Source organism: Alcaligenes sp. GW821-FHT11D07, from assembly GCF_058808495.1.
On sequence record NZ_JBXART010000002.1, the window covers coordinates 115,344 to 573,125 of the forward strand.

The window sequence follows — 457,782 nt, forward strand, 5'->3', positions numbered from 1 at the left end:
GAATATCTGCCTTCACCAGACTGCGCAGGAATTTGATGGGTGGGGGCTCGGTACCGCTGCGCACATTGGACAGTTCGGAGATGTCGTTGCCGGCACAGAAATGCTCGCCCGCACCGGTCAGAATCAGTGAACGATATTGTTGATTCTGATCGGCCTGGTCAATGATGTCGGCCAGCTCTTCGTACATGGGGCCGGTCAGCGCATTGCGGCGTTCCGGGCGATCCAGCGTGATTTCCAGCCAATGGCCGGCATCGTGAGTACGTATCATGGCGTGCTCCTGTTTCAGGCGAATGGCGAGGCCAGCAAGGCCGCTTTGGCTTCCTGGTATTCGCGCTGCATGCGAGCCACGATGTCGGCGGTCGGTTCGATGGAATCAATGCCGCCAATCCCTTGACCAGCGCCCCAGATATCACGCCAGGCCTTGCTCATGCCCGAGCCAAAGGCGGTGTCGGCCGCCTTTTCGGCATCCAGCTTGTCCGGGTCCAGTCCGGCGGCGCGGATACTGTCTTTCAGGTAGTTGCCGGGGATGCCGGTAAACAGCGGGGTGTAGACGATATCGGCGGCACGGCCTTTGACAATCATGTTCTTGTAATCGTCCGAAGCATTGGCTTCGGTGCTGGCGATAAAGCGGGTGCCGATGTAGGCCATATCGGCGCCCATAGCCTGAGCAGCCAGAACGTCGCGGCCACTGGTCATGGCACCGGACAAGGCAATCGGACCGTCAAAAATGCGGCGAATTTCGTTCACCAGCACAAAGGGGCTCAACGTGCCCGCGTGGCCACCGGCACCAGCGGCCACCACGATCAGGCCATCCACACCAGCTTCCAGCGCTTTTTCAGCGTGGCGCAAGGTGGTGACGTCGTGAAATACCTTGCCGCCCCAGGCGTGCACATGCGGCACGATGTCCTGCGGAGCGCGCAGGCTGGTGATGACCAGCGGAACCTTGTGGTCGGCGCAGACCGTCAAATCCTGCTCCAGCCTGTCATTGGACTGGTGGATGATGTGGTTGATGGCGTAGGGGGCGATGCGGCGCTCGGGGTGGCGTTCGCGTAATTCGGCCAGAGTGCTATCGATCTCGTCCAGCCAGTCCTTGAGCTTTTCCTGAGGACGGGCATTCAGGGCGGGAACTGAACCGATGATGCCGCTGGCGCATTGTGCGATCACCAGGGCCGGGTTCGAGACGATGAACATGGGAGCTGCCATCACAGGCAGAGTCATAGATTGGTAAAGCTGCTGCGTTAATGCCGAGGGCATAAGGTCGGTCTCCTGTTATGGAATGATTTGCCCCGCCTCTTGAAGGGGTGGGGTCCTGCAAGGAAGATCTGCCGCTGATAATCTATCGTGACTTATTCTAGGATGGATTATCGTAGCCCGGCTTGTTGCGGCGCACAAATTTCCTCCGGCCCGAAAATGACCATTGTTTGAGCACTTTTTTCTGTCCGTAGACCGGACTAAGCGGCAATAGTGCACAATGAACCACTTGAAGGATTTTTGTCTGCTATGACCACGACTGAACGAAAATCGCCTTTGGCGGGATTGCGTGTTCTGGACTTGACGCGCGTACTGGCCGGGCCTTGGTGTACCCAAAATCTGGCGGATCTGGGGGCGGAAGTCATCAAGGTAGAGCGTCCGGGAGCAGGGGATGACACCCGAGGCTGGGGGCCTCCGTATTTGCAGGATGGTCACAGAGCGGACACGGAAGATGCGGCCTATTTTGGGGCGGCCAATCGCAATAAAGAGTCCATCATCCTGGATATTGGCACTGCACAAGGTGCTGAACTGGTGCGCAAGCTGGTTTCTCGCTGCGACATTCTGGTGGAAAACTTCAAAGTCGGTGGCCTGAAAAAGTACGGGCTGGACTATGAAAGCCTGCACGCCATCAACCCGGCCCTGATTTATTGTTCGATTACCGGCTTTGGCCAGACAGGTCCCTATGCGAGTCGTCCTGGCTATGATTTCATGATCCAGGGCCTGGGCGGTTTGATGTCCCTGACCGGTGAACCCGGCGGCGAGCCCCAGAAAGCAGGAGTGGCCGTTGCCGATGTCATGACGGGCATGTACGCCACCGTTGCTGTCCTGGCAGCTGTGGTCGAGCGCTATCGCAGCGGTTTGGGCCAGCATCTGGATATTGCCTTGCTGGATTGCCAAGTGGCCATGATGGCCAATCAGAATATGAATTACTTGTGCACCGGGCAGGCGCCACAGCGCCCCGGTAATGCACACCAGAATCTGGTGCCCTATCAGGTCTTTGCGGCCAGTGACGGGCATTTGATTGTGGCGGTAGGCAATGATGCCCAGTTTCGTGCTTTTGTTCGGGAGCTGGGCCATCCTGAATGGGCGGATGATCCTCGTTTTGCGCGCAATGCCGGGCGTGTCACGCACAGAGATGTGCTGGTGCCCTTATTGGCCGAGTGCATGCTAAGCCGCACACGCGATGGCTGGCTGCAGGCCTTGGAAGCCGCGGGCATTCCGGCCGGCCCTATCAATACGATGGAACAGGTTTATCAGGACCCGCAGGTGGTGGCGCGTGGTTTGCGTCTGGACTTGCCAACCGGGAAAGGCGGTACGGTGCCGTCGGTGGCCAGTCCGCTGCGTTTGTCCGCGACGCCGGTGCGCTACCGTAATGCGCCGCCGCGGCTGGGCGAGGATACCCGTGAGGTCCTGGCGCGTGTGTTGGAGCTTTCGTCCCATGAGGTCGATGCTTTGCTATCCAGCACTCACGAGCAGGCTTAATTTTTATTGCTTTTCGATCAGGTTGTGAATCATGAAACAGATACAAACCATCGCTATTGTTGGCGCCGGTGCCATGGGACGGGGCATTGCCCAGATTGCTGCCCAGGCTGGCAAGCAGGTCTTGCTGTATGACCTGAATGCGGATTCAGTTAAAGCGGCTTTGGCCGATGTGCACTCGGTCTGGAGCCGTCTGCAAGAGAAAGGTCGCATGACGGCTGAGCAGGTCGAGTCGGCCAAGGCGTGCCTGCAAACAGCCAGCGACTTGCAGGCCTTGGCGGCGGCGGATCTGGTGGTGGAAGCCATCGTGGAACGCCTGGACGTCAAGCAAGGCTTGCTGCAGCAGCTGGAAGAGATTGTGTCGGCCGATTGCGTGCTGGCTTCCAACACTTCTTCGCTGTCGATTACCGCCATTGCCCAGGCTTGCCGCCATCCCGAACGTGTTGCGGGTTATCACTTCTTTAACCCCGTTGCCCTGATGAAAGTGGTCGAGGTGATCGACGGTCTGCGTACAGCGCCGGAAGTGGGTGATGCCTTGATGCAGGTGTCGCGCGAGATGGGCCATACGCCGGTACGTGCCAAGGACATGCCAGGTTTTATCGTGAACCACGCGGGTCGTGGCATGAACATTGAAGGACTGAAAATTGCCCAGGAATGCGTGGCGCCTTTTTATCAGATCGATGCCATCATGCGCGAGCAGGCGGGTTTCCGCATGGGTCCGTTTGAGCTGCTGGATCTGACCGCGCTGGACGTGTCGCATCCGGTGATGGAATCCATCTACCGTCAGTTCTATGACGAGCCGCGTTTCCGTCCCTCTCCCATTACGGCAGTGCGTCATGCGGGCAAGCTGTTTGGTCGCAAGAATGGCGAAGGCTTCTATAAGTATGTAGAGGGTAAAAAGCAGCTTCCACAAGAACCTGCCGTGCCTGCTGTCGCTTCCTTTGCCCCTGTGTGGGTCTCCCCCTACCACAAGCAAGGTCAGGCGCGCGCCAAGCAGTTGCTGTCAGAGCTGGGCATGACTGTAGTAGAAGGCGATCAGCCCCCAGCAGATGCCTTGATCCTGTTGACGCCCTACGGCGAAGATGTGGCTACCCTGGTGTCCCTGCATGGTCTGGACCCGGCTCGTACCCTTGCGCTGGATACCTTGTTTGGCCTGGAGCAAGGCCGCCGCCGCGTCTTGATGTGCTCGGCAGCTACCACTCCAGAATGGCGTGACCAAGCCTGGGCCATGTTGGCCAGCGACGGTACGGCAGTCAGTGTGATTGAAGACTCGGCTGGTTTTGTTGCACAACGTCTGGTGGCAACCATTGTGAACATCGCCAGCGATATTGCCCAACAGCAGATTGCCACGCCGTCGGACATTGATGCTGCCGTGCGTCTGGGTCTGGGTTACCCGCACAATGGCCCGCTGTCCATGGGTGACGCGGTGGGTGCCCGTGACTTGCTGGATGTACTGAATACCTTGCAAGCTGTGACGGGTGACATGCGCTACCGCGCCAGCCCTTGGTTGCAGCGTCGCGTCCAGTTGGGCATGTCCCTGACGGCGCTGGCACAGTGCAAGGCGCAGTAAGAGGTAAGTAAGCCGCTAGCCTGGAGGCAGGTTTCTACCTGCCCGGAAGGCCTTAGCAGGCCGGATAGTCCACCGTCACAGGACTAAAGCCTGAATTCGGAATTACACCGAATTCGGGCTTTTTTATGGGCGCCTGGTTTGTGGCTGTGGTCACCATACGCTTATGGTCGAGGAACGACAGCCAACAAAAAGCCCGATGATGATTCATCGGGCTTTTGTGTGTTCCGTTCAGAGGCGCTGTTTAAAGACAGAGCTTCTGAGTGGCTGCCATCTTACTTGGCCGAGTTAACCATGTGCTGAACAGCGGCACGGATCTCGTCGTCAGAGGCTTGCGAGCCGCCACGGGGAGGCATGGCACCTACACCGTGAATGGCTTTTTGAACCATAGTGTCCATACCGGATTCGATATAAGGCTTCCAGGCTGCTTGATCGCCAAACTTGGGCGCACCAGCGATACCGGCAGCGTGACAGGCAAAGCAAACGGTGTCGTACAGCTTGATACCGGCTGGGTCAACTTTGGAGTCGTCAGCAGCGGCTGTTTCAGTGGCTTTAGGAGCGTCAGCAGCAGGGGCTGCATCGGCAGGCTTGGCGTCCTGGGCAGCGTCCGCTTCTGGCTTGGCTGCATCCGCATCTTCGCCTTCTGGAGCAGGAGCTTCAGGTTCTTTGAAATCAGCGCCAGCAGCGTTAGCCATGTAAGCAACGGCACGAGCCACTTCGATATCGTCCAGCGATGGGTTACCACCCTTGGCAGGCATGGCACGGATACCGTGAATGGCGTTCTTGACCAGTTCGTCCTGGCCCAGTTTGAGCAAATCGCCCCAGGCGTCTTTGTCGCCAAACTTAGGCGCACCGGCCACACCGGCGCCGTGACAGGCGGTACAGGTGGTTTCGTAAACTTGTTGCCCCGTCTTCAGCTCTTTGACGGCATTGGCGTCAACCAGTTTGAAACCGGCAACAGGCTGAATGCGTGCTGCAATGGCTTCGGGCGAAAGGGCGGCAGAGCCAGCACCTGCACCCATGGTGGACGTAACCAGGCTGACCAGCATGACAATAATCGCGATGGGCACCAAGAAAGCCAGAGCCACGGTCACGAGCAATTGTTTAGGGGTTTTTATCATGGCTTTGTGACCCTCGTTGTGTTCTTCGGGTTTGTGTTCCGTGTTGCTCATTATCGGATCCTGCGAGTTCGTACAAGAAATGACGGGAGGGCCTTAAAGGCCACCAATAAAGGCTTGCGCCTACCAGTTGGGGTGCGCAAGGACGTGTCTACCTAGCCACCGACCAAGATCGCGCAACCATGGATTATAGCGGAGTGTATCGCTCTTGTATCTGACTCTTGATTCAGGTCTCATGCAATTGCCAGATAGTTGCTGAAAAAAAGTCCAAACTCACGCTACAATAGCCAGCTTGGCGTCCGTAGTTCAATGGATAGAATTAGGGTTTCCGAAGCCCTCGATACAGGTTCGATTCCTGTCGGACGCGCCAGAATTGTTCAGTTTTACGGCTCTTTAAGGGCTTTTTGCAAGACCAGGGCTGATTTTTTTCATGAAGCCCCGCAGCGATCAAGCAGCCAGATGGCTGCTTTTTTTGTGCCTGTCGTTTGTGGCGCAGTCCGGTTTTCAAGTTTATGCGGGAAGTCGGCTAATTATTGATCTCGATCATTTGGCCTAGGACGAAATGGGCTTTGTAAGACGATCTTGATGCCTGTTTGTGCGAAACAACAAACGCAACCGGGGGCATCGTGCCCCCGGTTGCGTTTTCCTGTGGTGCTTTCTTTTTTAGATTGCTTCAGCGCAGATCACATAGTCATGGCCATGACGCAGCCCGCCTAGAGACTGGTTCAAGGCCAGGGCTTGCTGACGCAAGGCTTGAACATGCTCGGATAAGGCCATGGCCAGATTGCGATCTTTCAGACGACGCAAGCGTCCATCACACATATCCAGCTGGCCGTGGATAAAACCATCGCCATAGCGAATGGCAAAGCGCTGCGCATCCACGCAACGGTAGCCAGCTTGCCGCAGATGACGCAAAACCCAGTCCATCGGGTACTCGCGATACGGGCGTTCACCAGCCAGCAAGAGGCAGGCATCCCGCAAGCGGCCTATCTCCACAATCAGCTTGCCCGCCGGGTCCGTGCTGCTATAGGGCACGTAAGGCTCCAAACCAATGATGTAGAGACGCTGGCCGGTTAGCGGGCGCAGCCGGCCAAACAGCAGATCCTGGGTGTAGGGCGCAAAGCCATCGATGGCGCCCAGCAGGTAGTCCGCCAGAACCGTATCAAAGCGTTCCTCTTGCAAGAACTCCGGATCGCTCCAGTTGCCCACCAGCAATTGGTCCTGGTTACGCTTTTGTTCCCCAAGTTCGCGGGTGACTTGCTCGGCCATGCCGGGGGAGGCCGTAATGGCCGTCCACCGTTCAGTGTTCAGCGTCAGCAGCCAGCGCAGTGAACCTTTGCCGGTGCCAGCATCCAGAAAGCTGCCCCAGGGGCGGTCGCCCTGCATGTCAGCAACGATCTGGTAAAGACGACTACCTGTGTGTATTGCGGTTTTGCTCAAAATTCCACCTGTATTCCAGCCAGGATGTTGCGTCCCATAAGAGGTGCTTGGCGGGCGATGAAGGAGGTGTGCCTATATGCCAGCTTGTTCAGCAAGTTATTGCCTCTCAGGTACAGGGTGTAGGTGTTCTGGTCCATGCGCAGGCGATAGCTCAACCCCATGCTCAACATGCCGTAGGAGGGCGAACGCTCTTCTTTGTCAGCGAGGCGGTCTTGGGCAAAGGAGTGGGTGTAGCCGACGAAGCCGGACCAGTTTTGCCAGTTCAGATCAGTACGGATTCCCAGGCGAGCCGCCGGCATACGTGGCAGGTTGCGGCCTGGATCTCGCAGTTTACCGCGCACCAGATCACCGTAGAGGCTGACTGAAGCCCAGGAGCTAAGCGGGTAGGAAGCCTCGGCTTCCACCCCCCAGAATTGGGCCTTGTCCTGACTGTATTGAATCAGCTGAAAGTCTTCGTGCCGGTCCAGCGTGCGGCCGTAAATATAGCCGGAGCTGCGGGTATAGAAGGTGCGCAGGTCAAAGCGCAAGTCGCCCAGATGTTTTTGCAGGCCCAGGTCTACGCTGTGACTGGTTTCCTTGTCCAGATTCGGGTCGCCACGCTCATAGCTCAGGGTGGCAAAGTGCACGCCCTTGGCGAATAATTCCTGAGCTGTAGGCAGGCGCTGCGAACGCGATACAGACAGGCTGGCGGCATATTCCGGGGCAAAGTCCCAGACCGTGCCCAACGATAGGGAAGTGGCTGTGCCGGTTTTACGTTCCAGGGTTTGGGAGTCCGGGGTGACGGTCTGCCATTCCTGGCGCGCGCCCATTTCCAGGCGCCATTCGTCCCAGTTCACGCTTTCCAGCAGGAATAGACCTTGGCTGCGTGTACGGGTAGGGGGAATGAAGTTCTCAACACCGTCGCGGGAGGCGAAGTCGGACTGGCTGGTTTGCAGGCCAATTACTCCTTCAAACGGTCCCCAGGGATTATGTTCCAGCTCCAGGCGGGTGTCATAGCCTCGGTTGGTGAAGCGCGTGCCATCTATATCACCGTCTTTTTCTACGTGTTGGTAGTTGGTGGCACCTGCACGCAGGCGGGCACGTTTAAAGCCAGGCAAAGGGTCGCGTAATTCACCTCTCAGGTCGAAGCGTTGGGTGCGCAAGTGGGCGGTAGCCGAATGCTCATGGCCGTGATCGTGTTCGTGGCTGTGGGAATGCCCGTGGTCATGGCCGTGATCGTGACCATGGCCGCCGCAGTGCAGGGTGGCGCCATGCGGGTGGCAGTCCTCGTATTCATGGCTGTGGCCGGGCAGGCCGTAGTTGTCTTCGCGATAGGAGTAGGCTGCGCCGATGTAGCCACGATCACCGATAAAGGACAAACCCACGCTGCCCGTGTCGCTGCTGGAGTTGGAGTCTTTGACGCGTGTGTCGGTCCAGTTGGGAACTCGGTAGTCGCGGCTGCGTTGTGAGGCCCCTTCCACATGCAAGGCCATATTGCCTTCGCCCGCTGTCATTTCCACAGCGCCGATCTTGCCGCGATCCGCCGTCGAGCCTTGGGCGCGAACGGTCCCTTCAAAGCCTTTTTCGGGGATGGCCGTGGGGATTTTTCGATCCAGCACGTTGACGACACCGCCAATTGCGCCACCGCCATAGAGCAAAGCGGAAGGACCGCGCAGCACTTCAATGCGGTCGGCCTGCCAGGTGTCCACCGTGATGGTGTGATCGGGGGAGATAGCCGAGGCATCCATTACCTCCGCCCCATCGCTGAGCACTTTGACGCGGGGAGCCGTCTGGCCGCGAATCACGGGGCGGCTGGCCCCGCTGCCAAAACTGTCTGCATGTATGCCGACTTCACCGTCCAGCAATTCTCCCAAGGTGCCTGTGCGTCGCAGGTCTAGTTTGGGGCCTTGCAAGACGGTGCTTGCCGTTGCCAGTTCCGTCTGGCGTAAGGCCAGGGGGCTGGCGGAAATTCGGATAGGGGCCAACTGAGGCACGGTTTCATCAACTTCATTTGCATGGGCGGAGGCACAAAGCAGCAAGGCCAGAGCCAGGGGCAGGGGGCGTGGTTTGAAATACATCTCATCTTCCGGTGTGTTAATTTTTGAGATGTTATAACATAACAATATTGGATTGAAATAATTAAAAAGTCATTTCAACCCGTGGGGATTTCACTTGAACTCGCTTGTTGCTGAAGCGCCGCCCGGCCGATGTAGGGCAGGGAAAGACAAGCATTGTGAGTGCGACCTTTGGCTTGTCCCAATATGAGATATTCTGTTGCATATGCTTGCGTCGTCACTGGAGCCATCTCCGCGCCTTTGCGAGCTGTTCACTTCTGACCATGCTGAATCTGGAGCCTGATGCAGTATGCCTCCGGATGGAAAATCAGAACTTGAAGCGATATCCAATTGACCTGGAAATACAGACCGGCGAATCAAAGCAAGGGGCGCTTTCCAGCGATCTTCAACCGTTAAGGAGTATTGGGATGAGTAAAAGATTCAGCCGTCGCCAGTTATTGGGCCTTGTAGGGGCTATCGGGGTGAGCGCAAGCATGTGGTCCGGCATTGGATATGCGCAGACGGGCAGCGTCACGGCGATTGATATTTTGCTGGAACCGGATGCCGTCATGCTGGAAAAAGCGCAGGCAACCAATGCCTGTTTGCGCCACATTTACCCCGCTGGCTTTGCGCTTGATGAGTCGCATCGTGCGCATATCACGGTCATTCAGCGCTTTGTGCGCACGGACGATCTGGACAAGGTGTATGCAGCGGCCAATCAGGTATTGGCTCAGTCCAATGTGAAAGACATCAAGATCGAGGCGCTTAAATACTTTTATATGCCTACGGGTGATACAGGTTTGTCAGGGATTGTGGCCAAGCCCACGCCGGAGCTGATCAAGCTGCAAGCGGAACTGCTGAATGCGGTGGCTCCTTTTACGGTCAAGACAGGGGACTCCAGCGCATTTGTCACCACACCTGAGGATCCGGTGATCGATCCCGTCCTGATCAACTACGTGTCCACCTTTGAAGTGAACTCGTCTGGCGATAAATACACCCCGCACGTGACCACGGGTGTCGCGCTAAAGGCAGACCTGGATGCAATGTTGGCTGAGCCTTTCCAGACGTTTTCCTTTTCTCCTGCTGGCGCAGCGGTTTATCAGCTGGGTCAGTTTGGAACAGCCTCCAAAAAGCTGAAGCAGCTGAGTGTGGGCAAGTAAAGGCTGTTTGATAAGCGGGTGTCAGGTTTAGATTGCCCTGTCTTAGCCATTTAAACGTGATACCTTGCGGGCTTGGGGGGCAGTGTGTAGCGGACCTTGGGCCCGCGCCTGAAAGGCTGACTTGATCATTTCGTCAGCCGCAGAGTTTTCGTAAAGTCCACACCAAAAACAGGGCCATTTCTGGAATAGACGCCTGAAAACAGACTCCCTGCCAGCGTGTTTAGGAGTAAAAATTCGGGATGCTTTTTGATCTTCCCGATTTCGATACGCTCTATTCCGCTTTGTTGGCCCGTGATGAGCGTTACGACGGCCAAGCCTTCGTGTGTGTTTCCTCGACGGGCGTCTTTTGTCGTCTGACCTGTCCTGCCCGCAAACCCAAGCCTGAGCATTGCACGTTTCACGCCACCATTGGTCAGTGCGTGGAGGCCGGGTTTCGGCCGTGCAAACGATGCCATCCACTTCAGGCCGCAGCGCTGGACGATCCACGGATTCCCGCTTTGTTGCGGGAGCTGGATGCCAGACCCGGCCTGCGTTGGTCGGAGGAGCTTTTGCAACGGATGGGGTATGACTTGTCGACGGTACGTCGCAGTTTCAAGCGTCATTTTGGTATGACGTTTTTGGAGATGGCCAGACAACGTCGTCTGCGTGACGGGTTCAATACGCTGGCGACCGGTGGCAATGTCATCACGGCCCAGCACCAGGCCAGTTTTGAATCCGCCAGCGCTTTTCGCAGCGCCTTCGCCCGCCTGCTGGGTTGTGCGCCAGCGGCACTGGATGCCGATGGTTTGCTGCGCGCCACCTGGATACCCACTCCCTTGGGTGACATGATTGCTGTCAGCAGCCGCACGCACCTGCATTTGCTGGAGTTTGTGGACCGCAAAGGCTTGCCGGGTGAGCTGAAGCGCTTACAGGCGTCGATCAAGGTGGGAATCGGGATTGGTGTAATGCCGCCCTCAGAGCAAGCAGCTCGTGAGCTTGAAGATTACTTTGCCACCCGTTCAGATCGTTTTGAGACGCCTTTGGCGATGACGGGGGGCAGTGACTTTACCCAAGAGGTCTGGCGCATCTTGCGAGAAATCCCGGCAGGCGAGACGCGCAGCTACTCCGATATTGCGCGCCAGATGGGACGGCCAACGGCTGTTCGCGCGGTAGCGCGGGCTAATGGTGCCAACCAGATTGCCCTGATGATTCCCTGCCACCGCGTGATCGGGGCTGATGGCTCTTTAACAGGCTACGGCGGCGGCCTGTGGCGCAAACAGCGTTTGATCGAAATTGAGCGGGACTTAAAGCAGAACAAGCATAGGGACAGCGCCAGCTAAAGAAGGCAGGACAGAGCCTTCATAAAAAAGCCGCCCCAAAGGGCGGCTCGTCTTACTTGGGGCTTTAGCTGTTCTGAACCTCTGGCGGGATCAGATTGCGCTCGTAGCGTTGCACGTAATCCTCAAAGGATTCCTCGTCCTGAGCTTCGATATTGATTTGTGCTTGCAGGGAATCCTTGGCCTGCTGTTCGAACGCGGCTTGTTTGTCCGCTGGCAGTGCTTGGGCCAGCAGGGCATCACGGTGTTCACGGCTGCGTTGCAACGCATAGTCGTGAAAGCTCTGCCCGGTTTCTTGAAGGCGCTTTAGCACTTGAGCCGACGGTGTTTCTTCTGGATTGTCCAGCTTGCGCATTTGCGTCTGCACGGCTTGGGTGTGCGCTTGGGTGTCCAAAGCTTGATCCAGCATTTGTGCGTAAGGCAGCAAGGATTCCATGATCTCGCGCCCCCAGTCTTGCAGGCTGACGCTTTGCTTTTGCTGATTGGTCAGCATCAGGCCAGGGCGGCGGCCTTCGCGCACCACGGTGGCAAAGTTGTTCTTGCTGTCCTGGCAGTAGCCGCCATCCGGGAAGAAGGGGCTGTCCTGAACGGTACAGAACAACAAGAAGGTATCCAGGAAGCGGCAGGACTGTTCAGAAATGCCAGTAGGCGATTCTGGGTCTATATCCAGGCAGCGCACTTCGATGTACTCCACGCCGCGTTGGGCCAGAGCCGTGGCCGGGCGCTCGCTACGTTGGGTAGTGCGCTTGGGGCGAATGCTGGAGTAATACTCGTTTTCGATTTGCAGGATATGCGTGTTCAGTTGAATCCACTCGCCATCGCGGTGCGTACCCAGCTTTTCGTAATCCGGCCAAGGCGTGACGGCAGCGTGATACATGCGCAGCACGAAGGTATCCAGATCGTTGTAGCAAAGCTGAAGTTCGGCTTGGGCTTCTTTGTTGTGATAGCCCAGATCGCTCATGCGCAAACTGGTGGCCCAGGGCATGGTCAGCGTGTCTTCATCCACCTTGTCCAGACTATTGCTGCGACCTTGCAGGAAGTTTGCGTCCAGCACGGGCGAGGCACCGAACAAGTACATCAGCAGCCAGGAGTAGCGCGTGAAGTTGCGGATCAGGGCTAGATAGCCGTTGGAGCGCTGGTCTTGCAGATTGTCACCACAGACGTTCAGCAAAGGCCAGATGCCATCAGGCAGGGAAAAGTTGTAGTGCACCCCGGCAATACACTGCATGGGTTTGCCATAGCGCTCGGCCAGACCACGGCGGTACACGTGCTTGAGCATGCCGGTATTGGATGTGCCGTACCAGGCGATCTCAATGTCTTTTTCAGCTGGCAACAAGGCGGGCATGGACTGGTTCCAGATAATTTCCTGGTCCAGCTTGCCGGCGACAAAGGTGTGGATGTCGCTGAGCTCTTGCAGCAAACCCTCGATACGGTCGTGCGGGGCGGTGATCAGCTCCAGCAGGGCTTCGGCGTAGTCGGTGGTGATATGTTCGTTGGTCAGAGCCGAACCAATCGCCTGGGGGTGGGGGGTACGTGCCAATTGGCCCAGCGCATCAACGCGCAGTCCTTCTTTTTCGATGCCACGCAAGATTCCCTTCAAAATATCGGGGTTCTGCTGCAGGGCAAGGCGACGTTCGTGGCTGGTGTTCATGGTGGTGTTTCCCACTTTTGAAATCGGGTGCAAGATACGGGACTGTTCAATGGGCTTAGGCCCGTCTATAAATAGTAGTCCGACCAGACTTGCTTTGTTAAGTTGCGCCAAATGGCGTGTCGGGCAGGGCGAGTATAAGGCGGCTGTTCAGTCAGTCCACGAAAAGCATGAAACGGGATATGGGATTAGCACCATGATAATCAGGCGCGTAGCAGCGGTACTGGCGGCTTTCTTGACTTTGGCGGCCTGCAGTCCGGAGTTTAACTGGCGCAAGGTTCAGCTTGAACAAACCGGGCTGTCAGCCATGCTGCCTAGCAAGCCAACAACCAGCCACAGGCTGTTGGATTTTGAGCAATACAAGCTGGATTTCTACCTGACCACCGCCACTGCAGGCGGACAAAGCTACACGGTAGGCCATGTGATCTTGCCCGAGCAACTGCAAAAGGACGAGGCTGCCCGCCAACGCTTGTACGAGGCGCTGCACGAATCCTTGCGCCAGAAATTCATACCGGACGGCCAGGTAAGCGAGCACAGTGACGTGCAACTGCCCGAGCCCGGTCAGATCTTTTTCATGACACGTGATGTGGGTGGAGTGGCGTTGCGCCTGGAGGGCATGATCCGTATTGAGCCGGGCTGGCTGGTGCAGGGCTTTGTTATGACGGATTCCGGGAAGGCCCCCGACGCTGCTCAGGCAAAGATTTTCTTTGACGGCCTAGCTCACTAGCCGGGTCGCCACTGATCAGGCGCTGCTGCAAGGCCAGGGTGATGGCGGCCTGACGGCTATAGACGCCAAGCTTGGCGTAGGCGTTCTGGAAGTGGAAGTTGATCGTGCGTTCAGTAATGCCCAGGATGATGCTGATTTCCCAGCTGGTCTTGCCGTGGGCAGCCCAGTTCAGGCAGGACTGCTCACGTGAAGTTAGGTGCGTCACGGTAAAGACATTCCTCATGCATTCGTGGTAGACATCGCGCCAATGTACCCAAATTTAGCTTAGCTGGCAGACAGATGTAGATGAAAATAATGATGTAAATCAAAGCATTGTATTTTTTATGACGTTACCTTGGCGCTGAGTTCTGAATCGATGCAGGCTGGTCGATTTGGACGCCGCGCCGCAGCGATGCTAGAATTTTGTCTTATACGTTTTGCGCCGATTTGCCTGATCCGCTTGCGGGCGCTCCATAAATCCAGCTAAAGAGGTCCTGATGGCCACTGATTCCGTCCCTAACGCCGACGCTGGCGTCCTTAGCCCATCCTGCGGTCTGATCCCCGAAGGTTCCGTGGGCCCTGTCCAAGCCGAACTTATCGCCTTTGATGAACCCCTGCATCTGCGCAGTGGGCAAATCCTGCCCAGCTATGAGCTGGCTGTCGAAACATACGGCACCTTGAATAATGAACGCAGCAACGCGGTATTGGTGTGCCATGCGCTCAATGCCTCGCATCACGTTGCTGGTTATTACGACGACGATCCCAAAAGCATAGGCTGGTGGGACAATATGGTCGGCCCTGGCAAAGCGGTAGATACCGATCGCTTCTTTGTCATTGGCGTAAACAATATTGGCTCTTGTTTTGGCTCGACCGGCCCGTCCAGCATCAATCCGGATACCGGCAAGCCTTGGGGCTCGGCCTTTCCGGTACTGACGGTAGAAGACTGGGTCCGTGCTCAGGCTCGTCTGGCCGATTACTTTGGCATACGTAAATTTGCCGCTGTCATGGGCGGTTCACTGGGTGGCATGCAGGCCTTGAGCTGGGCAATCAGTTGCCCGGAGCGGGTTGAAAACTGTGTCGTCATTGCCAGTACGCCTCGCCTGTCTGCACAAAATATTGCCTTTAACGAAGTAGCTCGTAGCGCCATCTTGTCCGACCCGCAGTTTCACGGTGGTAATTACTACGAGCACGGTGTGGTGCCCAAGGCGGGTCTGGGGGTGGCGCGCATGGTCGGCCACATTACCTATTTGTCCGATACCGTCATGGCTGAAAAGTTTGGCCGTAATCAGCGGGAACCGGCACAAGGCGGCGAATACCACTACAACTACGGGGTGGAGTTCGAGGTGGAGTCCTACCTGCGTTATCAGGGCGAGAAGTTCTCGCGCTACTTTGACGCCAATACCTACCTGATTATTACGCGTGCTCTGGATTACTTTGATCCCTCGCGTCAGTTCCAGGGGGATCTGGTCAAGGCATTTGAAAAAGTGGTGGCCAAGTTCTTGCTGGTGTCCTTTAGTACGGATTGGCGCTTTTCGCCGGAGCGCTCGCGCGAAATCGTGCAGGCCCTGCTGCGCAATCAGCGTCAGGTCACCTACGCGGAAATTGATGCGCCCCATGGGCATGATGCCTTCTTGCTGGAAGACCAGCGTTACCACGCCGTTGTGCAGGGCTACTATGACCAGATCGCCGCCAAGTTGGGGCTGCCCGCACGGACGCGCACTACAGGGGTGTTGGCAGAATGACTACGCCACAGATACAAGTGGATCCCGCCATGCTAAGACCGGACTTGTTGCGCATTGCGCAGTGGATCGAGCCTGGTTCGCGTGTGCTGGACCTGGGCTGTAATGACGGCACCTTGCTGGCCCACTTGCGCGATACGCGTCAGGTGGTGGGCACGGGTGTGGAATTGAATGACCAATGTGTCATTGCCTCGGTGCGCCGTGGCGTCAATGTCATTCAGCAAGACTTGGAAAAAGGGCTGGCGCTGTTTAGCGATCAGCAGTTCGAAACGGTGGTGCTGTCCAAGACCTTGCAGTCCATGCACCACACCGAACACATCCTTCGCGAGATGGCGCGGGTGGCGCGGTATGGTATCGTCTCGTTTCCTAACTTCGGTTATTGGCCACATGGCTGGAGCATTTTGCGCGGACGCATGCCGGTCACCGGCGAGATGCCTTACCAGTGGTACAACACGCCCAACATCCATTTGTGCACCATGAAAGACTTCCAGGATCTGGCCCAATCTGTGGGTCTACGCATCCTTGAACGGGCTGCATTCAATGGCAGCAACACCGTGCGCTTTTTGCCGGGCTGGCGTAGTACCTTGGCCATGTACCGTTTTGAATCTCCCCATTCTCCTGCCTCTAAACGCTAAGGCCTGACGTGTCACGTGTCTATACCAGTCCCCGAGTCTTGCCTTTGCTGATTCTGGGGTTTGCCAGTGGTCTGCCCCTGGCCCTGGTGTCAGGCACTTTGCAGGCCTGGGCAACCGTTGAAAATGTATCGCTGACCGAGATCGGGTTTTTAACCCTGGTCGGCTCGGCCTATACGCTCAAGTTTCTCTGGGCTCCGCTGATTGATCGCTATGCGCCTCCTTTCATGGGGCGTCGGCGCGGCTGGATCTTGGTCACTCAATTAATGTTGGCGGCCTCGATTGCCGCAATGGGCTTTTTCTCGCCCGGCGTCAATCTGACAGCATTGGCTTTGTTGGCAGTCTGGGTGGCATTTCTGTCCGCTACGCAGGACATTGCCTTTGATGCCTATTGCACAGACGTGCTGCAGGCTCAGGAACGCGCAGCGGGGGCGGCGGTCAAGGTCATGGGCTACCGCCTGGCCATGATCGTGTCCGGAGGCCTGGCGCTGATCCTGGCGGATCGATGGCTGGGCTGGTCCAACACCTACTTCCTGATGGGCTTTTTCATGGCTCTGTGCGCTCTGGTGACCCTGGTGTCTCCAGATCCCCAGGAACAAAGCCGTCCACCGCGCAGTTTGTCTGAAGCAGTGGTCGCCCCCTTGGCGGACTTTTTCTCGCGCCCTGGTGCCTGGAGTGTGCTGGCCCTGATTGTGCTGTACAAGCTAGGGGATGCATTTGCCGGAGCCTTGTCCACTACGTTTCTGATTCGGGCAGCGGGTTTTTCCCTGTCTGAAGTGGGCACAATCAATAAGGTCTTTGGTCTGGCAGCCACTGTCGTCGGGGCCTTGATGGGTGGCGCAATTATGGCTCGCCTGGGGTTGTACCGGGCCCTGATGATTTTTGGGATTTTGCAGGCGGTCTCCAACCTGGGTTATTGGCTGATTGCCATCGAAACAGCCCCGTCCATGTGGTTGATGGGCTTTGTAGTCGGCTTGGAAAACTTATGTGGTGGCCTGGGTACGGCGGCGTTCGTCGCCTTGCTGATGGCTTTGTGCAACCGGACCTATTCGGCGACTCAGTTTGCCTTGTTGTCGGCCTTGTCGGCAGTAGGACGCACCTACTTGGCCGGGCCTTTGACCCCCGTACTGGTGGAGTCCCTGGGTTGGCCGGGATTCTTTATCTGTACGGTTTTTATTGCCGTGCCTGGTTTGCTGATGCTGCGCTGTTACCGAGGCCTTATTCAACAGCTTGATGCGTAAGAAATATCATGCTTTTACTGACTCTCTATATTATTGCCATCACCGCAGAGGCCATGACAGCCGCTTTGGCAGCGGGCCGTCGCGACATGGACTGGGTGGGGGTGTGCACCATTGCCTGTGTGACCGCTTTGGGCGGTGGCTCCGTGCGGGACGTGCTATTGGGGCATTACCCGCTGACCTGGGTCCAGCATCCTGAGTACCTGTGGATTACCGCTGGTGCTGCAATTTTGACGGCCCTGATCGCACCTATCATGCGGCGCTTGCACAGCTTGTTTCTGTTGCTGGATGCGATGGGGCTGGTGGTGTTTACCGTCATTGGCTGTCAGATTGCTCTGGAAATGGATCTGCCCATTACGGTGGTGCTGCTAAGCGGCATGATCACAGGTTGCGCAGGCGGTGTGCTGCGCGACATCCTGTGTAATGACATCCCCCTGCTGCTGCGCAAGGAGATGTATGCCAGTGTGTCCATGCTGACCGGCGCCCTGTACTTGGGAGCCCAGCATCTGGATTGGCACCCTTATCTGACCTTGGTCGGCCCTATGGTGATTGGCCTAAGTTTCCGTATGCTGGCCCTGCACCGCAATTGGCAGATGCCACGCTTCGTCTATCGCGACGAGTGGCGCTAGAGCCAGCCTGACTGCTGCGCTTCAGGCTACTCCCAGCCAGCGCAGCACAATAGGGACAAAAGGCACCAGCACAGCCGTCATAATGCCATTCAGGCTCAAGCCAATGGCCGAGAATGCGCCAATCGTTTCATGAACTTGCAAAGCGCGTGCCGTGCCAATGGCATGGGCTGTCACGCCCACCGCAAAGCCTCGTGCCTCGGGGCGATCAATACGCAGCAGATTCAATAAAGGCCGCGCCATGATGGTGCCAGCAATACCGGTAATAGCCACGGCTACGGCGGCCAGCGAAGGCTGTCCGTTAAATTGCTCGGCCAAAGCCATGGCGATGGGCATGGTGGCGGACCGCGGAGCGATGGACATGATGGTTTCAAACGAACCACCCAGAGCCCAGGCAATCAATACGGTGCTGAAAATAGCTGTGACCGAGCCGACCAATAGGGCAATGGTCAGCGGCTTCCAGATCTTGCGCAGTTGTCGCAGTTGGTTGTAGAGCGGAATGGCCAGGGCCACTGTGGCCGGACCAATCAGAAAGTGAATGAATTTTGCGCCCTCAAAATAGACGGGGTAAGGCGTGCGAGTCAGCAAAAGCGTGCCCACAATCACAATGACCGACACCAGAATGGGCAGTAAAAATGGGCTGCTGCCGGATTTGCGATAGAGCCAGACTGAGCCTGCATACACGGAGCAGGTCAAGGTTAGCCACAGCAGCGGAGAGCTGGACAGAAAAACCCAGATTTGAAAAAGACCGTCTTTCATTATTTTTCTTCCTGGCGGTTTTTAAGCAGACGATTGAGCACCAGACCGGTTACCGCCATGGTGATGACCGTGCCCCCCAGGGTAGCGATCAAAAAGGGCTGCCATTCATCGGCCACGCGATCAAAATACAACATCACGCCGGTGACGGCGGGAATAAACAGCAGCATCAGGTTCTGCAACATGACGCTGGCCGTGCTTTCCAAAGGCGCCGGTACGCCGCCGCGCAAGAACAAAGCAACAGCCAATAGCAACATGCCAGCCAAGGGGCCTGGAAGCGGCAGAGACAGTGTCTGCACCAGTATTTCGCCCAGCAACTGGAAGGCGAACAGGGCGGTAATCGCGTAGATCATGTGATTTTCCGTAAAGGCACGAAAACGCCAGGCAGCAAGCCTGGCGCAGGGTGTAAGGTCGTTCGATGGGTGCTAGTTTGCCATACAAGACAGCCTGTCTGTTAGCGGGCTGCTTATAACGGTTTACCTATAGTCAGTGTTGGGAGTCAGGGTTTGGCGGGACTGGTTTTGTGACCCATCCATGCCTGAAACTCGATTTCTACATCCACACCACCCGCCAATTTAGCTTGCACCAAAGAGCGCGCTGGGAAGTTGCTGCCCAGACGGTCCTTATAGGCTTTGTTGAATTGCTCGTACAGCGTCAAGTCAGACAGATACACGGTGGCTTTGACAACGTGACTGAAGTCCGCGCCTGCCAAAGACAGGGTCTCTTCGATTCGATCCAGGGTGGCATTGGTTTGATCTTCAATGCTGCCACGCACCACTTCCCCTTTTTCGTTCAGCGGGATTTGTCCGGAGAGAAACAGGAAGTCCCCGGCCTGAACGGCGCGGGAAAAGGGCATGTTGGAATCGCCCAGATAGCGTTTGATCGCAGTAGCTTCTGTGGTCTTGGCTGTGTCCGCAGCGTAACTGCTACCCAGACCTAAACCAAATAGAGAACAAGCCAGCAAAGCGGGACGGGCCGAAGCAAAAAAACGCATCAAGAACCTCCTTTATATCGAGCAAGGAAAATTCAGTGTGCCATAGCCAAGGCCTGGCAGCGTTAATTAATGTGACGGCCCGTCGGTGTCAGGACCGCTTAGGCGCGATCGCCCAACCAGGCTTGCACTTCGATTTCTACATCAACGCTCTTGGCCAGTTTGGCTTCCACCAAAGAACGGGTGGGCAAGGTGTCGCCAAAACGCTCGGCGTAGACCTTGTTGAAGTCAGCAAACAAAGCCATATCAGACAACCAGACAGTGGCTTTGACAACATCAGCCAGGGTGGCGTCAGCCAGGGCCAGGCCTTCGATCAGGCGATCAAACACGGCGTGGGTCTGGTCCTGGATAGAGCCACGCACCACTTCGCCTTGTGCGTCGTAAGGGATCTGGCCCGACAGGAACAGAAAGCCGCCAGCGACGGTTGCGCGGGAAAAAGGCAGTGGCAGTGGGCTGGCAATACGGCGGATACCGGACATGAAGTACTCCTGAAAGGAATGGTGGAAAATTCGGACTAGGCAGCATGCGCGTTTACTCGCGTCTCTTGCCTACAATAAGGCGTCACTATACAACTTCAACGAGGAGCGAGACGACGTGAACAAGGAAATTTTGCAACGCCTGGATCAACTAAGCCAGGCCGCGCTGGCCAGTGGCGACTTGTTGCCCGTGCAAGCCCAGCAAGAGCTGATGCAAGATCAAGGACTGCCCTTTTCTGTGCGCTGGGTATCCACCTTGGCTGCGAAAGATGCGGCCAGCGTCTCCATCCCCGGTGGCCCGCGTGATCCAAATTTCAATCCCTTCCTGCCGCCTGCTCCCGCTTTAACAGTAGAGGACGCCAGCGACACCCACAATATTGTGCTTAACAAGTTTGCCGTCTGTGATTTGCATCTGGTGCTGGCCGACAAGGTCTTTAGCGAGCAACTGAGCCCTTTGCGTGACATTGATTTTCGTATCTTGGCGGATTTCCTGGCTGAACAAGGGGGGCTGGGCTTTTATAACGGCGGCGGGCCGGCCGGTGCCAGTCAGCGTCACAAGCACACTCAATGGATACCAGCAGCCGAAGGCAATGGCTCCTTGGCTCTATATCTGGACAAGTTACCCGCCCAGGCAGCCGTGGGGACTGCCCATCGTCACCCAGATCTGGCTTTCAAGCACTGTTTTGTGCGCTTATTGGATACTCAGGACGCGGCTGCTTTGAGCGATAGCTTGTTGCAGGCGTACCGCCTGGCCTGCTCGGAGCTGGGTCTGGTTCCTGGCCCTGACGCTTTGCTGCCTGCCCATAATATGTTGGCGGGGCAGGGCTGGTTGCTGGTGGTGCCACGCAGCGTGGAACTGGTGGAGGGCATATCGGTCAATGCGCTGTCGTATGCGGCATGCATCTATGTACGTACGCCTGAGCAGATCGAGCGGGTGCGTCAAATTGGGCCTTTAGGCGTTTTAGCTAAAGCAGCCTATGCGAACGCGCAATACTCCTGAACCCTGTAAGCAGGCTTCAAAATTAGGAACCCCGCTATGGCGGGGTTTTTATTTGTGCCTATCCGTATCGTTTGGAATCTCTATTTAATCTCTGGAAACAAAAAACAAATATTAGTTTTTAATGCAGTATTGGTTTCACTTCTTTGCTGTTTAATAAGCCATTATTGAGTTTGAAAAGAAAATAACTGAAACAATGTAACTTTTTTTGTGGAAATAGAAAGAAATAAGGTGTTTTTAAAAAACACATCATTAATGTATAAGCCTTCTTAATTATTAGAATTGTCTTCAGCTTGGAACAACACAACATTGTCTGTCTCCATGGGTGGATTGCTTATGCATGCTTCTTCAGACGCTCATATTTTGGTTATTGCTCCGGAGCCGGCCGGGGTGGCGGATTTATTGCTGGTATTACGTACTAGTTTTGCCCGCATTAGTTTCGCGCTGGATGCGCAGCAGGGTCTGGCGCGCTGCCAATCATTGCAGCCTGACTTTGTCTTGAGTGAATATCATCTGCCTCGTTTGCGTGGTGACACTTTTATGCGCATGCTGCGGGCCAATCCCCAAACCGCCTCTATTCCTGTCGTGTTTTTATCAGCCGTATTGTGTGCTGACAGCCAGTTAATGGCGTTGCGCAGCGGGGCCCGTGACTTCATCGCTTATCAGACCAATGTGCAGTTGGTACTAGAGAGGATTCGTCTGCATTTGGGTTTGCGGGAGGTCCCGCCAGACAGAGCCGAGCTAGTGCAAGATCGGATGCTGGAAGCCTGCGAAGCCCCCTGTGTGCGTCATCACCTGGTGGGGGCCGTGCAACAACACGTGCGGGATAATTTGTCGGCTTATTTAACGGCCGAGAGTCTGGCTGAGCTGTTTGGCACGACGGGCCGACGTTTGAATGAGCTGTTCAAGGCGGCTTGCGGTTTGACTGTGCATGATTACGTGCGCTCCAGTCGCATGAGCTATGCCATGCAGTTGCTTCGGCAGACGGATATGGCGGTAACCAATGTGGCCGAGGAGTCCGGTTATGTGAATCCAGCTAACTTTGCCACGGCCTTTCGGCAGTACAGCGGCTTGTCGCCGTCCGTCTACCGGCAACGCAACAGTACTAATATTTAAAACATAATTGAAATAGTAAATTTATTAAAAATGTTGTTTTGCAGTAATTCAAACGGCTTCTGTAGAAATTCAAAAGTAATTATTAAAAAATGGTAAGAAAATAAAACTATCCGAATAGGGGTGAAGGTTCGGTAAGGCTTTCCTGAACAACACATTCAAATTATCGCCAAGACGGGGCGAGGGGATTTGTTGCGCCTGAAAACTCTGTTACGTCAGCACGACGCAGAGGGTGAGCAGGAAGGCACACATGACTAATTTCCTTTGTAAGCGAAGAGATCATGAACAGAATCTATAAATCGGTTTGGAATGAACAGACTGCCACCTTTGTCGCTGTCGCTGAAAACACCAAGGCGCGCGGCAAGCGTTGCAGTGGGGGAACGAGCGGCACGCGGGCCTTCCTGAGCTGGGTTCAGGGCCTGCGCTTGCGTTCTGTGGCAATGGCCTTGCTATCAGCAGGGGTTTTGACACAACCCGCCATGGCACAGATCACCGATGGCTGGGAGCTGACCGTTGACGGCGCAAGCCCTTTTCATGTGATTCCTGGCGGTGCTTTTTCACTGAGTTCGGGCAGCAATATGGTGCTGACACAAACAGGTAGCGATGTGTCGTTCGCGCTGAGCCCTGATCTGAACGTGGACTCCGTAACGGCAACAGGTGCTATTAAGGGCGCGACGGGCGAGTTCACCGGTCAGGTATCGGCGGGTAGCGTCTCGGCCGGAACGGGTACCTTTACCGGGGCTGTGCAAGCGCAAAGCGTGGCTGTTACGGCGGGTTTGACGGCGAATGCGGCTACGGTCACCGGTACTGTCACCGCGGGTGGCGTCACTACGGGAACGTTGACCGCCACCGGCAATAGCAGCCTGCGGGCCGTTAATGTAAACAACAACAAAATTTCCGGCTTGGCGGACGCTACGGTTAGCGCTGCCAGCACTGAAGCGGTGTCCGGCAAGGTCTTGTATGGAGCCCTGAATTCGGGCAGCGGGATGAAGTACTTCCACACTAGCTCTACCAAGGCAGATTCCGTTGCCAGCGGTGCCGATGCCGTCGCTATCGGCCCGCAAGCCGCAGCAGCCGGTGAAGCAGCCTTGGCTGCCGGTTTGTTGGCCCAGGCCGCAGGCAAAGAGGCCGTATCGCTGGGTGCCCGTGCAGGTACTGGTAATACGGTTGCCAACGGCGTGATGATTGGCAGTGATGCCGGGGCTCAGAGCAAAGGCAGTGATTTGATTGCCGTGGGCAACAAGGCTGGCCAGCGCCTGGAAGGCAAGAATAATGTGGCCATTGGCAATGCGGCTGGCAATCTGGTCGATCCTTTGGAAGTGGACAATACCCTTGCCATTGGCAATGAGGCACAGGCCAAGGCCACAGGGGCAATTGCGCTGGGCAATAGTGCTGACGTGGGCTTGCTGGCGACGAATGCGATTGCAATGGGGAATAACTCGACAGTCGCTCAGGATGCGGCGGGCGCCACTGCCGTAGGGTCCGGTACCGTCGTCTGGGGTGCGGCTGGAACAGCTATTGGAACTGGCGCGCGCAGTTCAAACACAGGCTCCACGGCAATTGGTAATCAGGCGGAGGCTTCTGGCAGCTCTGCTTTTGCAGGAGGCAGTGGCTCTAAAGCTTTTGGCAGCAATTCGGTGGCGGTAGGTTCAGGTGCCATGAGCAATACCACCTCCGGTGTGTCTATCGGTGAAGGTGCGGGCTCCAATGCCGGAACGCCCGTCATTGGCAACCGCTTCGGCCAAGTGGCTGTTGGCGGCCTTTCCGGGCAGGGTGTGTATGGCGGCTATAACGTAGCCCTGGGCTACAAGTCTGGCAGCGATATTACCGGTGACGATACCGTGTCGATCGGACGTGAAGCAGGTAACAAACTCACGGGTGATCGCACCGTCAGCATTGGTTATGGCGCGAATAATTTGCCGGGAGAGACAGGCTCCGGTACTCCCGTGGCCCCACCCGTTAACGCTGCGCATGCCGTTGCGATCGGTGATCGGTCCCGCTCCGGGGCAGATGGTGCCATCGCTTTAGGTTCTATGGCGACAGTGGTTGATTACGATATTGGCGGCATTGCGATTGGTAATCAGGCGCTGGTTTATGCCGGCACTTCGACCAATGTGGCCGCTGGCGGTATTGCCTTGGGGGATCAGTCCCACGTTACGCACGCCAATAGCGTGGCGATTGGCGCTAACTCTCGCTCGGCAGAGACCGTTGGGGCGGGCTATGGAGCCCCTTCCGGGGCGCTGTTGCCTTCGTCTAGTGTGTCCATCGGCACGGCAGGTGGTGAACGTCGTTTGAGCAATCTGGCCGCAGGTCGCTTGGACACGGATGCCGTGAACGTAAGCCAGCTCAAGTTGCTTCACGGGGATCTGACGTCCATTGTGGGCGGCAACCTGAATTGGGATAGCAACGGGCAGATGACAGGCCCGACGTTCATTATCAAAGACGAAAATGGTGCCGATCATAGCTATACCTCCATCGGCTCAGCCTTTGAGGCCATGCGCACAGGGGTAGCAGGAACGATTGCCGGACTATCGGCAGTGACGTATTCCAACCCGGACCGCACTTTGATTGATCTGGACAGTACCACCGGAGCACCGGTACGGATCTCCAATCTTGCTGCTGGCATTGCTGCAGGTGACGCCGTCAATAAAGGCCAGCTCGAGCAGCTGGAAACAACGCTGATTGCGAATCGACAGCGTTATGTCAGCGTTAATTCGTCCAATAACCCCAATGAGAACAACAACGGGGCAACGGGGGCCGACGCAATTGCGATTGGTGCGGTGGCTCGTGGCTCGGGCGTTGGCTCTACGGCCATTGGTTTGAACTCCTCGGCCGGTGGGCTGACGCAGGCGAATCTGACGACCGCTATCGGTTCTCATACAGAGGCCTCGGGCCTGGGCGCTACCGCGGTGGGAACCTCGGCTACGGCAGCTTCGGAAAGCTCGGTTGCAGTCGGTCAGCAGTCACGCGTGGCAGACACTGCCAATTACTCCGTGGCCATTGGCTATAAATCGGAGGTGATGGGGGACGCGCTGGCCCATACCAGAGGGGCGGTTGCGATTGGTGAACAAGCCCGTGTGACGCAGGAAGGGGGGATTGCCTTTGGTCGCAATGCCTACGATCAAGCGGTGGACGGGGTGGCGATTGGGACTAATTCCCGCGTAGATCGCGGGGCCTCCAGCAGTATGGCCATGGGCAGTGGCTCGTCGGCTTCGGGCGTTCAGTCCGTCGCATTGGGCTATCAGGCTTCGGTGGCTGGCAGCAACTCACTGGCCTTGGGGCAGGGCAGCAAGACCCGCGCCAGCAATGCAGTAGGTGTGGGTTCAGCGGTTGAAGCGGATGGTTTCCGTTCTGTTGCCTTGGGTGACAGAGCCAAGGCGGGCTGGATCGAGGAAAAACAAGGCCCGAATGGCTTGATTGAATACATCATGCATGGCGAAGGTGCGATGGGGGTAGGTGCGGGCTCCAATGCCAGTGAGGACGGCGGTCTGGCATTAGGCTTTAAGGCAGTTTCTGAAGGGGTGGATGCCTCGGCAGTGGGCACCAATGCCCAAGCCTTGGCAACGGCGTCTCAGGCATGGGGTAAAGATGCCCGAGCGTCTGCCGCGCAATCCATGGCATTGGGTCAGGGTGCGATAGCCAATTCAACGGCCGTCAAAGGTTTGGCCTTGGGAGCAGGTGCCACAGTGTCGGCCAATGGGGCGGTGGCGCTGGGCGCCGGTTCCAGCACGAATGCGGCCTACACCAGCTCCACGGCTCTATACACCAAAGTCGTGAATCAGGAAGCGACACAAGGGGTGGTCTCTGTGGGTAGTAGTTCGGAAAAACGCCGGATTACCAACGTGGCGGGGGGACAGGATGCGAACGATGCCGTCAACGTGGCTCAACTGGTCAAGCTGGATGAAAATCTGACGGCCTTGGGTACGAACTACACGGGCAATAACTTCAGTAGCGGTAATGCCCCGGGCACAACGATTCACAAAAATCTGGGTGAAAGTCTGCAAATACTGGGCGGGGCGACAACGGCCGGAACGTATAGCGGTGCCAATGTGCGCACCCAGGTTCTAAACGGTCAACTGCAGCTTCAAATAGCCGACACACCGTTCTTCAAGGGTGCCGATATGGGCGGCCAGAAGATTACCAATCTGGGCAAAGGCACAGTGGGAACGGATGCGGTCAATCTTAGCCAGTTGACCGACGCCGAAGGAAGCCTGACCACCAAGGGCATGGGCTTTGCGGGGCAAACCGGAACCGCGCTGCATCGTGACCTGGGTCAGACCCTGACGGTTAAAGGCAGCAATGCCAATTTGGCGACCTCCACCGTCGGTGCCGATACGCTGCAAATTGCCTTGAGTGACGATCTGGTGCTCGATAGTGTCACCACGGGCGATACCAAGATGAGCACAGCGGGCGTGACCGTCAAAGGTGCTACCGGCCAGCCGGATGTGGTGCTGGGTAATACGGGCCTGACTGTTGGCCAAGTCAACGTCAGCAGTGCAGGTTTCAAGGCCTTTAATGTGGTGATCAATGACCAAGGCATTAATGCCGGCAGCCAGAAAATCACGAATGTGGCGAAGGGCACGGCAGCAACGGATGCGGTCAATGTCAGTCAGTTGACCGACGCCGAAGGGGGCCTGACCACCAAAGGCATGGGCTTTGCGGGGCAAACCGGAACCGCGCTGCATCGTGACCTGGGTCAGACACTGACTGTTAAAGGTAGCAACACCAACCTGGCGACCTCCACCGTCGGTACGGATACGCTGCAAATTGCCTTGAGTGACGATCTGGTGCTCGATAGTGTCACCACGGGTGATACCAAAATGAGCACAGCGGGCGTGACCGTCAAAGGCGCTACCGGTCAGCCGGATGTGGTGCTGGGTAATACTGGGCTGACTGTTGGCCAAGTCAACGTCAGCAGTGCAGGTTTCAAGGCCTTTAATGTGGTGATCAACGACCAGGGCATTAATGCTGGAAGTCAGAAAATCACCAATGTGGCGGCCGGTGTTCTGGACACGGACGCGGTCAATGTCAGCCAGCTTGAAGGTCGTGAGACGGGTCTGACGGCTAAGGGTATGAACTTTGCCGGTAGCACAGGCACTGCTGTGCATCGTGATCTGGGCGAAACCCTCAAGATTGTGGGCAGCAACACCAATCTGGCGACCTCCACCGTGGGTGCTGATACGCTGCAAATTGCCTTGAGTGACGATCTGGTGCTCGATAGTGTCACCACCGGCGATACCAAGATGAGTACAGCAGGCGTGACTGTCAAAGGTGCTACCGGCCAGCCGGATGTGGTATTGGGTAATACGGGCCTGACCATCGGCCAAGTCAATGTCAGCAGTGCGGGTTTCAAGGCCTTTAATGTGGTGATCAATGACCAAGGCATTAATGCCGGTAGCCAGAAAATCACCAATGTAGCGGCCGGTGTTCTGGGCACGGACGCGGTCAATGTCAGCCAGCTTGAAGATCGTGATACTGGCCTGACAGGCAAGGGCATGAACTTTGCCGGTAGCACAGGAACTGCCGTGCATCGTGATCTGGGCGAAACCCTCAAGATTGTGGGCAGCAATAGCAATCTGACTACTTCTGGTGATGGTACGGACACCTTGAGCATCGCCTTGAGTGATGATCTGGAGCTGAGCAGTGTGACGGTTAAAGGTACGGCTGGTGCGCCCGATGTGATCATGAACAATACTGGCTTTGCGATTGGCAGCAATATTGCCTTGAGCAATGCCGGGCTGCGTGCCGGAACTGTCATTGTGTCTGCCGCGGACAATGACATTACAGGCTTGAGCAACCGTACCTTGACGGGGGCCAACTTTGGCAAGAGCGGCCGTGCAGCGACCGAGGAGCAGTTAAACCTGGTGCGCGGGGAAACTCAGGAACTGGCCGACCGCGCGGTGAAGTATGACCAGAACCCGGATCAGTCCGTGAACTACGGCCAGGTCACCATGGCGGGCACCGAATCAACTGACGGTGGCCGTACAGGTGGCACAGGAATTACCAATGTGGCTCGTGGTGATATCTCGGCCAATAGCACCGATGCGGTCAATGGCAGCCAGATTCACGATATGGGCGAAAGCGTTGCCAGTGGGATGGGCGGCGGTTCCAAGTTCGTGGATGGCAAGTTGGTGACGGAGTTGACGGTAGGCGACAAGACCTACAACAACGTCAACGATGCCTTGGGTGGCTTGAATACCGACATCGAAAATGTGACGGAGCTGGCTAATTCAGGCTGGAATATTCAGACCAACGGCGACACGGCATCCAAGGTGGGGCCTAAGGACACCGTGCAGTTCTCGAATGGAGACAACATCGAGATCTCGCGCTCGGGTCTGGATGTGAAAGTGGCTTTGGCTCAAGACATCAAGGTCAATAGCGTGGTGGCCAAGTCCGTCACAACCAACGAGGTGCAGATTGTTGGTGGACCGACGATTAACCAAGGCGGCATTGATATGCATGACAAAACCATCAGCAACGTGGCTGATGGCCAAGCACCGCAAGATGCCGTCAACGTACGTCAGTTAAGCCAGGCAACCAGCAATATCACCAACCAGTTCAACAATCTGGATCGCCGTATCAACAAGGTGGAAAACCGGGCTAACGCGGGTGTGGCAGCAGCCATGGCCACGGCTGGTTTGCCGCAGGCTTATGTCCCTGGCAAGAGCATGTTTGCAGTCGCCGGAGGCGCTTGGAATGGTGAAAGCGGTTATGCGATGGGCTTGTCTACGGTCACGGATAGCGGCAGCTGGGTCCTGAAGGGCACGGTAGCCGGTTCATCCCGTGGTGATTACGGTGGCTCGGTGGGCGTGGGCTATCAGTGGTAAGTCAGTAAGAGGGTAGGGTCGCGTGCGCTTGCACGTGGCCCTTTTTTGCTGGGCCAGTCCCGGCTTCGCAGTTCGGGGTTCTGCTGGATGGCAAGAGCCCGCGCGGAGAGCGAACGATGGTTAAAAAACCCAATGAAACGATGAGAGCGGCGCTGGTCTCGACGCTGGGCGTGCTGGCGTTTTTGCTGACTGCTTGCCAGACCACCGGGGCTGGCACATCAGCGCAAGCAAGTCCCGCGGACTTGAGTCCACCCGCTCTGGCCAGTAATTATGAGCGTGAGGGAGAGGATGGGACACGCAGCTTTTTAGCCTCTCAAACCCCGCGATCGGTGCAGGCTCCCCAAGTGGATTTTTATGTGGGCATGCCGCAGCCGGCAGCGGGCTTGATACAGGTGGATGGGCCGCAGGGACCCTTGTGGCTGTATCCCCAAGTGATCGTTCAGCGTAACGATTTAATGCGGGTGGCTACCTTGCGGACCGAGCAGGGGCGGCATCTTGTGCGGTTTCAATTAAATCCTTTGGGTGCACGTAAGTTGGCAGAAGTCAGCTCTGGTAATGTGGGGGCATTGCTGGTTCTCGTCATGGAGGATCGGGTGACGCAGCTTGCCCGAATTGATGCGCCCTTGATGCAGGGAATGATTTATCTGTCCGTGCCCGATGACGCTGCCGCGCAGCGCCTGTTGAGGCAGGTTCAAGGTTAAGAACAATATAAAGTGCCTTACAGGGCCAGCAAGGATAAGGGATATGACGGTTGAACAGATTTTTCTGTTGTATGACGACCAGGCCAGTTTGCGCCAGATCGCGGTGGAATCTGAACAATGGGGAGTGCGGGTAGAGCTAGTTGAAACAATGGAAAAGTGCCTGGCTCAGGCACATGCGTCTGGCGGCGAACAGGTCTTTGCCTTGCCCTGTCTGGCAGACAATGTGTTCTTGCATATCAATCGCTTGCGCATGGACTTCCCGGCCGCCGGTCTCATTATCGTGCGACATGACAAAATGGCGGGCCTGGAGCGTGGCCATTTTTTGTTGGCGGGTGCCGATGCTTGCTTTGATCAGGAAGCCCTGCCTGTGGAAGTGGTGGCCTGCGTGCAGGCGTTGCGCCGCCGCGCTTATGCACTGCGCCAGAGTCTGCGCGGCCCAGGTGCGGGGCTTAGCAGAGCCGCTGTGGCTGACCACAAACCCGACCCGGAGCCCGAGTTCCTGCTGTGGGACTTAACCGAAAACGGCTGGACTCTGCTTACCCCCAAGGGGCATACGGTCATGCTGACCCGTGGCGAGCGTCGTATCGTGCAAGTATTGTTTGCGGTCAGCCCGCAGACGGTAGAGCGCGAACGTCTATTTCCCCTGGATGAAGGCCGCGAGGCGACTGCCCGTTCCGTGGACGTTTTGATCAGTCGTTTGAAGCGTAAATTGAGCTCCATGGGAGAGGAGCTGCCCATCCGTTCGGTGCGTGGCGAAGGCTACGCCTTTGTGGGCAAAGTACCCTTGGCATGCCAGGAGCTGACACGCGTCAGTTTAAGTAATGACGAGGTCTACGAGTGATTTGAGACGGCGCGAAATGCCCTTTCTCGATGCTGAAACAGCATGATATAGACCCTTAAATTTTAAATATGTATAATTGGTGTCTCTGGTTATTTGAACCAGCTCTTCGAACAGGCCGTCGTGCCGCGACAAAATCGCGGTAAAAACGCCGGTCAGTTCTTCAACAGGTTGTTGCACAACAACCCGGCTTTATAGTCCGAAACACCTTGCCCGACCCCTTGGGTCGCGGAACAACCAGCCGACTGTCTCCACGACATCGGCCTGCAACAGAGCGGCTTGCCTCTGGCCATGTTTTATTTGCTGTAAGGCCCGCAGACTCGCCGTAATGTAAGGCACTTTGCGCTGTGTCTTGCTCTTTTCCCGCTTTGGCGTTTGCACAAGGCGGGGGCGTTCGTGCGCGCGTTCGGTTTAGGTGCTTGGGCTCTGATGGGATCGGTGCCGCCCAGCGCGTTAATGCGAAATTGGCACGCATGCGAGTGATGGCTGTTTTGCAAACAGTCATTGCGCAGAAGAGAAAGGGAAAGACATGCAAGAAGCGGAGTTTTTTACGCTTTCAACCACAACGGCCATATTGTTGTTGGTGGGCTTTTATGGCGCGACATTTCTGATGTCGCTCATGATTGGCCAAAAGAAGGAAAACGTGGACGGATACATGGTATCCAACAGTGCGGTGGGGTTTGGCCTGTCAGCGGCCAGCATGATTGCCACGTGGGTATGGGCGGCATCGTTTTACGCCAGCGCGACCTCAGGCTTTAAATACGGCCTGTCCGGCCCCCTGCATTACGGTTTATGGGGCGCCTTGATGATTTTGTTCATCTACCCCTTTGGACGGCGTTTTAGAAAGTTGGCGCCGCAAGCGCATACGCTGGCTGAAATATTGCACGCCCGGCACGGTTCATCCAGCCAGATGATTATGGCGGTTTCAAACGTGGTCGGCAGTGGCATCAGCCTGATGGTTAACTTTACTGCCGCCGGTGCCCTGGTCTCTATTCTGAGCCCGCTCTCTTTCATCCAGGGTGTGCTGATTGCCGGTTTCGGGGTCTTGTCCTACACCTTGTGGTCTGGTTTTCGCGCCTCGGTGATGACGGATTTTGCCCAGCTGGTTGCCATGATCTTGTCGGCCGTGGTCATTATTCCGCTGATCTTCTTTAACGCCGGTGGCCCCGAAATGGTGCAAGCCAACTGGTGGCGACTGGATGCCGAGCAAGCCAACTTTTATTCGACCAAAGCCATTTTGGAGCAAGGTGCGCCGTACTTCGTGGCGGTGCTGGCCTATGCCATTGGTAACCAGACGATTGCCCAGCGCTTGTTTGCCGTGCGGGAAGATCTGATCAAACCGACCTTTCTGACCGCGACGATCGGCTATGGTGCAGTGGTGATTGGCTTGGGTATGTTGGGCCTGCTGGCTCTGTTCACGGGCCTGGAGCCGGTGGATGGGAACATGAATAACATCATCCCGCAGATGGCCTCCACTTACCTGCCTCCTTTTGGCATCGCCTTGTTTTTCATCCTGGTAGTGGGCTCCTTGTCCTCGACGGCCGACTCCGATCTGGCCGCACTATCGGCCATCATGATGACAGACATCTATGCCAAGAACATTGCCCGTGGTCGTCCTAAGCCCGCTCGTATGTTGTGGTGGGGTCGTATCACGATGGTCGTTGCCACGATGGTGGGCGTCATCTTTGCCAGTCTGCGTCTGGATATTTTGGTGATGCTGGTCTTTGTCGGTGCGCTGTGGGGGGCGATTGTATTCCCGGTCATCGTCAGTTTTTACTGGGATCGCGTCACCAACAAAGCCTTTAGCTGGTCGGTCCTGAGCGCTGTCGTGCTCTTTACCATCGTGCGTTTTGAACTGATCCCTATCGAGGGGGCGGTTGCAGTGTTCTTTGAAATTACCGCTGCCATCGGTGGTGGTGTGGTGGCTGGTTTGATGGCCTTCGCATTTTTCCGCAGCAAGATTGCGATTGCCGTTGGGGTGATTGCCACGGCGATCATGTTGCCCAACTTCATCGGTTTCTTGCGTGACTACCTGGTCTTGGCCGGTTCATTGACGGCTTACGGCGTTAGTGCCGTGGTGTGCGTGGCCGTCAGTATGCGCAGCCAGGAACGCTTTGACTTTTCCGTATTGGCCGAACGTGTTCAGTCTTTCCACTATGACGACACGCCTGAGCCAGGCAAGAAAAAGCGTGAACAGCCGGGCGAAGCTGCCTCGGCCCGTGCTTGATTGGACGGTAAAAAAACCTAAAGGAGAATCCTATGCTTATGACGATTTACTTTCTGGTGTGGCCTGTTCTGTCAGCCATCATTCTGGTCTTGCTCGTTGCCAACTTGGTGCGTGACTGGCGCAATGCCCGTAAGACCGGCGCATCCATGATTTAAAAAAACAGTCCCGTCTTGAATCAAGGCGGGACTTTGTTTTTTTCAGGCCAGGATACGTTGGCCGGCATGGATTAAAAGCCGCAGCGAGAATGCCAGCAGCAGTACGCCGGTGACACGCTCAAACCAGGAGCCCATGCGCACAAAGCGTTCGCGAACATGGCCATTGGTAAAGATCAGGCTGACCACAATGAACCAGCCCGCATTGATCAGGCACATCCAGATGCCATAGAGCATTTGGGTGCTCAGCGGCGTGCTTGAACTGACTACAGTGGTAAAGACGGCCAGAAAAAATAAGGTCGCTTTGGGATTGGTGGCATTGGTCATAAATCCCAGCGCCAGCGACTGCCGGATACTGGCCGAGGCAGACTTGCCATTATTGGCGTCGGCCACGTTTACATCCATTGGCGCGCCAGCCTGACGCAAAAAACCATAGCCTATATAGAGCAGGTAAGCGCCGCCCAGTACTTCGGCAACACTCATCAGCCACGGAGTGGAGTGCAACAAAGCCCCCACGCCCATCAAGGTATAGATCACATGAACGGAAATCCCGGCGCCTATGCCAATGGCGGTGGCGATACCGGCCTGGCGGCCCATCCGCACGCTTTGGCGGATGGTGACAGCAAAATCAGGTCCGGGAGCAATAACGGCCAAAAAATGAATCAAAGCCAGGGTCAGAAATTCTGGCCAATACGTTTGCAACACATTAACTCCAAAAGGTCAGCGGCATGGCCGGGCCGCGGTATCCCACAAAACAAGATAAGCTCAATCGCAAATCGCCTTTTCCGGGCGTGACCGCGTGCATCTTGCGGGAATTGAAAATAATCAGATCGCCAGGACCTGGGCGAATTTGTACTTCAGGTGAACCCAGCAGATCAGGATGGATGCCGTAGCTCTCGCCTCGCATCTCATCAAATTCCTGGGGGTTCAATTCGGTTTGCCAGATTTGCAGTTCACCTCCTTGCTCGGGCATTTTCAAATAAACATTGGCGGCTAACTGACCTTGCAGGCTGATGGCCTGATAATTGCCGGGCGCATCTTTAGCCAAAATGTCGTGGTGCGCCAAAAAGTGGACATCGGGCTGTACCACTCGCGATAAGCCCACATACATTTTCTTGCCGTACAGCGTTTCCAGCGTGGCGCCCGCCGGCCAGACTTCGTCCAGCGTGCAGCGCAGCACATCAATCGGGGACAAATAGGGCGCGCAGCGGCGACGCAGCTCGTCAATATTGTCAAAGACCCCTTCAAAGTAGGAGGCCATGCGTTCAGGCTGGTTTTCTGCCTCGTAAAAAGCCATGCCGATACGGCCAATGCTGGGGGCATTCACGTAGCGGTCAAAGCCTTTATCAATGATTTGTTGCCCCAGCTTTTGTGAGGTAGGCGCATCAATGAACTGGGATAATCGGATGGCAAGGAGTTCACCATTGAGCAGGGACTGCATGTGCTCAGTCCTTAATCGTTCTGTTTCTAAATACATGTCTCACTTCCCTTAGGGAGTTTTAAAAGAATTGTTTTGCTTTCCCTGTAATAACTAGAAATAATAAATAAGCTTAATTTTTATTATTCATTAATCCAGCATTTCATAATGAACGCTCAATTCATCTTTCTTGTGTTTTATACGAATTATTTTGAGCCCATTTAATTCAGCTGTATTTTCAACATGGGTGCCGCCACAAGGATATTGGCCCAGAGCACCGATAGCGACCAGGCGCTTGTCCTCCTGAAAACTGATGTCAATGGGCTGCGCCAGCCGGATCTGTTCTTCGCAGCGCTCGGACAGATCACCCAGAAAAGGCGGCAGGGCATTCTTAGGATTTCGGAACATCACGCGCGATTCGCCGTGCCAATGGTGGGCCTTGATGGCTTGCCAGCCAGTGCGTTCAATCAAATGACCGATCAAGTGGCCTGCGGTATGCAGACGGGCATGTTGCAGGCGATGAGCCCGGTCTATCTGCAGCTGAACAGGGCCTAGCGGCAGACGCACATGCAGGTAGTGCAGCACATGGCCGTCACGGTTCTGGGCAACGTGCAGGACCTCGTGGCCATTCAGTGTGCCTTTGTCGCAAGGCTGACCACCGCCTTGGGGATGAAATAAGGTTTTATCCAGCCTGACAGCATAGCGTTCATTTTCCGAGTGATAACACTCCAGGATTTCCGCTATGCAGGTAAGGCTATTGCTAGTCAAATATAATTTATCTTGCATTTTATTACCTGTAGGTTGGTTTTCAAGCATTGTAGGCATAGTAGCGAGTCCTGATAATTGCAATTCAATGAAATAATTTATTCCCTATGAGCACAAGTAATCTCACTTCCCTGATGAGCGATATGGTGGTGTTTGTCAAAGTGGTCGAGGCCGGCAGCTTCTCGGAGGCCTCTCGCCAGCTTGGCTATACGCCCTCGGCGGTTAGCCGTGCCATTGCACGCCTGGAGAAAGGATTGGGGACGCGCGTGCTGCAACGCACGACTCGTAAATTGCGGCTAAGCGATAGTGGCCAGGCCATTTATGAACATGCCCGGGATATGCTGTCCTGTGCCCAGGCAGCCATGGAAATTTCGGACCAATTCCAGACCGAGCCGGAAGGGCAAATCCGCTTGAGTGTGCCCAAGGCCGTGGGACATTTTTTGATTCATCCCCATATGCCGGACTTTCTGGCCGCTCACCCCAAGGTGAATGTCCTGATGAATCTGGATGATCGCTATGCGGACTTGATTGATGACCAGCTGGATCTAGCGATCCGTATTACGGATCAGCCGCCACCGGGGCTGATGGGCCGCCATCTGACTGATATTCGCCATGGCTTGTATGCCAGCCCGGCATATCTGGCTGAGCACAATATGCCCAGCCATCCGCAGCAGCTGCGTGAACATAGCTGTATCTATTTAGGGGAAGCGCCCAGCGATTCGCGCTGGCGCTTCAATAAAGGCGGGCGAGTCTTGAATGTATCGGTTAGCGGGCGTTACGCCGCCAACCATACGGGGGTGCGCCTGGATGCGGTAGAGCGCGGCTTGGGCATAGGCAGCTTGCCTTGCTTTGTTGCCAAGGAACCGGAGCAGGAAGGCCGGATTGTGCGTGTGCTGGGGGACTGGGAGTTTCGCACGCAATATTGCGGAGCTTTGTGGGCTCTGTATCCGCCTACCCGCCATCTGCCTCCCAAATTACGCTTGTTTGTGGAGTTTCTGGCGGGGCGTTTGTCCAGCGGCAAGCCCGAGGCCCCCGGTGGCAGTGCCTTAGCGGGAGTCGTCTGAGTGAATCTGCAGGGCTTCCAGAAAGCGTGACACCATATTGTAGGTAGCAATGGTGGCGGTCAGCTCCACCGTCAGGCGTTCATCAAAATGTTGGCGTACTGTCTGGAAAATGGCCGGTTCTACCTGAACCTCAAGCGTCATCGCATCGGTGTATGCCAGCACGGCGCACTGAATTGGACTGAATTGATCCGATTCTCGCCAATGGGGCAAGGCATCCAGCTGTGCTTGGCTCATCCCCTCGACAAGAGCAATGGGCGCGTGCTGATCCGCTTCGTAAGGGGCGCGATTCAGCAGCGCTACACGCATGATGACCAATTCTCGCAGATCACCCGGCAAGCTGCTCTTGTGTCGTATGCCGGTTAAATGATTCAGCCAGCCTTGGGCGACAGGAGGGCTGTGCAGCAGCATTTGGTACAGGTGCAGTACGCTGCCGCGTTCAGCAACAATTTGTTCAACCAGCGGGGTGGCTTCAGGGGCACTCAGATCAGCATAAGGCAGGCGGGCCATCGTTTTCCTTTAAAAATGTCTGTGCTTTTGGCGGTTTTGGACGCGAGGCATCGTGTTTCGGACAGCTAGGCTGACAGCCGCAGGCCCGGCTTGGTTTAACGAGGCAGGATTTCGTCCAGCGTGTGAGTCAGCCGCAGCACAATTTCGTGAATGTCGGCTTCTGTGCAGATGAAAGGGGGGGCCAACAAAATATGGTCCCCCTGAACACCGTCAATAGTGCCACCCATGGGGTAGAGCATCAGCCCCTGGGCAAAGGCTGCTTGTTTGATTTTGACGTGAGTTTTTAAGGCTGGGTCCAAGGGCTGTTTGCTGAGCTTGTCCTGAACCAACTCGATGCCGACGAATAAGCCTCTGCCGCGTATATCACCCACATTGGGGTGGCTATCCAGGGCTTCATGTAGTTCCCGGCGCAGTTGCTCACCACGCTGGCGAACATTGTCCAGCAGCTTGTCCTGCTCAATAGTCTGTTGCACGGCCAAGGCTCCCGCGCAGGCTGTAGCGTGCCCCATATAGGTATGGCCATGCTGGAAAAAGCCTGAGCCCTTGAGGATGGCCTGATAAATGCGGTCGCTGGCCAGCATGGCACCAATGGGCTGATAGCCTGCGCCCAGACCCTTGGCGATTGCCATGATGTCCGGCACCACGCCGTCTTCTTCGCACGCAAACAGATACCCGGTCCGTCCCATGCCGGACATGACCTCGTCCAGGATCAGCAGGACACCGTGCTTGTCGCAAATCTGGCGGATTTTTTTCCAGTAGTTGCCTACCGGAGCCAGTGCGCCTGCAGTGGCTCCCACCACGGTTTCACCCACAAAGGCGGCCACGTTTTGTGGCCCCAGGCTTTGAATGGTGTCATCCAGTTCTTGTGCCAGGCGGTCTGCGTATTGCTCGGCGCTTTCATCGCTGCCTTGGTCACGGTAGGGATAGCAAGGCGACACATGCTGCGCTGGTGCCAGCAAAGGTAGAAAAGGTTTACGGCGCCATTCATTGCCGCCTATCGCCAGCGCGCCCAAGGTGTTGCCGTGATAGCTCTGGCGGCGTGCAATAAAAATATGCCGCTCCGGCTGGCCGGTTTCTACAAAGTATTGCCGTGCCAGTTTCAAGCTGGCTTCCACGGCTTCAGAGCCGCCGGACAGAAAGTAGACATGATCCAGATCGCCCGGCGAGCGGCTGCTGAGAAAGTCCGCTAGATCTTCTGCCGCCTGACTACTGAAAAAAGAAGTATGAGCGTAGGCGATGTGGTCCAGCTGCTGCTTGATTGCGGCAATCACGGCTGGATGGCTGTGTCCCAGGCAGGACACAGCTGCACCGCCACTGGCATCTATATAGGATTTGCCATTGCTGTCCACAATGTGGATGCCGTCGCCTTTGACTGCGTAGGGCAGGGCTTGTTTTGGGTTGCGATGAAAAACATGGGTCATGGCGCAGGTCCGTAAATAGTGCTGCAGCGTTTTCAACGTATGTTGAATATATGATAATACTTTCAACAAATAAATCATATTGTGGCGGATTTGTCGGGTGGACAAAGAGTGCCTTGTTGCGCCTTTGCCGCGTTTTCGCCCGATATATACTTGGTATCCCTTTTCTTAGCGTGTCTGCACATGAACTCCTTGAGCTCCCTGACTCAGCGCATCCAGGCGGCGTTTGCCACCATGTCGCCCCAGTTTCAGCAAAGCGCACGCTATGTGCTGGATCATGCTGATCAGGTGCCTTTGATGTCCATGCGCCAATTGGCGGCTCAAGCACAGGTGCAACCCGCGACCTTGCTGCGCTTTGCGCAATCTTTGGGCTATGAGGGCTGGGCGGGATTCAAAGCGGTGTTTACCCAGGCTTTGCATGGTCAGGGCGCCCGGCGCTATGCCGATCAGGCCCGGGAGGTAGTGCGAAATCGGGGTAAGGAAGACCGGCTTGAGCAGGCCATATCAGCGCAAATGGACAATCTGGCGCTGCTGCGTAGTGTGAATGAAGAGTGCCTGCCGCATGCGGTAGAGCTGTTGAGCAAGGCCAAGCGGGTGTTTGTTGCCGGATTCCGAGCCTCGTTCGCCCCTGCTTTTTCTTTCCATTATCAATACCGCCTGTTTCGCCCTTCCATTTCCTTGCTGCGCGGGGATGCCGGCACGTTAGACATGGATTTACGCGCCCTGCAAAAAGGCGACGTGCTGGTTTTGTTCGGTTTTGCCCCCTATTCCCAGGAGGCGGTACTGGCCCACCGCGCTGCCCGGCAGGCTGATGCACAAATTCTGGCGATATGCGACAGCTTGCTTGCCCCTATTGCGCAGCAGGCGGATGCCACATTATTGTTTGGAACCGACATACCGTCTTTCTTTCCTTCTCTGGTTGCGGCTCAAGCGCTGGTGGAGGTCTTGCTGGAACAGGTTCTGGCCAAGGCGGGACGTCGTGCTGTAAGCGGTATTGAGTTGCTTGAAAATCAATTGCACCAATCTGGTGCCTACTGGAAATAGACGCGATGGCTAAGTTGTCCTATCTGGAGTTGACTGGTGGTCCCAAAGAAATTGGCCATTCTTTGGGACGTTTCGGAGCATCTGCTGCGCATGCCTACTTGCTGAGTTCTGCAGCATGGCAAGGCGTTATGCAATCAAAAGGGTCGGCTGTTGCCAGCCAATTGGCGCAGCATACCGAGCGTTATTTCCCCCGAATATGGACCGAGCTCCAGGGCCTGGCATTAGGCCTGGAGCTCCCCTTTGAAGACGTGTTTTTGTGGAACTGCCGTGGCGACCTGTGGGCAATGGCCCCTGATGGCTGCACAACGGTGCAGATGCCCGCTCAGGGCGAGCCCCGGCTCGTACATAACGAAGACGGCGACCCCGGTTTGGCCGGTCACTGTGGTGTGGCGAAATTCATTCCAGACAGCGGCATGGCTTTTGTCTCTTTTCTGTATCCCGCTTCCTTGCCGGGGCACAGTTTTGCGGTGACGCAGGCCGGCATGGCCATGACCGTCAATAATGTACGTGCCCGCCATGTGGCCCCCGGCGTGCCGCGTATGGTGCTGACCCGGGCTATGTTGGACCAGCCCGATCTGGATCATGCCGTGGCCGTGTTGCAGGACCACCCACGTTCCGGGGCGTTCCATTTAAGCTTGGCCCAGCGTGGCGACCCGCGTTTGCTGAGCGTGGAGTTCAGTGCTGAAGCCGTATCGGTGCAGACAATCGAGCAAAACAGCTTGCATGCCAACCACGCAGTGCATGAAGCCATGCAAGGCTTTGAGCAGCGTATTACCCGCTCGTCAGAGTTACGCCAGGAGCGGGGCGATACCTTGCTGGAGGAAGCTGGGACTGCACTGGACCCGCTAAAAGTGCTGGCCGACCAGCACCATGCGCAGTTTCCGATCTGGCGCTGTGCCCCGGATGACAGCGACGCGGAAAACACCTTGGCGACTGTGGATGTTCAGGTGGGGAGCCAGTCCTTGAAATGGCAGGTGTACGAGGCACCGGGCGGCAAACCAGCGCTGAAATTTGCGGATATTACCCGCATAGATCTAGTCTGAACGTAAACAAGGCCCTGCAATTGCAGGGCCTTGTCGTCAAGCTTGTGCGCCTGGCTCAGGAAGACCCGCTTCAGGCTGGGTCTTGCTGTTCGCGCTTGGGTTGCCACAGCACATCAGATTGGCCTGCATGACGGTTCAGAGTACGCGCCAATACAAATAACAAATCAGACAGTCGGTTCAGGTACAGACGCGGGCCTTCCTGCGGTAAAGACGCAGGCGGTACAGCAACCACACTGCGTTCGGCCCGGCGTGCCACACAGCGCAGCACATGCGCTTGCGCAGCGGCAGGACTGCCGCCTGGCAAGATGAATTCTTTGAGTATGCCCAAAGGCTCGTTGTACTGCTTAATAGCCTTGTCCAGACGCTCTACGTGGCTGCTGGCAATGACTTGATGGCCAGGAATACAGAGCTCTGCACCCATATCGAACAGATCGTGCTGAATATCGCATAACAAGGCGTCCAGGTCGGCGGGGATAGCCATGCTGCGCAACACGCCAATATGGCTGTTGAGCTCGTCCACATCGCCCAGTGCATGGATCAGGGGAGCCGTTTTGGGCAGGCGGCTGCCGTCTCCCAGACCGGTGGTGCCGTCGTCACCCGTGCGGGTGCTGATAATGGAAAGTCGTGTGGACATAGTGGCCTTATTACGCAGCAGGGCTGGGGGTGCCTTCAGCCAGATTACGCAACGCATCGCCGGTTAGCCGCACGACACGCCAGTCTTCCAGCACCTGGGCTCCTTGGTGTTTGTAAAAGTCGATGGCGTTCTGGTTCCAGTCCAGCACCACCCATTCCAGGCGGCCGCAGTTCTGGGACACCGCCAACTGTGCCAGATGGCGTAGTGCAGCAGCGCCTAAACCATACTTGCGGTGGGCAGGGTCTATATACAAGTCTTCCAGATAGATGCCGCGGCGATCCAGAAAGCTGGAGTAGTTGTAAAACCACATAATGTAAGAAATTACGTTCTCAGGCTGACCTTCTGGCGTGATGACCAGGCAGTAAGCGCTGGGCTGGTCCGAGAAGAAGCTGTTGCGCAGCGATTCAGCCGTCGCCTTGAAAATATGCTCCAGTTGCTCGAAGGCGGCCATATCGCGCATCAGGCCCAATACGGCCGGAATGTCAGTGGGGGTGGCTGGACGCAGCACATACCCTTTAATAAATTCGCTCATGCTTTTGCAAAGATTTAGCGTTATGCTTGTTCGGAAACAGACGTACTAAACGTCAGAAAGTAGGCATTATGAGCTAATAATCTGGCTCTGCCCAATTTGCAGGAGTTAATGATGGCATGGACAAAACAAGGCGGCGCATTGCTGCTGGGGACTTTGGGCGTGGTAGCCGGCTCGGCGTATGTCGTGGTCGCTCAGGCTCAAGAGGCCAGCGCCTCGGGTGAAGTACGCAGGCTGGATGCCGAGGCAGGCAAAGTCACCATCAAGCATGGTGAGATCAGCGATCTGCAACTGCCCGCCATGACACTGGTGTACAAAATTGATCCGGCCTTGCTGGCTAATATCAAAGCAGGCGACAAGGTGAAATTCACTGCTAAACGTGATGGCGGCGACTACGTGGTCATCAAGATCAGCAAGTAAGCCCTGTCAGGTACAGGATAAAAAAAGGGGCAGAGAAATCTGCCCCTTTTTCTTGTTCGCCTAAGGCGGAATTACAGCACGTAGCGTGCCAGATCCTGGCTGGCTGCGGTTTCCTGCAGCTGCTTGTTCACGTAGTCCGCATCGATGACGACGCTTTGCTCACCGTGGCTGCCAGCGCTGTAGGACAAGTCCTCCAGCAACTTTTCCATCACGGTGTACAAGCGACGAGCACCAATGTTTTCAGTGCGCTCGTTGACCTCGAAGGCCAGCTCAGCCAGACGCTGGATACCATCAGGACGGAAGTCCAGTTGTACCTCTTCGGTATTCAACAAAGCAGCGTATTGCTTGGTCAAGGAGGCGTCCGTGGCCGACAGAATCTGTACAAAATCCTGAGCGCTCAGCGATTCCAGTTCCACACGGATAGGGAAACGGCCTTGCAGTTCGGGAATCAGATCCGACGGGCGGGACAGATGAAACGCGCCAGAAGCAATAAACAGAATGTGGTCCGTGCGCACAACACCGTATTTGGTTGTGACGCTGGTTCCTTCCACTAAAGGCAGGAGGTCGCGCTGTACGCCTTGACGGGAGACATCACCACCGCTGCCTTGGCTTTCGCCACGCGCTGTAATCTTGTCGATCTCGTCCAGAAAGACAATACCGTTCTGTTCAGCATTGGCGACCGCAGCAGTACGCAGATCATCTTCGTTCACACGGCGGGCCGCTTCTTCTTCGGTCAATTGCTTGAAGGCTTCTTTGACCGTCAGCTTGCGAGCCTTGGTTTTTTCCTGGCCCAGGCCAGAGAACATGCCGCGCAATTGCTCGGTCATCTCTTCCATGCCGGGAGGGGCCATGATTTCCATGCGAGGCATGGCTTGTGTCATCTCGATTTCGATCTCGGAATCGTCCAGCTTGCCTTCGCGCAGGCGCTTGCGGAAAACCTGGCGAGCAGAGTTGTCTTCGCGCTGGGGTTGACCGTGAGCATCACGCGAGGGCGGCACCAGCACATCCAGGATGCGGTCTTCAGCGGCTTCCTCGGCCTGGGTGCGCACACGGCGCATTTCGATTTCGCGAGTTTGCTTGACCGAAATATCCACCAGATCGCGGATGATGGTTTCTACGTCGCGGCCCACATAGCCCACTTCGGTGAACTTGGTGGCTTCAACTTTGATGAAAGGCGCATTGGCCAGCTTGGCCAGACGACGGGCGATTTCGGTTTTACCGACGCCGGTGGGTCCAATCATCAAAATGTTTTTGGGGACGATCTCGCTGCGCAGGGGCTCGGCAACCTGCTGGCGGCGCCAGCGATTGCGCAGGGCCACGGCCACAGAGCGCTTGGCCTTGCCCTGGCCAACGATATGCTTGTCCAGTTCGGAGACAATTTCTCCGGGAGTCATATTAGGTGTAGACATGGTGGGGTATCCGGCGGTCAGAGTGTTTCGACGATATGGTTCTGGTTGGTGTAGATACACAGGTCGCCTGCAATCTCCAACGATTTCTTGACGATGTCGGCCGGAGCCATATCGGTGTTTTTCAGCAAGGCCATGGCGGCAGACTGGGCATAGGAGCCGCCCGAGCCGATGGCGGCCAGGCCATGCTCGGGCTCGAGCACGTCGCCGTTACCGGTCAGCACCAGCGTGTGTTCTTTGTCCGCCACCAGCAGCATGGCTTCCAGACGGCGCAGGACACGGTCAGTGCGCCAGTCGCGCGTTAGTTCGACCGCAGCGCGCAGCAGGTTGCCCTGATACTTTTCCAGCTTGGCCTCAAAGCGCTCTTGCAAAGTGAATGCGTCAGCAGTCGCACCGGCAAAACCGGCCAGGATACTGTCGTTGTAAAGACGGCGAATTTTACGAGCCGTACCTTTGATGACAACATTGCCCAGGGTTACCTGACCATCGCCGCCAATGGCGACCTGATCTCCGCGGCGTACACAGACAATAGTAGTGGCGTGAAATTGTTCCATGATTTCCTTCCGTTAAGGTTCTCATCTGGGGGCCGGGCAGGAAATTTCAAGCGATATGGCATGCAAAGTTTTTGTTTCCGCTTGTACCTTGTTTGAAAACCGCGCTTTGCAAATGGGAACCAGAGCAGAGAGCTGAAAAGCAAAAAGCCCGCCAGAATGATCAGGCGGGCTTTTTTTAGAATGTTAAGCAGTGCTGCTTATCAATCTCCAAACATCTTCTGGCGTTTCTCGCGGCGTTCCTGCGCTTCCAGCGACAGGTTGGCCGTAGGACGAGCCAGCAGACGGGGCAGGCCGATAGGCTCGCCTGTTTCCTCACACCAGCCGTATTCGCCTGAGTCAATCAGGGCGATGGACTGCTGCACTTTCTTGAGCAGCTTGCGTTCGCGGTCGCGTGTACGCAGCTCCAGAGCGTGTTCCTCTTCGATCGTGGCACGGTCAGCCGGGTCAGGAACGAACTGGGTTTCACGCAGGTTTTCTGTCGTGGCACCGGCGTTAGCCAGAATTTCTTGTTCTAGCTGGCGCAAGCGGTGCTTGAAGAACTCCAGCTGGGCGGCGTTCATATAGTCTGACTCAGGCATCGCCAAAAGCTCCTGCTCGGTCAGCAGGGTTGTAGTACTGTCATGTGACTTAGTTGCCATGATGCTTACCTCTTGTTGACGTCTGGGAGCCTGTAACTGTTGTCACGCGCAATCGCTCCGCATTTACTGAATAATTATTAATTCAAACCAGGCAATTCTCCAGGCCCTGGGTGAAAATATCTTGTGGCAATTTGCGGCCAATAAAGACCAGCTTGGTGCCTTTTTTATCTTTGGCCAGCCAGGCATTGCCAGGCTCGGCGCTCATCATCATGTGTACGCCCTGGAAAAGCATACGGCGATTGATGCCCTTCAGATACAGAATGCCTTTATAGCGCATCAGATCTGGTCCAAACACTTGGACAATCCCCGATAGGAAATCTTCCAGACGTTCGGGATCAAACGGACGATCCGAACGGAACACAAAGGCCCCGATTTCGTCACTGTGGGCGGCATGTTCGTGATGGTGGTGGTGGCCGCAGTCAGAACCGCAGTTGCCATCTTCGCCATCATGTGCATGATCGTGGTGGTGATCATGTTCATCGGCAGCATCGGGATGCTGCTCTGCCAGAAACTGGGGATCAATGTCCAGGATGGAGGTCAGGTTAAAACCACTGACTTCCAGCAAGTCCTTGATGTTGGTGTCACCAAAGTGGACTGGCGTGATCGTTGCTCGCGGGTTAATGCGGATCAAACGAGAGCGCAGGGCTTCGTAGTCCACGTCATTGACCAGATCTTTCTTGGAGATCAGCAAGCGGTCAGCAAAGCCAACCTGTTTTTGTGCTTCTTCTTGATTGTCCAGCGTGGCCATGCCGTGTTTGGCATCCACAACGGTGATGACCGCATCCAGCCGATAGTAGTCGGCAATATCATCGTCCATGAAAAAGGTCTGGCAGACCGGGCCGGGGTTAGCCATGCCGGTGGTCTCGATGATGACGCGTTCAAACTTCAGTTCACCGGCCTGGCGGCGAACACGCAAATCATTCAGGGTGCGCATCAGGTCGCCACGCACGGTGCAGCACACGCAGCCGTTGCTCAGCTCAACGATTTCTTCCTCGGAGTCTTGCACCAACAATTCGTTGTCGATGCCCTCGGGTCCGAACTCGTTTTCGATGACGGCAATGCGCCGACCATGATATTCGGTCAGGATGCGCTTGAGCAGCGTGGTCTTGCCAGCGCCCAAAAATCCAGTCAATACCGTGACTGGAACCATGTTTTTCAGATCTGATGCCGCGTTCATAACATGCCTCGCAGGGGCGGGAGAAAAAGCACAAGGCACGGCGAAACCGCGTCTTCCTGCACTTATCCACTCCGCTCGAAAACAACGTGCGATTACATCACAGCCTTGCCTGTTGGGCAAACGGTGATCTGTAAAAATTCACAGAGGTTTGCCAATAGATCGGGGAATATATACCGATTGGCGGCAAAATGCCACGTTTTAGGGGGCAGATAAGGGTTTTCGCTCGTTTTTAGCGGCAACGCAACGCTGGCACAGGCCGCGCAATTCGGTTTCATGTCCAGACAGCGCAAAACCGGCGTCGCGCACGCAGTCTGCCAGCTTTTTGCTCAGGGCAGGCGCACATAGCTCCACGACCGTGCCGCACTGGGTGCAGACAATCAATAAGTCGTGAGGGTGGCCACCGGCGTCCACACAGGCCGTCCACGCGTTGACGGCATCCAGGCGGTGGATCAGACCTTCTTCGGTCAGAAAGTCCAGGGCGCGGTAGACGGTAGGAGGCTTGGCGCCGGGCTGAAATTCGCGAACCAGATCCAGCAGTTCGTAGGCGCGCAAACTGCGCTGGGCCTGAATCAGGATTTCCAGCACCTGACGGCGAATGGAGGTCAGCCGTTTGCCGCGTTCCAGACAAAGCTGTTCGGCGGTAGCGAGCTGATCTTCAATGGCGGTGGGCGTAAGAATATGTACAGGCATGGCGCTTGATGGTGTGTTTGTTATGTTATAACATCTTTGGAAAAATTAAATTCCCAACCAATCCGCATTATCCCTGTTTCATGTCCTGTTCTCAATTTTCCTCGACTTCCCGCAGTCCAGCGCCGCGCCGCTCGCTCTTGCTGGCTTCGGCCGCGCAGCGCGTGGTGGGAGCCTTGTGCGTGTCTGCCGTCCTGTGGCTGATGACCGCCTGGGCCATGGGAGTCTTGTAAGCGCATGACTGTAAATCAGACTTTGATTGAACTGGATCATGTCTCCTTGGGCTGGAAAGACAAGATTGCCTTGCGGGACATCAGCGGCTGTTTTAACCGTGCTTCGCTGACAGCGATTGTCGGGCCGAACGGTGCGGGCAAATCCACCTTGCTTAAAGGGCTGACCGGGCAAATCAATCCCTTGAAGGGCCGGATTGTGGTGGATAAAGGCTTTCTGGATCAACTGGCCTTGCTGCCGCAAATGGGAGATCTGGATAAAAGCTTTCCAGTGACCGTGCACGACCTTGTTGCCATGGGTGCCTGGAAGCGCGTGGGCGCCTGGGGCGGCTTTCCTAAAGCAGAACACGAGCGTATTGGTCACGCTTTGGAGCAAGTGGGCTTGGCTGATTTCGCCCGGCGTTCGATCGGCACCTTGTCGGGCGGGCAATTACAGCGCGCTTTATTTGCTCGCATGATTATGCAAGACGCTCAGATTCTCTTGCTGGACGAGCCCTTTGCGGCGGTTGATCGGGCGACCTCGGAAGAATTGATGAACCTGATTCTGAGCTGGCATCAGCAAGGCCGGACCGTGATGGCCGTATTGCATGATCTGGATATGGTGCGCAGTTGCTTTCCACAAACGGTGCTGCTGGCCGGGCAAGTGGTGGGGTGGGGAGAAACCTCGACGGTGCTGACCCCGGAGAATTTGCATCTGGCTCGCCATTTGTGTGCAGGGGACTATCTATGATGGCGCTGATCGATGTGCTCTTAGGTCCCTTTATTGAATTCGGTTTCATGAAACGGGCCTTGGCAGGCTCCTTTGCCTTGGCTGCTGCGGCAGGGCCATTGGGCGTTTTTCTGGTGCTGCGCCGCATGAGCCTGATGGGCGATGCGATGGCGCATGCCATCTTGCCCGGTGTGGCGGTTGGCTTTTTGACGGCAGGCTTGTCCTTGAGTGCCATGGCACTGGGCGGCATGATTACAGGCTTAGTCGTGGCTTTGCTGGCGGGGCTGGTTGCCCGCCTGACGCCTCAAAGAGAAGACGCCAGCTTTGCAGCGTTCTATCTGGTGTCTTTGGGCCTGGGTGTGCTGCTGGTTTCGCTGCGCGGCTCCAATATGGACCTGATCCACGTGCTGTTTGGCACTGTCTTGGGTCTGGATGATGCTTCTTTATTGTTGGTCACCAGCAGCAGCACGGTCACGCTGATTATTCTGGCCTTGGTGTTTCGGCCTTTGGTGCTCGAATGCATGGACCCCATCTTTCTGCGTACCCAAGGTGGGCGCGGCTCCGTGGTTCACATGCTGTTCTTGTTCATGCTGGTCATCACGCTGGTTGCTGGCTTTCAGGTGCTGGGCACCTTGATGGTGGTGGGGATCATGATGCTGCCGGCTGCCTCGGCCCGTTTCTGGGTTTACTCCGTAGGACGGCAAATGTTGGTGGCGGCTGTGCTGGGCATGGTCAGTGCGTATTTGGGTCTGCTGTTCTCGTATTACTACAACGTGCCTGCTTCGCCGGCGATTATCTTGGCCGCGGGTGCTTTCTATTTTCTTTCTGTCACCTTTGGCCCCCAAGGCGGTTTGCTGCGTGCTTTTTCTCAATGGCGTGCACGGCGTCGGCGTATGGCCTCTCTCTTGGAGCACGATTGATGAAAATGCGAGATATTCCAACAGGCCGCTTGGTACTGGCTTTGGGACTGCTGGCGGCAAGCCTGTCCGTCCAGGCCGAGCCCTTGCGAGTGGTCAGCAGCTTTTCAATCCTGAACGATATGGTCAAGGAGATAGGCGGCGACAAGGTCATGGCCAGCACCATCGTGCCCGTCAATGGTGATGCACACTCCTTTGAGCCCCGGCCTAGCGATGCGAAAACCTTGGCCAACGCTCAGCTATTGGTGATTAACGGGCTGCAATTTGAAACCTGGCTGCCGCGTTTGCAGCAAGCAGCAGGCTATACGGGCCCGCAGGTAGTGGCAACGGACGGCATTACTCCGCTGGCGTTTGAAGGCGGGCAGGGTGCCCATGCCGACCATGCGGACGATAAAGATCACGACCATGAGCATTCTCATGACCATGAACAAACCCATGATCATCAGCATGCCCATGCCTCGCAGGAAGGACCTGCTCAGGGTGCTCACGCGCACAGTCATGAACATGGCAGCCAGGACCCCCATGCCTGGCAGAGCCTGGGACTGGCCCAAATCTATGTTCGCAATATCAGCAAGGGACTGGAGCAGGCTGACCCGGCCAATGCCGAGTATTACCAAGGACGCGCCAAGGATTATGCGCAGCGTCTGCAAGAGCTGGATGACTCCATCAAAACGCGTTTGCAGGCTGTGCCGGTGGAAAACCGCAAGGTGATTACCTCGCACGATGCCTTTTCCTATATGGGCAAGGCTTACGACATTCGCTTCATTCCTCTGGTGGGTGTTTCCAGTCAGGCTGAGCCATCCGCACGCGATATTGCCCAGATCATTCAACAGGCACGCAGCGAAAAGATTAAGGCTATTTTTGTAGAGAATACGGTCAGCGCCAAATTAGTGGAACAGGTTGCGCGAGAGACGGGTGCCAAGGTGGGCGGCACTTTGTATTCTGATGCCTTGGGTGCGGCCGGTTCAGGGGTGGATACCTATTTAGGGATGATGCGATCTAATACGGATCAGCTGATTCACGCCCTGCAGCCCTGATTTATTCATCCGGCTTGTCACTGGCATTGTGCTTGCGCTGCGCTCTAGGATGGGCCTGATCGTAAGCCTGGGCCAGATGCTGGAAATCCAGACGGGTATAGATTTGAGTCGTGGAAATATTGGTATGACCCAGTAGTTCTTGCACGGCTCGTAAATCCTGTGCTGATTGCAGCAAGTGACTGGCAAAACTGTGACGCAAGCTGTGTGGATGAACATGCACAGGCAGGCCACTGGCTTGCGCATAATTGCTTAATTCTTGCTGGACAACACGCGGATGAATACGCGCGCCACGAGCACCCAGAAACAGCGCAGCATTCGAGTCTGCTGTGGGTGCTAAGGGCGCCAGCTGGCTTCGTTTTTCCAGCCATTGTTGCAGTGCCTGCAAGGCTTTCTCGCCAATAGGCAGACGGCGTGTCTTGCCGCCTTTACCGCTGACCACCAGTTCCTTATCGTCCAGCAGCAGCCAGCTTTTGGACTGATAATGCGAGTCCTGGCGATAGTACGTATCCAGGCTGACCAGTTCAGACAAGCGCAAACCACTGGAATAGAACAGTTCAAACATAGCCTGATTACGCCAACTAACTGGATCGTCCTGCAAGGGGACGCTGGGCCGGTCCAACAATTGTTGAGTCTGATCCACCGACAAGGCTTTGGGTAGCGGGCGGCCGATTTTAGGCGCACGCAGGCTAGCCGCAGGGTTCAGGGGCCAGCCCTGTTCTTTCGTTCGCCATTGATAGTAGCCACGCCAGGCGGCCAGAATACGGGCCAAGCTGCGCGGAGCCATACCTTGAGCGTGCAAACTGGCTGCGGCTTGTCGCAGCTGAGTTTGGTTCAAGGTGTCGGGGTCTGTGTCAGGGTATTGAGCCAGCAAGTGGCGTAAATCCCGTTGGTAGGCACTTAGCGTGTGTTCGGAATAACGCTTTTCGTGAGCCAGTTGATGCAGCCAGCTTTGCATGGCCTGGCCAAGGGCCGGGGCTGGCTGCTCGGGGGATGAGGTCGCTTGACGGGAGCGGTCTTGCGTAGTCAGGCCGGACATTCTTGGGTGATCGTGCTGGGCTTGTGCAAACGCTGCAAGGCCGCGCTGCACAGCTCCCCAATGCCTTCCAGAAAATCTGTACCCATATCGGCTGTAAAGCGCGTAGCCTCGGGTGAGCCCAGAACCAGCAGGCCAAACAAGGCATTGGTTTCGGGGGACTTCAAAGGCACGATAGCCACCGATAGCGCTTCCCCTTGCAGATCAGCCAGGAAGTCTTGTTCGCGGCGGGTGCCGCAGTAGGGATTGATCAATGTGTACGCCCAACTGACCAGCGCATCGTCTGCGAGCACTTCGTCCGGATTCCAGCACTGCAACTTGACGACGGGCATTTCAAAAATGCGTTCCAGGCTTCTGCAGATCAGTTCTGGCAAGGCGGCAGGGTCCGACTCAGCCAGCATCTGGCAGTTCCATTGATGCAATTGGCGGGAAATTTTTTCATTGCCGCGTGCGTTGGCAACCAGTGTGGCCAGTTGGCGTTCTGTTTTCTTGCCGCGTTCACGAAGCAGCATGATCTGGCGCTCGCCCAAAGAAATGGCTCGGCTTTGGTGAGGGTGGGGCACCATCAGTTTGGCAAAAACGTCGGCGTGGGCGTCGAAGAAATCAGGGTTGGCTTTCAAAAACTGGGCCACTTCCACGGCGCTAAGGCTGTTGGGGGTATCCATGTCTAGAAGGTTTCCTTTCTGGCTAAGGACGCACACAGCGCGTCTATATCGACTTGTCCGGTAAAGACAGTTTGGGCGGGGCCGCTCATCGCGAGTGCGTGTCCATCCCATTCAATGCGCAGACTGCCTCCACGAGTATCTACGACAACCGGGCTTTGGAGCAATCCCCGGCGTATGCCTGCTACCACAGCGGCGCAAGCGCCAGTACCGCAAGCCAGGGTTTCGCCAGCGCCGCGTTCATACACGCGCAGTTTGATGTGGTGTGCATCCACCACCTGCATAAATCCAGCATTCACCTTGTGCGCAAAACGGGGGTGCGACTCGATGAAAGGGCCCACGGTGGAAACCGGGGCCTGCTGGACGTCCTCCACCACTTGCACCGCATGCGGGTTGGAGATAGACACCAGCGACAAAGCGACTGGCTGGCTTAGCTCGGGCACGGGGAGCAGCCACAGCGTGTCGTCCCCCTGGCTTTGCTGTGACAGTCCGCTGCTGTCAAAGCCGACGTCAGCCGGGGCAAAGCGCGTGCTGCCCATCATCACTTCGACACCGCGTTCAGGATCATCATTCAGAGTAATGATGCCCGTGCGTATCTGGGCATGCAGGGGGTTGGCTGAAGATAGGCCTTGTTCATGCACGAAGCGCACAAAGCAGCGTGCACCGTTGCCGCAATGCTCTACTTCCCCGCCATCCGAATTGAAGATTCGATACCGGAAATCCGCCCCTGCGACGGTAGCCGTCTCAACCAGAAGAATCTGGTCGGCGCCAATGCCAAAGTTGCGGTCAGCCAGGGCGCGTGCCCGTTCTGGCGTCATTTCTATGGACTGTGTCACACCATCCAGCATGACAAAGTCATTGCCTGCTCCGTGCATTTTGCTGAAATGCCAAAGCGAGGAAGCGGGCTGGGGGGCGGTGGAGCTGTGCATGCTTGGGCCTAGTAGATGCTGGCTTGACCTTCGGGCCGGGTTTTGAAGCGTCGATGTACCCAATAATACTGCGGCGGGTCCTCGCGCACATATTTTTCAATCAGGGCATTCATGCGCTCGGTGGCCGCTTCCAGCGAATCCTCGCCGGGGAAGTCAGGCATGGGTTCCAGCACCTGGATATGGTAGTGGCCAGTCTGCGCATCCAATCGGGAAATAACCGGGATGACCAAGGCGTCTTGATTGCGGGCGATCTGGGCGGTGGACAGCAAGGTGGCGGCCGGGACATTGAAAAATGGGACAAAGGCCGAGCCCTTGCGGCCAAAGTCCATGTCCGGCAAATAGTAAATAGGCTGGCCTTTTTGCAGTGCGCGCATCAAGCCACGAATGCCGTCTTTGCGGGAAATCAGCGGCACAGATGAAAAGCGGCTGCGGCCCTCATACATTAGACGATCCACATGTGGGTCGCGTTGAGGGGTGTAGAAAGCAACCAGCGGGGAAATCGACATGGATAAACGCGTACCGGCTGCATCCATGCCTAGAAAGTGAGGCACGAGCAGCATGACTTTCCGTCCTTGTTCCAGAGCCTGGGTGATGTGTTCTTCGCCCGTCAGATGCAAGGTATTCAGGATGGTGCTGGGTAGGCCAAACCAAAGCAGACCCCGGTCCAGATAGGATTGGGCCAGCAGGCGGAAATGCTGCTTCTCCCATTCGCGCCGTGTGCTTTCAGGGGTGTCGGGAAAGCACAGGTCCAGATTGGTGCGCACAATGTGGCGACGGCGGGACGCCAGTCTATGCACCAAGCCGCCCAATACCGCGCCCCAGCGCTGGCGTGTGCGTACCGACACGCGCCCAAAGTAGGAGAAAACGGATTTGAGCAGCGGGTAGGAGTTAAAGCTCATGGTGTGGTGTCGCTTGGCAAAGGAGGTGCATCATGCGGAATCTTGTAGCGGTTATAGGCCCACAGATACTGGGTGGGAAAGCGCCGAATCAAGATTTCCATGGATGCATTAAGCAGGGTGGCCAGCTCCGTGGGATCTTCGGGCAAAGGCTCAGGCAGACGGAAGGTGTGAATGTGAAAACCACGGCCTTTGGGCAGGCGCTCGGTTGCCGTCACGATGATAGGCACATTGGACTGGCGGGCCAGTTTTCCAGCCAGCGTCATGGTCAGGGCAGGACGGTCAAAGAAGGGGGCCCACACACCATCGCCGCCGCTGGGGACCTGATCGGGCAACATGCCCACCGATTCGCCTCTGCGAAAAGCACGGACAAATTCGCGCACCCCTTGGATATTGGCTGGTACGGCATGCACTGCGGGTAATTCGCGCGCTACTACCATCAAGGACTCTAAAAACGCTTGGCGAGGGGGGCGGAACATGACGGTGAGCGGACCGAAACCCGAGTAATAACGGGCGATCATTTCAAAACAGCCCAGGTGCGGGGTCATGTACAGCACACCACGCCCTTCGGCATGGGTCGCTTCTATCAAGGCCAGATCGTCGATGGTGCAACGGGCCAGGCAGGCCTCGGGGTACAGCCAGACGCGCGGGGTTTCCATAATCATGGCCCCGGCTTCTCCGGCTGCTTGTCGGAAGAATGCGGGGGAGTCGTAACCTGCCTGACGACAGTGGTTTTGCAAACGGCGACGATAGCGACCTGGAAAGGCATAGACCAATCGGCCTATGGTTCTACCCAGCCCATGCAGGACCGGTAAAGGCAGGCGAGCCATCAGACGCAAGAGAGCCACTAGCATGAGCCAGAGAATCCTTTAATGTGAAGTTTTGCTGAAATAATTACGTATTTTCGCTTAAAATGGATTGTATCGCTGAGTTAAACGACAACTTGCGGAGCGATCGGGCAGCAAGCTGCCCAACATAAACCGCTAAAGCGTCGCGCCCCGTCTATCGTATCCACATCGCTGGCTTCGAGGTGCAACGCAGTTTGTTCAACCTCGTGCTGATTTTCAGCCCTTACCCAAGGAAGCTACGCTGTGGTAAACAACGACTTTCTCTTTACGTCCGAATCCGTCTCTGAGGGTCATCCTGACAAGGTTGCCGATCAGATTTCTGACGCTATTTTGGACGCTATCTTCGAGCAAGATCCTCAGGCGCGTGTTGCCGCCGAGACCTTGTGCAATACCGGTTTGGTTGTGCTGGCCGGTGAAATCACCACACATGCCAACGTGGACTATATCCAGGTGGCTCGTGACACCATCAAGCGCATTGGCTATGACAATGGCGACTATGGTATCGATTACAAGTCCTGCGCCGTTTTGGTGGCCTACGACAAACAGTCTCCCGATATCGCCCAAGGCGTGGATCGCAGCCCTGAAGAGCTGCTGAACCAAGGCGCTGGCGACCAGGGTTTGATGTTTGGTTATGCCTGCGACGAAACCCCTGATCTGATGCCTGCTCCGATTTGGTATGCCCACCGTCTGGTGCAGCGCCAAAGCGAACTGCGCAAAGATGGCCGCTTGGCCTGGTTGCGCCCTGACGCCAAATCCCAGGTGACCTTCCGCTACGTGGATGGTCGTCCTACCGAAGTAGATACCGTGGTGCTGTCCACGCAGCACGCTCCTGAAATGTCCCAGAAGGACATTCACGAAGCGGTGATCGAACACATCATCCGTCCATGCTTCCCTTCGGAACTGCTGACAGAAAAAACCCGCTTCCTGGTGAATCCCACCGGCAAGTTCGTGATTGGTGGTCCTCAAGGCGATTGCGGCCTGACCGGTCGCAAGATCATCGTGGATACCTACGGTGGTGCATGCCCCCACGGCGGCGGTGCCTTCTCGGGTAAAGATCCCTCCAAGGTGGACCGCTCTGCTGCTTACGCAGCGCGCTACGTGGCCAAGAATATTGTGGCCGCTGGCTTGGCGCGTCAGTGTCAGGTGCAGTTGAGCTACGCCATCGGTGTGGCTGAACCCATCAACATCACGATTTACACCGAAGGTACGGGCGTCATTTCGGATACCGAAATCGCCAAGCTGGTGCGCCAACATTTCGATCTGCGCCCACGCGGCATTATCGACATGCTGGATCTGCAGCGCCCCATCTACACCAAGACGGCAGCTTACGGCCACTTCGGTCGCAGCGAACCTGAGTTCAGCTGGGAAGCCACCGACAAAGCCCAGACGTTGCGTCAAGCCATCTAAGCTTCTGGTCTTTACGGCTGCTGCGCCGCTTTCGGGTGGTGCAGCAGCGGCGATTGATGGCGTTTGTGGGGTCTTGGAAACAGGGCGGCCCACATCGCTGGGGTCGGCAGATAGCTGCCTGCCCATGATGCGAAATTATGATTTTTACCTAGGTGATCGTCTTCCCAAGACAATCCAAACGGGTACAATCACTGACATTGAATTGCCACCCTCGAGGGGCGTTGCGACAAGACACTGTTCTTGCCAGGCTCGAGAAGTGGATAGGTGGTTTCCACCTTGGAGAACGACGCTCACCACGACCTGCATAGCGGGCTGCTGGTGAGTGACATGGCTCTCCGTGCAGTCCGCGTGCCGTATAACGGAGCCCGACTGTGACTTTTACCGATTACAAAATTGCCGATATTTCCTTGGCTGAATGGGGCCGCCGCGAGCTGACCATTGCCGAGACTGAAATGCCTGGCCTGATGGCCACCCGCGAAGAATTTGCCGCCTCCCAGCCTTTGAAGGGCGCGCGTATCGCCGGCAGTCTGCACATGACGATTCAAACCGGGGTTCTGATTGAAACCCTGACGGCCCTGGGCGCTGAAGTGCGCTGGGCATCGTGCAATATCTTCTCCACTCAAGACCACGCTGCTGCGGCGATTGCTGCATCCGGTGTGCCCGTGTTTGCCGTCAAGGGCGAAACACTGGAAGAGTACTGGAAGTATGCCCACGACATTTTCGATTGGCCCGGTGAGCAGGCCAATATGATTCTGGACGACGGTGGCGACGCAACTTTGCTGCTGCACCTGGGTGCCCGCGCTGAAAAAGACCTGTCCGTTCTGGACAAACCCGGCAGCGAAGAAGAGCGCGTAATGTACGCCTCTATCCGTGCCCGTCTGCAAGATGACAAGACCTGGTACTCCACCCGTCTGGCCCAGATCAAGGGCGTGACTGAAGAGACCACCACTGGCGTGCACCGTCTGTACCAGATGGCCAAGAAAGGCGAACTGGCCTTCCCCGCTATCAACGTGAACGACTCGGTAACCAAGTCCAAGTTCGACAACTTGTATGGCTGCCGCGAGTCCCTGGTCGATGGCATCAAGCGCGCAACCGACGTCATGGTGGCGGGCAAGATTGCCGTGGTCTGCGGTTTCGGTGACGTGGGTAAAGGTTGTGCTCAAGCTCTGGCGGCTTTGCGCGCCCAAGTTTGGGTGACTGAAATCGATCCGATTTGCGCCTTGCAAGCATCGATGGAAGGCTACCGTGTTGTGACCATGGAAGAAGCGGCCGACAAGGCGGACATCTTCGTGACTGCCACCGGTAACTACCATGTGATCAATCGCTCGCACATGGAAAAGATGAAAGATCAGGCCATCGTGTGCAACATCGGTCACTTCGACAATGAAATTGACGTGGCCTCTGTTGAAGACCTGGAGTGGGAAGAGATCAAACCTCAGGTTGATCACATCATTTTCCCCGATGGCAAGCGCATCATCCTCTTGGCTCAGGGCCGTCTGGTGAACCTGGGCTGCGCTACAGGTCACCCATCGTTTGTGATGTCGGCCTCGTTCACAAACCAAACCATCGCACAAATTGAACTGTTCACTCGTGGTGAGAACTACGAAACGGGTAAAGTATATGTACTGCCCAAGCACCTGGACGAAAAAGTGGCACGTTTGCACCTGAAGAAATTGGGTGTGAATTTGTCTACCTTGTCTCAGGCGCAGGCGGATTACATTAACGTACCTGTGCAAGGGCCGTTCAAGGCTGAGCACTACCGCTACTAAACCGCACCGGCGTCTTCGGACGCCTATTCTTGGAGCCCTATCATGACTTTGATACTTGTCTGGATCCTGAATGCTGTCGCTTTGTTGGTTGTCGCCTATATCTTGCCCGGTATTTCCGTGGCTTCATTTGGCTCGGCGCTGATTGCTGCGCTAGTACTGGGTTTGCTCAATACCTTGGTCAAGCCCTTGCTGGTGATACTGACTTTGCCGATCACCATTGTGACTTTGGGTTTGTTCCTGCTGGTGCTCAATGCCCTGGTGTTCTGGCTTGCGGGCTCCATCCTTAAGGGCTTCCAGGTCAATGGCTTTTGGTGGGCCGTGATTGGTGCTCTTGTTTACAGCTTGGTCTCCGGGCTGCTGTCGAGCCTGTTAATGAAATGAGCACAACACAAACCTTGAGCCTGGAGTTTTTCCCGCCGCGAGATATCGCGGCGCAGGAAAAACTGGTGCGAACTGCCAAGTCCCTGATGGGTCTGAATCCCGCCTATGTCAGCATGACATTTGGGGCGGGTGGCTCCACCCGTGCTGGCACGGTCGATGCGGTCGCGCTGTTGCAAAAGTTGGGTTTTGATGTGGCACCGCACTTGTCGTGCATTGGTACCGCACCGGCTCAGCTTGGCGAGATGCTCGATAACTACCGTGACCAGGGCATTCGACGTATTGTTGCCCTGCGCGGTGACCTGCCCTCGGGTATGGGGGGCGATGCGGGTGAATTGCGTTACGCCAGCGATCTGGTGGCTTTTATTCGCCAGAACTATGGGGAACACTTTCACATCGAAGTTGCCGCCTATCCCGAAATGCATCCCCAGGCCACCGGCTTTGGGGACGACCTGGGTCACTTTGTGAACAAGGTCAATGCGGGTGCGCACGGTGCGATCACTCAGTACTTCTTTAACCCGGACTCCTACTTCAGCTTTGTTGAACGGGCCCAGGCTCAAGGGGTCACGATCCCGATCACACCGGGCATCATGCCCATTACCAACTCGTCCCAGTTGCTGCGTTTTTCGACCATGTGCGGTGCAGAAGTGCCGCGCTGGATTCGCTTGCGTCTGGCCGACTTTGGGGATGATCGCGCATCGATTCGTGCTTTCGGTATCGATGTGGTGGCACGTCTGTGCCAGGACCTGCTCGATGGCGGTGCACCGGGTATTCACATGTACACCCTGAACGGTGCCGAAGCGAGCATGGCTATCTTGCCAAATCTGACTTGGCGCTAAACGCTGGCAGTGCTCAATAAAAAACCCGCCTGAAGTATTAGGCGGGTTTTTTTATGGTGGCATTCGGTGGCTGTGGCGGTGTGCTTACAGCTCCGGTGCTGGTACAGCCCAACCTTTATCAGTCAGGATGCTATCCAGGCGTTGGTCGTGCGCGGCGGGCTGGTAGGATTGGCCCGACAGATCGCCCACGGCCCATGCAATACCGATGCTGGTAAAGGCGTGCTGCTGTTCTTTAAGCGCCGCCAGGGTACGGTCGTAATAGCCCTTGCCATAGCCCAAACGATCCCCTTGGCGGGTGTAGCCCAGGGTAGGAACCAACACAATGTCCGGTTGCATCTTCTTGGTGGAGCTCGGGATTTCGATCCCGTAACGTCCCTTCTCCATTTCGGTGTCGGGCGTCCATTCCACAAAGCTCAATGGGCTGTCTGCCTCCGTAACGACGGGCAGACAGACGTTCAAGCCTTCCTCTTCGACCCATTGCACCAATAATGGGCGCAGATCCGGTTCTTCGGCCATGGGCCAAAAAGCGGCAATGGTGCTTGGTTCGGCGCGGCCTTGCTCACGCAGGCGGCTGCGGTTAGTGGCCAGCCACGTGAACAGACGGCCCCGGATCAGCAAAGCGCCCCGGTTGGTGTCGATGGAGGGCTGCCCGGCTCGCAGGTCTTTTAGTCGCGTGCGCAGCGTGGCTGCGTTATGCTCTACGTTCTGAATCATGGGTGATTTTCTAAAGGCCGTCACTATGGGTATCAATCAGCTAAAGTACCAGAAAACACCAGCTTGGGGCGTGACGCGCGGGCTCCCTCGTCCTTCCTTGGGCGCCTTGATGGTGTTTGTGCTGGGTTTGGTCGGCTGTGCAGGTGCACAATCGCCGCAAGCACAGACTCGCAGCTCTGACTCCGCCCCTACTAAACAGGCAGTGTTATCGCAGCCTGCTAAAGAAGCGGCACGTCGTTGGGATCGCGTCCCTCCTGTCCCCCCCGTTGCCCGCCAAGCCCTGATTGATGCTCGCGATGCCATGCAAGCCAAGCGTTGGAGCGCTCTGGATGCTTTGGCCCCCGTGGCGGCGGATGATCCTGTGCTGGGCTCATACGCGCAGTACTGGCGCTTGCGTCGTATCTTGCAAGACGCCACCACGCCCGTGCCCGATGAGCAAGTGCGCTTGTTCCTGGCTACCAATCAAGATGAATATCTGGAAAACCGCCTGAAGTCCGACTGGATTGTGGCGGCTGCCCGTACTGGTAACTATGGTCTGGTCCGTGAGCTGGCCCCGGTGCATGCACCCACTTCCGCTGTGAAGTGTGCGGTGGCGTCGGCCCAGAACGTGGCCGGACAAGCTGTGGATGTGCCGGATCTGCTGGCTTCTTTTGCGCCTAGCCAAGCCTGCTGGTCGGCATTGGATCAGTTGTATGCCCGTAAATTGGTCAGCAAACATCAGGTTCGTGACTTGATGCGTGATGCGCTGGAAAACAACCGTACTGCTCAGGCTCGCCGCCTGGCCGCGATTATTTTCACAGCACCGCAGATGAAGGATTACACCGCCCTGATGGCCACCCCGCAAAAGTGGCTGGACAGGAACGTGAACAATAGCGCGGTCAACTCGGATCTGGTGGCTCTGGCCCTATCGCGTTTGGGACGCGGCCAGCGTGACACTGCGGCGGCCTATATCGATCGCACCTGGGCAGGAAAAATTCCTCAGGAAAGCCTGAATTGGGTGTGGGGCCAGTTTGGTCTGGTCAGTGCGCTGCGGGTAGAGGACGATGCGGCCAAGTGGTATCGCCGTTCCGGGCATACCGCCATGACGGACTACAACAATGCCTGGCAGGTTCGCGCCGAATTGCGTCAAGCCAATATTGACTGGAAACAGGTCGCAGCCGCCATCGACAAGATGAACGATGCGCAAAAAGCCGAGCCGGTTTGGGTGTACTGGTCAGGACGCGCACAAGAGGCGTTGGGTCATAAAGATCAGGCTCGTGCCAAGTTTCAATCGATTGTGGGCGACCTGAATTTCTATGGCCAGCTGGCGATGGAAGAATTGGGCATGACGCCCTCCTTGCCGCCCCAGCCGCAACCCTTGACACCGTTGGATATGCAGGATGCGCGCACCAATGCGGGTTTGCTGCGTGCGGTCGAGTTGTTCAAGCTGGGTTGGCGTCCGGAGGCGGTGCCCGAGTGGAACTTTGCGCTGCGTGGCATGAACGACAGGCAACTGCGTGCCGCAGCCGAGTTCGCCCGCGAACAGCATATTTACGACCGGGTGGTGAATACCTCCTTGTTGACCAAGAACGAGATCGACTTCAGCCAGCGCTTTATCGCGCCGTTTGAAGGCCGTGTGACCGAGCAGGCTAAGTCCATCAACCTGGACCCCGCTTGGGTTTATGGTTTGATTCGTCAGGAATCGCGTTTTATTACTGACGCTCGTTCGGGTGTAGGGGCGTCGGGTTTGATGCAGTTAATGCCTGCCACTGCCAAGTGGGTTGCCAAGAAGATCGACATGCACGACTTCTCGCCCGCTCGTGTCAACGAGTTCGAGGTCAATACCGTCCTGGGCACCAACTACCTGAATATGGTCCTGGGTCAGTTAGGTGGTTCGCAGGTCTTGGCTTCTGCTGGCTATAACGCCGGTCCTGGCCGTCCGATTCAGTGGCGTTCGCGTTTGAACGGCGCGGTGGAAGGGGCTATTTTTGCAGAGACCATTCCTTTCACGGAAACGCGTTTGTACGTGAAGAACGTGCTCTCCAATGCGACCTACTACTCCATGATGTTCACGGGACAGCCGCAGTCCTTGAAGGGCCGCTTGGGTACGATCGCACCTAGTGGTGCTTCTTCTACGAATCTGCCTTGATGAGCCAGTCCATGCTTGATGCGCGCCAGCAAGCAGCCTTGGCGGCCCTGATGGGGCCGCCAGATCCTGTGCTGGAAGGTTTGCAAGTCTATGTCGTAGGCGGTGCCGTGCGCGATGCTTTGCTGGGCTTGCCAGCAGGCGATAAGGACTGGGTCGTGGTAGGGGCCAAGCCCGAAGATTTAGCTGCTCGTGGCTTTGTTCCAGTGGGCGGTGACTTTCCGGTTTTTCTGAATCCCCGCAGTAAAGAAGAGTTCGCACTGGCTCGCACAGAGCGTAAATCCGGGCGTGGCTATAAAGGCTTTACCTTTTATACGGGTACGGATGTCAGCCTGGCTGATGACTTACGCCGCCGTGATCTGACCATCAACGCGATGGCGGTGGACTCAGCCGGAAACTTGCACGACCCCTTGAATGGCTTTGCTGATTTACAGGCCCGTCAGTTCCGTCATGTGGGGTCGGCATTTAGCGAAGACCCGGTGCGTTTGCTGCGCTTGGCCCGCTTTGCCGCCCGCTTTACAGAATTCAAGGTTGCAGAAGATACCTGGACGTTGGCGCGGGAGTTAGTCGAACAAGGTGAAGTTGACGAGCTGGTTGCCGAGCGTGTTTACCTGGAAGTGGCCAAGGGTCTGGCAGCGGCCCAACCTGCACGCATGTTTGAAGTTCTGCGGGAAGTGGGTGCGCTGGAACGCGTCATGCCAGGCTTGAACTACAGCGATGAGCTTGGAGAGCAGGTTCAGCAGGCCAAGACCAAGGGTTTGGAGATGGCTAGCTGTTTTGCCGTGCTCTGCCATCGTTCGCAAGACCCGGCCAAAGTGGCCGAGCAATTGCGTGCCCCCTCGGAATGGCGCGACCAAGCCCGTCTGCTGCCAGTTTTGCTGGATAGTCCCGTTCTTGTGCAACCACGTTCTAATCTGGATCAAACTTTGACGGTGATGGAACAGCTGGATGCATTACGCAAACCGGATCGTTTTCACCAGTTGCTAAGCGCAGCTGCGTGTTTACAAGCGGTTCCGGTGCAGGATTGGGAGTTTTTGCGCAAGACCATGGCGGCGGTGGATGCTGGTGCTGTAGCGGCGCAATTCAAAAGCGAACCCGCCAAAATTCGGACAGAGGTTCGTGCTGCGCGATTGAAAGCTTTGGAGCAGGCTGCGTAGTGCAGCTGCATTCACCTTTCAGCTTGAAAAAATAAGCGGCTAGCAAGCCGCTTATTTTTTCGCTTCATGCTGTGGCTGGTCGCATTCCAGGCTTGAAGTGAGTGCCTAAGCCTGGAGCAAACCGGCTTACAAACGCTCGCGACGGTCGCCGTTCATCGTGCCCAACAGGGGCGCAGGAATATCGCGACCAATGATCAGTACCTTGAACAGTTCGCCCATCTCGGCTTCGGACAAGAGTTTGTTGGCGGCGGTCATGGTCTGTGCCCATGCTTGCTGCACGGCAGGAGCCGGATCTTCCGGGGGCGAGGCCAGGAAGTTGGTAACCCCACAGTTCATCAGAAAGCGTGCTTGGCTGGTGTAGCCCAGCACGTCCAACCCGGCTTCCAGGGCGGCGTCAGCCATAGCAGTGAAGTCTACGTGCGCTGTAATGTCCTGCAGGCCCGCCAGAACCAGCGGCTCTGCGTGTGCAAAGTGACGGAAGTGGCACATCAAGGTGCCTTTGTCACGTTGCGGGTGGTAGTACTCGCGTTGCGGAAAGCCGTAGTCGATCAGAATGGCCGCCCCCTGTTTTAGCCAAGTACCCATGCTGCGCACCCAGGCTTCAGCTTGCAGATTAATTTCGGACAGGTAAAAAGGCTGGGGCTCTACGCGCTCGGCCACTAAAGCAGCCAGATGTTCGGGCGCCGGGCGGGTGGCCAGATAGAAGGGGGCTGGCAGACCTTGCGCTGTGCTGTCGTCTGCGGGGATTACGCCCACTTCCAGCACCTTGCCTTCTACATCGAAAGTAAACAGGCTGGCGGGCATGGCATCCAACACCTCGTTGGCAATGATGCAGCCCTTAAACACAGCGGGTGTGCTGTCCAACCATTCGATCTGAGCTTGCAAAGGTGCCAGACGTTCTTGCTGGCGTGCGCGCAGATCGGGGGATACCTCCAGAATCGCGTATTTGGGCTCTACGCCTTGTTTGCGTAGCTCGGTAATCAGTGCCTCGGCCAGGGCACCACTGCCGGCACCAAACTCCAGAATCGACAGGGATTGGCTGCCTTCCAGCACTTCCATCACCTGACGGCTCAAGGTCTGTGCGAACAGAGGCGAAAGCTCTGGCGCGGTGGTGAAGTCACCCGTGGGCTGGTTGCTGCCAAACTTGGTGCTGCCGCCGGTGTAATAGCCCAGATGCGGCGCATAAAGTGCGTGGTGCATCCACTGATCAAACGCCAGGAAACCACCTTCATCAGCGATCCGGTCCAGCAAATAGCTATTGACCTGAGCGACGTGTTTTTTCAGTTCCTCTGACAGGGGGGGCAGGCCGTGCGGCAAGGAGGGGGCGGACAATACGTTCATGGCGTCAGTTGGGCTTGTCGTTAGAGGTCTCGGAAGAAGCCTGCGCGGCACGCTGGCTAGCGGCTTTTTTGGCTTCAGTCACTTGGTGCAGGGTGCGAATCATGCCCACCAGCATCCCGACCAGGATGGCAGTGACAGCAGCCAGAATGAAATTGCCGTAGATCACCCACAAAGGCAGGCACAGAACGGCCATGAGCAAGATGGGTTTTTGCAGCAAGACTTTCATACACCCTCGGGAAATAGCGTGGAACCGGGGCTAATTGTAGCCCAGGCCAGCGGGCCACTTGAGCTTGGCCGCCGCTGCGTTACCATGAGCGTTTTGTCTGCTTAGCAAGAGGGGTAAGGATGAACGACAGGGGACAGGCCAGCGCCTGGTTACAGGCATGGGCCCACTTGATTCCCAATCCAGGAACGGTTCTGGATGTGGCCTGTGGTCGAGGACGCAATGCCCGCTGGTTGGCAGAGCGCGGCAATACCGTGATTGGTGTGGATAGAGACCCGGAAGCGGTCGCTGCCAGTGCGTCTTACGGTGAAATTATCCAGGCCGATATCGAGACCGGCCCTTGGCCTTTTGCTGGACGCAAGTTCAATGCCTTGGTGGTGACCAAGTATTTGTGGCGTCCTTTGATGCCGACTTTGCTGGAAAGCCTGGAGCCGGGCGGGGTGCTGATTTATGAAACCTTTGGGGTGGGCAACGAACAGTACAACACGCCGCGCAATCCAGACTTTCTGCTGCAGCCCGGTGAATTGCTGCGCTGGTGTGCAGAGCTGGATATCGTCGCATATGAGCATGGTTTCCGGGCAGATCCGGACCATATTGTTCAGCGCATTGTGGCCGTGCGTCCGCGTGATGGGGGCTCGTTCAGCGACTACCGTCTGAATCCGTCGGATGGTGGCGGTAGTATTTGTGAATAAGCCTGCTTAGCTTGAACTCGGGCCGGGCTTGAATCCCCGGCTCGGGCAGCTTTGCCGATGTGTTTTCTTGTCTGCAGACTGTCGTCGTGGCGAAGATTTAAAACAGATAAGTGCGTGCCAGCATGGACAGAGCAACCACCGCCGTCAAAATACTGAAGCCTTGTTGCAGACGTAGCGAGGGGATGTGGGGTGCAAGTTGTCGGCCTATCACCATGCCTCCCATTGCGGCGGCTACAAATACCCAGCCGCTAAGGGGAATGACGGCACCATGCGCCAAGCTCATGGCAGATGCGCTCAGTGAAATCAGAGCAATCAGCATTAAGGACGTGGCCACAATACTGTGCATGGACAAGTCACTGAATCGCTTTAAGGCGGGCACAATCAGAAATCCACCGCCTACGCCCAACATGCCTGAAAACAAACCTGCCACCGCACCGATAGCGGCCAGCGTGACGGTGCCAAGCGGCGTCCATCGCAGTCGGCCTGTTTCAGGATTCAGGCAACAGGGAGTATGAGCAGGCGGAGTGATTGAGGGGCGACGCAACATTTTGCTGGCAATCCACAGCATGATGAGCACAAACAAGGTGACCAGCACTTTTTCTGGCAAAGCATGGCTGATGCGCACGCCGACTGAGGTCACCAGGGCTCCTGTCACGGCCATGAACATGGCCGCGCGGTAACGCACAATGTGTTTGTACAAACCGTCCAGAGCGCCAAGCAAGGCCGCCGCACCAACCGCTAGCAAGGCAACCGGCGTGGCCGCTGTCATGCTATAGCCCAAGCCTAGAACCAGAGCAGGCACGGCCAGAATGCCGCCGCCAGCACCTGTCAGCCCTAATGACAGGCCAGTCAACATACCCAGAAAGATTGCGAGCGTCATAAGCCGGAAGATGGCGTGACCCGGTTTGGGATCACGCCGTTTTCAGAAAATGCAGTAAGGGCTTATTGTACGCTCTTAACTGCTTTTGGAAATTAGCTTATTCATAATGGTTATTAATGGGCTAATTTCCATACTCCATACGTAGGTCTTAGCCTGAGTTGCGCAGACCTGCGGCAATCCCGTTGATCGTCAGGTGAATCACGTGCTGTTTGTTGACGCCGCTGCGCGTGGGCTTGTTGGCTTTTTCACCTTGGCGACGATGACGGCGCAGCAATTCAACCTGCAAGTGATTCAGCGGGTCGATGTAGGCAAAGCGCTCCGTCAGTGCGTCTTGTAGCGCTTGATCGTGAGCCAGCAATTCGTGGCCGGTGATTTCACGGAACAGGCGGTGTGTCAGCTCAAACTCCTCGCGAATTTGCGTGAAGATGGTGTCGCGCAATTGCTCGTCCTGTACCAGGCTGGCGTATTTCAGGCCGATATCCAGGTCGGTTTTCGCCAATACCTGCTCCATATTGGAGAGCAGCGTGCGAAAGAACGCCCAATCGCGTGCCATTGTTTGTAGCTGAGCCAAGCGCTTGGCCCGGTTCAGGCCATCTTTGGGCAGCCCGGATTCCAGATAGCGATTTAACGCGGTACCCATGCCGTACCAGCCCGGAATGGGCAGGCGACACTGCGCCCAGGAGAAGCTCCAGGGAATAGCGCGCAGGTCTTCAATGCTTTGTGTGGCTTTGCGCGAGGAAGGGCGCGAGCCGATGTTCAGCCCCGCAATTTCCTTGATCGGGGTGGACTGGAAGAAGTACTGATCAAAGTTGGGTGTCCCGTAAACCAACTGGCGATAGCTTTGGTGCGCTTGCTCGGACATCCAGGCCATGGCATCACCGTAAGCGGCCAAGTGCTCGTCGTCGTTAGACGAACCTTTGCGGGCGCCCAGACTGGCTTCCAGCGTGGCCGCGACGAACAGCTCCAGGTGCCAGCGACCGACATCCGCGTCTTTGTAGCGACCTTGAATCATTTCGCCTTGTTCGGTCAGGCGGATCTGGCCGTTCACCGTACCTAGTGGCTGCGCCAGAATGGCGTCAAAGCTGGAACCACCGCCTCGGCCTACCGAACCGCCACGGCCGTGGAACAGGCGCAGGCGTACCTTGCGGCGGGAAAAGACTTGTGCAAATTCACGTTCGGCGCGGTACAGCGTCCAGTTGGACGTCAGGTAGCCACCGTCTTTATTGCTGTCCGAATAACCCAGCATGACTTCTTGCACGCTGTCTTGAGCATGGCGTACACGTTGGCGGATTTCGGGCATGTCCAGCCATTCCTGCATGATCTGCGGGCCACGTTCCAAGTCAGGGATGGTCTCAAACAGGGGCACCACCATCAGGCCTTGATGCTCGGGCTCGTTGGAGTTGGGCACAATCAGGCCGGTTTCTTGTTGCAGCACCAGCACTTCCAGCAAGTCGCTCAAGGTCTCGGTGTGCGACACAATGGTTTGTTCCAATGCGCGTGGCCCAAAGCGGCGACGGCATTCGGCCGCTTTGCGCAGAATGGATAGCTCTTTTTCCGTTTCTTCCGAATAGCGATACCACGGGGAGACCAGGGGGCGGTGGTGGCGCAGTTCCGAGCGCAGCAAGGTGATGCGGTCTTCCTCGGACAACTGACGGTAACTGACCGGTTCGTCCTGGTATTGTGTGCCGGCTACGCGAAATAGCTCGTCCAGTACGCGCTCGTGAACGTCCGAACTTTGACGCAAATCCAGCGTTGCCAGATGAAAACCAAAGACTTCCACGGCCTGGATCAGCTCGTTCAAGCGCAGGCCAGCGATGGCACCGCCTTTATTTTCCGCCAAAGAGTCAGCAATGATTTGCAGCTCGGCTTTGAATTCCTGCGGGTTGGCATAGGGCGTGGCGGCATAGGTCGGGCGGTCAGCCAGATCGCGACCCAGCAAGGTTTGAGCCGTGGCCGCCATGCGCGCATACAGATGGATAAAGCTGCGTCGATACGGCTCATCCACACGGTGGGGGGATGGGTCCTGGCTGCTGGCCGATAGGGCGGCCAAGTCTTTGCTGACGCGGTTCAGGGCGTCTGACACCGAAATTTCCGTACCCAGCAGGCGGATTTGTTCCAGATAGTGCTGCAGGGCGCGAGTCGACTGGCGCAGTACGGCTTGTTCAACCGTTTCAGGGCCCACATTGGGGTTGCCGTCGCGGTCGCCCCCAATCCAGCTGCCCATGCGCAAAAATGCAGGCAAAGAGCGGGTTTTTTGATCGAGCAGGCTTTTTTTGCCCGGCTCCAGCAAGCGATCCAGATCGTGGTAAAGCTGGGGGATCGTCGGCAAAAAGGTGGAGCCGTAATAGGCCAGCGCGTTGTCGATTTCGTCCATGACGGTCAGCTTGTGATCACGCAGCATGCGGGTCTGCCACAGCAGCGATACCAGACCTGTCAGTTTTTCCTGAGTGCGGGCCGATTGCGTGGCACTTGCTTTGTGGTCCAAACCGTTCAGCTCATCGGCAATGGCCATATGCACGGCCAGCGTACTTTGGCGCTGCACTTCGGTGGGGTGCGCCGTTAGAACAGGCATCACACAGGCTTCTTGCAGATAACGGCGAATTTTCTTGGCGCTGAGGCCCTGATCCATCAAGGTCTGGATGGCATGTTGCAAGCTGCCCAGCAATTGCTCGGGGTCTTGCTCCATGCGACGGCGGTTTTGATCCCGGTCTTCGGCAATATTGGACAGGTGCAGAAAGTAAGCAAAGGCACGGGCCACGGAACGGGCCTGCGCGTCGTTCAGCTTGGGAATATCTTTTTCCAGAATCCGTGCTTGCTGCGGATCGTGTTCACGTCTGAAACTGACAGCGGCCCGGCGCAGGGCTTCAATCAGCGTGAAGGTCGCCTTTCCTTCGCTATCGCGGATCACTTCTCCCAGGGTTTTACCCAGAAAGCGGATGTCCTGTCTGAGCAGGTTGGAAAGGTCAGGCACGGCCTGCGGCATAATATATCTCCTGTTAAATGAGGGGTTTTGCTGCATAGGATTCTGGGTGCCAGATCGGTAGCCGCCCAACTGTATGACGACTGCCCGACCATGAAGCGCACAAAGCGCCTTGGGACGATTATGATAGGTATCTTTACATAATTTCCTGTTCAGAGAGTAGTCATGCCCCAATATCGCTCCCGTACCTCGACCCACGGTCGTAATATGGCCGGCGCGCGTGCCCTGTGGCGCGCCACCGGTATGAAAGACGAGGATTTCTCCAAACCGATCATTGCGGTGGTGAACTCCTTTACGCAATTCGTACCCGGTCACGTACACCTGAAAGACATGGGCCAGTTGGTTGCCCGTCAAATTGAAGCGGTCGGAGGCGTGGCGAAAGAGTTCAATACCATTGCCGTGGACGACGGCATTGCGATGGGCCACGGCGGTATGCTGTATTCCCTGCCTTCGCGTGAACTGATCGCGGACTCGGTGGAATACATGGTCAACGCACACTGTGCCGATGCCATGGTGTGTATCTCCAACTGCGACAAAATCACCCCCGGCATGTTGATGGCGGCGATGCGTCTGAACATTCCTGTTGTTTTTGTGTCGGGCGGACCGATGGAAGCTGGCAAGGTTTACTCGCCAGACGGCAAGACCGTGCTGCACAAGCTGGATCTGGTCGATGCCATGATTCAAGCGGCTGACCCTAACGTCACCGATGAGCAGGCCGAAGCCGTTGAGCGCAGCGCTTGCCCCACCTGTGGTTCCTGTTCAGGCATGTTTACCGCCAACTCCATGAACTGTTTGGCAGAGGCGCTGGGCTTGGCCTTGCCGGGTAACGGCACCATCGTGGCCACCCACGCTCGTCGCCAAGGTTTGTTCGAGCGCGCTGGTAGTCTGATCGTGGACCTGGCCAAGCGTTACTACGAGCAGGACGACGAATCTGTCCTGCCACGCAACATCGCGACCTTCCAAGCCTTTGAAAATGCCATGACCCTGGATGTGGCCATGGGCGGTTCCACCAATACCGTGCTGCACTTGTTGGCAGCGGCTCAAGAAGCCGGTGTGGAATTTACGATGGCCGATATCGACAAGATCTCGCGCCGCGTTCCTTGCCTGTGCAAAGTCGCTCCTGCAACGCCCGAATACCACATGGAAGACGTGCACCGTGCCGGTGGCATCATGGCCATTCTGGCCGAGTTGGGCCGTGCGGACCTGCTGAACCTGGATGTGGGCAACGTACACAGCGGCACTTTGCGTGAAGCCATCAAGCGCTGGGACATCAAGGGCGATAACGTCAAAGCCATTAGCGACTTTTACCGCGCAGCCCCCGGTGGTATTCCAACGCAAGTGGCGTTCAGCCAGGATCGTTACTATCAGGACCTGGATTCGGACCGTGTTGCTGGTTGCATCCGCGACAAGGCTAACGCTTACTCGCAAGATGGCGGCCTGGCCGTTTTGTACGGCAACCTGGCGATTAACGGTTGTATCGTTAAAACCGCTGGCGTGGATGACAGCATCCTGACCTTTACCGGCACCGCCCGCGTGTACGAAAGCCAGGATGATTCGGTTACCGCCATTCTGGACGGCGTGGTCAAAGAAGGCGATGTGGTCATCATTCGCTACGAAGGCCCCAAGGGTGGTCCAGGCATGCAGGAAATGCTGTACCCCACCTCCTACCTGAAATCCATGGGCCTGGGCAAAAGCTCCGCCTTGTTCACCGATGGTCGCTTCTCCGGTGGTTCGTCCGGTCTGGTGATCGGTCACGCTTCGCCTGAAGCGGCAGAGGGCGGCAACATCGCCTTGGTGCAAGATGGCGACACCATTGAAATCGACATTCCTAACCGTCGCATTCACTTGGCGATCAGCGATGAAGAGCTGGCCGCCCGCCGCGCCGAGATGGAATCGCGTGGTGCCAAGGCCTGGAAGCCTGTGAACCGTGATCGCGTTGTATCGCAAGCACTGAAAGCCTACGCCGCCTTGGCGACATCGGCTGACCGTGGTGCGGTGCGTGATGTGTCGCAACTGGATCGCTAAGCACTAGTTCTGTTTGTGAAAACCCCGCCTGCCAAAAGCAGGTGGGGTTTTTTTATGGGCCGAATAAACATACCGGGTAAATACGAATATTCCGGTGCCATCGTCCTGATAGAATCCATTTCATGCAAAACGGGATCCCATTTTGCTAATTTGGTTTTTAAGGAGGATGTGATGAGTGAAATAGACCCAATTACCCTGGCTCCAATTCTGAATCCGGGTGGCATAGGAGGCCCATTGACCGCCGCTCACCAGGAAATGGTCGTTAAACATCGAGACGATCTGGAGTGGGACAAGCTGCGCTACGAAGGGCAGTCCACCAAGATGATGTTTCACCCCACCCAGGAAGACCCGACTATTCCTAATGCCGGCGTGGTGAAGTACGAAAAAGGGTCGGGCCACCCTTTGCACAGCCATTACTTTGCCCAGATCTGGTACATCCTGGCGGGCAAGTTCGAGATTAATGGCGTGGTCTATGGTGAAGGCACCATGGTGTTTCACGCCGACCCACATTACGAACATGCACTGACAACTTTGGAAGATGGCGAGATTTTGTACGTGCAGTACATGGGGCCTACCACTCGTCAGCCCGCGATTTATGAAGGCCGCTTCAACATGAAAACCCGCCGTTCCCTAGAGGAAGAGTCCAGAGCGGTGTAAGCGGTCTGGCTAGATTGGCGAGTCACAGGAAAGCTGCTCATGTCTGCGGGTATGGGCAGCATCAACAAGCAAAAAAAACCAATCAGGCTTGGTTTGAAAAATTAATAAAACTGAACAGAAATTCAATACCACAGGATGCAGGGGGACAAACATGAAACGAATGACACGACTGGGTATCGCTGTTTTGGCGATGCTGGGCGCACTGAGCGCATGTGGAAAAGGTGGTTCGGGCGACACGACACACAATGAAAGCAAAGGCCCGCGTACCTTGCAACTTGCCCATGTCTCGGTCGAGCAGGGCGAAGATATGTACCACTATCTGGCTACGAACTTTGCCAAGCGGGTGGAAGAGCAAACCAAGGGTGGGATCAAGATTCAGGTGCTGGGGGCTGCCCAGCTTGGCGGTGAACGCGATGTGGCCGAAGGCATGCAGCTGGGCACGGTGGACATGAGCTTGCTGGCCAGTTTCACCCTGGGCTCCTTCGAGAAAAAAGCGATGGTGTTTGACCTGCCTTATCTTTTCAAAGATTACCAAACCGCCTTTAAAACTCTGGACTCCAGTTTCACGGATCCGATCGAGGCGGACCTGGAAAAATCAGGCTTGAAGATTCTGGGTTGGGGGCACGGCGGCTTTCGCAATTTGTATAACTCTAAACACGCTATACGCAGCTTATCGGACCTGAGCGGCATGAAAGTGCGTACGCCAGAAAGCCCCATTTATGTAGATACCTGGCAGGCGTTGGGCGTCAATGTCACCCCTATGGCGTACCCGGAGTTATTCACCGGCTTGCAACAAAAGACGATTGATGGCGCAGAGAATCCAACGGCGCTTTTTTATACCAGTCGCTTTTATGAAGCGGCACCCTACCTGTCCCGAACAGAGCATGTCTACAACGCAATGCCCCTTGTGATTTCTGGTCGGGTCTGGGACACCTTGTCCACCGATGAACAAACAATCTTCCAGCAGGCTGCTACCGAAGCGGTGCAGGAGCAGCGCCAGTTCCTGCTTCAAAATGAAGCGCAGGTTGAGAAAAAACTGCGGGATGCGGGAGTGTCTATCAATACTGATGTGGATAGAGCGCAGTTTCGTAAAGCCGTTGCCCCTATCTATGAAAAATATAAGGTGGTGATTGATCCCGAGCTGGTTACTCGTGCGATGGCACTTTCTCAATAATTCTGGGCGGAGATCCATCATGAAACACTCTTTGCTCGACTGGGCCGATAGAGTCAGTACCCGCCTGGATACCTTATGCAGAACCTTGGGGGCGGTGTTTTTAGGGCTGATTGTGCTGGCCGCTTCGGCGCAGGTGGCTGGGCGCTATTTTTTCGGTTACTCCCCGCCGTGGATCGAGGAAATCACGCGGCATAGCTTTATCTGGATGGTGATGCTGGGCACGGCTGTGCTGGTTAAAAGCAATGGTCATGCGGTGATTGATTTGCTGGTAATGCGTTTAAAGGGCAAAGCCCGTCGCATTCACAATGGCATGGTGCAAATCGCCATCTTTACATGTGCGATCGTCCTGCTGGTGCAGGGTTTGCAGTTGATAGCTATTGTCTACCAGCAGCTTAGCCCTGCTTTGCGTATCTCCATGGCATACGTTTATGCGGCTTTGCCGGTGGGTGGTGCCATCATTGCTGTGCAATGTGTGAATGCCTTGTTGGACGGGTATCGGAATCAGACCCGCCCAGCGTTGGAGGGTGTGTAAATGCAAGACGCGCTCTTACTTTTTAGCCTGATGTTCACGTTGTTTATCGCGGGCATCCCCATTGCTTTTGCCTTGTTGTTGTGTAGTGCGCTGTTCTTGCTGCTTACCGGTATGCGGCCACTGATTGTGGTGCCGCAGCGCGTGATGGCGGGGCTGGATTCTTTTCCCTTGCTGGCGATACCGCTGTTTATCCTGATGGGAAACTTGATGGAGAAAGCGGGCCTGTCCAGGCGTCTAATTGATCTGATCGACATGTTGGTTGGGCGCGTTCAAGGTGCCCTGGGTTATGTAACGGTGATTGCCTGCGCCATGTTTGGTGCTTTGACCGGTTCGGCGCCCGCTACCGTGGCAGCGATTGGTGCCATCATGATGCCCGCAATGATCGCACAGAGATATCCGGCATCCCTTGCCACAGGGATTACGGCTTCCTCTGGCGCTTTGGGCAATATCATTCCACCCAGCATTGCCTTGATTCTGTATGGGGCAACTGTCAATGTTTCTATTCCCAAACTGTTTGTGGCCAATATCTTGCCCGGCTTGTTGATGGCAATGGCTTTCATGCTGACGCATATGCTGTTGACCAGAAAGTTGAAGGTGCCTAAAGCACCAGCGCGTTCCTATACCTCGCAAGAGATGGTGATGGTGGCGTTCAAGGCGATCCCGTCCTTATTAATGCCTGTGGTGATTTTGGGCGGGATTTATGGCGGCGTATTTACGCCAACCGAGGCGGCCGCCGTGGGTGTGGTGTTCAGTTTGGTGCTGGGGGTGTGCTATCGGCAATTCACTGTTGGTTCCCTGTGGCAGGTCATGAAAAGCTCGGTTGATACCGCCTCTATGGTGGGGATTATCCTGGGCGCAGCCGGTATTTTTGGCTGGATTCTGGCCTCGGCACGGGTTCCTATGTTGATGGTTACTGAGCTGACGCCGTTGCTCGATACGCAGTTTCTTTATCTGGCTTTGCTGGTGGTGTTTTTGCTGCTGGTCGGCTGCGTCATGGATGCGGCAGCCAGCATCGTTATCCTGGCGCCAATTCTGGTCCCTATCGGGATTGCATTGGGTGTGGACCCTATCCATTTGGGCGTAGTGTTTTGCGTCAATTTGGTGGTGGGTTTCTTTACGCCACCCTTTGGTTTGAATCTGTTCACAACGGTCTCTGTGTCTGGTCAGCCATACGCGGTGGTGGTGCGTGGTGTCATGCCTTTTGTTATCGCGGCCATCGTCGTCTTGTTCATCTTGGCGTATGTGCCTGATATTTCTTTGGTGCTGGTTCGCTTGATGGAGGCCTCGTCATGATGGCTAAGGATCACACTCTTGAAGCGATGGACAGAGGAAAAAGTCCGGTTGATATGACGTGCCCAAGCCCCTTGGATTTGATTTATGCCAGCACCCAGGAGCTGCATAGTCTGTACCAAAGCAAGCTTGTCTCCCCGGTAGATGTGGCGCGGGCGACGCTGGACGCCATTGATCGCTGGAACCCCCTTGTAAATGCCTACTGCTATTTGGATCGCTCCCTGACCTTGCAACAAGCAGCTCAGTCCGAAGCGCGCTGGATGGCGGGAGCATCGCTAGGGCCTTTGGATGGTATTACTTATGGTGTCAAAGATTTGCTCCTGGTGCGTGGCCTGCCTACTGGCTATGGCTCCAGTGCTGCGCGTGTAGCGCAAGCGGCTCAAGACGATGCACCGGCAGTTGCTCGCATGCGAGAGGCCGGAGCAGTCCTGATGGGCAAGACCACGACTTCGGAGTTTGGCTGGAAGGGAACAGCGGATAGCCCTTTAACGGGCGTGACGCGCAACATCTGGGATTTCAGCTTGACCAGTGGTGGCAGCAGCGGTGGCGCGGCCACGGCGCTGGCTGCGGGGATGGGGACGCTGCAAATTGGCACCGATGGCGGGGGATCCACACGGATTCCTGCCAGCTTCTGTGGGGTTACTGGCATGAAAGCCAGCTTTGGGGGCGTGCCTGCTTGGCCTGCTGGACCCATGCTGACTTTATCTAATGTGGGGCCCATGGCCAGAAACGTTGCGGATTTAAAAAGTTTGCTGAGTGTGATGATGCAGCCCGACCCGCGTGATTGGAACTCGGTCCCGCTGCCGCGCCATGTACGCGCACCTGTGAAGAGTCTGCAAGGGCTGCGTATTGGTTTACATCTGGATGACCGTTGTAGCCCCTGTGTGAGGGCCGTCATCATGGCAGCAGTAGAAAAGCTGCAAGGGCAGGGGGCGCATATTGTCCCTGCCGAACTACCTCTAGCCGATGCCAAAGAGCTGATCTGTGCGCATTGGGAAGCAGGCACGGCTTGGTTGGTAAAACAAGTGCCTGCGCAGCAGCGCTGCCTGGTGGACGAAGGCTTGCGTCGGGTTGCCAGCCGGGGAGAACAGAACAGCTTGCCAGATTATTACCAAGCCTTGATCGGCAGACAAAAGTTGGGGGAGGCCATGCTCAGGCACTTTGCCCAGTTTGATCTGGTTCTGACGCCCACTGTCCCGATATTGCCTTTTGAGGCGGGTCTGGACGCTCCGGGGGATGCCGCGTCACAAAACTGGCTGGATTGGAATCCCTATACCTATCCATTCAACTTGACGCGCCAGCCAGCCATTTCCCTGCCCGCCGGAATCAGTGCCTCTGGCTTGCCAGTGGGTGTGCAACTGGTCGCTGGACTGTACGAGGATGAGTGGTTGGTGGGCGTGGCCCAATTAGTGGAGGATTGTTTGCAGGTACGCAGGCCACAGTTTTAACAATCGAGTCATTTGTCTGGTGATGGCGAATGATTTTGTTTGGGCGGTGCCACCTCTCCTTGCGGGTGGCACCGTTTTTTATTAACGATCTGGCAGCCAGTCCAATACAAGGTTCATGGTCTGGGCAACGTGCACTGTCATCGCTTCGCGGGCCGCTGTGCCATTGCGGTCCGCCAACGCAGAGATAATCGCCTCATGCTCCAGAATGTTTTCTTCCATTAAGCGCGGCGGCATTTTCGAAGCAAAGCTCAAGGCGCTCGATACGCTATCGTTTTGCAGTTCCTGGATTAACTCATGTAAGCGCTCGTTGTGGCTGGTCACGGTAATCAAGTCATGGAAAGAGCGATTGTGCTGCAACCATTCTGATCCCTCTTCACTGCGTACGCGCGATCGCAAGGTGCGGGCATAGTCAGACTGATGCTGCATCAGGATTTCAAGGTCTGTATCTTTAATCCAGTCCACGGCTAATTGTGCCGCCAAGCCCTCTAGCTCCGCCCGAATCTGAAAAGCTTCCCGGATGGACTTGGCTGAAGGGATAGCAACAATTGTGCGTCCGGTCTTGGTTAGTGAAGTCACACGACGAGCCTCTAAAAAGCGCAAGGCTTCTCGAACAGGGGTGCGGCTGGTTTGAAACTCCTCCGCCAGTTCGTACTGACTCAAAGAGTCGCCGGGTCGGTAATGACCGGACTGGATACGTCTAAGGATTTCGTCTGCGATTTCGGTTGAGGATCTCATGGGATACGTCTGGTTAGCTTGCGGCCAGCAGGAGTTGTAGTTATGCGCTATTTCATACAGAGAGCCTGAAGGCCTGGGCTGGTTTGCTGGTGCCCGAGTTGTAGCTAAGGGGCTTGTCTCAGTAAGGGAAATTTGTTTTTCTTAACTGAAGATTATATACAGAATCCAGTTTTAATAAATAAGGATCCCATATCGCACAGCTGCTGCAGTCCTTTACAATCGAACTATTGTTCACTTTGTGTAGAGAGCCTGCGCCATGACTGATGATCAACGCGCTTTGCAAGCCAGTATCCGTGCAGAACTGGGCATCACGGATCACTTTGATGTTCAAGCAGAAATCGATCGCCGTGTCCGCTTTCTTAGTGACTACCTGCTGCGCACTGGCTGCCGTAGTTTGGTGCTGGGCATCAGTGGCGGGGTGGACTCTTTGGCGGCGGGTTGCCTGTCGCAGCGGGCGGTAGAGCAGGCTCGCCAGCAAGGCCATCAAGCCCAGTTCATTGCCGTGCGTTTGCCCTACGGCGAGCAAGCTGACGAAAAGGATGCGCAAAGCGGCCTGACGGTCATTCAGCCGGATCAAACCTTAGTAGTTAACGTCAAGCCAGCGTCCGATGCCATGCTGGAGCAGTTGTTGGCGTCTGGTTTGCAGTTCCGCGATGCCGCTCAGCAGGATTTCTTGATGGGCAATATCAAGGCCCGCCAGCGCATGATCGCGCAATACGCCATCGCGGGTGCTAACGGTGGCCTGGTGGTGGGTACGGACCACGCAGCAGAGGCCTTAATGGGTTTTTTCACCAAGTTTGGTGACGGTGCTGCTGACATCACCCCTTTGGCTGGTCTGAATAAGCGCCGTGTGCGTGCTTTGGCCAGCGCGATGGGCGGGTCTCACGAGCTGGTCTTTAAAGTCCCTACCGCTGATCTGGAGAGCCTGAGCCCCTTGAAGCCGGATGAAGATGCCTTTGGTGTCAGCTATGAGCAGATCGATGATTTTCTGGAAGGCAAAGAAGTGGCAGAGGAAGCGCTGCTCATTATCCTGAAGACTCATGGCACGTCTGCGCATAAACGCGCTTTGCCGGTGGCGCCTTGAACGCTTGGTTTTTATCTCCTCAGACCAACGGGCTAAAGGCCCATATCATCAGTATCTAGATGATTGCCAAGGCAAGCTGATAAGTATTTAAGCTGGACGACGCCCTTATTTTGTAGCACACCCCAAACGCCTGACTGTTCCTCGGCGTTCAATGTGTAGCTCCAAAATAAGGGCGTATTTTTTTGCTCTGGGGAAAAGAATTTGTAGATGGATGGCGGGGAGTTTGACTTACAAAACTGGAACATCAGCATTGGTATGCGTGTAAGAGTGCTTGCCGTTTAAGCAGTTGCCTAATAGCAGGAGTAGACTTGGCAAATCGAAGCACGATGCACAGTCGTTTTCAGGTGGCCCTGTTGTATCCCTTTGGTTCAGCTCAGGCAAACCACAAGGGATTGCAAACACTGTCATGCCTAGGCTTGAAGTTGTTCTGAGTGTGGTGACTGCTTTAGAGCTTTTTCCCATATCAAACGGTAGTATCAGCTTGTTGTAAGAAACGGGTATTCCTCGGGCTGTGATCATGCTATCGTCAAAAAACTTTCGGGCACCGACCCATGCCCAGACCAATAGACACGAGGGTCTCCACCGTTTATGCAACCTGTCTTACCCGCATTCTTAATCGCTCGCTGGCTGCTGCTGCTTTTGCTGGCCGCGGGCGTCTATTTCCTGAAGGGATTTCTAGTCCCTGTCTTGGCTGCGTTGATCATCGGCTTGGCCAGCTGGCCCTTATATAAACGACTGGTTGTACGCTGCAACGGCCGCAACGCATTGGCGGCGACGTTAGCATTGCTGGCCGTGATCCTCGTCCTGGTTGTGCCCCTGTCCTTGGCCTTGTCCTTTGCAATCCAAGAAGCCAGCAGTTTCATTACTTGGGCCCTGGCGGCGAACCGATACGGCACACCTACTCCCGAATGGATTAAAGCCATGCCCCTGATGGGCGAGCGCCTGACGGAGTATTGGCAGCTGTATCTGGGAGAGCCACACGCCTTGGGTGAGCTGGTGGAGATGGTTAGCGGTCAGCATCTGGGCAATATTTACCGCATGGTCTTGTCCGCAACTGGCAACGTCTTTCATCTGTTGCTGACGGTGCTGTTCATGCTGATCACTTTGTTCTTCATCTTTAAAGATGGGGACAGATTGCTGGCCCAGCTGGATATTGTTGGCGAGCGTATCTTGCCCACCCGCTGGCAGCGCTTTTCCCGCGTTGTGCCTGCAACGGTTAACTCCACCGTGACCGGCATGGGCCTGATCGCATTGGGCGAGGGCGTGGTTCTAGGTATCGCCTATTGGATTGCCGGTGTCCCATCGCCAGTGCTGTTGGGGGTGATTACCGGCTTCATGGCCTTGATCCCCGGCGGCGCACCGCTGTCATTCACCTTGGTCTCTCTATACCTGGTCGGTTCGGGTCATCTTGTCGCTGGTGTAAGCCTATTCCTGTGGGGTGCGATTGAGCTGTTCATCGTTGATAAAACACTCAGGCCTCGCCTGGTAGGCGGCCCGGTGAAACTGCCATTCCTACCAACCTTCTTTGGTCTGGTTGGCGGTGTGCAGACCATGGGTATCGTGGGCCTGTTCATCGGCCCGGTGCTGATGGCATTGCTGGTAGCGATCTGGCGAGAATGGATTCGCAATGGACAGGTAGCCGCAGTTGAGCATTCAGAGTAGGGCGCTTATCTGGCTGGATGCCTATCCCGCCAGCTTTGATCTTGTTTATCGGCTTAACCAGCTGTGACAAAGCGGGTAGAAAACACAGGTTTGATAGGGCTTAGAGGCCTTTTTTTAGAGTGCGGGAGCAAAAACATAAAATTTTTACTCCCGCACTTGCCAAAACCACCCAGAATCTGCGTATAATAACTTTCTTTCCTTCCAAGCCTGGATTCCCAGGTTGCCATACCTAGCCCGGGTGGTGAAATTGGTAGACGCAGGGGACTCAAAATCCCCCGCCGCAAGGCGTGCCGGTTCGATTCCGGCCCCGGGCACCACTAAAAAATCCCTAGTGTTCACAAGCACTTAGCGCGATTCAAGTCATAGCCCCAGCACGGCACTCTCCCAAAAAGCTGTTTATCTATAGTTTCAGTACGCTTGCTGCGTTCTGAGGTTTTTCTATTGCCTTAGATAAATTACTGCTGCGTACGCCATTCCCCTCAAAACATGTGAAGAGCTCTTCTCAGCAATCGACCTATTGCTCAGGGCTTATAGACACACTTTTCCTGGTGGTCCCCTCCTTGGCATGGGTACGAGGTTCTTCAGTTCGCTTACTGCCAAGGTACTGGCAGTGACCACTGATCACGTGATTGCTACCATGCTTGAAATCTTTATCGTGACGGGCGTGAAGCTCTTTTTGTTACAGAGGGCATATGAGGCCGGAGCTGCCTTGGCTGGTGGCATCTTGTCGGCAGATATCACTTTGCGAGATGTTGCCCAGGCTGCTGCGTTGCCCGTGACTCTTGGGCTAAACAGGCAAAGTACAAGACGAGACCTGCAAAGTGTGCAAATGGTCACGGCTGGTCGTTTGAGCCATCTTGCAGCGGGGAACTCGATGCTCAATCCCGCCTATCGTCAGCACGTTATGGAAAGGCTACAGAAAATCCAGTGGGGCCGCCAAGGTGGCACTGCGGGCAAAGGAGATTGGCGATGTTTACGATCAATGAGCACCACGCCCTGCTGCGTCTAATGCGGGTGTCGATGGGAGGCGTTCCCGATAGCAAATCCATCGCTCACTGGCTACAGCAATGGGATCGCATGAATGATCCAGCATCCTTAACTGCGTTGCAGGCTGATCTTGTCTTTAGCCGCGCTAGAGACGTTGAGGAAATAACGCTGGCTGCAAATCGCACTGGAGCCAAACCCTCTACCCTCGGTCGCCGTGAATACGAAAACTTCATGGAGATCATTGCCCGCTCCTACCCGTTACCGAGCCAGGAGCATGAACGCTAAGAGGGTTTGAGTCTTGTAGTGTCTAGAGCAACCCCCTTCGGGTTGCATCCCGCGTCCGATCTTGCCGGACAGGCTGCTGGGGCAGGTTCAGCGGCTTTGCCTTGCTCCTGCCCCTTGCCAATAGGCTGTAAGGCATCCATGTGCATCAAGGGTGAAGGCTACGCCCAACATCCTCGCCCGGTCGCCCAGGTGGGTGCTGCGGCTTCCGGTGTTGCCCTTGACACCCATAGGCGCCAATCACGGTTGGAGACCTCTTGACTTGTCGGATTGGGATTCCTTGGTCATGACCAAGGAATTCAAGGTTGAGTGGGTTAGTTCGGGATGCTTAGTAGTCTGTGAGCAATCAGATAAGGTGCATTACATCAACAGAAAAAACCTTGACCATGACCAAGAAACGGATGGGGGTAAGGACTATTGCAGGATAGGCTAACCGCCGGTGAATTGTCATACACGCAGTGTAGACACAGGCAAAACCCTCTTGGTAGGTGTTGATATGAATTCTGAGAAGACTAGTTCGATTTTGAGCGTCAGGCTACGGCCAGAGGTACGAGCTCAATGGGATGAGTATTGTTTGCGTATAGGAAAAGCACCAAGCACAGCCATTAAAAAAGCTATAGAAAAGCAACTTGATGGATTACAGGTCAGCAGACCCAGGACGATTTTTAAGCTAGTGGAGGAGGTTCAACACAACTCAAAAAAACGGTTTGAAATTATGCTGACGGACTCTGAAAGAGATGCTCTAGCAACTAGAGCCAGTGAGGAAAACTGCTCTGTGCGGCAGTTTGTGATCGATGCGCTACGAGCCGCTCTTAAGCATGAGCCACAGCTTTCAATGCAAGAGATTGAAATCTTGGGAGAGTCTAACTTTCAGCTCTTGGCGGTAGGGCGAAATTTAAACCAAATTGCCCCGCGTTTGAATGAAGGAAAATACGAACCTGTATTGTTGAACGTATTGAAGAGCTTAGGGAAATTATCGACGCACACGTCCAAAAATCAAGTGACAGCATTAGGGCAAATATTGAGAGGTGGAATTTTGGATGAGCGGATTTTGACTGCCCGCTTGTAATGGATATAGTTACTAATCAGCACCTAATAAGAACACAAGAATCCGAAGAATTAATTTTCATCCTGATTCCTACAAAAGGAGTAAATCCAAGACTTGTTAGCAATTAACGAGTGTATATTCCGTCGATTACTTATTAGAATAATCGTTGAGGTGAATTTACATAAGGTTGTAAGGAGAAAATAAGAGTGATTGGGAGATTTACTGGGGAATCTGGAAAACGACTGCGTATTGACGCGTTCACAGGCCAAAAGCTGGTCGGCGGCGACAAGGCTTTGGCTGTGGAATTGGCAGACATGGCTGAACTGATTTCGGTTAAGAGTGGAGACGCCATAATCCAGCAAAACGATATCGATAACGACTTGTATTTCATAATTGCCGGGGCGTTCGACATTGTCGTCAATGCTACACGGATCCGCCGGCGATTCTCCGGTGATTCGGTTGGGGAGATGTCAGCTGTAGAGCCGGTCCAGAAACGATCTGCGACGGTTATCGCGGCTGAGGATTCTCTTATCGCAAAAATCACAGAGCAGCAACTGAGTGAGCTTGGCAGCCGGTACCCGGACATTTGGCGCCGGATGGCAAAAGAACTCTCTCAACGCTTGAGCGAACGTAATCAGTTCATAAGTGCGAAGCGTGAAAAAATTCGGGTTTTCGTAATTTCTAGTGCTGAAGCGCTTGGAGTCGCACATCTGCTCCAATCAATGTTCGCACATGATAAGTTCCTGACAGTGCCGTGGAACCAGGGGGTGTTCAAAGTTGCAAACTATACGCTTGATGATATTGAGTATGAGTTGGATCAGTGCGATTTTGCGGTGGCGATCGCGCATGGCGACGATGTTACCAATTCCCGTGGCAATGAATGGCCCGCCCCGCGCGATAACGTAGTCTTCGAGCTTGGCCTATTTATGGGACGTCTTGGCCGCAAACGTGCGATCTTAATGGAGCCGCGCGGTGAGGGCGTCAAGCTTCCGAGCGACATGGCTGGCGTGACGACGATCCCCTATGTGTTCGACGAGTATACCGATACAGAGGCGAAGTTTGGTCCGGCGGCGGTGGCGCTCCGGAAGCACATCATGAGCCTTGGGACGATCTCCTAACAAGCCCGAAAATCGATCCTTAACCCGAAGGTGGCCTGTGTAGTATCTGACTTCGGCTGAGTAATCACAAGGGAGTGCTAATGGCTTTGGCTGATGATTTAAAGAAATGGGTTGATGAAACTTTCGCTGGTGAATGGGAAGTTCAAGAGACTGCTGGTGTCCCTAATCCCGAGGGCTTGCGCCTCAACTCCAACCATGCGAAAGACCTTAAGGCCGCAACGGTTCTTTACGCAGACTTGGATGGGTCTACCGATATGGTGAACACCAAGAAATGGCAATTCAGCGCGCAGATCTACAAGACCTTCTTAAAGTGTGCGTCTGACATCATCAAGAACGAAGGGGGTGTCATTACTGCTTATGACGGAGACCGAGTGATGGCAGTCTTTACTGGGAGTCTGAAGAGTACGTCCGCAGCTCGGTGCGCCCTAAAAATTAACGCCGCCGTCCTAGATGTCATCCAGCCAGCCATTGCGAAAAGATGGAAAACGGATTTTGTCTTGAGGCATGTCGTTGGCATTGATACAAGTCAACTGAGAGCTGCGCGAATCGGTGTGCGTGGAGATAATGACCTCGTTTGGATCGGGCGAGCTGCGAACTACGCCGCCAAGCTCACAAGTCTCCCCGGCAAGCCAACTCGCATCACTGCCGACGTCTACAACATGTTGGCTGACGAATTAAAGTACTCAAATGGAGTGAATATGTGGACTCAAGAGTATTGGGAGAACATGGGAATCTTTACATATACGTCAACGTGGAAATGGGCCGTGTAGCATTTCTAGCAGGGTATCGTTCTAGCTCTCGCCGTCTGGATAGTTTAGTACTTCTGTTCTCAGGAGATGGGTTCCAGGCTCATCAATTATGTCTGTTGCCCTCCATTGTACAAGTGGCTATCTACCTATCCCAAAGACCTATTTTCTTTGGTAATCGCTCGTCGCTAAGCTGCCGTTTGTCAGTCTGGGAACGCCCCTTCCGTACCGCGATTGCCGCCGTTCCAGGCTGCATCGCTTGAATTATCGGCTAGCATATAAACCTGTGGATTGCAGCTCTTGGATAACCATTTCCTATCTGTTGCTGCCGTTCGCGTAAGATGCCCTCGCTTGTCACAGTTGTCTGCAGCCCAACTTTTTTATGCGTCGATCAAGCTCATATACAGTGTTGGTCAATACGTTTCCAGGCTCCTCATCTGGCGCATAGGTAAGTGGCGTGTATCCGATGGGCGTTAGCCCCTTAAAGTCCGATGGCATTTTCAGATCGGGACCACCATTCGGAACGAGCAAGAAGGTGCGGCCTCGCTTGAGACGGGACATGAAGAACCCTAGTTCAAATAGCACATTGTCACGCGGTGCGGCGGACTTCTTGTCTCTCGAATAAACGATGTCGTCCGGGTGTGCAATTGCAACCCCGAAGTCAGCCATATCGACCTGTTGTTCAAGAACTTCTATCGGGTATGCTCCGGGCGGAAAAATATCGTCGTCAGACCAGAGGGTGGAGTCTGCATCAGAGTATCTCAAGCCGTATCGGATAGCCTGCGCGACTTCGAGGCTTTCCTTTGAGCTGATAAAGAACACCCGTGGTCGCGTGTTTGGTGGTCTGATTAGGCTGTTTCGCTGTGCTAAGCGATTTGAAAGCTCGCGTGCAATTAGTAGATAAACCTTTGGTTGAGACTTAGCAATTTCGTCCAGCGTCTGGGGGGAAACCTTCAACGCGATGGTTTGTTTAGTTGCTGTGACCGTAGCAGTACGTGTCACGAGCGGGTTTACGGCAGAAATCTCGCCAACAGTCTGCCCCTTTTCGCGTGGATAAAGCAGCATGCCTTTCACAGACAGCATGACTGTACCCAGAAGCAGGAAGTACATATCCCGGTCTGCTTCCCCTTCTTTGATGAGAACTGTTCCTTGAGGAAAGCTCACTACTTCGCCTGCTGATGCGAATGCTTTGGCAACCTCTTGATCACCGCGAATGATTGTTTGATTTAATAAAGTCTCGGTAAGCAACCCGTGATCTTTAAATCTTTCTAGCACTTCCATATTTTTCTCTTATTGCTTGTTTTAGAAAAAAACAATCGATAACCCTTCTTCGTTAATACCATCAACGTCCTTACTTCTCAAAGTGCAGCGGACCGGTATCTGGCCAGGTCGAAAAGCATGTGTTGAGCCTCGGAGTTTTCCTTGTGAATCAAGTTTGACCACCAAGAGGGCCAAGAAGGTTGAAGCCTGGTCTATATCCTCGACCAGTTGCTGCATCTGGCTGAAATCTTCCGAACTTGGCGTTGCTGGATACAAGGGGTGCGAATGCCATTCGCCCAAGTAGTTAAACTGCTCAGGGCGATTTCCCATGCGCTCATGAAAACGCCGGATGAACTTAACATGCTGGATAGGATCCCGATCAAAATGACTCGCAGTACCATCGCGTTGAACTGACAAATCGAGAACGAGAAATCTCCCATCAGCCACCTGCTCAGCAGCGAGTACGCCGCCAATTTCATTCGGGCCTGCTGCTTCTAATTCCCTACGGAGCTTTCGGATACAGTGGCTGTTGAGTACTATTTCGATCACGGCTGTGCCTTAGCCCCGGATGAGTAGCCGTTTGAATCAGGGCATGGGTCATCCACGATGGATGCATCGGCCACGCCGATGGGACGCGTGTCAAAAGGCTGATCGAAGATCCACTCTTTACGCAGACCAATCGCATAAGCTGAGTGGGGGTACTCGCTGTCTTGTCCACTGCGCAGCAGGTCAGCTGCAAAGTGCGTGAGGTGCGCGGAGATTACCGAGACATCTGCGTCGTCGGCAATCAACGGCGGCTGATCATCTGGCCCGGCGGCGTAGTCAATACCTGCTGAAGGTGGCGGTTCAGGATGCTCTGGGCTGTTGAGCCAAGAATAGATACTATCTCGTACAAGGTTAGGCGCTGCTTCAATCCCTGGTCGGCTTCTGGCGATGTAGCCTCCAAACCCTCCACCGAATACACGACCCCAGACCATTGGTATGAGTTTGTCTTCAGACACTGATGCAGCATAGATGAACCCTTGTCCGCTGCCCGTGGTTTCGACAATCAGATCACACGTTTGCAATTGAGCAAGGCAACGCATTAGGGTATCCACAGATGTCTGACCACCAAAGTGATTTATCCACTTGTCAACAGCCACGCAGCTGTTGATTCGTTGGAGGAGGTCAATCAGTCCATCGACCTTATGAGCGCCAACCCCTTGCCAGTCGAGTTCATTGCGGACCAGATTTCCTACGTGCAGGATATCGGAATCGACGAGGAAAAATTTTTCAACGCCCATTCTTGCCAAGGACGTTGCGACTTTGCTTCCCATCGAGCCGCAGCCGAGGATGGCTACCCTCATTTCTTTGAGTACTTCGTTTTGCGCAGGGGTGCGTTGTTGCTGATCCATATGGATACTTGTGACGTTAAAAACACGGTTATCTAGACTGAGAAACAGAGCAATGACTCTATTACCTATCAACCCGACAATGAGGCTTGGAACGTGGAATGGGATAGATGAGAACGCTGCCCAACGCTCAGCACAAGACATCTCCTGGGCTGTTAATGCTATATGCCTCTGGTCGCCCTCCGTAATGGCTGCAATCCGACCGCCTTCTCGTTGAGTGTCACCGATAGTTGATGGGATAGATTGGTCTACCCACGATTCGTGTTGCGCTGAGCCTGCAATGCCGGTAGCGATGAAGATGCACGTGTCGCCAACAAAATTCGTCTTTACGTCCAATATGGAAGGCGTAGTTACTCTACTTTTGACCGTGCTGATCAGCTCATCGCTCAGTACAAGTCGTGTATTACTCCAGCTAAGTGCTTGACCGTAGGTGAAGCGATGCTCAGACGGGACCACTCCCATTTGGCCGGAGGCGTCGTCCGCGGCTCCTTCTGTATCCAATAAATGCCGCGCGCTTCTAAGGATATCTGCACCGTCATATGCCTTGCGCCAAGTATCGGCGCGCAACTGTAAGCAAAGTTCCCCATTGCCCCATTGATGAGTCGACCAGCGTTGTCCCGCCTGTCGTGGGACTAGGCGCGGTGGCGCGCCTGGATAGATGAAGGGATACTCCAGTCGCGCTTGCCGCAGTTGACCGCCTCCAGTGAAATCAACGTCGACGTGAGCGGACTGTGCTGCGGCATTGAGAGTCCAGTCAGCTCTCGCCACCCAACCTTCATCTACCAGTGCAGCAAGAGCTCTCTGTTCATGTGCTAAGCGCCGTGGGCGCAACTCAAACCATGCCATTAGGAAAAGCCTGCAAGGGTCCTAGACGGCTCGGCTGTGGCCTTGAAAGAGAATCCTGCGGCTGCAGCTGTCGCTGGTTTTAGGAGAGAGCTTGAGTTAGTTGACCCTTTGCTCTCCTCCTTGGGCTCTAAAGCCTCGATAGCTGCAGCGTAATCGAAGTTGGAGCGTCGTCGGTCGGTCTCAAATAGATCCCGAAATGCCTGGGGGGCGTGGGTATACAGCCCCGGTCCAATAGCCGTTTGGCGGCCATTGCAACGCTTTTGTTCTGTTTCAGAGTCAAGCACTGACCGACTGATGCAGCATCGAATCATTTCAGACTTAACCCCTAGCCGGGTCACAGCAATGAATGCGTGCTCCAAGCCGATTGCCAAGCCCAAGCTTCCAACATCAATACCTTCGGTTTTCAGCTCATTCAGAGCGACGGCAAAGCTGCTGCGCATTGCCGCCGCGCACAGCATTGCGTTTTTTGCCGTCTCTGCATTATCAGTTGTTGCTGAGGTACCTTCGACTAAGATGCCATGAATACAGTCACCAATAAATCGGATTTTCTTGCCTGCAAAATCCTCATAAAGCACAGCATCGAGCTCGCTACGCAGCACGTGGAGTGTCTTGATGGCATCGATCGCCTCATCGTCATCATTAATCCGCTCTTCCACATATTTGGTGAAGTTATCGATGTCGGCATAAATGGAAGTCGCCTCCTGTCGACGAGAGTTCTTCGGTGTCAACACTTCTAGGTCAAGGTCGCTATATGGAGGTGTGTGCCGTGTGAATTCGAACTTCCCGATTGGGTTGTCTTGCAGGTCCTTTTCCCAATCCTTAACGACTCTATCCACAGTTATGCTGAGGTCGGCCTCCTCTTGTGATTTCGTGATTTGCTTCTCAGTGAGAGCGGTCGTGTAATCGTTGATCGCCTTATCCCACCCTGCTGCAGCACGAGCGGCATTGGTAATAAAGATGCCCTCAACATTTAAGTCGTAACTAGCCCGTTTTGCAGCTTGGTTTGCTGGATTACCTAAAAACAGAGGTTCACGGCCGCGCCGGCGGCCGTTGTTAACTGCGAGGGCCTTTCCCGTGTCGATTCCTATCCGGGTTTTAGCAGCCGGAAGTGGGTCATCCTCGTTCTCGCCAATCCGGGAGAGGGCATCCCTAATGAGCTGGGCAGTTGCAACCGCTTTATGCACGCGCGCAGCCTCATCATTGTATGGCTTGGCAAATACAGCGTGTAGTCGCTGGTTATGGAAGTCAACCTGAATGGCTTCAACGCTCTGCAGAATGTTTCTGACCGCTCGGTAATGGTTATTGAGAAATCGAAGGGCACGCTTATGTGAGCGCTCGCCATCGACCACAGTGGTTTCCAGCAGCTCTTTGATGTTACTGATGTCGACATAAAGGTGTACGCCATCAACCCGATAAGCAACGTTTGTTCCAAGACTGCTCAAGTCGGTGTCGCGCACGTAGTTCTTGATCGTTACGTTGTTGACTTCCGCCAAGCGTGTGGCGATCCGCAATTTCGCGTTGTCCTCTTTCCAAGTTCGCTTTGGCATACACCCCTCTCATTAGCACTTTCGAGTAAATAATATAAAGCACTATATATAGTGCTTTTTTAAAAGTCAATACACTATATGTGGTGTTTTTTGAGGGGTGTAAGAAGATGGGAATATCTATTGTTTTGATGGAGCCCTGCTCATTAGGCTCTTTCGATTTCTCGCTCATGGTCTATGCTTTAGCAGAGATTGGATCAACCGATCGACAACTTCCGAGACAGTAGGCATGATGACCTCTTGACAAACCTCAATAGGTGAGTATGGGTACAGGGCAACCTTGGAGGAGTGTTCATTTGGACCTATGTAAGCCTGCTGTCAGGAAAAGTGCTGCTCAACGGCTTGTGACGGTCGAAAGAAATAATTTGTGAATATTAAAATAAGCCCAAAACTCTTAGTTACCTCCTACGCTACTATTTTTGGCTTGTCTGTTGATGTGGTTAATGAGTTCCTGGACACTAATTTCGCCTTCAATATATTTCGCGGCTTCTGTTAATGTCTCCTTAGGAACAATTAAGCCCTCCAACTCTACCGACGCCTGAGCAGCATCAGAAGCAGCCTGTCGTTCAGTTTTGTTCATATCTATCACCCTCATTGAAGAAGCCACGTACTCAAAGCTCACAGACCAGAAAAGATCAGCGCGACCACGAATAGAGAAATGCAGTACACCCCAACCCTGACCAAGAATATTCCTACATGGGTGCTGCCATGCGTGCAAACAAATATGCAGCGATCTAAAAACTACGTCTTTCTCCCTGGCTTGGTCGGACATGAAGCAGCTGGGTAGATTTAGCAAACCATCCCTTGATTTCGGTACAGTATCGGTACAGTGAGTAGCTTTCACTAAATTGCGCTAAGTTGACTAACCCACTGATTCTTAAGTTATTTATGGTGTTATTATATCAACTTAAGGTGAGTGGTTTTACCTCACAAAGCAGTGTTTCTTCGCGACTCAAAATCCCCCGCCGCAAGGCGTGCCGGTTCGATTCCGGCCCCGGGCACCACTCAAAAATCCGTAGTGTTCACGCGCACTTAGCGTGATTCAAGTAATAGCCCCAGCACGGGCACTCTCCCAAAAAACTTTTTATCTATAGTTGCAGTACGCTGATTGCGTTCTGAGTTTTTTCTGTTGCCTTAGATAAGTTGCTGCTGTGTGAGACATTTCCCTCGACGCATGTGAAGAATTTTTCGTAGCAATCGACCTATTGCTCGGGGCTAAAGACACGCCATTCTTGGTGGTCGCGATCCTGTGTTCCGGCAGTTAGGTTTAGTGGGGCTTGCTGCGGCCATGCTGGATACCGATCCCTTTTTCATCGCAATGTTTATGGCTCCGGTGACGGCCAAGTGGTTCGAGAGCTGGGTTGGGCAGGTGATGCCCCCCATCATGTAGTTAGTCTAAGTGACGACTACCTTGGCCTTTGCAGCACTTCCCCTCGTTCAAGGCATCACTTTATCGGGTTTCTCTCAGCGCCATGACCCGGCTACCGGGCAGTTGTGTGACGATTATTTGTACTCTGTGAATGTCGATCGTTCCCAATGGTCTGAGCTCAATTTCGAGGCTCTAGAGATGATTGACGTGGTGGAGGCGCTTGCTCAGTTTGACCTTCGGCGCAACATGAGCAAGACAGGTGTATTTAAGGCGATTGAACCCTTTTGATCGTGGCTTGCTGCACGTGTATGCCACAGTGGATCAGAGGAGCATTACAAACTTTCCCACCACCCGATAGCGATGGGTGTTATCGGCATCCAGCTCGATTACTTCATAGCTTGGGTTGGTAGAGCGGGGCTTCAAGAAAATCCGTTTATGTTCCCAGCCATCCTGGGTATGGGTTTTGGTGCTTTCATATTCTTTGACGGTGAATCTTGTCCCTTCTTCGCCATCTTGGGGAGCCAAGCATTCCACTAGAACGATCTTGCCGTTCCGGCTCCCCCCCGTGTCTTGGCGGAACAGGCAGGTGGAGCCATTCGGGATGATCTTGTTCATGGACTCACCCACAACCCTGCAGGCAAACATACCTTTTTTAGGTTCTACATTCTCTGGCACGCCAACCCATTGTTTCTGTTCTATGTACTGCTGTTCGCTGAAGTTGCCGGCGGCGGCTTGCAGATCATACAGAGGAACGGCATTCACCCATGGCACTAGCTTTGGTGCTGGTGGCTGTTCTTGGGGCTGGGTGGGAAGGTAGCTGGGAATATGCTGCCTCAGGTACTCGCGCAGCGCAGGGTCGCAGGCATACACGTAGGTGCCTTTGATTCCCCGAAGCATGATGGTTTTGTAGATATTGAGGATGTATTGCTTCAGTTCGCTCGCAGTTTTTCTGGAGTGTTTGCCGTTGCGGTCCAGATAGTTTTTCTCGTCGATGACGATTTCGTTGGTGGCGCTGTCGTAGCTGATCTCTTTCCCGAAGATAACGCCGGTGTAATTCAGGTCGTAGCCCTGGGTTGTGTGAATGCAGCCGACCTCATTTTCTGCGCCAGCTGTGTTAATCCAGTCTGTATTGGTTCGATTCCAGCGCAGTTTTACAGTGTCTATTTCAATGTCGTGAAGGTTGGGGTCTTTCTTGGAGTCCCAAGGCCAGGCGTAGCCTGCTACCAGTCGAGCCAAGCCATACTGATGGTTCTTTTGCTCAATTTTCTCGACTAAATCAGCCGCATTATCAAAGAACAAAAACTCATACTTTCCAGCCTTGAGCTGCTCCTTGTCTGAGAGCCTGATATGAAGAAGTCGGTCAATGAAATCAACGTAGTCCTGGCCTGCCTGAACGCGGTATTGAGAGGTCAATGTCATGACCTTCGCATGTTCTGATTGCTTTATCTTTTGGAAATCCGCTGCATTCGCATCCGATGGTTTGATCGATTGATTAGGGTCGTAGAAGAAAACCGCTTTTTTTGCTTTTTGCGTCACCCAGTTCACTTCGCTGCAGGTGTGTTTGTCCAAATTCAATTTGGCGCATGCATCGTCGAAATGTTTAAAGTAAGAGCCAAGGTTTACCCGTTGGCGTAGTCGGTGTGACTCATCGACCAGGACGATATCGTAGTCCTGCTGAGCCAGTCTTGATGGGTTGATCACCATATCGGGATGCAGGCCCGCCACGTTCTTAAAAGCGCGTTTCAACGTGGCTCGAAATGAGGCCATTGGAACGACTAGTGCCATGCGGGGTTCGGGGTAACGCCGTTTGAACTGCGTCAGAAGGGTACGAAGCTTGCTTTCTTCTTCCGAGAATTCCTGCAAATTCAGCTCTGCTTCGTCGGTGTGGATCAATTTGAACAGGAAAATTGCCAAAACGGACTTTCCGGTTCCTGCACCACCTTGCACAAGCAAGTGGCGCAAGTTGTCATCTAACAGAGCGCGCATGATTTCAATCAGGCTCTGGCGTTGGTCGAATGACAAGGCTTTGTAAGGGGAGTATTTGAAAACATCCGAGTTATCAATCGACTCTAGCGAGTGCTTGGCGATCCCCTGGCCACGTAGCTTGTCCCAGACCTCCCGGAAAATTTGGCTGTAGACTTCGTCTTTTTGATAGTAGTTGTGATCGGTCAGGCCAAGATTTCCGTTGAGCAGTTCGAAGCATCCATCAGCAGCCATGTACTTGATCAGAGTGGACTCGATATCAAGCGTGGCGGATTTGTTGAAATGAGAACTGCTGATCAAATGAGCGGTGTTGAGCAGTTTTTTATGCTCGTGCAGCAGGTGAGTGTTCAGGCGGTTCAGCGCACTGGTCGTTTCTCCGACATAGGCGCGGCGCTTGGCTTCGTTGCTCAGAATGTAGACCAAGGGCCAGTTCCCAGCGGCATAAGCATTGGATCTTATTTCCGCCAAGGCAATGTTTGAGAACAAGTATTGGTTTACTTCTACAAGATGTGGCTGACTCATGGCTCTGGATTAATGGTCTCTATTTTTATTAGTAGGTTTTGCTCAGTTTCTGTCCGTTTGACATGGCCTGTAAATCATAGCCTATTGGCCTGAGCAGGTTTTGAGACCTTTTTGGTTTAAGTCGAGCTGGCCAGCGTTGTTACAGGGCCAGACTGTTCTGTCGGCGCTGACGCGTGTCTTTGTCTGCTTGAAATAGAAATGCCCCAAGAAGAGGCATTTTTTTGGACTAAGCATGCGTAGTTAGTCAACTTGCATGGCGCTTGGGCAGACCACTCTTTGACGCGGATGGCTGATTGCCGATTAGGGGCAATTTTTTCCATTTCAAGCAGGGAGGTCGCCACACTTATGCAGGCGGGTTCCCTCTGAAGTGTCGACCTTGTTTTCTAATCAACCGACTCAAGTCGGCTTAGCCAGATACCCCCTCATCCCCAAAAGCCGCGCAGGTTGTTTGGACGTCAAGTCTGACAACTTGTCATATATATCGATAAGTGGCGTTCCCTTGCTTAACTCCATTTCATACAAGGCAACTTTCTCCGCCTGGTATTTTTCATCCGCCATCATGAAATACGCTGTGCTTTCTTCCGTGACTGGTTCACGGGTGTTTGAGTAATATATCGGCCCACCTTTTAGCCAGTCGGTGATGTCTACCAGGACTTCGTGAAGAGCTTGTCTTTTAGGCCCGCCTTCATAGACTATATCTTTCAGAAAAGCGCCAAATTCTTTTTCGTCCATTTTGCTGACGGTATCCCGCATTGCAAAGCTGCCGTGCTTAAGTTCGGTGACTTGCGTTTGCTGCTGAGCTGCTGGCGAGATCGCCACTTGGGTTGCTGCTGTTGCAAGCACGGCTTGGAAACTGGGGGGAGCAGTGTTGAGGCTTGCCTGCTGCGGTTTTATGTTTGTGTCAGCTAGAGCAAACTTGGGTGTTGATGAGTTGATCAGCATGAGTCGTGTCCAGGTGTGAGGTCACAGATAGTCTGCGGAGCGCTGGGGAGATCAGGGGGAGGTGTAGTACACGGTCACTGTTGTGGGTACATAGACCGGCGGGCGTCCGCCACCCCAGCTTTTGAGATCAAAAATGACGTAGAAAGGTTTGCTGGCATCAAGATCGTTAAAGGCTCGGGTAGTTGCATCTTTGCTAAAAAAACTGACGCAGTTTGTAGGGCCGTTCCAGCATAGTTTGTTGTCAGCCAAGATGGTGTTGACCTGTGTGCCTGACATCCCAACTTCAACACGGCTAATTCGAGCACCGGGAGGGACGTTGTGGCCGAACCTGCTCGGGTCGTAGATTTCTTGATAGGTGCTGAGCCTGCTCAGCTGGAATGTTTGTGTGCCCATCCAGTGTGAGCTGGCGTGTGCTGGGGTGATGAAGAGCAGGCTTTGTATCAACATAAAGATCAATGATGCGATAGAGAGCTTTTTTTTCACCTTGTTTCCTTGCTTTTTTAAAAATTGATTATTAGTCTAGTGTTTTTTGAAAAGGGTAAAGGCAAGGGTTAAGCTGGAAAACTGCGTCAGTTCTTATGTGGTGGTGGTTTTTTATTTGTATTTTTATTGAGAATTAATGTATTTGTTTTTATTTAATAATATGAATTTAGGTGCTTAATTATTTTTTATCTTTTTGGTTTGTTTTTTTATGGTTTTATAATCCGTGTGTTTTTAACTGTATTTTTCTGTCAGTTTAATGTTGGGTTTTGATGTAAAAGGTAGTAATAAGGTTTTTTTCAGTTGGTCGGAGTTCATAAGATAATTAATAAATAATTAAGCTGCTTTATTGGCTACGCCCGAAAAGCTGGATCGTTCTACATGCTTTAAGTTACGGACATAGCCGATCAATTAAGCCCCGCCTCAATCCCAAGCCGGCGCCAAGCCTTCTGGGTCAACCAGCCGCTCCCCTCGATTCAGTTCAGCGATCCTTCCCAAATCCTCCGCATCTAGTTTCAGCTCTCCAGCCTTCAGATTGCTTTCCAGATTCGCTCGTTTGGTCGACGACGGGATCACCGCAAAGCCTTGATGAATTGCCCAAGCCAGGGCCACCTGTGCCGAAGTCGCGCCATGTTTAGCTGCGATTTCTTGCAGCACAGGATCTTGCACCGCTTTGCCATAAGCCAGCGTCATGTAGGACGTCAGATGCACTCCCTTCTCACGCGCAAAGGCAGCCAGTTTGCTGTTTTGCAGGTAGGGGCTGATCTCTACCTGGTTGGTAGCGATGTTTTCTGCGCCGACGGCCGTAATGGCTTCTTCCAGCAGGGCGATGTTGAAGTTGGATACGCCGATCTGGCGGGTCAGGCCTTGTTCGCGCGCTTCCAGCAATGCTTGCAGGGATTCTTTCAAGGGCACAGCGCCCTCTGGCGAGGGCCAGTGGATCAAGGTCAGGTCCACGTAGTCGGTGCGTAGTTTTTTCAAGCTGGCTTTCAGGCTGGGGATGAGTTGGTCGCCCGCTAAATTGTCGATCCAGATTTTGGTGGTGATGAACAGTTGGTCGCGGGGGATGCCGGACTCAGCGATGGCTTGGCCGACTTCGGCCTCGTTCTCGTAGATTTGAGCGGTATCGATGGCGCGGTAGCCGACTTCTAAGGCGGTGCGTACCGAGTCAATAGCGGCCTGGCCGTTAAGGCGAAAGGTGCCGACGCCAATTGTAGGGATAGTCATAGTGATAATTCCATTTCAGTAAATTAACTTGGGCGGCTGGTATGCCTGCCGATGAATAATCAGAAAAAATAGGTTGGTGCTGGTGCTGGTGCTGGTGCTGGTGCTGGTGCTGTTGTTGGTGTTGGTGTCGTTGCAGATGCAGATTGGAGTATCGCTATAAAGATTGGAAAACCCGCAACCCGCAACCTGCAACCCACAACCAGCATCTGCTCCTTAGCAAACCGCCAACGATGCAGCGTTGATATCAGCTTTTACTTTCCTGTCACGCTGATCCAGCTTTCCAGCCCATACCGTCAGCCCCAATGCCACCATCACAATCAGCGCACCGATCCAGGCAGTGTGAATCAGGCCTACGTGGGCAACGATTAGACCACCACCCCAAGCACCAATCGCAATGCCGATATTGAACGCGGCAATGTTCATTCCGGACGCCACATCCACAGCCTCTGGTGCGAAGCGTTGGGCTTGGTTGACCACATAGATCTGCAATCCAGGTACGTTCCCAAAGGCTACGGCACCCCAGGCCAGGACGGTTGCCAGCATCAGCCAGCGGTTACCTGCGGTGAAGGTCAAGACCAGTAAGACGATAGCTAGCAGCAGGAAGATTACCTTCAAGGCCGGGATGGGGCCGTGTCGATCGGCCAGCTTGCCACCCCACAGGTTGCCGATGGCTACCGACACGCCGTAAGCCAGCATGACGCCTCCCACTGCGTGGGTGGAAAAGCCTGTGATCTGCTCCAGCATGGGAGCCAAAAAGGTGAAGGCGGTAAATGACCCGCCATAACCCACGGCAGTGATGGCGTAGACCAGCAGCAGTCGTGGCTGGCCAAAGATACTAAGCTGCTGGCGCAAAGTGGCCGGCTTGCTACGCGCAACATTCTTGGGCAGGAAGGCCAGACTGCCCAGAAAAGCGATCACGCCCAGCATGGAGACGGCAAAGAAGGTAGTTCGCCAGCCAAACTGCTGGCCAATGAAGGTGCCCAGCGGCACGCCTGTCACCAAGGCAACGGTTAGACCCGTGAACATGATGGCGATGGCACTGGCGGCTTTTTCTTTGGGGACCAGGCTGGCAGCGATGGTAGAACCAATCGAAAAGAAGACGCCATGCGCCAGGCCGGTCAGGATACGGGCAACGATCAAGGATTCGTAGCCGGGTGCTTGCCAGGCAATCAGGTTGCCGACGGTGAATAAAGCCATCAGGCCCAGCATCAAGGCCTTGCGGGGGATTTTGCCAGTCAGGGCGGTTAGGACTGGGGCTCCAATAGCGACACCCAAGGCGTAAAGGCTGACTAGCAGCCCTGCGGAGGGCAGGCTGACGGCCAAATCATCAGCAACGGTAGGAAGCAGGCCAACGATCACGAACTCGGTCGTTCCGATGGCGTAGGCGCCGATGGTCAGCGCCAAAAGAGCAATAGGCATGGTGTTTGCATCCTTGCGTGGAGCATTGAAAGAATGCCATTGTGTGCTTGATGATTTATTCAAAAAAGTCCATATTGACCAAAATATATTTGATTTAAAGTCAATAATGAAAACAACTCTGGATGAAATGCAGGCTCTGATTGCCGTGGTGGATACGGGGGCTCTTTCGCGTGCGGCCGAGCATTTGGGGCTGACGGTGTCAGCGGTTAGCCGAACCTTAAACAGGCTGGAAGAGAAGCTGAACACGACACTGCTGCAGCGCACGACGCGGCGTCTGGATTTGACAGAGGAGGGCGCGGCCTTCCTGGAGAAAGCCAGGGCCATTGTTGCCAGTGTGCAGGAGGCGGAGGAGGACCTTGCCATTCGCCGGGAGCAGCCAGCAGGACGCTTACGGGTGGACGCTGCATCCCCTTTTATTTTGCATTGTGTGGTCCCCTTGGTTGCCGGGTACAGAGAGCGCTACCCCCAGGTGAATTTGGAATTGACCAGCAACGAAGGGTGGATTGATCTGCTGGAACAACGCACGGATGTGGCGATACGTATTGGTCGGCTCAAAGATTCCACCTTGCATGCCCGGCCCATTGGGAACTGTCGTTTGCGTGTGTTGGTGTCGCCGGCGTATTTGGAAAAGCACGGTCATCCGCGTGACATTGCCGATCTGGATAATCATGTGCTGCTGGGGTTCACACAGCCTGTTTCTCTGAATGAATGGCCCTTACCGGCCCCTGATGGCATGCCCTTGCATATCAAGCCCACTATCGCGGCATCCAGCGGGGAAACCTTGCGGCAGCTGGCGCTGGATGGCGTGGGGATTGTGAGCTTGTCGGACTTCATGACGCATAAAGATCGTGATCAGGGGCGTTTGGTCGAGTTATTCCCCAAACGCAGCTTGCAAGTGCGTCAGCCCATCAATGCGGTGTACTACCGCAACACTGCCTTGTCGGCGCGGATTTCTACCTTTGTGGATTATTTGCGAGAGTGCTGGGATTCCGGTGCAGGTGCTTGTAGTCTTGTGGATTCCAAGCACAAGCTAAAGCCCTGATACTGGAAGTGGGGCTGCTAGGCCAGGGCTTCGCGGGGCAGATAAGCGTCACATCACAATAAGCAATGACAGCCCTATCAGGTGGCAAGGGGCGCAGTATGCGGGGGGAGACAAGACAACAATGAATAAGCTAACTGAAGCGGGGCAGACACAGGCGGCGGCCAAGCCCGGCACTGCTATCGAAGTCTTTTGGGCTTTTCTCAAGCTGGGCCTGACATCCTTTGGTGGTCCTATCGCGCATCTGGCTTATTTTCGTGCAGAGTTTGTTGAACGCCGCCGTTGGTTGGATGATCGCAGCTACTCTGATCTGGTGGCCTTATGTCAGTTCCTGCCGGGGCCAGCCAGCAGTCAGGTCGGTATGGCGCTGGGTTTGGGGCGTGCGGGCTGGATGGGTTTATTGGCCGCCTGGACGGGTTTTACGCTGCCTTCGGCCATCGCCCTGATTCTGTTTGCCTTAGGGGTCGCGGGCCATCAGGGCCTGGCTGAATCTCCTTGGCTACATGGGCTAAAAATGGTGGCGGTCGCCATTGTTGCGCAGGCCGTGTTGGGGATGGCACGCTCTTTATGCCCGGACAGGCCTCGGGCTGCTTTGGCAATTCTCGCGGCGCTGTTAAGTCTGGCTCTGCCCTCAGCCTTCGGGCAGGTACTTGCCCTTGCAGTGACAGGTTTGCTGGCGTGGTGGAGGCTGAATGTGGAGCAGACAGGCACGGCTCAAGCACATTCTTATCCCGTGTCGCGCAAGGTGGGCATGGTGGCCTTGTTGATCTTTACGGCCTTGTTGATTGCCTTACCCTTGTGGGCGGCGGCAACGGGTTCATCCACGATTCAGTTAGTGGAAGGTGTATATCGCTCGGGTGCTTTGGTGTTCGGTGGTGGGCATGTGGTGCTGCCCTTGTTGCAGGCCTCGGTGGTGCCTACCGGGGTGCTTAGCAATGCGGACTTGATGGTGGGGTATGGGGCCGCTCAGGCAGTGCCGGGCCCGCTGTTTACCTTTGCTGCCTATATCGGTGCCATGGCTCAGGGGCCGTTGCAGGGCTGGGTGGGCGGCTTGGTGTTCCTGTCTGTGATTTTTCTACCGGCATTTTTGATTCTGATTGGCGTGCTGCCTTTCTGGGAAGGGCTGCGCCATCGGGCAGGCGTTCGGACGGCCATGGCGGGCGTGAACGCTGGAGTTGTTGGAATTCTGGGGGCGGCGCTGTATGACCCGGTGTGGACCAGCGCGATTCACAGTCGGGCGGATTTTGGCTTGGCCTTACTGTTGTTTGGCCTGCTGACGGTGGGGCGGGTGCCACCGGCTTTGGTGGTCTTGTTAGCGGCGATGGGGGCCTGGGTGTTAGCGGGCTAAGGTGTGCCAAAGGCCAAAGTGGGTGTGCATACCTGCAAGCAATACACCCCGCTTTGGCCCTGGCACGAAAAAGCATTGCTAGGTGGTTTTATCCTGCGCAGCATTGTGTTCTGACCATCCGCCCCCCAGCGCTTTGTACAGATCAATCAAATTAGCCAGACGCGCCAGACGTGTTCTGACCAGCGTTTGCTGGCTGGCGTACAAGCTGCGGTGGGCGTCCAGCACGCTTAGGTAGTCGTCCATTCCCTCTTGAAAGCGTTGTTCGGCCAAGGTTTGAGCTTCATTGCTGGCGATGACGGCCAGTTGCTCGGACTGGATCTGCCTATCAAGCAGGTCTTTGCTGGCCAAGCCATCGGCCACTTCTCGAAATGCCACTTGAATCGCCTTTTCATACTGGGCGATTTCGATGCGTTTGCGCACCTGCGCTACATCCAGGTTGGCAAGCAGCGCACCGCCCCTGAATATCGGCAAAGTAATGCTGGGCAGGAAACTCCAGGCTCGGGTGCCGGAATCAAACAAGCCTTCCAGTGATGTACTGGCGGTGCCGATGGAGCCGGTCAAGCTGATGGTGGGCAAAAAGGCTGCCCTTGCGGCACCGATGTTGGCGTTGGCACCGCGCAGGGTTTGCTCTGCCGCCCGAACGTCAGGACGGCGCACCAACAGCTCAGAGGGCAGACCGCTGGGCAGGTCAGCAATAACGATCTTGTCCGGCAGCGTATCGGCTTTGTCCAATTGACTGGATAGGTCTGCTGTTAAGGGCTGCCCTAACAGCAGCACCAAGGCGTTGCGGTCCAGAGCGGCCTGTCGGCTGTACGCGGCGTAGCTGGACTCGGCCTGGCGCAGGGCGACTTCTGCCCGGCGCAGATCCAGCTGAGTGGCATGCCCCAGCTCTTTTAACTGGCGACTTAAATCATAAGAACGCTGTTGGGTGGCCAAGGTGTCGCTGCTCAGGCGCAGCAATTCCTGGTCAGCACGCAGCGTCAGGTAGGCATTGGCCAGCTCGGCAATCAGGCTCATCTGTGCAGCAACGCGGTTCTCATCCAGAGCCAGATAGTTGGCCAGCGCCTGCTCGTTCAGATTGCGGATTCGCCCCCACAGATCCAGTTCCCAAGAGGTGCTCATCCCTCCTACGTCATAGCGGCGGTTCACTTGGCTGATGCCGCTAGGGCTGAGTTCAGCGGGCAGACGTTCGGACGCCCCGCTGCCCGTGGCACTTAGCTCGGGCAGGATTTGGGCGCGCTGGATTCGGTACAGCGCCTGTGCCGCCTCCACATTTAAGGCGGCTGTGCGAAAGTCTCGATTGTTCTCCAGCGAGATCTCGATCAACTGATGCAGAAGCGGGTCGGCAAAAAAGTGGCGCCAACCTATGTCCGCAGCGGCTGTTTGCGTAGCATCGGCCGTTTCTGTTGCGTCTGAACTGGTCGGGTACGCGGTATCAATCGGTGCCTGTGGGCGTTCGTATTTTGGGGCCAGGGAGCAGCCCGCCAGCACCAGTGCCAAAGCCAGCGGGGAGAGCAATCGGGCAGTGCGCCCGTAGCTAGAGGTATTTTTCATGATCATTCCTGCCATCAAACGGGCTGCTTATCGGCTGTGTTGCGTGCCTGGCGGTTCTGCCTGCGCAGCGCCAGTTTGCGCACCACCACGTAGAACACCGGCGTTAACAACAGACCAAACAGGGTGACTCCCAACATGCCGGAAAATACCGCCACCCCCATGGCATGACGCATTTCAGCGCCGGCACCACTGGCTAACAGCAGCGGGATTACACCGGCGATAAAGGCCAAGGAGGTCATCAAGATCGGGCGCAAACGCAGTCGGGCCGCTTCCAGCACCGCGCTTAGCGGGTCCGCCCCGGCGTCTTCTTGCGTGCGGGCAAACTCCACAATCAGAATGGCGTTTTTAGCCGCTAGTCCGACCAAGACCACAAAGCCGATCTGCGTGAAGATGTTGTTATCCCCACCCGACAGCCAGACCCCGCCAATCGCCGAGAGCAAGGCCAAAGGAGCGATCAGCAAGACGGCGAAGGGCAGCGACCAACTGTTGTACTGCGCCGCCAGGATCAGGAAGGCCAGCAGCACCGCCAAGGGGAAGATATACAGCGCGGAATTGCCGGCCTGCTTCTCTTGATAAACCAGGTCTGTCCACTCGTAGACCATGCCTTCGGGCAAGGTTTCCTGAAGGATCTTTTCAATGGCATCGGTAGCTTGCCCAGATGAATAGCCTGGGGCTGGGCCACCGCTGATGTCTGCGGAGGGGAAACCGTTGTAGCGGATCACCCGGTCTGGGCCAGAGCCTTCAGTCAGGGTGACAAAGGCATTCAAGGGAATCATGTCGCCTTTGGCGCTGCGCACTTTCAATAGGCCAATGTCTTCGGCCTGTGCACGAAACGGGGCGTCAGCCTGCGCCATGACCCGGTAAGTACGCCCGAAACGGTTGAAGTCGTTAACGTACAGCGAGCCCAGATTGATTTGCAGGGTCTCAAAAACATCCGTTAAAGACACGCCCAGGGTTTTGGCTTTAACCCGGTCGATCTCCACTTCCAGCTGCGGCGCGTTGGTCTGGAAACTGGCCAGCATATTGGCGAGCTCCGGCGCTTGCATGGCTTTTGCCAGAACCTGCCCCTGCGCTTGGACCAGGGCTTCTAAACCCAAACCATCACGGTCTTCAATCTGCAGCTTGAAGCCACCCATGGCACCCAGGCCGGGAACAGGGGGCGGTGGGAAAATGCCCAGGAAACCGTCTGGAATCTGGCTGAACTTGCCCATCAATTTCCCGGCGATGGCATTGGCCGATAGTGATGGGTCCTGCCGTTCGGAAAAGGGTTTGAGCATGGCAAACATCAGGGCGGAATTGGGCACATTGACCGGTCCGTTGAAGGACAGGCCAGGGAAGGCCACCACGCTTTCCACGCCCGGTTCTGCCAGGGCAACCTTCGACATTTCTTTGACGGTAGCTTCCGTCCTATCCAGCGACGCGCCACTTGGTAATTGCGCAATGCCCACCAGAAAGTATTTGTCCTGAGCGGGGACAAAGCCATTGGGGACCTGATGAAAGCCCAGCCAGGTCAGGCCCACAAAGCCCACGTACAGCATCAGCACAATGGCGCTGCCCCGTACGGCACGGCGCACCGTACCCACGTAGGAGTGAGCAGCCCGGTCAAAGAAGCGGTTAAAGAGTCGGAAGAATCCGCCAAACAGCATATCGATCAGGCGGCTTAGCCAATCACGTTGGCTCTTGTCGCCATGGGGTTTAAGCAAGATGGCGGCCAAAGCTGGCGACAAAGTCAGCGAGTTGATGGCGGACAGAATGGTGGAAATCACAATCGTCAGGGCGAACTGGCGGTAGAACTCGCCTTGCAGCCCGGACAGAAAAGCCGAAGGGATAAAGACCGCTGCCAGTACGGAGGTAATGGCGATAATCGGCCCGGTTACCTCATCCATGGCCTTGAACGCGGCCTGTTTGGGGGATTCGCCCAGCGCCATATGCCGCTCTACGTTTTCCACCACCACAATGGCGTCATCGACCACGATACCGATGGATAAGACCAGCCCGAACAAGGACAGTGTGTTCAGGGAAAAGCCGAAAAAATGCATCAAAGCAAAGGTGCCGACCAAGGATACCGGCACAGCAACCAGCGGAATGATGGATGCGCGCCAGGTTTGCAAAAACAGCACAACAACCAGCACCACCAACAAGACAGCTTCCAGAAGGGTGATCGCCACAGACTGCAGGGAGGCACGCACGAATACCGTTGGATCGTAGGCGATGCGGTATTCAATGTCCTGCGGGAAGCCACCTTGCAGCTCTTGCATCTTGGCCCGTACCGCATTGGAGACATCAATGGCGTTGGCGCCCGGGCTTTGGATAATCTGCAAAGCGGGGGCGGACTCACCATTTAACAGACTGCGCAGGGTGTAGCTATCCGCGCCTAAAGACACGCGGGCCACATCACGCAGCCGGGTTACCTGGCCGTCCTGACCGGTCTTGACCACAATCTCGCCAAACTGCTCTTCACTAGACAGGCGACCCAACGTGTTCACCGTTACCTGAAAGGCCGAGTCGGCATTGGGTTGCTGGCCGACGGAACCGGCGGCCACCTGGACGTTCTGCTCGCGCAAGGCGGCCACGATATCGCTGGCCGTCAGCCCACGTGCAGCCACGCTGGAGGGGTCCAGCCAGATACGCATAGAGTATTCACCTGCTCCCCAAACCAGCACGTCGCCCACTCCGGGCAAGCGGGCCAGTTCATCGCGTACTTGCCGGATGGCGAAGTTGGACAGATACAAGGGGTCGTAGCGCTTTTCTGGGGAGACCAGATGCACCACCATCAGCACATCCGGTGACGTTTTTTGCGTCACCACACCAATGCGCTGCACCTCTTCAGGCAGGCGCGGCAAGGCGCGGGACACACGGTTCTGCACCTGAATCTGCGCCATATCGGCGTCCGTCCCTTGCTTGAAGGCAATGGTCAGAACCATCTGGCCGTCCGTGGCCATTTGGGAGTTCATGTACAGCATGTTTTCCACGCCGTTGATCGCTTGCTCCAGAGGCGTTGCCACCGTGTCGGCAATGACCTCGGGGTTAGCACCGGGATACTTGGCCGTTACTTGAACGGTAGGTGGGGTGACGGCGGGGTACTCGCTTAGCGGCAGTTGCCAAAAGGCCATGGCCCCAGCTATCAGCATCAGCAAAGACAGGACGATGGCAAAGATAGGCCGCGCGATGAAGAAGTGTGGGAACTTCATGGCTGGGACTCCGCAGGGCTGGAGGCGGAGTTAGCCGCATCCGGGCCAGATTGCATGGGAACCAGTTGAGGGGTGATGCTCATGCCTGGGCGTACCAACCCTTTGATGACGATCTTTTCACCGGCTTGCAGGCCAGCTTCAATGACACGCAGTCCATCCACGATGGGGCCAGGCTGGACTACGCGGTATTGAGCCTGATTGTTCTGATCCACAACCAGCACATAGCGCTTGCCTTGATCGGTGCCTACAGCTTGGTCATCAATCAGAATGGCGGCCTGCTCAGCCCCTGTTGCCAGCCTGATGCGGGCAAACAGGCCCGGAGCCAGCATGTCATCGGGATTGGGAACCACCGCACGAGCGCGTATGGTGCCGGTGCTGCGATCAATCTGGTTGCCCACAAAGTCCAGCTTGCCTTGATACGGAAAGCCTTTGTCGCTTGTCAGGCCAATGCTGACGGGCAGAGCCGTGGTTTTATCGCCGGAACCTGGACGGGACTGACGTATGGCGTTCAGGTAAGTGGCTTCGTCTATGTCAAAGTACACATGAACCGGGTCAGTGGAGACGATGGTGGTCAGCAAGCTGGCCTGATCGGTGGACCCTCCGTTGACCAGATTGCCTTCCGTCACCAGCACCCGGTCCACACGGCCCGCAATGGGCGAGCGAATATGGGTATAGGACATGTCCAGTTGAGCGGCAGCGACGGAGGCCTTGGCTACTTGCACTTGTGCTTGCTGCGCATTGCGTGCGGCCAGTGCATCGTCGTAGTTTTTACGTGACACCGCGCCGGTTTCCACCAGCTTCTGGGAACGGTCCAGGTCGCTTTGCGCCTGTTTGGCCAAGGCTTCGGCCTGACGCAGTTGCGCCGTGGCGGTGTCCAGCGCTACCTGGAAGGGGCGTGGGTCTATATGGAATAACGGCTCCCCTTTACGCACCAGACTACCTTCAGGCACGCTGACCGCTTCCACCGCTCCGCTGACGCGCGAGCGTAGTTCTACCGACTTGGGAGCCGCCAGAAAACCCGTGAAGTCCGTGGACGGCTGGATCCTTTTTTGCAGGACCTGAGCAACCGGTACCTGTGGCGCCATAGGCGCGCTGGTGGCTTCTTGTGGCGGTTCTGACGCCTTGTCTTTATGATCGGAACCATCGCGGGCTGCGTAGGCGGCCCCGACTGCGGCAATGGCGCCTGCCGCTAAAGCAAATTTGAATGTTCGACGCATGGCTGTGCCCCTATTTCGCAGCAGGGCTTCGGCCCTTCCGAAGCGTCTGTGCAGAGTTGAGTGGCAAGCTTGGGCCTTACAACGATTGGAAGGTCAAGGTGTTGTTAATACACGCTTTTCAAGGTGTTGACTTTCCAATCGTTGGAACCCTTAGCTTGGGCACACGGCCTTGAGTAGCAAGGCGGATTGTGTCGATCAACAGCAAATTTGTGTGGAGTCACCATGCCAAATAAAACGATGAGACAGCCAGACCCGTATTGGACGAAAACAAGCGGGTCCAAGGTCATGCAGGGCCCATGGGCCTATACGTGAAGGGGGCAGTAATGAGCAGCAAAACTATTCTTATCCGCCAGACCGGACAGCAGATTGCCGTAGAGGATGGGCAAAACATCTTGCAGGCCGCCCTGCAAAGCGGGCTGGCTTATCCGCATGGCTGCCGTCTGGGCCGCTGTGGTGGCTGTAAAACCCGGCTGGTTGATGGACAAGTGCAGACCCTGGAATATTCCCCCTTTGCCTTGACCGAAGCCCAAAAGGAGCGCGGGCTGATCCTGGCCTGTAGAGCCATACCCCTGAGCGATGTCACGGTGGACTGGATTGGCACGGACGATGCCCGGGGGCTGGCGCCTTCGCGCAGCGTGACAGGGACAGTAACCCAGCTTCAGGACCTGACGCATGATGTGCGCCTGGTTCGCATCCGCCCGGAGCAGAACTCTCCCCTGATGTTCTTTGCCGGTCAGTATGCTGATATCAAATTTGGACAAGCACCGGTACGCAGTTATTCCATGGCCAACCGGCCCGGCTCCCCGGAGCTGGAGTTCCATATACGTCGCGTCCCGCAAGGCGTGACCTCTGCGTATGTGCACAGCGTGCTCAAAGTAGGCGAGACAGTCAGCCTGGACGTGCCACGCGGCTCTTCTTACCTGCGCGAGGGGCATGGCGGACCCATACTCTGTATTGCCGGAGGGACGGGTCTGGCCCCTATTAAGTCAATTGTTGAAACAGCGCTGGCCTGTGGCATGAGCCAAGCCATCCATGTGTATTTTGGTGTGCGCGAACTACAGGATTTATATGCTGTTGATGACTTCCGGGCGCTGGAGCGCCAATACCCCAATCTGGCTTTTACTCCTGTCATCTCCGGCATACCGGCCACTCACTGCCGCCGCGGGCTGGTCACCGATGTCGTTGGCAACGATCAGCCTGATTTAACGGGCTGGAAGGTCTATGTGGCGGGCTCCCCCGCAATGGTGGACGCCACGATGGGCATGGTGCTCAAACGCGGCCTGAAAGTGCAGGATCTGCACGTGGATGTATTTTTTACGCCATAGTCCCGACCAGGTGGGAGCCTGTGGTGCAGATAGGTGCTTGACCTTCCTGTAGGGTGAATCTTCACACTGTGTGATGTCAGTGCTGGCAAAAGGGGCCTGAGCAGGCAAAAAAGACTGATGGGGCTTTGGACAATGCCTGCTGCCTTTTGCTAGCACCGACACCTGACTTTCGATATGTTTCATTGAGCAAGGGGAGCAAAATGAATATCGGTGAAGCCTCCAAGGCATCCAACGTGTCGGCCAAGATGATCCGCTACTACGAGCAGATTGGCCTTATTCCGGAGACCGAGCGTACCGCCTCGGGTTACCGAACTTATAGTGTGAAAGATGTGGATCGCTTGCGTTTCGTGCGGCGGGCCCGTGATCTTGGCTTTTCAATGCTTGCTATTGGCGACTTGCTAAGCCTGTGGCATGACCAGGCGCGTCAGAGCGCCGATGTGAAGCGGGTAGCTCAACAGCATCTGGCTGAACTGAACAGCCGCATTCAAAACATGCAGCAAATGGCCAAGGCGCTGGACGCCTCGATCGGCGGCTGTGCCGGGGATGAGCAACCGAATTGCTCAATTTTAAGCACTTTGGCGCAGTTCGAAGATCGTGAAACAGAGGCCGAATTGCGCACTGGAGCGGTCTTGCGCCGTCCTGTTCGCTCGTCGGAGCGCAAGGGGCGCCATTGATTGTTTATCTGCGAGTAAATGCGCTTGTCTTGGTTTTGAAGAGCAGGGGTAAGCGCCTTTTTATGTGATTGGGAACAAGCGCTGCAGCGCTGGCACGGGTGTGAATGACACTCGTGCCTTTCTACGTGGCGGCGGCAGGTTTGGACCGCCTGCCTTTGGCCCGCAGGGGCAGTGGGCGTCCAAGCGGCTGGCGGTCAGGAGCAGTTAGGCATCACACACCGTTATTGGGAGTCGTGGTGGCAATGCGCCAGCCTTTGGCAGTTTGACGCTGGCTCAGAAAGTGGGCGTAGCGGCCTTGGCTTTCGCGCAGTTCTCCGGGTGGGCCTTGTTCAATGATCTGGCCGTTTTCCAGAACCACAATGTGGTCAGCCATGGCCACAGTAGAGAGTTGGTGGGCAATCACAATCAGAGTCCGTTTGCCACGCAGGCGAGCCAGGGCCTGAGCAATGGCGGCCTGGTTTTCCGCATCCAGGGCGGCAGTGGCCTCGTCCACCAACAAAATGGGGGCGTTTTTGATCAAGGCGCGGGCAATGGCGATGCGCTGGCGTTCACCCCCGGACAGGCGGGCCCCACCTTCGCCTACGGTTGTATTGAGTCCGTCGGGCAGGCGGGCAATGATTTCACTGACCCCCGCTTGTTCCACCGCGGCCATCAGTTCGGCATCGCTGGCATGGGCCTTGCCAATACGAATGTTCTCGGCAATGCTGCCTGCGAACAAGTAATCGTCCTGGAAAATCTGGCTGATCTGGCTGGCCAACTGCGTGCTGCCGATCTGGCGTACATCGACTCCGCCTATGGCCACACTGCCTTGGCTGACATCGAAAAAGCGGGCAATCAGGTGGGCCAATGTGGTCTTTCCTGAGCCAGATTCGCCTATCAAGGCGACCATGCTGCCGGCGGGAATGTCTAAGGTGATGCCCTTCAGTACCTCGGGTTTGTCCGCGTCATAACGGAAATGCACATTGTTCAGGGAAAGAGAGCCGTCGCGTGGGGTTTGAGGCTGGTCGGGTTCGGCTAAAGGCTGGACGGCAAAGAGTTCTTTGATGGCATCGAGCTGACCCCGTGCACCGCGCAGCACTTCTCCATAGCTGGCCACTTCCAGCAGGGAATCGATATAGCGTGCGGCCAGCAACAAGGAGACGATGATGGCAATGATTTCTGCGCTGTTCATGCCGGTGCTCATCTGGGTATTCAGCCAAAGGGTGGCTGCGATCAGCAAGGCTGCAAAGGCTGCCTGGACTGCCCAGGCATTCAGGACGGCAGAGGCGGTGGATTGCCAGATCAGTTTTTTGCCAGCCTGGTGCTGGCGTTCAATCGCCTCTTCCAGCAAGCGTGTACCGCCGCCTTCACCATTGAAGGCGCGCAATACGGACTGGGCTTGGGCGAACTCCACCACACGCTGGCTGGCGTGGGCGAAGTGTTCTTGAAAAGCATCGTCAGCTTTACGGCCTAGATGGGCAGTCAGGGCCAGGACGCCGGCCAGCAAGGGCAGCACAATCAGGGCGATCAGTCCCAGCGGCCAATGCAGTGCGAACAGCGCAATAACCAGAACCAGAGGTGTCACCATGCCAGCGATCAGCGGCGTGAACACGTGGGCGGGTAACTGGGCAACAGACATCATGCCCTGGGTGACGATATGCCCCAGTCGGGCCGTGTTCTGAGCAGAGAACCAGCCCACAGGTAATTGGGCAATGTGTTCGCCAACACGGTGACGGCCGCCTTGCAAAATAGCAGCGCCAACGCGGACACCGGCCTGCTCAACATGGCGGCGCCACAGCCAGCAAATGGCAACGCCCAGAACAAGCAGGGCCAGCCAGCTGGCCGCCTGTTTGGGATTGCCATTGAGCAAGTGGGTCAAGACGGGCACCAGGGTGGTGATGGTCAAGCCGCACAGCAGTCCGTACAGAGTCGCCATCCACACATAGCGGCGGAAAATGCTTGCTTCCTTGCCCAGCAACTGGATCAGGGTCTTTAGCATGATGTGTCCTTGCTGGGTTTGGTGTCCTCGTAGCCACCCAGTGCCCAGAGTCGTGCATAGCGGGCTTGTTTGGCCAGCAGGCTGGCGTGATTGCCTTGTTCCACAATGCAGCCGTCTTCCAGCACCAGAATGTGATCCGCGTGCATGATGGTGTCCAGTCGGTGAGCAATCACCAGCAAGGTGCGGCCTTGGGCAAAGCGAGACAGCGCATCCTGAATGGCTACTTCGTTGCTGGCATCGGCGGCGGCGGTGGCTTCATCCAGCACCAGAATGGGTGGGTCCAACAAGACGGCGCGTGCAATGCTGACGCGCTGGCGCTCGCCACCGGATAGCTGGGCGTCTTCACCGACTACTGAGTCGTAGCCGCGTGGCAGGCTCAAAATGCGATCGTGGATATTGGCCGCTTTTGCAGCGTCCTCAATCTCTTGCTGGCTGGCAGAGGGGCGGCCCAACGCAATGTTCTCGCGCACACTGGCATTGATCAGCCGCACCTCTTGCAGAACAAAGCCAATGCGGCGATACAGTTCGGTGGATTCAATCTGGCGCAGGTCCGCGCCGCCCAGGGTGATTCGGCCTTCACTGGGGTCAAAAAAGCGCAGCAAGAGGCGTGCAATCGTGGATTTTCCTGATCCGGAGGAACCCACAATCGCGGTGACTGTGCCCGGTTCCAGTGTGAAGTTCAGGTTTTTTAAGGCTTGATGGCCTTCAGCGTAGGCGTAGCTGACGTTTTCAATACGCACTTGCTGATTAGTCGGTATCTGCTGTTCATTAGCCTGTAAAGGCTCCAGTACCGGGGTTTTCAGTAGCGCCTGGACGCGTTGTGCCGCGCCTGTAGCTCCGCCAAGATCGTGCAGCAAGGTGTGCAGCAGTAGCAGGGGAGCGCATATGCCGGGGGCGACCAGGGCAAAGGGCAGAATATCGACGGGGCTCATCCAATTCAGGTGGCTGAACAGAGCGCCAAAGATCAACACGATGCCCAGTACGGTGACAGGGGCAATCATGGCGTGTGCATGTGCCATGCGGGAGACCAGGGGGCGGGCAAAATTCAGAAACGCATCCGCAAAGCCATCAACCGCTTTGCTGTAGCCGCCGTGGGCTTGGCCGTTGGAGCCAAAGGCTTTGACGACGGGAATGCCGCTGACAAACTCCACCGTGGCACTATTTAAGCGGCCCAGCTTTTCCACAAAGCCCTGCATATTGGCCTTGCTCGATTGCATGGCATGGCGCAGAAACAGGAAAAAGCCGGGGAAGGGCAGCAGTGCCACAATCGCCATGCGCCAGTCCATTACAAACAGGTACAGGACGGAGATCACAATAGCGCCCAGCGCACGGCCAACCGAGGTATAGAAGTGGGCCGTCAGGCTGTGCAAGGTGGCGATGTCATCCTGCATGGCTTGTTTGACCTCGCCCGAGGCCTGGCTGGTAAACCAGCCCAAGGGGACGTTGGCCAGTCTTTGGGCGGCGCTCAAACGCAAACCACGAGTCAGGCGATTGTCGGCCAGGTGGGATACCAGCTCCCCGATCGAGATCAGGGCCAGCCCGGCAAACATGCTGACAACGCTGAACAAGACGGCCCAGCCTATTTCACCTTGTACCTCTCCGGCTAGAGAGCCATTGACGGACGTGCCGCCTAATGCCAGTTGCGCAATGTAGGCGATGCCCGCTAGAGGCACCAGGGTGAGCATGGAGCCCAGGGCAGCCAGGGTGGCAGCAATAATCAAGCGCGTGCGTATCGAGCTCAGTATCTGGCTGATGGGGCCAGGTTCCTTGCGCACGTCAGTAGTGGTTTCACGAGAGGTCATGAGTGGTAAATACCCAGAAATTCAAAGAGAAAGGCATGATTTCTGCAGGGTGTGGACGCGTATCTGGGGGGGGGTGAAAAGTGCGATTCGGCCCCTTTATGGCTATCCAAAAGCCGTAGAAACTGGCTTCTTAATATACGGTATTGAGAATCATTATCGATAATGTAATCGAAATATTGAATTAGTGGATCCTATTAAACTAAATAGATTTGGCACTGGAATACTTCTGTCGCTTAGGTGTCACACAGCCTGAAAGCAGGCTGAAACGGGCGGGGAAGAGTGGGGCTGAGTGGCTTAAAGCCTGGGGAACAGCCACAGGAAAGCGCTGCCTTGGCTGGGTACAAGCGCAGTTGCGGTGATCAAGCGTAGGGGATCAGGTGCAGGGCAATTGATTGCAGCCCTTCCGTCTTTGGGCGGGCAGAAACGCTGGGGCCAGTTCGTGCTGGCAGTTTTTCTTGTATCAGCGTGATGCGCTGCCAGGCATCATAAGGGATGGCCGGCAGCGTGTGGTGTGGTCAGAACAAGGCTGTTTGGTTTAGTGGTCGCAGCCGCAAGCGTGCCACCATTTTTTACGTGAAGTGTGGCCTATGCCGGGATTGAACGTGTTGGTGGGGTCCAGCTCGCGGTAAAAACCGGCTAGCGCGGGCTTGGCGATGTAGAGATGACCCACATTATGCTCGGCCGGGTATTCCGCTTGGCGGGCGTCCAGCAGCTTCCACATGCGATGCTCCATATCCAGGGGAACAACGCCTTTTTTGACGATGTAGTCCTGATGAAAGACGTGGCAAAAGAAGTGGCCGTAATACAGCTTGTGGACAATGTCTTTTTCCATATCGGCGGGTAATTGTTCCACCCACTCTTTATCGTTGCGGCGCAGTGCAATATCCAGGGCAACAATATCTTCCACGCTGTCGGGGTGGGACTCGCGGTAACGAATCGCAGCGCCCGCAATGGCAAAACGGTGCAGAAATGCTTTGCGTCCTTCTTCGGCATCGCACTCAAAGTACGCACCCTGCTTGCTGTCACCAAACTGCTGGCTTAAATAGTCGCGGGTGATTTGGGCGGTATCGTTCGAGACACGCAGTAGAAGGTGATGCTCAAAACGGTCACGCCATTCCCGCATCCGTTTTGGCAGATGGCTGGGCAGGCGGTTCATAACGCTTTGGATCACGCGGTCAGTGACCCCGCGCCAGCCCAAACGTTCGAAAAAACCATCTACACGGCTTTTCATGGCAAAAGCGGCAGGGACTTTGGCCGTACCAAAACGGTCAATCAGCAAGAAGGTATCTTTGCCGTATTGCTCACCAATATCGTAGGCCGTGCGATGAATGTATTCACCGGCAATGGGTAGGCTGGGCAGTGCAGTCAGCAGGTGGCGACGCACGGCAGTCAGCTCATCCGGGTCGTTGGTGCCGATGTAAAAGACCGTGCTGGCCTCTTTGGGGAAGGTGTCCAGACGCACGGCGAAGATGCATAGTTTGCCCGCGGAACCGGAGGCCTCATACAGGCGGGACGGGTCAGCGTTGTAGCGAGCAGGCGTTTGCGCATCCACATCCCGAATATCTTGGGCGTAACGCGGGTCGCTGGCCTTGCGTGCAGGGTCGTTGATGATGTCGGCGGGGCTGTATTTGCCCTGCTCAAGACGGGTCAGAATTTCTTCCGGCGTGTCACCCAAGGCGATGCCCAGGTGATTGATCAAATGCAGCGATCCATCGTCATACACCTGCGCGTACAGCGTCAATTCTGTATAAGCGGGGCCACGGCGTACCAGAGCACCGCCCGAGTTATTGCACACACCACCCAGCACGGAGGCCCCAATGCAGGAAGACCCAATGACCGAGTGCGGTTCGCGCTGCAAGGGCGCCAGAGTTTGTTCCAGGCGATCCAGAGTGGCACCGGGCAGGCAGACAACTTGCTCACCTTCATTGATGACTTGAATACCTTGCAGGCGCATGGTGTTCATCAGGACGATATCGCGGTCGTAGTCGTCGCCATCAGGGGTGGAGCCCCCGGTTAAACCGGTATTGGCCGCCTGCATGATAACGATGCAATCTGCAGCAACCACGGCTTGCAAGATACGCCATTGTTCCAGCAAGGAGCCCGGCCGCACCACTGCCAGCACTTTGCCCTCGCCAGTGCGGTGGCCTTTGCGGTAGGGGCGCGTGCTGCGGTCGTCCGTTAGAACATGGGGCTTGCCCACAATAGAGCGCAACTGCTGCAACAAGTCCGCAGGGTGGGTGGAAACTGACATGATCAGGACTCCTGTACAAGCAGGTCAGAGGTGATCTGGGAAATGCTGCTGACACTGGTCAGCGTCATGGCGACGCGGATTTCTTTTTCAATCAGCGTCAGCAAGTGATCTACACCGGACTGGCCTGCGGCAGCCAGTGCATAAATATAGGCGCGTCCCAACATGGCGGCATCAGCGCCCAACGCAATCATGCGCACGACATCCAGGCCGCTACGAATTCCCGAATCCGCCAAAATCTTGATCTGGCCTTTGACGGCGTCCGCAATGGCGGGCAAAGCGCGGGCCGATGACAAGACGCCATCCAGTTGGCGACCGCCGTGGTTGGAGACGATGATGCCGTCGGCTCCAAAGCGCACGGCATCGCGCGCGTCGTCCGGGTCCAGAATTCCTTTGATCAGCATCGGGCCTTTCCAGAATTCGCGTATCCACTCCAGGTCTTTCCAGGAGATTGAAGGGTCAAAGTTGGCGCCCAAATAGCCCATATAGTCTTCCAGGCCCGTTGGCTTACCCAAGTAACGCGAGATATTGCCCAGATCATGGGGACGACCCAGCAGGCCCACATCCCAGGCCCAGCGCGGGTGCGTGATGGCTTGTGCATAGCGGCGCAGGGCAGCGTTCGGGCCGCTCATGCCGGAATGAGCATCGCGGTAGCGTGCACCAGGGACGGGCATGTCAACCGTAAAGACCAGTGCGCTACAGCCTGCGGCCTGAGCGCGTTCCAAGGCATTGCGCATGAAGCCACGGTCTTTCAACACGTAGAGCTGGAACCACATGGGGCGGCCAAGACGCGGGGCAACTTCTTCGATCGGGCAGACCGATACGCTGGACATGGTGAAGGGAATACCGTGTGCGTCGGCTGCGCGGGCCGCTTGCACTTCACCACGACGGGCGTACATGCCTGTCAGCCCCACAGGGGATAGCGCGACGGGAATGGAGAGCTTTTCACCAAACAGATCAATACTGGTGTCCAGCTGGCTCATATCCTTGAGCACGCGCTGGCGCAGAGCGACGTTGGCCAGGTCATCCACATTGCGGCGCAGGGTGTGCTCGGCATAGGCACCGCCGTCGATGTAGTGGAACAGGAAAGGCGGCAGTCGTTTTTCAGCAGCGCGCCGGTAGTCGGTCGAGGAGGAAATAATCATGGCTGGGCAGATTCAGGGAAGGCGGGAGGAGGCGATTGCAAACGCGCAGAGCGTTCACGACGAGCAAGATCTTCGTCCGCCTGAATGAGGGTATTGCGTACGTATCCCAGGTGTTCGTTCACCACGCTACGGGCACGAGCTGGATCACCATCAATAATGGCTTTGACCAGGTCTTCATGTTGCGCGGTCAGCTGGGTCAGCGTTTCCGGCGAATCGTGCACAAACATGATGATGTCCCGGTTCTGCGTGACGCTGCTGAGCACCAGATCAAACAGTCCGCGCATGACCTGGACCAAAACCAGGTTGTGCGAGGCCTCGGCAATAGCCAGGTGGAACTGGGCATCTGCACGGGCAGATTGTTCGGTGTCACCACTTTGCTGGTGACGAATCATTTGCTCAAAGCACTGCAGGATCTTGCTTTTATCGTCGGGGGAGGCCCGCAGGGCAGCGTGCCAGGTCGTACTGCTCTCTAAGGCAATGCGCGCTTCCAGTACGTCGTAACGGTACTGGGGGTCGGACAGCATCAAGGCGGCCAGTGGATCAACAGAACGCTGGGTCCACTGAGGCGTCTGGGAGGTCAGGTACGTACCTGAGCCGACCTGGCTGCGCAAAATGCCCTGGCTGGTCAGTTGCTGAATTGCTTCGCGTAGTGAAGCGCGGGACACATTCAATTGAGCGGCCAGCGCTCGTTCAGCGGGCAGACGCTGCCCCGGCTGAAAGTCGCTGGATTGAATGAGCGCCAGCAATTGTTGGGCAACATGATCAGAGAGGCGCATAGTGTTCGGCAATACTGAAAAGATAAATCTGCAAGGCGCGAGTCTACGCGCCTTGCAGATGAAGGAAGGGATGGGCTGCTAGGGAATCATCCAAGGTAGCACATAGGCTTGCAGGGTGGTTAGCACGCCGATCATAGCAGCGAAGATCAGGCTGTGTTTGACCGTAAAGCGGAACAGATCGGACTCTTTGCCCGCCAGGCCCACTGCGGCGCAGGCAATGGCAATGGACTGCGGCGAGATCATCTTGCCAGTCACGCCACCGGTTGTATTGGCGGCCACCATCAAGACTTCAGGCAGGCCCAGTTGCTGTGCGGTAGTGGCTTGTAAAGCGCCAAACAGGGCATTGGCCGACGTGTCGGAACCGGTCAGAAATACCCCAATCCAGCCCAGGAATGGCGAGAAGAAGGTGAAGGCTTTGCCCGTGTGGGCCAAGGCCAGTGCAAGGGTGGCCGACAGACCGGAGTAGTTGGCGATAAAGGCAAAGGCCAGCACCATACCGATCGAATAGATAGGGACAGCCAGTTCCTTGAAGGTTTCGCCCAAGGTTTCGATCGCTTTGGCCGGTTTCATGCGCAAATAGAAGATCGTGATCAAGGCGGCAATCAGAATGGCGGTGCCAGTGGCAGAGAGCCAGTTAAAGGAGTACACCGCGCCGTAAGGCGTAGCGGCAGACACCACAGGCGGGGCTTTTTCCACCAGGTTATGCAGGAAAGGAACCGGAATGTTGAGAATGGTCGAGGCCAGGGGGCCGTCGGAGGCAAACAGCGCTTTGAAGGGCTGAATACTCCAGACCGTCACCATGACTGTCAGGATGATGAAGGGCGACCAGGCTTTCACAATACTGCCTGTGGTCAGGACAGCAGGAGCCTTCTCGATAGCATTGTTCTGGGCAGGAGCCGCGTCTTCGGTGTCAAAGCGAAAGATGCTCTTGGGCTGCCAGACTTTCAGGAACAAGGTCAGCGCCACCAGGGAAACCAGGGCGGAGGTGATGTCCGGCAACTCAGGGCCAATGTAGTTGGCGGTCAGGAACTGAACCAGGGCAAATGAGCCACCACCCACCACCACGGCAGGCCAGGTTTCTTTAATACCGCGCCAGCCGTCCATGATGGCCATCAGCCAGAACAGCACAATAATCGTCATGAAAGGCAGTTGGCGACCGGCCATCTGGCCAATCACAAAGGGGTCAATACCCGACACTTGCCCGGCAACAATGATTGGAATGCCCATGGCACCAAAGGCAACCGGGGCGGTATTGGCGATCAGGCACAGACCGGCAGCGTACAAGGGGCGAAAGCCCAAACCTGCCAACAGGGCGGCTGTGATGGCGACCGGTGCGCCAAAGCCAGCAGCGCCTTCCAGGAATGCACCAAAGCAGAAACCAACCAGAATCAGCTGAAGGCGCTGGTCAGGCGTCACTGACAGGATGGAGGCTCGAATGATATCGAACTGGCCAGTCTTGACCGACACCTTGTACAGAAAGACCGCCGCAACAATGATCCAGGCGATGGGCCACAGACCATAGAAAAAGCCGTAGACCACCGAAGCCAACGCCGTAGAGACCGGCATGCGATAAAAAATCAGGGCGACACCAAGTGCCAGCAGCACGGTAATCGTGCCTGCCATATAGCCCTTCATGCGCAACTTGGTCAGAGCCAGGAAAAAAAAGATGATGGGTATGAGGGCAATCAGAGCCGACAGCCAGATATTGCCGGTGGGATCGTATTGCTGCAGCCACGCTTGTTGCATGTTGTTCTATCTCCGCAGGAGCAAAGGAGTGACGCTTGCTGGGTAAGCAAAGCTTAAGATCGTCAAATTGGTCTGACCAATTGGGGATGGCATAAAGAATAGAACGCATTGTATCCACTGGCTAATTCTGTTGAATCCCGGTATTTACCCTAGTCATTAGGGATTTAACTGTTTTCTATTCTTTTAATTGGTCTGACCACTTTTGTTTGTTTTTATAAAAACCTGAGCCTTCAACGCGCGTTTGTTCGGTCGGTCCGGCCGGCTAAACCCTGCGCTAAAGCGGTCCACAGCAAGTTTTAATAAGGCGGCTTGAGTTACTCTGATGATCGTTTTGCGTGCTGCTTGCTTGGCCTGTAAAGCGTGAAGAATGTCTTGTTGAAAATGATATTGAGAAGCATTATCGTTGATGTAAACTAGACTCCTGATTAGTGGAGTCTCTTAAATTAAATAAGAACAAGCGGCCGGCACGGGTGTGCCGCTGCTGTCAAAAGGGTCAGAGTAGATATGCAAACCCCTCAGGCGTCCGCGCCACGCGGACGTCCTCCCACCATCACCCGGGCACGGATTGCGGACGTTGGCATGCAGATTGGCTTGCCCAACATTACGTTCGTGGGTGTGGCTGGCGCCTTGGGTGTCAGCCAGATGGCGCTGTACAAGCATGTAGGCAATCTGGAGGGCCTCAAACAACTGGTGGCTGAAGAAATTTTCAGCCGCTGGCAAGTGCCTCGGGCAACAAACCCGGTTCAAGGCAGCCTGAAGGACTATCTACTGCTTTTTAGTGCCGCCACGCAGGCGTTTGTCAAAGCCAACCCAGGAATTACGCCCTACGTAATTCGCAGGCTGGTGGCCACGCCCGCCATGCTGGACAAGATTCGGGAGCATCAAGAGCACATTGCGCAGGCCTATGGCGTGTCCTTTGAGCGCTCGCGCTACTTGATGGCAACCGTGGCGTTTCACTGTCTGGCGGTTGCCGACACGGTATATGCCGTGGCAGGTCGTGAGCCGCGCCTGGCCGTGGAACGTGTGGTGGAGGAGCTTGAGATGGAACAGATATTGCAGTCAGGTATGACTGCTCTCATTCAAGGAGCCTTATCAATGAACGAACAAGACATTTCTTCAAACCTGTCCACCCGCTTTCTGGATATTTCTGCATTGCCCATCGCGCGCCTGCACGAATTTCCCCTGACGCTGGAATTAGCCACGCAATGGCTGGACGATATGCAAACCCTGATCGAGGCGGAAAAAGAATTTGTGCTGGTCTATGAAAGCCTGCCAGATCCTTCTACCCCCGGTGATCCGGAAGGGCGCAAGAAAGCGGTGCTGTGGTTGAAAGCGCACCGTGAAGGCTTTGGCCGCTATTGCCGGGGCATTGTGATGATGTGCGAAGACCCGGCTCAGTTGGCCAGCATGCAGGAGATGGTTGGACCGCTGGAAAAGGTCTACCGCGTCCCCGGCGGCGTTGCGTCCAACGCGGACGAGCTGCGCGCCTTCATTCAGAAATGGGTGACCACACCGTAAAAACTGCTGTTGTAGAAGTTCAGTCCGGCAGCTCTTGACGCTGGGCTCGCCAAACCGCTGCCTGTCCTGCGTGACAGCCGGCGGTTTTTTTGTAGTGTTCAGGTGGGTGTTATGGCCGGGTCGGGGCAGCTGTGGGGCTATACGTGTTTTCCCGTGTGGCAGTGATCCGCTCTTGGCAGGACAATGAGCGACATTGTTATAACAATGAATGTTGATCACAGGAGCCTACACGTGAAAGATCCCCATTGCCATTCCAGCAGCATCCTGGTTGAACGCCCCGCACAAGCGGCCTTCGAGATCATGTCCGATGGCATCCAGCAAGGCCAATGGGCCTGGGGAAGCGCGAACCGTAGTGAAGTTGAGCCGGGCTTATTCAAAGGGGTTTCTGTATTCAGTGGACAGGAAACCTATGTGCGCTTGAACGTGGACACGGCCCGTTTACAGGTGGATTACGACGTGGGCACCAGCAAGGACACCATGCAGTTTCGCAATATGTCGCGTGTCATTCCGGGCGATGTACTCCAGCTGGGGGCAGACAAGTGCGTGGTTACCTTACTCACCTGGCGATTAGCCTCGCAAAGTGATGCGGCCTGGGAGCAGATTTCTTGTGTCCATGAGGCCGAGATGTTTCTCATCAAAGGCTTGTTGGAACGACAATAAAAGGATTGCTCACTGGCGGGGAAAGCCGACTCAATAAACTGCTAAACACGGAATATAGGGCAAGCCAGCAGCACAGTACACATCATCAATAGCGAGATTGCAGCGTGAATAAAAAGCCGCTATACGAACAGCTTGCCGATAAATTGACCCGCTACATTCAGGACGGTCGCCTGCAGCCGGGCGACCGTTTGCCTACTGAAGCTGAACTAGGGGAAATGTTTGGCGTCAGCCGCATTACGGTGCGCCAGGGACTGGCCATTTTGACGCGCAATGGCCTGATCGAGCGTTTTCCCAGCCGGGGCTCTTTTGTACTGGAGCGCAAGAGCACGGGCTCGTGGGAGTTGGGTTCAATTAATGATCTGGTGCAACTGGGCAAGGACACCAGCACCAAGATTGCCAGTTGGGAACTGGTGCAGCCACCCGCCGACATCGCCGAGTTCTTTGCATCTGCGGAGCCGGTCTACAAGCTGCAAGCCGTGCGCTATAAGTCTGCCGTTCCCCTGTATTTTGCGGAGAACTATTTGTTGCGCTCAATCGGGGAGCGTATTCAGGCCCAGGATTTGGAAACGCGCACCATGGTGGAGATGCTGACCACGGTGCTGGGGGTGCCTATCCAGCACGCTCACGAAGAGATCAGCATGGCTAACGCCACGGCCGAGATGGCCAAGCAACTGTGGATTAAAGAAAACCAGGCGGTGATTGTGCAGCGTATCGACTTGTTCGACACCGATGGCAAGCCGGTTCAAAGTGGCAGGGGTTGGTGGCGCAGCGAGCATTTCAAGCGGCGCTTCACACTGAACTACGTGTAGCTGTGACTCCCAGCAAAGGTGCAGGTTTTGTAGGTTACGGGGAGAGCCGAAGTTTTAAACGGTATTTTTTTACCTTGTTTACGACTGCCATCTCTCCTGAGCTTGTCTCGGTTTCTACCAGCGTTTCGTGCACAGTTCAGTAAATTGCTGCATTTCATCCTTGTCTGCAGTTTTTATGATTTCTTCTAGAGCACGGTACGACTCGTTGAACTCGTCCTCTGTCGTGTGGCCAATTTTAGGTGCTATGTCTTTGGCCTCAGCCAGTGCCAAAGTGGCTTTTTTCTTGTTTTCATCGCCACCAATCTTGTTGAGCAGTGCAGCGCAAAACTGAGAGTCGTTGTACTCCTGGTTGAGTCGCTCCATTTCGGCTTGCGAGTCCTTGGCCTGTACCGGCGCTGCAGCTATTACCAGGCTGGCCATGAGTGTAAATGCCGAGATTGAGAGGGTGTTCATTGCTAGTTCCTTTCTTGGAAGGTGGGGGAATTATTTTTTCGGACATTGTGTCGCGCTATAGCTCAACTTGAATTGGCGCGGGCCCACAAAGCCCTCTGGAAAGGGGATGGTGGTCAGCGACACATCGACGAAGCATTGGCCCGCGTGGATTCTGTACAGGTCTGTGCTGACGTACTCAACGCGCTCAATGAGCTGCCAATAGGGGAAAGCCTTGTCCAGATCCAGGTTTTCGATCACAGCCTTGAATTCGACTTTTCTTTGGCCGTCCCCTCGTAAGGCGGCGTGAGAAGAAAAAAATGGCAACGCCAGCAAGAGAAAACAGACAATATTTTTTTTCATGAACTCTTCCATCCTCGGCGACAACAGTTATGGGTACGCTGCTCACAGCAGTCAGAATTTTGAGGGGGGAGGGGGGCGCATGGAATCACTGAAAACCGTGATTTTTCATACAAACGCGGTTTTTGTGGGTTGCCTATGAGTAATCCCGGTTCTTCATCGCTGGCGATGACGTTTTGAGACTGATCGGTGGATAGGGCCGGATCGATAGACGTTCTTTGGGGGCAGGCGAGTAGATCCCCGTTTCCGGTGATTGTCGGTGGGATGCTCTACTCATAGAATGAGCAATTTACAGGGCTAAGCGCAATGGTTAAGGACTTCTGTGCAACGGGTGCGGGCCCCGGACCTGATGCCATTTTGATCGTTGAAGACGACGAGCTGATGCAAGCTCGGTTAGTACGTATTCTGAAGGGAATGGACTTGCCTACGCAGGCGGTAAGCATTGCCGGCTCTTTAGCGCAAGCCCGTGAATTCATCAAAACCGGCTCGTTTTCCTTGGTTCTAGTGGATATCGGTTTGCCTGATGGCAGCGGGATTGAGCTGATTGCCGAATTACGTGCCAAAGGAATCGATGTACCGCTTGTTGTCCTGTCGGCCTGGAGCAAGCCCGATCTGATTGTTGAGGCCGTACGTGCAGGCGCAACGGGATACTTGCTCAAAGAGCGTGAGGATATAGAGCTGTCTTTATCGATCAGTATTGTGTTTCGTGGGGGCTCGCCAATAGATCCATTTGTCGCTCAGTACATCATGGAAGAGTTGGCTGGACGTTTTCCGCGTCCGTCACAGGCACCTTCGGTGATGCTCAGTCCGCGAGAGACCGAGGTACTGGGCCTGATTGCAAACGGGCTGTCCAATCAGGCTATTGCCGATCAACTGTATATATCGCGCAATACCGTGGAGTGCCATATAAAAAGCATCTATCGCAAGCTGGAGGTTCCATCCCGTACCAATGCGATAAATAAGGCGCGCAAGCACGGATTGATTTGAGGAAAAAGTGCCCCTAGCATTATTGATTTTGGGGTTAATCTACTTCCCCGTTTATCTTGCTTAGCCAAGCCGAAATTAATAAAAACGATAAAGCATGCTTTGGAAAATAGTGTCATGTGTGGTGCTGTTGACCCTGTCGCTTTTTGCACGACAGGTAATGGCCTTGGAGCAGACGGACTGCGGCGAGCCACCTATTTCTGTGCAAGCTTCGCGCACGGGTTCAAGCTTGATAGAAGTGCAAGATCCAGACCTGGCTTGGACGGAGGTACAGCTTCCTGACCATTGGACCACTCGCTGGCCTGGCTATAACGGTAGTGTCTGGTATCGAATCCAGTGGCACAGTGATTGCCCGTCGGAGTATTGGGCGCGTGCGCCTTTGGCCTTGGCGATCGACTCGATCAATATGGCAGGGCGCGTCTTTGTGAATGGTGATCTGCTGTGGCAGGACACGAATCTGTTTGAGCCTTACTCTCGCAGCTGGAATATGCCGCGTTTGTGGACCTTGCCGGGAGCCGCGATCAAGCAGGGGGCCAACGTTATTTTGGTCGAGGTGCGCGGGGTCGCCATGACAATGCCCGGTTTGGGAAAGGTGCATTTGGGTGATCCGCAGGTATTGCTCGAACATCAGCGCCGACTGAGTTGGGATTACCGAGGGATGTTCACGGTGAACATCATGGGTGCGCTGTCGATTGCCTTTCTATTTCTGGGGATGTGGCTTTTCTATCGCAAGAGCACCCTGTATATCTGGTTTGTGCTGCTGAATCTGTTTTGGGTGGCGTTCTTGTATAACGTCATAGCAGTGGAGGCTTGGCCGTTTTCCTCAACGGTGGCCGTTCAGCGGGCAAATGCCATTGCTTTCATGTCGTTCTGCCTGTGCTTTACGAATTTCATCTTTCAGTTGGCGCGTCGGCCGCTGTCACGCAAGATGGCAACCGCATTGACTGCATTCACAGCCATTATGTCTGTGGTGATTGCACTGTCTTCGGATCAGAATTTGGGCCTGGCCTTGAAAATTGGTATTCGAGGACATCTGCTGATATTTGCCATTACGTGCATGGCACTGGCCTTGATAGCCTGGCGCAGTAAAAAAGCGGAAGACTGCTTGTACGGCAGTGTCGGTATTGTCTATGTCGGGATCGCGTTCCATGACTGGCGAATTTTTTACTTTCAGCTAGAGACAGCCCCCTTAACCCCTTACGCCAATCTGCTCACGATGACGGGTATTTCTATCATCATGGGCTTGCGAATCGCGCACTCTATGCGGCGAATTGAGCAATTTAATGAGGAACTGCGGGTAACCGTACAGACGGCTTGCGAACAGTTAGAGCAATCGCTGCACAAAAAGCATGAGCTGGCCCTGACCACGACTAAGCTGCAAGAACGTGTTGAGCTGATCCAGGATATTCATGACGGGTTTGGCAGTGCTTTGGTCAGGGCGATTGCTCAGGCCGAATCCACAACAGAAAGCCACCATCAGAACAGTCGACATATCTCTACCTTGAAGTCGTTGCGTGATGATCTGCGCCTGGTCATTGATAGTGGTCGCAGTTTTGTCCAGAGCCCGCCGCAGTCTCCACAAGCGTGGATGGCACCGACGCGCTATCAATTTTCATCCTTGTTCGACAATATCGGCATGAAAAGCCAGTGGCATCTGCCCTCTGCGTGGCCTAGCTCGCCCTGCGCCATGACGTGTTTGACGATGACGCGCTTTTTGGAGGAGGCGCTGTCAAATGTACTCAAGCATAGTCAGGCCAGGGAAGTGAACGTCAGCATGGCGTATCCCGTCCCAGAGCGCATCGTGTTGGAGGTGTGTGATGACGGGCTAGGGTTTGATGTGGATGCCGCGCGCAACGCTGCAACCGGAGTAGGCCTGGAGTCCATGCGCGCCCGAATGGAGAAGCTGGGCGGGAGCGTTGAGATTCACTCCAGTGGTGGCTGCACCTTGGTCAGGGGAGTCCTGCCTGCACACGCGGAGCACGAGGGCAGGCAAGCGGATCAATCGTCGCCTAAGTGAGTCGCGGGAAGACCACGACGCAAACAAATTATCTGTTCACGCGAATCAGCGCCCCATCACGATTTTCGATATTGGTCAGTTCGATTGCGGCTTCCCGCTCTGAGCCGTTGCGAGTCAAACACACGGCCCGGATTCTGACAGACTCCGAATTCCACGAGATTCTTCGATTGCTGCAGCTTTTTTGGTAAGAGGTTTGTGCGCCTGCCTGGCTTTGTATCCGCCCATCGTTATTGACCAGGCCTCGCAGGGGCAGCGTTGTAGGGTTGTACTGACCATTGTGCCGTTGGCATTCCGCCGAAATCCAGGCCTCGCTGTCATTGGAGTGCAGCTTGATATTGCGACATGAGTTCTGGAATGAGGAACTGGCGGCAGAGGCAGACACTGACACCGCAGTCAACAATACCGCTGCCAATGGCACCGCCACTGTTTTTGTGAGTTTTTTCACAAGCTATCCCTATAAAGTTGATGACGATGACCAGTGCGTCATGGTGTGACTGGTCATATGGGATCAATTTTCGGGGATGGGGCAGGCAGCGGGAATCACTGATAACTGGTATTTGCAGCCGACCTTGCTTACAAGGTCTTACTGGATTCCGCGCTGCAGCTTTTTACCTTGAGTGCATCGTAGTCAGACGGGCAAACGCCGTCCCTTGGCCTTGATGCTGGACAGCACAATCTGCGAATGAATCTTGGTGACGCCACGTAAGGTATTGAGCTTGTGGACCACGAAATTGGAAAAGGTCTCGAAGTTGCGCGTGCGTATGTGCAGCAGGTAGTTCGCTTGCCCAGTGACGATATAGGCGTGCAGGACCTCGTCCATGGTGGCCAGTGCCTTGCTCAGGTACTGATGTTCGGTCTCGTTGAGCTGCGCGATATTCACTTCTACAAAAGCTTCAATCGCAAAGCCCAGTTTGCCAGCGCTCAGGTTGGCGCTGTAGTTTTCGATCAGGCCTTCCTGCTCCAGAATTTTGACCCGCCGGTGGCAGGAGGAGGGGGATAAGGCCACCAGGTCAGCCAGTTCCTGGTTGCTGAGCCTGCCGTTGTCCTGCAAAAGGCGCAGGATTTTCAGGTCTGTCTCGTCTAGTCTCATATTTTAGAATTATCTACGAAAAGGGTTTCAGAAACCGAATTTCCTTCCAAATTTAATCATAATATTCATCGCTTTGGAATAACTCGCCAATGGCTCGATGCTAGACTAAATGTCGTTAAAAGCAGAATCGAGGAGCATGAATATGATTACTTTGCAGCAATGCGAGCAGTGGGATCAGGCCGATGAGCTGGCTGCCTTCAAAGCCAAGTTCGACCTGCCCCCCAATACGATTTATCTGGATGGCAATTCCCTGGGTGCCATGCCACGCCATGCAATGGAGCGTGCCCAGGAAGTGATTTCTCAGGAATGGCGTACAGACCTGATCAATAGCTGGAACAAAGCAGGCTGGTGGACCTTGCCCGTGCGTCTGGGCGACCAGATGTCCCCACTGCTTGGCGCCGGTCAAGGCGAAACCATTGTCAGCGACAGCACCTCGGTCAATCTGTTCAAAGTGCTGGCCGCCGCCGTGAATCTGCAAAAAGAACGCCACCCGGAAAAGAAAGTGATTCTGGCCGAGCGTGATTCCTTCCCCACGGATCTGTACATCATTGAAGGGTTTAACGCCTTCTTTGGCAAAGACTATAGGTTGGAGTTGATTGATGACCCGGCTGATTTGCAAACAGCAGTCAATCAGGACACGGCGGTCGTGGTCTTATCGCACGTCAATTACCGTACAGGTTACTTGCACGATATGCAGGCTACCAACCGTCTGGTGCATGAGCACGGCGGTTTGTTGATCTGGGATTTGTGCCACTCTGTGGGCGCCTTGCCGATCGAATTGAAAGACAGCGATGCAGACTTTGCTATCGGTTGTACCTACAAATATTTGAATGCTGGCCCCGGTGCACCCGCCTTGCTGTGGGTGAACCCTAAGCTGATGGATCAGATCAGCCAGCCTTTGTCCGGCTGGTGGGGGCATAAGCATCCCTTTGCCATGAGCCCCTCTTACGAAGCGGCCAACGGTATTGAACGCTTCTTGTGTGGCACACAGCCTATTGTGTCCTTGAGTCTGGTGGCTTGCGGCGTGGACGTGTTCTTGCAAACAGATCTGCAGGCTGTGCGTCGTAAATCTCTGGCTTTGACGGATTTGTTCATCGCTCTGGTGGAACAAGAGTGTGCGGAATTTGGTCTGCGCCTGGTGACGCCACGCGATCACCACTTCCGTGGCAGCCATGTCAGCTTTGCTCATGAGCAAGGTTATGCGGTAGTTCAAGCCTTGATTGCTCGTGGGGTGATTGGGGATTACCGCGAGCCTGAGGTGATGCGCTTTGGTGTCACGCCTTTGTATCTGTCTTTTGTGGATATCTGGCAGGCCGTGCAACACATTAAAGCGGTGCTGAATGATAAGGAATGGGATAAGCCTGCTTACAAAACACGCTCCAAAGTGACCTGATCACAGCGACATAAAAAATAAGCATTAGGAGGAGACATGAGCCGATTTGAGCAAATTCAATCGCGCGAAGCCGGGCTGCATAAAAAGCTGAGCGCCCGCCAGATGAGCATGATTGCTATTGGGGGGGCCATAGGTACCGGCTTGTTCCTGGGCAGCAAATTTGCCATTGGTTTTGCGGGTCCCGGCGTGGTGCTGAGCTACGTGATTGGCGGCTTCATCGCCCTGGTGCTGATGGGTTGCCTGGCCGAGATGACGGTGGAACATCCCACATCGGGCTCCTTTGGGGCCTATGCGGAGTTCTACATTCACCCCTTGGCCGGTTTCCTGGTGCGATACAGCTATTGGGCCTGCATTGTGCTGGCGGTAGGCACGGAGGTGACGGCGGTCGCGGACTATATGAAGTTCTGGTTCCCGGACGTGTCGCCCTGGATATGGATTGCGTTTTTCTCTGCGGTACTGGTGGCGGTGAATGCGTACAGCGTCAAGGCCTTCGGTTCGGTGGAGTATTGGTTTGCCTTGATCAAAGTGTTCGCCATCATTGCCTTTATAGTGTTGGCGGTGGGTATTTTGACGGGCTATTACAAGCCGGCTCAGGTGCAGGAAAACCTCTTTGGCCAAGGCGGATTTTTGCCGAATGGCTGGTATGGGGTGTGGGTGGGCGTGATCATTTCCATCTTCAGTTACCTGAGTATCGAGATGATCGCCGTGGCAGCAGGGGAAGCGGAAGATCCGGAACGAGCGGTGCGTCAGGCTTTTAAAGCCACGATCTGGCGCTTGATCATTTTCTATCTGCTGTCTTTGTCCCTGATTGTGATGCTGGTGCCTTGGCAAGTGCTGGTGGCTGACGGCACGACCAGCCCCTTTATCACTGTGATGCAGACGGTAGGTATCCCCTACGCTGACAGTATCTTGAACTTCATTGTGATCATTGCGGCCTTGTCGGCTATGAACAGCATGCTCTATATCTCCACACGCATGATGTTCAGCCTGTCTCGAGCGGGTGATGCACCGGCGGCTTTGGGCAAAGTGGCTAAAAACGGCGTGCCTTTGAATGCGCTGGCTTTATCGGCCAGTGGCGTAGCCGTGGCAGCGGTGGTCTATGCCTTCAACCCGGAAACGGCCTTTCCGGTCATGATTGCCTTGTCCATGTTTGGGGCGCTGTTTACCTGGGGCATGATCTTCCTGACGCATTTGTTTTTCCGTCGTCGGGTGGCTCAGGACGGCGTGCAACTGCGTTTTCGTATGCCTGCTTACCCCATCGGAACCTTGTTGGGGCTGATTGGTATTGTGGCGATTTTGGTGACCACTTGGTTCATTAATATCTTTCACTACACCTTGTTGTTCGGCGTGCCGTTCCTGTTGACGCTGGTTTTGATCTACGTGTTGCGTGCTCGTCGCGCCAAAGCCTAGCCAGTTCACTAAACGCCTTAGCGTTTAACCAGCCCCCGCCTGTGCGGGGGCTTTTTTGTGGTCGGTCGCCTAAGTACTGTGCTGGACCAATAACTATGGGCCTCTCAAGGTGTGTTTGATTTTGATCAGCGCAACAGGCGAAAGATGGCCTGAATGTGTACAGTGCCGTACAAAATAATTCAATTTGAGACTAATATGTCTCATTTGAGCTTTTCTAAATAAAAATAAACGGGGCACGATCAGATACTTAAACGGCCGCTAGGGAATTTGAGTGTCTGTGCTTTTTTTCATGAATATTCAATCTTGCTACATACTTGGACAAGGGCTTGAGTCCTTATGGAGGCCTTATGGTTCGGCACATCGAACAGCACTCTGTCTCTAGCAAAGGCTTGCTGGGGCCTGGTGCGGATGAGGCATTTGGCTCCTTGGCGTCTCCGGAGATTCGACGCCGTGTCTTGTTGGCGCACTGGGTGGCCCGCAGCCGGGACAGAACCCAGCAGTACCTGGGTTTTCCTATCGGGCGCATGATGCTGCAACGCTGGATGCACAGCAAAGCAGGCAGTCGTCGCATTGAAGCCTTTGGCCTGCCGCGCCACATTGTTCACGAGACACTGGGCCGCAAGGCGCTGACCTTGCAGGTCGACCCGCGTGCCCTGATCCGGATGGCCATTCACGCGCCCCGCACCGCAGAAAAGCGCCCCTCTTCATTGGCCTTTATCTGGGAGGGTTCCTGGGATTTGCGACGTGAGGACTTGCGTGTTGGCACCCGCTATAGCTTGATCAGCGATCTGGATGAAAACCGCTATCAGCTGGAGCAGACGGCGCGTTTTAAAAAGCTGATGAAACGCATTGAGCAAGGGCGGCCCTGGGAGTCCTATCAGCAAGGGGTGTTTCTGGACACGCCGGAGAAAATCATCGAGTACCTGCGTATCTACTTGGGTTTTCTGGATGATATGGAACAGCACGGCTTTGATCCGGCCCGTGGCAAGGACGCGCTGGGCGTAGTGATTTCGCGTGAAGGGCGGATCTTGAAAATCAATCGTGGCCTGCATCGTTTGGCGATGGCGCAGCGCCTGGGTTTGCCCAGCGTACCGGTGGAGGTGCGCCATGTGCATCGGGGTTGGTGGGAGCAGGTTACACAGGGCAGCACGGGAGAAAGAGCCTTGCATAAAATGCAGCTGGCTCTGGCTAAATGCCGTCCTGAAACGGAGCCCGGCCCCTTGGATGAAGATCCGGACACGCAACTGAGTGACAGCTTCTGGCCCGCTGCGCGCTAGGGCCCCGCCTTGTCGGGGCTCCCCGCATAATGTTTATGAGGGAGCCGACATGTGGGGAAAGATATAAAAAAGCTACACTAGCCGCTGCTTGAAGGACCAGTAATCAAAGTAGGGGAAAGAGCTATGACAGCAAGCAAGCCTCGACTACGCGAGGAGTTGCTTTTACGTCTGGTCAATGCCTTATCGGATCAGCCACGGGCGACGATGGGGCAGTTGGCGTCACAGGTGGGCCTGAGCCGGGCCACCTTGTGCCGTTACTTTGCCTCGCGCGAGGCCATGATGTTGGAGATTTTCCAGGAAGGCGTCACGTGTGCCGAACTGGCTATCGAACGGGCGCGTTTGCAAGACGGCCCTGCCGAGCAAGCCATCATGCGCTTGATCCAGGAGCTCTTGCCGATTGTGGAGCACTATGTCTACGTCGAGCGTCAGATTCAGCTTGAAGACTTCTCCAATCCCCGTACTGAAGCCGTGCGCCTGAGTTTGATTGACCAGTTTCAGCAATGGCAGGAAAGTGGCGAACTGCGCCTGGATCTGTCGGCCATGTGGCTGTGCGAATCCCTGTTTACTTTGCTGAACAAGGCGGCAACGTCCATACGAATAGGCCGTCTGGCCCGCCACGATGCACCGCGCAATGTGTTTGCCGTGCTCTGGGGTGGGATTGCTCATCCCTGAAAGCAGTGCTTGTGTGCAGGCGCGGTAGCGGATTACGCTGTTCGCTGGTGCAGCGCACACATACGGAGGCATTGGCATGAAACAGACAATCGCAGCGTTTTCTTTGGGCTTGTCCTTATTGGCGGGAACCACGGGCGCACAGGCCGCCCTGGCAGTGGGAAGCCCCGCGCCGGACTTTACGGTGCAAGCTGCTCTGGCCGGTGAAACCTTTAAGTTTTCTTTGTATGAAGCCCTGAAAAACGGGCCCGTGGTGCTGTACTTTTACCCTGCTGCATTTACCCAGGGCTGCACGGTTGAAGCCCATACCTTTGCCGAAGCCGTGGATGAGTACAGCGTATTTGGGGCCACGGTAATTGGCCTGTCCTCCGACACTATCGATGTCCTGAAAGACTTTTCCACCGGACCTTGCGGCAGCAAATTTGCTGTTGGGGCGGATACTGGCAGTCAGGTGATCAAGTCCTATGACGCCGGGCTGGGTGCGCATACAGAACGTGCCTCGCGCATTTCTTATGTGATCTCCCCCGAGCGCAAAATCATTTATGAATACACGGCGATGGAGCCGGATGAACACGTCAGCAATACCTTGGGCGCGGTGCGTGACTGGGCGGCGCAGCAGGGCAGCAAGTAGGCACCTGCTGCGGATAGTCTGACCTCAATCCACCCGTATTGAAGGCCGTACCGCCGAAGCAATGGCATCGGACAGCCACAACAGGCTGGCACGTCCCCACCCGTGCAATTGAGCCTGGTGAAGGCGGTACAGCATTACATGGCTGAGTTGTGCAAAGCGCCCACGAATAAACAGATTGCTGAACAAGCCGTGTCGCCCCAAAGTGCCAAAGGCGTTATAGCCGCTTAAGGACACCAGCGCGCCCAGGTCACGTAGTTCAAAGTCAGGGATCTCTACTTGCTTGTCCAGCCAGGCCGGAAAATGCCGTGTCAGGTGCAGGGCTTGCTGCCGTGCCACTTGTGCGCTTGGCGGCAATGGGCGCTCGGCCCCCTTTGGGGTGTAGCTGGAGCAGTCTCCCAAGGCAAAAACCCGCTTGTCAGTTTTTGATTGCAGGCGTGCGTTCACCGTGATTTGTCCCACGGGCGTCAGCTCAAAACCGTCGAGTGCAGCCACCGCTTCCGGTGCTCGGACGCCTGCCGCCCACACCCGTAAATTGGCATTCAAGCGGCTGCCGTCGCGCAGTTGAAACCCGGTCTCGTCCGCTCCCATGACGCGAACCCCGGTACGGATCTCTATGCCCAGTGCTTTCAGTTGTTGAGCGGCGGCGGCAGAAACCTGCTCTGGAAAGGCGGCCAGAATGCGGGGACTGCTTTCAATCAGGCTCAGACGCAGGCGGGGGCGCAGATCCCCGGCGCCATAGTTGGAGGCAATATCAAGCAACTGGCTGATTTCTGCGGCTAATTCAACCCCGGTAGCACCGCCTCCCACAATGCTGATGCTGAGCGCTTGCCCCAGCTCTGCCGTGCGCAGTAACTCTGCGTAGAGGCGTTCATTAAAGGCTTCGGCCTGGTTCAGGTCATCAATGAAGTGACAATGCTCAGCGATGCCGGGCGTGCCAAAGTCATTCGCTTTGCTGCCACAGGTCAGAAAGAGATAGTCATAGCTTAAGCGGCGTTCCGCCAGAATTTGTTCGCCGTCAGGGGACTTGATGGCTTCCACTGTCAGCTCCTGCCTTTCCCTATCCAGAGACTTCATGGCGCCGGGCAGAAAACGGAATCCGCAGCGGCTGGCTTGGGCCGCAAACGGGATTTTCTGTTGATGAGCATTCGCAGTACCGGCGGCAAACGTGTGCAGCATGGGCTTCCAGACGTGCGCACCTTGCTTGTCCAGCAGGGTGACTTCAGCCTTGCCGCTTTTACCTAGACGCTGACCAAATTGAGTCGCCAGTGTCAGTCCGGCGATACCGCCGCCTACGATCAAAATTCGCTGTTTTTGTGTCATTGCTTCCAGCCTTGTATTCAATAAATGGCAGTTGATTGCCGGGTTGCCGCGTTTTAGCCAGGGGGCTTAGGAAATGGGCAGGGCCGACTGCCCGGCAGCAATTTCCAATACGCCGTTGATCACAAATTGCACGGCCATGCAGATCATCAAGAACCCCATGATTCGAGACAGCGCTTCAATACCTTGAAGCCCCACAATGGCGACGATCTTTTGCGCAGAACGCAAACAGATCCAGAACAGCAGGCTAAGCAGCAGGAACACCAGAACCGGGGTTGTGGTTAGCACCCACGGTGCGTAGGTGGCTTTCATTTGAGGGGAGACGGAGGCTGCTGCACTGACGATCATGGCGATGGTGCCGGGGCCAGCGGTGCCGGGCAGGGCAAGGGGAACAAAAGCGATGTTGATGGGTTTGCGCCGGGCTAGGTCTTCGGACACGGCTTCGGCCTCGACCATCTCATCCATGGCGGAGGTAGGGAAAAGCATGCTAAAGCCGATGACCAGCACAATCAGCCCGCCCGCAATCCGCATACCCGGAATGGATATGCCAAAGGTTTCCATAATCCAGGCCCCGGCATAAAAAGTGACCGCCATGATGCAAAACACATAGAGGGTGGCTTGCTTGATTTGTTTTTGCCGCTCTTGATACGGCAGTTTGCCGCCCAGAGAAAGCAAGAGCGCCATGGACGTTAGCGGGTTGGCCATGGGCAGCAGCAAAGCCACCCCCAGTCCGACTGCCTGTATCAGTTGGAGAAAGTCGTGTCCCATCTATGTTTTTTCCTTGTCTAACCAGCGAAGCCTTGCCAGCCTTTGATCTGTGTTTTTCTGGAATCGGGAGCTTGTACTGGGTTGGCACTTCATCTTGCGGTGGTATTGGTCTGCGGGATGCTGATCACAGGGTTTTGAACGCCTTGTACTGCCCGGCTTTTAGTCTGGTTTGAGCGTTTGGCTCGGGATGGAGATATGTTTTTAAAAATACGACCAATTAGTCGTATTGTGCATGATAAAACCAAATGGTCGCTTCGTAAATGAAGATGCGAAATTTTTACAAGAAGAGCGGTGGGGAAGTAGGGGCTGGGCCGCTAGATGGTAGCGGCGTGATCCAAGGAACGGCATTCACGCGCCTTTTTAAAGGGGCAGGATGCGTCGTATTGGTGGGTAAGGACGCTGGGCAGATGAGAAGTTGTCTGCCCAGCGCATTCAGGCTCATATCAAAGCGGGCTAGCCGTTATTTTTGCAGGCGTTTGAGCATATACGGCACGCTCAGGAACAGGATGGCCGCAATATAAAAACCGACGGCAATCGGGCTTTCCAGCAAGACCAGGAAGTTACCTTGACCCGCGGCCAGTGCGGTACGAAGCTGGTTTTCTGTTAGCGGCACTAGAATCAAGCCGATCAGCAAAGGGGCAATGGGAAAACCATAGACCCGCATGACGTAGCTGACCACCCCCAGACCCGCCATCATGGCCAGTTCAAAGGTAGAGCCGGATACCCCCCAAATGCCAATCATGGCAAAGACCAGAATTCCGGCATACAACTGGGGTTTGGGTATGTACAGCAAACGCACCCACAGGCCCACCAAAGGTAGGTTCAACACCAGCAGCATGGTATTGCCCACATACAGCGAGGCAATCAGCCCCCAGACCAACTCTGGATTGCTGGTGAACAAAAAGGGCCCCGGCTGCAGGCCATAGTTTTGAAAGGCGACTAGCAAAATGGCCGCAGTGGCAGATGTTGGTAAACCCAGCGTCAGCAAGGGCACCAAAATACCTGCGGCAGCAGCGTTATTGGCCGCTTCAGGCCCGGCCACCCCCTCGATAGCTCCGTGTCCAAACTCTTCCTTGTTTTTGGACAGGTTCTTTTCCAGTGAGTAGGACAGCATGGTGGGCAGTTCCGAGCCCCCACCGGGGATAGCCCCCATGGGAAAACCGATAATAGTCCCGCGTAGCCAAGGTTTCCAGGAACGAGCCCATTCGTTTTTGGTCATGAAGGCTTTGCCGCGAATGGGGATGATTTCCTCGTTGTTATGCCGGAAGCGGCTGGCTACGTACAGAATTTCTCCAATCGCGAACACGGACACCAGCACGACTGTCAGTTCTACGCCATCCAGCAGGTCTGGCAGGCCAAACGTCATGCGGGCCTGGCCCGTCATGGCATCAATCCCTATGACCCCCAGGGCCAGCCCCAGGAACAAAGAGATAAAGCCGCGCACGCGGGAGGCTCCCATCACCACTGCAACAGAGGTGAACGCCATGATGGTCAGGGCGAAGTAATCGGCTGGCGTGAAAATAAAGGCGAGCTCAGCCACTAAAGGCGCAGCAAAGGTCAGGGCCAGCGTGGCAATGGTGCCAGCAATAAAGGAACCAATGGCAGCGGTTGCCAAGGCAGCCGCCCCCCGCCCACGGCGAGCCATTTTATTGCCTTCCAATGCCGTCATCATGGAGCCGGCCTCGCCGGGCGTGTTGATCAAAATGGCGGTAGTGGAGCCGCCATACATGGCTCCGTAAAGCACCCCTGCAAACATGATGAAGGCTGACACCGGCCCTACAGAAACGGTCACTGGCAGCAGCAAGGCGATGGTCAGGGCCGGGCCAATACCGGGCAGGATGCCGATGGCGGTACCCAGTACAGAGCCAATCAGCGCCCACATCAGATTCATGGGTTGCAGGGCCACTTCAAAACCGTGCAAGAGCAAAGACAGGGTATCCATTACAGCCCCGCAACAGGAAGAAAGCCGCCCAACTGCAAGCCCAGACGGCCAAACAGGAACCAGCAGGCGCTGCCCAGCAGCAGCCCCCAGAGCAGATCAAGCAGCATCCGGCGCGAGCCCAGGGCACGGGCCACCAGCATGAAGCACACTGAGGCTGTGATGGGCAGCCCCACAGTTTCCATCATCAGGCTGGGCAAAACAGCGGCCAGCAGGACGGTTAGAAAAGGCCCTTTGTCCATGCCAGGGTCCTGGGCCCGTTCTTCCTGTTCAAAGGCGGTGCCACGGTGTATTTGCAGCAGGAGCACAATGCCCAGAAGCACCAGCCCGGCTCCCACCAAGGCTACAAACAGACCGGGGCCAATGGCCGCGTATTGGGCGCTTAGCGTGAGGGACGTAGAAGCGTAAAGGCAGATGGCACCGGCCAGGATGACCGCCAGCCCCAGCCACCAGGGTTGGCGTGAAGTCGCACTCATGTGGGTTCTCCGGTCAGGCTTACTGGGTCAGACCGGCGTCGTGCAAGATGGTCGTGGTGCGTTCGGTTTCCGCTTTGATGAAGTCCCCGAATTCGTCACCCGCCAGAAAGTAGGGCTCCCAACCCAGGCGTTCTTGAGTGGCTTTCCACTGCGGGGCCTGGCTCAGCTGGGTAAAGCGATCAATCCACAGCTTGTAGTTTTCTTCAGGCATATCGATGGAGCCCAAAATGCCGCGCCAGTTGGCAATTTCCACGTCATAGCCTGCTTCCTTGAACGTGGGAACTTGCTCCAGCCCCTTCATGCGTTTGTCCGAGGACACGGCCAGAATGCGGATGCGCCCGCTGTCGGCAAATTGCTGAAATTCAGACGCGCCAGAAATACCGGCCTTCAAGGTGCCATTGACGATGCCCGTGACGGTATCCGCCCCGCCTGCTTGCGGGATGTAGTTCAAGGTTTTTACCGGGATTTGGCCTTGCTGGGCCAGTAAGGCCAGCGCAATGTGATCTGTGCCACCGGCCGATCCGCCGCCTACCGGCATCGCTCCGGGGGTGGTTTTCAGCGCTTGAACAAAGTCGTCCAGGGTTTTATAGGGGGAGTCCGCCTTGACGGCCAGAACTACATATTCTGCGGTCAAGCGTGCCACCGGCCGGAACTTGCTCAAATCAATGGGGGACTTGTTCATGACGATCGAGCCCACCGTGATCGCACCAAAGACGGCCAGTGCATCGGCCTTCCCTTTTTGAGAACGCTGGAAGTCGGCCAAGCCAATGGTGCCACCGGCACCGCCTTTATTGCTGAAGCTGACGGTTCCCGTATAGATCCCTGCCTCTTTCATGGCCTGCATGGATTGGCGGCCGGTGGAGTCCCAGCCGCCACCGGGGTTGGCGGGCAGCATCATGCTGACTTGGGCTTGGGCGGCAACCGCGCCACCGATCAGGGCAGCGGCCAGCAAGGGACGCAGAAAACGATGGATTTTCATCTGATGTCTCCGAAAAGGATATGCACTTGGGCATTTGATTTTTTTAGTTCTTCGTCGTCGATATTACCCCAAGGGGTTGGCTTTTACGCTTTGGGGCCTTGTGCTTGAAAGAATGGGCAGCCAAGACGCTTTCTGCCGCACTCTGGCAGGCGAGGAAAGTGGAAACCTGGAAATTGTGTGCGTGAATGTTCATATGAACATTTAAGCGTCATAAAACTTTCATTTGAGCGTCACCGAGCCGTAACGTCGCGTTCCTACACTGCCAGGTATTCAAACGAAACCTATACGCCGTGTTATGAACCTATCCGTCAGGCAAAGCATTATTGTGGATTTGCTGGCCGCCCAAGGGGTGGTGTCCGTGGATGGTCTGGCCTCGCATTTCGGGGTGACGCCGCAGACCATACGCCGTGACCTGAATCATTTGTACGAGGCTGATCTAGTGCGCCGTCGCCATGGTGGTGCCGAGCTGAATGTGGTCGAACGCAATATCCCCTTCCAGACACGCCGCATTACCCATTTGCAGGCCAAAGCCCGGATCGGGCGCGCAGTAGCCAAGTTGATTCCCCCCGGCGCCAGTGTGCTGCTGGGCTTTGGAACCACGCCTGAACAGGTGGCACTGGCTTTGGCGGACCACCGCGATTTAACCGTGGTTACCAACAACATCAGCGCGGCGCTGGCCCTGTCTCACAATATGAGCCATCGCGTGGTCCTGACGGGGGGCGAACTGCGCCAGCCTAATCCTGAAATTCTCGGCCCCGGTGCGGAACGCCTGTTCAACAGTTTCAAAGCTGACTTCGGGGTGTCCGGGGTAGGGGGCTTTGATTCGGACGGTGCCTTGCTGGACTTTGACATGGCCGAGTCCGATTGCCACAAAGCCTTGCGGGGCAATTGCCGCTTGCGGATTTTGGTGCTGGATCACACCAAGTTTGGGCGACGCGCTCCGGTGCGTAGTGGCTCTCTGGACGATGTAGATATTCTGGTCACCGATCAGGCTATCCCCGAGCCTTATCGTGAGCAAATCCCGGATCGTATTCAGCTTGTGATTGCGGACGAGGTGCAGTCGTGAGTCGTGCTGCCATCGAACTGCAGGGCATTGGTAAATCCTGGGGTGAACAAGCCGTTCTCAAGCACATAGACCTGTCTATTCAGGAAGGGCAATTCACTGCTTTATTGGGGCCATCGGGCTGTGGAAAATCGACCTTGCTGCGCATTATTGCGGGACTGGAAACCCCTAATCAGGGCCGCTTGCTGATCAATGGACAGGACGCCACGTATCTGGAGCCCGCCAAGCGTGGCTTGAGCATGGTGTTTCAGTCCTACGCCTTGTTCCCGCATTTAAATGTGGCCGACAACATCTTGTTTGGCCTGCAAGTGCGCCGAGCTAATCGCCAGCAGCAAAAAGAGCGTCTGCGCGAAGCCTTGGCCCTGACCAATCTGGAAGGACTGGAGGAGCGCAAACCCGGCCAGCTGTCCGGTGGGCAGCGCCAGCGAGTGGCTCTGGCACGCAGCATTGTGTCCGGTCACCGCATCTGTTTAATGGATGAGCCGCTATCCAATCTGGACGCCAAATTGCGGCATACCGTGCGCCACGAAATCCGTGCTTTGCAACAGCGTCTGGGCTTGACGGTGGTGTATGTCACCCACGATCAGACCGAAGCAATGGGCATGGCCGACCACGTGGTGCTGCTCAACGCCGGAGATATTGAACAGCAAGGTAGCGCCCAGGATTTATACGGCCAGCCCAATAGCGTTTTTACTGCCGGCTTTATTGGCAGCCCACCCATGATGATGATTCACAGCGACCACATCCCCCTTGATCTGTGGCCCTCGCGCCGTCAGTACGACCAGCCGCATCGCGTACTGGTGGGTGTGCGCCCCGAAAACCTGGTTTTAAGTGAGCCGGGCGAGCAGCAGGTGTTGGCCACCGTGGTGCATCAAGAATTTCAAGGGGCAGATGCCTATGTGTATGTGCAATTGGATGACGGCCATACCTTGATTGTGCGCGCACCGCACAGTCGCAGCGTCGAGGCGGGCGCTCGTTGCGGCTTGAGTTGGGACCCCGTTCACGCCTTTTACTTTAACCAGGACAGTGGGGCCCGTTTGTGGACCCCGTCCGCTGCTGCGGCTGCTTCACCCGCCGTTTCTCCTGCTGTTCTCTCTTAACGTATTGCGAGTCTACCCATGTTCAAAAAATGTTTGCTTGCCACCTCTAGTGCTTTGTTGATGGGCCTGGGCACCAACGTGCACAGTGCGGTGGAATTGACTATGTACTACCCCATTGCGGTAGGTGGCCCTTTGACCGATGTGGTCGATGGAATGATCAAGGATTACCAGGCCCAGAATCCCGACGTCACAGTTAAAGCCGTGTATTCCGGCAACTACGATGAAACCCGTGTGCGCGCCTTATCGGCCTTGCGTGCAGGTGAGTCGGTACAACTGTCTGTCTTGGGTGCATTGGATACCCATGATTTGGTAGAGCAAGGGCTGGTCGAAGCCTTTAGTGATGTGGCTCAGGATGCACCCAGCCAGGATTGGCTGAAAAGTTTTTATCCGGCCTTGATGGCCAATGGCACCCTGGAAGGCAAGGTGTGGGGCATTCCGTTTCAGCGCTCTACCATCGTCATGTTCTACAACAAGGACTTGTTCCGCGAGGCCGGCCTGAACCCAGATCAGCCCCCCAAAAGTTGGGGCGAGCTGGTAGAGACGGCCAAGAAGCTGACAACAGAGCAGCGTCATGGCCTGATGATCCCGTCTACCGGCTACCCCTATTGGATGTTCCAGGCTTTGGCTTTGCAAAATGGCCGTCAGCTGATGAACGAAGAGGGCACCCAGGTTTACTTCAACGACCCCAAGTCGGTAGAGGCTTTGCAGTTCTTCCATGACTTGGCCTACAAGCACAAAGTCAGCCCCACGGGCACCATTGAGTGGGGCACGCTGCGTCAGGCCTTTGTGCAAGGCAAGACAGCCATGATGTGGCACACCACGGGCAACCTGACGGCTGTTAAAAACGAAGCCAAGTTCGACTTTGGCGTCGCCATGCTACCTGCCAAGGAAAAAGCGGCATCGCCAACAGGCGGCGGCAACTTCTATCTGTTCAAAGGGGCAAACGAGGAGCAGAAAAAAGCGGCTCTGGACTTTGTACGCTGGATGACCGCGCCTGAGCGTGCGGCTGCTTGGTCGATGGCCACCGGCTATGTAGGCGTCAGCCCCGCAGCGTATGAAACCCCGGCCTTGACCGAGTACGCCAAGTCTTTCCCGCAGGCCTTGGTGGCACGCGATCAACTGGCTGTGGCATCGCCCGAGTTTGCTACTTACGAAACTGCTCGTGTCCGTGAGCTGCTGTCTAACGCCGTACAAGCAGTACTGACCAATGCCAAGACGCCCAAGGCCGCCTTGGACGACGCTCAGGCAGCCGCAGACCGCCTGCTGCGCCCCTTCAACTAAGCAGGTGTAGTGATGGCTGAACCATTGCGTGTGCTGCGTAAAGAATGGGTGTTTGCCTACCTCTTGTTGACGCCGCTGTTTGTGTTGCTAAGCGTGTTTGCCTTTATCCCGGCGTTGCACACGTTCTGGTCCAGCCTCTTAAGTAAAGGCACGGCGCGCCGTCCGGCCCAGTTTGTGGGTTTGGATAACTACGATGCCATGCTGGCTGACCCGACCTTCTGGCTGGTCCTGAAAAACAATCTTTGGTATGCGGCCATCGTGATTCCGGTGTCGATGGCGTTGGCCTTGCTGATGGCGCTGTGGGCCAACCGGGCCATGAGCATGCGGGCCTGGGTGCGTTGCGCTTACTTCACCCCCACCATGCTGCCCATGATTGCAGCGGCCAATCTGTGGCTGTTCTTCTATACGCCAGACTTGGGTTTGCTGGATCAGATTGCCAAATTGTTTGGGGCGGGCGCGACCAACTGGCTGGGTCAGCCACAAACTGCGCTGGGTGCGGTCATAGTGGTGACGATCTGGAAGGAAGCCGGTTTTTTCATGATTTTTTATCTGGCGGCCCTGCAAACCATTCCGCCCGAATTGCGGGATGCCGCCCGTCTGGAAGGGGCCAGCCGCTGGCAGTATGGCCGCCGTGTGCTCTTGCCCTTGCTGGCACCGACCACCTTATTCATTCTGATCAACGCGCTGATCAACTCGGTCAAGCTGGTGGACCACCTGTTCATCTTGACCAAAGGCGGCCCCAATAATGCGTCCAAGCTGATGCTGTACTGGATCTGGGAAACTGCCTTTGCCTATATGGACACGCCCAGCGCCGCTGTGCTGACGGTGGTGCTCTTACTGGGTCTGGGAGCCGTGGCTATCTTTCAATTCCGCTACGCTGAACGACGCGTGCACTACCAGTGATGAACATGGATACCGTTTTGACTGCACCGCAACGCACTTTGCGTTTGCCATCTCTGGATACGCTAGGGGCGCATGCCTTGGCCTTGTTGTGGATTGCGCCTTTGCTCTACGCCTGCTGGGCGGCGTTTCGTGACCCGTCCGCTGCCTTGAGCTTCGATTGGAGCGCAGGGTGGACTTTGGATAACTTTGCCGCTGCCTGGGACCGTGCGCCCTGGCTGCGCTACATCTTCAATACCACCGTGTTGGTGCTGACCATTTTGGTCGGGCAGTTTGTACTGTGTACCCTGGCCGCCTATGCCTTTGCCCGCTTTCGCTTTTTTGGTAGCCAGTTCTTGTTCATGCTGCTGCTTTTGCAGCTGTTCATCCTGCCCGAAGTGCTAATTGTGGAGAACTACCGCATGGTGGCCCTGTTGGGCTGGACGGATACCGTCTGGGGTATGGGTGTGCCGTATATGGCCAGTGCGTTCGGGGTGTTCTTGCTGCGTCAGGCTTTCAAACAAGTTCCCAGGGAGCTGGAAGATGCGGCCCGCCTGGAAGGCTGTAGCCGCCTGGGGGTGTTGTGGCGGGTGTATGTGCCTTTGGTCAAGCCGGTGTACCTGGCCTATGCCCTGGTGTCCGTGTCCACGCACTGGAACAATTTTTTGTGGCCTTTGGTGATCAGCAGTTCGGACCATACCCGGCCTTTAACGGTGGGTTTATCCCTGTTTGGCGCGCCTGAAAGTGGTGTCAGTATCTCCCTGATCAGTGCCGCCACATTAATGACTATCTTGCCGCTTTTGCTGGGCTTTCTGCTGTTCCAAAAGCAGTTCATGCAGGCCTTTTTACGCGCTGGCATTCGTTAAGGAATTCTGATGAAAATCATCCAGTTTTCGGATTTGCACATTACCCCGCCTGATGGCCTCTTGTTTGGCTCTGATCCCCTGGAGCGTTTGCGCAGTTGTGTGCAGCACGTAAATCGCCATCATGCTGATGCAGACTTATGTGTGCTGACGGGGGATCTGACCCATGCTGGCCATCCCCGTGCCTATGAGCGCTTGCGTGAAGGTTTGCAGGATTTGATTCCGCCTGTGCGTCTGATGATGGGCAACCACGATAGTCGCAGCGCTTTTCACAGCGTGTTCCCGCAGGCTCAGACCGATGTGCCGGGCTTTGTGCAGCATGCAGAAACGATGGGGGATTGGCGTCTGATTTATCTGGACACGCTGGAAGACGGCTACACCAACGGCTATTTGTGTACCCGGCGTCTGGCGTGGTTGCAGCAGGAACTGGAGGCGCATCAGGGGCCGGTGATGCTGTTTTCGCACCATCCTTTGCCAGCCTTGCAGTATCCGTCCATGGACTGGTTGCGCTTGAGTAATGCGCCGGACTTATTACCCATGCTGAAGGCGCATCCTGCCCCCATTCATTTGTTCTCCGGACATGTGCACCGATGTGCCAGTGGCGTTTGGAACGGTCTGCACTTTGTGACGGTGAACGGGACCAACCATCAGCACGAGCTGGATCTGGAACGGGAGGGGGCGGCAACGTCTACTTTTGAGCCCGCCAGTTATGCGGTGATCTTGCCCAATGCAGACGGCCTGACCGTGCACTTCCAGCCCTTTGCTTACGAAGAGCTGCGCTTTCCGTACACCGGCGATTTAAGTGCCTTGAAGTGCATTTAATATCTGTCGGGAACTAACAGCGCAGTCGCGCTGAGTACGGCCCCGGATTCCTGGATGGAGTCCAGAGAGGGGCCGTTTTTGTTGAGTAACCCTGTGCTGCTTAGAAGGAGTAACGCAGGTTCAGCATGGCATTACGTGGTGCGCCGTAATAGCCGGTGTAGAAGGTCTGGTCCAGTGCGCTCAGGTACTTGCGGTTGAACAGATTGTTGACGTTCAGGGTTGCGGTCAATTGCTTGCTGAAATCGTAGCGGCCCATCAGATTGACCACGGCGTAGCTGCTTTGTTCTCCTGTGACGGTCTTGCCCAAATCCCAAGGTGTTGCGGTGAAGTGGGTTTGGCTTTGCCAGTTCACGCCGCCCCCTACAGTTAAGCGATTCCAGCTGCCGGGCAGGCGGTACGTGGTCCACAGCTTGGCCATATGACGGGGCGACAGGGTTTTGATGCGCTCGCCTTGAGCATCTTTGGTCTGGCTGTAGGTGTAGCTAAAAGCCATGTTCCAACCGTCCAGCAATTCACCGGTCACCTCCACATCCAGCCCTTGTGTCTTGGCCCCTTTGACGGCGGTATAGGCGGCTTCACGCTGGGTGCCCGGCACGATAAAGCCTGAGTCAGCCTCGGCCAGATTGTCCTGACGAATCTGATACAGGGCGATGCTGCTGTTCAGACGGCCGTCCAGCATTTCGCTTTTCAGGCCGATCTCATAGTTATTGCCTTTGCGCGGGTCCAGGAAGTTGCCACTGCGGTCGCGGTAGCTTTGTGGCTTGAAGATGCTGGTGTAGCTGGCGTAGACCGAATGTTCTTCGTTCAAGTCATAGACAATGCCCGCGTAGGGAGTGAAAACATTGTCTTCATTCATGGTTTTGAGGCTGTTGTTGCGAGCCAGCGCGGGGTCTGGATACTGCTGAGACAAGCTGTAGCGATAGTTGCTGATGCGGCTACCCAGAATCACGGCCAGATTGTCCGTGGGTTTTAAGCGCAGCGCCGTGTATCCACCGTATTGCTTGACCGACAGGTCGTAATCAAACAGTTTTTCGCCAGAGATATTCGGGCGGGCGGGGTTGTTATCCCACTCGAACATATTGTGCACGGCGGTGCCTTCAATACCGGCATAGCGCATAGGCTCGTGGAAGTTGTCGTACTTGGATGAGTTAAAACCCACTACTAATTCGTGCTCGCGCCCGAAAAGTTGGAAGGGGCCCTTCACATTGACATCAAAACTGGTTTGACGCTGCTTGGCGCTGGACACGCCGCCATACAGTTTCACCCCTTTGCCGGTGACGGGATCTGGGTAGCCCCAGGAAGCATCAGCCCGTTGGCCACTGCGGCGGCCTTCCATGTGGTTCAGGGACAGCGCCAAAGCCCAGTCGCTGGGCAACTGCTGGTCCAGCTTTAGGAAGCTATTGCTCACTTCCATTGTGTTGGTGCTCCAGCGCGCGCCGGGACTGGTGTGGACGTCATAGTCAATTTGCTCGCCGGTGTTGTAGAACAGGGGCAAGCCCGAGCCGGTGGAGCCGCGTGGATTGTTCTTTTGATAATCCATGCCCAGGGTCACCAAGGTGGTGTCGGTGATATCTGCTTCCAGCACGCCATAGACAATGTCTTTTTTGGTCTTGAAGTAGTCCATATAGCTATTGCCTTCCTGGTGCGCGCCCACCAGACGGCCACGCAGGCGGCCGCTGTCAAGCAAAGGCCCGCCCAGGTCTACCTGCGCGCGCATTTGATCCCAGGAGCCGTAGCTGACTTCGGCATGGCCCTGAAAGTCCGCTGTCGGGCGCTTGCGCACCATATTGACGACGCCGGATGGGTCTCCCGCCCCCGTCAATAAGCCGGGCGCACCGCGCAGCACTTCGACGCGATCATAAATTGCCATGTCGGCCAGGCCTTGGGGAATATTCTGGCTGACGATATCGGACAGCGTGGACAGGCCATCGAGCTGGTAGTTGTCGATTGCGTAGCCGCGCGAATTAATGGAGTAGCGGTCACTGCCTATGTGTTGAATCGAAATACCGGGGGCCTGTTGCAACACACTGCCGATGCTGTCCAGCGACTGGTCTTCAATGCGCTGGCGTGTCATCACACTGACGGTCTGCGGGGTTTCGCGCAGCGTCATGTTCAGCTTGGTGGCGGTGGTGGTGGCCCCATGGCTGGCATAGGTCTGGCTGCCTTCGGTCACTGGCAGGCGGCGGCCCACCACTCGTACCGGGGCCAGCATGGTGGCGTCCGCATTGGGGCGCGACAGGGTGATGGTGTTGTTCTCGCGGCGGTACTCCAGGCCCGAGCCTTGCAGCAGAGTGCGCAGTGCGTCCTCGGGCAGCATGCGGCCTTGAATCGGAGTGGTGCTCAGGCCTTGAACCAGCGACGGCGAGAAGAACACCTGCAACTGAGTTTGCTCAGCCAATTTCAACAGAGCTTCGGATAAAGCCTGGGCAGGAATATGAATAGGGACAGGATTGTCCAGGGCCAAGGCGGGGGCGCTGGTAGCGGCCATCATCACAGCAAGCAGGACAGGGCGCAGGCGGGGCAGGAAAGCAGTTCGATTCACGATGGTCAGGATAGGTGTCGGACACAGAGGCGTCCGGATTCAGACATGTCCCGTCAAGCCGGGCTTGAGGAACGCTGAATGTAAATACGAGTCAGTCTTACTAAACCCCTCAGACCCGACCGGTTTATTTGAAACTAATTGTAATTAAGGGGCGCTGGAGAGCAGCACACCGCCATCTTCCTGGGCCTGGGCGCGTAGCGGCAGGATTTGCTGCAGGGCATGCAGGATGGCTTTTTGATCGTCCAGCAAGAAGGAGGCGGTGACACGCTGCCTTCCGATGGAAGGCTGAGCTATTCGGATGGGATGTTCACGGTAGCGGTTGATCTCCGCCACGACGCCAGCCAAAGGCATATCGCGCACGATCAAGCGCCCTTGTCGCCAGGCGGTTGCCGCCGCAACATCTACTTCCGTTTGTATGTTCAGGCCCTGTGCCGGGGAGCTGGTCGCGCCAGAACCTGCAGGCAGATAGCGCGTCTGACGGTTCCACCAGGGGCCGCTGGATATTTCCACGTTGCCGCTTTCAACCAGTACAGAAACCTGATCTGCATCGCGGCGCACGGTAAAACTGGTTCCAGTTACACGAATCTGTGTTCCTGCGGCTCTGACGGTAAAAGGGCGTTGCGGGTCGGAAGCGACTGCGAACATGATTTCGCCCTGGTGCAGATCCAGATGGCGGCTTTTTTCATAAAAGCGCAGGTCTGCTCGGGTGTTGGTATTCAGTTCCAGACTGGAGCCATCTGGCAAGGGTATCCAGCGGCGTTCACCCACACGGGTTTGCAGGGAACTGGCATACACCGCTGTGGGGCTGAGCAGCAAGCTGGCCAAGCCTGCCGAACCGGCCACGGCCACCAGGGCACCGGTATTGCGAATGAGTTTACGGCGGCGCAAGTCAGGCCGAACCGGCACAGTGCTGCCATACAGCGAGGCCACCAAATCCTTGTCCAGCGTGCTGGCCAAGGAACTGAGCTGCTCGACCGCCATGAATTCACGCTCGTTTTCCGGGTCTTCCTGTAACCAGTCATCCAGGGCTGCGTGGTCTGCCGGGGTGAATCGCCCCGAGTGCAAGCGGGCCGACCATTGGGCCGCTGCCTCGGCCGGGGAGGTCGCGTCACTAGGATAAAAAGAGGATTCAGAACTCATCGCGCAAACGCTCGCGGACAAACTGGTTGGCCAGCGCAATATAGCGCTCCACGCTGGCGACAGACAGGTTTAGATGACGGGCAATCTCGGCCTGGGTCCAGCCTTCAATGCGGTTCAGGACGAACGCTCGTCGGTGATTCAAAGGCAATTCTTCCAGGGCCGCCACCAGCGCCTGGCGCAACTGGGCCGCACTGGCATGGGCGTCGGCCCCATCGCTTAGCGGGTGGGCATCTTCGTGCAGCTCGTCCCAGGCCAGATGCTGGAAGCGGGTGTTGCGACGCCACAGATCAATCGCCCGATGGCGTGCCGAACGATACAGGAAATTGCGTGCGTGGGTGGGCGTCAGTGTCTTCTGGTCTTTTTGCAGCAGGGCTTCAACGGCATCATGTGCCACGTCCTCCGCGTCCGCACGGCTGCCAAAGCGGCGCAGGCAGGACTGCATGAACTCGCCGTAATAGGCCAGCCAGCTTTTGCGAGAGAGGTCCGAGTCGGACATGAGGCGATCAAGAAAGGATGAGCAGAAGCGAATTATTGCAAATAGTTCTCATTAACTCAATGGTGGTGAGCGTCAGCTTTGGGGCCGGGTGAGGTTGTCCTGCAACGCCCAGCCCCGTGCCTGCTACTGAAACCGCGCCCTACCGGGTGAAAAGTCTTGTTGTTTCATGCAAGGTCGTTATACTTGCGAACTATCAGGGGGAGTAGCTTACTTTCCGGAGCATCGTCATCACGGCAATGTGTGTTTTTCACATCTTCCCGGTGCCCGGGCAACCTTAGGGTTGCAAGCGAGACCTTGCCATTAATGGGCAAGGTGTATCCTCTAAAAACGATATGGCCTGCGTCCTTAATGGATCAGGCCATTTTTGTTGGTGCACTGCAAGTCAGATTGCTGTTGTACAGTCAGACAAGATGGTCGTCAGGTTTCAATTTCAACAATATGAAAAGGCGGTCTTACACATGATTGAGTTTTTGCAGACAATGAGTTGGGCGGCAGTATTTCAGATCATCCTGATCGATATATTGCTGGGGGGCGATAACGCGGTGGTGATTGCACTGGCGTGTCGTAACTTGCCTGCACAACAGCGTATTAAAGGTATTTTGTGGGGTACGGCCGGTGCCATTGGCCTGCGCGTCGTACTGATTGCATTCGCGTTGACCTTGCTGGCCGTGCCGTACCTGAAAGTGGTTGGTGCCCTGTTGCTGGTCTGGATCGGCGTCAAGCTGCTGATCCCCGAAGATGAAGGTCACGGAAATGTCGAAGGCAGCGCCACCTTGTGGAAAGCGGTCAAGACCATCATCATCGCTGACTTTGTGATGAGCCTGGATAACGTGATCGCCATTGCCGGTGCTGCTCAGACGGCAGATCCGGATCACCAGATCGGTCTGGTGGTGTTTGGTCTGATTGTCAGCGTGCCTATCATCATCTGGGGCAGCACACTGGTCCTGAAGCTGATCGACCGTTTCCCGTTCGTCGTAACACTGGGCGCAGCTTTGTTGGGCTGGATTGCCGGCGGCATGATCGTGACGGATGTGAAATTCATCGAGTACTTCGGTGAAGCCTCCACCAGCACCAAGCTGATCGCTGAAGTTGTGGGCGCCTTGTTGATTGTGGGTCTGGGTCATGGCATTGCTGCAGCCAAGCGCAAGAAAGCTGCCTAAGCCTGAAATTGAAACAGCAGGTGTAGAACCGCGCCGGGGGCTTCGCTTCCGGCATGGTTCTGGGTTAAGCTCGAACGATTTTCTAAAAAAAGGAGTACACCATGGCACAAGCCTCCGCACGCCACATTCTGGTCAGCACCGAAGAGAAAGCGAATGAATTGAAATCCGCTATCGAAGGTGGTTCTGACTTCGCTCAGGTGGCTAAGGAAAATTCCAGCTGCCCATCGGCCCGCATGGGCGGCGAGCTGGGAACCTTTGGTCGTGGCCAAATGGTGCCCGAGTTCGATCAGGTTGTGTTCAGCGCCCCCGTTGGCGTTGTACAAGGCCCCGTCAAGACTCAGTTCGGCTACCACCTGGTAGAAGTGACTGCACGTCAGGACTGATACGATCAGGCCAATAAAAAACCCGCTTCGGCGGGTTTTTTATTGGGTGGCTGGTTTTGTCCCTGCATGGGGTATGCGTGTGTGTTTTATGGTTTTACCGTGTTGTGGGGCGCTTAGATATCGCCCCTTGCCCTCAACGCGGATTCAGCATCAGGTAAAACGCAGTGTTAGCGCGGGAACGTAGCTGAACAAGGCCAGAATGATCAGCGCAGCCAGGTAAAACGGTGCCAGTTCACGTACCACTTTAAGCACCGGCACGTTGGCAATCGTGCTGGAGATGAAAAGCGTGGTGCCCGCTGGTGGAGTATATAAACCAATGCTCAGGTTCAAGACCATCATGATGCCCAACTGCAAAGGGTCCAGGCCAATTTCCATGGCCAAAGGCACAAAGATAGGGCTAAGCAGCAAAATGGCAGCAGGCAAGTCGATGAACATTCCCACCACCAACATAATTACGTTGAGCAGCAGAATAATGAGCAAGGGGTTTTGCAGCGTTTCCAAGGCCCAAGCAGTGAATAGCTGGGGAATCTGTGCATACGTGACCAACCAGGCAACAGCTGCCGATCCCATGATGACCAGCATGACAATGCCGGTCGAAACACCTGCTGAGAGTGTCGCCTGAACAATTTTGCTCATGTTCAGGTCCCGATAAACCACCGTCCCCATGAATAGGGAGTACAGGGTTGCCAGCACGGAGACTTCGGTGGGAGTAGCAATGCCGAAACGCAGTAGTACCAAAATAAGTATGGGTAGCGCCAAGGCTGGCAGTGCTTTCCACAGCAAAGGCCAGAATCGTTGCCAATCAAAAGCAGTGCGCTGATAAGGAAAGTTGCGCAGGCGTGCGGAAATGTTGCACACCATAATAAAGGCCACTGTGATCAGCAGGCCCGGCAAGACACCTGCCAGAAATAGCTCACCAATGGACACCCCAGACACCAGTGAATACAGAATCATGGGTATGGAGGGTGGGATCAGCACGGCAATCATGGATGTGGCGGCATTATTGGCGGCGACAAACGCGGCAGGATAGCCTTCGCGTTTTTGCCAAGGGATTAATACCGAGCCCATAGCGGTTGCATCAGCCACCGCGGAGCCAGCTACTCCCCCAACCGTTGCTGAACCCAACACCGTTACGGAGGCCAAGCCACCCCGATAGCGTTGTACTAAAAGCGTGGCAAATTCGATCAGGTAGCGCCCTAGTTCCCCGCTCATCATAAGGCTGCCCGCCAGAATGAAGAAAGGCAAAGCCAGCATAGGAAATGACTGCGTGGGGGCAAACATCTGCTGGGCAATCAGGTTCAAGGGCAAAAAGTCGCTGGAGCTAACGGCGGCTCCGGATGCAATGACCAGGACGTGCCCGACAGGCACTGACAAAATCAGCAGAGCAAAAAATGTAATGATCATGACCGCAATCATGTCAGTACTCCTTATTCGGGGTTGGCAGGCCGGCCTCGCCCTGGAGGACGATTCGTACGCCGATCAGCAAACTGCAAATAGCGGTTCCCAAGGCGGCGAATGCCAGCGCGGCATACGCCCAGCTCAAGGGCAGATCAAGCAGTGGGCTGCGTTCAAAGGCCACAATTTCCATCATGTCCACGATGACGTCGAACAGCACTAGATACGCGACCACAATGAGCGCGTTGACACTTAAGGCCAGAGCGCAGCGGGCACGGTGGCCCAGGTACTGGCTCAGGATATCAATGGCAATGTGGGCCCCTTGCTGGGCTGCCATGACGATTCCGGCAGCGATCATCCAGGGAAAGAGATAGGACGGCATCTCGGACACCCATCCCAGACCGCCGCCTTGCAACAGATAACGCAGCACGACATTCAGGCTCAATCCGACCAGCAGGACCAGCATCGTGACGAGCAGCAAGACTGAACACACACGGTAGATCTGACGGTCCAGCCAGTGTGTTGCCGCAAGCAGGCGCGGTGCGCGCGCAGTGGGTAAGGTCATGGCATTCCTTTGGTCACATCGCGGCACTTATTGCGCCGCTTGGTCCATCAATTGCGCGACGAGATCACCGAATGGTTTTTTCTTCCATTGTTCGGCAATTGCGCTGGTCGCTTGTTGGAAGGCAGGGCGGTCAACCTCGTTGATTTTCACGCCGGGAAAATCCTGCAGCGTTTGCGCCAGCTTTTCGTTGGTGTCATGCATCAATTGATGTTGCATCAGGCCTGCTTCAACGGCTGCTTCACGGATGGCCGTCAACTCAGGTTGCCCTACCTTGCCTTGTGCCATACGGGCCATCAGGAATGGATTACTCTGCCAGACATGGCCGGTCAGGCTGATGAAGGCGTTCACTTCATACAGCTTGGAGCTGGCGATGTTGGCCAGCGGGTTCTCTTGGCCGTCCACAACGCCTTGCTGCAAGGCCAGATACAGTTCACCGAAGGCGATTTGCTCAGGGCTGGCGTTCAGAGCTCGGAACACATCCATCAGCATGGCATCGGCTGGGACTCGTATTTTCATACCGGCCAGATCGGGCGGGGTCAGGATAGGGCGTTTGCTATTGGTGACATGACGCACGCCGTTGTCCCACCAGTCCAGCGCGACCAAGCCCCGTTTTTGAAGGCGTTCTGCCAGTTCATTGCCGATGGGACCTTTGAGTATGGCCAACGCGTGCGCCGGGTCGCGAAATAGAAACGGCAGGCCCAGTGCATTTAATTCGGGAGCGACGGCTGCCGTGGCGCCTTGGCTGTTAATGCTGAAGTCCAGCACGCCTGTGCGCAAGCTCGTGAGCATGGCGGCATCACTACCCAATTGTTCGGCCCCGGCGATGTTGATGCGCACCGCACCTTGGGTTTTTTCCAAGACTAGGGCGGCAAAGCGTTCGGCTGCAAGTGCACGTGGGTTGCCAGGTACTGCGCCATGTCCCAGGGTTAACGTCGTGGCGGCATGGGCGCGCCGCAAGAAAGCAGGGAAGGCGGGCGCGATAGCAACTACGCTGGCGCCAGCCAGAAAGGTTCTGCGAGTCATCGTCATGTTTGTCTCCTAGATAGAATCAGGAATGGTCTTGGCGCCATTCTTCTTGTTCAGCGCGGCCACAAGGGTGGCCGACTGAGGCTAGAGCCAGCTGCGAACAGACTGGCAGATTGAGCTTGTTGAAATTCCGTACCGATCATGCAGGGTTGGCAAGGCACCTGCATCCAAAAAGGCATCCGGCAAGGCAATATGACGGAAGCCCGCTGGAGTGACGCCTGCCATTAACAAAGTGTGGGCTACGGCCTCACCCAGACCGCCAATGCTTGAGTGGTTTTCAGCAACCACGACCAGACGTGGACGGCGCTGGACCTGAGCAAGAATAGTGTCGCTATCAAGTGGCTTGATGGTCGGAGAGTGTAGTACAGCGGCACTGATACCTTGTTCGCGCAAGATTTTGGCAGCGTCCAGTGCGCGCATGGTCATCAGTCCGCTGCTGATGAACAGCACATCATCACCGTCGCACAAAAGCTTGGCGCGGCCCATCTCGAACTGGTAGTCGTACTCGTCCAGCACCAGAGGCACTTTGCCTCGTAGTAAGCGCATATACACTGGGCCAGGATGATTAGCCATGGCTGCCACGGCCTGGCGTGTATCCAGAGCATCGCAGGGATCAAGAATCGTCAGGCCAGGCACTCCTCGGAAGATGGCGATATCCTCTGTGGCTTGATGGCTGGGGCCGTAGCCCGTGGTCAGTCCGGGCAAGGCGCAAGCGATCTTCACATTAAGATTTTCTTCCGCAATGACTTGGTGAATGAAGTCATAGGCGCGGCGTGAAGCAAAGACCGCGTAAGTGGTCACAAATGGCGTAAAGCCTTCTTTAGCCATTCCCCCAGCGGCGCCCATCAGAAGTTGTTCGGCCATGCCCATCTGGAAAAAACGCTCGGGATGTGCTTGCGCGAAAATGTGCAGGTCCGTGTATTTAGCCAGGTCAGCGCTCATGCCAACAATATCGGGACGCTGGTTTGCCAGCTCTGCCAATGCGTGGCCGAAGGGAGCCGTTTCGGTGCGCTGATTGTCATCGGCAATCGAGGCAATCATGGCGGAGGTTTTCAGGCGAGGGGCAGTGGAGGTGTTATTCATGGGGATACTCCCGGCTTGTTGGCGTCCAATATATCGAGCGCTTGCTGCCATTCATCAGCATCAACGCGGATGAAGTGGTTCTTTTCGCGTTGCTCAAGAAAAGGCACGCCACATCCCATCCGGGTATCGAACAGGATCACGCGTGGCTTGGGGGTGGCTACCTGGCGAGCCGTATCGAAGGCCTGTCGTACCGCAGCAATGTCATTGCCATCGGCTCGCTGTACGTGCCAACCAAAAGCAGCCCATTTGTCGGCCAGCGGTTCAAAGCCCAATACCTTGCCGGAGGGGCCGTCCGCTTGCTGCTGATTGATGTCGACCAGACAAATAAGGTGCTCAAGGCCATGATGGGCGGCAGACATGGCGGCCTCCCAGGTCGAGCCTTCATCCAGCTCGCCATCCGACATGGAGTTGTACACAAAGGCGGGGTTGTTCTTTTGGCGTAGCGCTAGTGCCATGCCCACAGCGATAGGTAGCCCTTGGCCTAGTGAGCCTCCGGACATTTCCATCCCCGGGGTATAGGTCGCCATTCCAGACATGGGCAGACGGCTGTCGTCGCTGCCGTAGGTCTCCAGCTCTTGTTCCGGGATCACACCTGCCTCAATCAGGGCGGCATACAGGGCAATCGCATAGTGACCGTGCGACAACAAGAAACGATCTCGTCCTTCCCATTTAGGGTCGTCCGCTTTGTAGTTCATGGCGTGGCGGTAGGCCACAGCCAGGATGTCGGCCATGCCCAGGGCCTGGCCGATGTAGCCCTGGCCTTGCACTTCGCCCATGCGTAAGGCCAGACGGCGAATGCGCCAGGCAGCTTCTTGCAGCGGCAGCAATGTTGAGCAAGTTGCAGTGGTGGTAAGACTCATGGAAATTGACTCCTGATGACGGCCTTAGCCATGAATGAGCATGCCGCCATTGACATCGATAACGGCGCCGGTGATATAGGCAGACAGGTCAGAGGCTAAAAACAGATAGGCGTTGGCCACATCACCCGCAGCGCCTAGTCGACCCAGCGGGATTCCCTTGAGGATGTCCTGGCGCATGGCATCGGTCAGTTTGTCGCCGGTAATGTCGGTTTCGATTAAACCTGGTGTGACACAGTTCACACGGATGCCATCGGGGCCGAATTCTCGAGCCATGGCTTTGGCCAGACCCAGAACCCCTGCCTTGGCGGCGGAATAATGGGGACCGCCAAAGATGCCACCGCCGCGCTGCGCGGATACGGAGGACATGCAGGCGATGGAGCCGCTACCTTGGGAGCGCATCGTGGGCAGGCAGGCTTGGCTCAAGTAGAGTACGCCGCGCAAATTGACGTCCAGAATGCGATCCCAGCTTTCCGGGTCGATATCCAGTGTGCGTACGGGCTGCGTGATCCCTGCATTGTTGATCAGAACGTCAATACGACCATAGTGCTCAACAATCTGTTTAGCCGCGAGCTGACACTGTTCACGGTCTGTCACATCACAAACCAAAGCCAGATGTGAACCGGCAGGCAGACTGGCGATAGCAGTCTGCGCAGCCTCCAGGTTCAGATCCAGGATCGCAACTTTGGCGCCTTGTTCGGCAAAACGACGGGCAGTTGCCAGACCAATACCTCGCAGGCCAGCAGCGCCAGAGATGACGGCGACTTTATCTTTCAACAACATGATGCCTTCTCCTTAATGGATATCTTGTTATTGATGAATCGTATCAACAGCGAAAAGGCCAAACAAACGGTAAGATTGCATGTATTGATGAATTGGAGTCACTAATATGCTCAGAAACATTCCGATCGCGATGATGCGGACTTTTGAGGCAGCGGCTCGTACTGGTTCGTTTCGGGCAGCTGCCGATGAGCTGTTTCTGTCCCCCAGTGCCGTCAGCCATGCAATCCGACGCTTGGAGGATCATCTGGGTACGTCCTTGTTCAAACGCAGTACCCGTACCATCGTGCTGACTCCCGCCGGGGAGACGCTATACAGTCACGTCGGGCGTGCGTTTGATGAGCTGCGCCAAGGTATTGATCTGGTCTCCAGTGATCGGCCCGCCGTGCTGCGCATGCACTCTGCTCCCAGTTTTGCCGCGCAATGGCTGCTGCCACGTCTGCGCCGTTTTCTGGAAACGCATCCGCAGATCGACTTGCGTCTGGCTGCCAATACGGAATATGCGCGGTTTGAGTACAACGAGTTTGATCTTGACGTGGTGTACGGCAAGCCACGTTCGGAGGGGCAGTTGGTAGTTCCATTGGCAGAGGAGCTGTTGACGCCGCTGTGTTCTAAAGAAATGGCGGCGCAAATACGGACAGTTGAGGATTTATACCGGGTGCCATTGATCCAGAGCGATGTGAAACAGATTCGTTGGCCGGCCTGGTTTGAACATCATGGAATGCCCTCACCGCCTTTGAAAGGTGCTCGCTTTGATCGTAGCTTTTTGGCGATAGCCGCTGCTGCAGATGGCTTGGGTGTCGCCTTGGAATCAACCTTGCTGGCCGAGCGTGAGCTGGCCCGGGGCGATTTAGTTCGCCCTTTGGCTGGCATTGAGCAAGAAATGTATTACACGGGCCATTATTTGACCTATTCCCATGCAACGCGCCGCTTGCAAGCTATTGGCGAGTTTCGGGAATGGATGATGGCAGAATTGGGAATGCCGGGTTCGTCCTCTGCAGCACCGACGTAAGTAAAGAGTAATGTAGCCAGTCAATGCATGTCTCACGGCAGGACATGTATAAAAATCTGGACTTTTTCCCGTAAGCTGCGCAGTATGCCAGCCATACTGGCTCTTGGTTCTGTCCTTGTGTTGTTCGCTTACTCCGAGCGAGCCAGCCCATTCTTATAAAGAAATCCCCATGAAACGCACCGATATGGAAAAGCTCAGCGCGGTCAAACTGCTGAGCGATATGAAAAAAGCCAGCCCACCTCAGCGCTTTGCCGGTGACTCTGCCGTTGCAGACCGACGCGAACAACGCCGTCTGGATCAAGCGGCCGGTCTGGTGTCCTTTCCCGTCAAACTGACCCAGCCTGTTATTGATGCCGTACGTGCTCGTGCTGCTGAGCAAGGTGTGTCCACCAATGAAGTCATTGACCGCCTGCTGGCCCAAGCGCTGGACCTGTAATTCATGCAGATCTGGGTAGATGCCGATGCTTGTCCGGTAGTCATCAAAGAAATCCTGTATCGCGCTGCGCAGCGCTGGAGCCGGCATGTGACCTTGGTGGCGAACCAGATGCTGCGTACTCCGCCGTCCCCTTGGCTACGGGCCGTGCAAGTGCCCCGAGGCTTCGATGTGGCGGATGACTACATCGTCCAGCATGCCAATGAAGGCGATTTGATCATTACCGGTGACATCCCTTTGGCGGCACAGGTGCTGGAGCGCAAGACTCTAGTTCTGACGCCCAGGGGCGAGCGCCTGGATGCCAACAGTATTGGCGAGCGTCTGGCCATGCGAGACATGATGGAAGAGCTACGCAGCACTGGTGTAGACATAGGCGGACCCGCCCCTTTTAGTCAGGCTGATCGTCGCGCGTTTGCCAATGCGCTGGATCGCCTGATGGCCAGCCTGACTAGCACGGAGCGGTAGTTCCAGCGGGCTTGCCATCTGCCCGTTCTTTGTGTGAGTCTGTCGCTGGATCAAAATTTTTTAAGTGAAGTGTGATGACAGACTCAAACGCCAAACGTCCCTTGATGAATCTGACGGGTTTGAACGAGGCCGTAGCTCAGTTCGCTCGCGAGCGCGATTGGGAGCAATTTCATAGCCCCAAGAACTTGGCCATGGCGCTGACCAATGAAGTGGGCGAGCTGATCGAGATCTTTCAGTGGCTGACAGAAGACCAATCCCGCCAGGCTGGCAATGACCCTAAAACCGCTGAAGCGGTGCGCGATGAGCTGGCTGATGTGCAGATCTATCTGAGCCGCCTTGCTTATGTTTTGGGTGTAGATATGAATGAGGCCGTCACCAACAAAATTGCCAAGAACGCGCAGAAATACCCCGCTGACAAGGTGCGGGGCACGAACAAGAAATATACGGAGTTATAAGGCTGCTTAGTTAGAGCGGCTGCCTACAGCTCCCCCAACATTTCTTCTACAAACCGCTCCATCCGCGCATGTCGTTCGTGTGCGATTTTTTGTCCGGTTTCGGTTTGGAAACCTTCGGCCAGTTTGAATAACTTGGCTGGAAAGTGGTCCAGTGCGTAGCGTTTGTCATCCAGGGGGCGGTTTTCTGCTTTGGGGTCTTGCGCGTCGTACAGGCTGGAGCCCATGCGTCCTGCTGTGTAGAAGCAGCGGGCGACTCCTAAGGCCCCGATCGCATCCAGTCGGTCTGCATCTTGCAAAATACGCGCTTCCAGGCTGACGGGCGGGATATTGGCTGAAAAGCTATGGCTTCGTACGGCCTGGCCTACTGCTTCACAGTCTTGTTCTGACCAGCCCATTTCACGGAGCAGGTGTTGCGCTTGTTCGGCTGCCAAGGTCGATGCACGAGAGCGCAGCGGAGAGTTTTTTTCTACTGCGACGCAATCATGCAGCACAGTGGATGCCAACAAAATTCGCAGGTCACCGCCTTCCTGAGCCTGGATGGTACAGACGTTTTTCCAGACACGGATCAGGTGAGATTGATCGTGCGAGCCGTCGTTATGGCTGGTGCTGCTATGGGGCAGGAGCTGTTGAGCAAGTTCATCAAAGGGATGGAAAGGGCTGGGCATAGTGGTCGTTGGCTGGAGGGTGGGAGCAACAGCATAACGCGAAGCCGCAGGGCCTTGGCAAGGTCGGAAAAAAGGGCTGCATGAAGCAGCCCCTTTCTGGAACGAAATCCGGCGGGTCTAAAAATCGCTCAAACCCAAATCACCGACCGCATTGGCCCAGTAATTCAGCTCCTGATCCACATAAGCGGTGAATTCGGCGGGACTATTGGTGACTAGTGTGGCTCCGTTGCTCTCCCAGGAGGTCTGGATCTTCTCGGTTGCCAGAGCCTTGTGGATAGCTTGTGCCACCTCTTGCACCGTGGCATCCGGCACATCACCTTGCATGAAAATTCCGTACCAGGTCTGGGCGCTTATTTCATCCAGGCCCAGCTCTTTCAAGGTAGGAACATCAGGCAGAGCTGCGGCACGTTCCGGGCTGGTGACGGCCAGGGCACGCAAGCGGCCATTGCGTATCTGTGCCACGGCGGATGGCATGGTCTCGAACATAAAGTCCACTTGATCGCCACTGATCAGCGCCATGACGGCCGGGCCACTGCCTTTGTAGTGCACGGCAGTCATGGTGGTGCCAGACACTTTTTCCAGCTTGCCCGCCATCAGATGCAGCATGGTGGCCACGCCGCTGGTGCCGTAGTTCACCCCATGTCCTTTTTTGGCCGCCTCCAGTAAATCCTGGACGCTGTGATAGGGAGACTTGGCATTGACCACCAGCACATTGGGCATGGCAGCAATCAGGGTGACGGGCTTTAAGTCAGTGCGGGTGTTGTAGGGAAAGTTCTTCAACACAGCAGGCGCAATCATGTGGTGAACGGCGCCAAACAGCAGCTGATTGTCGTTGGGGCTGGAGTTGGCAACCATGCTGGCACCCAGCACACCACCGACTCCTCCCTTGTTTTCTACCACAACGATTTGACCAATTTCATTGCCTAGGGCTTCGGCCAGAGGGCGGGCCAGGGTGTCGCCCGAGCCGCCGGCAGCGGATGGGACGATCAGCCGCACGGGACGCTCGGCCCAGGCGGGCGGGGCGGCCCAACTGGTGGGCAGGGCAGCAAAAGTAAAACTGAGGGCAAGTACAACACGGGACCAGGGTTTCATGTTTTTTTACCTCCTCGGTAGTCGTCGGTTCAGCCTTTGCCGGAGCCCAAGCTGCCGGGATTGCTGCGCAGCTTGTCGATTTGATCCTGGCGGGGCGTCAGGCCCAGGCCAGGGGCGTCGGGCATGCGCAGCCAGCCTTGTTCGGGCTGAGGCAGGCCGGTGTAGATCTCGGCCATCATGGCGCTGGCGGCCAAGTGCCATTCCACATCACCGCCGTTCAACAAACCGCAGTGCAGGTGACCGTTGTGGGAAGGGAAAGCACCGCCATTGGCGACCGAAGCATTAAAGCTTTCTGCCAGGGCAAAGATCTTGCGCGATTGAGTAAAGCCACCGGAGATCAGCACGTTGGGCTGCAGAATATCGACGGCCTGCTGCATGAGCAGGTCACGGAAACGGTAGGACTGGCCTTCGTTTTGACCGGCAGCAATGGTGATGCCTGTACTTTGGCGCAGTTCGCGCAAGCGGCCGGTGTCGTTCTGGGTGATAGGTTCTTCAAAAAAACCGACATCCAGATCGCGGGCATGGCGGGCGATCGTTTTGGCATGCATGTAGTCCAGACTGCAATTGCCATCGATGTACAAAGGAATGTCAGCCGGGATAGCCTCACGCACCAGACTCATGCGGCGCATGTCCTGGCGAATCAGTTCTGCCAAGGGACGGGGTTCGTCACGGCGTTGCAGGCCATGATGGCCAACCACCATTTTCAGGCCCTTGAAGCCTTGGTCTACGCAGTCCAGCGCAACCTTGACGAGTTCTTCCTCGTTTAAAAACGCAAAGCCGAAGGTGGCGTAAGCCGGGACTTTTTCACGGGCGCCACCCAGCAGTTTCCAGACCGGCAGGCCCAATGCTTTGCCTTTGATGTCCCACAACGCGATGTCCAGCGCCGAGATGGCGTGCATGGCGTAGCCGGTTTGACCGCGAGGGCACACATTCCAGTACATGCGATCCCACAGGCGCTCTGTGTTCAAAGGGTCCTGGCCGATCAGGTCGCTGGCCAGAATGTCATTGATAGTGCTGGCAACCGGGTGTTCTTCGGTAATGGCGCTCAGGCCATAGCCGGTGATGCCTTCGTCCGTCTCAATTTCTACATGACAGATGGCCAGATTGCTGGGCTTTTTGATACCGGCGCTGTCGAACGCAAAAGGCACGTTCAAGGGGATTGCGCGTACTGCCGTGATCTTCATTTCTTCAGTCTCCTCACACTTTTTTTGATGCGTATGCATGTAATTGTTTTAGGTTTATAGCGTTTTGTGTCAAGACTGATCAATGGTGTAAACCCTTGATTTAATTGATATATAAACGCTTTATCTGATATATCAAAGCTGGGTTTTTAGCAGTCGGGATGCTTGTTCTTTTCCGGGTGAACCGATTTCAAAACAGGGTGGCAACAGCGTTTATGGGGACTTTTAAAAAGGCGTTGGGGAATAGAAAAAGCCCTGGCAAGCAGAGCTTGGCAGGGCCAGATAAAAGCTGAGAAATGCAAGAGTGCGCGGTGCTATTTTCCGCGTAAATTTTGCATCTGTCGGCGGTCCCGTTTGGTCGGGCGACCCGCATCAAAATCCAATGCGGGCTCGGGAGCTAAACGGCGTTGCTCGGCCGCCTGTGCGCGGCGCGTGCTACTTTCTTCCGTCTCCTGATACAACTGACGGGCGACAGGTGCGGGGCCGCGTACACCGCTCAGGGCTTGTACTTGCACCTCCATAGGCGGGGTCTCTTTGCGCAGCGTAATCAGATCACCGATACAGACTTCACGGGCAGGCTTGGCTGTTTGCTGATTCAGCAAAACACGCCCTTTGGTGATTTCTTCGGAGGCCAGGCTACGCGTCTTGTAAAAGCGCGCCGCCCATAGCCATTTATCGAGTCGTAATTTGTCCATACGCTATTGTAAATCCACACCGGGTTTAGGGCACAGGAGCGGCTTAATGCAGTTCTACCGCCGTGGCTTGCACGGCCTGGGCTCGGGGCAAGCGCAGGCGAAGCAACAGGATCAGACTGAGTACCGTCAGCAAGCCCGCCCAGAACATCACCCGGTGAAAACCGTCTGCCCATGCCTGTTGTACCGCCTCCATCCAAAAGAAGGGGTCTGCAGACGCTGGCAAGTTGACGTGGCCAGAGGTGATGATGTGATGGGCCTGTTCCACATCAGGGCGGGCGGGGCTCAGACGGCTGGCCAGGGAGGAGACCGCTCCCTGGCTCATCAAGGAAGCCAACAGGGCCACGCCGAGCGTCATGCCGGTCTGCCGAAGGGCATTGGTGGTGGCCGAAGCCATGCCAGAGCGTTCGCGTGGCACCAGGCCCATGACTAGCGTGTTGCACCCCGGTACCGCTAAGCCCATGCCCACGCCCAGTAACACCAGCGACGAGCCAGCCAACCAGTAGGAGGAGCCCGGTTGTAGCAGCAATAGCAACCAGGAACCCGCCGTCATGAAGATAAAGCCTGCTGCTAATACCCACTTCAAGCCAATCCGCTGACTGATTGCGCCAAAACGTGAGGCTATCAAGGCCATGCCGATAAATTGCGGAGCCAGCCCCCAGCCGGTTTGAGTCGCAGTCCAACCCAGTGCCTTCTGAAAGAACAAAGACAGGAAGAACACATTGCTATAAACCGCAAAGCCCAGCACAAAAGAGGCGATGCTCACCACATTGAAGCGGTAGTCCCTAAACAGGCTCAAGGGTAAAAGTGGGCGAGCGACACGGGTTTGAGCATAAATAAAGGCCAGGAAGCTGACTGCGGCCAAGGTCAAGGCGCGGAGGGTGGCGGCCGTGTGCCAGCCCTGTTCTCCGGCGCAGATCAAGCCGTAGGTCAGCGCACCAAGCCAGATGATGCTCAGCAATTGGCCAATAGGGTCAAAGGCCGCATGTTCTGGGTGGGCGGATTCATCAATGCCCCATAGGCCCAGGCCCAAGGTCAGCAAGCCCAAAGGCAGATTCAAGCTGAAAATAGAGGGCCAGTCGGCCAGGTCCACCAGCACACCGCCCAAAATTGGACCGAGCACCAGGGCCAGCGCGCTAAAGGAGGACCAGCCACCAATTACCCGGGCGCGTTCAGCAGGATTGGGGAAGGCGTGAGTCAGAATCGACAGGGCGCCGGGGATTAGTAGGGCTCCAGCGATCCCTTGAACGACGCGGCCCCAGAGCAAGGCAGGTAGCGTGGTGGCCAGCGCGCACATCATCGACCCAACCGTAAAGGCCAGCACCCCGAGCAACCAGCTTTTCTTGCGGCCATACCGGTCGCCCAGCAAACCGGCTGACAGCATGAAAGCGGATAAGCACAGGGCATAGGCATCCACGATCCACTGCAATCCGGCCATATCGGTTTGCAGTGCTTGCTGCATGCGGGGCAGGGCTAGATTCACAATGCTGATGTCCAGGCTGACCATGAAGGTCCCCAGGTACGTGGCAATGGTCAGAGCCAGTCGACGAGTCATGATATTTACTAAATAAGAACTATTATCACGACTATAAAATATTGACTGACTGTCAGTCAATGGAAAATAAATAGGCTGGCTAAAATAATGCAGTGATACTTGCTGGCTCTGCCCAGCGGGTACTAATCCTTACTTTGAAGACCATGACAGTCGCCAAAACACCTCGTACCCAACCCTCTGAAGTTCGCCGTCGTGATTTGCTGGAGGCGGCGGCTGCCTTGTTTTTGCAGCAGGGTTTTGACGCGACGCCGGTAGACGATATTGTGGCGCGGGCAGGGATGTCCAAAGGCTTGTTCTATCACTACTTCAGTTCCAAGCAGGAACTGCTGGCAGCATTACGCGAACAATTCATCCAGCAATTTCATGACCGGGTGCAAACGGCGCTGGAGCGGGCTCCCCAGGATGATTGGGCCGAGCGTCTGGCCTGTTGGACGCGTGCGTCGGTACAGGCGTATCGGGACACCCTGGATATGCATGATTTGGTGTTTTCGGACCATATACGCAGTAACTACCAGGGCGAACGAAATACGGTAGTGGAACCCCTGCTGCTGATTTTGAATGGGGGCCAGAAAGCGGGTGCGTGGTCTGTTGATGATGTGGAACTGGCTGCCTGGGTAATCTATCAAGGCATGCACGGCGCGGTCGACAATATGGGTCTGGAAAGCGCCCAGCAGTGGGATGCAATGGAAAAAAATATGGTGAAGATGTTTGTTTCCATGCTGGGCGTGACGCCGTCCCGCCCAGCGTAATACGCCTTTTTTTAACGAAACTGAAAGTGTTCGTTGTGAAAGGTCCAGGAGTCCGCTGGCAAGGTCTGTTTTAGTTCTCGTTGCAACTGCTTGCCCATGGCTGCGGGACCGCAGAACCAGATATGCAAGGGCTGGTCTGCCTGAAAGTACTGCAGCGCCTCTCTGGGGGACCATCGACGACCGTCTGCGTAGATATCCAGATTCACGTCCGGGTGTTGCTCGGCCGCTTTGCGCAGAGCGTTTGCGAGTGGGTCATTGCCGTACTGACACGCATATTGCAGGTAGGCATGGGGAGCGTGACCGTCCTCGTGATCCTGGCTTAACCAGGATAAAAATGGTGTTGCGCCCACCCCGGCACCAACCCAGACGTGAACCCCCCCGTCATCTTTATTGGGCTGGAGGAATTGGCCATACGGGCCGTCCAGCTCAATCGCTTGTCCTGCATTCAGCCGTTCTGGCAAGCTGCGCGTCCAATCCCCCAATTGCTTGATGTGAAAACGCACGATGCGATTGTCCTGATCGGCATCCGAGAGCGTGAAGGGGTGGGATTCGTACTCGCCTTGCAAACGTAAAAAGGCGAATTGACCGGGCTGATGCCCAGGCCAGGAGGTATCCATGCGGCATTGCACTTTCAAGACGTCTCCCTGCTCCGTACAGGAGATCACCGTACCCGAGTGTGGGAAGTCCGGGTGCAGGTTGCGCCACAGCTGAATCAGGGCTGCAACGGTTCCGATCACCATACTGATGGCCAACAGCCAGCCACCAATGCCATACCAATACGCAGGGGGTGTCAGGACGACGGCATGAAAGATCAGAATCAGATAGGCAATAGGCATCAAGCGATGCAGGCTGTACCAATGTTTATAAGACACGGTACGGCGTGCCAGTGTGATGATCAGCACCACGATCAGCGCGTAAAACGTCCATTCGCCCAATGTTTTGGCATAGGGTTTGAGCAGGCTGATCCATTCAGGAACGGGGTCTTTGACCAGTTTGCCGTTGGTGCCGATAGCTGCCGAGATCACGGATTTGGATTGTTTGCTAAGCCAGTGAGCCAGGCTTAACAAAATGGCGAAGATGCCCAGCCATTTGTGCAGCTTGTAGGCCTTGTCCATACCGCCTAGCCAGGGTTCCAGGCGACGTGGGCGCAGGGCTAATACCATGATGGCCGTCATAAAGCCCAAGGCCAAAATACCAGTTAGCAGCATGCCTTCTTGGCGGATTACCCACAGATCATCTCCGGGTGGAGAAGGGGACAACCAGAAGGCTTCAACAGCCCAGATCAGAAAAAAGGAAGCAAGCAGCAGTAAGAGCGGGCGGCGCATGGACTTATCCGGTTAATGAGATAGCCGGGCGCTGCACGCGTTTTGCAAAAGACAAGACCGACGCAGCGCACCGGAGACATCTAGTGATGTTAGTACGCTGCCTATGGGTCTTTAGGGTAGGACAACAGAGAGCTTTGAGAAAACTCAAAGCATCCCTAAATTGTTGTTATTTAAAGTATTTGTTAATGATTCTGGTTGCTGTTTACCGCAGCGATCTGTGCTCAGGTTTGCTGTTCAGGGACTAAAAGGGAGGCCAGATCCAGCAAGGCATCATCCTGATGCGGTAGACCGATCAGTTGCAGACCCAGCGGCAGGGGCGTGTTTTGCTCCGGGGCAGGCAGGCTCAAGGTAGGCCATCCCAGCAAGGACCAGGGGCGGTTCAAGATAGAAGAGCCCGTACTGTCCAAACCGTAAGGCGCAGGGCCTGGAGCAGCAGGTGTCAGCAAGGCATCGAAATGGCCATAGCGATCCTGCCATTCCTGCTGTAGCTGGCGGCGGCGTGCTTGCCAGGCGTGGTAGTCCGCTGCGGGCAGATCCAGGCCACGCTGAATCGCTTGTACCGTCACGGGACGCAGTGCATCCGGGCTGGCTTGCCAGACGGGCAATAGGCTGCGCGCCATTTCATAGCCCATGATCTGACCTTGCAGGATCAGCAGCTCTTTAAGTTGGGGATCGGCAGGCAAACGCTCTACCTGAGCCCCTTGTTTTTCCAGATGCAGACAGCCTTGGTCCAAAGCGGCCAGTGCTGCGGGCGTAATGGGGCCCAGGTCTTTGCCATCCAGGACGCCAATGCGTGGAGCAATCGGTGTACTGGCTTCGGGCAAGCCTTGCAGCACACTGGCAACTTGGCGCAGCACGCTCAGTTCCCGGCTGAAGTAGCCGATGGTGTCCAGGCTGTCGCATAACAAGAAAAGCCCGCTGCGATGTACTGCAGCAAAACTGGGTTTGAAACCCAGAACGCCGGTGAACGCAGCGGGGCGCATCATGGAGCCCCCAGTTTGGGTCCCCAATGCAAAATCAACCATGCCTGCAGCCACGGCAGCAGCCGAACCACTGGAAGAACCCCCTGGCGTATGCTCCAGATTCAGGGGGTTGCGGGTCGGGCCTGGCGCTGCATAGGCAAACTCGGCAGTCACTGTTTTACCCACGGCAATGGCACCGGCCCGGCGTAGCAAGGCTACACAGGCGGCATCGCGCTCCGCAGGCAGCGCATTGGGAAAATGCGCGCCGTAGCGGGTGGGCATGCCTTGAACATCCAGCACATCTTTCACGCCAAAGGTCAGGCCCGACAGGGGGCCTTCGGGATGGGTGCTAAGACAGGTAGTGGGATCAGCCAACCAGGACCAGGCCTGGATGGACTGGTCCTGCAAAGCGAGAGGGGAAGCGTGTGCAGTCATAAGGTCCAGCAAGAAACTATTGAATCGAAATGTTCTGTGCTTTGATCAGGGCTGTCCAGCGCAGGGTTTCTTCTTTCACAAAGGCGCTGAATTCCTCAGGAGTGCCACCGACTACTTCCGCACCTTGCGATTCCACAATTTTGCGGTATTCCGGGTCTTTCAGTGCATCGTTAACGGCTGTGTTCAGTTTTTCCAGAACCTCAGCAGGCAAGCCAGCCGGAGCGATCACGCCAAACCAGTTCGATGCCACCAGATCCACACCTTGTTCTTTGAAGGTAGGGGTATCAGGCATAGCTTTTAGACGCTCTTCAGAGGTCACGCCCAGAACGCGCAAACGAGGGTTGTCGATCTGCATGTGCGGCAAGAACAGACTGGCCAGTTCCAGGTAGAACGAGATATTTCCGGCTAACAGATCGTTCGATGCTGGAGCACCACCACGGTAAGGAACGTGCACGGCGTCAAAACCGGACGTGGCCTTGAACTGCTCGGTCAGCAAGTGCGATGCACCGCCTGCACCGGTGGAGGCATAATCCAGTTTTTGGGGATTCTTTTGGCCGTCGGTAATCAGATCAGCCAGGGACTTGTAGGCAGAGTTGCTGTTGACACCCAGGGCCATGGCACCGCGTTCGATCAGGGCGATGGGCTGCAAGTCCTGCTCGGGATCAAAAGGCAGGTTGCTGCCGTACAGCGCCTTGTTCACCGACATGGGGCCAAAGTTGCCCAAGCCAATGGTGTAGCCATTGGGTTTAGCGCGGGCAATCATGCTGGTGCCGATATTGCCGCTGGCACCGGGTTTGTTTTCCACCACAATTGTCACGCCCAGACTCTCGCTCATTTTCTGAGCCAGCATGCGTGAACGGGTGTCAGAGCTGCCACCGGCAGCGTAAGGCACCACAAAAGTGATGGCTTGCGAAGGATAGGCTGCGTCGGCCATGGCCGAACCGGAGCCCAACAACGTCAGAGCCAGCAAGCCGCTCAACAAAGGGGCGCGATGTTTGAATACCGTCATGTTCATCTCCTGCGGTGGGCCAGCCTTTGCAGTGACGTGCAGATGGCCCTGTTATTTGATAAGTGTCAGGACGGATAGTAGATACGGCTTATTATGTTGTCTAATATTAAAAATAACTGTTATTAATTTGTTTTTGCACTTAATTGGTGGCTCTATGTTGGACTCTAAGTTAAGCGATATGTTTTTGATTCTGGCGGAAGAATTGCACTTTGGTCGGGCTGCCCAGCGTCTTTTCATGACCCAGCCACCCCTGAGCCAAGCCATACGTAGATTGGAAGAACAGGTGGGCGCCACCTTGTTTATTCGCACTACGCGCACCGTGCAATTGACGGCGGCGGGGGCGGAGTTGCAACGGCGTTTGCGCTTGATTGGCACGGAGCTGGAGCAGACAGTGCAAGCGGTACAGCAAGTGCATCGGGGGGAGACGGGCATGTTGCGCATTGCCCTGACCCCCAGCAGTGCCTATGCCGGAGTGTCCAAGCACTTGTATCGCTTTCGCCAGGATTTTCCGCAAGTGGATATGCAGGTCTACGAAATGAACTCCAGCGATATGCCTGCCGCCTTGTATGAACGGCGGGTGGATGTAGCCTTGATCCGGCCTTCCTTTGCCGTACCGGATCTGAATCCGCAGGTAGTGGAATCCGAGCCCATGATGTTTGTGCTCAGGCGTGACGATCCGCGAGCTCAAGAACATAGTCAGGGGCTGACGCTATTTCAGGCTTTTTCTTACGAAATGGTGGCCTATTCACGCCAGCAGTCGCGCTACTTTCACCTGCTTCAACAGCGGCTATTGCAGCGTTCGGGTTGCTTGCCGCGCTTTGTGCAAGAAAGCATGGTGCCCACCATTCTGATTATGGTTGAAGCGGGTATTGCTCCTGCCATCGTTCCCGCCTCGCTGGCACGCTTGCGTACGGATACCTTGGTGTATCTGCCCTTGCTGGATGCGGACGATATTGCAGCCGAGCTGATGAGTGCCCATGTCTCTGACAACACTAACCCGGCTCTAGTGAACTTTTTGGATGTGCTGGAGCAAGATCGCTCACTGTGACTGGCGCGCCGCCAACCATTCCCGCATGGATTGGCCGGTGCGTTGTCGAAACAAGCGCGACAGGGCCGATGGATTCGCATAGCCCAGATCCAGTGCAATGCGCTTGGCGGACTGACCTTGAGACAGTCTTTGACAGGCTAGAGACAGACGCCATTGAGCCAGATAGTCTGCGGGCGTATCGCCCACCCAGTGCTTGAATTGGACGGCGAACGCGCTGCGCGATAATTTCGCCTCTTGGGCCAAGGATTGCACCGTCCAGTCCCGGCCTGGATCTGCCTGAATGGCCAGCAAGGCACGAGCAACCGGCGGGTGCGATAAACCTCGAAACAAGCCCACAGGGATATCGCAGCGGTCAGGATGATCAAACAGCCAGCGCAATAACTGCAACAGCACAATCTCGAACAGGCGGTCTGCCAGCAAGCGGTGGCCGCAACGGACCGATTCCGTTTCTGCAAACAGCAAACCCAGGGCCTGCTCCAAACCTGCTGCTTCGTCCAGCGGCACCACAATCAGATCTGGCAAGGAGCGAGCCAAGGGATGATGTTCACCGCCATCAAAGTCCAGCGTGGCGCAGGTGAAGTCTGAGCCTTCATTGGGCAGATCGTAAAAAGCGTGTTCCAGTGGCCGGGGATAAAACAGCAGGCTGGGACGATCAATCGTCATGACCTCAGGCACGGGATCGCGCGGATCATGGCGCACGCTTAATTGCCCATTGCGCAGAATATGCAGAAATGCGCGTCCTGGCTGGGCGGCGAATCGGGTCACGCCGCATAAAGAGCCGTTGTAAAACAAATGGGCTCGGACCCGGAATTGCTCCAGCAAAAGCGAAAGGCGGTCTAGGTTCATCTCAATACCCTATCTGGATGAAAAGGTAAGTTGTCGGGACTAATCTTATCCAACAATCCTGTTATTGGCGAGACACTATCCCTGTTCGCTTCTTTTCGGCCACAACGGCCTACCTCAACAGGAGATCTCCATGTCCCGTCTTACTTTGCCTGAAGTTGCCCAAGCTCCCGCCGCCAGCCAGCCTGCTTTGCAAGAAATTCAGAAAGCATTTGGTGGTAGCGTGCCGGCCATGTTCCGCATGGTGTCCAATTCGCCCGCGGCCTTGCGCAGCATGTGGGGTTCCTTCGGCGCCTTTGCCGGTGGTCAGCTGGGTGCCAAGCTGGTTGAACAACTGGCCATCGCGATTGCGGATCGGAACCGTTGCGAATACTGCCTGGCGGCTCACAATGTATTGGGTGCCAATGCGGGCCTTAGCCCTGAAACTCTGGCCCAGGCCCAACGTGGTCAGTCCGATGATCCTCGCACGGCCGCTGCGTTGAAATTTGTGCTCAAGCTGGTGGATGAGCGCGGACAAGTGTCTGCCGCTGATGTTCAAGCCGTGCGCGATGCAGGCTTTTCGGAAGGTGAAGTGGTTGAGCTGGTTGCCGTGACTTCGTTGAACCTGTTCACCAACTACATCAATAATGCGCTGGACGTGCCGGTCGATTTCAAGGTCGTTGAACTGACCGCCTAAGTCTCTGATGTGATGACCCGCTTGCACTGAGCCAGCGGGTTTTTTTATGCCTGTTCGAGCTGTGATGCTAGCGTGCCGACAGGGGGCCGTGATTGAGCGCAGTCAAAGGCTGGTTCACATCAAAAAACCGCGAATCGATCTGGCTGATGCCAAAGCCATTGAGCCGCTTGCTGTGCTTGTCCAGATAGGCCTGTGCGCTGCTTAAGTCCTTAAACAAATAGACGCCGCCAGCGCGGGACTGCTCTTGATTTTCCGTCCAGATTTTCCAGATTAAGCCGGGCTCCTGGGAGATGGATTGCGCCAGCTCCTGCATGGCGGCGCTCATGTCTGCGCCCCAGGGGCCGGAGTAAGGAAAGTCAACATACAGCAGGGTCGTCATGGCAGGCTCCATATCAAAATACGTGTCGAGCATCATACCTTGATGTACTAAGCATCCAGAACTGTCTCTTATTTGTCATGGGACGTTCAAAGCGCCGCCGTTGGCTGGCTTAGGCCCCCAAGGCGGCGTATAGTTTTTCTTTTGCTATTTGCTGGTGGAAGCCTTCATGTCTTGGACCGCTTTGTTGTTGGTTGTATGCGCTGCGTTCATTCATGCGGGTTGGAACTTGCTCTCCAAACGTGCGGCAATGGCTGGGGCGCACTTTGTGTTCGCCTACTCCTTTTTCGCCATTCTGTTCTATTTTCCCATCATGCTGTGGGTGGTCTTCACACAGGGCAATATGCCCTGGACGACGGAGACCATCACCTGTTTGCTGCTCAGCTCCCTGTTGCACATGGGCTATAGCCTGAGCCTGCAAAAAGGCTACCAAGTGGCTGACCTGTCGGTGGTGTATCCGATTGCGCGCGGCACCGGTCCCATGCTCTCGTCCATTGGCGCTTTCATCTTGCTGGGGGAGCCGGTACGGCCGTTGGGCGTGCTGGGTATCTTGCTGGTGGTGATGGGGATTTTGCTGATCGCAACCCAAGGTAATCTGCGCCGTTTTTTCAGCCCTGCTGCACTGGTGGGGGTGCGTTGGGGCATGCAGACGGGGATTTTGATCGCAGCCTATACCGTCGTGGATGCTTACGGCGTCAAAGTGCTATTGATATCGCCTTTCTTGCTGGACTGGTTCAGCAATGTGTTGCGTCTGGGCATGTTGTCGCCCTTCATTGCCCGACGTGGCCGGCAAGGCTTTGTGAAGCTCAAACCCTACTGGAAGCTGGCCGCTGCAGTGGGTTTTCTGTCGCCCATGTCCTACATTCTGGTCTTGCAGGCGCTCAGCATGGGCGCTCCCTTGTCCATGGTGGCCCCGGCGCGTGAAATGTCCATGATGGCCGGTACGGTGCTGGGCATGATTGTGCTGCGCGAGAAAGCCAATGTCTGGAGCCTGCTGGGTTGTGCCGTCATGATTGCGGGGGTTATTGCCCTGACTTCTGGCCCGCTTGTCTGACCGCTCTCTTGAAATATAGCGGGCCGTCCCTATCTGTCTGCAATAGGGCGCGTTCAAGCGCGCAGCAATCAACCCACTTTTTGCTTTTTCACCATGAGCCAGACTGATACTGCGAATACGTCCGAAACCCTGGGTTTCCAGGCTGAAGTCAAACAATTACTGCATTTGATGATTCACTCCTTGTATAGCAACAAGGAGATTTTCCTGCGTGAGCTGGTTTCCAACGCATCGGATGCCTGCGACAAACTGCGTTTCGAGGCCATCGACAATCCAGCCCTGCTGGAAGGCGATCCGGAAATGCGCATCCGCGTGGAATTTGATAAAGAGCAGCGCACCATCACCTTGTCCGACAACGGTATTGGTATGTCTCGTGATGAGGCCATTTCCAACCTGGGCACGATTGCCCGCTCGGGCACCAAAGAGTTTTTCTCCCAGCTGACGGGCGACAAGCAAAAAGACACCCAACTGATTGGTCAGTTTGGCGTGGGCTTTTATTCCTCCTTTATCGTGGCCGACAAAGTATCGGTGCTGACTCGCCGTGCTGGTCAGGATCACGAGGCGGTATTGTGGGAATCGACCGGCGAAGGCGAGTTCTCCATTTCCGCTGCTGAAAAAGCCGAGCGTGGTACGACTATCACCTTGCATCTGCGTGAAGGCGAGGACGATTTCCTGGACGGCTGGCGCTTGCGCAATGTGCTGCGTCGCTACTCGGATCACATCTCTTTGCCCGTGCAAATGCGCAAAGAAGAGTGGGACGAAGAAAAGCAGCAGCAAGTTATTCAGGACGAATGGGAAAGCATTAACCAGGCTAGTGCCTTGTGGACACGCTCCAAGTCGGAGATCACCGACGAGCAGTACCAGGAGTTCTACAAGCACATTGCTCACGACTACGAGAACCCGCTGACCTGGACGCATAACCGGGTAGAAGGCCGTAGCGAATACACCCAGCTGCTGTTTGTACCCAAGCAAGCTCCTTTTGACCTGTGGGACCGCGATGCCCGTCGTGGCGTAAAGCTGTATGTGAAGCGCGTGTTCATCATGGACGACGCCGAGCAACTGTTGCCTGCTTACCTGCGCTTTGTGCGCGGCGTGATTGATTCCGCCGACCTGCCGTTGAACGTGTCGCGTGAAATCCTGCAAGAAAGCCGCGATGTACGTGCTATCCGCGAGGGCAGCGCCAAGCGCATTCTGTCTTTGCTGGAAGATCTGGCCGAGAATCAGCCCGAGCAGTACGCCGAATTCTGGAACCAGTTTGGTCAGGTTCTGAAAGAGGGCACCGGCGAAGACATGGGTAATCAGGCACGTATCGCTGCTTTGCTGCGCTTTGCGTCCACTCATCAGGAAGGCTCGGCTCAAGTCGTGTCCCTGAACGATTACATCGGCCGCATGAAGGAAGGTCAGGACAAGATTTATTACGTCACTGCCGATACCTTTGCTGCTGCCTCCAACAGCCCGCATCTGGAAGTGTTCCGCAAGAAAGGCATCGAAGTTCTGCTGTTGTCTGATCGCGTGGACGAGTGGATGCTTTCCTACCTGCGTGAGTTTGAAGGCAAGCAACTGGTTTCCGTGGCCAAAGGTGGCCTGGATCTGGATGCGCTGGCTGATGAGGAAGAAAAAAAGCATCAGGCCGAAGTGGCAGAAACCTTCAAGCCCTTGGTCGAGCGTTTGCAGACCACATTGGGCGACAAGGTGAAAGAAGTGCGCATTACCGCCCGTCTGGTCGATTCCCCCGCTTGCGTGGTGGTGGATGCCAACGAACTGAGCCCGCACTTGCTGCGTATGTTGCAAGCTGCTGGTCAAGAAGCTCCGGAGGTCAAACCGATTCTGGAAATCAATCCGGAGCACGCTTTGATCGCCAAGGTTCAAGCCGCTGATGACGAGGCTTTTGGCGAGTGGGCACAGTTGCTGCTGGAGCAGGCCATGTTGGCTGAAGGCGCTGCCTTGCAAGACCCCGCCAGCTTTGTGAAGCGGGTTAACCGACTGCTGTTGAATTTGCAATGATGTTTTGGCCGACCTAGGTCGGCCCTATCGCAGTTGATCAAGCCCCGCTGCCTGGATATCAGGCAGTGGGGCTTTTTCATGTCCTGAGCATTGGTGCAGGGTAGAGGCGGTTAGAAGCGTACAGGCGAGTCAGTGATTCGTTGCCTTATTGTTGAATCGAAAACGAGAATTGTTTTTGTTTTGGTTTGTATTGCGATGTATCAATACAACACTTTTTGGTAAAAAAGACCTTAATTTTTCCTGAATTCAGGAAAACGTCATCTTTAGCTTTTGGGTCTTAATAAGAATGATTAACATTAGCGACTCCAAGATCCAACATTCGCTGAAGGCATAAATTTCTTTCATCACCCGGCTAACGGCGTGTAAGGGGGAGGTATTGCCCTTTAAAAAGCGATATCACCCCTTATCGGAGTTGAAGATGTCCTTCTATTCTGCACAGCCGCCTCGTCGGTTTGTTGAGACGGTTTTGTCTGCCGCGCTTTTTGCTGCCCTGTCCAGTCCTGTTATTGCTCAAACCGCCGATCCAGGTGTGACAGAGCTGCAGTCGATCAAGGTCCAAGGTGCGGCCGATGCGAATGGCATTGATGGTTTTCAGGCCCATAAAGCGCAATCGGTGAAGTTTTCCGAGAGCCTGCTCAATACGCCGCGCTCTATCACCGTGATTCCGGAAGAAGTGATCCGGGACCGTGGCGCCACTTCCTTGCAAGATGTGTTGCGCACCACGCCCGGCATCACTCTGGGTTCGGGCGAGGGTGGCACTCCAATGGGTGACCGTCCCTTCATCCGTGGTTACGAAGCCAGTACTGATATTTTTATCGACGGCGTGCGTGATTACTCCCGTGGCTCGCACGAGACCTTCAACCTGGAGTCGGTTGAAGTCTTGAAAGGCCCCAGCTCGGCGTACACAGGCCGTGGTGGTACTGGCGGTAGTCTGAACCTGGTGACCAAGTCCCCCAAGCTGAAAGACTTTTTCCAGGTGGAAGCCGGCTACGGCACCTCGGACCAGTATCGTCTGACGGCGGACGGCAACTATGCCTTCTCGGACACTGGCGCCATTCGTCTGAACCTGATGCGCATGGGTGGTGAAGTAGCAGGCCGTGACGGCGTGAAGATTGATCGCTGGGGCATTGCTCCTTCCATCGCCTTTGGCCTGGGCACGCCAACGCGTGTGACGCTGTCTTACTCGCGTCTTGAAAACAAGGACATGCCGGATCTGGGCTTCCCGTTCAAGAACGCAGCCAATCCTGATCGTGTGACTCCTTTGGAAGCCGACCGCGACACCTTCTACGGTCGTCGCAATGTGGATTTCCGCAAGTACATTGCTGATACGGCCTCGGCCAGTGTCGAGCACGATCTGAATGATCGTTTCACGGTGCGTAACGTCACCCGTTACAGCAAGACCCTGAACCACTACCTGATGACGCGTCCGTCCTTTGATAACTGCGTCGCAGGTGCGGGTGGCGCTTGCGCGACGGAAGGCGCTGGCTTGCAGTTCCGCCGCGATGACCGTACGAACTATCGTGTTGCAGAGTCGCTGCTGAACCAGACAGATGTTTACGGCAGCTTCAATACGGGCTCGCTCAAGCACGACATCGTTGCGGGTGTGGAGATCAGCAAGGAGGAAATCCACAATAAGGATATGTCTGGCGGGCCGGGCCAGGAGACCGATTCTTTCTACAATCCTAATCCTAATCGCCAGTACAACTATGCGTTGACCTATGGTCCGAAAACCAAGACCGGGGATATCAAGACACGCTCGGCTTATGTCTTTGACACGATTACGCTGAACGATCAGTGGATGGTGAATGGTGGCTTGCGTTTTGATCGCTTTGAAGCGGACAACACCAAGGAGTCTCGCAAAGACGATATGTGGAACTACCAGTTGGGTGTGGTTTACAAGCCAGCACGCAATGGGTCTATTTACCTGAGTTATGGTACTTCGTCTAATCCGAGTGGTGAAAATCTGGGGCAGGCTGGCGGTGCTGACGGCCCTGCAGGTGGTGCCACACTTCATGACATAAAACCGGAGCGTAGCTATAGCTGGGAGCTGGGTACGAAGTGGGATGTGTTTGATGAAAAACTGTCGCTAACTGCTGCCGTTTTCCAGACAGATAAGAAGGACGCACGTGCTCATGATGTTACGGGCGATGTGACTCTTGCTGGTAGTAATCGTGTTCGTGGCTTAGAGCTGGGAGCTGCTGGCGCCATTACACCTAAATGGAATGTCTGGGCCGGCTATACCTACCTAGATCCAAAAGTCGTAAGTTATCAGGTAAAACAGCGCAATGGTTCGGTAACGGTTTACGACGGCAACCAGATGAAGTTCATCTCCAAGCAGAGCTTCAATATCTGGACAACCTACAAAATCATGCCCGAGCTGACGCTTGGCGCGGGTGCCACTTTTGTGGGCAAGCGCTTTGTGGATGACGCCAATGAATTGAAACTGCCTTCTTACTGGCGTTACGATGCGATGGCACGTTACGACCTGAACAAGAACGTGTCCTTCCAGTTCAACGTCAATAACATCAGCAATGTGCGCATGTATGATGCTTCCCACGTCGGTATTTTTGCCAACGTAGGCCCAGGCCGCTCTTATATGTTCAATGCCTCTTACCGTTTCGAGTAAGTTGCGCCGTGTAGAGTAAAGTCAGATGGGCCGCCTTGCGGGGCGGCCTGTCTGTTTCTTGCTTTGCCCTTTATTCCTTTTGTTTTGGCAGGTGCCCATGCTGATTACTATCCCTGACGTTCTGAATGCGGAACAGTTGCGAGACTGTCGCCAGGCCCTGGAGCAGGCGCAGTGGGAGGACGGGCGCACAACAGCCGGTTATCTGGCCCAGCACAGCAAGCGGAATCTGCAATTGCCTCTGGATGCTGCCGTGTCTCGCCAGATGGGCGAGTTTCTGATGCACGTACTGGGTCAGCACAGTGGCTTTATTGCCGCTGCCTTGCCCCTGCGCATGCTGCCGCCACGCTTTAATCGTTACGAGGGCGGTGGGGAGTACGGCAACCATATCGATAACGCGATTTTTACTGTTCCCGGCACGGCCCAGCGGCTGCGTACCGATGTTTCCACAACCCTGTTTTTCAGTGATCCCGACGAATATGACGGTGGAGAGCTGATCATCGAGGATGTGTACGGTACTCAGTCCATCAAGCTGCCCGCAGGGCATATGGTGGTGTATCCCGGTACCAGCTTGCATCGTGTACAGCCAGTGACCAAAGGGACGCGTTATGCGTCCTTCTTCTGGACGCAAAGCATGGTGCGTCACGCGCATCAACGCAAATTGCTGTGGGAGCTGGATCAGAGCATTCAGCAACTGGCCAAGCAGAATGCGGATGCCCAGGAACTGTCACGCCTGACGGGGATTTATCATAATTTGCTGCGTGAATGGAGCGATGTCTGATCGCCTGGAGCTTGATTGACCATGTCCCAAGAACGACTGCACCCACTCAGTAACATCCCGGCCCAGATTGCCTGTCTGAGAGATTACGAACCCTATGCCCGTCAGCGTATGCGTGCGCAGGACTGGGCTTACTTCAGTGCAGGGGCGGCGGATGAGTTGACCTTGCAAGACAACCTGGCCAGCTTCGGGCGCTGGGGCTTATGGCCTGCTGCTTTAAGCAAGTTTGATCAGCCCTCAACCCGCTTGACGCTGCAAGGGCAGTCCATGGATTACCCGATTCTTCTGGCACCCGTGGCGTATCAGCGCTTGGCTCACCCTGAAGGTGAATTGGCCAGTGTGCTGGGTGCAGGTGCGATGGGGGCGACTAGTGTAATCAGCATGCAGGCTAGTCATTCCTTTGAAGAGATTGCGGCACAGGCGCACGCCCCTTTGTGGGCGCAGTGGTATTGGCAAACGGATCGCGCATTTACGCTGGATTTGCTCGGGCGGCTTGAAGCGGCGGGTTATGCCGCGCTGATGCTGACAGTGGATGCTGCGGTGAATGGTGTGCGTAATCAGGAGCAGCGTGCGGGCTTTGCCTTGCCTGATGGTGTGGACGCCGTGAATCTGCGGGGTGCTCCCAGGCAGCAGGCGGTTTTAGGTGCAGCAGGTACCAGCCCTTTATTTGGCAGTGGTTTGTTAAATACGGCGCCGACCTGGGATGATCTGGCCTGGTTGGTGCAGAACAGTCCTTTGCCCGTTTGGGTGAAGGGAGTCATGCGGCCCCATGATGCTCAGCAAGCCCTGGATATGGGAGTTGCCGGGATTGTTGTGTCCAATCATGGGGGGCGAACTTTGGATGGTGCGCCCGCTTCTGTGGACGTATTGGCACAGGTTTGTCAGGTCGTGCAGGGCAGGGTGCCGGTCTTGATGGATGGTGGTATTCGACGCGGAACAGATGTGCTCAAGGCATTGGCGCTTGGTGCAACCGCTGTAATGATTGGCCGTCCCTATATATACGGTCTAGCTGCTGCAGGAGCGGCCGGTGTGGCGCATGTTCTGCATATTTTGCGGGCAGAACTGGAAGTGGCGATGGCTCTGACGGGTTGCAATACCTTGGCCGATATTGGCCCTGAGCTGCTTTATCAGCCCTGATCTGGCGCTGCTTGTGGCTTGGGTTCCAGCTCTTGCTCCGGCAAGGTCTCTTTGGGCCAGCCATGCTCCCGTTTCACCCGTTCCCAATCAAAGAACGGCCCCGGATCTGTCTTGCGTCCAGGGGCGATATGTTCGTGACCACGTACGGCGCGCAGATCGTGGCGCATGCGCAGCGCACGGCTTAGACGGGACAGCTCCCGATATTGCGCCTCGGTGAAGGGCTCAAAATCGCTGCCTTCCATCTCAATACCGATTGAAAAGTCATTGCAGCGCTCGCGATCTTCAAAGCGAGAGACTCCCGCGTGCCAGGCACGGCGTGTCGTTGGTACAAACTGGATGATGTGACCGGTGCGCTGGATCAGAAAATGAGCAGACACCTTCAGGTCGCGAATATTCTCGAACCAGGGGTGGGCGCTGATATCCAGCTTGTTCTGGAAGAAATCCCGAATATAAGGTCCGCCAAACTCTTGTGGCGGCAGGCTGATATTGTGCAGCACCAGCAAGCTAGGCTGTTCGCCTTCCGGGCGTTCATCCTGGTTCGGTGACAGGGCCCGCAGGACATTGGCATGGGGTTTAAGCCAGCCCTGGCGGTCCAGGTCATAGGCGTGGTGCATGCGAGCCATCTGATCAGCTGCGCGGGCCGCGCTTGGCGTGTTCCAGGCTGCACCAGGTGTGATGATTGCTCATCAAGGCTTCAGAACGTGGCAAATAAATACCGCAATGCGCGCAACGAACCATTTCCTCTGTACCGCCTTGCTTGCGCGGTGGGCGCATGGTGGGGTTGGGAGGGTTGCGCTTGCGGGCCTTGTTTTGCGACACGATGCGGATAACGATCATGGCCACCAAAATGGCGACAACCCAAAATAGGACTTTACCCAATTTTCCCTCGTTGCAAGATGACGTCTAGTACAAAATGGCTGCCGGTATAGGCCAGGAGCAGGAAGGCAAAGCCAGCCAAGGTCCAGCGCAAGGCAACACGCCCACGCCAACCGTACTGTTTTCGCCCCCATAATAAGCCACCAAATGTAACCCAGGATAGCAAGGTAAAGACAGTTTTGTGGTCGGCGGGTAAAAGTTTTCCGTCTATCGCCATCGATACCGCGGCACCACTCAGGATTGTCAGGGTCAGGATCACAAAAGAGACGCGAATCAAACGGAACAGCAATTCTTCCTGCACCAGCAGGGGTGGCAGGGTATCCAATACACGGCTCAGTAGCCCGCGCTGCTCTTGATGCAGAATGGGGCGGTGCAACTGGCGATCCAAAGCGGTCATCAAAATGGCATGCAGGGCCGCCACGGTGCTCAGTCCATAGGCGACCAGCGCAATCAGCAAATGGATGCGCAGCCATTCATTGCCCACATGATTCACGATATGGCCTTCAGGGAAGGCCATTGCCAGCAGGCTGACGATTGTGGCTGCAGGCAGTAGAATGAGCAGCAGGCTGTCCAGACGCAGATATAAGCTTTGGAACCAGAACACGACCATGCCCAGCCAGATTGCCGCCGACAGGGCCAAAGCCCAGCTCAGATGCAGTCCCTGTGGAAGCACAATGGTCAGCAGCAGGCCTGCCCCGTGCACAATGATGGCGCAAAGCAAGGCCACCCGGCTGGGGGCGTTCAGTACGGTTCGGGTGCTGCCGCGAGTCAAAGGACGCCAAAGCGAGATCGACAGCACGATGTACGCCAGTGCGGCGAGCAAGTGAAATACAATACTTGCAGACATAAGTCCCGGATTTCCTGAAAAACGGTACGGGGCGTACCTCAAGTGGCCATTTTATTCTTATTCGTAGACCACACGATAACCTAGTTTAAGCGAACCCAGTCCTATGTTTGAAAATCTGACCCAGCGTATGTCGCGTGTGGTGAAAACCATGCGCGGGCAAGCTCGTCTGACCGAATCCAATACTCAGGATATGTTGAGGGAAGTGCGTCTGGCTCTGCTTGAGGCGGACGTGGCGTTGCCTGTTGTGCGCGATTTCGTGGCACGGGTCAAAGAAAATGCCCTGGGCGTGGAGGTTGCCGACAGCCTGAACCCAGGACAGGCGCTGGTAGGTGTCGTCCACCGCGAACTGACCAACTTGATGGGCGCCGACCTGGGCGAGAACGCCAGTGAACTGTCTTTGGCTGCCCAGCCGCCTGCCGTCATTCTGATGGCCGGTCTGCAAGGGGCGGGTAAAACGACAACCACCGGTAAGCTGGCCAAATGGCTGAGCGAAGGTGGGCACGTTCAGCATGGCCGTAAAACGGGCAAGAAAAAAGTGCTGGTGGTCAGTGCTGACGTTTACCGTCCTGCGGCTATCGAGCAGTTGAAGACGGTGGCCTCTCAGGTAGGCGTGGATTTCTTGCCGTCGGACCCCAGCCAAAAACCCGAAGATATCGCTCGCAATGCCCTGGACCACGCCAAGCGTCATCACTTTGATGTGCTGATTGTCGACACGGCCGGTCGCCTGGGTATTGATGAAGCCATGATGCGCGAAATTCGCGCCTTGTACGATCTGCTCAACCCGATCGAAACTCTGTTTGTGGTTGACGCCATGCAGGGTCAGGACGCGGTGAACGTGGCCAAGGCCTTTGCGGATGCTTTGCCGCTGACTGGTGTGGTGCTGACCAAGCTGGACGGTGATGCCCGTGGTGGTGCCGCCTTGTCCGTGCGTCACGTTACCGGCAAGCCGCTGAAGTTTGTGGGTATGTCGGAAAAGTTGGATGGCCTGGAGCCTTTCCACCCCGAGCGTATGGCTCAGCGCGTGCTCGGCATGGGCGATATCGTGTCCCTGGTGGAACAGGCTCAGCGCAATATCGACATTTCCGAAGCGCAAAAAATCACCGACAAGATCAAGTCCGGTGACAAGTTCGACTTGAACGACTTCCGCGACCAGCTGCAGCAAGTCAAGAAGCTGGGCGATATGGGTTCCTTGCTGGAAAAACTGCCTGCTCAGTTCTCGCAAGCCGCATCGCAGCTACAAGGCGGTCAAGCGGAACAGCAATTGCGTCGTACAGAAGGGATCTTGAACTCCATGACCCCAACCGAGCGCTCCAAGCCAGAACTGCTCAAGGCTTCGCGCAAGCGCCGCATTGCAGCTGGTTCGGGCGTGTCTGTGCAGGAAGTTAACCGCTTGCTGAATCAGTTCGAGCAGATGCAAGGCATGATGAAGCAGATGAAAAAAGGCGGCATGGCCAAAATGATGCGCGGCCTGGGCGGTATGGGTGCCCTCAAAGGCTTGGCCGGTAAAGGCTTTAAAGGCTTTCGCTAAGCGTTCGCCAAACACTGCCGGAATAGCTTGAGCTGTTCCGCGCAGCTTTACCCAAGAAGAAAAGCCCGCTTGATGCGGGCTTTTTTTTGTCCTGAGCGGTGTTTTTTACAACGCAGGAATACGCAGTACCTGACCGGGGTAAATCTTGTCAGGGTGGCTGAGCATAGGTTTGTTGGCTTCAAAAATAACGGTGTATTTTGCGCCGTTTGCTTTGCCGTAATTGGTTTCGGCAATTTTCCACAAGGTATCGCCTTTCTGTACGGTGTACATGGTGGCTTCGGGGGCAGGCTGCGCAACGCTCAGTTGGTTATCTACTTGAGAGACGCCCAATGTGTTGCCCAGGGCCAGCACAATCTTTTCGGCTTGTTCAGTGGATGCTGCCTGGCCGCTAACTGTGACTTTATCGCCATCAACGCTCAGGTTCAGACCTTCGGCAGAAAGTTGGTGTTTGGCCAATTCTTTCTGAAGTTCGTCTGCTGTGGCTGCTTTGGCCTCGTTGGCACCAAAGAGTTTTTCGCCGACATCTTTAAGGAAACTGAATACTCCCATCGCTTTGCTCCTGAAGTTAGGGGTCTGTGGCTACTTGCCTGATAGCAGGCAAGCAAGGCCCATTATGACCTCATTTCTAGCCGCAAGACCGTAGCGGAATGTCAGCAATTGTGCATTTTAAAAGGCCAGTATCAACCGCCCCCGACTGCAACCACAATTTCCAGGGTATCGCCTTCCTTGATGGGCGTGCTGGCGTGCTGGCTTTTGGGCACAATGTCGCCATTAAGCTCTACGGCAATACGTTTGTTTTCGTAGCCCAGCTCAATAATCAGCGAGCCAACAGTATCAGTGTTTGCCAGAGTCTTGCTCTGGCCGTTCAGGGTAATGTTCATAATTGTCTCTGGATATGGTCCGGGCAGAGCCGGACGAGTGATTCAGATGGCAAATTTCTGGGTGGCGTTCAAGAGCTGGGCCAAAATGCCGGGCTCGTCGTAGGCGTGACCCGCATCCGCAACCATGTGAAATTCCGCTTGTGGCCATGCGCGGTGCAATTGCCAGGCGGTATGCGCAGGGGTGCACACATCATAGCGTCCCTGCACAATGACGCCTTTAATGCCATGCAGACGGTGGGCGTTTTTAAGTAGTTGATCCGGCTCCAAGAAACCTTTGTTCATGAAGTAATGGTTTTCAATGCGCGCAAAGGCTAAAGCCGCTCTATCACTGGATTTGGCATTCAGGTGACTGTCGCTGGGCAAGAGCGTGATGGTATTGCTTTCCCATTGCGACCACGAATGGGCAGCTCGTAGCTGCACAGCAGGATCATCGCCCGTCAGACGCCGGTGATAGGCACCGATAAGGTCGTGACGTTCGTCTTCGGGGATCGGGGCCACATAGTTTTCCCAGATATCGGGGAACAGGCGCGAGGCTCCTTCCTGGTAGAACCAGTGCAGCTCTTCAGGGCGGGCCATGAAGATACCGCGCACAATCAATTCGCTGACGTGCTCTGGATGAGTCTGGGCATAAGCCAGCGCCAGAGTTGAGCCCCAGGAACCACCAAAAACCAGCATTTTGTCGGCCTTGAGCTTTTCCTTGCGTAGCCGCTCCATGTCCCCAAGCAAATGCCAGGTGGTGTTGTTCTCCAGGCTGGCATGGGGGTAAGAACGCCCGCAACCGCGTTGATCGAACAGCAGCACATTGTATTTTTGCGGGTCGAATAGGCGGCGGTGGTCGGTAGAACATCCTGATCCCGGCCCACCATGCAAGAAGATGGCTGGCTTGCCTTCCGGGTTGCCACAGCATTCCCAGTAGATATGGTGCCCATCATCGGTGTGCAACGTGCCTTGGGCATAAGGCTCTATAGGCGGGAACAGGGTAGCGCTCATTGTTCTTTCTTGGGCCAGTTCAGTTCAGGGGTAGGAGTGTCGTTGCGGGTGAAGATCAGATCCCAGACGCCATGGCCCAGACGCAAGCCGCGGTTTTCGAATTTGGTCAGTGGGCGGAAATCAGGACGCGGAGCGTAGCCTTCGTGTGTGTTGCTAAGCATAGGTTCGGCAGACAGCACTTCCAGCATTTGCTCGGCATAGTTTTCCCAGTCAGTTGCACAGTGAATATAGCCACCGGGTTTAAGGCGGCTGGTCAGCAACTGAATAAAGGGCGATTGCACCAGGCGACGCTTGTGATGGCGCTTCTTTGGCCAAGGATCGGGGAAGTAGATATGAATACCCGCCAGCGAGCCGGGGGCGATCATGTCACGCACCACTTCGACAGCATCGTGCTGGATGATGCGGATATTGCTGATCTGGTTGTCGTCGATACGCTTGAGCAAGGCGCCCACACCCGCGTTAAAGACTTCTACACCCAGGAAATTGTCGTCTGGTCGGGCTTGGGCGATCTTCTGAGTGGTTTCACCCATGCCGAAGCCGATTTCCAGAATCAGCGGGTTGGTGTTGCCAAAAACCGTTTCTGGTTTCAAAAGGCCGTCGCGGTACGTAATCGACCACATAGGCAACAGGCGCGCCAGGGCTTGTTCCTGGCTGGGCGTGATGTGCGCGCGCCGATGAACAAAGCTACGGATATGGGTCTCGCCGGAATTGCTGTTCGCGACATTGGGCGACAACAGGGATTGTTTTTCGTTGCTGGAGGTCATGGTTGGGGCGCGGGCATCAGAAATGGCTCGCGTATCAGCTAAAAGCGGGAAAACTCTATTGTAGTGAGTCTTGCCGCTGAATTCATGTAGTGGCTTGCGAAAAAGATGGCAGTGGTATGACGCACGAACAGGAGATCGCGCTATAATTTTCGCTTCCCCATTCGCGGGACCGTCTGCTTTTGACGCAGACCTCTCCATCAGGGCGGGTGTAGTTTAATGGTAAAACTGATGCTTCCCAAGCATCCGTCGTGGGTTCGATTCCCATCACCCGCTCCACCCAGTTTTTCAAAATCATTAGTTCTCTGGCCGTCGCCTGGCCTGCCTTCATCCGTCGCTATTTCCCTTGCTTGGCTATTGCTGGCGGGCTTCTTGTTTGCTGGCCGGCTCTAACTTGAAGCTACTGGAACTGTTCTTACCGCTTAGGCGCTGTGTGCTTCACAGCCGAGAATGCAACCGTGCATGGATAGATAAAAGCCTCAGGGTGGATTTTTTTCAACATAAAATTATTCATATATGAGCTTTTATTTAATTTAGTGGTTCATATATGGTCTTTTAATCGCCTGGTATTTGATGGTGTTGTATGATCAAATATAAGTTCTTAACGATCTAGATGAGTCATATTTGATGGTTTAATTCCGTTATGGCACCTGTAAAACAAACCACTTCTCGGACCGCCGTTTCTCGTCCTGTAGACCGTGCCTTGCAAGGTCTTGGACGGGACATTTCAATTGCGCGTCGTATGCGTCGCCTAAGTCAGGAAGAGTTGGCAGAGCGCATTGGTACTTCACTAAGTACGGTCCGACGTATGGAGGCGGGTTACGCAGGTACGGCCTTGCATACTTTTCTGAGTGCTTTACACGTGCTGGGTCGACTTAGTGATGTCACTAAGATAATGGCGATGGAACATGACGAGCTAGGTATGGATTTGCTGCGTGAGCAATTGCCGCAGCGAGTCAGGGGCTCCCGCCCGTCTAAAGCACGGAATACCGCTCAGGCCCCTGATCCAGAGCGTTCCGCTCCTGTTGATCCGGATAAATTGGAGGGGTTTTAATGCCTGGTAAATCCTCCAAACGCCAAGATCTTGAAGTGCATCTGGGAGCGAACGGACGCTTGGTAGGGCGTTTGCATTTAGGTAGCGGCAGACGCAGCGCATTCAGCTATAGCCAGGATTGGTTGCAGGACCCTGGTTTTTTCGCACTTTCTCCGGATCTGCAGCCAGTTTTGGGTATCCAATACCCTCAACAGGTGTTTTTCCTGGCATTGGAAGATACAGCCCCTGATTCTTGGGGCGAACGGGTGATTCGGCGAGCCCATGCCAAACAACGCCAGGAAGACCGTGAACTGCCGCCCTTGGAACCCGTGGATTTTTTAATGTGGGTTGACGATGAGGCGCGTATGGGGGCCTTGCGTCTTTTTGACCCTCAAACAAAAACGTATTTGCGTTCGGGAGAAACACAGAGACACGTGCCTCCTTTAGTGGAACTGGACAGGGTGCTACGTGCTGCGCATGCCTTGGAGGCGGGCACAGAAAGTGCGCAGGATTTGCATTATCTGCTCGGCCAAGGCACGTCCTTGGGTGGTGCCCGTCCCAAGTCAACAGTGCGTGACACGGATGGCCGCTTGGCTTTGGGCAAGTTTCCTAGTCAGGCAGATCAACGTGATGTGATTCGTGGGGAGGTGTTGGCCATGCATCTCGCCGAAAAAGCCGGTATTAATGTAGCGGCCACCCGAATTGAACTGATTAATGGAACCGCTGTGGCCATTATTCGACGCTTTGATCGCAATGACGAAGCTAACCGTATTCCGTATGTATCCGCGGCAACCATGTTGCAGTCCGATGGCCGCGACGCCACGCATGCGTATACCGAACTGGTTGATGTGCTGCTACAGAGCGGAGCCAAACCTATCGCGGATATTCAGCAGTTATGGCGCAGGTTGGTCTTTAATTTTTTAATCTGCAATACGGATGATCATTTGCGCAATACAGGTTTTTTATATGACGCGCGTGCTCGTGGGTGGCGGCTGGCTCCGGCGTTTGATTTGAATCCTATGCCGGGTGATCGTCGTGAGAGTAAAACGTGGTTGACTGAAGATTCGGGCCCTATCGATAGCCGGGCCATCTTGATGGCAGGAGCATCTTATTTCAGATTGGATGCAACAGAGGCCGAAGCAATTTGGGCAGAGGTCGCCTTGGCAGTCAGTAGTTGGCGCAGCGTGGCGAAAGGGCTGGGTATGCGTAGCACGGATTTGGTGGATTTTGAGTCTGCATTTTCTTAAGGTCTACATCTTGCTGTGTGTATCAGTGATTGTTTACTCTCAGCGCGAGACATCAGGGTCGCACAGGTGCTCAAACGGTAGGCCTCAGTCCATTTCGATGGCACTATAACGACCATGCAAGAAGATCTTTTTGGCGATGCCCTTCCTGCTCCGACTGCTCCAGCATCGGGAAAGGCCGCTTCATCCACTCGACGAAAAATCACTAAGGTAAGCCTGGTTCCATCCGCTCTGGACTGGAGCGATCTGGCTGCTCAACTCCCGGAAAACCTACGCTTTGGTGTGTCTACCTGGTCCTATCCCGGCTGGGAGGGCTTGGTTTGGGACGGTGAGTACGATCCCAGCGTCTTGTCCAAGCATGGGCTGGAGGCCTATCACCAGCATCCGCTGATGCGCACGGTGTGTGTAGACCGTACCTTCTGGCGCCCTTTGACGGTGACGCAATATTGCGCCTATGCGGCGCAGGTGGATGCGGATTTCCGTTTTGTCGTGAAATGCCCTTCCATGATTACCGATGCTCAGGTTCGGGATGAGGAGGGCAAGGCGCGTAAGTCGAATCCGGATTTTCTGGATGAGCGTCTGACTGTAGAGCAGTTTGTGCAGCCGGCGGTAGAGCGCTTGGGGGAGAAGCTGGGCGTTCTGGTTTTCCAGCTGAGCCCGATCTCGTGGGGATGGATGAATCGCCCCGCAGAGCTGTTTGAAAAATTGGGGCTAATGCTGGCTGCTGCTCGCCAGGCCTTGCCAGAGAGTTCCTCCGTGGTGCTTGCCGTGGAGGTTCGGGACCCAGAACTATTAACGCAGTCCTTGGTAGATACGCTCAAGGCACACGGTGCGACGTTCTGTTTGGGATTGCATGGCAAGATGCCGCCTATCGAAGAGCAACTGCCTGTGTTGAGAGCGTTGTGGCCGGGTCCGCTGGTTTGTCGCTGGAACCTGAACCGGGAGTTTGGCGCATACGGCTATGCGGATGCCCAAAAAAAACATACGCCGTTTGATGCGATTCTCAGCGAGGACGTGCATACGCGTACCGTATTGGCCCGCACAATACGAGGCATCACAGGTGCTGGCCAAGACGCCTACGTGACGATCAGCAATGATGCCGAAGGCTGCGCGCCTTTATCGATTCAAAAGCTGGCTCAGGCTATTGTGGCGACGGAAAAATAGCCTGCATCGCATCCGGTTTTTTCGGCTACTCAAAAGACAGCCCGAAGCCCCTTGCTTGTGAGTCGCAGGGTCGGCACCAAGGGAGGCTTGCTAGTGCTCCTTGGCCACGTCGTGACTTAAGGGGTAATAGCGGGGGCGGTTGGGCTGACTTGCCAGAACAGGCTAGCCAACCCAATGAAAAATAGTGCCTTATGCCGCTGCGGGGCGGGTCTTGTTGATCAGCTCATCCGTTGTCATGACGTGGGCAGTGGATACGGCCAGCACGCCCAGCGTCACGCGGTGCACTTCTTGCGCTGGTATGGCCCCAAAGCCCGCATCCGGGTAGTCGTAGGTCCCTGTGGCATCGGAGATAAAGGCCACCCGGTAGCCATGAAACATGGCGTCGCGTGCCGTCGCATGGCAGCAGTTTTCTGTGGTGACGCCAGCGATCACGACAGTCTCGATTTTCCTGGTGCGCAGGATGATATCCAGATCGGTGCCAAAAAAGGCGCTATAGCGGTGTTTCTTGACCACGATTTCGTCGCCTTGCGGAGCCACGTCGGGGTAGATGTCGGCCCCTGGGGTGTCATCCACCAGTCCAACCTGATCTTGAATAGGCGGGTAAATCTCCCCAAACAGGCCCATGTCGCAGCGACTGCGGCGGTGCACGTGCGCGGTGAAGATGACTTGCATGCCTGTTTGACGAGCGTGAGCCATCAGCTTTTGCAGTCTAGGCATCAGCTCCATCCCCATTGGAGTCTCCATCGGGGCACCGGGAGCAATGAAGTCGTTTTGCATATCGATCACGATGACAGCAGTGCTGGCAGGGTTGACCTGATCAATCTGGATAGCCATATCATTTTCCTTTGGTTTGCTTAAATATCGGGCGGCTGTGTATTTGGTATTGCCTTGGCCCGGTCTCATAGACACATCCAGAGTAGGACAGGGAGCGATAAACTGCTTTGCCTTGCATGCCAATAAAGCTTCTTCACTTGGCTGACAGTGCCATTTGTCGATGGCAGCGCAACTTGCGCCGGTGGTCTGGCGTCAGATGGCAAGCGCTAAGCGCGAAGGTCTTCCTACAATCCAAGCAAGCGGGGCAAGCAGGACGAATTGCCCAGAGCGGACAGGCTATAGAGTTAAACCGGGCCTGTTCTACGCCTTACAGCGCGTTTGTTGATGTCAGCAGCGCGCCAGCTTGATTGCAACTAGGGGAAGAGCACATGAAAATTAGTCGACGTTCCTTATTACTAGCCGGACCGGGCCTGATTGCCAGTATGGCGATGGCCCGCTCTGTCTTTGCTCAACAAGGAGCTTTGCAGGACTTGGGGCCAGGCTCTGAAGATCTGGCCTTGGCGATTGATGCCTATATCTTTGCTTATCCATTGGTGACGATGGAAATGACTCGCCGCATCATCACCAATGTGGCAGAGGTAAGCGGTGTGCGCGGCCCTATGGGGCATATCATCAAGGCACGCAGTTATCCCGATGCCTCGTTTCGCGATGTGACTGCACCTAATGCTGACACGCTCTACACCAACGCGTTCTTTGATGTCGGTAATGAGCCTTGGGTATTGAGTATTCCCGATATGCAGGACCGTTACGCTTTGATGCCCATGCTCGATGGCTGGACGACGGTGTTTCAGGTTCCCGGCAAACGCACCACCGGGACGAAAGCGCAAACCTACGCTATTACGGGTCCGGGCTGGAAGGGAACCTTGCCGGAAGGCGTGACGGAGTACAAATCTTCAACCAGTCTTGTCTGGCTGCTTGGCCGCATCTATTGCACAGGCACTCCAGAGGACTACGCAGCGGTTCATAAGTTGCAGGACCAGTTCCAACTGGTTCCCCTAAGTGCCTATGGCAAGCCGTACACGCCGCCTGCGGGTAAGGTTGATCCATCGTTGGATATGGTGACCGCCGTGCGCGATCAGGTTCACAATATGGACGCCGTTTCGTATTTCACGCTGTTTTGTGAATTGATGAAGCGTAACCCGCCCACTATTGCGGATACGGCTCATGTAGCCAAGTTTGAGCGCCTTGGTATTGTGCCGGGTAAAGACTTTGAACCTGGCAAGCTCAAAGCAGATTTTGCTGGTCGCACCCCCAAGCTTGCTGTTGAGAAAATCATGCAGCATTACGGAGCGCTGACGCTGAAAAACGGCTGGTCATTTACGACCGATACCGGGATTTACGGCACGGACTACTTGATGCGGGCGTTCATTACCGCGATCGGCTTGGGCGCTAATCGTCCCCAGGACGCCATTTATCCGATCTCCAAAGGTGATGCGGATGGTCAGCCCTTCTCAGGCGCTAACAAGTACGTCCTGCGTTTCCCGAAAGGGCAGTTGCCGCCGGTAGACGGGTTTTGGTCGTTGACGATGTATGACGCAGACTACTTCTTTGTGGATAATCCGCTGAACCGTTACTCGATCAGCCCACGCCAAAATCTGCAGGTCAATCCGGACGGATCGACTGATCTTTACATCCAGAACGAGTCACCGGGCAAGGACAAGGAATCCAATTGGTTGCCCGCTCCTTCCAAGGACTTTATCTTGATGTTTAGAACCTACTGGCCGCGCCAGTCCGACCCAACAATCCTTAACGGCACTTGGGCAATTCCGGCCGTTCAGAAAGTCACTTAAGACTTTTTTCCAACACGCCGCCTCGTCCTGCAGGAAATATTGTTTCTGCAGGATGCGGCGGCGTAGTTTATTTAGACGCTGGGTTGAACGGTTCACAAGGTCAAAAAGGGCGGGGCTTGTCGGCATCATAGGGTAGGACGTAAGCTGCCAGAATAATGATTCATTCATCGGTGTAGCAAACACCGGCCATGGAGGTTGAACCTATGACAGCGATCATAGCGGTCAAGCCCGGAGACAGCTTTGAACACTGGCACGACGTTACTTGTCGGCAGTTTTCTCATACCGAGTGCAGCCCTATTGCTCAGCGCAATTTTCAGGCGCGGGTCACGATTAAATCCTTGGGAGGATTGGCGCTAAGTCGTATCTGGTCCTCCACCCAGCAGGGCGAGGCTATTCGCGTCAGCCGGCGTTCCGCCGATATTCGCAAGGATCAGCGAGACTGCTTCATGCTGTGGCTGATGTTGGATGGAAGCACGCAGCTTTATCAAGATGGACGCCATGTCCGCCTGGCCCGAGGGGATCTGGTGTTGCAAGACCAGTCGCGTCCTTTTGATTTGGAATTTGGGCCGCTGTCGCATGCGCTCATGCTGGCCATTCCACGCCCTTTGTTGCTGACGCGTTTGACCGCAGTAGACCGCATGGCGGCCCGCCGGATTGATGCGCAGTCCAGTATGGGGCCGCTGGCCGGTGCACTGATACAAGAAGTGTTCAGCATGGAGCAAAGCCGGGATGACAGGCTGGAAAAGCGTTTGAGCACATCGGTGCTGGATCTCCTGTCCACGGTGTTCGATTCCGAGCTTGCCTTGCCTTCTTTAGCGATGCGTCGCGAACAACGCTTGGAAGAAATCAAAGCCTATATGCTGGCCCATTTGCAAAACTGTGAGCTGGATGTAGAAACGCTTGCTCAGGCCGCTTCTATGTCGCTTCGCAGCCTATATCGTTTGTTTGCGCGTGAAGCGATAACGCCCATGCAGTGGTTATGGGAGCAGCGTTTGATAGCCAGTTATCGGCTCCTGGATGAGGGGAGTGGGGGGCGGGTGACAGATGTTGCTCTGGCCTGCGGTTTTAAGGATGTCTCCCATTTCAGCCGGGTGTTCAGGTCCCGCTTTGGTGTATCGGCCTCATCCTTAGGGAAACGTTGAGCGGCACACCTGTAAAGGCGTGCCCACTATCACTTTGGTTTTGTACAGAAACGGGGGCTTTCAGCCCGCTTTACCCCCTTAGGTGCGGCGGGCTGATGGACGCTTAGAACTGATAGCGCAAGGACGCCATGACGTTTCGAGGAGCTCCCCAGAAAACGGTGTTGTAGTTACCTATGCCCGCGTAGTAGTGCTTGTCGAACAGGTTATTGATATTGACTGACAAGCGCGTGGCTTTGTTGACATCGTAGGCACCGCTCAAGCCCACAACGGCATAGGGCTTGCGCTCGAAACGGCGAGTCTGGCCATCAACCAGCTGCGTGAAGTAGCTGCCGCTTTGCCACTGGATATTGCCGCCTACGGTCAGACGCTGACCGGCCACAGGCAGGCGGTAGTAAGTTGCCAGCTTGAATAAATGTTCCGGTTGCCGGGAGCTGGCTCGTACACCGTCTGCATCGCGGGAGCGGGCGTAGGTATAGCCTGCGTGCAGTTGCCAGTCAGGCAAAATCTCCCCGGATACTTCCAGTTCCAGACCTCGGGTTTTGACACCCGGCACGGCAATATAGGCCACTCCGCCCATGGGCGTTTGCGGATTCAAGGGGTCGGGCTCGGCCACATTGTCTTGCTTGATTTGGAACAGAGCCACGCTGGCATTGAGCTTGCCGTCCAGGTACTCGCCCTTCAAGCCAATTTCCATGCTTTTGCCCGTCAAGGGCTCAAGTTGCTCGCCGTTTGCCTTGAAGTTATAGGCCTGCGGTTTGAACACGTCGGTGTAGCTGGCGTAAGCAGTGTGAGAGTCGTCCAGATCTACGCTCAGACCCAGATAGGGAATGATTTTTCCGCTGACCTGGGTCTCGTGTCGCTGCAGCGTGTTCAAGGCATTCAGGCTTTCCAGTGACCAGTCGTAGCGCACTTGGCGAGCGCCCAGAATCAGATTTACGCGCTCATGGGGTTTAAGCACAGCAGCTCCGTACACCATGTGCTGCTTCACATTAACGTCATGTTGCAACCACCATTCGTATTCAGTGGGTTCAGTGGCGTTGTTGTTCCATTGGAAAATGTCTGGCACCGTCATGTCGGTATCCCCATCCCAACGGCGAGATAGCGCGTGCGTCTTGGCGTAGTTGGCCCCTACGACTAGCTCATGCTCCCGACCCAGCAAATTGAAGGGGCCGCTTGCGTGCAAGTCCAGCGTTTTTTCCTTAGAGTCGCTGTCAAAGCGCGAGGCCCCACCTGGGTAAAAGCCATGACTGATTTCATGGGTCTGCGCGTTGACGAAATCGGCAGAAATACCGGACATGACTTGACGCGTGCGGTAGTCACGCTGGGAAGCAGCCAGCTTGAGCGTCCAGCCGGAGTCAAACCGGTGATTCAAGTCGGCAAAGACGCGCTGGGTGTCTTGGTTGCGCCAGGCCCAGCGGTCGGCTGGATTGACGTGGCGATCGATGGAGAATGGGCGGCCATCGCTGTAAAAAGCGGGCAAGTGTTCGTTGGTGGTGGCGTCGTTACGGTTGCGTTGATAATCCAATCCTAATGCCACCGTGGTGCGCTCGCCTATGTCTGCTTCCAGAATCCCGTAAAAGATATTCTGTTGGCCCTTGGCATAGTCCATGAAGCTACGGTTGTTTTGAGTCGCACCGACCACTCGGCCACGTAGTGTGCCTTCCGCAGACAGGGGACCGGACAGGTCTAGCTCGGTCGTGTAGGTGTCCCAACTGCCAGCCCCGATTTGGGCATGGCCCTGGAATTGAGCGGTCGGACGTTTTCGTACCATATTGATCACGCCGGAAGGATAACCTGCGCCATTGACCAGACCGGTTGCCCCTTTCAGGATTTCGATGCGGTCGTAGATGGCCGAGTTACTAATGCTGTAGTTGTCGCGCACCGCGCCGCCGTCTGAAGAAAGGCTAGGCAGGCCGTCAAACTGGAAGTTCTCCAGATTGAAGCCGCGCGAATAAAAGCTGAAGGACTCGGAGTTATCCCGGTTCACGATTACGCCCGGCGTTTGCTGCAGCGCGTCCGAGATGTTCTGAATGCCTTGATCGTCCATCTGTTGACGGGTAATCACGCTGACTGACTGGGGCGTCTCGCGCAGGCTCAGGTTCAGGCGGGTGGCACTGGTGCTGTGTGTTGCCGTGTAAGAGCCGGTGTTTTCCGTGCTTAGCGTGTCTCGGCTGGCTTGCACGGTGATGGGGGCCAACTGGGTGCTGTCGCTGCTCAGTGCCTTGCTTAAGGTGTAGCGATTTCCCTTGCGCGTGTACTCAATCCCGGTGCCTGCCAGCAGCTGTCGCAGGGCTGCTTCTACTGAGTCTGCCTGCTGTATGGCGGGTGCTTGCAAACCTTGCACGATGTCGGGATCAAAATATAGTTGCACGCGAGCTTGTTGACCCAAGGAAAGCAAAGCCTGCGACAAGTTTTGGGCCGGCAAGGTAATGGTGCTGGGGGTTGTGCTTTGTGCTGCAGCGTAAAAGGGCAGAGTGCTCAGCGACAGAGTCAGGGCCGTGGCATGCACAAAAGAGCGGCCCAGGCGAAGACGCCGTACGGGCAGTGGAATGGAAGGCAAAGAGGTCATGTTGGAAAGCAAGCGATAGGGGAATGTCGAGTCATGGATCAAAGCCTGGCCAGGCGGTTCTGCTGTGAGACGCATGGGCAGCTCAAAACCCGTAATGCCGCTTGAAAAATATTTCGTGCCCAAGGGGTAGGGAAGGGGCTAACTGGCCGGATACAGGCAGATCAGAAACAGGACTTATCGTGCGTGCAGTTGGACTTGCCCCGATGGCTGAATATCGACACGCAAAGGTAAAAGCTCAGGCAGGGCTTGAAGCATGTCGGCGCTTTCGCGCAGTTCAAACACGGCGGCGATACGACGGGGAGCCAGGCTGGCATCCATGATGCGGATGGCTTGCTCGGCAGGGCGATACCGGTTGAGCTCTTTAACTACCTCTTGCAACGGTGTATTGCTGAAAACTAGCTGGCCGGTATGCCAGGCGGTCGTGGTCTGGGCTACCACCGGCTCGATCAGGGAGCGGTTATTGTCTGCTTCCAGGCTGACTTTTTGATTCGGTTTCAAGGAGATGCGGTTGGGTGACCACCAGCGTCCACTGCTGACTTGAACCTGCCCCTCTTGCACGACGACACTTAAGGCTTGCGGATCACGGCGCACATTGAAAACTGTTCCTGTGACCAGAATATCGGCCAGTCCGCCTATGACCTGAAAGGGCCGTTCGGCGTGCTTGCGTACATCAAACAGTGCTTCACCTTGGTGCAAGGTAATTTCACGGCGATCCGCATAGTAGGCTACGTCCACCAGTGTGTCCGTGTTCAGGTGAATGATGGACTCATCGGGCAGAACAATGCGCTGCTGTTGGCCGCGTGCGCTGTGGTATTGAGCTGTGAATTCGGCCGTAGGCAGCCATGCTGCCCGTAGACCGGGAAGGGCGATAAAGGCTGCGCCTGCTGCCAAGGCGGGGGCGCCAAGGACCAGGCTGGTACGAAGCCAGCGACGGCGAGCGGGCTGGCTGGGGGCCTGATCCAAAATTGCTTGCCAGTGCTCATCGGGTATGGCTTGAGTTGCCTGCCAGGTCAGCAGCAATTGCTGGTAATACGTTTCGTTGTCCGGGGAGGACTGCCGCCAGCGGCTCAGCTCCTGGCACTCCTCCTCGCTCAAGCTGGCTGCCTGCTCGCGCACCAGCCATAAGCTCAGCTCATCAGGATTCAAGGGAAGGGGAAGCGGCGTGCTGCTTGTCATGGGAAAGAAGGCGTGCGGATTCACTTGGGCTGCTGGAATTGGCCCAGGCGTTTATGCAGGTGATCCAGAGTGCGAGCCATATGCTTTTCGACCATGCTTTGGGACAGATTCATTTTGCGGGCGATCTCGGGCAGAGTGTATCCCTCCAGCCGGTGCCAGGCAAAGACTTGCTGGCTTTTCACAGGCAGTTCGGCAAGGGCCTTTTGCAAGGCGTGACGCAGTTGGGTGGCGCGCAGTTCTTGCTCGTGGGAGTGATCCAGAGGGTGGTCTTCATCGCTCAAATCTTGCCAGGCCGTATGCACCTGGCGATGGGCACGGCGGCTCAAACTGACCAGGCCATTGTGGATGCTGCGGTGAAGAAATGCGCGGGGATTGACGATAGCGTCGGAGCCTTGCTCCAGCATATTGGCGATGGCATCGTGTGTGGCATCTTCTGCATCCTGCCGATTGCCGTAGCGCCGAGTCCAGGTCGAAATCAGTTCGGTGTAGTGTGCGAGCCAGCTGTTTCGCAGGGGAGGCCGATCAGACATGGATGATTTATAAATGAGAATCGTTATTATATGGGTTTCATTTTATAAGATGTTTACCCCCTCTTGTCCATGCTTTCCTGCCTGAACCGGCTGATACAGCCTCTTGGACAGAGCGGTTTGAGGGATTCTGACCACATTTTCTGCGCTGAAAATCAGGCATGTTGAACTCCAGCTTTCAGAGTGAAGCAAGGCCGGGGCTGCTCTCTAAAAAAGCATATTTCTGTTGCGGATGCCTTGAAGCAGGGGTGTTCAGGATTGTGGGCCTCTTCCTGTTTTTCTGAATAGATGCCATCAGTTGATTATTTTTTGTAAAGTTAACCTGACTTATTGACAGGTCTCCGTGACTTATTTAAAGTCAGGTTTACTTTACATTTCGGTGCTCCATTATGTTTGTTAAACACAGTGCCTCTTCTGCTGGTCGACGCTATCTGGTGCTCACCTTGCTCTTCATGGGGATCTATATCCTGATCAATCTGTTGACCATTCTGGGCTTGTTCGACAGCCTGCTTGGGCAAGCCACAGGTTGGTTGATTGCTATCGCCGTGGCCTTGCCGGTTGCCGGGCAAATGTGGGCCACCCTAGGTTTGATGGCGCAGAGCGATGAGTTTGTGCGGGTGATTGTGGCCAAGTGCTTTGTCTTGGCTGCCGGCACCACCTTGACGCTGTGGACGGCCTGGGGATTTGGCGAAACCTACGCTGCTGCGCCTCATATTCCTGCGTGGCTGATCTATCCCTTCTTTTGGGCCGTGTTTGCCATGGTCTCCCCCTTTGTCCGGACTAGCGATTAAATGAAAAATCGATTGCGAGTATTACGGGCCGAGGCAAACTGGACGCAGGCTGATCTGGCAGAGCGCTTGGGGGTATCCCGGCAAGCCGTCAATGCCTTGGAAACTGGCAAGCATGCCCCCTCCCTGGACTTGGCATTCCGGATCAGTACCTTGTTCAAGCAAACCGTGGAAGAGATATTCGAGAACCCGTATCAGGCGGATGCTGGCTGATTCAGAGCCTTGGCGATGTGGGGTTTTTTCCTTGTCAGCCGCGAACAGCCATCCACGATTTTTTGCAGGTAGAAAGGCAAGCAAGTGGCCAGCGTCTGGCTTGTGGCGAGTATGATGATTGACGCTTTTTGGAGCTGGCTCTGAGCGGCATATTGATAAGGTGAACGGGGATTGGAATGGAATTAAGAAAAATACGCGCTGCCGATTGGGACTGGATACAGCAGTGGTTTCTGGATGAGGATCTGAATCGGGAATTGGGCCCTTTGGATCAAGAATGGCTGGATCATGTTTTAAGCGCTGCTGACAGCATACAGCTGGTGGCTGAGCAGGATAAACGGCCTGTGGCTTTGATTGGCTGCGTTTGGGGAGATGGTGGGGATCTGCCCCATGCTATTACTGACATTGCGGTAGACCCGGCCTTGCGTGGAACAGGGCAGGCCAAAGCAATTGTGCAGGCGGTATTGGCTTGGCCGGGGCACCCACCGGCTCGAAGGTGGGTGGCTTTTGTATTCCCCGAAAACACACGCGCTTGCCACTTTTTTGAGAGCCTAGGCTGGGAGCATGTGGCCTTAGTAGATCAGATGAATGAGTACGAATTCAAGCTACCCACGGGCTTGTAGATCCAGGCTTATGGATGATCCAGCAAGCTGTCTTTGAAAGACACAAAAAAAGGCCGGTATTGCACCGGCCTTTTTTTATGAATTGCCTATCAGGGGTAGAACAGCAAGAGTCCAAACACCACAAAAATCATCAGGTGCATATAGCCTTGAATGGGTGAAGTTCGCTTGCCGCTAAAGCTCATGATGCTAACGATCAGGGTGATCAGGAACAGCGCAATTTCAGTATTGCTGATGCCCATGATGACCTGCTTGCCGGTGACCAAACCAATCATCAGCACCACCGGCACCGTCAGGCCCACGGTGGAGACAAATGCCCCCAGACACAGGTTGATAGCCCGTTGCATTTCATTGTTCATGGCCGCTTTGATAGCGGTAATGGACTCAGGCGTGAAGACGATAATGGCGATCAGCACACCGCCCACTGCCACTGGAGCCCCCGAGGCCGCAATCCCGTAGTCAGTCACAATGGCCAGGTCGTGGGCCAGCAAGACAATGGGCAGGATCAAGGCCACCAACACGCAGCTGCGAATCACCATGGCGCGGATGGCTTGGGCGTCATGCACTTTGGGGCTGGGCTCGTTCTCTACAGGGCCAGATGCTGCTTGTGTGGGCTGCATATAGTCCTGACGGTGGCTGCCCATTTGCAGGTATAGAAAGATGCCGTACAGCAGGCCGGTCAGAATGGAGATGCCAATGGCCTGGGTTGTGGAGAACTCTCCGGCACCGCTGGTGAAGTTTGGCAAAATTAAACCTACCCCGGTCAAGAGCACGATCATAGACAGGTAAGTATTCGTGCCTTGGCGGTTGAACTCCTGGTCGCCATTGCGCGCCGCTCCGGCAATCAGACACAGCCCGGTGATCAAGTTCAGGATGATCATCATCACCGCATAGATCGAGTCCCGTCCAATGGTGGGGAAGTCGCCCGGCCCCAAGAGCACGGAGGCAATCAGGATGACTTCGATCAAGACAATGGACAGGGTCAGAATCAAAGTGCCGTAAGGCTCGCCCAGTTGGTGTGCTAAATGGTCAGCCTCGCGTACTACCCCAAATGAGGCTGCCAGAATCGTCACAAATAACAGTACAAAGACCAGAGCGGCGGTTGTGCCGTTCAGGGTGCCCCCCAGCCATTGCCCGCCGAACACCATGAACAGCACAACAATGGACCAGGAACCCAGCAATCGCAGCCAGGTGACGGGAGGAATAAGGTTTTTAAGTCCTGCGTGTTCCATGATTCTTATTTCCTGAGAGCAAGGGCAAAGAAAGGCAAACGAGCAAGTTTGTCGTGCGCTAAGAAAAAGGTAGATGGGCAAGCCCGTGTGGATATTAGGACACGTAGGAGTGTGGCAGGGTAGGCCATGATGATGCTCCGCCTGGAGGTAGGGCCGTCCCTGAACTGAAAGGACAGATCCAGGCCGTCCTGGATCTGTTTTGAATTGAACTATTCACGTGCTGACGATTTTATCACCTTGGCCTTGAGCGGCAAGTCCGGCTGGTTTGAAATCCTTGAAAGTGTGGTGTTCCGCATCCTTGGGAGGGCTTGGTATGGATTTCTTTATGTTTTTTTTCCGAATTAAGGCGGGCACCAGCCTGCGGCAAAAAGGGGTGGTCCAGACGGGCGCAGACAGGGCGTGCTTTCTGTATAGGGTCTATTTTTTTCCATGGCCTGCCTAAATTTCCCGGGTGCTATCCCGGAATAGGTTTTAAAAGCAGTAGAAAAATTAGCGGGGCTTGAAAAACCTAAATCCGTGGCGATGACATCAATTTTTAAGGCCGTGGTGCGAAGCAAATACTCCGCCCTATACATGCGTTGCAGCCGGATATAACTGCTGACGCTCAATCCAAAATTGCGTTGAAAGATATTCATGATTTTGCGGCGCGAGATCTTGAACATATCGCACAGTTCTTTCTGGCTGGGCGGGGTTCCCAGATTAGCGTCAATTGTTTTTTGAATAGCATGGATCAGCATGCTGGTTTCGGCGGTTCTGTTTAGCCGCTGGTTGGGTGCCTTGCCGGGAGCTGGGGCAGGCACGCCCAGCTTGGGAAAGCGCAGCGGAACGTTGATGCGTTCTTTAACCTCGTCGACCGCGTAAGGGTTGCCGATATAGTCCACCGCTCCGGCTTTTAAAAAGCTTACGCATTCGTCGCTGCTGCCATCCATGCGCGAATCCAGAATGATGATGGGGATATGCGCTGTAGCTTTCAGTCCTTGCAGCATGTGGGTCAAGGACAAGGCGTCAATTCCCGCCAATTGCTTGTCCATCAGGACAAGTTCCGGCAGCGTCAGCTGAGCCTTGGTATATCCTTGCACGCCATCGGCGGCGACAGAAACTCGAAATGCACCAGCAAGCAGGGATTGAAGAAGTTGTTCGTGCTGTCGAGTGTTATTGGAGATCAGCAGAATCCTGATTTTTTGATCTGGCTGATACTTTATAGTGGCGTAGTTGTTCAATATAAAGCCCCGCGCCCTTCTTCCGATGAAGATGGCTACCTTTACTGGCATTGCGCAAGTAGCCAATTTCTTCAGAATACAGACTCAATGAATAGATAAAATCTATCGATATGATTCGTACGGCAGACATAACATTCTGTATCAATGGAAAAAGTAAATTTTCAAAATTGCTCATTGCATTTCATTTTCGGCAGGCGCTATGCGCAAAGCCTAAAACCCAGGCCTTAAGCGGGACCTAAAAGCCCATCTTTAGGAATGCTACGCTGGCGTATGAGTGAATTTTCCTGATAGGAAAAGGCGTATTTTTACGGCTTTTACCCCTGAAAAAAGGGGTAAGTCCGGGCCTGGCCAGCAGTGGTTTAGCCGTATTGAGTGTGCACCTATCAGGGCCAATTCTGCGCAGATTGGCCGCCCTGTTTCGTGACGATTTATCAACTCAGGGGCCAGGGCGAGCAGCAAAGGATTTGTTGGGGGCTTTTTTGTTGGGTTTTGACCATGCCTTTAGCTGTAAATGAAACCATTGTTATGGGATTTATGACGGTTTCATGAGCAAGCTTTGCAATTATTTCTAGGTCTGTATCTAGCTGGTGTTTGAAATTGATCAGATCGCAAAAAGACAAAGGCGAGACAAGGTTGATAGTCCTTGTCCCGCCTTTGTCTTGGATACAGCGTGTTCGCTGTTGTGTAGCCGGGCTTAGATCGTTTCAGTATGCAAAGCGATGGCGTCGTTCAGCATCTCCAAACGGTCCTGGCCCCAAAACAGCTCCCCTTGATATACATAAGAGGGCGAGCCAAACACGCCAACGGCAATCGCCTCCTTAGTATTTTCCTGGTATTGCCTGCTCGCCTTGCTGGCCTGTTGGAACCAGTAGTCCGCATCCAGCTTGTGCGCCTGCAAAATCTGCGCCAGTTGGGCGGGGTCAGAAATATCCTGTTCCTCGCACCACTGCGCGCGCAGGATGGCTTTATACAGCTCCAGCACCGGCAATCCGGCTTGATCGACCGCCATCACAAGAGTAGATGCCAAGGTGGCGTCGGGGCACATGAAGCGGGGCGTTGGGTTGACATGTATATCCAGCTTCTTGCACCAGCGTTGCAACTCGGCAATACGATAGGCCTGACGTTCGGGGGAACGCTGGCCCAGCAAGATACCGCCTGTCCGGGCATAGACTTCAGGCAGGTCCACCGGTTTGTAATGAATCTGCAGCCCGTGCTTTTGGGCAATGTCTTCCAGACGATCCGCACCCAGGTAGGCCCAGTCGGAGTTCATCCAAAAGTAGTAATGGATACCGGGGGCATTCATGTGCGCACCTTTTTCCGGGTGGCCAGGCTGGGTAGGGAAAAATGCGTGGGCCCATGCATGAACCAAGTGCTGGCAAAAGCAATCAGGCCCAGCGCGCTGAGATACCACACGATGTAGTGGGGCTGGCCATCGCCATAGGCCAGCAAGGAAGTGGCGACCAGGGGCGCCAGTCCACCGCCAATGGCCCCGGATACCTGCACGGCAATCGAGATCCCGCTATAGCGAACTTCAGGCGGAAACTGGGTGGAGAACAGACCACCTTGAGGCCCATACAAAGCGGCATACACCAGACCAATCGCAATCACCAAAGCCAGAGTAATAGTTTTGCTGTCCAGGCTCCCCAACATGGAAAAGAAGGTGGATGAAAAGGCCAGCATTAGCACGGTGCCTGCCATGAACACCCATTTGAAGCCTATCTTGTCGCCCAAAACGCCGAATAAGGGCATGGTGAACAAGGCCGCAAATGCGCCCCACACGGTAGCGTCCAGCATCACGCTGCGCTCTACGCCCAAAGTAGTGGTGGAGTAGGCCAGGGCAAAAGTCACGACGGTGTAGAACCAGGTCACTTCGGCCAAGCGGCCTCCTACTACCAGCAGCACTTCACGGGGATAGTGGCGCAAGACTTCCAAAGCGGGAATGGCGACTTGCTTGCCCTTTTTGCTCATCTGTTCAAAGTCCGGGGATTCGGCCACTTTGGCGCGTATCCACCAGCCCACCAGCAGCAAGGCGACGCTGGCCAGAAAGGGCAGACGCCAGCCCCAGGACAACATGTCCTCTTCCGGCAGGGCGGCAACCGCTCCCATAGCAAGCGAAGACAGAATCAGGCCCGGCGCGACGCCTGTTTGCGGCAGGCTACCAAAGAAGCCTTTTTTACCCTCCGGAGCGTGTTCAACCGCCATCAGGACGGCACCGCCCCATTCACCTCCCACCGCAATGCCTTGAAGAAAACGCATCAAGACCAGCAATACAGCGGCCCAATAGCCAATGCTGTCGTAAGAGGGGATCAGACCAATCAAGATGGTGGGAATACCCATCAAAAATAGCGTGATCAACAGCATGGATTTTCGGCCTAGCTTGTCACCGAAGTGGCCAAAAATAAAGCCGCCCAAGGGGCGGGCGAAAAAACCAACGGAATAGGTGGCAAAGGCCGCCAGTGTGCCCGTAATCGGGTCAAAGGCGGGGAAGAATATTTTGTTGAAAATCAGTGCGGCAGCTGTGCCGTACAGAAAAAAATCATACCACTCGATAGTGGTTCCCATCATGCTGGCCAAGCCAGCCGTAACGTACTGGCGCGACGAGCGCGCCTGTCCGGTGCTAGGCATCGTCATAGCGACCTCCTGGTCTAACGGTGTTTGAGTGCGGGCGTCAGCGTGTCTTGCTTAAAGGCGCAATGCCTTGTGTCTGACGGGACCAGTAGTCAAAGGTGGCGTTAACGATAGAGGGCTTGAGCAGGTAGTCGTGCGCCTCGGCGGCCAAGACGTCATCGACGGGGGTAAGCGGGCCAAAAGCGGCTTGGGCGCGCACTTGCAGGCGAGCGGCTCGTTCCAGATAAACCGACAAGTAGGTGGCTTCCTGGCAGGTTTTTCCTGCGGTCAGGTAGCCGTGGTGAGCCAGAATAATGGCGCGTTTGTCCCCCAGCGCTTTGGAAATGATGACGCCTTCCTGATCGGCAATGGGTACTCCGGGCCATTCACCCAGGAAGGCACAGTCGTTGTGCAAGGGGGTCATGTCCATTTGCGAGATCACCAGAGGCTGTCTGGCGGTAGCCAGCACGGTGGCCCAGGGTGAATGCGTGTGGATGATGGAGTGCACATCCGGGCGAGCCTCATAGACCCATAAATGAAAGCGGGTGGCTGGGTTGGCCATGCCTTCACCGCTCAGGGTGTTGAGGTCGCGGTCGACTTCGATGAAGTCGTCGGGGGTGGCCTCGTCAAAGCCAAGGCCAAAGCGTAGCGTCCAGTAAGCGTCGGGGCGTTCGGAACGGACACTGATCTGCCCGGCCAGCCCTGCTTCTTGTTCGGTCATGGCCAGGATGCGACAGGCAAAGGCCATGGTTTCTCGGGTGTCGCGCTGAACTTGCTGTAGATGAGTGGCCATCTCTTTGGTGGCGCGTTCATCGAAATAGGATTTGTCTCTGAGTAGGGTATCCATGCGATTTGTCTCCTTTAGCATGCTTCGTCGATCCGTATGCCGACGATGCCACCATTGTCTTGATTTAGATCAAGAGGAGCTATGATCGCTGGCTCATAGCTCCTATTCCATTTGTGGCGGGCGGTATCAGGCGGTCGAGCCCGGAGTGCAGCCGGGCTGGGAGACAGTCAGGGGGGGCAGAGCTCAGGCTTGGCGCCAGCGAGAGCGCTCACGGCGGCGCGAACGAGACCAAGGATGTTGCACCTTATGCGGCTGGGGCCGGGGATCGGGTGGAATACGTCCATCTGTATTTTCCACGGGATTGGAGTCCGGTTTGGTCGATTCCAGAAAGACATCAATGGAACAAGCGCAATCGAGGTACATGGACAATCCTTTGTCAGCGTAAAGAAAGGGGAGGTGGCTGGAGTCCGTTGCCCGAGCCAGTCTGGGCCGGTGTGCCTCCCGGAAAAAATGCGTCGTAGCTGTCTTGCAGTGCGTGCAAGATCAGTTCGGGATAGTTTTTTTCTTGAGTGCTTACTTTGGCCTGTAGCTGGGCCAGATGGTCGTTATCCTGCTGCCCATCCCAGTATTTTTGATAGTGGCCTTGCTGGGCGCCGCGCAGTTGGCGCAGACGGTTCAAGGCGTTTTTGCCTGCATAGGAGTGGTAGAGAGTCTCTAGCGTCAATCCGCACAGACTGGCAAGATGGGCAAAGCTGGCAAAATCAAATTGGCGGCTTTGCAGAACACGCAAGGTAAAGGCTTCCAGCGCGGTCATGATGGCGGCAGATTCGCTGACAGCGGCGGGGGCATGCTGTAATTGCTCTAGTGCGGCGGCGGCTTCCCGTTGCTGGCGCGGATTGGCAGTGCGCAGCAGATCGCACAAACCGAAATGCAGAATGTCGATTAATTCCAGCTGCAATTGCGGCACTTGGCGCTTGTTTTGCTGCCACCATTTCCAATCCAGGTAGTTAGCCAGTTCGGCGCACTCCACCCAGATGGCCCGGTAATAGTCCTGCTTGGCGGCGTGCCAGTTCGGGTCAATCAAGTGATTCAGCTCGGTCTGCAAAGCCAGCATCTGTTCCAGGCGGTGGGCTCCGTGGCCCGTCGAGTCCGGACCTTGCTGCCCCAGGTGTCGCTTTTGGCGACCTTGCTCATCAAAATTCTCGGGAGCCAGCCAAGCTTGGAGACGGGCTTTGCATTCAGGCCATTCCTGATCGGTGATGGAGAACCAGGCGGTATCGCGCGATCGCCCTTTGTAGATGACGGCTTGGCGAAAAATGCCTTCGTAGCGAAAGCCCAGGCGACGCGCTGCTGATTGCGATGCCGCGTTGTTGGTATCGCACTTCCATTCATAGCGCCGGTACCCCAGCCCATCAATGGCGTAGGCCATGAGCAGGTAATGCGCCTCGGTGGCCATGCGGGTTTGCTTTAAGGAAGGGGACCAGGCCACGAATCCCACTTCGATCGTGCCGTTCTGTGGATCAATACGCATCAGGGACAGTGTGCCCAGAGCCCGGCCCGTGGCTTGTTCCACCACAGCGTAGTGCACCGCGTTGCTGGCTTGGCTGATATGTTGCAGATGCTGGTCGAATTGTGCCCGCTTGCTGAACGGCCCTACTGATAAATAGGTCCAGTCACGACCGTCGCTGGCACTGCTGTAAGCCTCATAGAGGCTGTCGCCGTGCTGCTGCGGGGCTACGGCTTCCAGGCGGCAGTACTTGCCGTGCAGGACGCAGCGTGCAGGCTGAGGGCGAGCTTGCCAATGAGGTATGGCAGGGCCAATAGGCTGGAGGTATTCGTTCAACTGAACCATGAAATATCTGCAAAAGAGAAGGCTCCAGCGCGGCCACGCGGTGGCATTTCTGGAGGCGGTGAAAAGGATGGTTGGGGCTTGGCAGGAAGAAAGTGCTGTAGGCCACTAATTGATTCTATTGATCAAGTGGCCGGTTGCAGCAATCCGCTTTAGGTATGCTTTCCAGACCGCATTTGCTTATGCGCTTTGAAACGGGTTAGGGAAGGGCTTGATGGACTGGTGCTCTAGGCTTGAATGCCAGCGAAAGCAGCACAGTGGGGGGAGTGGTCTGTTTGATTTCGGCTCTATGGATGAGCCTGCGGCAGACCGAAGTGGCAGGTATAAAAAAAGCCGAACTACCATCAGGCAGATCGGCTTTTCAGCAGGCGGTAAGTGCAGGCTTACAGCTTGGCCAGGTTCAGGCGCAGAACGCTGTCTTTGGCACCTTTCAGGTAATGCGGGCTTTTATCGCCGTGCGGAACCTTGATGGTGATGAAAGCGGTTTGGCCGTCAGCGCTCAGTGTGATGCTGTTAGGATGCACCGGCGCGCTCAGACGGTGTTTCACCGCCATGGTTTCGGCATCCAGAATGGTGACCGAACCGGTACCGGCTGGAGTATCACGATCTACCCCACGGTTGGTAGCGATCAGTTCTTTACGAGCTTCGTTGTAGACCACATCCAGCAAGCCCAGACCGATGTCAGCTGTTTTCTCGACTTTGCCCGAGGTGGTGTCAAAGACGTAGATCTTGCCGGTGTTGGCATCCGCGCCAAACAGTTTTTTGCCGTCAGCGCTCAGAGCCACGTTCACAAAGAAGTGACGCGAATCTTCACGCTTGTCGCTCAGGGCGTCGCCCGTGGTAAAGCGCTGTTCGATGGCGCCGGTAGCTGGATTGATTACGGCAATCTCATCTTTACCGCCGTGACCCACAAACAGACGCTTGGTGTTGGCGTCGTAAGCTGCGCCCGCAGGCCACAGGCCTACGTTGTCGATATTGTGCAGAATGCGGCCATCAGCACCGTCCACAATCCAGACGCGACCACCTTGGGAAGGGTTGGTCACGAAGATGCGGTTGTCCTGCTCATCAATCACGACTTTGCGGGTGTGTTCCCAGCCGTCCTTGCCTTCTTTGGCACCCAGCTGAATCAGTTGCTTGACGGTGCCGTTCAGGCTGTTGATGGCCAGCAGGGAGCCATCCAGGGTGTTACCCACATACAGCGTGTGTGTTTTCTGGTTCAGGCCCAGTGCAAAAGCACGGCGGGGCAGTTGGATCAGCTGCGATTCACGCAGAGTGTCCTGATCCAGAACGTGCAAAAAACCAGCAGAACGGTCTTCAAACAAAGGAGTAGCGGCAACGAACAGTTGCTTGCTGTCTTTAGCAGCCAGAATTTCGTAGGCGCCATCCAGTGTGTCCTGGCGGAATGTAATCTGGTTCTGAGGAGCTGTTGCGCTATAGGCCGGATTTTGACCCGCTTGCTGCGATTGCGGCGCAGTCTGGCAAGCGCTGAGCAGCAAAGCGCCCATCACGGAAGCGACAATCATTTTTAAAGAGGCAGGGCGGGACGCAATCATGTATTTCCTTTGAGATTGAGCACGAAACAATAAATGAGAATCGTTACTATAACTGCTCTGTTTTATAAACTTTTCTGCCGCGTCTGTCTATGTAAAAAGCAAAAACCCCGCTTTAGGGCAGGGTTTTGAATTCACCTTTTTCAGGCTTTGCTGGGGCCTTGTCCAAAGCGTTCTTGCCAGGCTTGGTAGACTGCGCGCTTTTCTGGCAGCGGCATATGCTCCATCTTCACCCCTTGGTGGCCAAAGTCCTGCTGCATCTGTTGGTAGAAGGCCTGTGTAGACCACCCAAAGGGGCCACCTTCTGCATCATCAGCACAATAGACCACGCGATCTACTCCGGCAGCAATCATGGCAGCCATGCACATGGGGCACGGAATGCCGCTGGCATACATGGTGGTGCCAGGATGGCTGCTGCTTTGCTCGGTCTGGCTGGCAGTGCGCAGGGCCTGGATTTCTGCATGGGCGGTGGGGTCATGCGCAATGTAGGTCTCATTGACGCCTTCAGCCAGCACTTGGCCATCACGGACTAACACCGCGCCAAATGGCTGGCCGCCACGGGCGACGTTTTCTTCTGCAATCTGGATGGAGCGCAGCAGATAGTGTTTATCGTTCATGTTTTTCTCCTTGAGAGATCAAAGGTTTGTATGAGCCCTGCATGTTCAGGGTTTGCTGGCGGTGGCCAGCGGTCATTCGTACGGGTCACCTGCAAAGCAAAACAGCCGCTGACGGGCAGCGGCTGTTTTGTTTCAGGCCATTTTAGCGAGTGCCGCCAATGGTCAGGTTGGCATGACGGTTAACATCTTTGTACAGCAAGTAGCGGAAACGGCTTGGGCCACCTGCGTAGCAAGCTTGCGGGCAGAAGGCGCGCAGCCACATGAAGTCACCGGCTTCCACTTCAACCCAGTCCTGGTTCAAACGGTAAACCGCTTTGCCTTCCAGAACGTACAGGCCGTGTTCCATCACGTGCGTTTCTGCAAATGGGATCACGCCACCGGGTTCAAAGTTCACGATGTTCACGTGCATGTCGTGACGCAAGTCGGACATGTCGGTGAAACGGGTGGTGCTCCAACGGCCTTCGGTATCAGGCATGACGCCCGGCTTGACGTCTTTTTCGTTGGTGACAAAGGCTTCAGGTGCTTCCAGGCCTTCAACACGCTGGTAGCGCTTGCGGATCCAGTGGAAATTGGCCAGTTCGCCCGTGCGGTTGTGCAAGGTCCAGTTGGTGGAAGGAGGAATAAAGGCATAGCCGCCTTCTTCCATCACGTGTTTGGTGCCTTCCAGAACCAGCTCCAGCTGGCCCTTGACGACAAAAATCACGCCTTCGGCTTCGGGGTCGGACTCAGGGTTGTTGCTGCCGCCCTGAGGACCCACTTCCATAATGTATTGGGAGAAAGTCTCGGCAAAGCCGGACAAAGGACGTGCCAATACCCATAGACGGGTATTGTCCCAACCGGGCAGGAAGCTGGTCACGATGTCTTGCAGCACGCCTTTAGGCAGTACGGCATAGGCTTCGGTGAACATGGCGCGGTCCGTCAGCAGTTGAGTCTGCGGGGGATGGCCACCGGGAGGTGCGTAGTAATTGACTTTGGACATTTAGATTCCCAATGAAATTCAGTAAGGAAAACCTGTCGTGCGGCACGGCGTGCCCCCGGCATCTGGGCCAAAGCACAGGCGGGGCGTCGTTTCAATGCGCGGGACCAATACACCTTAACGAGTGCTGGTGATATTTACAAATTAAATGTATAAATCATTAGTATTTGTTTTTTGAATAGTTTGCTGAAGTGGCTCTGCAGGCTAGCGACAGCGCCTGTGCTTGCACCATTCCGTGGCGCTTGGGAAGTCAGTCTGGCGGCTATCGGCGCTTTGTTTTTAGGCTGCAGCTTATAAGGGGTTTGCAAATATGGACCATCAACTCTCGACCAGCCCCAGCTTGCATCGGCCTTTGTACGATCTGGACTTGTTGCTGGCTTTATTGACGGTAGTGGATTGCGGCAGTTTCACGGCGGCGGCAACGCGTTTGCATTCCACTCAATCTACGATCAGCCAAAAAGTACGCCGACTGGAAGAATTGGCGGGACTGCGTTTGCTGGACAGAGCTAGCCGCGGTGTCACTACGACCGAGGCTGGACAGACCCTGTTAGGCTACGCCCGGCAGATGCTGGCCTTGAACCACCAATTGTCGGAGGCTTTGTCAGGCTCGCTGGTGACAATATCGGTGCGGCTGGGTGTGCCCGAGGACTTTACCAATGGCCAGACCATGCGCGCCTTGGCTGGCTTTAACCGCCGTTTTCCGCAAGTACGGCTGGAAGTCAGTAGTGGTTTGAGCAGTGATCTGCTGGCGGCGTACGATCAGGGGGAGCTGGATCTGGTGCTGGTCAAACAGCGTCATAACGCCCGCGAAGCCGTGGCGTGCTTGCCAGAACAAACGGCCTGGGTGGACAGTGCCACTGATCCGGTCTTTCATCTGGACCCTATCCCCTTAGTGACTTTTCCGCGCCGTGGTGTGTATCGGGAAGAAATCATCAGCGCAGTGGAATCGCTGGGGCGTCGCTGGCGTATCAGTTTCACCAGTTCCAGTTTGAGCGGTATTCAAGGTGCAGTTGCCGACGGAATGGGCATCAGTCTGCTGCCGCGTCGCGCCGTTCGGGATGACCATGTGGTGCTGGGGCAAGCACAGGGCCTGCCCCGTATCGACGCCTTTGAACTTGCCGTATTGTACCGGCCTCATGCCAATGAGATGGTGACGGCGCTATCCCGTGTACTGGTCGATATGTTGGCCCCTGAAAGCCACCGTCAGGGGTGAGGGGCTAACTGCTGGCACCTTTGGGTGTGACGGGATCAAAGTGGGTCATGACATCCAGGACAGGTTCTTGGGCCATGACGCGATCCCGGGCCAGCACGGCAATGGCGTGGCCTTCTTTGATGCTGAGGGCCTCGTCCATTTCCAGGTCTACCTCTACCCAAATCATGTCGCCCAGTTTGCGTGTGCGTAGCTGATGTATGCCTTCCACGCCGGGCGTGTCGCGCAATAACGTAGCAATGCGCTCTTCCGTTTCCTGATCGACGGCCCGGTCTGTCAGATCATGAAAAGCGCCGATGGAAAACTTCCAGCCCATGCGGAAAATCATGAGGCCCACAATGCTGGCGGCCAGAGGATCGCCCAAAGGCAAACCTGCCAAGTTGGCCATGACCCCGACACTGACGACCAGCGACGATGCCGCATCCGAGCGGGCATGCCAGGCATTGGCGACCAACATGGTGGAGCGTAACCGCTTGGCGACGCGAAGCATGTAGCGGAACAAAAGCTCTTTACTACAGAGCGCCACGAACGCAATGCCCAGGGCGATGGGATGCACGGCTTCGATGCTGCTGGGGTCTCGGAGCGAGCTGACCGCATTCCACAACATGCCTATGCCTACCGCCAGCAAAATCCCGCCTATTGCCAGGGTGGCGGCGGTCTCGTAGCGCAAATGCCCATAGGGGTGATCGGCGTCGGGCGCGCGACGGCTGTGGCGGTTGGCAAACAAGACCACAAAGTCCGATAGCAGGTCCGATAGTGAGTGAATGGCATCGGCAATCAGGGCCTGCGAATGGGCAAATATCCCCACCGCAATCTGAAGCAGGCTCAAACCAATATTGACGATGACACTGACCCAAGTAGAGCGCCGGGCACCTACGTGCCGATCCAATTCAGAGGGGGTGAGCTTTTCCATGTCAAAAGTCCTTGCGTTGGTGGCAGCAGACTGTGCATCAATACAGCAGATTCAAGATAAAGAGTGTATCGGCTTTCCCGCTGAGCAGGGCGTTGTGTGGAGGTTTCGATCCGGCCTACACAGGATTCTTTGGTATATAGATACAAAAAAGCCCCGCAGTTACTGCGGGGCTTTCGATGCGATCAGGAATACATCTTAATTGATACGCATGCCAGGCTGTGCGCCGGGGAAGGGCTCCAGAATGTAGATACCTTGGTCCACTGCGTCATCGGCATGGCTGGCTGCCAGGACCATGCCTTCAGAGACACCGAAACGCATTTTGCGAGGGGCCAGGTTAGCCACCAGCACAGTCAGTTTGCCAACCAGATCATCTGGCTGGTAAGCCGATTTAATGCCGGAAAACACTTGGCGCAAGCGGCCTTCGCCTGCATCCAGGCTCAGACGCAAGAGCTTGTCCGAACCTTCAACCTCTTCGCAGCTCACGATCTTGGCAATGCGCAGATCAACTTTGATGAAGTCCTTGATGTCGATGGTGTCGGCAATGGCTTCACCACCGGGCAACACGACAGGAGCGGGCGGGGGAGTTAGCAGCTCGTCTACTTGGGCACTGTCCACACGCTGCATCAGATGCTTGAAGGGGGCAATGCTTGTTGGCAGAACCGCCACATCATCCCAAACAAAGCTGCGATCCAGGCCAAACAGTTCACGAGCAACGCGGTCGGTCAGTACAGGCAAGATGGCGGTCAGCATGACCGACAAGCCCTTGAAGCCAGCCAGGGTGCGCGAGCAAATGTCTTGCAGTGCATCTTTCTGGGCTTGTTCAGCCGTAGCAATGCCTTTGGCCATTACCCAGGGTTGGGCCGTGTCAAAAGCCTGGTTGATGATGTCAGCCTGAGCCATGATCTGGCGCACGGCACGGCCGTACTCGCGGTTTTCCAGATCAGCACGGACTTTCTCAGCCACGTCTTTCAACTGGTTTTGCATCTCGGTGGTGTCGCCCTGGAACGCGAGCTTGCCGTCAAAATGCTTGCTGATGAAATTGGCTGCGCGGCTGGCGATATTGACGTACTTGCCGATCAGATCGCTGTTGACGCGGGCAATGAAGTCATCAGGATTGAAATCCATGTCTTCAACGTGCGAGTTGAGCTTGGCGGCCATGTAGTAGCGCATCCACTCTGCATCCATGCCCAGTTCCAGGTAGCGCAGGGGAGAAATACCCGTGCCACGGCTCTTGGACATTTTTTCGCCGCTCATGGTGATGAAGCCATGCACGTTCAGGGAGTCAGGCACTTTGCGGCCGGAGAATTTCAGCATGGCAGGCCAGAACAGGGCGTGAAAGTACACGATGTCCTTGCCGATGAAGTGAACTTGCTCGGTGTCGCCGGCTGGGTCCAGCAGCGCATCAAAATCCAGGCCCACTTTGGCGCAGTAGGATTTCAGGGAAGCCAGGTAGCCCACTGGTGCATCCAGCCATACATAGAAGTATTTGCCGGGAGCGTCGGGAATCGGGATGCCGTAGTAAGGCTCGTCGCGGGAAATGTCCCAGTCGTTCAAGGACGCTTCGGCGCCATCGCCCGTACCCAGCCATTCGCGGGTCTTGCCCAGCACTTCCGATTGCAGACGTGGTTTGCCCAAGGCATTTTTGCCCGTGGTCCATTCTTGCAGGAAGGCAACGCAACGTGGGTCCGATAGACGGAAGAAAAAGTGTTCCGAGCTTTTCAGTACGGGACGCGCATTAGTCAGCGTCGAGTAGGGCTCGATCAGTTCAGTGGGGGCATAGACAGCGCTACAGACTTCGCAGCTGTCGCCGTACTGGTCTTTGGCATGACACTTGGGGCACTCACCCTTGATATAACGATCGGGCAGGAACATGCCTTTGACCGGATCGTAAAACTGCTCGATGGTGCGGGTGTCGATAAAGCCCGCCGTTTTCAAGGTGCGGTAGATATCTTGCGCCAAGGCCACGTTATCGGGCGAGTCTGTGCGGTGCCAGTGGTCAAACTTGACGTTAAAGCCATTCAGGTACGTCGGGCGCTCGGCCGCAATCTTGTCTACCAGCTGAGCGGGCGTGATGCCTGCGCTTTCAGCCTTGAGCATGATGGGGGCACCGTGGGCGTCATCCGCGCACACAAAATGAACAGTATGTCCCGACATTCGCATGGACCGAACCCAGATGTCGGCCTGGATATATTCCATGATGTGGCCGATGTGAAACGAGCCGTTGGCGTACGGCAGGGCGGTCGTAACAAATATCGTTCGTGACATGTCTTAACAAAATAAAAAAAGAAAGGGAACCAGGATTCTACGGTCTATTACTAACTTGCGCTGTGCAAGGCCGTTGAATGTCCACGGACAAGATGCTTATTGGCCAATCCCGGATATTACAAATGCATACACCCTGAGTCTGGGCAGACTCAGGGTGTCAGGTCTTGACCAAATCAGCGACCCGCCAGCCAAATCATTTGGCTGGCAGATGTAAATAGGTCAGGGGATCTCGCGCATTTCTATGTCGGTAACATCGCGCGAACGCGGTGTATTGGACTGTTTGCTGACGTCGGCTGGGCGGCGGCGCTGGTCCCAATAGGCTTTAACGCCAAAAGGACGGCCACTGATACGCGCCACAATGTATAAAATGCCGATCGCAATAGCGGTAGAAACCATGAAGATAAACGCCATGATTGCACCGAAAATTGTCAGCAAGACAAAGAGGGCTGTGCGGATAATCTGGTTAAATGTGTTCATAGGGTTAGTATGACATCATAAGTGTAAAAAAATTCCTCTTGAACCGCTATTTTTCTGGTTTAAAGGTATGGTGATGTTTCTTTATATCAAGGTTTTGTATAAATGACAGTGAGTTCCGAGCGCGTGTTGCAAGCCCTGGCAGGTGTGACCGATCCCAACACGTTAAAGAAGTTATCGGTCGATGCCGGTCGATGCGAACTGAGCATTGACCAGAGCCAGGTTGAGCTGACTTTGCATCTGCCCTACACGGCTTATGACATTCAGGGACAACTGCGCGAGCGCATTGAGCAGGCCTTGGCCAGTGTGGGTGCCACACTGGCTAAATTGCATTTGAATCCTCGCATTGGCGTGCACGCCGTGCAGGAAGGTTTGCGGCCCATGCCAAATATTCGCAATATTATTGCGGTGTCCTCGGGCAAGGGCGGTGTGGGTAAAAGTACCACTTCGGTGAACCTGGCCTTGGCCCTGCACATGCAAGGCGCGCGCGTGGGTTTGCTGGATGCGGATATTTACGGTCCTAGCGTGCCGACCATGTTGGGTCTGAACGAGCGTCCTCGCAGTGCGGACGGCAAAATGATGGAGCCTCTGATCGGTCACGGTCTGCAAGCGAACTCCATCGGTTTTCTCTTAGAGGAAAACGCGCCGGCCATCTGGCGTGGCCCCATGGCCACCCAAGCCTTGACACAGCTGCTTACACAAACGCGCTGGGATGATCTGGATTACCTGATTATCGACATGCCTCCCGGCACCGGCGATATCGCCTTGACGCTGTCGCAGAAAGTGCCATTGACCGGGGCGGTTATTGTGACCACGCCTCAAGATCTGGCCTTGATTGATGCCAAGCGTGGCTTGAGCATGTTCCAGAAGGTCAACGTGCCTGTCTTGGGTATTGTCGAAAACATGTCGGTTCACATCTGCTCGAACTGTGGTCACGCTGACCCGGTTTTCGGTCAGCATGGCGGGCGCGACATGGCCAGCGAGTTCAATGTGCCTTGGTTGGGTGCTTTGCCCCTGGCCATGAGCATCCGGGCGCAAACCGACTCTGGTACGCCTACTGTGATCGCCAGTGCTGACAGTCCTGAAGCCCGTCTGTACCACGAGATTGCCGCCCGCGTGTCGGCTAATCTGTCTCAGTTCCCTCCCGATACATCGGGGCAACGTCCCAAGGTTGTTCCTCGTCCTCTTTGAGTACGTATGCGCAAATCCGGCTTTTGCCTGTTGTTCTCGATGGTCCTGAGCCCTGTTGCTTGGGCGCAGTCATCCGTCCCTGAGGTCATTATTGACCCAGGCGGTGTGCCGCCCCAAGCACTAAAGGAAATCCAGCGCGCGGTCAGTGCGATCACGCGTCTGGCTGAAGATCAGGACCTGGGCGAGGTCACGCGGCTGCGCCGCCGGGCCCACGATGCCACCGTTTCAGCCTTGCAGACGCAGGGCTATTTTGATTCGGTGGTCACGCTGGAGGTCGGTGAAGATTCCGATGGTGAGTACTGGGACATCATTATTCGTCCCGGCGAAATCACGCGTGTGCGCAACATTGATTTGGATTTCAAAGGCAAGATTCAGGAGCCGGAATACAAGGTTCGCCTGGAGGGCATCAAGACCGCTTTCCCTCTGAAAAAAGAAGATCCTTTTCTGAATTCGGTGTGGTCTAACGCCAAAGCAGATTTGCTGGAAAGCGTCCAACGGCAGGATTTCTATTACGCGCGCTATGAAGATACGCGGGCTACGGTGCTGGCTGATGAAAGCGTGGCTGATCTGTCCCTGAAGGTAGATAGCGGGCCGCGGGTTCGCATGGGCCCCTTGGAAACAACCGGTTTGAAGCGCGTGCCGCAGTCTTTGATTGACCGCTATGTGCGCTACACCCCTGGCGATCCCTACGATCAGGACAAGCTGGACGAATGGCAGCAGTCATTGGCGTCCACCACCTTTTTCCGGGGTGCGTTTGTGACGCTGGACCAGGATGTCGACAAAAAGAAGGAGCTCCCCGACGGCGATGTTGAATTGCCAGTTCGTGTGCGGGTGACTGAAGCACCTTCCCGGCAGTTCACAGGCTCCTTGGGGGTAGATAGCGATCACGGTCTGCGCGTTGAAGCGCTGTACCGGAAAAATATTGTGTTTGGTTTGCCCATCTGGACCGAGGCGGGTATCGGGGTGGATAAAAAACGCCAGCGAGCGTTTTATGACTTTCACTTGCCGCCTACGCTGAACGGTTACAAGAACAGTTTTGGGCTTTTGTACGATCGCTCTGATATTGAAGGCCTGGATACTGAGCGCGCCGCCGTGGGCTGGAAGTTGCGTCAGGAACGCAAAGCTGCTGGTAGCAGCCGGGTGGAGTACGAAACCGAATGGGGCTTGCTGGGCGCGTGGGACAAGACCCAGATTGCTGGTTTGCCCACTCGAGAAACGCCGTCCGCCATTGCGACCTGGCAATGGTTGCGCCGTGACGTTGATAAAAAATATGACCCACGCGAAGGCAATCTGATTGATTTTGGCGTGGGTGCCGGTATCACCGTGGATAAAGGCGAAACCTTTTACCGCAGCAACTTGCGTTTGCAACAGTGGTGGCCCGTTGGCGACCGGGATGTCTTGTCCCTGCGTGGTGAAATCGGTAAGGTTTGGCGTATGACGGACCGCACGCCGCCAGACTTTGGCTATCGTACCGGGGGCGCGCGCAGTGTGCGCGGCTACAAGTATCAAAGCATTGGTTTGCGGGCGAATGATGCAGTGGTGGGTGCACCCGCCATGGCAGTTGCCAGTGTGGAATACACCCACTTTTTTACCAGCATGTACGGGATGCGTGCCTTCGTGGATGTGGGTGATGCGGCATCCAGCTTCGGAGATATGGATCTGGCGTGGGGTTACGGTCTGGGCGCAGTTGTGCGCACACCGGCCGGGCCCTTCAATCTTGATCTGGCGTACGGTCAGCGAGACAAGCGGGTACGTCTGAGCTTTTCTTTGGGAATCGCATTTTAATGGCTTGGATTCGGCGCTGGTTCCGATATTTCGCCTTGTGGGGTATCCCTTTTGTGGTGATCGCCCTGCTGCTTGTTTGCGGCTTTGTGTATTGGGTGCTGGCCAGTCAGGCGGGCACGCGTTGGGCTTTGCGCACTGCCTTGCCTTATGTTCAGGGCAGTGCGCAAGGCGTACGCGGCACGGTGTGGGACGGCCTGAGTATCGATCATCTGGTCTTGTCCCTGCCGGACACCCATCTGGATATTGAGCGTCTGCGTTTGCAGGCGAACTGGAAGGAGCTGTGGGAGCGTCGCCTACATGTAGTCGAGCTAAGCGCCCATAAGGTGGATGTGGCTTTGACGTCCTCGGACAAGCCCAAGTCCGAAGAGCCCTTCAAAATGCCCGATCTACCCGTCAGTATTGCCGTGGATAAACTGGCCCTGGGCCAGTTCCTGCTCAGCCAGGACGGGACGCCCTTGCCATTGGCCATTGCCGACTTGTCTTCGGCTCTTTCCTTGGGCTCGGAAGGCGCACAGCTGCGTTTGTACGATTTGATGCTGGCTAATGAATCAATTCGTGCCAGCTTTCAGGGGGATGTTGAACTGGCCAGCCTGGATGCTCCCTATCCAGCACGGGCGGACATTCAGATCATTGCGCGTGGTTTGACTGCTGATTCCCCTGTCTGCGCCAAACAGTATTTGCCCGCCTATGCGGAGCAAACAAAGACAGCCAATCAAAAAGAAGAGGCAGCCCCGGCGGCAACCAGTAAAGCGGCTGCCGCTTTGAAGGCCGAGAAAGCCAAAGCGGCCTCCAGCCCAGTTGTTGCACCCGCTGTCGAACCTATAGACGCGCAGAGCGCGGCAGGGCTGGCCGTCACGGATTCTGAGCCAGTAAACGGCAGTGCCGACTCCGAGCGTATTCAAGAGCCTGTCCCTGTTCCCGAACCAGAGCCCTTGCCTGACTGCGTGATCAACGCGCAAGTTTCTTTGAAAGGCTCGTTGGAGGAAGCTACCGTCTTGCTGACGGGGCATGGGCAAGGTTATAGCCTGGACGCCAGCGCAGAGCTGAGCCCTCTGGCCAGCGTACCTGTGCGTCAGGCCAAGCTGGCCGTGCTATTGCCGGACGAGTCCGCGGTCAATGCAGACTTTGCTTGGGATGCGCAGCAAGAAGGTGCACAGGTTCGAGATCATTTCAAAGGCCAGTTCAGCAGTGACAAGCTGGACCTGCATGCTTTGTTGGGCGATATCTTGCCCGATGCCCTGATTAACAGCCAAGGCCAGTTTGATGTCGTACTGGCCGATAAAGAACAGATTCTTTCTGCAGATGTGGATGTGCAGTTGCTGCAAGGCAGCCGCTGGAATAAGCAAGCGGCTATTGGGCAGATCAAGGCTAAAGCCAGTGCACCGCCGCAGCCTGGACAGCCAAACTGGTGGCATCTGCTTGAAATTTCGGACGTGCTGACCGATGTAAAAATAGGAGAAAACCAGGTTCTCTTGAAGGGCGACTTTGGGATGAGCGGTACAGCGGCCTTGGATTTGCAGGTCAAGATGCCTAAATCCGAACAGCTTTGGCCGGGTCTGGAGCTGGGTAAAGCCTCCGCTCAAGGCCAACTGCGGGGCGATGTAGCCCGCCATACCTTGCAGCTTAAAGCGCAGTACGACTTGGGTGGCAAAGAGCGTGAGCAGCTAGGGCAAGGGATGGCCCAGGCCGATCTGGCCCTGGAGGGCGGCTGGCACTTTGCTGAGCAAGGCAAGGCTGCTTATTGGGATGGCAAGGTGAGCCGTTTGACGGCAGATCACGCAGGGCTGGCCGTGCGCTTGCAGTCCGCCATGCCACTACGCTTTACCGATGCCTTGCGTGCGCCTGAGCCCGCCTCTGATGATCAAAGTGGCAAGGTAGAAGGCAAGGATGTGGCTCAGGTGGCAGGAAGTAATGCTGCTGACCCGAACAAGCCCGCTCAAGAAAAACCCGTTGAAGAGGTCACAGCGCGCAGCGCTGATGCCAGTGTCGAGCGAAGCGAGCCAGCCAAAGCCGAGTCGGGCAATGCGCAGGTGGCTCAAGTCGCGCAGACTAAGCGGCAGGCTGAGCCATCCGTAACTGATAAATCAGATGCATCGTCCGCTAAGGTAGGCGCCGCCGCAGCTGATAAAGCCAAGCCTAGTAAAACGGAAGCAGGCAAAGCAGAGGCCAGCGCGGATGACGCAAAATCGTCCAAGGCTGCGCCAGCGCCTTTGGCTCCTTGGTCGGTCCGAGTGGGTGCGGCTACCTTGAGTACCACGGTAGATGGGCAGCCCTGGATCAATTTGCGTCATCAAGAGTCGAGCTATCAGCCTGATCAATGGACCAGCCGTGGCGAGTTGCTGGATCTGGTCTTGTCCGAACCCCGTATTACACGCTTGCTGCGTAAGGTAGGCGTGCAGGAAAGCGCCGAGAAAGCCAAGGGGGGCGGGGTCAAGATGGCCAAAAGCAAGAAAACCCAGCCGCCCGAAATTGATATCAAAGCCCGTTGGGATTTGAAGTTCAACGGAGCTTTGTCCGGACAGGTGCGAGTAGATCGGGTGGCAGGGGATGTGCAGGTTTTTGCTGAACCTCCCATGTCCTTGGGACTGGAGGACTTGAGCCTTGTCATTAATGCCAAACCTGTCTCGGCCACCAGCAGCCGGCTGGATGCTCAGCTGGAGCTGCGCACCAAAGAAATGGGCTATGTGACCGCCAAGGCACAAACGCCAATCCATGGCCTGGCTCTGAACGAGAACGATCCCAAGTCCGTCAGCATTAAAGCCAATATCGATGACCTGGGTTGGACACGCCTGTTCTTGGGCGATGCGATGGAGCTGGGTGGCCGCCTGAATGCGGATGTGGATATTAATGTAGGAGCGAAATGGGCCTGGACCAGCCGCGGTACGGTTAGCGGGCGTGAATTGCGCTTTACCCGCCTGGATGATGGTATCCGCTTGATTGATGGCCAGTTGGATGCCCGTTTTGATGGTGATATTTTCCGTCTGGAGTCCTTGACCTTCCCGGCTCGCCCTCGTGTCGAACCGCAGGAGTGGCGTACAGCGACCTGGCTGAAAGAAAGCCCTGATGCCAAGGACGGCAAGCTGACGGTTTCCGGGCAGTGGAATCTGAGCACCCAGCAAGGGGCTTTTGGTGTCGATATTTTCCGCTTCCCCATTCTGCAGCGCTCTGATCGCTACGCCATGATGTCGGGCAATATTGCGTTGGATATGGATTTGCCCCGCATTGCGATCACCGGCAAGGTGGAGGCCGATGCGGGCTGGTTCAACCTGGATATGCTGGGTGGCATTCCTACTGTTGATGGCGATGTGGTGATCATACGGGCAGGGGATGAGCCAGCCTCCGAGGCCTCGCAGGCCGCCACTGATATGAGCATGGACATCGACGTAGACTTGGGTCCGCGCTTTTATCTGACCGGTTACGGTGTGAACTCCGGTCTGGTGGGCAGTCTGCGAGTCTCCATGCACGATGGCAAGCTGACCGGCATCGGTGCCTTGCGTACTCGCGGTGGGCGCATCGAGCTGTATGGTCAGAAGCTGTTGCTCAAGCGCGGTACGGTGACTTTCCAGGGCGATATCACCTCGCCTATTCTGGACATCGAAGCCTTGCGTACCGACCAGGCTGTGCAAGCAGGTGTTAAGGTGGCTGGTACCGCACGCAAACCCCGGATCGATCTGGTGTCCTATCCTGAAGTCAGTGAAGTTGAAAAACTGTCCTGGCTCTTGCTGGGTCACGGACCGGATGACTCCGGCGGCGATATGGCCCTGCTGCTCAGTGTGGGTACCTCCTTCCTGGGCGATGGCGAGCCGTTCTACCGCAAGTTTGGTATTGATGAAGTGGCCATGCGCTCGGGTGATCTGGGCAGTGCCGGTAGTATTTTGCCGGTAGAAAGTGTGGTCAAATCCCTGAACAGCGGCACCAGCAACGAAGAGCGCAAGTTCATTGCCATCACCAAGGCTTTGACAGCGGATATTTCGGTCAGCCTGGAGCAGGCAATGGCCGATACCGGCACCGTGGGCCGAGCCAGTTATCGTCTGGCACGTGGTCTGACTGCCGAGCTGAGCGCCGGGACTGTCAATGGCCTGGCCCTGATTTACCGCTGGTTCTCTCCGGAGTAAGACAGCGCAGTTTGACGCAAAGCAGGCTGTTTTGTGGCGCAAATGACATATTTGCGCCGCAATTAGCTTGTGTGTGTATCTAAACGATAAAATAACCGGTTACTGATTTAAGGCGGCTAATTTCTTATGAGTATCAAAAGCGACCGTTGGATTCGGCGGGTTGCTGCCCAAGGCATGATCGAGCCCTTCGAGCCAGGCCAAGTGCGCAACGAGAATGGGCAGCGTATTGTCAGCTATGGCACCAGCAGCTATGGCTACGATGTGCGTTGTGCCAATGAATTCAAGATCTTCACCAATATCAATTCGACCATTGTGGACCCCAAGGCCTTCGATGAAAAATCCTTTGTGGATTTTGTCGGTGATGTTTGCATTATTCCGCCCAATTCTTTTGCGCTGGCCCGCACGGTTGAGTACTTCCGTATTCCCCGCAGTGTGCTGACCATGTGCCTTGGAAAAAGCACCTATGCCCGTTGCGGAATTATCGTGAACGTGACGCCGCTGGAGCCGGAATGGGAAGGCCATGTCACGCTGGAATTTTCCAATACCACCCCGCTGCCAGCCAAGATTTACGCCGGTGAAGGGTGCGCGCAAATGCTTTTCTTTGAAAGCGACGAAGTGTGCGAAGTGTCCTACCGCGATCGCGGTGGCAAATATCAAGGTCAGTTGGGCGTAACCCTGCCCCGTACCTAGGAGTTCTGGATGAAGTTTCGTTTTCCTATCGTCATCATCGACGAAGACTACCGTTCCGAAAATACGTCGGGCCTGGGCATTCGAGCCTTGGCCTCGGCGATAGAGGCCGAAGGCGTAGAGGTTCTCGGGGTCACCAGCTATGGTGACCTTAGTTCTTTTGCGCAACAGCAAAGCCGCGCGAGCGCCTTCATTTTGTCGATTGATGATGAGGAATTCGATGTGGATTCCCCGGAGGATGTCGCCAATGCGATCAAAAACCTGCGCTCCTTTATTGGCGAGCTGCGGTTTCGCAACGAAGACATCCCCATTTATTTGTATGGCGAGACGCGCACCTCGCAGCATATCCCCAACGATATCCTGCGCGAGCTGCATGGCTTTATTCATATGTTCGAGGACACGCCCGAGTTCGTGGCGCGTCACATCATCCGTGAAGCGCGCTCCTACCTGGAGGGCCTGGCTCCGCCGTTTTTCCGCGAGCTGGTCAAATACGCGTCCGATGGCTCCTACTCCTGGCATTGCCCCGGTCACTCCGGTGGCGTTGCCTTTCTGAAAAGCCCGGTTGGCCAGATGTTTCACCAGTTTTTTGGTGAAAACATGCTGCGCGCCGACGTGTGTAATGCCGTCGATGAACTGGGCCAGTTGCTGGACCATACCGGCCCGGTGGCAGAGGCCGAGCGCAATGCAGCCCGCATTTTCCATGCGGATCACTGCTTTTTCGTGACCAACGGTACTTCTACTTCCAACAAGATCGTCTGGCATGCGAACGTGGCCAATAACGACGTTGTGGTGGTTGACCGTAACTGCCATAAGTCGATTTTGCACGCCATCACCATGACGGGTGCCATTCCGGTGTTTTTGCGTCCTACCCGCAACCATCTGGGCATTATTGGCCCCATCCCGCAAGATGAGTTCTTGCCGGAAAATATTGCGCGCAAGATCGAGGCCAACCCCTTTGCCAGCAAGGCCAAGAACAAGAAGCCCCGCATTCTGACGCTGACGCAAAGCACTTACGATGGCGTGATCTACAACGTGGAGATGATCAAGGAGACCCTGGACTCCAAGATCCCAACCCTGCACTTTGACGAGGCCTGGCTGCCTCATGCGGCGTTCCACGATTTCTATCACGACATGCATGCCATTGGTGCGGACCGTCCGCGCACCAAAGACACCATGATCTACGCCACGCATTCGACTCACAAAATGCTGGCCGGTTTGTCGCAAGCTTCCCAGATTACGGTGCAGGATGCGGAAAACCGTCCGCTGGACCGCAACGTCTTTAACGAAGCCTATCTGATGCACACCAGTACCAGCCCGCAGTACGCCATTATTGCGTCCTGTGACGTGGCTGCGGCCATGATGGAGCCGCCCGGTGGCACTGCATTGGTCGAGGAAAGCATTCGCGAGGCCATGGACTTTCGTCGTGCCATGCGCAAAGTCTCGCATGAGTATGGCGAGAGCGATTGGTGGTTCAAAGTTTGGGGACCCGATAAGCTGCCAGAAGAAGGCATTGGCGAACGTGACGACTGGATCTTGCGCTCCGATGCGGAGTGGCATGGTTTTGGCAAGCTGTCGACTAACTTCAATATGCTGGACCCGGTCAAAGCCACGGTGGTTACCCCCGGTCTGGATATCTCTGGCACCTTTGCCGAACAAGGTATTCCGGCGGCTCTCGTATCCAAGTACTTGGCCGAGCATGGCGTGGTGGTGGAGAAGACCGGTCTGTACTCCTTCTTCATCCTGTTCACTATCGGGATTACCAAGGGACGCTGGAACACCTTGCTGACTGCCTTGCAGCAGTTCAAGGATGATTACGATCGCAACCAACCTATGTGGCGCATCTTGCCGGATTTCTGCAAGATACAGCCGACCTACGAGCGCATGGGTTTGCGTGATCTGTGTCAGCAGATTCACCAGGCTTATCGCAAGTATGACTTGGCTCGCCTGACCACCGAGGTCTACCTGAGCGACATGATTCCCGCCCTCAAGCCCTCGGACGCCTATGCCAAGATGGCGCACGGCGATATCGAACGTGTGGGCATTGATGAACTGGAAGGCCGCGTTACGGGTGTGCTGTTGACGCCTTACCCACCTGGTATTCCGCTATTGATTCCTGGCGAGCGTTTCAACGCCCGTATTGTGGAATACCTGCAATTCGCGCGTGAATTCAATGCCCGTTTCCCTGGCTTTGAAACGTATGTGCATGGTCTGGCCCAGGATATTGGCCCTGATGGTCTGCCGCGCTACTACGTAGATTGCGTACTTGAATCTGAGACAAACGAGTAAATTCGCGTGACCCCTTTTTTTGATGTTGCCGTTATCGGCGCAGGCGCAGCCGGTATGATGGCTGCCAGTATCGCAGGCCAACGTGGCCTGCGAGTGGTACTGATTGATCACGCTGAAAAGCTGGGCGAGAAAATCCGTATTTCAGGTGGAGGGCGTTGCAACTTCACCAATACCGGCACTTCGCCCGAAAATTTTCTATCCAAAAACCCGCATTTCTGCCGCTCGGCCTTGGCGGCCTATACGCCGCAGGATTTCTTGCAGCTGGTGCGCGAATACCGCATTGGCTTTCATGAAAAGCACAAAGGCCAGTTGTTCTGTGATGACTCCAGTGAGTCCATCATCCAGATGCTGCGACAGGAGTGTCTGAAAGGGCAGGTCTCCTGGCGCATGCCTTGCTCCGTGCAGTCCATTGGCCGCACGGATTCCGGCTTTGTCTTGCATACCAGCCATGGGGAACTGAATGCCTTGCAAGTGGTGATTGCCACTGGCGGCATGGCCATTCCCCAGCTGGGGGCTACGGATTATGGTTTGCGTGTTGCGCGCCATTTTGGTTTAAAAGTGGTGGAGCCGCATCCGGCGCTGGTGCCTTTGACCTTTGATGGCCGCGATTGGCGTCCGTTTTCCGCCTTAAGTGGCATGGCCCTGGAAGTAGAAGTCAGTGCAGGGCAGGGCAAGCAAGCTCAGGCCTTTTTGGAAGACTTGCTGTTTACGCACCGAGGCTTGTCGGGGCCGGGTATTTTGCAGATTTCCAGCTACTGGCAATCGGGCGAAAGCATTTCCATTGATCTGGCTCCCGGTCAGGATATTGCCCAGCAGTTGCTGGACTTGAAGGCAGGTAGCCGTCAGCAGTTGGTAACGGTACTGTCAACCTTGTGGCCACGTCGTCTGGTGGAGCAGTGGCTGGATACCTCGGAGCTTTTGCCCAAGGGCGTGGGCCAGCAACGCTTGGCCGATCTGCCTGACCGTGTGTTGCGATCAGTGGGGCAAGTCATCAATGCCTGGCAGTTAAAGCCTAGCGGTACAGCAGGTTATAAAAAGGCGGAAGTGATGAGCGGTGGCGTGGATACACGCGAGCTGAATCAAAAGAGCATGGAAGCACGTAAAGTACCTGGTCTGTTCTTTATTGGCGAAGCGGTGGATGTCACAGGCTGGTTGGGAGGGTATAACTTCCAATGGGCTTGGGCGTCGGCAGCAGCGTGTGCACGCGCGTTAAAGACACAGGCGGAGCAGGGCTAAGTATGCGAACAGAAATGGCACCGGGCGCTACCCGCCGCTGTTTCTGACATCATCGAGATTGTTGACTGGTCAGTCAGGGAGGCGATATGCAGCTACCAGAAGATAGAAAGTACGTAGTAAGCCACGAGTGGGCCAAAGACGAAGACGGTGTGGTGCTGGTTGGTATTACCGACTTTGCGCAGGATCAGCTAGGCGATTTAGTGTTTGTGGGTGATTTCACCCCCGGCACGCGTTTGGCGGCCGGTGAGACTGCGGGTGTGGTGGAGTCGGTGAAAGCCGCTTCTGACATTTACGCGCCTGTGGCAGGTGAACTGGTGGAATTTAACCAGGCTTTGTCTGATGCTCCGCATCTGATCAATGAGTCGCCGTTTGAAACCTGGATTTTCAAGCTCAAGGCCGACAATCCTTCGGACTTGCAAGGTCTGCTGGATGGCCCGGCGTATGCCGCGGTGGCCGAGTAAGCCTGGGTTGAGTTGATGGCACGAGGTTTTAATTGTGCCGTCATCACCTGGACTGCGTCCGATTTGATGCTCTAACTGTCCCTCCTTTTCAGGGGCAGAGATCAGCCACCTAGCTTCGGGCGGCTCGCAGGAATAAAAAAAGCCTGAGTCCATTGTTTTGGACTCAGGCTTTTTCTTTGGCCTTGCTCTCTTGCTGGGGGCGGGTCGCTTGGCGCGCCACCCTTTTTCATCGGAGCACAAAGCGCTGTGCGGGGGGCATTTCCCTAGTGCTGCACTGCCGTAGCAGCTACCTGTCAGGCCGGTAGACGACGATAAGTGACGTAGTCGTAGCTAAAGCCGTTTTCTTCCGGCTGGGGCAAACGCTCCACTTCTTGCCATTCACCCGTCGCTAATTCAGGAAAGAAGGTGTCGCCCTCTACATCTGCCTTTATCTCTGTGGCAATCAGCTCCTGAGCTACTGGTAGTGCCAGACGAAATAGCTGCTCACCACCAATCACGCAGGCGGTTTCAAAGCCAGGGCATGCTGCCAGGGCATCGTTCAGATTGCTAAATACCTGTGCGCCTTCAGCTTGGTAATCAGCATTACGGCTAATGACCAGATTTGGGCGGCCGGGTAAAGGACGGCCCAGGGACTCCCAGGTTTTACGGCCCATGATGATGGGCAAGCCCATAGTTACGCGCTTGAAGTGCTGCAGGTCGGAGGGCAGGCGCCAGGGCAAGTCGTTATCTTTGCCTATGCAGCGGTTGGCTGCGTAGGCCACGACCAGACGAATGAAGGGAGTAGAACTCATACGGCTACAGGCGCTTTGATATGGGGGTGAGGATCGTAGTCTGTGATTTCGAAGTCTTCATATTCGTAATCAAAGAGGCTGGCGGGTTTGCGCTTGATCGTCAGCTTGGGGTAGGGACGGGGCTCGCGCGACAGCTGTAGTTCAGCTTGCTCGAAGTGGTTGGAGTACAGGTGGCAGTCGCCGCCAGTCCAGATGAAGTCGCCCACTTCCAGGTCACATTGCTGGGCCACCATGTGGGTCAGCAAAGCGTAGCTGGCAATGTTGAAAGGCACGCCCAGGAAGATATCCGCACTGCGTTGATAAAGCTGGCAGGACAGCTTGCCATCGGCCACATAAAACTGGAACAGAGCGTGGCAGGGCGGCAGAGCCATTTGGCTGACATCGGCTACGTTCCAGGCCGACACAATCAGGCGGCGCGAATCAGGGTTCTTGCGAATCTGCTCGATCAATTGGCTGATCTGGTCGATATGACGGCCATCGGGAGTGGGCCAGGAGCGCCATTGCACGCCATAGACCGGCCCCAAATTGCCGTTTTCGTCCGCCCACTCATCCCAAATAGACACACCGCGCTCTTGCAGCCAGCGCACATTGGATTCACCGCGTAAAAACCACAGCAGCTCAATAAAAATGCTGCGGGTATGCAGTTTTTTGGTGGTGATCAGCGGAAAGCCCTGCGACAGATCGAAGCGCATTTGGTGGCCAAATACCGAATGGGTGCCGGTACCGGTGCGATCCCCTTTTGGGGTGCCTTGGGTGTAGACCAGGCGCAGCAGGTCTTCGTAGGGATATAAAGACATAGTGTTCTCAGGCTTGCTGAATATCGACGGAATAAGTGATCTCGGCAGTTTTGCCCAGCATGGCGGAGGCGGAGCAGTACTTGTCGTGCGACAGTTGTACGGCGCGCTCTACTGCTGCCTGGGGCAAGTCTTTGCCGGTCACGACAAAAGTGAAGTGAATTTTAGTGAAGACTTTGGGGTCAGTATCGGCACGCTCGGCCGTCAGTTTGACTTGGCAGCCCGTAATGGCGTGGCGACCACGTTTCAGAATCAGCACCACATCATATGCAGCGCAGCCACCCGCGCCGGTCAGCAGCATTTCCATCGGGCGCGGAGCCAGATTATTGCCACCGCCTTCAGGAGCTCCGTCCATTGCCGTCACATGACCACTGCCTGTGCGGGCGATGAACAGCATTCCGTCTTGGCCGCCCCAGTCGATTGTGCATTCCATAGAAGTTCCTTTGTTTGCAGTGCGAGCGATGACTCGTCAGTAGATTGATAGCGGTGATTGTACTTTTTGATGAGGGCTGTGTCGCTTCTTCTGTCTGGCGGCTGGGCAGTGCTTAATTCCGCCTTATTTCCATTGGGAAGCTTGAGACTGCGCAGTCTTATACGAAATTGCATATAGGCAAATCGGAGCAGAACCGTGCTCTTTGTAAGATTTAGACTGGTTTTGTTAATTGTCCTAGGATAAACTCCAGCTCGGTACACGGCATTTTGAAACAGATATGTCACAGGGGTTTACCCTCGCCTATAATGTCTGTCGCCCGTATACCAAAAAATGTCGTGCTCGTATTTGTCTTGCCTCAATAAACCTTGCTTTGAATGGGGGCTTTATTAAGGCGTCACAGACGGGTGTTTTAACATGACGGCTCTCGCGACCTAGGCAGTCGCAGATTTTTTGCGTCCATGCTCTTTCGATCTGCGACGCGTCAAGTGCCGCCGAGCTGCTTGGCAGCTTCACATTAACCAGGCCTGGATCATTGTGAATACCGTTTCAATACTGCTACTAGCTTTCATATTGTCCGTTACAGGACTCTTTGTTTTCATCTGGTCGTTACGTCGTAACTTCTTTGACCACAGCCCCGCTGCTTCGCGCGAGATTTTCTCCAAAGGCGAAATCGGGCAAGTAGATGACCCCTCCGCTACCCCTGAACAACGTCAGGCTCTGCAACAAGAAATGGGCCATAAAGCCATTTCTGCAGAAGACCGCAAGGCGCTGAGTATGGAATTGGCCGAACGCGTGGAAGCCGACCGCTCCTCCGCTAAGGTCACGTTCATTTTGCTGGCCTGTGCGGTCTTGTGGTTGATTTTCGCATCGACTGCAGGTCTGATCAGCTCGATCAAGCTGCACGATCCCGAATTCTTGACGCAACACGCCTGGATGACTTTTGGTCGCATGCGTACGCTGCACCTGAATGGTGTGGCTTATGGCTGGGCTCCGATGGCCGCTTTCGGCGTTGCCATGTGGATGCTGCCTCGTTTGCTCAAGACTCCTTTGATCGGTGCGCGTTATGCCATCGCCGGTGGGATCTTGTGGAATATTGGTCTGGCTATCGGTCTGACATGTATCGCGATGGGTATCACCGACGGTATGGAATGGCTGGAAATGCCTTGGCAGGTTGATATCCTGATGGTTATTGGTGGAGCTTTGGCTGCCTTGCCATTGGTCTTTACTTTGCAGAACCGTCGTGTTCACCACCTGTATGTGTCGGTGTGGTACATGGGCGCAGCGCTGTTCTGGTTCCCCATCCTGTTCCTGGTCGGCAACCTGCCTGCCGTACACGTGGGTGTTGAACAAGCAACCATGAACTGGTGGTTTGGTCACAACGTGCTGGGTCTGTTCTACACCCCTATGGCTCTGGCCTCGGTGTACTACTTCCTGCCCAAGATCATTGGTCAGCCCATCAGCTCCTACAACCTGTCTCTGGTGGGTTTCTGGGGTCTGGCATTTTTCTACGGTCAGGTCGGTGGTCACCACCTGGTCGGCGGTCCGGTACCGCAGTGGATGGTTACCCTGTCTATCGTGCAAAGCATGATGATGATCATCCCTGTGCTGGCTTTCTCGATTAACCAGCACTACACCATGAAGGGTCACTTCCGTACCCTGATTCACTCGCCCACCCTGCGCTTTATCGTGCTGGGCGGCATGATGTATACCGTCAGCTCCATTCAAGGTTCTTTTGAAGCGCTGCGCAGCATCAACACAATTACCCACTTCACGCACTTCACGGTTGCCCACGCCCACATCGGCTTGTACGGCTTCTTTACTATCGTGATGTTCGGGGCCATCTACTACGTGATGCCACGCGTCATGTCCTGGGAATGGCCTTACCCCAAACTGATCTCCCTGCACTTCTGGCTGGTTGTGATTGGTTTCTCCATCTACGCCATTGGTCTGAGCATTGGCGGCTGGCTGCAAGGTCTGGCCATGCTGGATCCCGCTAAAACCTTCATGGAATCGGTGTTTGTCACGATGCCGTACCTGAAGTCGCGCTCTATCGGTGGTGGTTTGATGACTCTGGGTCACCTTGTGTTTGCCTTCCACTTTGTGGCAATGGCTTTGCGCTATGGCAGCCGTCGTATTGGTCCAGCCCTGTTTCACCAGCGCTCGGCAACTCGCAATGTAGTGGAGGCATGATTTAGTCATGGAAAGCGAATACAAACTATTGGGCGGCGCCATGGTGACGCTGGCCCTGGCCACATCGGCTCTGGTCGTTGTCCCTTACCTGCAAGTTAAAAAGGTGGAGCCCTCTCCAGGGCTCAAGCCTTACACCGAGGTAGAACTACGCGGCCGTCAGGAATACATTGATATGGGCTGTGTGTACTGTCACTCGCAGCAGCCGCGTAGCCAGAATCAGGCTCCTGACTTCCAGCGTGGCTGGGGTCGTGCGTCGGTCGCAGGCGACTACTTCTACGACACACCACACTTGCTCGGCACGATGCGTACAGGTCCTGACTTGCTCAATATTGGTGCTCGTCAGCCTAGCGTGGACTGGCATCTGGGTCACTTGTATCAGCCTCGTGCTTACACCCCTGGCAGCAATATGCCTTCTTACCCCTTCATGTTCGAGCTCAAGGACAAGGCAGAGGAAGGCGATAAGGTTGTGAACCTGCCGGGCGCTTTTGCTCCGGAAGGCAAGGTGGTTGTGGCCAAGCAAGAGGCCCTGGACCTGGTTCAATACCTGTTGGCTCTGGATCGTACGTATCCCGTATCGCCAGCCAGCGTTATCAAATAAACAGGCATTGCTGAGCTAGCGCGCCCCGCAAGGCGGGGCGCCTCGGAGAATTAGAATGAGCGACAATCGTAAATATGAAGCACAGCAGCGTGAGTATTCCGATCCGGAAGAAAATGCGGCACCGATTCCTTGGGTGGTCCTGCTGATCATTGCAGGTCTGTTCCTGTGGGGTATCTACTATATTTTCAGCAGTGACCTGAGCCATGACGCAACCGTGGGCGACAACCGTATCGTTGCCGACTTCGAATTGCCAGAAGGCGCAGTGGATGGACATCAGCTGTTTGTGGCCCAGTGTGCCGCCTGTCACCAGGCAACAGGTGCGGGTGTGGCCGGCGTGTTCCCTCCATTGGTGGGTTCCGAGTGGGTGCTGCGCAAACCTGAAGTATTGGTCCAGATCATGCTGCACGGTATTACCGGCGAGATCACGGTCAAGGGTAATAAGTACAATGGTGCGATGCCGGAATTCCGCGAGAAGTTCAACGACGAGGAAATGACGGCTGTTGTGAACTACCTGCGTACTGAATTGGGTGGCAATAGCGCCGATCCTGTGGACGTGGCCTTTGTTAAAGCCGAACGTGAAAAAACAGCTGATAAAACTGATCATTGGAATGGGGATGCCGAGCTGGCTCCCATGGAAGAGTAGGACTGAAATGATGGGCCAGCGATGAGAATCTTCTTAAGTATCCTCCTGGTTCTTGCCCTTGGCGTAGGGGGCCTGGCTCATCTGACACAAGGGTTCACCGCCCTGACTGCCGAGACAGCCCGTCGCAATGATGTGGCTGCCTCTCCACGCTTGATATCAGATGTAGAAGTGCTGCTCCCTGCGGGGGGCAGTGCCCAGCTTAGCTCCTTGCTGCAAAATGATGGTCGCATCACCATCGTCAATTTCATCTATACCCGCTGCGTCACGCTGTGTCTGGCGATGGGTTCTGAGTATCAGCAATTGCAGCAAGCAATTGTGGACGAAGGCTTGCAGGACCGTGTGCGCCTGTTGAGCATCAGCTTTGATCCCACGGACTCGCCCGATCATTTGCGGCGCTATAGCAAGACCATGAAAGCCAATCCGGATGTCTGGCAGTTCGTCACCATGATGCCTGGCGAGCAGCGCCAGCGTGTGCTGGATGATTTTGGCATTGTGGTCATTCCTGCTCCTTTTGATGAGTACGAACATAACGCTGCTTACCACGTTGTCAGCGCCGAGCCGCGTCTTGGTCGCATCGTGGATTATGGCGAGCCTATGCTGGCCCTGGCGTACGCCAAGCGTGCTATCGAAGATCTTGAGAAGGGGGGAAGCTGATGTCGTTAAAGCGTGTTGTGGAATCCCCTCGGGTACGTCCTTATCTGGGGAGCGTGCTGGCCTTGCTGGCGGCGGTGATGTTTGCTTCTGCTGCATTTTGGGACCGCCCTTTGACCGCTTCCATGAGTCTGCACATGCTGGTGCATATTCCTTTGTTGGTGCTGTCGGGTATGACCTTGCAACTGGCTTTGCGTTATCAAGGGGTAGGGCGCTCTGCCGCCATGCAGGCCTTGCTGCGCCCTTATTACGCTCTGAACGAATACGGTTTGCCTGGCCTGATCTTGGTCAGCTTTGCCGCTGCTTACTGGATGGTGCCCAAGGCACTGGATGATGTCTTGACCTCGCCCACCATGGCCACCGCCAAATATGTGGGTCTGGTCTTGATGGGCATGCTGTTCATGGAGTCCTGGCGACGTGCCCACTTGGTGTTTCGTCTGTTCTTCTTCGGTAATTTCAGTTGGATGATGGCTATTGTTGGCCTGCTGTATCAGGACAATCCGGTTCGCCTCTGTAATTTCTATCTACAGTCCGACCAAGAGATTGCCGGTTTGGGCCTGGTCATCATGGCTTGCGTTCTGCCACTGTTCTGGCTCTTGTCCGAGAGCAAGGCAGTGATGGCCTTTTTACGGCAATAATAGTCATCCATTTTGCTTTGCAGGTGCCCTCATGAACCCTAGCATTTCCGATCGTGATACTCGACTGTATCGCCGCAATAGTTTTTTCGATCAGCTCCTGAGCGAGACCAACCGCGCTCTGGAAGTATTGGGACGTTCGGCCCGCGCTTCACGCCCTTATCCTGCGGGTAAGGAAGTGTCTGAGATCACCGCCGAAGAAGCTCGTCATGCCGCTGGTTTGATGCGCGTAAATCATGTGGGCGAGATTTGTGCCCAAGCCCTGTACCGTAGTCAGGCCATGCTGTGCAAAGATCCTCAGGCAACGGAAGTCTTGCTGCAAGCTGCGCAGGAAGAAGTGGACCACCTGGCTTGGTGCGATGATCGCTTGCGTGAACTGGACAGCCGTCCCAGCGTATTCAACCCCTTGTGGTATGCCGGCTCATTTGCCTTGGGGCTGCTAGCCAGCCGGGCAGGGGTGCCCTACAACCTGGGCTTTATGGCCGAGACCGAGCGTCAAGTTGAAGAGCATCTGGAAAGCCATCTGGAGTCCTTGCCTGTTAATGACCATCGTTCGCGCCGCATCGTAGAGAAAATGCGCGATGACGAGATTGAGCATCGCCGCACTGCAGAAAACCACGGTGCTGTGGGCTTGCCTCCGCCGGTGAAGTCTTTGATGCGCATGATGTCCAAGGTTATGACGACTACGGCGTATCGCTTGTAATTGTTCTGTTTTGCCGTAGAAGCCGCAAAATTGCTGGCGACTCGGGTAGGGCAGTAATAGAAAGGGTGTCAGTTTTAAAGGCTGTCACCCTTTTTCTACGTCTGCGATTTGGGTGTTGTTGGCGCTGATGCTGTCGGTTGGTCTTGTCTTGGCTATCTATAGCCTATTTGTACTGAGCCAGAACTCGCGCTAACTTTCTTCGCAGACTGTAGTGTCCAGGGGCGATTATCAAGATAATTTGGCAGCTTAGGGATAACGACTAGATACCTGGAGTAGTATTTGCGCTAGGAAATTGATGCTTTAATGCGACAAGAATAGGGACTAAGGGTTTTCCACGGTATTTATCTTGCATTGCACCATTTTTATGGGTAGACTTTAGTTATTGGATGTTGAAAAGAAAGCAGGAAAACAAGCGTAATAACCCTAGCTTTCTGGCTCGATATTTTATCTAGTAGCCCGACTTGCCACGATTGTCTCCTCCACCCTCCTCCTTTGGTGGATTTGCCCGAGATCTCTAGATCTCGGGTTTTTTTTTGCGCGTTCGAAATACGCGGCTGGCATCTCCCTTGTTGCTGCCGGAACGCGAACTGCCGTCGCGCCTGTCCTCCTGTTGTTTCAGTGCGGGGTATGGCTCAACAGGTTGACGCACCGCTTTTGCCTGGATTTCCTATAAAAAAACCTTGCCCATCGTGATAGATGGACAAGGTTTTTTAATCGCTGAAGCGGATCAGGCTTATTTCTGTGGAACGGTGGCCACGTGCAGCAGGTTGGTGCGGCCGCTGGTCCCGAAAGGCACTCCAGCAATCATGACAATGGTGTCGCCGGGTTTGGCGAAGTCATGTTGTGCAGCCATATCGGTAGCGTGGTCAATCATTTCACCCAAATCACTGACGTCTTCACATGGCACAGCGTGCACACCCCAGGCCAAGGTCAGACGGCGTGCGGTTTCCAGACGTGGGGTCAGGGCCAGGATAGGGGCGATAGGGCGCTCGCGGCTGGCGCGCAAGGCGCTAAAGCCGGTTGTGGTGTAGGCCACATTGGTCGCCGGTTCCAGAATGCTGGCCACGCGACGCAAGGCGCAGCAAATTGCGTCAGCAGTGCTGGCTTCGGCGGTGCTGTGGTTGGCTTCCAAAATGGTGCGCCAGCTAGGATCGTTTTCGATTTCCTTGATGATGCTGTCCATAATGGCCACTGCTTCCAGCGGGAACTGGCCCGAGGCCGATTCGGCCGACAGCATAACCGCATCTGCACCTGAGTAAATCGCCGTGGCGACGTCAGAGGCTTCGGCGCGGGTAGGAACAGGCGAGCTGATCATGGATTCGAGCATCTGCGTAGCAACCACGACCGGGCGGCCTGCCGCACGGGCAGTACGCACAATCTGGCGTTGCAAGACGGGAACACGCTGGGGTGGCACTTCCACGCCCAGATCTCCGCGTGCAACCATCACGCCGTCACACAGCTGGACGATTTCTTCCAGGTGTTCCAGAGCTTGTGGCTTTTCCAGCTTGGCCATGATCCAGGCCTTGTCGCCAATCAGTTCGCGGGCTTCAAGAATGTCGTTGGGGCGCTGCACAAAAGACAGGGCAACCCAATCCACACCCAGTTCCAGGCCGAACTTCAGGTCCACCAGATCTTTTTCTGTCAGAGGCGAGATGGGCAGCACCACGCCAGGCACGTTCACGCCTTTGCGATCCGAGAGAGGGCCACCGACCATGACGGTGGTTTCTGCAAAATCAGGGCCGAAGCTGTCCACCCGCAGGCGCAGCTTGCCGTCGTCCAAAAGCAGGTCCGTGCCGTTTTCCAGCGCGGCAAAAATCTCGGGGTGGGGCAAGTAAGCGCGCGTGCTGTCGCCGTCTTTAGCCTCCAGGTCCAGACGGAACTTTTGGCCGGTTTCCAGGTTCACGCGGCCATCTTTCATTTTGCCCACGCGCAGCTTGGGGCCTTGCAAGTCCATCAGAATACCGATGCTGCGGCCGGTTTCTTTTTCAATCTGACGAATGGTGTGATAGCGCGCGGCATGATCTTCATGTGTGCCGTGGCTGAAGTTCAGGCGGAACACATCTGCTCCGGCCTCGAACAGTTCACGGATGCGTTCTGGCGTGGAGCTGGCAGGGCCCAGCGTCGCCAAAATGCGGGAATGACGTTGTCGTTTCATGTGTTGATATCCTTTGGGGATAGAGAGCTCACAGAGCAGCGATGCCGGCGCGAGCGATCTGGGCATCTTCAGATGCCTTCACGCCGGATACGCCTACTGCACCGATGACCTGACCATCGATCACGATGGGCTCGCCGCCTTCCAGTGGAGTGATGGGCATGGACAGAGCGGCAAAGCGGCCATTGTTGACCATGTCCTCAAACACCTTGCTGGCTTTGCCACCGCTCAGCACGCAGGTGCGGGCTTTTTCGGGGGCAACGGTGGCGCTCATCGGAGGCGCACCGTCCATGCGTTGCATCCACAAAGCGTGGCCACCTGCGTCGCAGATGGCAATGGTGACTGCCCAGTTGTTCTTGACAGCCTCTTGCTCTGCAGCAGCGGCGATTTGTTTGGCGTCGGTCAGGGTCAGTGCTTTAGTGTCTCTCATGTCCATTCCTTTAAGAAAAGCGTTATTCGCTAGAGGGTAAAATCAGAATTGCACGGAAATCGTTGACGTTGGTCAGGGTCGGGCCCGTAACCAGGGAATCGTCCAGGGCTTCAAAAAAGCCATGACCATCATTATTGTCCAGACTGTCGCGTGGGCGTATACCTTGTTGCCAAGCTCGATCCAAGGTATCGGGTCCGCAGAACGCTCCGGCGATTTCTTCTTGACCGTCTACACCGTCGGTATCGCCGGCCAGCCCATAGATATTAGCGGCGCCATTTAAGGCGACTGCCGTGGATAAAAGAAACTCTACGTTGCGCCCGCCACGGCCCTGGCCGCGCAAAGTCACGGTCGTTTCACCGCCAGACAAGAGCACGCAAGGAGCTTGGGCGGGTTGGCCGTGCTGGGACACGCTCAGGGCGATGCCCGCCATGACCTTACCCACATCGCGAGCCTCGCCCTCGATGCTGTCGCCCAAGAGTACAGGCTGTACGCCCCGAGCTTGGGCAACGCGCGCCGCAGCTTGCAAAGCCAGTTGGGGTGTGGCGACCAGGTGAGTCGTGACGTGGGCCAGACGCGGATCGTCGGGTTTGATGGTTTCGCCCTTGCCGCTTTCCAGCAGGGCGCGGGCGCCTGCTGGAATGTCGATGCCGTAGCGGGCGATGATCTCCAGTGCTTGCTCGCAGGTGGTGGGATCAGGGACGGTTGGGCCAGAAGCGATATCCATGGGATTGTCGCCGGGCACATCAGAAATCAGCAGGTTCAGAACGCGAGCCGGAGCGCAGGCAGCGGCCAGACGGCCACCCTTGATGGCGGACAAGTGACGGCGAACGGTGTTCATCTCGCCAATCGAAGCGCCGGATTTCAACAAAGCCTTGTTGATAGCTTGCTTGTCAGCCAGGGTGACGCCTTCGCCTGCCAGTGGCAGCAGGGAAGAGCCGCCACCGGAAATCAGGCAGATCACCAGATCATCTTCGTTCAGATCGCTGACTGTGCGCAAAATCTCCTTGGCTGCATCTTCGCCCGCCTGATCAGGCACGGGGTGAGCAGCTTCAAGAATCTTGATGTGGTCGCAGGGGACGCTATACCCGTAACGGGTGACGACAACGCCGCTGATGGGGCCTTTGTCCCAGTGGCGCTCCAGAGCCTGGGCCATCGCCGCCGATGCCTTGCCTGCACCGATCACAATGGTGCGCCCTTTTGGGGCCTCGGGCAGATAGGGCGGAATGCAATGTTCAGGCTGAGCCGCGTTGACGGCAGCTTGGAACATTTTGCTGAGTAAGTCTTGTGGCTCGATCTTCATGGGTCAATCCTAATGCAGGGCGATGGCAGCGCGGGTCATCGTCCCTGCGCATATGGATGCGGCTGCGAATGGGCAGAGCATCTTTGGACACGAACAGGATACGTGCAATTGCTGGGGCAGGGCCAGCGCGCAGCGCTAAAAGTACCCCAACGCCACCGTTTTTGCTTGCTGCCCCCGGAGGGGCAACGGGATAGCTGTGGGCGGCCCGGCGGTAAAAAAGCGGGCCGCCGCCCGCTTGCTGGATGTTTCGGCGGTGCTGGCTTGAGAGATGGCACTAACCAGTCCGCGCGAAATCATCCTTGAGCCGATCCTATTGACCGATCTCGTAGTTGGCCATGATCTCCAGCGCGCGAACCATTGCCGAGTGATCCTGCCCTGCGCCACCGTGAGCTGCGCAAGTATTGAACAGTTCCTGTGCAGTAGCCGTGTTGGGCAGAGCCACGCCCAGTTGACGTGCTGTGGTCAGCGCCAGGTTCAAGTCTTTCTGGTGCAGTTCGATACGGAAGCCAGGATCAAAAGTGCGTTTGACCATGCGCTCGCCGTGTACTTCCAGAATGCGCGAGTTGGCAAAACCGCCCATCAGCGCTTCACGAACCTTGCCAGCATCAGCGCCTGCCTTGGAGGCCAGCAACAGGGCCTCGCCCACGGCTTCAATGGTCAGTGCCACGATGATCTGGTTGGCCACTTTGGTGATTTGGCCGTCACCGTAACCACCCACCAGCGTGATGTTCTTGCCCATCAGTTCGAACAAAGGTTTGACCTTGTCGAAGGCGTCTTGCTTGCCACCCACCATGATGGTGAGGGAGCCCGCTTTGGCACCAACTTCGCCGCCCGAAACTGGAGCGTCCAGGTATTCGCCGCCCAGCTTGACGATGCGCTCGGCAAAGTCTTTGGTGGCAACGGGAGAGATGGAGCTCATGTCGATAACGATCTTGCCAGCGCTCAGGCCAGCAGCAACGCCGTTTTCACCAAACAGAGCGTCTTCCACGTGAGGGGTATCAGGCACCATCGTGATGATGATGTCCGCCTGGCGGGTGACTTCAGCGCCGTTTTCGCAAACGGTGGCACCCGCTTCTTTTACGCTTTTGGGAAAGTCGCCACGGGTGTAGGCAAACAGCTCATGACCACCCTTGATCAGGTTGACGGCCATAGGCGCGCCCATGATGCCCAAACCAATAAAACCGATTTTAGCCATTGTGTAATCTCCTAATAATTATGTGCAGAGTGCCTGGCAATTAAGCCGTCACTTCCGTCAGTTCGCTCATCCAGCCCAGGCCGTCCTTGGTGATGCCAGCGGGCTTGTACTCGCCGCCAATCCAGCCTTGGTAACCCAGGCTGTCGATGTACTTGAACAGCCACGCGTAATTGATCTCGCCGGTGCCTGGCTCGTTGCGGCCGGGGTTATCGGCGATCTGGATGTGTGCAATCTTGTCCAGGTGCTTTTTCATCGTGTTCGCCAGTTCACCTTCCATGCGCTGTGCGTGGTAGACGTCGTACTGAATGAACAGATTGTCCGAACCCACGTCCTGCAGCAAAGCAGCTGCCTGCTCGGTGCGGTTCAGGTAAAAGCCGGGAATGTCGAATGTGTTGATAGGTTCGACCAGCAGGCGCAAGCCCGCTTCTTTGAGCTTGGCGGCGGCAAACTGCAGATTGCTGACAAAGGTCTTGTGAGCCAGCTCGCGGTCTGCGCCTTCGGCCAGCTTGCCAGCCAGGCAGTTCACTTGCTTGCAGCCCAGGGCGGTGGCGTATTCGATGGCACGGCCTACGCCGTCCTGGAATTCGCCAACACGCTCGGGCAGGATTGCAATGCCGCGCTCGCCGCCGTCCCAGTCGCCCGCAGGCAGGTTGTGCAACACTTGGGTCAAACCGTGTTGTTGCAGTTTGTCAGCCAGCTGCTGTTTGTCGTAGGCATAGGGGAACAGGTACTCCACTCCCTTGAAGCCGGCTTCGGCCGCTGCCTGGAAGCGATCCAGGAAGTCGTGCTCGTTAAACAGCATGGTCAGGTTGGCGGCAAATTTTGGCATAGTGCTACTCCGTTTTTTAAATCAGCAATCAGTCCATCAGCGAGATGGCGGTGGGGGCGTCAATACCCGCTTCGGCCAGGGACTCGAATTCCGTCACATTGTGCAGTTCGGTACCCATGGCGATATTGGTGACGCGCTCCAGGATCAGTTCAATGACCACCGGCACGCTGTGCTCTTTCATCCAGGCGCGAGCCTGTTCAATGGCGGGCTGGATGTCTTCGGGCTTGTGTACGCGGATGGCCTTGCAACCCAGACCCTCGACCACGGTGACGTGATCCACACCGTAACCTTCGGTCTCGGGGGCGTTGATGTTGTCAAAAGCCAGCTGTACACAATAGTCCATCTCAAAGCCGCGTTGTGCCTGACGGATCAGACCCAAGTAGGCGTTGTTGACCAGAATGTGCAGGTACGGCAGCTTGAATTGGGCGCCCACAGCCAGCTCTTCAATCATGAACTGGAAGTCGTAGTCGCCGGAAATAGCCACCACTTCGCGCTCGCGGTCAGCGGCGACCACACCCAAAGCTGCAGGAATAGTCCAGCCCAATGGGCCTGCCTGGCCGCAGTTAATCCAGTGGCGTGGCTTGTACACGTGCAGGAACTGAGCAGCGGCAATCTGCGACAGACCAATGGTGCTGACGTAGGTGGTCGAAGGACCAAAGGCGCGGTTCATTTCTTCGTAAACGCGCTGAGGCTTCAAAGGCACGTTGTCAAAGCTGGTCTTGCGCTGCAAGGTGGCTTTGCGCTTTTGGCAATCGGCAACCCAGGCAGCGCGGTCGCGCAGCTTGCCAGCCGTTTTGTATTCTTTGGCCACTTCAATGAACAGCTTCAGTGCAGCGCCAGCGTCCGAGGCAATGCCCAGATCGGGACCAAACACGCGGCCGATCTGTGTGGGTTCGATATCCACGTGCACGAATTTGCGGCCTTCGGTGTACACGTCCACGGAACCGGTGTGGCGGTTGGCCCAGCGGTTGCCGATACCGAATACAAAGTCCGATGCCAGCAGGGTCTGGTTGCCGTAGCGGTGCGAGGTTTGCAGGCCGACCATACCGGCCATCAGCGGGTGATCGTCAGCTACCGTGCCCCAGCCCATCAGGGTGGGAACCACAGGTACGTTCACCAGTTCAGCAAATTCTTGCAGCAAGTCCGAAGCGTTGGCGTTGATGACGCCACCACCCGATACGATCAGCGGGCGCTCGGAAGCGTTCAGCAGTTCGATGGCTTTTTCAGCTTGGGCACGAGTAGCGGCCGGCTTGTAGGCTTCCAGGGGCGAGTAGGTGTCCAGATCAAATTCGATTTCCGCCAACTGCACGTCGATAGGCATATCGATCAGCACAGGGCCAGGACGACCGGAGCGCATGATGTGGAACGCTTGCTGGAACACGCGTGGGATCAGGTCGGGTTCACGTACTGTTACGGCCCACTTGGTCACCGGCTTGGCAATGGATTCAATATCCACAGCCTGGAAGTCTTCTTTGTACAGGCGCGAGCGGGGTGCTTGGCCGGTAATGCACAAGATTGGGATCGAGTCAGCCGATGCGGAGTACAGACCAGTAATCATGTCTGTGCCGGCGGGGCCCGACGTGCCGATACACACGCCAATATTGCCGGGGTTGGCTCGGGTAAAACCTTCGGCCATGTGGGAAGCGCCTTCCACGTGGCGGGCGAGAATGTGATCAAAGCCACCTTCTTTACGCATAGCGGAGTAGAAGGGGTTGATGGCGGCGCCGGGCACGCCAAATACGGTGCTCACGCCTTCTTTACGTAAAATTGCGGCGGCGGCGTCCACTGCTCTCATTCGAGCCATTGATATCTCCTAGATCATCGTTTGACGAAATTCACACCTCGATAATAAGGAGTGATGGACCGGCCTAGAAATGGTGGTACGATTGTTTCTATCGATACTTGGAGTATTGAATGAGCCGTTATACCGAAATTAGAAGTTTTGCGCTGGTCGCTGAAAAAGGCAGTTTTGCTGCGGCGTCTGTCGTTGAAGGAGTGACCCCGGTGGTCATGGGCCGCCGCCTGGATGCGCTGGAGCAGCGCCTGGGGGTGCGTTTGATGCACCGCTCAACTCGCGGGCTGACTTTGACCGATTTGGGCGAGCAGTTTCTGGAGCAGTGCAAACAAATTCTGAAGGACTTCGAGGAAGCCGAGGCCAGTATCAGTGCGCAGCGCAAAGTGGTGCGCGGGCACTTGGTGGTATCGGCTCCGGCCGCTTTTGGGCGCCGCCATGTGGCACCTCATGCGCTTGCTTTCAAAAAGCGTTATCCCGAATTGAAGCTGTCCTTTAACTTCACGGACAGCGTGGTCGATCTGGTGCGTGAAGGCTATGACATGGCCTTGCGCATTGGCGAGGTGACCGACCCTAACTACGTGGCCGTGCGCTTATACCCGAACCGTCGGGTAGTTTGTGGAACGCCCGAGTATTTTGAACGTCATGGTGTCCCGCGCGTTCCCGAAGATCTGTCGCGCCACAATTGTCTGGCCTTCAATTTGCAAGGCGGGCAGCAGCGCGGCTGGACCTTCTTGCGGGATGGTCGACCATTGGCAGTGCGGGTGGACGGGGATCTGGACTGTAATGACGGCGAGCTGCTCTTTAACTGGGTCAAGCAAGGCTGGGGGATAGGCTGGCGCTCAACATGGGAGATTCAACCTGAGCTTAAGCGTGGCGAATTGGTGACCGTGCTGAACGAGTTCGAGATTCCCAGCTATGACATTCAGGCCGTGTATCAGCAACAGCGTTATCTACCCGCCAAGGTTAGGCGTTTCATTGATTATCTGCGCGCCATCTACAACACGCCGGGTTACTGGGATGGCGAGGTGCAGTTCTAACGTGAGCGTTTCCATTGACAGACCGTGAAAGAAAAAACCGCTTTAAGAAGCGGTTTTTTCTTGGTTGCGGCAGAGGCTTAGAAGTGCCATTCCAGCTGGACGGTCGGAGCGCTGGTCTTGATGCCAGGCTTCAGACGGCCATCCGCCATGTAGCGGTTGCCGAACTTGTTGTACCAGTACTCGTAACCGATACCCACCCATAGGGTGTTCTTCTTGTCGAAGGCCACTTTACCTACGTCCGCCATCAAAGAAGTACGGACCAGGACTTCAGACTTGGTGCTGATGCCAGCGTAGTCATCCCCCTTGGGGCCTGCGTAGTTGGCAAAGCCCTGGAACTTCAAAGGAACGGAGCCTACATCGAAGGGCAGGTTCCAGTTCAGGCTGGCCAGAAACTGCGTGTGAAAGGAGCTGCGACTGTCCGGGCAGGCCGGGGCGCCCAGGCCGCAATGGTTCCATTCTTTACCTACCATCAGGCTCAAATCTACAAAGCCGCGGGGTACGTCAAATTTGAAGGTCGGGCCCAATACCAGCAAGCGTTTGCGCGGTGCGAAAGCCGTGTTTTTGGTATTCAGGTCAAAGCCGGCGGTAACGGCCACATCTTTGACGGGGCCAAAGCTCATGTCTTTGTCAAACACCTTGCTCATGGACAATTGGTGGCGGTAAGTCGCGTAGAACTCGGTAGCGCCATTGCTGCCGTTGCCGCTGGAGGGGTCGTAGCGGTCAGACTGCAAAATGTCCAGGTTAAAGAAGTTCTGGCCCAGGCTGTAGCCGTTGACGTGCGTCAGGCTCAGGATGTGCTTTTGGATGGTCCGATCATTCATGGGCTCGGTGTATTGCGTGCTGAAGCGGTAGCCCAGGAAGGTGTCGCTCCAGTCTGCAGCCACTGCAGGGGTACTCAGAAGCGGGGCAGCCAAAAGGGCGCACGCCCAACGTGCAGGGTGTAGGTGTTTCATGGTGTCTCCTCTTTATTTGAGCAAAAACAGGTCCCTGGGATCTGTTGTCCCTTGTGGCCTGCTGCTTTGGTTTTCTTTGAGTGGGTGCTACTGACCTTGCTTAGATTAATTATGGACAGTCGATACTTTTTTGTAGGTACTGCTGAAATTTGAATCGCCGCCCTTTTTTAGGGGGCGGCGGTTCAAAACGGGGTGAGACTTAGCCGTTTTGTGAGGCCAATTGATTGTTCTCTTCGCTGGCCACTTGGGCAGCAGCTTGTTTGCGGGCCTGGGCTGCGGAGGACTCTACGGTGTGGCCCTGGTCAGCATATTTTTCAATGCCGTTGAAGAACAGGTTCAGCACGATGGCAGAGACAGCAGCCAGCAAGATTCCGCTATGCAGCAAGGGAGCCAGAGCGGGAGGCATTTTGTCCAGCAGGTGCTCAGCAACCAGGGGGATCATGCCAAAGCCCAGGCTGATGGCCACGATGTAGGGGTTGTAGGGGTTACGGTTCAGATTGGCAGACATCAGGATCTTGATGCCAGTAGCGCCCACCATGCCAAACATCACAATGCCGGCACCGCCCAATACATAGTTAGGGATGGAGGCTACGACGAAAGCCATTTTGGGGAACAGGCCCAGCATGATCAGAAAGGCGCCGCCCATTACACATACCCAGCGGCTACGCACGCCGGTCACGCTCACCAGACCCACGTTTTGCGAGAAAGAGCTGTGGGGGAACGTGTTCATGATGCCGCCCACCAAGGTACCCAGACCGTCGGTACGCAGACCGCGGACCAGATCTTCACGGCTGGTGGGGCGACCGCAGATGGAACCCAGGGCCAGGAACATGCCCAGCGATTCCACCATGATCACCACCATAATCAGGGACAGAACGGCAGCCGCACCCAACAAGGCCCAGCTAAATGTAGGGACACCAAAGTGGAAAGGCGTGACGATGGCAAACCAGCTGGTTTGATCCAGGCCTTCAAAACTGATGCGGCCCATGGCCAAAGAGACGAAAAAGCCAACCAGCAAACCAATCAGGACGGCGACGTTAGCCAGAAAGCCGCGGGCAAATTTGGTGATCAACAGAATGACGGTCAGAACCATCAAGGCAATCGCCAGGTTCTCCAGTGAGCCGTAATCCGGGTTGGGGATGGACATGCCTGTTGTGGGGTCGGTAATAGTGGGAGCGCCGCCACCAATCCAGTTCAAGCCCACGCGCATCAAGGTGACACCAATGACGGTAATAATGATGCCGGTCACGACCGGTGGAAACAGGCCCATCAGGCGGCTGAAAACCGGGGCAATAACAATACTGAAGATACCGGCCAGAATCGTGGCACCGAAAATGCCGGGCAAGCCTAGTTGCGGGTCTAGGCCGATGGCGACCATAGGGCTTACCGCTGCAAAGGATACGCCCATCATCACAGGCAGTTTGATACCGAAGATGCCAGCGCCACGCGCTTGGATAATGGTGATCAGGCCACAGCACAGCAGGTCAGCGTTAATCAGGAATGCAATCTGTTCTTTGGTCAGGCCCAGGGCCTCGCCAATGATCAGGGGGACAGCAACTGCACCCGCGTACATCACCATGACGTGTTGCAAACCAAGGGTTGCCAGGCGCCCTGTAGGTAGGCGTTCGTCTACACCGTCACAATCAGTTGGTGCGGACACTTCTGGGTTGGCGGACATCAAGGTCTCCTTAGTAATACGTTATGCGCAGCCGATGCCTGGGCCGCGTAAGCATAAAGTTATCGGATGGGCTGTATCACTGGAAGGCAGTACGACTTGATAAGTAGAATACGCAAAAGCTTATGGCAGGCTGCTCCCGAGTAGGGGAGATGGATATAAGCCCGGTAGACAGGGGCTACGTTCAAGCGGGCCTTTAGCAGATTCCAGCTTTTTTCATGGGTTTTTGCCTGCTAGGGGTATTGCCCACCTAGTCCATCCTAAAAAACTATGTTACTGACTTTCAGAGCCCTGTCTGATACAGGGTTTGAGTGTGATTTAAATAACTGATAAATATAAAAAAAGCGGCCTGATGGCCGCTTTTTTTTAGGGATGTTTTTACTTGTCGGACCACAGGACACCGGCTGTTGCCCAGTTCTCGCGCTTGACGTCAGTAAAAACGATATCCACGGCATCGGGTGTACAGCCAAGCACGCGACAGGCTTCCTTGGTCAGGGCCTGAGCAAGTTCGCGCTTGATTTCCACGGGACGGCCGTCGAATAGTTGTACGTTGATAGAAGGCATAAAAGCTCCGTAGGGAAAAGAAGGGTTAGCGGCAGAAGTCCGGCTCGCTCTGGTAGAGCTTGCGTAGCAAGGCTGGCCATTCTAACAAGCCTTCAGGCTCGTCCCCGGGCAAAAGCTGACGATGGGTCAAATCCAGTACCTCAGGGGGAGGCAGGTGCAATTGCTTGCTGGCCGCCATGGCAGAGAGCTGAATGCGGCAGGCTCGCTCCAGCGCATCCATCAAGACATAGGCTTCCGCCACCGTGCGCCCGCAAGTCAGTGCGCCATGATTGCGCAAAAGCATTGCCGGGTAGGAACCTAATTGCTTGAGCAGGGCTTCTTGCTCCTGTGCCGGAAAGGCCAGGCCGGCATAGTCGTGATAGCCAATGTCTTGCCAGAAACGCATGGCGTGCTGCGACAAGGGCAGCAGCCCACAACTCAGTGCCGAGACAGCAATGGAGGCGTCGGTATGTAAGTGAATGACACAGTGGGCGTCTTCACGGGCGCGGTGTACGGCCCCATGGATGGCAAAACCACTGGGGTTGGCGCGGCGGCCTGTGCCATCTACAACCTGTCCCTGGGTATCGATCAACAGCAGATTGGACGCGCAGATTTCATCAAAGCGCAGGCCAAAGGGATTGATCAGGAAAATATCGTCGTGGTCGGGCAGGCGCAGGGAGATATGGGTATAAATAATATCGTCCCAGCCTTGCCGGGCCGCCAGCCGGTAGGCAGCGGCCAGATTGACTCGGGCGCGCCATTGTTCGGGGTCTATATTCGCCGGACGGTGGGCGTAGATTGCAGCAATGTCCGGCGAGATGGGACAGGACTGGCTCACGCTGGGGTGGTTTCCAGTTCAGCGATGATCGCTTTCTCTTCCAGCTGAATCACGTCGCAGTTGTCGCCAGGGCCTTTGCGGTCGATAACGATGAAGTCAGCCACTTGGTTCAAGGCCATCAAGGGATGGTGCCAGACGCCGGTAGCATAGTTCACGCCTTGGTCGCCGCGAGCCAGGAACAAGCGCAGTTCAGACGCTTTGGGGGCGGGGCCAGCGGGGGCAACAATCACCAGGTAAGGTTGGCCGGACTGGGGAATGAAGGCTTGGCTACCCTTTGGGTGACGTTCCATCATTTCAACTGTGAAGGGCAGGCTACGGGGCAGACCGCGGAAGATGGACACAATGGCCTGGCCGTCTGGACCGGGATCAATCTTGGCCAAGTCGTGGTAGCGCTCGGTATTACCTTCGTTGATGGTGAAGTGCTGAACCGTGTCGGAAGCTTCGATCACATCCCCGTAAGGTGTGAAGGCTTCGGCAGTCAGGGTTTCCAGCTTCAATGTGATAGTCATGGCAGGTCCTTGTCAGGCAGACCGGCGTGGGGCTGGAAAGTGCCGCAGCACGCTAGGTCAGAGTTAACAATGGGGCAGCGCGTCATAAGTTTGCGCCAGGCTGCCCGGCGTAGGGTGGATCACCACGGTGGCCCACCCCGCATCCATCATTAGGCGAGCAGAGCGTCCAGGCGGAAACGGGCAATTTTGCCGATTTCGTTCAGGCAGGTCTGAAATTCCGTCTCGGCACTATTATTGAGGCGAGCTTCAACGGTGTCCATGATCTGGTAACGGCTCAAGCCTTTGACGGCAATAACGAAAGGAAAACCGAAGCGCTCGCGGTACTGGGCATTCAGACCACGCAGGCGGGCCAGCTCTTCAGCCGAGCACTGATCCAGGCCCGCGCCGCGCTGTTCGCCCGTCGATGCCGAGGTCAGCGTGCCTTGTTCTGCTTCCTTGCCAGCCAGCTCCGGGTGAGCACAGATCAGATTCTTTTGTTCTTCATGTGACGCGTCACGTACCACTTGCACCATGCAGGCGTGCAGTTGGTCCACGCTTTCAAACGGACGTTGCTCCCAGCTGCGCTCGGGCACCCAAGGGGAGTGTTCAAAAATACCTTCTAGCTTATCCACGAATTGGCTCTGGTCCAGGCTGGAGAGTTCGGTCAGAGCCTGGGTGGTGGTAAGGGTTTGAGTAGTCATGTGTAGTCCGATTATCTAAGCGTAAGTAAGCGAGCCGAATTGGCTTCAGGCGGGTGCCTCAGGGCCGTTTTTCATGGGTAGTGAGGGGGCGCTTATAGGGACTGTTTGATTTATTCAAACCCTTATAAGCTGCCGCCTGTGGGCTATGATTTTCTTATATGGGACCAGTTTAAGTTTTCTGTTTATAAATAAAATAGAATTAGGCGTATAAATGATATATGCCATCTCATATTGTGCATGTATGTCATTATCATGCTGGAAAAAAGCGTAAGAAGGAGAGAATAAGATGGCCGCCCGACGTGGGGATAACCCGCTTGATACCTATCTTCTGAGGGTATTTTGCTTACTCGTTACCGAGCGCAGTGTCTCGCGTACCGCGTTCAAAATGAACCAGTCGCAGCCTGCCATCAGTGCGGCCTTACGACGTTTGCGTGACATTATTGGCGATCCTTTGCTGGTTCGGGAGAAAGGGGGCATGGTGCCCACCGAACGCGCCATTGGTCTGTTGGCACATGCCAAAGGGGCCCTGGCAGAGATCGACTGCATGGTCAATGCACCGGATAGTTTTGACCCCCAGGTCAGCCGTAGCGAATTTCATATCGGTGCGCCGGACTATCTGGCGCCTGTTTTTATTGGCGGGGTGGTCGAGCGCATGCGCCGTGAGGCGCCCGGTGCGCGCTTGAGTCTGCATTCTCTGGACGCCAGTTTTGATTTCGAACGCTCGTTGGCGGAAGGGGATCTGGACATGGTGATCGGCAACTGGCCCGAACCGCCAGATCGCATGCACCTGTCCGTGCTGCTGGAAGACCAGATTGTTTGTTTGGTGGCAGCGACACATCCTCTGGCCCGCAAGGGGCTGACAATGGACGATTACTTGCGGGCGCGTCATGTGGTGCCCATGCCGTATTCGATCAATCAGCGCGGGGTGATTGACACGACATTGTCCGCCTTGCGCATTCAGCGCGATGAGAGCGTCGCCGTGCAGTCGTTTTCCGCAGCACCGTATTTGCTACAGAATACAGACCTAATTTTTACAACCTCGCGTCATTTCGCCGAGTTTTACTGCCGTTTATTGCCACTGGCTATATTGGAAGCGCCGCTGGAGTTTCCACCCATGCGTTTTTATCAGCTGTGGCATGAACGTAATCGGCATTCGCCCAGTCATCGCTGGCTGCGGCGACTTCTGACCGAGTGCGGCAATCAGTTGGCTTCCACCGAACCGTTGCCGCAGCCCGATTCCTGAGCCTGAATCCCGCAAAATACTTGCTTTCAGGCTCGCGCTCGGGCAAATTAGCGAGCTACTCCTGCCTACATGAAGGCAAGGCTGGACTTGACTAAAATTGTTGCACTTAATGCGACTAGTCACGGACACAAGCCCGAAGGCAGGTTGATAATGATGTAGTTCCTAACCTTGCAGGGTGTTTCGCGGTGTCTTTACCTCAGATGGGGGAATCCTTTACCTGGCTGTATATCTGTGTCGTGGCTTTTATGGTCGGCGGGCTCATTGTGGCTTCCGAACGCTGGCATGGCCGTTTGACCGGGGATAGCGATCTTAGTAAACCTCAGGCGTCTCATTCCCGCCCCACGCCCCGTGTCGGTGGCCTGGCGGTAGTGGCAGGTAGCCTGGCCGGTTTGCTGGTGCTGGGCCCCAGCAATATGACCTTGACTTGGCTGTGGCCCGTTTTGTTTCTGGCCGCTATGCCGGTGTTTGTGGCAGGTCTGGTGGAGGACATCACCAAGGACGTAGGTTCACTCAAGCGCTTGCTGGCCGCATTCCTGTCGGCCGCCATTGCCTGGTGGCTGCTGGGCGGCGTCTCTCGCGTTGGCGTCGGCTGGGCAGATTGGATTTTGGGTTTCTGGCCGATTTCCCTGCTCTTTACCATGATTGCCGTTGGCGGCTGTACCCATGCGCTCAATATTATTGATGGCATGAATGGCCTGGCAGGCATGATTGCCACCTTGATGTCCTTGTCTCTGGCTCTGGTGGCCTGGCAAGTGCAAGACGTACCCATTTTCCTGATTGCTGCCTCGCTGGCCTCGGCCACCCTGGGTTTTCTGGTCTGGAACTTTCCGTTTGGCCGGGTCTTTCTGGGGGATGGCGGGGCCTATTTTCTAGGTTTCATGCTGGCTGAGCTGGCTGTGACATTGGTAGTGCGCAACCCCAGTGTGTCGCCTTTTTACGCTCTGGCCGTGCTGTTTTACCCTGTCTTCGAGACCATGTTTTCGATCTGGCGCCGGCGCTTCAAGCGCGGGGTGCCAGTGGATCAACCCGACGCGCTGCACCTGCATCAGCTGGTGTTCCGTCGACTGGTCCGCTCTACGTTCAGCCGTGACAGCGCCGGCTCTTTACCGGCCTTTTGCAATGCCATGACCTCGCCCTATCTATGGGTCCTGGCCTTGATCGGTTTGGTTCCCGCCACCATCTGGTGGGACAATACCTGGGCTTTGTGTGCCAGCATGCTGGCCTTCTCACTGGTTTATATCTGGCTCTATTCCCGTCTGGTGTCGTGGCGTCGCCCCTCCTGGCTGCTGCTGCCCTCGGTACGGCGACGAGTCGATCGGGACTGATAGTGTGTCCGGCGTTCAAGATTATTCCTTGCGCATAGCGCTAACTGGAGAATGAAGTTGCTACTTGAGAATGTGAAACTGGCCGTAGTCGGCTTGGGATATGTCGGTTTGCCTTTGGCAGTCGAATTTGGCAAAAAGCGTTCCGTAATCGGTTTTGACATTAATCCGCGTCGTATCGCCGAGCTCAAGGAAGGGGTGGATCGCACCCTGGAAGTCGAGGACGACGAGCTCGCCGCTGCAAGCGGTTTGAGCTACTCCTGCGAAGCGGATGAGCTGGCCCAGGCCAACGTGTTCATCGTGACCGTGCCCACGCCGATTGATCAATTCAAACAGCCTGACCTGACCCCGCTGGTGCGCGCGTCCGAGACTATCGGCAAAGTGCTCAAGCGCGGCGATATCGTCATTTACGAATCCACGGTCTACCCTGGTGCCACCGAAGAAGTGTGTGTACCCGTGCTGGAGCAGGTGTCTGGCCTGCGTTTTAACGAAGACTTCTACGCCGGTTACAGCCCTGAGCGCATTAATCCAGGCGACAAGGAACACCGTGTCTCCACCATCAAGAAAGTAACTTCGGGTTCGACACCGGAGATTGCTGAGCTGGTGGATGCGCTGTACCGCGAAATCATTGTGGTCGGCACCTTTAAAGCCAGCTCGATTCGTGTAGCTGAAGCCGCCAAGGTGATCGAGAACACCCAGCGTGATGTGAACATCGCGCTGATCAACGAATTGGCCCTGATTTTCAACCGCTTGGGTATCGATACCCTGGACGTGCTGGAAGCGGCGGGTACCAAATGGAACTTCCTGCCTTTCCGTCCCGGTCTGGTGGGCGGCCACTGCATTGGCGTGGACCCCTATTACCTGACCCACAAGGCGCAAGCCATTGGCTATCACCCAGAAATCATTCTGGCCGGCCGTCGCCTGAATGACTCCATGGGCGGTTATGTGGCTTCCCAACTGGTTAAAGCCATGACCAAGCGTCGTATTCAGGTGCAAGGTGCGCGTGTTTTGCTCTTGGGTCTGGCCTTCAAAGAAAACTGCCCGGATCTGCGCAACACCCGCATCGTGGATATCGTGCATGAACTCAAACAGTACGATGTGCACGTGGACGTTTACGATCCTTGGGTTGACCCCAAAGAAGCGGAGCACGAGTACGGCATTACGCCCGTCGAAACCCCCAAAGCGGGCGAGTACGATGGCGTGATTGTGGCCGTGGCCCACAAACAGTTCAAAGAACTGGGCGTGGAAGGCGTGCGCCAGTGGGGCAAGCCTGAGCATGTGCTTTACGACTTGAAGTACGTGTTTGATCGCGAACAGTCCGACTTGCGCCTTTAATTTTGGAAAGCATCATGAGCTCTGCATTTGAACAGGCGAGCCAGCAACTGCGCAGCCAGCCCAAGACGTGGCTGGTTAGCGGTTGTGCCGGCTTTATTGGATCCAATCTGCTGGAGGCCTTGCTCAAGCTGGACCAACAGGTAGTGGGTCTGGATAACTTTGCCACTGGCCACCAATACAATCTGGACGAGGTCCGCGACCAGGTCGGTGCCGAGCGCTGGGCAAATTTCCGCTTCATCGAAGGCGATATTCGCAATCTGGAAACCTGTCGCGACGCTGTTAAAGGCGTGGACTATGTGTTGCATCAGGCTGCGCTGGGCTCAGTGCCCCGCTCTCTGAATGACCCGCTGACTTCCAACGAAGTGAACGTCAACGGTGCGCTCAATATGATGGTTGCAGCGCGTGATGAACAGGTTAAAGCCTTTGTTTACGCCGCTTCCAGCTCCACGTATGGTGACCACCCAGGTTTGCCCAAAGTGGAAGATACGATTGGCCGTCCGCTGTCGCCGTACGCTGTGACTAAATTCGTCAATGAGCTCTACGCCGATGTCTTTGCGCGTGCGTACAGCTTTTCCAGTGTGGGCCTGCGTTACTTCAACGTGTTTGGCAAACGTCAGGACCCTAATGGCGCCTACGCCGCTGTGATCCCCAAATGGGTATCGGCCATGATCCAGAACCAGGATGTACAAATCAATGGTGATGGTCAGACCAGCCGCGATTTCTGCTTTATTGAGAACGTTATCCAGATGAATATTCTGGCCGCCGTTCAGCAAAAGCCTGGCGTGGCCGAAGTCTATAACGTAGCGGTGAATGCCCGTACCAGCTTGAATGAGCTGTTCGAGCATTTGAAGCAGACCTTGAGCAGCAATGGTGTGAATTACACCAAGCAACCCATTTATGCGGATTTCCGCGCCGGTGATGTGCTGCATTCGCAAGCCGATATTTCCAAGGCACGCACGCAGCTGGGCTACGAGCCGACTCACACGATCTTGCAGGGCTTGAACACTGCCATGCCCTGGTATGTGGCGTTCCTGAGTTGATTTGGGCCGGCCTGAAAGCACGCCTGTCTAGTCTGCACGACGACCACCGTCGCATCGCCCTGGGGGCGATGCGGGTGGCGTTTTTTCTATTGCTGGGCAAAGCAGCGGGCGCTTTCAAAGAAATGGCCGTGGCGTACCGCTACGGTGTCAGTGATGTAGTCGATGCCTATCAGTTCACGATGGTCATGGCCAATTGGCTGCCTGTCACTATCGTGGGTTCCATGTCTGTGGTGCTGATTCCGGTTCTGGTGCGTCTGCACCGGCTGGAGCCAGCGGCGCGCAGCCGCTTTCTGGGTGAACTGAAAGCCTGGTGTATTGTGCTGGGCTGTGTGCTGGGCGTACTGATCTGGATCAGTTGGCCTTGGGTGCTGCAGTGGACCGGGCAGGGCCTGAGCCCCGCTGTTCGTGAAATGAGTCAGGAGCTGCTGTTCGCCTTTGCGCCTGCTGCTGTTCTGACTCTGATGATTGGTTTGAGTGCCGCCCGTTTGCGAGCGCATGAACGCCACATCAATACTTTGCTGGAAAGTGTCCCGGCCTTTGTCATTCTGATTTGGGTGTTGGCCGCGGGCAGCAATGCCGGTATTGGCCCCCTGTTATGGGGCACCTTGCTGGGCATGACGATTCAAGCCGTCTGGCTGATGGTGCTGGCGTCAAAGGCCGACCAAATCTGGGCTCGTCCCACTGTCAGCCTGCGAGCCGAGCAATGGCCTGATTTGCTCAAGGCCGCCACCATCATGCTGGTCGGACAAGTGGCCATGAGCTTTGTGGGGCCGATTGACCAATACACTGCTGCCAATCTGGGAGCGAATGCGAACTCGACCCTGGGCTATGCCACCCGTTTGCTGGCTTTGGTGCTGGGCGTGGGTGCAGCGTCGGTAGGTCGGGCTGCTTTGCCGGTGCTGGCCGATATCCAGAGCCGTGGCGACAATGCGCGTGCCCGTTCCATGGCCTTGAAGTGGTCGGTGATGATGGTGCTGGCTGGCGCTGCTGCGGCTGCGCTGGGTGTTGTGCTGGCCCCCTGGGGGGTCGCCCTCTTGTTTGAGCGTGGAGCCTTTACCGCTCAAGACACGGCTACCGTCGCGCAGGTTTTCAGTTGGGGCCTGGTTCAGCTGCCATTTTATTTTGGGGTGTTGATTCTGGTGCAGTTGCTGGCCAGTCAGAACCGCTACAAGTCCATGGCGATTATTGCCGTGATCAACTTTTTGGTGAAAGCAGCGCTTAATCCCGTGCTGGCCGCGCGCATGGGGCCGTCGGGCATCATGTTGGCAACCAGCCTGATGTATGCCGCTTCTTTCACTTGTTATTTCATCTTGGCCTTAAAGCCAGCCAGTGCGGTAGCGCCTGGTTCGCAGGAATAGGAAAACGTGCACAGTCATTCAGCAGTTCGCCCTCATATCATGTTGCTTATCCACTCTTTGGGTGGGGGCGGGGCAGAACGTGTCGCAGTCGATTTAAGCGCAGCCTGGGTGGCACGCGGCTATCGAGTGTCTCTGGTGACTCAGGCAGGTCGTGATAAAGATGCGTATACCGTTGCCGAAGGTGTGGAGCGCCACGTCCTGAATACGGCCGGCAGCAGCCGCGGGCGTCTGGATGCTTTATGGAAAAACTGGCGTCGTGTCAGCCGCCTGCGCTCTTTGCTGCGCCGGGCCAAACCAGATGTGGTGCTGGGCATGATGACAACTTCGTCCGTGCTGGCCATTTCGGCAGCCAAGGGCTTGCCGTGTAAAGTGATCGCCACTGAACATACGCATCCGCCGTCTCAGTCTTTGTCGCCTTTCTGGCAAAAGGCCCGCCTGCGCAGCTATCCCAAGGCCCATTCGGTTATTGCCTTGACCGCGGGTACGGCTGATTGGCTGCGTGAACACGTGCCAGGCAGCCATGTTCAAGTCATTCCCAATGCCGTACGCTGGCCTATGGATAGTGCCGAGCCCTTTGTGTCGGTGCCCGAGCAGGCGGCAGGGCGCAAACGCCTGCTGGCAGTGGGGCGCTTGCACCCGGTTAAAGGGTTCGACACGCTGATTGAATCTTTTGCCATGCTGTCCAACTATTTCCCGGACTGGGATCTGGTTATTTTGGGCGAGGGCGATCAGCGCGTACCCCTTGAAGCACGGATTGAGGAACTGGGATTGCAGGACCGCGTCCAATTGCCTGGCCGAGTCGGCAATATGGCGGACTGGTACGAACAATCCGATTTGTATGTGCTCAGCTCCCGTATGGAGGGGCTGTCCAATAGCTTGCTTGAGGCAATGGCCAGTGGTTTGACCGCTGTGGCATTTGATTGCGATACCGGCCCGCGCGAGATTATTCGCGCCAATATTGACGGCGTGCTGGTGCGTCCGATTGAGGATGTGGAAGCCTTGGCAGCCCATTTGTCAGACCTGATGTCCAATCAGGACAAGCGCCAACGCTTGGCGCGACGCGCAACGGATGTGCGCGACCGCTTCTCCTCGGCCCGGGTTCTGGCGCTGTGGCAGCAAGTGTTGGAACAGTGTCTGCGTCGGCCTTAAAATGGCGTTTTGCCTAATTGCCCCGGTCGATGAGCCCACGGAGGCCCAGTGAATATTCTGTTTTTTGTCAGCTCCCTGAACGCAGGCGGCGCCGAACGCGTCGCCTCCACCCTGGCAAATGCCTGGGGTTTGCGGGGAGATCAGGTCACCTTGGTGCCCACTTATAGTGGGGGTGGCAGTGCGTTTTACCCGATCGACTCCAAGGTAGAGTTGGTGTGGCTGGCCCATCGCATGCGCGGCAGCTACTTACCCAAGCCCTTGGCCAAGTTGCGGGCCATGCGCAAGCTGGTGCGCGAAAAACAACCTGATGTCATCGTGTCTTTTTTGACGAATGTGAATATCAACGTATTGCTGGGATTGGGCGGCATGGGCGTGCCCATTGTGGTGGGTGAACGTACCAACCCCGCTTTCAGCAGCAGTGCGGGCAAACTTTTACAAAACCTGCGCCGCCGCTTGTATCCCAAGGCGCAGGTGGTGACGGTACAGACGCGTGCCAGCGTGGCCGCCTTTCAGGCAATGGTACCGGGTATGAAGCAGGTCATGGTGGTGCCAAACCCCTTGCCTCAAGCCTTGGATGCCGTACAGCGAGAAGTGCGTGTGGAAGAAAACCGCCATTGCACCTTGATGGCAATGGGACGGTTAGTCCCGTCCAAGCGCTTTGATGTCTTGATTCGCGTGTTTGCCAGTCTGGCCGCCGAACATCCCGAGTGGACGTTGAAAATTTGGGGTGATGGTCCGCAGCGTGCCCAATTGGTGCAGCAGATTGCCATGTCCGGTGCCGCCGATCGAATCGAGCTGGCAGGCAAGACGGCCCAGCCTTGGCAGGAGATGGCACGGTCTCACGCTTTTGTGATGACGTCGGAGGTGGAAGGTTTTCCCAATGTCTTGCTAGAAGCAATGGCCATGGGTTTGCCCGCCGTGACAGTGGATTGTCCTAGTGGCCCGCGTGAAATCAGTTCGGATGGAAAAGATGCTTTACTGGTGCCGGTTGGTGATGAAGGTGCGCTGACCGCTGCGCTGGCCGAACTGATGGGTGACGGCGTTTTTCGAGGCGTATTAGGACGCCGAGCCGCAGCGGCTGTACGTCAACGTTATGAACTAGAGCAGGTTTTGCTTAATTGGGATCAGGTCTTTCAGGCCGCCCGTAGTAGTACAGCAGAGGGAGCCAAAGCATGAGCGCATCGCAGCCAGAGCCTTTGAATCAAGCGGCAAACGCCGTGGACGGCAAGCCGGAAAAAACCACTACACCTTTGCGAGTCGTGCATATTATTGCGGGTCTGGGGCAGGGTGGTGCGGAAACGGTGCTGTTCCGTTTGGCCACAGCGCCAGGCCAGGAGACTGAGCACATCGTGATTTCCCTGGGTGGAGAGGATGTGTTCGGCCCCCAATTGCGCGCTGCAGGCATTCCTTTGTATTGCTTGCAGATGCAGTCCCCTTTGGGTTTCCTCAAGGGGCTGGGTTCTTTGACACGGGTGCTGCGCGAGGTACAGCCTGATGTGGTGCAAACCTGGATGTACCACTCTGATCTGATCGGTGGTGCTGCTGCGCGCTTAGTTGGAATTCCCGCTGTCTCCTGGGGCATCCGTAACTCCGGTGCGAATCTGTATCAGGGCAGTCCCAAGGCTCGGATGGTAGCTTGGATGTGTGCCCGCCTGTCGCGCTTTATCCCTAAGCTGATTGTGTCTTGCGCAGAAAATGCAGCCCGTCGTCATAAGCAGTGGGGCTACCGTGCCGACATCATGAAAGTGATTCCCAACGGCTACGATTTAAGCCGCTGGCACCCCGATCAGCAAGCTCGCGAAGAAGTACGCCAAGAGCTGGGCTTGTCGCTGGAGACTCCTGTTATTGGTAGTGTGGCCCGCTGGAATCCTTTGAAAGACCACCCGAACTTGCTGGCCGCCTTGGCCCGCAGCTTGCATCGTCATCCTGATCTGCGTTGTCTGTTGATTGGTGACGGAATGGACAGCAGCAATGAAACCCTGATGCGCTTGCTGGATCAGCACCAATTGCGCGAGAGCGTGATCTTGATGGGACGGCGCAGCGACGTGCCCCGCCTGATGAACGCCTTGGATGTACATGTGCTGTCCAGTTCGGCAGAGGGCTTCCCTAACGTGGTGTGTGAGGCAATGGCGGCCGGGGTGTCCAATGTGGTCACTGATGTGGGTGACGCGGCCTTGATTGTCGGTAATGAGGGCTGGATCGTCCCGCCCAGCAATGCTGAAGCGCTGGCTGGTGCGATCACCAGCGCGGTCGATGAGCTGGGTGCGCCTTCCTGGCAGGCTCGCCATGAACATGCCCGCGAGCGTGTTGCCCGCCTGTTTTCTTTGGAAGGCATGGTCAAGAACTACACGCAGGCTTGGAAAACCTTGGTGGCGCAGTATCCGCCAAAACGCAAACGTAGCCGGCAAGCGCTGACGGTGCTCACTGACGAGTCCGGCAGCAAAACCAAAATGCTGATGTTTGTGGTCAATAATCCCGCTTTTTTCCTGTCTCACCGCTTGCCCCTGGCTTTAGCTGCCCAGCGTGATGGTTACGATGTGCATGTGGCCACGATGGATGGCCCGGCAGTTGCCGAGATCGAACGTAATGGCTTGCAGCACCATGCTTTGCCCATGACTCGCAGTGGCACCAATCCCTTGCAGGAGTTGCGCACCATCTGGGCATTGTGGCGTTTGTTTCGCCGTGAGCGCCCCGAGCTGGTTCATGCCGTGACCATCAAGCCGGTGCTGTACGGTGGCATTGCCGCTCGTCTAGCCGGGGTACCGGGCTTTCTGGCTGCGGTATCTGGTTTGGGCTATGTCTTTACTCAGCGTGATAAGTCTGTAGACCCGGTGCGCTGGACTGCCTTGCTGCTCTATAAACTGGCTTTGGGTCATCCCAATAGCCGGGTGATTTTTCAAAATACGAATGATCGCGATGTCTTGCTGGAAGATCGCGTCGTCAAGCGCGAGCAGTGCGTCATGATTCGCGGCTCCGGTGTTGATTTGAACCAATTCCAAGCCTTGCCTGAACCAGAGGGCCCACCCGTGGCCTTGATGGTGTCGCGTTTATTGGTGGACAAGGGCGTGCGCGAGTTTGTGGAAGCGGCACGGATCAGCGCCGCTCAGGGCAGCCCGGTGAAATGGGTGCTGGCGGGTAGCCCGGACCCTGGTAATCCGGCCAGCATTAGCGATCAGGAATGGCAGAACTGGCAAAAGCAGGGAGTGGTGGAGTGCTTGGGCGAGCGTAGTGATATTGCCAATTTATATACGCAGTCCCATATCGCGGTCTTGCCGTCCTACCGCGAAGGTTTGCCTAAATCATTGGTGGAAGCGGCGGCTTGTGGACGCGCTGTTGTCACGACTGATGTGCCTGGTTGCCGTGATGCGATTGAACCGGGCGTCACCGGCCTGCTGGTCCCCGTGCGTAATGCACAGGCTCTGGCCAAGGCGGTGATGGAGCTGGGTGAAGACGCTGTTCGACGTCAAACCATGGGTTCTGAAGGCCGCCGTCTAGCCGAAGAAGCCTTTGATATTGGCCGCATTAGTGAAGCGCATCTGGATCTGTACCAGTATCTGAGTCAATAAATTGACTAGCTGCTTGTTTTGCTAGCTATCAATAAAAAAGGGCACGGATTTCAATCCGTGCCCTTTTTTGTTTGCTTAGGCTTAGAACGGTAATTCAGCGTCGGGTTTTAGAGCCAGCAAGGCAGCACGGAATTCGCCCTGAATGCGATCCAACGCTTCTTGAGACTGGGCTTCAAAGCGCAGCACAATTACCGGCGTGGTGTTGGAAGCACGGGCCAGGCCAAAGCCGTCCGGATATTCGGCACGCACGCCATCAATAGTGTTCAGGCTGTCGGCGCTGGGGAAACGACCTTCTTGTTGCAGGCGGGCGATCAAGGTGTGGGGTTCACCTTCAGCCAAGGGCAGCTTGAGCTCCGGCGTGGACAAGTCTTGCGGCAAGGCCTCCAGCTGGGCGGTGGGGTCATCGCCACGCGACAGAATCGCCAGCAGACGGGCACCGGTGTACAAGCCATCATCAAAACCGTACCAAGCTTCTTTGAAGAACACGTGGCCGCTCATCTCGCCAGCCAGCGGGGCACCTGTTTCAGCCAGCTTGGCCTTGATCAGCGAGTGTCCGGTCTGCCACATCAAGGGCTGACCACCCGCCTTGGCAATTTCCAGTGCTACGTGGCGGCTGCACTTCACGTCAAAAATAATGGTGGAACCGGGCTTTCGCTGCAAAATATCGCGTGCGTACAAAATCAGTTGGCGGTCTGGCCAGATGATTTGACCGGAGCGGGTCACCACACCCAGACGGTCAGCATCGCCGTCAAAGGCCAAACCCACTTCGCAGTCGGTGCTTTGAACATGGGCGATCAGGTCTTGCAGGTTGTGCGGTTCGGCTGGATCGGGATGGTGGTTGGGGAAATTGCCATCAACGTCTTCAAACAGCATGTCCACTTCGCAGCCCAAAGCCTTGAACAGGCGAGCTGCCACCACACCACCTACGCCATTGCCGCAATCCAGGGCAATTTTCATGGGGCGTGACAGCTTCACACGCTCGGCAATGGTGCTGACGTATTGGTCCAGAATATCAATTTTTCGGCCTGTACCGGGCTGATCCACAGCTTCCAAACCATTCAAGATGCGCTGCTTTAAGGCCTGGATATCGCTGCCGTGCAGGGTTTTGCCGGCCATCATCATCTTGAAGCCGTTGTAGTTGGGCGGGTTGTGGCTGCCTGTAATGGCGACGCCCGAACCTGTTTCCAGCACATTGGCGGCAAAGTAAACGACGGGGGTGGGCACCATGCCCAGATCAACGGTATTGACACCGCCCGCCTGAATGCCTTTCTGTAAGGCCTGGGACAGGCCAGGGCTACTGTGTCGGCCATCGTAGCCAACCACCAGCGTTTGCACCTCTTGTTCGCGAGCACTGGCCGCCAGGGCCAGGCCTAGCTGGTACGCAAAATCAGGATTTAATTGTTCAGGAACGGTGCCGCGAATATCGTAGGCTTTGAAAACAGCGTCCGGTAGGGCATAAATAGGGGCCACAGCAAGTCCTAAGGCAGTTAAACAAAGAAACCAGTTTAGCTCGAATGTGGCCGGCTTTCGTGAGTTACCATTGAGCAGGTTTATTAGCTTTCGCGCGACAGCAAAAGCGCCTGATTGTTTTTATTGAGTGGCTTGGGTCATGACTTTTCTGAATGAACTTGAACAGCGTATTGGTCAGCAACATGTGCTGACAGGGCAATCCATGCAGCAGTACCTGGAGGATTGGCGTGGACGCTATACCGGTACGGCTCTGGCGGTTGCGCGGCCAGCGACCACGGAAGAGGTGGCCCAGGTGGTGCGTTTGTGTGCAGAGCACCGGGTGCCTATCGTCCCGCAAGGTGGCAATACCGGTCTGTGCGGTGGCGCAACCCCGGATAACAGTGCAACAGCACTGGTGCTGTCGTTGGAGCGCTTGAACAAGATCCGCAGCGTCGATATCGATAACGACACTATGGTGGTGGAGGCGGGCTGCATTTTGCAAAATGTGCAGCAGGCTGCGCGTGATCATCAGCGCCTGTTTCCCTTGAGCCTGGCGGCAGAGGGCAGTTGCACGATTGGCGGCAACCTGGCCACCAATGCGGGCGGCACGCAGGTTCTGCGTTATGGCAATGCTCGTGATCTGACTTTAGGCCTGGAAGTGGTAACGGCCCAAGGCGAAATCATGCATGGTTTGCTGGGTCTGCGTAAGGACAATACGGGCTACGACCTGCGTAATCTGTTTATTGGCAGCGAAGGCACTTTAGGCATCATCACCGCCGCGACCATCAAGTTGTACCCTCAGCCGGTGGCAGCTTGCACCGCCTTGCTGGCCTTGAATACGATTGAAGATGCCGTACAAGTGTTGGCCTTGTCCCGTCAGGGCTTGGCAGCGTCCTTGACCGGCTTTGAACTGATTGCGGGCAACTGCCTGCAAGCGGTGCTGCATTGCTACCCCGATCAGCGTATGCCTTTCCAGGGTCCTGCTGAAAAGGCTCCTTGGTACGCCTTGCTGGAGCTGTCGGATAGCGAAAGCTTGGAACATGCCCGTGAGCGCTTTGAAACGGTGATTGGGCAGGCGCTGGAACAAGATCTGGTGCAGGACGCCGTGATTGCCGAGACCATCGCACAAAGCAAAGCACTCTGGCATTTGCGTGAGAGCATTCCGCTGGCCGAAAAAGCCTATGGCAAAAGCATCAAGCATGACGTGTCCCTGCCTGTGTCGGTGATGTCGCAATTCGTGCATGAAACTGACCAGGCTTTGCAGGAAGCCTTCCCAGGCTTGGAGAACGTGACCTTTGGACACTTGGGCGATGGCAATCTGCACTACAACGTGGCACGTGGTACGGCCTTTACGGAAGATGAGCTGTTAAAGCATCAGGACGAGATCTACGCATTGGTACATGACAGCGTGCATCGTTTCCATGGTTCTATCAGTGCCGAGCACGGCGTTGGGCAGCTCAAGCGCCAGCTTTTGCCACGCTATAAAGATCCCGTTTCCTTGAGTTTGATGAAGCAAATCAAGCTTGCGCTGGACCCCTTGGGGATCATGAACCCCGGTAAGGTTTTGCCTGATTAATAGAAGTTATTTGGTATTTAGATGTTCTTTCGCCCCTATATCGTTGCCAGTGCCGTTTTTTTTATTGTTTTGGGAATAGCAGCGTCCTTGACGCTGGGCTCAGCGACGGACATGTCGCTGAGCGCCTATTTTTATGACCCCCAAGCGCAGGACTTCCCTTGGCGCCTACAGCCTTTTGTCGATCTGTTCGGGCGCAGGCTGGTGTGGTTTGTCCCTTTTGGTGGTGCGTTGGTCTGGGCGATCGTGGCCTGGCGGCAGCCCAAAGGGTCACGCCATCAATTGGCTTGGGCGGGGGCGGCGGTGTATATGGGCAGCGGGCCTTTGCTGGTCGGGGTGCTTAAGCATTTAACTGCGATGCCCCGGCCCTTTAATTTAATGAGCTTTGGTGGCGTGGAATCCATGCCCACTTACTTTTGGGCCAACTCCTGGGCTGAAGCTGGCAATGCTTTGCCTAGCGCTCATGCGGCATCGGGTTTTGTGTTGCTGTCGCTGTTTTTTGTGGGCGTCTTTATCAGTTGCCGCAAATTGGCAGCATGGGGTTTTGTACTGGGCATTAGCGCTGGTTTGCTGTTTGGGTTTTTGCGCATCATGCAGGGCTATCATTTCTTAAGCCAGGTATTGGCCTCAGGAGCGGTATTAGGCTTGTATGGTTGCGTATTGTTTTATGCGCTGTGGACTTGGGCCAGGCATAAGCAATTGCCCTGATAAGCGGCTTGCCTTTGTCCGTAGGGACTTGATGAAATAGAAACACCCCAAAGTCGGAGTACAACTCCAGATTTTGGGGTGTTTCGTTTTCAGATCCTTTCGGGTCTGTGTCCCGTCTGATTTAGAGCACGGCAGGCAATACGCGGCCAGCACATTCACCAAAGGACAGGGTTGGGTAGCCTTCCTGGCGGCACTGCGCTTTCAGAATGATTTCGTCCTGATCTTCCAGAAATTTGCGCTGTTCACCCCAAGGCAGGTCAATGGGGTTTTTGCCGCCCTGGTTCATCTCCAGCAGCGAGCCTTCCTGGCCTTTAGCTGGACCGGACAAGGTGCCGGTACCCAACAAATCGCCCGTTTGCAGATTGCAGCCGTTGACGCTGTGGTGGGCCACCAGTTGGGCCACGGTCCAGTAGGCTTCTTTGAAGTTGCTGCGCGAGAGCAGGGCAGGGTCTTTCTGTTGTTGACGGGATTGCTCGGTGCTCAAGTACACCTCCAGTTCCACGTCCAGCACGCCGCTGTCCTGATTGGCTTGATCCTGTAGATAAGGCAGGGGCTGAGGATCAGACTCGGGACGGCTGAATGGACGACGGAACGGGGCCAAGGCTTCCAGTGTCACCACCCAGGGCGAAATTGTGGAAGCAAAGTTCTTGGCCAAAAAGGGGCCCAAGGGCTGATATTCCCAAGCTTGCAGATCGCGTGCAGACCAGTCATTGAAAATGCACAGACCAAATACGTGCTCATTGGCTTGACCGATAGGAATGCGGCGACCGGCCTGGTTGCCTGTGCCAATCAGAATGCCCATCTCCAATTCAAAGTCCAGGCGTTCGCAGGGGCCAAAATTGGGCTCTTCCTGACCTTCCGGCGGGCGAGTCTGCCCTACGGGGCGGGGAAACTGCTGCCCGGATACGCCAATGCTGGATGCACGGCCGTGGTAGCCAATCGGCACCCATTTGTAGTTGGGCAGCAGGGGGGCGTCCGGACGGAATTGTTTGCCGATGGCGGTGGCGTGGTGCACGGAAATGTAGAAGTCCGTGTAGTCGCCAATCTGCGCAGGCAAGGCGTATTCCAGCTGGCTACGTTCAATCAGCATGGGACGCAGGCGCGACTCGGCAGAAGAGCCTTGGCGCAAATCCTGCGACAACGCAGCGCGTAGCGCACTCCAGTATTCCTGACCTAAAGCCATCAAGGGGTTTAGCGCCGGTTTGACGCAGGTAGCCAGGGCTTCAGCCGCTTTCCCGCTCCAGGGCGTATCGCAGGCCAATAGGCCCAGGTCCAGCGCATAGGGGCCAATGGCCACCATGACACGAAAGTCTTCCTGACTGTCACGGCGACGGGCCACGGCAAAGGGCAGGTTCTGGATGGGAAAGCCGTTATCGGCTTCATTGGCGCCGGGCACCCAGCTTTGCAGCTGAGGGTCGTGAGTGTCATTCAGATAGGTGCGGGTCATGCCTTTTGTTCCGTAGAGAAGTGTTTTTCCAGTCCGTCCCAGACGGCATCGTAGTTGGCCTGCAGGCTGCCGCTTTGCAAGGCTTGAGGCGAAGGGCGTATGACTTTGCGGGTCTCGAACATAAAGGCCATCGTACCGCGCAGGTAGTCCGCCTTGCTCAGATCCGCGCTGCTGGCCTTGTCAAAGGTGCTGGCATCGGGGCCGTGCGGGCTCATGCAATTGTGCAGGCTGGAGCCGCCCGGTGCAAAGCCGTCTGCTTTGGCATCGTACACGCCCTGAATCAGGCCCATGAATTCGCTGGCGAAGTTGCGGTGGAACCAGGGGGGACGGAAGGTGTTTTCCATGGCCAGCACCCGAGGTGGGAAGATGGCGAAGTCCAGATTGGCTGTGCCGGGCGTATCCGACGGAGAGGTCAGTACGCTGAAAATGCAGGGATCAGGGTGATCGTAGCTGATGGAGCCGATCACATTGAAGTCGCGCAAATCGTATTTATAGGGGGCGTGGGTGCCATGCCAGGCCACCACATCCAAGGGCGAGTGTGTCAGCTGTGCTACCCAGAAGCCCCCCGTGAATTTGGTGACCAGTTCATGAGGCTCATTAATATCCTCGTACCAGGCCACCGGCGTTTTGAAGTCGCGGGCGTTAGCCAAACCGTTGGAGCCGATCGGGCCCAGTTCCGGCAAACGAAGCGGCGCACCGAAGTTCTCCAGCAAATAGCCGCGAGAGGTGTCATCCAGTAGTTCCACTTTGAAGCGCACGCCGCGTGGCATGACGGCGATCTCGCAAGGCTCGATTTCCATCACGCCCAGTTCGCTGACCAGGCGCAGACGGCCTTGTTCAGGAACGAACATCATTTCGGCATCCGCGTTGTAGAACACGCGCCGTCCCATGGATTGGTTGATGGCGTACAGATGGATGGCGATGCCTGTTTGCGAGTCGCTGCTGCCGTTACCCGCCCAGGTATGAACACCCGCCAAAAAGTCCGTGGGGGCGCTGGGCAGACTCAGCGGACTCCAGCGCAAACGGTTAGGGTTGGTCGGACCTTGGCCAAAGTCCTCGTTCCAATGAGGTGCACCCGTAAATGCCTCGAAAGCGCCTTGTTTGGCGCTGGGGCGAATGCGGTACAGCCAGGAGCGGCGGTTGTCGGCCCGGGGCGCGGTAAAGGCCGTGCCGGACAATTGCTCGGCATACAAGCCATACGGGCACTTTTGCGGCGAATTGCGTCCAATGGGCAGCGCACCGGGCAGGGCCTCGGTGGCAAAAGCGTTACCAAAACCAATCTGATAATTCAAAGAGCTCATTGTGGGTCTCCAATTTCAGGCAGCCTGCTCCAGGCAGGTCTGGCGGGCGGCATCCAAGGCTTGCTTGATCACGTCCAGCGAGCCGACATGATTGCACAGCAAGAGCACCAAAGCCGCATTCATTGCATGGCTTTGGGCGGTACTCAAGCCTTGGTGGGCATCGATCAGCATTTCATAAAAGTCATCGGCCCGTTCCAGGGGAACATCTGTATTCAGTGTAGACATGAAGCATTCTCCAGGAAATGGCCACAGGCTTTCTGTAAGGCGGTTTGGACAGCTTTCCCATCCAACTGACGCCAACGGGCGCACAAATGATGGTCGGGGCGAATCAGGTAGCACGTGCCGGGCTGTGCGTCGTAGCGTTGGCGAAGCAGGTCCTGGCTATCGATGACACCGCCTTGAGCTTGTTCAGGCTGGGTGCCGGCAGGCCAGACGCGTACTCGTATCAAAGATCCTTGAGCAAGCAGTTCTTCTACCGCGTCCAGATTACGGGCTTGGCCTTCGCCAAACTCCAGCAGCGTAAAAGCATTGCCCAACTGAGCCAGCCACCAGCTCTCCTGGCCGTTTTGTTCGACAGGGGCGTCCGGCACGCACGCACCCAGTGGAGTCGCCCGTGCTGCAAACTCCTGCTCATCGGCTGTGTTCAGCGGGCTGTCGGGATAGGCGCTAGGCAAAGACAGACGCCCGCTATTGACCAGCACACGGGCGAACGCATGGCGGCGCGCCAGAATCAAGGCAGCATCCCGGAACAGGCGGCTGACCTCGCTTTTCGGTGTAATGAAATCGGTGGAACGGCTGGAGTGGCGAATGTTCTCGTCCGCAGCCAGCTCGCGCTCATGGCTATAGCTGTCCAGCAGGCTATCGGGAGCCTGTGATTTCAACACCAGATTCAGCTTCCAAGCCAAATTGTCGGCATCTTGAATGCCGCTGTTGGCACCGCGTGCGCCAAAGGGCGAAACTCGATGGGCCGAATCGCCAGCAAACAGAATGCGGCCATGACGGAAGCGTTCCATGCGTTCGCAGGCGAAGGTGTAAATACTGACCCACTCCAGTTCAAAGGGGGCGTCGGCCCCTAATAAGGCACGTATGCGTGGCAGGACGTTTTCTGGCTTTACGGCTTCAACCGGATCGGCATCCCAGCCTAGCTGGAAGTCGATGCGCCAGACGTTGTCTGGCTGACTGTGCAGCAGCACGGACTGATTCGGGTGGAAGGGCGGGTCAAACCAGAACCAGCGCTCTGCCGGGAAATCGGCCTGCATGCGCACGTCTGCAATCAGGAAACGGTCTTTGAATACGCGGCCACTGCTGTTTTCACCCAAGGCGCGGCGGATGGCCGAGCGCGAACCGTCGCAGGCCAGCAGCCATTCAGCGTCCAGCGTGTAGTTGCCATGCTGGGTGTGTACTTCCAGATGTACGCCATCGGGCTTGTTGTCGACGTGATGGACTTTATGGCCGGAGCGCAGCTCAATCAAGGGCTGTGCGCACACCGCTTCGTACAGATAGCCCTCGCAGTAATACTGCTGCAAGTTAATAAAGGCAGGGCGCTGGTGGCCTTCTTCGGGCCGCAGGTTAAAGCTCCAGACTTCCTGGTTGCGGAAAAATACCTTGCCCACGTTCCAGGACACGCCTTTTTCCATCATGCGTGAACCCACGCCCAATCGGTCCCAGATATCCAGGGTTCGCTTGGCAAAGCAGATGGCCCGTGATCCTTTGGACAGACTGGTGTCATCGTCCAGAATCACGACCCGTTGGCCTTTGGCCGCCAGGTCCAGGGCCAAAGTCAGCCCGACCGGGCCAGCACCCACCACCACAAGGGGGTGGCGAGCGTGGCTGGCCGGTGCAGGTGCTTGCGTCAGCTCCAGGGTCTGGTAATCAATGTCTCCCATTTTTTCTCTCCCTGGTCGTGCGTCTTACTGGCCTTCGAGTTGCTTCCACATTTCCAGATCGCGCTCGGCGGTCCAGATGCGTGGGTCTTCGTAGCCGTTCACTTCGTCGTAGGCACGGGATACGTCAAAAGGCATGCAGTGATCAAAGATGACCCAATCTGCGTAGCGGGGTTTCATGAATTCATACGTTTCGCGGTAAATGGTCTTCAGGTCTTTACCGGCCACAGCGCCTTGCTGCACGCTAGAGTACAGATCTGTCAGGAAGGCACGGGTTCCCGCCAACGCCTGGCTGACTTCGGTGGCATTTTTCAGTGCGGGGCCGCGGCCAGGCACCATTTGTTCGGCTTTGAATTCGCCCAGACGATCCAGTGTGCGGGGCCATTCGCGAAAGTAGCAGTCACCGGCGTAAGGGGTGGATTGGTATTCAACCAAGTCACCCGCGAACAGGATTTTTTGCTTGGGCAGCCAGGCAATGGTGTCACCTTTGGTGTGGCCACGACCCACTTGCATCAAATGCACTTCCAGATTGCCCAGGTCAACCGTCATGTGACCTTCAAAGGTCATGGTGGGCCAGGTCAAGCCTGGCGGAATGGATTCCACGTTGCGGAACAGGCGCGGAAAGCGGCCAATTTCGCTGGCTTTGTCTTGCTCGCCGCGTTCAACGATCAGGTCGTAAGTGTCGCGGCTGGCCAGGATTTCCTGAGCGTCATAGGCCGCTGCGCCCAGCACGCGCACGGCGTGGTAGTGGGACAGCAAGATGTATTTGATGGGCTTGTCGCTGACTTCGCGAATGCGACGAATGACGTCTTCTGCCATCACAGGGGTGGCCTGGGTGTCGATCACCATAATGGCTTCGTCACCAATGATGATGCCCGTGTTTGGATCACCTTCAGCTGTGTAGGCGTAGGCGTTATCGGACAGTTTTTCAAAGGAAACGACTTTGTCTTCCAGGTCGTTGTGCGAGGCGAAGGTTTTGCTCATGAAAATGACTCCACAATGGATAGGGATGGCGTCAGATTAGTTTATGGCGAATTGATTAGATATAGGTGAATACCTGAATAGGGCAGGCAGGATCAGAACACGCAGGCGAGCACCTGCCTGCCAGGACTGGCATCAGGTGCTATAGAGAAAGGGGGAGGGGATTAGCGGCGCTGGCAGCGCGAGCAGTAATAGGTAGCGCGCTGGCCTTGGACTATCCGTTTGATAGGCTGTTGGCAGCGTGGGCAGGGTTTACCGAGCCGTTCATAAACATTGGCGTGAATATCAAAATACGCGCCTGGCTCGCCACTGGCATTCACGTAATCGCGCAGGGTGCTGCCACCGGAGTCCAGGGCGGCTTGCAGGGTACTCAAGATCGCTGCGTGCAGTTTTTCACTACGGTGCAAAGAGAGCTCGCCAGCAGGTAATTCGGGATGAATGCCGGCCAGGAACAAGGATTCCGAGGCGTAGATATTGCCTACGCCCACCACAATCTTGCCACTGAGCAAAGCCTGTTTGATGGCCAGCCGCCGTCCCTGTAAATGCCGGTGCAGATATTCCGGCGTAAATAAAGGGTCAAAAGGTTCTATGCCTAAAGTACGGAGCAGGAGGTGGTTTTCCAGCGGCCCGTCCCTATGGGCGTGCCATAATATCGCACCGAAACGTCGTGGGTCGTGCAGCAGGAAGCGGGCCTGGTCAAACAGCCATTCCGCATGATCGTGTTTACGGCGTTCTTCATCCAGGGCCACACGACGCAAAGAACCAGACATGCCCAAGTGGATGATCTGCACGCCTTGTTCAAAATGCAACAACAAGTATTTACCGCGACGCGTGCAGTTTTGAACGGCTTGCCCTTCGATCCATTCGGGCAGCAAGGCTGGCACAGGCCAGCGCAGGCGTGGTTCGTGGACCAGGAATTGCCGGACAATTTTTCCCTGGATAACCGTCGCAATTCCGCGACGAGTTGTTTCAACTTCTGGCAGTTCAGGCATGGGGGGGTGATACCATCAACAAATCTGATTCCTTTATTGTGCCATCGGGCGTTTTATCGCGCGTATCAGGGCACGGGTTTTTCTGGATGAATGCTCTGACCTTAGCACTAAAGCTGGGCCTGATGTCGTTGCTTGCAGCGGTTTCGGTGCAAGCACAACCCTCACTTCCCATACTGAAGGCGGAGCCGCCTGCTGACACAATACGTCTGCGCAGCGGGCAATTGCCCTTGGTTGGCCTGACCCCGGATATTCTTTATCGCATCCTGGTGGCGGAAGTGGCCGCCTCGCGTGGCGAGTTCGATATTGCCAGCCAGACTTTTCTGGCTTTGGCGCGCGATACCAGCGATCCGCGTCTGGCTCAAAACGCTTTCCACTATGCCATGGCGGATCGCGATTTAGCCCGCGCCCTGCGTGCAGCTAAAGAGTGGGCCTTGCTGGCTCCGAACGATCCCGAAGCCAAAGCCACCGCCCTGGCACTGGAAGCCTCCAGCGGTCAGACCGAAGGCTTGGCTGATGCCTTGTGGCTGCGTATCTCTCGTGCCCAGGATAAAGAACAAGCTGTTGTGCAGGCCATGAGCATGGTCAGCAAAATGGTGGACCGTCGCCTGGCACTGGAAGTATTGGACAAGGCCTTGCAGCAACCCGTGCGCTCCTTGCCTATTGCTCGTCTGGCCTTGGCAGATACGGCCTGGAGTGCGGGCGACATGGCCCGTGCGGACCGCGAGGCTCGTGAGGCCCTGAAGCTGGACCCTCATTCTGAAGCTGCGGCGCAGCGTGTGCTGGAATACGGTATCAAGATTGATCCTTCCGCTGCCCTGCAAAGTGCGCGGGTTTTTGTGCGTGCCAATCCAGATAGTCGCAAGCTTCAACTTTTGTTGGCTAACCGCTTGGTAGAGCGCCAGCAGTTTGATGAGGCTCAGGCAATTGTCACCGCCTTGCAGCGCGCTAACCCCGAAGACTTCGATCTGCTCTATACCCAGGCCGAAATTCATATCCGCGCCCGGGAGTTCGAGCAGGCCCGCCAATTGCTGGAGCAATACATTGCCGTGCAGCAGCAGCGCCGCCAATCTTTGAACGATGCCGTCAATACGGCTCTGGCCAGCATTTCTGAAGCGCGCCTTTCTTTAGTACAGATTGCCGAAGCACAGGGCAATATGAACGAGGCCATTCGTCAGCTGGATCTGATTGAAGAGCCCGCCCTGCGCTTTCAGGCGCAAATTCATAAAGCGGTTTTGCAGGCCCGCCAAGGTAATTTGCCGCAGGCGCGCCGCACACTAGAAAACTCCCGCCCACGTGATATGAGTGAGCAGGTGGTGGTGGCGTTGACCTATTCCTCCATCTACCAGGACAGTGGCCGCACCGATCAGGCGCTGGAGGCATTGGAACGTGCTGACCGCGAGTTGCCTGATAGCGCCGAGATCAAATACAACCTGGCCATGTTGTACGAGCAGCGCGCCAAGCACGAGCAGTTTGAAACCTTGATGCGCCGTGTGATTGAGCTGCGTCCTGACCATGCTAATGCCTATAACGCTTTGGGCTATACCTACGCTGATCAGAACCGCCGCATGGACGAGGCGCAGGATTTGCTGGAACGCGCCATGGAGCTGGAGCCTGACAATCCTTATATTCTGGATAGTGTGGGTTGGTACCTGTTCCGTATTGGTGACTTGCAAGCGGCCTTGGAGTATTTGCAGCGTTCTTACGAGCGTTTGCCCGAAGCCGATGTGGCCGCTCACTTGGGTGAAGTCCTTTGGGTAAAAGGCCGTCGCGATGATGCTTTACTGGTATTTCGCGCAGGCTTGAGCAAAGACGCAGAGAATCGCACCTTGAATGAAACCATCAAGCGTCTGGGAGTGCCGCTGCCATGAGTAGCTTGAGACAGCGTATTGGATTCCGAGTCGGGGCTTTGGCCTTGATCGCCTTGCTCAGTGCTTGCGCGACTCCCCCCAAACCGGAGCAGGGGGGGTTAAGCGAAGCCGGCAAGGCAGATTCCACGTTGACGCGTTCAGGCCGCTTTGCCTTGAGCGTCACGCATTCCAGTTCGAAAGTGGAAGCGGTACAGGGTGGTTTCTCCTGGAAAGATGATGGCCGTAACCTGATGCTGGATTTGAGCAATCCCTTGGGCAATACCTTGGCGCGAGTCTGGGTCTTGCCAGGGCAGGCTGTCCTGGAACGCACTGATGGCAGCCAGGAAGTCGCTTCGAATCCCGATGCCCTGGTTGAGCAAGTATTAGGTAGTCCGGTTCCCGTTGCTGGTTTGCGCGATTGGTTGCATGGCCGGACCGGGGGCTCGGATGTTCAGAAGCAGCGTCTGGATGAGCAGCAACATTTGAGCAGCTTTGAGCAGGCTGGCTGGCGTGTCACGCTGTCGCGTTATGACGAGCAAGGGCCGCGTCTATTGCAACTGAACCGTCACGAGTCCAGCCGCTCTATTAGTGTGCGTCTGGTTGTGGATCAGTAAAGTTTGAGCAGGTTGGTGTAATGGCGCTCTACGATGTCCCGGCTCCGGCCAAGATCAATCTGTTTTTGCACGTTACGGGCCGCCGCGAGGATGGCTACCATTTCCTGCAAACTGCATTTCGTTTTGTTGATCTGAACGATTACCTGAGCTTTGTGCCACGTAGCGACGGACAAATCCGTCGTGTACACAGCACCTTAAGCGATGTGGAGCCTGAGCAAGACTTGGTAATTAAAGCGGCTCGCGCATTGCAGCAGGCAACAGGCTCGCGCCGAGGCGTGGATATCTCCTGTATCAAGCACATTCCGTCGGGTGCGGGCATGGGGGGCGGCTCCAGTGATGCTGCCACCACCTTGATTGCCCTGAACCGCCTTTGGGATTTAGGTTTGAGCCGCCAGACTTTGATGGATATTGCTTTGCCCTTGGGCGCCGATGTGCCGGTTTTTGTGTTCGGGCAGGCCGCTTTTGCCGAAGGAGTGGGTGAGCAGCTTCAAGCCATAGCGATGCCGCCACGGGACTACATCATTATTCGCCCCCCGCAATTCATCTCCACCGGGAAAATATTTACGTCTGAATGCTTGACACGAGACGAGAAACCCATCAAAATAACGTTCTTTACTGATTGGCAAGAAAAATTCTGGCAAGCCAAGGACAGCAATCCTTATTTTGGCAGAAACAATCTGGAGTCAGTAGCGTTCAAACTTTATCCTGATTTAAATATTTTGAAACAGGGTTTGCAAAGTTTAAAATTGAATGCTAGAATGACGGGCTCAGGTTCTTGTTTGTTTGTTGAGTGCAGAAACAAACAAAGTGCCATAAACGGTCAGCTTGAAATTGATCGAAATAGCAGTAAAATAGATTTTTCTGGTAGCGCAGAATCAAATGGTGGTAAATTGCTGGTCGAACAAACTTGGGTTTGTTCTGGATTGCAAGATCATCCACTACGCTACTGGATCAAGTAAGTTTTTGGGGAATCGCCAAGCTGGTTAAGGCACTGGATTTTGATTCCAGCATGCGAAGGTTCGAATCCTTCTTCCCCAGCCACCTTTCAGGCCTAGCCTGCGATAATGTAAAGCTGTTGAGTCGTTTCCTTGTAGGGGGTTCGATCAACAGCTTTGCTTTTCCTGCATCAAAAATCTATCTCCCATCATGGCACAAGACCGATTCATGATCTTCACCGGCACGGCTAATCCTCGCCTTGCTGTCGATGTCGTCAACCACCTTGATATGTCGCTGGGGAAAATGACGGTGGGTCGCTTCTCTGACGGGGAAGCCATGGTCGAAATTAACGAAAACGTCCGCGGTCGCGATGTTTTTGTTCTCCAGCCCACCTGCGCTCCCACCAACGACAATCTGATGGAAATCATGGTGATGGTTGATGCCTTGCGCCGCGCTTCGGCCGGCCGCATCACTGCTGCCATTCCATACTTTGGCTATGCCCGCCAGGATCGACGCCCCCGTTCGGCGCGTGTGTCTATCTCTGCCAAGGTCGTGGCCAATATGTTGCAAGTGGTCGGTGTTGATCGCGTCATGATGATGGATCTGCACGCAGACCAAATCCAGGGTTTCTTCGATATCCCTGTCGATAATATCTACGCTTCCCCCATTTTGCTGGGCGATATCTGGCGCTGTAACTACCAGGACATGGTCGTGGTCTCGCCTGACATCGGCGGTGTGGTGCGCGCACGTGCACTGGCCAAGCAACTGGAAGTGGATCTGGCCATTATCGACAAGCGCCGCCCCCGCGCCAACGTCTCTGAAGTCATGAACATCATTGGTGACGTCAATGGACGCACCTGCATCTTGATGGATGACATGGTGGATACGGCCGGTACGCTGTGCAAAGCGGCCGAAGCCTTGAAAGAACGTGGTGCCAAGGCGGTTTACGCCTACTGTACTCACCCTGTTCTGTCGGGTGAAGCCATCGAACGTATTACGCATTCCCAATTGAACGAGCTGGTTGTGACGGACACGATTCCTTTGTCCGCCAAGGCACGTGAATGCAGCAAGATTCGCCAACTGTCCTGTGCGGCATTGTTGGGCGAGACCATCTTGCGTATTTCCAATGCCGAATCGGTCAGCTCCCTGTTCAGCGATTAAGTTTCTTTAGCGTGCGCTGGTCGCGGCGCACGTCAACTAGGTAGTTCACTACCGCTTTCGCAGTGGTCGCAAGACCCTGCAATATGGAGTTCCCATGAAATTCACCGCTACGTCGCGTGATGTACAAGGTACGAGTGCGAGCCGCCGCCTGCGTCACGCTGGCCAAGTTCCTGCTATTGTTTACGGTGGCGAAGAACAGCCCGTCGTGATCTCTCTGGATCACAACGAGACCTACCACAACCTGCGCAAAGAAGCCTTCCACGCTTCCATCCTGACGATGGAACTGGACGGTAAAGCTGAAAAAGTGCTGTTGCGCTCGGTTCAGTGGCACCCGTACAAGCAGCAAGTTCTGCACGTTGATTTCCAGCGCGTTCTGGCTTCCCAGGCTATCACCACCAAAGTTCCTTTGAACTTTGAAAACGGTGATGTGTCGCCTGCTGTGAAACTGAGCAGCCAGGTTATCAGCCACATCTTGACCGATCTGGAAATCACTTGCTTGCCAGGCAACCTGCCAGCATCCATCACTGTGGATCTGGGCGGTATGACTGCCAACGCTAACCTGCACCTGGAAAGCATCAAGCTGCCACTGGGCGTTACTTACGCTGGCAACGATACCAACCCTCTGCTGGCTGCTGCTTTGCCAGTTGGCGGTGGTGCAGCTGCTTCGGAAGAAACAGAAGAAAGCGCCGAGTAATCAAGATTGTCGGCTGGCTTTGGCCAGCTGCTAGCTTGGCGAATCAACCCCTGTCAGCGTATGCTGGCGGGGGTTTGTTATTTGTGCCTACGCCTTTGCCTGCGTAGCAGCTTTCTGCGAAAACATTCATGTCTGAGCCTATACGTTTGATTGTTGGTCTGGGTAATCCGGGCCCTGAGTATGAAACCACTCGCCACAATGCTGGCTTTTGGTTGGCCGATCAGTTGGCCGATGATTTGCATGCCAGCTTTAACCTGGAGAAAGCATTTTTTTCCTGGGTGGCCAAGGCACGCTTTGAAGGCGAGAACGTCATCATCGCCAAGCCGATTACCTTCATGAATAAATCCGGGCAGGCGGCTGGCGCCTTGATGCGCTTTTACAAACTCAAGCCCGAACAGGTTCTGGTCTTGCATGACGAGCTGGATTTGTTGCCGGGGCAGGTCAAGATGAAAAAAGGGGGTGGGCACGCTGGGCATAACGGCCTGCGCGACATCCAGTCCGCTTTTGGTACGCCTGATTTCTGGCGCTTGCGCCTGGGGATCGGACACCCCCGCAGCTTGGGGCTGACCCAGCAGGTCGTCAACTTTGTCCTGCATACCCCTCGTAATGAAGAGCTACGCGACATTGAGGACGGTATGAACCGTTGTCGCGTCATGATGCCCGCCTTGCTGCGTGGTGACTTCGAGCAGGCTACCCGCCAGCTCTACGCACCGCAGAAGGCGTAAGGCATGAAGCCAGGGCTAGGCGGCCAACTACGCTTTCGGGACGAACTTAAAGACTTCTTCCATTTCCTGCGTAACCCTCGCAGCGCCCGGCGTTTGCCTGGCAGACCGCTAGGAGACGGCTGGTATCTGGATTGGTTCGCTCCTCTGCCGTGGAAGCGATTGCTGCAATGGGCCTTGGTGCTCTGGCTGATTAACGCTTTGGTGCTGGGGCCTATCGCGGTGTCAGTTGCGGGTGCGGGTGGTGCTCAACACCGCTTGGACCCCACGCGTATCCCTTGGGTACAGGCCATCATCTGGGCGCCCATTGTTGAAGAATTGGTTTTTCGTTTTGTACTGCGACGCCCCTCGCAATGGCTGACTGTAGTTCCCTTGTCAGTATTTTGCATGTTCCAGGGACCTGGCTGGGCCATACAAGCCTTATTGGTTCTATGTTTGGCCGTATGGATCAGCCGCTATACCGGCATGCCGCGCACCGCTTTACCAGCAGGTAGCAGCGTGTGGCGTCGCTTGCTGGCTACCCTTCAAGGGCGTGCCTGGCGCTTTGGGTCCATGCGACGTTATTGGCGTTGCTTTCCCTGGGTGTTTTACGGAGCCACGCTGGCTTTTGGTGCACTGCATTTGTATAACTTCCAGCTCAATAGCATGAGCTGGTATTTGCTGCCCATGCTGGTGCTGCCTCAGTGCATGACGGGTCTGGTCCTGGCCTGGCTGCGTGTCCGTCGCGGCATTGGGGCATCCATCGTGCTGCACGCCATCTTCAATGGTGGGCCCGTCTTGCTCATTATGGGTTTGCTCAAGCTCATGGGCGGTATGCCCGACTAAAGCACACCCGTTTTTCAGTGCGCTATCCTGTGTCCCCGGTACGACTGTTCGGGGCTGCCCACAGCTCTGTAGCCCCAAGGGCGCTACAATAGCGCATCATTTTATAACTCTTTGATTTTCAGGATACTCATGGCACTGCAATGCGGCATCGTTGGCTTGCCCAACGTTGGTAAATCCACTCTGTTCAACGCTCTGACCAAAGCCGGCATTGCGGCTGAAAACTACCCCTTCTGCACCATCGAACCTAACGTCGGTGTGGTTGAAGTTCCTGATCAGCGTTTGCAAGATCTGGCCCAGATCGTGAACCCGGAGCGCGTTCTGCCTGCCGTGGTGGAATTTGTGGACATCGCCGGTCTGGTAGCAGGTGCCTCCAAGGGCGAAGGCCTGGGTAACCAGTTCCTGGCCAACATCCGTGAAACCGATGCCACCGTGCACGTGGTGCGCTGCTTTGCTGACGACAACGTGATTCACGTGGCCGGTAAGGTTGACCCCTTGGCCGACATTGAAATCATCAACACCGAGCTGGCTCTGGCTGACTTGGGTATCGTGGAAAAAGCGGTACACCGCAACCAGAAGCTGGCCCGCTCCGGCGACAAAGACGCGACCAAACTGGTGGCCTTGCTGGAGCGTATTGAGACAGCCTTGGGCCAAGGCAAGTCTGTGCGTTCGCTGAAACTGGACGAAGACGAACTGTTGCAGATCAAGTCCTACGGGTTCATCACGGCCAAGCCCACTATGTATGTGGCTAACGTGAAAGAAGACGGTTTCACCAACAACCCGCATCTGGAAGCTGTGCAGAACTACGCGGCTGCCGATGGCGCTCCTGTGGTGGCTGTATGTGCCGCCGTGGAGGCAGAAATTGCTGAACTGGACGATGCCGACAAGATCGAGTTCCTGTCTGATCTGGGCATGGAAGAGCCCGGTCTGAATCGCGTCATCCGTGCTGCCTACAGCTTGCTGGGCCTGCAGACTTACTTCACCGCTGGTGTGAAAGAAGTTCGCGCCTGGACCATCCGCGTGGGCGACACCGCCCCTCAAGCCGCTGGCGTGATCCACACCGACTTTGAGCGCGGCTTCATCCGTGCCCAAACCATCGCGTTTGACGACTTCGTAGCCTGCAAGGGCGAGCAAGGCGCCAAGGAAGCCGGCAAGATGCGCGCGGAAGGCAAGGAATATGTAGTGAAAGATGGCGACGTGTTGAACTTCTTGTTTAACGTCTAAGTTTCTAGCTATGGCAGGACAAGTGGCAGGTTTCTGGAGATAGAAACCTGCCATTTTTCTGCCACTATGCATCACGTTGGGTGCTGTATACCCAAATCAAATCTGTGATGAGAGCTTCCAATAGTTCTAGGTTCGGGCCTTAAGTCCGCCGATAATGGATTCCTGAACGAGCTTTCTGTACCTCACCACTGAGCCAACCGTGTTTGTATTTTGCTTCCCTAAAAAAGATTGCTGCCATAGCAATACGGATTAGAACTTCGCATAAAAAAATCGGCTGAGCCCATCTCGCGTCTGAGAGCAATGGTGGAGAAAACACTCCGGTGCGCCCCTACTTTCGCTTCAACGCCTTTTTTTAAAAGCATTGATTTGATGCCAGATACAGACAATCACAGCGAACAGACTCAAGCTATTTTGGCTCTTGCGCCAGCCATTTTGGGATCGAACTTATTGGCCGTATATCTGCACGGCTCGGCAGTAGCCGGTGGGCTTCAGCCACAAAGCGATCTGGATTTTCTGGCGGTGGTCGATGCACCAATGACAGATGCACAGCGGCAGGATTTGATTGCGGCTTTGCTGCCGGTTTCTGCTCCTCATCCTGCCGTGCCTGGCGGTGCGCGTTGTATTGAGCTGGTGGTATGGCGTCTGTCGGATCTTCAAGGCGATGCGTACCCTGCGAGGGTGGAATTCATTTACGGGGAATGGCTGCGCGACGCCTTTACTGCTGGGGATTTGTCCGAGGCAGGCTCGGACCCCGAGTACACCTTGCTTCTGGCACAGGCCCGTCAGCAGGCCCATTTGTTGTGGGGGCAGGATGTGTGGGCATCGGTCCCAGCTACTTCCATAGAGCATATCCGACAAGCGATGCGGGATGGCTTGGTGCCTTTGCTGGGCGGATTGCAAGGGGATGAGCGCAATGTCCTGCTGACGCTTGCGCGGATGTGGCGTACTGCGGTGAAAGGCGATTTCGTGAGCAAGGAGCAAGCTGCGGATTGGGCGATTCCTCAGCTATCGCCTGTACAGGCGGATACCTTGGACTATGCTCGTCGAGCCTACCTGGGAGAGCTTACCGATACGTGGACGGAGCGCTCCGAGCAAGTGGAGCAGTTGGCTCAAGGCTTGCTGGGTCGCATCAGACAAGCCTTGTAAGTGGTGGTTTTAGTCTTGCTGCCCAGCGCCTTACCTACTTACCAAGGGCTCAATGTCCAACCCCCATTTTTATAGTCCAGCCTTTCTGTTAGTCCCAGATTGTTCATAAAAGCATCGTCATGCGACACCACCATCAGTGCGCCTTGGTAGCTGCTGAGCATCGTTTCCAAGGCTAAGGTGGAGGGCAAGTCCAGATGGTTACTGGATTCGTCCAGCAGCAATAGCTGTGGTGGCGGGTCCGCGTACAGGACGCAAGCTAGGGCGGCCTTCAAGCGCTCGCCACCACTTAATGCGCCGCTAGGGCCGGTGACTTTCTGGGCATCAAGGCCCAGCTGGGCCAAACGCATGCGCAGATCGGCCTCGCTGCTTTTACGGTTGAGCTCTTGTATCTGCTCCAGCACCGTTTTCTTGGGGTCCAAGTCCGCCAAACCCTGATCCAGATAGACGTTGTGCGCCACTACTTTGCGGCTGCCAGCCACAGGCTCGACTTGTTCCGCGATGAGCTTGAGAAGCGTGGATTTACCGCAGCCGTTCGGACCTATCACGCCCACCCGTTGCTGGCCGCTTAAAAGCAGATTGATGGGGGTTTGGCTGTTTGTGATGAAAGGTAGCACCACGTCGTTCAACTCTACGACACGTTGCCGTGTCAGAGGCATCAAGGGAAGGGCGTGTAGATTGATGGCCAAGTCTTTATCAATTTGCTCGGCGGCTTCCTGGACTCGCTGTGCAAGCTGTTTTTGTGCCGTGGCATGCTGCTGCCGCAACTTGCCCGTAGTGGCTTCACTGCGGCCTTTTTGCCTGTCCAGCAAGATCTTGGCTTGATTGGCTTGCTTGCCGTGTTGATTGCCCCGCGCCTGCCGGCGTTCTTGTCGCTGACGTTGTTCCTGCATGGCACTTTCTGCGCGCTGTCGCTCCAGCTTGTGGTGGTCCAGTTGATCGATCGCGTTTTGTTGTCCCAGCGCTTTTTGCTGGGCATAGTGGCTGTAATTGCCCCCGTAGCTGCGCAGCCCCAGGGTGGATAGCTCAACAATCCGCTCCATGGTGTCCAGCAGTTGCCGGTCATGACTGACCACCAGCAAACCATAAGGCCAGCTCCGTAGCTGTTCGATCAAGGCAAGGCGGTTGTCACGGTCCAGATGATTGCTGGGTTCGTCCAGGATGAGAAAGTCAGCCTGGTATAGCAGCGCATTAATCAGGGACACCCGCATGACCTGGCCACCGCTGAGTGTGTCGGCGGGTGTCTCGGCGTCCAGATGTCCCAGGCCGTTGCGCTCCAGCGCCTCTTGCAATTGTTGCCGAATATCCCAGCGGTCTTCGATCAGGTTGAAGTCTTCCACGGCACTGCTGCCGGCTTCGATACGGCTGAGAGCATCCAAACTTGGGCCTACCCCCGCCAGATCGGCCACGCGTAAGCCAATGACAGAGGCCACTTGCTGCGCCAGATAATGCACTTTGCCTGAACGCAGGCAGCGCCCGCTGCTGGGCTGAATTTGCCCGGCAAGGATTTGCGCCAGAATGGTTTTGCCCACGCCATTACGCCCGACCAGGCCCGTACGCCGCGAGTCGAATGTTTCGTTCAGTTGGGAAAACAGAGTCTTGCCCTGGGGCAAGGTATAGGACACGCCTTCCAGAGTCAGATAAGGATTCGTCATAGATGATCCGATTAATGCCAAGAACTCCCCTGCGTAGTGGGGGCGGGTGGAGACTGGCCGTCAAAGAGACGGCGGCATTAATGGCGCATGGGACGAATACCTCTCGGGAAATGAATCGAAGCAATACTATAAAAGTATTTCGCCTGTCAGGTAAAGAGGGCCCTGGCGGATCGTGCCGCGTTAGCCAGGAAAGTGTTATTTCCCGACGCTGGGTGCCGGACTGTAAATGCAGTTTATTTCTGGCCTCTTATTCAATACAGTGGAGTCATTCGCTTCCCGCCTGGGTTTTGTGTCATACCGCGCAACCAGGCCCTTTCTACCGGGGGGAGCCCACACCATCTTGAAGGAATGTAATGGATACGTTCAATCTACCCACCCGTTCGATTGTGTATGTGCAGGATGTGTATTGTGGTTGGTGCTGGGGCTTTGCAAGCCGTATCGTTGAATTTGAGGCCGCCAACAAGCACCGAGTGCCTTTCACGGCTGTGTCAGGAGGGCTATTCGTGGGTGAGCGGGCGGCTCCCATGTCCCAACACCCGTATATCCCGGAGGCCAATAAGCGCATTGCTCAAATGACAGGAGCAACTTTTGGCCAACCGTATCAAGCCCTGTTTGAAGACGGTACGGCGGTGATGGATTCGCTTGATGCTGCTATCGCTGTCGCTGTCTTGCGCGACCAAGACCCGACTCGTGCCATTCACTGGGTACACGAGTTGCAAAAGGCGTTTTATCTGAATGGTCGTAGCCTGTCTGATCAGAAAACCTGCCTGGACATTGCGGCTGCTAATGGATTGGAGATTGAGGCGGCGCGGCGGGATCTGACAGACGGGTCTGGCAAGCAGCAAGCCCTGGCGGACTTTGCTCTGGCTCGCGCCTTGGGGGTGCAGTCCTATCCAACTTTATTGTTTGTAGATGGCAAAAATGTAACGCCACTGCCAGCGGTAGGATCTTCTCTGGATAGTTTGAATCAGGCCCTGGACGCCATGCTGAGATAATCTGACGTTTCGGGCACGACCCTATTTATTCTGCGGCATCCGCGCCCAGCACGGATGCCGCAATTGCTTTGAATCAGCCAGTGCTTAGAAGCGATAAGCCGTATTCAGGTACAGGGCAGTCTGAGCACTGGTGGCCTTGCTCACTTGCGTGCTGATACCGGCTCCCAGTGACCATTTGCTGCTCAGCTGGCCCACGGCACCCAGTTCAAGCAGGCCGGTGTCACGCACCCGTTCCTGGCCTGTGGGCAGGTAAAAGTGGCGATTGTTGTAGACGCCATCTTGCAGATGGGCTCCCAGTTGTTCAGCAGGCTTCTTGAACTCGTGCAGCCACTCAGCAGAAGCATAGACGGACCACTGACTACTGACGGCCACATTGATCTGGTAGCCCAGGCTGCTTTGAACAGAGGTCTGATCCTGGGCATCGAAACCCATGGAGGTGGACTGACCCTGACCATCTTCAGACAAGGCTTTGATCTTGGACTTTTGCATGCTCAGGCTCAAGAGCGGACCGTGTGTGACGGCGCCGCTTTGCCAGTCGTAGCCCGTGGCAATCTTGCCGCCAAACTGATGACCGCCTGCTTTTGCCTGATGCTCGCGCGTAGCCGAACCTAGACGCAGATGGCGGCGGGTCTTGTTATCCAAGTCGGTGTAGAAAAGCTGTGTGTTGAGCCACAGATTGTCTGCCTGCCAGCGTCCGTACAGGCCGGCTGACTGACGTTTCTGGGTATATGTGCCGTCTTCTTCTGTGTCTCCATCCAGATTCTCGTAGGACAGATAGGCACCCACCGTCCATGCGTCCAAGCGCTGATCCAGACCCAGCTTCCAAGAGCCCTGTGTCCCATCCAGGCTGGCATTTTTACTGCTGCTATTACCATTGACGGCCTCCCCCTGAGCCCAGACAGACAGGCCCTGCTCTTGTGAAGCGCTGACCGTTTGCAAGCGGCGGTCAATATGCTGCATTTGCATCTGCCCGGCGGTATTGGCGGCAGAAGCCAGCATGGCCACCTGGCTGGGAGCGCTCACTACAGCGTAGGCATAATCCGCAATAACACCATGACCGCCGGAAGTGGGGTGTACGCCGTCGGCGAACATATGGCTTTGGTCTGCACCGGGGGCAACCAGATCCGCTGGCGTACACAGGCGAGAAGACATACCGCCGCAAGCGGGCGTATTGACGTTGTTAAACCCGTAGGCTTGTGGGTCGGCGGCCACTTCATGCAAGAGCGCCGAGACATTCAAGGGAATGATGTTGGCGGAATTGCTATTTAGCTGTTGAGTGAAGGCCTGGTTGTAGCTGTCACTGAGCAAGGTAGCCAGTCCGGCGCTGATGGGCGAACCCGAGAATTCTGGGGTCATGCCCAGGTCTGGGATGTTGGGGACCAGAATGTAGCGTGCACCCGCTTGCGACAGGCTGCTGATCAGCGCTGATTGATTGCCTACGGACTCTGCCACGATTTGGGACATGTTGAACGGGTCCTGCACGGCAGCAAACAGATCATTCGCGCCTCCCCATACGGTGTATAGCGCTTGTCCGTCCAAGCGTCCGTTATGAGCGGCCAGCAACTGGGCTGTTTGATTCGTCATGGCAGGAAGAACGGGGTTGCTAGGGCTAACCGGACTAGAGGGGTCAAGCCGCTCATCAACCGCCACACGCGCACCACCTACTGCGTAGTTACTACCACCCTGATTGCTGGGGGCGGCATCCGTGCCCAGCTTTTGGGCCAGTAGCTGAGACCAGACCTGACCTGGGTTGGTGGTGAAGCGCGAGCCGAACTGACCGCTGTCGCTCAGGCTATCGCCAATGAAGTAGGTATTGGAAAAAGCCTGGGCCTGTGTCCCGGCATGCAGGGCCATTAAGGCCAGGGCAAGACAAGTTTTTTTCATGGGGCAGCCATTAAATAGAAAGTCTCCGAGTGACAGGTTCTGAGAAGCCCTGTGCTCTTTGTATCGTGGCGTTCTGCGTGGAAGCGTCGCTCGGATCAAGTAGGGATAAAAGAAGGGTGAAATCGCTCCCTATCATAGAGAGGGGGCGTTTATTCTGGCTGGGGGAGAATCAACGCTGTAGCTGCAGGCTGCCGAATGCAGACAGGTTGGGCTTACGGCAATAAAAAACGCCATGCAAGAGCATGGCGTTTTTTATTGTGGGGATTTTCTGTGGTTTAACAGCGAACCAGAGGCGCCACACACACATTGGGGTTCTCGGCCAAGGGGATGAACTTCATGGAGCCACCGTCATAGGCGTCGATCGTGCCCGACTCAATGTCGTAAACCCAACCGTGCAAGGTCAAGCGGCCTTCGGACATGGCCAGACGCACGGAAGGGTGGGTCTGGATATTGGCCAGCTGGGCCACGACGTTCTCGCGCACCATGGAGGAGATGCGCTCTTGCTCGTTGGCGTGGGTACGTGACTCATTGACCAGACGGGCCGAGTCCGCGTAGCGCAGCCAGTGGTCCACCGCCGGCATGTGATCCAGGCACTGACAGGTGGCAATGGCCGTCATGGCACCACAGTCAGAGTGACCACAAATCACGATATCGGATACGCGCAGGGCGGAGACTGCGTATTCCACCGAGGCCGTTACACCACCAGGTTCAGGGCCGTAGGAGGGAACGATATTACCCGCGTTGCGAATGACGAACAGATCGCCTGGTTCGCGCTGTGTAACCAGCTCGGGGACCAAACGGCTATCGGAGCAAGAAATAAATAAAGCGCGGGGGTTTTGATGGGTGGCCAGATTTTTAAACAGCTTGGCGCGCTTGGGATAGGCTTCCCGTTGGAACTTCAGAAAACCGTCGATAATGTCTTTCATCCTTGTCCTCGTTATTCGGCTTAGGCTGAAGATTACCGCGTCAAGGTCATAAGGTAAAATACCGATTTCTGATGCTTTCAATTGGGTTTACTTATACAAAGGCCCCTTATGCTTTTGCGCCATCTTAATTATTTTCTGGCAGTTGCTCAGTATCAAAGCTTTACCCGCGCTGCGCGCGCCTTGCATGTGTCGCAGCCCGCTCTGTCACAACAGGTGCGCCAGTTAGAAGAACACTTAGGGGCCCAATTGTTTGATCGCACCGGGCGTCTGGTGCGCCTGACCGATGCCGGTGAAGTCTATGTGCGCTATGCGCGTCAGGCTTTGCAGGATCTGGAGGAAGGGCGACGTGCGCTGCATGATGTCAGCGACTTGAGCCGGGGCTCTTTGCGGGTAGCGGTTGCGCCTACCTTTACCTCGTATTTGATTGGCCCTTTGGTGGAGGCCTTCCACCGCCGTTATCCCAATGTGCGTCTGGTCTTGCAAGAGATGTTGCAAGAGCGTGTTGAAACCCAATTGGTTGAGGACGAATTGGATATCGGCATTGCGTTCGAGAAACCAACATCGGCCGCCGTGGAGTTCCAGCCTTTATTGGTAGAGACGCTGGCTTTGGTCTTGAGTCGTACCCATACTCTGGCCGAGCGTCGCAGCATTGATAGGGAAGCGTTGATGCGCGAATCCCTGGTCTTGTTGACTCCTGAGTTTGCGACTCGTGGGCAGATCGAGCGCCACTGCCGTCAGCATGATCTGGATTTGAATGTGCTGATGGAATCCAATTCGCTCAATGCCGTGATCGAAGTGGTGCGGCGTACCGGATTGGCCACCTTATTACCGGCCGCTATTGCGAATAATAGCGAGTATCTGGTGGCCGTCAGCCTGGACCCGGCCCCGCCTCAGCGGCGGGCCATTCTTATGCAGCGCAAGGGGGCGTATCAGTCTGCGGCGATGCGCGCTTTTATCGAGCTGGCCCTGAAATACGGCGCAGCATCGACGTTTTAATTCAGGTGTCTGGCAGAGCGAGGCCCGCGCTCTGCTTCAGGCCCCTTACAGCGTCACTACGACACTTTGTTCCAGAGGACGCAACTCGCTTTCCACAGCGGTTTTGCCGTCGTTCAGATGGGCAACCAGATCTACCGTGGTAGAAATACGCGTCAACATCAAACAGGCAACTTCGCCACCCGCCACACGGCTGCTATGCCAGCAGCCAGGGCGCATGCAGACCCCTTGGCCTTGCGGAATCACAAAGGCTTTCAGGGTGCTCAGGTCTGGGCCACCCTCTGGCTTGCTATCGGCAACAATGTGAATGACTTCGCCTGTCAGCGGGATCAGTGCCTGTTGTGTCAGCAGGTGGTTTTCCAGGGCCGTGATATTGGGGTCCTGAATCCGGTAATTCACCCACAGCACTTCAGTTTGGCCATTTGGGCCTGTGTCAAAAGTGTGTTCGTGCCAGAAGTCAGTGGCCGCATTGCTGAAAGCGGCGCTGGCCGGGGCGGTGTCCAGACCTTTGCCCAGCATCCAGCCATAGGGAGCAAAGGCGTCAGGGCTAAGGGCTTGGGGGGTCAGCGTGATAGGGGCGTTCATGATCAATAACAAAAGAAATTCGTAACGGCAGCATCTTAGCAAGAATGTCGGCAGCCGCCTGGAACTGTCCTAGATCAATAAGCTTGGGATTTGTCCGGGTTTTGCGGAACTAAGTCTGTGATCCCCTGTCTTGAAGGAGGCTCGGCTTTACTTAGCGAGCTAATTCAAGCCGCCTGTTCGTTGGGCGGCTTCGCTCTATCTGCTTTCTTGAAGAGGGGTTGCCGTGCTCCAAGCTGTTTCGCTGACCTGTAGACGGGGACAGCGCCGTGTGTTTTCTGATCTGAGCCTAAGGCTGGAGGCAGGCCAATGCTGTTTGGTCAGCGGCCCCAATGGCAGCGGTAAAACCAGCTTGTTGCGCATCCTGGCCAATATCGCCCAAGCGGATGCCGGTCAGTTGATCTGGCGTGATCGCGTGGTGCAGCGTAATGACAGCGAATATCGGCAGCAGCTTGTGTATGGCGGGCATGCGCCTGGTTTGAATGGCAGCCTGTCGGTTCAGGAGAACCTGGATAGCCTGCTTTTGCAGGATCGCGTGTCTTTGGAACCCGAGGCCTGTGATCAGGCTTTGTTGGCAGGTGGTTTGCTGGCATACCGCCGTGTCCCCGTGCGGCAGTTGTCCGCCGGGCAACGTCGACGGGTTTTTTTGGTGCGGCTGTCCTTGAGCAAGCGTCCCTTGTGGATTCTGGACGAGCAACTGACGGCTTTGGATAGTGCAGGCCAGAAGTTTCTAGGCGACTTGATTTCGCAGCATCTGCAAAACGCGGGGGCCGTCATTCTTACCAGTCACCAGACCCTGCCCTGGGCCCTGAACGTGCAGCAACTGGATCTGGGGGCGGCATGCTAAGCCTGTTGTTGGCCTTGATGAAGCGCGAGTGGCGGCTGGCAATGCGCCGCCCTGGCGATGTGCTCATTCCCCTGGTTTTCTTCCTGGTGGTGTGCAGCTTGTTTCCCTTGGGCGTGGGGGCTGATGCCGCTCTGCTGTCCAAAATGGCACCGGGTGTGCTGTGGGTTTCGGCGCTCTTGGCCACCTTGCTTTCGCTGAGCCGCTTATTTGAGCAAGACGAGCAAGATGGCGCGTTGGAGCAAGTCCTGTTTTCTCATTTGCCCCTGAGCCTTTGGGTCTTGGGCAAGGTGTTGGCCCATACTTTTCTGACAGGTGTGCCCTTGTTGTTGCTGGCTCCCATTTTGGGCCTGCAATTTAGCTTGCCCACGGCCAGTCTGGGCGTGTTGATGTTGTCGCTGGCCCTTGGCTTGCCCGTGCTGACCTTGTTAGGGGCTATTGGTGCTGCGTTGGTATTGGGTTTGCGTTCGGCCGGGGTATTACTGGCTTTGTTGATTTTGCCCTTTTACGTTCCCGTGCTGGTTTTTGGGGCGGGGGCGGTGCAGGCGGTTCAGGCCGGTCTGGGTGCGCAGGCGCATCTGTCCGTTTTGGCTGCTTTTTTACTGTTGGCTTTGTTCTTTGCGCCGCTGGCAACTGCTGCGGCGCTGCGCCTTGCTCTTGAGTAAATTTCATGAACTTTTTGTATCGCTACGCCGCTCCTCAAAACTTCTATGTCCTGGCCGGACGCATTGTGCCTTGGGCTGCCATCCTGGCCTTTCTACTGTTTCTGGTCGGCGCCTACGTTGGGTTTTTTCTAGCCCCCACGGATGCTCAGCAGGGCGAGGGCTATCGCATCATTTTTCTGCACGTTCCAGTCTCCTGGATGTCCATGCTGATCTATCTGGCCATGGGTTTCTGGTCCTTGCTCTGTCTGGTGTTTAACAGCCGCACTGCCGCCATGATGGCCGCTGCCCTGGCACCGACCGGCGCCATTTGCACAGTTTTGTCGCTCGTTACAGGTGCCTTGTGGGGCAAGCCCATGTGGGGGGCCTGGTGGGTGTGGGACGCCCGGCTGACTTCCGAATTGTTGCTGCTGTTTTTGTATATGGGCTTTATGGGTTTGCGCGGCGCAATTGATGATCCACGCCGCGCTGATAAAGCCGCTTCCATTCTGGCCTTGGTCGGGGTGGTGAATGTGCCGGTGATTTATTTCTCGGTGCAGTGGTGGAACACCTTGCACCAGGGGGCCTCGGTATCGCTGACCAGCTCGCCGTCCATGGCTACGGTCATGCTGACGGGCATGTTGCTGATGAGTCTGGCCATGTGGTGCTACAGCATTGCCATCGCACTGTACCGGGTACGCAATTTGATTCTTGAACGCGAGGCGCATACCGCCTGGGTTCGCAACTTGACGGAGGGCTGATGATGCATTGGTCGAGTGTGGGCGACTTTTTCGCCATGGGCGGTTACGCCGTATATGTGTGGGGCTCGGTTCTGGCCTGTACCGTGTTGATGCTGGGCGAAGTGCTCAGCGTCCGGGCAGGCCGTGCACGTGCCTGGCAACGGGTACGCGATGAGCGTGCCTTGGGGGATAGCCGTCATGACTAAGCGACAGAATCGCCTGGTGCTGATCCTGGGAGCCTTGATCGTGCTGGGTGCTGCTACGGCCCTGATTCTGAATGCCTTTCAAAGCAGTCTGGTGTTCTTTTTCACTCCTACCGAAGTCAGCGAAGGTAAGAGCCCGGAAAACCGGACGTTTCGGGTGGGTGGCATTGTGCAAATGGAAAGCATCCGCCGGGGTGGCAATCAAGGTATGGCCGTGAACTTTGTGATTACCGATGGCGCGGCTCTGGTGCCCGTAAGCTATACCGGCATCTTGCCCGACCTGTTCCAGGAAGGTAAAGGCGTTGTGGCTCAAGGCCGTCTGAATGAACAGGGCCATTTTGTGGCAGAAGAAGTGCTGGCTAAACACGACGAGAACTACATGCCACCCGAGGCCATGCACGCCATGGAACAAGCCGAGCGTGCCAAACAAGGAGCTCAGCCATGATTCCGGAACTTGGGCATTTTGCTCTGATCCTGACCTTTGTGCTGGCGCTGGCCCAAGGTGTGGTGTCTTTGTATGGCGCCTGGCGCGGAAATTTGGCCTGGATGGCATTTGCCCGTCCAGCCGCGCGCTGGCAGTTTGGTCTGGTAGCGTTCAGCTTGCTGTGTTTGGCCTGGTCTTTCGTCAGCTTTGATTTTTCGGTGGCTTACGTTGCTCAGAACTCAAGCACCAAGCTGCCTTTGTTCTATCGCATTGCTGCAGTCTGGGGCGGGCATGAAGGCTCGCTCTTGTTGTGGATGTTCATGCAAACGGGTTGGGCTTTTGCCGTCAGCGTGTATTCGCGCTCTTTGCCTGAAGCCATGCTGGCTCGGGTGCTGGGTGTGCTGGGCTTGATTACGGCAGGCTTTTTGCTGTTTGTATTGATCAGCTCCAACCCTTTTGAGCGCATGTTCCCGGTTCCGGCTGAAGGTCTGGATCTGAACACGCTGTTGCAAGACATTGGCCTGATTGTTCACCCGCCGCTGCTGTACATGGGTTACGTGGGCTTTTCCGTGGCTTTTGCCTTTGCGATTGCCGCCTTGCTGGCAGGCCGTCTGGATGCCAGCTGGGCGCGCTGGTCGCGTCCTTGGACAACCTCCGCCTGGTTGTTCCTGACGCTGGGCATTGCCGTGGGCAGCTGGTGGGCCTATTACGAATTGGGCTGGGGGGGCTGGTGGTTCTGGGACCCGGTAGAGAACTCCTCCTTCGTGCCCTGGTTGGCAGGAACCGCTTTGATTCACTCGCTGGCTGTCACTGAAAAACGAGGCAGTTTCAAAAACTGGACGGTCTTGCTGGCAATCAGCACCTTCTCCCTGTCCATCTTGGGTGCTTTCCTGGTGCGTTCGGGTGTGCTGACATCGGTACACGCTTTTGCTACCGACCCCGCCCGTGGCGTGTTCATCCTGGCCTTGTTTGCCGTGATTGTAGGCAGCTCCCTGATTCTGTTTGCCTGGCGTGCGCCTCGTGTGGGGGCGGGTGGTCAGTTTGCGGTGGTGTCGCGTGAATCCCTGCTGCTGGTAAACAACGTCTTGCTGGTAGTGGTGACAGGTACGGTCTTGTTGGGCACCTTATATCCCTTGATTATGGATGCCTTGGGCTTGGGCAAAATTTCGGTGGGGCCTCCGTACTTCAACAAGGTCTTTGTGCCTTTGATGATTCCGGCCTTGGTGCTGATTGTGTTTGGCGTCATGGCGAACTGGAAGCGGGCCAGCTTCATGGATATGCTGCGTCAGCTGTCTTTGGTCATTGTGTTCAGCGTCGTGCTGGGCGCGGCCATTCCGCTGTTCTACGGTCATTGGCAGGGCACAGCTGCTTTGGGCGCGGGTTTGGCGGTGTGGATCGTCTTAGGCAGCTTGTTTGATGTGGTCAAGCGTGTGCGTGCCACCCGTTCCGGCGTGTTCTCGCAGCCACGTAGTTGGCTGGGGCAGCATCTGGCGCATATGGGGGTGGCCGTGTTTGTCTTGGGGGTGACCATGGTCAGCCATTACGAGACAGAAACGGATGTTTTGCTGCAACCGGGGCAAACCGCTCAGGTGGGCGCTTATGACGCTCGCTTCCAAGGGGTTCGCATTGTGCCCGGCCCGAACTATTCGGCGGAACGCGGCACGGTGGAGCTGTTGCAGGACGGCAAAGTTGTCGCCACCTTGCATCCGGAAAAACGCACCTATCTGTCCTCGGCCTTGCCCATGACAGAGTCGGCAATCAATGCCAACGGTCTGCGCCATATTTATGTAGCACTGGGCGACAACTTTGAGCAGGGCGGCTGGAGCGTACGTTTGTACTACAAGCCCTTGGTGGACTTCATCTGGCTGGGTTGTTTGTTGATGGCTTTTGGCGGTGGTCTGGCAATCAGCGACCGACGCTATCGCGCTAAACAAACTCGCAGCGCTGCGCAGAGCAAACCCATCAATAAGCAGGTGCAGGCATGAACCGTTTTATCGTCCCCCTGATCGGCTTTGTGCTCTTGCTGGTCTTTTTGGGAATAGGCCTGACCTTGCGGCCTAGCGAGGTGCCATCGCCTTTGGTGGACAAACCGGCGCCTTCCTTTAGCCTGCCTCAACTGCACAATCCGGAGGCCAGTTTTTCGGGTGAGCAAATGAAAGGCCGTGTGTGGCTGCTGAATGTGTGGGCGTCCTGGTGCTATCCGTGTTTGACGGAGCATCCTTTCATCAAGGAATTGTCCACCCAGCACAAGGTGCCGGTTGTAGGTTTGAACTACAAGGATGTGCCTGAAGAAAGCCGCGAGTGGTTGCTGCGCAATGGCAATTCTTACGAAGTGTCGGTGATGGACAGAGATGGCCGTGTGGGTATCGATTTTGGTGTCTACGGCGTGCCGGAAACCTTTGTGATCGACAAGCAGGGCATTGTGCGTTTCAAGCATATTGGCCCTGTGTCGCGCGAATCGATGGAGGAAACCTTGTTGCCTTTAATTCGTCGTTTGGAGCAGCAGCCATGATGATGCGTCAATGGATGGCGGCACTGGCAGCCAGCTTGTGGCTGTTTGTGCCCTCTGCTCATGCCCAGGCGGCCGCGCCGCAGGGTGCTCAGGAATCCGTCATGCTGGAGATTGCTGCCGAGCTGCGTTGCCTGGTCTGCCAGAACGAATCAATTGCAGCCTCTCGTGCGGAGCTGGCTGTGGATTTGCGTCAGCAGATCATGGAGCAGTTGGGGCAGGGGCGCAGCCCGGATCAAATTCGTGGCTATATGGTGGACCGCTATGGCGACTTCATTTTGTATCGCCCGCCGTTCAAGTCCAGCACTTTCTTCCTGTGGCTTGGGCCTGCCTTTTTGCTGCTGGCAGGCTTTCTGGTTTATGCCTTTACCTTGCGTCGTCGCCGCCGTGCCGGTGATGACACGGCCCTGACCGAGCAACAACGCCGTCAAGCCGATGCCCTGTTGCAGGGATCTTCTCGGGATGAACAATCGTGACTATTGTTTTTTATGTTTTGGCCGCCGTCCTGGTGCTGGCCTGTGCGGGTTTTCTGATGCTCAGCGTCAAGCGCAAACCGGCCATGCAGCGTGTGGTGGAACACAAGCAGGCCAATCTGGCCATTTTGCGAGAACAGCTCAAGGAAATTGAACGGGACAAGCAGGCTGGTGTGCTGTCAGAGCAGGATTTTGAGCAGGCCCAGATGGATTTGCGCCAGCGTGTGCTGGAGGAAAATGAGGGCCTGAAAACCGAGCCAGCCATGCAAAATGGTGCCCCCAAGCTTGCCTGGACCTTGATGCTCAGCATTCCGGTCGCTGCTGTCGCTTTGTACTTTTATCTGGGTAATCCGCTCATGCTGGACCCGGCTGCGGTACAGCAGCAGGCCAATGCGCAACCGGTGGATATTGAGGCCATGGTGGCTCGCCTGGAGCAACGTCTGAAAGAGAATCCGGATGATCCTGGCGCCTGGTTGATGATGGCGCGTTCGCACCGTTATTACGGCCGTCACAAGGAAGCGGCAGAGGCCTATGCCAAGGCTATGCCGGTCGTGGACGGTGATCCGACAGCGCTGTCTGAATACGCGGAGTCCATGCTCTTGGCAGGGATGGATACGCTGGACGGTTTGCCGGGCCGTTTGGTCAAACGCTCGCTGGATTTGTACCCGGAAGAGCCATTGGGCCTGATGTTGGCCGGTGCCGCTGCCTTGCATAAGGAAAATTACCCTGCTGCGATCGACTATTGGGAGCGTTTGCTGGCGCAGTTCCCGGCAGACTCTGAAACAGCCAAGGTTGTGACTCAAGGCTTGCAACTGGCGCGCGAACGCATGCGTCTGCCAGCCGCGGCTGCTCCTTCCCCAGCTCCAGCGGCCCCTTGATATGGAAATGGTGTCTTTGGATTTGGGCTTGATCGCCCTGATAACTGCATTTTTAGCGGGGATGGCGTCGTTTCTGTCCCCTTGCGTCTTGCCGCTGGTGCCCGGCTATTTGTCCTATTTAGCCGGGGACGGGCAGGCCTATAAAGAGGTCAAACGCAGTCAGTTATTAGGACGCAGTGTTTGCTTTGTCGCGGGCTTTTCGCTGGTGTTTATTGCTCTGGGGGCCAGTCTGTCCTATCTGGGGCAGATGCTGATGGCGTATCGCTATGAGCTCAATATTGCGGCCGGGGTGATGGTGGCGCTGGCAGGGTTCAGTGTTATGGGTTTGCTGCGCATGCCCATGAGCCTGCAGCGCTATTACCGTTTCGAGTCAGGCAAGGCGGCTGGGCCAGGCGGGGCAACCGTGATGGGTTTGGCGTTCGGTTTTGGGTGGACGCCGTGCATCGGCCCCATTCTGGCCGGGATTCTCATGATGGGGGCCAGTACCGCCAGTGCGGGCAAGGCGAGCATTTTGCTGTCTGTCTATGCTCTGGGCTTGGGCGTACCGTTCATGCTCGCTGCCTGCTTTTTGACCCCGTTCCTGCAACGCATGACGCAAATTCGCAAAATTGGCCGTTATGTACGTTGGGGTGCCGGTCTGGTACTGATTCTGATGGGCTGGGCCATGGCAACGGGCGAACTGGCGCGCTTTGCCATCTGGGTGCTAAAAACCTTCCCGGTTCTGGGCCAGTTGGGTTAAGTCCGAAAATCTACGCAGCAATAAAAAAGGCCGGTATTAACCGGCCTTTTTTGTCACTGTATGGCTGGCACCTTGACGGTGCGTGGCATTTACAGTGCGCTGGGGGTGTAACCCGCTTCTTCGATGACTTTCAGGGCTTGTGCACCATCCAGACCTTCAACAGTAACCTGGTGCTTATCCAGGTCAGTGCTGACGGTAGCTTGAGGGGCGACGGCCTGAATGGCCTCGGTGATGCTGCGTACGCAATGACCGCAGGTCATGTCTGGAACGGAGAAGGTGGACATAGCTGACTCCTGTTGATGAAAACGATGGAGTCAGCTTAAGCCTTCCCACGGGGGCAAGGTCAAGCGCTGTTTATTTAGAACAGCGCAGGCCCCATCAACCGCAGCTGATCAAGCTCGGGGTCTCCCAACCACTGAATCTGGCTGCTGGCCGTGCCCTTGTCGGACGCCTTGTTTTCTATGAAGGCACCGTAGCTCATTGTCTGCTTTTGCGTATCCAGCAAGACGACATAGCTTGCGCTGGTGCAGTCATGAGGTTTGCAGCCCTGGAACAGTTGGTAGTCGCGGCCATCCAGCGACACCGTTTGGGCGGGCGAGGCAGTACCGAATTCTTTGACCCAGGCGGCACGTTTGGAGACGTCTTGCATCAGGCTTTGATATTGCTGATTCACTTGCTTGTTAGACGCTGCCAGATCGGCCAGATAAACGGATTCCGATGACTGTGCGCTGCTCAAAACCGGAACGAGCAGGGCGCTACATGCTACTAGGCGGCACAGAGAGTGGGAGATACGCATGGGAGCTCCAAAAATGAGGCGAATATTCAGTGTAGCAGCGCCCCAGCCGGCCCCAAGTAACAAAATCAAGGAAAACGTGCATAAACGGCTATCTCTACAGTCGTTATAGTGCTTAACCGTCTCTGGGATTGGCAGGCAAGCCCATTTTTCTGCTGAATTAACAGGGCGTTTACGAGGTGTAGGTAAAAACCACAGCTTGCCAGCAAAATTGTTTCATAACTAAACTATTTATAAATGAATGGTTGGCATAGTTGAATTTGTAGCTCGATCTGCTGTGCATCTTAAATAAAGACAGCCTATAAGCGCGGTGGCGCAAGGAGATAACATGAAACGTATTGCATTGACCGTAGCGTTAGCTGCGGCTTTTGGTGGCTCTGTAGCCCATGCCGATACCATCAAGGTCGGTATGGCAATGGACACGTCTGGCCCTTTTGCCGCCGTCGGTGGTGAAGTTCGGGATGGCTTTAATCTGGCCATCAAACAACTGGACGGCAAGCTGGGTGGTTTCCCGGCCGAGTTCATTCAGCAAGATATGGCGGGTAACCCCGACCAGGCCCGCCAATTGGTCAATCGCTTCGTGCAGCGCGAGAAGATCGACTTTTTTACCGGCCCAGTCGGTTCTAACGTCGCCCTGGCAGTGGCACCCGCCCTGTTCTCGGCCAAAGTGCCTTACCTGACCAGCAATCCAGGTCCCAGCCAGTTGGCCGGTGCCGGTTGTAATCCCTACTTCTTTGGCGTGTCCTACCAGAACGACGCCTTTGACGAAGCCGCCGGTAAAGTGGCTGCGGATCGCAACTACGAAAAAATGTTCATCATTGCTCCTGACTATCCAGCGGGCAAAGATCACCTGACCGGCTTTAAGCGCGGTTACGGCAAACCCGTGGGCGATGAGCTCTACACCAAGCTGGGCCAGATCGATTACTCGGCTGAATTGGCTCAGATCCGTGCTGCCAAGCCCCAGGCTGTGTTTTTCTTCTTGCCCGGCGCCATGGGCATCAACTTCATCAAACAGTTCGTGGCTGCTGGCCTGAACAAAGATGTGGTTTTGCTGGGCCCTGCGTTCTCCGGTGACGAGGACATCATCCCTGCGGTGGGCGAGCCTATCCTGGGTATGTTGAACACCGCGCAGTGGTCGCCTGACCTGGATGTTCCTGCCAACAAAACCTTTGTTGACGCATTCCGTAAAGCCTACGACGGCCGTTACCCCTCGGTCTACGCCGCTCAGGCTTATGACGTCATCCTGGCGATTGATGCTGCCGTCAAACAGGTAGACGGCAAGGTATCGGACCGTGAAGCCGTCTTGGCGGCCTTGAAAGCAGCGGACTACAACTCGGTGCGCGGCTCTTTCACCTATGGCAATAACAACTTCCCCATCCAGGCTTACTACCTGCGTGAGGTGGTCAAGGATCAGGACGGTCGTCTTGTAAACCGTATGGTTAGCAAAGTGTTTGACTCCTACCAGGACGTCTACGCGAAAGAGTGCAAACTTAAATAAGATTCACAGGTGGTAAAAGCATGTCGCTCATTCTGATTAGCGAGCAATTGCTGAATGGTTTGCAATTTGGTTTGATGTTGTTCCTGATTGCCGCAGGCCTGACTTTGGTCTTCGGCATCATGGACATTATGAACCTGGCCCACGGCTCCCTCTATATGGCGGGAGCCTATGTGGCCGCGGAAACCATGCAGCGCACAGGGTCTTTTACCGCCGCCATTGTGGTGGCGGTAGTCGTAACAGCTCTGGTCGGTATTGCCCTGGAAATTCTCATATTGCGCAAGCTGGTCACCCGTGATCACTTGGCGCAGGTCTTGGGAACGTATGCCGTTATTTTGATCGCCAACGATGCGGTCAAAATGATTTGGGGTCCAACCCCCGTCATGTTGAACATGCCTGCCTTGCTGGCCGGTCCTGTTGAACTTCTACCCGATTTTCTCTATCCAGCCTTCCGTCTGATGATTATCGCGGTCGGTCTGGTGGTGGCTTTGGCCCTGTATGCCTTCGTGACTAAAACACGTGCGGGTGTGCTGGTACGGGCGGGCGCCTCCAACCGTCAAATGGCCACCCTTATGGGTGTCCGTGTGCCTATTCTGTTCCTGGGTGTGTTCACCCTGGGTGCAGCCTTGGCAGCGCTGGCCGGTGCCTTGCTGGGTCCTATTACCGCCGTGCAAATCGGTATGGGCGAGGACATCCTGATCCTGGTGCTGGTCTGCATTGTGATCGGTGGTATTGGCTCAATTCGTGGTGCTTTTGTTGGTGCCTTGCTGGTGGGTATGGTCGATACCGCTGGCCGTGCATTCCTGCCCATGTTGCTGCGCAATGTCTTCCCGGCTGATGTGGCCTCCAGCGTCGGTCCTACGATTGCGGCCATTTCCATCTATGTCCTGATGGCTGTTGTTCTTGTTTTCCGTCCTTCGGGCTTGTTCCCGGCGCGAGGTTAATGTATGTCTACTTCGCGTATTTTATCTGCCCTGGCGCTGCTGGCTTTGCTGGCCTTCCCGCTGATTGCGCCTATGTACGGGCTTGAGTTTTATGTCTCGTTTGTACGCCGCATCTTTATCTACGCCCTGGCTGCCAGTGCCTTGAATCTGGTGTTGGGCTACGGCGGGATGGTGGCCTTGGGCCATGCTGCGTTTTTTGGGGCAGGTGCCTACACGGTGGGCATTCTGGCAACCGAAGGCGTACAAAGTGCCTTGATCTCCTGGCCTGCCGCCATGTTGATCTCTGGCTTGCTGGCCTTTCTGACCGGCGCCGTGTCGCTGCGTACCCGTGGTGTGTACTTCATCATGATTACGCTGGCCTTTGCCCAGATGATCTTTTACCTGTTCATCTCCTTGCGCCAGTACGGTGGTGAGGACGGTCTGAACATGTACAGCCCATCGACTTTGCCTGGTATTGATCTGGGTAATGACCTGAGCTTTTACTACCTGGTTCTGGCCATTTTGGTGGCAGTGCTGTTCTTGTTCCAGCGTCTGGCCAATGCCCGATTTGGGCAGGCCTTGATGGGCACGCGTGAAAACGAAAGCCGCATGACGACCTTGGGTTACCCCGTCTACCGCATTCGTTTGACGGCTTACTCCCTGAGTGGTGCGGTGATGGGGCTGGCCGGTGCCTTGCTGGCTAACCATAATCTGTTTGTCTCGCCCAGCCTGATGAACTGGACCCAGTCGGCCGACCTGATCATTATGGTTTTGGTGGGTGGTATTGGTTTGCTGTATGGCGGTGCTCTGGGTGCCTTTGTCATGTTGGTGTTGGAAGAGATCCTGCGCAACTGGACGGAATACTGGCATATGCCTTTGGGTATTTTGTTGCTGCTGGTGGTGTTTTTTGCACCCAAGGGGCTGGCTGGACTGGTACGTATCCGTTCGGCCGCTGACCCAGCTACTGTCGCCAAGGAGCAGGCATGACGAACACGATGGCAGCCGCCTCCAAGGCGGGCAGCGGCAGTGCCGCTTTGCAAGCACGCGGTCTGATGAAGCGCTTTGGTGCTTTGCAGGCCACCAACGATGTTTCCCTGGATCTGGTACCCGGTGAAATTCATGGTTTGATTGGTCCCAACGGGGCTGGCAAGTCCACTTTGATCCATTTGTTGTCGGGTACTTTGACGCCGGATGCGGGCCAGCTTTTGCTCAGTGGGCGCGATGTGACGGCTCTGTCCGGTCACCAGCGCGTGGCCGCGGGTCTGGCGCGCTCTTTTCAGATCACCAATATCTTCAAGAACTACACGGTGTTGGACAATCTGGTGCTGGCTTTGCAAGCCTGCAGCGGCAGTAGTTTCCGCTTCTGGCGAGCTCGTCAGGCAGAGAAAGAGCTGTACGAGCAGGCTCGTGAATTGGCTGCTGAATGTGCGATTGATCCTTCGCTCTTGCATACCCAGGCAGGCGTGTTGCCGCATGGTGAGCAGCGCAAAGTGGAATTCGCCTTGGCACTGGCCAGCCGTCCGCAGGTATTGCTGCTGGACGAGCCTATGGCAGGCATGGGCCCGGATGAAACCCTGCGCCTGACCGAGCTGATCGAAACCATGCGTGGCAAGGCCACCATGTTGCTGGTCGAGCACGATATGGAAGCGGTTTTCCGTCTGGCAGACCGGATTTCTGTGCTGGTGGCAGGTCACATCATCGCCACGGGTACTGCAGCAGAAATTCGCGACAATGAGGCCGTGCGTCAAGCCTATCTGGGTGATGATGACACGCCGGCTCCTACCAAGGCAGACAGCCATGCTTGAAACGACTCAATTACAAAGTGGCTATGGCGCCAGCCAGGTGCTGTTCGGGGTGGACTTGTCCATTCGTAGCGGTCAGGTGGTAACCGTGCTGGGCCGCAATGGCATGGGCAAGACGACCTTGCTGAAGACCATTCTGGGTCAGTTGCCCGTGCGCGGCGGGGATGTGAAGTTTGATGGACAGTCTATTGCGGGCTGGAATTCAGATCGCATCGCCCGTGCAGGGATCGCCATTGTGCCTGAAGGGCGTCAATGTTTTCCCAACCTGACGGTAGCGGAGCACTTGACGGCTTTTGCGTGCAAGCGCAATCCCAAAGCCAACAAGACCTGGACGCCAGAGCGTGTCTATGACTTTTTCCCGCGCTTGCGTGAACGCGCGTCCAATATGGGCAACCAGCTTTCGGGCGGTGAACAGCAGATGCTGGCCATTGGCCGGGCCTTGGTTACCAATCCCAAGCTGCTGATTCTGGATGAAGCGTCCGAGGGGCTGGCACCCAAGGTGCGTGAAGAGATCTGGAATTGTCTGGCCGTGCTGCGCGAAGAAGGGCAGACCATCTTGCTGATCGACAAATATGTGGAGCGTCTGATGGCTTTGTCTGACCACCACATTATTCTGGAGCGTGGCAAATTGGTCTGGCAGGGTAATTCGGAGGCTTTAGGTGCCGACCGCACATTGTGGACACGTTATTTGGGCGTGTAGAAAACACATTTTGCAATAATCCTGACATGCCGCCAGTCCTCGGACCGGCGGCATTTTTTATGCCTTTCGTCAAGGTGGAAGGCAGGATTGTTGCGGGGTAGTCGCACTTATCAATGAAAGTTCCCGAAAGAAATAATAAAGATTATTTCCTTGCGATGTATCAATGTGTAATGAAATAGCATTCCTTACGATGTCCATAAGGCCAGAAGGGTTATGGGTCCTACCCGGGCCCCACTGGCAGGAAGCTCTGTCATCCCATAAGGAAGTTGTTATGAAATTACGCCTGTTCACCCTCTCTGCTCTGGCTGCCGGTTTACTGGCCGGTGCAGTGGCCCATGCCCAAAGCAATGAGCCTGTACAGCCTATCCCCGCCGCTGTTATTACTGACCCCGCTCGTGTGGAATTGGGTAAAAAACTGTGGTTTGAGCCTCGGCTGTCGCGTTCTGGCTTTATCTCCTGTAACTCCTGTCACAACCTGAGCATGGGCGGCACGGACAATATCCGTACCTCCATCGGTGACCGCTGGCAGGAAGGCCCGATCAACTCGCCGACCGTGCTGAACTCCAGCCTGAACATGGCCCAGTTCTGGGATGGCCGTGCCAATGACTTGAAAGAGCAGGCCGGTGGCCCGATTGCCAACCCCAAAGAAATGGCCTTCACGCACGAATTGGCGATGGAGTTCCTGAGCTCCATTCCCGAGTACAAGGCTGAATTCAAGCAAGTCTTTGGCAAGGCAGACTTCGGTATTGACGAAGTCACCACTGCAATTGCTGCGTTTGAAGAAACCTTGGTCACCCCTGACTCGCGCTTTGACCTGTGGTTGAAGGGCGATAAGAAAGCCATTACCGATCAGGAACTGGCCGGCTACCAGCTGTTTAAAGGAAGTGGTTGTGTTGCTTGTCACAACGGTCCCAACCTGGGCGGTACGTCCTTCCAGAAAATGGGTCTGATCGAGCCCTACCAAACGCTGAACCCAGCCGAAGGCCGTGCAGCGGTCACAGGTAAAGATGCTGACCGTTTCAACTTCAAGGTACCTACCTTGCGTAACGTTGAGCTGACCTACCCATACTTCCACGATGGCGCGGTCAATACCTTGACCGAAGCAGTCGATACAATGGGACGTTTGCAGCTGGGTCGCAGTTTCTCTGCAGAAGAGAATGCCCAAATCGTTGCGTTCCTGAAAACGCTGACTGGCAAGCAGCCTGAAATCGTTTTGCCAATCCTGCCACCTTCGCGTGACAACACGCCCCGTCCGGTGCCATTTGGCTCCTGATAGGGACTGTTAAGGCAGCCTGGGCGTGGGATTAGCCAGGCTGTTGTAGGGCAACCCAGGTTCTGGATATTATTTTCTGGGCCTGGGTTTTTGTATTCGGCTTTGGATTCATCGCCTTAAGTCTGATTGCCAGATTTGAATCCCCTGCTGCTATTGTTGATGCTCGATCAGGCGAGCTAAAAAAATAGTACCATTTAGATACTATTTAAATGACTGGAACCATCATGAGTCGCATTGTCCTGTTTGAGAACATTCATCCTAGCGCCCGTGAAGTTTTTGAGGCTGCTGGTTTGACCGATATTCAGACCTACAAGGGAGCCTTGTCGGGTCAGGAACTCCTGGATGCTGTTAAAGGCGCCGAGATTGTCGGGATTCGCTCCCGCACCCAATTTGACAGTCGCGTGCTCGAGCATGCTGACGCGCTCAAAGTCCTTGGGTGTTTTTGCATTGGTACCAACCAGGTCGATCTGGATCAAGCCCAGAACCATGGGGTACCTGTCTTTAATGCGCCGTTCTCCAATACCCGCTCTGTAGCCGAGCTAGTGCTGGGCGAAGCCATTTTGTTGCTGCGTCGTATCCCCGAGAAAAACCTGCGGGTTCACCAGGGTTTCTGGGACAAGAGTGCCGATGGTGCTTTCGAGATCCGTGGCAAAACCTTGGGTGTGATTGGTTACGGCAATATCGGTTCTCAGGTGGGTACCTTGGCCGAGGCCTTGGGCATGCGCGTTCTCTACCATGATGTGGAATCCAAACTGCCCCTGAGCAATGCACGTGTTTACGGCAGCTTAAAGCAGATGCTGGCTGAATCTGATGTGGTGACTTTGCACGTGCCCGGCGGGCAGGGCACTCATAACATCATGAACGCCGACACGATTGCGGCCATGAAGCCCGGTTCTATTTTGATCAATGCTTCGCGCGGTACCGTTGTGGATATCGAAGCCTTGCATCAGGCCTTGGTCAGTGGCCATTTGGCGGGCGCCGCGCTGGACGTGTTCCCAACGGAACCGAAAAGCGTGGACGAGCCTTTGAAGAGCCCCTTGATCGGGATGCCTAATGTGATTCTGACTCCGCACATTGGCGGCAGCACACAGGAATCGCAGGAAAACATTGGTCGTGAAGTGGCTGAGAAGCTGGTCAGCTTCTTGCGTAGTGGTGCAACCAAGGGTTCGGTGAACTTCCCTGAAGTGTCCTACTACGACATTCACGGTGCTGTTCGCTTGTTGCATGTACATCGCAACGTGCCCGGTGCAATGGGCAGCCTGAATAATATTTTGGCTGAGCATGGCCTTAACATCACTCGTCAGCAGCTACAGACACAAGGTGAACTAGGTTATGCCATGACAGATCTGGATCGTATTCCCGGTCAGGATTTGCTGGATGCGGTGCGAGCCCACCCAGGTACGGTGCGCAGTGATTTGATTCTGCCTGCGTAACGACTAGATCAGATCGTAAACAAACAGCCCCGGATTCAGCAGAATCCGGGGCTGTTTGCATCAGTCCTATTGCATCAGTCTGCGTGCATGGCCCGTGTTGGCCAAGCAATGGTCTGCTCGGGGCTGCTGCCGGGAACAATGATGTCCCGTAAGGTGTAGCCATCCAGGTAGGCCAGAAACTGAGCCAAGGCCTGTTTAAGAATACCGCTCAGATTGCACCGGCCGCTCAAAATACATTGGGTACCGCTGCCCAGGCATTCCACCACGGCCAGATCATTTTCGGTATAGCGGACCAGTTCGCCCAGATTGATATCTTCAGGGGAACGCGCCAGTCGCATGCCGCCATTTTTCCCCCGCTGAGTCTGAATCCAGCCGCCTTTGGCCAGCAGGTGGGTAACTTTCATCAGGTGGGCTTGGGATATCTGGTGGTACTGAGCAATTTCTGCGATGGTACAGAGCCTGTCTTCGTTCTGGCCCAGATACATTAATTGGCGTAGAGCGTAATCAGTAAGGTTGGTCAGGCGCATGATCAGGGTAATTGCAGTTCGCGGGCCACTTGGGTGGGGTTGTGCTGGAACTGATAACCGAACCAGAAACTGCGCGCGATACGCTGAGCGTATTCCAGCGCCAATTCGGCCATAGCTTGGTTTTCGCGTTCCTGACAGGTCTCTTTGAACAGGCGCAGCCATTGTTCAAAGTGGCTGGCTTGAATATGGCTCAGCGACAAATGCTTGGCCATGGGATTGCCATTGAAACCGTCTGTCTTGAGCAGCAGGGACGACCAGAATTCTTCCATGACTCCCAGATGGGTGTCCCAATCTTTGATGCGCTCGGAGAAAATCGGGCCAAGGACCTCATCCATGCGGATGCGATCGTAAAAGTCCCAAACCAGATCATGGATTTCCTGGCGGGTACATAAAGTGTTGAGAGCCATAATATTTTGAATTTAAAGATATATATTTTATCTATCTTATTGGCCCGGCTCCCCGGGGTCAAGCAGCAAAGAATTCGCGCAGCAAACCGCGGTTTTTAAGGTCTGATTTCACGCGGATTCAACGCCTGCCTCCCTACACTGAGCCCAGGTTTCAGAGTATAGATGTGGCGTTTCGGCATTTTTCTGAGCTTAATGGCTTGCTTAGGCCGGCCGGAACCTGAAATGCGTTGGGTAGGAAAGGATAGTTATCAGGGAAGGTAAATTGCACTGGGCGGTCTGGCGGGATACGATTACTTTTTGTTGGCTGGACCTTGGTTTTGTTACAGCATGGTGCTCGAGAAAGAATGATTGAAAAAAGACAGGCCCAGACGCTTTCTTGCGTTATTCCCGGCTTGAATGAAGCCGAAAACCTACCCGCTTTAATGCCGGTGTTGGTGGCCAAGTTGCGCGAGCTGGTTCAGGATTTTGAAATCATTTTCGTTGATGATGGCAGCACGGACGCAACGCCTTTGGTCGTTGAGCAACTGCGTCAAACCTATCCACAACTGGTGTACCTGCAGTTGTCGCGCAACTTTGGTAAAGAAGCGGCGCTGACAGCGGGGCTGGAGGCCAGTCGCGGGCAGGTGGTCGTGTGCATGGATGCCGATTTGCAGCATCCTCCCGCCTTGATCGAAGCCATGCTGGAGCGTTGGTCCACCGGATTGGAGATGGTCTATGCCGTGCGGGAAACCCGTGACGACGAGACCTGGATGAAGCGGGCTGGTACCAGCTTGTTTTACAAGCTGATGCGCACCTCCAATGGTTTGCGCGTACCACGCGATGCGGGTGATTTTCGCCTGATGGACCGCTGTGTGGTGGATGCTTTGCTGGCATTGCCCGAACGCAGCCGCTTCATGAAAGGGCTGTTTGCCTGGGTAGGTTTCCCGTCCGAGCCCATTTACTATTCGCCTGCCGAGCGCTTGTATGGCGTCAGCCGTTTCAAGCCCGCCAAGTTGTTGCGCTTTGCCGTGGATGGTTTGACTGCCTTCACGACTTGGCCGCTGCGCCTGCTCAGTTTGGCCGGTGCTGTCTTGGCCATGCTGTCTTTCGGCTATGGTTTGTTCATTATCTTCAAGCACTTGCTCTACGGCGATGCGGTCCGTGGCTGGGCCTCCTTGATTACCGTGGTGCTGTTTTTTGCGGGGGTGAACATGCTGTCCTTGGGCGTGGTGGGGGAATATGTCGCCAGCATCTTTGCCGAGGTCAAGAACCGGCCCCTGTATCTGGTGCATCGTCGCCGGGGGCAGGGTCTGGCTCAAAGCCAAGAGCATGCTCAGGCGATTGAACAAAACCCTGTCCAGGACCAGGATCAACGCTGATTTCAGGGCCTAGCCGCGGTCAGCCTATCGCAACACTGCATAGCTGCCCGCAACGGTACTTGAACGCCACATCGATATTCTGAATCGTTTTTGCCAGTCACCTTGGTGGCTGCCTACCTCTTTGGGTTTGGCTTGGAACGATGAGTATCGACAATTCTTATTCTGCTGCGGGTGCGACGCTGCCGCTTGGGCAATCGCGTAGTGCCGCCTATTGGCTGCGGCGAGCAGTGCAGCGCTTGGGCACGCTATCGAGTGTGTCGGTGGGTTTGCTGTCACTGCTGTGGTTTGCAGTGACCCTGGGGGCCTACCCCTTGCTGATCCCGGATGAGGGGCGCTACGTGGGTGTGGCGCTGTCTATGCTGGAGTCGGGTGACTATCTGGTCCCGCGTCTGGACGGCTTGCCGTTTTTTCATAAACCGCCTTTGCATTATTGGCTCACTGCCTTGAGCCTGAAAGTCGTGGGTGTGAATTTTGTGGGCGCCCGTCTGGTTCCTGCTGTGATGGCGGCGTTGTTAGTTGCTGCCATGCATGTTTTTTTACGAGCCCACGCCAGCAAGTCCCATGCAGGCTGGACAACAATCATTCTGCTCAGTAGCCCCTTGTTGTTCGGTGCATCTCATTACGCCAATCTGGACATGACGGTCGCCGCCTTGATCACTTGCTGTGTTTTGTCAGGTGGTCATGCTGCTTTGCAGATGGAGCAGGGCCGGCCGTATCGTCTGGCCTTGATGAGTCTGTACGCCACGGCTGGCTTGGCCTTTTTGGCAAAAGGCCTGATCGGGATTTTGATTCCCGGCGCAATTTTACTTTTCTGGCTGCTAGCCCGCCGGCAGTTCAGGACCTTGCTGCGCCTGTTTTCGCTAACTGGCCTGGGTGTACTGGCTCTGGTGACAATTCCCTGGATGTGGGCCATGCAGGAGCGCTATCCAGGCTTTTTTGATTACTACATCGTCTATCAGCACTTCCAGCGCTTTCTGGAAACAGGCTTCAATAATCCCCAGCCCTTCTGGTTTTATTTTGCCCTGATGCCGGCGGCCAGCTTAACCTGGGCTCCTTTCCTGTTCTCGCGCCATCGTGGCGTGCTCAAGGCTCAGGACGGCTTGGGTTCTGTGCGGGGTTTGATGCTGTCGGCTTTGTTGACTGTGCTGCTGTTCTTCTCGATTCCTGCCTCCAAACTGGTGGGCTATATCTTGCCAGCGATGGGCCCTTGGGCATTTTTCCTGGCGGATGCGGTCATTGCCCAACGCGTGCGCGACGGGGCAGCCAAGGTTGATCGTCGGGCGGTCTGGAGTCTGGCCCTGGGAGGCTTGCTATGTCTGGCAGCCGTCGTGACGATGGTCTTGCGTCCTCAGGTAAATAGTCGCGAATTGGGCCGTGTTTTGGCTGCGGAATATCAGCCGGGTGATCAGGTGGTTTTTCTGAATACCTACCGCTACGACTTGGGATTTTACGTACCGGATCTGAAAACCGTCAGTGTGGTGGGCCGTTGGGATGATCCCGAGATTATGCGCACGGACAGTTGGCGCAAGGAGTTGCTGGAGGCAGCCCGGTTTGAGCCTCAGCGCGGCCAACAGACTTTGATCGATAGGGCCACGCTGCGTAAGCAGTTATGCCAAGACAGGCAAACGGTGTTCTGGTTGATTGGTACGCCTGATGCGGTGCGCCAGAGCGTGGCTTTGAATCATGCCCAACGCCTGTACGAAGACCACCGTATCGCTTTGTGGCACTTTGGTCAGGACGAGCACGCCATTATGTGCGGCGAAACGCCCAAAGGCGTCCCGCCAAAAACGTCAGCACTGCCAGAGCAATAAGAATCATGCCCAGCAAGATGTCATAACGCAGGCCACTGTATTTGAGCAGCAGGGCATAGCTGGCTTCGTTGATGGCAAAGCCAGCGGCCGACACCAGGAAAAAACGCCCCAGGGCGGGACCCAGCTTGGCCTCTTGCTGGCGAAACGTCAGCCAGTAGTGCCCGCTGAAGGACACGATAAAGGCGATCAGCCAGCCAAATAGATTCGCCAGCAAAGCAGGCAGCTCCAGCGTGCGCACGACTGCGATTACAATCCCCCAGTGCGTGAGGGCGGCCAGTGTGCCAACCAGAATGAACAGAATGATTTGACGAGACATAGCGTAAGCGGAGCGAGCAGTGGCCAAGGACAGGCAGATCAGTATATGCGCGGATGATTTTGGCATGGCCCCTGATGTGGATGAGGCAGTGCTGAAATTGGCCCAGGCCCGACGCCTGACAGGAACATCCTGTTTGGTGGATGGGGACAGCTTTGTGCACAATGCGCCAGCACTGCGCCAGAGCACGCTGCAAAAAGGTTTGCACCTGAATTTTACCGAGTTTGCCTCGCAAGCGGGCGCGTATGCGATGCCGCTCAAACAGGTGATTGTGCGCAGCTTGCTACACCGGCTGGATGCGAACAAGGTCAAAGCGAGCGTGGCGCGTCAGCTGGACCGGTTTGAGGAGGTCATGGGGCAGGGGCCGGACTATATAGACGGACACCAGCACGTGCATCAACTACCCATGATCCGTGATGCCCTGCTAGCCGAGATGGAGCGTCGCTACGCTGCGGCCATGCCCTGGCTGCGCTATACCGGCGCTCAACGGCTGGCATCCGGCTTTGCCTTCAAGGACAGATTCAAGGCGCAGGTAATTGCTGCTTTAGGTTCCAAGGAGTTGCTGCGTCAGGCCAGAGCCAAGGGCGTTACCTTGAATACCGGTTTTACCGGTGTGTATGACTTTCAAGGGGGCAAGGAGCGCTACAGCGCCCTGGTGCAGGCCTGGTTGGCAGTTATGCAGCATGGTGACAGCATGATGTGCCATCCGTCGCTGGCGACCGTGCAGGACGATCCCGTTGGGGCCCAGCGTTTGGCCGAGTACGAGGTTTTAGCTAGCGATGAGATGCAGCAATGGCTGGATCGCTACAGTTTGCGTATTGCCTGATGCGGTGTTCAGCTTGGGTCTGAGGGTGGGCTCTGATTGCCTTCACCCAAGGCTCGCTGCATGAGTACCACGTCAATCCATTGTTGGAATTTATAACCCGCTGCGGGCAAGGTGCCGACATGGGCAAAACCCAGGGAACGGTGCAGCGCAATTGAGCCGCGGCTGTCTTGACCGGCAATCACGGCAATCATTTGCCGCCAGGGGCCTTTTTCACACTCGATCAGCAGTTGTTCCAGCAAGACCTTGCCTAAGCCTTTCCCCGTCTGTCCTTGGGCCAGATATATGGAGTCCTCCAGGGTGTAGCGATAAGAGGGGCGGGGGCGGTAGATACCGGCATAGGCGTAGCCCACGATGTGCTCACCCAGTTGAGCGACCAGCCAGGGCAGGTTTTGCTCCTGGTTTTTGCTAAAGCGCGAGCGCATTTCCTGCTCATCGGGCGGGATTTGCTCAAAAGTCGCTGTGCTGTGCAGCACATGGTAGGCATAGATGCTTTGGACGGCAGCCATATCGTCCAAAGTGGCCCGGCGAACCAGCAAGGCACTAGCGTGACTGCCTTGTGGCAAGGCCGACGAGAAAGGGGCTTGCGTACTATCGGGGGGGAACATACTATTTTTCCTTTGAACTAATTCAGTGTATTCCGATTTCAGGAGTTTTTTATGTCCTTTCCCCATCAGTTTTTGACCGAGCAATTGGCCGTGGCGCCTCAGTTATCGGGAGAGGACATGCAAGCCGTGGCCGACGCCGGTTTCAAAAGTGTCATTATCAACCGGCCCGATATGGAAGGCGGCCCGGCGCAACCCTTGTCGGCCGATGTCATGAAGGCTGCCCAAGCCGCTGGCCTGCAAGTGGAGTATCAGCCAGTTGTGGGTAGCGCGATTACTTCTGACGATGTGGCCCGTTTTGGCCAGTTGCTCGAAGCCTTGCCCGGCCCGACATTGGCCTATTGCCGCACGGGTACCCGCTGCGCTGTATTGTTCCGTGCATTGAACGAATCCTGACCTGGCTCAAATGCAGGTCTGTTATTGGCTTGTCCTGCGCCTGGGTGCAGCGGTAAGCTATCTGTCTCCATTCAAAGGGGTTATGCCATGTTCAAGAAAATTCTGATTCCAACTGACGGTTCCGAGCTGTCCTCCCAAGCTGCCAACAAAGGCGTGACGTTTGCCCGCCAGATTGGTGCCGAGGTTCTGGCTTTGCACGTGACGCAGCCATTTGCGGCGACAGTTGGCTTTGACGGTATGGCTGCTGCCTATGCCATCACCGACGAGGACTACGACAAAACCGCCAAGGAACAATCGCAGAAATATCTGCAACAGATTCTGGATCGTGCCGAGACCGCAGGCGTCAAGGCAACCGGCAAGTCCGTGTCGAACTTCAATGTGGCCGACGGTGTGGTTCAGGTGGCTGAGCAAGAAGGCTGCGATCTGATCTTTATCGGCAGTCACGGTCGCAGTGGCCTGTCCCGCCTATTGCTGGGCAGCGTGACCATTAAGGTGCTGAATATGGCCAAAAACACCGTGCTGGTGTACCGCGTCAAAGAAAGCGATTAATCGCGCTTCAGCCCAAAGAAAAAACCCGCCTAGGCGGGTTTTTTTGTGTCCAGCGGCGGGTCTTGAGCAGGGCTTGTTGGGCTTGCCCTTGTTAAGGCCTTGGCCGGACAGCTGGGGCCATCTGCTACAGGCACTAAAAACTTAGTTGCTGCGCGGCTCCAACTGCTGTTTATGCGTGACGACAGCTTGCAGCACAATGGGCAAGAGCTCGCCATCCGCGCTTTTACCGCTAGGGTTTTCTTGCACAAAATCCAGCAAGGAGCGGCGCATGCGCGGGTCCCAGAATTTCTGGATATGTTCAGCAATCTCGCGCAGACCTTGTTCCCGGTTGCTCAAGATTTCAAAGAACTGACCAATCTGGTTGGCCATAGGAATCAAAGGGACAATGTTCATGGTGATGTGGCCGAGGTGGACTCGGCAGAATTCAGGTAGTGGGGATGGCTGTACAGCGTGAAGCTGCGGTCACGGGCAAAGGCGGCCAGCATGACTCCCAGTTCATCGGCAATCTGCACCGCATAGGCAGTAGGGGCCGAGACCGCCACCACGAAGTTGATGCCCATTGCTGCCGCTTTCTGGACCATCTCAAAGCTGGCACGGCTGGAGATCAGCACCATGCCAGAACGTGGATCAATATCGTGACGCAGCATGTGACCCAGCAACTTGTCCAAGGCGTTGTGCCGGCCTACGTCCTCGCGCACGGCCAGGATGTCGCCTTGCAAATTGCACCAGGCAGCTGCATGGGTTGCGCCCGTCAGGCGGTGCAAAGGTTGGCTGGAACGCAGGGCGTCCAGCGCCTTGAAAATCGCGGGGGCGCTGGGGCTGTGCTCGGGGGCATCCAGGCGGGGTAGCTGTCGACGTACCTCGTCCAGACTTTCCAGACCGCACAGGCCACAGCCAGTGCGTCCCGCCAATTGGCGGCGACGCGCCTTGAGCTGATGCTGACAAGCGCTGGCAATCTCAATTTGCAGCAGACTGCCACGCTCGTCTTCCAGCACATCCACGCCTCGTATGTCTGCGGCTGTGCGGATAATGCCCTCAGTCATGGAAAATCCGTAGGCCAGATCTTCCAGGTCACTGGGGCTGCACAGCAAGGCACTATGGCTGATGCCGTTAAATTCCAGGGCGACGGCCTGCTCGCGCGCCAGCGCATCCTGATCCTCTTGGGGCAGGGTGTCAGCTTGTTCAGCTGGGGTACGCGCCTGCCGCCACACTGTGGCGGGGGCGCTGGCATCACGAAAATCAGCCTGGCTCACGCGGCAAACTCCTTAGGGCCTGTTGGGACGCATCATACTTTCGCGACGGCCTCGGCAGGCTCATGCTGGTGGGCGTGGTCCGTATGCTCCAGGTCTTCGGCGGGTACGGTTTCGCCCTGCAAGAGACGCTGCTGGATATCGTGGAAACGGTTCCAGCGATTTTGCCAGGCCGAATCGGACGTTACACGCTGAATCTGCACGGCAGTCACCTTGTACTCGGGACAGTTGGTTGCCCAGTCCGAGTTGTTGGTGGTGACCACGTTGGCACCTGATTCGGGAAAGTGGAAAGTAGTATAGACCACCCCTGGTTGCACCCGTTCGGTCACCGTCGCGCGCAAGGCGGTTTCACCGGCCCTGCTCTTGACCGAGACTTTGTCGCCACTGCGAATGCCACGATCTTCTGCGTCCACCGGGTGAATTTCCAGCAAGTCCTCGGCATGCCAGGCAACGTTGTCAGTGCGTCGCGTTTGCGCACCCACGTTGTACTGGGACAGGATGCGGCCGGTAGTCAGCAGCAAGGGGAACTTGCGGCTGCTGCGTTCTTCGGTGGGCACGTATTGGGTCAGCATGAAGCGGCCCTTGCCACGCACGAATTCATCGATGTGCATGGTGGGGGTGCCTTCCGGGGCTTGCTCGTTGCAAGGCCATTGCACGCTGCCACCCAACTCTTGAATGCGCTCGTAAGACACGCCGGTAAAGGTGGGAGTCAGGCTGGCGATCTCGTCCATGATCTGGCTGGGATGCTCGTAGCTCATGGGGTAACCCAAGGCACGGGCCAATGCGCAGGTGACTTCCCAGTCTGCCATGCCCGCTTTGGGCTCCATCACTTTGCGGACGCGCGAAATACGGCGCTCGGCGTTGGTGAAGGTGCCGTCTTTTTCCAGGAAGGACGAACCGGGCAGGAATACGTGGGCGTATTTGGCCGTTTCGTTCAGGAACAGATCCTGCACCACCACACACTCCATCGCTGCCAAGGCAGCGGCTACGTGCTGCGTGTTCGGGTCGGATTGGACAATGTCCTCGCCCTGGCAATACAGGCCCTTGAAGCTACCGCTCAAGGCGGCGTCAAACATATTGGGGATGCGCAGACCAGGCTCGGACTGCAGGGGCACGCCCCAGGCTTGTTCAAACTGCTCGCGCACTTTCTGGTCGGAAACGTGGCGGTAGCCGGGGAACTCGTGCGGGAAGGAGCCCATATCGCAGGAGCCTTGCACGTTGTTCTGGCCACGCAGCGGGTTCACACCGACGCCTTCGCGGCCCACGTTGCCGGTGGCCATGGCCAGGTTGGCAATGGCCATCACGGTGGTGGAGCCCTGGCTGTGCTCGGTAACGCCCAGACCGTAGTAAATGGAACCGTTGCCGCCTGTGGCGTACAAGCGGGCTGCACCACGGATATCGTCAGCAGAAACACCGCAGATCTCGGCCATGACTTCCGGCGAGTTCTGAGGCTGGCTGACAAAGCTGCGCCATTCTTCAAAGGCAGCGGTGTCGCAACGCTCGGCCACGTAGGTTTCGTTCACCAGATTTTCAGTGACGATGACGTGGGCCATGGCAGTCAGCATGGCGGTGTTGGTGCCGGGGCGCAGGGGCAGGTGGTAGTCGGCCTGGATATGTGGCGAGCTGACCAGTTCAGTCTGGCGCGGATCGATCACGATCAGGCGCGCACCCTGGCGCAGACGGCGCTTCAGGCGCGAGGCAAACACGGGGTGAGCCGCGCTGGGGTTTGCGCCCATCACGATCACCACATCGGTGTGCATCACCGAGTCAAAGGTTTGCGTACCGGCAGACTCACCCAGAGTCATCTTCAGGCCGTAGCCCGTTGGGGAGTGGCAAACGCGAGCGCAGGTGTCGACGTTATTGGTTCCAAAAGCGGCACGAACCAGCTTTTGCACCAGATAAGTTTCTTCGTTGGTACAGCGCGAGGAGGTGATACCGCCTACTGCGTCACGACCATGTTGATCCTGAATGCGGTGAAATTCAGAAGCCGCGTAGTTAATGGCCTCGTCCCACGACACTTCCTGCCAAGGGTCCGTGATGCTCTTGCGGATCATGGGGTTCAGGATACGATCCTGATGTGTAGCGTAGCCCCAGGCAAAACGACCCTTCACGCAGGCGTGACCGCGGTTGGCCTTACCGTCTTTCCAGGGCGTCATGCGAATGACTTTGTCGCCCTTCATTTCGGCCTTGAAACCACAACCGACGCCGCAGTAGGCACAAGTGGTGATGACGGCGTGTTCAGGCTGGCCCAGATCAATGACAGATTTTTCCATCAAGGACGATGTGGGGCAGGCTTGTACGCAAGCGCCACAGGAGACACAGTCACTGCCCAGAAAATCATCGTTTTGGCCGGCAGTAACGCGCGATTCAAAACCGCGTTTGTCGATGGTCAGTGCAAAAGTGCCTTGTACTTCTTCACAAGCGCGCACGCAGCGGTTACAGACAATGCACTTGCTGGAATCGTAGGCGAAGTAGGGGTTGGAATTGTCGGTGGTGTCATCCAGGTGGTTAGCACCATCAAAACCATAACGCACGCTGCGCAGGCCCACGACGCCTGCCATGTCTTGCAGCTCGCAATTGCCGTTGGCAGGACAGGTCAGGCAGTCCAGCGGGTGATCGGAGATATACAGCTCCATCACGTTGCGGCGCAGCTTGTGCAAGGTTTCGTTTTCAGTCTGGACGACCATGCCTTCTTCCACCAGCGTGGTGCAAGAGGCGGGGTGGCCGCGACGGCCTTCAATGTCCACCAGACACAGTCGGCAGGAGCCAAAGGCTTCCAAAGAATCAGTCGCGCACAGTTTGGGAATATTGATGCCGGCCAGGGCAGCGGCGTGCATCACGGAGGTGCCCACAGGCACTTCCAGCAACTTGCCATCAATGGTCAGGTTGACCATCTCGGTTTGCAAAGAGGCCGGGGTACCCAGGTCGCGTTCGCGTACGGCGATAGTTTCGTTCATAGTGATCTCCGTCTTAGACCTTGGCCAGGTCCTGCTCGGTTTGCGGGGCCAGTCCAAAATCCTGGGGGAAGTGTTCCAGCGCGGACAGGACGGGATAGGGGGTCATGCCGCCCAGGGCACACAAAGACCCGGAGAACATGGTGTCGCACAAATCACGCAGCAGTTCGACATGGTTGTCCATATCTTCGCGGCGGCGGATTTTTTGAATAGTCTCTACGCCTCGGGTGGAGCCGATACGGCAGGGCGTGCATTTGCCACAGGATTCGATGGCACAGAATTCCATCGCGTACTGGGCCATGTGTGCCATATCCACAGTGTCATCAAAAGCCACCAGACCACCGTGACCGACCATGGCGTTGATCTTCATATAGGCTTCGTAGTCCAGGGGCACGTCCCACTGATGCTCGGGCAGATAGGCACCTAAAGGGCCACCGACTTGAACCGCACGCAAGGGGCGACCGCTGGCACTGCCACCGGCGTAGTCGTACAGCAATTCGCGCAAGGTGACGCCAAACGCTTTTTCCACCAGGCCACCGTTCTTCAGGTTGCCCGTCAGTTGGAACGCCAGCGTGCCACGCGAGCGGCCCATACCGTAGTTTTGGTAGTAGGCGCCGCCCTTGGCCAAAATAACAGGCACAGAGGCCAGGGATACTACGTTATTGATGACGGTAGGCTGACCAAACAAGCCTTTGATGGCGGGCAGGGGTGGCTTCACACGCACCATGCCGCGCTTGCCTTCCAGGCTATCGAGCAGAGCCGTTTCTTCGCCACAAATATAGGCACCGGCGGCTTTGCGCACTTCTAGATCAAATTCGTAGTTGCTGCCCTGAATGTTTTTGCCCAGCCAGCCTGCAGCACGAGCCGCCACAATGGCTTCGTTCAGTGCTTGCACCGCCAGCGGGTATTCGGAGCGCACGTAGATGTAGCCGTACGTGGCGCCCACGGCCAAACCGGCAATCGTCATGCCTTCAATCAGGCACAGTGGATCGCCTTCCATCAGCATGCGGTCAGAGAAGGTGCCCGAGTCGCCTTCGTCAGCATTACAGACAATGTATTTCTGTGCCGCCGGTGTATTCAGTACCGTGTTCCACTTGATGCCGGTAGGGAAGGCCGCACCACCACGACCACGCAGGCCGGAGTCGGTAACTTCTTTCACAATGGCAGCCGGCTCCATGGCCAGTGCACGGCTCAAGCCCTCAAAGCCACCACAGGACTGGTAATCGGCAACATTGATCGGATCAATAATGCCCACGCGGGCAAAGGTCAGGCGTTCCTGGTTTTTCAGGTAAGGAATGGCCTCGGTTAAACCGTGGCTCAACGCGTGGTTTGCGCCTTGCAGAAAACCGGCGTCAAACAGGCTGGGGAGATCCTCGGTCTGAACAGGGCCGTAAGCCACTCGGCCTTCGGCAGTCTCCACTTCGACCATCGGTTCCAGCCACAACAAGCCACGCGAGCCATTACGCACAATCTGCACAGCCTGACCGCGCTCCTGGGCCATGGCGGCCAGTTTTTCGGCGACCTGATTCGCACCCATCGCAATGGCAGCGGTGTCACGCGGAACATAAACCGTAATGGTGCTCATGACTGGGCCTCCTGGCTGTTGAGCAGGGCGTCCAGCTTTTCGGGGGTGACGCGTGCGTGGGGAACGCCGTCAAGCATGACAGCGGGGGATTGGGCACAGAGCCCCAGACAGTAAACGGGTTCCAGTGTGAACTGGCCATCGGCACTGTTTTCGTGAAAATCGCAGTTCAGGCGGCGACGAGCATGAGCGGTCAGCTCCAGCCCGCCCCGCGCCTGACAGGCTTCGGCCCGACAGATTTCCAGGGTATGCGTCGCGTGGGGCTGAGTGCGAAAGTGAGCGTAGAACGAGATCACGCCATGAATTTCTGCACGGGACAGGGCCAACTGTTCAGCCAGCACCGGCACCACGGACTCGGGAATACAGGCTAGTTGGTCCTGGATCGTGTGCAAAATAGGCAACAGGTTGCCTTTTTGGCCGGCGTGCTGCTGCACGGCCTGCAAGGCGACCTCTTCAGGAGTCAGACCACAGGGGGCCAACTGCTGGGCATGAGGGGATGTTTGCATGTCCTGTGTGCGCAGTGCCCGAATCGGGTGCCCGCGCCTCCATGTTTTATTATGCACAGCTGTGCATATTATTTGAGTGTGTTTTCTCCCGTAATCTAACCACTTAAGTCCATAACTTCAATAAGCAATATTTCGCATATATAATGTTTGGTACATGCAGTGCAAAACATAAATACGAAAACACACCGGTCTAAAAAACATGACCAAACAGAAATTCAAAGCTCGCCTGCGCTCTGAGTGGATTCTGGAAAATGCTGACGGCGCAGAACTTCCCATGAGGGATGTGCTGCGTCTGTTGGGTGCCATTGAGCGCTTGGGGCACCTGGCAGGAGCCAGCAAGGAATGCCAGTTTTCTTACAGACACGCCTGGGGCTTATTACGTAACGCTGAAAAACAGTTTGATGCGGCTTTGCTGGAAACGTCGCGGCGCAAAGGCACCAAGCTCACCGAGTTCGCCCAACGTTTGTTGTGGGCCAACCGGCGCCTGGACGCCCGCTTGACGCCCACGCTTGAGAGCATGGCGTCCGAACTGGAAGAAGAATTGGGCCGTTGGTATGCCCAGCCCTTGGATCGCCTGCGTTTTCAGGCCAGCCATGGCTTTGCCATTGAAGGCTTGATGCGTTTTGCCAACGAAAACAGTGGTTTGCCGCTGGAGCTGCGCTATCGCACCGCGATAGAGGCCCTGGCCTCACTGGAACGGGGTGACTGCGATCTGGCCGGTTTTCAGGTGCCGGTGGGCGAGTTTGAAGTGGCAGCTCTGCGCCGTTACGGACAGTGGCTGTCGCCAACACGGCATCGCCTGATTTTCCTGTCCACACGCAGAACGGGCTTGTTTGTAGAAAAGGGCAATCCCAAGAACATTACCGGCATGTCGGACTTATTGCGGCCGGATGTGCGCTTTGTGAATCGCCAGATGGGATCGAGCACCCGTTTTCTGGCCACCTTGCTGCTGGGGCAGTTAGGGGTAAACACGAATGCGGTACTGGGCTTTGAAACAACAGAATTGACGCATATGGCAGTGGCAGCTCACGTAGCCAGTGGCATGGCCGATACCGGCCTGGGTGTAGAAACGGCAGCTAGCCGCTGCGGGCTGGAGTTCATCCCCCTGGCACAGGAGCGTTATTTCATTGCTGTTGAGCAGGAGCTGTTGGATAAGGCTCCTATGCAGCAACTGATGAACGTGATTGGTGGTTCCGCGTATAGTCAATTCATGCAAGATCTGGTGGGTTACGACCCGCAAGGTCTTGGCCAGATCATGACGCTGGAGCAGGCATTTGGCCACGCAGCCGATCTGCTTTGGCGCTAGTACTTAAGCTTTACGAAAACACACACACCATGAGATGGGGACAACCCCGTCCTTGAAAAAAAGAGAACACCATGAGCGATGATCATGGGCCAAAGCCGGAACCCCGCGTCCTAAACGCAGTTTCAGCCAGGCCGCACCAAGAAGGTGCTCCCCCAGGTCCTCCCGTGCTGGAGACCGTGCAGCTGGACGCGCAGTCGCGTGCAGCCAGCCCTGCTCAGTCCACTGATGCGACGGCTGTGCGCCGTCCTACGGTGCGACTGGCGGCGGTGTCCGGGCAACCTTTGGACAAACGCCACCGTCCTTTCCGGGACTTGCGCATTTCCTTGACGGACAAGTGCAATTTCCGCTGTACCTACTGTATGCCCCGGGAAGTGTTTGGCACCGATTACGAGTTCTTGCCTCATTCTTCCCTGCTCAGTTTCGAGGAAATTGAGCGTGTGGCCAGGCAGGCAGTGGCTCTGGGTGTGCGCAAGCTACGTCTGACCGGGGGCGAACCGCTTTTGCGTCGCAATATCGAAGTGCTGATTGGCATGTTGGCCCAGTTGCGCACTCCCGAGGGTGATCCGGTAGAGCTGACCTTGACCACCAATGGCACTTTGCTGGGTCGTAAAGCGCAGGCCCTGAAAGACGCAGGCTTGGATCGCGTCACCGTCAGTCTGGATGCCCTGGATGATGCGCGCTTTACGCAGTTAAGCGATAGCAGCGTGTCCGTGTCTACTGTGCTGGATGGAATTGCCAAGGCCCAGGCCGTGGGCTTGAGCCCGGTTAAGGTCAATATGGTGGTGCGCAAAGGGCTAAATGACGATCAGATTTTGCCTATGGTGGAGCACTTCAAGGGCTCGGGCCAGATCTTGCGTTTTATCGAATATATGGACGTGGGCACTAGCAACGGCTGGAATCTGGAAGAAGTGGTCAGCGGGGCTGAAATTGTGGAACGCATCCAGTCGCGTTTTGAATTGGAGCCGGTGGCCGCTCAGTACCGTGGCGAGGTCGCCAGCCGCTGGCGCTTCAAAGATGGCACAGGTGAAGTAGGGGTGATCACCAGCGTGACGCAGCCCTTCTGTGGGGACTGTTCGCGCATGCGCCTGTCTCCGGAGGGGCGTCTGTTTCTGTGCCTGTTTGCGTCCCAAGGTTATGATGTGCGGGCGCAATTGCGCTCGGGTTCCTCGGACGAGCAGTTAGCCGCCTATATGCATGGCGTGTGGACCGGACGGCAGGACCGATATTCCGAGATTCGGGGTGAGCTAACCACGAGTCGTGACCGTATAGAAATGAGTTACATCGGCGGATGATAAGCACACAGGACATCAGCGGTATTGTGCTGGCAGGTGGACGGGCTCGGCGTTTTGATTTGTCGGGCCAGGTCGATAAAGGTTTGCTGCTTTTGCAGGGCCAGCCTTTGGTCCAGCATCTGGTGCGTCGCCTGCGACCGCAGGTGGGGCCTATTTTTATCAGTGCCAATCGCAATCCCGAACAGTATGTCCATTGGGGCCGCGTTGTCCCCGACACGGTGGAGCTGGAGGGCTATTTAGGACCTTTGGCGGGTTTGGCCAGTGTGCTGGATCAGGTCACCACGCCGTGGGCCTTGTCCTGCCCGGTGGACTTGCCTTTTGTCCCTGCTGAGCTGAGCAAGCGCCTGATCAAGGCCGTAAAAGAGCAGGATGCTGTGGCCGCTTATGCCCAGGCTGAGCGCAGCCACCCCTTATGCTTGTTGCTGCGCACCGATCAATCGGCTGCCTTGAAAGAGTATTTGCTCAGCGGCGAACGCCGTGTGATGAGCTGGCTGCAAAGCATAGGTGCGGTAGAAGTGGATTTCCGCGATGCGCCTGTACAGGTATTCTTCAATATCAACACGCCGCAAGACCTGGAAACAGCGCAGGGCTGGTAAACCAGCCCTGCCTGTTAGTGATACAGCGACTCTCTTAGAAACGGATGTTTAGGCGAGCTTGCACACTGTGGTCCTGTGCCGAGCGGGCAAGCTGACCTTGATACGCCAGCCCGATCGCCGCCTGAGAGTTGATCTTCAGGTCTACACCTGCTTCCAGCATGGCGCTGTTTTTAGCAATCGGAGCCCCCACCACGGTGAACGCTGAACCTGCCGAGAAGGCATGGGTAGCGCTTGGCTTGGTCGTACCCATAGCATGTCGCCAAGCCAATGATCCGTGGACATTCGCCTGTGTATTGCCCACTTCAAACTCCGTCATGGCACGAGTGCCCAGAGTCATGAACGTAGTGTTGGTCGTTTGACGATCAGCGTGTAGCGCGGCTACGCCGCCTTTTTCCGTGAAGCTATTGCTTTTCTGGTGAACGTAAGCCAGTTGGGCAAAGGGTTCAAGCGCCACAGCCGCAGCTTCAATGCGATAGCCCAATTCGGCAAATGCCTGAGTGCTTTGGCTGCTGTAGTCAGCTTTTAGCGTGTCTGACAATCCCGGCACGGATACCGAGCGGCGTGTGGACAGATCGTGCCAGCTATAGGCCAGACCACCACGCAGTCCTAGCGCTCCCCACTCTGTTCCCGCGTAAGCACCCAGATGGTAGTTGTCGCTGCTTGCACTGGAGGAGCGGTCGCGTAGCTTGATGTCACTGCGGCTAAAGCCCGCGAGCACGCCCACGCGTGCCGACTCAGACACGTTGGTGTCCACCCCCATCAAGAAACCACTGCTGGAACTGCTCACGCGGGCCGTATTGTCGGTGGCATCAGCGCTGCGCCAGCTACCCATGCCTTGAATCCAGCTGTGTGTGCCAGTGCTGTCCGCTGCGGCCAACTGCCCCTGATTGTTGCGTACGGGGGCGGTTTGTGCTGCGACGGCGCGGCTGGCCGAACGCAGGCGTTCGTTGACTGTGTCGCGTAGCTGGCGGCTGTCCTCTTGCAGCACAGTTTTGGCGGATGCGTGTAGTTCGCCTGACAGACCATCAAAGCTGGCACGCAGTAAATCGGGGTCATTGGGCAGTTGGGCGATGGCATCATAGACAGCGTGATTCGCGTGTAGACCGATGCTTTCAATAGCGTTGGCGCTAGCACGTTGATTGCGTGTCCGTGCGGCTGAGTCCATCACCTGGTCATTGCGTTCTAGCACTAAGGAAACTTGACCATTCTGATAGTCGTACGACAGGGAAGGCCGCAGGAAGGCGAAGTCGGAGGTGACATCGCCAAACTCGCCGGACAAGACGCCCTCAGAGGCCAAAATGGTGTAGCTGGAGCGCAAATCGTAGTTCCCGTTTGCGCCAATATGGGCAACCGAGCCGCCGCTCAGCGAAGTCTTGCCCGTGACTTTAATCAGATCAGCTGCTGTACCTTGTGGCTGAGTTTCGACGATCAGGCGGGCACCTGGCTGGACATGTAAATCGCCGTTAATGGTCAAGGTGCCGATGGAGTTGCCCGGTGAGAGGGTCCCGCCCTCCGCAACCGTGATACTACTGCCTGCACCCGAGCCGATCACGCCACTGCCGCCCAGCACGCTGCCAGCCCCGATGGTGCTGGAGCCACCTAATTTACCGTTCAAGGTCAATCGACCAGCCACAATGGCAGTGTCGCCGCGGAACGCGGAGTTGTCTCCCGTCAGGCTAAGGGTGCCGGACCCGTCTTTGATCAGGGAACCTGTGCCGGAGATACCGCCCGCATAGGCGTCGTCGCTGGCTTGATCGAAAATCAAGGTGCCGTTGTTTTCCACACTGCCGGAAAGGGTGGCTGCCTGGGCAATTAAGCTTCCTTCTTCAATTCGACTATATAGATAGTTATTGGCTTGATTGTTTAACCGCAGCGACCCAGCGCCAGACTTGATCAAGTCAGCCTGACCGACGACTGCACCATCCAGGCTAAGCGTTGTGTCTGCATCCACTTCAAAGCGTCCATCGCTCAGCAGGGCGATATCGCGAGCGCTCGTAAAGGAGGAGGTCGTCGCTAAGGTGCCGCCCTGGAAGCTCAAGCCACCGCTGGCTGCACCCAGATTCGCATCTTGGGACACTTGCAAACGGCCATCGGCCAGCGTTGTGCCACCGGTATAGCTGTTTTGGCCGCTCAGTACCAAAGTGCCTGCGCCTGCTTTGTGCAAGGTGCTGCCATTCCAAGCCGTGGCGCTGTTAGGGGTCTGGTCTTTCAAAGCAGTGCCAACCACGAAGCGGTCGCTTGCATCGCTCAGGGTAAAGGTGCCGTGGGCCAGATTATTGTTCGTGGTCCAGCTCAGGCCATAGCTGGCGAGTAACTGGGTTTGGTCAGCGGACTTGTGGGTGTTCAGATTCAGGTAGTCTACGGCGCCGTTAAATCCCCCCACCTGAACGGAGGCGAATTCGCCTTGTATGCCGTGGTTTGTCGTCACCAGCACTTTGTCCAGTTGGCCTTCGTGGCTGATGCCTCCCAGTGTAAAAGCAACGTTCTCCCCGAGTATCACTCGGTCAGCATGTAGTGCGGGGCTATTCGGGCCAGCGGCAATGTCGAGCACCGTATTGTCGTGCAGATCGACCGTGCCATCCACGCTTAGGGTGGCGGGGCCTTGTACGGATAAGGTGCTGCCCGCGCCTTCAATATTCAGGTCACCCGAAAGGTGGCTAGCGCCGCCGCTCACACCATCGCCAAATTGCAGCGCAGCGTTCTTGACGCTGACCGAACCACCCAGCGTATCCAGCACTGTCAGCGTGCCCTCGGATACGGTGCTGTGGCCGGTATAGCGACTGCCATTGCCCGATAGCGTCAAGTTCCCAGTGCCTGTCTTGAGCAGGGAGCCTGCGCCCGACAGTTCGCCTTGGAATCGTCCATCCCAGGATTGCTCAAATACGAGTGCGCCTTGGTTGAGCACATTGCCCGACAGGGAGCCGGCATTGCCAATCACAGTTCCAGCCAGAATTTGCGTACTGCCATAACGGTTGGCGGTATTGTCCAGACGCAGGGTGCCGGTGCCTTCTTTGATCAGATGGCCGCTACCGCTGATTTGACCGCTCAAACCCAGTTCTGTGTCGGCGGCCACATCCAGGTGAGCCTTGTTATTCAGTGTGATCTGGCGAGCAGTGTCAAAAGAGGCCGTATTGGCGAAGGTGCCACCCTGAAGGTCCAAAGCGCCTGTACCCAAATTGCTATCTTGGCTGACGATTAATCGCCCTTCATGCAAGGTGGTGCCGCCTTCATAGGTATTGGTGCCGTTGAGCTCCAAGCTGCCCTTGCCGGTTTTTTTCAGTGCGCCCGTGCCTGTGATGACTCCGTTCAAGCTCAAGTTAGCGTTGGTATCAACGGCGATCGCGCCCATTTTCTCCAACTCAATCTGGCGAACGCTAGCAAAGGAGTCGGTGACCGCCAAGGTGCCATTGTGCAGGCTTAGCTGCCCGCTTATATCGCCCAAGTTAGCGTCCTGGCTCACCTGTACTGCGCCGTCGGTGATGACGGTGCCACCCTGGTAGCTATTTTGACCACTCAGTGCCAAGGTGCCGGTCCCGCTCTTGATCAAGGCACCGGTGCCGCTTAGGGTGCCGCTCAAGCCCAGCGTTGCGCCATCGGCCACCTTCCAGTTGGCATCGTGTTGAAAACTGGCCGAGCGAGCCGAGTTAAAGGAGTCGGTGGCGGCCAGCGTGCCGCCGTTAAATACCAAGCTGCTCTTGCTATCGCCCAGATTGGCGTCGCCTGCGACTTGTACGGTCCCTTGGTTCAACAGCGTATCGCCCAGGTAGCGATTGTTGCCGTTCAGTACCAGCGTTCCATTGCCTTCTTTGATGAGTGCTGCCGTTCCCGATACCGTTCCGTTCAGACCCAGTGTGCTGTCATTGTTGATCTCAAGCGTTCCATCGTCTAGCAAAGCGATATCACGAGTGCTGTTAAAGGAGTCTGTGGTGACTAAGGTGCCGCCCTGGAAACTCAAGCCACCGCTGGCTGCGCCCAGGTTCGCGTCTTGGGACACTTGCAGACGGCCATCGGCCAGCGTTGTGCCACCGGTATAGCTGTTTTGACCGCTCAGTACCAGGGTGCCGGCGCCTGCTTTGTGCAAGGTGCTGCCATTCCAGCCGGTAGCGCTGTTAGGCTGCTGGTCTTTCAAGTCCGTGTTTACCACGAAGCGGTCGCTTTCATCGCTCAGGGTAAAGGTGCCGTGGGCCAGGTTGTTATTGGCAGTCCAGCTCAGGCCATAGCTGGCCAGCAATTGGGTCTGGTCAGCGGACTTGCGCGTGTTCAGGTTTAGATAGTCCACGGTTCCGTTAAACCCGCCAACCTGAATGGAGGCAAAGTCGCCTTGGATGCCGTGGTTTGTGTTCACCAGCACTTTGTCCAGCTGGCCTTCATGGCTGATGCCACCCAGTGTAAAGGTGACCTGCTCACCCACCGTTACGCGGTCAGCTTGTAATGCGGGGCCACTGTTGCCAGCGGCAATGTCGAGCACCGTATTGTCGTGCAGATCGACCGTGCCATCCACGCTTAGGGTGGCGGGGCCTTGTACGGATAAACTGCTGCCCGCGCCTTCAATATTCAGGTCACCCGAAAGGTGGCTAGCGGTGCCGCTGACACCATCGCCAAATTGCAGTGCAGCGTTCTTGACGCTGGCCGAACCACCCAGCGCATCCAGTACTGTTAGCGTGCCCTCGGACACGGTGCTATGGCCGGTATAGCGAGTGTTATTGCCCGATAGCGTCAAGTTCCCAGTGCCTGTCTTGAGCACGGAGCCTGCGCCAGACAGTTCGCCTTGGAATCGTCCATCCCAAGATTGCTCAAATACGAGTGCGCCTTGGTTGAGCACATTGCCCGCCAGGGAGCCGGCATTGCCAATCACGGTTCCAGCCAGAATTTGCGTGCTGCCATAGCGGTTGGCGGTATTGTCCAGACGCAGGGTGCCAGTGCCTTCTTTGATCAGATGGCCGCTACCGCTGATTTGACCGCTCAAACCCAGTTCTGTGTTCGCGGCCACATCCAGGTGGGCCTTGTTATTCAGTGTGATCTGGCGAGCAGTGTCAAAAGAGGCCGTATTGGCGAAGGTGCCACCCTGAAAGCTCAAAGCGCCTGTACCTAAATTGCTATCTTGGCTGACGACTAATCGCCCTTCATGCAAGGTGGTGCCGCCTTCATAGCTATTGGTGCCACTTAAGACCATCGTACCGCCGCCCTTTTGGTGGAGCGCGCCTGTGCCTTCAATGGTGCCTGTCAGATTTAAGGTGGCACCCGAGCTGACCGTGATGGTCTCTTGTTGATCCAGCTCTATTTGGCGAGCGCTCGCAAAGGAGTCCGTGGCGTGCAGCGTGCCACCATGCAAACGGATGCTGCCGCTGGCATCTCCTAGATGGGCGTCTTGGGCTACCTCCAGGGTGCCCTCATGAATAGCGGTTCCGCCCTGATACGTGTTTTCACCGCTCAGACGTAGCGTTCCATTTCCTGTTTTAAGTAAGGCGCCTGAACCGCTGAGTTCGCCACTTAAGTGCAGCGTCGAATTATCGGCCACATTCCATTGAGCATCTTGCTTGAATTGGGCTGTCCGAGCCGAGTCAAAGGAAGCGCTGCTTGCCAGTATGCCGCCGTTAAAGACCAGGCCGCCCTTGCTATCGCCCAGATTGGCATCGCGTGAAATGCTTAAGGTGCCGCCGTTCAGGGTCGTTCCACCGCTGTACGTGTTGTCTGCGTTAAGAGTCAGGGTGCCGCTGCCTTGTTTGGCGAGCTGGTTTGAACCAAATAGTTTGCCGTTCAGCGCTAAGGTTTGGTCGGCGAGTACCTCGATCTCACTGTCCGCGCTGGCCAGGTTTATAGAGCGTGCGCTAGCGAAAGACTGAGTCGCGACCAGACTGCCGCCGTTTAGTCGGATGTTCCCTGCGGCATCTCCCAAAGACTCGTCACGGGCAACACGCAGTTTTCCACCGTTCAGTTCAGTGCCGTTGGTATAGGTATTGTCGGCGTTCAGTTGCAGGGTGCCCTTACCGATCGTGATTAGGGCACCGCTACCTGATACGGTGTTATTCATGTGTAGGATGCCGTCAGCGGCGACGTTGACGCGGCCGTTCTGCGCCAATTGGACGTAGCGATCCAGATAGACCTCTTGCTTGGTGGCTAGGGTGCCGCCATCCAGAATCAAGTTGGACGAGTATAAGCCCAAGTTGGTGTCATGGTTGACGAGCAGCGTCCCTTGGGCAATCGTCATATTTCCGCTGTAAATATTGATTGCGCCCAGCTCTACAGTCCCTGTGCCTTCTTTGCGCACGGAGCCCGTACCGGAGATCACCTTGTCAAAACGGCCGTCTGCGACTTGATCAAAGACCAGCTCGCCCTGGTTTCTGACTCGGCCAGAAATTGAATCCGTGTTGACGATCAGTTTGCCAGCCTGAATATGGGTATTGCCATAGGCATTAGCGTTGCCGCTCAAGTGCAGCGTGCCAGAGCCCGTTTTGATGAGATCGCCTGGCCCGGTGATGCTTCCATGCAAATAGACGTTGGTGTTAGCAGCAGTGGCTATTTGACCAGCATTGGTGAGGGTGATGCCCCGAGTACTGCTAAACGAGCCAGTCGTCTCAAGTGAGCCTCCTTGGAAGGTGATGTTTCCGCTGCCTTCACCCAGGTTGCCATCGTTCTTGATCTGCACCGTTCCAGCTTTCAGGAGAGTGCCGCCTTCATAACTGTTTTGCGTGTTCAGTGCGAGGGTGCCATCCCCGCTTTTAATCAGCGTCCCTGAGCCCGAGACGGTGTTGTTCAGACCCAGCGTGGTGCCCGAGGCAAGCTGAAATTCGCCGGCCTGATGGAGTGTGACCTGCCTGTAGCTGTCAAATGAGGCGCTCGTGGCTAAGGCGGCTTGACTTAAAGACAGTGAGCCGCTTGCGGCGCCCAGGTTTTCGTCGCGCTCGACCGCTATCGTGCCCCCCGTCAACACCGTGCCGCCGGTATAGCTATTGTTACCGGAGAGGGTCAAGGTTCCTTCTCCGGCCTTGGTCAATGTTTTGCCATCCCACTGCTTGGCGCTATTGCTGGGCTGGTCTTCCAGGTCTGTTGACACCGTATAGCTGTCTGACGCCTGGGCCAGGGTGAAGGTGCCGTGTGCCATAGAGTTTTTGGCATTCCAGCTCAGGTCATACGCGGCTCGCAACTGTGTGTTATCGGTGGACTTTACAAGCTGCACCGTCAGGTAATCGACCTGGTCGGGGGAGGTATCCACCACATTGAAGTTCGAAAAGTCGCCTTTAATGCCGTCAAGCGCGGTGATTAATGTGCGATCGCTGGCGATGTTATTCAGCTCCAGTGTGACGTTCTGCCCAATACTGAGCTCGCCAGTGACAGTCACGAGGGCGTTTTTGTATACCTCTGGCTTTGTTAGGCGTAAGTCCAGGGTTGTATCGCTGGCCAGATCAGCCGAGCCTGAAACTACTAGTTGGACGGGGTCATAGACTGTCAGAGTACTTCCTGAGCCTTGAACGCTCACGCTTTGTACTGTGTTAGTAAAGCCGATGTTTCCATCCCCAAATTGCAAGGTACCGCCAGTCACCTTCATACTGCCGCCCAGGCCTTTTTTGATCAGCAGCTTTCCGCCTGCTACGGTGGTCGTGCCCTTGAAGGCTTGGCTGTCAGCCTCCAGGATGGTCGTGCCGGCGAGTTGATTGATCTGTTGGGTCGGCCCTGCATCAGGGCTGCTCATCAGTGTTGGTGTAAACGTATGGGTATCGGTGATGTTGAAGTTGATGGTCCCCTTACCCGGTCCGAACTCAATACTGGCCGCATTCATGGAACCGGCTTTTCCCGGCGTAGCTCCGGGTGCGGCACCAATATTGAGCGTGCCTTGTCCTTGGGCCTGTGCGCCCAGGAGCATCCTGCCATTGTTAAGTTCTAACCTACCTGAGTTAAACAGATTGACAGTCCCCGTTCCAGCGTTGCCTACGGTCATTAAGTAGGGCGCGGACTGGTATGAGCCCATGTTGTAGCGCGAGCCGTCATCTGAGACGGTTATCGTGCCACTGCCGCTTGCCTTATGACCCAGGATTACGTTTCGAGGCTCGTGGTAAGAGGTGGGATACGCAATGTCCTCGACGGTTTGAGAACCGGCGCTGGTTTCACCAATAATGGTGCTTTGGATGTCACTGTCCCACAGAATTTGTCCCGATTGGGAAAAATCGGCATGTGCTTGGCCTACCAGGGTGGTGCTCAGGACGGCCGCCCAGAGGATGTTAGGCATCCATGCTGTTTGAGGTCTTAGGACGGGCAGCGTAGCACCTGAGGATGTCATTGATACCGTGCTGGATTGGCCGCGGCCTTTTCCATGCCCTCGAGCCAGTTCGCTGACGACCTGCCAAAGTCCGATACTGCGATTAAAGATAAGGCGATATGTGCGGTTCATTGGCTTCTCGTAGGGCGAGGTGCCCGTAACAATGGGATAGTGGGTGCCAGTCGGCGTCAATGGCCGACTGTGTCGGAGCACGCCAGTATAGGTAAGCGCCGTTGAACTTCAGGAGAGCCAATCGCAGGAAGTTAAACGCATGGATGCGGCTACAAAAGCGTGCGGCTGGTTTGGCTAGTTGGCAGGAGTTTCGTAAAGCGTAAAGAGGCCAGTTAATGCAGTGCGAACACAGACTGCGCTGCTCTTGGAATGCGTCTTGTTGGATCGTCCAGCGCATTCATCTTTTGCCCTGCGCCAGAAAGCACATCCTCGCTGGCGTTGCTAGCGTTTCATCAGGCCAAAAAAAACCGCCCCGGAAAGGGCGGTTCTGGAGTGTGCCGGCGTCAGGCTTGCCACTGGCTGTACTCATACAGGCGTACCACATCGCCGGGAGCAACATGGGTGTCGGCCGGAATACGCGCCAGGGCCTGCGCCCAGGGTAGGGAGCTGATCACGCCCGAACCCTGATTATCGTAAGGACGAACCAGCAGGCGGCCTTGTTCGTCATTGTCCACTTGTACGCGGATGAATTCTTCGCGATCTCCTTGATACTGGCGCTCGCCTTCTAGCACACCGTAGCGAATGCGTGGCAGGACCTCATGGCGACCTTGCAGGCGACGGATCAAGGGCGACACCATCAAGGAAAATACCGCATAAGAAGAGACCGGGTTACCGGGCAGGCAGACTAATGGTTTGTTGTCGATATAGGCCAGAGCCAGCGGTTTGCCGGGCTTCATGCGCACTTTCCACAGGTCCAGCTGGCCGCCTATGCCTTCAATGGCCGGTTTCACAAAGTCTTTTTCGCCTACTGATACACCCCCTACCGTCAGCACCAGATCGCAGCGTTGCAGCAAGTCCTTCAAGGCGTCTTGAATCGCTTCCAGTGTGTCTTTGGCGTGCACTGCATGCACCGTAGCCACGCCCAGTGCCTGCAGTTGGGCACGCAGCATAGGGGCGTTGGAGTTATAGATCTGGCCTTCTTTAAGGGGCTGGCCAGCGGGTGTCAGCTCGTCTCCCGTGGTCAGAATACCCACGCTTAGCAGGGGGTAGACGTTCAGTTGTGCATGACCCTGCGCCGCCATTTGCGCGATATGGGCTGCCGTCAGGCGAGTGCCTGTTTTAATCAGCACTTCACCAATGCGCATATCTTCGCCACGGCGACGAATGTTCACACCGGCCTGAGGCATCTCCAGAATGCGTACCCCTTGCTCGTCTTCCTGGCAGTTTTCCTGAATGACAACGGTATCGGCACCGGGCGGCAGCATGCTGCCGGTAAAGATGCGAATGGCCATGCCTTCTTTCAGGGTTTCCGGAATATCGCCTGCATAGCAGCGTTGCTGGATAGGTAGCACCTTGTCATGGCGAATGTCAGACAGGCGCAGGGCATAGCCGTCCATCGCACTGTTGTCAGCCGGGGGCATGTCCAGCCGGGCTTCAATATCCTGGGCCAAAATGCGTCCCAAGGCTTGCGCCAAGTCGCAGCTTTCGGTTTGAGTGGGGACTTGTCCTGCCTGGGCCAGCCGTTGCTGAGCTACGTCAAATTCGATCATAGGATTGGATAAATTCGATAAAACAAAGTCGTGGCCTGGGGCCTGAAATTACGGTCAGCTACGGGGCGCTCTGAACAACTGCGCCACTGGCGGCGGAACGACTCTAGGGAGTGGGCGGGTCCAGATATTCGGAGGCGAAATTGCAAGGGCGATGACGGCTGTCCAATTGTTCTTTCAGGATTTTTTCCCAAGCCAATTTGCACGCACCGCCTGAGCCGGGAATGCAAAACAGCAAGGTCCGGTTGGCTGTGCCTGCCAACGCATCCGATTGCAACGCCGATGAGCCAATGTCCTGATAAGACAAATAGCGGAACTGCTCGCCAAAGCCGGTAATGACCTGATCCAGCAAGGGCGTAACCGCTGCAATAGTGGATTTCTTATGGCTGAACCCTGTCCCGCCATTGCAAATGATCACGTGGATAGTCGGGTCAACAATCCATTGGCTAAGCAGGGCGCGGATAGCGTAGATATTGTCTTTGCTGATGGCACGCTGCACGCAATAGTGGCCGCTGTCCGCCAAGCTGGCGGCCAGATAGTCGCCCGAGCTGTCTTCGTCGGGGCCACGACGGTCTGAAATGGTCAGGACGGCCGCGTTCAGGCGAGCAGCCGGTAAATCGATCTTGGCTTTAGACATGCTTGTCGGTGTCCGCAGTAGTGTTCCAGGAGTCGGTCTTCTGGGCATCGCTGTCGCGCTGTTGAACCCAGAAACGCTTGCCGTCTGCCAAGGTTTCGCGCTTCCAGAAGGGGGCACGGGTCTTGAGCACATCCATGATGAACTCGCAGGCTCGGAACGCGTCGCCCCGGTGGGCGCTGGTGACGCCGACATACACAATTTGCTCAGTCAGGTGCAGCTCGCCTACGCGGTGTACGACCAGCGTATCCAGAATGGGCCAGCGTTGACGGGCCTGATCACAAACGGCTTGGATCTCGCGCTCGCACATGCCTGGATAGTGTTCCAAAAACAGGGATTCGGTGGCGGTGCCGTCAGCCTGGTCGCGTACATAGCCGGTGAAGGTCACCATCGCCCCTGCCTTGCCACCAGCGGTAGCACGCAATTCGGCGTTCAGGGCGGCGACATCAAAGTCTTCGGTCTGGACACGGATCATCTCAACCTCCGGTAACGGGCTCGAATACGGCGACTTCATCGCCGGGGCGCACCGGGTCATTGGGCTGAGCATGAAACTGATTGACGGCGACATGCAAACGGCCTGCCATATCGCTCAGGTTCGGGTGGCGCTGCAGCAGGGCATCAGTCCATTGCTGCACGGTGCTCTCTTGTGGCCATTCCCAGTTTTCCTGGCGCTGGCCGGTGCGCTCGGCCACCTGGGCAAAATACAGAACGCGCAACGTTAAAGGGCTTGTCATGAGGATCTCCGTGAAAGGTGGCTTAGACCGGAGCGGTCCAGGTGCCACTTTTGCCACCGGTTTTTTCCAGCAGTCGGGTCTGCTCGATCACGATGCCTTTGTCGGCGGCCTTGCACATATCGTAAATAGTCAGCGCGGCAATGGAGCAAGCGGTCATGGCTTCCATTTCGACACCGGTGGTGTAGCGGGTGCGGCAGGTGGCCAGCACGGTAATCGTGCCGGTGCCGGCATCGCTTTCAAAATCAATGCCCACAAAATCCAGGGGCAAGCTGTGGCACATGGGAATCAGCTCTGCACAGCGCTTTGCTGCCAATACGCCGGCGACACGCGCCGTGTTGAGCACTTCGCCCTTGGCATTGTGCTGGGCAGACAACAGCTGGAAAGCAGCCGGGCTCAAACGCACCACACTGCGGGCAGTGGCTGAACGGGCGGTGGCGGATTTATGGCTGACATCAACCATTTGAACTTTGCCATCTTCATCCAGATGGGAAAGGTGCAAATCGGTGTTTTCGGTAGTGGTGCTCATTATCGCTCCGGGGGGACCGGGCCTGTGGCGCGGTTCTAATAGTTTATGGCTGCATTATATACACCCCACCCGGTCGCTTTGATTAAGGCCCCGAGGGGTTGCGGTCTTCGCGCAGCCGGTCCGGATCCAGCAGCCGCGCCAGTTCGATCAGGGTGCGAGACTGCATTTTTTCCAGGGCACGTGCACGGTGGACTTCCACGGTACGCATGGTGATGCTCAGGTCCTGGGCAATCTGTTTGTTCAGTCGTCCTTCCAATGCCAGAGCCAGCACTTCGCGTTCCCGCTGAGACAAGGTGTCCAGGCGTTCTTCCAGGGCTTGCTCATTGGCGCGTTCTGTCTGGCTGGCTTCGTAACTGCGCAGCACGTCCAAAACGCGGTCTACCAGATCGTTATCGTTAAAGGGTTTTTCGATAAAGTCGGCGGCACCTTGTTTCAGCGCGGTCACCGCCAGGGGCAGGTCGCCGTGGCCGGTCAGGAAAATAACGGGCAAGCAGGACTGGCGTTCGCGCAATTGCTCAAACACTTCCAGACCAGACAGGCCATCCATACGGATATCGAGCAAGATGCAGCCCTGCGTGTCAGGGCCCAGCGCATTCAGAAAAGCCTCGCCGCTTTCCCACAGCTCGGTATCTACCTGTCGGGTGGAGAACAGCCAGGAAAGGGCATCACGGATGGCCGGGTCGTCGTCCACGATGTGGACCAAAGGAGCGCGCTTAGTCATGTTCGATCAAGGGTAAGGAAAACAGGAAAGTGGCACCGTGTGGGTCTCCGTTTTCAAACCAGAGCTTTCCGTGGTGCAGCTCCACAATGGAGCGGCAAATATTCAAGCCTATACCCAGTCCCTGGGCTTTGGTGGTGGTAAATGCCTGGAACACTTCAGCCATGATGGTGGCTGCCACACCCGGACCTTGGTCGGCCACCATGACCAGCACCACCCCATTGCTGTCTTGCATGGTCACTTCCAAAACCCGGCGTTCAGGTTCCAGGCCGGACATGGCTTCTGCTGCATTGCGCAGCAAATTGAAAATCAGTTGTTCCAGCAAAACCTTATCGCCCATGACGGGCAAATGCCTAGGGTGAGCGGGCACGATCAACTGGATATGATGATTGCGCAAACCTGCTTTGGCCATGGCCAGAGCCCCTTGCAAAGCATCGCCCAGATTCAAAGGGCTAAGCTGCGGGTCGCGCTTGCGGACAAAATCATGAATGCGGTGGATGATCTGCCCGGCCCGGCGCGTTTGTTCAGCCAAGCTTTCCAGCCCCCGGCGCAATTGCTTGGGATCCAGAGGCTCGGTGCCTAACAAGTTCAGGGAACCGGCGGCGTAGCTGGCAATAGCGGATAAGGGTTGGTTCAGTTCATGAGCCAGGGTGGAAGCCATCTCGCCCATGGTGATCAGCTTGGCCGTGTGGTGCAACTGTTCGGACTGCGAGGTTGCCAGCGCTTCGGCCTGTTTGCGAGAGCTGATGTCGATCACCGAACTGATCCAGCCTACATGCTGGCCTTGGGCGTCAATCAGCGGGGACTCGAAAACCTGAACATCCAGACGGGAGCCGTCAGGACGTTGAAACAGAGAGTCAAAGACCTGCACGGAAGGAGCAGATTTCAAGCGGTCCCGCCGCTCCAGCGTCTCGTCCATCATCTCCGGCACCCACCAGGGCATGGGCGGCGTCAGACCAATAATGTCGTCGCTGCTGCGACCTACCAACTGGCAAAAAGCCGGATTCACGTACAGCACTTTGCCGTCCAGATCGCGGGCGCGCATTCCCGTCACCATGGAGTTTTCAATGGCACTGCGAAAGGCTTGCTCTTGCATCAGGGCCAGTTCGGCATCACGGCGTTTGCGGGCGTAATGGTGTTGCATGGCCAAGTTCACCACGGCCAGTAAAGCCAGTCCGGCAATCACCGTCAGCAGCAGGGTGAAGGTGGGGATGTTTTTTTGCGGATAGGGCGTCATCAGCAGACGCACACCGTGCAAGGGCGGGTCTACCGACATGGCGTAGCGCAACTCGGTGGAGCCGGGATCGCCCTTGGAGCGCATTGCCAAGGTGTTGTCGCTCTGGTCGATTAAGGAGACGTGATACTGCTCGGCAATCCACCAAGGCACGTTCTCCATCAGGATGGTGGCCAAAGAAAAAGTGGCACGCAAGGTGCCGACAATATCGTTGTCTTCGTAGATGGGGACCACCAGGTCAATCACACTTTCCTGGTGCTCATTGGAATGGTAGGCCGGCAGCCAGGTCGAGCTGCGCGGCGTGCTGACATGGGAGGCGATACGGGTATCGGCTCCGGGCGGGCGCACCAGCAAGGTTGTGCCAAATAGATCCTGGACAGCAACCTTCAGCAGGTCCGGGTGGATGGTCTTGAAGTGCTGCAACTGCGTCAAGGCGGTTTGTGCCGTGGCCGGTTGCGAGTGTACTTCGATCTCGCTGGCGATACGGCTGAGATTGTTTTCGTGCGAGCGCAGCTGAAAAGACAGGGACTGCTCCACCCACAGGGCATTGCGGATCAGTTCGTTGGACTGTTCATCATCGCGCTCATTATTGACGGCCCAGGCAAACACGCCCATCAACAGCACAATAATCAAGATCGCCAAAATAGGCACGTACGTGCTGATCGGATGGGCCGCCAAGGTGCGCGAGGCGGCGTGGCGTATGAAGCCGGACGGACGGGCAAGACGCATCATGACAAATGGTTTCGGATTTCCACAATAGATAATTTGGTGCCGCTTTTTTAAGCTACACGCTTTCACACAAATCAATCAATAACACGTGTCGGTTCCTCACCGACCGGAGGCAAACATGAAAAAGACCCTTGTGGCCAGCTTGCTGGCGTCCGTGTTCCTGTCCGCGCCTGTGATGGCCAACCCCCTGATCATCAAGTTCAGCCACGTCGTATCGCCCGATACGCCCAAGGGAAAAGGGGCCGTGCGCTTTAAAGAACTGGCCGAAAAGTACACCGAGGGCAAGGTGGTTGTCGAGGTCTACCCGAACTCGCAACTGTACAAGGACAAGGAAGAGCTGGAAGCCCTGCAATTGGGCGCAGTTCATATGCTGGCCCCTTCGCTGGCTAAATTCGGCCCTCTGGGTGTGCGCGAATTTGAAGTGTTCGACCTGCCTTTCATTTTCCAGGACCGCGAAGACCTGCGTAAGGTGACCGAAGGTCCTGTGGGCCGCATGTTGCTGGACAAGCTGGAGCCCAAAGGCATCAAGGGCCTGTCCTACTGGGACAACGGCTTTAAGGTCATGAGCGCCAACAGCCCACTGAAAAGCGTGGACGACTTCCTGGGTCTGAAAATGCGTATTCAGTCCTCCAAGGTACTGGAAGCTCAGTTCAAGGCACTGGATGCTGTTCCTCAGGTGATGGCGTTCTCCGAGGTTTACCAAGCCCTGCAAACTGGCGTTGTGGATGGCACCGAGAACCCGCCGTCCAACATGTACACCCAGAAGATGCACGAAGTGCAAAAGCACGCCACCGTGTCCAACCACGGTTACCTGGGTTATGCCGTCATCGTGAACAAGAAGTTCTGGGAAGGTCTGCCTGACGATGTTCGCCAAGGCATGGAAAAAGCCATGGATGAGGCCACGGTCTACGCCAACGACATTGCCGAACAAGAGAACAACGATTCCATGAAAGCCATGGAAGAGTCCGGCAAGACCACCTTCTATCAGCTCAGCGATGCCGAGCGTGAAGAGTGGGTCAAGCAATTGCGTCCCGTGCACAAAGAAATGGCCTCGCGTATTGGTCAGGACGTGATTGACGCCTTCTACAAGGCCACCGAGTAAAGCCGGTTTTATCTGATTGTCTTGTACAGGTCTGATTCAGACCTGTTCTTCTTTTCTTCCCGCTACTGGCTGGTGCCTGCCCGATCCCGGGCGGGCTGACTGTAGTCTGGAGTTACCCATGTTTTTACGATTTCTGGACCGCTTTGAGGAAATGCTCATCTCATTTCTGATGGTGGCGGCCGTAGTGATTATTTTTGTAGCAGTCTGCCAGCGCTATTCGGTCAGCCTGCTGGCGGATCTGGTGTCCTGGTCACGGGCTCAGGGCTATGAGTCTGTCACGGTCATGGCTCGTTCTACCTACCGCAGCGTTGCAGGCATCAACTTGCTCTGGGCGCAGGAGCTGTGCATTTACCTGTTTGTGTGGATGGCCAAGTTTGGTGCCGCCTACGGGGTACGTGTGGGCATTCACGTCGGTGTGGACGTGCTGGTTAACTCGGTGGGGCCACGCTGGCGTCACCTGCTGGTGGTGATTTCCCTGTTCGCAGGCGCCTTGTTCACCGCCATCGTCGCCTGGATTGGTGGCCGATTTGTGTACGGCATTGCCCAGACAGCGCAGGTGTCTGCTGACCTGGAAGTGCCGGTGTGGATTGTGTATCTGGCTGTGCCAGCGGGTTCTTTGTTGATGTGCTTTCGCTTCTTGCAAGCCTTGGTGCATTTCGTGCAAACCGGTCAACTGGCCCAGCATCAGCCTGGGGCGGACCTGATTGCCGAAACAGAGCGCGGTGTATCTGAATCTGAAGGAGCGCGCGCATGACCGCCCTGATTATTTTTGCTTTGCTGGCCATCCTGCTCTTGACGGGTATGCCGGTGTCGATTGCCCTGGGTCTGACGGTGATGGGGTTCCTGTTCACCATGACCGAAGTTCCCATGGACAGTATTGCGCTCAAGCTGTTCACCGGGATCGAGAAGTTCGAGATCATGGCGATTCCGTTCTTCATCCTGGCGGGTAGTTTCCTGACGCATGGCGGGGTGGCACAGCGGATGATTCGCTTTGCGGCTTCCATGGTGGGCCACCTGCCTGGTGGCATGGGTTTGGCAGCAGTGCTGGCTTGCGCTTTGTTTGCCTCGATCAGCGGTTCTTCGCCAGCTACCGTGGCCGCTATTGGCTCCATCATGATTCCCGCGATGGTCAAGCAAGGCTATCCGGTGCAGTTTGGTACCGGGATTGTGGCAACTTCCGGCGGTCTGGGTATTTTGCTGCCACCCTCGATTGTGATGGTGATGTATGCGGTGGCAACCAGCGGCATGATGGTTGAAGGGCCGGACGGCGCCAAAGTGGGTACGGCCTCGATCGGCCAGCTGTTTATTGCCGGTGTTGTGCCGGGCCTGATTTTGGCGCTTTTCCTGGGTGCCACGACGATGTATCGCGCCTGGAAGCTGGACTACCCCCGTATGCCGCGTGCCTCTTTCAAAGAGCGCTGGCGTGCCTTCATGGACTCCATCTGGGGCCTGATGCTGATCGTTATCGTGATGGGTGGGATTTACTCCGGTGTGTTCACACCGACCGAGGCAGCAGCCATCAGTGCGGTCTACGCCTTTGTGATTGCGGTCTGGGTCTATAAGGATGTGAAGCTGCGCGAGGTCAAACGCATTGTGCTGGAATCAGCAGCCATGAGTGCCATGCTGCTGTACATCATCACCAACGCGGTCATGTTTGCCTTCATCCTGACTTCCGAGCAAATCCCGCAGGCCATTGCTGAATGGATTGTGTCGCAAGGCATGGGTCTGATCGCTTTCCTGCTGTTTGTGAACGTGTTGTTGCTGGTGATCGGCATGGTGATGGAGCCTTCGGGCCTGATCCTGATCATGGCTCCCATCTTGTTCCCGGTCGCCATGAAGCTGGGTATGGACCCGGTTCACTTTGGCATCATGCTGGTGGTGAATATGGAGATCGGTTTGGCGACACCGCCGGTGGGGCTAAATCTTTATGTAGCCTCCAGCATATCCAGGCTAGGTTTGACTGAAGTCACCAAATCCACGGTGCCTTGGTTGCTGACAGGTCTGGTCTTCCTGCTCTTGATTACGTTTGTGCCAGAAATCACGCTTTGGCTGCCCCGCATGATGGGATGGCTGTAGACGTCCGGATCGCTATCCGCGATCTGGGCAGGGTGAGCCCATGATGTGGCAGCACAGCTTTGTGCAAATGGCATAAAGCTTGATCACCCTGAAGGCCGGGCAAAAAGCCCGGCCTTTTTTGTGGGCGCTCGGTTCAGGCCTGGCACGTTCCACCTTGAAACGTACTGATAAGTATTATTTGCCTATTAGACAGGCCAGTCTATTAGTATCATAGGTAGTTCGGGCCGCCCGTTTGGCGGTATTTATTCATAACGGAGACCTTATGTCCATTTCAGTCGGTGCGCGCGTTCCTGACGCGACCCTTAGCGAATACATTGAAACCGCCACGGAAAGCTGCCCTATGGGCCCCAACAACTTTCAGGTGGCTGATCTGGTTAAAGGCAAGAAAATTGCCGTGTTTGCCGTTCCAGGTGCTTTCACCCCTACTTGCTCCGAGCAGCACCTGCCAGGCTTTATCGCCAAGGCAGACCAGTTCAAAGCAGCTGGCGTTGATGAAATCTGGTGCGTTTCAGTGAACGACCCCTTTGTAATGGGTGCCTGGGGCAAGTCCCTGAATGTCGATGGCAAAGTACGTTTGCTGGCTGACGGCAGCGGTATCTGGACCAAAGCACTGGGTCTGGAATTTGACCTGACTTCCAAAGGCCTGGGCGTGCGCTCCAAGCGCTTCTCGGCTCTGCTGGAAGACGGTGTGGTCAAGCAACTGAACATTGATAATGACGGCGGCCTGCACACATCGGATGCAGATACCCTGCTGAAACAGGTACAGTCCTAAGTATCTGATCCCGCGCCCCTCCGGCGTGGCGTGGGATAGAAGTTCATGAAGCGCTGGCCGCAAGCTGGCGCTTTTTTTTACCATTCCCTATCGCAAGATTAGGCCCTCATCCCGATGAGGCCAGTAGTGTGAGTGGTGCTGCAGTTTTTTCAGGAAGTGTGGATGCTGTCATCGGTGGGTGCGTTTTCGTCCCTGTACTTTGCGACCCTGATGCTCTTGCTCAGCTCGGGCCTGTTCAATACCTTCATGGGGGTGCGCCTGACGGCCATCTCGGTGTCAGAGGTTTGGATTGGCGGGCTGATTGCGGTGTATTACCTGGGCCTGGTATTTGGTGCTCGTATGGGTCACCGCCTGATTATGGGCGTGGGCCATATTCGTGCGTATGCCGCCAGTGCCGCTATTGTCACCATCTGTGTGCTGGTCCAGATCATGGTGGATTCCATGTACGTCTGGCTGTTGCTGCGCTTTTTGGCGGGTGCGGCGATGGTCGTGCAGTTCATGGGGATTGAAAGCTGGCTGAATGAGCAAAGCGATAATAGCCAGCGTGGCACTATTTTTGCCTTTTACATGGTGTTCTCCAGCCTGGGTACGGTGCTGGGGCAGCTGTCGCTGACCTTGTTCCCACACCTGAACTATGAGCCCCTGGTGTTTGTGGCTATCTGTTCAGCCTTCAGCTTGGTGCCGGTGGCCATTACCCGCCGCAGCCATCCCCCTTTACAAGTTCCTGCGCCCATTAACGCCCGCTATTACGTGGACCGCGTGCCCTTGTCCATGATGGTGCTGCTGGTAGCCGGTATGTTGACCGGTGCCTTTTATGGTCTGGCACCGGTATACGCGGTGCGTGTGCATTTAAGTAATGAACAAGCCGCCTTGTTTGTGGCGGTTTCTGTGGCGGCCGGTGTGCTGGCGCAGTGGCCGGTGGGCTGGTTGGCTGACCGCATGAACCGCGTCAAACTGATTCGTATCAATGCGGTCTGTTTACTGGTGTTGGCCATCCCTTTATGGGGTTGGTTTGAGGCACCGTTCTGGTTCCTGCTGGTGTTTTCCGCCTTGTTCGGGATTCTGCAATTTACGCTCTACCCCTTGGGGGCGGCGTTTGCCAATGACAACGTGGACCCGGAGCGTCGGGTGGGCCTGAGCGCCATTCTGTACATGGTGTATGGCTTGGGAGCCTGTCTGGGGCCGCTGCTGGCCGGCGGCCTGATGTCTTACATTGGCAGCAATGTGTATTACATTTTTGTGGCTGGCTGTGGTTTAGCGCTGGTCTTGCTGATCCGTCCGCAGAAGGTGCTGGGCGATCACCTGAGCCAAGATGCACCAACTACTTTTGTGCCTATGCCGGACAGTTTGCAAAGCTCGGCAGCGGCGGTGGCACTGGACCCTCGGGTGGATATCAGTTCCGACGTCTCGCATGATCCGGTATTTGAAGATCTGCCTCCGGTGGAGGAGCGAGTGCCAGGAACGACGGATGGCACCGCAGCGGAACGCAAGGCAGAGGATGAGGCGACGGCCGATATGCTTGCCCAGGCGGACAAGAGCGCCGATCCTGTGGCGGGAGGCCCTGCAGATTCCGGTAGTTCGGGCGGGGTGCAAGAGACACAGGACGATCGTAAGCCGTCCGACCCCGTTCGCTAACAGCTTCCTGAGTCACGCAACTATCCGTAATGCTTGGCGATGACGATTTGCCTATAAAAAAACCAGGCCCTGCCTGGTTTTTTTTGTTTCTGCTCAGCTATTAAATCTGGAATTCAGGCCCGCTGAACTCCGCTTCAACGTGGATCTTGCCCGCCAGGATATCTTGTTGCAGCGAGGCAATGCGTTGACGCACTGTATCTGGCGTGTCGGCAGCCATGATCAGGCGCACGGCGTCGGGCTGCTGAAGCCCAACTTTGAAGATCTTGCCGGATTCAAATTTGTTGTCGCTCAGGTCTTTGCAGGCCTCAAAGACACCAATGCCCACATCGGCCCAAGCCGAGCCAATAAACACATCCGGTTCGCGGGCCACCCAGTCGATTACATTCCCAATTTCTTTGATGCCCAGCTCGCGGCAGGCTTGTGTGGTGCCACTGCGCCCCTTGTTCAGCATGGTATAGATGATGTCGGCACCGGCCTTGGCTTGTGCCTGGGTCACGCGTGCGGCCAGGGCAATATCATCCTGATTGCCAGAGAAGTTGGTCAGCAATTTGACATCAGGATTGGCGTATTTGACGCCAGCGGCATAGGAGGCACGGGCACGCAAGCCCGGAGGGACGCGAATACCGGACTGGTGAGCCACGACGCCGGTCTTGGTCATCAAGGCAGCATAGGCGCCTGCTAGCCAGGCGGATTCCTCCTGTTGCACGTCATAGCTGCTCAGATTGCTGGCGGTAACCGCGCCTTGAGTGATGACAAAACGGACATCCGGAAACTCTTTGGCAACAGCCAGGGCGGCGTCAGTGTTCTGCCCGCCATGAGCGATCAGCAAGCTGGGCTTGTATTTGGTCGCCAGCTCGCGCAGAGCCACGATCTGGGCCTGTGTCTCGTTAGCGACCTTGTCCATGTAATGGCCTGTGATCGGCAACTGATCCTGAGCTTTTTTGAAGCCTTGGTAGCCCGCTTGCATGAAGCCGTTGTCATCAATATGGCCACAAAATAAAGCAGCAACCACGGGTTTATTGGCGGCCAGAGCACTACGGCTGAGCCAAGGGGCAGCCAGGGCGCCCACCCCCGCCGAGGCGGCGGCGAGCAGTAAGTGACGACGGGTGAATCCAGTCATGAGTTTGTCTCCTGTGTAGTTTCCAACGTTATGCGTTGGTAAAAAGTTTTTTTCTAATCTACAGGAGATAAAAAGGCTCGGCGCCCTTAAGTTTTAAATTTCAAATATATGATTTGGCTTATATGTAGATGCAGGTGTTGCTCGGGGGGGGCAATCAGCAAAGCGCTGAATTAGCGGGGGATCAGGGCCACGATGGCGCCAATGGCCAGAGCGACACCCAGCATATTGAGGGCACTGAGCTTTTCTTTGAAAAAACCGGCGCCGATGATGGCTCCCAGGGCGATGACCCCAATGTTCATGGCGGAAAACACCAAAGTGGGGTTTTCCGGGAAGATCTGATGGGAGCGGATATAAAAGAAAATATTCCCAAAGTTCAGCGAACCCAATACCAGACCGGCCAATAAGCTGCCACGATGCCAGACCGTGCGTTTGGCCAGCAGCCAGCAGAGCATCAACACGCCTGCCAGCGAGAAAGACACCACCAGACTGCTGGAGAAGGCGGCCCCGGCTTTGGACAACTGCTTGAACATAATGTCGATCACGCCATAGCCTAACCACACGGCCAGCAGCATCAGGGCAGGGCGGCTAGAGCCGGAGTCCTGGCTGGCCGTTTGGCGGGGCCGCATCAGCAGGCACAGCAAGGCCGTCAGGGCCAGACCAATGCCCAGCAGTTTCTGCCCCCCCAACTGTTCGCCAAACAAGGCAAACGCAGCCAGCAAAGGAATGAACAAGGATAGGCGTTGCGCGGCATCGCTCAGCACAATCCCGGCCTGGCGCACGGCCGCAGCCATGAACAGGAAGACGCTAGGTAGCAAGACGCCCAAGGCGATCAGAATCCACCAGGGTGTAGCAGGATTGAGCAATCTGCTGGGGTGAGGCTGCAGCAGGACCAGGCTAAGGGTAACGGCGACTGCGTAGTTCACCATAATCGCCTGACCCACATCGATCTGACGCTGGCGAGCGACTTTAAGCAGGATGGAAACGGCAACGCTGCACAGAATGCTGGCGAACAGGGTGATCATTTTAGAGGGCCTCGACCATCGCGCGGGGGCGGGTTTGATCCAAAGAAAGGGGCGGCTCGGACAGCGTGGTTTTAGCCGCCTGTAATTGCAGGCGGGCAAACAGATTCTGGTCAGCCACGAACTGCGGGTTGCCGGTCGTTAGCAATTGCTCGCCATAGAAAATGGAGTTGGCACCCGCCATAAAACACAGGGCCTGGGTGCTGTCGTCCATGGTTTCACGGCCAGCGGACAGACGCACTGCACTGGTGGGCATCAGAATACGGGCGATGGCAATGGTGCGCACAAACTCGAAGGGGTCCAGATCCTCTACCTGATCCAAGGGGGTGCCCGGCACTTTAACCAATTGGTTGATGGGTACGGATTCCGGGTAAGGGCGCATATTGGCCAATTGAGCCAGCAGGCCGGCACGTTCACGCCGACTTTCACCCATGCCAATAATGCCGCCGCAACAACTATTCAAGCCTGCGGCACGCACGCGCTCCAGCGTATCCAAACGGTCCTGGTAGGTACGAGTGCTGATGATCTGGCCGTAGAACTCGGGGGAGGTGTCCAGATTGTGGTTGTAGTAGTCCAGTCCCGCTTCTTTCAGGCGCTCGGCCTGGCCGTCCTTGAGCATCCCTAAGGTTACACAGGTTTCCAGGCCCATGGACTTCACGGCGCTGACCATATCAATAACTTGGTCCAGCTGTTTTTCCGTGGGTGAGCGCCAGGCAGCACCCATGCAAAAACGCTGGGCACCTTGCGCCTGTGCAGCACGAGCCGCCTCCAGCACTTGTTCCAGAGGCATCAAGGGCTCAGGTTCCAGCTCAGTCTGATATTTGGAAGACTGAGGGCAGTAGGAGCAGTCCTCGGGACAGGCCCCCGTCTTGATGGACAGCAGGCTGGAGAGCTGGATTTGATTGGCAGGGTGGTGCTGTCTATGTACGGTCTGCGCTTGGAACAGCAGATCCATGAAAGGCAGTTCGTAAAGCTCAGTAATGCGACGGATCGTCCAGGGTGCAGCAGTATTTACAGACATGGCAGGCTACCTTAATCAGTGACGCGGCTATGCTAGGTTTTCTGTCCAAGAAAGACGACAACCGCACTTAAAAGTGCGCCGTTATTTTCCGCTGATAGCACCCATTTTTTGTGTTTTTTGCCTGTAGTTGTCCTTAACTTCACCTAATTGATTGCATTGTTGGTGATGCAAATTGTTTCAAGATCAGTGTTTGCTAAATGTTTCAAAGTCTGGTTTTGTGCCTGATTATCGTGGTTTCCTGCTTTTTAGGTCGGGTTAAACTGGGCGGCAATTTTGCGAAAAGGATTGTTATGCACGTGTTTGAGCGCCGCATCACCGTTGAGTGGGGTGATTGTGATGAAGCCGGGATTGTGTTCTATCCCAACTACTTTTATTGGTTTGATTGCACCTACCAGGCTTGGTTGCGGCAGGTGGGTTTAAGCCAGCGCATTTTGCGGCAGGAATACGATGCAGTAACGCCTTTGGTAGACGTGGGGGCCAACTTTCGTGCCCCTGTCAGCTATGACCGTGAAATCCGCGTTTGCGTGCAGGTCGCCCAATGGCTGGAGCGCCGCTTCAAGCTGGAATACCAAGTCTTCAATACAGATAGCGTACTGGTAGCAACCGGCCACGAGTGGCGCGCCTGGGCGCATGTCTTGCCAGAAGGCAGGCTTAAGGGGGCGGCAATAGCGGATGGTTTTAGGCAGCGCCTAGAAGGTCGCACGGCGGTCTGAATCCGCCGGAACCGAGGCCGGCAAGCGCTGCTGCACCTGATGCAACTGGGGCTTGCCATTGAGCGGGATATAAACAAACGCCAGCTGTTTGAATAGGCGTGCTTGCCAGCGTGCCTGTTGCAGGCTGATATCCAGAACCAGCAAACTGGGCTCGTCCGGCCATCGGCCTGCTGGGTCCAGATTGACGGCAGGCCACCAGCGTAAATTCATCTTTTGTAAGTCGCGCAGCAGGCTCTCTTGAACTGCGTCGTTAAAAGCCCGGCTACAAATTTGTGCCCCTGGATTGCAGGCTGTCAGAATGGCTGCCCCTTGGCTCTTTTCTTGTTCCAGCAGCGTGTTGAGCGGGCGGTTGACGTGGCCGATGCGCACATCGATGTCGCCCTTGGGGCTGTGGACACGGTAGATTGCCTTCTCGAAAGCGTGAGACAGGGCGGCGGGCAGGTCTTTTTTGGTAGACATAATGCTATCTTGCGTCGTTCTGATCTCTGGACCCACAAGACTAGCAGTGGGATGCATGGTTTTCTGTCACTGGCCCCCAAGCTCAAAGTACCCGCTTTTTTGGGTAGCACGCAGGCGCTAGGCCTGCGTGGCGTGGGGGTTTGGTTCAGGCCATGCATCCATTATTTACACAGTTTCAGCCCTCAAGCAAGTGATGCCTCGCGTGGATCTTGAATCCGGTTCCAGATCGCATACAGGCTGGGCAGGAATAACAGGGTCAAGATGGTGCCAATTGCCGTGCCACCAATCAGGGTCAGGGCCATGGATCCCCAGAACACGGAAAAGGACAAGGGGATAAAGGCCAGGACGGCTGCTAGCGCGGTCAAAATTACCGGGCGGGCACGTTGGACGGTGGCCTCAATGACGGCATCGTAGGGGGAGGCTCCTTCAGCCCGGTTGGTCTTGATCTGCTCGATCAGGATCAGGGTGTTACGCATCAAAATCCCTGCCAGACCAATCAAGCCCAGAATGGCCGTAAAGCCAAAAGGCTGCTGGAAGATCAGCAAGGCTGGCACGCTGCCAATCAATCCCAAGGGGGCAGTCAGAAATACCATGATCATGGACGAGAGCGAGCGTACCTGAATCACGATCACCAGCAGCATCAAGGCAATCATGACGGGGAATACAGGCAGCAGCGCATCGTTGGACTTCTTAGCTTCGGCAGTAATCCCGCTCATCTCGATCAGATAGCCGGGCGGCAAGGATTCTTTCAGCGAAGAAAATTCCTTCATGACACGGTTTGCGACTTCGGCTGGTTGTACGTGCGGGGCAATATCTCCGCGTACCGTCATGGTGGGCAAGCGATTGCGGCGGGCCAGTTTAGGGGGCTCTTGAATAATCTCCAGCTTGCCCACTTGATCCAAAGGCAGGTTTTGGCCCTGCTCATTCATCACCGTCAGGCCGGATAGGCGCATGGGGTCATGACGGTTACTGGCTGAACTGCGCGCTACCACCAGCACATTGCGCAGGTCTTCGCGGTATTCCGCTACCGTCGTGCCGTCCAGTTGAAGCTGAATTTGTTCGGCCAGACTTTGGCGATTCAACCCCAGTGCTTGCAGACGTTGGGGGTCTACATCCAGTTTCAGCACTGGCACGCGAGAACCCCAGTCCACGTTGACCTGACGCATATCCTTGTCGGCCCGCATGATGCTCATGGCTTGCTCGGAAATTTGCCGCAAGGTGTCCAGATCCGGACCCCGCACCAGAAACTCCACCGGATATTTGGTGGAAGGGCCAAAGACCAGTTGTGTGGCGCGGACACGGGCTTCAGGTGTCAGGCCGTCTGCCACCACTTGGCGAAAGCGTTGCAGCAACTCATCTCTGTCGTGCTGGTCGGCCGTCAGCACGACCAGACGGGCAAAGGAGGGGTCGGGCAGCTCCGGGTTATAGGACAGGAAAAAGCGCGGTGCGCCTTGTCCTGCATAGCTTGTGACCAAGCGCGTTTCAGGCTGTTCACGCAGCCAGCTTTCCACTTTGCGAGTCACCACCTGGGTTGACTCTATGCCGCTGCCTTCAGGCAACTGGACTTCTACCAATAGCTCGGGCCGGTCAGACGTGGGGAAAAACTGCTGTTTAACAAAGCCCATGCCGACACCCGCGAACACCAGGGCAATGACCACAATGCCTGTCACCAGGAATTTGTGGTGGACCGACCAGGCAATCATGCGACGCAGGCGCATGTAATTGGGGGTGTCATAGATGGCCTGATGGCCACCGGGGCGAGCGGGAATATTGGGCAGCAGCTTCACACCCATATAGGGCGTGAAGGCCACGGCAACCAGCCAGGAGGTCAGCAGGGCGGCGGCCAGAATCCAGAAGATATTGCCTGCATATTCGCCGGCAGAGGAACGGGCAAAACCGACTGGCAGAAAGCCGATGATGGTAACCAGGGTGCCTGACAGCATGGGCGCCGCCGTGTGGTTCCAGGCATAGGCAGCGGCCTTCAGGCGGTCCATGCCTTCTTCCATTTTCACGATCATGATCTCGATCGCAATAATGGCGTCATCCACCAGCAGACCCAGCGAAATAATCAAGGCACCCAGGGTGACCCGGTCAAATACCTTGCCGGTCATCATCATGATGACAAACACCATGGCCAGTGTCAGGGGGACGGCTGCGGCCACCACAATACCGACGCGCCAGCCCATGCTGACCAGACATACCAGCAGCACGACGCTTAAGGCTGCAAAAAACTTGAACATGAATTCGCCTACGGCCGAAGCGATGTTCACGGACTGGTTGGTGACGGTATCCAGCGAGAAGCCCAGCGGCAAGGCGGCGGCGATGTCCTCACGGGCTTTCTCCAGATCCTTGCCCAGGTACAGACCGTTATAGCCTTCCTGCATCACCACATCGAGCAGCATGGCGAACTGCGCATTATGGTGGATCTCAAAGCTGGGCGGGTCCTCGTAGCCGCGACTGATGCTGGCAATATCACCCAGGCGCAGGGTGTGACCCTGCACGTAAATGTAGGTATTGCTGATGGCGTCCAGATCGTCCAGCCCTGCGCTGATGCGCAGATGAATCCGTGGGCCGTCTGTATTGATGGCCCCGCTAGCGGTCATGGCGCTGCGTTTGGACAGGGCCTCCAGAATCTGCTGGGGATTGAGTTGCAGATTGTGCAGCTTGGCTTCGTCCAGATCAACAAAGATGCGTTCGCTTTGTTCACCCAGAATATTGACCTTTTTGACGCCGGGCACTTGCAGCAACTGGCTGCGTACTTTTTCAGCTTCGCGGGTTAAGAGGCGGGGCGGCAGGCCGGGTGCCTGGAGGGCAAACAGGCCAAAGGACACGTCCGAGTATTCATCATTCACAAATGGCCCCTGCACGCCCTTGGGCAGCCGTGGGGCCTGGTCTTGCAGCTTTTTACGTAATTGATAGAACTCGCTTTGTACCTCGGCAGGAGGCATGGAGTCTTTCAAGGTCACCACCATCAGGGCGGTGCCTGGGCGGGTGACGGTTTCTACCTTGTCAAACCAGCGCAGTTCCTGCATGCGCTTTTCCATGGGCTCGGCCACCAGTTCCTGCATTTCCTGGGCAGTGGCACCGGGCCACATGGCGGTCACCGTCAGGACTTTTACCGTAAAGGCCGGGTCCTCGGCACGCCCCAGCTTGATAAAGGAATAGATGCCTGATGCCGCCAGGGCGATGATCAGAAACAGCGTGATGGCACGCTCGCGCACCGCCAGCGCAGAGAGGTTAAAGCGGCCTGTCATTCGGAGGCCTCGCGCGTTTCAGGGCGAATTTCTTGTCCTTCATGCAAGAGGTTGGCTCCCAGTGCCACGATGGGAGTGCCAGCTTCGGGGCCGTCGGACAGATAGGCGTGTTCTTGAGCCAGTTTGGCGATAGTCACTGGCTTCCAATGCACGGTTTTTTGATCCTCGATGACCCAAACGCCCGGGCCCTGGCCAGCATCGTAAAGAGCGGTCAGCGGAACTTGATTCAGGGTATTGGCGTCGGGTGGGGACAAATGCACGATGGCGCTGGAGCCTAGGCGAGCTGTCAGATTTTCATCTTCGAAGGCAAAGCGAGCCTGGTAACTGCGGGTGGCTGGATCAGAGGACTGGGCCAGCTCGCGTAACTGGGCTGCCGCGCTTTTCTGTGAGTCGGTCAATTCAATGGTGGCGCGTGTTCCCAAGGGGATGTCCCATTGTTCAGGCAGGCTGACAATTACATCGCGGGGGCCGTCCTGAGCTAACTGCAGCACGGCTTGGCCGGGGCTGACTACTTGTCCCACATCGGCCAGCTGAGCGGTAATGATGCCGCTGGCCTCGGCTTTGAGCGTGCTGTACTGGTCAGCATTGTGGGCAATCTCGGCCTGTGCCTGCGCGGACTTGAGATTCGCCTGGGCGCTGCGCAAGGCTTGTCTGCTTTGCTCGTGGGCTTGGCGGGAAACGCCGCCTTGATCGACCAGGAGGGACAATCGCTTGTAGTCCGACTGAGCCTGTTCCGCCTGGGCTTGAGCTGACTGTACAGCGGCCAGACGTGCCCGGTGATCCAGTTGCAGGTCTTTAGGGTCCAGCGTCATCAAGAGCTGGCCTTTTTCTACATGCTCCCCGTTTTGTACCTTGCGCGTATCAATCTTGCCCCCTACCCGGAAGGCGAGCGGGCTCTCTACCCGTGCACTAACCAGTCCCAAAAAGCGTCGTTGTTGATCGGCTTTGGGCTGGATCACGCTTTGTATGACTAAAGGTGGCTGGGTGCGAGGATCTGACTCCTGCGTTTGCTGACTGCACCCCATCAGTATTAGGGCGGCGGACAAACTCAAGGCAGGGCTAAGGTAGCGAAAACGAGCCATGCAGGACTCCGGGTAAGTAAATATATGGTTGAACTGTAACTTCAGCGCAGATCTTCAGGGCATCAGGCTACGCAAAACCAATTGCGTCACCAACTGCAAACTTTGGCGGGTTTTCTCGGGCGGGTGCATCTCCAGCAGAACCGGATGCAGGCAGGGCGTTAAAGCCAGCAAAATCCCATGGGCAACATCATCTACCGGGGTGCGGCGTTCGAAGTCACCGCTTTCCCGGCCAGCGCGCAAGAGCACCGTGATTTGTACCAGCAGGTCCTGTCTGTGTTGATCCACCGTTGACCAGTCATTTTGCAAGGCTTCAATCACGACCTCTTGCATACGGCCTTCCTGCAGGAACAGCTCCAGGCTTAGTGTGCAGGCGGTTTCAATGAATTGGCGCAGACGCTCGATGGGTGGCAGATCGCTCTCGACCAGTTCTTGCAATTGCATATGCATGCCTTTCAGAATCGAATGGCAGATTGCTTGGCCTATGGCTTGCTTGGAATCGAAAAAACGATACAGATACGCGCTGGATACGCCTATAGCTTTGGCCAGGCTAGCGACCGACGTCTTGCGGTATCCATACAGCCGAAAATGGGTATTGGCCTGCGCAATGATTTGTTCACGGCGATGATGCTCGGTCGGACCGCGCTGGCCTATGGTGCTGGCTGGCATAAAAGTTGAATATTGAAGTAACGATAACGCAATACATTAACTTCCTTGCCGTTCGGGGGCAAGAGAATTGAGCGTCTAGTCGGGAAAATAGCTAGCTTGGGTGCCCGGTAGGCCAGGGCAGAAGGCTTGCGAGGGGAATTGAAAGCTAGAGGAAGGCAGTGGAGCCTGGAGGCTTCATCTGTGATAGCTCTGGTTTTGATTATTTTATGAGCTGGAATGAAAAAAGCCTGACAGATCGGAATCTATCAGGCTTTTTGAATCTTTTGGCGGAGCGGACGGGACTCGAACCCGCGACCCCCGGCGTGACAGGCCGGTATTCTAACCAACTGAACTACCGCTCCGCAGCGGTTGCCAAGCAAAAGCTTTGGCGTCCCCTAGGGGATTCGAACCCCTGTACCCACCGTGAAAGGGTGGTGTCCTAGGCCTCTAGACGAAGGGGACAGGACTTTACAACTAAATCGTCGTTTTGGTGGAGGTAAGCGGGATCGAACCGCTGACCTCTTGCATGCCATGCAAGCGCTCTCCCAGCTGAGCTATACCCCCATTTTTCATTACTTCGTATTTTGACTGCGTCAAAACACCAAAGTGCTGAAATAAGTGTCAGGCTTGACGAGGCTTGCCACTTCAAACTGCTAAAAACCAGTTAAACACTGATTCTTTAAAATCTTTTGGCGGAGCGGACGGGACTCGAACCCGCGACCCCCGGCGTGACAGGCCGGTATTCTAACCAACTGAACTACCGCTCCGCAGCGGTTGCCAAGCAAAAGCTTTGGCGTCCCCTAGGGGATTCGAACCCCTGTACCCACCGTGAAAGGGTGGTGTCCTAGGCCTCTAGACGAAGGGGACAGGACTTACAACTAATCTTCGTTTTTTGGTGGAGGTAAGCGGGATCGAACCGCTGACCTCTTGCATGCCATGCAAGCGCTCTCCCAGCTGAGCTATACCCCCATTTCGGTGTTCTTTTTTGTTGACCACCAACGAAGAATTGAGATTATGAAGGCGTTTTTAAGTTTGCGCAAGTGTTTTAAGCAAGAAATGCAAAATAATGCGAAAAAAGTCGTACTGAGCTTTCCGGGTAGTGGGGTGGCCACGCTGCTGGCAGCCCTGTCACCGGTAGCTAAGCGCCTCTGAAACAGTACGGCAGAGTACGTATAGGCGCATGTATCTTTTTGTTTTATACGGACTTTTGTTTCTTCTTTGTGTCACAAAGTTTCACTTTTTCCTTAAGGAAACGTGATGATTCCAAGTGCTTCCGTCGTTTTTTTGTACTCTATAAAACGGCCTCATTCTTCTCTTAGGCGCACAAACTCAGGGTTTATGTGAAATTTGCGCTGTCCCGTAATCTAATGATGGTATGCTTCCTTGAGTAACAATTCACCTGCAATAATTACGTTTTGTAGGCCATTCCTTAGCCTGCATTTTTTTGTTTATTGGCGCTATGTCAGCAAAGCAGTGCATATCATCACCTCTGCCTGTTCCAGTGGATGCACAAAGACGAATCAGTTTAGGTGCTTTGCTGATCTGGGTGCTTGTGGCCTGGCTGTTGCTGATCTCGGCAACGGTTACTGTCATTTACAAGCAAAACCAGGCAGAAATTCGACTGCAAGCCAGTAGCGGCTTGCTGCGTCAGCTGTCTGATATCAGCTATTCGATGGCTTTGGCCGCCCCCTCCAGCTCCACTCCCACCCGTTTGCGCCAATTGGATCAGCAGTTCCAAGGCGTCGTGCAGTTACTCAACGATGGCGGCATGGTCGATGGTGTGATGCTCACGCCCCTGGAAAAACCCTTGCTGGGGCTGGTTGCTCAATTAAGTAATGAGTGGCAGCGGCGCTTGATGCGCCTGGATTTTCCCGCCAGCTCTGAGCAAGTCCTGTTGCCTGCCGCTAGCTTGAATGCGGAAGACTCCCTGTTTCGACACAATACTCAGCAGCTACTGGATGCCTTTGACGCCAAGCGCGAGGGGATTCGGGCACAGCACAGGTGGACTGTTTTCATCATGCTGGGGCTGGATCTGATTGCCTTGTGCCTGTCTTACTTGATGTTCCGCGCCTGGGCTGCCGACCCTTTGCGACAGTTGACCGCTCAGGCCAACGCGTTTTTTGGCGGGAATTTCCGCGCCAAAAGCACCAGTTCCGGGACCAGTGAGACCCGCTACCTGTCCCAGATTTTGAATTACTGCGGCTTGCAGATTCAACAGCGCGATGCACAGCTTTCTATTCAGCAACGCAATTTGTCGCAGCTTAATGCCATATGCCGTAGTTTGAGCCACAACCCTTTACTGGGAGTTTATTTATCCCGAGACGGCCGTTTCGATTTTGTTAACAAAAAGCTGGCTGAAACATTGGGATATAGCCGTGCGCAATTGCGGCAGGATTTAACGGTAGATCAAGTATTTTTGCAGCCGCGATTTCCTTCTTTGACTCAAGTGGTGCGGGATTCGCGTTCTGGCGGTAATAGTTTGCGTTATGAAACGCGGGCATTGCGTCACGATGGAAAATCCATCGATGTGGAAATTTGTGCGATCCCCATTCAGATGAATGGGCGCACCGCCACGGTTTCTGTGGTGCAGGACATCACCACACGAGTGCGCAATGAAGTAACGGGCCGTTTGGCGGCGGTGGTGTATGAAAACACCTGCGAAGCCATCGTGGTAACGGACCGCTTCGGTCATGTGGTGGATGCAAACCCGGCATTTAGCCGCATTACGGGCTATGAGTTGGACGAAGTTCGTGGTCGCACCCTGTCCGTTCTTAATTCTGGCCGTCAGGATCACGAGTTTTATCGCAAGATGTGGCGTGAAATTTCCGAGACCGGGCGTTGGCAAGGGGATATCTGGAATCGCCGTAAAAATGGTGAAGACTTTGCCGAGCGCTTGACCATCAGCACTGCCTGGAATCCGGACGGTACGGTGTACCGCCATATTGGTTTGTTCACCGACATTACCAGCCATAAAAAACGCGAAGCGCAAATGTGGAAGCAGGCGCACTACGATCATCTGACGGGCCTGCCTAATCGCCAGATGTTTCAGGACCGCTTGCAGCAGGCACGTGAGCAGTCCCGTCGCACCGGCTTGCCCTTTGCACTGATTTTCATGGACCTGGATTTCTTCAAAGATGTGAACGACTCTTTGGGGCATGAGAAAGGTGATGTGCTGCTGCAGGAAGTGGCTCAGCGCTTGCAGCGTTGTGTCCGGGTAACGGATACCGTGGCCCGCATCGGCGGAGACGAATTCACGGTGATTCTGTCCGATATCAGCGATACCTCGATTGTGGAGCGCACCTGCCGCTGCCTGCTGGACACAATTGAAGAGCCTTTCCAACTGGGCAAGAATTCGGTATCCGTCTCTGCCAGCGTGGGTATTACCTTGTTCCCCGAAGATGGCGACGACGCCGGGCAACTGCTTAAGAATGCAGATATGGCCATGTACGCCGCCAAAGCCTGCGGCCGCAATCAATATTGTCGTTTCCTGCCTGCCATGAGCGAAGCTGTCGAAGCGCGTCTGCGCTTCTCTCAGGACTTGCAGCAAGCCTTGAGCGAAAAACAGTTCCAGCTCTATTACCAGCCTATTGTGGATTTGCGTACCGGACGGGTGACCCGTGCCGAGGCTTTGATACGTTGGGAACATCCGCAGCTGGGTCTGGTGCCTCCTTCGGAGTTCATTCCGTTTTCCGAGGACTCCGGCCTGATCGTCTTGATTGGTGAGTGGGTGTTCGAGACAGCTGCTCAAGCGGCAATGATGTTGCGGCAGGAGTTGGACCCCAGTTTCAGAGTCAGCCTGAACGTGTCACCGGCGCAGTTCAAATTGAATGGCTCCTGCGCACGCGAATGGGTGGAGTACTTGCAGGAGCAAGGCATCCCAGGTGATGCCTTGGTGGTGGAGATTACAGAGCGTTTGCTCTTGGACGATCAGGGGCAGGCCTTGCAGCAATTGCGTTCTTTGCGTGAGTACGGCATGAGCGTGGCTCTGGACGATTTTGGTACTGGCTATTCGTCTCTCTCCCACCTGAAACGCTTTTCCATCAATGTGCTCAAGATCGATCAGTGCTATATCCGTAATCTGGCCTTGAGCAGTGAAGATCTGGTGCTGACGCAAGCCATGATTGTGATGGCGCAAAAGCTGGGTTTACGCGTGGTGGCTGAAGGGGTTACCAGCCATGAGCAACTGGATTTGCTGAACAATGCGGGCTGCGACTTCATGCAAGGCTATCTGTGTTCTACACCGATACCTGCCGACCAGTTTGTGGATTGGTGCAAGGCCTGGAATCGGGATCAAGCGGAAGGCTTTGCCGATCAATTGCAGCCTAGCGCAGCACCAATGCTGGCAGCGGGGTCTGTTCAGGCAAACCCCGCCACTTTTTAAGTTGGGATAGGACGCCAGTCTCTAGTCTGGACGGCGTGAACGCCAAGCAAAGACCAGCAGGATCAGACCGGCCCAGATCAAGAAAGGCCAGTTGCCGTAGCGAACGTAAGGCGTCAAACCGGTCGTTCCTTGCACTTCCACATCCAGCACGCCGGGCGTTAATGCCGGCAAAACGGCGCGGATACGGCCACGCGGATCAATCGCTGCTGTCATTCCCGTATTGGTGGCGCGCAACATGGGACGCCCCGTCTCCAAAGCCCGCATCCGCGAGATTTGCAGGTGTTGGCTCAAAGCCCAGGAGTCCCCAAACCAGCCCAGATTGCTGATATTGAGCAGCAAGGTGGCGCCTTCCTGATCGGGGCTGCCTTTTACGGCCTGAATGATTTCTTCACCAAATACGTCTTCGTAGCAGATATTGGGCGCAATACGCCCTTCTGCCATCTGGAAGGGGGCTTGCGGCAAAGCGCCACGATGAAAATCACCCAGCGGGATATTCATCATGTCGACAAACCACTGAAAGCCTGTGGGAATAAATTCGCCAAATGGCACTAGGTGGTGTTTGTCGTAATAGCTGGCCGTGCTGTTAATAATGTCTTGTGGCTGTGTGTCCGGGCTGATCAGCAAGGCGCTGTTTGTGTAGCTCAGTTTGCCGCCCACCGTGCCACGATCCATCGGAACGCCTAGTACCAGATCAGCTTCATGGCGCTGAGCCAAGTCTGTCCAGCGCTCCCAGAAGCTGGTTTCCAGTCGGTTTTGCAAGACAGGAATGACCGTTTCGGGCAAAACAATCAAGCGGGGTGCGTCTTCTGGCGTTTTGGCTGGCAGGTTGGCCAGCTCAAAATAACGCTCAATGCCTTCGGCCATATTAGGGCCAAATTTGGCGCTTTGATCCACATTGCCTTGTACCAAGCGGGCGATAAAAGGCGCGCCGTGCGCTTGAACCCAGGCAATGTGCGGCAGGCTAATTCCGATCAGGCCAAAAACCAAGGCGATACCAATGCCAACGGCGCTGGAGGGGCTTTGGTTTTTGTCTTTAGAGGCTGCAAATTGGGCGATTACAGCCGCACTAAAGGCCGACAGCCAAGCCAGACCGTACACGCCAATAACGGGTGCCCAGCCGGTAAACATGCCTTCGGCGTGTGCGTAACCGATATTGAGCCAAGGGAAGCCCGTCAGCAGGTTGCCACGTAGCCATTCACTAAGCGCCCAGCAACTAGCCCAACCCGCAGACAATAACAATCGGGGTAGCCAGGAATCACTTTCGTGCTTGGGGCGCAGTTTCTGCCAAACAGCCGAGGCCAGAGCAGGAAACAAAGCCAGCGCACCTGCCAGCAGCAAGACACCCAGAGCAGCCATCCAGGACGGCATGCCCCCATATTGGTGCATGCTGATGTACAGCCAATAAATCCCTACCCCAAAGTGACCCAGACCAAACAGATAGCTACGCCCAAAGGCTTGCCGCACAGACCGGGAAGCCATGATTTGCGAGCAGGCAATGGCCAGCAAGGTGATTTGGTAAAAGGGGAGAACCCAGGATGGCAGAGGGCCAATGGAGAACGACAGGGCATGCAAGCCTCCCAGGGCAAGCAGTAAAGCGACGCTCAGCGCCTGGGGAAAGGGTTTTCTGGAATCAGGATTGTTCAAGATTGGGCTCGGCGGGGGTAGCTCGCTGAACGTGCAACCAAAGTGCTCGTTTGGCGTCAGCACGGACAACCGTGATGCTGATGCCATCGAGTTGGGCCACATCGCCCCGGCGAGGGATATGCCCCAGTTCGGATGCCAGCCAACCGCCTACCGTGTCAAAGTCGTCGTTAGGCAAATTGGTCTGGAACTCTTCGTTGAAGGTGGGGATCTCGGTCAGAGCCATTACTCGCCAGCTGTCAGGGCCAGCCTGGAAAATGGTCTGCTCGGCGTCTTCATCGTATTCGTCTTCGATGTCGCCCACGATTTGTTCCAGCACGTCTTCCATCGTCACCAGACCGGCTGTCCCACCGTGTTCATCAATGACGACCGCAATGTGATTGCGGCTGCCACGGAACTCGTGCAGCAAGACGTTCAGGCGCTTGGTCTCGGGGATGAAGACAGCAGGGCGAATCAGCGGGCGCAAATCCAGTGTCGGATTGGCAATCGAGAGCAGCAAGTCCTTGGCCAGCAAAATACCGATGATATTGTCGCGCTCCGTCTCGTAGATCGGAAAGCGGCTATGCCCGGTTTCAATAATGATGGGCAGCATCTCGGTCAAGGGCTTGGCGATATCCAGCATATCGATTTTGGATCGCGGCACCATGATATCGGCGACGGTTTTGCTGGCCATATCCAGCGTTCCGGCGATCATGGACAGAGATTCGTCGTCGATAAGTTTGCGAGCGTGGGCCGCAACCAAGACAGACTTAAGGTCTTCTCGATCTTCGGGTTCGTGACGCCGATTAAAAAAAGCACTTAAGCGAGAGATGGGGTTGTTTGAGCTGGCCTTAGAAGGGCGGGGCTCAGGGTCGGTAGCAGAGTCTGACATTGTCCGAAGGACGAGTTAAGGGAGAGTCAAGCATAACCGAAAAATGCTGATAAGGTATGTACCAGTCAAGATCCGGAATGAGCGAAAGGGTAAGAAGAATAAAAGCATTCTGGCTTGCTCGTTTTACTAGCAAGCCAGCTTTGGCGTCCTAGCGTTCCTGATAAGGATCGGGAATGCGCAGGCTGGCCAACACCGCCGTTTCCAGCGCCTCCATATCCTGGGCTTCGTCCTCTTCAAGGTGGTCGTAGCCCAAAGAATGCAGACAGCCATGCACCACCAGATGCGCGGCATGATGCAAAAAAGGCTTGTCCTGTTCCTTGGCCTCGCGTTCCAGCACAGGCAGGCACAGCACGATATCACCGTGGACGACACCGTCTTCATCCTGGCCGTACTCAAAGGTCAGCACGTTCGTGGCGTAGTCCTTTTCCCTGTAGCTCAGGTTCAGGCTTTGGCCTTCGTCGGCATCCACAATGCGCAAAGTGGCGGCCAAGGCGGTGAAGCGGTCTTCGGGGTGAATACGTTCAACGGCCATATCAATGGTGCGTTGCATCCAGCGGCGAATGCGCGAGCGGCTTAGCTCGGGGCAGTCAGTGGCGTACTGGACGCTTAAAGACAGATCAGGCATCAGCAGCTCGCTCGTAAGCGTCCACAATGCGCGCGACCAGAGGGTGGCGCACCACATCGCGGCTGCTGAAACGCGAGCAGGAAATACCCTGCACGTTTTCCAGCACTTTGATGGCATGGTTCAAGCCGCTGCCTTGCCCTTTGGGTAGGTCCACCTGAGTAGGGTCGCCTGTAATCACGGCTTTGCTGCCAAACCCGATACGGGTCAGAAACATTTTCATCTGTTCCGGCGTCGTGTTCTGCGCCTCATCCAGAATCACAAAAGCATGATTCAGCGTACGCCCACGCATATAGGCCAGCGGCGCGATTTCAATGATTTGCTTCTCAAACAGGCGCTGCACCTTTTCCACACCCATCAGGTCGTACAAAGCGTCGTAGAGCGGGCGCAGATAAGGATCAACTTTTTGGGCCAGATCGCCGGGTAAAAAGCCCAGCCGTTCACCGGCCTCAACAGCAGGTCGGGTCAGAATCAAGCGTTGAACAGACTCGCGCTCCAGAGCATCAATGGCGCAGGCGACAGCCAACCAGGTTTTACCGGTACCGGCTGGGCCTATGCCAAAGTTGATGTCGTGATTCAGGATACTGCGCAGGTATTCACGCTGACCGGGTGTGCGGGGGCGTAAATCGCGCTTGGCCGTACGCAGCGTAATTTCTTCTTGATCGACGGGGGGCAGCTCGGGCAGGGGGGCTGCTTTTTTCTCTTTTTCATGGCTGCGGCTGGCACCCAGCTCCACCAGACCCAATTGAATATCGTCGATATTCAGGGCCCGGTGCACTGCACGGGAGTGAAACCAGTCAAGAGCCTTGGCGGCCTCGTCCGCGCGCTCGCCTTCAATCGAGACATGACTGCCACGCCGACGCAAGGTGACGTTATAGGCGATGGCAATCTGTTTGATGTTCTCGTCCAAAGGGCCGCACAGGTTGGCCAGATGGGTATTGTCCCCGTCCAGGCGCAGGGCTGTGGGCATGCGGCGGCGTTGGCTACTCATATCAGGCTCCTGCAACCCGGTCATGGGTCACTATTTCACCGCGCAAAGTATTGGTCAGCACCTGGGTAACGTGCACGTCAACGATTTGCCCGATCAAGCGGTGGTCACCGGGGAAGTTGATGATACGGTTATTTTCGGTACGGCCTTTCAATTCCGTGTCGTCTTTACGCGATGTTCCTTCAACCAGAATGCGTTGCACGCTGCCCACCATGGCTTGGCTGATGGCCTGGGCCTGTTCATTGACCAGGGCTTGCAAGCGATGCAGGCGGTCCAGCTTCTCTTCTTTGGTGGAGTTGTCTTCCAGGTCAGCAGCGGGAGTACCAGGACGACGGGAGTACACAAAAGAGAAAGACTGGTCGAAATTCACATCGCGGATCAGCTTCAGTGTTTTCTGGAAATCCTCTTCGGTTTCACCTGGAAAGCCGACGATAAAGTCCGAAGACAGCACGATATCCGGGCGGGCCTCGCGCAGGCGACGCACAATGGATTTGAACTCCAGCGAAGTGTAGCCACGTTTCATTGCAGCCAGAATACGGTCGCTGCCGGCTTGCACGGGCAGGTGCAAAAAGGGCACTAGCTTAGGCAGATTGCCATGGGCCGCGATCAGGCGCGAGGTCATTTCCTTGGGGTGCGAGGTGGTGTAGCGAATGCGCTCGATGCCGGGAATCTCGTGTACGTATTCCAGCAGCATGGCAAAGTCCGCAATTTCACCGGCAACCTCGGTGGGGCCACGGTAGGCGTTCACGTTCTGGCCCAGCAGCGTGACTTCGCGCACTCCTTGGTCGGCCAGGTCAGCTACTTCCATCAGCACGTCGTCAAACGGACGCGACACTTCTGGGCCACGGGTATAGGGCACGACACAGAAACTGCAGTACTTGCTGCAGCCTTCCATGATGGACACAAACGCGGAGTAGCCTTCAACGCGTGCCGGGGGCAGGGCGTCGAACTTTTCGATTTCAGGAAAGCTGATATCCACTTGCGAGCGGCCGCTATTGCGGCGCTTGACGATCAGTTCAGGCAGGCGGTGCAGGGTCTGTGGTCCAAACACGACATCCACATAAGGAGCACGACGAATGATGGTGTCGCCTTCCTGGCTGGCTACGCAGCCGCCCACACCAATCACCAGGTCGGGATTGAGCGCTTTCAAGTGCTGTACACGACCCAGGTCCGAGAACACTTTTTCTTGCGCCTTTTCGCGCACCGAACAGGTGTTGAACAGGATGATGTCGGCTTCTTCGGGGTTGCTCGTCAACTCTATGGGGCGGTCCTGGTTCAGGATATCGGCCATTTTTTCGGAGTCGTACTCATTCATCTGACAGCCAAATGTGCGGATGAAGAGCTTGCGGGCAGGCTTGGCGGCAGTATCCGCGCTGGCGGGAGTGATTTGTGTGGTGTCGGTCATATGAGGCGCCGTGACGGGTGTATATCCCGCGGGCTATTGAAATGGTGAATCGAGCATTATAGCGCCGCCCTCAGACAGAGCCACAAAAAGTGCCGAGGGATCTGCTGAAGCTGTTGCCCGCAAGCCGTCTTTGATCCACGTTCCTTTTCGATGATGGACAGCCTCTGAGCTCAAAATGCAGCTGGGCCGGGTGCTGATTTTTTTCTTGTTTCAGCTTTCCGAAAAATATATGATCCATATACGAATCATATAAAGGTAGTGAAATGGGTATTGTGAATATTGATGATCAACTGCATGACCAGTTACGCAAGGCGAGCACGGTCTCCTGCCGTTCCATCAATGCGCAGGCGGCTTTCTGGATACGCATGGGCATGTTGTGCGAAATGAACCCCACCTTAAGTTTTAACGACATCGTTGCCCGTGAGCTACGCGCGGCAGGTTTGGGAGAGCCAGCGTTGCCGATTGTTCAGCTGGAGTCTGCATGATCAAAACGGCGGACGAAATCGCCTTGATGGCTGAGTCGGGACGACTGTTGGCACAGGTATTTACACATCTGGATCAGTTGCACTTGATTGGTATGTCCACCATGCAGGTGAATGATCTGGTCGAGCGTTTTATTGTGCAGGACTTGCAGGCTAGACCTGCCAGCAAAGGGCAGTACGGCTATGCCTATGTCTTGAATTCGTCACCCAACCAAGTGGTGTGCCATGGCATGCCTTCGGACACCGATATCTTGAAAGACGGCGATATCGTGAATTTTGATATCACGCTGGAAAAGAATGGCTATATCGCGGACTCCAGCAAGACCTACCTGTTGGGAGATGTGGCCCCAGCTGGCCGCAAGTTGGTGAAGACTTGCTACCAGGCTATGTGGAAAGGGATACAAGCCGTGCGCCCAGGGGCGACGCTAGGAGATATAGGTTTTGCGATTTCCCAGCATGCTCGGAAAAACGGCTATTCGGTGGTGCGTGAATATAGCGGGCACGGTATAGGGCGGGAAATGCACGAAGCGCCGGAAGTGCTGCACTGGGGTACGCCGCGTACAGGCTTAAGGTTGAAAGAGGGCATGGTGTTCACAATTGAACCCATGCTGAATCAGAAGGGCCACGCAGTACAGACGGGCAAGGATGGTTGGACAGTGAGAACCTGCGATGGCGGTTTGTCGGCTCAGTTTGAACATACGGTGGCGGTGACGGATAGCGGGGTCAGGGTATTGACCTTGAGGCCGGATGAGGTCGTGCTGCAATAGCAAGTTAAGCACTACATGCGATGCTGCGTGTTGCTGTGTTGCTGCTGAATTGATATAGAACTTGCTCAACTGAACTTGGCACAGAAATACGGGATTTGTTCGGTCAGCCGGTGATCGGCTTTAAAGATGTGCTGCTGAGCCGGCTATAGAGACTGGTGGCAAGACGTTCTTGTTTTCTTGAGGGGGCCGTAGCAGGTCGGAAGGCGGGTCAGGGCTTACGCCGCGGGCAGAGCACTGGGGCGGGATACAAGGGGCGTGCTGTTTGAGGAGCACGCTTGCGGTTTGTCCGGGGGACAAATCGCGCTCCGAGTTCACGACCCGCCCGCAGCAGTGTTCTGACTAGGGCACCCGTGCGTAGCGCGGGCGAAAGACCAGCCCACCGACCTGCTACGGCCCCCTCAAGAAAATTGATATCTGCTTCCCCATAGCCCCGAACAGACACCTGCCTTGTATCGTGAGACTACGCAAAGCAATAAAAAAGCCCGGCATCAAAACCGGGCTTTTTTGCGAGCAGCTTCAGAAGACCGCTTAGCCTTCTACTACTTCGCTGCCTTCGTCTTTCTTGATCGGCTTGACCAGATCTTCACGCTTCACACCCAGCCACATGGAGATGGCGGCGGCCACGAAAACGGAGGAGTAAATACCGAACCAGATACCGATGGTCAGTGCCAGCGAGAAGTTGTGCAGTGTTGGGCCACCGAAGAAGAAAATCGACAGCACCATCATCTGAGTCGAGCCGTGGGTGATGATGGTACGCGAGATGTTCTGGGTGATGGACAGGTCAATAATGTCCGACACCGACATTTTGCGCTGCTTGCGGAAGTTCTCGCGGATACGATCCATGACCACCACGGATTCGTTCACTGAGTAACCCAGTACGGCCAGCACCCCTGCCAGAACCGACAAAGAGAACTCCCACTGGAAGAACGCGAAAAAGCCCAGAATAATTACCACGTCGTGCAAGTTGGCGATCGCGCAAGCCAGCGCCAGCTTCCATTCGAAGCGAAAACCCAGGTACAGCACGATGCCCGCGACCACGAAGGCCAGGGCCATCAAGCCGTTATGTAGCAACTCCTGCCCCACCTGCGGGCCAACAAACTCCACGCGGCGCAGTTCTACGTCCGAATGTTGCTGTTTAAGTGCTTGCAGTACTTGCTCGCTTTGTTGGGTAGAGTCCTGACCGTCCAGCACCGGCAGACGGATCATGATGTCCTGCGAGGTCCCGAAGTTCTGTACCTGAAAGTCGGTATAGCCCAGGGATTGGACCGAGCCGCGCACATCTTCGACCTGCACGGTTTGCTGGTAGTGCACTTCCATGACTGTGCCACCGGTAAATTCGATGGACAGGTGAAAGCCGCGCACAATAATGAAAACGACCGCTGCGACAAAAGTGAGCAGACTGATCAGGTTCAGCACCAATGCATGGCGCATGAACGGGATGGTGCGGTGAATACGAAAAAATTCCATGATGCTTTATGCCTGTAGTTGGGCCAGGCCGGTGATTTGCACCGGCCCCGGCGCTTTACTTCTTGTCCTGTGGCTTCCAGACCTGACCAATGGAAATCCCCTGCAGGCGACGGCGGTTGCCATACCAGAGATTGACCAGGGCACGAACCCCAACCACTGAAGAGAACATGGAGGTCAGAATACCGATCACGTGTACCACCGCAAAACCGCGGATAGGACCGGAACCGAAGGCCAGCAAAGCGACACCCACAATCAAGCTGGTCAAGTTGGAGTCGAAAATGGTGGCCCAGGCACGATCAAAACCCAGGTGAATGGCTTGCTGCGGTGAAGCACCATTGCGCAGTTCTTCTCGAATACGCTCGTTGATCAGCACGTTGGCGTCAATGGCCATACCTAGCGTCAAGGCGATAGCCGCAATACCGGGCAGGGTCAGCGTGGCTTGCAGCATGGACAGCACAGCCAGCAGCAAGAGCACGTTAAAGGTCAGGCCAATAGTGGAGAACAGGCCAATCAGGTGGTAGTACAGCAGGATGAAGATCGCAATTGCAATAAAGCCATACAGCGTGGCGTTAAAGCCCTGGCGAATATTGTCAGCACCCAGGCTTGGGCCGATGGTGCGCTCTTCAATGATGCTCATGGGGGCGGCCAGAGAACCGGCGCGCAGCAGCAGGGAAATGTCGGCTGCTTCCTGGGCGTTCATGCTGCCACTGATCTGTACTTGACCGTTAGGAATCTCGCTGCGGATAACCGGAGCGGTAACCACTTCACCTACGCCATTTTCAAACAGCACGATCGCCATGCGTTTGTTGATGTTGTTGCGGGTGATGTCACGGAAAATACGCGAACCCTTGTTGTCCAACGTCAGGTTGACGGTGGGTTGCTGGGTTTGCGAATCACGGCCGGGCTGGGCGTCTTGCAGGTTTTCACCGGTCAGGATGACCTGACGGCGCAGCAACAAGGGCGAGCCGCCTCGTTCTGTGTAACGCTCCAGACCGAAAGGCACGGTGCCCGAGTTCAGAGCGGCAACGGCAGCTGGGGAGTCTTCCACCATGCGCAGTTCCAGCGTCGCAGTACGACCCAGAATTTCCTTGGCCTTGGCCACATCTTGCACACCTGGCAACTGCACCACGATACGGTCAGAGCCTTGCTGTTGAATCACAGGCTCGGCCACGCCCAGCTCGTTGATTCGGTTATGTAAGGTGGTGATGTTTTGCTTGAGCGCGTTGGACTGAACCTGGATGGTGGCTGTTTCCGTCAAGCGGGCATTCAGGCCGCTTGGGCCAGCTGGAGTGAATGTCAGGTCCGGCATGGAACGACGCAGCTCGGACTGGGCGCTATCGCGCTCGCTTTCCGAGGCAAAGGCCATGCGCAGGGACTGGCCGTCACGTTCGATGGTGCCCACGGGAAGTTTGGCTTCGCGCAAGACGCTGCGGGCATCCGCCACCATGGAGTCGTAGCGGGAGGTCAGTGCTCCGTGCATATCGACTTGCAGCAGAAAGTGCACGCCACCACGCAAGTCCAGGCCCAGATGCATGGGGTTCGCGCCCAAGGCGGTCAGCCAGGCGGGCGAAGCAGACATCAGGTTCAGGGCGACGGTGTAGTCTGGCGAGCTGGCGTCCTGGTTCAGGTCGCGCTCAATCAGGTCTTTGGCCTTCAGCTGAACATCGGTGGATTCAAAACGAAAACGCGCGGTGGCGCTGGGTCCGTTTTGCTCAAAATACGAACCCGTCGTAGGAATATTGTTTTGCTTGAGCAGTTCTTCAACATGGCTGATCAGGCTGGTATCCAGCCGGACCGTGGATTTGGCGCTGGAGACCTGGACAGCAGGGGACTCACCAAACAGATTGGGCAGCGTATAGATCAGGCCGATCGCCAGCGCGACCAATACGATGAGATATTTCCAGATGGGATAACGATTCATGGGGTATCTACGACGGGTGCAGAAATGGCAACCCCGAACCAAGGTCCGGGGTCGGAGGCATTACAGCGACTTGATGGTGCCCTTGGGCAGTACAGTCGTTACGGCCACGCGTTGGACCAGAACTTCGACCGGCTTGTCGGTCAGATTGGCCACTTCAACGGTTAGGTAGTTGTCGTGAACTTTGCTGACTTTGCCCAGCAGGCCGCCGGAAGTGATGATTTCGTCGCCTTTGGCCAGGTTGGACACCAGATTACGGTGTTCTTTCTGACGCTTCATTTGAGGACGAATCATCAAGAAGTACAGCACAACGAACATCAAGATGATAGGCAGCATGCCCATCAAAGCGTTGTCGCCGCCAGCTACCTGGGCGGGGACGAGAGTCAGAATGTCAACTACGGACATGTGGGGCTCCTGAGGATTTTTTTGTGTGGGTTGTCAAAAACTAACGGTGTATTGTAGCGGCACTTTATTGCGGTATCACAAACCGCGTATCAATCAATGCCACGTGCCCGGTCCTGGTGAAATTGTTCGCGCCAGGCGGAAAAACGCTTTTGCTCGATGGCATCGCGCATCTCTTGCATGATCTGCAGATAAAAATGCAGGTTATGCAGGGTATTTAAACGCGATCCGGTAATTTCGTTGGAGCGCTGTAAATGATGCAGATAGCCGCGCGAGAAATTCTGGCAGGTGTGGCACTGGCAGCCAGAGTCCAGCGGGCGGGTATCGTCACGATAACGGGCATTGCGAATCTTGATGTCGCCGTAACGGGTGAACAGCCAGCCATTGCGGGCATTGCGGGTAGGCATGACGCAGTCAAACATATCTACCCCCTGGCTGACACCTTCCACCAAATCTTCCGGTGTGCCAACTCCCATCAAATAGCGTGGGGCATTGGCAGGCAGCTTGGGCGTGGTGTGCGCCAGAATGCGCATCATGTCTTCTTTAGGCTCGCCCACGGACAGGCCGCCAATAGCATAGCCTTCAAAACCGATGTCGGTCAGGCCGGCCAAGGACTCGTCGCGCAGATCCTCGTACATGCCGCCTTGCACAATGCCAAACAGGGCATTGGGGTTGGCCAGCTTCTTGAATTCGTCGCGGGAGCGGCGCGCCCAGCGCAGGGACATGCGCATGGACTGGGCCGCTTCGATATGCGTGGCGGGACGGTCATCAATCAGATAGGGCGTGCACTCGTCGAACACCATGGAAATATCCGAGTTCAAGGAGTACTGGATGCGCATGGACTCTTCCGGCGTCAAAAACAGACGCTCGCCCGTGATGGGGGAGGCGAATTTCACGCCTTCTTCAGTAATCTTGCGCATGCCTTTCAGGCTGAATACCTGAAAACCGCCCGAGTCCGTCAGGATGGGCTTGTCCCATTGCATAAAGTTATGCAGACCCTGGTACTTGTCCATGACCTCGGTGCCTGGACGCAGCCACAGGTGAAAAGTATTGCCCAAAATGATCTGAGAACCAATTTCTTTCAACTCGTGCGGCATCATGGCCTTGACGCTGCCATAGGTGCCTACCGGCATGAAAATGGGCGTTTGCACCACACCATGGTTCAGGGTGATCTGGCCACGGCGCGCGGCGCCATCGGTGCTTAAAAGGTCAAACTTCAGTCCACTCATGGGGTAGGAGGCTCAATGAACATAGCATCGCCATAACTAAAGAAGCGATACCGGGATTGGACGGCGTGCTGGTAAGCACGTTGTATAGGTTCGATCCCAGCCAGGGCCGATACCAGCATCAGCAAGGTGGACTGGGGCAAATGGAAATTGGTGATCAGGGCGTCGACCCACTGATACTGGAAGCCCGGAGTAATGAACAGCCGTGTATCGCCTTCAATGCTGCCATCGGCGCAGCGCTGGCTGATGCCAGGCTCCTGGCTGGCGGCTGATTCCAGGGAACGCACGCTGGTGGTGCCCACGGCAATCACACGCCCACCGGCAGCGCGGGTGGCTTCAATTTTGGCCAAGGTTGCGGCGGGCACATGGAAGCGCTCGGCATGCATGACGTGTTCGCTGATATTGTCCACGCGTACAGGCTGGAACGTACCTGCGCCCACATGCAGGGTGACAAAGGCTTGATCCACGCCTTGCTCACGCAAGGTAGCCAGCATTTCATCAGTAAAGTGCAAGCCAGCGGTTGGAGCGGCTACCGCGCCGGGGTGGCGGGCATAGACGGTCTGATAGCGGGATTCGTCTTCTTGGTCTGCGGCGTGAGTGATATAGGGGGGCAGGGGTGTCGCGCCGTATTGCTCCAGCATATCCAGCACCGGTTCGTGAAAACGCAGTGCAAACAAGGCATCGTCACGCCCCGTGCAGTCGGCCAGAACGCGGCCATCCGCCAGCTCCAGCAGAGTGCCCGGCTTGGGCGACTTGCTGGCACGAATATGGGCCAGAGCGGTATCAGGGCCGGTTACGCGCTCAATCAGGACTTCTACTTTTCCGCCGCTGCTCTTTTGGCCATGAAGGCGCGCCTTGATGACGCGGGTATCGTTAAAGACCAGCAGGTCACCTTTGCGCAGCAGGCTGGGCAGGTCGGTAAATTGCCGATCATGGAGTTGGCTGCCTGCATCCAGATGCAGCAAACGGCTGCCCTGGCGCTGCGCAGGCGGGCTTTGAGCGATCAGATCGGATGGAAGTTCGTAGTCGAACTGGGCGATAGTTAAAGAGGGGTCGATGCTCATGGTTTGTCATAAAGGGCCGCTGGTCAGAAGGCCGGGCCTGATGGGGTAACCGACTATTTTAACGCTTTGCCGCCAGATTGCTGAAACGGCCATATCCGCAGTGTTTTTCTTTCGGTATGCTTGGGTCTTTCCTGAATTGATCTGTTGGAGACGAGGGCATGGGCGTTTTAAAGGCAAAGCCTGTTTTGAGTCATTGCAAGCATCTGGCCTTGGCCGCCTTGCTGATGGTGCAAGGAGCATCGCTGGCACTGGCCCAGGCCTTGCCGCCCGAGCTGGCTTCGGTCTGGAATTCCAGCCGTTTGCCCCAGTCTTCCCTGTCCATCGTGGTGGAAGAAGCCGACGGCTCTCGTCTGATTGGGGTCAATCCCCAGGAACCGCGTAACCCCGCATCGGTGATGAAGCTGGTCAGCACCTGGGCCGGCTTGTCGGCTTTGGGGCCTGAATATACCTGGCGCACCACTTTGATGGCCCAGAATGGCCTGCAGGTGGATGAGCAAGGCACCCTGAAAGGGCCTTTATATATTAAGGCTGGGGGCGATCCGTTTCTGACTGTGCCGCAGTTGTGGGACATGTTGCGCGAGCTCCGCTTGCGTGGGGTGAAAAATCTGACCGAAGTTGTGGTGGATCGTTCCATCTTCGGAAACGTAACGATCAATCCCGGTGATTTTGACAATGCGGGCGACCGTCCCTACAACGCCAGCCCGGACGCCATGATGGTGGGCCTGGGGGCATCGCGTCTGGTATTCCAGCCGGATACGCAGGCTCGTAAATGGATTGCGATTGTTGACCCGCCTTTGCCCGGTGTTCGCGTGCAAGGGGAAGTGGAGTGGTCCACCGCTACCTGCCCCGGCTCACCCGTGGTCGGTACACAGATTCAGCCAGAAGCCGGCGGCATGGTGATTCGCGTTAGCGGCAAAGCGGCCGCGTCCTGCGGGGAATTCAGCGTTTACCGTCTGGTGCACTCCCAGACTGAATACTTCGACAAGTTATTTCGCGGCCTGTGGCGCGACTTGGGCGGCACCCTGGCACGGGATGTCAAGGCAGGCCGTGTTCCTGCTCGCGCTCAAGCCATTACCTGGCATGACTCACAGTCTCTGTCGGACTTGATCCGCATTATTAATAAGCAAAGCAATAACGTGATGGCACGGACCATCCTGTTGACGGTAGGCGCCGAAATGAATGGCCCCGGTTCAACGGTCGCCAGTGGTGAACGGGCCGTGATGGGAATTCTGGGACGTCAGGGCGTCAATACGGCAGGTTGGACTGTGGATAACGGCTCGGGCCTTTCCCGCAATGCGCGAGTCACCGCAGGCGGCATGGCCGATATGCTGAAAGTTGCCTGGCGCTCGAACTGGATGCCTGAATACATTTCCTCCTTTGCCATCTCCGGTGTCGATGGCACCGTGCGTTCGCGCTTGCGGGACGACGAGGTGCAAGGGCGCGCTCACCTTAAAACCGGCACGCTGCGCGATAGCCGTGCGCTGGCCGGTTACGTGCTGGGAGCGAGCGGAAAGCGGTATATTGTCGTCATGATGGTAAATGACGAACGTTCTGCTTCTGCGCGTCCTTTCTTTGATGCCGTGGTGAAGTGGCTGGCAGTTCGTTAACGATCACGATAGTGTGGACCGCTTTTGGGGCGGTCCTGTTTTAGTTTGTCCCTAATTTGATGAAGCAATCATGCCCATACACGAAATACGCCACCCTTTGATCCGCCATAAACTGGGCTTGATGCGCAAAGCAGATCTCAGCACGAAAAACTTTCGTGAAATGTCCCAGGAAATTGCTTCTTTGCTGACCTACGAGGCCTGCAAGGATCTGCCACTGGAGCCCACCACCATTTCTGGCTGGTGCGGTGATGTGGAAGTGGAAAAGCTGGCAGGCAAAAAAGTAACGGTTGTTCCTATTTTGCGTGCCGGTATTGGCATGCTCGATGGCGTTCTGAACCTGATCCCTGGCGCCAAAGTCAGCGTGATCGGTATTGCGCGCAACGAAGAGACCTTTGAAGCCCAAACTTATCTGGAGCGCCTGGTTGGCGAGCTGGATCAGCGTCTGGCCCTGATTATCGACCCGATGTTGGCGACGGGTGGTTCGATGGTGGCAACCATTGACCTGTTGAAAAAAGCCGGCTGCAAGAATATTCGCGCCCTGGTGCTGGTGGCGGCTCCCGAAGGGATCGCTACTCTTGAAAAACATCACCCTGATGTCCATATCTATACAGCCTCCATTGACCAGCGTCTGGATGAGCATGGTTATATCGTTCCAGGCTTGGGTGACGCGGGTGACCGTATCTTTGGAACACGCCAGAAAGATCAGGAGAGCGGGCTATAAGTCAGGAACTTGTCGTGCTTTTTTACAATCCCTTGCCAGTACGGCAGGGGGGATAGGCATAATAATGAGTCAAACGTGAGTTTCACTGAATCCAGGATGTACATGAAACTGAATGCTTGGATGGCTGCACCGCTATTGGTCATATTAGGCTTGAGCTCGGCTCAGGCCGGTTTGTGTGATGTGCCCTTTATGCGCGATGGCGGGCAGGTGCAGTTAACTGGCTCGGGCTTTTTGGCGCTGGGGGCTGATCTGGCCTTTTCAGACGTAAAAAAGCAGGGTGGTGATCAGTGTCAGGCTCGCGTACAGGGCAAGGCCAGTGTGGCACTGGCAGGCTTGCCTGCCAGCAAACCCAATATTGATTATGTGATGACGGTGCGCGATGGCCGCACACGCTTCCAGCGTGATGATGGCCGTGGCGGGCTGGAGCCGGTGCAGGGCTCGTTTGATCTGCGTTTGCTTGGCTTGTTTTCTTACGAGCTTGGCGGTTTGAAAGAAGGGCAGACCTTCCCGCGCCAGGACTTCCAGATCGTGCTGGACAAGCGGGCCCAGACAAACCCCAATGTCCTGCGCATTCATACCGGCGACAAGACCGTCGGTGCCCAGCAAACCGTACAGACCGCATTGGGTAATTATCAATGCTGGCCGATTCGTTATCAGCGCGATATTGAGCCCACCCAGGCCAGTTTCAGCGGCATCAGCTTACCGATTCCGGGTATTAATGCTCAAGTTACCGACTGGTACTGCCCGGATGTGCAAATGGTTATGAAGCAAGAGAGTATTCAGAACGGTGTTCCGTCTCAGGTGGACGTGACCCAACTGAAGTAAACCTGTGATTAACTTGTCTCAGGTCCACCGAGCATCTTTATCCTGTACGTGAAAGCAGAAGGTTAAAGAATTTTATGCGGCGCCCTAATGCGCCATTCACTTGGCGATACGTATTTGTCGCGTGTCCCTTTCAACTGCAAGGAGTTGTATATGGCAACCAAGAAAAGTGTGGAAAATAGCGGAGACAAATTCATCGATGAGGTTAAGGCTAGCCTGGATGAAGCCGAAAAACTGATGCGTGAAGCAGCCGAAGCCACAGGCGATAAAGCCGGTGAGCTGCGTGAAAAGGCCATGCGTTCACTGCGTTTGACCCGTGATTCCTTGCACGATGCTCAGGAAGCTGTGGTTGAACAAAGTGTTCGTGCGGCTAAAGCAACCGACAACTACGTCCATGACAAACCCTGGCAAGCCATTGGCGTGGCCGGCGTTGTGGGCCTGATGTTCGGCATGCTGATCAGCCGTCGTTAATCTGTCTGTGCTCTGCGCTGCCAGCCCTGTCCGGGCCTGGCAGTAGCAAAAGTAGCCCTGCCGATCCGGTCTTTACCGTCCGGATCGGCAGTCTCTTGGACATCAGGCTCTTGTCGTTGCAGCAGATGACAGGATGCCGCAGAGCAGGGATAAATCATGGCGCTTAGGCAATCTATCAGTCAGCTTGGTTCTACCTTGATAGCGGCCGTCAGTACTCGGCTTGAGCTGTTCGCTCTGGAAGCCGGTCAGCAAAAGGCCAGCCTGATTACTTTATTCAGTATGGTGTTTGGCGCACTGCTGTTCTCGACGCTGGCGGTGCTGGTTTTCAGTTTGTTATTGGCTTTGTACTTCTGGCCTACTGATTACCGCTATTGGGCGCTGGGAGTCTTGGTGGTGCTCTATGCGGGTTTGGGAATAGGCTTGTTCCTGGCCGTACGCCAACGTCTGACAACGGGACCGATTCCCTTTTCGGCTACCTTGTCCGAGCTGCGCCGCGATGTGGCCTTTATTGATCGTTTGCGCGATTCTGAAGGGGACGGGAAATGAGCACTAAGCAAGAGAGCATGTCCGCCCAGGAGCGGGCCGTGCGTATCGAACTGCTGCGAGTCCGCGCTTCTTTGGAGCGGCAAGCGATGTCATCCCAGGTACATGCCTTGGGACAAGATTTAAGCCCTGGCAATTTGTGGAATAACGTCAAACCCTCCGGCTTTAGCGTGGGGGGCCTGGTCACTAACGCATTGTCCTGGTCGCGCCGTTATCCATTTTTACTGTCCGGTGCCTCGGCCGTGCTCAGCAGCTTTGGTGGTCGCTGGATGCGAGTGGGTGCCGTGGCCCTAGGGGCTTGGAAGCTGTTCAATTCCGCCAAATCTTCCCGAGAAAAAGCGCGTAGCGTGCTGGTTCCGGTACGGCGAAATTCCGATACCGATTTTTAGTTCGGATATGTTTTGAAAAACCGGCTCAGGCCGGTTTTTCTTTGACCATGGGATTGGGTTGCAGGCTGGTTTTTGACACCCGCTAGGCTTATGCTCCAGATAATAAATAATTCCAGTATTGGAAATACAATCCTCAGGAGACAGCGTTCGTTATGCAGGTGCCATTATTAAATGCCTTAAGAACCTTCACGGTATCGGCCCAAAGGCTGAACTTTACCAAGGCGGCCGAAGACCTGCTGGTGTCTCCGTCGGCAGTCAGTCATCAGGTCAAGGTTTTGGAAGAGTACTTGGGCTGCAAATTGTTTTTGCGTAAGAACCGCTCTTTGGAGCTGACCGACAAGGGTCAGTTCCTGTTCGAGCGTCTGCAAAGACCATTTTATGAAATCAATCAGGCCCTGAGTGAATTGCGCATGCCGCATGGCAAGAGTCGCATTAATCTGTCTTTACGGCCCTTTGTGTCGAGTATGTGGTTCACTCGCCAGTTGCAGGATTTCTGGTTCAAACACCCGGATATTGAAATCAATCTGCTGCACCGCCTGCAAGCACCTGATTTCTTCAGGGACAACATCAACTTTGCCATTGTCTGGGGTAAGCAAGGGGATTGGCCGCATTTGAATACCTTGCGAATCATCCCTGGCAACCTGACGCCGGTCTGCTCTCCCTCTTACCTGAAGACGCATGGCCCGATTCAATCAGCTGCGGACTTGAACCAGCATGTTCTGATTCATGAAGAAAACCATGTGTGCTGGCAACAATGGCTGCATAAGGCAGCTTCTTTGGAGCTGACGGCCAAAAAGAGCTTCCATATTGATGACACCAATGTACGCATGGATGCCGTCTTGAATGGGCAAGGGGTGATGCTGGGCTGTCCGGCGCTTTTGCAGCCTTTGATCGAGAAGCAGGAAATTGTGCAGTTGTTTGATGTGTATCTGGATGAGTACGCGTACTTTCTGGCCTACCCCATGCAAGCCAATCTAGGCTCCCAGGAACAAGAGTTCATTGATTGGGTGGCTTCCATCGCTATCCATTAAGCCTGCCAGCGTTCTTGTTTATGTGTACCAAGCCTGCTTTTGCAGGCTTTTTTTGTGCCTGAACGAAAGTGGGGCCAGCTTGTACAGGTCTGTGCTGGGCAAATGATCTTACTTTTCCCGCTTACGCCGGTGATCGCTTTTTCAGGTTCAAGAACCCAGCTACAAAAAAAACTCATCGTTCCGTCAAATCTGCTCAATTTTCAAGGCTAGCTCCCTGTCGCATGATGGTCCTGACCTAATAACAAGCCATTCATGGTGCTCATGCAAACCAGAGGAGATACCGAGATGAACACAGCTGTGCGCTCACCGATTGCGATTGAAGAATTCGACCGAAGCTACTTTGAGCAGGAAACCGATGAGGTGTTTGCCTTGCCGCCCGAGTGTTTTACGTCGGAAGCGTTTTTTCAGTTTGAACTGAATGCCGTCTGGAAAACACAGTGGTTCTGTGTCGGCCGTGCGACCGACATCCCCAATGCCGGCGACTTTTTCACTTTTGATGTGGGCAATGATGCGCTATTTGCCATCCGTAATCGGGAAGGCCAGATCAATGTGCTGTCCAACGTTTGCCGCCATCGCAATATGTTGTTGCTGGAGGGGGCAGGCAATGTGCGCCGCATCAGTTGCCCCTTGCATGCCTGGGTCTACAACATGGAAGGTGAACTGGTGTCGGCGCCGGGCCTGACGGATACGGGTGCCAGTTTTGACCCCAAGAGTGTCTGTCTGCCCAAGATCCGCGCGGAAGTATGGGAAGGTTTTATTTTTATCAATTACGACGCTATGGCCCCCGCCTTGCATACCCGTCTGGGCAATCTGGGCAAGCAGTTGTCGAACTACCGCATGGCTGAACTGAAGTCCTCAGAGCCTTTGAAGATGGAAAACTTTGACTGGAACTGGAAAGTTTTCAATGACGAGTGCTACCACTGCAGCTTTTTGCATGCCTCTTCGTGGGGCGCCATGTACGAGACCACACCGGAGCGCGTAGACGAAAGCGCTGTTTTCAATGATGTGCCCAATGGCATCGTTTCGTACAACCTGATCTCCACTCACCGAGATGCTGCACCCACCAATACCGGATCTATTTTGCAGCCTCCCATGGAGTCCTTGACGGATACCGAGCGCACTCAGCTGTCTTATGTGACGGTTGCGCCCAACTTGCTGCTGGTCGCTATGCCGGACAAGGTGAAGTACTTCATGTGGTTGCCCAAAAGTGCCAAGCAGTCCACGTATGGTGTGTCTTGGATGTATCCGCAATCCACGCTGGAGCGCGAGGATCACAAAGAAAAGTTCGATCAAGAGCATGACGATCTCTATCCGGTCATGGTGGAAGACTTGTTTGCATGGCGCCGTTCTCACTTGGGAATGCAATCGAACTTTGCCTCCCGTGGCCGCCTGACCAATGAAGAGCTGGTCATCAAGCGTCTGCAAAACTGGTTGATCGACTTGTACCGCGCGCAGGAGCGTCGCGCTGATGAGCAAAGCCGGATATTGCCGATCCGGGCGATTGCCTAAAGGAGCAGGAGCAGCATCATGCAGCAAACATTGCAAACACGCGTGTTAAAGAAAACCAGGCTGTCGGACAGAGTGGTGGGTTTGACCCTGGGCTTGCAGAACGGGGGTTCATTCCCCGCCTGGGAGCCGGGAGCGCACATTGAGCTGGAACTGGCTGTGCCGCAAGCAGAACCGCTCTATCGCCAATATTCACTTTGTGGTCAGCAGGCCAATACCCATGAGTGGCAAATCGCCGTTTTGAAAGAGGAAGCGGGGCGGGGCGGGTCGGCGTATATCCACGACGTGTTGCAAGAGGGGGATGCACTTGCTGTCAGCATTCCTAAAAATCACTTTCCCTTTGCTGCAAGCAACAAGTGTTTTTTTATTGCCGGTGGCATTGGCATCACGCCCATTGTTCCTATGGTTCAGGCTGCCGCGGCGGCTGGCCTGGATTGGCAGTTGCTGTATCTGGCACGAAACGCTGCTGATTTCATTTTTCTGCAAGAGCTGCGGCAAATGGATGCGGCGCGTATTACGGCGCATGCATCCAATCAGGATGGCTTGTTTGATTTGCAGGCCGCTCTGAACGCATTGGATGAGCAGACCGTCGTCTATTCCTGCGGGCCACAGGCCTTGCTGGATGCCTTGGAACGCTATCACCAGGAACAAACTCACCTTGCTTGGCACTTGGTTCTGGAGCGTTTTTCCGTGGATACCAGCGCCAGCCAGCTTCAGGGCAAGCGCTTTGCCGTGACCTTACAAAAATCAGGCAAACGTATCGAGGTAGCTAGCGATGAAACCATTCTTAGTGCATTGAAGCGTGAGGGGGTTCGGGTGAAGTGTTCGTGCCAGAACGGCACCTGCGGCACTTGCGAAACCGTGGTGATCTCCGGCCTGCCAGAGCACAGGGATTTTGTCCTGTCTAAAGAGGAACGGCAGCTCAATGAAACCATGATGATTTGCGTATCGCGTGCCTTGTCAGACGAATTGGTTTTGGATCTATAACAATAAACAGGAGAAACACCATGAAGAAAGTGGTGGTTACAGGCGGCTCGGGTCGCGTAGGTTCGTACGTAGTACAGCAGTTGATGAAAACCATGGATGTGGTTGTGGCCGATTTGAAACCCAGCCAGCATCAGGTGGCTTTTGTTCAGACCGATGTGATGGATCTGGATGCAGTGCGGGCGGCGACCAAGGATGCTGATGCCGTCATCCATTTGGCTGCGATTGACTTCGACTGGAAAGCGCCCGAAGAACAATATATCAATGTGAACGTCCGTGGCACCTGGCATGTGCTGCAAGCTTGTCGGGAAAATGGCGTCAAGAAAGTGGTGTTGTGCTCCAGCATTTCTGCTTGCGGCTTATCCGAGATGCGTGCCGACTGGCAGCCTGAGTATCTGCCTGTGGATGAAGCCCATGAGAACAAGCCGTATCAGGCGTACAGCGTTAGCAAAATCATGATGGAGCAGATGGCCAAAAGCTTTAGCGATGCCACAGATATGGAAATCATCTGTTTGCGTCCTTTGGCGGTTGTCCTGCCAGAAACCATTGCTGAGTACATTCAGTTCGTCGATACCCCGCAGCGCAACTGGCTGTTCTATTACATCTGGGCGGCTGATCTGGCTCGTGCCTTTGAGGCAGCCGTCAATCTACAAGGTTTGCGCTACGGCGTGTTTTTCATCAGCGCCGACGATAGCTCGCATCCTTTGCCCACCATCGATTGGTATCAGCAGATTATGGGCTCCGTGCCCGACATTAAGAATCCACGCTGGTATCAGGACAATCCGCGTGCCTCCATCTTTAGCAGCAGCGCTGCCAAGGACATTTTGGGCTGGCAGCCCAGCACGGATTTTGCGCAGTTGCGAGAGGAATATGCAGCAGCAAAAGACCTTGCGTAAGCGTGCCAAGGTAAAGCCCTTTACAAAAAACTTACAGATGGAGACTGATCATGACTGGTATTAAAACGGGGACCTTGGATTGGACCGGCGATAACCCTTTTATTTATTTGAAAACCGATATGGATCAGGAATGGTCCTCCTTATCCTTGTACTTCCGTATTGCCAGCTCGGCGTACGGCAGCGGTCAGGCCATTCTGGTGTTAGAGAATCCCTACGAGGCCGGTGATGGCAGTGACGCGCGTCTGCTAGTCACCGACAACGTACCTTTAGCCGAGTATCTGATCCGAGACTTTGTGCGCCATTTCGGCTTGTTTCGCAAAGCAGTCGCGCTGGATGGGGTGAAGATTCTTGGTGATGGCGTGTTTCGTAGCGTCAACCGCTTTCCTGAGCAGCATACGGAAGCGGTGGAGTCTGTCAGCGCTGATTTGAAGATAGAGCTGCAATGGGATCACATGACGCAAGCTGCGATTTGTGTGGACTTGCCGCAAAGTCAGACTCAAACGCAGAAGCACGAAATGATGTGCGTATTCCATCCCGCACAACAGGCGCGAGTTTTGATTAACGGCACACCCTTGCCGGGCAAAACGATCGAGCGTGACTTCAATGGCACCCGAGCGCAGTCAGCCAGCTTGGCCAATAGCGAGACCTGGGTACGCGTGGCGTAAGGAGACGACATGGTTCAGCATCTACATCACAGCGCCTGCGCCGTCATGCCGTCCTGGACGGGCGTCAGGCCGCTGCAAGATATTCTGCCCCCAGAAACACGTCTGATTTTGCATGCAGGACCTCCGTTCCGTAATGCCGGCGAGTTGCCTGCGGCGATACGTAATTCGGTCCTGGTGGGCATTTTGTATGAAGGTTGGGCCGGCAATAAGGCCCAGGCTCAGGTCTTGTTAGATGAGGGGGGCGTGCAGTTGGCCCCAGCGCAAGATTATGGGGTGGTCGTCCCCTTGGCGGGAGTAGCCACTCCTTCCATGTACCTGATTGAAGTCAGCGATAGTAATCAGCCCGAGAACAAAAGATACTCGGTGCTGAATGAAGGGATGCGCTGGTGTACCCGCTTGGGAATTTTTGCAGAAGAAATGATCCCCCATCTGCGTTGGTTGCATCAGGATCTGGGCGCAAGACTGGCGGCCAGTTTTCAAGGCCCGGTCGCGCTGGCGCCTATTGTGCAGGCCTCGCTGCTAAATGGTGATGATGGCCACGCCCGTACCCTTTATGCCTCCGGCTTATTGGCTGACATTATTGTTTCCTGGGGTATCAATGATGAGAAAAGTACGTCATTTCTCTACGGGGCTATGGCGTGGGCATTGAATTATTGGATGGCCGCCAGTGCATTGGTTTTGGCTGCACCGAGTTCTGCCGCGGGTGTCGATCCGATTCTCAAAGTCGGTGGCAATGGGCTGCGCTTTGGTTTGCAGTTGGCCAGCTCCCAAGGCTGGCTGGTGGTGAATGCTCCTGCTATTGCGGGCCATAAAGACGCGGGCAACGAGCAGGCGCAGGCCTTGGGCGCTTTAGGCGATAGTGCAGTGGTGGATTTTGTCGGCTTGGGTGGGCAGTGTCTGGATCTGGCAGGCTTAAGCGCTAAAAATCTGCAGGCTTTCTTGCCGGCAGACTACTTGAACCGTCAAAGCCTTTTTCTGATCAGCAAGTTGCCGTTTTTGGCCGGACGCCTTGGCATCACGGACCTTGCTCAGGTCATTGCCACGGACACGGGGCCTTTGGTTTTGCTGGGCATGATTGATGCTGCGGGCGAGCGGGGCCGTATTGGGGGTGGGGTGGCGACGGTGGATGCCCGATTACTGCAAGAGCTCAAGGAGTGGCAGCATGAAACGACAGTGGTTTAAGCAGCCTTTACACCAATTGATGCATGCCCTGACGACGGGCGAGGCCAGCTTGGCACAGATCGTGGCTTCTTTCTACGAGCGCATTGCGACGCGAGAGGAGCAGGTAGGAGCCTGGCAATACTTGATCGATCAGGAGGACTATCTGGCTGAATACGAAAGCCGTAGCGAGTTCTACAAAGCCTCGCCCTTAATGGGCTTGCCCTTTGCTGTCAAAGACGTGATTGATACGGCAGATATCCCGACGACCATGGGTTCTGTCATTCATCAGGATCGCATTCCGACAATGGACGCTTCTTGCGTGGCAGCCATGAAAGCGGCCGGGGGTATTTTGATGGGTAAAACCGTCACTACCGAATTCGCCTACTTCCAGGCGGGTAAAACCAGCAATCCCCATGACCCGGAGCGCACGCCGGGAGGGTCTTCCAGTGGCTCGGCTGCTGCAGTTGCAGATTATATGGTGCCTATTGCCTTCGGTACCCAGACGGCCGCCTCCGTCATCAGGCCTGCCTCTTATTGTGGGTGTATTGGCTATGTAGGTAGCAAGAACGAATTTTCCCTGCGCAATATTCAGCCTTTGGCGCAGTCACTCGATACGCTGGGCATCATCAGCAATGATGTGCTCGACACCTTGTTAGTACGCAGTATCTTGCTGCAGAAGTCCTGGAGTTCCTCACCCCACCTGAAACATAGGCCTTATGTGTTCGCCGTGTTTTCGGGTGAGGGGCTGGGGGACATACAGGCGCCAATGCTGGAGACCTTACACGCCTGCCAGCAGGACTTGTTGGGCCAAGGACACCAGCAGGTCGATTTTTCTTTGTCTGAGGACATTGCCCAGCTCACCAGTTTGCATGGGCAGATCATGGCTTATGAGGTTGCTCGCAACCTGATTCATGAGCAGCAACAGCCACAGGCGCTGAGCAGTCATATGCAAGGCTTGATGGCAAGCGGCTTGGCCTTTCCTTACCCGGATTACATTGCCGCTTTGCAAAAAGCCGAGGCGATTACCCGTAGCCTGCTGCACTGGTTTGAAGATCATCAAGCGGACTTTATTCTGGCTCCTGCCGCCCCCGGTGTTGCACCTGACAAGACAGAGGGGACCGGGGCTCCTTTCATGAGCCGAGCCTGGCAACTGGCGGGATTGCCTGTAGTGTCTTTGCCTTTGGGGTATTACCAGAAGATGCCTATGGGCTTGCAGCTGATCGGCAAACCGCATCAGGACGACATTCTGTTATTACAAGCCCGGCAATTACAGCAGCGGTTTTTGAGTAATCACGCGGCGCTTGTGGTCTGAGTTTTTCTTTTTCATTTAAACGTCCTGTTTTTACAGGACGTTTTTTTTATCCAGACGCAAGAGACGTACTTAGAACTTGTTCAGAACGTATTTTTCGAACAACCATTTCAAACCATACAGAGCGGCAAAAATAATAGCCACAATCGCCAGAAAATCCGCACTGAAAACACTTTGCTGTTTATGGGACAGCTCCATGAATACGTGTTCGTTCGCGGGGCGTGCGTAAGTCATGGGGATGGCAGACCGGGGCAGATCTGCCTTCAGGATGATGTATTGGCCCTCGTGGGCAGCCTGCAAGAGCAGCTTGTCCAGCTGTATGGTTTTCTGGCCTGGCTCCTGAGCATTGTTGCACAACTGCTGCGTACCTTTGGCCCAGTTGTCCTGGCCGATGGGGCAGTGAGCTGTCATCGTATGACCATTGCTGAGATGAACATTCAACCACCCTTCGGAGCGGGAGGTGTCGGTGCTGCTTACCGTGATGTCAGTCAGGCTGATGGTGGTCATGCGAAAAGGGCCCTTTGGCAGTGCAAGCTGGTCCTTCTATCTGCATTAGGCAGGAAGTGAGTCAAGCTTTAGTCAATACTACAGCAGGCTATTTTATATAAGGGGGAGTGGGAAGATGCTTTTTCTATACTCAGAATTTCATTTATCCGCACTGCGCTTAATGCAAATCAATGGTTTTTCTTCACTATAAAAAAAGTAAAAAAACAGCCCTGCATGACAGGGCTGTTCGATGATGCGAATGAGCAGGCGGCTTAACTAAGTGATGCTGGTTTTGCCCAAACTAACAGCGGCTTTGGCATCGTGGCCCGGTTCAGTGTGATAGCGTCGTAAAGGTTTGTTGGCGGTTTCCGGCATCAAGACCGTGACCCAGAAAAAGCACAGTACAGCTACAACGGTGACGTAAAACGCCGGGGCCAGGTAGCTGCCCGTTTGCGTGGTCAGCCAAATCGCCAGGTAAGGGGCGGTGCCACCGAAGATCGCGAAGGTGATGTTGTAGCACATGCTCGATGCGGTATAGCGCATGTCCGTGGGAAACATCTCGGACAGCAGTGTCACGGCAACGACACTTGCGGCGACCTGCCCAATACCGATGATCAACATGCCGGCAATGGCCGCTTCCAGCGAGGCTCCGCCGTTCACAACCATATAGGCGGGGATGGTGAACAGAGCGTGCCAGATGGCAGCGAACTGCATCATTTTGCGGCGACCCACTTTATCCGAGATGATGCCGGCAATGGGGGTCAAGGCAGTCACGAACAGCAGGGCGACCATATTGGCGGTCAAGGACTGCACCGACGACAAGCCAATGACGGTGCGCAAGAAGGTGTTCATATAGGTGGAGAAAATGTAGAAAGACAGGGCGTACAACACAATGAATCCGCCCAGCTTCACGATGTTCGATCCTTCTGCCTTGAACACCTGGGATGCGGTGTAGCTGGCCTGTCCTTTCTTTTCGGCACGCATTTGCTGGAATTCAGGTGATTCGGACAAGTGGTCACGAATGAAGAAAGCCACCACACCCATAGGAACGGCCAGCAAGAAAATTGCACGCCAGCCCCAGTCCCCCATGGCTTCAGTACCCACAATGGCTGCCAGCCCCGCACTGATCCCAGCGGCCAGGGCAAATGCGAAGTACGTCGCCCCCGACATAGCCCAGGCGTACGAGTTGCGCTTGTTCATGGGGCTGTGTTCAACGGTGTAGATGGTAGCGCCTGTGTATTCGCCCCCCGCGGACAGCCCCTGAATACAGCGGATGATGATCAGCAGAACCGGAGCCCAGATTCCGATACTGTCGTAGGTTGGGATCAGGCCAATGGCCGCTGTCGAGCCGGACATCAGCAAGACGGTCAAAGCCAGAATCTTCTTTCGGCCAATCCGATCCCCAAGCCGGCCAAAGTAGATGCCGCCCAGTGGTCGCACAATGAAGGACACCAAAAACACGGCAAAGGTGGCCAGCAGCCCTGCCATTTTGTCTGCGGACGGAAAGAAGTTTTGTGCAATGTAGACGGCCATATAGCCGAACAAGGCGAAATCGAACCATTCAACGATCGTGCCGGCCGCTGAACCCATCATGACTTTCTTAATGTGGCCCGTATCGGTATGTTCCGATTCGGCCACGGTGGTTTCCCTTTGCATACTTATGTCTCCTCAAGTATTGGGACTATCTGTTTTTTTTAAAATCAAACCCTGTGGGGTACTTGGTTTTTTATTATTCGTGCGTGTGTGACGGTCTTATTGGTATGAATGAAAAGGTCGAATAAGGCATCGACTGGAGCAGGATAAATTCCTCCTATCGGTTGGGCTTTGCATCGGCTCTTGATGTCTTTGAGGACAGCCGCCCGGTGCGTGATTGATAAGCTAATCCTCTGCAAATTGCTTGTCCATTCACTATTCGCGCTCTATTATTGATCGCGATGTTATCAATCAAAAAAAGAGCTGAGCCATGATTCCTGGACGCCTGGATCTGCATCACTTGCGCGCCTTTAAAACGGTGGCTGAACAGTTGCATTTCAAAAAGGCGGCCGAGCTGCTGCATATCACCCAGCCGGGGCTCACGCGCATCATCAAAAAGCTGGAAGAAGACTTGCAGGTAGACCTGTTTGAACGCAGCACCCGCCAAGTCAAGCTGACGGCGGCGGGCTTTTTGCTACTGCAGGAAATTGAGCAGGTTTTTGTGCATCTGGAGCGCGGTATTGAGCTGGCCCAGAAAGCGAAATTTGGTGATATCGGCCACTTGATCATTGCGTACAACGACTATGCGGTGCAGGACGTTTTGCCCCGGACTCTGGAGCATTTCAAGCAGCAGTACGCGCACATCACAACCGATTTGTTATATATGCCGACCCAGCAGCAAATTCAGGGTTTGCAGCAAGGCAGTCTGGATCTGGGCTTCGGTTTTGCGTTCTCGGACGACCCTGAGGAACTGGGGGTGCAATGGAAGCCGGTGTGCCGTGACGACCCGATAGTGTTGTTGCAAAGCGATCACCCTCTGGCCAAGGAAAAGTCTATCCCTTTGGTTGAGCTGGCCAATGAACAGTTTGTAGTGGGCAGCAAGACGCATTGGCAGGTATGGCGTCGTTATTTTTATTCTTTGTGTCGCCATGCGGGGTTTCATCCCAATTCGGTGCAGGAGGCCAGCACTATCACCGGGATCATGAGCATGGTAGCGGCCAATATAGGCATTGCCGTGCTTTCGCAGTCGCTACGTAAGTACGTGCACCGGGATCTGGTGGCGATTGATTTGGATTTGTCCGGGCAGCACCCGCAATCCTTTATCAACATCATGTGGCAGGACAGCAATGCAAATCCTTGTGTGCCACTTTTTATCCAGACTATCTCGTCAGAGCTGATGTCATCGACCTGAGCAGTCTTGAGTATTTCTCATCAGTCTTTGATGAACGGTCATGATGGAAATGGGGCGGTTTTGCTACATTGCAGTTTTTGCCACTGGCCCCGTTTATGAGCACCCCTGAAATAAAATTTGGTCTGGATCATGTCATGTTGCGCGTGCTGGATCTGGAACGATCTTTGGCGTTTTACAGAGATGTTCTTGGGATGAAGGTGTTGCGGCATACCGAGTATGAGTCAGGCAGATTCACCAATGTGTTTCTCAGTTTTGACGAAACTACCCAGTCCAGTCTGGAGCTGACTTATAACTGGGACCGAAGCGAACCCTATGAAAAGGGGACGGCTTTTGGACACTTGGCTTTGATGGTGAATGACGTCCATCAGGCTGTGCGCAAGCTGGAGTCCTGTGGAGTGAAGATCAAAACACCCCCCAAGCAAATGAATCACGGTAAACGCACGATTGCGTTTGTGTTGGATCCGGATGAGTATTTGATTGAGCTGGTTGAGCCCTTGGCTTGGCCTGTATAAAAAGGCCAAGCCTTATGGTCAAGGACTGCCACTACGATGCCGACTATAGGTAATGCAGCCCGCCATAGTGGCGAGCTTGCTGCTTACAGCCCCAGGGTAGACCACATATCGTCTACTTTTTTCTGTGTGGCATCGTCCATCTTGATGGGCACGCCCCATTCGCGTTGTGTCTCGCCAGGCCACTTGTTGGTAGCGTCCATACCCATTTTGCCGCCCAGTCCAGAAACCGGCGAAGCAAAGTCCAGATAGTCGATAGGCGTGTTTTCCACCAGAACGGTGTCGCGTACTGGGTCCATGCGAGTTGTCATGGCCCAGATCACTTCTTTCCAGTCTCGGGTATTCACGTCCTCGTCCACCACAACGATGAACTTGGTGTACATGAATTGGCGCAGGATGCTCCACACCCCAAACATCACACGCTTGGCATGGCCAGCGTATTGTTTGCGAATGGATACCACGGCCAGGCGGTAGCTGCAGCCCTCGGGTGGCAAATAGAAGTCGATGATTTCAGGCAATTGCTTGCGCAGCAACGGTACAAAAACTTCATTCAGTGCCACGCCCAAGACCGCTGGCTCATCGGGTGGTTTGCCGGTGTAAGTACTGTGGTAGATCGGGTTGCGACGCATGGTGATGCGCTCAACCGTAAAGACTGGGAACCAGTCTTGCTCGTTGTAGTAGCCGGTGTGGTCGCCGTAAGGGCCTTCCAGCGCCATCTCGTAGTTCTTGTCAGCAGGCGGCTTTACCCCTTCTGGGACCTGGGGGGCCAGGGCATCGGGGTGATCGCTAGGCAGAATATGACCTTCCAGCACAATCTCCGCCCAGGCAGGCACAGACAGATCACTGCCCAAAGCCTTGGCGACTTCTGTACGTGAGCCGCGCAGCAAACCGGCAAATTGATATTCAGACAGGCTATCCGGTACGGGTGTGACTGCGCCCAGAATGGTAGCGGGGTCGGTGCCCAAGGCAACGGCAATCGGGAAGGGTTTGCCGGGGTTGGTCAAGGCGTGGTCGCGAAAGTCCAGCGCACCACCTCGGTGGGACAACCAGCGCATGATCAGTTTGTTACGGCCAATCAGTTGCTGGCGGTAAATACCCAGGTTCTGACGTTTGGCGTGCGGGCCTTTGGTGATGACCAGACCCCAGGTCAGCAGGGGGGCAACGTCGCCAGGCCAGCAAAGTTGCAAAGGGATCTGGTTCAGATCCACATCCTTGCCTTCCAGCACGACTTCCTGACATGCCGGGGAACGCACGTTTTTAGGGCTCATGTCCCAGAGTGCAGACTTGAGCATGGACACTTTGGACAAGGCGTCGCGCATGCCGGTAGGGGCTTGAGGCTCTTTCAGATTGGCCAGCAGCTCACCAGTGTCGCGTAATGCCGACACATCCTGGGCACCCATGCCCCAGGCAACGCGCTGCGGTGTACCAAACAGATTGGTCAGCACAGGCATGGCGGCTTTGGAGCCTTGATGCTGGGCGTTTTCAAACAAAAGTGCCGGTCCACCGGCACGCAATACCCGGTCACTGATTTCAGTCATTTCCAGCGAGGTGGAAACCGGCTGCGTGATCCGTTTCAGATCGCCACGGGCTTCGAGCTGGGCAATAAAGTCTCTTAAATCACGGTATTTCACAGATGAACGGGGCTCCGCTTACAGATATTTTGGTTAAGACCTTGGACAGGTTCTAAGGTTAACATCGGGCAGTTAGCAATACTAAGGATCAACCCATGGGCTTCCAAGATATGGACTATGTACTTAGTCGTTCGGCCCGCAACCTGACGTATCGCATTGGTGAGTTTGTGCACGTGTGTGCCATGTACCTGGGCATTGCCGTTCTGGTGACGATTGCTGCCTGTGTGGTCGTGCCATCGATGCGCGCTCAGTTTAACCAGCTTTATACCGGTCTCGTGCAAACCTTGCGTCCGGAAGCGGTGAAATACGATGCGTATAGTCAGGCGGTCTGGCCTGCGGATAAATCCGTCTCAGGCTTGTCGGAAGACGGTGAGGACTTGAGCCAGACAGAGCAGCAGCAAGCGGTGTCTACGTATCAAGGCTTTATGAAGAACTTGCGCGCTTCGGTGACCGGGCAGCCTCTTGCTGGCGTGACGGCGGCGCAGCAGCAGGCATTGCGCAGCTATCTGGCGCGTAAATACAAGATTGCCTACTCGGTAGCGGGTGCCTTAATTCACACCGCTTTTATCGTGGGCAAGGAAAAGAATCTGGACCCACAGCTGATTCTGGCTGTGATCGCGATCGAGTCCCGCTACAACCCCTATGCTGAAAGTCATGTAGGGGCGCAGGGGCTGATGCAGGTGATGACCAAAGTCCATAAAGAGAAGTTCGATATCTATATGGAAGGCACGTTGGCCGTGCTCAGCCCGGAGGCGAATATCCGCGTGGGCGGGCAGATTCTGTCTGACTGTATCCGTCGTCGAGGTTCGATTGAAGGTGGCCTTGCCTGTTACGTGGGGGCGACTGGCCCAAGCGATGGCGGCTATGGGGCCAAGGTGCTGGCAGAGCGCCGACGTATTGCCTTGGCATCGGGAATTCCCGTCCGGGCGCGCTAGTTGGCCCGGAGGGAAAAGCGGTCGGGCTTGAAAGCCCGAGCAGCTTAGGGGCTGGGCTTAGCGGCCCAGAAATTGCCCCAGACGGCTGATTGCTTCCTGCAAGCGATCCATGCCTGTAGCGTAGGACAGACGCAGTGTGTGGGGAGCGTGGAAGGTGCCAAAGTCACGACCGGGCACCGCCGCTACCCCAGCTTCATGCAACAGTTGCTGCGAGAAGGCATCGCTGTCCTGGCTGTACTCACGAATATCCGTATAGATATAGAACGCACCATCAGGACGCACGGGGACGTGCAGCCTTAAACGCTCCAGTTCTGGCAGCAGATAGTCGCGACGCTGTTTGAAGGCCAGGCGACGCTCTTCATAAATGGCCATGGTTTCTGGCTCAAAGCAGGCCAGGGCGGCATGCTGGGCCAGCGAGGGGGCGCAAATTGCCAGGCTGGCAGCCATGCGTTCACACACTTCAGTCATCCAGGGCGGGGTAATCAACCAGCCCAGACGCCAGCCCGTCATGTGAAAGTACTTAGAGAAGCTATTGATAATAATGATGTCCTGATCCAGGGTCAGGGCGCTCAATGGGGCTTCTTCATAAAACAGACCCAGGTAGATCTCGTCCATGATGATGAAACCATCACGGGCGCGCACTTCTTTGATCAGCTCTTGCAGCGCCGGACGCGAGATGGTGGCGCCTGTCGGGTTGTTGGGTGAGGCAATCAAGACACCACGCGTTTTAGGGCCCCAATGTTCACGGATGTGCTGGGCGCTGAGCTGGAAACGTTCCTCGGCCGTGGCAGGAATCAGGCGTGCCGTACCCCCGGCAGCCATGATGAAGTTCTGATTGGCTGGGTAGGAGGGATCGGGCATCAGCACTTCATCGCCCGGGTTGATCAGGGCCAGCGTGGCCAGCGACAAAGCACCCGAGGCACCGGCAGTCACCACAATACGGGAAGGGTCCACACGGGCCTGGAATTGCTGCTCGTAGTACAGGGCAATGCGTTCGCGCAAGGCACTCAGACCGGCTGGGGCAGTGTACTGCCCAAGACCCTGGGTGCTGGCCTGATGCAGAGCATCGACTACGGCTTGAGGCGCGGTGAAGTCCGGCTCACCAATCCCCAGGCTGATAATGTCACGGCCTGTGGCTTGCAAGGCATTGGCTTGTTTGAAAAGTTCAACGGCATGAAAAGGCAGGACGTGTTCGGTACGGCTGGCGAGGCGTGACATACGGCAAATCTCGGGTAAAAAGTGTATTGTAGGACCTTGCTCAAAAGGGCGTCAGGTGGCTGTGGCATGTGCGTGTGCTCGAGGAGGGCGCAAACCAGCGGGCCAGTTGGCCTTCAGTTTAGGTTTGTTGCAGGAAAAGTCTATGGTTTCTACATCGCGGCGTGCATTTTTGACGGGGCGTCGTCCTCCCCAGACGGCTTGGCAGACATTTAGCTCGCGCTTGAAAGCCCGAGTTCAGGGTGAGTGGACGGAACTCAGTGCAGAACCCGATCACGAGCAGGCTCGCTTAGAACCGGCCTCCAGCGCGGATGTACACATGGTGTTGACGCTGGCCGCCGAGTACGGTGTGACGGTGCGTCTGGATGGTGTCCCCTTGGCCAGTGAAGCGGATGGCCCGGTGATTGTTCTGGCTCCCGGGCGTCAAATGGCCCGCTGTGATCGTCTGGAACCCAATTCAACACGCTGGTTTGTGCAACCCGGCTGTCTGCTGGGGGAAATGGAAGCCAAAGGTTTTCAAGGTGTGGCCGATGCGCCTGCCGGTATGACGGTGGCCGCGTGGTTGGCGGACCGACGTCAGCATGACTGGCCCACGGGCCGTACCGCCCTGTCCGGCGTCCTGCACTGTTCGGTCATCCTGGCGGATAACACACAAGCGGCTCTGGGGCCATTTGGTCAAGACAACCGCAATCCACTTGATAGCCTGCGTATGCAGCAATTGATTCCGGCCTTGTTCCAGCTGATGGGCGAATCGGAGACTCAAGCCTTGCGGCAAACGCTTTGGCCCGGCCGCTACCGATTGGATGCTCTGGAACCCGTAGACGGGGAGGGCATCAATCTGGCACACCTGATGTTGGGGCACGGCGGCGATCTGGCCTGGGTGGAGTGGCTGGTGCTGGATGAAGCCGTGCTACGCGCATCGGACCCTGACGCTTGGTCCTGGCCGAATCAGGAGCAGTCCTGGCAAGCGCAGGACGTGGACAGCCGTATCAAGGCGCTGTTTGATCCTGTGGACCGCTTTGTGTATCCAGGTCAGGCGCTGTAGGACAGGACTGTCCTGCGCTTGACCCTGAGCAGCAGGCAAAGGCTAGAATGGTCCTTGCTTTGCCCCTGGAGGCCAAGCACGGCGACTGGGGCTAAAGACACGACAAAGGCATTCGGCGACAAAGATCTTGAGCAAGCAAATGACTTGTTTGAATTGACGCTGTGGCGTGCTGGCGATCCCGGTCCGTTTTTAAATGGATTTTTGGGTAGGTACACAGCATGGACGCCAATTTTCGGAAAGCAGCCCTGGAATATCACGAACAGGGCAGGCCCGGAAAGTTATCGGTCACGCCGACCAAACAGTTATCAAACCAGCGGGATCTGGCGCTCGCGTATTCGCCCGGGGTGGCGGCCGCTTGCGAGGAGATCGTCAAAGATCCGCAAAACGCCTTTCGCTATACCGGACGAGGCAATCTGGTTGGGGTCATCAGCAACGGGACGGCTGTGCTGGGCCTGGGCAATATTGGCGCACTGGCCTCCAAACCGGTGATGGAAGGCAAGGCGGTGCTGTTCAAAAGCTTTGCCGGTCTGGACGTTTTTGATATTGAAATCAATGAAACCGACCCGGACAAGCTGGTCGACATTATTGCGGGTCTGGAGCCCACCTTTGGTGGTATCAATCTGGAAGACATCAAGGCACCCGAGTGCTTTGAAGTAGAGCGCAAACTGCGTCAGCGCATGAGCATCCCCGTCTTTCACGATGACCAGCACGGTACGGCCATCTGTGTGACTGCCGCTTTCCTGAACGGTCTGAGCGTAGTCGGTAAAGACATCAAGGATGTGAAAGTGGTCACTTCAGGGGCCGGGGCTGCTGCCTTGGCTTGTCTGGATTTGATGATCGATATGGGCCTGCCGCTGGAAAATATTTGGGTTACTGATATTGACGGTGTGCTTTATGAAGGCCGCCCGGGATCGCCGGTGCCTGAGCTGGCTCGCTTTGCCAAACCAACGGATGCCCGCACGCTGGCCGATGTGATCAGCGACGCTGATGTGTTCTTGGGCCTGTCTGCCGGTGGCGTGCTCAAACCCGAGATGCTTAAAAAAATGGCTGCTCGGCCATTGATTCTGGCCCTGGCCAATCCGAATCCTGAAATTTTGCCTGAAGACGCCCATGCGGTGCGTGACGATGTGGTCATGGCAACCGGCCGTTCGGATTACCCGAATCAGGTCAATAACGTGCTGTGCTTCCCCTATATTTTCCGGGGTGCGCTGGACGTAGGCGCCACCACAATTACACGCGGCATGGAAAAAGCGGCCGTGCTGGCAATTTGCCAATTGGCTCGTGAAGAGCAGGACGAGGGTGTGGCCGCGGCCTATGGCCTGGAAGAAGTGTCCTTCGGCCCGTCTTTCTTCATTCCCCGTCCCTTTGATTCGCGCCTGATCGTGCGCATTGCCCCCGCCGTTGCCAAGGCTGCGATGGATGAAGGGGTGGCTACGCGGCCCATTGCGGACCTGAAAAGCTACGTGTATCAGCTGCGCCAGTTCGTGTACAAATCCGGCTCGTTCATGAAGCCGATCTATTCGCTGGCCCGTGGTCTGGTGCAAGATGGTGCGAAATCGCGCGTGGTGTTTACTGAAGGCGAGGACGAGCGCGTCTTGCGTGCCGTACAGATTATTGTCGACGAAGGTTTGGCCAGCCCCATTCTGGTGGGTCGTCCCGCGGTCTTGCAGCAGCGTATCGAACGCTACGGCCTGCGCCTGCGTCTGGGCATTGATGTGGAAGTCACGAACCCTGAACAAGATGATCGCTTCCATCGCTACTGGACCAGCTATTGGGAAATCATGTCGCGCCGTGGCATCAGCAAAGAGATGGCCCGTGTGGAAATGCGCCGTCGCCCGACTTTGATCGGAGCCATGATGCTGCACCTGGGCGATGCGGACGGCATGATTTGCGGGACGGTGGGCCGTTACGAGAACCATCTGGAGTTGGTGGATCAGGTGATTGGTAAAGCACCGGGCGTCGAAACCTATGCGGCCATGAATATCCTGCTGCTGAGCGAACGCACGGTTGCCCTGACTGATACCCACATCAACCATGATCCCAATTCGGATCAGGTGGCTGAAATTACCTTGGCTGCGGCTCGCAAGATGCGCCAGTTCAATATCGAACCCAAGGTGGCCTTGCTGTCCAGTTCCAACTTTGGCACCAATGACTCACCCGCTGCTGTGACCATGCGCGGCGCACTGGAGCGGGTGCGCAAGTTGGACCCCGGCCTGGAAGTGGATGGCGAAATGCACGGTGACTGCGCCCTGGACGAAAAAGCCCGCCAGCAAATTTTGCCCACTTCGGCCCTGAGTGGTGAGGCGAACCTGCTGGTTTGCCCGAATGTGGAAGCGGGCAATATCGCCTATAACCTGCTCAAGACGGCGGCGGGCGGTAATGTGGCCATCGGCCCATTCTTGCTTGGTGCCCGGGCGCCGGTTCACATCATGACCTCGACCTCCTCGGTGCGCCGTATCGTCAATATGACAGCGGTGACGGTGGTGGATGCCAACGTCGCTACTGAAGGCTGACACGCATTATGATTTCGCGCTCCCCCGCTCCTGTCGCTTTGATTTTGAATGGGGGCGGGGCGCGTGGTGCATATCAGGCCGGGGTCCTGGCCGGCTTGCTGGAGCTGCTGGACCCGGATCGAAACCCGCAGTTTCGTAATCCCTTCGATATTATTTGTGGTTCGTCGGCAGGCTCTATCAATGCGGCAGGGCTGGCGTGTCGTGCCGATCGGCCGCATGAGGCTGTCGACCATATACAACAGCTGTGGGCCACGCTGCACACCAACGATATCTTTCATGCCGACCCTTTGCAGTTGCTGGCGACCAGCGCGCACTGGGTGGCGACTCTGGCTTTGGGTTGGCTGTCTCCGCGCTTGCGCGACCATATGCCGCACTCCATGCTGGACAACTCACCGTTGCGCAGCTTGCTGGAAAACAGCCTGGATTTTGACCGTCTGCAACGCAACCTGGCCCAGCGACACCTGGGAGCCTTGGCGATTACAGCCGCTGCCTACACCACGGGTGAGCATCTGACTTTTTATCAGTCTGATGAGCGCATACGCCCCTGGACACGCAATCTGCGCCGGGCCATACCGGGTGTCATCGGGGTGGATCACCTGATGGCCTCCAGTGCTATTCCCTTCATGTTTCCGGCTCAGTCCCTGCAGGTGGGCAAGCAAACTCAGTGGTGTGGTGACGGCACCATGCGTCAGTTGGCTCCCATCAGTCCGGCCATTCATTTAGGGGCGCACAAGGTGCTTATTGTGGGCACGGGATACGCGGATAACACCTATCATGAGCAAGAATCCAAGGATCCTCCCTATCCCTCTTTGGCACAGATCAGTGGCTACGCTTTATCCAACATATTCCTGGATAGTGTGTCAACGGATATCGAGCGCATGGAACGCATCAATACATTGCTTGCCTATATGCCTGCAAATGGATTAAAAAGCCAATCGCTGCGTCCTGTCAGCACGTTTGCCATCACTCCCAGCCGTTCGCTGGATGAAATTGCCACTCGGCATATTCATCAGATGCCAACTGCTGCACGTACCCTATTTCGAGTACTTGGTGTATCTTCAAAGTCCGGTCCGACCACAGGCGGCGCATTAATTTCATACTTGTTATTCGAGTCCGGCTACACCCAAGAGCTGATCGAGTTAGGAAAGACCGATACCATGAGTCGTCGTGAAGAAGTGTTAGCGTTTTTTAAGGAGGCGTCCTAATGAGCCAATCCCTGACTTTGCAAGAAGCTTTGCAACAAGGCGGTGTGCTCGACGCAACGGGCCTGACGGCTGCTGATTTTATGGAGCAGGCACAGGCCCAGGGCCTGAGCGCTCTGGAAGTAAGTTGCGATCGTGCACGCAATCGCTCTGCCGTGTTGCGCGCAGTAGCCAAAGCTGTCGATTACCCTGAATTTTTTGGTGGCAATCTGGATTCACTCTACGATTGCCTGTGCGATACCGTGCTGGATCAAAAAGCCGGGCTGGCCCTGTGGCTGGACAATCTGCACAGTGGCGATCCTGCACTGGAAAAAGACGCCCAGGCTATTTTGGGTGTTTGTGAAGATGTGCACGCCTGGGCCTCGAACAACGAGCGCCTGTTTGTTTGTGTCGTTCTGCACGCTGGTAAGCATCCTGATCCGGAACCCGGCGTGGACCCTGCTTCCTATTCCGGCCAGGACGAGGAGTAAGGCTTACTCCCAGCCTTGCAAGGCGCTGATCGCTGCTGTCAGCGCCAAGGCGGCAGTTTCGGTCCGCAAGACGCGGTGTCCAAAACGAATCGCCTGAGCTTGGGCACCCAGTGCCACTTTCTGTTCTTCAGGTGACCAGCCGCCTTCAGGGCCAATCAAAAGGGTGATGGCCTGATCCTGCGGGCCAATGACCTGCGACAATTGTTGTGGAGCATCCGGATCGCAAAATAAATGCAGTCCGGTCCTTGTTTCACGAACGTACTCGGCCAAGGTCACGGGCGAGGCCAGTTCCATCAAGCGGTTACGGCCACATTGTTCACTGGCCGATTCAATGACTCTTTGCCAGTGCGCCATCCGTTTTGCTTGTCGCTCTGCGTTTAACTGCAAAACACTGCGCTGGGCGCGCACAGGCACAAAGCGACTCACCCCCAGCTCCACCGCCTTTTCAATAATCCAGTCCATCTTGTCGCTGGACGCGATGCCTTGCAGTACGGTGATGCGGCCCGCCAGTTCGCGTGCCGGTTCCAGGGCAGCGCCCAGATTGGCATAGCCTTTCTTGCCGTCGATACGCAAGGTGCCGGGATACTCGGCTCCTTGGCCATCAAACAGCACAATGTCCTGGCCATCCTTCAAACGCAGAACGCGAATGGCGTGATGAGCCAGTGCCTCGGGCAGGGCGATCTCGGTGTCGGCCTGCAGGGCCAGGGAGTGGTAGAAACGGGGAGCTGCCATATAAGGACACCATCAAGCATAAAAAACCGCACAAGCATACCGTACCCGAGCTTGGGTAAGAAAGCGCAAGGCCCCGGCTCAAGTGGGGGCGGTTTAGCGCCAGCAATGCTAAAATAGCGCGTTTTATAAACTAATCAGGGCCGTGAGCCGTCTACCAGTCGGAATTGCCGCGCCGCCGCCCCAATGAGCTTCTAATGGATATTGCGTCAGCCTCTGATAAAACCCTAGCCAATGCCATCCGTGCCTTGTCTATGGATGCCGTGCAACAAGCTAATTCGGGCCACCCCGGTGCGCCTATGGGCATGGCCGATATCGCCCAGGTTCTCTGGTCCCGGCACCTGAAACACAACCCTGCCGACCCTGCCTGGTTTGATCGTGACCGTTTTGTGTTGTCAAACGGCCACGGTTCCATGCTGATCTACGCTTTGTTGCACCTGAGCGGTTACGACCTGCCTCTGGAAGAACTGCGTAACTTCCGTCAGATGCATTCGCGCACACCGGGCCACCCCGAAGTGGGCATTACCTCTGGCGTGGAAACCACGACCGGGCCTTTGGGCCAGGGTCTGGGCAACGCAGTCGGTTTTGCATTGGCCGAAGCTTTGTTGGCGCGCGAGTTCAATCGCGAAGGCCACGATGTCGTGGATCACCTGACCTGGGTGTTCGCCGGTGACGGCTGCCTGATGGAAGGCATCTCGCACGAAGCCTGCTCTTTGGCCGGTACCTGGAAGCTGTCCAAGCTGGTGGTGCTGTACGACGACAACGGTATTTCCATCGACGGCAAAGTCGAAAACTGGTTTGGCGACGATACGCCCGCCCGTTTCGAGAGCTACGGCTGGAATGTGATCCGTGCCGTTGACGGCCACGATGCCGCTTCGATTCACAAGGCCATCGAACAAGCTCGCCGCAATGCCAAAGAAGGCACGGGCCCAACCCTGATTTGTTGCCGTACCGTGATTGGCAAGGGTGCTCCTAACGCAGCCGGTTCCGAGAAAGTTCACGGTGCTCCTTTGGGCGCTGATGAAATCGCCGCTACCCGCGCTGCGCTGGACTGGAACCACGGTCCCTTTGAAATTCCTCAGGAAGTCTACCAAGGCTGGGATTGCCGCGAAAAAGGTGGCGCCCAGCAAGCTGAGTGGCAAGTACGTTTTGATGCCTACAGCCAGGCCCATCCTGAACTGGCCGCTGAGTTGGCACGCCGTCTGAAAGGCGAACTGCCTGCCGACTACAGTGCCAAGGTTCAAGCCTTTATTGAAGAAACTGCTCAAAAAGCTGAAACCATTGCCTCGCGTAAAGCGTCGCAACTGGCCATTAGCGCGCTGGTCAATGTGTTGCCTGAAATGCTGGGCGGCTCGGCTGACCTGACTGGCTCCAACTTCACAGACTGGAAGGGCGCTGAAGCAGTTCGCGCTCATGCTGATGGTGTGCACTTTGGTCGTCACATCAACTACGGTGTTCGTGAATTCGGTATGGCTGCCATCATGAATGGTCTGGCCCTGCACGGTGGTTACCTGCCCTTTGGCGGCACCTTCCTGACCTTCTCGGATTACTCGCGCAACGCCATCCGTATGGCTGCCTTGATGAAGCAACGTGTTGTACACGTGTTCACCCACGACTCCATCGGTCTGGGCGAAGACGGTCCTACGCACCAATCCATCGAGCATGCCAACAGCTTGCGTCTGATCCCCAATCTGCACGTCTGGCGTCCATGCGACACTACGGAAACGGCAGTGGCCTGGGCATGTGCGGTCGAGCGTCCTACCAGCATTGGCATGGATGTGCAGGGCGGTGGTCCTAGCGCCTTGCTGCTGTCGCGCCAGAACCTGCCCTTTGTGGAACGTGATGCGCAAACCATCCAGAACATCCGCCGTGGCGGTTACGTGCTGCGCGATGCGCAAGATGCACGTGCCATCATCATGGCCACGGGTTCGGAGATCGGTCTGGCTTTGCAGGCTCAAGAGCAACTGGCCGAACAAGGTATTGCAACCCGAGTGGTTTCCATGCCGTGTACCAATTTGTTCGACGCCCAGGACAAGCAGTGGCGTGATCAGGTTCTGACCCCCGGTATCCCGCGTGTTGCGGTTGAGGCCGGTACGACAGGGCTGTGGTTCAAGTACGTGGGTCTGGAAGGCGCTGTAGTGGGTATTGACACCTACGGCGAATCCGCCCCGGCTGGCGTCCTGTTCAAGCATTTTGGTCTGACGGCGGACAAGGTCGCTGCGGCCGTTCAAGAAATTTTGTAATTGGAGTCTGACATGACGATTCGCGTCGCAATTAATGGTTATGGTCGTATCGGCCGCATGATCTTGCGTGCCCACTACGAGTACGGCAAAAAACACGATATCGAGATCGTGGCCATCAACGCTTCGGGCGGTGCCGAGATCAACGAACACCTGACTCGCTATGACTCCGTGCATGGCCGCTTTAACGCCGATGTGTCGCTGGACGGCGACTACTTGGTGGTCAACGGTGACCGTATCCGCTTGCTGAGCCAGCGCGATGCGCTGACCTTGCCTTGGGCTGAATTGGGTGTGGACGTGGTGCTGGAATGTACCGGTGCTTTCACTACCAAAGAAAAAGCAGGCGAGCACATTCAGGCTGGTGCCAAAAAAGTCATCATCTCGGCCCCCGGCGGTAAAGATGTGGACGCCACCATTGTGTACGGCGTGAACCACGACATCTTGAAGAGCACGGACACCGTGATCTCCAACGCATCGTGCACCACTAACTGCCTGGCTCCCCTGGTTGCTCCCTTGCACAAGGAACTGGGCGTGCTCAGCGGTTTGATGACCACCATCCACGCTTACACCAACGACCAGGTCCTGACCGACGTGCGTCACAAAGACATGCGTCGTGCCCGTTCGGCCACCAGCAGCATGATCCCCACCAAAACCGGCGCTGCTGCCGCTGTGGGTCTGGTGCTGCCAGAACTGAATGGCAAGCTGGACGGTTACGCCGTACGCGTTCCCACCATCAACGTGTCCATGGTTGACCTGACTTTCGTCGCCAGCCGCAACACCAGCGTTGAAGAAGTGAACAGCATCCTGAAGACGGCTTCGGAAGGCGCCATGAAGGGCATTCTGGATTACTGCACCGAACCTCTGGTCTCCATCGACTTTAACCACACGACGGCCTCCAGCACGGTTGATTCCCTGCTGACCAAAGTCACCGGCGGCAATATGGTGAAAGTGGCGGCCTGGTACGACAACGAGTGGGCCTTCTCCATTCGTATGCTCGACAGCACCATTGCGCTGATGTCGGCCAAGTAAGATCTGAATAGCAGGGGCGGAATTTCCGCCCCTGTCACGTTAATTCCCAGAACAAAAAATCCATGTCTACAAGCATCAAGACCTTGTCTGCGCTGGCCGAAACGGACGCGCTGCGAGGCAAGCGGGTGTTTATCCGCTCTGATCTGAACGTCCCTTTGCAAGACGGACGCATTACTGAAGATACGCGTGTGCGTGCTTCGGTACCTGCCATTCGCATGGCGCTGGATGCCGGCGCTGCGGTAATGGTCACCTCGCATCTGGGCCGTCCCAAGGAAGGCGAATGCCAGCCTGTGGATTCGCTGGAACCCGTGGTGCAGCGTCTGTCCGAACTGTTGGGCATGCCTGTTGAACTGCGCCGTAACTGGCTGGATGGTGTGCAGGTCTCGCCCGGCCAGGTTGTGCTGCTGGAGAACTGCCGCTGCAACGTCGGCGAGAAGAAAAACGATTCGGATTTGGCTCGCAAAATGGCGGCCTTGTGTGACGTTTACGTAAACGACGCCTTTGGTACGGCTCACCGCGCCGAAGCGACTACCGAAGGGATCGCCCGCTTTGCTCCCGTAGCATGTGCAGGCCCCTTGCTGGAAGCCGAGTTGAAGGCCTTGGGCCGTGCTCTGAACCAACCTGCTCGTCCTCTGGTAGCGATTGTGGGTGGTGCCAAGGTGTCCACGAAACTGTCCATCTTGCGTGCTTTGGCTGAAAAGGTTGACCAACTGGTGGTCGGTGGCGGCATTGCCAACACCTTCATGCTGGCAAGCGGCTTGTCTGTTGGCAAATCGCTGGTGGAAGACAGTCAGCTGGAAGAGGCCCGCGAAGTGATCCGCATCATGAAAGAGCGCGGTGCTGAAGTGCCTATCCCTGTGGACGTGGTGTGCGCCAAGTCTTTTTCTGCGGATGCGGCCGCTGAAACCAAGGCGGCTGACCAAGTACAAGATGACGACATGATTCTGGACGTAGGACCGCAAACGGCCCAACAGATCGCCGCCATCATTGCCAAGGCCGGCACCGTGGTCTGGAACGGCCCCTTGGGTGTGTTTGAATTTCCGGCCTTTGCACAAGGCACTGAAACCCTGTCGCGTGCGATTGCTGATTCCAAGGCATTCTCGATTGCAGGCGGTGGTGACACTTTGGCTGCGATTGCCCAGTTCAACATTGGTGACGATGTCGACTACATCTCCACCGGTGGCGGCGCCTTCCTGGAGTTCCTGGAAGGCAAGCGCCTGCCAGCTGTGGCTGCATTGGAAGACAAGGCCTAAATCGCTTGTATCGCTGCAGTAGAAGACTTTGATAAGGCTTCTACTAAAAGAAAAAGCCCGTCAACGGAAGTTGACGGGCTTTTTTGTTTGCACTGCTCTTAGGGTTTAGACATTGGCCATTTCTCGTTCAGCTGCCTTTGCCAGAAATGCGGAGCGGGACAGAGGCTGGGCCTTGGCCACAGCATCGATTCGGTGCACTAGAGATTCAGGCGCTCTGATGTTCAAACGAATGGCTTTTTTGCTGACTTTGTATAGATCAATATCGACCATCATCCAAAATCTCTCTTTATAGTCATCGTGCCAAGACCAGCTTTTTACGCGCCATCTTTAATTAACTGTGCGTAGCCTTGCAAAGCATCTGGCCACTCTAGTTGAAAGCCGCTATCCAGCAGCCGTTGGTTGCTGAGTCGTTTACCGCCTTCATCGGAGGGGCGGCGTTCGGGGTGGGGGACTTCCAGAAGATCGGCCAGCCCGTCATACAGTTCCGTGATCCGGTAAGGGCGGCTGTCTGTGCCTATGTAGCAAGGGAAGGGGGCCGCGGTGCGCAGCAAATGCCAGCAGGCGCGGGCGGCATCTTCAATATGCAGACGGTTGGCCCAGTGCTCCGAGTCGTCAGGGACTGTGGCACGGCCTTCACGCAAGCGATCCAGTAGTTGGGTGCGCCCTGGGCCGTACAGGCCGCTGGGACGGATCACAACCGCCTGGGCGGGGATGCGGTGATGCAACAGTTGTTCGGCTTCCAACAAAACCTGGCCGTTAAATTGGGAGGGGTCGGTGGGCGAGTTCTCGTCTACCCATTCGGTGCTCGGGCCGTACACGGCGGTGGAGGAGACAAAAATAAAGCGTTTCAAGGCTTTCAGATCCAGCTCGTTCAGCAGGTTTTCCAGACCTTGTATAAATACTCGCTCGTAAGCTGCCTGGCTACGCTGATCGGGGGAAACGGCGTATAGGACGTGACTGATCTTGCGGTGCTTCAGCCGCAGGGAGCTGGGATCGCTTAAATCCGCTGTCACCCATTCAATACCGCTATTGTCGTCCAAGGGCACATGACGGCGCAGCCCAATGACGGGCCATTCATGATGGCGGGCCAGCTTCCCAGTGCGCGTGCCTAGATCGCCAGCGCCAGCTAAGAGCAAAGTACAGTTTTGAGAATCCACAGCAGCAGGTCCTTGAGTAGAATGATCTCGAGCAAAGCTCGATTGGCTGAGATAACAATAGCATTGGAGGCGGTCATGGAGTGTCGCAATTGGATTGACGGGCAGCAGCTTGGCGCGGAGGGCGGTGGTTTGCTACCGGTTATTGACCCCTCTACGGGCGAAACCTTTGCCCGACTGGCGCAATCGTCCGAGGTGGATATTGATTGGGCCGTACAGGCCGCCCGGCGAGCCAGCCAGGGCCCCTGGAGCCGCATGAGTGCGGCACAGCGTAGCCAGTTGCTGCTGCGCTGCGCGCGTGTCTTGTCTGACGCCAGAGAGGAGCTGGCGCGTCTGGAATCGCGCGATACGGGCAAGCCTTTGCGCCAGGCTCAGTCTGATGCGGGTGCGATTGTGCGTTATTTCGAGTTTTATGCCGGCGCGGTCGACAAGCTGCATGGTCAGACAATCCCATTGGGCTGGGACATGACCGCATTTACTTTGCGTGAGCCTTTGGGTGTGACCGCTCACATCATCCCCTGGAATTACCCCCTGCAGATTTTTGGCCGCAGCGTAGCGGCTTCGCTGGCGGCCGGGAATACTTGCGTCGTTAAACCTGCGGAAGATGCCAGCCTGTCTTTGTTGAGGGTGGCCGAGCTCTTGCACGAGGCCGGTTTGCCTGCGGGTGTGCTCAATATCTGCACCGGTTTGGGCAGTGAAGCGGGGCAGGCTTTGTCCGCTCACCCAGACATCAACCATATTTCCTTTACCGGCTCGCCGGGAACGGGGCGTCAGGTGGCTTTGCAGGCGGCACAGAACTTCGTTCCAGTGACCTTGGAGTTGGGCGGCAAGTCTCCCCAGATTGTATTTTCGGATGCGGATCTGGATGCTGCCTTGCCGGTAGTGGTGAATGCGATTGTGCAAAATGCCGGCCAAACTTGTTCGGCTGGCAGCCGTGTGCTGATTCAGCGTGCCATTTATGGTGACTTTACCGAGCGTCTGGCCCAGGCCTTCAAAGGCTTGCTGACGGGGGCGGCCAGCGACAATCTGGATTGCGGCCCCCTGATCAGTGCCCAGCAGCAAGCCCGTGTGCGCTCTTATCTGGAAAACCTGGATCAGGACGGCATTGTGGTCTTGGCGCAAGGAAAACTGGACTCCAAAGCTCCGGCTGGAGGTTTCTACCAAGTTCCCGTGTTGTTGGATCATGTGCCGACTGACCATAGGTTGGCGCAGGAGGAAATCTTTGGTCCAGTGCTGGTGGCGCAGCCTTTCGGTACGGAGCAGGAAGCGATAGCAATGGCCAATGGCACGCCCTATAGCCTGGTGGCCGGTGTGTGGACGCGTGATGGCGCCCGTCAGGTCCGTATGGCCAGGCAGTTAAGGGCAGGCCAGGTCTTTGTGAATAATTACGGCGCGGCAGGCGGGGTAGAGCTGCCCTTTGGTGGGACAGGCCAGTCCGGTATTGGACGCGAAAAGGGCTTTGAAGCCTTATATGCTCTGACCAGTCTGAAAACCGTTGCGCTGCGTCATGCCCCTAGTTAATGGCAGGGAATTTAGGGGTTAGCGCGGCTGTGGCTTCAGATGTTTTCTGGCAGCATGGCAGCTGAACGCTAAAGACTATTCATGGATGGCGGCGCTGAGCCGCCATTTTTATAAAAAGCAGAAGGAGACAAACATGCGATTGCAAGACAAAGTGGCTATCGTGACTGGCGGTGCATCGGGCTTTGGCCTGGGCATTGCGCAGCGCTTTGCACGAGAAGGAGCGCGTGTAGTGATTGCTGATCTGAATGCGGAACAGGGGCAGGCTGCCGCTGCCCAGATTCAGGCCACCGGCGGTCAGGCCATTTTTGCCGCTTGCGATGTATCGCAAGGGGACGAAGTTCATGCCCTGCTGGACATTGCCCTGCGCGAATGCGGGGGGCTGCACATCATCGTTAATAATGCCGGTACCACGCACCGCAACAAGCCCTTGCTGGAGGTCAGCGAGAGCGAGTTTGACCTGGTGTATGCCGTCAATGTCAAAAGCGTGTACTGGACCGCCAAGCACTTTGTGCCTTATTTGCGGGCCCAGGGCTCGGGTTCCTTCATTAATATTGCCTCCACCGCAGCGTTGCGGCCTCGCCCGGGACTGGTTTGGTACAACGGCACCAAGGGTGCGGTGGTGACGATCAGTAAAGGGATGGCGGCAGAATTAGGGCCGGATAATATTCGGGTCAACTGCATCAACCCAGTCATTGGTGACACGGCCTTGCTGGAGCAGTTCATGGGCATGCCAGACACCCCGGAGAATCGCAGCCGCTTTTTGGCGGGAATTCCCCTAGGACGTTTTTGCACTCCTAAGGATGTGGCCGCTGCCGCTTTGTACCTGGCCTCCGATGAGGCGGAGTTCGTTACCGGTACATGCATTGAGGTGGATGGCGGACGTTGTATTTAAGCCCCACTGCGATTCGTTACAATCGAGCTATTGGCAGGCCCGTTCAGGGCCTGTAGTTTATTCGGTTCCAAGGAAAACCATGACATTTACTCGCCAGTCTCCCCGTGAGCATCCGGATCAATTGCGCATAGGTTTGGTGTCGGTTTCGGATCGTGCCTCCACAGGACAGTACCAGGATCAAGGTATTCCGGCGCTGCGCGGCTGGTTGGACTCGGCCTTGACCGTCAAGCCCGCCTACCTGGAACGCTTGATCCCCGACGAGCGCAGCTTGATTACCGGCACATTGGAAGAATTGGTTGAAGCAGGTTGCGACCTGATTTTGACTACAGGCGGCACTGGCCCGGCCCGTCGCGACGTGACTCCAGAAGCCACCTTGGACGCGGGAACACGCGAAATGCCCGGATTCGGTGAACAGATGCGCCAAATCAGTTTAAAATTCGTACCAACAGCGATTTTGTCGCGGCAAGTTGCGGTCATCCGGGAAATTCAGGATCACGCTGCCCTGATTATCAATCTACCCGGGCAGCCCAAAGCCATTCAGGAAACACTGGAAGGATTACGAGATTCGGAAACCGGCCAGATTCTGGTTCCGGGGATTTTCGCAGCCGTTCCGTATTGCATCGACCTGATCGGCGGACCCTACGCACAAACTCATGAACATGTGGTGCAGGCATTTCGCCCCAAGTCGGCGCGTCGGCCTGCCAATTGACATGCTCAACAAATAATCGGCGGGGCATTAACCATGCCCCGTCAAGTTTTTCACTTATTTTAGTCTTCAGGAGGTCTTCTCATGGCCCTAGTTTCCATGCGCCAGCTGCTCGATCACGCGGCCGAGCACGGTTATGGTATTCCAGCGTTCAACGTCAATAACCTGGAGCAGGTCCAGGCGATTATGGAAGCCGCCTCGGAGACGGACAGCCCCGTCATCATGCAGGCCTCGGCCGGTGCTCGTAAGTACGCTGGTGAAGCTTTCTTGCGTCACCTGATCGAAGCTGCCGTTGAGTCCTACCCCCACATTCCCGTCGTGATGCACCAGGATCACGGCCAGTCCCCCGAAATTTGCAAGGGCGCCATCGAACTGGGTTTCTCCAGCGTCATGATGGACGGCTCCTTGCTGCCCGACGGCAAAACCATTGCCGACTTCGAATACAACGTCGAAGTGACGCGCAAAGTGGTCGATATGGCTCATAAGCTGGGCGTGACCGTTGAAGGCGAGCTGGGCTGCCTGGGTTCCTTGGAAACCATGCAAGGCGACAAGGAAGACGGCCACGGTGCAGACGGCGTTCTGACCCTGGATCAACTGCTGACCGACCCCGAGCAAGCAGCTGAATTTGTGACTCGCACTCAACTGGACGCTCTGGCTATTGCCATCGGTACCAGCCACGGCGCGTACAAGTTCACTCGCAAGCCCACTGGCGACATTCTGTCCATCGAGCGCGTGAAAGAAATTCACCGCCGCTTGCCTAACACCCACCTGGTCATGCACGGCAGCTCCAGCGTGCCTCAGGAATTGCTGGCTGAAATCCGCCAGTTCGGTGGCGATATGAAAGAAACCTACGGCGTGCCCGTAGAAGAAATTCAGGAAGCCATCAAATACGGTGTGCGCAAGGTCAATATCGACACCGATATCCGTTTGGCCATGACCGCTGCCATCCGTCGTTTCCTGTTTGAAAACCCAGAGAAATTTGACCCACGCGAATACCTGAAACCTGCTCGCGAAGCCGCCAAGAAAGTATGTGTGGCCCGTTACCAGCAGTTCGGCGCCGCCGGTCAAGCTTCCAAGATCAAGGCGATCCCTCTGGACGAAATCGCTCGCCAGTACAGCACCGGCGAACTGTCCCAGATCGTTCAGTAATTGTCAGGCGGAGTAGGGGTGGGCAGCACAACTGCCTGCTTGGGCTCCGCGCCTTTGCCCGGCACCGGTGGTGTCGGGATTGTCGTCCCGCCTGCAATTATCGTCAGCGGGATGTTTTCGTTTTAAGGATGAAATCGTGCAAGAGCCCTTACATCAATCCAGCCTGAGCTCCTTGCCGCTACTCGCGCGCGGCAAAGTTCGGGATATGTATGCGGTGGGTGAGGATAAGTTGTTGATTGTGGCCAGTGATCGCATTTCGGCATTTGATGTGATTCTGGACGACCCCATTCCCGGCAAGGGTGCTGTCTTGACTCAGATGACCGAGTTCTGGCTGAACAAGCTGGCACACATCATCCCTAATCACACGACGGGTGTGAACCCTGAGGACGTAGTGGCTCCTGAAGAGCGCGATCAGGTTGTTGGCCGCTCCATGGTGGTGAAACGCTTGAAGCCCATCATGGTCGAGGCCGTGGCTCGTGGCTACTTGATCGGTTCGGGCTGGAAAGACTACCAGGCCACAGGCGCGGTTTGCGGCATCACTTTGCCGGCAGGCTTGAAGCAAGCAGCCAAGCTGCCACACGTGCTGTTCACGCCTGCCGCCAAGGCAGAGATGGGTTCGCACGACGAGAACGTGGATTTTGCTCACGTGGTCAAGGAAGTGGGCCAGGAATTGGCAGAACAGATTCGTGACGTGACCTTGCGCTTGTACACCGAAGCGGCGGATTACGCTGCCAGCCGTGGCATTCTGATCGCCGACACCAAGTTCGAGTTCGGTCTGGACGATCAAGGCCAGCTGCATTTGATGGACGAAGTGCTGACCCCGGATTCTTCGCGTTTCTGGCCTGCTGACAGCTACGCTGAAGGCATCAGCCCTCCCTCCTACGACAAGCAATTTGTGCGCGATTGGCTGGAAACCCAGGTCTGGGACAAAACGCCACCTGCACCGCGCTTGCCTGCGGAAGTGGCTGAGCGTACCGCTGCTAAATACCGCGAAGCCCTGGAACGCCTGACGGCGTAATGGGTGTGATGGCTCTTTGGACCTTATCGCTCTTGGGTGGCATGTTGATGCAGCCCTTGGGCGCAGGCCCGGGCCGCGTGGGGGCTATCCCCATTTTTTGAATACCAAGGCGCCTGGCAGCATGGCGCCTTCTTCCTTTTAGGGCGTATCTCTAATGAGCGTACAAACACAAGCTCCTGCGACCCAGACTGCTCCTGTTGTGGGCATTGTGATGGGTTCCTCCAGTGACTGGGATGTCATGAGCCAGGCAGTGGCCATTCTGGACGAATTTGGTGTGTCCTATGAGTGCCGTGTGGTCTCTGCCCACCGTATGCCGATTGATATGGTGGACTACGGTGCCCAGGCACCTGCCCGCGGTTTGAAGGCCATTATTGCCGGTGCGGGCGGGGCGGCTCACTTGCCCGGCATGCTGGCTGCCTTGACCCATTTACCTGTCTTTGGCGTGCCTGTTCCTTCGCGCTACCTGCGTGGTGAAGACTCTTTGCTGTCCATTGTGCAAATGCCCAAGGGCGTGCCGGTTGCCACCTTTGCCATTGGCGAAGCTGGTGCGGCCAATGCTGCCCTGCACGTGATTGCCAATCTGGCCGTCAACGATACCGTGCTGACTGAAAAACTGATTGCGTACCGTGCCCGCCAGACTGAGGTCGCCCGAGCCATGCGTGTTCCTCCTGCTTCTGCCTGATCTTATTTCGTGATGATGACCCCCATGACTGATGCTGCCCTTCTTGTACCTGGCTCCTGGCTGGGCATGATTGGAGGCGGCCAACTGGGCCGCATGTTCTGCCATAGTGCCCAAAGCCTGGGCTACAAAGTGGCGGTGCTGGACCCGGACACCGCTAGCCCTGCCGGAGCAGTGGCGGATCTGCATATCTGTGCGGCCTACGACGATGCGCAAGCGCTTGCCCGTCTGGGGGAGCTGTGTCAGGCCGTCAGTACCGAATTTGAAAATGTGCCAGCCCAGTCTTTGCTGACGTTGGCGCAATACACACGGGTCACGCCGTCGGGCGATGCCGTGGGCATTGTGCAGGACCGTATCCGTGAAAAAGCCTTTATCTCGCAGGCGGGGGTGCCAGTGGCACCTTATGCTGCGATTGAAAGCCAGGCTGACTTGCAAGCGGCTGACGGTGCCTTGTTTCCCGGTATTTTGAAAACGGCTCGTTTTGGCTACGACGGCAAAGGCCAGGCCCGGGTTGCTGACCGTGACCAGGCCTTGGCTGCTTTTGCCCAGTTTGGTTCTCAAGCCTGTGTGCTTGAAGCCTTGCAGCCCTTGAAGTCCGAAATTTCGGTTGTCTTGGCACGTAGCCTGGATGATCAGGTCAAGACCTTCCCTTGCGCTCGTAATGAGCACCGGGATGGCATTTTGGCGGTATCCACCATCAGTGCCCAGTTCCAGGATGATGCTTTGTCCGAACAGGCGCGTCAGGCTGCTGCTGCAATCGCTCGCACGCTGGATTATGTGGGTGTCATGTGCGTGGAATTCTTCATTCTGGAAGATGGCCGTTTGCTGGCCAACGAGGTTGCCCCTCGTCCGCATAATAGCGGCCACTACACGATGAATGCCTGCGTCACTAGTCAGTTTGAACAGCAAGCCCGCGTAATGGCGGCCTTGCCTTTGGGCGATACGCAGGCGCTGTGTCCGTCAATGATGCTCAATATCCTGGGCGATATCTGGTTCGACGAACAAGGCCAGATGCGTGAGCCGGATTGGGCGGCCTTGTTGTCGGTCCCAGGCGTGTCCCTGCATCTGTACGGTAAAACCGAAGCGCGCATGGGACGCAAGATGGGGCACGTCAATATTGTGGGCGAGTCGGATCAGCAAGTGCGTGATCGTACAGCCCGTGCCGCTGCAGCTTTGCATATCGCCTTTGATCATGTCTGATACCCACCCAGGCCCTTCGGAACAACAGATTGAGCAAGCCGCTCGTGTGCTGGCACAAGGGGGGCTGGTCGCCTTCCCGACCGAGACGGTTTACGGTTTGGGGGCCGATGCAGAAAACCCCGCTGCCGTGCAGTTGATCTACAAGGCCAAGGGTCGCCCAGCCAATCATCCTTTGATTGTGCATGTGGCTCCTGGAGCGGATCTGCGCTATTGGGTAACAGAGATCCCGCCCGTAGCGCAGCAATTGATTGACGCTTTCTGGCCCGGTCCATTGACCCTGATTTTGCCGCGTAATCCCGCTATTCCCGATACGGTCAGTGGGGGGCAGAGCAGTATTGGCATTCGTTGTCCTTCCCATCCTGTGGCCCAAGCCTTGCTTAAAAGTATGGCGAAACTTAAGCCTAGCGGGCAGGCGGGAGTGGCTGCGCCATCGGCGAACAAATTTGGTCAGGTATCGCCTACCGCGGCCAGCCACGTTCGGGACGAGTTTGCAGACATGGGTGCAGACGAGTTGCTGATTGTGGAGGCCGGCCCTTCAGAGGTAGGCATCGAGTCCACCATCGTGGACGTGTCGCGTACCCATCAAGGCGTCGGCGCTGTACTTTTGCGGCCCGGCCATATCACGGCGGCCATGATTGCTGGGGTCATCGGTTACGAGCCTGCCAGCCCGGATCAACAAGCTCCACAAGTATCGGGTAGCTTGAAAGCGCATTACGCGCCCCGTACCCCTTTGTCTTTATTTGATGAAGGCAGTGCGCCTGCGGTGCAGGCCGCCTTGGCTGAAGGGGGCAAGCAGGCCGTGGTGGCCTTTGCGGCCTTGCCGCCATTCTCGGCGGATGTGCACGATTGGTATGTGTGCAGTCCCGATGCGCAGGTCTATGCCCAGGACTTGTACGCCATGTTGCGTCGCCTGGATCAAGGGCAGTACGAACATATTTGGGTGCAGCGTTGCCCGGATACGCCAGACTGGCAGGCGGTCAATGACCGCCTGGGTCGAGCAGCCGCCGCCTTTGAGTAAATCTGCCGCTTAGTGGTGTGTGCTGCCCTAGGAGTTAAGTGAGTTTTTCGCTTAGCGGGCGGTACGGGTCAGAAAGTCCACAATCGCCTGGTTCACCTGCGCTTCCTTATCCCGGTAGGGCAGGTGTCCGCATTGCTCCAGCTCCAGCAGCTCTGTGTGTGGCACCAATTCCTTGATTCGGCGGATCTGCTCCAGTGTGCCGTACTCATCATCCACACCCTGAATCGCCAGAACCGGGCAGGTGATGCGTTTGACGTCTTCTTCAATATTCCAGTCGCGAAACCGGGGATCTGTCCAAGTAGCGTTCCAGCCCCAGAAAGCCGATTCCACATCATCGTGATAACGGCCCAGACGTTCACGTAGAAAGCCTTGTTCGTAGGCTTCGCGGGCGACCAGAATACCGCGTAGGGAAATATCTTCCACAAACAGGTGCGGGGCCATCACCACAATGCCTTGCAGCTTGTCGCTAAAGCCGCTGGCCGCCAGCAGGGCAATTGATCCGCCATCGCTATGGCCGACCAGCACAATCGGGCGTTTCTTCCCATCTTCCCCCAACTGTTTCAGCAATTGCGGCAGCACTTCCAGCGACTGTTCGTGCAGATAGTCCGGCTCTTTCGGGCTATTGTCCGGGCGCGGGGTGCTCCGGCCATAGCCGTAGCGTGAATAAACCAAGCCACTACAGCCGGCTTGCGCACACAACTGGGCAGGCCAATCCTTCCACATGGCAATCGAACCCAGGCCTTCATGCAGAAACACCAGCAGGGGGGCGGTCTCGCGTTCAGGGGCGATTCGTTGATATTCCAGTTCGATGGCCTGCTTGCCTTGGGTCAGGCTTGCAAATTGCAAAGATGAATCCAGTGTTGTCATAGCCGTTTTGTGTCAAAAAGCCCCGACAGATTCGGCGCTCAAGTGAGTGGGAAACCTTCTTTATGCCATAGATTGCTACAAGACGCACAGGCGGCCTGTTCGCTATCCTTGATGTGGACGTTTTGCGGCTGTTTAGTGCCTTATAGGGGAGCTTGCTGCAAATTCTGGCAGAGATGGTAGAGTGGCGCTCTCGATCTTTTTTTTGTTGCACCACAACATGAAATTTGCTGATTTTGAAGTGGGTATGGTTATCACCCATCCACTCGTTCCTGTGACTCGCGAAGAAATGCTGGAATTTGCCCAGAAATACGATCCGCAGTCCTTTCACATTGATGACAAGCAGGCTGAAGAAGGCCATTGGGGCGGTTTGATCGCCAGCGGCTGGTTAACGTGCGGCAAGACCATGCGCATGGCGGTGGACTCTGCCTTGCATGACTCCGAGTCCTTTGGCTCGCCAGGCCTGGAGCGTTTGCGCTGGGTGCTGCCAGTGCGGGCAGGAGACTCTATCCGACTGGAAGCCACAGTAGCTTCCAAACGTGTGTCCAGCAGCCGTTCAGACCTGGGCATCGTGCGTTGGAACTGGAATGTTTTTAACCAGCGCGATGAATTGGTGCTGGAGCTGGAAGCCACCAGCATGTTTGAACTGAAGCCAGAACAAGAATAAAAAGACACCACGCTATCTCTTGGGCCAGTCAGTTTTCCAGGGGCCGTTTTTGTCTTGAAAACGGCCCTGTGACTGGAAAGAATCCCCACACTACGGCTGTTGCCCGCTGCTTCCGAAGGGATGTTTTTTCCTTGGGATATCCCGACGGTAAAAAACTACAGACGCAGACGGGGAGCTGTATTCCCAAAACAGGCAATTTAGGAGTTTGATCAGGCTCTGAACGTACAAGGGGCAAAGCCTCTTGCCTTGCCCCTTGTTGGGTCTGCTTTAGAAGAAAGCCTGAATCCCGGTTTGTGCACGGCCCAGAATCAAGGCGTGTACATCATGGGTGCCTTCATAGGTATTGACCACTTCCAGGTTCACAAGATGGCGGGCAACACCGAACTCGTCAGAGATCCCGTTTCCACCCAGCATGTCGCGTGCCAAACGGGCAACATCCAGGGCCTTGCCGCAGGAATTGCGCTTCATGATGGAGGTGATCTCCACCGCCGCTGTGCCTTCATCTTTCATGCGTCCCAAACGCAGGCAGCCTTGCAGCGCCAGTGTGATCTCGGTTTGCATATCGGCCAGCTTTTTCTGGATGAGCTGGTTGGCAGCCAGCGGGCGACCAAACTGCTTGCGATCCAGGGTGTACTGACGGGCGGTATGCCAGCAAGACTCAGCCGCTCCCAGGGCACCCCAGGCAATTCCAAAACGAGCGGAGTTCAGGCAAGTGAAAGGACCACGCAGGCCGCTGACCTTGGGCAGGACTTGGCTGTCCGCAATCTCCACATCCGCCATGACGATCTCGCCAGTCAATGAGGCACGCAGGCCCACTTTGCCGTGAATGGCGGGCGTGGACAGGCCCTTCATGCCTTTTTCCAGAATGAAGCCGCGGATTTTGCCATCGTCCTCACCACCTACCACTTTCGCCCACACCACAAACACATCGGCAATCGGGGAGTTGGTAATCCAGGTCTTGTTGCCGCTCAGGCGGTAGCCGCCATCCACTTTCACCGCGCGGCTTTCCATGGCGCCAGGGTCGGAGCCGTGATTGGGTTCCGTCAGGCCAAAGCAGCCAATCCATTCACCGCTGGCCAGCTTGGGCAGATATTTGTGTTTCTGCTCTTCGCTGCCAAATTCAAAAATTGGCACCATGACCAGGGAGGACTGCACGCTCATCATGGAGCGGTAGCCTGAATCCACGCGCTCCACTTCACGGGCGATCAAACCATAACTCACGTAGTTCAGCCCAGCACCACCATAGGTGTCGGGAATGGTGGCCCCCAGTAATCCCAAGGCCCCCATTTCGGCAAAGATGGCGGGGTCCGTTTGTTCATGGCGGAACGCTTCCAGCACACGCGGCAGCAGTTTTTCTTGCGCGTAGGCATGGGCGGCATCGCGCACCATACGTTCTTCATCGCTCAACTGCTGGTTCAACAGCAGCGGGTCGTCCCAATGGAACGAGGGATTGGCAGACATAGTGCTACTCCGGGAAGATCAAATACAGTCAGCCTGACAGCCCTAAGGGGGCAGGGTCAGGCCGGAAAATTGAAAAGAGCAGGATGAGTATCGCTGACTGTGGCGTATTGAGGGGCGGCAAGCGCGCTACAACAGCAGGCAGGAACGTCATAATGTCTCAGGATAGTGTGCGTAAAGCGCACAAGGCAATGGATAAAATTGCACAATGTCGTGTGCTGACGTAACGATGTCGCTTGAGGCCGACCAGCCCAGGGTTCAGAAAAGGGGATGTGAATGAGACAAGGCGTGCCTAGTTTGGGTGCATTGCAGGCGTTTGAGGCAACGGCCCGTTTGGGGACGTTTTCACGTGCCGCTGAGGAACTGTCCTTGACTCATAGTGCGATCTACCGTCAGGTCAGCGGCCTGGAGCAGCGCCTGGGTGTGAGCCTGCTCACCCGCGTGCGCCGCCGTCTTGTCTTGACGCCAGCGGGCCGGGACTATGCGGCTCGTATCCGACATCATCTGGAGCAGATTGGCAAAGACACCTTCAGCCTGATCGCACGTGCCGGTGTTGGGCGTAGCGTGCATTTGGCCGTTCTGCCTACCTTGTCTACGGTATGGTTGATGCCGCGTCTGGCAGGCTTTGCCCAGCGCTATCCCGATATCACCGTCAGCCTGTCTGTACGGACGACGCCTTTTCAGTTTGGTGACCACCCCTTTGATGCTGCTATTTATCATGGTCGGCAGCTATGGCCGCAGACAGAGGGCATCAAGCTATTTGATGAAGGGGAGTTGGTTCCAGTCTGTTCCCCCAGGCTGGCGACCCAGGACGACTGGCAAACGCTGGTTCATCTGCACATGTCTACGCGGCCAGATAGCTGGTCGGACTGGTATCGTTCGGCGGGTTTGGAGCCAGATCTGCGCGTTAGCTCCGGCCCGCGCTACGAGCTGTTCAGCCTGGTCATGGCTGCCTTGCAGGCCGATATGGGCGTGGCGCTGATGCCGCGTTTTTTAGTGCAACAAGCGCTGAATCAAGGGGACTTGATCATGCCCGCGCAGCACGCCATGCCAGTGAGCGAAGCCTATTTTTTTAGTTACCCCACCGCCAATGAGCCCAGCGAAGCCGTGCTGCTGCTGGAGCAATGGCTGCTTGAGCAAGAAAAGGAGAATCTATGAGATCGCACTGGAAACCGGCTGTATTAGCGGGGGCGTTGGCTTTAGCCCTGACACTGCCCGTTCAGGCTCAGACAGTGGCTGCTCAGCATCTGAATCCCGAAGCGGCCAGCGGGCTGGTGCAGCGGGACAAAGTCCTTACCCAAAAAAGCATGGTGGTGACGGCACATCCTTTAGCCACGCGTGCGGGTCTGCGTATTCTGGATCAAGGCGGCAGTGCGGTTGACGCGGCGATTGCCGCCCAGTTGGTGCTGGGCTTGGTGGAGCCTCAATCGTCGGGGGTCGGTGGCGGTGGCTTTTTATTGATGTTTCAGCCCAAGATCGGCCTGATCAGCTATGACGGCCGCGAAACAGTGCCCGCCGCCAGCAGCCTGGACCGGTTCGAGCTGGATGGCAAAACCATGTCGTTCAAGCAAGCCGTCAATAGTGGTCGCTCCGTGGGCGTGCCGGGACTGATGCGCGCTCTGGAGCTGATGCATAAAGACGGTGGTATCTTGCCTTGGGCTAATTTGTTTGATCCTGCCATTGAGCTGGCCGAGGCCGGCTTTGAAGTCAGCCCGCGTCTGCACACCTTGATTAGCGATAATCCTGAACTGGCCGATAAAGCCGTGACCCGGGCCTATTTTTTGGACGCGCAGGGCAAGCCCTTGCCAGTGGGCCATCGTTTGCGGAATACGGAATATGCCCAAGTGTTGCGTCTGCTGGCCAAGCAGGGGGCTCAGGCCTTTTACGAAGGGGAACTGGCCCGCGAGATGGTAGCGGCCGTTGCTCATGATCCCATTGCAGGGGATCTGGCGGAATCAGATTTGAAGCAGTATCGCGCCTTGCGTCGTGTGCCGCTCTGTATGGAATGGCAACAAGTGACCTTGTGCGGCATGGCTGCGCCCAGTTCGGGGGCGATCAGCGTGATGCAGATGCTGGGCATCTTGCAGCACACGCCTATTGCCAGCTTGCCGCCCCAGTCGGCACAGGCCATTCATTATTTCTCCGAGGCCGGGCGTCTGGCCTTTGCAGACAGGGACGCCTGGGTGGCGGACCCAGCGTTTGTGACAGTGCCCCAGCAAGCGCTGCTGTCACCGGATTATTTGAAATCACGTGCCGCCTTGATCCAGGCTGATCGTTCCATGGGCCATGCTCAAGCCGGTCAACCTTTGGCGGATTCACAGGCCCCCAAGGACACCACGCTGGAGCTGCCATCCACAACCCATTTATCTGTTGCGGATGCCAAGGGGCAGGTGGTATCCATGACCACCTCGGTGGAATCCGCCTTTGGCAGCAAGATCATGGTGCGCGGATTCTTGCTGAACAACCAATTGACGGATTTTGCTCTGAGCCCTAAAGATGATTTGGGCCGCTTGTCCGTTAATCGGGTAGAGCCGGGCAAGCGGCCCCGAAGCTCGATGGCACCCATGATGGTGCTGGAAAACGGGCGTCCCGTGATTGCACTGGGCTCGCCCGGTGGCAGCGCCATTATTCCTTATGTGGCTCAGGCACTGACGGGCATGTTGATGTGGGATCTGGATGCCCAAGAGGCGGTCAGTTTGCCGCATTACGGTAGCCGTAACTGGGCAACCGAGCTTGAAGCCGGAACAACTGTGACCGAACAGGCTCAAGCTTTACGCGCTATGGGGCATGAAGTCCGTGAGCAGCCCTTTCCCAGTGGCACACATGTGATCCGTTGGACAAAAGACGGCCTGGAGGCCGGGGTGGATCCGCGGCGTGAAGGTTTGGCTTTGGGGCATTAAGTGTTGGTTTGACGAAACCTGATAGAGCCTTGGGCTAGCAGCAGCCAAGACGATAAAGCAGCGGGCACTAAAAAGCCCTGTCTGCGTAGATCAGAATCTACGCAGACAGGGCTTTTTGTTCGATTGAGCCGGTTCGCTTAAAAGCGGCGCTTAGCGGAACACGACAGTGCGCTGATCGTTCAGCAAGATACGGTGCTCAACGTGGGCACGTACAGCACGAGCCAGAACCAGGGATTCCACATCGCTACCGATCTGGGTCAACTCGTCCGGGCTGACGGCGTGGGTTACGTGTTCCACGTCTTGCTCAATGATGGGGCCTTCGTCCAGATCAGCGGTGACGTAGTGAGCCGTGGCGCCAATAATCTTCACACCTCGGGCGTGAGCCTGGTGGTAGGGGCGCGCACCCTTGAAACTGGGCAAGAAGCTGTGGTGAATATTGATGGCACGGCCAGACAGGGCACCACACAGATTGGTGGACAAAATCTGCATGTAGCGGGCCAGCACGACCAGATCAATTTTCAGGTCGCGAGCCAGATCAATGATCTGCTGCTCTTGAGCGGGGCGTGTTTCAGGCGTGACAGGCAGGTGATGGAAAGGAATGCCGTAGGACGATGCCAGACCTGCGTGGTCGGTGTGGTTAGAGGCCACGGCAGCAATTTCCACCGGCAGCTGACCGCTATGGGCACGGAACAGCAAATCGTTCAGGCAGTGGCCTTGGCGGCTGACCAAAATCAGCAGGCGGGCTTTGCGCTGCGCATCATAAATATTGGCTTCCATGCCAAATTTTTCAGCGATGGGGGCGAAACCGGCTTGCAGCTGGCTCACTTCCTGTTTTTCTGGCAAAGAAAACTGGATGCGCAGGAAAAAACGGTTGGTGGCGGCGTCGCCAAACTGTTGGGCTTCAACAATGTTGCCATTCTGTTCAAGCAACCAACCCGATACGTTGTGGACAATGCCGGTGCGATCCGGGCAGGATAGGGTCAAGATGTAATCGTTCATCGACAGTATTGTAAAGATTTCAGAAAAGTTTTTAATCTGCCTGGAGCAGGGCCTGTTGGCTGTGTTGTGCAATGGCTAAGCAAGCAGTCAGGCCGGGGGATTCAATCCCGAACAGATTGAGCAGTCCGGGGATACCGTGAGCCGCGGGACCTGAAAAGACGAAGTCGGCGGCAGTATGGCCTGCGGGCACAATTTTAGGCCGAATACCGCTGTAGGCCGGGTTCAGGCTGTGATCGGGCAGGGCAGGCCAATATTCACGCACAGCAGCGTAAAAAGACTGGCCGCGCTGCGGGTCCATATCGTAGTTTTCATCCAGGACCCATTCGGTGTCCGGACCAAACCGGGCCTGGCCCGCCAGATCCAGCGTCAGATGCACACCCAGGCCCGCTTTATTGGGCATGGGGTAGATCAAATGCTTGAAAGGCGAGCGGCCTGCCAGGGAAAAATAGCTGCCTTTGCAAAGGTAAGCAGCAGGGATGTGATCGGGGCTCAGCCCTTCGATATGTCGGGCGGCGGCTACCGCTCCCAGGCCAGCGGCATTGATCAGGTGGGTGCAGCTCAGGCTGAAGGCTTCCGCGCCACCCACCTGGACTTCAAAGCCTTGACCCGGCAGAACGCGCGCGCTGACAAATGGGGTATTGAATACGAGCTGTGCGCCGTGGTTTTCCGCATCGCCTTGCAAGGCCAGCATCAAGGCGTGGCTGTCCACAATGCCGGTTGAAGGGGAGAGCAGGGCGGCCGTACAGTGCAAGGCCGGCTCCAGGCTTTTGGCTTGGGCCGCGCTAAGCCACTGTAAATCGTCTACACCACAAGCCTGTGCCTGCGCCTGCAAGCTCAGCAGGTCGGCTTCTTGTTCAGGGCTAGTGGCCACAATCAGCTTGCCGCAACGGGCGTGATCAATATGGTGTTGCTGGCAGTAGTCATAGAGCAGGGCTTTACCTTCTACGCACAGCTTCGCTTTTAGGCTACCGGGTGTGTAGTAGATACCTGCGTGGATGACTTCCGAATTACGTGAACTGACGCCATTGCCAATGCTGGCGGTCTGCTCGATGAGCAGTACCTCCATGCCTTGCTGAGCCAGTTGCCGAGCGCAGGCCAAGCCTACCACTCCAGCTCCCAGCACAATGCAATCGACGTCATTTGCCATGATCAAGACCTTATGGGCGCGTTGGAGCAAAAGGCGTAGTGTACTCCCGGCTTGCGGCCACGGTCAGGTGCTGTTTGAAACACCCCATCACACTAGGGACGGTGTCAGGTCAAAGTCGCCTGCATGATAGATCAGGGGCTGGTGCGCGCTGCGTTCGCAGTGAGTGACTTCACCAATAAAGATGAAGTGGTCGCCCGCTTCGTGCACGGCGTAGGGTTTACATTCAAACCAGGCGCTGCAGCGATCGTCATCCAGCATGGGGAGCCCCCGCGGCGAATACGTGATGGGATGGTCGCGAAAGCGATCCGCTTGCTCCCCCCAGGCAAAACGCTTGGCAACCGATAACTGGCTGGCTCCCAGGACATGAATCACATAACCGGCCCCTTCAACAAAATGGGCCAGCGACTGGGAGCGCTTGGCCAAAGACCAGAGCACCAGAGGTGGATTCAGGGAGACCGAGTTAAAGGAACTGACGGTCAGGCCCAGGGCCTGATCCGCCTGATCTTTATTCGGGCCGGTGACGACCGTCACGCCGGTGGCGAAACGGCCTAGCGCCGAGCGGAAAAAATCGCTATCGAAAGAAGAAGAAAAAGCAGTCATTGCATCGTGTCTGAGGCAGGGGGCGATACCAAGAACACGCCTTTAAGGAGCCAGTCGGCTCACCTGCCAGTCAGATTGGTCCTTGCGGTCGAACACCAGCCTATCGTGCAGGCGCGAAGCGCGGCCCTGCCAAAATTCGATATGGTCCGGTGTCAGTCGAAAGCCGCCCCAGTGTTCAGGGCGGGCGGGATGTTCACCTAGGCTGTCAGTGTACTGCTTGGCGCGTGCATCCAGTTCTTCGCGGGTGATGGGCTGGCTTTGTGGCGAAGCCCAGGCACCAATACGCGAGCCCAAAGGACGGCTGTGAAAGTATTCGTCGGATTCTGCGGCGCTGATACGGTTGATGCGGCCTTCAAAGCGTACTTGACGCTCCATGGAGGCCCAAAAGAAAGACAGGCTGGCCCACGGGTTGTGATCCAGATCAGCGCCTTTGCGGGACTGGTAATTGGTAAAAAACACCAAGCCTTGCTCGTCGTACGCTTTGAGCAGCACGATACGGGCTGAAGGGCGGCCTTGCTCATTCACTGTGGCCAGTGTCATGGCGGTCGGCTCGACTTCCTTCAACTCCATTGCTTGATCCATCCAGCGGTGAAACTGCTGGCGGGGATCGGCGCAAAGTTCGTTTTCGCTCAGGGAAAAACGTTCGTATTCATTACGAAAATCAGCAAGGGACATGGGGCGCTCTTAGGCTTGTTGAGGAATAAGCTGTGCAGTTTGGTTCTGTAGTAATTGAACCACTGATTGCAGGCGTTTATCCAGAATTTTAGAGCGTTGCAGCGCGGAGGCGGTTTCCATGACGTATTCAATGCAGGGGCCATTGGTGCCCTGGGCTGAATACACCACTTGCCGCAGCTGTTCGTCCGGCATACGGGGTACGTACGCATCGGTCTTGCGGTTCATCGTAAAGACCAGCGCGCGAATATCGCCTTGGCTGGTGCGGCAACGCAACCAGCGGGGAATGTACGCGCCACTGGGCATCTCGCGCAGCCACAAGGCATCGAACACCTTGGGTACGCTGTCGGCGGGAATACGGAAGGCCATACCTCGGCAGGAACCACCCACGTCCAGCCCGAACACCAGACCGGGCTGCTCAGGTGTGCCACGATTGATGCGTGACCACAGGCACAGCGCCCGGTGATAGCCGCGCAGCAAGGCTTGACGCTGCTCCACGAACTCAAAATCGGGACGCCAGATCAAAGAACCGTAGCCATAGACCCAAAGGTCTTGTTTCTCGCACCACTGCACCTCTTCCAGAGACTGGCGCAAAGAAGCGTTGCGCTCCTCGTCAGACAAGACTCGAAAGCTGCAGGGTGTGGGTACGGCAGAAGGCTGGGCGGAAATAGGATCGATGTTCACGGCAAAAAGGGGTGGTAAGCCAAAATCACAGATGCTTGAAACCTATGAAGATTGTAGAGCAATGAAAGCCCACTGTAGCGGGCTTTCTCGCTGATAACTAAGGAAAAATACTAATTTGCTTATACGAGTGTTGCTATTTGGCAGAGCCGTGTCAAGCAAGCAGGGCATAAGAGGCCGTTCAAGGGCTGGGGCAGCGAAATTAGACGTAAAATTGACGGGTTTGGCCGTACGGGCCGGTGATGGACGGATTGCATGACAGAGCAGCACAACATGGATGCCGAGCGCCGCTTCGGTGGATTGGATCGTTTATATGGAGCCGGTGCACGCGAGCGTCTGGCGGCCGCCCATGTGATGGTGGCGGGGATAGGCGGTGTCGGGACCTGGGCCGTTGAAGCTCTGGCGCGTTCTGCGGTGGGCCGGATTACCTTGATTGATCTGGATAATATTGCCGAGTCCAATATCAACCGCCAGTTGCCTGCGTTGGACAGTACCTTGGGCATGGCCAAAATTGAGGCGATGGCGCAGCGCATCGCCCAGATCAACCCGCAGTGCCAGGTGCAGTTGCTGGAAGACTTTGTGACCGAGGACAATGCCGCCAGCTTGATGGAGCAAAGCCCTGACGTCTTTCTGGACTGTACCGATCAGGCCAGCGCCAAGATTGCGCTGATTTTGCAGGCCAAGCGTTGCAAAGTCTCTTTACTGAGCTGCGGTGGGGCGGGCGGTAAAACAGATCCCTTGAGCTTGCGTCGGGGAGACTTGTCGGTGGCACGCCATGATGCGCTGTTGGGCAAACTGCGTCAGATCTTGCGTAAGCAACATGGCTTTGCCCGTGGCAGCGACGCTCAGGGCCGTGCCTTAAAGCGGGTGCCGCGCATGGGCGTGGATTGTTTGTGGTTTGAACAGGAAACCCGCCTGCCTCAGAACTGGACTCAAGCTGAAGATGGTGCTTTGCAAGGTCTGGCGTGTGCTGGCTACGGCTCCGGTGTCACCGTGACCGCCAGCATGGGTATGCAGGCGGCTGATTACGCCTTAAACCGCATCCTTAACCAGTAAGGCATCTTGCCACCCGCGCAGGGCATTCGAGACCCGGATGGCCCGCGCATTGTGCAAGGCTTCCAGCGAAATCTCCGCTTCACGGGCCAAGCCGCTATTTAATAGGGCTTGTCGTTGTACGCCGGGCAAGAGCCAGCCATGAGCGGGCGGCGTCCACCATTGGCCTTGTTCGTCCTGAACATAAATATTGCTGCGGCTGCCTTCACACACCCGGTCTTGCGCATCCAGAAAGATCACGTCAAATAAGTGAGGGTTCTGTTCCAGCAGCGTGCTGGCCTCCTGATACCACGGGCGATGCGTGGTCTTGTGAGACAGCAGCGGGTCCAGCGCGGGCAAGGGCGTTTTGGACAGGCTCAATTGCAAAGGTCCGTCCAGTACCGGCAAGGCATGGGCTTGAGCCTGGGCGCTGGTGTCAGCCCCCCACAAAATACGCAAGCGCAATGGAGTATTGACGGGGGCCTGGCCTAGCGCATTGTGCATGGCCTGCAACCAGATGTTGGCATCCCATTCGTAGCCCAAGACCGCACAACTGCGTGCCACGCGTTCCAGATGCAGCTCCAGCAGGGGGATCTGGCCGTCCGCGTCTACCCGCAAGGTTTCTATCAACTGAGGTTTGCTTTGGCTCATGATGCTGCCTTTAAGTCAGTGTTACAGGGGCCTGCAAGACACGCGCTTTCCACAGACACTCCAACCATTCCTGGTCGGGGTCCGAGTCCAGCACAATGCCGCCGCCTACACCAAATGTGCCTTGCCCCTGGCTGTCCAGCTCCAGACTGCGGATGCTGACATTCAGGGACAGATCACCATTGGGATTAAGAAAGCCGACCGAACCGCAGTAAATGCCGCGTCTATGGTGCTCCAGGCGACGTATGCACTGCATGGCGGCCAGCTTGGGCGCGCCGGTAATTGAACCACAGGGGAACAGGGCGCGCAGCAGCGTTTCCAGGCTGCAGTCCGAGTCTACGTCGGCTTGCACGCTGGAGGTCATTGTCCAGACCGAAGCATATTGCTCTACATCGAACAAACTGGTGGTTTGTACGCTGCCGGTGCGCGCTACTTGGCCCAAATCGTTGCGCAGCAGGTCCACAATCATCAGGTTTTCGGCCCGGTCTTTCAGGCTGTTTTGCAGTTCCTGTGCATTTTGCAGATCGCGTGCGGGGTCGGTATCACGCGGGCGAGTGCCTTTCATGGGGCGGGTACGTACACAGTTGCCGCGCTTTTCCAGAAACAGTTCGGGTGATAGGGACAGAATGTGGCGTTCGCCCAGATCCAGATAGGCACCGTAGGCCACGGGGTGGCGGCTTGCCAGTGCAGTGTATAACTCACGCGGTTGCATATCCGACTGGATATGTAGGGGCATGGTGTAGTTGATCTGGTAAAAATCTCCGGCTTGTAGTCCTGTTCGGACCTGTTCCAGAGCGTCCCGATAGTCTTTCTGGCTAGTTTTCAGACTAACGCGTAGCTCTGGGGCGGCGGCCTCGCTCCACAAGGGCACTTGCGTGGCTGTTTTGAAAATCAGCGCATTCAAAGGGGCGTGAGCGGCAGGTTCGCGGGCGGGTAGACGGGGCTCAAACAGCTCGGCCAGTTCGTAATCCAGGGCCAGGGCGACCCAGTGACCTGCTTGCCGAGCGTGTTCAATTTGAGCAAAAGCAGTTTCTAACTCTTCAGGGCTACGGGCCTGTACATGGCCCAGGTAGCCCTGCATTTCCAACGCATAGCCTTTTATTCTGTCTTCAAATCGGCCATACATGCGCCGTGTTCCTTTAAAAATTCCGCCAAAGCCATGCCGGTGTGCGAGGCATGATTGGCCTGTACCTGATCTGGAGTGCCTTGCACAACCAGCCTGCCACCGCCCGAGCCGCCCTCGGGGCCCAGATCAACAATCCAATCTGCTTCGGCAATCAAATCCAGATTATGTTCAATCACTAGCACCGTATGGCCTGCATCGACCAGGCGATGCAGCACCACAATCAGCTTTTCCACATCGGCCATGGACAGGCCGACACTGGGCTCGTCCAGCACGTAGAGGGTGTGCGGAGCCTTGTAGGCGCGGCCGGTGCGGGTGATGCCCTCATCCAGACGTGCTTTGACCAGTTCGCTGACCAGCTTGACGCGCTGTGCCTCGCCACCGGATAAAGTGGGAGAAGGTTGGCCCAGAGTTAGATAACCCAGTCCGACGCTCTGCATTAATTGCAGAGGGCGCAATATTTTAGGATGAGCGGCAAAGTATTCAACCGCTTCGTCCACATCCATTTGCAGTAACTGACCTGCCGATACATCGCGCCAAGTGACGGCCAGGGTTTCAGGGTTGAAGCGTTTGCCATGGCAGGCATCACACGGCACTTTTACATCGGGCAGAAAGCTCATTTCCAGCGTGCGCATGCCTTGGCCTTCGCACAGGGGGCAGCGGCCGTCGCCAGTATTGAACGAAAAGCGCGATGCACTCCAGCCGCGCAGACGGGCATCATTGGTATTGGCAAAGAGCTTGCGCACTTCGTCCCAGAAGCCGATATAGGTGGCGGGGCAGGAGCGGGGCGTTTTGCCGATAGGGGTCTGATCCACTTCCAGCACCCGGTCCAGACTTTCCCAGCCGCTGATGCTGGAGCAACCCTGCCAAACGGGCGGGTCTTTGCGGCCCACCACACGCTGCAGATTGTCCAGCAGCACATCACGCGCGAAAGTGGACTTGCCGGAGCCGGATACGCCGGTCACAAGGCTGAGCTTGCCCAGCGGGATACTGGCCTGCACCTTGTTCAGATTGTGCAAGCTAGCTTCGTGGACGGTCAGCATGGGGGCGTCAGCCTGTACGGGGCGACGGGCCTGCATGGGATGCTTGAGCGGCTGGCGCAGGTAACGGCCTGTCAACGAATTTGGGTTGGCAATGATTTCGGCCAGCGTGCCTTGGGCAATGACCTCGCCCCCGCGCTTGCCGGCACCCGGGCCCATATCAATAATGTGCTGGGCGCGGCGGATCGTATCTTCGTCGTGCTCAACCACCACCAAGGTGTTGCCATTGCGTTCCAGACGCGCCATGGCATTGAGCAAAATCTGGTTGTCGCGTGGGTGCAGGCCGATTGTGGGTTCGTCCAGCACATAGCAAACGCCCTGCAGGTTCGATCCTAGCTGAGCCGCCAGACGGATACGCTGGGCTTCTCCACCCGACAAGGTGGGGGCCGCACGGTCCAGGGCCAGATAGCCCAGGCCCACTTCGTGCATGAAGTCCAGACGGCTACGGATTTCATTCAGAATATCGCGCGCAATCTCGGCTTCCCGGCCACTCATGTTCAGGCCACCAAAAAAGGTTTGTGCCTGATCGACAGGCAGGCCCGCCAGTTTGGCAATGGACTGGTCGCGCCATTCAAAGGCCAGTGATACCGGATTCAAGCGTTGTCCGTGGCAGCTTGGGCATTCCACAGCCTCGCCATCGTAACCAGCGTTCCAGCTGTTTTCTTCGCCTGTCTGAGCCTGGTCAAAGCCGGTCAACTTCAAGCCGGTTCCAAAGCAATCTGTACACCAGCCATGTTTAGAGTTGTAGGAAAACATGCGTGGGTCCGGCTCAGGGAAGCTGGTGCCACAACACGGGCATGCACGTTTGACCGAGAAATGCTGCTGGCTGGCAGTGGACAGCGGTGTGCCTTGGCGGCGTTGTTCCAGCGACTGGGAGCCAGCGGGAGTCAAAGGCGACAGCACGCTAAAGGAGCCATGGCCCAACTCCAGCGCTTCACGGATGGCCTGGCGCAATTGCAATTCGTGGCGGGGGTCAATAATCAGGTCAGCCACCGGCAGCTCCAGCGTGTGTTCGCTGTAGCGGTCCAGGCGTGGCCAAGGATTGACGGGAATGAATTCGCCATCTACACGCAGGTGGGTGTAGCCCTTGCCCTGCGCCCATTTGGCCAAGTCGGTGTAATAGCCTTTGCGGGCCGTCACCAAGGGAGCCAGCAAGCCAATATGTTCGCCTTTGTGATCGCGCAACAATTGGGCGGCGATCTGTTCGGCAGTTTGCGGGGCCACCGGCACATGGCAGTCCGGGCAGTACTGAGTCGCCAGCTTTACATACAGCAGGCGCAAGAAATGATGGATTTCCGTCATCGTGGCTACGGTGGACTTGCGCCCGCCGCGGCTGGTGCGCTGTTCAATGGCAACCGTAGGGGGAATACCGTAAATTGCGTCCACATCCGGTTGACCGGCCGGCTGCACAATGGCCCGGGCGTAGGCGTTCAGCGATTCCAGATAGCGACGCTGACCTTCGTTAAACAGGATGTCGAACGCCAGAGTGGACTTGCCAGAACCCGACACCCCGGTCACCACCGTAAAGGTGTTGTGCGGAATATGGACCGAGATGTTTTTCAGGTTGTGCTCTCGGGCATTCAGAATGGCGATGTGGCCCTGATTGGTATCGCCGGAGCTAGCCTTGTAGTCCACAGCTGGCTCTTGGAACAGAGCCGAGCCTTTACCGATGGTGGCGGCTTCGTATTCTTTCAGAGCATGGCCTGTATGGGACTGCTCCAACGCCATGATGTCGGCAGGCGTGCCAGCACCCAGCAGCAAGCCGCCATGTTCGCCGCCTTCGGGGCCCAGATCGATGATCCAGTCTGCCGCGCGGATCAAATCCAGATTGTGCTCAATAATCAGCAAGCTGTGACCGGCGGCCAGCAGTTTGCGGAAGGCGCGCATCAGGCGCGCAATATCGTCAAAGTGCAGGCCGGTTGTAGGTTCGTCGAACAGGAACAGATTGCCTTTTTTGGCGACTTTGACCTGGCTTAGACGTGTGCGTGAAGCCTGTGCCAGATAGGCGGCCAGTTTCAGACGCTGGGCCTCACCACCTGACAGCGTAGGCACAGGTTGGCCCAGCTTCAGGTAGTCCAGGCCTACATCGGCCAGCGGAGCCAGACCAGTCTGCACATCGCGCAGGCCTTCAAAAAACTCCATGGCCTGGTGCACGGTCATGTCCAGCACCTCGTCAATCGAGGCGCTGCGACCAAAGTGTTCGATACGTACTTCCAACACCTCAGGGCGGAAGCGCTTGCCATCACAGTCCGGGCAGCGCAGGTACACATCAGATAGAAACTGCATCTCGATATGTTCAAAACCTGTGCCACCGCAGGTGGGGCAGCGGCCATCACCACTATTGAAGCTGAAGGTGCCGGGCGTGTAGCTGCGCTCTTTAGAGAGCGGAGCCTGAGCAAAAAGCTTGCGAATCGGGTCGAAAGCGCCTACATAGCTAGCGGGGTTGGAGCGGGCGGTTTTGCCGATGGGCGTCTGGTCCACCATCACCACTTCAGCCAATTGCTCGGCACCTAACAAAGCGCCATAAGGGCCGGGGGATTCGGTGGGTTTGCCTTGCTGCTTCAAGATGGCGGGGTAGAGCACATCCTGAATCAGTGTGGATTTTCCCGAACCCGAGACACCGGTGACGCAGACCAAACGGCCCAAAGGAATAGAGACAGAGATGTGGCGCAGATTGTGGGCGCTGACATCTTCCAGCAATAGGCGTGGGGTGTTCTCAGCCACCGGCATGGGGCGGGGCGACTCAATACTAAGTTCGCCGCTCAGATACCGCCCTGTCAGGGTTTCGGCACTACGCAAGGATTGGGGGGTGCCGTCAAACAGGATTTGGCCGCCACGCTCGCCGGGGCCAGGGCCCATATCCAGAATGCGGTCAGCGGCCACCATGACTTGAGGATCGTGCTCGACCACGACCAGCGTGTTGCCGTTGCCGCGCAGTCGGTGCATGACCTCGATAATGCGATGCATATCGCGTGGGTGCAGGCCGATCGAGGGCTCATCCAGGACGAACAAGGTGTTGACCAGCGAGGTGCCCAGCGCCGTGGTCAGGTTGATACGTTGGACTTCGCCGCCTGATAGCGTGCGACTTTGGCGGTCCAAAGACAAATAGGACAGGCCCACATCACACAAATAGTCCAGGCGGGACAGGGTTTCTTTCAGCAGCAGATCAATGGCTGCATCACGCGCATCGCCAAAGTGCAGACCACGGAAGAAAGTGCGCACATGCTCAATAGGCAGGCGCATCAGGTCCGGTACGCTCAAACCCGGCATGGCGTCCAACTGCTCGCGCAGCCACTGTGAGTGCACAGGCATGAAGCGGGGGTAACGGGAGTCAGCGGGTGCTGCCTGATCGCCCACTCGCCACAGGCTGGCTTCAGGCTTCAGACGTGAACCGGCGCAAGAAGGGCAGGTGTTATAGCTGCGGTATTTGGACAGCAGGACACGTACGTGCATTTTGTAGGCACGTGATTCCAGCCAGTCAAAAAAGCGTTGGGCGCCATACCACTGGGTTTTCCAGGCTTGGTTGCCCCCTTTCCAATCGGGAGTGCCGTTGATGACCCAGTCTCGCTCTTCCTGACTCAAGTCTTTCCACGGCACAGCCAAGCGCACACCCGCAGCCGGTGCGTAGCGTTCCATCTCTACCTGACACTCTTTATAGCTGGCCGTTTGCCAAGGGCGGATGGCCCCTTCCAGCAGGCTCTTGCTGGGGTCTGGAACGACCAGACCGTAATCAATACCCATGACCCGGCCAAAGCCACGGCAGGTTTCGCACGCGCCCAAAGGCGAGTTAAACGAGAAGGTGCTGGCAACTGGGGTGCTGTATTCAATATCGCACTGTGCACAGTGCAGTCCCTGGCTGAAACGCCAGGCGGTTTCGGGGCCATCGGCGCTGGCCGAGGCATAGACAGTCAGCTTGCCTGCACCGTGGCGCAAAGCGGCTTCAATCGCTTCCATGAAGCGCTCAGGCTCGACTGTGCTGGAGCGAAAGCGGTCCTGTACCACATACAGGGTCTTTTGCTCTACAGGGGCTGCCTTGCTGGTTTTACCCTTTTTGGTACTGCTGGCCGTGACGGTATGCGTCTCTTCATGGTGCAGGCGGGTATAGCCTTGCTGATGCAGCAAGGTTTCGATTTCTTGCTGCGTGAAGTTGGCCGGAACTTTGACGGGAAAGGTCAGGACCAGACGCGGGTCATCGTGATCGGTGGCCAGTTGGCGAATCTGTCTGGCAATGGTGTCAGCATTGTCGCGGCGCACCGGCTGGGCGCACTGGCGGCAATAGAGCTCGCCCAAGCGGGCGTACAGCAGCTTGATGTAATCATTAAGCTCAGTCATGGTGCCCACGGTGCTGCGCGAGTTGCGCACCGGGTTCACCTGGTCAATGGCAATGGCGGGCAAAATGCCTTCAATGCGATCGACCTGGGGCTTGTCCATGCGGTCCAAAAATTGACGCGCATAGGGCGAGAAGGTCTCTACGTAGCGGCGCTGGCCTTCTGCATACAGGGTGTCAAAGGCCAGCGAACTTTTGCCTGATCCGGAAACGCCGGTTATCACCAACAATTCGCCTGTTTTGATACGGACATTCAGGTTTTTCAGGGTATTTTGGCGGGCGCCAAAAATGCGAATTTCTGAGCTCATGGCAAGGTCGGCTTTTTGGAGAGGGCAGAGTAAGAGGAGGCAGGCAAAGACCTGGTTAAACAGGCCCGATGCGCCAGTGCGAGCGGCACATGCCAGCGGGGTGTTGCCGGGCATGCACACTCTAGCCTTTGTATCTTAACGCGGATTACGGTAGAATTTCTGGTTAGCTATTGCGCTTTTGTCGGGATCATCCGGCAGGGCTTACATTAAGATCGGAGATCACCATGGCGGAAATCAAACGCACGAGCCGCAACACGCTGGAGCGTCGTTGCCTGGGTAAAGCTTTCAAACGTCTGTTTGTTCGCTCCCCTAAGGGCGTGTTCAAAATGCTGGAAAAAGTTAAGCGCGTATAAGTGCTTTCTTGAGCGGTGTTCGGCCAGAAATCTGATTTCTCCGCCTGACAGCACGCCCAGCAGCAAAAAAACCACAGGCTTGCCTGTGGTTTTTTTGTGCGCGTTTGATTTTAATTCGGGGTCGGGAATCTCTCTATAGATAGTGCGCAGCGCTAGTCTATGCTTGGCATATGATGGTGTCATTCTCATGCAAATGTAAGTCATTCCTGTCGCAATAATTCAAGCAACTAGGCTTGGGGATTCTCCATGATGCCGTGGCGCCATTTATTTACCGTCCTGACCCCGACTTATAACCGTGCTCATACCCTGGAGCGCGTGTACCAATCCTTATGCGAGCAAACCTATCAGGACTTTGAATGGGTGGTGGTGGACGACGGCTCCACCGACGGCACCAGGGATTTGGTCCAGACTTGGCAACAGCAAGCCCCATTCCCCATCCATTACGCCTGGCAAGAAAACGCCCACAAAAAAGCAGCTTTCAATCACGGCGTGGCCTTGGCGCAGGGTGAACTGCTGGTCGCGCTGGACAGTGACGATACTTTGATGGTGAATGCGCTCTACGATATGGCGCAGATCTGGGCAGACATCCCGCTTGAGGAGCGTGGCCGCTATGCCGGTATTACGGGCCTGTGTGTCCGTCCCGATGGCCATGTGGTGGGGGATATGTTTCCTGCTGATGTGTTTGATGCCAGCGCGCTGGACATGAGCTTTCGCTACCATGTGCGCGGCGAAAAGTTTGGTTGTCTCAGCACAGCCGTCTTGCGCAAATTCCCCTTTCCCGATCAGATCGAGGGCTTTGTGCCTGAAAGTCTGGTGTGGCGCGCAATTGCGCGGGCAGGCTACAAAAACCGTTTTGTGAATACGGTCTTCCGGGTCTATCACGACAGCCCGGATTCTTTATCTGTGCAGGGCAAGACCAGCCAGCAACATGCACTGGGTTTGTGGCTGCTGGCGCAGGATACGGTGGTGAAGTGTTTGCCTTGGTTTCGTTATGAACCCAAGGCCTTTTTAATGGCGGCAGCCCGGTACACGCGCTTTGGCCTGCATCTGCGGGCCAGTGGGCGCCAGCCACCGGCAGCGTATGGCCTGCAAGGCTTAGCTTCGTACTTGCTGGTTGGCCTGATGTGGCCGGCGGGGGTAGCCCTGTACCTGCGGGACAGGTTGCGGGCTTAAGGGGGCTCGCATCTCCGTTAAAAGGATGCGAGCTGAGCCTGATGCCTAATTGCCGGGATTAATGCAGGGTGTGTCCCTGTGCGCCTGCCTGCGGAGTGTCATCGTCTTCGTCTGCGCTGTCTTCCTCGTCTTCATCGTCATCGGGGGCGAAGGCGTCTTCGCCCAAGGCAAAGGGCAGCAGCTCTTCCAGCGTTTCGGTCCAGGCGACTTCCTCGCCTTCTTCGTCGACTTTAATAAAGCGTACTGGCTCGGCATCGCTTAATTGAATGGCCCACAGGTAGCGGCAGGCGTAGACAGCGGTGTCCTTGGGGTCCAGGCCGCCGCGGTTACCCACGATTCGGGCTTGCTCGCCACCAACTTGAACGACGGTAAATTCGCTTTCGTCTTCGTTTTTGTCCAGGGGCATGGCAAAGATGACCCATTCAAAACCTGTTTCTTCCGCACCCACAATTTCGGCCAGCACAGCACGGCCCAAGTAGGCGCTCAGTGCATCGGCGGTGCGACCCAGGGTTTCAAGTTCTGCGGCGGTAAAGACAAGATCAGGGGCTTGGGGTGTGGACATGGTGTTTTTGGATTGTCAGCATAAAGTGAGTATATTACCTGAGGACAGGCCTGCACTCAGGCCCGGCGTTAGCCTCTGGACCAGACAGAAGCGCGCCTTTTGGGCGCCAAACGCCTACAATCCCAGTTTTCCGAACACGACCTGTTTTTCCTTTTTAGGTTTATATGGCTCAATACGTTTATTCGATGAACCGCGTGGGCAAAATCGTGCCGCCCAAGCGGCAGATTCTGCGCAATATCTCCTTGTCTTTCTTTCCGGGTGCCAAGATTGGTGTGCTGGGCCTGAACGGCTCGGGCAAATCCACCCTGCTCAAGATCATGGCTGGGGTAGATACCGAGATCGAGGGCGAAGCCGTCCCGATGGCAGGAATCAAAATTGGGTACCTGCCTCAAGAACCTCAGTTGAACCCCGAGCACACTGTACGCGAAGCTGTACAGGCTGGCCTGGGCAAAGTGTTCGAGGCGCGTCAGCGTCTGGATCAGGTCTACTCTGAATATGCCGAGCCCGATGCTGACTTTGATGCCTTGGCCGCTGAGCAGGCCGAGTTGGAGTCCATCATTGCCGCCGCTGCTACCAGTGGTGCGGACGATATTGAAACCCAGATGGAAATTGCCGCTGACGCCCTGCGCTTGCCGCCATGGGATGCGTCTATCGGGAATTTGTCGGGTGGTGAAAAGCGCCGCGTCGCGCTGTGTCAGTTGCTGCTGTCCAAGCCAGATATGCTGCTGCTGGACGAGCCGACTAACCACTTGGACGCCGAAAGTGTGGACTGGCTGGAAGTGTTTCTGCGCCAGTTCCCCGGTACTGTCGTAGCGGTCACTCACGATCGTTACTTCCTGGATAACGCCGCTGAATGGATTCTGGAACTGGACCGTGGACATGGTATCCCTTGGAAGGGTAACTACAGCTCCTGGCTGGAACAGAAAGACGACCGCCTGAAGCAGGAAGAAGCTTCTGAAAGTGCCCGTCAACGCACTATCAAGAAAGAGCTGGAGTGGGTTCGTCAGAACCCCAAGGGCCGTCAAGCCAAGGCCAAAGCCCGTCTGGCCCGCTTTGAGGAACTGTCTTCGCACGAATACCAGAAGCGCAACGAGACTCAGGAAATCTTTATTCCTGTGGCCGAGCGTCTGGGTAATGAAGTGATCGAATTTGAAAATGTCAGCAAGGGCTATGGCGATCGCCTCTTGATCGACAACCTGAGCTTTAAAGTGCCTCCAGGCGCGATTGTCGGCATTATCGGCCCTAACGGCGCGGGTAAATCGACTCTGTTCCGCATGCTGGCCGGCAAAGAGCAGCCGGATTCGGGCACTGTCACGCTGGGGCAAACCGTCAAACTGGCGTATGTGGACCAGTCGCGTGATGCGCTGGCCAATGAAAAAACGGTTTTTGACGCCATCGCTGATGGCGCAGACTTGTTGACGGTAGGCCGCTTTGAAATGCCATCGCGTGCTTATCTGGGCCGTTTCAACTTCAAGGGCGCCGATCAGAACAAGATCGTGGGCAATCTGTCCGGTGGTGAACGTGGCCGTCTGCATTTGGCCAAAACACTGATCGCGGGCGGCAACGTGTTGCTGCTGGACGAACCGTCCAACGATCTGGACGTGGAAACCCTGCGCGCGCTGGAAGATGCCTTGCTGGAATTTGCGGGCTCGGTCATGGTCATCAGTCACGATCGGTGGTTCCTGGACCGTATTGCCACTCATATTCTGGCTTTTGAAGGTGATTCACAAGCCGTATTCTTCGATGGCAACTATCAGGAATACGAGGCAGACAAGAAGCGCCGCCTGGGCGAAGATGCTGCCAAACCACGTCGTATCCGCTACAAATCCCTGAAATAAGGAAAGTGTCATGCCTGTGCTCAATGCTCACCAGTCCTTCGTCTTGATTGTTGATATGCAAACGGGGCTTTTGCCCGCCATTGCAGACCATCAAGCTTTAGTCGAACGTTCCGGAAAGTTGGCACAGGCAGCACGCTTATTGGGAGTGCCGGTCCTGGCTACCGAGCACTGGGCCGAGAAAATCGGCCCGACCGACCCTGCTTTACTGCCGCATGTGGACAAAGTCCTGCATAAAAAGCACTTTGATGCCACGCGGGAAATGGATTTTCTGCCAGCTTTGCCTGTAGGTCGTACCCGGGTTTTGTTACTGGGTACAGAGTCTCACGTGTGCGTGTTACAAACTGGCCTGGGTTTGAAGGAGCATGGCTACGAGCCTGTGCTGGTGGGCGACTGTGTCGGCTCGCGTCATCCCGAGTCCCGTCAGGCGGCCTGGGATCGTTGGGCTATGCATGGGCTGGAGCGCGTTAGCGCCGAAATGGCCATGTTTGAATGGCTGGAGACACCGGCCAACCCAGTATTCAAGCAGGTTTTAGCTTTAATCAAGTAAGTTCATCAGTCAGCTAATTACATATGTTGCGTTGATTAACAATAGAGTCTGGACTAATTGGCAACATAGGGTGAAGATAGGTCTTGTTGCCGTGTTGAGCACGGATACTTCACGGAGATTTGCAGATGAAAATGACTACTATCACTAAAGTGGGCTTGGCTACAGTACTGGCCGTCGTGATGGCGGGCTGCTCGTCCTGGGATGGAATGAATAAACGCCAGAAGGGTGCTGTTACCGGTGCCGGTCTGGGCGGTGTTGCCGGTGCGGTCATTACCGACGGCGGCATTTTGGGCACGGTCGGTGGAGCTGCTATTGGCGGCGTCATTGGCGACCAGGTTGGCAAGAACCGTTAAACCGTATTGTCCTGTTTGAGCGCTGTGCGCTCAACGGGGAAAGCCTCAAAGCGCAGGGATTTCGATTCCGGCTTTGAGGTTTTTTTATGGGTTCTGCTTTTAGCTCGCTGCAGGCGCAGTCATGCGCGGGCAGGCAGTTGGGCCACCAGTGCTATCAAGAGAGCTGTGAGCGGCCTGGTGGGCCTGATCTGGTACACACCTAGCATCTGGGCCTGACTGTGCAGGCAGGCGTTTAGCGGTCTTCTGGGCAGTGCTGTTGGTAAAGCTTGAGACCAAAGAAAATGGCCATCCTTGGTGGATGGCCATAGCAGTCAAACAAGTTTGCTGATGCTGTGCGCTTTACTTCTTGTCCAGCGCGCTGGCATCGATCTGGGGCATTTCGATTTTGACTTCCAGCACTTCCAGCGAGTCCTGACGATCCAGGTTCACCTTGATGTCATCAGGATTGATTTTCACGTAGCGTGAAATCACTTCAACCAGCTCTTTTTGCAAGCGAGGCAGGTAGTCAGGGGCAACGCCCCCTTGACCACGTTCGTTAATAAGGATCAGCTGCAAACGGTCTTTGGCAACCGTTGCCGATGTTTTTTTATGACCCAGCAGAAAGGACAGGAAAGACATATTACTTTCCTCCGAACAGGCGCTTGAAGATGCCTGGTTTTTCGTAATCCACAAAGCGCAATGGTTTGTCGCCACCCAGGTAGCGATCTACGATGTCGTGATAGGCCTGGGCTACGTCACTTTCTTTGATATGGATAACGGGTACTCCTTGGTTAGAAGCTTGCAACACGGTTTCGGATTCGGGAGTGACCCCAATCAGTTTGATGCGCAAGATGTCCTCGACGTCTTGCAAGGACAGCATCTCGCCGTCGGACACGCGCTTGGGACTGTAGCGGGTCAGCAGCAGATATTCTTTGATCGGTTCCTGATTCTGTTCAGCACGGCGCGATTTGGCGGCCAGAATGCCCAGGATGCGGTCCGAGTCACGTACCGAAGACACTTCGGGGTTGGTTACCACCAGCGCATCGTCAGCAAAGTAAGAGGCCATCAAGGCACCAGTTTCGATACCAGCGGGCGAATCGCACACAATGTATTCAAAACCCATGCCTTTCAGTTCTTCCAGAACTTTTTCCACCCCTTCACGGGTTAGCGCGTCTTTGTCGCGCGTCTGAGAAGCAGGCAGGATGTACAGGTTTTCAATCTGTTTGTCACGGATCAGAGCTTGATTGAGCGTTGCTTCGCCTTGAATCACGTTGACGAAGTCGTACACCACGCGTCGCTCGCAACCCATGATCAGGTCCAGGTTGCGCAAACCGACGTCAAAGTCGATGACCACGGTCTTGTGACCGCGCATCGCCAGCCCAGATGCAAAACTGGCACTGGTGGTGGTTTTTCCCACGCCACCCTTGCCTGAGGTCACTACAACTATACGCGCCATGACAATCGGATTCCTTTGTTTTTCAAGTCACATAATCGTAAAGCATAACGGGCCTAATTTTGACATCCGTTCTGCCACTTAGCCTACTGCTTAGAAACAAAACATATCAATTGCTTTGTTCAGTGTCAGCTTACACGTTTGCTTTCGCGCTTTGTTGCATCGCCGAATCTATTTCAAACGTGCAGCTATATACATAGGTCTGTATAAAAAGCGCCGGCATGAGCCGGCGCGGTGTACTGCTAGGAGCTTAGGGGATCAAATCTAAGCGTATCCTCTTCCAGCGTCACGACCGCTGGCTTGTTGCGCAGTTGCTCATCCAGCCGGGTTTCAATAATACGGTAAACCCCGGCAATGGCGATCAGCTCCGGATCCAGCTCGGTGGTGAAGATGCGCGCCTTGGTATCACCGCGAGCACCGGCCATGGCTTTGCCGCGCAGTGGGCCGTAGACATGGATATTGCCATCGGCCACGACTTCAGCACCTTGGCTGACGGCACCAATCACAATCAAATCCGTGTGGCGAGCGTAGATACGCTGGCCGGAACGAAGCTGACGGTTAATGATGAGAGCTGCCGGGGCAATGGCCGGTGGTGGTGGGGCAGTAGCGGCAGGAGTCTCTGGCGCCGATTGCGACAGCACGGGCACTTCTTTGTCAGGAGCCGCCTGTGTTTGCGGACGGGCAGGCGGGTTGGACAGCTCAACATGAGGCAGGCCACTGTCGATTGCACCATCTGCATGATCGGGGTGAGCAATGATGCCCACCGGATGCAGCTTGTGCTGGCGCAAAGCATCGGTCAGCGCGGCCCAATCAATGGCTGCGTCAATCGCGCTGGCGTCAATGACAACGGGTTCGTCTTCAAAAAACGAACCGGCATCTTTCATGCGTTGGGCCAGTGCGGCCAACTGCTCCGCGGTATCGGCAGAGCGCAGCACCACCCGTACGGCGTATAGAGTGGCACTTTTGAAATCCAGGGCCTGGGGCCCTTTGACATGAGTCTGATCGTTCACGTTAATAGCCTTAAACCCAAGTGTCTTTCAGGGTCGTGGTGCGGTTAAGAACGGGTTTTTCAGCGGTGGAATCCACGCGGTCAGCCACAAAGTAGCCCAGGCGCTCAAACTGCCAGCGAGCATCGGGGGTAGCTTGGGTGCCTGGCTCCAACCAACCTTGAATCACGCGCAGCGAGTTCGGGTTGATGTGCTCCAGGAAATCCTGATCGGCGGCGTCTGGCTGCGGATGCGCAAAAAGTCGATCGTAAAGACGAATCTCTGCGGCAATAGCGTGTTCGGCGCTGATCCAGGTGATGTTGCCTTTGACTTTGACGGAGTCTGCACCGGGGGTGCCGCTCTTGGTGTCAGGCAGGTATTCAGCCAGTACCTGGGTAACATTACCTTGTTCGTCTTTGACGCAGCCGGTGCAACGCACCACATAGCCGTACTTCAAACGCACGGTATTGCCGGGGAACAGGCGGAAGTACTTCTTGGGTGGTTCTTCCTTGAAGTCCTCGCGCTCAATGTACAGGCGACCGGAAAACGGAAATTCGCGCTGACCAGCCTCGGGATTGTGCGGGTTGCGAGGTGCATGGCACAGCTCGCTTTGGCCTTCAGGGTAATTGGTGATGATCAGCTCAATCGGGTCCAGGATAGCGACGCTACGGTCAGCCACCGGGTCCAGATCGTCGCGCAAGGCCTGTTCCAACAAGCTGTAATCGACGTGTTGAGCCGCTTTGGACACACCCAGGCGATCCGTGAACAGACGGATGGCGCCCGCGCTGTAGCCACGGCGGCGCAGACCAGCCAGCGTAGGCATGCGGGGATCGTCCCAGCCCGATACATGGTTTTCTTGAACCAGTTGGCGCAACTTGCGCTTGCTGGTGACCACGTAGGACAGATTCAGGCGAGAGAACTCGTATTGCTTGGGCAAAGGATCGGACAACTGACCCAGTTCAACCAAGCGCTCCAGAATCCAGTTGTAGAACGGACGCTGGTCCTCAAATTCCAAGGTGCACAGGCTGTGGGTGATGCGCTCCAGCGCGTCTTCCACTGGGTGAGCCCAGCTGTACATGGGGTAGATGCACCATTTATTGCCAGTGCGATGGTGTTCAGCATGGCGGATACGGTACATGACCGGGTCACGCATATTGATATTGGGCGATGTCATATCAATCTTGGCGCGCAGGGCCATGCTGCCATCCGGATGCTTGCCGTCGCGCATCTCGCGCAGCAGGTTCAGCGATTCTTCGGCCGGGCGGTCACGCCAAGGCGAGTTCACGCCTTTTTCAGTCAGGGTGCCACGGTTGGCACGCATCTGCTCTGCGCTTTGCTCGTCGACATACGCATAGCCCGCATGTACCAGTGCCTCGGCAAACTGGTACATATAGTCAAAGTAGTCGCTGGCAAAGTACAGGTTGTCTTCGTTTTTGAAGGTCCAGTCAAAACCCAACCACTTGACCATGTCGATAATGGCGTCCACGTACTCCTGTTCTTCTTTCTCAGGGTTGGTGTCGTCAAAACGCAGGTGGCAGGCGCCTTGGTAGTCGCTGGCCAGGCCAAAGTTCAAACAGATACTTTTTGCGTGACCAATGTGCAGATAGCCGTTGGGTTCGGGGGGGAAACGCGTACGGATACGCGCGGCATCGACGCTGGCCCCGGCCTGGATGCTGGCTGGGCCCGGTTGACCGGCCCAGGATTTTTGTGCGTAACGGCCAGCGCTCAGATCCTGGTCGATGATCGTGCGCAGAAAATTAGATACGGGAGCGGGAGTGGAGTCAGAGGTCATACACGTTTGAAATAAAGAAGCCGACGGACTAATCGGCCATTTTGCCACGTTCTTGTTTTAGAGGGGTATTTGCCCTGAGAATTGAGGCAAGAACTTGAGTTAGTATGGTGGCGTTTGCAAGCCAATTCACCCTACACTAGCGCTCATTATGACGCACTCCGCCCTTTCCTTGTCTCATGCCCAGTTTTTCCTTAGTCTGGGCTTCATGCTGCTGTTTCTGGCTTTGGAGCTAGGGCTGGCTTGGGTGCTGCTGTTTTTCAAAGTCAAAACCTTTGGCAGTAATTCAACAGCCTGGATGGGAGCGTACCGGTTTTGGGTGCGTTTGTTTGCGCTGGCTTTCATTCTAAGCTTTGCCGCGTCCATGCCGGTGCTGATTCAGTTTGGCAGTGTCTGGCCAGGGCTCATGGAGCAGGTGGGGGATGTGATTGGCCCCATGTTGGCCGCCTCCATGCTGTCCTTATTCATCTTCAAGTCCTGCTTTTTGGGCGTGATGCTGTTTGCCCAGCGCATGCTCTCCAATGTGCTCCATACCCTGATGGTTTTGATGGTGGCACTGGGTGTGACGGTAACCGCATTCTGGCTGGTGGCGATTGTGGCCTGGATGCAGGTCCCCACAGGGGTGGATGTCATTGAAGGCCATTACGTGGTGCTGGACTGGCTGGATGTGCTTAGTACTCCCGCCTTGCCCTGGTACGCAGGCCTTTTATTAGTGGGCAGCTTGCTGACGGTCGCCTTTTTCATGATGGGCGTGACCTGTGCGCAGACCATGCAAAAACCCGTCACGGATCAAGAGCGCCTGGCGTTTCGCAGCGCTTTGTTTTTAGCGGCGGTGGCCTGGATTGCTCAGGTGTTTTTAGTTGTCGGCAATGGATTCATGACGGCAGAGCACCAGCCCGCTAAAGCGGCTGCGGCTGCCGCGTATTGGGACAGCGGCTCGCAGCCGGATCTGATTTTGGTGGCTGCGCCCTCGCATATGCAAGATAGTGTGTTGGGCGTGTTGCGCTGGTCGCACGCCGGTGGCCGTTGGCTAGGGCGTGACGAGAGCGGTATTTTGATGGGCCTGGATCAGTTTTCCGACGCCATGCCGCCTGTCACGCTGACGTTCTGGGCGTTCCGTCTCGCCATACTGGCAGGCACCTTGATGCTGTTTTTGCTGATTTGGGTCTTGATGCGCACTCGACGCTATGGGCTGGACCCGCATTCCTTATCTTATAGAGAGCGTCAGCTTATGGTGGGTGCGTCGGTTCTGGGCTGGATTATGTTGCTGGCCGGGGCCGCCTATGTCTTGCTAGGCTTTTTGCCGTACCTGGTCGGTAATGATATACAGGCAGCGCAGGTGCAGAGCCAGGAGAGTGTTGCCACGATGGGCCTGAGTTTGCTCTTTTATGGCCTGGTGTACGTGCTGTGCATGATCGGCTTTTTCCAAAAGCTGCGCCATGCCGTGCGTTTTGGCGTGGTGCCAGTAGCGCGTCATCGGGGGCGGGCATGATTGATTCCTTTGCAAATGCGCTGGGGCTGGGCGCTCATGACCCGGCCTTCTGGATGCCGCTGGCTTTTTTGGCCCTGTTCTTTTTGATCATTGTTGCTGGCACTGTTCTGGATGGCTTTGATATTGGCGTGGGCTGCTTGTCTTTATTAGCCCCCGACACCTTGCGCCCACGGATGCTGTCTTTGCTCAGCCCTTGGCGGGACGCGAACGAGTTTTGGCTTTTCTTGGGGCTGGGGCTCTTTGTATGTGCCTTCCCGAAAGCTTGGGGTGCGGTCATGGGGGGCTTGTACGGGCCTTTAAGCGCCTTGGGTATTGGCGTTTTCGCCCGCTCAGTCTCTTTTGAGTTTCGTTTGCGGGCTCCCGTAGAGCGGCAGTCTCGCTGGCAGATGGGGTTTGCGCTGGGCTCTTGCCTGACGGCTTTTTCCCACGGCGTCTTGCTGGCTCAAGTGGTGGTAGGTTTTCAAAGTGATGCGGGCTATATCTGGTTCTCCATCTTCATGGGCTTTTGCGCTATCGCGGCGTATTGCTTGCTGGGCGCCAGTTGGCTGATCATGCGCGAGGCTGGCGAACTGCGTGCTCGGGCGGTGAACTGGGGGCGCCGTTCGGTGCGCTGGTTTGCGGCGGGTGCCGTCGGGGTCTCGGTTGTGCTGGCCTTTGTGAATGCAGGTGTTTTGCTCAAATGGAGCGACGGCCCTTATTGGGGCTTGGTGCTGTTCTTGTGGGCGCTGATTCTGAGCTGTTTTGTCTCGATTGAAATGAGCCTGCAGCGCATGATCAACAGCAGCTATCGCACCACAACCCTGCCGTTTCTACTGACCTTGTTTGTGATGGTTTCGGTCATGGCTGGCCTGGCCTTCAGCTTCTTCCCTTATCTGATTCTGGATGAGATGACTATTTGGGACGCCGCCGCTGGCGTACCTGCCTTAAGTTTGATTTTGTCGGCCATTGTGATTGCCTTGCCCATCATGCTGATTTTTAACGTGTGGGTGTATTGGCGCATGTTTGGCTTGTCTCGTCCCCCGGTGCCGCCCAGCTTTAAAGGCTGACGTTCATGATTGCCCATTCCGTACTGTCGATGCGAAAGCGTCTGCAGGGTTTCAAGTGGTTGTCGGATATGCCTGCCATGCTGGCCTGGGCAGTGCTGGCTGGCATTCTTGGCGCGCTGGCAACCCTGGCTTTTCATCAGGGCATGCGCTTTGTGCAGCAGGTGGTCACGGGACAGCACGGTGGCATCGTAGCGGTGACGGAAAGTCTGTCCTGGTACATGCGCCTCTTGTTTCCTACCCTGGGTGGCCTGTGCGCCGGTGTGCTGCTGTGGCTGGCTGGACGGCTGCCCTCCGGGCGCAATTCCGACTATATGGAAGCCGTTGCCATCGGTGATGGACGTTTGTCCATACGCCAGGGCCTGCTGCGTTCGCTTTCCTCCTTGATGACTGTGGCCTCGGGCGGCTCTATTGGCCGCGAAGGGGCCATGGTGCATCTGGCGTCCTTGTCTGCCTCCACCATCGGGCGTTTCACTCTGTTTAGCGAAGCCCGCTTGCGCCTTTTGGTCGCCTGCGGTGCCGCAGCAGGGGTTGCCGCTGCCTATGGCGCTCCTATCGCTGGGGCGGTGTTCGTGGCCGAGATCGTGCTGGGCACCATGACCATGAGCAGTTTTGGTCCCTTATTGATGGCCGCCGTCAGCGCACACCTGACCATGCGCATGCTGGGGGGCTATCACGCACCGTATGAAATGACGGATGTTCAGGCCGTGGCAGGCTGGGATATCTTGCCGTTTCTGGTCCTGGGTGTGCTGATCGGCGTGGCCGCTCCCGCCTTTTTGAAACTGTTGAATTTGTTTCGTTCGCTGTTCAAGCGCACCGGCCTGGGTTTGCCACTGCGTTTGGCGCTGGGTGGCTTGCTGCTAGGTCTACTGTTGATCGTCATGCCACGAGTGGCGGGCAATGGTTTCAGTGTGGTGTCATCCATGCTGCATAGCGACTGGGCCTGGTATAGCGTCCTGCTCATTCTGGCGTTCAAGGTCTTGGCTACCGGTCTGACCGTGGGCTCGGGAGCAGTGGGCGGGGTGTTTACGCCTGCCATTTTTGTTGGGGCGGCCTTTGGCACCTTGTTCGGCAAGCTGGTCTTGCTGGTGGTGCCTGGGCTGGACCTGCCCTTGTACTTGTTCACCCTGGTTGGCATGGGAGCATTCCTGGGGGCGGCAACCAGTGCGCCTTTCATGGCAATTTTGATGCTGTTTGAAATGACGCTCAGCTATCAACTGGTCTTGCCACTGATCGTGGCCTGCGTGATGGCGTATTTTGTTTCGCGTGGTGTGGCCGAGGTGGCTATGTACGAGGTGACTCTGGTGCGAGAACGCGATGCCTTGCTGCGTCATAAGCTGCGTCACACAACCTTGGCTGAGTTGGTGCGCCCGGCCGATACCGTTGTCAGTACGAATACCCAGATGCGCGAGGCGCTGCAAATGTTCTTGGATTACCCGGTTCGCTATCTATATGTGGTGGACGAGGAACAGGTATACCAAGGCGTGATTGCCCAGCCCGACCTGACCCGGATGTTGCTGGACGACAACGCGGCACAGGAGCGGGTGGTCGGGGATATTTTGCGTATGGACTTCGTTAAAACCCTGTACCCCAATATGAGTCTGGACGAGGCGCAGGAACATTTCGTCTCCTTTGCCGGCGAGCGCCTGCCCGTATTGAATGGTGACGGTTCAGGTCGTCTGATTGGTGTAGTCTATAAGTCTGCCGTGCTGGAAAAATACTCTGCCATCAAACGCTCCTTGGATGCGAGCGGTGAAGTGATGCTGGATGCCCGGCGCTAAACTCTTTTTGTGACATAAATCATGCGTACAAAAGCTTGCCAGCGGAGTGTGGCAGGCGGGCTGATCGTCGGTCTTGCCATGCTGTTCGCTGTTCCATTGGCTATCGCCCAAAATCGTATAGGTCTGGAAAATCTGTCCGCCACGCGCGTTTATGGGGTGGACGAGGCCCAAGCCATTCCTGCCCAGGAGCTCCCGCCGGTGGAGCCCTTTTTTGACGCCTCGCAGTGGCATAGACAGGATTGGGACAGCAGTCCTGCGGACGCTATCGAATTTTCTTTTTCAGACTTCAGCCTGACCGGTTCCAGTACCGCCAGTCTTGCCCGTTCCATTCAGTACAGCCAGCAGTCCTCGCCGATTTGGAGTGCGCGCTGGCTGAGCAGCTCGCCCGATCAGGTCTGGCAGTTTGGGGAGCGCAATTGGCGGTATGTGAACGACGAAGGGCTGCAACTGACCTTGGGAAATGACACCGTGACCGCCCCAGACTGGGCGCGGCCAGTCGCCCTGGGCGGCATCAATATCACCCAGCAGTTTGACCAAGGCCCTGCAGGACCGTGGCGTTACGCCTTGGCGGTCGGGGCTTTGGATATGACCGGCAAGCAGGATAACGGGGACTTGGTGTATGGATCTTCGGCGAGCAGCCTGATGGTCAGCACTGACATTACTAGCCGAACCAGTATTGATACGCAAATGGAAAGTGCTCGCGACTTCGGGCTGACCGGGGTGGGTGCCACTTACCGATCGTCTGACTTCGGGGTTTGGCAGGCCAGCGTGGCCCGTGCCTCCCATTCAGTCGGGCAGGGGTGGCGCTATCAGGCCGCGTATGGACTGGATGTGCTGGATGATTTGCACCTGCAATGGCAGGGCGAGCGCTACCAGGATAATTTTCTGGACTTGAGCCGCTATCAGGGCATGAAGGTGGATGCTGCCAGCAGTCGGCAGGTCGTCGGCTTGTCTGTGCCCTTGCGCCGTTGGGGGGAAGTCCAGACCCAATACGAGGTGCAGCAGGTCGTGGCCGGGGGAGAGAACCGCTACCTTGGGGTCACGCAGCAGTTCTGGTACAGTCCCCACCTTAGGGTGGGTTTGCAAGCTCGCCGTCATCTGGAAAGTCGTCAGTCGAACATCGCGCTGCGTTTTTCTATACCGATTTTTTAAGCAGGCGGCATGGCCCAGTCAGCACTTGAGGTTCTTCAGGAAGTTTTTGGTTATGACAGTTTTCGTGGTTCACAGCACGAGATTATCGAGACCCTGATACAAGGCGGTGACGCCCTGGTCTTGATGCCTACGGGCGGCGGCAAGTCGCTTTGTTACCAGATTCCTGCATTGGTTCGACCCGGTACCGGTGTGGTCGTCTCCCCCTTGATTGCCTTGATGCAAGATCAGGTGGATGCGCTAAACGAGCTGGGCGTGAACGCTGCTTTTCTGAATTCCACTCAGGATTGGCAGACGGCTCGTGAAGTTGAGCGTCAGTTTCTGACCGGCCAGTTGGATCTGCTCTATGTGGCTCCCGAACGTCTGCTGACGGACCGTTGCCTGGATTTGCTGGCACGAGGCCAGATATCCCTGTTCGCTATCGACGAGGCCCACTGCGTATCGCAATGGGGCCACGACTTCCGTCCTGAATATCTGGGCCTGGACCTGTTGGCGCAGCGCTGGCCTGGAGTACCACGGGTCGCCTTGACGGCTACGGCTACGCAACTGACGCGGGTGGAAATTGCCCAGCGGCTCAAGCTGGAAGAGGCCCGCCATTTTGTGGCCAGCTTTGATCGTCCCAATATCTGTTACCGCATCATCGAGAAAAACGAGGTGCGCAAGCAACTGCTGAGCTTCATTCAGGAAGAGCATGCAGGGCACGCAGGAATTGTGTATTGTCTGTCCCGCTCCCGCGTGGAAGATACGGCCGAATTTCTGTGCAAGAACGGCATTCATGCCTTGCCCTACCACGCAGGTCTGGAGGCGCAACAACGAGCCATCAATCAGGCGCGCTTCTTGCGCGAGGAAGGGGTGGTCATGGTGGCAACAATTGCCTTTGGCATGGGCGTGAATAAGCCTGATGTACGTTTTGTGGCCCATATTGATCTGCCCAAGTCCGTAGAAGGCTATTACCAGGAAACCGGACGGGCCGGGCGTGATGGCGAAGTCGCTACCGCCTGGCTAGCCTATGGTTTGCAGGACGTGGTGCAACTGCATCGCATGATTAACCAGTCGCAGGGTGATGCGGCGCACCGGCGCCAGCAAGGTCAGGCATTGGATGCCATGCTGGGCTTGTGCGAAACGATTTCCTGCCGCAGGCAGCGGCTGCTGGCGTATTTCGATCAGCAAATCGAGCCTTGCGGGAACTGCGACACTTGTCTGGAAGCTCCGGAGGCCTGGGACGGGACGGTAGCAGCCCAGAAAATGCTTTCCACGATTTACCGATTGTGGCGTGAGCGCGGCCAACGCTTCGGTGCCGGGCATTTGATTGATATCTTGCTAGGCAAGCAGACCGAACGCGTCAAGGAACACGAGCATGACAAGCTCACCGTTTTTGGCGTGGGCAAGGATTTGTCCGATCACGCCTGGAGAGGCGTGCTGCGTCAGTTGCTGGCCCATAGCCTGGTCAGTGTGGACCCGGAAGGGTATGGAACCCTGCTGCTGACCGACGCCAGTCGTGAAGTCCTGAAGGGTGAACGAACCTTAATGCTGCGCCGCGAAACCGTAACACGGGGACCGGCTGCACATCGAACCAAAGGTCAGGCCCCAGCGGGGCCCGCTTTGGAGCCCGATCAGCAGAGACGATTCGAGGCTTTGCGTGCCTGGCGCGCAGCGACGGCACGAGAGCACGGCGTGCCCGCCTATGTCATTTTCCATGATGCTACTTTGCGCGAAGTGGCCATCCGTTGCCCAAGCTCAGAGGCTGATCTGGAGCCGATTACAGGCATAGGTTTACGCAAGCGGGAAGCCTATGGCGAAGCCTTGCTGCGCTGCGTCCAAGAGCTGCAAGCTCTGTAAAAATTGTTAATGGCGCAAGAACTTGTTTCATTTGAAAACGCTATATGTAGTAGAATGTCGGCTATTCTGCACTACATATGGTGCTTGCTAGTGATGCCAAAGCTGCCGCAGGCGCTTCTCCGCATACATCCGTTTTCCGAGACTCCAGATGCAACAAACCGAACAATTGATGGTCACCAAACGGGATGGCCGCACAGAACCTATTAACCTCGACAAGATTCACCGAGTCGTTGACTGGGCTGCTGAGGGTCTCAATAATGTGTCCGTCTCCCAGGTAGAACTGCGTTCGCACATTCAGTTCTACAACGGTATCCGCACCAGCGATATCCACGAAACTATTATTAAGTCGGCTGCGGATTTGATCTCCGAAGAAACCCCCGACTATCAGTACCTGGCTGCTCGCCTGGCCATTTTCCATCTGCGCAAAATTGCTTTTGGTCAGTTCGAGCCACCAACTCTGTTTGACCACGTTACCCGGCAAACAGAAGAAGGGCGCTACGACCCTCATTTGCTGCAGGATTATACCCGCGCCGAGTTCGATGAGCTGGATGCCCACCTTGATCACTGGCGAGACATGAACTTCTCGTACGGTGCCGTCAAGCAGTTGGAAGGCAAATACCTGATTCAGAACCGCGTTACCAAGCGCATTTACGAAAGCCCCCAGTTCTTGTACATCCTGGTGGCCATGTGCTTGTTTGCACGTTACCCAGCAGAAACCCGTCTAAGCTTCATCAAGCGTTTTTACGACGCGGTGTCGCAGTTCAAGATTTCATTGCCTACGCCCATCATGGCGGGTGTGCGCACACCTACACGCCAGTTCAGCTCTTGCGTCCTGATCGAATGTGACGACAGCCTGGACAGCATCAACGCGACGACCAGCGCCATTGTGCGTTACGTGTCTCAACGTGCCGGTATCGGTATCAACGGTGGCCGTATTCGTGCCGTGGGTAGCGAGATTCGTGGTGGCGAAGCTCAGCACACCGGTTGCTTGCCCTTTTTCAAGATGTTCCAGGCCGCCGTCAAGTCGTGCTCCCAAGGTGGGGTGCGTGGTGGTGCCGCGACTTTGTTCTACCCCATGTGGCACTTGGAAGTGGAAACGCTGCTGGTCCTAAAGAACAACCGTGGTGTGGAAGAAAACCGTATTCGTCACCTGGACTACGGCGTTCAGATCAACCGCTTGCTGTATCAGCGCCTGATCAAGGGCAGCCACATTACGCTGTTCTCGCCGCATGACGTTCCTGGCCTGTACGATGCCTTCTTTGCCGATCAGGACGAGTTTGAGCGTCTGTACGAAAAGTACGAGCAAGATCCAGCCATCCGCAAGCGCAGCCTGCCTGCCGTGGAACTGTTCTCCTTGCTGATGCAAGAGCGCGCCAGCACAGGCCGTATCTACATTCAGAACGTAGACCACTGCAATACCCATAGCCCCTTCCAGGCGGACCGCGCTCCTGTGCGCCAGTCCAACCTGTGCATGGAAATTGCTCTGCCGACCAAGCCTTTGAATGATCTGAACGATCCCGAAGGTGAAATCGCACTGTGCACGCTGTCCGCATTCAACCTGGGTGCTCTGGAGTCTCTGGACGAGCTCGACAGCCTGGCTGAATTGATTGTGCGTGCTCTGGATGCATTGCTGGATTACCAGGATTACCCGGTCAAGGCTGCATTGAACGCAACCAACAAGCGTCGTTCTTTGGGCGTCGGCGTTATTAACTACGCTTACTACCTGGCCAAAAACGGCACCCGTTACTCCGATCCAGCCGCTTTGGGTCTGACCCACCGCACCTTTGAAGCTATTCAGTACTACCTGTTGAAGGCTTCGGTGCAGTTGTCGCGTGAATACGGTGCTTGCGACGCTTTTGACGAAACTACGTACGCAGCCGGTTTGTTGCCTACTGATACCTACAAGAAAGATGTGGACAGCATTTGTGCTGAGCCTTTGCATCTGGATTGGGAAGCTTTGCGCGCCGATATCGTCAAGCACGGCCTGCGTAACTCCACCCTGACAGCCTTGATGCCGTCGGAAACCTCCAGCCAGATCGCTAATGCCACCAACGGTATTGAGCCTCCTCGTGGCCTGGTGTCGGTCAAGCAGTCCAAGGACGGTATCTTGCGTCAGGTAGTGCCTGATTTTGAAAAATATAAGGATCAGTACGAATTGCTGTGGCAAATGCCCGGTAACGAGGACTACCTGAAGTTGGTTGGTGTGATGCAGAAGTTCGTGGACCAATCGATTTCTGCCAACACCAACTATGACCCACAGCGGTTCGAGGGTGGTCGTGTCCCGATGAAGCAACTGCTCAAGGACTTGCTGCTGGCCTACAAATATGGTGTGAAGACCTTGTACTACCACAACACCCGCGACGGCGCGGACGACTCGCATGGCGAAGTTGAAGATGACGGTTGCGCTGGTGGGGCGTGCAAGATCTAAGCAAGGGTAAATAGCATCATGACTACCTATAGTACTTTTTCTAAAACGGATAACGACCAGCTCAAAGAACCGATGTTCTTTGGGCAGCCGGTCAACGTAGCGCGCTACGATCAGCAAAAGTATCCGATTTTTGAAAAGCTGATTGAAAAGCAGTTGTCCTTCTTCTGGCGTCCAGAGGAAGTGGATATTACGCAGGACCGGATTGACTACCAGAACCTGCCTGATCACGAAAAGCATATTTTCATCAGCAATCTGAAGTATCAGACCTTGCTGGATTCCATCCAGGGCCGTAGCCCTAACGTGGCATTCCTGCCTCTGGTATCCATTCCAGAGCTGGAAACCTGGATTGAAACCTGGGCTTTTTCCGAGACGATTCACTCGCGCTCGTACACGCACATCATTCGCAATATTGCCAATGATCCGTCCGTCATTTTTGACGACATCGTGCGCAACGAGAATATCCAGCTGCGTGCGGCGGACATCTCGTCCTATTACGATGATTTGATTCGTGACACCATGCTGTACGCCCAACTGGGCGAGGGCGAGCACCAGATCAATGGCGAAACCCATAATCTGAGCGTTTATGAGCTGAAGAAAAAGCTGTATTTGTGCATGATGAGCGTCAATATTCTTGAGGCCATCCGCTTTTACGTCAGTTTTGCCTGCTCTTTTGCGTTTGCAGAACGCAAGCTGATGGAAGGTAATGCCAAGATCATTCGCTTGATCGCACGCGATGAAGCGCTGCACCTGACAGGTACGCAGCACATCATCAACATTATGCGTTCCGGCAATGATGATCCTGAATTCGCCACCATTGCTCGCGAGCTGGAGCCTGTCTGCTTTGAGATGTTTAAAGATGCGGCTGAACAGGAAAAGCTGTGGGCAGACTACCTGTTCCGCGACGGTTCCATGATTGGTCTGAACAAAGACATTCTGGCTCAGTACGTGGAATACATTACCAACATCCGTATGGGTGCAGTGGGTCTTAAACCTGCGTTTGAGGCTGTCAAACACAACCCCATTCCCTGGATCAACACCTGGTTGTCTTCGGACACCGTACAGGTGGCACCTCAAGAGGTGGAACTGAGCTCTTATCTGGTCGGTCAGATCGACTCGGCCGTGTCGGCTGGCGACTTCGACGGTATTGAGCTATGAGCCTGGTCCGGACAACTGATACCCAATTTCAGTTGCTGGACGGCGAAACCCTGCTAGAGGGCTTGGAGCGTACCGGCCACCAGGTCGAGTACCAATGCAGGAGCGGCTATTGCGGCTCCTGCCGTATCCCTCTTGTCTATGGGCAGGTCAGTTATAAAGAGCAGCCTTTGGCCTATGTGGCGCCAGGCGAAGTTCTGCCGTGCTGCTGCACGGTGCTCGAGCCCATCGCTGTAGATTGCCAGCGTATCTCCAAGAATCAAGAAGAAAGCGCGGACCAGCTCAGCTTCTCAGGGCTGAGCTCCTGATCCTTTGGTCAGCGATCAGCTGGCCAAGCGCTTTTCCTCCAGCTTTTCCCAACGCTCGAACAATTGCTCCAGATCCTTGTTGAGCTGGTCAAGCTGGCTGTTGATTTCATCAGCCCGGCTGGAACCGTCTTTATAGAGATCCGGCGCGCTTAATTGCTCGGCCAGTTCAGCTTGCTGGCTTTCAATGGCAGCAATTTTCTCGGGTAAGCCTTCCAGCTCCTTTTCTTCCCAAGGCGCCAGTCGGCCAGGTTTGGCGGCTTTGGTTTCGCGCTCTGCTGCCGATTTGGCTGCAGCGGCAGTGGCCGCCGCCGCTTGCGCGTTGGCAGCCTGCTGTTGTGGACGTTGAGCCAGCCATTCGTCGTAGCCACCCACGTATTCGCCCCATACCCCATTTCCTTCTGCAGCGATCACCTGAGTGACCACGTTGTCCAGGAACGTGCGGTCGTGACTGACCAGCAGCACTGTGCCGGTGTAGTCCTGAATCAGGTCTTCCAGCAATTCCAGCGTTTCGATATCCAGATCGTTGGTGGGCTCGTCCAGAATCAGCATATTGGTGGGCTGGGCAAACATACGGGCCATAGCCAGGCGTGCGCGCTCGCCGCCGGACAGGCTGCGCACCGGCGAATGAGCACGAGCCGCGGGGAACAGGAAGTCCTCCAGGTAGCTCATGATGTGCTTGCGCTGATTGCCGATTTCCACCCATTCACTACCGGGGCTGATGGTATCTGCCAGGGTCGCGTTTTCGTCCAGGCGACTGCGCATCTGGTCAAAATAGCCAATGTTCAGCTTGGTGCCGTGACGCACCGTACCGGAGTTGGGTTCGAGCAAACCCAGCATGATGCGCAGCAAGGTTGTTTTACCCGCACCATTGGGGCCGATCAGGCCGATACGGTCACCCCGCATCAGCAGGGTAGAGAAGTCTTTGATCAGCACACGATCATCGTAGCCGTGGGTGACATCATGCAGCTCTGCCACCAACTTGCCGGAGCGTTGACCTTCAGAGATGGCAAACTTAACGTCACCCGAGCGTTCGCGACGCTCTGAGCGATCGCGGCGCAATTGCTCCAGGCGGCGTACACGACCTTCATCCCGGGTGCGGCGCGCTTGTACGCCCTTGCGAATCCAAACTTCTTCTTGTGCCAAAAACTTGTCGAACTTGGCGTTTTGTTGTTTTTCTGCTTCCAGGTATTCGGCCTTGCGTTCCTGCCATTGGGTGAAGTTGCCGGGAAAGCTGAACAACTTGCCACGGTCCAGCTCCACAATGCGAGTCGCAACCACATCCAGAAAACGGCGGTCGTGGGTGATGATGACGGCACTGCCACGGAAATCCAGCAGCAGGCGTTCCAGCCAAAGAATCCCGTCAAAGTCCAGATGGTTGGTTGGCTCGTCCAGCAAAAGCAGGTCAGGTTCGTTCACCAGGGCATTGGCCAGGGCGACACGTTTGCGTTGACCGCCGGACAGGCCGCCCGTCAGGGCATCGGGGTCCAGCCCCAGCTTGTCGATCAAGGCGTTGACGCGAGAAGGGCGTTGCCAATCCTCGGTTTCGGTAAAGTCGCCACACAGCAAATCGTAAATGCTGACGTCCGGGTCCAGCTCGGGTTCTTGTTCGACGGTGGCAATTTTCAGCCCGCCCAGTCGTTGAACCTGGCCGTCATCGGGGGCCTGGCGTTGATCCAGCAGCTTCAATAGCGATGATTTTCCAGCACCGTTGCGCCCGATCAGACCGATGCGTTCGTTGCTTTGGATGACCAGGTCAGCGTGGTCCAGTAAAGCATGGTGACCGAATGCCAGTTGGACATCGGTCAGGGTAATCAGATTGATGGACATAAGACTCCAGATAAAACAGCGTGTCCTGTGAATTTCTCTATTGTCGCAGGTTACAATGCATCTGTGAGGCAGGCTGGGCAGTCGCGGTACGAGAGTATCGAGGAAGGTCCGGACTCCATAGAGCAGGGTAGCGGCTAACAGCCGTCCGGCAAGTGTGGCGCCCGCCATGCAAGCCGAGGACTAGGGCCACAGAGACGAGACCACAGCAAGGGTTTGCGCAAGCAAACACAGATACGGCTACTTCCGTGTTTTCTTGCACTTCGGTGCAAAGTGCTGTGGGGTGAAACGCGGTAACCTCTACCCGGAGCAATACCAAATAGGCATACGCAGGCTTTTAGCCCGAAAGACGGCTCGTCTCAGTATGCGGGTAGGTAGCTAGAGCCGGCCAGTAATGGCCGGCCCAGAGGAATGATTGCCGGCCAGCGGGTTCCCGTTGGCATACAGAATCCGGCCTATAGGCCTGTCTCACACTTCTCCTGGCCTTCGCCGGAAATTGCGCCCATTTCGTACAGTTGAAAGCAATTGTTAGGGATATTAAATCCCTGACAAGAGTCGCTTGCACGCATTTTTATAACAATTCACTTTTAATGCGTCCCGCAATTTCTTGATTTATCAGCATATTTTTTTTTAGGCACTTCTAGGATAGTGCGCTAAGTGCTTGTTGTGATTGAAAAAATTGCAACCGCTGCCTTGACCGAAAAGGCTTTCCCCCGTAGAGTGGGGAAAAGTAGGAAATAGTGTAAAAAAGTGGGGGAAAAAAGTGTTCCAAGGCAGCAGCGCGCTCACACTGGATGCAAAGGGGCGGATGTCAATTCCGACTCGGCACCGTGACGCGCTTTTGCAGCAGGAACAAGGCCGCTTGACCCTCACCCGCCATCCTGACGGCTGTTTGCTGGTGTATCCGCGCAGTGTGTGGGAAGAGAAGCGCGAACAAATTGCCCGCTTTCCCATGAGCGCACGTTTCTTGCAGCGCCTGTTGCTGGGCAGTGCTCAGGACGTGGATCTGGACTCCGCTGGTCGGATATTGATCGCTCCCGAACTGCGCGCAGCAGTTGGCCTGGAGCGCGATGCCATGCTGTTGGGTATGGCCACCCATTTTGAGTTGTGGAATGCACAGGAACTGGAACGCCGACAGGCCCAGGATCTGGCTGAAAACTCCACAGACGTATTCGACACTTTTTCTTTCTGAGTAAGTCATGACGCTGGTACATCGATCCGTGCTGCTGGAGCCTACGGTGGCGGCCCTCGTGGATCCGTCTTTTGAGGCCCGGCGTTGGGCTCAGGCCCCTGAAATCAAGGGCTTGGCCGACGGCGTTTACGTTGATTGCACCTTTGGACGGGGTGGGCACAGCCGCTTGCTGCTGTCGCACTTAAGCCCTCAGGGCCGCCTGATTGTTATCGACAAGGACCCGCAAGCCATTGCTGTTGCCAAGGAGCTGGCCGCGCAAGATAGCCGTGTCACGGTCGTGCACAGCGGCTTTGGTGATCTGGCCCAGGCTCTGGACGATTTGGACGTGGGGCCATTGCAAGGCGTCATGATGGATTTGGGCATTTCATCGCCACAAATCGATGATGCAGAACGAGGTTTCTCTTTTATGCGTGAAGGTCCCCTGGACATGCGCATGGATACCAGCGGTGGTTTGACCGCTGAACAGTGGCTGGCCGAAGTCAGCGTAGAAGTTTTAAAGGAGGTCATTGCAGAATATGGCGAAGAACGGTTTGCTTTCCAGATTGCAAAGGCGATTGTTGATCGCCGCCAATCCCGCCCGCTACATACAACGCGTGATCTCGCCGAGCTCGTCGCCGGTGTCGTCCGCACGCGCGAAAAGGGTCAACATCCGGCAACCAGGACCTTCCAGGCTATACGGATTTACCTCAATCGTGAGCTCGAGGAGCTCGCGCACGCGCTTCCGTCAATTCTGAGTCGATTGGCGACTCAGGGCAGGCTTGCGGTGATTGCTTTTCATTCGCTGGAGGACCGCATGGTCAAACAGTTTATGAATGCAGCTGCGCGTCCCGCGCAGGAACAGTCACGTCTACCTATCCTTGAAAAAGATATGCCCCAGCCTCTGGTGCAGTCTTTGGGCAGAATCTTGCCCACCGATGAGGAGTCCAGCGATAACCCGCGAGCCCGCTCGGCGGTATTGCGGGTGGTGCAACGCACCGAAACACCCATCCCCCAGGACTGGATGCGCAGCGCCAGCGAGCGCCTGGTGCACCAGGCCGCCTATAGCCGCCAGCCTGCTGGCAAGCGAGGCCGCCGATGATGCGCCTGGTCATCACCCTTTCTTTGGTGTTGATGCTTTCGGCCATCTCTTTGGTGACGGCGCGCTATCAGGCGCGCGAGTTGTTTGTGCAAACCGATCGTCTGGTCACGAAAGCCGGCGAGTTGGATACGGACTGGCGTCGTCTACAACTGGAGCGTGCCGAGCTGGCTCGTAACGCCCGGGTGGACGACATTGGCCGTAATGAATTGCACTTGGTTCTGGGTTCTCCAGAACGCACCCTTTATTTGCAAGGTCGTGAACTGAGCTCGAACCTGGCGCAGCCCGGAGGGCGGCCATGAAACGATTCGGTTATCACGAAAACCCCGTACTCAGCGCCCAGATTCCATTCTGGCGTTCGCGTCTGGTACTGGTTCTCCTGTTTCTGGGCTTTGGTGCTTTGATCATCAAAGCCTTGTATTTACAGGGCTTGTCGACAGAATTCCTGCAGCAACAAGGCGAGCGCCGTTATGAGCGCACCCAGGTGCTGCCGCCCATGCGCGGCAAGGTGTTTGATCGTACCGGCTCTGTGGTGCTGGCCTCCAGCGTGCCCGTGAAAGCCATCTGGGCTATCCCGGATGATGCTCGCAACGCCAAGGCTGAACAGATCGTTCAACTGGCCAAGCTGCTGGGCATGAGTCAGTCGGATATAGACCGTCGCCTGTCCGTTGAGGATCGAAACTTTGTCTACATCAAGCGCCAGGTTGATGTGGATGTTGCCGCTCAGATTGCAGAGCTGAAAATCCCCGGTATTCATCAACAAGAAGAAATGCGCCGCTTCTATCCCGAAGGGGATGTGATGGCGCACATCGTGGGTTTTACCAATATTGAAGACCAGGGCATTGAAGGGATCGAGCTGGCATTTAACTCCGCTCTGTCCGGTACGCCCGGTTCGCGCCGCGTCATTCGTGATCGACTGGGGCGCGTGGTAGAAGACGTACGCGCCATCATTCCACCTACCCACGGACAGGATTTGCACTTGTCCATTGATGCCGGTTTGCAGTTTGACGCCTACACCGCCCTTAAGAAAGGCATGGAAGACGTCAAGGCCAATGCCGCCGCCGCCGTCGTGATGGATGTGAAAACCGGGGAGATTTTGGCCCTGGTGAATTTGCCTACCTACAACCCCAACGACCGGGATGATCGCAAAGGCCCATCGCTGCGCAATCGTGCTCTGACTGATACGTTCGAGCCGGGCTCCATCATGAAGCCCTTTACGGTTGCCCTGGCGCTGGACATCAATCGCATCACCACTGCTACCCGCTTCAACACGGGTAATGGTCAGTACCGTTATCAGGGCAGTGTGATCAGCGATGTCAGCCGCAACAATGGCATGTTGGACGCGGCTGGCATTTTGCGTCGTTCCAGCAATATTGGCATGACCATGATTTCCGAGCGCCTGACTTCGCAGGAAATGTGGAACAAATTTACTGAACTGGGTTTTGGTCGCTCTCCTCAGGCTGACTTCCCCGGTATTGCCAGCGGCAGACTGCGCCCTTGGGAGCGCTGGCGCCCCATTGAGCGCGCCACCATGTCCTATGGTTATGGTTTGTCTGTTTCACTGCTGCAAATTGCCCACGCCTACACGGCGTTTGCGCGTAATGGCGACATGGTCTCCATGACCTTGCTCAAGCGTGAAGGCAAGCCTGCCAGCGTTCAGGTTTACACCCCCAAAGTCGCCTCCGAAGTGCGTGACATGCTGGAAGCGGCTGCTGGCCCGGCCGGTGCCCGCTTGGCTCAGGTTCAAGGCTATCGCGTGGCAGGCAAGAGCGGTACCGCTCGCAAGATTGTGGATGGCCGCTACAGCAAGTCCTTGTATCGCGGCTCCTTTGTGGGCTTTGCGCCCGTTTCCGATCCCCGCATTGTGGTGGCCGTCACGATTGACGAGCCGCACAGCTCCAATTACTACGGCGGGCGAATTGCCGCGCCGATCTTTTCAGAAATTGTGGCCCGGAGCTTGAGACGCCTAGGTGTCCAGCCTGATGCGCCCATAGATTCGCTGGTGGCTGTTGGCCCCGGTGCGGAGAATGTACGATGAATGCCGCAGCAATATTGGAGTGGCTGGAGCGCCATATCGCGCCCACGGCAAACTTATGTTTAGACTCTCGCCAGATCAAGGCGGGTGACGCGTTTTTTGCTTGCCTTGGTCACCAGGGTGATGGTCGTGAATACGAAGTTCAGGCTGTTCAGCAAGGTGCTGTTGCGATTGTGCGTGAGCAGGGCGATCAGGCTGTTGATCCCGGCGTGCCTGTTTTGCAGGTGCCAAACTTAAGCGCTTTGTTGGGTGAAGTGGCCCATGAATGGTGGGGCCGTCCATCCGAAGCCATGACAGTGGTGGCAGTTACCGGTACCAATGGCAAGACCTCGACCGTGCAGTGGGTCTCCTCGGCCCTGAATCACTCCCAAGTGCCTTGCGGCACTATTGGCACCTTGGGCGTAACCTTGCCCGACGGCTCCAATCTGGGCGGTGTGCTGACCACGCCTGACGTCTTGACCGTGCACCGCAGTCTGGCTGCCATTCGCGCCCAAGGCGGTAATGCTGTGGCGCTGGAAGCCTCTTCGATTGGTCTGGAGCAAGGCCGTCTGGATGGCGTCCGTATTGATATTGCCGGGTTTACCAACCTGACTCACGATCATCTGGACTACCACCACAGCATGGAAGAATACAAACAGGCCAAGCTGCGCCTGTTTAGCTGGCCCGGTCTGCGTAGCATTGTGGTCAATGCTGACGATGCAACGGGCCGTGAACTGATGCAGGCCGGTTTGGCTGCTCGCGTTATTTCCTATTCCATGAGCCAGCCTGAGGTAGACCTGCTGGCTCAAGACGTGCATACCGGCGCTGATGGTCAGGTGTTCAACCTGGTTACCGCTCATGGCACCGCACAAATTCTGACTCACCTGCTGGGCGAGCATAACGTCGCCAACCTGCTGTTGGTGGCAGGTGTGTTGCAAGAGGTGGGTTGGCCCGTTTCCAAGATTGCCCGCATCATGGACAAGCTGGAGTCGGTTCCTGGCCGTCTGCAAATTGTGACCCCTAGCAGCACTTCGGGTCGTCAACAGCCGCTGCCTTTGGTTGTGGTGGATTACGCCCATACAGCGGATGCGCTGGAGCGCGCCTTGCAGGCCTTGCGTGAAGTTGCCTCGGTGCGTGGCGGCAAGTTGATTTGCGTGTTTGGCTGCGGTGGTAACCGGGATACCGCCAAGCGCCCCATTATGGGTGAAGTGGCCGCTCGTCTGGCTGACAGCGTATTGGTCACTACCGATAACCCCCGCTTTGAAGATCCAGCAGACATCATCCGTCAGATTGTGGCGGGTATGCCTGCCGCGCCTGCTGTGCAAATGGATCGTGCACGTGCGATTTTGTCGGCTATCTGGGCTGCGAGCCCGGACGATATTGTCTTGTTGGCTGGCAAAGGCCACGAAACCTATCAGGAAGTGCAGGGCGAGCGTTCTGTATTTGATGACTCGGACTGGGCGAAAGCCGCTTTGTGCTGGTTACGTGGTGTGCGTCTGAGCACCGATTCGCGTAGCTTGGCTAAAGGCGAGATGTTCCTGGCCCTGAGCGGCGAACAGTTTGATGGCCATCGTTATCTGGCCAAAGCTCAGGAGCAGGGCGCTGCTGCGGCGATTGTTGCGCAGCGAGACCCCTCCGTAACCCTGCCGCAAATTGTGCTGGGTGATACCCGTCGCGCCTTGATGACTTTGGCCAGCGAATGGCGTTTGCGCTTTGATATCCCCGTCATTGGTGTGACGGGCAGCAATGGCAAAACAACCACCAAAGAAATGATTGCGGCAATTTTGCGCGCCTGGTTGGGCGATGCAGAAAGCCTGGCAACGCGTGGCAACCTGAATAATGACTTGGGTGTGCCGCTGTCTGTGCTGCGCTTGAGCGCCGAGCATAAAGCGGCGGTGCTGGAAATGGGCATGAATCACCCTGGTGAGATTGCCGTGCTGGCCGCCATGGCGCGCCCCACAATTGCCCTGATTAATAATGCGCAGCGCGAACACCAGGAGTTCATGCACAGCGTAGAGGCTGTGGCACGTGAAAACGGTACGGTCATTGATGTCTTGCCAGCAGATGGCGCTTTGGTCATTCCTGATGATGACGCTTTCAGCGCCATGTGGGCGCAGCAAGCGGGTGATCGCTCAGTACTGCGTTTTGGCTTGAACGGTCAGGAAGATGTGTTTGCTGCCGATATGTTTGTGGAGCCCGCTCGTACACGCTTTGTCTTGCATGTGGCGGGTCATTCCGCCGCGTTGACCTTGCATAGCCCCGGCATCCACAACCTGCGCAACGCCTTGGCTGCTGCGGCTTGCGCCCATGCCGCGGGTGCGCCTTTGGCCGCTATTGTGCAAGGTCTGGAAAGTTTCCGCCCCGTCTCTGGCCGTATGCAGCCGAAACAGCTGTCTACCGGCTATCAGTTGATCGACGACACTTATAACGCCAACCCGGATTCGGTGCGCGCCGCCATTGATGTGTTGGCTCAGTTGAAAGGCCGCAAGGTGTTGGTGCTGGGCAATATGGCCGAAATCGGTGACAACAGCTCTGAACTGCACGCAGAAGTGGGTGCCTACGCCAAAGAGCGCGGCATGGACGAATTGCTGACCCTGGGTGGCGATGCCAGCCATGCGGCTCAGGCTTTCGGTGCACGTGCCCATCAGTTTGAAACCCTGGAGGACATGGTGGCCTATTTGTTGGCCCTAGAGCCGTCCCATGTGCTGATCAAAGGTTCGCGCAGTGCTCGTATGGAGCGCGTGGTAGCCGCCCTGGAAAACAGCTTCCCGCACACAGAAGGAGCAACTCATGCTTCTTGAATTGGCGCGTTGGCTTTCTGACGATCATATTCGCGCCTTTGGTGTGTTCGAGTACATCACCCTGCGCGCCATTTTGGCGTGCGCCACCGCCTTGGCCATTGGCCTGCTGTGCGGTCCCTGGGTGATTCGCAAACTGACTGAATTGAAAATTGGTCAGGCTGTACGTGCTTACGGTCCTGAATCGCATTTGCAAAAAAATGGCACGCCCACCATGGGCGGCGTGCTGATCCTGATTTCTGTCGGTATCAGCACTTTGTTGTGGGCTGACTGGACCAACCGCTTTGTGTGGGTGGTGCTGCTGGTGACCTTCGGTTTTGGCTGGATTGGTTGGGCGGACGACTACAAGAAAGTCGTGAACCGTGACCCCGAAGGCATGTCCTCGCGTCAGAAGTTTTTCTGGCAAGCCTTGATCGGCACAGTGGCAGCGGTTTACTTGAGTTTCGCCGTATCCGTGCCTGCCAACACAGAGCTGTGGCCCCTGTTCAAAGAATGGGTGCTTAGCGGCTTCACGATGGCATTGCCTACGCAAGCTGACCTGATTGTGCCTTTCTTCAAGTCCGTCAGTTACCCGCTGGGTGTTTTGGGTTTTGTGGTTCTGACCTGGGCCGTGATTGTTGGCTCCAGTAATGCGGTCAACCTGACTGATGGCCTGGATGGTCTGGCCATCATGCCAACGGTCTTGGTCGGTGGCGCACTGGGCATCTTTGCCTATGTCGTTGGCCGTGTGGACTATTCCAAGTATTTGCTCTTCCCCTATATCCCCGGTGCTGGCGAACTGATGGTGATTTGTGCCGCCATTGCCGGTGCAGGTCTGGCCTTCTTGTGGTTCAACGCTTACCCCGCGCAAGTGTTCATGGGTGACGTCGGTGCCTTGGCTTTGGGTGGTGCACTGGGCACCATCGCGGTCATCGTGCGCCAGGAAATTGTGCTGTTCATTATGGGCGGCGTGTTTGTGGTGGAAACCTTGTCAGTGATGTTGCAGGTGACCTGGTTCAAGTACACCAAAAAACGCTATGGGCAGGGCAGGCGAATATTTCGTATGGCACCGCTGCATCATCATTTTGAAGTCAGCGGCTGGAAAGAGACGCAGGTGGTGGTTCGCTTCTGGATCATCACCATGATGCTGGTCATGATCGGTCTGTCTACATTGAAGCTGCGATGAATGCCTTAAGTTTTCCTTCGATCCGTAAAGACGGTCTCATGCTTATCCTAGGGTTAGGCGAGACAGGCTTTGCTGCGGCTCGCTGGTCTTTGGCCCAGGGGGCCCGCATTCGTCTGGCGGATACGCGTGAACAGGTGCCCAGCCTGGACAAGGTTCAGGCTTTGAGCAGCTCGCCTCTGGATATCCGTCTGGGCCAGCAGGCTCTGCTGGCCGATACCTTGGACGAGGTTCATACCCTGGTGGTCAGCCCCGGCTTGTCACCTCTGGACCCCGCCTTGGGCGCTTTTTTTGCTCTGGCTCGTGAGCGTGGCATCGAAGTCATCGGCGAGATCGAGCTGTTTGCTCGGGCGCTGAAAGATTTGGCCGATCAAGGTCATGAAAGCCGAGTGCTGGCCATTACCGGGACTAATGGCAAAACCACAGTGACCGCCATGACGCGTCATCTGCTGGAGCAGGCTGGTGTGTCGGCCTTGGCCGTGGGCAATATCAGCCCTGCTGCGCTGACGGCTTTGTGCGATGCCCTTGAGGGTGACGTCTTGCCCCAGGTTTGGGTGCTGGAGTTGTCCAGCTTCCAGTTGGACAGCACGTTTACGCTGCGTGCAGATGCTGGCGTCGTTCTGAATATTTCTCAAGACCATCTGGACTGGCACGGCTCCATGGACGCCTACGTGCAGGTCAAGCAGCGCTTGTACAGCATGTGCGACGTCACTCTGATCAATCGTGATGACCCGGCTGTGATGGCGATGGTGCCAGACGCCACGCAGGAGTCAGTGCGCAGCTTCGGCCTGGATAAACCTGCTTTGCTGGGCGATATGGGCTTGTTGAGCGACGGCGGCATGCAGTGGCTAGTGGCTAATGAGCCTAGCGACTTTGACCTGCCCGCAACAGGTCTGAAAAAACGTAATGTGCCAGCCGGCCCGGCTTCGCGTGGCAAGGGTAACTTGAAGCGACTGATGCCGGCCGAGGCCTTGCAGATCAAAGGTCGCCACAATGCCTTGAATGCGCAGGCTGCTCTTTTGCTGGCACGAACACTGGGTTTAGGTTGGGCGGAACTGCTGAACGGTTTGCGCACCTATCAGGGTGAACCGCACCGTGTGGAACTGGTGCGTGTGCTGGATGGTGTCCAGTATCTGGATGACAGTAAAGGCACCAACGTAGGCGCAACCGTAGCGGCCTTGCGCGGTTTTGATCAGCGCGTCTGGCTGATTGCCGGTGGCCTTGGCAAAGGCCAGGATTTTGAGCCTTTGGCAGTGGCAGCAAAACAGAATGTTGCTGAAGTCTTTTTGATTGGCAAGGATGCCGCGCTGATTGCGGCGGTCTTGCAGGCTCACGATGTGCCGCATCGCCTGTGTGATGGTTTGGAATCTGCCGTTCAAGCGGCAGCAGAACAAGCACGCTCTGGCGATGTGGTCTTGTTGTCTCCGGCCTGCGCCAGCATGGATATGTTCAAAAGCTATCACCACCGTGGCATGTGCTTTGTTGCAGCCGTGACTGAGATGGCACTGGATAGAGGAGAGCTGGCATGAGTCTGTTTGCCGAGCTGACCTCGGGTGTCAATGCAGTGCGTCCTGGACGTACTGCATTGCCTGCATTTGACCGCCCCTTGTTGGCTGCCACGCTGATGCTGACCTTGTTTGGTTTGCTGATGGTGTATTCGGCCTCGATCGCTTTGGCAGACGGACCGCGCTATGAAAGCTACGGTCGCTATTACTTTGTGATTCGCCACGCTTTGTTCATCGTAGTGGGCGTGGTGCTGGCCATGTTCTCGGCCACTATCCCTTTGCGCGTCTGGCAAAAGCTGGCCGTGCCTTTGTTCGCTGTCGCCATTTTATTGTTGCTGGTCGTACTGGTGCCGGGCATTGGTCGGGAAGTGAACGGCGCACGGCGCTGGCTGCCTTTGGGCATTATCAACTTCCAGCCTTCGGAACTGATGAAGCTGGCCATGGTGCTGTATGCCGCCGATTACACCGTGCGCAAGCAGCAGCATCTGCATACCTTTATACGTGGCTTTTTGCCCATGGCTGTTGCCTTGGGCCTGGTGGGTGTTTTGCTGCTGATGGAGCCTGACTTGGGCGCCTTCATGGTCATTGTGGCCATTGCTGTCGGGATTCTGTTTATTGGTGGGATCAACGGCAAGCTGTTCTCCGCTTTGTTGGGCATTTTGGTCAGCAGCTTCCTGTTGCTGATCTGGCTTTCTCCTTGGCGGCGAGAGCGTTTGTTTGTGTACCTGGACCCATGGAACCCCGATAACGCCTATGGCAGTGCGTATCAGTTGTCGCATTCACTGATTGCCTTGGGCCGTGGTGAATGGTTCGGCGTGGGCCTGGGGTCCAGCGTGGAAAAACTGCATTACCTGCCTGAAGCTCACACCGACTTTATTGTTGCGGTGATCGGCGAAGAGCTGGGCTTTGTAGGGGTCTCTGCCCTGATCCTGACTTTCGGCTTTGTGGTGTGGCGCAGCTTCAATATTGGCCGTCAGGCCAGTGCCATGGATCGCTTGTTCAGCGGCATCGTGGCTCAAGGTGTTGCACTCTGGTTCGGTGTGCAGGCCTTTATCAATATCGGTGTGGTGCTGGGTCTGCTGCCTACGAAAGGCCTGACCTTGCCCTTGGTCAGTTACGGTGGTTCGGGCATTGTGATGAACTTGGTGGCTTTTGCCTTGTTGCTGCGGGTTGATTTTGAGAACCGGCAAATGATGCGAGGTAAGCGCACATGAGCAAGCCCACTCTTCTCATCATGGCAGGCGGTACTGGCGGGCACATTATGCCCGGACTGGCTGTAGCCCACGAGATGCAGCAACGTGGCTGGAATGTACTGTGGTTGGGACATCCCGAACGCATGGAAGGTAGCCTGGTTCCCCAACACGGGATTAAAATGCTGCCTCTGCGATTTTCCGGATTACGAGGCAAAGGCGTGAAGGCGCTGCTCTCTTTACCCTTTACCTTGATCAGCGCGTGCTGGCAGGCTCATCGTTGCTTGCAGCAGGCCAAGCCGGATGTCGTTTTGGGCATGGGGGGCTATGTCGCCTTCCCAGGTGGCTTGATGGCCTTTGTGTCGCGCCGCCCGCTAGTGGTACATGAACAAAATGCCGTAGCCGGGACAGCCAATCGTTATCTGGCCAAGATGGCAACTCGCGTTTTGACGGGTTTTCCCGGCGCCTTGCCAGGTGCCGTGACGGTAGGTAATCCAGTACGTGACGCCTTTGTCGGTCAAGGACCAGCTGCAGAGCGCTATGCCAAGCGCAGTGGCCCGCTACGCATTCTGGTGGTGGGTGGCAGCCTGGGCGCTGCTGCGCTCAATAAGGTGGTGCCGGAAGCGATGGCCTTGATTCCGGCTGAACAGCGCCCGCACGTGACACATCAGTCAGGTCAGCAGCACTTGGATAGTCTGCAACAAAGCTACGCGCAGCATCAGGTACAGGCTGACTGCAAAGCCTTTATTGCCGATATGGCCCAGGCCATGAAAGAGGCTGATGTGCTGATTTGCCGCGCTGGTGCCATGACGGTAGCCGAAGTGGCTGCCATCGGTGTGGCCGCTTTGTTTGTGCCGCTGCCTCATGCCATTGATGATCACCAGACAGCCAATGCCCGCTACCTGAGCGAATGCTCGGGAGCGTGGCTCAAGAAACAATCGGAGTTGACGGCTCAGTGGCTTGCACAATGGTTGCAGGGACTGAATCGTGAAGAATTAAGTCGTGTGGCCAGCCACGCGCAAGAACATGCACAGTTGAATGCCACGCAGCACATTGCCGAAGCATGTCAGCAGTCGGCAAGGAGGGTGGGATGAAACACCGCATTCAACGTATTCATTTTGTAGGGATTGGCGGTTCAGGCATGAGCGGCATTGCCGAGGTCATGCTGAACCTGGGCTTTGCCATCAGTGGTTCCGATATTCAGGAAACCGCCGTGACACGCCGTCTGGAGCAGTTAGGTGCTCGTATTGTGATTGGCCATGTGGCCGAGAACGTTGCCGGTATGGGCGCGATCGTAACGTCCACCGCGATTGCGGGCGATAACCCGGAAGTCTTGGCCGCACGTGCTGCTCGCATTCCCGTGGTGCCACGCGCCCTGATGCTGGCGGAATTGATGCGCTTGAAGCGCGGTATTGCTGTGGCGGGCACGCATGGCAAGACCACCACCACCAGCCTGGTTGCCAGCCTTTTAGGCGCAGCCGATCTGGACCCGACTTTTGTGATCGGTGGTCGCCTGAATTCGGCTGGTGCCAATGCCCGCCTGGGTCAGGGCGATTACATCGTCGTGGAAGCGGATGAGTCGGACGCCTCTTTCCTGAATCTGTTGCCGGTGATGGCCATCATCACCAATATCGACGTAGACCATATGGACACCTATGGTCATGACGTTGCCCGACTGAAAAGTGCCTTCATCGACTTCACCCATCGTCTGCCGTTTTACGGCAGTGCCATCGTGTGCAACGACGATGCGAATGTGCGCGAAATCATTCCTTTTGTATCGCGCCCTGTCACCACTTACGGCATTGATACGGACGCCCAAGTGCGGGCCGTCAACATCGAATGCCGCGGTACGACCATGTGTTTTGATGTGCAGCGCAAAGGCGCGACAGGGGATCTTCCCCTGCTGTCCGTATGCCTGAATCTGCCTGGAAAACACAATGTACTCAATGCCTTGGCAGCGATTGCCGTGGCGACAGAATTAGGCGTCAGTGACGAGGTTATTGCCCGTGGCCTGCGTGAGTTCACCGGGGTTGGTCGCCGCTTTTCCATGGTGGGTGACTTCCCAGTGTCTGAAGAACACGGTGGCGGTGTGTTTACCGTTGTTGACGATTATGGTCACCATCCTGTCGAAATGGCTGCTACCTTGGCGGCCGCACGTGGTGCTTGGCCCGATCGACGTATCGTGCTGGCTTTCCAGCCGCACCGCTACACACGCACCCGTGATTGCTTTGAAGATTTCGTGCAGGTACTTAGCCAGGCCGATGCGGTGCTTCTTGGAGAAGTCTATCCCGCTGGCGAGGCTCCCCTTGTGGCCGCCGATGGCCGTGCCTTGAGCCGCGCAGTGCGCGTGCTTGGCAAGGTCGAACCCATTTTCGTGGCCGAAATCAGCGATATGGCGCAAGCCGTCCTGGACTTTGTCCGTGACGGCGATGTGGTGTTGGTAATGGGAGCAGGGTCCATCAGCCGGATTCCTGCCCAATTGGGAGAGATGGCATGACAGCGGATTTTGGTCGGGTCGGCGTGTTGTACGGTGGAAAGTCCGCCGAACGGGAAGTGTCTTTGATGTCCGGTCAGGGCGTTCATGAAGCCTTGTGCAGCATGGGCGTGGATGCGCATTTGTTCGACATGGGCAAGCAAGGGCTGACCGAGCTGGCTCAGGCCGGATTTGACCGCGTGTTTATTGCTTTGCATGGCCGTTACGGCGAAGACGGCACCTTGCAGGGAGCCCTGGAATGGATGGGCATCCCTTACACCGGCAGCGGTGTGATGGCCTCGGGCTTGGCAATGGACAAGATCATGACCAAGCACCTGTGGCAGCACCTGGGCTTGCCCACGCCGGGTTTTGCTCAGCTGGACCATGTCAGTCAAGTAGCCGCTGCGGTCGAACGTCTGGGAGTGCCGCTGATCATGAAGCCGCCCCACGAAGGTTCTACCGTGGGCGTGGTACGAGTGGATCGCGCTGAAGACGCCGTTGCCGCCTTTGAAACTGCCATGCATTACGACACGGTCGTGCTGGCTGAGCAGTTCATTCGTGGCCGCGAACTGACCGTACCTATTATCGGTTCGGGTGCGCAAGCGCGCGCCTTGCCCGTGATTGATATTGTTGCGCCGCAGGGCAATTACGACTTTGAGCACAAGTACTACTCGGACGAAACCCAGTATTTCTGCCCGGCCGATTTGTCCCCCGAGCTGACCGCTCAGATTCAGGACCTGTCTGTGCGTGCTTTCAATGCTTTGGGCTGTGAGGGTTGGGGCCGTGCGGACTTTATGCTCGATGAGCAAAACCGCCCCTGGTTGCTGGAAATGAATACGTCGCCTGGCATGACCAGTCATTCGCTGGTGCCTATGGCCGCCAAGGCTGAAGGCACCAGCTACGCACAATTGTGCGTCAACATTTTGGCAACAGCCCGCTGCAAAGTGCAGGCCATTGCCCGCAGCCTATAGAACTTGGAGCCCGGTTCATGTTTTCCGATGCACGTCTGACCAACCTGATCGCCAACACGCTGGCTTTGCTAGCGGTGTCGGCATTGGTGATCGGTGTCGTGGTCTGGGCGGTGCGTCGTCCGTATTTCAATATCGAGCGTATTCAGATCGAGTCCTCGCAAGGCGAACGCCTGGCGTATGTGACACCAGAAGGGGTGAAGGCCACCATTGCAGGCCGTTTGCAAGGCAACTTCTTCACTGTCGATCTGGACAAGTCTCGCAGCTTGATCGAGACGGCTCCTTGGGTACGACGCGCACAAATCCGTCGCGTCTGGCCCAACAGCCTGTCGGTACGGATTGAAGAGCAGCAACCGCTGGCCTATTGGAACGAAGACGAAATGATCAACACCTGGGGTGAATCGTTTTCGGCCAATAAGGCAGTGGTGCCTGACGAAGTGGATTTGCCCCAGCTTAGCGGTCCACCAAATTCAGAGCGCCTGGTGGTGCAACGTTATGCAGAGCTGGCGCGCTGGTTTGGGCCCTTGGATGTTCAGGTCAGTGAAGTGACCTTAAGTCCGCGCTACGCCTGGGATGTGGTTTTGTCGAACGGTATGCAGCTGAGCCTGGGGCGTGACCCGGCCGCTGATATTGCCGACCCGCACGGTCGTAAAGGTGCATTGCCTTTTGCGGTTCGTGTTGAACGATTTGTGCAGGCATGGCCTGCCTTGATGCAACGGCTTGGCGACCGTGCTTTGCAAAGTGCCGATTTACGTTACCCGAATGGCTTTGCGATAACGCTGGCTCCGGTTTCATCTACCCCTGTGAAGTAAAGAACATATGACTCGTGACATCAAAGACCTGATCGTTGCATTGGACATCGGCACCAGCAAAGTCGTTGCGGTGGTGGCTGAAGTGCTGCCCGAGGGCCGGTTTGAAGTGCTTGGTCTGGGCCAGCACGAATCCCAGGGCATGCGCAAAGGGGTAGTCGTCAATATCGAGACGACAGTTAATTCCATTCAACGCGCCCTGGAAGAAGCGGAGCTGATGGCCGACTGCAAAATCCGCGAGGTCTACACCGGCATTGCAGGCAGCCACATCACCAGCTTTAACTCCAGCGGCATGGTGGCGGTCAAGGACAAGGAAGTCACGGCAACTGATGTAGCGCGGGTGATTGAAACCGCCAAGGCCGTGAATATCCCGACTGACCAGCAAGTGCTGCATGTGCTGACGCAGGAATTCATCGTGGACTCGCAAGAGGACATTCGTGAGCCCATCGGCATGAGCGGTCTGCGCCTGGAAGTGCGTGTGCACATCGTGACGGGTGCGGTCAGCGCTGCGCAAAACATCGTCAAGTGCGTACGACGCTGTGGTCTGGAAGTGCAGGATCTGATCCTGCAACCTTTGGCCTCCAGCTTGTCTTGCCTGACGGCCGATGAAAAAGAATTGGGTGTGGTGCTGGTGGATATCGGTGGTGGCACAACCGACATCGCCATCTACACCGGTGGTGCGATTCGTCACACCGATGTCATCCCTATCGCAGGCGACCAGATCACCAGCGATATTGCTGCCATGTTGCGCACTCCGACTCCTGATGCTGAAGAGATCAAGTTGCGCTTTGGGGTGGCCAAGCAATCGCTGGCTCATCCGGAAGAAATGATTGAAGTACCCGGTCTGGGTGATCGCCCCAACCGACAGGTCAAGCGCCAGGCTTTGGGTGCCGTGATCGAGCCTCGGGTGGAAGAACTGTTTACCTTTGTGCAGCAAAGCCTGCGCGAATCGGGCTACGAAGACTTGTTGTCCTCGGGTGTGGTTCTGACCGGTGGTACGGCCATGTTGCCGGGCATCGTGGAACTGGCCGAGGACGTTTTCCTGAAACCGGTGCGTATTGCCGTGCCCAGCTACGAAGGTAGCTTGGCCGATGTCATGCGCAACCCCCGTTTTTCGACCGTCATGGGTCTTTTGACCGAGGCGCGTTTGCAAAGTGCACGGGGCCGCAAAGTGGCCCAGCAAAAGGGCAGCGTCAAAGGCTTGATGGCGCGCATGAAGGAATGGTTCATGAATTAAGGGCGTTGTAGACGCCCAGGTCGGGCGGTCCGCAAGGACGGTCCGGGAGGCAGTTCAAACCGGCTGCGAACCCGCAGGTTGGCAGATGTTTTGAGCTGATTCCAAATTTCAGTTGTATCGGGGAAGTACGTAGAAACTTGACTAATTAGTGTTTGAGTGGGAGTCAATCATGATGAACTTTGAAATGTTAGATACCAGCGGTAGCGGCACGGTCATTAAGGTTGTGGGCGTGGGCGGTGCAGGTGGTAATGCCGTAATGCATATGATCAACTCCGGCGTTCAGGGTGTTGATTTCATTTGTGCCAACACGGATTCGCAGGCTCTGGCCAGCAGTGCCGCACCTGTGCAAATTCGTCTGGGCCGCAGTGGTCTGGGAGCCGGTGCCAAGCCTGATCAAGGCCGTGCCGCTGCTGAAACCGCACGCGAAGAAATCCGCGCCGCCTTGAACGGTGCCAATATGGTGTTCATCACGGCCGGTATGGGCGGTGGCACCGGAACCGGCGCCAGCCCCGTTGTTGCCGAAGTGGCCAAGGAATTGGGCATTTTGACCGTGGGTGTGGTGACCAAACCCTTTACCTTTGAAGGCAATCGCCGTTTGCGCATGGCCGAAGAGGGCATCGAGGAGCTGAGCAAGCACGTTCACTCCCTGATCGTGGTATTGAACGAAAACCTGTATGACCTGATGGATGAGGACGCTACACAGTCCGATTGCTTCAAGGCTGCTGATGATGTCTTGCACAATGCCTGCGCCGGTATTGCCGAGATCATCAATGTTGAAGGTAACGTGAACGTCGACTTTGAAGACGTGAAGACCATCATGGGCGAGCAAGGCCAAGCCATGATGGGTACGGCTGTGGCTTCTGGCTCGAACCGCGCTCGCGAAGCGGCTGAGCGTGCCATCGCTTGCCCATTGTTGGAAGGTGTGGATCTGCACGGTGCTCGCGGCATGTTGGTGAACATCACTTCGTCCGCCTCCTTGAAGATGCGCGAAACGCGCGAAATCATGGATACCATCCGTGGCTACGCAGCAGAAGACGCTACCGTTATCTTCGGTACCGCTTACGACGAAGCCATGGGCGACAGCCTGCGTGTAACAGTTGTGGCAACGGGTCTGGGTCGCAAGCAAGCTCGTCCACAGTTGGTACAAAACAACGAAGAAGTGTTACGCACAGGTACGGACAATATGCCTGTGATCGGTGCGGATTACGCGAATGCGGACGTCCCTGCCGTGATCCGTAACCCACGCAGCCAGGCTTCGGCCCAGGTGCGTGCATTGGAGACTGCAGGTATGGATCACTTCGACATTCCAGCGTTTTTGCGCAAGCAGGCTGATTAAAAATCAAGCCGGGCGATACCCGAGTCGCCAGTTTGATTTCTCCCACGACTCCCCCTGGGCGTTCGCGTTCAGGGGGTGTAAGTGCTTTATTGCTTGATGATGTTTGCCGCTTGACAATCGGGTATGCTTTTAAGAAGCGTATAGTGGATAACCCGTATTACGGTTACAATAGTCTTTGCGAACAACACTTTACAAATACAAGAATAGCTATGCTTCGTCAGCGCACCATTAAGAATGTCATCAGTACCAAAGGGGTCGGCCTGCACTCCGGTCGTCGTGTCGAATTGACGCTACGCCCTGCCGCGCCTGATACCGGTATTGTGTTTCACCGTATTGATCTGCCGGAAATCGTGGATTTGCCCGCGCAAGCAGACAAGGTCGGTGGCACGCGTATGGCTTCTGTGCTGATCAAGGACAATGTCCGAGTTTCAACGGTAGAACACTTGATGTCGGCCATTGCTGGCCTGGGCATTGATAATCTGCATGTGGACCTGACGGCCGAAGAAGTGCCCATCATGGATGGTAGCGCCGGCACGTTCGTGTATTTGTTGCGTTCGGCGGGCTTGCAAGAGCAAGAAGCTGCCAAAAAATTTATTCGTGTTCTGAAACCCATAGAAGTCTCTGAAGGCGAGGGACAGGACATTAAGTGGGCCCGTCTGGAGCCCTATGAAGGCTTTGCCCTTCAGTTTTCCATCGATTTTCACCACCCGGCTATTGATGCAACAGCCAATTTTGCCGAGGTGGATTTTGCGCAAGACTCGTACGTCAAAACGATTTCGCGTGCGCGCACCTTCGGGTTTGCCAGCGAAGTAGAAGCATTGCGTGCAGCCGGTCTGGCCCGTGGCGGCAGTTTGGACAATGCCATCGTCATGGACGAATACCGCGTCCTGAATAGCGATGGTCTGCGTTATGAGGACGAGTTCGTCAAGCACAAGATTCTGGATGCTATTGGCGACTTGTACTTGATTGGCCACCCCCTGATTGCACGTTACGTGGCGTGTAAGTCTGGCCATGGTTTGAACAACCAGTTGGCGCGCGCCCTGCTCGCGGCCCAAGATAGCTGGGAAATGGTAACTTTTGAGTCTGCCGCCAGCGCCCCA

Annotated in this window: 412 protein-coding genes, 10 tRNA genes, 1 other RNA gene, 2 pseudogenes and 2 riboswitches (2 of these 427 running past the window's edge); of the genes and pseudogenes, 228 read left to right on the forward strand and 197 right to left on the reverse strand. The window is 55.9% G+C overall.

Going from position 1 to position 457,782, the window contains the following annotated elements; genetic code table 11:
- Both AC1RSM_RS09120 and AC1RSM_RS09125 read right to left on the reverse strand, forming a co-directional pair.
- Positions 1-268, reverse strand: the start of a protein-coding gene (locus AC1RSM_RS09120; protein WP_492931727.1) for an enoyl-CoA hydratase/isomerase family protein. The gene continues 476 nt to the left of window position 1, outside the view; 268 of the gene's 744 nt are visible here — the first part of the coding sequence; it begins with the start codon at positions 266-268; its stop codon lies beyond the left edge, outside the window.
- Positions 269-282: 14 nt separating this feature from the next.
- Entirely contained in the window at positions 283-1,254 is a 972-nt protein-coding gene (locus tag AC1RSM_RS09125; protein WP_492931729.1) for an NAD(P)H-dependent flavin oxidoreductase, read from the reverse strand.
- A gap of 246 nt (positions 1,255-1,500) precedes the next feature.
- Between AC1RSM_RS09125 and AC1RSM_RS09130 the strand changes: the two genes are divergently transcribed.
- Together AC1RSM_RS09130 and AC1RSM_RS09135 are read left to right on the forward strand one after the other, a co-directional pair.
- Positions 1,501-2,733: a CaiB/BaiF CoA transferase family protein gene (locus AC1RSM_RS09130; RefSeq protein WP_492931731.1), complete on the forward strand. Its 1,233-nt coding sequence runs from the start codon at positions 1,501-1,503 to the stop codon at positions 2,731-2,733.
- Positions 2,734-2,764: 31 nt separating this feature from the next.
- Positions 2,765-4,300, forward strand: coding sequence for a 3-hydroxyacyl-CoA dehydrogenase (locus AC1RSM_RS09135; protein WP_492931733.1), 1,536 nt, complete (start codon positions 2,765-2,767; stop codon positions 4,298-4,300).
- A gap of 272 nt (positions 4,301-4,572) precedes the next feature.
- On the opposite strand, the gene AC1RSM_RS09140 is transcribed toward AC1RSM_RS09135, so the two are convergent.
- A complete protein-coding gene (locus AC1RSM_RS09140) occupies positions 4,573-5,469 on the reverse strand; it encodes a c-type cytochrome (protein ID WP_492931735.1) in 897 nt (298 codons plus the stop codon).
- A gap of 241 nt (positions 5,470-5,710) precedes the next feature.
- Between AC1RSM_RS09140 and AC1RSM_RS09145 the strand changes: the two genes are divergently transcribed.
- A tRNA-Arg gene (locus tag AC1RSM_RS09145) sits at positions 5,711-5,785 on the forward strand.
- A gap of 293 nt (positions 5,786-6,078) precedes the next feature.
- On the opposite strand, the gene AC1RSM_RS09150 is transcribed toward AC1RSM_RS09145, so the two are convergent.
- Both AC1RSM_RS09150 and AC1RSM_RS09155 read right to left on the reverse strand, forming a co-directional pair.
- Positions 6,079-6,855 carry a class I SAM-dependent methyltransferase gene (locus tag AC1RSM_RS09150; RefSeq protein WP_492931737.1) on the reverse strand — a complete coding sequence of 259 codons (777 nt, stop codon included), beginning with the start codon at positions 6,853-6,855 and terminating at the stop codon, positions 6,079-6,081.
- On the reverse strand, positions 6,852-8,912 hold the full coding sequence (locus AC1RSM_RS09155; RefSeq protein ID WP_492931739.1) for a TonB-dependent receptor domain-containing protein: 2,061 nt from the start codon (positions 8,910-8,912) through the stop codon (positions 6,852-6,854). Before AC1RSM_RS09155 ends, AC1RSM_RS09150 begins: the two co-directional genes overlap by 4 nt.
- A 404-nt stretch (positions 8,913-9,316) precedes the next feature.
- On the opposite strand from AC1RSM_RS09155, the gene AC1RSM_RS09160 reads away from it, so the two are divergent.
- Both AC1RSM_RS09160 and AC1RSM_RS09165 read left to right on the forward strand, forming a co-directional pair.
- Positions 9,317-10,048: a 2'-5' RNA ligase family protein gene (locus AC1RSM_RS09160; protein WP_492931741.1), complete on the forward strand. Its 732-nt coding sequence runs from the start codon at positions 9,317-9,319 to the stop codon at positions 10,046-10,048.
- Between the two features lie 239 nt (positions 10,049-10,287).
- Positions 10,288-11,367, forward strand: a complete 1,080-nt coding sequence (locus AC1RSM_RS09165; protein ID WP_492931743.1) for a bifunctional transcriptional activator/DNA repair enzyme AdaA — start codon at positions 10,288-10,290, stop codon at positions 11,365-11,367.
- A gap of 64 nt (positions 11,368-11,431) precedes the next feature.
- Here the strand turns inward: AC1RSM_RS09165 and gshA are convergent, their stop codons facing one another.
- Positions 11,432-13,015 (reverse strand): glutamate--cysteine ligase, encoded by a 1,584-nt coding sequence (gene gshA / locus AC1RSM_RS09170; protein ID WP_492931745.1) that lies wholly within the window; start codon positions 13,013-13,015, stop codon positions 11,432-11,434.
- A gap of 193 nt (positions 13,016-13,208) precedes the next feature.
- On the opposite strand from gshA, the gene AC1RSM_RS09175 reads away from it, so the two are divergent.
- Positions 13,209-13,739, forward strand: a complete 531-nt coding sequence (locus AC1RSM_RS09175; RefSeq protein WP_492931747.1) for a hypothetical protein — start codon at positions 13,209-13,211, stop codon at positions 13,737-13,739.
- Here the strand turns inward: AC1RSM_RS09175 and AC1RSM_RS09180 are convergent.
- Positions 13,669-13,944 carry a response regulator transcription factor gene (locus AC1RSM_RS09180; protein ID WP_492931749.1) on the reverse strand — a complete coding sequence of 92 codons (276 nt, stop codon included), beginning with the start codon at positions 13,942-13,944 and terminating at the stop codon, positions 13,669-13,671. The genes AC1RSM_RS09175 and AC1RSM_RS09180 overlap by 71 nt on opposite strands.
- A gap of 203 nt (positions 13,945-14,147) precedes the next feature.
- Positions 14,148-14,226, forward strand: a riboswitch (SAM riboswitch).
- Here AC1RSM_RS09180 and metX point away from each other — a divergent pair.
- The 4 genes from metX to AC1RSM_RS09200 all read left to right on the forward strand — a co-directional run bounded on the left by metX (position 14,216) and on the right by AC1RSM_RS09200 (position 17,956).
- Positions 14,216-15,460 (forward strand): homoserine O-succinyltransferase MetX, encoded by a 1,245-nt coding sequence (gene metX / locus AC1RSM_RS09185; RefSeq protein WP_492931751.1) that lies wholly within the window; start codon positions 14,216-14,218, stop codon positions 15,458-15,460. (Overlaps the previous riboswitch by 11 nt.)
- On the forward strand, positions 15,457-16,092 hold the full coding sequence (gene metW, locus AC1RSM_RS09190; protein WP_492931753.1) for a methionine biosynthesis protein MetW: 636 nt from the start codon (positions 15,457-15,459) through the stop codon (positions 16,090-16,092). Before metX ends, metW begins: the two co-directional genes overlap by 4 nt.
- Positions 16,093-16,100: 8 nt before the next feature.
- Positions 16,101-17,330, forward strand: coding sequence for a muropeptide transporter (locus AC1RSM_RS09195; protein ID WP_492931755.1), 1,230 nt, complete (start codon positions 16,101-16,103; stop codon positions 17,328-17,330).
- 8 nt (positions 17,331-17,338) lie between these two features.
- Entirely contained in the window at positions 17,339-17,956 is a 618-nt protein-coding gene (locus AC1RSM_RS09200) for a trimeric intracellular cation channel family protein (protein WP_492931757.1), read from the forward strand.
- Between the two features lie 21 nt (positions 17,957-17,977).
- Here the strand turns inward: AC1RSM_RS09200 and AC1RSM_RS09205 are convergent, their stop codons facing one another.
- The 4 genes from AC1RSM_RS09205 to AC1RSM_RS09220 form a co-directional block, all read right to left on the reverse strand.
- Positions 17,978-18,712, reverse strand: a complete 735-nt coding sequence (locus tag AC1RSM_RS09205; RefSeq protein ID WP_492931759.1) for an LrgB family protein — start codon at positions 18,710-18,712, stop codon at positions 17,978-17,980.
- A complete protein-coding gene (locus AC1RSM_RS09210) occupies positions 18,712-19,062 on the reverse strand; it encodes a CidA/LrgA family protein (RefSeq protein WP_492931761.1) in 351 nt (116 codons plus the stop codon). Before AC1RSM_RS09210 ends, AC1RSM_RS09205 begins: the two co-directional genes overlap by 1 nt.
- 146 nt (positions 19,063-19,208) lie before the next feature.
- On the reverse strand, positions 19,209-19,703 hold the full coding sequence (locus AC1RSM_RS09215) for a RidA family protein (RefSeq protein WP_492931763.1): 495 nt from the start codon (positions 19,701-19,703) through the stop codon (positions 19,209-19,211).
- Between the two features lie 98 nt (positions 19,704-19,801).
- The gene (locus tag AC1RSM_RS09220; RefSeq protein WP_492931765.1) at positions 19,802-20,179 is read right to left on the reverse strand and encodes a RidA family protein; all 378 of its coding nucleotides are present in this window, start codon (positions 20,177-20,179) and stop codon (positions 19,802-19,804) included.
- Positions 20,180-20,294: 115 nt separating this feature from the next.
- Here AC1RSM_RS09220 and AC1RSM_RS09225 point away from each other — a divergent pair, with 115 nt between their 5' ends.
- The 7 genes from AC1RSM_RS09225 to AC1RSM_RS09255 all read left to right on the forward strand — a co-directional run bounded on the left by AC1RSM_RS09225 (position 20,295) and on the right by AC1RSM_RS09255 (position 33,034).
- Entirely contained in the window at positions 20,295-21,176 is an 882-nt protein-coding gene (locus AC1RSM_RS09225) for an ATP adenylyltransferase family protein (RefSeq protein WP_492931767.1), read from the forward strand.
- A gap of 333 nt (positions 21,177-21,509) precedes the next feature.
- The gene (locus AC1RSM_RS09230; RefSeq protein ID WP_492931769.1) at positions 21,510-22,289 is read left to right on the forward strand and encodes a helix-turn-helix domain-containing protein; all 780 of its coding nucleotides are present in this window, start codon (positions 21,510-21,512) and stop codon (positions 22,287-22,289) included.
- 278 nt (positions 22,290-22,567) lie between these two features.
- Complete coding sequence (locus tag AC1RSM_RS09235) at positions 22,568-29,113, forward strand: ESPR-type extended signal peptide-containing protein (protein ID WP_492931771.1); 6,546 nt, start codon at positions 22,568-22,570, stop codon at positions 29,111-29,113.
- Between the two features lie 116 nt (positions 29,114-29,229).
- Positions 29,230-29,814 carry a SecDF P1 head subdomain-containing protein gene (locus tag AC1RSM_RS09240; protein WP_492931773.1) on the forward strand — a complete coding sequence of 195 codons (585 nt, stop codon included), beginning with the start codon at positions 29,230-29,232 and terminating at the stop codon, positions 29,812-29,814.
- Between the two features lie 43 nt (positions 29,815-29,857).
- Positions 29,858-30,655, forward strand: coding sequence for a winged helix-turn-helix domain-containing protein (locus AC1RSM_RS09245; RefSeq protein WP_492931775.1), 798 nt, complete (start codon positions 29,858-29,860; stop codon positions 30,653-30,655).
- A 526-nt stretch (positions 30,656-31,181) separates the two neighbouring features.
- Positions 31,182-32,879: a sodium:solute symporter family protein gene (locus AC1RSM_RS09250; protein ID WP_492931777.1), complete on the forward strand. Its 1,698-nt coding sequence runs from the start codon at positions 31,182-31,184 to the stop codon at positions 32,877-32,879.
- A gap of 32 nt (positions 32,880-32,911) precedes the next feature.
- Positions 32,912-33,034 (forward strand): putative transporter small subunit, encoded by a 123-nt coding sequence (locus tag AC1RSM_RS09255; RefSeq protein WP_492931779.1) that lies wholly within the window; start codon positions 32,912-32,914, stop codon positions 33,032-33,034.
- Positions 33,035-33,076: 42 nt separating this feature from the next.
- Here AC1RSM_RS09255 and AC1RSM_RS09260 read toward each other — a convergent pair whose 3' ends face one another.
- The 3 genes from AC1RSM_RS09260 to AC1RSM_RS09270 form a co-directional block, all read right to left on the reverse strand.
- On the reverse strand, positions 33,077-33,736 hold the full coding sequence (locus AC1RSM_RS09260) for a LysE family translocator (RefSeq protein ID WP_492931781.1): 660 nt from the start codon (positions 33,734-33,736) through the stop codon (positions 33,077-33,079).
- Position 33,737: 1 nt separating this feature from the next.
- Positions 33,738-34,508, reverse strand: coding sequence for a 2OG-Fe(II)-dependent halogenase WelO5 family protein (locus AC1RSM_RS09265; RefSeq protein ID WP_492931783.1), 771 nt, complete (start codon positions 34,506-34,508; stop codon positions 33,738-33,740).
- A gap of 90 nt (positions 34,509-34,598) precedes the next feature.
- The gene (locus AC1RSM_RS09270) at positions 34,599-35,234 is read right to left on the reverse strand and encodes an alanyl-tRNA editing protein (RefSeq protein ID WP_492931785.1); all 636 of its coding nucleotides are present in this window, start codon (positions 35,232-35,234) and stop codon (positions 34,599-34,601) included.
- An 86-nt stretch (positions 35,235-35,320) separates the two neighbouring features.
- Here AC1RSM_RS09270 and AC1RSM_RS09275 point away from each other — a divergent pair, with 86 nt between their 5' ends.
- Positions 35,321-36,277, forward strand: coding sequence for a LysR family transcriptional regulator (locus tag AC1RSM_RS09275; protein WP_492931787.1), 957 nt, complete (start codon positions 35,321-35,323; stop codon positions 36,275-36,277).
- Here the strand turns inward: AC1RSM_RS09275 and AC1RSM_RS09280 are convergent.
- Both AC1RSM_RS09280 and AC1RSM_RS09285 read right to left on the reverse strand, forming a co-directional pair.
- On the reverse strand, positions 36,260-36,784 hold the full coding sequence (locus AC1RSM_RS09280; protein WP_492931789.1) for a carboxymuconolactone decarboxylase family protein: 525 nt from the start codon (positions 36,782-36,784) through the stop codon (positions 36,260-36,262). The genes AC1RSM_RS09275 and AC1RSM_RS09280 overlap by 18 nt on opposite strands.
- A 95-nt stretch (positions 36,785-36,879) precedes the next feature.
- Positions 36,880-38,205, reverse strand: coding sequence for an aspartate aminotransferase family protein (locus tag AC1RSM_RS09285; protein WP_492931791.1), 1,326 nt, complete (start codon positions 38,203-38,205; stop codon positions 36,880-36,882).
- A 180-nt stretch (positions 38,206-38,385) separates the two neighbouring features.
- Between AC1RSM_RS09285 and AC1RSM_RS09290 the strand changes: the two genes are divergently transcribed.
- Entirely contained in the window at positions 38,386-39,246 is an 861-nt protein-coding gene (locus tag AC1RSM_RS09290) for a MurR/RpiR family transcriptional regulator (protein WP_492931793.1), read from the forward strand.
- Positions 39,247-39,251: 5 nt separating this feature from the next.
- A complete protein-coding gene (locus AC1RSM_RS09295) occupies positions 39,252-40,289 on the forward strand; it encodes a C45 family autoproteolytic acyltransferase/hydrolase (protein WP_492931795.1) in 1,038 nt (345 codons plus the stop codon).
- A 70-nt stretch (positions 40,290-40,359) separates the two neighbouring features.
- Here the strand turns inward: AC1RSM_RS09295 and AC1RSM_RS09300 are convergent, their stop codons facing one another.
- Both AC1RSM_RS09300 and AC1RSM_RS09305 read right to left on the reverse strand, forming a co-directional pair.
- A complete protein-coding gene (locus AC1RSM_RS09300; RefSeq protein WP_492931797.1) occupies positions 40,360-40,923 on the reverse strand; it encodes a cob(I)yrinic acid a,c-diamide adenosyltransferase in 564 nt (187 codons plus the stop codon).
- A 10-nt stretch (positions 40,924-40,933) separates the two neighbouring features.
- Complete coding sequence (locus tag AC1RSM_RS09305; protein ID WP_492931799.1) at positions 40,934-41,455, reverse strand: GNAT family N-acetyltransferase; 522 nt, start codon at positions 41,453-41,455, stop codon at positions 40,934-40,936.
- A 111-nt stretch (positions 41,456-41,566) separates the two neighbouring features.
- Here AC1RSM_RS09305 and AC1RSM_RS09310 point away from each other — a divergent pair, with 111 nt between their 5' ends.
- Complete coding sequence (locus AC1RSM_RS09310; RefSeq protein WP_492931801.1) at positions 41,567-41,872, forward strand: copper-binding protein; 306 nt, start codon at positions 41,567-41,569, stop codon at positions 41,870-41,872.
- Positions 41,873-41,943: 71 nt separating this feature from the next.
- On the opposite strand, the gene hslU is transcribed toward AC1RSM_RS09310, so the two are convergent.
- The 5 genes from hslU to AC1RSM_RS09335 form a co-directional block, all read right to left on the reverse strand.
- Entirely contained in the window at positions 41,944-43,281 is a 1,338-nt protein-coding gene (gene hslU / locus AC1RSM_RS09315) for an ATP-dependent protease ATPase subunit HslU (RefSeq protein WP_492931802.1), read from the reverse strand.
- Positions 43,282-43,298: 17 nt separating this feature from the next.
- Positions 43,299-43,832, reverse strand: a complete 534-nt coding sequence (gene hslV, locus AC1RSM_RS09320) for an ATP-dependent protease subunit HslV (RefSeq protein ID WP_492931804.1) — start codon at positions 43,830-43,832, stop codon at positions 43,299-43,301.
- 200 nt (positions 43,833-44,032) lie between these two features.
- Complete coding sequence (gene dksA / locus AC1RSM_RS09325) at positions 44,033-44,470, reverse strand: RNA polymerase-binding protein DksA (RefSeq protein ID WP_042488105.1); 438 nt, start codon at positions 44,468-44,470, stop codon at positions 44,033-44,035.
- Between the two features lie 82 nt (positions 44,471-44,552).
- Complete coding sequence (locus AC1RSM_RS09330; protein WP_492931806.1) at positions 44,553-45,647, reverse strand: CobW family GTP-binding protein; 1,095 nt, start codon at positions 45,645-45,647, stop codon at positions 44,553-44,555.
- Positions 45,648-45,845: 198 nt separating this feature from the next.
- Positions 45,846-46,337, reverse strand: a complete 492-nt coding sequence (locus tag AC1RSM_RS09335) for a Fur family transcriptional regulator (protein ID WP_492931808.1) — start codon at positions 46,335-46,337, stop codon at positions 45,846-45,848.
- Positions 46,338-46,417: 80 nt separating this feature from the next.
- On the opposite strand from AC1RSM_RS09335, the gene AC1RSM_RS09340 reads away from it, so the two are divergent.
- The 4 genes from AC1RSM_RS09340 to AC1RSM_RS09355 are packed head-to-tail and all read left to right on the forward strand — an operon-like array spanning position 46,418 to position 49,227.
- A complete protein-coding gene (locus AC1RSM_RS09340) occupies positions 46,418-46,567 on the forward strand; it encodes a hypothetical protein (protein ID WP_492931810.1) in 150 nt (49 codons plus the stop codon).
- 4 nt (positions 46,568-46,571) lie between these two features.
- Positions 46,572-47,294, forward strand: a complete 723-nt coding sequence (locus AC1RSM_RS09345) for a metal ABC transporter ATP-binding protein (protein ID WP_492931812.1) — start codon at positions 46,572-46,574, stop codon at positions 47,292-47,294.
- Positions 47,294-48,193, forward strand: a complete 900-nt coding sequence (locus AC1RSM_RS09350; protein WP_492932965.1) for a metal ABC transporter permease — start codon at positions 47,294-47,296, stop codon at positions 48,191-48,193. The genes AC1RSM_RS09345 and AC1RSM_RS09350 overlap by 1 nt, the downstream gene beginning before the upstream one ends.
- On the forward strand, positions 48,193-49,227 hold the full coding sequence (locus AC1RSM_RS09355) for a metal ABC transporter substrate-binding protein (RefSeq protein ID WP_492931814.1): 1,035 nt from the start codon (positions 48,193-48,195) through the stop codon (positions 49,225-49,227). Before AC1RSM_RS09350 ends, AC1RSM_RS09355 begins: the two co-directional genes overlap by 1 nt.
- A 1-nt stretch (position 49,228) precedes the next feature.
- Here the strand turns inward: AC1RSM_RS09355 and xerC are convergent, their stop codons facing one another.
- Genes xerC through AC1RSM_RS09380 form a run of 5 tightly spaced genes read right to left on the reverse strand, consistent with a single transcriptional unit; the run spans position 49,229 to position 53,601 of the window.
- Positions 49,229-50,263, reverse strand: coding sequence for a tyrosine recombinase XerC (gene xerC / locus AC1RSM_RS09360; RefSeq protein WP_492931816.1), 1,035 nt, complete (start codon positions 50,261-50,263; stop codon positions 49,229-49,231).
- Entirely contained in the window at positions 50,251-50,925 is a 675-nt protein-coding gene (locus AC1RSM_RS09365) for a DUF484 family protein (RefSeq protein ID WP_492931818.1), read from the reverse strand. The genes xerC and AC1RSM_RS09365 overlap by 13 nt, the downstream gene beginning before the upstream one ends.
- Before the next feature lie 2 nt (positions 50,926-50,927).
- Positions 50,928-51,851 (reverse strand): diaminopimelate epimerase, encoded by a 924-nt coding sequence (dapF, locus tag AC1RSM_RS09370; protein ID WP_492931820.1) that lies wholly within the window; start codon positions 51,849-51,851, stop codon positions 50,928-50,930.
- Positions 51,852-51,859: 8 nt separating this feature from the next.
- Complete coding sequence (locus AC1RSM_RS09375; protein WP_492931822.1) at positions 51,860-52,750, reverse strand: lysophospholipid acyltransferase family protein; 891 nt, start codon at positions 52,748-52,750, stop codon at positions 51,860-51,862.
- On the reverse strand, positions 52,747-53,601 hold the full coding sequence (locus AC1RSM_RS09380; RefSeq protein WP_492931824.1) for a lysophospholipid acyltransferase family protein: 855 nt from the start codon (positions 53,599-53,601) through the stop codon (positions 52,747-52,749). Before AC1RSM_RS09380 ends, AC1RSM_RS09375 begins: the two co-directional genes overlap by 4 nt.
- A 237-nt stretch (positions 53,602-53,838) precedes the next feature.
- On the opposite strand from AC1RSM_RS09380, the gene metK reads away from it, so the two are divergent.
- The 4 genes from metK (at position 53,839) to metF (ending at position 57,988) form a co-directional block, all read left to right on the forward strand.
- On the forward strand, positions 53,839-55,002 hold the full coding sequence (gene metK, locus AC1RSM_RS09385) for a methionine adenosyltransferase (protein WP_492931826.1): 1,164 nt from the start codon (positions 53,839-53,841) through the stop codon (positions 55,000-55,002).
- A gap of 207 nt (positions 55,003-55,209) precedes the next feature.
- Positions 55,210-55,301: riboswitch (S-adenosyl-L-homocysteine riboswitch) on the forward strand.
- Positions 55,302-55,373: 72 nt separating this feature from the next.
- The gene (gene ahcY / locus AC1RSM_RS09390; RefSeq protein ID WP_492931828.1) at positions 55,374-56,771 is read left to right on the forward strand and encodes an adenosylhomocysteinase; all 1,398 of its coding nucleotides are present in this window, start codon (positions 55,374-55,376) and stop codon (positions 56,769-56,771) included.
- Between the two features lie 42 nt (positions 56,772-56,813).
- On the forward strand, positions 56,814-57,152 hold the full coding sequence (locus AC1RSM_RS09395) for a phage holin family protein (protein WP_492931830.1): 339 nt from the start codon (positions 56,814-56,816) through the stop codon (positions 57,150-57,152).
- Complete coding sequence (metF, locus tag AC1RSM_RS09400; RefSeq protein ID WP_492931832.1) at positions 57,149-57,988, forward strand: methylenetetrahydrofolate reductase [NAD(P)H]; 840 nt, start codon at positions 57,149-57,151, stop codon at positions 57,986-57,988. Before AC1RSM_RS09395 ends, metF begins: the two co-directional genes overlap by 4 nt.
- Before the next feature lie 84 nt (positions 57,989-58,072).
- Here the strand turns inward: metF and AC1RSM_RS09405 are convergent, their stop codons facing one another.
- Complete coding sequence (locus AC1RSM_RS09405) at positions 58,073-58,702, reverse strand: 5-formyltetrahydrofolate cyclo-ligase (RefSeq protein WP_492931834.1); 630 nt, start codon at positions 58,700-58,702, stop codon at positions 58,073-58,075.
- Here AC1RSM_RS09405 and AC1RSM_RS09410 point away from each other — a divergent pair.
- Positions 58,701-60,830 carry a lytic transglycosylase domain-containing protein gene (locus AC1RSM_RS09410; protein ID WP_492931836.1) on the forward strand — a complete coding sequence of 710 codons (2,130 nt, stop codon included), beginning with the start codon at positions 58,701-58,703 and terminating at the stop codon, positions 60,828-60,830. The genes AC1RSM_RS09405 and AC1RSM_RS09410 overlap by 2 nt on opposite strands.
- Positions 60,831-60,880: 50 nt before the next feature.
- A complete protein-coding gene (locus AC1RSM_RS09415) occupies positions 60,881-61,984 on the forward strand; it encodes a tRNA nucleotidyltransferase/poly(A) polymerase-related protein (RefSeq protein WP_492932966.1) in 1,104 nt (367 codons plus the stop codon).
- A 126-nt stretch (positions 61,985-62,110) separates the two neighbouring features.
- Here AC1RSM_RS09415 and AC1RSM_RS09420 read toward each other — a convergent pair whose 3' ends face one another.
- Positions 62,111-63,325: a class I SAM-dependent methyltransferase gene (locus AC1RSM_RS09420; protein ID WP_492931838.1), complete on the reverse strand. Its 1,215-nt coding sequence runs from the start codon at positions 63,323-63,325 to the stop codon at positions 62,111-62,113.
- 4 nt (positions 63,326-63,329) lie between these two features.
- On the reverse strand, positions 63,330-63,551 hold the full coding sequence (locus AC1RSM_RS09425; protein ID WP_492931840.1) for a hypothetical protein: 222 nt from the start codon (positions 63,549-63,551) through the stop codon (positions 63,330-63,332).
- Between the two features lie 119 nt (positions 63,552-63,670).
- Between AC1RSM_RS09425 and AC1RSM_RS09430 the strand changes: the two genes are divergently transcribed.
- Positions 63,671-64,240: a class I SAM-dependent methyltransferase gene (locus AC1RSM_RS09430; protein ID WP_492931842.1), complete on the forward strand. Its 570-nt coding sequence runs from the start codon at positions 63,671-63,673 to the stop codon at positions 64,238-64,240.
- A 97-nt stretch (positions 64,241-64,337) separates the two neighbouring features.
- On the opposite strand, the gene AC1RSM_RS09435 is transcribed toward AC1RSM_RS09430, so the two are convergent.
- Positions 64,338-65,120 (reverse strand): sulfite exporter TauE/SafE family protein, encoded by a 783-nt coding sequence (locus AC1RSM_RS09435; protein ID WP_492931844.1) that lies wholly within the window; start codon positions 65,118-65,120, stop codon positions 64,338-64,340.
- A gap of 148 nt (positions 65,121-65,268) precedes the next feature.
- A complete protein-coding gene (ppc, locus tag AC1RSM_RS09440) occupies positions 65,269-68,103 on the reverse strand; it encodes a phosphoenolpyruvate carboxylase (protein ID WP_492931846.1) in 2,835 nt (944 codons plus the stop codon).
- A gap of 162 nt (positions 68,104-68,265) precedes the next feature.
- On the opposite strand from ppc, the gene ilvD reads away from it, so the two are divergent.
- The 6 genes from ilvD to AC1RSM_RS09470 all read left to right on the forward strand — a co-directional run bounded on the left by ilvD (position 68,266) and on the right by AC1RSM_RS09470 (position 75,226).
- The gene (ilvD, locus tag AC1RSM_RS09445; protein WP_492931848.1) at positions 68,266-70,125 is read left to right on the forward strand and encodes a dihydroxy-acid dehydratase; all 1,860 of its coding nucleotides are present in this window, start codon (positions 68,266-68,268) and stop codon (positions 70,123-70,125) included.
- Positions 70,126-70,296: 171 nt separating this feature from the next.
- Positions 70,297-70,782, forward strand: a complete 486-nt coding sequence (locus tag AC1RSM_RS09450; RefSeq protein ID WP_492931850.1) for a cupin domain-containing protein — start codon at positions 70,297-70,299, stop codon at positions 70,780-70,782.
- A 151-nt stretch (positions 70,783-70,933) separates the two neighbouring features.
- Positions 70,934-71,956 carry a TRAP transporter substrate-binding protein gene (locus AC1RSM_RS09455; RefSeq protein ID WP_492931852.1) on the forward strand — a complete coding sequence of 341 codons (1,023 nt, stop codon included), beginning with the start codon at positions 70,934-70,936 and terminating at the stop codon, positions 71,954-71,956.
- 19 nt (positions 71,957-71,975) lie between these two features.
- Positions 71,976-72,488, forward strand: coding sequence for a TRAP transporter small permease (locus tag AC1RSM_RS09460; protein WP_492931854.1), 513 nt, complete (start codon positions 71,976-71,978; stop codon positions 72,486-72,488).
- Complete coding sequence (locus AC1RSM_RS09465) at positions 72,489-73,781, forward strand: TRAP transporter large permease (protein WP_492931856.1); 1,293 nt, start codon at positions 72,489-72,491, stop codon at positions 73,779-73,781.
- Between the two features lie 53 nt (positions 73,782-73,834).
- On the forward strand, positions 73,835-75,226 hold the full coding sequence (locus tag AC1RSM_RS09470) for an amidase (protein ID WP_492931858.1): 1,392 nt from the start codon (positions 73,835-73,837) through the stop codon (positions 75,224-75,226).
- A gap of 81 nt (positions 75,227-75,307) precedes the next feature.
- Here AC1RSM_RS09470 and AC1RSM_RS09475 read toward each other — a convergent pair whose 3' ends face one another.
- On the reverse strand, positions 75,308-75,961 hold the full coding sequence (locus AC1RSM_RS09475) for a GntR family transcriptional regulator (protein WP_492931860.1): 654 nt from the start codon (positions 75,959-75,961) through the stop codon (positions 75,308-75,310).
- A 256-nt stretch (positions 75,962-76,217) separates the two neighbouring features.
- Between AC1RSM_RS09475 and nadE the strand changes: the two genes are divergently transcribed.
- From nadE to pycC, 7 genes are all read left to right on the forward strand, one after another.
- Positions 76,218-77,045: an NAD(+) synthase gene (gene nadE, locus AC1RSM_RS09480; RefSeq protein ID WP_492931862.1), complete on the forward strand. Its 828-nt coding sequence runs from the start codon at positions 76,218-76,220 to the stop codon at positions 77,043-77,045.
- 588 nt (positions 77,046-77,633) lie between these two features.
- Positions 77,634-78,707 carry an AI-2E family transporter gene (locus AC1RSM_RS09485; RefSeq protein ID WP_492931864.1) on the forward strand — a complete coding sequence of 358 codons (1,074 nt, stop codon included), beginning with the start codon at positions 77,634-77,636 and terminating at the stop codon, positions 78,705-78,707.
- Between the two features lie 232 nt (positions 78,708-78,939).
- Positions 78,940-79,024, forward strand: a tRNA-Leu gene (locus AC1RSM_RS09490).
- Between the two features lie 652 nt (positions 79,025-79,676).
- Entirely contained in the window at positions 79,677-79,979 is a 303-nt protein-coding gene (locus AC1RSM_RS09495; RefSeq protein WP_492931866.1) for a hypothetical protein, read from the forward strand.
- A gap of 493 nt (positions 79,980-80,472) precedes the next feature.
- Positions 80,473-81,045 carry a plasmid mobilization relaxosome protein MobC gene (locus AC1RSM_RS09500; protein WP_492931868.1) on the forward strand — a complete coding sequence of 191 codons (573 nt, stop codon included), beginning with the start codon at positions 80,473-80,475 and terminating at the stop codon, positions 81,043-81,045.
- Positions 81,046-81,230: 185 nt separating this feature from the next.
- Positions 81,231-82,142 carry a Pycsar phage resistance system effector protein PycTIR gene (gene pycTIR / locus AC1RSM_RS09505; RefSeq protein ID WP_492931870.1) on the forward strand — a complete coding sequence of 304 codons (912 nt, stop codon included), beginning with the start codon at positions 81,231-81,233 and terminating at the stop codon, positions 82,140-82,142.
- 80 nt (positions 82,143-82,222) lie between these two features.
- Positions 82,223-82,912: a Pycsar phage resistance system uridylate cyclase PycC gene (gene pycC / locus AC1RSM_RS09510; RefSeq protein ID WP_492931872.1), complete on the forward strand. Its 690-nt coding sequence runs from the start codon at positions 82,223-82,225 to the stop codon at positions 82,910-82,912.
- Between the two features lie 330 nt (positions 82,913-83,242).
- Here the strand turns inward: pycC and AC1RSM_RS09515 are convergent, their stop codons facing one another.
- From AC1RSM_RS09515 to AC1RSM_RS09535, 5 genes are all read right to left on the reverse strand, one after another.
- Positions 83,243-84,169: a TIR domain-containing protein gene (locus AC1RSM_RS09515; protein ID WP_492931874.1), complete on the reverse strand. Its 927-nt coding sequence runs from the start codon at positions 84,167-84,169 to the stop codon at positions 83,243-83,245.
- 21 nt (positions 84,170-84,190) lie between these two features.
- Positions 84,191-84,697 (reverse strand): M67 family metallopeptidase, encoded by a 507-nt coding sequence (locus tag AC1RSM_RS09520; RefSeq protein ID WP_492931876.1) that lies wholly within the window; start codon positions 84,695-84,697, stop codon positions 84,191-84,193.
- Positions 84,694-86,385, reverse strand: a complete 1,692-nt coding sequence (locus AC1RSM_RS09525; protein WP_492931878.1) for a ThiF family adenylyltransferase — start codon at positions 86,383-86,385, stop codon at positions 84,694-84,696. Before AC1RSM_RS09525 ends, AC1RSM_RS09520 begins: the two co-directional genes overlap by 4 nt.
- On the reverse strand, positions 86,385-87,932 hold the full coding sequence (locus tag AC1RSM_RS09530) for a nucleotidyl cyclase domain-containing protein (RefSeq protein WP_492931880.1): 1,548 nt from the start codon (positions 87,930-87,932) through the stop codon (positions 86,385-86,387). Before AC1RSM_RS09530 ends, AC1RSM_RS09525 begins: the two co-directional genes overlap by 1 nt.
- Positions 87,933-88,323: 391 nt before the next feature.
- Positions 88,324-88,509 (reverse strand): antitoxin VbhA family protein, encoded by a 186-nt coding sequence (locus AC1RSM_RS09535; RefSeq protein ID WP_492931882.1) that lies wholly within the window; start codon positions 88,507-88,509, stop codon positions 88,324-88,326.
- 669 nt (positions 88,510-89,178) lie between these two features.
- Between AC1RSM_RS09535 and AC1RSM_RS09540 the strand changes: the two genes are divergently transcribed.
- Positions 89,179-89,319, forward strand: a complete 141-nt coding sequence (locus AC1RSM_RS09540) for a hypothetical protein (RefSeq protein WP_492931884.1) — start codon at positions 89,179-89,181, stop codon at positions 89,317-89,319.
- Between the two features lie 9 nt (positions 89,320-89,328).
- A complete protein-coding gene (locus tag AC1RSM_RS09545) occupies positions 89,329-89,586 on the forward strand; it encodes a hypothetical protein (RefSeq protein ID WP_492931886.1) in 258 nt (85 codons plus the stop codon).
- 33 nt (positions 89,587-89,619) lie between these two features.
- On the opposite strand, the gene AC1RSM_RS09550 is transcribed toward AC1RSM_RS09545, so the two are convergent.
- The 5 genes from AC1RSM_RS09550 to AC1RSM_RS09570 all read right to left on the reverse strand — a co-directional run bounded on the left by AC1RSM_RS09550 (position 89,620) and on the right by AC1RSM_RS09570 (position 95,871).
- Complete coding sequence (locus AC1RSM_RS09550) at positions 89,620-91,803, reverse strand: DNA/RNA helicase domain-containing protein (protein WP_492931888.1); 2,184 nt, start codon at positions 91,801-91,803, stop codon at positions 89,620-89,622.
- A 396-nt stretch (positions 91,804-92,199) separates the two neighbouring features.
- Positions 92,200-92,745, reverse strand: coding sequence for a hypothetical protein (locus tag AC1RSM_RS09555; RefSeq protein WP_492931890.1), 546 nt, complete (start codon positions 92,743-92,745; stop codon positions 92,200-92,202).
- 51 nt (positions 92,746-92,796) lie between these two features.
- Positions 92,797-93,228, reverse strand: a complete 432-nt coding sequence (locus AC1RSM_RS09560; RefSeq protein WP_492931892.1) for a hypothetical protein — start codon at positions 93,226-93,228, stop codon at positions 92,797-92,799.
- Between the two features lie 420 nt (positions 93,229-93,648).
- Positions 93,649-94,452, reverse strand: a complete 804-nt coding sequence (dkgB, locus tag AC1RSM_RS09565) for a 2,5-didehydrogluconate reductase DkgB (RefSeq protein ID WP_492931894.1) — start codon at positions 94,450-94,452, stop codon at positions 93,649-93,651.
- Between the two features lie 213 nt (positions 94,453-94,665).
- On the reverse strand, positions 94,666-95,871 hold the full coding sequence (locus AC1RSM_RS09570; RefSeq protein ID WP_492931896.1) for an MFS transporter: 1,206 nt from the start codon (positions 95,869-95,871) through the stop codon (positions 94,666-94,668).
- Between the two features lie 106 nt (positions 95,872-95,977).
- On the opposite strand from AC1RSM_RS09570, the gene AC1RSM_RS09575 reads away from it, so the two are divergent.
- Entirely contained in the window at positions 95,978-96,913 is a 936-nt protein-coding gene (locus AC1RSM_RS09575) for a LysR substrate-binding domain-containing protein (protein ID WP_492931898.1), read from the forward strand.
- 121 nt (positions 96,914-97,034) lie between these two features.
- Complete coding sequence (gene chrA / locus AC1RSM_RS09580; protein WP_492931900.1) at positions 97,035-98,258, forward strand: chromate efflux transporter; 1,224 nt, start codon at positions 97,035-97,037, stop codon at positions 98,256-98,258.
- Positions 98,259-98,336: 78 nt separating this feature from the next.
- Here the strand turns inward: chrA and AC1RSM_RS09585 are convergent, their stop codons facing one another.
- The 3 genes from AC1RSM_RS09585 to AC1RSM_RS09595 are packed head-to-tail and all read right to left on the reverse strand — an operon-like array spanning position 98,337 to position 104,220.
- A complete protein-coding gene (locus AC1RSM_RS09585; RefSeq protein WP_492931902.1) occupies positions 98,337-99,812 on the reverse strand; it encodes an efflux transporter outer membrane subunit in 1,476 nt (491 codons plus the stop codon).
- A gap of 14 nt (positions 99,813-99,826) precedes the next feature.
- A complete protein-coding gene (locus AC1RSM_RS09590) occupies positions 99,827-103,003 on the reverse strand; it encodes an efflux RND transporter permease subunit (protein ID WP_492931904.1) in 3,177 nt (1,058 codons plus the stop codon).
- On the reverse strand, positions 103,000-104,220 hold the full coding sequence (locus AC1RSM_RS09595; RefSeq protein ID WP_492931906.1) for an efflux RND transporter periplasmic adaptor subunit: 1,221 nt from the start codon (positions 104,218-104,220) through the stop codon (positions 103,000-103,002). Before AC1RSM_RS09595 ends, AC1RSM_RS09590 begins: the two co-directional genes overlap by 4 nt.
- 323 nt (positions 104,221-104,543) lie before the next feature.
- Here AC1RSM_RS09595 and AC1RSM_RS09600 point away from each other — a divergent pair, with 323 nt between their 5' ends.
- Positions 104,544-105,545, forward strand: coding sequence for a 2Fe-2S iron-sulfur cluster-binding protein (locus AC1RSM_RS09600; RefSeq protein WP_492931908.1), 1,002 nt, complete (start codon positions 104,544-104,546; stop codon positions 105,543-105,545).
- A gap of 200 nt (positions 105,546-105,745) precedes the next feature.
- Positions 105,746-106,219: a Cu(I)-responsive transcriptional regulator gene (gene cueR / locus AC1RSM_RS09605; RefSeq protein WP_492931910.1), complete on the forward strand. Its 474-nt coding sequence runs from the start codon at positions 105,746-105,748 to the stop codon at positions 106,217-106,219.
- A gap of 211 nt (positions 106,220-106,430) precedes the next feature.
- On the opposite strand, the gene AC1RSM_RS09610 is transcribed toward cueR, so the two are convergent.
- The 6 genes from AC1RSM_RS09610 to lldP form a co-directional block, all read right to left on the reverse strand.
- The gene (locus tag AC1RSM_RS09610; protein WP_492931912.1) at positions 106,431-108,197 is read right to left on the reverse strand and encodes an ABC transporter ATP-binding protein; all 1,767 of its coding nucleotides are present in this window, start codon (positions 108,195-108,197) and stop codon (positions 106,431-106,433) included.
- Positions 108,191-109,999 carry an ABC transporter ATP-binding protein gene (locus tag AC1RSM_RS09615; protein ID WP_492931914.1) on the reverse strand — a complete coding sequence of 603 codons (1,809 nt, stop codon included), beginning with the start codon at positions 109,997-109,999 and terminating at the stop codon, positions 108,191-108,193. The genes AC1RSM_RS09610 and AC1RSM_RS09615 overlap by 7 nt, the downstream gene beginning before the upstream one ends.
- Before the next feature lie 535 nt (positions 110,000-110,534).
- Entirely contained in the window at positions 110,535-112,250 is a 1,716-nt protein-coding gene (dld, locus tag AC1RSM_RS09620) for a D-lactate dehydrogenase (protein ID WP_492931916.1), read from the reverse strand.
- A 2-nt stretch (positions 112,251-112,252) separates the two neighbouring features.
- Positions 112,253-113,392, reverse strand: coding sequence for an FMN-dependent L-lactate dehydrogenase LldD (lldD, locus tag AC1RSM_RS09625; RefSeq protein ID WP_492931918.1), 1,140 nt, complete (start codon positions 113,390-113,392; stop codon positions 112,253-112,255).
- Positions 113,389-114,168, reverse strand: coding sequence for a transcriptional regulator LldR (gene lldR / locus AC1RSM_RS09630; protein ID WP_492931920.1), 780 nt, complete (start codon positions 114,166-114,168; stop codon positions 113,389-113,391). The genes lldD and lldR overlap by 4 nt, the downstream gene beginning before the upstream one ends.
- A 78-nt stretch (positions 114,169-114,246) precedes the next feature.
- Positions 114,247-115,914 (reverse strand): L-lactate permease, encoded by a 1,668-nt coding sequence (lldP, locus tag AC1RSM_RS09635; protein ID WP_492931922.1) that lies wholly within the window; start codon positions 115,912-115,914, stop codon positions 114,247-114,249.
- Positions 115,915-116,418: 504 nt separating this feature from the next.
- Here lldP and AC1RSM_RS09640 point away from each other — a divergent pair.
- The 3 genes from AC1RSM_RS09640 (at position 116,419) to AC1RSM_RS09650 (ending at position 118,901) form a co-directional block, all read left to right on the forward strand.
- Positions 116,419-117,432: a TetR/AcrR family transcriptional regulator gene (locus tag AC1RSM_RS09640; protein ID WP_492931924.1), complete on the forward strand. Its 1,014-nt coding sequence runs from the start codon at positions 116,419-116,421 to the stop codon at positions 117,430-117,432.
- 231 nt (positions 117,433-117,663) lie between these two features.
- On the forward strand, positions 117,664-118,092 hold the full coding sequence (locus tag AC1RSM_RS09645) for a hypothetical protein (RefSeq protein WP_492931926.1): 429 nt from the start codon (positions 117,664-117,666) through the stop codon (positions 118,090-118,092).
- A gap of 104 nt (positions 118,093-118,196) precedes the next feature.
- On the forward strand, positions 118,197-118,901 hold the full coding sequence (locus AC1RSM_RS09650; protein ID WP_492931928.1) for a GntR family transcriptional regulator: 705 nt from the start codon (positions 118,197-118,199) through the stop codon (positions 118,899-118,901).
- Positions 118,902-119,015: 114 nt separating this feature from the next.
- Here AC1RSM_RS09650 and AC1RSM_RS09655 read toward each other — a convergent pair whose 3' ends face one another.
- Both AC1RSM_RS09655 and AC1RSM_RS09660 read right to left on the reverse strand, forming a co-directional pair.
- A complete protein-coding gene (locus tag AC1RSM_RS09655; RefSeq protein WP_492931930.1) occupies positions 119,016-119,354 on the reverse strand; it encodes a hypothetical protein in 339 nt (112 codons plus the stop codon).
- A 30-nt stretch (positions 119,355-119,384) separates the two neighbouring features.
- Positions 119,385-119,693: a hypothetical protein gene (locus AC1RSM_RS09660; protein WP_492931932.1), complete on the reverse strand. Its 309-nt coding sequence runs from the start codon at positions 119,691-119,693 to the stop codon at positions 119,385-119,387.
- Between the two features lie 303 nt (positions 119,694-119,996).
- Here AC1RSM_RS09660 and AC1RSM_RS09665 point away from each other — a divergent pair, with 303 nt between their 5' ends.
- Positions 119,997-120,677: a response regulator gene (locus AC1RSM_RS09665; protein WP_492931934.1), complete on the forward strand. Its 681-nt coding sequence runs from the start codon at positions 119,997-119,999 to the stop codon at positions 120,675-120,677.
- A gap of 94 nt (positions 120,678-120,771) precedes the next feature.
- Positions 120,772-122,691, forward strand: a complete 1,920-nt coding sequence (locus AC1RSM_RS09670; protein ID WP_492931936.1) for a sensor histidine kinase — start codon at positions 120,772-120,774, stop codon at positions 122,689-122,691.
- Positions 122,692-122,719: 28 nt separating this feature from the next.
- On the opposite strand, the gene AC1RSM_RS09675 is transcribed toward AC1RSM_RS09670, so the two are convergent.
- Positions 122,720-123,136: a mannose-binding lectin gene (locus tag AC1RSM_RS09675; RefSeq protein WP_492931938.1), complete on the reverse strand. Its 417-nt coding sequence runs from the start codon at positions 123,134-123,136 to the stop codon at positions 122,720-122,722.
- A 183-nt stretch (positions 123,137-123,319) separates the two neighbouring features.
- Positions 123,320-123,781, reverse strand: a complete 462-nt coding sequence (locus tag AC1RSM_RS09680) for an Lrp/AsnC family transcriptional regulator (protein WP_492931940.1) — start codon at positions 123,779-123,781, stop codon at positions 123,320-123,322.
- Between the two features lie 142 nt (positions 123,782-123,923).
- On the opposite strand from AC1RSM_RS09680, the gene kynU reads away from it, so the two are divergent.
- The 5 genes from kynU (at position 123,924) to AC1RSM_RS09705 (ending at position 129,161) form a co-directional block, all read left to right on the forward strand.
- Positions 123,924-125,174: a kynureninase gene (gene kynU / locus AC1RSM_RS09685; protein WP_492932967.1), complete on the forward strand. Its 1,251-nt coding sequence runs from the start codon at positions 123,924-123,926 to the stop codon at positions 125,172-125,174.
- Between the two features lie 36 nt (positions 125,175-125,210).
- A complete protein-coding gene (locus AC1RSM_RS09690) occupies positions 125,211-126,584 on the forward strand; it encodes an amino acid permease (protein ID WP_492931942.1) in 1,374 nt (457 codons plus the stop codon).
- Positions 126,585-126,931: 347 nt separating this feature from the next.
- Positions 126,932-127,861 carry a hypothetical protein gene (locus tag AC1RSM_RS09695; RefSeq protein WP_492931944.1) on the forward strand — a complete coding sequence of 310 codons (930 nt, stop codon included), beginning with the start codon at positions 126,932-126,934 and terminating at the stop codon, positions 127,859-127,861.
- 123 nt (positions 127,862-127,984) lie between these two features.
- Positions 127,985-128,533 carry a TetR/AcrR family transcriptional regulator gene (locus tag AC1RSM_RS09700; RefSeq protein ID WP_492931946.1) on the forward strand — a complete coding sequence of 183 codons (549 nt, stop codon included), beginning with the start codon at positions 127,985-127,987 and terminating at the stop codon, positions 128,531-128,533.
- Positions 128,534-128,609: 76 nt separating this feature from the next.
- Positions 128,610-129,161 (forward strand): peroxiredoxin, encoded by a 552-nt coding sequence (locus AC1RSM_RS09705; protein ID WP_492931948.1) that lies wholly within the window; start codon positions 128,610-128,612, stop codon positions 129,159-129,161.
- Positions 129,162-129,185: 24 nt separating this feature from the next.
- Here AC1RSM_RS09705 and AC1RSM_RS09710 read toward each other — a convergent pair whose 3' ends face one another.
- The 5 genes from AC1RSM_RS09710 to AC1RSM_RS09730 all read right to left on the reverse strand — a co-directional run bounded on the left by AC1RSM_RS09710 (position 129,186) and on the right by AC1RSM_RS09730 (position 134,640).
- Positions 129,186-130,481, reverse strand: coding sequence for an NAD(P)/FAD-dependent oxidoreductase (locus AC1RSM_RS09710; RefSeq protein WP_492931950.1), 1,296 nt, complete (start codon positions 130,479-130,481; stop codon positions 129,186-129,188).
- 66 nt (positions 130,482-130,547) lie between these two features.
- Positions 130,548-131,246, reverse strand: coding sequence for a MarC family NAAT transporter (locus tag AC1RSM_RS09715; protein ID WP_492931952.1), 699 nt, complete (start codon positions 131,244-131,246; stop codon positions 130,548-130,550).
- 460 nt (positions 131,247-131,706) lie between these two features.
- Complete coding sequence (locus AC1RSM_RS09720) at positions 131,707-133,188, reverse strand: tripartite tricarboxylate transporter permease (RefSeq protein WP_492931954.1); 1,482 nt, start codon at positions 133,186-133,188, stop codon at positions 131,707-131,709.
- A complete protein-coding gene (locus AC1RSM_RS09725) occupies positions 133,188-133,661 on the reverse strand; it encodes a tripartite tricarboxylate transporter TctB family protein (RefSeq protein ID WP_492931956.1) in 474 nt (157 codons plus the stop codon). The genes AC1RSM_RS09720 and AC1RSM_RS09725 overlap by 1 nt, the downstream gene beginning before the upstream one ends.
- A 19-nt stretch (positions 133,662-133,680) precedes the next feature.
- Positions 133,681-134,640: a Bug family tripartite tricarboxylate transporter substrate binding protein gene (locus AC1RSM_RS09730; protein WP_492931957.1), complete on the reverse strand. Its 960-nt coding sequence runs from the start codon at positions 134,638-134,640 to the stop codon at positions 133,681-133,683.
- A gap of 295 nt (positions 134,641-134,935) precedes the next feature.
- Between AC1RSM_RS09730 and AC1RSM_RS09735 the strand changes: the two genes are divergently transcribed.
- From AC1RSM_RS09735 to AC1RSM_RS09760, 6 genes are read left to right on the forward strand one after another with little or no spacing between them, the layout of a single operon-like run.
- Positions 134,936-135,706, forward strand: coding sequence for a DeoR/GlpR family DNA-binding transcription regulator (locus tag AC1RSM_RS09735; RefSeq protein ID WP_492931959.1), 771 nt, complete (start codon positions 134,936-134,938; stop codon positions 135,704-135,706).
- Entirely contained in the window at positions 135,703-136,803 is a 1,101-nt protein-coding gene (locus AC1RSM_RS09740) for an ABC transporter ATP-binding protein (protein ID WP_492931961.1), read from the forward strand. The genes AC1RSM_RS09735 and AC1RSM_RS09740 overlap by 4 nt, the downstream gene beginning before the upstream one ends.
- Before the next feature lie 18 nt (positions 136,804-136,821).
- Positions 136,822-138,084: an ABC transporter substrate-binding protein gene (locus AC1RSM_RS09745; RefSeq protein WP_492931962.1), complete on the forward strand. Its 1,263-nt coding sequence runs from the start codon at positions 136,822-136,824 to the stop codon at positions 138,082-138,084.
- Between the two features lie 12 nt (positions 138,085-138,096).
- A complete protein-coding gene (locus AC1RSM_RS09750; protein ID WP_492931964.1) occupies positions 138,097-138,987 on the forward strand; it encodes a carbohydrate ABC transporter permease in 891 nt (296 codons plus the stop codon).
- Entirely contained in the window at positions 138,987-139,829 is an 843-nt protein-coding gene (locus tag AC1RSM_RS09755; protein ID WP_492931966.1) for a carbohydrate ABC transporter permease, read from the forward strand. The genes AC1RSM_RS09750 and AC1RSM_RS09755 overlap by 1 nt, the downstream gene beginning before the upstream one ends.
- A 9-nt stretch (positions 139,830-139,838) precedes the next feature.
- Positions 139,839-140,648 carry a phosphodiesterase gene (locus tag AC1RSM_RS09760; protein WP_492931968.1) on the forward strand — a complete coding sequence of 270 codons (810 nt, stop codon included), beginning with the start codon at positions 139,839-139,841 and terminating at the stop codon, positions 140,646-140,648.
- 100 nt (positions 140,649-140,748) lie between these two features.
- Here AC1RSM_RS09760 and AC1RSM_RS09765 read toward each other — a convergent pair whose 3' ends face one another.
- The 3 genes from AC1RSM_RS09765 to AC1RSM_RS09775 all read right to left on the reverse strand — a co-directional run bounded on the left by AC1RSM_RS09765 (position 140,749) and on the right by AC1RSM_RS09775 (position 144,826).
- Entirely contained in the window at positions 140,749-143,190 is a 2,442-nt protein-coding gene (locus AC1RSM_RS09765) for a TonB-dependent siderophore receptor (RefSeq protein ID WP_492931970.1), read from the reverse strand.
- A gap of 144 nt (positions 143,191-143,334) precedes the next feature.
- Entirely contained in the window at positions 143,335-144,330 is a 996-nt protein-coding gene (locus AC1RSM_RS09770; protein ID WP_492931972.1) for a FecR family protein, read from the reverse strand.
- Entirely contained in the window at positions 144,320-144,826 is a 507-nt protein-coding gene (locus AC1RSM_RS09775) for an RNA polymerase sigma factor (RefSeq protein ID WP_492931974.1), read from the reverse strand. Before AC1RSM_RS09775 ends, AC1RSM_RS09770 begins: the two co-directional genes overlap by 11 nt.
- Before the next feature lie 458 nt (positions 144,827-145,284).
- Here AC1RSM_RS09775 and AC1RSM_RS09780 point away from each other — a divergent pair, with 458 nt between their 5' ends.
- Both AC1RSM_RS09780 and AC1RSM_RS09785 read left to right on the forward strand, forming a co-directional pair.
- Positions 145,285-145,986 carry a TerC family protein gene (locus tag AC1RSM_RS09780; RefSeq protein ID WP_492931976.1) on the forward strand — a complete coding sequence of 234 codons (702 nt, stop codon included), beginning with the start codon at positions 145,285-145,287 and terminating at the stop codon, positions 145,984-145,986.
- Between the two features lie 101 nt (positions 145,987-146,087).
- The gene (locus AC1RSM_RS09785) at positions 146,088-146,369 is read left to right on the forward strand and encodes a peptidylprolyl isomerase (protein WP_492931978.1); all 282 of its coding nucleotides are present in this window, start codon (positions 146,088-146,090) and stop codon (positions 146,367-146,369) included.
- Positions 146,370-146,519: 150 nt separating this feature from the next.
- On the opposite strand, the gene AC1RSM_RS09790 is transcribed toward AC1RSM_RS09785, so the two are convergent.
- The 6 genes from AC1RSM_RS09790 to AC1RSM_RS09815 all read right to left on the reverse strand — a co-directional run bounded on the left by AC1RSM_RS09790 (position 146,520) and on the right by AC1RSM_RS09815 (position 152,078).
- Entirely contained in the window at positions 146,520-147,785 is a 1,266-nt protein-coding gene (locus tag AC1RSM_RS09790) for a TRAP transporter large permease (protein WP_492931980.1), read from the reverse strand.
- 1 nt (position 147,786) lies between these two features.
- Positions 147,787-148,329, reverse strand: coding sequence for a TRAP transporter small permease (locus AC1RSM_RS09795; protein ID WP_492931982.1), 543 nt, complete (start codon positions 148,327-148,329; stop codon positions 147,787-147,789).
- Between the two features lie 27 nt (positions 148,330-148,356).
- The gene (locus tag AC1RSM_RS09800; RefSeq protein ID WP_492931984.1) at positions 148,357-149,358 is read right to left on the reverse strand and encodes a TRAP transporter substrate-binding protein; all 1,002 of its coding nucleotides are present in this window, start codon (positions 149,356-149,358) and stop codon (positions 148,357-148,359) included.
- A gap of 81 nt (positions 149,359-149,439) precedes the next feature.
- A complete protein-coding gene (locus tag AC1RSM_RS09805; protein ID WP_492931986.1) occupies positions 149,440-150,438 on the reverse strand; it encodes a transketolase family protein in 999 nt (332 codons plus the stop codon).
- Complete coding sequence (locus tag AC1RSM_RS09810; RefSeq protein ID WP_492931988.1) at positions 150,435-151,298, reverse strand: transketolase; 864 nt, start codon at positions 151,296-151,298, stop codon at positions 150,435-150,437. The genes AC1RSM_RS09805 and AC1RSM_RS09810 overlap by 4 nt, the downstream gene beginning before the upstream one ends.
- A gap of 24 nt (positions 151,299-151,322) precedes the next feature.
- Positions 151,323-152,078, reverse strand: a complete 756-nt coding sequence (locus tag AC1RSM_RS09815; protein WP_492931990.1) for an SDR family NAD(P)-dependent oxidoreductase — start codon at positions 152,076-152,078, stop codon at positions 151,323-151,325.
- Between the two features lie 106 nt (positions 152,079-152,184).
- Between AC1RSM_RS09815 and AC1RSM_RS09820 the strand changes: the two genes are divergently transcribed.
- The 4 genes from AC1RSM_RS09820 to AC1RSM_RS09835 all read left to right on the forward strand — a co-directional run bounded on the left by AC1RSM_RS09820 (position 152,185) and on the right by AC1RSM_RS09835 (position 154,440).
- Positions 152,185-153,087 carry a LysR substrate-binding domain-containing protein gene (locus AC1RSM_RS09820; protein ID WP_492931992.1) on the forward strand — a complete coding sequence of 301 codons (903 nt, stop codon included), beginning with the start codon at positions 152,185-152,187 and terminating at the stop codon, positions 153,085-153,087.
- Positions 153,088-153,256: 169 nt separating this feature from the next.
- Positions 153,257-153,523: a hypothetical protein gene (locus tag AC1RSM_RS09825; RefSeq protein WP_492931994.1), complete on the forward strand. Its 267-nt coding sequence runs from the start codon at positions 153,257-153,259 to the stop codon at positions 153,521-153,523.
- A gap of 3 nt (positions 153,524-153,526) precedes the next feature.
- Positions 153,527-153,985 (forward strand): YaiI/YqxD family protein, encoded by a 459-nt coding sequence (locus AC1RSM_RS09830; protein WP_492931996.1) that lies wholly within the window; start codon positions 153,527-153,529, stop codon positions 153,983-153,985.
- Between the two features lie 74 nt (positions 153,986-154,059).
- Complete coding sequence (locus AC1RSM_RS09835) at positions 154,060-154,440, forward strand: nucleotide pyrophosphohydrolase (RefSeq protein ID WP_492931998.1); 381 nt, start codon at positions 154,060-154,062, stop codon at positions 154,438-154,440.
- Positions 154,441-154,463: 23 nt separating this feature from the next.
- On the opposite strand, the gene AC1RSM_RS09840 is transcribed toward AC1RSM_RS09835, so the two are convergent.
- From AC1RSM_RS09840 to AC1RSM_RS09860, 5 genes are all read right to left on the reverse strand, one after another.
- Positions 154,464-155,105: an HD domain-containing protein gene (locus AC1RSM_RS09840; protein ID WP_492932000.1), complete on the reverse strand. Its 642-nt coding sequence runs from the start codon at positions 155,103-155,105 to the stop codon at positions 154,464-154,466.
- Positions 155,106-155,222: 117 nt separating this feature from the next.
- Positions 155,223-156,197, reverse strand: a complete 975-nt coding sequence (locus AC1RSM_RS09845; RefSeq protein ID WP_492932002.1) for a Bug family tripartite tricarboxylate transporter substrate binding protein — start codon at positions 156,195-156,197, stop codon at positions 155,223-155,225.
- A gap of 29 nt (positions 156,198-156,226) precedes the next feature.
- Positions 156,227-157,381: a mandelate racemase/muconate lactonizing enzyme family protein gene (locus tag AC1RSM_RS09850; RefSeq protein ID WP_492932004.1), complete on the reverse strand. Its 1,155-nt coding sequence runs from the start codon at positions 157,379-157,381 to the stop codon at positions 156,227-156,229.
- Positions 157,382-157,692: 311 nt separating this feature from the next.
- Positions 157,693-158,073, reverse strand: a complete 381-nt coding sequence (locus AC1RSM_RS09855) for an RNA-binding S4 domain-containing protein (protein WP_492932006.1) — start codon at positions 158,071-158,073, stop codon at positions 157,693-157,695.
- Positions 158,074-158,116: 43 nt separating this feature from the next.
- On the reverse strand, positions 158,117-159,625 hold the full coding sequence (locus tag AC1RSM_RS09860; RefSeq protein WP_492932008.1) for an MFS transporter: 1,509 nt from the start codon (positions 159,623-159,625) through the stop codon (positions 158,117-158,119).
- 143 nt (positions 159,626-159,768) lie between these two features.
- Here AC1RSM_RS09860 and AC1RSM_RS09865 point away from each other — a divergent pair, with 143 nt between their 5' ends.
- A complete protein-coding gene (locus tag AC1RSM_RS09865; RefSeq protein ID WP_492932010.1) occupies positions 159,769-160,374 on the forward strand; it encodes a TetR/AcrR family transcriptional regulator in 606 nt (201 codons plus the stop codon).
- 11 nt (positions 160,375-160,385) lie between these two features.
- Here AC1RSM_RS09865 and AC1RSM_RS09870 read toward each other — a convergent pair whose 3' ends face one another.
- The 3 genes from AC1RSM_RS09870 to AC1RSM_RS09880 all read right to left on the reverse strand — a co-directional run bounded on the left by AC1RSM_RS09870 (position 160,386) and on the right by AC1RSM_RS09880 (position 164,105).
- Positions 160,386-161,699 (reverse strand): ferredoxin reductase family protein, encoded by a 1,314-nt coding sequence (locus AC1RSM_RS09870; RefSeq protein ID WP_492932012.1) that lies wholly within the window; start codon positions 161,697-161,699, stop codon positions 160,386-160,388.
- 221 nt (positions 161,700-161,920) lie between these two features.
- Complete coding sequence (locus AC1RSM_RS09875) at positions 161,921-163,096, reverse strand: amidase (RefSeq protein ID WP_492932014.1); 1,176 nt, start codon at positions 163,094-163,096, stop codon at positions 161,921-161,923.
- 16 nt (positions 163,097-163,112) lie between these two features.
- On the reverse strand, positions 163,113-164,105 hold the full coding sequence (locus tag AC1RSM_RS09880) for a Bug family tripartite tricarboxylate transporter substrate binding protein (RefSeq protein ID WP_492932016.1): 993 nt from the start codon (positions 164,103-164,105) through the stop codon (positions 163,113-163,115).
- A gap of 154 nt (positions 164,106-164,259) precedes the next feature.
- On the opposite strand from AC1RSM_RS09880, the gene AC1RSM_RS09885 reads away from it, so the two are divergent.
- Entirely contained in the window at positions 164,260-165,153 is an 894-nt protein-coding gene (locus AC1RSM_RS09885) for a LysR family transcriptional regulator (RefSeq protein ID WP_492932018.1), read from the forward strand.
- Here the strand turns inward: AC1RSM_RS09885 and AC1RSM_RS09890 are convergent.
- On the reverse strand, positions 165,145-165,999 hold the full coding sequence (locus tag AC1RSM_RS09890; RefSeq protein ID WP_492932020.1) for an AraC family transcriptional regulator: 855 nt from the start codon (positions 165,997-165,999) through the stop codon (positions 165,145-165,147). The genes AC1RSM_RS09885 and AC1RSM_RS09890 overlap by 9 nt on opposite strands.
- Before the next feature lie 130 nt (positions 166,000-166,129).
- Between AC1RSM_RS09890 and AC1RSM_RS09895 the strand changes: the two genes are divergently transcribed.
- Positions 166,130-166,672, forward strand: a complete 543-nt coding sequence (locus AC1RSM_RS09895; RefSeq protein ID WP_492932022.1) for a carboxymuconolactone decarboxylase family protein — start codon at positions 166,130-166,132, stop codon at positions 166,670-166,672.
- Positions 166,673-166,739: 67 nt separating this feature from the next.
- Here the strand turns inward: AC1RSM_RS09895 and AC1RSM_RS09900 are convergent, their stop codons facing one another.
- The gene (locus AC1RSM_RS09900) at positions 166,740-167,087 is read right to left on the reverse strand and encodes a monooxygenase (protein WP_492932024.1); all 348 of its coding nucleotides are present in this window, start codon (positions 167,085-167,087) and stop codon (positions 166,740-166,742) included.
- A gap of 130 nt (positions 167,088-167,217) precedes the next feature.
- On the opposite strand from AC1RSM_RS09900, the gene AC1RSM_RS09905 reads away from it, so the two are divergent.
- The 5 genes from AC1RSM_RS09905 (at position 167,218) to AC1RSM_RS09925 (ending at position 174,641) form a co-directional block, all read left to right on the forward strand.
- Positions 167,218-168,102, forward strand: a complete 885-nt coding sequence (locus AC1RSM_RS09905) for an EamA family transporter (RefSeq protein WP_492932026.1) — start codon at positions 167,218-167,220, stop codon at positions 168,100-168,102.
- Between the two features lie 93 nt (positions 168,103-168,195).
- Positions 168,196-170,103, forward strand: a complete 1,908-nt coding sequence (gene htpG / locus AC1RSM_RS09910; protein ID WP_492932028.1) for a molecular chaperone HtpG — start codon at positions 168,196-168,198, stop codon at positions 170,101-170,103.
- Between the two features lie 418 nt (positions 170,104-170,521).
- Positions 170,522-172,729: a TonB-dependent receptor gene (locus AC1RSM_RS09915; RefSeq protein ID WP_492932030.1), complete on the forward strand. Its 2,208-nt coding sequence runs from the start codon at positions 170,522-170,524 to the stop codon at positions 172,727-172,729.
- A gap of 97 nt (positions 172,730-172,826) precedes the next feature.
- Complete coding sequence (locus AC1RSM_RS09920; RefSeq protein ID WP_492932032.1) at positions 172,827-173,507, forward strand: Fe2+-dependent dioxygenase; 681 nt, start codon at positions 172,827-172,829, stop codon at positions 173,505-173,507.
- 21 nt (positions 173,508-173,528) lie between these two features.
- Positions 173,529-174,641 (forward strand): alpha-hydroxy acid oxidase, encoded by a 1,113-nt coding sequence (locus AC1RSM_RS09925; protein WP_492932034.1) that lies wholly within the window; start codon positions 173,529-173,531, stop codon positions 174,639-174,641.
- On the opposite strand, the gene ampD is transcribed toward AC1RSM_RS09925, so the two are convergent.
- From ampD to AC1RSM_RS09940, 3 genes are read right to left on the reverse strand one after another with little or no spacing between them, the layout of a single operon-like run.
- Positions 174,632-175,264, reverse strand: a complete 633-nt coding sequence (gene ampD / locus AC1RSM_RS09930; RefSeq protein ID WP_492932036.1) for a 1,6-anhydro-N-acetylmuramyl-L-alanine amidase AmpD — start codon at positions 175,262-175,264, stop codon at positions 174,632-174,634. The genes AC1RSM_RS09925 and ampD overlap by 10 nt on opposite strands.
- A 4-nt stretch (positions 175,265-175,268) precedes the next feature.
- Complete coding sequence (locus tag AC1RSM_RS09935; RefSeq protein ID WP_492932038.1) at positions 175,269-175,520, reverse strand: PP0621 family protein; 252 nt, start codon at positions 175,518-175,520, stop codon at positions 175,269-175,271.
- Entirely contained in the window at positions 175,513-176,364 is an 852-nt protein-coding gene (locus AC1RSM_RS09940) for a cytochrome C assembly family protein (protein WP_492932040.1), read from the reverse strand. Before AC1RSM_RS09940 ends, AC1RSM_RS09935 begins: the two co-directional genes overlap by 8 nt.
- A 103-nt stretch (positions 176,365-176,467) precedes the next feature.
- Between AC1RSM_RS09940 and ffh the strand changes: the two genes are divergently transcribed.
- Complete coding sequence (gene ffh / locus AC1RSM_RS09945; protein WP_492932042.1) at positions 176,468-177,892, forward strand: signal recognition particle protein; 1,425 nt, start codon at positions 176,468-176,470, stop codon at positions 177,890-177,892.
- 105 nt (positions 177,893-177,997) lie between these two features.
- Here ffh and lysM read toward each other — a convergent pair whose 3' ends face one another.
- The 4 genes from lysM to trmB form a co-directional block, all read right to left on the reverse strand.
- The gene (lysM, locus tag AC1RSM_RS09950) at positions 177,998-178,441 is read right to left on the reverse strand and encodes a peptidoglycan-binding protein LysM (RefSeq protein WP_492932044.1); all 444 of its coding nucleotides are present in this window, start codon (positions 178,439-178,441) and stop codon (positions 177,998-178,000) included.
- Between the two features lie 131 nt (positions 178,442-178,572).
- Positions 178,573-178,773, reverse strand: coding sequence for a sulfur carrier protein ThiS (gene thiS / locus AC1RSM_RS09955; protein ID WP_492932046.1), 201 nt, complete (start codon positions 178,771-178,773; stop codon positions 178,573-178,575).
- 42 nt (positions 178,774-178,815) lie between these two features.
- On the reverse strand, positions 178,816-179,763 hold the full coding sequence (gene pip / locus AC1RSM_RS09960) for a prolyl aminopeptidase (protein WP_492932048.1): 948 nt from the start codon (positions 179,761-179,763) through the stop codon (positions 178,816-178,818).
- A complete protein-coding gene (gene trmB, locus AC1RSM_RS09965; protein ID WP_492932050.1) occupies positions 179,760-180,527 on the reverse strand; it encodes a tRNA (guanosine(46)-N7)-methyltransferase TrmB in 768 nt (255 codons plus the stop codon). The genes pip and trmB overlap by 4 nt, the downstream gene beginning before the upstream one ends.
- A 202-nt stretch (positions 180,528-180,729) precedes the next feature.
- Here trmB and AC1RSM_RS09970 point away from each other — a divergent pair.
- The 4 genes from AC1RSM_RS09970 (at position 180,730) to AC1RSM_RS09985 (ending at position 183,965) form a co-directional block, all read left to right on the forward strand.
- A tRNA-Gly gene (locus AC1RSM_RS09970) sits at positions 180,730-180,803 on the forward strand.
- Positions 180,804-181,167: 364 nt separating this feature from the next.
- Positions 181,168-181,578, forward strand: coding sequence for a helix-turn-helix domain-containing protein (locus AC1RSM_RS09975; RefSeq protein WP_492932052.1), 411 nt, complete (start codon positions 181,168-181,170; stop codon positions 181,576-181,578).
- Entirely contained in the window at positions 181,578-182,804 is a 1,227-nt protein-coding gene (locus AC1RSM_RS09980) for a type II toxin-antitoxin system HipA family toxin (protein ID WP_492932054.1), read from the forward strand. The genes AC1RSM_RS09975 and AC1RSM_RS09980 overlap by 1 nt, the downstream gene beginning before the upstream one ends.
- A 114-nt stretch (positions 182,805-182,918) precedes the next feature.
- Complete coding sequence (locus AC1RSM_RS09985; RefSeq protein WP_492932056.1) at positions 182,919-183,965, forward strand: DUF72 domain-containing protein; 1,047 nt, start codon at positions 182,919-182,921, stop codon at positions 183,963-183,965.
- A gap of 189 nt (positions 183,966-184,154) precedes the next feature.
- On the opposite strand, the gene AC1RSM_RS09990 is transcribed toward AC1RSM_RS09985, so the two are convergent.
- A complete protein-coding gene (locus AC1RSM_RS09990) occupies positions 184,155-184,799 on the reverse strand; it encodes a cysteine hydrolase family protein (RefSeq protein WP_492932058.1) in 645 nt (214 codons plus the stop codon).
- 368 nt (positions 184,800-185,167) lie between these two features.
- Here AC1RSM_RS09990 and AC1RSM_RS09995 point away from each other — a divergent pair, with 368 nt between their 5' ends.
- Together AC1RSM_RS09995 and AC1RSM_RS10000 are read left to right on the forward strand one after the other, a co-directional pair.
- A complete protein-coding gene (locus AC1RSM_RS09995) occupies positions 185,168-186,589 on the forward strand; it encodes a DUF1254 domain-containing protein (protein WP_492932060.1) in 1,422 nt (473 codons plus the stop codon).
- Between the two features lie 203 nt (positions 186,590-186,792).
- Positions 186,793-187,731, forward strand: coding sequence for an AraC-like ligand-binding domain-containing protein (locus AC1RSM_RS10000; protein ID WP_492932062.1), 939 nt, complete (start codon positions 186,793-186,795; stop codon positions 187,729-187,731).
- Between the two features lie 103 nt (positions 187,732-187,834).
- Here AC1RSM_RS10000 and AC1RSM_RS10005 read toward each other — a convergent pair whose 3' ends face one another.
- The 3 genes from AC1RSM_RS10005 to AC1RSM_RS10015 form a co-directional block, all read right to left on the reverse strand.
- Positions 187,835-190,375 (reverse strand): TonB-dependent siderophore receptor, encoded by a 2,541-nt coding sequence (locus tag AC1RSM_RS10005; protein WP_492932064.1) that lies wholly within the window; start codon positions 190,373-190,375, stop codon positions 187,835-187,837.
- A gap of 99 nt (positions 190,376-190,474) precedes the next feature.
- Complete coding sequence (locus AC1RSM_RS10010) at positions 190,475-191,500, reverse strand: FecR family protein (RefSeq protein ID WP_492932066.1); 1,026 nt, start codon at positions 191,498-191,500, stop codon at positions 190,475-190,477.
- Positions 191,497-192,006, reverse strand: coding sequence for an RNA polymerase sigma factor (locus AC1RSM_RS10015; protein ID WP_492932068.1), 510 nt, complete (start codon positions 192,004-192,006; stop codon positions 191,497-191,499). The genes AC1RSM_RS10010 and AC1RSM_RS10015 overlap by 4 nt, the downstream gene beginning before the upstream one ends.
- 386 nt (positions 192,007-192,392) lie before the next feature.
- Here AC1RSM_RS10015 and AC1RSM_RS10020 point away from each other — a divergent pair, with 386 nt between their 5' ends.
- The 3 genes from AC1RSM_RS10020 to AC1RSM_RS10030 all read left to right on the forward strand — a co-directional run bounded on the left by AC1RSM_RS10020 (position 192,393) and on the right by AC1RSM_RS10030 (position 193,624).
- Positions 192,393-192,794 (forward strand): hypothetical protein, encoded by a 402-nt coding sequence (locus AC1RSM_RS10020; RefSeq protein ID WP_492932070.1) that lies wholly within the window; start codon positions 192,393-192,395, stop codon positions 192,792-192,794.
- The gene (locus AC1RSM_RS10025) at positions 192,795-193,004 is read left to right on the forward strand and encodes a helix-turn-helix transcriptional regulator (RefSeq protein ID WP_492932072.1); all 210 of its coding nucleotides are present in this window, start codon (positions 192,795-192,797) and stop codon (positions 193,002-193,004) included. It abuts the gene before it with no gap.
- Positions 193,005-193,180: 176 nt separating this feature from the next.
- Complete coding sequence (locus AC1RSM_RS10030) at positions 193,181-193,624, forward strand: GNAT family N-acetyltransferase (protein ID WP_492932074.1); 444 nt, start codon at positions 193,181-193,183, stop codon at positions 193,622-193,624.
- Between the two features lie 89 nt (positions 193,625-193,713).
- Here AC1RSM_RS10030 and AC1RSM_RS10035 read toward each other — a convergent pair whose 3' ends face one another.
- The 10 genes from AC1RSM_RS10035 to AC1RSM_RS10080 form a co-directional block, all read right to left on the reverse strand.
- The gene (locus tag AC1RSM_RS10035) at positions 193,714-194,853 is read right to left on the reverse strand and encodes a calcium:cation antiporter (protein WP_492932076.1); all 1,140 of its coding nucleotides are present in this window, start codon (positions 194,851-194,853) and stop codon (positions 193,714-193,716) included.
- Positions 194,854-195,194: 341 nt separating this feature from the next.
- Positions 195,195-196,073, reverse strand: coding sequence for a helix-turn-helix domain-containing protein (locus AC1RSM_RS10040; RefSeq protein WP_492932078.1), 879 nt, complete (start codon positions 196,071-196,073; stop codon positions 195,195-195,197).
- A 694-nt stretch (positions 196,074-196,767) separates the two neighbouring features.
- The gene (locus tag AC1RSM_RS10045; protein WP_492932080.1) at positions 196,768-197,376 is read right to left on the reverse strand and encodes a 2-hydroxychromene-2-carboxylate isomerase; all 609 of its coding nucleotides are present in this window, start codon (positions 197,374-197,376) and stop codon (positions 196,768-196,770) included.
- Entirely contained in the window at positions 197,373-198,704 is a 1,332-nt protein-coding gene (locus AC1RSM_RS10050) for an MFS transporter (RefSeq protein ID WP_492932082.1), read from the reverse strand. The genes AC1RSM_RS10045 and AC1RSM_RS10050 overlap by 4 nt, the downstream gene beginning before the upstream one ends.
- 37 nt (positions 198,705-198,741) lie before the next feature.
- A complete protein-coding gene (locus tag AC1RSM_RS10055; RefSeq protein WP_492932084.1) occupies positions 198,742-199,527 on the reverse strand; it encodes an aldolase in 786 nt (261 codons plus the stop codon).
- Positions 199,528-199,710: 183 nt separating this feature from the next.
- On the reverse strand, positions 199,711-199,890 hold the full coding sequence (locus AC1RSM_RS10060) for a hypothetical protein (RefSeq protein WP_492932085.1): 180 nt from the start codon (positions 199,888-199,890) through the stop codon (positions 199,711-199,713).
- A gap of 13 nt (positions 199,891-199,903) precedes the next feature.
- Complete coding sequence (locus AC1RSM_RS10065) at positions 199,904-201,319, reverse strand: GNAT family N-acetyltransferase (protein WP_492932087.1); 1,416 nt, start codon at positions 201,317-201,319, stop codon at positions 199,904-199,906.
- Between the two features lie 380 nt (positions 201,320-201,699).
- Positions 201,700-202,869 carry a YncE family protein gene (locus AC1RSM_RS10070; protein ID WP_492932089.1) on the reverse strand — a complete coding sequence of 390 codons (1,170 nt, stop codon included), beginning with the start codon at positions 202,867-202,869 and terminating at the stop codon, positions 201,700-201,702.
- A 140-nt stretch (positions 202,870-203,009) separates the two neighbouring features.
- Positions 203,010-203,483 carry a nucleoside deaminase gene (locus AC1RSM_RS10075; RefSeq protein ID WP_492932091.1) on the reverse strand — a complete coding sequence of 158 codons (474 nt, stop codon included), beginning with the start codon at positions 203,481-203,483 and terminating at the stop codon, positions 203,010-203,012.
- A 142-nt stretch (positions 203,484-203,625) separates the two neighbouring features.
- Positions 203,626-204,462 carry a bifunctional allantoicase/(S)-ureidoglycine aminohydrolase gene (locus tag AC1RSM_RS10080; RefSeq protein WP_492932093.1) on the reverse strand — a complete coding sequence of 279 codons (837 nt, stop codon included), beginning with the start codon at positions 204,460-204,462 and terminating at the stop codon, positions 203,626-203,628.
- Between the two features lie 307 nt (positions 204,463-204,769).
- On the opposite strand from AC1RSM_RS10080, the gene AC1RSM_RS10085 reads away from it, so the two are divergent.
- Positions 204,770-205,672 (forward strand): LysR substrate-binding domain-containing protein, encoded by a 903-nt coding sequence (locus AC1RSM_RS10085; protein ID WP_492932095.1) that lies wholly within the window; start codon positions 204,770-204,772, stop codon positions 205,670-205,672.
- A 4-nt stretch (positions 205,673-205,676) separates the two neighbouring features.
- Here the strand turns inward: AC1RSM_RS10085 and AC1RSM_RS10090 are convergent, their stop codons facing one another.
- From AC1RSM_RS10090 to AC1RSM_RS10100, 3 genes are all read right to left on the reverse strand, one after another.
- The gene (locus tag AC1RSM_RS10090) at positions 205,677-206,582 is read right to left on the reverse strand and encodes a cation diffusion facilitator family transporter (RefSeq protein WP_492932097.1); all 906 of its coding nucleotides are present in this window, start codon (positions 206,580-206,582) and stop codon (positions 205,677-205,679) included.
- A gap of 195 nt (positions 206,583-206,777) precedes the next feature.
- Positions 206,778-208,847, reverse strand: a complete 2,070-nt coding sequence (metG, locus tag AC1RSM_RS10095; protein WP_492932099.1) for a methionine--tRNA ligase — start codon at positions 208,845-208,847, stop codon at positions 206,778-206,780.
- A 219-nt stretch (positions 208,848-209,066) separates the two neighbouring features.
- On the reverse strand, positions 209,067-209,324 hold the full coding sequence (locus tag AC1RSM_RS10100) for a hypothetical protein (protein ID WP_492932101.1): 258 nt from the start codon (positions 209,322-209,324) through the stop codon (positions 209,067-209,069).
- 102 nt (positions 209,325-209,426) lie between these two features.
- Between AC1RSM_RS10100 and apbC the strand changes: the two genes are divergently transcribed.
- The 7 genes from apbC to gcvH all read left to right on the forward strand — a co-directional run bounded on the left by apbC (position 209,427) and on the right by gcvH (position 221,082).
- Positions 209,427-210,512 (forward strand): iron-sulfur cluster carrier protein ApbC, encoded by a 1,086-nt coding sequence (apbC, locus tag AC1RSM_RS10105; protein ID WP_492932103.1) that lies wholly within the window; start codon positions 209,427-209,429, stop codon positions 210,510-210,512.
- 6 nt (positions 210,513-210,518) lie between these two features.
- Positions 210,519-212,297 (forward strand): autotransporter assembly complex protein TamA, encoded by a 1,779-nt coding sequence (locus AC1RSM_RS10110; RefSeq protein WP_492932105.1) that lies wholly within the window; start codon positions 210,519-210,521, stop codon positions 212,295-212,297.
- Positions 212,297-216,412, forward strand: a complete 4,116-nt coding sequence (locus AC1RSM_RS10115; RefSeq protein ID WP_492932107.1) for a translocation/assembly module TamB domain-containing protein — start codon at positions 212,297-212,299, stop codon at positions 216,410-216,412. The genes AC1RSM_RS10110 and AC1RSM_RS10115 overlap by 1 nt, the downstream gene beginning before the upstream one ends.
- A gap of 126 nt (positions 216,413-216,538) precedes the next feature.
- Positions 216,539-217,102, forward strand: a complete 564-nt coding sequence (dcd, locus tag AC1RSM_RS10120) for a dCTP deaminase (protein ID WP_492932109.1) — start codon at positions 216,539-216,541, stop codon at positions 217,100-217,102.
- 9 nt (positions 217,103-217,111) lie between these two features.
- Entirely contained in the window at positions 217,112-219,385 is a 2,274-nt protein-coding gene (locus AC1RSM_RS10125; protein WP_492932111.1) for an Orn/Lys/Arg family decarboxylase, read from the forward strand.
- Positions 219,386-219,391: 6 nt separating this feature from the next.
- Complete coding sequence (locus tag AC1RSM_RS10130; protein WP_492932113.1) at positions 219,392-220,621, forward strand: BaiN/RdsA family NAD(P)/FAD-dependent oxidoreductase; 1,230 nt, start codon at positions 219,392-219,394, stop codon at positions 220,619-220,621.
- A gap of 86 nt (positions 220,622-220,707) precedes the next feature.
- The gene (gcvH, locus tag AC1RSM_RS10135; protein WP_492932115.1) at positions 220,708-221,082 is read left to right on the forward strand and encodes a glycine cleavage system protein GcvH; all 375 of its coding nucleotides are present in this window, start codon (positions 220,708-220,710) and stop codon (positions 221,080-221,082) included.
- A 293-nt stretch (positions 221,083-221,375) separates the two neighbouring features.
- Here the strand turns inward: gcvH and AC1RSM_RS10140 are convergent, their stop codons facing one another.
- The 3 genes from AC1RSM_RS10140 to AC1RSM_RS10150 are packed head-to-tail and all read right to left on the reverse strand — an operon-like array spanning position 221,376 to position 223,100.
- Positions 221,376-221,873, reverse strand: a complete 498-nt coding sequence (locus AC1RSM_RS10140; protein ID WP_492932117.1) for a dihydrofolate reductase — start codon at positions 221,871-221,873, stop codon at positions 221,376-221,378.
- The gene (locus AC1RSM_RS10145; RefSeq protein ID WP_492932119.1) at positions 221,870-222,670 is read right to left on the reverse strand and encodes a thymidylate synthase; all 801 of its coding nucleotides are present in this window, start codon (positions 222,668-222,670) and stop codon (positions 221,870-221,872) included. Before AC1RSM_RS10145 ends, AC1RSM_RS10140 begins: the two co-directional genes overlap by 4 nt.
- A 7-nt stretch (positions 222,671-222,677) precedes the next feature.
- Entirely contained in the window at positions 222,678-223,100 is a 423-nt protein-coding gene (locus tag AC1RSM_RS10150; RefSeq protein WP_492932121.1) for an OsmC family protein, read from the reverse strand.
- 534 nt (positions 223,101-223,634) lie between these two features.
- On the opposite strand from AC1RSM_RS10150, the gene AC1RSM_RS10155 reads away from it, so the two are divergent.
- The 6 genes from AC1RSM_RS10155 to coq7 are packed head-to-tail and all read left to right on the forward strand — an operon-like array spanning position 223,635 to position 228,520.
- Entirely contained in the window at positions 223,635-225,290 is a 1,656-nt protein-coding gene (locus AC1RSM_RS10155; RefSeq protein WP_492932123.1) for a cbb3-type cytochrome c oxidase subunit I, read from the forward strand.
- A gap of 7 nt (positions 225,291-225,297) precedes the next feature.
- Complete coding sequence (locus AC1RSM_RS10160; protein WP_189391717.1) at positions 225,298-225,888, forward strand: cbb3-type cytochrome c oxidase subunit II; 591 nt, start codon at positions 225,298-225,300, stop codon at positions 225,886-225,888.
- A gap of 55 nt (positions 225,889-225,943) precedes the next feature.
- Entirely contained in the window at positions 225,944-226,531 is a 588-nt protein-coding gene (locus tag AC1RSM_RS10165) for a c-type cytochrome (RefSeq protein WP_492932125.1), read from the forward strand.
- Positions 226,532-226,552: 21 nt separating this feature from the next.
- Positions 226,553-227,185: an SCO family protein gene (locus AC1RSM_RS10170; protein ID WP_492932127.1), complete on the forward strand. Its 633-nt coding sequence runs from the start codon at positions 226,553-226,555 to the stop codon at positions 227,183-227,185.
- Entirely contained in the window at positions 227,185-227,820 is a 636-nt protein-coding gene (locus AC1RSM_RS10175) for a hypothetical protein (protein ID WP_492932129.1), read from the forward strand. Before AC1RSM_RS10170 ends, AC1RSM_RS10175 begins: the two co-directional genes overlap by 1 nt.
- Positions 227,821-227,851: 31 nt before the next feature.
- Positions 227,852-228,520 carry a 2-polyprenyl-3-methyl-6-methoxy-1,4-benzoquinone monooxygenase gene (gene coq7 / locus AC1RSM_RS10180; protein ID WP_492932131.1) on the forward strand — a complete coding sequence of 223 codons (669 nt, stop codon included), beginning with the start codon at positions 227,852-227,854 and terminating at the stop codon, positions 228,518-228,520.
- Positions 228,521-229,253: 733 nt separating this feature from the next.
- On the opposite strand, the gene pyk is transcribed toward coq7, so the two are convergent.
- The 6 genes from pyk to gcl form a co-directional block, all read right to left on the reverse strand.
- A complete protein-coding gene (gene pyk, locus AC1RSM_RS10185) occupies positions 229,254-230,675 on the reverse strand; it encodes a pyruvate kinase (RefSeq protein WP_492932133.1) in 1,422 nt (473 codons plus the stop codon).
- 28 nt (positions 230,676-230,703) lie between these two features.
- Entirely contained in the window at positions 230,704-231,102 is a 399-nt protein-coding gene (locus AC1RSM_RS10190; protein WP_492932135.1) for a GlcG/HbpS family heme-binding protein, read from the reverse strand.
- 22 nt (positions 231,103-231,124) lie between these two features.
- A complete protein-coding gene (locus tag AC1RSM_RS10195; protein ID WP_492932137.1) occupies positions 231,125-232,402 on the reverse strand; it encodes a glycerate kinase type-2 family protein in 1,278 nt (425 codons plus the stop codon).
- A gap of 310 nt (positions 232,403-232,712) precedes the next feature.
- The gene (locus AC1RSM_RS10200) at positions 232,713-233,597 is read right to left on the reverse strand and encodes a 2-hydroxy-3-oxopropionate reductase (protein WP_492932138.1); all 885 of its coding nucleotides are present in this window, start codon (positions 233,595-233,597) and stop codon (positions 232,713-232,715) included.
- 40 nt (positions 233,598-233,637) lie between these two features.
- Positions 233,638-234,426 (reverse strand): hydroxypyruvate isomerase, encoded by a 789-nt coding sequence (hyi, locus tag AC1RSM_RS10205; protein ID WP_492932140.1) that lies wholly within the window; start codon positions 234,424-234,426, stop codon positions 233,638-233,640.
- 28 nt (positions 234,427-234,454) lie between these two features.
- On the reverse strand, positions 234,455-236,230 hold the full coding sequence (gcl, locus tag AC1RSM_RS10210) for a glyoxylate carboligase (protein WP_492932142.1): 1,776 nt from the start codon (positions 236,228-236,230) through the stop codon (positions 234,455-234,457).
- Between the two features lie 110 nt (positions 236,231-236,340).
- Here gcl and AC1RSM_RS10215 point away from each other — a divergent pair, with 110 nt between their 5' ends.
- On the forward strand, positions 236,341-237,258 hold the full coding sequence (locus AC1RSM_RS10215) for a LysR family transcriptional regulator (RefSeq protein ID WP_492932144.1): 918 nt from the start codon (positions 236,341-236,343) through the stop codon (positions 237,256-237,258).
- Between the two features lie 77 nt (positions 237,259-237,335).
- On the opposite strand, the gene AC1RSM_RS10220 is transcribed toward AC1RSM_RS10215, so the two are convergent.
- From AC1RSM_RS10220 to uraD, 6 genes are all read right to left on the reverse strand, one after another.
- Positions 237,336-238,211: a hypothetical protein gene (locus AC1RSM_RS10220; RefSeq protein ID WP_492932146.1), complete on the reverse strand. Its 876-nt coding sequence runs from the start codon at positions 238,209-238,211 to the stop codon at positions 237,336-237,338.
- Between the two features lie 199 nt (positions 238,212-238,410).
- Positions 238,411-239,889 (reverse strand): nucleobase:cation symporter-2 family protein, encoded by a 1,479-nt coding sequence (locus AC1RSM_RS10225; RefSeq protein WP_492932148.1) that lies wholly within the window; start codon positions 239,887-239,889, stop codon positions 238,411-238,413.
- A 375-nt stretch (positions 239,890-240,264) separates the two neighbouring features.
- On the reverse strand, positions 240,265-240,450 hold the full coding sequence (locus tag AC1RSM_RS10230; RefSeq protein ID WP_121738061.1) for a 4-oxalocrotonate tautomerase: 186 nt from the start codon (positions 240,448-240,450) through the stop codon (positions 240,265-240,267).
- Between the two features lie 25 nt (positions 240,451-240,475).
- Entirely contained in the window at positions 240,476-241,267 is a 792-nt protein-coding gene (locus AC1RSM_RS10235) for a class II aldolase/adducin family protein (RefSeq protein ID WP_492932151.1), read from the reverse strand.
- Positions 241,264-241,776, reverse strand: a complete 513-nt coding sequence (locus AC1RSM_RS10240) for an ureidoglycolate lyase (protein WP_492932153.1) — start codon at positions 241,774-241,776, stop codon at positions 241,264-241,266. Before AC1RSM_RS10240 ends, AC1RSM_RS10235 begins: the two co-directional genes overlap by 4 nt.
- Before the next feature lie 149 nt (positions 241,777-241,925).
- Entirely contained in the window at positions 241,926-242,456 is a 531-nt protein-coding gene (uraD, locus tag AC1RSM_RS10245) for a 2-oxo-4-hydroxy-4-carboxy-5-ureidoimidazoline decarboxylase (RefSeq protein WP_492932155.1), read from the reverse strand.
- A gap of 286 nt (positions 242,457-242,742) precedes the next feature.
- On the opposite strand from uraD, the gene AC1RSM_RS10250 reads away from it, so the two are divergent.
- The 9 genes and pseudogenes from AC1RSM_RS10250 to AC1RSM_RS10290 all read left to right on the forward strand — a co-directional run bounded on the left by AC1RSM_RS10250 (position 242,743) and on the right by AC1RSM_RS10290 (position 253,469).
- Positions 242,743-243,699, forward strand: coding sequence for a LysR family transcriptional regulator (locus tag AC1RSM_RS10250; RefSeq protein ID WP_492932156.1), 957 nt, complete (start codon positions 242,743-242,745; stop codon positions 243,697-243,699).
- Positions 243,700-243,899: 200 nt separating this feature from the next.
- The gene (locus AC1RSM_RS10255) at positions 243,900-245,024 is read left to right on the forward strand and encodes an MraY family glycosyltransferase (RefSeq protein WP_492932968.1); all 1,125 of its coding nucleotides are present in this window, start codon (positions 243,900-243,902) and stop codon (positions 245,022-245,024) included.
- A gap of 51 nt (positions 245,025-245,075) precedes the next feature.
- The gene (gene tviB / locus AC1RSM_RS10260) at positions 245,076-246,356 is read left to right on the forward strand and encodes a Vi polysaccharide biosynthesis UDP-N-acetylglucosamine C-6 dehydrogenase TviB (protein WP_492932158.1); all 1,281 of its coding nucleotides are present in this window, start codon (positions 245,076-245,078) and stop codon (positions 246,354-246,356) included.
- 14 nt (positions 246,357-246,370) lie between these two features.
- Positions 246,371-247,396, forward strand: a complete 1,026-nt coding sequence (locus AC1RSM_RS10265) for an SDR family oxidoreductase (protein ID WP_492932160.1) — start codon at positions 246,371-246,373, stop codon at positions 247,394-247,396.
- On the forward strand, positions 247,393-248,754 hold the full coding sequence (gene murJ, locus AC1RSM_RS10270; RefSeq protein ID WP_492932162.1) for a murein biosynthesis integral membrane protein MurJ: 1,362 nt from the start codon (positions 247,393-247,395) through the stop codon (positions 248,752-248,754). Before AC1RSM_RS10265 ends, murJ begins: the two co-directional genes overlap by 4 nt.
- A gap of 39 nt (positions 248,755-248,793) precedes the next feature.
- Positions 248,794-249,903 carry a glycosyltransferase family 4 protein gene (locus AC1RSM_RS10275; RefSeq protein ID WP_492932164.1) on the forward strand — a complete coding sequence of 370 codons (1,110 nt, stop codon included), beginning with the start codon at positions 248,794-248,796 and terminating at the stop codon, positions 249,901-249,903.
- A 48-nt stretch (positions 249,904-249,951) separates the two neighbouring features.
- On the forward strand, positions 249,952-251,079 hold the full coding sequence (locus AC1RSM_RS10280) for a glycosyltransferase family 4 protein (protein ID WP_492932166.1): 1,128 nt from the start codon (positions 249,952-249,954) through the stop codon (positions 251,077-251,079).
- Positions 251,076-252,146: pseudogene (locus AC1RSM_RS10285) on the forward strand (glycosyltransferase family 4 protein); the annotation flags it as partial. The gene AC1RSM_RS10280 and the pseudogene AC1RSM_RS10285, both read left to right, overlap by 4 nt.
- A gap of 207 nt (positions 252,147-252,353) precedes the next feature.
- Complete coding sequence (locus tag AC1RSM_RS10290) at positions 252,354-253,469, forward strand: glycosyltransferase family 4 protein (RefSeq protein ID WP_492932969.1); 1,116 nt, start codon at positions 252,354-252,356, stop codon at positions 253,467-253,469.
- 81 nt (positions 253,470-253,550) lie between these two features.
- Here the strand turns inward: AC1RSM_RS10290 and AC1RSM_RS10295 are convergent, their stop codons facing one another.
- Positions 253,551-254,939, reverse strand: a complete 1,389-nt coding sequence (locus AC1RSM_RS10295) for a phosphomannomutase/phosphoglucomutase (RefSeq protein ID WP_492932168.1) — start codon at positions 254,937-254,939, stop codon at positions 253,551-253,553.
- A gap of 139 nt (positions 254,940-255,078) precedes the next feature.
- On the opposite strand from AC1RSM_RS10295, the gene AC1RSM_RS10300 reads away from it, so the two are divergent.
- Positions 255,079-256,494: an FAD-binding oxidoreductase gene (locus tag AC1RSM_RS10300; RefSeq protein ID WP_492932170.1), complete on the forward strand. Its 1,416-nt coding sequence runs from the start codon at positions 255,079-255,081 to the stop codon at positions 256,492-256,494.
- Positions 256,495-256,515: 21 nt separating this feature from the next.
- On the forward strand, positions 256,516-257,199 hold the full coding sequence (locus AC1RSM_RS10305; RefSeq protein ID WP_492932172.1) for a phosphatase PAP2 family protein: 684 nt from the start codon (positions 256,516-256,518) through the stop codon (positions 257,197-257,199).
- A 121-nt stretch (positions 257,200-257,320) separates the two neighbouring features.
- Here AC1RSM_RS10305 and fahA read toward each other — a convergent pair whose 3' ends face one another.
- The 6 genes from fahA to mutM all read right to left on the reverse strand — a co-directional run bounded on the left by fahA (position 257,321) and on the right by mutM (position 263,803).
- Positions 257,321-258,646 (reverse strand): fumarylacetoacetase, encoded by a 1,326-nt coding sequence (gene fahA, locus AC1RSM_RS10310; protein ID WP_492932174.1) that lies wholly within the window; start codon positions 258,644-258,646, stop codon positions 257,321-257,323.
- Positions 258,643-259,947: a homogentisate 1,2-dioxygenase gene (hmgA, locus tag AC1RSM_RS10315; protein WP_492932176.1), complete on the reverse strand. Its 1,305-nt coding sequence runs from the start codon at positions 259,945-259,947 to the stop codon at positions 258,643-258,645. The genes fahA and hmgA overlap by 4 nt, the downstream gene beginning before the upstream one ends.
- 15 nt (positions 259,948-259,962) lie before the next feature.
- Positions 259,963-260,172 carry a DUF2783 domain-containing protein gene (locus AC1RSM_RS10320; RefSeq protein ID WP_492932178.1) on the reverse strand — a complete coding sequence of 70 codons (210 nt, stop codon included), beginning with the start codon at positions 260,170-260,172 and terminating at the stop codon, positions 259,963-259,965.
- Positions 260,160-261,833 carry an FAD-dependent oxidoreductase gene (locus AC1RSM_RS10325; RefSeq protein WP_492932180.1) on the reverse strand — a complete coding sequence of 558 codons (1,674 nt, stop codon included), beginning with the start codon at positions 261,831-261,833 and terminating at the stop codon, positions 260,160-260,162. Before AC1RSM_RS10325 ends, AC1RSM_RS10320 begins: the two co-directional genes overlap by 13 nt.
- 24 nt (positions 261,834-261,857) lie before the next feature.
- The gene (locus tag AC1RSM_RS10330) at positions 261,858-262,814 is read right to left on the reverse strand and encodes an MBL fold metallo-hydrolase (protein ID WP_492932182.1); all 957 of its coding nucleotides are present in this window, start codon (positions 262,812-262,814) and stop codon (positions 261,858-261,860) included.
- Positions 262,815-262,975: 161 nt separating this feature from the next.
- Positions 262,976-263,803, reverse strand: a complete 828-nt coding sequence (gene mutM / locus AC1RSM_RS10335) for a bifunctional DNA-formamidopyrimidine glycosylase/DNA-(apurinic or apyrimidinic site) lyase (RefSeq protein ID WP_492932184.1) — start codon at positions 263,801-263,803, stop codon at positions 262,976-262,978.
- A gap of 122 nt (positions 263,804-263,925) precedes the next feature.
- Between mutM and AC1RSM_RS10340 the strand changes: the two genes are divergently transcribed.
- The 10 genes from AC1RSM_RS10340 to AC1RSM_RS10385 all read left to right on the forward strand — a co-directional run bounded on the left by AC1RSM_RS10340 (position 263,926) and on the right by AC1RSM_RS10385 (position 272,969).
- Entirely contained in the window at positions 263,926-265,671 is a 1,746-nt protein-coding gene (locus AC1RSM_RS10340) for a tetratricopeptide repeat protein (protein WP_492932186.1), read from the forward strand.
- A complete protein-coding gene (locus tag AC1RSM_RS10345) occupies positions 265,668-266,264 on the forward strand; it encodes an outer membrane lipoprotein LolB (RefSeq protein WP_492932188.1) in 597 nt (198 codons plus the stop codon). Before AC1RSM_RS10340 ends, AC1RSM_RS10345 begins: the two co-directional genes overlap by 4 nt.
- Positions 266,265-266,284: 20 nt before the next feature.
- Entirely contained in the window at positions 266,285-267,223 is a 939-nt protein-coding gene (gene ispE / locus AC1RSM_RS10350; protein ID WP_492932190.1) for a 4-(cytidine 5'-diphospho)-2-C-methyl-D-erythritol kinase, read from the forward strand.
- A gap of 5 nt (positions 267,224-267,228) precedes the next feature.
- Positions 267,229-267,305: transfer RNA gene (locus tag AC1RSM_RS10355), tRNA-Gln, on the forward strand.
- 105 nt (positions 267,306-267,410) lie between these two features.
- Positions 267,411-268,361, forward strand: a complete 951-nt coding sequence (locus AC1RSM_RS10360) for a ribose-phosphate pyrophosphokinase (protein WP_162496912.1) — start codon at positions 267,411-267,413, stop codon at positions 268,359-268,361.
- Positions 268,362-268,455: 94 nt separating this feature from the next.
- Complete coding sequence (locus AC1RSM_RS10365) at positions 268,456-269,055, forward strand: 50S ribosomal protein L25/general stress protein Ctc (RefSeq protein ID WP_492932193.1); 600 nt, start codon at positions 268,456-268,458, stop codon at positions 269,053-269,055.
- Between the two features lie 128 nt (positions 269,056-269,183).
- Positions 269,184-269,780 carry an aminoacyl-tRNA hydrolase gene (gene pth / locus AC1RSM_RS10370; RefSeq protein ID WP_492932195.1) on the forward strand — a complete coding sequence of 199 codons (597 nt, stop codon included), beginning with the start codon at positions 269,184-269,186 and terminating at the stop codon, positions 269,778-269,780.
- 3 nt (positions 269,781-269,783) lie between these two features.
- On the forward strand, positions 269,784-270,602 hold the full coding sequence (locus AC1RSM_RS10375) for a CPBP family glutamic-type intramembrane protease (protein WP_492932197.1): 819 nt from the start codon (positions 269,784-269,786) through the stop codon (positions 270,600-270,602).
- A 129-nt stretch (positions 270,603-270,731) separates the two neighbouring features.
- Positions 270,732-271,823 carry a redox-regulated ATPase YchF gene (gene ychF, locus AC1RSM_RS10380; protein WP_492932199.1) on the forward strand — a complete coding sequence of 364 codons (1,092 nt, stop codon included), beginning with the start codon at positions 270,732-270,734 and terminating at the stop codon, positions 271,821-271,823.
- A 369-nt stretch (positions 271,824-272,192) separates the two neighbouring features.
- Positions 272,193-272,969, forward strand: a complete 777-nt coding sequence (locus tag AC1RSM_RS10385) for an aminoglycoside adenylyltransferase domain-containing protein (RefSeq protein WP_492932201.1) — start codon at positions 272,193-272,195, stop codon at positions 272,967-272,969.
- A gap of 38 nt (positions 272,970-273,007) precedes the next feature.
- Here the strand turns inward: AC1RSM_RS10385 and AC1RSM_RS10390 are convergent, their stop codons facing one another.
- The gene (locus AC1RSM_RS10390) at positions 273,008-274,621 is read right to left on the reverse strand and encodes an ABC-F family ATP-binding cassette domain-containing protein (RefSeq protein WP_492932203.1); all 1,614 of its coding nucleotides are present in this window, start codon (positions 274,619-274,621) and stop codon (positions 273,008-273,010) included.
- A gap of 353 nt (positions 274,622-274,974) precedes the next feature.
- On the opposite strand from AC1RSM_RS10390, the gene AC1RSM_RS10395 reads away from it, so the two are divergent.
- Positions 274,975-275,616, forward strand: a complete 642-nt coding sequence (locus AC1RSM_RS10395; protein WP_492932205.1) for a DsbA family protein — start codon at positions 274,975-274,977, stop codon at positions 275,614-275,616.
- A gap of 84 nt (positions 275,617-275,700) precedes the next feature.
- Here AC1RSM_RS10395 and AC1RSM_RS10400 read toward each other — a convergent pair whose 3' ends face one another.
- Positions 275,701-277,500: an autotransporter domain-containing protein gene (locus tag AC1RSM_RS10400; protein ID WP_492932207.1), complete on the reverse strand. Its 1,800-nt coding sequence runs from the start codon at positions 277,498-277,500 to the stop codon at positions 275,701-275,703.
- Positions 277,501-277,775: 275 nt separating this feature from the next.
- Positions 277,776-278,426 carry a carbonic anhydrase gene (locus tag AC1RSM_RS10405; protein WP_492932209.1) on the reverse strand — a complete coding sequence of 217 codons (651 nt, stop codon included), beginning with the start codon at positions 278,424-278,426 and terminating at the stop codon, positions 277,776-277,778.
- 108 nt (positions 278,427-278,534) lie between these two features.
- Here AC1RSM_RS10405 and cynR point away from each other — a divergent pair, with 108 nt between their 5' ends.
- A complete protein-coding gene (gene cynR, locus AC1RSM_RS10410) occupies positions 278,535-279,422 on the forward strand; it encodes a transcriptional regulator CynR (RefSeq protein ID WP_492932211.1) in 888 nt (295 codons plus the stop codon).
- Positions 279,423-279,467: 45 nt separating this feature from the next.
- Here the strand turns inward: cynR and AC1RSM_RS10415 are convergent, their stop codons facing one another.
- Positions 279,468-280,004, reverse strand: coding sequence for an ureidoglycolate lyase (locus AC1RSM_RS10415; protein WP_492932213.1), 537 nt, complete (start codon positions 280,002-280,004; stop codon positions 279,468-279,470).
- 223 nt (positions 280,005-280,227) lie between these two features.
- On the opposite strand from AC1RSM_RS10415, the gene ccmA reads away from it, so the two are divergent.
- Genes ccmA through AC1RSM_RS10465 form a run of 10 tightly spaced genes read left to right on the forward strand, consistent with a single transcriptional unit; the run spans position 280,228 to position 287,452 of the window.
- Positions 280,228-280,848, forward strand: coding sequence for a cytochrome c biogenesis heme-transporting ATPase CcmA (ccmA, locus tag AC1RSM_RS10420; RefSeq protein ID WP_492932215.1), 621 nt, complete (start codon positions 280,228-280,230; stop codon positions 280,846-280,848).
- Positions 280,842-281,510 (forward strand): heme exporter protein CcmB, encoded by a 669-nt coding sequence (gene ccmB, locus AC1RSM_RS10425; protein WP_492932217.1) that lies wholly within the window; start codon positions 280,842-280,844, stop codon positions 281,508-281,510. The genes ccmA and ccmB overlap by 7 nt, the downstream gene beginning before the upstream one ends.
- 5 nt (positions 281,511-281,515) lie before the next feature.
- Positions 281,516-282,247 carry a heme ABC transporter permease CcmC gene (ccmC, locus tag AC1RSM_RS10430; RefSeq protein WP_266121199.1) on the forward strand — a complete coding sequence of 244 codons (732 nt, stop codon included), beginning with the start codon at positions 281,516-281,518 and terminating at the stop codon, positions 282,245-282,247.
- On the forward strand, positions 282,247-282,432 hold the full coding sequence (gene ccmD / locus AC1RSM_RS10435) for a heme exporter protein CcmD (RefSeq protein ID WP_081045431.1): 186 nt from the start codon (positions 282,247-282,249) through the stop codon (positions 282,430-282,432). The genes ccmC and ccmD overlap by 1 nt, the downstream gene beginning before the upstream one ends.
- On the forward strand, positions 282,425-282,874 hold the full coding sequence (gene ccmE, locus AC1RSM_RS10440) for a cytochrome c maturation protein CcmE (protein WP_492932220.1): 450 nt from the start codon (positions 282,425-282,427) through the stop codon (positions 282,872-282,874). The genes ccmD and ccmE overlap by 8 nt, the downstream gene beginning before the upstream one ends.
- Positions 282,871-284,838, forward strand: coding sequence for a heme lyase CcmF/NrfE family subunit (locus tag AC1RSM_RS10445; protein ID WP_492932222.1), 1,968 nt, complete (start codon positions 282,871-282,873; stop codon positions 284,836-284,838). Before ccmE ends, AC1RSM_RS10445 begins: the two co-directional genes overlap by 4 nt.
- Complete coding sequence (locus AC1RSM_RS10450) at positions 284,835-285,365, forward strand: DsbE family thiol:disulfide interchange protein (RefSeq protein WP_492932224.1); 531 nt, start codon at positions 284,835-284,837, stop codon at positions 285,363-285,365. Before AC1RSM_RS10445 ends, AC1RSM_RS10450 begins: the two co-directional genes overlap by 4 nt.
- Entirely contained in the window at positions 285,362-285,838 is a 477-nt protein-coding gene (locus tag AC1RSM_RS10455) for a cytochrome c-type biogenesis protein (protein ID WP_492932226.1), read from the forward strand. Before AC1RSM_RS10450 ends, AC1RSM_RS10455 begins: the two co-directional genes overlap by 4 nt.
- Positions 285,835-286,713 carry a c-type cytochrome biogenesis protein CcmI gene (ccmI, locus tag AC1RSM_RS10460; protein WP_492932228.1) on the forward strand — a complete coding sequence of 293 codons (879 nt, stop codon included), beginning with the start codon at positions 285,835-285,837 and terminating at the stop codon, positions 286,711-286,713. Before AC1RSM_RS10455 ends, ccmI begins: the two co-directional genes overlap by 4 nt.
- Before the next feature lie 7 nt (positions 286,714-286,720).
- Positions 286,721-287,452 (forward strand): cytochrome c biogenesis CcdA family protein, encoded by a 732-nt coding sequence (locus AC1RSM_RS10465; RefSeq protein WP_492932230.1) that lies wholly within the window; start codon positions 286,721-286,723, stop codon positions 287,450-287,452.
- Between the two features lie 89 nt (positions 287,453-287,541).
- Here the strand turns inward: AC1RSM_RS10465 and AC1RSM_RS10470 are convergent, their stop codons facing one another.
- Positions 287,542-287,736: a heavy-metal-associated domain-containing protein gene (locus tag AC1RSM_RS10470; protein ID WP_492932232.1), complete on the reverse strand. Its 195-nt coding sequence runs from the start codon at positions 287,734-287,736 to the stop codon at positions 287,542-287,544.
- A gap of 74 nt (positions 287,737-287,810) precedes the next feature.
- The gene (locus AC1RSM_RS10475) at positions 287,811-288,248 is read right to left on the reverse strand and encodes an Ivy family c-type lysozyme inhibitor (RefSeq protein WP_492932234.1); all 438 of its coding nucleotides are present in this window, start codon (positions 288,246-288,248) and stop codon (positions 287,811-287,813) included.
- Between the two features lie 325 nt (positions 288,249-288,573).
- Between AC1RSM_RS10475 and AC1RSM_RS10480 the strand changes: the two genes are divergently transcribed.
- The 7 genes from AC1RSM_RS10480 (at position 288,574) to serA (ending at position 295,871) form a co-directional block, all read left to right on the forward strand.
- On the forward strand, positions 288,574-289,743 hold the full coding sequence (locus AC1RSM_RS10480; RefSeq protein ID WP_492932236.1) for an ABC transporter substrate-binding protein: 1,170 nt from the start codon (positions 288,574-288,576) through the stop codon (positions 289,741-289,743).
- A 20-nt stretch (positions 289,744-289,763) separates the two neighbouring features.
- Entirely contained in the window at positions 289,764-290,684 is a 921-nt protein-coding gene (locus tag AC1RSM_RS10485; RefSeq protein ID WP_492932238.1) for a branched-chain amino acid ABC transporter permease, read from the forward strand.
- A 3-nt stretch (positions 290,685-290,687) separates the two neighbouring features.
- Positions 290,688-291,650: a branched-chain amino acid ABC transporter permease gene (locus AC1RSM_RS10490; protein ID WP_492932240.1), complete on the forward strand. Its 963-nt coding sequence runs from the start codon at positions 290,688-290,690 to the stop codon at positions 291,648-291,650.
- Entirely contained in the window at positions 291,647-292,468 is an 822-nt protein-coding gene (locus AC1RSM_RS10495; RefSeq protein ID WP_492932242.1) for an ABC transporter ATP-binding protein, read from the forward strand. The genes AC1RSM_RS10490 and AC1RSM_RS10495 overlap by 4 nt, the downstream gene beginning before the upstream one ends.
- On the forward strand, positions 292,461-293,165 hold the full coding sequence (locus tag AC1RSM_RS10500; protein ID WP_492932244.1) for an ABC transporter ATP-binding protein: 705 nt from the start codon (positions 292,461-292,463) through the stop codon (positions 293,163-293,165). The genes AC1RSM_RS10495 and AC1RSM_RS10500 overlap by 8 nt, the downstream gene beginning before the upstream one ends.
- 271 nt (positions 293,166-293,436) lie before the next feature.
- Entirely contained in the window at positions 293,437-294,438 is a 1,002-nt protein-coding gene (locus AC1RSM_RS10505; protein ID WP_492932246.1) for a cytochrome-c peroxidase, read from the forward strand.
- 224 nt (positions 294,439-294,662) lie between these two features.
- Positions 294,663-295,871, forward strand: a complete 1,209-nt coding sequence (gene serA / locus AC1RSM_RS10510; protein WP_492932248.1) for a phosphoglycerate dehydrogenase — start codon at positions 294,663-294,665, stop codon at positions 295,869-295,871.
- Between the two features lie 74 nt (positions 295,872-295,945).
- On the opposite strand, the gene AC1RSM_RS10515 is transcribed toward serA, so the two are convergent.
- Together AC1RSM_RS10515 and AC1RSM_RS10520 are read right to left on the reverse strand one after the other, a co-directional pair.
- Positions 295,946-296,398: an RrF2 family transcriptional regulator gene (locus AC1RSM_RS10515; RefSeq protein WP_492932250.1), complete on the reverse strand. Its 453-nt coding sequence runs from the start codon at positions 296,396-296,398 to the stop codon at positions 295,946-295,948.
- A gap of 2 nt (positions 296,399-296,400) precedes the next feature.
- Positions 296,401-296,805 carry a group III truncated hemoglobin gene (locus AC1RSM_RS10520; protein ID WP_492932252.1) on the reverse strand — a complete coding sequence of 135 codons (405 nt, stop codon included), beginning with the start codon at positions 296,803-296,805 and terminating at the stop codon, positions 296,401-296,403.
- Positions 296,806-297,149: 344 nt separating this feature from the next.
- Between AC1RSM_RS10520 and AC1RSM_RS10525 the strand changes: the two genes are divergently transcribed.
- Both AC1RSM_RS10525 and AC1RSM_RS10530 read left to right on the forward strand, forming a co-directional pair.
- Positions 297,150-298,163: a glycosyltransferase family 2 protein gene (locus tag AC1RSM_RS10525; RefSeq protein WP_492932254.1), complete on the forward strand. Its 1,014-nt coding sequence runs from the start codon at positions 297,150-297,152 to the stop codon at positions 298,161-298,163.
- A 140-nt stretch (positions 298,164-298,303) separates the two neighbouring features.
- The gene (locus AC1RSM_RS10530) at positions 298,304-299,974 is read left to right on the forward strand and encodes an ArnT family glycosyltransferase (RefSeq protein ID WP_492932256.1); all 1,671 of its coding nucleotides are present in this window, start codon (positions 298,304-298,306) and stop codon (positions 299,972-299,974) included.
- Here AC1RSM_RS10530 and AC1RSM_RS10535 read toward each other — a convergent pair.
- Positions 299,913-300,356, reverse strand: a complete 444-nt coding sequence (locus AC1RSM_RS10535; RefSeq protein ID WP_492932258.1) for a GtrA family protein — start codon at positions 300,354-300,356, stop codon at positions 299,913-299,915. The genes AC1RSM_RS10530 and AC1RSM_RS10535 overlap by 62 nt on opposite strands.
- Here AC1RSM_RS10535 and AC1RSM_RS10540 point away from each other — a divergent pair.
- Positions 300,355-301,113: a ChbG/HpnK family deacetylase gene (locus AC1RSM_RS10540; protein WP_492932260.1), complete on the forward strand. Its 759-nt coding sequence runs from the start codon at positions 300,355-300,357 to the stop codon at positions 301,111-301,113. The genes AC1RSM_RS10535 and AC1RSM_RS10540 overlap by 2 nt on opposite strands.
- Before the next feature lie 8 nt (positions 301,114-301,121).
- Here the strand turns inward: AC1RSM_RS10540 and AC1RSM_RS10545 are convergent, their stop codons facing one another.
- Entirely contained in the window at positions 301,122-301,718 is a 597-nt protein-coding gene (locus AC1RSM_RS10545; RefSeq protein ID WP_492932262.1) for a GNAT family N-acetyltransferase, read from the reverse strand.
- Between the two features lie 51 nt (positions 301,719-301,769).
- On the opposite strand from AC1RSM_RS10545, the gene AC1RSM_RS10550 reads away from it, so the two are divergent.
- A complete protein-coding gene (locus AC1RSM_RS10550) occupies positions 301,770-302,111 on the forward strand; it encodes a protein tyrosine phosphatase family protein (RefSeq protein ID WP_492932264.1) in 342 nt (113 codons plus the stop codon).
- 87 nt (positions 302,112-302,198) lie between these two features.
- A complete protein-coding gene (locus AC1RSM_RS10555) occupies positions 302,199-302,660 on the forward strand; it encodes a universal stress protein (protein ID WP_035271213.1) in 462 nt (153 codons plus the stop codon).
- A 141-nt stretch (positions 302,661-302,801) separates the two neighbouring features.
- Here AC1RSM_RS10555 and AC1RSM_RS10560 read toward each other — a convergent pair whose 3' ends face one another.
- From AC1RSM_RS10560 to AC1RSM_RS10580, 5 genes are read right to left on the reverse strand one after another with little or no spacing between them, the layout of a single operon-like run.
- Positions 302,802-303,053, reverse strand: a complete 252-nt coding sequence (locus tag AC1RSM_RS10560) for a formate dehydrogenase subunit delta (RefSeq protein ID WP_492932267.1) — start codon at positions 303,051-303,053, stop codon at positions 302,802-302,804.
- Entirely contained in the window at positions 303,050-303,913 is an 864-nt protein-coding gene (fdhD, locus tag AC1RSM_RS10565) for a formate dehydrogenase accessory sulfurtransferase FdhD (RefSeq protein ID WP_492932269.1), read from the reverse strand. The genes AC1RSM_RS10560 and fdhD overlap by 4 nt, the downstream gene beginning before the upstream one ends.
- Before the next feature lie 32 nt (positions 303,914-303,945).
- Positions 303,946-306,867 carry a formate dehydrogenase subunit alpha gene (gene fdhF / locus AC1RSM_RS10570; protein ID WP_492932271.1) on the reverse strand — a complete coding sequence of 974 codons (2,922 nt, stop codon included), beginning with the start codon at positions 306,865-306,867 and terminating at the stop codon, positions 303,946-303,948.
- A gap of 13 nt (positions 306,868-306,880) precedes the next feature.
- Complete coding sequence (locus tag AC1RSM_RS10575; protein ID WP_492932273.1) at positions 306,881-308,449, reverse strand: formate dehydrogenase beta subunit; 1,569 nt, start codon at positions 308,447-308,449, stop codon at positions 306,881-306,883.
- On the reverse strand, positions 308,446-308,952 hold the full coding sequence (locus tag AC1RSM_RS10580; RefSeq protein ID WP_492932275.1) for a formate dehydrogenase subunit gamma: 507 nt from the start codon (positions 308,950-308,952) through the stop codon (positions 308,446-308,448). The genes AC1RSM_RS10575 and AC1RSM_RS10580 overlap by 4 nt, the downstream gene beginning before the upstream one ends.
- A 199-nt stretch (positions 308,953-309,151) precedes the next feature.
- Here AC1RSM_RS10580 and AC1RSM_RS10585 point away from each other — a divergent pair, with 199 nt between their 5' ends.
- The 3 genes from AC1RSM_RS10585 (at position 309,152) to mobA (ending at position 312,146) form a co-directional block, all read left to right on the forward strand.
- Positions 309,152-310,258: a substrate-binding domain-containing protein gene (locus AC1RSM_RS10585; RefSeq protein WP_492932277.1), complete on the forward strand. Its 1,107-nt coding sequence runs from the start codon at positions 309,152-309,154 to the stop codon at positions 310,256-310,258.
- A 71-nt stretch (positions 310,259-310,329) separates the two neighbouring features.
- The gene (moaA, locus tag AC1RSM_RS10590) at positions 310,330-311,550 is read left to right on the forward strand and encodes a GTP 3',8-cyclase MoaA (protein WP_492932278.1); all 1,221 of its coding nucleotides are present in this window, start codon (positions 310,330-310,332) and stop codon (positions 311,548-311,550) included.
- Positions 311,547-312,146 (forward strand): molybdenum cofactor guanylyltransferase MobA, encoded by a 600-nt coding sequence (gene mobA, locus AC1RSM_RS10595; RefSeq protein WP_492932280.1) that lies wholly within the window; start codon positions 311,547-311,549, stop codon positions 312,144-312,146. The genes moaA and mobA overlap by 4 nt, the downstream gene beginning before the upstream one ends.
- Before the next feature lie 34 nt (positions 312,147-312,180).
- Here the strand turns inward: mobA and AC1RSM_RS10600 are convergent, their stop codons facing one another.
- The 9 genes and pseudogenes from AC1RSM_RS10600 to AC1RSM_RS10640 all read right to left on the reverse strand — a co-directional run bounded on the left by AC1RSM_RS10600 (position 312,181) and on the right by AC1RSM_RS10640 (position 326,696).
- On the reverse strand, positions 312,181-320,370 hold the full coding sequence (locus tag AC1RSM_RS10600; protein ID WP_492932970.1) for an autotransporter-associated beta strand repeat-containing protein: 8,190 nt from the start codon (positions 320,368-320,370) through the stop codon (positions 312,181-312,183).
- A 39-nt stretch (positions 320,371-320,409) separates the two neighbouring features.
- A pseudogene (locus AC1RSM_RS10605) lies at positions 320,410-320,532 on the reverse strand (ESPR domain-containing protein); the annotation flags it as partial.
- A 383-nt stretch (positions 320,533-320,915) separates the two neighbouring features.
- Positions 320,916-322,121, reverse strand: a complete 1,206-nt coding sequence (locus AC1RSM_RS10610) for a molybdopterin molybdotransferase MoeA (RefSeq protein ID WP_492932282.1) — start codon at positions 322,119-322,121, stop codon at positions 320,916-320,918.
- 103 nt (positions 322,122-322,224) lie between these two features.
- The gene (locus tag AC1RSM_RS10615; RefSeq protein ID WP_492932284.1) at positions 322,225-322,755 is read right to left on the reverse strand and encodes a molybdenum cofactor synthesis domain-containing protein; all 531 of its coding nucleotides are present in this window, start codon (positions 322,753-322,755) and stop codon (positions 322,225-322,227) included.
- A complete protein-coding gene (locus AC1RSM_RS10620; protein ID WP_492932286.1) occupies positions 322,748-323,227 on the reverse strand; it encodes a molybdenum cofactor biosynthesis protein MoaE in 480 nt (159 codons plus the stop codon). Before AC1RSM_RS10620 ends, AC1RSM_RS10615 begins: the two co-directional genes overlap by 8 nt.
- 1 nt (position 323,228) lies before the next feature.
- Entirely contained in the window at positions 323,229-323,486 is a 258-nt protein-coding gene (moaD, locus tag AC1RSM_RS10625) for a molybdopterin converting factor subunit 1 (RefSeq protein WP_492932288.1), read from the reverse strand.
- Positions 323,487-323,508: 22 nt separating this feature from the next.
- Positions 323,509-324,012: a cyclic pyranopterin monophosphate synthase MoaC gene (moaC, locus tag AC1RSM_RS10630; protein ID WP_492932290.1), complete on the reverse strand. Its 504-nt coding sequence runs from the start codon at positions 324,010-324,012 to the stop codon at positions 323,509-323,511.
- 82 nt (positions 324,013-324,094) lie between these two features.
- Entirely contained in the window at positions 324,095-324,733 is a 639-nt protein-coding gene (locus tag AC1RSM_RS10635; RefSeq protein ID WP_492932292.1) for a response regulator transcription factor, read from the reverse strand.
- Complete coding sequence (locus tag AC1RSM_RS10640) at positions 324,726-326,696, reverse strand: sensor histidine kinase (protein WP_492932294.1); 1,971 nt, start codon at positions 326,694-326,696, stop codon at positions 324,726-324,728. Before AC1RSM_RS10640 ends, AC1RSM_RS10635 begins: the two co-directional genes overlap by 8 nt.
- A gap of 115 nt (positions 326,697-326,811) precedes the next feature.
- On the opposite strand from AC1RSM_RS10640, the gene AC1RSM_RS10645 reads away from it, so the two are divergent.
- The 5 genes from AC1RSM_RS10645 to AC1RSM_RS10665 all read left to right on the forward strand — a co-directional run bounded on the left by AC1RSM_RS10645 (position 326,812) and on the right by AC1RSM_RS10665 (position 332,278).
- The gene (locus tag AC1RSM_RS10645) at positions 326,812-327,795 is read left to right on the forward strand and encodes a TRAP transporter substrate-binding protein (RefSeq protein WP_492932296.1); all 984 of its coding nucleotides are present in this window, start codon (positions 326,812-326,814) and stop codon (positions 327,793-327,795) included.
- 118 nt (positions 327,796-327,913) lie between these two features.
- Positions 327,914-328,549, forward strand: coding sequence for a TRAP transporter small permease (locus tag AC1RSM_RS10650; protein WP_492932298.1), 636 nt, complete (start codon positions 327,914-327,916; stop codon positions 328,547-328,549).
- Complete coding sequence (locus AC1RSM_RS10655) at positions 328,546-329,871, forward strand: TRAP transporter large permease (protein ID WP_492932300.1); 1,326 nt, start codon at positions 328,546-328,548, stop codon at positions 329,869-329,871. Before AC1RSM_RS10650 ends, AC1RSM_RS10655 begins: the two co-directional genes overlap by 4 nt.
- Positions 329,872-330,133: 262 nt before the next feature.
- Positions 330,134-330,643: a peroxiredoxin gene (locus AC1RSM_RS10660; protein ID WP_492932302.1), complete on the forward strand. Its 510-nt coding sequence runs from the start codon at positions 330,134-330,136 to the stop codon at positions 330,641-330,643.
- A gap of 162 nt (positions 330,644-330,805) precedes the next feature.
- Positions 330,806-332,278: an MFS transporter gene (locus AC1RSM_RS10665; RefSeq protein ID WP_492932304.1), complete on the forward strand. Its 1,473-nt coding sequence runs from the start codon at positions 330,806-330,808 to the stop codon at positions 332,276-332,278.
- A gap of 100 nt (positions 332,279-332,378) precedes the next feature.
- Here the strand turns inward: AC1RSM_RS10665 and AC1RSM_RS10670 are convergent, their stop codons facing one another.
- The 3 genes from AC1RSM_RS10670 to bioB form a co-directional block, all read right to left on the reverse strand.
- Positions 332,379-333,398 (reverse strand): BMP family protein, encoded by a 1,020-nt coding sequence (locus AC1RSM_RS10670; protein ID WP_492932306.1) that lies wholly within the window; start codon positions 333,396-333,398, stop codon positions 332,379-332,381.
- A gap of 170 nt (positions 333,399-333,568) precedes the next feature.
- On the reverse strand, positions 333,569-334,420 hold the full coding sequence (locus AC1RSM_RS10675; RefSeq protein ID WP_492932308.1) for an EamA family transporter: 852 nt from the start codon (positions 334,418-334,420) through the stop codon (positions 333,569-333,571).
- A 1-nt stretch (position 334,421) separates the two neighbouring features.
- Complete coding sequence (gene bioB / locus AC1RSM_RS10680; protein WP_492932310.1) at positions 334,422-335,438, reverse strand: biotin synthase BioB; 1,017 nt, start codon at positions 335,436-335,438, stop codon at positions 334,422-334,424.
- 290 nt (positions 335,439-335,728) lie between these two features.
- Between bioB and AC1RSM_RS10685 the strand changes: the two genes are divergently transcribed.
- Positions 335,729-336,151 (forward strand): acyl-CoA thioesterase, encoded by a 423-nt coding sequence (locus AC1RSM_RS10685; protein WP_492932312.1) that lies wholly within the window; start codon positions 335,729-335,731, stop codon positions 336,149-336,151.
- On the opposite strand, the gene AC1RSM_RS10690 is transcribed toward AC1RSM_RS10685, so the two are convergent.
- The 10 genes from AC1RSM_RS10690 to AC1RSM_RS10735 form a co-directional block, all read right to left on the reverse strand.
- Positions 336,128-336,610: a DUF3293 domain-containing protein gene (locus tag AC1RSM_RS10690; protein ID WP_492932314.1), complete on the reverse strand. Its 483-nt coding sequence runs from the start codon at positions 336,608-336,610 to the stop codon at positions 336,128-336,130. The genes AC1RSM_RS10685 and AC1RSM_RS10690 overlap by 24 nt on opposite strands.
- Before the next feature lie 182 nt (positions 336,611-336,792).
- Positions 336,793-339,864 carry an efflux RND transporter permease subunit gene (locus AC1RSM_RS10695; protein WP_492932316.1) on the reverse strand — a complete coding sequence of 1,024 codons (3,072 nt, stop codon included), beginning with the start codon at positions 339,862-339,864 and terminating at the stop codon, positions 336,793-336,795.
- Entirely contained in the window at positions 339,861-340,946 is a 1,086-nt protein-coding gene (locus AC1RSM_RS10700) for an efflux RND transporter periplasmic adaptor subunit (RefSeq protein WP_492932318.1), read from the reverse strand. Before AC1RSM_RS10700 ends, AC1RSM_RS10695 begins: the two co-directional genes overlap by 4 nt.
- Positions 340,947-341,000: 54 nt before the next feature.
- Entirely contained in the window at positions 341,001-341,612 is a 612-nt protein-coding gene (locus tag AC1RSM_RS10705; RefSeq protein WP_492932320.1) for a TetR/AcrR family transcriptional regulator, read from the reverse strand.
- A 264-nt stretch (positions 341,613-341,876) separates the two neighbouring features.
- Positions 341,877-341,953 (reverse strand) — tRNA-Asp (locus AC1RSM_RS10710).
- 24 nt (positions 341,954-341,977) lie between these two features.
- A tRNA-Glu gene (locus AC1RSM_RS10715) sits at positions 341,978-342,053 on the reverse strand.
- A 26-nt stretch (positions 342,054-342,079) separates the two neighbouring features.
- Positions 342,080-342,155: transfer RNA gene (locus AC1RSM_RS10720), tRNA-Ala, on the reverse strand.
- A 126-nt stretch (positions 342,156-342,281) separates the two neighbouring features.
- A tRNA-Asp gene (locus AC1RSM_RS10725) sits at positions 342,282-342,358 on the reverse strand.
- Between the two features lie 24 nt (positions 342,359-342,382).
- A tRNA-Glu gene (locus AC1RSM_RS10730) sits at positions 342,383-342,458 on the reverse strand.
- 26 nt (positions 342,459-342,484) lie between these two features.
- A tRNA-Ala gene (locus AC1RSM_RS10735) sits at positions 342,485-342,560 on the reverse strand.
- On the opposite strand from AC1RSM_RS10735, the gene AC1RSM_RS10740 reads away from it, so the two are divergent.
- On the forward strand, positions 342,528-342,743 hold the full coding sequence (locus AC1RSM_RS10740) for a hypothetical protein (RefSeq protein WP_492932321.1): 216 nt from the start codon (positions 342,528-342,530) through the stop codon (positions 342,741-342,743). The two genes, AC1RSM_RS10735 and AC1RSM_RS10740, sit on opposite strands and share 33 nt — an antisense overlap.
- A 349-nt stretch (positions 342,744-343,092) precedes the next feature.
- Positions 343,093-345,972 carry an EAL domain-containing protein gene (locus AC1RSM_RS10745; RefSeq protein WP_492932323.1) on the forward strand — a complete coding sequence of 960 codons (2,880 nt, stop codon included), beginning with the start codon at positions 343,093-343,095 and terminating at the stop codon, positions 345,970-345,972.
- Positions 345,973-345,993: 21 nt separating this feature from the next.
- Here the strand turns inward: AC1RSM_RS10745 and lnt are convergent, their stop codons facing one another.
- The 5 genes from lnt to miaB all read right to left on the reverse strand — a co-directional run bounded on the left by lnt (position 345,994) and on the right by miaB (position 351,499).
- A complete protein-coding gene (gene lnt / locus AC1RSM_RS10750; RefSeq protein ID WP_492932324.1) occupies positions 345,994-347,616 on the reverse strand; it encodes an apolipoprotein N-acyltransferase in 1,623 nt (540 codons plus the stop codon).
- Positions 347,603-348,484 carry a CorC family transporter gene (locus AC1RSM_RS10755; RefSeq protein ID WP_492932326.1) on the reverse strand — a complete coding sequence of 294 codons (882 nt, stop codon included), beginning with the start codon at positions 348,482-348,484 and terminating at the stop codon, positions 347,603-347,605. The genes lnt and AC1RSM_RS10755 overlap by 14 nt, the downstream gene beginning before the upstream one ends.
- Positions 348,485-348,632: 148 nt before the next feature.
- Entirely contained in the window at positions 348,633-349,109 is a 477-nt protein-coding gene (ybeY, locus tag AC1RSM_RS10760) for an rRNA maturation RNase YbeY (protein ID WP_492932328.1), read from the reverse strand.
- Positions 349,102-350,097 (reverse strand): PhoH family protein, encoded by a 996-nt coding sequence (locus tag AC1RSM_RS10765; protein WP_492932330.1) that lies wholly within the window; start codon positions 350,095-350,097, stop codon positions 349,102-349,104. Before AC1RSM_RS10765 ends, ybeY begins: the two co-directional genes overlap by 8 nt.
- Before the next feature lies 1 nt (position 350,098).
- Positions 350,099-351,499, reverse strand: coding sequence for a tRNA (N6-isopentenyl adenosine(37)-C2)-methylthiotransferase MiaB (gene miaB, locus AC1RSM_RS10770; RefSeq protein ID WP_492932331.1), 1,401 nt, complete (start codon positions 351,497-351,499; stop codon positions 350,099-350,101).
- 263 nt (positions 351,500-351,762) lie between these two features.
- On the opposite strand from miaB, the gene AC1RSM_RS10775 reads away from it, so the two are divergent.
- Together AC1RSM_RS10775 and map are read left to right on the forward strand one after the other, a co-directional pair.
- Positions 351,763-351,984 carry a ParD-like family protein gene (locus AC1RSM_RS10775; protein ID WP_492932333.1) on the forward strand — a complete coding sequence of 74 codons (222 nt, stop codon included), beginning with the start codon at positions 351,763-351,765 and terminating at the stop codon, positions 351,982-351,984.
- Complete coding sequence (gene map / locus AC1RSM_RS10780) at positions 351,981-352,748, forward strand: type I methionyl aminopeptidase (RefSeq protein WP_492932335.1); 768 nt, start codon at positions 351,981-351,983, stop codon at positions 352,746-352,748. The genes AC1RSM_RS10775 and map overlap by 4 nt, the downstream gene beginning before the upstream one ends.
- A 528-nt stretch (positions 352,749-353,276) precedes the next feature.
- On the opposite strand, the gene secF is transcribed toward map, so the two are convergent.
- From secF to queA, 5 genes are all read right to left on the reverse strand, one after another.
- Positions 353,277-354,215, reverse strand: coding sequence for a protein translocase subunit SecF (secF, locus tag AC1RSM_RS10785; RefSeq protein WP_492932337.1), 939 nt, complete (start codon positions 354,213-354,215; stop codon positions 353,277-353,279).
- Between the two features lie 55 nt (positions 354,216-354,270).
- Positions 354,271-356,136 (reverse strand): protein translocase subunit SecD, encoded by a 1,866-nt coding sequence (gene secD, locus AC1RSM_RS10790; RefSeq protein WP_492932339.1) that lies wholly within the window; start codon positions 356,134-356,136, stop codon positions 354,271-354,273.
- Positions 356,137-356,196: 60 nt separating this feature from the next.
- Positions 356,197-356,538 carry a preprotein translocase subunit YajC gene (gene yajC, locus AC1RSM_RS10795; RefSeq protein ID WP_492932341.1) on the reverse strand — a complete coding sequence of 114 codons (342 nt, stop codon included), beginning with the start codon at positions 356,536-356,538 and terminating at the stop codon, positions 356,197-356,199.
- A gap of 89 nt (positions 356,539-356,627) precedes the next feature.
- A complete protein-coding gene (gene tgt, locus AC1RSM_RS10800; RefSeq protein ID WP_492932343.1) occupies positions 356,628-357,764 on the reverse strand; it encodes a tRNA guanosine(34) transglycosylase Tgt in 1,137 nt (378 codons plus the stop codon).
- Positions 357,761-358,825, reverse strand: coding sequence for a tRNA preQ1(34) S-adenosylmethionine ribosyltransferase-isomerase QueA (queA, locus tag AC1RSM_RS10805; protein WP_492932345.1), 1,065 nt, complete (start codon positions 358,823-358,825; stop codon positions 357,761-357,763). The genes tgt and queA overlap by 4 nt, the downstream gene beginning before the upstream one ends.
- A 158-nt stretch (positions 358,826-358,983) precedes the next feature.
- On the opposite strand from queA, the gene dacB reads away from it, so the two are divergent.
- From dacB to AC1RSM_RS10870, 13 genes are all read left to right on the forward strand, one after another.
- Positions 358,984-360,432 carry a D-alanyl-D-alanine carboxypeptidase/D-alanyl-D-alanine endopeptidase gene (gene dacB, locus AC1RSM_RS10810; protein ID WP_492932347.1) on the forward strand — a complete coding sequence of 483 codons (1,449 nt, stop codon included), beginning with the start codon at positions 358,984-358,986 and terminating at the stop codon, positions 360,430-360,432.
- A 70-nt stretch (positions 360,433-360,502) separates the two neighbouring features.
- On the forward strand, positions 360,503-361,153 hold the full coding sequence (gene upp / locus AC1RSM_RS10815; protein ID WP_492932349.1) for a uracil phosphoribosyltransferase: 651 nt from the start codon (positions 360,503-360,505) through the stop codon (positions 361,151-361,153).
- A 102-nt stretch (positions 361,154-361,255) separates the two neighbouring features.
- Positions 361,256-361,978: a hypothetical protein gene (locus AC1RSM_RS10820; RefSeq protein ID WP_492932351.1), complete on the forward strand. Its 723-nt coding sequence runs from the start codon at positions 361,256-361,258 to the stop codon at positions 361,976-361,978.
- A 150-nt stretch (positions 361,979-362,128) separates the two neighbouring features.
- A complete protein-coding gene (locus AC1RSM_RS10825; RefSeq protein WP_492932353.1) occupies positions 362,129-362,446 on the forward strand; it encodes an ElaB/YgaM/YqjD family protein in 318 nt (105 codons plus the stop codon).
- 156 nt (positions 362,447-362,602) lie between these two features.
- Positions 362,603-362,992, forward strand: coding sequence for a phage holin family protein (locus AC1RSM_RS10830; RefSeq protein ID WP_492932355.1), 390 nt, complete (start codon positions 362,603-362,605; stop codon positions 362,990-362,992).
- Entirely contained in the window at positions 362,989-363,378 is a 390-nt protein-coding gene (locus AC1RSM_RS10835) for a hypothetical protein (protein ID WP_492932357.1), read from the forward strand. The genes AC1RSM_RS10830 and AC1RSM_RS10835 overlap by 4 nt, the downstream gene beginning before the upstream one ends.
- A 152-nt stretch (positions 363,379-363,530) precedes the next feature.
- Positions 363,531-364,409 (forward strand): LysR substrate-binding domain-containing protein, encoded by an 879-nt coding sequence (locus AC1RSM_RS10840; RefSeq protein WP_492932359.1) that lies wholly within the window; start codon positions 363,531-363,533, stop codon positions 364,407-364,409.
- Positions 364,410-364,694: 285 nt separating this feature from the next.
- The gene (locus tag AC1RSM_RS10845; protein WP_492932361.1) at positions 364,695-365,918 is read left to right on the forward strand and encodes an aromatic ring-hydroxylating oxygenase subunit alpha; all 1,224 of its coding nucleotides are present in this window, start codon (positions 364,695-364,697) and stop codon (positions 365,916-365,918) included.
- Positions 365,919-365,936: 18 nt separating this feature from the next.
- Positions 365,937-366,902, forward strand: a complete 966-nt coding sequence (locus tag AC1RSM_RS10850; RefSeq protein WP_492932363.1) for a PDR/VanB family oxidoreductase — start codon at positions 365,937-365,939, stop codon at positions 366,900-366,902.
- Between the two features lie 20 nt (positions 366,903-366,922).
- On the forward strand, positions 366,923-367,795 hold the full coding sequence (locus AC1RSM_RS10855; RefSeq protein ID WP_492932365.1) for an NAD-dependent epimerase/dehydratase family protein: 873 nt from the start codon (positions 366,923-366,925) through the stop codon (positions 367,793-367,795).
- A gap of 50 nt (positions 367,796-367,845) precedes the next feature.
- Positions 367,846-368,460 (forward strand): NAD-dependent dehydratase, encoded by a 615-nt coding sequence (locus AC1RSM_RS10860; RefSeq protein WP_492932367.1) that lies wholly within the window; start codon positions 367,846-367,848, stop codon positions 368,458-368,460.
- A 9-nt stretch (positions 368,461-368,469) separates the two neighbouring features.
- The gene (locus AC1RSM_RS10865; RefSeq protein WP_492932369.1) at positions 368,470-369,642 is read left to right on the forward strand and encodes an oxamate carbamoyltransferase subunit AllG family protein; all 1,173 of its coding nucleotides are present in this window, start codon (positions 368,470-368,472) and stop codon (positions 369,640-369,642) included.
- The gene (locus AC1RSM_RS10870; protein WP_492932371.1) at positions 369,623-370,933 is read left to right on the forward strand and encodes an amidase; all 1,311 of its coding nucleotides are present in this window, start codon (positions 369,623-369,625) and stop codon (positions 370,931-370,933) included. The genes AC1RSM_RS10865 and AC1RSM_RS10870 overlap by 20 nt, the downstream gene beginning before the upstream one ends.
- A gap of 69 nt (positions 370,934-371,002) precedes the next feature.
- Here AC1RSM_RS10870 and AC1RSM_RS10875 read toward each other — a convergent pair whose 3' ends face one another.
- Positions 371,003-371,437: a hypothetical protein gene (locus AC1RSM_RS10875; RefSeq protein ID WP_492932373.1), complete on the reverse strand. Its 435-nt coding sequence runs from the start codon at positions 371,435-371,437 to the stop codon at positions 371,003-371,005.
- A 255-nt stretch (positions 371,438-371,692) separates the two neighbouring features.
- A complete protein-coding gene (locus AC1RSM_RS10880) occupies positions 371,693-373,072 on the reverse strand; it encodes an MFS transporter (RefSeq protein ID WP_492932375.1) in 1,380 nt (459 codons plus the stop codon).
- A gap of 307 nt (positions 373,073-373,379) precedes the next feature.
- On the opposite strand from AC1RSM_RS10880, the gene AC1RSM_RS10885 reads away from it, so the two are divergent.
- Both AC1RSM_RS10885 and gloA read left to right on the forward strand, forming a co-directional pair.
- Positions 373,380-374,300, forward strand: coding sequence for a LysR family transcriptional regulator (locus tag AC1RSM_RS10885; protein WP_492932377.1), 921 nt, complete (start codon positions 373,380-373,382; stop codon positions 374,298-374,300).
- A 95-nt stretch (positions 374,301-374,395) separates the two neighbouring features.
- Entirely contained in the window at positions 374,396-374,812 is a 417-nt protein-coding gene (gene gloA / locus AC1RSM_RS10890) for a lactoylglutathione lyase (RefSeq protein ID WP_492932379.1), read from the forward strand.
- A gap of 83 nt (positions 374,813-374,895) precedes the next feature.
- Here gloA and ubiD read toward each other — a convergent pair whose 3' ends face one another.
- Positions 374,896-376,440, reverse strand: coding sequence for a 4-hydroxy-3-polyprenylbenzoate decarboxylase (gene ubiD / locus AC1RSM_RS10895; RefSeq protein ID WP_492932381.1), 1,545 nt, complete (start codon positions 376,438-376,440; stop codon positions 374,896-374,898).
- A gap of 95 nt (positions 376,441-376,535) precedes the next feature.
- Here ubiD and AC1RSM_RS10900 point away from each other — a divergent pair, with 95 nt between their 5' ends.
- On the forward strand, positions 376,536-377,375 hold the full coding sequence (locus AC1RSM_RS10900; protein ID WP_492932383.1) for a lytic transglycosylase domain-containing protein: 840 nt from the start codon (positions 376,536-376,538) through the stop codon (positions 377,373-377,375).
- A 57-nt stretch (positions 377,376-377,432) separates the two neighbouring features.
- On the opposite strand, the gene AC1RSM_RS10905 is transcribed toward AC1RSM_RS10900, so the two are convergent.
- A complete protein-coding gene (locus AC1RSM_RS10905; RefSeq protein WP_492932385.1) occupies positions 377,433-378,593 on the reverse strand; it encodes a pyridoxal phosphate-dependent aminotransferase in 1,161 nt (386 codons plus the stop codon).
- Positions 378,594-378,735: 142 nt separating this feature from the next.
- Between AC1RSM_RS10905 and AC1RSM_RS10910 the strand changes: the two genes are divergently transcribed.
- The 4 genes from AC1RSM_RS10910 (at position 378,736) to AC1RSM_RS10925 (ending at position 383,820) form a co-directional block, all read left to right on the forward strand.
- A complete protein-coding gene (locus tag AC1RSM_RS10910) occupies positions 378,736-379,635 on the forward strand; it encodes a hypothetical protein (RefSeq protein WP_492932387.1) in 900 nt (299 codons plus the stop codon).
- Between the two features lie 218 nt (positions 379,636-379,853).
- The gene (locus tag AC1RSM_RS10915; RefSeq protein WP_492932389.1) at positions 379,854-382,148 is read left to right on the forward strand and encodes an NADP-dependent malic enzyme; all 2,295 of its coding nucleotides are present in this window, start codon (positions 379,854-379,856) and stop codon (positions 382,146-382,148) included.
- Between the two features lie 8 nt (positions 382,149-382,156).
- Positions 382,157-383,353 carry a patatin-like phospholipase family protein gene (locus AC1RSM_RS10920; RefSeq protein ID WP_492932391.1) on the forward strand — a complete coding sequence of 399 codons (1,197 nt, stop codon included), beginning with the start codon at positions 382,157-382,159 and terminating at the stop codon, positions 383,351-383,353.
- Entirely contained in the window at positions 383,353-383,820 is a 468-nt protein-coding gene (locus AC1RSM_RS10925) for a barstar family protein (protein WP_492932393.1), read from the forward strand. The genes AC1RSM_RS10920 and AC1RSM_RS10925 overlap by 1 nt, the downstream gene beginning before the upstream one ends.
- 3 nt (positions 383,821-383,823) lie before the next feature.
- Here the strand turns inward: AC1RSM_RS10925 and AC1RSM_RS10930 are convergent, their stop codons facing one another.
- Complete coding sequence (locus AC1RSM_RS10930) at positions 383,824-384,552, reverse strand: 16S rRNA (uracil(1498)-N(3))-methyltransferase (RefSeq protein ID WP_492932395.1); 729 nt, start codon at positions 384,550-384,552, stop codon at positions 383,824-383,826.
- A 194-nt stretch (positions 384,553-384,746) separates the two neighbouring features.
- On the opposite strand from AC1RSM_RS10930, the gene tkt reads away from it, so the two are divergent.
- From tkt to AC1RSM_RS10945, 3 genes are all read left to right on the forward strand, one after another.
- Positions 384,747-386,792, forward strand: a complete 2,046-nt coding sequence (gene tkt / locus AC1RSM_RS10935) for a transketolase (RefSeq protein WP_492932397.1) — start codon at positions 384,747-384,749, stop codon at positions 386,790-386,792.
- A 12-nt stretch (positions 386,793-386,804) separates the two neighbouring features.
- Positions 386,805-387,818: a type I glyceraldehyde-3-phosphate dehydrogenase gene (gene gap / locus AC1RSM_RS10940; RefSeq protein ID WP_492932399.1), complete on the forward strand. Its 1,014-nt coding sequence runs from the start codon at positions 386,805-386,807 to the stop codon at positions 387,816-387,818.
- 62 nt (positions 387,819-387,880) lie between these two features.
- Entirely contained in the window at positions 387,881-389,071 is a 1,191-nt protein-coding gene (locus AC1RSM_RS10945) for a phosphoglycerate kinase (protein WP_492932401.1), read from the forward strand.
- 105 nt (positions 389,072-389,176) lie between these two features.
- On the opposite strand, the gene AC1RSM_RS10950 is transcribed toward AC1RSM_RS10945, so the two are convergent.
- Positions 389,177-389,344: a type II toxin-antitoxin system HicB family antitoxin gene (locus AC1RSM_RS10950; RefSeq protein WP_492932403.1), complete on the reverse strand. Its 168-nt coding sequence runs from the start codon at positions 389,342-389,344 to the stop codon at positions 389,177-389,179.
- Between the two features lie 41 nt (positions 389,345-389,385).
- Positions 389,386-390,228 (reverse strand): NAD-dependent epimerase/dehydratase family protein, encoded by an 843-nt coding sequence (locus AC1RSM_RS10955; RefSeq protein WP_492932405.1) that lies wholly within the window; start codon positions 390,226-390,228, stop codon positions 389,386-389,388.
- 75 nt (positions 390,229-390,303) lie between these two features.
- Between AC1RSM_RS10955 and AC1RSM_RS10960 the strand changes: the two genes are divergently transcribed.
- The 8 genes from AC1RSM_RS10960 to AC1RSM_RS10995 all read left to right on the forward strand — a co-directional run bounded on the left by AC1RSM_RS10960 (position 390,304) and on the right by AC1RSM_RS10995 (position 398,408).
- On the forward strand, positions 390,304-391,746 hold the full coding sequence (locus AC1RSM_RS10960) for an aldehyde dehydrogenase family protein (protein WP_492932407.1): 1,443 nt from the start codon (positions 390,304-390,306) through the stop codon (positions 391,744-391,746).
- A 133-nt stretch (positions 391,747-391,879) separates the two neighbouring features.
- Complete coding sequence (locus AC1RSM_RS10965; RefSeq protein ID WP_492932409.1) at positions 391,880-392,638, forward strand: glucose 1-dehydrogenase; 759 nt, start codon at positions 391,880-391,882, stop codon at positions 392,636-392,638.
- Between the two features lie 79 nt (positions 392,639-392,717).
- Positions 392,718-393,347 (forward strand): molybdopterin adenylyltransferase, encoded by a 630-nt coding sequence (mog, locus tag AC1RSM_RS10970; protein WP_492932411.1) that lies wholly within the window; start codon positions 392,718-392,720, stop codon positions 393,345-393,347.
- Between the two features lie 81 nt (positions 393,348-393,428).
- The gene (fba, locus tag AC1RSM_RS10975) at positions 393,429-394,493 is read left to right on the forward strand and encodes a class II fructose-bisphosphate aldolase (protein ID WP_492932413.1); all 1,065 of its coding nucleotides are present in this window, start codon (positions 393,429-393,431) and stop codon (positions 394,491-394,493) included.
- 136 nt (positions 394,494-394,629) lie between these two features.
- Complete coding sequence (locus tag AC1RSM_RS10980) at positions 394,630-395,511, forward strand: phosphoribosylaminoimidazolesuccinocarboxamide synthase (RefSeq protein WP_492932415.1); 882 nt, start codon at positions 394,630-394,632, stop codon at positions 395,509-395,511.
- A gap of 154 nt (positions 395,512-395,665) precedes the next feature.
- Complete coding sequence (purE, locus tag AC1RSM_RS10985) at positions 395,666-396,193, forward strand: 5-(carboxyamino)imidazole ribonucleotide mutase (protein WP_492932417.1); 528 nt, start codon at positions 395,666-395,668, stop codon at positions 396,191-396,193.
- 24 nt (positions 396,194-396,217) lie between these two features.
- Positions 396,218-397,390 (forward strand): 5-(carboxyamino)imidazole ribonucleotide synthase, encoded by a 1,173-nt coding sequence (locus tag AC1RSM_RS10990; RefSeq protein ID WP_492932419.1) that lies wholly within the window; start codon positions 396,218-396,220, stop codon positions 397,388-397,390.
- Positions 397,383-398,408: an L-threonylcarbamoyladenylate synthase gene (locus AC1RSM_RS10995; RefSeq protein WP_492932421.1), complete on the forward strand. Its 1,026-nt coding sequence runs from the start codon at positions 397,383-397,385 to the stop codon at positions 398,406-398,408. Before AC1RSM_RS10990 ends, AC1RSM_RS10995 begins: the two co-directional genes overlap by 8 nt.
- A 51-nt stretch (positions 398,409-398,459) precedes the next feature.
- Here the strand turns inward: AC1RSM_RS10995 and AC1RSM_RS11000 are convergent, their stop codons facing one another.
- Positions 398,460-399,275, reverse strand: coding sequence for an alpha/beta fold hydrolase (locus AC1RSM_RS11000; RefSeq protein ID WP_492932423.1), 816 nt, complete (start codon positions 399,273-399,275; stop codon positions 398,460-398,462).
- Positions 399,276-399,492: 217 nt separating this feature from the next.
- On the opposite strand from AC1RSM_RS11000, the gene AC1RSM_RS11005 reads away from it, so the two are divergent.
- Positions 399,493-399,939 (forward strand): MaoC family dehydratase, encoded by a 447-nt coding sequence (locus AC1RSM_RS11005; protein ID WP_492932425.1) that lies wholly within the window; start codon positions 399,493-399,495, stop codon positions 399,937-399,939.
- Positions 399,940-400,206: 267 nt separating this feature from the next.
- Here the strand turns inward: AC1RSM_RS11005 and AC1RSM_RS11010 are convergent, their stop codons facing one another.
- On the reverse strand, positions 400,207-401,400 hold the full coding sequence (locus AC1RSM_RS11010) for an acyl-CoA dehydrogenase (RefSeq protein WP_492932427.1): 1,194 nt from the start codon (positions 401,398-401,400) through the stop codon (positions 400,207-400,209).
- 273 nt (positions 401,401-401,673) lie between these two features.
- Here AC1RSM_RS11010 and AC1RSM_RS11015 point away from each other — a divergent pair, with 273 nt between their 5' ends.
- Both AC1RSM_RS11015 and ggt read left to right on the forward strand, forming a co-directional pair.
- A complete protein-coding gene (locus AC1RSM_RS11015) occupies positions 401,674-402,555 on the forward strand; it encodes a LysR substrate-binding domain-containing protein (protein WP_492932429.1) in 882 nt (293 codons plus the stop codon).
- Positions 402,552-404,297: a gamma-glutamyltransferase gene (ggt, locus tag AC1RSM_RS11020; RefSeq protein WP_492932431.1), complete on the forward strand. Its 1,746-nt coding sequence runs from the start codon at positions 402,552-402,554 to the stop codon at positions 404,295-404,297. Before AC1RSM_RS11015 ends, ggt begins: the two co-directional genes overlap by 4 nt.
- 150 nt (positions 404,298-404,447) lie before the next feature.
- Here the strand turns inward: ggt and purU are convergent, their stop codons facing one another.
- Genes purU through AC1RSM_RS11045 form a run of 5 tightly spaced genes read right to left on the reverse strand, consistent with a single transcriptional unit; the run spans position 404,448 to position 408,399 of the window.
- Positions 404,448-405,302 carry a formyltetrahydrofolate deformylase gene (purU, locus tag AC1RSM_RS11025; RefSeq protein ID WP_492932971.1) on the reverse strand — a complete coding sequence of 285 codons (855 nt, stop codon included), beginning with the start codon at positions 405,300-405,302 and terminating at the stop codon, positions 404,448-404,450.
- Between the two features lie 25 nt (positions 405,303-405,327).
- On the reverse strand, positions 405,328-406,473 hold the full coding sequence (locus AC1RSM_RS11030) for an NAD(P)/FAD-dependent oxidoreductase (protein ID WP_492932433.1): 1,146 nt from the start codon (positions 406,471-406,473) through the stop codon (positions 405,328-405,330).
- 57 nt (positions 406,474-406,530) lie between these two features.
- Positions 406,531-407,043, reverse strand: a complete 513-nt coding sequence (locus AC1RSM_RS11035) for a flavin reductase family protein (protein WP_492932435.1) — start codon at positions 407,041-407,043, stop codon at positions 406,531-406,533.
- A 42-nt stretch (positions 407,044-407,085) separates the two neighbouring features.
- A complete protein-coding gene (gene pdxH, locus AC1RSM_RS11040) occupies positions 407,086-407,718 on the reverse strand; it encodes a pyridoxamine 5'-phosphate oxidase (RefSeq protein WP_492932437.1) in 633 nt (210 codons plus the stop codon).
- 9 nt (positions 407,719-407,727) lie between these two features.
- Entirely contained in the window at positions 407,728-408,399 is a 672-nt protein-coding gene (locus AC1RSM_RS11045) for a gamma-glutamylcyclotransferase (RefSeq protein WP_492932439.1), read from the reverse strand.
- 252 nt (positions 408,400-408,651) lie between these two features.
- Here AC1RSM_RS11045 and AC1RSM_RS11050 point away from each other — a divergent pair, with 252 nt between their 5' ends.
- The gene (locus AC1RSM_RS11050) at positions 408,652-409,452 is read left to right on the forward strand and encodes a tRNA threonylcarbamoyladenosine dehydratase (RefSeq protein WP_492932441.1); all 801 of its coding nucleotides are present in this window, start codon (positions 408,652-408,654) and stop codon (positions 409,450-409,452) included.
- Here AC1RSM_RS11050 and AC1RSM_RS11055 read toward each other — a convergent pair.
- The 3 genes from AC1RSM_RS11055 to uvrA are packed head-to-tail and all read right to left on the reverse strand — an operon-like array spanning position 409,429 to position 416,874.
- Complete coding sequence (locus AC1RSM_RS11055) at positions 409,429-410,079, reverse strand: aminotransferase class IV (RefSeq protein WP_492932443.1); 651 nt, start codon at positions 410,077-410,079, stop codon at positions 409,429-409,431. The genes AC1RSM_RS11050 and AC1RSM_RS11055 overlap by 24 nt on opposite strands.
- 10 nt (positions 410,080-410,089) lie before the next feature.
- A complete protein-coding gene (gene pabB / locus AC1RSM_RS11060) occupies positions 410,090-411,202 on the reverse strand; it encodes an aminodeoxychorismate synthase component I (RefSeq protein ID WP_492932445.1) in 1,113 nt (370 codons plus the stop codon).
- Entirely contained in the window at positions 411,175-416,874 is a 5,700-nt protein-coding gene (gene uvrA, locus AC1RSM_RS11065; protein ID WP_492932447.1) for an excinuclease ABC subunit UvrA, read from the reverse strand. Before uvrA ends, pabB begins: the two co-directional genes overlap by 28 nt.
- A gap of 224 nt (positions 416,875-417,098) precedes the next feature.
- On the opposite strand from uvrA, the gene AC1RSM_RS11070 reads away from it, so the two are divergent.
- Entirely contained in the window at positions 417,099-417,227 is a 129-nt protein-coding gene (locus AC1RSM_RS11070) for a hypothetical protein (protein ID WP_492932449.1), read from the forward strand.
- 246 nt (positions 417,228-417,473) lie between these two features.
- Positions 417,474-418,400, forward strand: coding sequence for a glycosyltransferase family 2 protein (locus AC1RSM_RS11075; RefSeq protein ID WP_492932451.1), 927 nt, complete (start codon positions 417,474-417,476; stop codon positions 418,398-418,400).
- A 58-nt stretch (positions 418,401-418,458) separates the two neighbouring features.
- On the opposite strand, the gene AC1RSM_RS11080 is transcribed toward AC1RSM_RS11075, so the two are convergent.
- The gene (locus AC1RSM_RS11080) at positions 418,459-418,962 is read right to left on the reverse strand and encodes a hypothetical protein (RefSeq protein ID WP_492932453.1); all 504 of its coding nucleotides are present in this window, start codon (positions 418,960-418,962) and stop codon (positions 418,459-418,461) included.
- A gap of 164 nt (positions 418,963-419,126) precedes the next feature.
- Between AC1RSM_RS11080 and ettA the strand changes: the two genes are divergently transcribed.
- The 3 genes from ettA (at position 419,127) to AC1RSM_RS11095 (ending at position 421,700) form a co-directional block, all read left to right on the forward strand.
- Positions 419,127-420,800 (forward strand): energy-dependent translational throttle protein EttA, encoded by a 1,674-nt coding sequence (ettA, locus tag AC1RSM_RS11085; protein ID WP_492932455.1) that lies wholly within the window; start codon positions 419,127-419,129, stop codon positions 420,798-420,800.
- Positions 420,801-420,810: 10 nt separating this feature from the next.
- Complete coding sequence (locus AC1RSM_RS11090; RefSeq protein WP_492932457.1) at positions 420,811-421,347, forward strand: isochorismatase family protein; 537 nt, start codon at positions 420,811-420,813, stop codon at positions 421,345-421,347.
- A gap of 125 nt (positions 421,348-421,472) precedes the next feature.
- Entirely contained in the window at positions 421,473-421,700 is a 228-nt protein-coding gene (locus tag AC1RSM_RS11095) for a YMGG-like glycine zipper-containing protein (protein WP_492932459.1), read from the forward strand.
- A 339-nt stretch (positions 421,701-422,039) separates the two neighbouring features.
- On the opposite strand, the gene minE is transcribed toward AC1RSM_RS11095, so the two are convergent.
- The 4 genes from minE to AC1RSM_RS11115 all read right to left on the reverse strand — a co-directional run bounded on the left by minE (position 422,040) and on the right by AC1RSM_RS11115 (position 425,910).
- A complete protein-coding gene (gene minE / locus AC1RSM_RS11100) occupies positions 422,040-422,318 on the reverse strand; it encodes a cell division topological specificity factor MinE (RefSeq protein WP_492932461.1) in 279 nt (92 codons plus the stop codon).
- Position 422,319: 1 nt separating this feature from the next.
- Positions 422,320-423,135 (reverse strand): septum site-determining protein MinD, encoded by an 816-nt coding sequence (gene minD, locus AC1RSM_RS11105; RefSeq protein WP_492932463.1) that lies wholly within the window; start codon positions 423,133-423,135, stop codon positions 422,320-422,322.
- A gap of 239 nt (positions 423,136-423,374) precedes the next feature.
- Positions 423,375-424,142: a septum site-determining protein MinC gene (gene minC / locus AC1RSM_RS11110; protein ID WP_492932465.1), complete on the reverse strand. Its 768-nt coding sequence runs from the start codon at positions 424,140-424,142 to the stop codon at positions 423,375-423,377.
- Positions 424,143-424,152: 10 nt separating this feature from the next.
- Entirely contained in the window at positions 424,153-425,910 is a 1,758-nt protein-coding gene (locus AC1RSM_RS11115; protein ID WP_492932467.1) for a glutamine--tRNA ligase/YqeY domain fusion protein, read from the reverse strand.
- Positions 425,911-426,058: 148 nt separating this feature from the next.
- Between AC1RSM_RS11115 and AC1RSM_RS11120 the strand changes: the two genes are divergently transcribed.
- The 8 genes from AC1RSM_RS11120 to yfaE all read left to right on the forward strand — a co-directional run bounded on the left by AC1RSM_RS11120 (position 426,059) and on the right by yfaE (position 437,099).
- Entirely contained in the window at positions 426,059-427,399 is a 1,341-nt protein-coding gene (locus tag AC1RSM_RS11120; RefSeq protein ID WP_492932469.1) for a cytochrome ubiquinol oxidase subunit I, read from the forward strand.
- Positions 427,396-428,445: a cytochrome d ubiquinol oxidase subunit II gene (locus AC1RSM_RS11125; protein ID WP_492932471.1), complete on the forward strand. Its 1,050-nt coding sequence runs from the start codon at positions 427,396-427,398 to the stop codon at positions 428,443-428,445. The genes AC1RSM_RS11120 and AC1RSM_RS11125 overlap by 4 nt, the downstream gene beginning before the upstream one ends.
- 5 nt (positions 428,446-428,450) lie before the next feature.
- Entirely contained in the window at positions 428,451-430,223 is a 1,773-nt protein-coding gene (locus AC1RSM_RS11130) for a ClcB-like voltage-gated chloride channel protein (RefSeq protein ID WP_492932473.1), read from the forward strand.
- Between the two features lie 21 nt (positions 430,224-430,244).
- Positions 430,245-431,375: a hypothetical protein gene (locus AC1RSM_RS11135; RefSeq protein WP_492932475.1), complete on the forward strand. Its 1,131-nt coding sequence runs from the start codon at positions 430,245-430,247 to the stop codon at positions 431,373-431,375.
- 9 nt (positions 431,376-431,384) lie between these two features.
- The gene (recQ, locus tag AC1RSM_RS11140; protein ID WP_492932477.1) at positions 431,385-433,211 is read left to right on the forward strand and encodes a DNA helicase RecQ; all 1,827 of its coding nucleotides are present in this window, start codon (positions 431,385-431,387) and stop codon (positions 433,209-433,211) included.
- Positions 433,212-433,359: 148 nt separating this feature from the next.
- Entirely contained in the window at positions 433,360-435,639 is a 2,280-nt protein-coding gene (nrdA, locus tag AC1RSM_RS11145) for a class 1a ribonucleoside-diphosphate reductase subunit alpha (RefSeq protein WP_492932479.1), read from the forward strand.
- Positions 435,640-435,657: 18 nt separating this feature from the next.
- Positions 435,658-436,794 (forward strand): class Ia ribonucleoside-diphosphate reductase subunit beta, encoded by a 1,137-nt coding sequence (gene nrdB / locus AC1RSM_RS11150; protein ID WP_492932481.1) that lies wholly within the window; start codon positions 435,658-435,660, stop codon positions 436,792-436,794.
- Positions 436,791-437,099 carry a class I ribonucleotide reductase maintenance protein YfaE gene (gene yfaE / locus AC1RSM_RS11155; RefSeq protein ID WP_492932483.1) on the forward strand — a complete coding sequence of 103 codons (309 nt, stop codon included), beginning with the start codon at positions 436,791-436,793 and terminating at the stop codon, positions 437,097-437,099. Before nrdB ends, yfaE begins: the two co-directional genes overlap by 4 nt.
- 15 nt (positions 437,100-437,114) lie before the next feature.
- Here yfaE and abc-f read toward each other — a convergent pair whose 3' ends face one another.
- Entirely contained in the window at positions 437,115-438,926 is a 1,812-nt protein-coding gene (abc-f, locus tag AC1RSM_RS11160; RefSeq protein WP_492932485.1) for a ribosomal protection-like ABC-F family protein, read from the reverse strand.
- A gap of 65 nt (positions 438,927-438,991) precedes the next feature.
- On the opposite strand from abc-f, the gene rnpB reads away from it, so the two are divergent.
- The 16 genes from rnpB to lpxC all read left to right on the forward strand — a co-directional run.
- An RNA gene (gene rnpB / locus AC1RSM_RS11165) (RNase P RNA component class A) lies at positions 438,992-439,397 on the forward strand.
- Between the two features lie 289 nt (positions 439,398-439,686).
- Entirely contained in the window at positions 439,687-440,115 is a 429-nt protein-coding gene (mraZ, locus tag AC1RSM_RS11170; RefSeq protein ID WP_003803565.1) for a division/cell wall cluster transcriptional repressor MraZ, read from the forward strand.
- 7 nt (positions 440,116-440,122) lie between these two features.
- Positions 440,123-441,193, forward strand: coding sequence for a 16S rRNA (cytosine(1402)-N(4))-methyltransferase RsmH (gene rsmH, locus AC1RSM_RS11175; protein WP_492932487.1), 1,071 nt, complete (start codon positions 440,123-440,125; stop codon positions 441,191-441,193).
- A complete protein-coding gene (gene ftsL, locus AC1RSM_RS11180) occupies positions 441,190-441,492 on the forward strand; it encodes a cell division protein FtsL (protein WP_492932489.1) in 303 nt (100 codons plus the stop codon). Before rsmH ends, ftsL begins: the two co-directional genes overlap by 4 nt.
- Positions 441,489-443,228 (forward strand): peptidoglycan D,D-transpeptidase FtsI family protein, encoded by a 1,740-nt coding sequence (locus AC1RSM_RS11185; RefSeq protein ID WP_492932490.1) that lies wholly within the window; start codon positions 441,489-441,491, stop codon positions 443,226-443,228. The genes ftsL and AC1RSM_RS11185 overlap by 4 nt, the downstream gene beginning before the upstream one ends.
- Positions 443,225-446,005, forward strand: coding sequence for a bifunctional UDP-N-acetylmuramoyl-L-alanyl-D-glutamate--2,6-diaminopimelate ligase MurE/UDP-N-acetylmuramoyl-tripeptide--D-alanyl-D-alanine ligase MurF (gene murF, locus AC1RSM_RS11190; RefSeq protein ID WP_492932492.1), 2,781 nt, complete (start codon positions 443,225-443,227; stop codon positions 446,003-446,005). The genes AC1RSM_RS11185 and murF overlap by 4 nt, the downstream gene beginning before the upstream one ends.
- Positions 445,995-447,167 (forward strand): phospho-N-acetylmuramoyl-pentapeptide-transferase, encoded by a 1,173-nt coding sequence (mraY, locus tag AC1RSM_RS11195; protein ID WP_492932494.1) that lies wholly within the window; start codon positions 445,995-445,997, stop codon positions 447,165-447,167. The genes murF and mraY overlap by 11 nt, the downstream gene beginning before the upstream one ends.
- Positions 447,164-448,693 carry a UDP-N-acetylmuramoyl-L-alanine--D-glutamate ligase gene (gene murD / locus AC1RSM_RS11200; protein WP_492932496.1) on the forward strand — a complete coding sequence of 510 codons (1,530 nt, stop codon included), beginning with the start codon at positions 447,164-447,166 and terminating at the stop codon, positions 448,691-448,693. Before mraY ends, murD begins: the two co-directional genes overlap by 4 nt.
- Complete coding sequence (gene ftsW / locus AC1RSM_RS11205; protein WP_492932498.1) at positions 448,690-449,883, forward strand: putative lipid II flippase FtsW; 1,194 nt, start codon at positions 448,690-448,692, stop codon at positions 449,881-449,883. Before murD ends, ftsW begins: the two co-directional genes overlap by 4 nt.
- Positions 449,880-450,953 carry an undecaprenyldiphospho-muramoylpentapeptide beta-N-acetylglucosaminyltransferase gene (gene murG, locus AC1RSM_RS11210; protein WP_492932500.1) on the forward strand — a complete coding sequence of 358 codons (1,074 nt, stop codon included), beginning with the start codon at positions 449,880-449,882 and terminating at the stop codon, positions 450,951-450,953. The genes ftsW and murG overlap by 4 nt, the downstream gene beginning before the upstream one ends.
- Positions 450,950-452,356 carry a UDP-N-acetylmuramate--L-alanine ligase gene (gene murC, locus AC1RSM_RS11215; protein ID WP_492932502.1) on the forward strand — a complete coding sequence of 469 codons (1,407 nt, stop codon included), beginning with the start codon at positions 450,950-450,952 and terminating at the stop codon, positions 452,354-452,356. The genes murG and murC overlap by 4 nt, the downstream gene beginning before the upstream one ends.
- Positions 452,353-453,303 carry a D-alanine--D-alanine ligase gene (locus AC1RSM_RS11220; protein WP_492932504.1) on the forward strand — a complete coding sequence of 317 codons (951 nt, stop codon included), beginning with the start codon at positions 452,353-452,355 and terminating at the stop codon, positions 453,301-453,303. The genes murC and AC1RSM_RS11220 overlap by 4 nt, the downstream gene beginning before the upstream one ends.
- Positions 453,304-453,320: 17 nt before the next feature.
- Entirely contained in the window at positions 453,321-454,112 is a 792-nt protein-coding gene (locus AC1RSM_RS11225) for a cell division protein FtsQ/DivIB (RefSeq protein ID WP_492932506.1), read from the forward strand.
- A gap of 7 nt (positions 454,113-454,119) precedes the next feature.
- On the forward strand, positions 454,120-455,346 hold the full coding sequence (ftsA, locus tag AC1RSM_RS11230) for a cell division protein FtsA (protein WP_009455039.1): 1,227 nt from the start codon (positions 454,120-454,122) through the stop codon (positions 455,344-455,346).
- A gap of 169 nt (positions 455,347-455,515) precedes the next feature.
- A complete protein-coding gene (gene ftsZ, locus AC1RSM_RS11235; protein WP_492932509.1) occupies positions 455,516-456,682 on the forward strand; it encodes a cell division protein FtsZ in 1,167 nt (388 codons plus the stop codon).
- 209 nt (positions 456,683-456,891) lie between these two features.
- On the forward strand, positions 456,892-457,782 hold the 5' portion of the coding sequence (gene lpxC, locus AC1RSM_RS11240) for a UDP-3-O-acyl-N-acetylglucosamine deacetylase (RefSeq protein WP_492932511.1). Its footprint extends 33 nt past the window's final position; 891 of the gene's 924 nt are visible here — the first part of the coding sequence; its start codon is at positions 456,892-456,894; its stop codon lies beyond the right edge, outside the window.

Bases quoted from the DNA above. Each gene is read 5' to 3' on its own strand.
- AC1RSM_RS10055 (WP_492932084.1), bottom strand. From the start codon at position 199,527: ATGGATACCCTACTCAGAGACAAATCCTATTTCGATGAACGCGCCACC.
- AC1RSM_RS09595 (WP_492931906.1), bottom strand. From the start codon at position 104,220: ATGCGTCGAACATTCAAATTTGCTTTAGCGGCAGGCGCCATTGCCGCA.
- AC1RSM_RS10705 (WP_492932320.1), bottom strand. From the start codon at position 341,612: ATGCCAGCCAGCACCATAGGCCAGCGCGGTCCGACCGAGCATCATCGC.
- AC1RSM_RS10860 (WP_492932367.1), top strand. From the start codon at position 367,846: ATGACTGGTATTAAAACGGGGACCTTGGATTGGACCGGCGATAACCCT.
- AC1RSM_RS09425 (WP_492931840.1), bottom strand. From the start codon at position 63,551: ATGAAAGTCTTGCTGCAAAAACCCATCTTGCTCATGGCCGTTCTGTGC.
- AC1RSM_RS10915 (WP_492932389.1), top strand. From the start codon at position 379,854: ATGGACGCCAATTTTCGGAAAGCAGCCCTGGAATATCACGAACAGGGC.
- AC1RSM_RS09775 (WP_492931974.1), bottom strand. From the start codon at position 144,826: ATGTCCGACTCGGACCTCTCTCGCAAAAGCTGGCTGGCCTATTACGGC.
- AC1RSM_RS11000 (WP_492932423.1), bottom strand. From the start codon at position 399,275: ATGACAACACTGGATTCATCTTTGCAATTTGCAAGCCTGACCCAAGGC.
- AC1RSM_RS09690 (WP_492931942.1), top strand. From the start codon at position 125,211: ATGAGCCGATTTGAGCAAATTCAATCGCGCGAAGCCGGGCTGCATAAA.
- AC1RSM_RS09700 (WP_492931946.1), top strand. From the start codon at position 127,985: ATGACAGCAAGCAAGCCTCGACTACGCGAGGAGTTGCTTTTACGTCTG.
- AC1RSM_RS09870 (WP_492932012.1), bottom strand. From the start codon at position 161,699: ATGCGCCGCCCGCTCTTACTGCTGCTTGCTTCCTTTTTTCTGATCTGG.
- AC1RSM_RS10880 (WP_492932375.1), bottom strand. From the start codon at position 373,072: ATGCAAAGGGAAACCACCGTGGCCGAATCGGAACATACCGATACGGGC.
- AC1RSM_RS09710 (WP_492931950.1), bottom strand. From the start codon at position 130,481: ATGACACAAAAACAGCGAATTTTGATCGTAGGCGGCGGTATCGCCGGA.
- AC1RSM_RS09395 (WP_492931830.1), top strand. From the start codon at position 56,814: ATGACTTTGATACTTGTCTGGATCCTGAATGCTGTCGCTTTGTTGGTT.
- AC1RSM_RS09840 (WP_492932000.1), bottom strand. From the start codon at position 155,105: ATGCCCAGCCCTTTCCATCCCTTTGATGAACTTGCTCAACAGCTCCTG.
- AC1RSM_RS10930 (WP_492932395.1), bottom strand. From the start codon at position 384,552: ATGGCAGCTCCCCGTTTCTACCACTCCCTGGCCCTGCAGGCCGACACC.
- AC1RSM_RS09695 (WP_492931944.1), top strand. From the start codon at position 126,932: ATGGTTCGGCACATCGAACAGCACTCTGTCTCTAGCAAAGGCTTGCTG.
- tkt (WP_492932397.1), top strand. From the start codon at position 384,747: ATGGATATTGCGTCAGCCTCTGATAAAACCCTAGCCAATGCCATCCGT.
- murC (WP_492932502.1), top strand. From the start codon at position 450,950: ATGAAACACCGCATTCAACGTATTCATTTTGTAGGGATTGGCGGTTCA.
- AC1RSM_RS10025 (WP_492932072.1), top strand. From the start codon at position 192,795: ATGAAAAATCGATTGCGAGTATTACGGGCCGAGGCAAACTGGACGCAG.
- AC1RSM_RS10905 (WP_492932385.1), bottom strand. From the start codon at position 378,593: ATGTCACGCCTCGCCAGCCGTACCGAACACGTCCTGCCTTTTCATGCC.
- AC1RSM_RS09135 (WP_492931733.1), top strand. From the start codon at position 2,765: ATGAAACAGATACAAACCATCGCTATTGTTGGCGCCGGTGCCATGGGA.
- moaD (WP_492932288.1), bottom strand. From the start codon at position 323,486: ATGACAAGCCCTTTAACGTTGCGCGTTCTGTATTTTGCCCAGGTGGCC.
- AC1RSM_RS09845 (WP_492932002.1), bottom strand. From the start codon at position 156,197: ATGAAACCCTGGTCCCGTGTTGTACTTGCCCTCAGTTTTACTTTTGCT.
- AC1RSM_RS09365 (WP_492931818.1), bottom strand. From the start codon at position 50,925: ATGGATACCCCCAACAGCCTTAGCGCCGTGGAAGTGGCCCAGTTTTTG.
- AC1RSM_RS10080 (WP_492932093.1), bottom strand. From the start codon at position 204,462: ATGTCCAAAGTCAATTACTACGCACCTCCCGGTGGCCATCCCCCGCAG.
- nrdB (WP_492932481.1), top strand. From the start codon at position 435,658: ATGACTACCTATAGTACTTTTTCTAAAACGGATAACGACCAGCTCAAA.
- htpG (WP_492932028.1), top strand. From the start codon at position 168,196: ATGAGCCAGACTGATACTGCGAATACGTCCGAAACCCTGGGTTTCCAG.
- AC1RSM_RS10470 (WP_492932232.1), bottom strand. From the start codon at position 287,736: ATGTCCACCTTCTCCGTTCCAGACATGACCTGCGGTCATTGCGTACGC.
- AC1RSM_RS10275 (WP_492932164.1), top strand. From the start codon at position 248,794: ATGTTGCTTATCCACTCTTTGGGTGGGGGCGGGGCAGAACGTGTCGCA.
- AC1RSM_RS10215 (WP_492932144.1), top strand. From the start codon at position 236,341: ATGAGCCGTTATACCGAAATTAGAAGTTTTGCGCTGGTCGCTGAAAAA.
- AC1RSM_RS10650 (WP_492932298.1), top strand. From the start codon at position 327,914: ATGTTTTTACGATTTCTGGACCGCTTTGAGGAAATGCTCATCTCATTT.
- cueR (WP_492931910.1), top strand. From the start codon at position 105,746: ATGAATATCGGTGAAGCCTCCAAGGCATCCAACGTGTCGGCCAAGATG.
- AC1RSM_RS09815 (WP_492931990.1), bottom strand. From the start codon at position 152,078: ATGTTGTTGAAAGATAAAGTCGCCGTCATCTCTGGCGCTGCTGGCCTG.
- AC1RSM_RS10110 (WP_492932105.1), top strand. From the start codon at position 210,519: ATGCGCAAATCCGGCTTTTGCCTGTTGTTCTCGATGGTCCTGAGCCCT.
- metW (WP_492931753.1), top strand. From the start codon at position 15,457: ATGACTACGCCACAGATACAAGTGGATCCCGCCATGCTAAGACCGGAC.
- AC1RSM_RS10515 (WP_492932250.1), bottom strand. From the start codon at position 296,398: ATGCGCCTGACCAACCTTACTGATTACGCTCTACGCCAATTAATGTAT.
- AC1RSM_RS09925 (WP_492932034.1), top strand. From the start codon at position 173,529: ATGTCCCAAGAACGACTGCACCCACTCAGTAACATCCCGGCCCAGATT.
- moaC (WP_492932290.1), bottom strand. From the start codon at position 324,012: ATGAGCACCACTACCGAAAACACCGATTTGCACCTTTCCCATCTGGAT.
- AC1RSM_RS09330 (WP_492931806.1), bottom strand. From the start codon at position 45,647: ATGAACGCGGCATCAGATCTGAAAAACATGGTTCCAGTCACGGTATTG.
- AC1RSM_RS10030 (WP_492932074.1), top strand. From the start codon at position 193,181: ATGGAATTAAGAAAAATACGCGCTGCCGATTGGGACTGGATACAGCAG.
- AC1RSM_RS09205 (WP_492931759.1), bottom strand. From the start codon at position 18,712: ATGAAAGACGGTCTTTTTCAAATCTGGGTTTTTCTGTCCAGCTCTCCG.
- ffh (WP_492932042.1), top strand. From the start codon at position 176,468: ATGTTTGAAAATCTGACCCAGCGTATGTCGCGTGTGGTGAAAACCATG.
- hyi (WP_492932140.1), bottom strand. From the start codon at position 234,426: ATGCCAAAATTTGCCGCCAACCTGACCATGCTGTTTAACGAGCACGAC.
- AC1RSM_RS09655 (WP_492931930.1), bottom strand. From the start codon at position 119,354: ATGAACACCCTCTCAATCTCGGCATTTACACTCATGGCCAGCCTGGTA.
- AC1RSM_RS09415 (WP_492932966.1), top strand. From the start codon at position 60,881: ATGGGGCCGCCAGATCCTGTGCTGGAAGGTTTGCAAGTCTATGTCGTA.
- metF (WP_492931832.1), top strand. From the start codon at position 57,149: ATGAGCACAACACAAACCTTGAGCCTGGAGTTTTTCCCGCCGCGAGAT.
- AC1RSM_RS10070 (WP_492932089.1), bottom strand. From the start codon at position 202,869: ATGATTGCGTCCCGCCCTGCCTCTTTAAAAATGATTGTCGCTTCCGTG.
- AC1RSM_RS10220 (WP_492932146.1), bottom strand. From the start codon at position 238,211: ATGAAACACCTACACCCTGCACGTTGGGCGTGCGCCCTTTTGGCTGCC.
- AC1RSM_RS10740 (WP_492932321.1), top strand. From the start codon at position 342,528: ATGCAAGCGCTCTCCCAGCTGAGCTATACCCCCATTTCGGTGTTCTTT.
- AC1RSM_RS10530 (WP_492932256.1), top strand. From the start codon at position 298,304: ATGAGTATCGACAATTCTTATTCTGCTGCGGGTGCGACGCTGCCGCTT.
- AC1RSM_RS10765 (WP_492932330.1), bottom strand. From the start codon at position 350,097: ATGAGTAGCCAACGCCGCCGCATGCCCACAGCCCTGCGCCTGGACGGG.
- AC1RSM_RS10065 (WP_492932087.1), bottom strand. From the start codon at position 201,319: ATGGTTCAGTTGAACGAATACCTCCAGCCTATTGGCCCTGCCATACCT.
- AC1RSM_RS09410 (WP_492931836.1), top strand. From the start codon at position 58,701: ATGGGTGATTTTCTAAAGGCCGTCACTATGGGTATCAATCAGCTAAAG.
- ychF (WP_492932199.1), top strand. From the start codon at position 270,732: ATGGCACTGCAATGCGGCATCGTTGGCTTGCCCAACGTTGGTAAATCC.
- AC1RSM_RS10920 (WP_492932391.1), top strand. From the start codon at position 382,157: ATGATTTCGCGCTCCCCCGCTCCTGTCGCTTTGATTTTGAATGGGGGC.
- queA (WP_492932345.1), bottom strand. From the start codon at position 358,825: ATGAGCATCGACCCCTCTTTAACTATCGCCCAGTTCGACTACGAACTT.
- AC1RSM_RS09165 (WP_492931743.1), top strand. From the start codon at position 10,288: ATGCTTTTTGATCTTCCCGATTTCGATACGCTCTATTCCGCTTTGTTG.
- AC1RSM_RS09915 (WP_492932030.1), top strand. From the start codon at position 170,522: ATGTCCTTCTATTCTGCACAGCCGCCTCGTCGGTTTGTTGAGACGGTT.
- AC1RSM_RS10300 (WP_492932170.1), top strand. From the start codon at position 255,079: ATGACTTTTCTGAATGAACTTGAACAGCGTATTGGTCAGCAACATGTG.
- AC1RSM_RS11005 (WP_492932425.1), top strand. From the start codon at position 399,493: ATGAAATTTGCTGATTTTGAAGTGGGTATGGTTATCACCCATCCACTC.
- AC1RSM_RS09295 (WP_492931795.1), top strand. From the start codon at position 39,252: ATGGCTAAGTTGTCCTATCTGGAGTTGACTGGTGGTCCCAAAGAAATT.
- AC1RSM_RS09725 (WP_492931956.1), bottom strand. From the start codon at position 133,661: ATGAGTGCGACTTCACGCCAACCCTGGTGGCTGGGGCTGGCGGTCATC.
- AC1RSM_RS10475 (WP_492932234.1), bottom strand. From the start codon at position 288,248: ATGCGTATCTCCCACTCTCTGTGCCGCCTAGTAGCATGTAGCGCCCTG.
- AC1RSM_RS11135 (WP_492932475.1), top strand. From the start codon at position 430,245: ATGCGTACAAAAGCTTGCCAGCGGAGTGTGGCAGGCGGGCTGATCGTC.
- bioB (WP_492932310.1), bottom strand. From the start codon at position 335,438: ATGTCTGTAAATACTGCTGCACCCTGGACGATCCGTCGCATTACTGAG.
- ftsZ (WP_492932509.1), top strand. From the start codon at position 455,516: ATGATGAACTTTGAAATGTTAGATACCAGCGGTAGCGGCACGGTCATT.
- AC1RSM_RS11185 (WP_492932490.1), top strand. From the start codon at position 441,489: ATGAAACGATTCGGTTATCACGAAAACCCCGTACTCAGCGCCCAGATT.
- AC1RSM_RS10600 (WP_492932970.1), bottom strand. From the start codon at position 320,370: ATGCCTAACATCCTCTGGGCGGCCGTCCTGAGCACCACCCTGGTAGGC.
- cynR (WP_492932211.1), top strand. From the start codon at position 278,535: ATGCTTTTGCGCCATCTTAATTATTTTCTGGCAGTTGCTCAGTATCAA.
- mog (WP_492932411.1), top strand. From the start codon at position 392,718: ATGACATTTACTCGCCAGTCTCCCCGTGAGCATCCGGATCAATTGCGC.
- AC1RSM_RS09350 (WP_492932965.1), top strand. From the start codon at position 47,294: ATGGCGCTGATCGATGTGCTCTTAGGTCCCTTTATTGAATTCGGTTTC.
- lldD (WP_492931918.1), bottom strand. From the start codon at position 113,392: ATGATTATTTCCTCCTCGACCGACTACCGGCGCGCTGCTGAAAAACGA.
- AC1RSM_RS09210 (WP_492931761.1), bottom strand. From the start codon at position 19,062: ATGATCTACGCGATTACCGCCCTGTTCGCCTTCCAGTTGCTGGGCGAA.
- abc-f (WP_492932485.1), bottom strand. From the start codon at position 438,926: ATGTCCATCAATCTGATTACCCTGACCGATGTCCAACTGGCATTCGGT.
- AC1RSM_RS11115 (WP_492932467.1), bottom strand. From the start codon at position 425,910: ATGACCTCTGACTCCACTCCCGCTCCCGTATCTAATTTTCTGCGCACG.
- ccmC (WP_266121199.1), top strand. From the start codon at position 281,516: ATGAACTTTTTGTATCGCTACGCCGCTCCTCAAAACTTCTATGTCCTG.
- AC1RSM_RS09810 (WP_492931988.1), bottom strand. From the start codon at position 151,298: ATGAGTCTTACCACCACTGCAACTTGCTCAACATTGCTGCCGCTGCAA.
- AC1RSM_RS09800 (WP_492931984.1), bottom strand. From the start codon at position 149,358: ATGACGATGACTCGCAGAACCTTTCTGGCTGGCGCCAGCGTAGTTGCT.
- ftsW (WP_492932498.1), top strand. From the start codon at position 448,690: ATGAGTCTGTTTGCCGAGCTGACCTCGGGTGTCAATGCAGTGCGTCCT.
- AC1RSM_RS09790 (WP_492931980.1), bottom strand. From the start codon at position 147,785: ATGATTGCGGTCATGATCATTACATTTTTTGCTCTGCTGATTTTGTCA.
- AC1RSM_RS09990 (WP_492932058.1), bottom strand. From the start codon at position 184,799: ATGGCTATCCAGATTGATCAGGTCAACCCTGCCAGCACTGCTGTCATC.
- AC1RSM_RS10995 (WP_492932421.1), top strand. From the start codon at position 397,383: ATGTCTGATACCCACCCAGGCCCTTCGGAACAACAGATTGAGCAAGCC.
- AC1RSM_RS10655 (WP_492932300.1), top strand. From the start codon at position 328,546: ATGACCGCCCTGATTATTTTTGCTTTGCTGGCCATCCTGCTCTTGACG.
- AC1RSM_RS10690 (WP_492932314.1), bottom strand. From the start codon at position 336,610: ATGTCTACCAAAAAAGACCTGCCCGCCGCCCTGTCTCACGCTTTCGAG.
- murD (WP_492932496.1), top strand. From the start codon at position 447,164: ATGAATGCCTTAAGTTTTCCTTCGATCCGTAAAGACGGTCTCATGCTT.
- ybeY (WP_492932328.1), bottom strand. From the start codon at position 349,109: ATGCCTGATCTGTCTTTAAGCGTCCAGTACGCCACTGACTGCCCCGAG.
- AC1RSM_RS10675 (WP_492932308.1), bottom strand. From the start codon at position 334,420: ATGATCACCCTGTTCGCCAGCATTCTGTGCAGCGTTGCCGTTTCCATC.
- AC1RSM_RS10550 (WP_492932264.1), top strand. From the start codon at position 301,770: ATGTCCTTTCCCCATCAGTTTTTGACCGAGCAATTGGCCGTGGCGCCT.
- AC1RSM_RS09980 (WP_492932054.1), top strand. From the start codon at position 181,578: ATGCCTGGTAAATCCTCCAAACGCCAAGATCTTGAAGTGCATCTGGGA.
- AC1RSM_RS10090 (WP_492932097.1), bottom strand. From the start codon at position 206,582: ATGGAAAAGCTCACCCCCTCTGAATTGGATCGGCACGTAGGTGCCCGG.
- AC1RSM_RS10855 (WP_492932365.1), top strand. From the start codon at position 366,923: ATGAAGAAAGTGGTGGTTACAGGCGGCTCGGGTCGCGTAGGTTCGTAC.
- AC1RSM_RS09300 (WP_492931797.1), bottom strand. From the start codon at position 40,923: ATGTCCACACGACTTTCCATTATCAGCACCCGCACGGGTGACGACGGC.
- AC1RSM_RS09380 (WP_492931824.1), bottom strand. From the start codon at position 53,601: ATGCTAGTGGCTCTCTTGCGTCTGATGGCTCGCCTGCCTTTACCGGTC.
- lysM (WP_492932044.1), bottom strand. From the start codon at position 178,441: ATGGGAGTATTCAGTTTCCTTAAAGATGTCGGCGAAAAACTCTTTGGT.
- AC1RSM_RS09160 (WP_492931741.1), top strand. From the start codon at position 9,317: ATGAGTAAAAGATTCAGCCGTCGCCAGTTATTGGGCCTTGTAGGGGCT.
- AC1RSM_RS10445 (WP_492932222.1), top strand. From the start codon at position 282,871: ATGATTCCGGAACTTGGGCATTTTGCTCTGATCCTGACCTTTGTGCTG.
- AC1RSM_RS10405 (WP_492932209.1), bottom strand. From the start codon at position 278,426: ATGAAAGACATTATCGACGGTTTTCTGAAGTTCCAACGGGAAGCCTAT.
- AC1RSM_RS10540 (WP_492932260.1), top strand. From the start codon at position 300,355: ATGGCCCCTGATGTGGATGAGGCAGTGCTGAAATTGGCCCAGGCCCGA.
- AC1RSM_RS10365 (WP_492932193.1), top strand. From the start codon at position 268,456: ATGAAATTCACCGCTACGTCGCGTGATGTACAAGGTACGAGTGCGAGC.
- ettA (WP_492932455.1), top strand. From the start codon at position 419,127: ATGGCTCAATACGTTTATTCGATGAACCGCGTGGGCAAAATCGTGCCG.
- AC1RSM_RS10165 (WP_492932125.1), top strand. From the start codon at position 225,944: ATGAGCGACAATCGTAAATATGAAGCACAGCAGCGTGAGTATTCCGAT.
- pabB (WP_492932445.1), bottom strand. From the start codon at position 411,202: ATGTATGGCCGATTTGAAGACAGAATAAAAGGCTATGCGTTGGAAATG.
- AC1RSM_RS09850 (WP_492932004.1), bottom strand. From the start codon at position 157,381: ATGAAGATCACGGCAGTACGCGCAATCCCCTTGAACGTGCCTTTTGCG.
- AC1RSM_RS10140 (WP_492932117.1), bottom strand. From the start codon at position 221,873: ATGAGTTCTACTCCCTTCATTCGTCTGGTCGTGGCCTACGCAGCCAAC.
- AC1RSM_RS10635 (WP_492932292.1), bottom strand. From the start codon at position 324,733: ATGACTAAGCGCGCTCCTTTGGTCCACATCGTGGACGACGACCCGGCC.
- AC1RSM_RS10610 (WP_492932282.1), bottom strand. From the start codon at position 322,121: ATGATCGAATTTGACGTAGCTCAGCAACGGCTGGCCCAGGCAGGACAA.
- AC1RSM_RS10015 (WP_492932068.1), bottom strand. From the start codon at position 192,006: ATGTCTGATCGGCCTCCCCTGCGAAACAGCTGGCTCGCACACTACACC.
- AC1RSM_RS10060 (WP_492932085.1), bottom strand. From the start codon at position 199,890: ATGTACCTCGATTGCGCTTGTTCCATTGATGTCTTTCTGGAATCGACC.
- AC1RSM_RS10200 (WP_492932138.1), bottom strand. From the start codon at position 233,597: ATGGCTAAAATCGGTTTTATTGGTTTGGGCATCATGGGCGCGCCTATG.
- AC1RSM_RS10305 (WP_492932172.1), top strand. From the start codon at position 256,516: ATGTTCTTTCGCCCCTATATCGTTGCCAGTGCCGTTTTTTTTATTGTT.
- AC1RSM_RS09235 (WP_492931771.1), top strand. From the start codon at position 22,568: ATGAACAGAATCTATAAATCGGTTTGGAATGAACAGACTGCCACCTTT.
- nrdA (WP_492932479.1), top strand. From the start codon at position 433,360: ATGCAACAAACCGAACAATTGATGGTCACCAAACGGGATGGCCGCACA.
- AC1RSM_RS11120 (WP_492932469.1), top strand. From the start codon at position 426,059: ATGACGCACTCCGCCCTTTCCTTGTCTCATGCCCAGTTTTTCCTTAGT.
- AC1RSM_RS09200 (WP_492931757.1), top strand. From the start codon at position 17,339: ATGCTTTTACTGACTCTCTATATTATTGCCATCACCGCAGAGGCCATG.
- AC1RSM_RS10525 (WP_492932254.1), top strand. From the start codon at position 297,150: ATGATTGAAAAAAGACAGGCCCAGACGCTTTCTTGCGTTATTCCCGGC.
- AC1RSM_RS10695 (WP_492932316.1), bottom strand. From the start codon at position 339,864: ATGACAGGCCGCTTTAACCTCTCTGCGCTGGCGGTGCGCGAGCGTGCC.
- AC1RSM_RS10190 (WP_492932135.1), bottom strand. From the start codon at position 231,102: ATGAGAGACACTAAAGCACTGACCCTGACCGACGCCAAACAAATCGCC.
- AC1RSM_RS09705 (WP_492931948.1), top strand. From the start codon at position 128,610: ATGAAACAGACAATCGCAGCGTTTTCTTTGGGCTTGTCCTTATTGGCG.
- AC1RSM_RS09665 (WP_492931934.1), top strand. From the start codon at position 119,997: ATGGTTAAGGACTTCTGTGCAACGGGTGCGGGCCCCGGACCTGATGCC.
- fdhF (WP_492932271.1), bottom strand. From the start codon at position 306,867: ATGAACGAAACTATCGCCGTACGCGAACGCGACCTGGGTACCCCGGCC.
- lldR (WP_492931920.1), bottom strand. From the start codon at position 114,168: ATGCGCCTCTCTGATCATGTTGCCCAACAATTGCTGGCGCTCATTCAA.
- uraD (WP_492932155.1), bottom strand. From the start codon at position 242,456: ATGACTACTCAAACCCTTACCACCACCCAGGCTCTGACCGAACTCTCC.
- upp (WP_492932349.1), top strand. From the start codon at position 360,503: ATGCCCATACACGAAATACGCCACCCTTTGATCCGCCATAAACTGGGC.
- ppc (WP_492931846.1), bottom strand. From the start codon at position 68,103: ATGCCGCAGGCCGTGCCTGACCTTTCCAACCTGCTCAGACAGGACATC.
- dapF (WP_492931820.1), bottom strand. From the start codon at position 51,851: ATGCACAGCTCCACCGCCCCCCAGCCCGCTTCCTCGCTTTGGCATTTC.
- murF (WP_492932492.1), top strand. From the start codon at position 443,225: ATGAATGCCGCAGCAATATTGGAGTGGCTGGAGCGCCATATCGCGCCC.
- AC1RSM_RS09730 (WP_492931957.1), bottom strand. From the start codon at position 134,640: ATGAAAATCCATCGTTTTCTGCGTCCCTTGCTGGCCGCTGCCCTGATC.
- fba (WP_492932413.1), top strand. From the start codon at position 393,429: ATGGCCCTAGTTTCCATGCGCCAGCTGCTCGATCACGCGGCCGAGCAC.
- AC1RSM_RS10480 (WP_492932236.1), top strand. From the start codon at position 288,574: ATGAAACGTATTGCATTGACCGTAGCGTTAGCTGCGGCTTTTGGTGGC.
- AC1RSM_RS09860 (WP_492932008.1), bottom strand. From the start codon at position 159,625: ATGACTCGTCGACTGGCTCTGACCATTGCCACGTACCTGGGGACCTTC.
- ggt (WP_492932431.1), top strand. From the start codon at position 402,552: ATGAGATCGCACTGGAAACCGGCTGTATTAGCGGGGGCGTTGGCTTTA.
- AC1RSM_RS10825 (WP_492932353.1), top strand. From the start codon at position 362,129: ATGGCAACCAAGAAAAGTGTGGAAAATAGCGGAGACAAATTCATCGAT.
- minD (WP_492932463.1), bottom strand. From the start codon at position 423,135: ATGGCGCGTATAGTTGTAGTGACCTCAGGCAAGGGTGGCGTGGGAAAA.
- AC1RSM_RS09495 (WP_492931866.1), top strand. From the start codon at position 79,677: ATGTTTACGATCAATGAGCACCACGCCCTGCTGCGTCTAATGCGGGTG.
- AC1RSM_RS11220 (WP_492932504.1), top strand. From the start codon at position 452,353: ATGACAGCGGATTTTGGTCGGGTCGGCGTGTTGTACGGTGGAAAGTCC.
- AC1RSM_RS11225 (WP_492932506.1), top strand. From the start codon at position 453,321: ATGTTTTCCGATGCACGTCTGACCAACCTGATCGCCAACACGCTGGCT.
- secD (WP_492932339.1), bottom strand. From the start codon at position 356,136: ATGAATCGTTATCCCATCTGGAAATATCTCATCGTATTGGTCGCGCTG.
- AC1RSM_RS10160 (WP_189391717.1), top strand. From the start codon at position 225,298: ATGGAAAGCGAATACAAACTATTGGGCGGCGCCATGGTGACGCTGGCC.
- AC1RSM_RS09240 (WP_492931773.1), top strand. From the start codon at position 29,230: ATGGTTAAAAAACCCAATGAAACGATGAGAGCGGCGCTGGTCTCGACG.
- AC1RSM_RS10535 (WP_492932258.1), bottom strand. From the start codon at position 300,356: ATGCCAAAATCATCCGCGCATATACTGATCTGCCTGTCCTTGGCCACT.
- mutM (WP_492932184.1), bottom strand. From the start codon at position 263,803: ATGCCTGAACTGCCAGAAGTTGAAACAACTCGTCGCGGAATTGCGACG.
- AC1RSM_RS09975 (WP_492932052.1), top strand. From the start codon at position 181,168: ATGGCACCTGTAAAACAAACCACTTCTCGGACCGCCGTTTCTCGTCCT.
- AC1RSM_RS09405 (WP_492931834.1), bottom strand. From the start codon at position 58,702: ATGATTCAGAACGTAGAGCATAACGCAGCCACGCTGCGCACGCGACTA.
- nadE (WP_492931862.1), top strand. From the start codon at position 76,218: ATGACTGATGATCAACGCGCTTTGCAAGCCAGTATCCGTGCAGAACTG.
- AC1RSM_RS10225 (WP_492932148.1), bottom strand. From the start codon at position 239,889: ATGTCCGCCAACCCAGAAGTGTCCGCACCAACTGATTGTGACGGTGTA.
- AC1RSM_RS09830 (WP_492931996.1), top strand. From the start codon at position 153,527: ATGCAGATCTGGGTAGATGCCGATGCTTGTCCGGTAGTCATCAAAGAA.
- AC1RSM_RS10560 (WP_492932267.1), bottom strand. From the start codon at position 303,053: ATGAACATTGTCCCTTTGATTCCTATGGCCAACCAGATTGGTCAGTTC.
- AC1RSM_RS09985 (WP_492932056.1), top strand. From the start codon at position 182,919: ATGCAAGAAGATCTTTTTGGCGATGCCCTTCCTGCTCCGACTGCTCCA.
- pth (WP_492932195.1), top strand. From the start codon at position 269,184: ATGTCTGAGCCTATACGTTTGATTGTTGGTCTGGGTAATCCGGGCCCT.
- AC1RSM_RS09570 (WP_492931896.1), bottom strand. From the start codon at position 95,871: ATGCCTATTGCTCTTTTGGCGCTGACCATCGGCGCCTACGCCATCGGA.
- AC1RSM_RS10545 (WP_492932262.1), bottom strand. From the start codon at position 301,718: ATGTTCCCCCCCGATAGTACGCAAGCCCCTTTCTCGTCGGCCTTGCCA.
- AC1RSM_RS10685 (WP_492932312.1), top strand. From the start codon at position 335,729: ATGCACGTGTTTGAGCGCCGCATCACCGTTGAGTGGGGTGATTGTGAT.
- AC1RSM_RS09335 (WP_492931808.1), bottom strand. From the start codon at position 46,337: ATGCCTGTACATATTCTTACGCCCACCGCCATTGAAGATCAGCTCGCT.
- AC1RSM_RS10875 (WP_492932373.1), bottom strand. From the start codon at position 371,437: ATGACCACCATCAGCCTGACTGACATCACGGTAAGCAGCACCGACACC.
- AC1RSM_RS10195 (WP_492932137.1), bottom strand. From the start codon at position 232,402: ATGAAGATCGAGCCACAAGACTTACTCAGCAAAATGTTCCAAGCTGCC.
- AC1RSM_RS10290 (WP_492932969.1), top strand. From the start codon at position 252,354: ATGCTGATGTTTGTGGTCAATAATCCCGCTTTTTTCCTGTCTCACCGC.
- AC1RSM_RS10265 (WP_492932160.1), top strand. From the start codon at position 246,371: ATGAGCTCTGCATTTGAACAGGCGAGCCAGCAACTGCGCAGCCAGCCC.
- AC1RSM_RS09780 (WP_492931976.1), top strand. From the start codon at position 145,285: ATGATTGAGTTTTTGCAGACAATGAGTTGGGCGGCAGTATTTCAGATC.
- ampD (WP_492932036.1), bottom strand. From the start codon at position 175,264: ATGGCTCGCATGCACCACGCCTATGACCTGGACCGCCAGGGCTGGCTT.
- AC1RSM_RS10580 (WP_492932275.1), bottom strand. From the start codon at position 308,952: ATGCAAACATCCCCTCATGCCCAGCAGTTGGCCCCCTGTGGTCTGACT.
- AC1RSM_RS10850 (WP_492932363.1), top strand. From the start codon at position 365,937: ATGCAGCAAACATTGCAAACACGCGTGTTAAAGAAAACCAGGCTGTCG.
- AC1RSM_RS10255 (WP_492932968.1), top strand. From the start codon at position 243,900: ATGGGGGAATCCTTTACCTGGCTGTATATCTGTGTCGTGGCTTTTATG.
- AC1RSM_RS09290 (WP_492931793.1), top strand. From the start codon at position 38,386: ATGAACTCCTTGAGCTCCCTGACTCAGCGCATCCAGGCGGCGTTTGCC.
- xerC (WP_492931816.1), bottom strand. From the start codon at position 50,263: ATGTCCGGCCTGACTACGCAAGACCGCTCCCGTCAAGCGACCTCATCC.
- AC1RSM_RS10505 (WP_492932246.1), top strand. From the start codon at position 293,437: ATGAAATTACGCCTGTTCACCCTCTCTGCTCTGGCTGCCGGTTTACTG.
- AC1RSM_RS09220 (WP_492931765.1), bottom strand. From the start codon at position 20,179: ATGTCCGGTATCCGCCGTATTGCCAGCCCACTGCCACTGCCTTTTTCC.
- AC1RSM_RS09500 (WP_492931868.1), top strand. From the start codon at position 80,473: ATGAATTCTGAGAAGACTAGTTCGATTTTGAGCGTCAGGCTACGGCCA.
- AC1RSM_RS11130 (WP_492932473.1), top strand. From the start codon at position 428,451: ATGATTGCCCATTCCGTACTGTCGATGCGAAAGCGTCTGCAGGGTTTC.
- AC1RSM_RS10340 (WP_492932186.1), top strand. From the start codon at position 263,926: ATGTCGTTGCTTGCAGCGGTTTCGGTGCAAGCACAACCCTCACTTCCC.
- AC1RSM_RS10400 (WP_492932207.1), bottom strand. From the start codon at position 277,500: ATGAAAAAAACTTGTCTTGCCCTGGCCTTAATGGCCCTGCATGCCGGG.
- minE (WP_492932461.1), bottom strand. From the start codon at position 422,318: ATGTCTTTCCTGTCCTTTCTGCTGGGTCATAAAAAAACATCGGCAACG.
- AC1RSM_RS09215 (WP_492931763.1), bottom strand. From the start codon at position 19,703: ATGCGTTTTTTTGCTTCGGCCCGTCCCGCTTTGCTGGCTTGTTCTCTA.
- AC1RSM_RS09430 (WP_492931842.1), top strand. From the start codon at position 63,671: ATGAACGACAGGGGACAGGCCAGCGCCTGGTTACAGGCATGGGCCCAC.
- pip (WP_492932048.1), bottom strand. From the start codon at position 179,763: ATGAGCGCTACCCTGTTCCCGCCTATAGAGCCTTATGCCCAAGGCACG.
- AC1RSM_RS10555 (WP_035271213.1), top strand. From the start codon at position 302,199: ATGTTCAAGAAAATTCTGATTCCAACTGACGGTTCCGAGCTGTCCTCC.
- gap (WP_492932399.1), top strand. From the start codon at position 386,805: ATGACGATTCGCGTCGCAATTAATGGTTATGGTCGTATCGGCCGCATG.
- AC1RSM_RS09940 (WP_492932040.1), bottom strand. From the start codon at position 176,364: ATGTCTGCAAGTATTGTATTTCACTTGCTCGCCGCACTGGCGTACATC.
- AC1RSM_RS10965 (WP_492932409.1), top strand. From the start codon at position 391,880: ATGCGATTGCAAGACAAAGTGGCTATCGTGACTGGCGGTGCATCGGGC.
- AC1RSM_RS10645 (WP_492932296.1), top strand. From the start codon at position 326,812: ATGAAAAAGACCCTTGTGGCCAGCTTGCTGGCGTCCGTGTTCCTGTCC.
- AC1RSM_RS10900 (WP_492932383.1), top strand. From the start codon at position 376,536: ATGGGCTTCCAAGATATGGACTATGTACTTAGTCGTTCGGCCCGCAAC.
- AC1RSM_RS11125 (WP_492932471.1), top strand. From the start codon at position 427,396: ATGATTGATTCCTTTGCAAATGCGCTGGGGCTGGGCGCTCATGACCCG.
- AC1RSM_RS10230 (WP_121738061.1), bottom strand. From the start codon at position 240,450: ATGCCTTCTATCAACGTACAACTATTCGACGGCCGTCCCGTGGAAATC.
- rsmH (WP_492932487.1), top strand. From the start codon at position 440,123: ATGACGCTGGTACATCGATCCGTGCTGCTGGAGCCTACGGTGGCGGCC.
- AC1RSM_RS09995 (WP_492932060.1), top strand. From the start codon at position 185,168: ATGAAAATTAGTCGACGTTCCTTATTACTAGCCGGACCGGGCCTGATT.
- AC1RSM_RS10390 (WP_492932203.1), bottom strand. From the start codon at position 274,621: ATGACGAATCCTTATCTGACTCTGGAAGGCGTGTCCTATACCTTGCCC.
- AC1RSM_RS09805 (WP_492931986.1), bottom strand. From the start codon at position 150,438: ATGAATAACACCTCCACTGCCCCTCGCCTGAAAACCTCCGCCATGATT.
- AC1RSM_RS09450 (WP_492931850.1), top strand. From the start codon at position 70,297: ATGAGTGAAATAGACCCAATTACCCTGGCTCCAATTCTGAATCCGGGT.
- AC1RSM_RS10950 (WP_492932403.1), bottom strand. From the start codon at position 389,344: ATGATGGTCGATATTGATCTATACAAAGTCAGCAAAAAAGCCATTCGT.
- purE (WP_492932417.1), top strand. From the start codon at position 395,666: ATGAGCGTACAAACACAAGCTCCTGCGACCCAGACTGCTCCTGTTGTG.
- AC1RSM_RS10150 (WP_492932121.1), bottom strand. From the start codon at position 223,100: ATGGAATGCACAATCGACTGGGGCGGCCAAGACGGAATGCTGTTCATC.
- AC1RSM_RS09465 (WP_492931856.1), top strand. From the start codon at position 72,489: ATGCAAGACGCGCTCTTACTTTTTAGCCTGATGTTCACGTTGTTTATC.
- AC1RSM_RS09610 (WP_492931912.1), bottom strand. From the start codon at position 108,197: ATGCTAAAGACCCTGATCCAGTTGCTGGGCAAGGAAGCAAGCATTTTC.
- AC1RSM_RS09455 (WP_492931852.1), top strand. From the start codon at position 70,934: ATGAAACGAATGACACGACTGGGTATCGCTGTTTTGGCGATGCTGGGC.
- AC1RSM_RS09875 (WP_492932014.1), bottom strand. From the start codon at position 163,096: ATGACTGCACACGCTTCCCCTCTCGCTTTGCAGGACCAGTCCATCCAG.
- metG (WP_492932099.1), bottom strand. From the start codon at position 208,847: ATGTCACGAACGATATTTGTTACGACCGCCCTGCCGTACGCCAACGGC.
- AC1RSM_RS10325 (WP_492932180.1), bottom strand. From the start codon at position 261,833: ATGGGAGACATTGATTACCAGACCCTGGAGCTGACGCAAGCACCTGCA.
- gcvH (WP_492932115.1), top strand. From the start codon at position 220,708: ATGCAGCTACCAGAAGATAGAAAGTACGTAGTAAGCCACGAGTGGGCC.
- AC1RSM_RS10885 (WP_492932377.1), top strand. From the start codon at position 373,380: ATGATTCCTGGACGCCTGGATCTGCATCACTTGCGCGCCTTTAAAACG.
- AC1RSM_RS09460 (WP_492931854.1), top strand. From the start codon at position 71,976: ATGAAACACTCTTTGCTCGACTGGGCCGATAGAGTCAGTACCCGCCTG.
- AC1RSM_RS10520 (WP_492932252.1), bottom strand. From the start codon at position 296,805: ATGGCTCTCAACACTTTATGTACCCGCCAGGAAATCCATGATCTGGTT.
- moaA (WP_492932278.1), top strand. From the start codon at position 310,330: ATGAGCGATGATCATGGGCCAAAGCCGGAACCCCGCGTCCTAAACGCA.
- AC1RSM_RS09230 (WP_492931769.1), top strand. From the start codon at position 21,510: ATGCATGCTTCTTCAGACGCTCATATTTTGGTTATTGCTCCGGAGCCG.
- AC1RSM_RS09515 (WP_492931874.1), bottom strand. From the start codon at position 84,169: ATGGAAGTGCTAGAAAGATTTAAAGATCACGGGTTGCTTACCGAGACT.
- AC1RSM_RS10175 (WP_492932129.1), top strand. From the start codon at position 227,185: ATGTCGTTAAAGCGTGTTGTGGAATCCCCTCGGGTACGTCCTTATCTG.
- pyk (WP_492932133.1), bottom strand. From the start codon at position 230,675: ATGAAACGACAACGTCATTCCCGCATTTTGGCGACGCTGGGCCCTGCC.
- AC1RSM_RS10050 (WP_492932082.1), bottom strand. From the start codon at position 198,704: ATGACGATGCCTAGCACCGGACAGGCGCGCTCGTCGCGCCAGTACGTT.
- AC1RSM_RS09155 (WP_492931739.1), bottom strand. From the start codon at position 8,912: ATGTATTTCAAACCACGCCCCCTGCCCCTGGCTCTGGCCTTGCTGCTT.
- AC1RSM_RS10360 (WP_162496912.1), top strand. From the start codon at position 267,411: ATGGCACAAGACCGATTCATGATCTTCACCGGCACGGCTAATCCTCGC.
- yfaE (WP_492932483.1), top strand. From the start codon at position 436,791: ATGAGCCTGGTCCGGACAACTGATACCCAATTTCAGTTGCTGGACGGC.
- gcl (WP_492932142.1), bottom strand. From the start codon at position 236,230: ATGGCTCGAATGAGAGCAGTGGACGCCGCCGCCGCAATTTTACGTAAA.
- AC1RSM_RS09900 (WP_492932024.1), bottom strand. From the start codon at position 167,087: ATGATGCTCGACACGTATTTTGATATGGAGCCTGCCATGACGACCCTG.
- AC1RSM_RS09745 (WP_492931962.1), top strand. From the start codon at position 136,822: ATGTTCAAAAAATGTTTGCTTGCCACCTCTAGTGCTTTGTTGATGGGC.
- AC1RSM_RS09285 (WP_492931791.1), bottom strand. From the start codon at position 38,205: ATGACCCATGTTTTTCATCGCAACCCAAAACAAGCCCTGCCCTACGCA.
- mraY (WP_492932494.1), top strand. From the start codon at position 445,995: ATGCTTCTTGAATTGGCGCGTTGGCTTTCTGACGATCATATTCGCGCC.
- AC1RSM_RS10115 (WP_492932107.1), top strand. From the start codon at position 212,297: ATGGCTTGGATTCGGCGCTGGTTCCGATATTTCGCCTTGTGGGGTATC.
- AC1RSM_RS11050 (WP_492932441.1), top strand. From the start codon at position 408,652: ATGACAGAGCAGCACAACATGGATGCCGAGCGCCGCTTCGGTGGATTG.
- AC1RSM_RS09890 (WP_492932020.1), bottom strand. From the start codon at position 165,999: ATGAACCTAGACCGCCTTTCGCTTTTGCTGGAGCAATTCCGGGTCCGA.
- AC1RSM_RS10665 (WP_492932304.1), top strand. From the start codon at position 330,806: ATGCTGTCATCGGTGGGTGCGTTTTCGTCCCTGTACTTTGCGACCCTG.
- AC1RSM_RS09755 (WP_492931966.1), top strand. From the start codon at position 138,987: ATGAACATGGATACCGTTTTGACTGCACCGCAACGCACTTTGCGTTTG.
- AC1RSM_RS09585 (WP_492931902.1), bottom strand. From the start codon at position 99,812: ATGAAAAATACCTCTAGCTACGGGCGCACTGCCCGATTGCTCTCCCCG.
- yajC (WP_492932341.1), bottom strand. From the start codon at position 356,538: ATGTCCGTAGTTGACATTCTGACTCTCGTCCCCGCCCAGGTAGCTGGC.
- AC1RSM_RS11055 (WP_492932443.1), bottom strand. From the start codon at position 410,079: ATGAGCCAAAGCAAACCTCAGTTGATAGAAACCTTGCGGGTAGACGCG.
- ccmD (WP_081045431.1), top strand. From the start codon at position 282,247: ATGATGCATTGGTCGAGTGTGGGCGACTTTTTCGCCATGGGCGGTTAC.
- fahA (WP_492932174.1), bottom strand. From the start codon at position 258,646: ATGACCCGCACCTATCTGAATGACACTCACGACCCTCAGCTGCAAAGC.
- AC1RSM_RS10500 (WP_492932244.1), top strand. From the start codon at position 292,461: ATGCTTGAAACGACTCAATTACAAAGTGGCTATGGCGCCAGCCAGGTG.
- AC1RSM_RS10485 (WP_492932238.1), top strand. From the start codon at position 289,764: ATGTCGCTCATTCTGATTAGCGAGCAATTGCTGAATGGTTTGCAATTT.
- AC1RSM_RS10395 (WP_492932205.1), top strand. From the start codon at position 274,975: ATGGATACGTTCAATCTACCCACCCGTTCGATTGTGTATGTGCAGGAT.
- murG (WP_492932500.1), top strand. From the start codon at position 449,880: ATGAGCAAGCCCACTCTTCTCATCATGGCAGGCGGTACTGGCGGGCAC.
- ccmE (WP_492932220.1), top strand. From the start codon at position 282,425: ATGACTAAGCGACAGAATCGCCTGGTGCTGATCCTGGGAGCCTTGATC.
- AC1RSM_RS09485 (WP_492931864.1), top strand. From the start codon at position 77,634: ATGCAACCTGTCTTACCCGCATTCTTAATCGCTCGCTGGCTGCTGCTG.
- AC1RSM_RS09785 (WP_492931978.1), top strand. From the start codon at position 146,088: ATGGCACAAGCCTCCGCACGCCACATTCTGGTCAGCACCGAAGAGAAA.
- dld (WP_492931916.1), bottom strand. From the start codon at position 112,250: ATGTCAGTTTCCACCCACCCTGCGGACTTGTTGCAGCAGTTGCGCTCT.
- AC1RSM_RS09535 (WP_492931882.1), bottom strand. From the start codon at position 88,509: ATGAACAAAACTGAACGACAGGCTGCTTCTGATGCTGCTCAGGCGTCG.
- AC1RSM_RS11010 (WP_492932427.1), bottom strand. From the start codon at position 401,400: ATGTCTGCCAATCCCTCGTTCCATTGGGACGACCCGCTGCTGTTGAAC.
- AC1RSM_RS09555 (WP_492931890.1), bottom strand. From the start codon at position 92,745: ATGCTGATCAACTCATCAACACCCAAGTTTGCTCTAGCTGACACAAAC.
- ccmB (WP_492932217.1), top strand. From the start codon at position 280,842: ATGCTAAGCCTGTTGTTGGCCTTGATGAAGCGCGAGTGGCGGCTGGCA.
- AC1RSM_RS10755 (WP_492932326.1), bottom strand. From the start codon at position 348,484: ATGTCAGACTCTGCTACCGACCCTGAGCCCCGCCCTTCTAAGGCCAGC.
- ftsL (WP_492932489.1), top strand. From the start codon at position 441,190: ATGATGCGCCTGGTCATCACCCTTTCTTTGGTGTTGATGCTTTCGGCC.
- AC1RSM_RS10670 (WP_492932306.1), bottom strand. From the start codon at position 333,398: ATGACTGGATTCACCCGTCGTCACTTACTGCTCGCCGCCGCCTCGGCG.
- dkgB (WP_492931894.1), bottom strand. From the start codon at position 94,452: ATGACTATCCCTACAATTGGCGTCGGCACCTTTCGCCTTAACGGCCAG.
- dacB (WP_492932347.1), top strand. From the start codon at position 358,984: ATGGGCGTTTTAAAGGCAAAGCCTGTTTTGAGTCATTGCAAGCATCTG.
- mobA (WP_492932280.1), top strand. From the start codon at position 311,547: ATGATAAGCACACAGGACATCAGCGGTATTGTGCTGGCAGGTGGACGG.
- AC1RSM_RS10575 (WP_492932273.1), bottom strand. From the start codon at position 308,449: ATGAGCACCATTACGGTTTATGTTCCGCGTGACACCGCTGCCATTGCG.
- gshA (WP_492931745.1), bottom strand. From the start codon at position 13,015: ATGAACACCAGCCACGAACGTCGCCTTGCCCTGCAGCAGAACCCCGAT.
- AC1RSM_RS09525 (WP_492931878.1), bottom strand. From the start codon at position 86,385: ATGGCATGGTTTGAGTTGCGCCCACGGCGCTTAGCACATGAACAGAGA.
- AC1RSM_RS10330 (WP_492932182.1), bottom strand. From the start codon at position 262,814: ATGAGCAAAACCTTCGCCTCGCACAACGACCTGGAAGACAAAGTCGTT.
- AC1RSM_RS09130 (WP_492931731.1), top strand. From the start codon at position 1,501: ATGACCACGACTGAACGAAAATCGCCTTTGGCGGGATTGCGTGTTCTG.
- AC1RSM_RS09530 (WP_492931880.1), bottom strand. From the start codon at position 87,932: ATGCCAAAGCGAACTTGGAAAGAGGACAACGCGAAATTGCGGATCGCC.
- AC1RSM_RS09375 (WP_492931822.1), bottom strand. From the start codon at position 52,750: ATGAGCTTTAACTCCTACCCGCTGCTCAAATCCGTTTTCTCCTACTTT.
- AC1RSM_RS11015 (WP_492932429.1), top strand. From the start codon at position 401,674: ATGAGACAAGGCGTGCCTAGTTTGGGTGCATTGCAGGCGTTTGAGGCA.
- AC1RSM_RS10075 (WP_492932091.1), bottom strand. From the start codon at position 203,483: ATGAACGATAAACACTATCTGCTGCGCTCCATCCAGATTGCAGAAGAA.
- AC1RSM_RS09720 (WP_492931954.1), bottom strand. From the start codon at position 133,188: ATGGATACCCTGTCTTTGCTCTTGCACGGTTTTGAAGTGGCCCTGCAA.
- AC1RSM_RS11075 (WP_492932451.1), top strand. From the start codon at position 417,474: ATGATGCCGTGGCGCCATTTATTTACCGTCCTGACCCCGACTTATAAC.
- AC1RSM_RS10345 (WP_492932188.1), top strand. From the start codon at position 265,668: ATGAGTAGCTTGAGACAGCGTATTGGATTCCGAGTCGGGGCTTTGGCC.
- AC1RSM_RS09760 (WP_492931968.1), top strand. From the start codon at position 139,839: ATGAAAATCATCCAGTTTTCGGATTTGCACATTACCCCGCCTGATGGC.
- AC1RSM_RS09270 (WP_492931785.1), bottom strand. From the start codon at position 35,234: ATGCAAGATAAATTATATTTGACTAGCAATAGCCTTACCTGCATAGCG.
- AC1RSM_RS09885 (WP_492932018.1), top strand. From the start codon at position 164,260: ATGTTGGACTCTAAGTTAAGCGATATGTTTTTGATTCTGGCGGAAGAA.
- AC1RSM_RS10700 (WP_492932318.1), bottom strand. From the start codon at position 340,946: ATGGCTCGTTTTCGCTACCTTAGCCCTGCCTTGAGTTTGTCCGCCGCC.
- AC1RSM_RS10045 (WP_492932080.1), bottom strand. From the start codon at position 197,376: ATGAATGCCCCCGGTATCCATTACTACTTTTGGATGAACTCCGACTGG.
- pycC (WP_492931872.1), top strand. From the start codon at position 82,223: ATGGCTTTGGCTGATGATTTAAAGAAATGGGTTGATGAAACTTTCGCT.
- AC1RSM_RS09355 (WP_492931814.1), top strand. From the start codon at position 48,193: ATGAAAATGCGAGATATTCCAACAGGCCGCTTGGTACTGGCTTTGGGA.
- AC1RSM_RS10845 (WP_492932361.1), top strand. From the start codon at position 364,695: ATGAACACAGCTGTGCGCTCACCGATTGCGATTGAAGAATTCGACCGA.
- AC1RSM_RS09125 (WP_492931729.1), bottom strand. From the start codon at position 1,254: ATGCCCTCGGCATTAACGCAGCAGCTTTACCAATCTATGACTCTGCCT.
- AC1RSM_RS09920 (WP_492932032.1), top strand. From the start codon at position 172,827: ATGCTGATTACTATCCCTGACGTTCTGAATGCGGAACAGTTGCGAGAC.
- miaB (WP_492932331.1), bottom strand. From the start codon at position 351,499: ATGACCGACACCACACAAATCACTCCCGCCAGCGCGGATACTGCCGCC.
- AC1RSM_RS09340 (WP_492931810.1), top strand. From the start codon at position 46,418: ATGTCCTGTTCTCAATTTTCCTCGACTTCCCGCAGTCCAGCGCCGCGC.
- AC1RSM_RS09420 (WP_492931838.1), bottom strand. From the start codon at position 63,325: ATGAACGTATTGTCCGCCCCCTCCTTGCCGCACGGCCTGCCCCCCCTG.
- AC1RSM_RS09575 (WP_492931898.1), top strand. From the start codon at position 95,978: ATGAAAACAACTCTGGATGAAATGCAGGCTCTGATTGCCGTGGTGGAT.
- tviB (WP_492932158.1), top strand. From the start codon at position 245,076: ATGAAGTTGCTACTTGAGAATGTGAAACTGGCCGTAGTCGGCTTGGGA.
- AC1RSM_RS10615 (WP_492932284.1), bottom strand. From the start codon at position 322,755: ATGTCTAAAGCCAAGATCGATTTACCGGCTGCTCGCCTGAACGCGGCC.
- AC1RSM_RS09250 (WP_492931777.1), top strand. From the start codon at position 31,182: ATGCAAGAAGCGGAGTTTTTTACGCTTTCAACCACAACGGCCATATTG.
- AC1RSM_RS10640 (WP_492932294.1), bottom strand. From the start codon at position 326,696: ATGATGCGTCTTGCCCGTCCGTCCGGCTTCATACGCCACGCCGCCTCG.
- AC1RSM_RS10925 (WP_492932393.1), top strand. From the start codon at position 383,353: ATGAGCCAATCCCTGACTTTGCAAGAAGCTTTGCAACAAGGCGGTGTG.
- chrA (WP_492931900.1), top strand. From the start codon at position 97,035: ATGAATAAGCTAACTGAAGCGGGGCAGACACAGGCGGCGGCCAAGCCC.
- AC1RSM_RS10385 (WP_492932201.1), top strand. From the start codon at position 272,193: ATGCCAGATACAGACAATCACAGCGAACAGACTCAAGCTATTTTGGCT.
- AC1RSM_RS10835 (WP_492932357.1), top strand. From the start codon at position 362,989: ATGAGCACTAAGCAAGAGAGCATGTCCGCCCAGGAGCGGGCCGTGCGT.
- ftsA (WP_009455039.1), top strand. From the start codon at position 454,120: ATGACTCGTGACATCAAAGACCTGATCGTTGCATTGGACATCGGCACC.
- AC1RSM_RS10620 (WP_492932286.1), bottom strand. From the start codon at position 323,227: ATGATCCGTGTCCAGACCGAAGACTTTGATGTCGCCGCCCTGAACGCC.
- AC1RSM_RS09280 (WP_492931789.1), bottom strand. From the start codon at position 36,784: ATGGCCCGCCTGCCTTATGCTGATCTGAGTGCCCCTGAAGCCACCCCG.
- AC1RSM_RS11080 (WP_492932453.1), bottom strand. From the start codon at position 418,962: ATGTCCACACCCCAAGCCCCTGATCTTGTCTTTACCGCCGCAGAACTT.
- AC1RSM_RS10145 (WP_492932119.1), bottom strand. From the start codon at position 222,670: ATGTCTTTATATCCCTACGAAGACCTGCTGCGCCTGGTCTACACCCAA.
- AC1RSM_RS10100 (WP_492932101.1), bottom strand. From the start codon at position 209,324: ATGAACACATTTAACCAGATTATCCGCACAGCCCTCTTTGTCTTGCTG.
- AC1RSM_RS09670 (WP_492931936.1), top strand. From the start codon at position 120,772: ATGCTTTGGAAAATAGTGTCATGTGTGGTGCTGTTGACCCTGTCGCTT.
- recQ (WP_492932477.1), top strand. From the start codon at position 431,385: ATGGCCCAGTCAGCACTTGAGGTTCTTCAGGAAGTTTTTGGTTATGAC.
- gloA (WP_492932379.1), top strand. From the start codon at position 374,396: ATGAGCACCCCTGAAATAAAATTTGGTCTGGATCATGTCATGTTGCGC.
- AC1RSM_RS10085 (WP_492932095.1), top strand. From the start codon at position 204,770: ATGGACCATCAACTCTCGACCAGCCCCAGCTTGCATCGGCCTTTGTAC.
- AC1RSM_RS09175 (WP_492931747.1), top strand. From the start codon at position 13,209: ATGATAATCAGGCGCGTAGCAGCGGTACTGGCGGCTTTCTTGACTTTG.
- AC1RSM_RS09470 (WP_492931858.1), top strand. From the start codon at position 73,835: ATGACGTGCCCAAGCCCCTTGGATTTGATTTATGCCAGCACCCAGGAG.
- AC1RSM_RS10125 (WP_492932111.1), top strand. From the start codon at position 217,112: ATGAAGTTTCGTTTTCCTATCGTCATCATCGACGAAGACTACCGTTCC.
- trmB (WP_492932050.1), bottom strand. From the start codon at position 180,527: ATGACCTCCAGCAACGAAAAACAATCCCTGTTGTCGCCCAATGTCGCG.
- AC1RSM_RS10775 (WP_492932333.1), top strand. From the start codon at position 351,763: ATGGGTATTGTGAATATTGATGATCAACTGCATGACCAGTTACGCAAG.
- hslV (WP_492931804.1), bottom strand. From the start codon at position 43,832: ATGGAACAATTTCACGCCACTACTATTGTCTGTGTACGCCGCGGAGAT.
- AC1RSM_RS09660 (WP_492931932.1), bottom strand. From the start codon at position 119,693: ATGAAAAAAAATATTGTCTGTTTTCTCTTGCTGGCGTTGCCATTTTTT.
- serA (WP_492932248.1), top strand. From the start codon at position 294,663: ATGAGTCGCATTGTCCTGTTTGAGAACATTCATCCTAGCGCCCGTGAA.
- dksA (WP_042488105.1), bottom strand. From the start codon at position 44,470: ATGGCAACTAAGTCACATGACAGTACTACAACCCTGCTGACCGAGCAG.
- AC1RSM_RS10320 (WP_492932178.1), bottom strand. From the start codon at position 260,172: ATGTCTACACTGAATACAGATGTTCCCCTGGAACGGGCCGATGACTTT.
- AC1RSM_RS11095 (WP_492932459.1), top strand. From the start codon at position 421,473: ATGAAAATGACTACTATCACTAAAGTGGGCTTGGCTACAGTACTGGCC.
- thiS (WP_492932046.1), bottom strand. From the start codon at position 178,773: ATGAACATTACCCTGAACGGCCAGAGCAAGACTCTGGCAAACACTGAT.
- AC1RSM_RS09615 (WP_492931914.1), bottom strand. From the start codon at position 109,999: ATGACCTCTCGTGAAACCACTACTGACGTGCGCAAGGAACCTGGCCCC.
- tgt (WP_492932343.1), bottom strand. From the start codon at position 357,764: ATGAGTGGACTGAAGTTTGACCTTTTAAGCACCGATGGCGCCGCGCGC.
- AC1RSM_RS10000 (WP_492932062.1), top strand. From the start codon at position 186,793: ATGACAGCGATCATAGCGGTCAAGCCCGGAGACAGCTTTGAACACTGG.
- AC1RSM_RS09265 (WP_492931783.1), bottom strand. From the start codon at position 34,508: ATGTATTTAGAAACAGAACGATTAAGGACTGAGCACATGCAGTCCCTG.
- AC1RSM_RS09550 (WP_492931888.1), bottom strand. From the start codon at position 91,803: ATGAGTCAGCCACATCTTGTAGAAGTAAACCAATACTTGTTCTCAAAC.
- AC1RSM_RS10020 (WP_492932070.1), top strand. From the start codon at position 192,393: ATGTTTGTTAAACACAGTGCCTCTTCTGCTGGTCGACGCTATCTGGTG.
- AC1RSM_RS09715 (WP_492931952.1), bottom strand. From the start codon at position 131,246: ATGGGACACGACTTTCTCCAACTGATACAGGCAGTCGGACTGGGGGTG.
- lldP (WP_492931922.1), bottom strand. From the start codon at position 115,914: ATGCAACAAGCGTGGCTGCAGCAATACGATCCCACCGGCAATATCTGG.
- AC1RSM_RS09865 (WP_492932010.1), top strand. From the start codon at position 159,769: ATGACAGTCGCCAAAACACCTCGTACCCAACCCTCTGAAGTTCGCCGT.
- AC1RSM_RS10450 (WP_492932224.1), top strand. From the start codon at position 284,835: ATGAACCGTTTTATCGTCCCCCTGATCGGCTTTGTGCTCTTGCTGGTC.
- pdxH (WP_492932437.1), bottom strand. From the start codon at position 407,718: ATGTCCCTTGCTGATTTTCGTAATGAATACGAACGTTTTTCCCTGAGC.
- ilvD (WP_492931848.1), top strand. From the start codon at position 68,266: ATGCCCCAATATCGCTCCCGTACCTCGACCCACGGTCGTAATATGGCC.
- AC1RSM_RS10660 (WP_492932302.1), top strand. From the start codon at position 330,134: ATGTCCATTTCAGTCGGTGCGCGCGTTCCTGACGCGACCCTTAGCGAA.
- AC1RSM_RS10960 (WP_492932407.1), top strand. From the start codon at position 390,304: ATGGAGTGTCGCAATTGGATTGACGGGCAGCAGCTTGGCGCGGAGGGC.
- secF (WP_492932337.1), bottom strand. From the start codon at position 354,215: ATGGAATTTTTTCGTATTCACCGCACCATCCCGTTCATGCGCCATGCA.
- AC1RSM_RS09750 (WP_492931964.1), top strand. From the start codon at position 138,097: ATGGCTGAACCATTGCGTGTGCTGCGTAAAGAATGGGTGTTTGCCTAC.
- AC1RSM_RS10375 (WP_492932197.1), top strand. From the start codon at position 269,784: ATGAAGCCAGGGCTAGGCGGCCAACTACGCTTTCGGGACGAACTTAAA.
- AC1RSM_RS10495 (WP_492932242.1), top strand. From the start codon at position 291,647: ATGACGAACACGATGGCAGCCGCCTCCAAGGCGGGCAGCGGCAGTGCC.
- dcd (WP_492932109.1), top strand. From the start codon at position 216,539: ATGAGTATCAAAAGCGACCGTTGGATTCGGCGGGTTGCTGCCCAAGGC.
- AC1RSM_RS09640 (WP_492931924.1), top strand. From the start codon at position 116,419: ATGCAAACCCCTCAGGCGTCCGCGCCACGCGGACGTCCTCCCACCATC.
- AC1RSM_RS09895 (WP_492932022.1), top strand. From the start codon at position 166,130: ATGTCCCGTCTTACTTTGCCTGAAGTTGCCCAAGCTCCCGCCGCCAGC.
- AC1RSM_RS09835 (WP_492931998.1), top strand. From the start codon at position 154,060: ATGACAGACTCAAACGCCAAACGTCCCTTGATGAATCTGACGGGTTTG.
- AC1RSM_RS10005 (WP_492932064.1), bottom strand. From the start codon at position 190,375: ATGCGTCTCACAGCAGAACCGCCTGGCCAGGCTTTGATCCATGACTCG.
- AC1RSM_RS09600 (WP_492931908.1), top strand. From the start codon at position 104,544: ATGAGCAGCAAAACTATTCTTATCCGCCAGACCGGACAGCAGATTGCC.
- AC1RSM_RS11070 (WP_492932449.1), top strand. From the start codon at position 417,099: ATGGCGGAAATCAAACGCACGAGCCGCAACACGCTGGAGCGTCGTTGC.
- AC1RSM_RS10585 (WP_492932277.1), top strand. From the start codon at position 309,152: ATGACCAAACAGAAATTCAAAGCTCGCCTGCGCTCTGAGTGGATTCTG.
- AC1RSM_RS09880 (WP_492932016.1), bottom strand. From the start codon at position 164,105: ATGACGGTATTCAAACATCGCGCCCCTTTGTTGAGCGGCTTGCTGGCT.
- AC1RSM_RS09735 (WP_492931959.1), top strand. From the start codon at position 134,936: ATGAACCTATCCGTCAGGCAAAGCATTATTGTGGATTTGCTGGCCGCC.
- AC1RSM_RS10865 (WP_492932369.1), top strand. From the start codon at position 368,470: ATGGTTCAGCATCTACATCACAGCGCCTGCGCCGTCATGCCGTCCTGG.
- AC1RSM_RS10465 (WP_492932230.1), top strand. From the start codon at position 286,721: ATGGTGTCTTTGGATTTGGGCTTGATCGCCCTGATAACTGCATTTTTA.
- AC1RSM_RS10870 (WP_492932371.1), top strand. From the start codon at position 369,623: ATGAAACGACAGTGGTTTAAGCAGCCTTTACACCAATTGATGCATGCC.
- hmgA (WP_492932176.1), bottom strand. From the start codon at position 259,947: ATGAGCTCTTTGAATTATCAGATTGGTTTTGGTAACGCTTTTGCCACC.
- AC1RSM_RS09680 (WP_492931940.1), bottom strand. From the start codon at position 123,781: ATGAGACTAGACGAGACAGACCTGAAAATCCTGCGCCTTTTGCAGGAC.
- AC1RSM_RS11090 (WP_492932457.1), top strand. From the start codon at position 420,811: ATGCCTGTGCTCAATGCTCACCAGTCCTTCGTCTTGATTGTTGATATG.
- AC1RSM_RS10490 (WP_492932240.1), top strand. From the start codon at position 290,688: ATGTCTACTTCGCGTATTTTATCTGCCCTGGCGCTGCTGGCTTTGCTG.
- AC1RSM_RS10945 (WP_492932401.1), top strand. From the start codon at position 387,881: ATGTCTACAAGCATCAAGACCTTGTCTGCGCTGGCCGAAACGGACGCG.
- AC1RSM_RS09310 (WP_492931801.1), top strand. From the start codon at position 41,567: ATGGCATGGACAAAACAAGGCGGCGCATTGCTGCTGGGGACTTTGGGC.
- AC1RSM_RS10170 (WP_492932127.1), top strand. From the start codon at position 226,553: ATGAGAATCTTCTTAAGTATCCTCCTGGTTCTTGCCCTTGGCGTAGGG.
- metX (WP_492931751.1), top strand. From the start codon at position 14,216: ATGGCCACTGATTCCGTCCCTAACGCCGACGCTGGCGTCCTTAGCCCA.
- AC1RSM_RS10250 (WP_492932156.1), top strand. From the start codon at position 242,743: ATGGCCGCCCGACGTGGGGATAACCCGCTTGATACCTATCTTCTGAGG.
- AC1RSM_RS09820 (WP_492931992.1), top strand. From the start codon at position 152,185: ATGCTCAGAAACATTCCGATCGCGATGATGCGGACTTTTGAGGCAGCG.
- AC1RSM_RS09245 (WP_492931775.1), top strand. From the start codon at position 29,858: ATGACGGTTGAACAGATTTTTCTGTTGTATGACGACCAGGCCAGTTTG.
- AC1RSM_RS09140 (WP_492931735.1), bottom strand. From the start codon at position 5,469: ATGAGCAACACGGAACACAAACCCGAAGAACACAACGAGGGTCACAAA.
- AC1RSM_RS10830 (WP_492932355.1), top strand. From the start codon at position 362,603: ATGGCGCTTAGGCAATCTATCAGTCAGCTTGGTTCTACCTTGATAGCG.
- apbC (WP_492932103.1), top strand. From the start codon at position 209,427: ATGACAGTGAGTTCCGAGCGCGTGTTGCAAGCCCTGGCAGGTGTGACC.
- AC1RSM_RS10035 (WP_492932076.1), bottom strand. From the start codon at position 194,853: ATGGAACACGCAGGACTTAAAAACCTTATTCCTCCCGTCACCTGGCTG.
- AC1RSM_RS10990 (WP_492932419.1), top strand. From the start codon at position 396,218: ATGACTGATGCTGCCCTTCTTGTACCTGGCTCCTGGCTGGGCATGATT.
- coq7 (WP_492932131.1), top strand. From the start codon at position 227,852: ATGAACCCTAGCATTTCCGATCGTGATACTCGACTGTATCGCCGCAAT.
- AC1RSM_RS09905 (WP_492932026.1), top strand. From the start codon at position 167,218: ATGTCTTGGACCGCTTTGTTGTTGGTTGTATGCGCTGCGTTCATTCAT.
- AC1RSM_RS09795 (WP_492931982.1), bottom strand. From the start codon at position 148,329: ATGACCTTACCCACTGCGCGCGCACCGCGCCTGCTTGCGGCAACACAC.
- AC1RSM_RS09275 (WP_492931787.1), top strand. From the start codon at position 35,321: ATGAGCACAAGTAATCTCACTTCCCTGATGAGCGATATGGTGGTGTTT.
- map (WP_492932335.1), top strand. From the start codon at position 351,981: ATGATCAAAACGGCGGACGAAATCGCCTTGATGGCTGAGTCGGGACGA.
- AC1RSM_RS09255 (WP_492931779.1), top strand. From the start codon at position 32,912: ATGCTTATGACGATTTACTTTCTGGTGTGGCCTGTTCTGTCAGCCATC.
- uvrA (WP_492932447.1), bottom strand. From the start codon at position 416,874: ATGAGCTCAGAAATTCGCATTTTTGGCGCCCGCCAAAATACCCTGAAA.
- AC1RSM_RS09435 (WP_492931844.1), bottom strand. From the start codon at position 65,120: ATGACGCTCGCAATCTTTCTGGGTATGTTGACTGGCCTGTCATTAGGG.
- AC1RSM_RS10820 (WP_492932351.1), top strand. From the start codon at position 361,256: ATGAAACTGAATGCTTGGATGGCTGCACCGCTATTGGTCATATTAGGC.
- AC1RSM_RS09475 (WP_492931860.1), bottom strand. From the start codon at position 75,961: ATGAGATCCTCAACCGAAATCGCAGACGAAATCCTTAGACGTATCCAG.
- AC1RSM_RS09590 (WP_492931904.1), bottom strand. From the start codon at position 103,003: ATGAAGTTCCCACACTTCTTCATCGCGCGGCCTATCTTTGCCATCGTC.
- AC1RSM_RS10910 (WP_492932387.1), top strand. From the start codon at position 378,736: ATGGTTTCTACATCGCGGCGTGCATTTTTGACGGGGCGTCGTCCTCCC.
- AC1RSM_RS09770 (WP_492931972.1), bottom strand. From the start codon at position 144,330: ATGAGTTCTGAATCCTCTTTTTATCCTAGTGACGCGACCTCCCCGGCC.
- AC1RSM_RS09825 (WP_492931994.1), top strand. From the start codon at position 153,257: ATGAAACGCACCGATATGGAAAAGCTCAGCGCGGTCAAACTGCTGAGC.
- AC1RSM_RS10415 (WP_492932213.1), bottom strand. From the start codon at position 280,004: ATGAACGCCCCTATCACGCTGACCCCCCAAGCCCTTAGCCCTGACGCC.
- AC1RSM_RS09855 (WP_492932006.1), bottom strand. From the start codon at position 158,073: ATGGACAAATTACGACTCGATAAATGGCTATGGGCGGCGCGCTTTTAC.
- AC1RSM_RS11035 (WP_492932435.1), bottom strand. From the start codon at position 407,043: ATGACTGCTTTTTCTTCTTCTTTCGATAGCGATTTTTTCCGCTCGGCG.
- kynU (WP_492932967.1), top strand. From the start codon at position 123,924: ATGATTACTTTGCAGCAATGCGAGCAGTGGGATCAGGCCGATGAGCTG.
- AC1RSM_RS10240 (WP_492932153.1), bottom strand. From the start codon at position 241,776: ATGACTATCACATTGAAGCTGGAAACCCTGACTGCCGAAGCCTTCACA.
- ispE (WP_492932190.1), top strand. From the start codon at position 266,285: ATGGCGCTCTACGATGTCCCGGCTCCGGCCAAGATCAATCTGTTTTTG.
- AC1RSM_RS09305 (WP_492931799.1), bottom strand. From the start codon at position 41,455: ATGAGCGAATTTATTAAAGGGTATGTGCTGCGTCCAGCCACCCCCACT.
- AC1RSM_RS10455 (WP_492932226.1), top strand. From the start codon at position 285,362: ATGATGATGCGTCAATGGATGGCGGCACTGGCAGCCAGCTTGTGGCTG.
- hslU (WP_492931802.1), bottom strand. From the start codon at position 43,281: ATGTCTACACCTAATATGACTCCCGGAGAAATTGTCTCCGAACTGGAC.
- AC1RSM_RS10840 (WP_492932359.1), top strand. From the start codon at position 363,531: ATGCAGGTGCCATTATTAAATGCCTTAAGAACCTTCACGGTATCGGCC.
- AC1RSM_RS09345 (WP_492931812.1), top strand. From the start codon at position 46,572: ATGACTGTAAATCAGACTTTGATTGAACTGGATCATGTCTCCTTGGGC.